Consider the following 449968-nt stretch of genomic DNA (forward strand, 5'->3'; position numbering starts at 1 on the left):
TGATGGACATGCTGCGCAACAACTACGCACCGATTACCGAGCTGCGCAGCGCCGTGCTCTGGACCAAGGCGCTGTCGACATTCACGCCCGACTACTCGGTCGAATACCTCGCGACCAACCCCTGGATTCACCAGCCCTTCGAAGGCTACGACTCGCTCGGGCCTGAAAAGCTGCTCGAGAAGTGGTCGGTCTGAACTGATAGCGGCCCCGGGGGCTGCAACTCATCAGTTCCCCAGGTTCCCCGGCATGTAGGCGCACGGCGCGTATGCGCCGCCACGGCTTGCAGTCCCCGCTGCAACGATGTAGAACGATAGCGTTAAAACTTGAAGTTCACAGGCAGTTTTGGAGCCGTCAGCGGCTCCAAAGGAGTCAGGCATGTTGGCAGCCGAATGCGCGTGGGCCATCTTGCGCGCCGAGCACGTTCGCACCCGGGAATTGCTGGATTGCCTCCGCGAGGCGATGAAGGCGGGGGGCGAGGCGAGCGTTCGGCAACGCGCAACGTCCGCCATCGAGATCATCGAGCGGCTTCGGGCCTTCGAAGAAAACACGCATCGCCCCAAAGGCGTTGTCATGCTGAACATACTTCGCGGCAGGTCGCGCGAAGCCGACGAGCTCCTTGAGCAGCTCGATGCCGAGAGCGAGTGCTGCAACGGCCTCATCTCGCAGGCGCGGCTGCTGCTCGAGCGCGCCCGGTCCGGCGACACCGATGCGGCCGGGCAGGCCGGCGCCCTGTTGCGGCAGCACCGGCAGTTCATGTCCACGCATCTGGACAAGGAAGACACGCTCCTGCATTCGCAAACCGCGCTGCTGCTCACGGCCGAAGAGTGGGCGACCGTGGTCTCGTCCATCTCGAAGGAAGTAGGCGCAGCGAGAAAGCGCGAGCATCGGCGCCCAACGGTGAACGGGTAAACCTCTCGGAAACCCAGTGCGACCGGTGCCTACGCTCCGCCGGAATCGAACATCGCGGTGTAGCGACGCTGCATCTCTTCAGGCGTCAGCTTCTCGATGCTGTGGCCCACGTTCCAGCGATGCCCGAACGGATCGCGGAACACGCCCGATCGCTCGCCATAGAACTGGTCCTGCGGCGCCATGTCGAGCGTGGCACCGGCCTCGACGGCCCGCGCCACCACGGCATCGGCATCGTCCACGTGCAGATGCAGCGTGACCGCGGTGCCGCCTAGCGTCCTGGCGCTGTGGATGTTGTATTCGGCGAACTCGTCTGAAAGCATCAGGATCGCACCGTTGTGGAAGTCGAGTTCCGCATGCCCGATGCGGCCGCTCGGTTCGGTCAGCCGGAAGATTTCCTTGACCTCGAAGACCTTGCAGTAGAAGTCGATGGCGGCGCCGGCGTTGTCGACGCAGAGATACGGAAAAAGCTCGTGGATGGCCATGGAAGCTGCCTTTCGGGTGAGGGAAAAACAGGCTGTTGCCCATCGGCGCATTGTGCGGCGAAACGCCGCGCTAGCATCGGGGCCATGAGCAAGCCCTCCACGACCCTGATTCACCATCCCTACAAGCCCCCGCCAACTTCGCCGCGCCGCAGCCGGGCATCTACAAGGCCTCGACCGTGTTCTTCGCCGACGTGGCCGCCATGCGCGCGCGTGACTGGAAGACCAAGGCCGGCTACACCTACGGCCTGCACGGCACGCCGACCACCTTCACGCTCGAGGAACGCCTGGCCACCCTCGAAGGCGGCACCGAATGCCTGCTGGTGCCGAGCGGGCTTGCCGCCATCTCGCTGGTTGCCTTCGCTTTCCTGAAGAGCGGCGACGAGGTGCTGATTCCCGACAACGCCTACGGCCCCAACAAGGCGCTGGCCACCGGCGAGCTGGCCAACTTCGGCATCACGCATCGCATGTACGACGCGATGAACCCGGCCGACCTGCAGGCCAAGCTCTCGGAGCGTACGCGGCTCGTCTGGGTCGAGGCGGCGGGTTCGGTGACGATGGAGTTTCCCGATCTGCCGGCGCTGGTGGACATCTGCCGCGCCCGCGGCGTGGTCACGGCGCTGGACAACACCTGGGGCGCGGGCCTGGCCTTCGCCCCCTTCGATTTCAACGGCAGCGGGCAGGGCGTGGACATCTCGGTGCATGCGCTCACCAAATACCCGAGCGGCGGCGGCGACGTACTGATGGGCAGCGTGACTACGCGCGACGAGCGGCTGCACCGTGCGCTCAAGCTCACCCACATGCGAATGGGCTTCGGCGTGGGCGTTGGCGACGTGGAGACGCTGTTGCGCTCGCTGCCCAGCATCGGGCTGCGCTATGCCGCCCATGACCGCACCGCGCGCGAACTGGCACGCTGGCTCAGCGGCCGCGAAGAGATCGCGCAGGTGCTCCACCCGGCGCTGGAGGAATCGCCGGGCCATGAAAACTGGCGCGCCCTCTGCGGCGAAACCGACCTGGCCGCGGGCCTGTTCTCGGTCGTGTTCGATGCGAGCTACAGCACCGAACAGGTCGACCGCTTCTGCGACAGCCTGAACCTGTTCCGTCTCGGCTACTCATGGGGCGGCCCGGTCAGCCTGGTGGTGCCCTACGACATCGGCCTGATGCGCGATGCCAACGTGGCGCCCTGGCCGCACAAGGGCACGCTCGTGCGCTTCTCGATCGGCCTGGAGGACGTGGAAGACCTGCGCGCCGACCTGCAGCAGGCGCTACTGCAGATGTAGGCCTTGCCCAGGCGCATGGCAAGAAAGAATCGCAAGAGCCAGTCCATTGCCGCGCCGGCCGCCCGCGGCATGGCGCCGGCACGCGCAGCGGATACCCATGTCGCCGTGCCGCGCGTGCTCGAGGTTCCCGCGCACGTGCTGGAAGCGCTCGCGCGTGATGGAGCGGTGGAGGGCGTGCCGGACCTCGTCGCCACGCGGCTCCTGCTGGGCGGGCTGGTGGCGCTTTTTGCGCTGATGGCGCTCTCCTTTGCCGCCGCGGTGGTGCTGCAGGACGACTGGTCGAACCTGCACGGCAACGAGGGGATCGTCGCGCTGGCCGTGCTCGCGCTTCTCGCCGGTCTGGGCGGCGGCCTCTGGTATCTGCTGCGGCAATTTGCGCATGTGGACCAGGGCTCGATCCGGATCGACGCCGACGGCATGCGCTGGGGCAATCCGGCGTCGCCGCAGGCGGTGGCCTGGCGCGAGGTCTGCCGCGTGCGCGCCGGCCTGCAGGATGTGAAAACCGAATTCACTTCGAGCGATGCGATCGTCAAGCGGCTGGTCTTCCAGCGGGCTGCGGGCGGTGGTGAAACCATGGATGTGAGGCTGCCCTTGGCGCTGACCATGGACGCTCCGCGCGTGCTGCGCTTTTGCAACCGCGCCGCACTGTTGCGTGCGCTGCTGCTGCGGCTTGCCACCCAGCCCCGGCCGCGACTGCGCTTTGCCGCAGAGGTGTTCATCGACGCCGGCGTCGATCCGCAAACCTGGGAGCCGATGCTGGCGCCAAGGCGCTGGATGTGGCTTTCGTCCCTTGCCGCGCTGCTGCCGGTACTGGCCGTGTTTCTGGTCTGGCCGCTGGGCGAACACGTCGGCTGGATGATTGCGGTCCTTGTCCTGGCAATGCTGGCCGGCGCCGGTGCCATGGGCTGGTTCATGGACCAGCGCTATCCAGGTTTGCAAGGTGTGTTCGAGTTCGAAACACCCGCCGGCCCCGCGCCTTGAGACTGCACCGTTATCGCTTACAGTAGGCTACGCACAGTCACCGTGACTGTCTCGCCTCAAGGAGAAGCAGTGGCAACACCAAATTACGGCTACGAAAAGCGCCAGAAGGAGCTGGCCAAGAAGAAGAAAAAGGAAGAGAAGCTCCGCGAGAAGGCCAATCGCAAGCTCTCTCCAAGCAGCGAAGGACTCGCCCCGGGCGACCCGGAAACCGACGTGGCCTCGCTCGAGCGCGACCCGCCGACGGTGCCCGAGCTGCCGACCAAGAACGGTTGATTCACCGATCGACGCTTTCGAAAAAAAGCCGCTGCAAGCCCTAAGGCCTGCAGCGGCTTTTTTGTTTGTGCCGGGCCTACTTGGCAGTGAGCAGCTTGCGCAGTTCCGGCCACACGTTCTCTAGCAACTGGGGCTGTGCCGCGGCCGTGGGGTGAATGCGGTCGGCCTGGAAGAGCGCCAGCGCATCGGGCGCATCGGCCACGCCCTTGAGAAGAAAGGGCACCAGTGCCGCCTTGGTGGCGCCGGCCACCTTGCCGAACACCGCTTCGAAGCGCCGCGTGTAGTCGCCGCCGTAGTTGGGCGGCACCTGGATGCCGACGATCAGCACCTTGGCTCCGGTCGCCTGCGCCGCCTTGGTGATCTGCAGCAGGTTTTCCTCGGTGTTCTGAAGCGGCAGGCCGCGCAGCGCGTCGTTGGCGCCAAGCTCCACCACCACGTGGCTGGGCTTGTGCTGCGCCAGCAGCGAGGCAAAGCGAGCGCGGCCGCCCGAGCTGGTGTCGCCGCTGATGCTGGCGTTGACCACCGTGGCCGGGATCTTTTGCTCGGCAAGCCGCTTCTCAAGCAGGGGCACCCAGCCTTCGCCGCGCTTCAGGCCGTATTCGGCGCTCAGCGAATCGCCGAGCACCAGAATCACCGGTTTGCGAGGTGCCGCAGCCTGTGCGGTCTGGGCCTGCGCCGTTGCCGATGCCCCTGCAATGCCGGATGCGGCGGCGGTCAAGATAAAGTCACGTCGATTCAAAACGAAAAGCCTTTCCATGTCCCAACTCCCGTCTGAAGCCATTGTCGCCGTCGAGCACGTGTTCAAGTCCGTTACAGACTCGACCGGTACGCTGGACATTCTGCAGGACATCGATTTCACCCTGGGCGCGCGGGAAACCGCCGCCATCGTGGGGGCTTCGGGCTCCGGCAAGAGTACCTTGCTGTCGATCATCGCGGGGCTGGACACGCCCACGCGCGGCACCGTCAAGCTCGCGGGCGACGACATCTTTGCCATCGACGAAGACGCGCGCGCCGCTCTCAGGGCCCAACGCGTGGGTTTCGTCTTTCAGAGCTTCCAGCTGCTCGGCAACCTGAGCGCACTCGAAAACGTGATGCTGCCGCTGGAGCTGGCCGGCCGCAAGGACGCGCGCAAGGCCGCCACGGAGATGCTCGGACGGGTCGGGCTCGGGCAGCGGCTCGGCCACTATCCCAAGGTGCTCTCGGGCGGCGAACAGCAGCGCGTGGCGCTGGCCAGGGCCTTTGTGGTCCAGCCGGCCCTGCTGCTGGCCGACGAGCCCACCGGCAGCCTCGACTTTGCGACGGGCGAGCAGGTGATGCGGCTGATGTTCGACCTGAACCGCGAACTCGGCACCACGCTCGTGCTCGTCACTCACGACCGCGGCATTGCGGCACAGTGCGAGCGCCGCATCACCATCGAAGCCGGGCGCATGGCGCTCAACGAGTCGAAGCCTGTGCTGGTGGCCTCGCTCGAGGCATGATCGTTCCGCAGTTCTGGGCCGAAGGCCGAATTCAGGAGCGGGTGGCGGGCAAGCAGATCACCGTGCGGCGCTACGGCTGGTCCGACGACAGCCCGATTGCCGCGCAGGCGCATGCCGACCAGCGCACGCAGGAAGCCTTCGAGCGCATCGCCCGTGGCGAGCAGCTCGACCGCCGCGAGCGCAAGCTGGCCTACAACGGCGCCCACGGCGTGCCCATCCGCGAGGAAATCGTCGAGCGGCAGGGCGACACCGTCATCACGCGCAACAGCTACGGCGCGCGCTGCCTCAACACGCCCGATGTGCTGTTCGTGGACATCGACTTCGACGAGCCGCTGCGAGGCAGCGTGTTCGGCTTTGCGCTGGCGCCTGCGCTGATTGCGGGCGTTGTCGGCGGATGGGCCGCCAAGACGTGGCTGGGCGGCCTGATTGCGGCCATCGTGGTCTTCATCGTTGCCTACCGCATCGGCCTGGCCAGGAAGCGCGGCGAGGCCAGCAGCAACCCCTCGCCCGAAAAGCGCGCGGCCGAGCGCATCGGGCGCTTCGTGCATCAAAACCCGGACTGGCACCTGCGCCTTTACCGCACCCCGGCCGGCTTTCGCGTGCTGGCGATGCACGACGTCTTCAGCCCGGCCGACCCGGCGGTGGCCGAGTGCTTTGAAGCGCTGGGCGTCGACAAAACCTATGCGCGCATGTGCCGCAACCAGAACTGCTTTCGCGCCCGGTTGAGCGCCAAGCCCTGGCGCATCGGCATCGGCGAACACATGCGGCCGCAGCCGGGTGTCTGGCCCGTGTCGCCCGAGAAGCTGCCGGTGCGCGACGCCTGGGTGGCGCGCTATGAAAAGGCCGCCGAAAGCCATGCCGCCTGCCAGTACCTGGAGAGCGCCGGCAACAGCGACCGGGTGCATCCGAACGCGCTGGCCGTGCAGGAACTGCACGACGAAAAGACCCGGGCGCACAGCGGATTGCCGATTGCCTGAAGAGCAGGTCGCGCCGCCCTCGATAATCGGGGGATGTCTTCCCCTAAAGTGATCTTCGGCTTCCATGCCGTGGGCGTGCGCATCAAGACCGCGCCGAAATCGGTGCTCGAAGTGATGTTCGACACCAGCCGGCGCGATGCGCGCATGAAACAGTTCATCGCGCGTGCGCAGGAAGCCGGCGTGAGGCTGGTCGAGGCGGATGGACTGCGCCTTGCCAAGCTCAGCGGCAGCCACGGCCACCAGGGCGTGGTGGCGCGGGTCGAACCCATTGCGCAGGTCCGCTCGCTCGACGAACTTCTCGAGGGCCTCGAAGAAGCCGGCACCGTGCCCCTTCTGCTCGTGCTCGACGGCGTGACCGATCCGCACAACCTGGGCGCCTGCCTGCGCGTGGCCGACGGCGCCGGGGCGCATGCGGTCATCGCCCCCAAGGACCATGCGGCCGGCATCAACGCCACCGTGGCCAAGGTGGCGAGCGGCGCCGCCGAAACCGTGCCGTACTTCATGGTCACCAACCTGGCGCGCACGCTGAACGAGCTCAAGGAACGCAACATCTGGTGCGTGGGTACCAGCGACGATGCGCCCGGCACCCTCTACCAGAGCGACTTCAAGCGGCCCCTGGCGCTGGTGCTCGGCGCCGAAGGCGAGGGCATGCGCCAGCTCACCCGCAAGACCTGCGACGAACTCGTGAGCATTCCGATGGCAGGAGCGGTCGAAAGCCTGAACGTCTCGGTGGCCAGCGGCGTGTGCCTCTACGAGGCGATGCGCCAGCGCGGCACCTGAGGCCGATTGCTCGGCTGGAGGTGATCCAACGAAACCTGTTCGGCCACCATCAGCGCAGCGGGACAGGCGTGCAACAAGGGGAGAAGAGGCGTCGCCGAAACGGGCGAAGGAATCGAGGCGGACATGGACGAGCTGACTTGCAGCGATACGCACCGCGATCTGCGGTGCGCTCGCGAACTCAGCTACGCCATCTGCGCGCGGCGTGAAGCCTGTGTCAAATGAGCGGCAGCCGAGCCAGCATCGAACTCAGGAAGGGTCTTTGCTGCGCGTGCGTCCCACCGCGCTGAAGATGCCGATGCCCAGGATGATCAGCGCGCCAATGCCGATGTAGAGCGTAGGCACGCCGGCGACCGAGGCGCCCCATGCGAGGCCACCCAGGAAAATCAGAAAACCGATCATGTAGAGCACAAAAGACATGCTTGTTTCCCCGAAACTGTGATGCCTTGCAGTATCTCGGCCGGTGCCGGGGCCGGCACAGGCCTTCGTCGCCAGTCGCTGTGGGAACTTGCCTACTACTTCTGGGCGGGCCGGCGCCGGCTTACGGGGGCGATGCAACCAGCAGGTAGCGGCAGCCAGTGCGGCCAAGCGCCTTGAAGACCAGGGGGCGGTCCACGCCAAAATCCAGGCAATCGCCCTCGGCCAGTTCGAAACGCTCGTCGCCATAGTCCACTCGCAGCGCGCCTTCGAGCATCCAGAGGCACTGGCGATACGGCTTGCCGCTCCATCGCGGATAGCCGACCTGCGCCGAGCGCGGCAGTTCGATCTCCACCATCTCCACGCCGCCGTTTGCACCGCGCTCGGCAATCTGGCGGCGCAAATAGCCGGCCTCGGGGTCGCGCCAGACCTCCTGCTGCCCCCGGGCGCGTAGCCGGCGCGGCGAGCCCTTGTCTTCGGTCAGCAGCTGCGCAAGCGGCACGCCCAGTCCCGCGGCAAGCCGGCCCAGCAACACGGCGGTCGGGCTACTTTCCGCACGCTCGACTTTCGAGATCATCGCCTTGCTGACGCCTGAAAGACGGGCCAGCCCCGCAAGGCTCAGCCCCTTGGCCTGGCGCAGCCCAAGAAGCCGGCCGGCGATGAGCGAGTCGATGTCGGCGGGTTCGTCGGGCGGAGAAGAATTGTTTCTCATATGAGACTATTATTCTCCTATATTAGACAAAACTACCCCCACACGTCGCCGCCAGTTCGAAAGGAACCCACATGCGCCTGATTACCTGCACCGAAGAAGCCCACGCGGGCGCGATCCTCGCCATCCTCAACGAAGCCATCGTCAATTCCACCGCGCTGTACGACTACAAGCCGCGCACGCCCGAGAGCATGGTGGCGTGGTTCGCCACCAAGCGTGCCAACGGTTTTCCGGTGATCGGCGTGGAAGACGAGAGCGGCAAGCTGCTGGGCTTTGCAAGCTACGGCGCGTTCAGGGCATTTCCGGCCTACAAGTACACGGTGGAGCACTCGGTGTATGTCGAGGCCGGGCACCGCGGCGTTGGGCTCGGCCGCACGCTCATGGAGGCGATCATTGCCGAGGCGGCGGCACGCGACGTGCATGTGATGGTCGGCGCCATCGATGCCGCAAACGCCGGCAGCATCGGCCTGCACGAACGGCTGGGCTTTGAACATGCCGGCACGGTTCGCCAGGCCGGGTTCAAGTTCGGCCGCTGGCTCGACGTGGCTTTTTATCAGCGGATTCTCTCGACGCCGCTGAATCCGGTCGACGGGTAGGCAGGCTCACCGGGGTCAGGCCGGGGTTTCTTCGCTCGCGCGGTCCAGCATCTGGATGGTGCCGGCGTCCAGCTTGAGCTGAGTGGCCACGACCAGTTCTTCCAGCTGGGCAATCGAAGTTGCGCTGGCAATGGGCGCCGTGACCGAAGGCCGTGCGATCTGCCAAGCGATGGCAACCTGCCCCGGCTTGGCGTTGTACTGCTGGGCCACCTTGTCCAGCGCCTCGAGAATGCGCAGCCCGCGCGGGTTCAGGTACTTCTTGGTGGTATTGGCACCGCGAGCGCTCTTCGAGGCGTCGGCCTCGGTACGGTACTTGCCGGTCAGAAAACCGGCCGCCAGCGCATAAAAGTTGATGACGCCCACTTCGCGCTTCACGCACAGCGGTTCCAGTTCGTCCTCGAACACGGCGCGGTCGTACAGGTTGTACAGCGGCTGCAGGCTTTCGTAGCGCGCAATGCCAAGCCGCTCGGATATGTCGAGCGCTTCGGCCAGCCGCGGCGCGCTGTAGTTCGAGGCACCGATGGCACGCACCTTGCCGGCCTTGATCAGCTCGTCGAAAGCGCCCAGTGAATCCTCCAGCGGCGTGGCGGTATCGTCGTCGTGCGCCTGGTACAGGTCGACGAAGTCCGTCTGCAGGCGCTTGAGCGAAGCCTCCACCGCTTCGCGGATGTACGCGGGCGACAGGCCCGACTTGCCTTCACCCATGGGCTTGCCGACCTTGGTGGCCAGCACCACGCGGTTGCGCTTGCCGCTCTGCTTGAGCCACTTGCCGATGATGGTTTCGGACTCACCGCCGGTATGGCCCGGCACCCAGCTCGAATAGACGTCGGCCGTGTCGATGAAGTTGAAGCCCGCATCCAGCCAGGCGTCCAGCAGGCGGAACGAGGTGGCTTCGTCCACCGTCCAGCCGAACACGTTGCCGCCGAAGGCGAGCGGTGAAACCAGGAGGCCCGAGCGGCCCAGCGAGCGAAGTTGCGACATGAATTTCTTCCCTAAAAAGAGCGAGGATCAGACAAAACCGATGGCGCCGAGCAGCGCGCCCGCGCCGAGCAGCCACAGCAAGTGAATGCGTGTGCGCCACACGACAAGGGTTGCCGCCGCGCTCAGCAGCCACAGATGCCATGCGGGCGCGTCACCTGAATGGTTGCCCGCCGCGAGCACCCAGCCGGTGGCAATCAACAGGCCCACCACCACCGGCGCCATGCCCTGCTTGAAGGCTCGCACGCCGCGCTTGTCGCGGTTGCGGTAGTCCCCAGCGGGTGGCAAGATAGGTGAGGGTGGTGCTCGGCAGCATGATGCCGACCATGGTGATCGAAAGCCCGAGAAAGCCGAGCAGCCAGGCGCTCGGCCCGGCGCCGATTCCGCCGCCGGCATTAAGGCCGACGTTCCAGCCCATGAGTGCGACGAAGAGCACGTTGGGCCCAGGCGCTGCCTGGGCTATGGCCACCGACGAGCTGAACTGCGCTTCAGTGAGCCAGCCGTGCTGCGCAACCAGGTAGCGGTGCATGTCGGGCACCGTGGTGATGGCGCCGCTGATCGACAGCAGCGACAGCAACAGGTATTGGCCGAAAAGCGCAAGCCAGTCGTGCCACTGCATCACGATCGCTATGGGGCTCATGTGGCCCCCACGCTCGGCACTGGCGTGTGCTCGCTGCCCCCGAGGGGGCGCTCGCACCTTGGGGTGGTCCGGCGGTGCTCATGGCGCAATCCTCCGCCAGGTCCACGCACAGGCCACGCCGCCCACCGCCAGCAGCACCCAGCCGAGCGGAATCTTCAGTACCGCGATGGCGCCGAACACCAGTGCCACGAACACCAGGCAGGCGGCAAAGCCCAGCGGGTGCTTGCGCAGCTGCGGAATCAGCTTGATGCCGGTGGCGGCAATCAGCCCGCCCGACACCGCGCCCATGCCGCGCAGTGCGCCCGCCACCTGCGGGTTGCCGGCGTAGTGCGCGTACAGCACGGCCAGCATCAGGATGACGACGAGCGGTATTGCGAGCATGCCGGCCACGGCGGCGATGGCGCCGCGCAGTCCGAAATACCGGTCGCCGATCATCAGCGCAAGGTTGACCACGTTGGGGCCCGGCATCACCTGGGCCACGGCCCAGTCTTCCAGAAACTGCTCGGGCGTGAGCCAGCGCTTTTTCTCGACCATTTCGCGCTGGACGATAGCCAGCACGCCGCCGAATCCCTGCAGCGCAAGCCAGGTGAATGAAACAAAAAGGTCGCGTGGCGACTTCGGTTGCGGAGGGTCGGATGGCGCCGCCGCGCCTGAGGGAGACGGATGCATGTGGAGCGATTATCGTAGTCCTACCTGCAACACGCCGGGCAGCGGGCTGACATGCCTTGTGTCATTCAAAGGGAGACTTCATGATCATGCAGATGCGAGCGCTTTTCGAACTGTGCAAAGAGGCCGTGGCCTCATGGTCGAACGACTATGCCCCGAGCATGGGGGCCGCGCTGGCCTACTACACGGTGTTTTCCATTGCGCCGCTGCTGCTGATCGTGATCGCCGTGGCGGGCCTGGTGTTCGGGCAGGAGGCCGCGCGAGGCGAAATCTTCCTGCAGCTTGCGGGCCTCATGGGCGAGCAGGGCGCGGCCGCGGTGCAGAGCATGCTGCAGGCGGTCAACAAGCCGGCCGAAGGCATCGTGGCCACGGTGGCCGGCATCGGCCTGCTGGTGATTGGCGCGACCACCGTCTTCGGCGAACTGCAGGACGCGCTCGACCGCATCTGGCGCGCACCGGCCCGCGCAAAGAACAAGGGGCTCTTCAACTTGCTGCGCGTGCGCCTGCTGTCGTTCAGCATGATCATGGGCATCGGCTTTCTGCTCATGGTGTCGCTGGTGGCGAGCGCGGCGCTGGCTGCGCTCAGCAAGTGGTGGTCGCCGGTGTTCGGCGCCTGGGCGACGCTGGCGCAAGCGGTGAATTTCGTCTTCAGCTTTGCGATGGTGACGGTGATCTTCGCGATGATCTACAAGATCATGCCGCGGGCCAAGGTGCAATGGCGCGACGTGTGGGTGGGCGCCGCGGTCACGGCGCTGCTCTTCACCGTGGGCAAACATCTCATCGGCCTGTACATCGGCAAGAGCAGCGTGGCCTCCGGCTATGGTGCCGCGGGCTCGCTGGTGGTGGTGCTGGTGTGGGTGTACTACTCGGCGCAGATTTTTCTTCTGGGCGCCGAGTTCACCTGGGTGTATGCCAAGACTTACGGCTCGCTCAAGAACGCCAGGGACAGCGCCAGCGCGAATCCTTCGCCCACCCGGTCGGAGCCGCTGCCCCAGCGCTAGCCGGCAAAGCCGCCTTCGTCCAGGAAACGCTGTTCCTCGGCGCTGCTGGTGCGCCCAAGCAGCTTGTTGCGGTGCGGAAAGCGGCCGAAACGCGCAATGATGTCGCGGTGCAATACCGCAAAGCGCTGCGTGTTGGCGTCGAGCGCCGCATTGAGCTCGACCGAACGCTCCTGGTCGGCCAGCGATTCGGAGTGCATGAAGGGCAGGTAGAAAAAGCGCCGCAGCGCTTCGTCCACCTTCAGGTCGAGGCCTGCCTCGATCGCCTTGCGGGCCACCGCCAGCGCCTTGGCGTCCGTAGCGAGCATGCGCGCGTTGCCGCGCCAGGTGTTGCGCGGGAACTGGTCCAGCAGCACCATCAGCGCAAGCGCGCCCTCGGCGTCGTTCACCCAGTGGTCGAGCTGGCCGAGAGCTGCGGCTTCGTGCGCAGCGAGAAAGCGACCGCTGAACTCGGCATCGAAGGCATCGTTCTTGGCAAACCATCGGTCGGGTCCGGCGCTGCGCCAGAAGTCGACCACCTCGTGGGCGGTGGGAAGGTTGGCAGGGTTCATCGCCGCATTCTCTTTCAGCCTGGGGCGCCGCGCCGCCGGCCCTGAAAGTCGCGGTGGTGGCCGACATCGGCTCGGGCCGGGGCTGCCTATGCTGAAGCGGTTTCATAACTCAGGAGATAAAGCTCATGAACCGATATGGCACTCTTTTGCGCGCAACCCTCATCGCCGGCGTAGCCAGCGTTGCGCTGGCCGGCTGCGGGATGATGTCGAAGTCGAACGTCGCGAGCTTCAGCGGCACCATGAACGCCGCCAGCGAAGTGCCGCCCAACATGACGCGCGGCAGCGGCCTGGCTGAAGCCTGGCTGAACAGGGACACCAATGTCCTGAAATACAAGATCACCTACAGCGGCCTCAGCGGCCCGGCCACCGCCGGCCACTTCCACGGACCCGCGGCAGCGGGTGCCAATGCAGGCGTGGTGCTGCCCTTTGCCAGGACGGAGAGCCCGATCGAAGGCCAGGCCACGCTCACGCCGGCACAGGCCGCCGACCTGCTCGCAGGCAAGTGGTACGCCAACATCCACACGGCGGCCAATCCGGCCGGTGAGATCCGGGGACAGATGCTGCCCAAGATGTAAGGAGGCCTGCGGTCAGCTTGCAGTCGCGGGGCTGGTGTCAAATGACACCATATGACGACGAAGAAGCCTCGCACGGCAAGCAAGAAGACCCTGAGCCCATTCGCAGCGCCCCGCGAAGACATGCGCTCCGCGCGCAAGGCGCTGGTGCTGCAGGGCGGAGGCGCCCTCGGCGCCTACCAGGCCGGCGTTTATGCCGCGCTCAGCGAGACCGACCTGCAGCCGCACTGGATTGCCGGCGTCTCGATCGGCGCCATCAACGCCGCGCTGATCGCGGGCAACGCGCCCGACAAGCGGGTCGACAGGCTGCGGGAGTTCTGGCACCTGGTGTCTTCCGGGCCGGCGCAGCGTCTGCCGGCATGGCTGGGCGACCGCGCTGCGCAGAACCAGTGGAGCGCCTCCATGGCGATGCTGGTCGGCATTCCGGGTTTCTTCGAGCCGCGCTATTCGCCCGCATTGTTGATGGGGCCGCGGCACCGCTCCTGAGCTACTACGACACCACGCCGCTCAAGCTCACGCTCGAGCGTCTGATCGATTTCGACCGCATCAATGCGTGCGAGGCGCGCTTCAGCGTGGGCGCGGTCGATGTGCGCACCGGCAACTCGGTGTACTTCGACAACACGCGCCAGCGCATCGGCCCGGAGCACATCATGGCCAGCGGCGCGCTGCCGCCGGGCTTTGCGCCGGTGACCATCGACGGCGACGACTACTGGGACGGCGGCATCGTCTCGAACACGCCGCTGCAATACGTGCTCGACATTCACCCGCGCTCCGAGCCGCTGGTGGTGCTGCAGGTCGACCTTTTCAATGCACGCGGCGAGATGCCGCGCACGCTGTCGGGCGTGCTGGAGCGGCAGAAGGACATCACCTATTCGAGCCGCACTCGCATGAACACCGATGCACTGGCCGCCAACCTCAACCTGCAGCAAGCCATTGCGGACCTGATCTCCAAGCTGCCCGCGAACCTGCGCAATGACCCCTCGGTGCTTGCGGTGCAGGCCGAGCTCACGCACCACCCCATCGACATCTTTCACCTGATCTACCGCGACAAGCCCTATGAGGCCGAATCGAAGGACTACGAGTTCTCGCGCGCCGCGGTCGAAGAGCATTGGGAAGCCGGCGCGCGCGACATGCGGCGGACGCTGGCGCACCCCGAAACGCTGCGCAGCGATGCCACGGTGAACGGCGTGACCACCTTCGACCTTGGCGAGCCCGGGGTGGGGCGCATCAAGCGGCCCGGGTTGTCGCGTTGACAAAAAATGCCGCGAGCCGCGTGCTCGCCTGAATCCTGCAGTTCCGTTTTCTTTCTTTTTCTTCTTTCAACCTCAAGGACGTTCACCATGCAACTCAAGGACAAGGTCGCCTACATCACCGGTTCGGCCAGCGGCATCGGCAAGGAGATTGCCGTTCTGTTTGCGCGCGAAGGAGCCAAGGTCGTCATTGCAGACCTCAACAAGCAAGCGGCCGAGGCTACGGCTGCCGAGCTCAAGGCCGCCGGCGCGCAGGCCATCGGTGTGGCGGTGGACGTGACGAGCGAAGAGCAGGTCAACGCTTCGGTCGAAGAAGCGGCCAAGGCCTTCGGCGGCATCGACATTCTCATCAGCAATGCCGGCGTGCAGATCGTGCACCCGGTCGATGAGTTCAGCTTTGCCGACTGGAAGAAGATGCTCGCCATTCACCTGGACGGCGCCTTCCTCACCACCAAGGCCTGCCTCAAGCACATGTACGCCCAGGGCCGCGGCGGCAGCGTGATCTACATGGGCTCGGTGCATTCGAAGGAAGCTTCGCTGCTGAAGGCACCGTACGTCACGGCCAAGCACGGCCTCATCGGCCTGGCCAAGACCGTTGCGAAGGAAGGTGCCAAGCACGGCGTGCGCGCCAACGTGATCTGCCCGGGTTTTGTGCGCACGGCGCTCGTTGAAAAGCAGATTCCGGAGCAGGCCAAGACGCTCGGCATCACCGAAGAGCAGGTCATCAAGAACGTGATGCTCAAGGAAACCGTCGACGGCGAGTTCACCACCACCGAAGACGTCGCCCGCGTGGCGCTGCTGTTCGCGGCCTTTCCGACCAATGCGCTGACCGGGCAGTCGCTGGTGGTGAGCCACGGCTGGTTCATGCAGTAACCAAATCACGCCGCCGGGTGCGGCACACGATGGTTCACCCTAATGTCTCCGGCGAGTGAACTGTGCGAAAAATCGCATGGCCATTCAAACGTCATACCAATGACCTTCGCCAGGAGACAACAACCATGCGTGTCAGTTCGTCCCGTGACAGTTCGTCCAATTTCTTTTCGCGCCGCTCCTTCGTTGCCCATGCCGCGGGCGTTGCGGCGGGGCTTGCCATGTTTGCAGCGGCGGCTCCCGCAGCCGCGCAGGCTTATCCGAGCCGCCCGGTTACGCTGATCGTTCCCTGGGGCGCCGGCGGCGGTACCGATGCCACGGCGCGCATCATTGCGAGCCTGCTCGAAAAAGAACTGGGCCAGCCTTTCACCGTGGTGAACCGCACCGGGGGCAACGGCGTGGTGGGCCATTCCGCCATTGCCGCCGCACCGCCCGATGGCTACACCATCGGCATGGCCTCCGTCGAGATCGGCATGATGCATTGGCAGGGGCTGACGCAACTGACCAGCACGTCGTACACCCCTATCGGCCTTGCCAACCTCGATCCGGCCGGCATCCAGGTTCGCGCCGATGCGCCCTACAAGACCGTGGCCGAATTGCTCGCAGCCATCAAGGCCAGCCCCGGCAAGCTGAAGGCATCGGGCACCGGGCAGGGCGGCATCTGGCACCTGGCCATTGCGGGCCTCTTGCGCGACCAGAAGATCGATCCCGCGGCCGTACCCTGGGTGCCGAGCAACGGCGCTGCGCCAGGGCTGCAGGACGTGGTGGCCGGCGGCGTCGACATCGCGCCGGTCTCGCTGCCCGAGGCGCGCTCGCTCATCGACGCCGGCAAGGTCAAGAGCCTTGCAATCATGAGCGACAAGCCTTCGGCGCTGTACCCGAATGTGCCCACGCTCAAGGCGTCCATCGGCAGCGACTGGTCGATGGCGGCCTGGCGCGGCATCGTCGCGCCCAAGGGCCTTCCGGCCGACGTGCGCGACAAGCTCGCGGGCGCGCTCAAGAAAGTGGTAGCGAGCAAGGAGTACACCGACTTCATGGCCTCGCGCGGCTTTGGCGTGATCTATGCGGGCCCCGACGACTTTGCCGCCTACATGGCCAAGTCCGACGCCGAACTCGGCGCAACCATGAAGGCCGTGGGTATCGTCAAGTGAGCGCCGCGCGGCGTGCATGCGCGCCCGGCAAGCGGGCAGCGCAATGAAGTTCAACGACGCGGTCTTCGGCTTGATTCTGCTGGTGCTCGGCGCGTTGGTGCTGGCCGTGGTGCGCAGCTATCCGGGCATACCGGGCCAGCAGGTCGGGCCGGCGCTTTTCCCTGGGCTGATTGCCATCGGCCTATGCGTCTGCGGCCTCATGCTGCTGGTCAAGGGCTGGCGCGAACGCCAGGCCGTGGCCTGGATGCGGCTCGGCGACTGGGCCGCTTCGCCGCGCCACGTGCTGTCGGCCGCGCTGGTCATCGGCTCGGTGCTGTTCTACATGTTCGCCTCGGAGCGGCTGGGCTTCCTGCTGACCGCCTCTGTCTCGCTGCTGGCACTGATGCTTGCCATGCGCGTGCCGGCGGGCCGCGCGGTGCTCATTGCGCTGGTTGCCTCGCTGCTCATCCATGCCGCCTTCTACAAGCTGTTGCGCGTTCCTCTTCCCTGGGGCGTGCTGACGCCCATTGCCTGGTAACCGGGGCCTCTACTCATGTCGGCAGCACTCTTGCAGGCTTTCTCGATGGTCTTCGAGCCGTACACCCTCCTCGTGATGGTGCTGGCCTCGCTCTATGGCCTGTTCGTTGGCGCGGTACCGGGGTTGTCGGCCACCATGGCGGTTGCGCTGCTGGTGCCGGTCACTTTTTTCATGCCGCCCGTTCCCGCCATCGCGGCCATGGTGACGGCCACCGCCATGGCCATCTTCTCGGGCGACATTCCCGGCTGCCTGCTGCGCATCCCGGGCACGCCCGCATCCGCCGCCTATACCGACGAAGCCTTCGCGATGACGCGCAAGGGCATGGCCGAAACCGCGCTGGGCGCGGGGCTGGTGTTCTCCGCCGTGGGTGGGCTCTTCGGCACCGTGGTGCTCATCGTGGCGGCGCCTGCGCTGGCCGACTTTGCGCTCAACTTCAGTTCGTTCGAGTACTTCTGGCTCGTGCTGCTGGGCCTGACCTGCGCGGTGTTCATCACTTCGGACCGGCCGCTCAAGGGCATGGTCACGCTGCTGCTCGGCCTGCTGGTGGCCTGCGTGGGGCTCGGCAACCCGGCGGGCTTTCCGCGCTTTACCTTCGGCAATGCCGAGATGACGGGCGGCATCGGCATGATCCCGATGATGATCGGCATGTTCGCCATCTCGGAGGTGATCCGCTTCGCGGTCGACACGCTGCCGCCCGGCGAGATCGTGGTCGAGAAAGTGGGCCGCGTGCTCTCGGGCCAATGGGCGCTGGCCAAGAAGTACCCCGTGCAGATATTGCGCGGAAGCGTACTGGGCACTGCGGTGGGCGCGCTGCCGGGCGCGGGCGCCGACATCGCGGCATGGATGTCGTACGCCATGAGCAAGAAATTTTCGAAGGAGCCCGAGAAGTTCGGCACGGGCCATGTCGAAGGTATTGTCGAATCGGGTTCGGCCAACAACAGCGCGCTGGCCGGCGCGTGGATTCCGGCGCTGGTGTTCGGCATTCCGGGCGACTCGATCACCGCCATCGTGATCGGCGTGCTCTACATGAAGAACCTCAACCCGGGCCCGACGCTCTTCACCACCAACCCGCAGAACATCTATGCGGTGTTCATGCTGTTCATCATTGCCAACATCATCATGATTCCGCTCGGCATCCTGTGCATCAAGGTGGCCAAGCGCATCTTGCGGGTGCCGCGCAACGTGCTGATGCCGCTGATCCTGCTGTTCTGCATCGTCGGCGCATTCGCCATCAACAACTCGCTGTTCGACGTGGGCGTGATGCTCGCGGCCGGCATCGTGGCCTACCTGCTCGAGGAGAACGGTTTTCCGATTGCGCCTGCCATCCTAGGTGTGGTGCTCGGCGGCATGCTCGAGGAGAACTTCATCACCTCGATGATCAAGTCCGGCGGCAACCTCGCGGGCTTCGTGTCGCGGCCCATCGCCGCTTCGCTGGCCGCGGTGGTGGTGCTGGTGTGGCTCGCGCCCTTGCTTCGACAGCTCTGGATCAGAAGCCGGCGAACGGCTTCGTCTACTGCAGCTTGAGGCGACCACGTCTCGCCGACCAGCTGCTGGCCGAAGCCTTCGTAGGGCTCGGACCTGTCGAGCTTGAAGCCGCGCTTGGCGTAGATGGCACGGGCGGCCTCCAGGCAGCTGTTGGTCCAAAGCACCATCTTCCGGTAGCCCTTGGCCTTCGCAAAGGCAATGCATTCGTCGGTAAGCCGGCCGCCAAGCCCCAGGCCGCGTGCAGACGGTGCGAGCAAAAGCAGCCTCAACTGGGCCGTGGTGGGCGATTTGCGGACCACGAAGATCGCGCCCACCCGCTCGCCGTCGAGCTCCGCAATCCAGCACTTCTCCCACGCCGGTTGAAACTTGCGGACGAACTGGGCCACGATTTCGGCCACCAGCGCCTCGAACTCGCTGTTCCAGCCGTACTCGCGCGCATACAGCTCGCCGTGCTGCTGCACCACCCAGCCCATGTCGCCGGGCAACGGGTCGCGCAGCACGACGGTGCGGGTGCGCGCCGCAGGGGCGGAGGCCGGATCGAGCAGGCGCTCGAGGCGCGCCATGGCATCGACCACCTGCTGGCGGTCGTGCGGCGGCAACGGGGAGAGCAGGGCGGCCGCCTCGTCGCGCGACTTTTGTTGCAGCGGCGCAAATGCGGCGTGGCCCGCTTCGGTAAGGCGCAGCACGCTCTGCCGCGCATCGCGGGCATGGGGCTTGCGCGTGAGCCAGCCCTCGGCCTCGAAGCGGCGCAGGATGCGGCTCATGTAGCCGGCATCGAGCCGCAAGTCGCGGCCGATCTCGCTGGCCACGGGCGTTTCCCGGTGGGCCAGCTCGTACAGCACGCGAACGTCGGTCAGCGACATTTCGCTGCCGAGATAGGGGTCGAGCACCCCGATCCGGCCCGTATAAAAGCGGTTGAATTGGCGGATCGCCTTGACGGCGGCGGTATCTGGAGCTGGCAAAACGTTCGACATAGTTGCTATTGTCATATTTATGATTGACTTTGGCAACTAATTAAAGGCCTTGCTGCGGTCGCGCCAACGAGGCCAAACGCGACAGGGGTGCTGGAAAACCCTAAAATCCTGGGTTGCCCACTGCTGCGCCGAGCCCGCCAAGCCGCGCTGCCATATCGCTGCCATATCCCCATTGATGAACGCCCCTGTCGACGTCTCCTTTTTTGCGCGTGCCGCCAAGCCGCTGACCAGCTACCGCAAGTACTGGGCGGCCCGTTTCGGCACGGCCAAGTTCTTGCCGACCACGCGCAAGGAAATGGACGCGCTCGGCTGGGACAGCTGCGACATCATCGTGGTCACGGGCGACGCCTACGTCGACCACCCGAGCTTCGGCATGGCCGTGATCGGCCGCATGCTCGAGGCGCAAGGCTTCCGCGTGGGCATCATCGCCCAGCCCGACTGGCAGAGCGCCGAGCCCTTCAAGGCGCTGGGCAAGCCGAACCTGTTCTTCGGCGTGACCGCCGGCAACATGGATTCGATGATCAACCGCTACACGGCGGACCGAAAGATCAGAAGCGACGACGCCTACACGCCCGGCGACGTCGGCGGCGCGCGGCCCGACCGCGCGGCCATCGTCTATTCGCAGCGCTGCAAAGAAGCCTGGAACGACGTGCCGATCATCCTCGGCGGCATCGAAGGCAGCCTGCGCCGCATCGCCCACTACGACTATTGGTCGGACAAGGTGCGCCGCTCCGTCGTTGTCGACTCCAAGTGCGACCTGCTGCTGTATGGCAACGCCGAGCGCGCCATCGTCGAGATCGCGCACCGCCTGGCCGCCAAGGAGCCGGTGCAGCAGATCACCGACGTGCGCGGCACCGCATTCGTGCGGCGCGACACGCCCGAAGAGTGGTTCGAGATCAACTCCACCAGCGTGGACGAACCCGGCCGCGTCGAGGCCCACGTCAACCCATACCTGATGGTGTCGGAGCAGGCCAAGGCCAACGGCGCGACCTGTGCGAAGGAAGATGAGGCCCAGGCCGTGGCACAGGCCGCCGAAGCCGGCGCGGCGGCGAACCCGGTTAATCCGGCGATCAAGCCGCTGACCTTCGTGCCGAACCCCGCGCTCGCGCAGCGCACCAGAATCAAGGTGCCTCCGCGCGACCGCAGCGTGATTCGCCTGCCTTCGTACGAGCAGGTGCGCGCCGATCCGGTGCTCTATGCCCACGCCAACCGCGTGCTGCATCTCGAGACCAACCCCGGCAACGCCCGCGCGCTGGTGCAGGCGCACGGCGAGGGCGCCACGGCGCGCGACGTGTGGATCAACCCGCCGCCCATTCCGCTCACCACGGCCGAGATGGACTACGTGTTCGACCTGCCGTACGCACGCAGTCCGCATCCGCGCTATGCCGACGAAAACGGCAGCCACGACGGCCCGACCAAGATCCCCGCGTGGGAAATGATCCGCTTCAGCGTGAACATCATGCGCGGCTGCTTTGGCGGCTGCACCTTCTGCTCCATTACCGAGCATGAGGGCCGCATCATCCAGAGCCGCTCGGAAGAATCGATCATCAAGGAGGTCGAGGCCATTCGCGACAGCGTGAGCGGCTTTACCGGCACCATCTCCGACCTGGGCGGCCCTACGGCCAACATGTACCGGCTCGGCTGCAAGAGCCCCGAGATCGAGGCCGCCTGCCGCAAGCCCAGCTGCGTGTACCCGGGCATCTGCCAGAACCTGGGCACCAACCACGACCCGCTCATCAAGATCTACCGCCGCGCGCGTGCGCTCAAGGGCATCAAGAAGATCCTGATCGGCTCGGGCCTGCGCTACGACCTGGCCGTGCAGTCGCCCGAGTACGTGAAGGAACTGGTGCAGCACCACGTCGGCGGCTATCTGAAGATCGCGCCAGAGCACACCGAGCAGGGCCCGCTCACCAAGATGATGAAGCCCGGCATCGGCAGCTACGACAAGTTCAAGCAGATGTTCGAGAAGTTCTCGGCCGAGGCGGGCAAGAAGCAGTACCTTATTCCGTACTTCATTGCCGCGCATCCGGGCACCAGCGACGAGGACATGATGAACCTCGCGATCTGGCTCAAGAAGAACGGTTTCCGCGCCGACCAGGTGCAAACGTTCTACCCGAGCCCGATGGCCACGGCCACGACGATGTACCACACCAACAAGAACCCGCTGCGCAAGATCACGCGCGACAGCGAGACGGTGGACATCGTGCGCGGCGACAAGCGCCGCCGCCTGCACAAGGCCTTTTTGCGCTACCACGACGCCAACAATTGGCCGCTGCTGCGCGAGGCGCTGAAGAGCATGGGCCGCGCCGACCTCATCGGCAACGGCAAGCACCACCTCATTCCAACGTGGCAGCCGCTTACCGACGGCGGCTACACGAGCGCGCGGCGCAAGAACTCGACCACTGCGCCAGTGGCGGCCAAGGCATCGGCACCGGTCAGGCTCGCGCCCGTGAAGCCCTCGAAGGGCCGCATGCTCACCCAGCACACCGGCCTGCCGCCGCGCGACAACGGTTCGGCACCACCGCGTAAGGCTGCGGCCGGCCCGGTGCGCGGCAGCATTCGCAAGCCACGCTGAGCCGAGCTCAGCCCCCGAGCAGTCCGGCCGGCACCAGCTTGCCGACCCAGGCGGCCACGGCAGCGATATTCAGCAGCACGGTGGCCCAGTAGCCCGCCATGAAGCTCGCCTTGCGCGACTTGTGGCGAAAGAGCCGCTGCGCGCACCATGCGCCCGGCCATCCTCCCGCCAACGACAGCAGATGCAGCGTGCTCTCCGCGGTGCGCCAACGTCCGGCTTGCGCAGCGCTCTTGTCGAAACCGTAGACCGCGAAGGTCAGAAGGCTGATCACTAGCAGCACGCCCAAGGCAAGCGGAGGCAGGCGTGCGGTCCATACGCCGTAGCCGAGCAGGGCCACATAACCCAGGAGCAGCAGGCTCATCGGCAGCATCGACGACGAGGAGGAGGGCGCAGCCCCGCTGCGTCGTCGCGAATCGGCTGCGGTGCGGCCTGCATTCGGCGATGCGGGAGCTTGGCGCTTCACGGTTTGCAGACTGAAAGAGAAGGATGCATGCCGGGATTCTCGCCGCCCGTTGTATCGTGTGGCCCCATGAGTACTTTGTTCTCTCCGCCGGTTTCATGGTTGCGAGCCCTGGCGGGGGCATTCTGTTCGCCACTTCAGTGCATGCGTTGGCGGCGCCTTCCGAATCTCCATCTGCATCGGCCAGCGCTTCGGCTGAAGCGCTGCGCGCTACGCACCAGCGCATGAAGGGCAAGCTCGAGCGCAGCGGCTTCGGAAGGCCCATTCAGCTCGATTCGCTGGAAACGCCGGGCGGGCTGCAGGGCGACATCTACGCGGTGGTGGACCACTCGCTGCCGGAGATCAGCGCTGCGCTCAAGGAGTCGTCCCACTGGTGCGAACTGCTCAAGCTGCATGTCAACAATCGCCGATGCCGCGCGGGCACCACGCCGCAGGGGCAGGACATGCTGACGCTGTTTGTCGTGCGGCGCTACGACAAGCCGGTCGATCAGGCGTTTCAGCTGCCCTTCATCTATCGCGTGGCCAACGCAACGCCGGAGTACCTGTCGGTCGAGATGAACGCCGCCAGCGGGCCGCTGGGCACGAGCAACTACCGCGTCACGCTCGAAGCGGTGGCGCTCGACGAGAAAAAGAGCTTCCTGCATTTTGGCTACAGCTACGACCACAACATGATGGTTCGCATGGCCACGCAGGCGTACCTGGCCACCTTCGGCCGCAACAAGGTGGGCTTTACCGTGGTGGGCAAGGAGGCCGATGGGCAGCCCGAGTACATCCGCGGCGCGCGCGGGCTGGTGGAGCGCAATGCGATGCGCTACTTTCTGACGCTCGACACGTACCTCTCTTCGGAAGCGGGCGCGCCGGCCGAGCGCCGCGAGCGCTCCTGGTTCGCTGCGGCCGAGCAGTATCCGCGGCAGCTGCACGAGATCGAACTCGAAACCTACCTTGCGATCAAGCGCGAGGACCGCGAACGCGACGGCACAAAGCGCTAAGAGGCACTGAAGGGGCGCTGGAAAAGCGAACCCGCCGCAACCTTTCGACTGCAATTTCACGGACTTGTCATCTGCCTCGGCGCTAATCGCCGGGGCCTGCGCCTTTGCGCGGGCGCTTCACAAGGACAAGCAATGCGGAAGACAAGAGGATCGAGGATGGGTTGGCTGGCGCTCGCAGGTGCCAGCGTGCTGTTGGGTGCCTGCGGCGGCAGCGGCGGCGGGGGAGCGGCGGATGGGCGTTTCCCCCGCGTCCGGCGGCGGGGGCGGCGGCGGTGGCGCCACGAATCCACCGGCCGCTCAGTCGAAGACCGGCACCTTCCTCGATTCGGCGGTCGAAGGCCTGGACTACGTTGCCGGCAGCGCCGCCAAGGCCGCCACCAATGCGGCGGGCGAATTCACCTGCAAGGACGGCGAGACCGTTGTCTTCAGCGTCGGTGCGCTCGCGCTCGGCAGTGCCGCCTGCGGCGACGCGATCACCCCGTTGACCCTGGCCGGTGGCACCGACGTAAAGGCCGATGCCGTCGTCAACCGCCTGCTCGCGCTGCAGAGCTTCGACGAGGATCGCGATCCTTCGAATGGCATTCGCCTGACTCCGGCGCTGAAGGCCGCGCTTATGGCCGGGTCCATCGATTTCAGCGCCGCGGCCGCAAGCTTCGACACCGCTCTCAACGCGGTGCTCGCGGGCCTGCCTGCTCCCTACAATGCCCGCATGGTCGATTCAAGCCGCCGCACGCTGGCGCGTGAGCACTTCGAAGACACGCTGGCTTCGCGCCTCGGCGCGCCGGTGACCGAAACCTCGACGCAAACCAACGTGCTCGGCACCATCGGCATCGACGTCACGCGCTACCAGCTGCAGGCCGATGCCAGCTTCAACGTGCCCTACGAGGGCGACAACGAGAAGACCAAGGCCGACTTTCCCGCGGGCTTCCTGCCGGCCTACGGGTCGGGCCTGGCGTTCAAGGGCAAGGCCGACGACGGCACGCTCGAGTTCTATGCCATTACCGACCGCGGCCCGAACGGCGACGGCCCGACCGCACCTGTGCCCAACGGCGGCGGCGCGACCAGCATCAGCAAGGTGTTTCCCGCGCCGTCGTTCGCGCCGAGCTTCGGCATCGTGCGCATCGGCAAGACGGGTGCGGTGCTCTCGTCGAGCCTGCCGCTCAAGCTCGATGCCGGCAAGAAGATCACCGGCCTGCCGCCGCAGTCGGGCGTGGGCTCGACGGGTGAAACGCCGCTGACCGACCGCTACGTGTTCGATGCCGCCAAGGCCAACTACGACGCCAACGGCCTCGACCCTGAGACGATGGTGCTCGACAAGGCGCGCAACGTGCTGTGGACCAGCGACGAGTACGGCCCGTTCATCGCACGCATCAACATCGCAACGGGCGTGATCGAGAAGAAATACGCCCCCGGCAACGGCGCCGCCGACCTGCCGCTGGTGCTCGCGCAGCGCCGCGCCAACCGCGGCATGGAAGGGCTGACGCTCGACGCGGCAGACGGCAAGCTGCACGGTTTCCTGCAGAGCCCGATCGATCCGAAGGACGGCGCGGGCAAGTCGATCCAGGCCACGCCGCCGGGCGGAAGCAAGACCGATGTGCGCCACATCGCGAAGTTCACGCGCTGGCTCGCATTCGATCCGGCCACCGAGACGTCGAAGCTCTACGCTTACCCGATCGACGGCAGCCAGTACGACAAGAACCGCACCGGCAACGCCAAGCTCGGCGACGTGGTGAGCCTGGGCAACGGCCGCTTCATCGTGATCGAGCAGGGTGCGCGCAAGAGCGACGGCAAGGTGTTCAACAAGCTCATGCTGGTCGAGCTGCCGGCCAATGCGACCGACATTGCGGGCTTCGACCACAACCTGGAAATCAGCAGCATCACGCAGGCGCCTTCGGGAGCCGCTGACTACTCTGCGGTGGTGACCATGCGCAAGACCGAGCTGCTCGACCTCAACGCGCTGGGCTGGCTGGCCGAAAAGGCCGAGGGCCTGACCGTGGTGGACGACCAGACCCTGGCATTGGTGAACGACAACGACTTCGGCCTGAGCACGATCCTGCTCGATGCCGACGGCAAGCCTGTTGCAGGCAGCGTCGAGGATTGCACGGTGGATGCCACCGGCGCGATCATTGCCAAGTGCCCGGCGGGCGTGACGGGCGCGCGCATTACGCGCGGCAGCGATCTGGAACGGCCGGTGCGCATCTGGCTCATCAAGCTCGATCGCAAGCTGAGCGAACTGCGCCTTTGATCAGTCGGCGAGCGTGAGCAGTGGCACGTCGCGCTCGCGCGCCATGGCTTCGAGCTGTGCGCGGGTGCGTGTGCCAATCCATGCGGCAATGCCCTCGTGCGTGGATGCGGCGAACATGTCGCGCGAAGCCACGCCGGCGGCTTCGCAGAGGCGCTCCGCAAAGTGCGGCTCCAGCGCGGCAACCGCCACGCGTCCGTCCGCGCAGGGATACACGCGGTAGCCCGCGTGCGCGCCGCCCACGGCGCCCTGGGGCCGGGTGAGGCCCCAGGTGCGCGGCAGCGCCAGCCAATCGGCCGATGCATTGAGTGCCACCTCGAGGTACACGCCGCTCGCCTTGGCCGCGGACCGGGCATGCAACGTGGCCTGCAGCACTGCTTCACTCGCGAGCAGGGCGCCGCCCATGTCGGCGTAGAGCGTGGGCGGCAGTTCAGTGCCGGTGACCAGGCCGCTTTCCGCAACGTAGGTGAGATCGTGGCCCGGCTCCTCGGCACGCTCGCCGGGGGCGCCGACGATGGCGACCTGGGACAGCGACGGATGGCGCGCCTGCAGCGATGCCCAGTCGAGCTTCAGCTTGACGAGCGCTGAAGGCCGGAAAGAGGTGAGCAGCACGTCCGTGCGCGAGAGTTCGGCGTGCAGCTGTTGCTGGCCGGCTTCGGTCTTCAGGTCGGCCGTGCGAACCTCGATGCCCTCGTGCAGCGCGGCGTACGCGGCCTTGTCGTAGAGCGCCATCGGGTCGCGGGCGGGCGGTTCGAACTTCAGGCAGGTGGCACCCATGCCGCGGCAGCGCAGCAGTGCCGCGGGGCCCGGCAGGTTGAGCGCAAGGCTCAGCACACGCACGCCGGCGAGCGATTGGAAAGACGAAGCAGCGGGGCTTTGCATGGTCATGTATCCGGTGATCAGGGCGAAGGACATTTTTACCCGCGCAGAGCCAGATTTCGCAAGCCATGGCATTTGCCGGCGGCGTAGCATGCGCCATGGCGGCGCCGCGCCTTGCCGCTCTGTTGCAACCACCAAGGAGATTCACCATGTTTGAAGCTTCCCTCATGAGCGGCCAGCGCATTCTCGTGACAGGTGGTGGCACCGGCCTCGGCCGTGCGATGGCCGAGCGCTTTCTGGGGCTGGGGGCCGACGTTGCAATCTGCGGCCGGCGCCACTCGGTCTGCGAAGAAACCGCTGCAGAGTGGCGCCAGCAGTTTCCCGGGCGCCGCATCGACACCTTCGGCGTGGACATCCGCATTGCGCAAAACGTGGACGAGATGGTCGAGAGCCTCTTCCAGAGCGGCGGCCTCACGGGGCTCGTCAACAACGCGGCGGGCAACTTCGTGGCCCCGACCGAAAGCCTCTCGCCACGCGCTTTCGACGCCATTGCCAACATCGTTTTTCACGGCAGCTTCTACGTCACGCAGGCCGTGGGCAAGCGCTGGGTGGCCGAAGCGAAGGCCGGCAAATGGAAGGAGGGCGACGCGCTGCGCAGCGTGATGAGCATCATCGTGACCTGGGTGGACAACGGCAGCCCCTACGTGGTGCCTTCGGCCATGAGCAAGGCCGGCATCGAAGTCATGACCAAGTCACTGGCGGTGGAGTGGGCGCGCCACGGCATTCGCCTGAACGCCGTGGGGCCGGGCGAAATTCCGACCGAGGGCATGAGCAAGCGCCTGAACCCCGGCGAGGAACCCGGCGCGCGCAGCAAGAAGACCAACCCGATGGCGCGCACCGGCCGCATGAGCGAACTGCAGAACCTGGCGGCCTTTCTCATGGCGCCGGGCCAGTGCGACTGGCTCACCGGCCAGAGCATCATGATGGACGGCGGCAACGCGCTGGCCACGGGCGGCAACTTCTACGAGCTGCGCCAATGGAGCGATGACGACTGGCAGGCCGCGCGCGAGCGCATCGAGGCGCAGAACCAGAAGGACAAGGCGCAGCGCTGACGGGCCCACCCTGCCGCCGGCAGCCGATCGCGCGGTATCGTTGCGCCATATCAACCAGGAATAAAAGCAGATGCAACTCATCGGCATGCTCGATTCGCCCTATGTCCGCCGCGTGGCTGTCTCGCTGCGGCTGCTCGGGCTTTCGTTCCAACACCGGTCGATTTCGGTCTTCAGCACCTTCGAGCAGTTTCGGGAGATCAATCCCGTGGTCAAGGCACCGACCTTGGTGTGCGACGACGGCACGCTGCTGATGGATTCCACGTTGATCATCGACTACGCCGAAACGCTCACCGGCCGCAGCCTCATGCCTTCCGGACTCGCGCAACGGCAGCATGCGCTGAAGGTGCTCGGCTTGCGCTGGCGGCGTGCGAGAAGTCGGTTCAGATCGTCTATGAGCGCAAGCTGCGCCCACCGGAAAAGCAGCACGCGCCATGGGTCGACAGGGTACGAGGCCAGCTTGGTGCGGCTTACGCAGGGCTCCAGGCCGAGCTGCGGAAGCTGCCTGCGCCCAGCGCCGAAGGCACCATCGGGCAGGCCGCGCTGACAAGCGCCGTGGCATGGAGCTTCACCCAGCTGGTGCTCCCGGACGTGATTGCGCCGGCCGATTACCCCTCGCTCGCAGCCTTTGCGGCCGATGTGGAAAAGCTGCCGGCGTTCGTGGCTCTTCCACAGGTCTGAATCAGTTCGCGAAGTCCGCCCCGCGCTCGGCCAGCAGGGCGCGCAGCAGCGAGCGATGGCAGCGCGACTCGTCTTCGCAATAGCAGCCCACCGAAAGCGCCGTGCTGTGCGAGAGCGCCGCCAGCAGGTCGAGGCTGCGGCTCGCGTCGGCCTCGGCCATCTCGGCCTTGTACTTGCGCATGAAGGCGTTCCATTGCGCGGGCGTTTCCGCCTCCTGGCCGAGCTTCATGGTCTCGGCCGAAGGTGCAAGGTTCGGGTACCACACGTCGTACCAATCTTGCGAGGCGAACTCGGTCTTGGGAACGCCGCGCGGCGGACGGCGCACGGTGCCGATGCGCAGGCCTTCGCCGTGGGCGCGCGGTGTGCCGAGGCGAACGATGCGAATGCTCATGCAGGGTCTCCTTCCTTTTTTTTGGACGGCTTCAGGTGCCGACGATACCGCCGTCGCACCGGCGAATGGCCAGCGTGGCCGAGCGTGGGCGTGCGCTGCCTGGCTCGGTGCCGTCGGGCCAGGCGCTGGTCGGCGTTCCGCTGCCGTCGTCGCGCGATTCGCCCGGGTGCTGGATGTTGACGAACAGCGTGCGCCGGTCGGGCGTTACCACGCAACCCGTCACCTCGCTGCCGTTCGGGGCGGTCAAGAAGCGCTTGATGTGGCCCGTCGCCGGATCGGCGCACAGCATCTGGTTGTTGCCGAGCGAGGCATAAGGCGGCTTGCCGATGAGCTGGCCGCTCATGTCGGTCTGGATCCAGAGCAGGCCGCCGCTGTCGAAGTGCAAGCCGTCGGGGCTGCCGAAGATGTCCGCCTGGCCGGAGGGATAGCGCGCGCCGCTCTCCGTTTGTGCCGGGTCGCCGGCGAGCGCGAAGTGGTCCCAGTCGAAGCTTTCGCTGCCCGCATCGCCGCCGTCCTCGCGCCACCGCAAGATGCCGCCGAAGAGGTTGCCGGCGCGCGGATTGGCTGCGTCCGGCGCGGGCTTGCCGGGCTCGCCGCGCTGGCTGTTGTTGGTGAGCGTGGCGTACACCTCGCCGGTTTGCGGGTGCACCGCAATCCATTCCGGGCGGTCCATGCGGGTGCCGCCCACCACGTCGCCTGCCAGCCGGGCGTGGATCAGCACCTCGGCCTGGTCGGCAAAGCCGCCCGCCGCATCGAGGCCGTTGCGCCCGTGGACGAGTTCGAGCCATCGGCCGCGGCCGTCGGCGTCGAACCGGGCGACGTAGAGCGTGCCTTCGTCGAGCAGACGGCTGTTGGCGGCACTGCCGCCGCTGGGCAAAACCTTTCCGTGGCTCACGAACTTGTAGATGTATTCGAACCTCGCATCGTCGCCCATGTAGACCACAAGGCGCCGGTCCTTGGCGAGTGTGCAGGTGGCGCTTTCCTGGCGCTTGCGGCCGAGCGCCGTGCGCTTGACGGGCTTGGCCGCGGGATCGAAGGGATCGATTTCGACCACCCAGCCGAAGCGGTGGGCCTCGTTCGGATGCCGGCTCATGTCGAAGCGTTCGTCGAAGCGCCAGTAGTCCACCCAGTGCGAGCCCGGCACCGTGCCGTAGCGGCGCTGCGCGGGTGTGAGGTCCTTGGCCGCTTCCTTGGGGCCGCCGAAGTAGCCATGAAAGTTTTCTTCGCAGGTCAGGTAGGTGCCCCATGGCGTCACACCCATCGCGCAGTTGGCGAAGGTGCCGAACACCTCGTCACCGGCGGGGTTGGCCTGTGTGCGCATCAGCGGCGTACCCGCTGCGGGGCCCGCAATGCGCATGGGCGTGTTGCCGTGCACGCGGCGGGCATAGGGCGACGGGCGCACCTGCCGCCAGCCATCGCGCGTGCGCCGGATTTCGATGACCGACACACCCATGGCATGCAGCGACTTGCGCACCTTCTCGGCGGTCCATTCCTTGATGCCGTCCGCGTGGAGCAATTGCTCGTCGGTGTATTCGTGGTTCATCACGAGCAGTGCACGGTCCGGCGCTGCAAGCGCAAAGAAGTGCATCCCGTCGTGGTGCATGCCCGCCTGCAGTGCCTGGTCGGCCGCGCTGTGGGAGCCATCGGGCGCAAAGGCCGGCATCGGCTGGCCCTTCACTCCGGTGGGCGTGCCCCACGGATAGAGCAGCTGCCATTCGTATTCCGGCGGCACCACGACCGCGTCGCGCAGCGAAGCGGGCACGGCGGTGAAGCCGAGCATGGCCGGCTCGTTGGGGCTGGGGATGCGTGGGCACCGCTTCGGTGGAGCAGCGCCACCACGGCGGCGGCGCCCGATTGCAGAAAGATCCGGCGATCCAGGGGCATGGGTCGAAGCAGGTGTTGGGGGCGACAGGCGCCATCATCGCCGAGCGCCCGCACCGGGCGATACTGGCGCGAAGAAAACCGAAGGAGACAAGACATGGCCGACCGAATCGAATGGACCCGCCACCCCGACGGCGTGGTGGAACTGCAGCTTGCGCGCACCGACAAGATGAACGCGCTCGACCCCGCGATGTTCGACGCGCTGATCGAGGCCGGCGAATCCTTGCGCCGTGATGCCGCGGTGCGCGCCGTGGTGATCTCGGGCCAGGGCAAGGCGTTTTGCGCCGGGCTCGACATGGCTTCGTTCGAGCGCATGGGGCAGGGCGCCGCGAGTGCCGTGCTGGGCGCCGCGGCCGGCGGCACCGACCTGGCCACCCGGACCCACGGCATTTCGAACGCGGCCCAATACGTGGCGATGGTCTGGCGCGAAGTGCCGGTGCCGGTCATCGCGGCCGTGCATGGCGTGGCTTTTGGCGGCGGCCTGCAGGTGGCACTGGGCGCCGACATCCGCATCGTGGCGCCGGATACCAAGCTTTCGGTGATGGAGATCAAGTGGGGCCTGGTGCCCGACATGGGCGGCATGGTGCTGATGCGTGAACTCGCCCGGAGCGACGTGGTGCGCGAGCTCACCTTCACCGGGCGCATCTTCTCGGGCGAGGAGGCGCTGCGGCTTGGCTTTGCCACCCGGCTGGCCGCCGAACCGTTGGCCGAAGCCCTTCAGATGGCGCGCGACATCGCGGGCAAGAGCCCCGACGCCATCCGGGCAGGCAAGCGCCTGCTCAACGCCGCGCTGTCTCAAAGCGCGGCCGATCTGCTGGTTGCCGAGTCGGTGGAGCAGCGCGCGCTGATCGGCAGCGCAAACCAGACCGAGGCGGTCAAAGCCAACATGGAGCGGCGGCCGCCCCGATTCAACGCAGCCGCCTGACTGCATCGCCGCGGCAGAAAACCCCTGTGTTTTTCGCCTTTGGCCGCTAAAAGCGGCCAATTTCGGTTGCGGCTGGGTCTTGACTGTAAGAATTAAGCGTTCTTCCCGAGGACTGGTCGCCGCGAGGACAAACATGACCTTTGTGTGACTAAGGTCACGTCTTGGTTGGGATTAAGGGTTCGGAAGGGTGGCTGATTCAGTCACATTCCTTAACAATTAATCCTTTTGACTGCGACGGCGATCCTGCATGTCGACCACGTTTTTCTGCAATCTCAGTGTGCCCATCCTGGTGGGCGAGGATCGCTACAAGTACATCCCTGTCGTCGGCGTCTTCCGAAGCATTCCGTTCGAGCAAATAGACGAGTGGGTAATGCACCCCGACGGCAAGCCCCGGAGCGACCGCGAGCTCGCGGCCGAAGTTCTTGTCGAGATCCGCGTACCGCCCGAAATGAGCGGAAGCGCTGCTGCGCGCGCGTTCGACGTTGCGGACATCCTGCAGCTGGACCGCGCGGCGGCGATCGTGGTGTCTACCTATCTGGCGGCGCTGCCGAGGGTTTGACCGCCCGCTCGGCGATGCTTCGCCATTGCCTCAGCCCGGAGCCGCAGCGCCAACCCTAGTGCCTGCCGCGCGCATCCACCGGCCAGATGGCCACCAGGGTGTCGCCATCGACCACGTGGTAGGCGTCGTGCAGGTTGACCGTCGGGTCGCAATGCGGGGTGACGAACTCGACACGCTCCCCCAACGCTGGCCGCGCCGCGGCGAACAGCAGTTTGCCGTGCTCGTCGCCAAAGAACGCGTAGCGGCTCGCCGGGTCGGCGCCGCGCGCCACCAGCGGCACGCCGGCGTCGGTGGCAAAGCACTTGGTGCCGCCATCGACCGTGACCCAATCCGCCGCATTGGCGCTCACCACCGCCGTCTGCACGAACAGGGACACCTCGAAAGGCGAGGGCTGCCCTGGGGCGCCAAGCACCTCGGTGTATTCCGCGTCCATGAAGACATAGGAGCCCGCCTGCAACTCGGTGAATGCGTCGCGCTGCGCGTCGAGGTCGTGCGTGCCCGTGCCGGCGCCCGTCACGATCTCGAAATGAATGCCCTCCTGCCTGGCCTGCGCGACGATCCTTGCAACGGTTTCTCGCAGGCCGGCAGCCGCGGCGCTGCGCTCTTCTCGGTCAACAATGTGCTGCAGGTTGCCGGCGTAGGCCTGCAAGCCGCGCAGCTTGAGGCGCGGCTCGTCCGCGATCCGGCGCGCCAGGTCGAGCACCTGCGCTTCGGTTGCGGCGCCGGTGCGGTTGTAGCCCGCGCCGTAGTCGACCAGCACCTCGAGCGGGTGCGGCAGCCCGAGCGTGGCGGCGGCAAGGTCCGCGGCATTGCGCGGGTCGTCCACCACCACCATCATTCCGCCGGGGCCCGCGAGCCTGGCAAGCTTGACCACCCGCGCAATCTTGCTCGGCGTCACGGCGGGCGAGGTGATCAGCACATCCGGAATGCCCGCCTTGACCATGACCTCCGCCTCGCCCAGCGTGACGCAACTCACGCCGATGGCGCCCGCGGCCACCTGGCGCCGCGCAATCTCCACCGACTTGTGCGTCTTCACGTGCGGGCGCAGGCCCACGCCGCGCGCCTTGGCAAAGGCGGCCATGCGCTCGATGTTGCGCATGAGAGCGCCCAGGTCGAGCAGGAGCGCGGGTGTATCGAGCGATTGCCGGCCGCCGGCCAGGCCGATCAGCGGCGTGTTGACTTGCGTATCAGGGAGCATGGGAAACCTTCGTATGCAGAGTTCAGGGTGCGCGCGCCAGGCACGAGGCAGGCGAAATGATCGCATCGAAAAGCCGCTTGCGGTACTGCGCGCAGCGGCTGAAAAAGAGTGTCGCTCAGTCGGCCCGTGACGGCGCCCGGTGCTCCGAGCGCCCCGGCCGCCCCGAGCGCCTGAGCGCCAGCCACCAGAGCAGCGCCGCATTGACGGCCCAGCCACCCGCGAGCAGGAGCAGCGCCGTCTGCGCAACGCCCGGTTCGAGATCGAGCGTCAGCAGGGCCAGCGACCATGGCAGCGCCCCCGCAATGGCCGCCAGCATGGCCAGTTCGTTTGCGGGAAAGGCGGCGGACGACACCACGCACACCACGCCCACCGTGGAGTAGGCGAGCGCGCCAATGCGCCACCAGGAGGGGAAGGGCGGCCGACGGTCTGTGGTGTCCATGTGGCAACGATTGCAGGCACCCGCAGTGTGCCGCGACAGCCGCCTGCGCGAAGCGATGTAAGTCTTCAGGCGATGCCTGCCGAGCCAGGGTCGCTTTTGTTCCCCAGGCGCGCGAAGGCGTCGGACAGGCAATCCACGAACACGCGTATGCGCGAAGAAAGCTGATGCCGTTGCGCGTACACGGCGTAGATGTCCGCGCCGGGCGTGCGGTACTGCGGCAGCACCTGCACGAGGCGGCCGCCCGCGAGATACCGCTCGATGTCCCATTCGGCCCGCATGACGATGCCATGGCCGTCCAGCGCCCAGCGCACCGCAATCTCCCCGTCGTTGGTGGTCAGCGCGCCGCGGACCTTGATGGTCTCGGTCTGTTCGCGGCGGCCTTTTCCGCTGGAAAGGCGCCACACCCCATAGGCGTCGTTGCCCTGGCGAATTCCGATGCAGTCATGGCGCGCCAGGTCGCTCGGAACCACCGGCATTCCGCGCTGGGCCAGGTACTTGGGCGAGGCGCACAGCAGCCGCCGGTTCGGCGCCAGGCGCTTGGCGATCACTCTCGCGTCCGGCGGCTCGCCGAAGCGCACGCAGACGTCGAAGGCATCATCCGTCAATGGCGGCGGGTCGGCGGACAGCTGCAATTGCACCTCCACGTCGGGACACAGCCGGCTGTAGCGCGAGATCACCGGTGCCACATGCATGCGGCCGAATCCCAGGGTCGCGTTCACCCGCAGCAGGCCCTTCGGCGACCCTCTGCCCTTGGCCAGGAGCTGGTCGAGGTCGTCGAGCTCGCCGAGGATGCGGCGCGCATGCTCCAGGAACACCTCGCCCTCGGGCGTCAGGCTCATGCGCCGCGTGGTGCGGTTCACGAGCGGCATGCGAAGCCGTTGCTCCATTTGCGAAAGCCGCTTGCTCACCGCCGGCGTGGACACCCCCAGGTTGCGCGCCGCGGCGCTCAAGCTGCCGCCGGTAGCAATCTGCACGAAAAAGCCCAATTCGGAGGGCTGGATGCCGTGGCTCATGGTCGATTGATTGTTGACTTGCGGTTAATGATGGATTCACTTTACCCGTGCGACGCCATCGGGTGCAAACCACAGAATCGGCCGAACCACTCAAAGGACGACGGCCCAGATGAAGACGTACAAGATTGCAACCATTCCCGGAGACGGCATCGGCAAGGAAGTGATTCCCGCAGGCCAGCAGGTGCTCCAGGCGCTGGCCTCGGCCGGCGGAAGCTTCAATTTCGAGTTCGAGAATTTCGGCTGGGGCGGCGACTACTACCGCGAGCACGGCGTGATGATGCCGAACGACGGGCTCGATGCGCTGCGCGGCAAGGACGCCATCTTGTTCGGCTCGGCGGGCGACCCGCACATTCCCGACCACATCACGCTTTGGGGCCTGCGCCTGAAGATCTGCCAGGGCTTCGACCAGTACGCCAACGTGCGCCCGACGCGCATCCTGCCCGGCATCGACGGCCCCCTGAAGCGCTGCGGGCCTGACGACCTAAACTGGGTGATCGTGCGCGAAAACTCCGAAGGCGAATACGCCGGCGTCGGTGGCCGCGTGCACCAGGGGCACCCCATCGAAGCCGCTACCGATGTCTCGATGATGACCCGCGCGGGCGTCGAACGCATCATGCGCTTCGCCTTCGGGCTGGCGCAGTCGCGGCCCCGCAAGCTCCTCACGGTCATCACCAAGAGCAACGCCCAGCGTCATGCCATGGTGATGTGGGACGAGATTGCGCTGCAGGTCTCCAGGGAGTTTCCGGACGTCGCCTGGGACAAGGAGCTGGTCGACGCATCGACCGCGCGAATGATCAACCGGCCGGCCTCGCTCGACACCATCGTTGCCACCAACCTGCATGCCGACATCCTCAGCGACCTGGCCGCCGCGCTCGCGGGCAGCCTGGGCATTGCGCCGACCGGCAACATCGACCCCGAGCGCCGCTACCCCTCGATGTTCGAGCCGATCCACGGCTCTGCCTTCGACATCATGGGCAAGGGCCTGGCCAATCCGGTCGGCACCTTCTGGTCGGTCGTGATGATGCTCGAGCACCTGGGCGAGGCCGAGGCCGCAAGGCGCGTCATGCAGGCGGTCGAAGCCGTGACGGCCGACTCGTCGCTTCATACCCGCGATCTGGGCGGCACCGCCACCACCGCGCAGGTCACGCAGGCCGTGTGCGCACGGCTCGCATAGAGACCGCCGCATTTCCGCCGCCAACCGCAAGAAGAACGGCGCACGCCGTCAGCCTGGAGACAAAGACATGAAGAAGCAACCATTCGCCATGGGGCGCCGCGCCGTCGCGGGAACTGTGCTGGCAGCCGTGGCACTCTCCGCCGCGCCCTGGGCCGCTGCGCAGGAGCCGTGGCCGGCCAAGCCGATCAGCCTGGTCGTGCCTTTTCCGTCCGGCGGCACCACCGACGTGCTGGCCCGCGCGCTCGCCGATGCGCTCTCCAAGAGCCTGGGGCAACCTGTGATCGTGGAAAGCAAGCCGGGCGCCGGTGCCACGCTAGGTGCAGACTACGTCGCCAAGGCCAGGCCCGACGGCTACACATTGCTGATGGGTGCGGTGCACCACACCATTGCCACCAGCGTGTACAAGAAGCTGCCCTACGACTTCCAGAAAGACCTGGCGCCCATCACCACGGTGGCGATGGTGCCCAATGTGCTGGTGGTCAATGCGTCGCTCACGACCGCAAAGTCGATGGCTGAGCTGGTTGCCGCCGGCAAGTCATCGTCCAAGGAACTGGCCTACGGCTCGAATGGCAACGGCACCGCGCAGCACCTCATCGGCACGCAGTTCCAGGCCAGCACCGGCGTCAAGCTGCTGCACGTGCCCTACAAGGGCAGCGGCCCGCTCACCACCGACCTGCTGGGCGGACAGGTGGACATGTCCTTCGACACCATCACGCCCGTGCTTCAGCACATCAAGGGCGGCAAGCTGCGCGCCCTGGCCGTGACCACCGCCAAGCGTTCCGCCGTGCTGCCCGATGTGCCGACGCTCGAAGAGGCGGGGCTGAAGGGCTTCGACATCGGCACTTGGTTCGGCGTGCTGGCACCAGTTGGAACGCCGAAGGACATCGTCGTGAAGCTGAATGCCGAGATGGTGAAGATCATCAAGTCGCCGGACTTCGCAGAAAGAATGCGTGCGATCGGCGCCGACCCGATAGGCGACAGCTCCGCCGACATGGCAGCGCGCATCCGCGACGAGACGGCGAAGTTCGCGAGGCTCGTGAAAGAAGGGAAGGTGGCGGTGGAGTAGGGCGAGGCGCTGCGCACCGGTCAAGGCGGCGCGCCCTCGACGATGTACACGCGCGACTTCGCCGACCTGGAGCGGATGGGACGGATCTCCCGATACTGCGGCGAGTCGTACCAGGCCTGTGCCCGCTCCAGGCTGGGAAAGGCGATCATGACGATGCGCTTCGCAGGCTCGCCTTCGAGCGCGCTCACCTTTCCGCCCCGCACGAAGTAGTAGCCGCCGAAGGGCCTGAAGGTTGCCTCCACTTGTGCGCTGTAGGGCTTGATGCCTTCGGGGTCGGTGAGTTCGAATTCGGAGACGTAGTACGCGGGTGCCTTGGCTGCCGGCGGCAGGCCGAGGAACACCGGCTCCGCTTCCAACAGCGTGCGCGAGGTGATCATCGACTTGGTGGCCTCCACATACTTCTTGAAATGCGGCGAGTCGATGTGCTGCCGGTAGGCCGCTTCATCGGCATAGATCTCGACAAAGCGCAGTTGTGCCGGCTGCTCTTTCAGCGCGAAGGAGTAGATGCCCAGCACGCCGGGTTCGACGCGGATCGATGTGTCGATTTCTTCCGACACCGCGTCCTTGTAGGCCTGGAGCTGGGCCGGATCGATCGTCAGCTCTGCAACCCGCACATGAGGAGGCCGGGAGGGCAAGCTCTTCTTGGCGCCCAGGCGCACGGGCACGGCTTCGTGCAGTTCGCGCCGCAGCATCATCGTGTCTGTCTGCGCCCGAAACTTCTGGAAGTGCGACGTCTGCACGTGGGCCTGGTAGGCCTGTGCGTCGACATACATCTCGAACACCCGCACCCGGCCCGGATTGCCTTTTTCAGCCACGGCATGGAAGGCGAGGACCCCCGGCTCCAGGCGCAAAGTGGCTTCGCCGTTTTCAAGGGCGGCCTTGCGAAACTCTTCGAGCCTGGCATTGTCGATGTCGAGTTCGGCAAATCGCACGAAGGGCGTGGGGCTGGGCGGTTGGGCGAGCGCAGGCCGGCACAGCGCCAGCGTCAGCAGCGATGTGCCGACAAGCGCCAGCTTCCAGAGGCGACGTGGCATGTGAATCGTGGAGAACAGCATGCTGCAATTCTTTGAGCAGACAGGACCACGGCCATAGACAAATCCGACCGAGTTCTTGCCTGATCCGACTGTTGCTGCAAGCAATGGGCAGCCACCATACAGTCACGCCCTACCATGGAGCTTTTCAGCCGCGGAGTGAAGAGGTGAAGCAGGAATTGCCCGGTGTATCGGCGGATACGTTCGAAGCCTTGCGCGCGGCGCTGGCTCAACGCATTGCGCGCTGGACAGACGGTGCCGAGCAATTCGACACGGCCATTCCCGGGCTTGCGTTCTACAGGCACGATGCGCCGACCCCGCCCATGAACTGCATGGTCGGGCCGAGCATTGCGCTGACGGTGCAGGGCGCCAAGCGCGCGCTGCTGGGAGGCCGGAGCTACAGCTATCACAGCGGCCGCCACCTCATTGCCGCGCTCAACCTGCCCGTGGTGCTGCAGGCTGTCGAGGCGCATCCCGATCGGCCATACCTGAGCCTGGTGCTGGAACTGGATGCACGCGGTATCGCGGAGTTGCTGCTCATGCAGGCCGAGCCGCCCGCGTTGCCCGGGCACTCGTCCACGGCCCCAGGCTTGGCACCGAGCCTCGTATTGGGCGATACGACCGAGGCGCTTCTCGAGCTCTTCCTGCGTTTGGTCAAGCTGCTGGACGAGCCGGCCGCGCTTGCGGTGATTGCGCCGCTGGTGCGAAAGGAAATTTTCTATCGCCTGCTCACGGGCGAGCAGGGCGCATGGTTGTGGCAGATGGCGTCCGCGGGCAGCCAGAACCAGCGCATCGCGCGCGCCATCGAATGGCTGAAGCTCAATTTCGCCCAACCGCTGCGTATCGAGGAGCTTGCCGCCCACGTGCAAATGAGCCCATCTCGGTTCCACCATCATTTCCGCGCCTTGACGGCCATGAGTCCGCTTCAGTTTCAGAAATGGCTGCGCCTCAACGAAGCACGCAGGCTGATGCTGGCGGATTGCATCGATGCCTCGAGTGCGGCGTTCCAGGTCGGGTATGAAAGCCCGTCGCAGTTCAGCCGTGAATACGGCCGCCTGTTCGGTGCCCCGCCGCGGCGGGACATCGAAGACCTGCGGCAGAAGGGCGGTGCCGGGGGCACGAAATGAAGCGTGACTCGATCAGTGACCTGCTGGCCTTCATGGCGGTGGCGCGCGAGCGCAGCTTCACGCGTGCGGCCTCCAAGCTTGGCGTGTCGCAATCTTCACTGAGCCACACCATCCGTGCGCTGGAAACCCGCCTTGGGGTGCGCCTGCTGACGCGCACGACGCGCAGCGTGGCGCCCACCGAGGCCGGCGAGCGGCTGCTGGAAACGGTGGCCCCACGGCTGCAGGAAATCGAAGCCGAAGTCGCCGCGGTCAGCGAGCTCGGCACCAAGATGGCCGGCAGCATCCGCATCACGGCCATCGACTACGTGGTGGACACGGTGCTGTGGCCCCGCCTGAGGCCGCTGGTTGCCGAATACCCTGATCTCAAGATCGAGATCAGCTCGGACTACCGCATGGTCGACATTGCGGCCGAGCGTTTCGACATCGGCGTGCGCTGGGGCGACCAGGTGGCCAAGGACATGATTGCGGTGCGCCTTGCGCCCGACCAGCAGATGGTGATCGCCGGCGCGCCGGGCTACCTGGCGGAACGCGGTGTGCCGGCCACACCGCAGGAATTGCTTGCGCACAACTGCATCGCGCTGCGCCTGGCGGGCGGCGGCCTGTATGCATGGGAGCTCAAGAGCGGCGACCGCGAGTTGCAGGCTCGCGTGGGTGGGCAGGCGACCTTCAACAGCGCCTACCAGATGCTGAACGCCGCGTTGAGCGGCTGCGGCCTGGCTTTCTTGCCGCAAGACCTGGCCTGGCCTCATCTGCAGGTGGGGCGCTTGCGGGCCGTGCTGGAGGACTGGTGCCCGGTATTCCCGGGCCTGCATGCCTATTACCCGAACCGGCGCCAGTCGACGCGTGCGTTGACGCTGGTGATCGACGCGCTGCGCTACCGCGGCTGAGGCCCATCGGGCAAACGCAGCGCGTCGATCACCATGGAAACCGCCTGCGTTTTCTGGCGGCGGCTGGGGTAGTACATGAAGAAGCCGGGCGAGGTTGGAAACCACTCCTCCATCACGCAGCGCAGGCGGCCGGCCTCCACGTGCGGCCGCGCCAGATACTCTGGCGTGAAAGCGAGTCCGCAGCCGTCCAGTGCCGCCTGCAGGATCTGGTAGCTGCCGTTGAAGGTGAGCTGCCCCTGCACCTGCACGCGTTCGGCCTGTCCGTTGCGTTCCAGCGGCCAGGCAAAGAGGCCGCCGCGCGTTGCCAGCCGCAGCGTGATGCAGTTGTGCGCAAGCAGGTCCTGCGGCGTTTGCGGCACCGGGTGGCGCTCGAAGTAGGACGGTGCACCGACGATCAGGCGCCGAAAGTCCGGCGTCATGCGCACCGACACCATGTCGCGTGCAATGGCTTCACCGGTGCGCACGCCGATGTCGTAGCGCTCCTCGACGATGTCGACCATGCGGTAGCTGGTGTCGATCTCGACCTTGATGTCCGGGTACTTGTGCAGCAGCGATGCGAGGCGCGGCCAGATGAACAGGTCCGCCACGGTGTCGATCGCAGTGATGCGCACCGTGCCGGCCGGCTTGTCGCGGAACTCGGCCAATGCCTCCAGCTCGGTTTCGATTGCATCGAACTGCGGCGCCACCGTCGCCATCAACCGCTCGCCCGCTTCGGTCGGCACCACGCTGCGGGTGGTGCGGGTCAGCAGGCGCACGCCCATGCGGCTTTCGAGTGCGCGCATCTTGTGGCTCAGTGACGATGGCGACATGGCGAGCGTGGCCGCCGCGCGCGTGAAGCTGCGCTCGCGCGCCACCGCGAGGAATGCGAGCAGGTCATTGAAGTCGTCGCGCGGCATGGCTGCCTCAAGCCGCCATCGACAGCTGCGGCAGTACGGCCGGGCCGCGTGGCCCGTGGAAGAGGGCGGTCGTCATGCCCTCGAGTCTAGGTCGCTTCGGGTAGGAAAACGGCTCGCGATTCATGCGCCCGGTCGATAAGTGCATGCGGACGAGGGCGGCTAGTCAGGGTGGGCGAGCCCGCCTACGCTTGGAGCCAGTGAAAGGTCTTCCGCATGAAAACATCCTTGTATTGCGCGCTCTGCGCCGTATCGCTTCAGGCCGGCGCCGCTGAAGCGCAGCCCGACGCCGCCCAGCAGGTCACGCGCGCGGGCAGCCAGACTTCGTCCGCGGGCCCGGCTGAATACTTCACCGGCCGCGTCCGGGTCGATCCCGTGTGGCTTGCCAATGCGCACATCAATGCCTCGGGCGGCGTGGTGACTTTCGAGCCGGGCGCGCGCTCGGCCTGGCATACCCATCCCGCTGGGCAGCGATTGCTGGTGATGTCGGGTGTGGGGCTGACCCAGGAGTGGGGCAAGCCCGTGCAGGAGATCCGCGCGGGCGACACGGTCTGGTGCCCGCCGGGCGTCAAGCACTGGCACGGCGCGGCGCCGGGCTCCGCGATGAGCCACCTGGCCGTGACCGGCACGGTGAACGGCAAGAACGTCGAATGGATGGAGAAAGTCAGCGAAGAGCAATATGGCGCGCGCTAGACATCGCACCGTCGCCGTGGCGGCCCTGGCCCTGGTTCTCGCGGCCCCGGCCATCCATGCATCCCAGAACCAGCAGGAGCCAGCCGGCATGACCAGCACCCCCAGTCCCAGGCCCTGTCGGCCACGCAGCAGGCCATCGTGCCGATCGCGGCCTTTGCCGCCGCGGGCGACATTGCCAGGCTGAACGCGGCCTTGAACCAGGGGCTGGATGCCGGCTTGACCGTGAGCGAAGCCAAGGAGGTGCTGGTGCAGCTCTACGCGTATGCCGGCTTCCCGCGCAGCCTGAATGCGCTGACGGAGCTGATGAAGGTCGTCGACGCGCGCAAGCAGCGCGGCGTGAAAGATGCCGAGGGCCGTGGGCCGAACCGCCCCATTCCGAAAGGCGACGCCTTGATGGCGGCGGGAACCGCCAATCAGACCAGGCTGTCGGGTGCGCCGGTCCAGGGGCCGTTGTTCGACTTTGCGCCGGTAGCCAACGAGTACCTGCGGTCCCATCTGTTCGGCGACATTTTCGAACGCGACAACCTCGACTGGCAAAGCCGCGAAGTGGCCACGGTCAGCATGCTGTCCGCGCTTGCGGGTGTCGAGTCGCAGCTGCAGTCGCACATCCGCATCAGCATGAACGTGGGCCTCTCGGCGCAGCAGCTGCGGCAACTGGGCAGCGTGCTGGCCGACCGCGTGGATGCCGACAGCGCCCGGCGCATGCGCGACGCGCTGGGGCGCCAACTGGCGAGCAAGCCGGCAGGTTGACAGAACCGCGGCCGGAGCCGGTCAGCCTTGCTCTTCGTCCTCCATGTCCTGCTCCAGCTTCTGCCGAATCGAGGCCATGACTCTCTGCATGGTCTTGATGTCGTTCACCGCAACCCCGTCCGAGAGGCTGTCGATCCACGGGGCTTGCAAGGTCATGGCGGCTGTGTAGACCTGCCGGCCCCTGTCGGTCAGCACCACGAGCTGCGCCCGCCGGTGGTGAGGGTTGGTTTCGAACGCGACGAGTTTTTCCTTCTCCAGGTCGTTGACGATCCGCTGCACGTTTTGCCGGTTGGCACCCAGCGTGCGGGCAAGCCACGCCACGGGCTGCGGGTGTTCGCCCTTGAAGATGGTGCCAAGAATCTGCCAGCGGGCGCTCGTCAGCCCGAGCGGCGCCACCAGCCGATCGCCTGCGGTCAGCAGGCGGCTGTTCAGCCTGAACAGTTCGAGCATCAAGCTGCTCATCGCTTCGCCGGCAGCAGTTCGCTTGGTCTTTGTCATTTGTCGCTATAAGGCTTTATTGACAATATGGTGTCATATTGGCATCATTTGATCGTACCAGACTGACCTCAGTCTCAAAGGCCCAGACGATGACATTGAGCAACAGCACCATCCTTGTGACCGGGGGCGCCAGCGGTATCGGATTTGCGCTCGCGCAGCAGCTTCTTCAGCGGGGAAACCGCGTCATCGTCTGTGGCCGCGGGGCCGAGTCGCTGGCGCGCGCGCAAGCGATCGAGCCGGCGCTTGTCACGCGAATCTGCGACGTGACCGACGCGGAAAGCCGAAGGGCGCTGATCGACTGGATTGCCGCCGAGCACCCGGACCTCAGCGTTGTCTTCAACAATGCCGGCGTTCAATATCGCCGCAGCTTTACCGGCGATCATGCGCTGGACGATCTGGAGCAAGAGGTTGCGGTCAACTTCACTGCACCGGTGCAACTTGTCGGCGAGATCCTGCCGCTGCTGCGCCGGCAGAAGCAGGCTGTGATCGTCAACGTCACGTCAGGTCTGGCCTTTGCACCGATGGCTGATGTGCCCGTGTACTGCGCTGCCAAGGCCGCGTTGCACTCATTCACTCTCACGCTCAGGCATCAACTCCGACACACCGCAATCAAGATGGTGGAAATGGTGCCCCCCATCGTCGACACCGGACTGGGCGGCAATACCCGAAGCGACGGCACGAAGAACGCCGGAATGATGAGCCCCGACGCCTTTGCAACCGAAGCGTTGGCACTCCTCGAAGAGGGGCACGACGAAGTGCTGGTCGGGCTTTCGGTGGGCACGCGCCAGCACGGCGAAAAACTCTTCCAGCGCATGAATGGCAATTGAGCCTGTCGAACCGCTTCCATATCGCATGCGATGAATCGCGTTCTCCTGGTCGAGGACCACGAGCGGCTGGCCCGGCTCACGTGCAGCGGGCTGGAAGCCGCCGGTATTGCGGCCGATGTTGTCCACCGCGGCGATGCTGCGTGGGCGGCCATCCAGGAGGTGCCGTACGGTGCGCTGGTGCTCGACCGGGGGCTGCCCGACGGAGACGGGCTCGCCTTGCTGCAGCGCCTGCGCGCGCGAGGGGTGGGCGTGCCGTGCCTTGTTTTGACGGCCCGCGATGCCTTGCACGACCGCGTGGAAGGGCTCGAGTCCGGGGCCGACGACTACCTTGCCAAGCCCTTTGCCATGGACGAAATGGTGGCGCGCGTGCGGGCGCTGCTGCGCCGCCCGGTGCAATGCCGGCCGCTCGAGCCCGCGCATGGCGACTTGCAGCTGAAACCGGCCGAGGGAAGCGTTTGCTGCGGTGAGGGGCGCGTGTCATTGGCACCGTCGGAAATGCAGATCCTGCTGTTGCTGGTGCAGGGAGGCGGCGACACGGTGCGCCGCGCTGCGCTCGAACTGGCTGCATGGGGATTGGGCGGCGCGGTGACGCCGAATGCACTTGACGTGGCCCTTCACCGGCTTCGCCGAAAGTTACTCGCCATTGGCTCGCGGCAGCGGGTTGTCAACGTAAGAGGCCTCGGCTATGCGCTTCGTCCAGTCGGCGTGGCTGAATAGCCTCAGCTTCAAGATACTGCTCGCATTCGTGGTCGGCGTGGTGCTGAGCATCGTGCTGATCGCCTCGATCCTCATCACGGTGTTGACAGTGCGCAGCGACCTCCTGTTCGTTGCCGACCTGGTGGGGCGCGCGGAAGAATTGGCGGGCGCGCTGCAGTTCGACAGCTCGGGAACACCCGTCGGGTTCGATGCGAAAGAAAGCAGTGCGGACTGGATGTACGACAGCCTGAGGCAAGAGGTGGCGTACCGCGTCCTGGACGCATCAGGCAATGCCGTGATGTCTTCGGTTGGGGGCGATGCATTCTGGGCAGGCGCTGCCCGGCAGGCCGGCCGTGGGTACTTCAAGTTCGAACACAACGGGGAGCCGATCCACGGTGCCGCCGTGCCTGTGGAGCACGCGGGCCAGAAGTGGCTCTTGCAGTTTGCTGCGAGTGCACGGCTCGCAGATCTCATGCACCGGCATTTCGCGCTGCCGTTCATGGTGGCGGGGATCGGCGTCTTCAGTCTGGTCCTGCTGGTGGTTTTTGGCGCATGCGCTTACCTGGCGCTGCGTTGCACGCTCAAGCCCCTGCGAAACGTGGCTGCTTCCGCTGCCGCCATTGCACCGAGGTCGATTCATGCCCGGCTCCAGGTGGCCGGAGTGCCGTCGGAGGTTGTGCCGCTGGTCGAAAGCTTCAATCGCGTGCTCGAACGGCTGGAGCACGGGTTTCGCATTCAGCAGGAGTTTCTTGCGACTGCGGCGCATGAGCTGAAGACGCCGCTCGCGTTGATTCGCGCGCAAATCGAACTGAGTGAAGCAGGCGCCGGCCGCGACTCACTGCTCATGGACGTCGAGCACATGGCGCGCCAGGTGCAGCAACTGCTTCATCTTGCCGAGGCCAGCGAGCTTCAGAACTACAGCTTCGCGCAAGTCGATGTGCGGGAGGTTGCAGGGCAGGGCGTTGCCTACCTGGAGCGCATGGCGCAGGCGGCAGGCGTGCATCTTTCAGCACATTTCAACAATCAGGACAGCCAGGCAGTTCACTGGACCGCCGACAGAGGGGCACTCTTCACGGTGCTGAAGAACCTCATGGAGAACGCCATCCAGCATGCACCGCGAGGCACCAAGGTGATGGTGGAGGTGGGCGCCGAGGCAGTGGCGGTTCGGGACTGGGGGCCGGGCGCAGATCCGGAACAGCTCTCGAAGATATTCACGCGCTTCTGGCGCGGGCCGCATCGCCGCGACCATGGCGCCGGCCTGGGCTTGGCCATATGCCAGGAGATCGCGCAGGCGCACGGATGGAAGCTCTCCGCTCAAAGGGCCGAACCGGGCATGAGATTTCTGCTGGCTCGTTCGGACGCGCAGGAGGAGATCGCGACGACCCAGGTGACAACGCAGGGCCGGTAAGTCGCCGGAAAGTCTTCCAGGCGGAGGATTCAGACATCCTGTTTGTCCTGGTGCGATGTCATGCTTCACTCTGTCGGTCCACGTCCCCTTCATCGCGCGCGCATTGCTGAGCGGTTCCGCGCCGACCGCACTGCAGGCGGATTGCTGCCGGACATGGCACCAAGCCAGCCCGCACGGCCAGCATCGGGCTCGGCGTCCAACGTGGCGCTCAGCGTGGTGGTGCCGGTTTTCAACGAAGAGGCGGTGCTCGTCGAGTTCCAGCGTCGCCTGAACGCCGTGCTGGCTGGCCTTGGCGTGAGATACGAAGTCGTCTATATCGACGACGGGAGTACCGACCAGACCGCTCATCTGCTGCAGCGCCTGCAGCGCAGCCATCCGGGAATCTCGTATGCGCGCCTGACCCGAAATTTTGGCAAGGAAGCAGCCATGAGCGCCGGGCTGCAACTTGCAAGCGGCGAGGCCGTGGTGGTCATCGATGCCGACTTGCAAGACCCTCCAGAGCTCATCCCCGCGATGCTTGCGGCATGGCGTGGCGGGGCCGACGTGGTGAACATGAGGCGGCGAGAGCGGCTCGGCGAGTCCTGGTGGAAGCGAACCACCGCCAGCGCGTTCTATCACTTCATCGAGCGAGTGAGCGACGTGCCGATCGCGCGGCACGTGGGTGACTTTCGCCTGTTCAGCCGCCGGGCAGTCGATGCACTGAACCAGCTGCCTGAGCGCGGGCGATTCATGAAGGGGCTGTTCGCCTGGATCGGCTATCCGCAGGCCACCATCGACTACGAGCGCGCTGCCCGCGCGGCCGGCGAGACCAAGTGGCCTTTTCTCAAGCTCGTCGGGTTGGCCTTCGACGGCATCACGGCGTTCTCGGCCGCTCCGCTGAAAGTGGCCACGCTGCTGGGAATGGCCAGCGCGGGCAGCGCCTTTGCCTATGCGATGTTCTTCTTTTTCAAGGCGCTGATTCTTGGCGATGCGGTGCAGGGCTTTCCGACGCTGATCGTGACGATGCTCTTTCTCGGCGGGCTGCAGCTGCTGTGCATGGGCATGCTCGGCGAATACGTGGCGCGCATCTTCACGGAGACAAAGGGCCGCCCGGTCTACCTGATCGACGTGTATGAACCGGCGACCGTGCCATCGAACGCAAGCGCGGGCCGCTGATGCCGCGCGTTCTTACCGATACCCGGCAGACGCTGGGCACTGCGACCACCTGCGTGCTGGTCTTTCTCATCGTGCTGCGCCTGGCTTCACTGGCGGGCTATCCACTGATGGACACCACCGAGGGGCGCTACGGCGAAATCGCGAGAAAGATGGCGGAGCGCGGCGACTGGATCACGCCGTGGTTCACCGATAGCGAGCCGTTCTGGGGCAAGCCGCCGCTGGCTTTCTGGCTGACCGCGGCAAGCATGCGGATCTTCGGAGTCAACGAATTCGCCGCTCGCCTGCCTCACTTCCTGATGGCTGCAGCGATCGTCGTGCTCACGTTCGACTGGGCGCGGCGGGCCGGCATGAGGCGGCCCGCCTACGTGCTGCCTGTGCTCGCGACCACCGTCCTTTTCTGGATGGTCTCCGGCGCCGTAACCACCGACATGGCGCTGTGCCTGGGCACGGCGTTGTCGATGCGCGGTTTCTGGCTGGCGCTGCAAGGGCCGGCCGAACATCGCCGGCGCGAGACATGGCTGTTCTTCGCCGGACTCTGGATCACGCTGCTGGCAAAGGGCCCGGTGGGATGCGTGCTGATCCTGCTGCCTGTCGGCGTGTGGTGCTTGTGGACGCGGCAGGCGCGCAGCGTGTGGCGGGCAATGCCGTGGCTGCGAAGTGGTGCGCTGCTCGTTGCCGTGGCTGCGCCCTGGTATGCATTTGCCGAGGCACGCACTCCTGGTTTCCTGGACTACTTCTTCATCGGAGAGCACTGGAACCGGTTCGTGGTCGCGGGCTGGCAGGGCGACCGCTACGGCTCGGCGCATGCGTTTCCGCGCGGCACCATCTGGCTCTTCCTGGCAGGAGCCATTTTTCCGTGGAGCATCGTGGTGCCGCTTGCGGCCTGGCGTGCGCGCCAGCGCAAGAGCACAAGTTTGCAGGTGGACGGTGCGAGCGATACGCAAGCGCAGCCATCGTTCATGCGCTACCTGCTGATCTGCGGTCTTGCTCCGTGCGTGGTCTTCACGGCGGCCGGCAACATTCTCTGGACCTATGTACTTCCAGGCCTGCCGCCGCTCGCGCTTGCGGCGGCGCTCTGGCTGGGCCACCGCGACGACGGCTTTGCGCGCCGGGCGCTGCTCGCCGGGACTCTTCTCGCAACGGCACTGTTCGTGGGAAGGCTGCTGGACCTTACCGCGGGCGGCCGGGCTGAAGCCAAATCGGCCGAGGCGGTGGTGCAGCTGTATCGTGCGCAGCTGCAGCCGGAGGCGCGGTTGGCATTTGTGCAGGAGCGCATGTTTTCTGCTGCGTTCTATTCGGCAGGGCAGGCGCTGCACATCGCCGACCCGCTGCGGCTCGCGCATGAACGGCCGCACGAGCCGCTGTTTGTCGCAATGCCGCGTGCTGCGCTGGCGCAGTTGCCCCAGGCCGTCTGGCCATACCTGCAAGTCGTAGGCGACGCCGGGAGCTACCGCCTTTTTCTGCGCAAGCCGTGCACCGAGCAGAGTGCTGCCATGGCGTCGCACGCCGGCGCCAATCAGGGGGCGGGGAGGGCGAATGGAAGAACTGAATCTTCTTCTGTTCCTGTGGATTGCTGCGGGACACGCACCCTGCGCCTGGCTGGTGTCCGCTGCGGGTGCCATCGCCGTTGGCGGGCCCTGGCTGTGCGCCGGCTTGCTGGGCTGGACGGCCTGGCTGCATCGCCGGGAGCGCGGCTACCTGCTGGCGGTGCTGGGCTGCGCGGCACTTGCTTCGATGCTGGCCCACGCCATTGCGGCAGAGCTGAACCTGCCGCGTCCATTCATGGTGGGCCTGAGCCCGGCGTACATCGAGCACGGCGCGCGCGGTTCGCTGCCGAGCGCGCACGCGACGGTCATGTTCACCGTTGCGCTGCTGTGCTTGCGCCGGCCTGCGTTGCGGCGCGCCGGTGCGGTGGTATTTGTGGCCGGCATACTCACCGGTTGGGCACGCATCCACGTCGGTGTTCATTTTCCCGCCGACATTCCGGCCGGGCTGCTGCTGGCCTTGGTGCTGGTGGCGGTCTTCGGCGGGCTGGAGCATGTGGGTCGGCGTGTGCGCGGTGTGCTGGAGCGCGGTTCGTCATCCGCGTGAAACCCCCTCGTGCGACAAGCAGGCAACAGGAGAGAACGCATGGCTGCAGCGAGCAAGCGACAAAAACCGCAGAAACAAGCCGCCCCTGCGCATCGAGCGGAGCGCGCCTATCAGCACGCGAAGGGCGACATGTCGAAGTCCGACAGCAAGAAGTTGGAGCGGCTGCTGCAGGAGTTGCGTCTGCGCCGCATTGCGGCCGAGCCCAAGTTTTCTGACGACGTCATCGTGTGGCCGTCGAAGAGCGCCGCGCCCGGTGGCACGGAGCTGGCGGCCCTTGGAGCCATCAACCTGGGCAATGCAGAAGAGGCGCTTGGGCAAGGAGTGCAAGGCCGCGGCGCGCCGCGGATGAATCTGGTCAAGCAACTGGACGGCGTGTCGGTGATGAAGGCCAATTCATCCGCGTTGCTGGCGATGCGCCGGAATACGCCGGGCCTGCGGATTGCGCCTGCTGCATGGGCCTATCTCCAATACATCCGCCCGCTGGGCGACGAGCTGGAAGCCTCCGCAATCCAGGTGACCGCGGGAGCCAAGGTCAAGAGGTTCGAGCTGCGCCTTGCCGATCCCAAGGGAAACGCCGTGGTGGGCGTTCGGGTCAAGGCGCTCGTCGATTGGGACGGCGCGCACGTGCCCGCGGTCACCGACGCGCAGGGAATCGCGAGCCTGGGAATTCCGGTGCTCTACCCTCGTGTCGAGTTGATTCTGGTCGAGCCGGAACACACGCACTGGTCGGTCTTCGTGAAGGGGTTCGACCGTGTTGCCGCACCGAAGCGCCTGGATGTCCAGACCACGCCGCTGGTGCCTGACGCTTACCAACTGCTCTCGAATTACGCGCCTTACGCCCCCAGGCGGGAGCGGGCGTCACCGTCGGCGTGATCGACAGCGGCGTCGGGCCGCACGCCGACATCGCCGTGGCGGGTGGCGGCTGCTTCGTTACCGGCGAAGACCCGGCGGATTTTCTCGACAACGGCATCGGACACGGCACGCACGTCGCGGGAATCATCGCGGGCAAGATGGCTGGGGGCAGCGGAATCTACGGCGTGGCGCCGGCTTGCCGCCTGCTCGCGTATCGCGTGTGTCCCAAGACCGGTGAACGCGGGCGTGCCAGATCCAGCGACATTGCCAGCGCGCTCGAACGTGCGATTGCCGACGGCTGCGACATCGTCAACATCAGCATGGGCAGTCTCGAGCCGATGCCGGAGATGCCCGACATTCTTGAAAAAGCGCGCAATGCCGGCATTGCCGTGTTCGCGGCCACCGGCAACGACGGTCAGTCGCTGCTGCGCTATCCCGCCCGGTACAGCCACACGCTGGCAGTCGGCGCGCTTGGCCGCGACGGAACATTTCCGGCGGACTGCCCGGAGAGCTTTCAGGAGAGCGAAATCCGCCGCAAGAAAGAGTTTGTTGCCGAGTTTTCGAACTACGGCCTTTCGACGGATTTCATCGGCCCCGGCGTTGCCGTTTTGTCGACGTTTCCGGGCGGGCGATACGCAATGATGTCCGGCACTTCGATGGCCACGCCGTTCACATCGGGCATGGCGGCCCGTCTGTTGTCAGGGAATCCGAACCTGCTTAACATGCCCAGAGGTCCTGAAAAGGCCGACGCCATCGTCAAGATGCTGTCGCAGGCAGCCCGAAAGGTGGGCTGGTCGGCCGAGTACGAAGGGTTTGGAGTTCTGAAGTGACAAGCGTGGTATTGACCTACACAGGCAGTCCCGACCAGAAGTTGTCGGCCGAGGCGCGGCTGCGGCGCTGCGTGCCGGGCGTCGTCTTGACGCCGAAGACTGGCACCCTGGTAGAGGCCCAGGTCGACGACACGCAACTCGCGGCGCTCGAGCAGAACCCCGAATGGGTGGTGACCCAATCGACGTTCGCGGAAATCCGCAAGCCTGTCTTCAATCTGAAAAACGCACGCGCCAAGCTCGGCAAATAGTCGCAAGGCGCCACGGCCGCTGTTGGCCGCTGGTTTTTGGAGAGGAAGTCCCATGTCCGATACAGACGTCCAGGTCGTGAGCAACTCCTGGGCCGGAATTCAGCGCGTTGCCGCAACGCCCAAGCCACCGGAATTCTTCAGGGGCCGGGAAGGCTACGCGCCGGACTTTTTCGGAGACGGCAACCGCGTGGAACTGCCTTCGATGAGCGACGCCATATCGATGGACGACATCGCCACGCTCGAAGACGGCTCCTTCGAGCTCAAGTACCAGCACTTCAGCACGGTGCAGTGCATTTCCCGCCGCGTGCCGCTCTATTCCGCCTGCAACGTCGATGGGTCGAAGTCCAAGAACGTTCCGCGCCACGACACCTGGAACTACGACGGCCGCATCAAGAAGGAATACCAGATGCTGCGGGAAGCCTATGGCCCCGAGCAGGACAAGAAGTTTTCCCGTGGCCACATGACGCGCCGGCAGGACCCGAACTGGGGCTCGCTGGCCACCGCGCAGCGCGCCAACATCGACACCTTCTTTGCAACCAATGCGTGCCCGCAGTGGCAACCTTTCAATGACGGACTGTGGGGCGACCTGGAGGACTACATCCTCGCCAACGCCAAGGGCGACGACAAGCGCATCAGCGTCTTCACGGGGCCCATTCTCCGGCCGGACGATGCCGAGAGATTCGGCATCCAGATCCCGCGCGACTTCTGGAAGGTCGTCGCATTCATCAGCGAGGCGACCGGTGAGCTGAGCGCCATTGCCTACCTGATGAGCCAGGGCATCTACCTCGATTCAGGGGTGGCGCGTGACCTGGAAGACTTCGGCACCTCGCAGCGCCCGCTGTCGTTCATCGAGGCCGAGACTGGCCTCAGGTTTGAAAGCCTCCAGGGACGCGATGTGCTCGACGGCGCGGACATCAGCTTCGTGCAGCCGATCCGCCGCTTCGCCGACACCCGGCTTCCGGGCTGATCTACGGGGTAGGGGAGGCTTGCTCCCCGGTGGTGGTGCCGATATGCCGAGCCTCGGACTCGATCACCAGGCGGTCGATGCGCTCGTCGGGCAGGTTGACCAGCAGTTCCACGTGTCTGCGAATCGCGTGCATCGTCTTCACGAAAGCCTCGGCGCCGCCGGCGTCGTCCGCTCGGGGGTCTGGATGCGACCAGTGCGCGGCGGCGGGTTGCCCGGGCCAGACCGGGCAGGTTTCGCCCGCGGCCTCGTCGCACAGCGTGACGACCAGGTCCATGTGCGGCGCCGAGGCCAGGCCGTACTCGTCCCAATTCTTGCTGCGCAACCCGTCGGTGGGCAGGCCGGCACCCTTCAGCGCTTCGATGGTGCGCGGATCGGGCTGGCCGTCTGGCGTGGGCTCGTGGCCGGCGGAATACGCGGCGAAGCGGCCCTTGCCGAGGTGGTTGAGCAGCGCCTCCGCAATCAGGCTGCGTGCCGCATTGCTGTTGCAGAGGAAGAGAACATGAACAGGGTGTGTGGAAGTGGTCATGGTGCGTCCAGGCGGCCGCGTACAGGCGGCCTTCAAGTGGTTGGCTGCGCCATTGATCCCGACATGGATGACGTGTGTATGACGAGTGGAAGACGCGACCGATGCTTGCTCGGGAGGGAGTTTCGTTCCGTTACTCACAAGGCGCGCAGACTTGCTGCCAAGTCATCCGCTTTTCATGCCGCGGAGCCATACTGCAGCGGATGCCTGTCGGCGCTGGTAGAGGTTGCCTTCGGCGCCCGCCACAGTGCGGGACCTCGAGCCGGCGGCATCCTCGGTTATTGCAGTCGCTTATGGAGGCGCCATGCCGACACTTCCCTATGCAATTCTCGAAGCCCCTTCCACGCTGGGCTTGGCGACGGACGGAGTGGAGCGCTTGCCCGAGCAGCTCCTGGGTCTCGGCCTTGCCGAGCGCATCCGTGCACGGCGCGCCGTGCAGTTGGCAGTGCCGCCGAAGGACCCTGTGCCCGACCCAGCGACCGGCGTCCTGAATGCCAGGGCCATTGCGGCGTGGTCACCCCGCCTTGCCGATGCGGTGGAAGCGGTGCTCGACGCGCGCGAATTCCCGGTCGTGCTGGGCGGCGATTGCACGATCATCCTGGGCTCGATGCTCGCGTTCCGGCGGCGCGGCCGCTACGGTTTGTTCTTCATCGACGGCAACGCCGATTTCTTTCAGCCCGAGGCGGAACCCAATGGCGAGGGCGCCTCGATGGACCTTGCCCTCGTCACCGGCCACGGCCCCTCGCTCCTGACCGGCATTGAAGGCTGCGCTCCCTGGTCCGCCCCGAAGACGCGGTCGCGTTCGCGTATCGCGATCACAAGGATCAGGAGGAGTACGGAAGCCAGCCGCTCCCCAAAGCGCTCATGGCGATCGACCTTCCCGCCGTGCGCGCGATGGGCATCGAGGCCGCGGCGCGCCAGGCGGTCGACCACCTGACACGCGAGGAGCTGGATGGCTTCTTCATCCACCTCGACGCCGATTGCCTCGACGACGCCATCATGCCGGCCGTCGATTTCCGCGTGCCGGGCGGGTTGTCGTGGGACGAACTGGGGACTGCGCTTCGCGTTGCCTTGGCAAGCGGCAAGGCGGTCGGCCTCGAGGTCACCATCTACAACCCTCGCCTTGATGAAGACGGCAGCGGCGGTCGCGGCCTGGCAGACGTACTGGCCGCGGCGCTTGGAACAGCGGCGTCCTGAATACAGCGGACAGAAGGCCGCACCAATGAGCTTCTCGAGGATGCGACAGGTCCATCGAACGAACCTTTGGCAAGATGCGCGCAGGGGCCGGCCGGCGAACTAGGGGCTGACCTGGCCAGCCATTGCCACTCTTCGTTCGAGGACGTCCAAAAGCTCCATCGGGTCGAAGGGCTTGATCAGGTGGGCGTCGAAACCTGCGGCGCGTGCCCGTGCCTTGTCGGACTCCTGGCCCCATCCAGTGGCAGCAAGCAGGAAGGCTTGCCGGCCCCACGGTGTAAGGCGCACCGCCTGGGCGACTTCATACCCGGTGAGCTTGGGCATGCCTATGTCAAGAATCAGCACCGAAGGGCGGACCGCCTCCGCAATGGCGAGGGCTTGCGCCCCGTCGGTGGCGACGTGCACCTGATGGCCTTCCATGCGCAGCAGTTCGGCCAGGAGCGTCACGGCACTGACGTTGTCATCGGCAATCACGATGCTTGCAGCGCGCCGCCCGCTGGTGGTGAGCACAGGAGGCGCGTTGTCCAACGCCGGTTTCAGCGGGATGCTGCCGATGGGAAGCCGCACGACGAAGCGGCTGCCTTTTCCCAGGCCCTCGCTCTCCGCCACGATGCTGCCTCCGTGTGCGGCGCAGATTGCACGCGACAGGGCGAGGCCGATGCCAAGGCCGCCCTCGGGCCGATGGAGCACGGCACCCTCCTGCGAGAACATCTCGAAGATGCGCTCGAGCGATTGCGGCGTCAGCCCCATCCCGTTGTCGCTGACCACGAACTCGCAGAACTCGCCGGCGCTCGACGCGCTCACCTGGATGCGCCCCCGCCCGGGTGTATTTGGCGGCATTCGTCAGAAGATTGGTGATGATCTGTGCGAGGCGCACCGGGTCGGCCTGGAGCGCGAGGTCGTCTTCGACCTGCAAGGTCACCGTGTGACTCCGTCTGCGCAGTTCGGGGCCTGTGTTTTGCAGCGCCAGATCGATCGCTGTACGCGCGTAGACAAGCTCCTTCTTGACTGTCATGCGGCCGGTCTTGATGCGGCTGGTGTCGAGCAGGTCGTCCAGCAGTCTCGATATCTGGACGACTTGCGTGCGGATCAGTTCGGCGGTGTTCTGCGTGGCAGGGTCAGGCGACTGCCTGAGCATCTGCGCGGCAAGGCCTATGGGCGCGAGCGGGTTGCGCAGCTCATGCGCGAGCACCGCAAGAAATTCGTCCTTTTTCTGATCGGCCTCCCGCAGATCCTGTTCCATCTGCTTTCTGGCCGTGGATTCCTGCACCACACCGAAGATGCCCGCGACAGCACCTGCATCATCGGTTTGCGGCGTTCCCCAGACCGCCAGCCACCGCGGCGGGCGGCTCCCGGCCAGGCGGTACTCCTCGCGATAGGTCATGCCGCTGCGCACGCTGGCCTGGACAGCGCCAAGCGTTCGTTCCCTGTCATCCTCATGAATGAGTTGCGCCAGTTCATGCCAGGTGATGGGGGCAACCGGAACACCGAAAAGTGCTGCCGCGCGCGGCGACAGCGAAACCACGTCCGTGGCCGCGCTCCAGCTCCAGTCGCCCATCTCCGCAGCGGCCAGCGCAATGTTCAAGCGCTCGTTGGTCAGCTGCATCGCATGGTGGGCGCGGGTGCGCTGCAGGCTCTCCCAGCATCGGCTGCAGACCAGCTGGACCAGTTCGATCTCTTGCTTGTTCCATCGTCTCGGCGTGCGCTGGTGCACGGCCATGGCCGCCACGAAGCGGCCGTCCTTGTGCAGTGGAACGCAGATCACGGCCTGGATCGCAGTGAGCCGATAGGCACTCAGATCCATGCCCGCCGCGCGGGGATCGGTGTCGATGTCGTGGACCACGTAGGGCAGGTTGGCGCGCATGAGCTGAAGGCAATCCAGCCCGAACTGGGAGAACGTGTAGCGGCCGACGATGGAATCGACACCCTGGCTGAAATCCCCGGTCAGCGTGAAGTGGTCCTCGTCGGCGTCGACTTCGGCGTACGCGCACCGGTTGACCCCCAAATGCGTTCCAAGCAAACGCGCGGTGATCTGCATGACTTCCGCGGGATCGCTCAGTGGCTGCGTTGTTCTGGCGAGGCTGTCCAGAAACGCGATCTGCGGTTCCAGGTCTGCGACGGAGTCCGCCGTCGCGTCTGATCGGGAAGGCGGGGCGGCTTCTGAACTCACGGCATTGTCTCTGGTGGAAGGAGGAATTCGATGGCGCCCCCTGATGGTCGACCAGCGAGTGGATCATCGTGGCTCTCTGGCCAGTGTCAGCCGAATTCGCTATTTACAAGACCTGCCAAGACCTCGACCGCCTTCCGTGACTCACGATTTCTGTATGGCCATGTGTCGGATGGCGATCCGGATACATGAGCGTCCAAATTCCCGGGTCCACGACACTTCGGAGATACAAGCCGTCGATTCAATCCACTCATCGCATAAGACCCGGGAGAGACCGGTTCAGTCGATGTACCGCTCTCTCTCCCAAGCTTCATGAAACTGTCCCTCTTTGCCGCCGCAGCGCTTGCCGCGCTCACCCTGACTTCCGTCCATGCAGGGGGCGAGACCGCGACGGACCTCGGGCGCCCCGCGCCGACCCTTCCGATCGCGTCGGAGTCGCTAGCAAAGCTGGTCGTGTACCCGCCGTTGCCCGAGGCACTGGCGCGGGGAGTCGTGATCATTCAGTACCGGACCGAGAACGTGCGCGTCATCCCGGTGTTCGGCGAGGGCGCACGCGGCGTGTCGCCGCGTGTCGGCCACCTTCATGTGACGGTCGATGACCGGCCGGGCACCTGGGCGCACACCAGTGCGGACCCGATCATCGTCGTCGGGCTCACACCCGGCGTGCACAAGATGCTGATCGAGGTCGCAGACCCGACGCACAAGATTCTGACCAGCGCGACCGTTTTGGTAACGGTTCCCGAACGGCCGGCTTCAGCAGCGCCCCAGGCCCACGCGCATTGAGGCTGTTGCCTCGGTTCCGAACAGCGCCCGCGAGTGCGGCCGAGCCGCTTTGGCTAAAGAGAGGAGGGAGATTGGCCTGCCCGGAGGGGATCGAACCCCCGACAACCTGCTTAGAAGGCAGGTGCTCTATCCAACTGAGCTACGGGCAGATTCCGGGCCGGACAGAAGCAAAAACGAAAGATACAGAAGAAACTTGGTCGGGGCGAAAGGATTCGAACCTTCGACCCTCTGGTCCCAAACCAGATGCGCTACCAGGCTGCGCTACACCCCGACAAGCCTTCCATTCTAGCTTGAATATCGGGGCTCTCAGCGCTTCTCGTACTGAGTCTTGCCGAAAAGAATCTCGCGTTCCTTGTCGCCGGTGATCGGCTGGCGCAAATCGGCCAGCACTTTCACGCCGCGCTGCACGGCGGGCCGTGCGGCAATCGCGTCGAACCAGGCCTTCAGGTGTGGGTAGTCGGTGAGGGTGATGCCCTGTTTGTCCCAGCTGCGCAGCCACGGGAAGATGGCGATGTCGGCAATCGAATAGGTCTTGCCGGCAATGAACTTGTTCTTCGACAGCTGCTTGTCGATCACGCCGTAGAGCCGCTTGGCTTCGTTGCTGTAGCGCTCGATGGCGTAGCTGATCTTTTCAGGCGCATACATGCGAAAGTGATGCGCCTGGCCGAGCATGGGCCCCACGCCGCCCATCTGGAACATGAGCCACTGCAGCACGTCGTAGCGTTCGCGGTCGGTCTTGGGCAGCAGCTTGCCGGTCTTGCCCGCCAGGTACACAAGGATGGCGCCCGATTCGAAAAGCGAGATCGGCTTGCCGTCCGGCCCGTCCGGGTCGGTAATGGCGGGAATCTTGTTGTTCGGGCTGATCTGCAGGAAGTCGGGCGCGAACTGGTCGCCTTTGCCGATGTTGATCGGGCGGGCGTTGTACGGCAGGCCGCACTCCTCCAGCATGATGTGAATCTTGTGGCCGTTGGGCGTGGGCCAGGAATAAACCTCGATGGGCGATGCGGGCATGTCTAGCGCTCCGATATGCGGGTTGTGATTTGCGGGTTGTGATTCGAGGCAGGCAGCATATACGCGGCCATTCAAATGCGTGCAGCGCCGGGAATTGCAGCGCGCCGCGCACCGCGTTGCGAAGCCGATCAGGCAACGGCCGAGTGGGACGACAGGTGCTGGTGAATCAATGCCACGACCGCGGCCCCTTCGCCGATGGCACCGCCCACGCGCTTGACCGAGCCCGAGCGCACGTCGCCCACAGCAAACACGCCTTGCACGCTGGATTCGAGCGCGGTGGAGGGCCGTGCCGGAAAGCCGCTGCTCGCCGCATCGCCTGTCAGCACAAAGCCGTGCTTGTCGACCGAAACCCCGCAGCCCTCGAGCCAGCTGGTTTCAGGCTCGGCGCCAACGAAGAGAAAGATGTTGCGGGCCGCGCAGTCGTGTTCTTCGCCGCTGGTTTGGCAGCGCCACCTGGCGCCGGTAAGGCCTTCGTCGGAGCCGCCGTTCAGCTTGACCAACTGCGTGTGCGGATGCAGTTCGATGTTGGGCGTGGCTTCGATGCGGTCGATGAGGTAGCGCGACATGCTGGCCGCCAGCGAAGGGCCGCGCACCAGCACATTGACCTTGGCTGCATGGCGCGACAAGAACACCGCCGCTTGTCCGGCCGAGTTGCCGCCGCCGACAAGCGCCACCTCTTGCTGCGAGCAGAGCTTTGCTTCGATGGCCGACGCCCAGTACCAGATGCCGCGGCCTTCGAACTCCGACAGCCGCGGCACATCGGGCCGCCGGTAGCGCGCGCCACTGGCAATGACCACGGTGCGCGCATTGATGGTGCGGCCGTCGGCCAGTGCAATGCGCAGGCTGCCCATCGGGTTGTTGCGGGTGCAGTCCAGCGAGGTGACCTTCACCGGAATGAGCATCTCGACGCCGAATTTCTGGGCTTGCACGAAAGCCCGGCCCGCGAGGGCTTGCCCCGAGATGCCGGTCGGAAAGCCAAGGTAGTTCTCGATGCGCGCGCTGGCGCCGGCCTGTCCGCCGAAGGCGCGGCAGTCGAGCACGATCACGTGCAGGCCTTCGGAGGCCGCGTACACCGCGGTTGCCAGGCCGGCGGGGCCGGCGCCGACCACGGCCACGTCGAACAGCTCATCGCGCTCGGCGGTGTCCACCATGCCAAGGCAACGCGCCAGTGCATCTTCGGCCGGGTTGACCAGGACCGAGCCGTCGGGGCATACGGCCAGCAGCTTGCAGGTGCCGTACTGTTCGAGCAGCGCCGCGGCGTCGGGATCTTCCGCCGCATCGACCAGGTGATAGGGGTGGCCGTTGCGGCGCAGAAAGTTTTCGAGCCGCGCCATGTCGGGCGACTTGGGCTTGCCGATGAGCACCGGCCCGCTCGCGCCCGATTCAATGAGCGCCACGCGCCGCAAGATCAGTGCGCGGGTGATGCGTTCGCCAAGATCCGCTTCGGCCACGAGCAACGCGCGCAATTGCGCAGGCGGCACCACCAGCGCTTCGACTTCTTCGTCTGCATGGCCGTCGACAAGGGCAGGGCGGCCGCTCAGCTGGCCCACCTCGGCGAGAAACTCGCCCGGCCCCTGGCGAACGATGGGCACTACATGCCCGAGGCCGTCACGCTGCGTGATGGCCACCACGCCCTTGAGCAGCACGAACATGCCCGGGCCTGTTTCTCCGGCGGTAAAGAGCCGTTCCCCGCGCGCGAATCGCTGCACCGTCCCGAACCGCGCAATGCGCGCGATCTCGGCATCGCTGAGAACGGGAAAGGTCTGGTGAAGGCGGTTGTCGAAATTGCTGCTTGCGTCTGTGGCCATTTAAAGAAACTCCAGTGTCGCGACCCACCGCATTAGACAGCCTTGCGGGCCGAATGGGGCAGCCCCGAAAAGGGCCCAAACAGGCTGTAACACCGTCATGCAAATGCCATGCCGCTGACATGCCGGTTTCACCGCGAGTGCAGAGACTCCATCGGCAGAAAGGGTTCCCAATGAAAGAACTGCCCAATCCGACGTTTCCGCTGTCGCAGATCGGACTGCGCGCCGCCTTGTGGCCCGTCCCTGCCGCTGCAAACGCCGCGCGCACGTCGGTGCCCGAGGCGCCCGCTGCGGTTCTGGTGCCACCGGTCGTCGATGCCAAGCAGGGCATCACGGTGAGCTGGGCACGCCACCTTGATGACGTGCGTGCCGCGCAGCGCTTGCGCTATGAAGTGTTCGTCGGCGAAATGGGCGCACGCGTGAGCACGCCGGTGGCGGGACACGACATCGACCTGTTCGACGACTTCTGCGAGCACCTGCTGGTGCGCGACGAGCTCACGCAGCAAGTGATTGGCACCTACCGCGTGCTCACGCCGGCCCAAGCCCGGCGTGTGGGCAGCACCTACAGCGACACCGAGTTCGACCTGACCCGGCTGCGCGACCTGCGCGAGCGCATGGTGGAGCTCGGCCGCAGCTGCGTGCATCCCGATCACCGCCAGGGCGGTGTCATTCTTGCGCTGTGGGGCGCGCTGGCGGGCTTCATGCATCGCAACAAGCTCGACACAATGATCGGCTGCGCGAGCATTCCCATGTCACACAACGGCGTGACCAACGGCGACGCGGCGGCCAGTATCTGGCGCCAGCTGTCGGCCAGCCACATGGCGCCGATTCAGTACCAGGTGCAGCCAAGGCTGCCGCTGCCGGTCGAACGCCTGGACAGCGCGCTCGACGTCGAGCCGCCGGCGCTCATCAAGGGTTACCTGCGCCTGGGCGCCAAGGTGCTGGGCGCTCCGGCGTGGGACCCGGATTTCAACACCGCGGACCTGCCGATGCTGATGCGCATCGACGACTTGCCGGCGCGCTACCGCAAGCACTTTCTGGGCGCATGAAACCAGCGGTCGCCCGGCCCGCTGCCCGGCCATCTGCTTCTTCGGCTGCTTCGGGAGAGCCGGGCACTGGCCAATCGACGTCACAGGAGCGTCACGGAAACGTCACAAACAAGGACGAAACTGTCATATTTCCGCCTACGTGTGCTCCCGTGCCCCTTGCCCCAGAATCAGTGCCCATGCAATCTGCTACCGCTGACCGGACACTTGAGGTCGCGGCATCGGCGCTCACGCTGCTCGACCGCGATCACAGCATCCTGTCATTCAACGAGCGTGTGCTCGATTGGGCCCACAGGCCCGAGGTGCCGCTCATCGAGCGCCTTCGCTACCTGTGCATCGTTTCATCCAACCTCGACGAATTCTTCGAGGTCCGCGCCGCACCGCACCTGATCGCCAGCAGCGCCAGCGACCAGAAGGGCACCTACACCACCGAGTCGTTCGAGCGCCTGGCCGAGGCTGCCCACACGCTGGTGGGCCGCCAATACGCGCTCTACAACGACGAGCTGATGCCCACGTTTGCCAAGCACGGCATCCACATCATTTCGCACGGTGAGCGCAATGCGGCGCAGCGCAAATGGGTCAGCGAATATTTCGAGCGCGAAGTGCGCCCGTTGCTGATTCCGGTGGGGCTCGATCCGGCACACCCGTTTCCGCAGGTGGCCAACAAGTCGCTCAACTTCATCGTGCGGCTTGGCGGCAAGGACGCATTCGGGCGCGAAAACCCGATCCAGATCGTCAAGGTGCCGCGCGTGCTGCCGCGCGTCATTCGCATGCCGGCCAAGGTGTCCGACGGCAAGACGCTGTTCGTGGCGCTTTCTAGCGTGGTGCGCGCACATTTGTCGAGCATGTTTCCGGGCCGCGAGGTGGGCGACTTCTCGCAGTTCCGTGTCACACGGCATTCCGATCTTGCGGTCGACGAGGAAGACGTCAAGAACCTGCGCACCGCGTTGCGCCAAGGGCTGCAGCACCGCCACTACGGCCAGGCCGTGCGGCTCGAGGTGTCGGCCAGTTGCGCCGAGTCGCTCGCGAGTTTTCTGCTGGCGCAGTTCAACCTGCCGCCGCAGGCGCTCTATCGTGTGCACGGCCCCGTGAACCTGGCGCGGCTCACGCAACTGATCGACCTGCTGGACGAGCCGCAGCTGCGCTTTCCGCCTTACTCGGCTTCGTACCCGGTCACGCTGTCTCCGGCGCAGTCGTTCTTCGAGCGGCTGCAGCGCGGCGATGTGCTGATCCATCAGCCCTTCGAAAGCTTCGACGGCGTGCTCGCCTTTTTGCGAGAGGCGGTGCAAGACCCGCAGGTGCTGGCCATCAAGCAGACCATCTACCGCACAGGTGCCGATTCGGAACTGATGGACCTGCTGCGCGAGGCCGTCCGCCGCGGCAAGGAAGTGACGGTGGTGGTGGAGCTCAAGGCGCGCTTCGACGAAGAGGCCAACATCAATTGGGCCGAAATGCTCGAGTCGATTGGCGCGCAGGTGGTGTACGGCGTGGTGGGCCTGAAGACGCACGCCAAGATGCTGTTGGTGACGCGCCGCGAGGGCAAGCAGATGCGCCGCTACGGCCATCTTTCCACGGGCAACTACAACCCGCGCACCGCCAAGCTCTACACCGACATCAGCCACCTGACGGCCGATCCGCTGCTGACGGCCGACATGGAAGCGGTGTTCGTCCATCTGGCAAGCCAGAGCCGCCTGCCCAAGCTCAACCGCATGTGGCTGGCCCCGTTCGACCTGCACAAGAACCTCATTGCGCAGATCGATGCCTTGAGCCTGGCAGCCGCAACCGGCGAGACCACGCGCATCGTCGCCAAGATGAACGCGCTGACCGACGACCAGCTGGTTGCCGCGCTCATGCGTGCGGGGCAGAAGGGCGTGAAGATCGACCTCATCGTGCGCGGCGCCTGCACCCTGCCGGCGCAGGTGCCTGGGTTGACCGACAACATCCGGGTGCGCTCGGTGATCGGTCGGTTCCTGGAGCACTCGCGCGTCTTCTATTTCCGCAGCGGCGAGGAAGAGTCGCTTTACCTCTCGAGCGCCGACTGGATGAACCGCAACATGATGCGGCGCGTGGAACTGGCCTGGCCGGTCACCGATCCGAGCCTTCGCCAGCGCCTGATCGACGAATGCCTGGTGGCCTACCTGCACGACGGCCGCGACGCATGGGATCTTGGCGGCGACGGGATCTACACGCGCGTCGACCACGACACCCATCGCGGCGAGGCGGGTGCTTCTCGCGCCGTCGAGGCGCACGGCGCGCAGACCGCGCTCATGAATCGATATGCATCGCGAGGGCATCACTCCGATGCATCCAGCAACTGACCATCGAAAGACGATGAGCATGGACTTGATCTTCTGGCGCCATGCCGAAGCCGAGGACTGGACCGAGGGCTGCGACGACCTGCAGCGCTCTCTTACCGCGCGCGGCGAGAAGCAGGCCAAGCGCATGGCAAGCTGGCTCGACCGGCAATTGCCCGACGGCACCCGCATCATCTGCAGCCCCGCGCGGCGCTGCGAGCAGACCGCGCTCGCGCTCGGCCGCAAATACAAGCTGCGCTCCGAACTCGCGCCCGACACCACGGCCGAGGCCATGCTGGGCGCGGCGGGCTGGCCCAACGGAAAGTCCGTGGTGCTGATGATCGGGCACCAGCCCTCGGTGGGGCAGGCGATCTCGCTTCTGCTGGGGCTCAAGCAGGACAGCTGCCCGGTGCGCAAGGGCGCGCTGTGGTGGATTCGAACGCGCGAGCGCGACGGCGACGTGCAGACCGTCGTGGTCACGGTTCAGTCGCCCGAGCTTCTCTGACAGTGACGAGGGCAGAAAATTTGCCCAAAACTGTAAACTAATTGGCCAAATTCGGGCCGCGCGGCAGCCATATGTAGGCACAATGGCTGCGCCAGATGCATTTAGTCACAAATTGCATCCATAACTTACAACCACAAGGCGATTGCGCAGCAAGTGCCTTGTGTGCCGCGGATTCCCGGGCGCCAGGTGGCGAGGGCTGTTGCAGCCGTCTTTCACCGCGGATGCCCTATGAAAGCGCTCGTTTCCCTGTTGGCTGCTGCAGCCCTCTTGGCCGGATGCGCCACGAGCACGCCCGAGCCTGCGCCGCAGGTTCGCCACGACGTCACCCGGTCGATCTCGAAGATCGAACTCGTCTACAACGAACAGGACCAGCTCACGGTCATGGACGGTGGCGGCTCCGCGATCATCGGATGGGCTGGGGTTTTCGGGCCGGTCGGAACGCTGGTGGCGCTTGGTGTCGAGGTCGGCACCCGGGTGACGAAGGCCAGTCGCATGGAGCGGCGCACCCTCGAGTTCACGGCCGCTGTAAAGAACAGCGGGGCGGCGTCGCTCAACCGGCAATTCGCCGAGCAGCTGGCGGCGCGGCTGCGTACCGGGGGCCGCGAAGTCAAGCTGACGCCCGCGCCACGCGTGCACGGCGAGCTCGCGCAGCTGCACGCAGCCGGCTTCCAGCCCACGCCCGGCTACAGCACGTTGGTGGTTCGGGTCACCACGATCTATTCGGCGCCCGACATGACGTCGAGCTTCAAGCCCTTCGTGGCGATCGAGCAGTCCCTCCAGAACGAGCAGCAGGCCGTTCTCTACCAGACGACCCACACTTCCGACATGGAGGAGCCGGCCTTCCTGGCCTACGACGGCCTGCTTCAGGAGAACGCCAAGGCCCAGGACGGCCTGCGGCAGGGGCTTTCCGAGATCCTCCACACCGCCTATGCCGGCATGTTCGGTGAAGACGAGTCGTCGCGCATGGCCAGCGCGGAAGCTACCCGCACCGCCGGACTCGAGGCAAAGTGAACGGGCTCAGGCGCCGTTGAGTTCCACGCGCCAGTTGCTGGTCTTCTGCCAGGCCAGCACTTCTTCGCGCAGCAGGTGCGCGGACTGGGGGTAGGCATCGGCCCAGTCGGGCGCGCAGACAATCGTGAAAGCCCTGGCGCCCAACGCCGCAAGATGCAGCGCCTGCGGATCGGGATCGCGGCGCGCGTGGCAGAGGATGACCGCCAGGCGCAGCGACAGCAGCTGCATCACGAAGGTCTCGTCGTCCAGCGCCGCCTCTAGCTTGCGCAGTTTTCCGCGCTGGCCCAGGACCAGTTGGCCGAGCGCGTGCAGTTCGTTCACGGCAAAGCCGGGCGCGTCGGTGTTGTCCAGGATGTAGGCGCCGTGCTTGTGATAGTCGCTGTGCGACACCAGCGTGCCAATTTCATGCAGCTGCGCCGCCCAGCCCAGTTTGCGCAGCGCCCGGCCGGCGCGGCTGGTGGAACTGCCGCCGCGTGCCGCCGGCGCCAGTTGCACGAACAGCGCGGCGGCCGTGTCGCCCACGCGCTTGGCCTGGGCGGCATCGACCGAGAAGCGGGTGGCCAGCCGCGCCACGGTGGCGGTGCGCAAATCGGCCACGCCTTCGTCTCGTTCCAGCAACTCGTAGAGCACGCCGTGGCGAAGCGCGCCCTGGGCCACTTTCATTTCTTCGATGCCGAGCAGGTCGAACACCGCCCGCAGCACGCTCACGCCGCCGCCGATGACGGGTTTGCGGTCTTCGCGCATGCCGTCGATGCGCAGCTTGTCGGCGCTGCCGGCCTTGAGCAGGCGGTCGACGAGCCAGTCGAGCCCGTCTCGGGTAATCAGCCCTGGCTCGCCGCCGGCCGCGGCCAGCACGTCGCCCACCGCGCCGATGGTGCCGGAGGCGCCGTAGGCCACGTCCCACTGGTCGCGGGTGTAGCTTGAAAGCGCATCGTCCAGCACGGCCTTGGCGGCCACCTCGGCGGCGCGGAATGCGGCGGGGGTGAAGAGGCCTTCCGCAAAGTGCTTCATCGACCAGGCGACGCTGCCAACGCGGTAAGACTCCATGAGCTCGGCCTCGAGCGCCTGGCCGATGATCATTTCGGTCGAGCGCCCGCCGATGTCCACCACCAGGCGGCGCTCCCGGTCGGAGGCATCGGTGTGCGGCAGCATGTGCGCCACGCCTTGGTAAATGAGGCGGGCTTCCTCGCGACCCGGAATCACGTCGATGCCGAACCCCAGGATGGTGCGTGCGCGCAAAAGAAATTCTTCGCGGTTGCGGGCTTCGCGCAGCGTTTGCGTGGCCACGGCCCGCACCTGCGAGCGCTTGAAGCCGGCCAGCCGCTCGCCAAACCGGGCGAGCGCGTCCCAGCCCCGCTGCATGGCCTCGGGCGTGAGGTTGCGGGCGCTGTCCAGGCCGTTGCCCTGGCGCACCGTCTCCTTGAGGTATTCGGTGCGGTGAATCTGACCGTGGTCGACCTGTCCGATTTCCAGCCTGAAGCTGTTCGAACCGAGATCGACCGCTGCGAGGCGGGTGCCGTTTTGCATTTTGTAGTGAAGAGGGCGGGGCTGTGATCGTAGCGCCATGGCTTGGCGCCGCCCCGGTCGCGTAGCGGCGAGGGTTGGAAGGCTAGAGACCGTGCATGACGGTTCCATGACAGCGTCACAAAAGCTCTCGCCGCAAAGATGGCTTTTCCCTCTATGGCAGGGTGTCACATTGATGTCACACAAGCTTTCTAGAGTCCGTCCCAAGCCCGAAAGGGACTACTTCTTACTTCTAAAGGAAGCCTCTATGAAAACGACTTTCAAGTTTGCAGCTGCCGGCCTCGTGGCCGCGGCCTTCGCCCATGTTCCCGCTTTCGCACAAGATGTGACCGGCGCCGGCGCCAGCTTCCCGGCACCGCTGTATGCCAAGTGGGCCTCCGATTTCAACAAGAGCACCGGCGTCAAGATCAACTACCAGTCGGTCGGCTCGGGTGCCGGCCTCAAGCAGATCGAAGCCAAGACGGTCGATTTCGGCGCTTCGGACGCGCCCCTGAAGGACGAAGAGCTCCAGGCCAAGGGCCTGATGCAGTTCCCCACCGTCATCGGCGGCGTGATTCCCGTGGTCAACATTCCCGGCATCAAGCCGGGCGAACTGAAGCTCAACGGCCAGGTGCTGGGCGACATCTACCTGGGCAAGATCACCAAGTGGAACGACCCAGCCATCAAGGCGCTGAACGGCTCGCTGGCCCTGCCGGACGCCGCCATTGCACCGGTTCGCCGCGCCGACGGCTCGGGCACCAGCTTCCTGTTCACCAACTACCTGAGCAAGGTCAACGCCGAGTGGAAGAGCAAGGTCGGCGAAGGCACGGCCGTGAACTGGCCCACCGGCGCGGGCGGCAAGGGCAATGAAGGCGTCGCCGCTTTCGTGAACCGCCTGCCCAACTCGATCGGGTATGTCGAATACGCCTACGTCAAGCAGAACAAGATGACGTACGCCCAGCTGCAGAACGCAGCCGGCAACTTCGTCTCGCCTGAAGACACGGCCTTCAAGGCCGCTGCCGCCGCGGCCGACTGGAACAAGAGCTTCTACCAGGTGCTGACCAACCAGGCCGACAAGGGCGCATGGCCGATCACCGGCGCGACCTTCATCCTGCTGCACAAGGCGCAGGACAAGCCCGCCAACGCCACCACCGTGCTCAAGTTCTTCGACTGGGCCTACAAGAACGGCGACAAGACCGCCGACGAGCTCGACTACGTGCCGATGCCCGATACGGTCAAGGCCACGATTGCCAAGGCATGGGGCGAGGTGAAGGACGCATCGGGCAAGCCGGTCGCGTTCAAGTAAGCAACCCACCCACCCAGCCCAGAACGGCGCATCCATGAGCAGCACACCGCTCCAGGATGCGCCGCATTCGTCTTTGCCGGAGCGACCCGTGTCATCCACTTTTCCTGCTTCCGCATCCGCGCTCGACCTCGCTGCCGAGCGCGGCCGCGCCACTGCTCCACCGCCCGCCAAGGCACCGCGCTCGGGCCCCATGGCCGACCGCCTGTTCGGCTGGGCCGCCAAGGGCGCCGCGTTGCTCACGCTCGCGATGCTGATCGGCATCCTGCTGTCGCTGATCGCCGGCGCATGGCCCGCCATTTCGAAATACGGCCTGGGCTTTCTCACCAGCAGCGTGTGGGACCCCGTGCAGAACGAATACGGCGGCCTAGTCATGATCTACGGCACGCTGGCCACCTCGATCATCGCGCTGGTGATTGCGGTGCCGGTGAGCTTCGGCATTGCGCTGTTTTTGACTGAGCTTTCGCCCAGCTGGCTCAAGCGCCCGCTGGGCACGGCCATCGAGCTGCTTGCCGCGGTGCCGTCCATCGTGTACGGCATGTGGGGCCTGCTCGTGTTCGGCCCGATTCTTTCCACCTGGGTGCAGCAGCCGCTGCAGAAGCTGCTTGCCGGCGTGCCGTACCTCGGCGCCCTGGTGTCCGGCCCGCCGGTGGGCATCGGCATTCTGTCGGCCGGCATCATCCTCGCGATCATGATCATTCCGTTCATTGCCTCGGTGATGCGCGACGTGTTCGAGGTGACGCCGCCGTTGCTCAAGGAGTCGGCCTACGGGCTCGGCTCCACGACCTGGGAAGTGGTCTCGAAGGTCGTGCTGCCCTACACCAAGGCCGGCGTCATCGGCGGCATCATGCTCGGCCTTGGCCGGGCGCTGGGTGAGACGATGGCGGTCACCTTCGTGATCGGCAACATGAACCAGCTCAATTCGCTGTCGGTGTTCGAGGCTGCCAACAGCATTACCTCGGCGCTTGCCAACGAGTTTGCCGAAGCCGGCGCCGGCCTTCACCAGGCCGCGCTGATGTACCTCGGCCTGGTGCTGTTCTTCATTACCTTCGTGGTGCTGACGCTCTCCAAGGTGCTGCTGGCCCAGATGAAGAAGAGCGAAGGGACCAAGTCATGAATACGAGCACTGCACAAAACCTGCTGAGCGCCAAGGCGCTTGCAGAAACCCGCCAGGCCAAGTTCGCCTCGCGCAAGCGGGTCAACCAGATCGCGCTCACGCTGTCGCTCGCCGCGATGATGTTCGGTGTGTTCTGGCTCATCTGGATTCTTTGGGAAACGCTGCGACTGGGCCTTGGCGGCCTGGCGCTTGCCACGTTCACCGAAATGACCCCGCCGCCGAACGAGGCGGGCGGCATCGCCAACGCGATCTTCGGCTCGTTCGTGATGGTGGCGCTGGCCACCTTCGTGGGCACGCCGATCGGCATCATGGCCGGCATCTACCTGGCCGAGTACAACCCCAAGGGCTGGCTCTCGTCGGTGACGCGCTTCGTCAACGACATCCTGCTGTCGGCCCCGTCGATCGTGATCGGCCTGTTCGTTTATGCCGTGGTGGTGGCGTACTTCAAGACCTTCTCGGGCCTTGCGGGTGCGCTTTCGCTGGCGCTGATCGTGATTCCGGTGGTCATTCGCACCACCGAGAACATGCTGCAGCTGGTGCCGCCGGGCCTGCGCGAAGCGGCCTATGCACTTGGCACGCCCAAGTGGAAGGTGATCTTGAGCATCACGCTGCGCGCCGCGCGTGCCGGTGTGGTCACGGGTGTGCTGCTGGCCGTGGCGCGCATTGCCGGCGAAACCGCGCCGCTGCTCTTCACCGCGCTGAACAACCAGTTCTGGACCGCCGACATCAGCCAGCCAATGGCCAGCCTGCCGGTGACGATCTTCAAGTTTGCGATGAGCCCGTACGAAAACTGGCAACAGCTGGCCTGGGCCGGCGTGTTCCTGATCACCGTGGCCGTGCTTGCCCTCAACATCCTGGCGCGCGTTCTTACGCGCAACAAACTCTGATTCAAGAAGAAGTAGCAACCATGCCAAACACTGTCGCACAACCGTCGCGCTCGAAGATCTCGGTCAAGGACCTGAACTTCTACTACGGCAAGTTCCACGCGCTCAAGGGCATCAACCTCGAGATTCCCGAGAACAAGGTTACGGCCTTCATCGGCCCGTCAGGCTGCGGCAAGTCGACCCTGCTGCGCACCTTCAACCGCATGTTCGAGCTCTACCCGGAGCAGCGCGCCGAAGGCACCATTGCGCTGGACGGCGAGAACCTGCTCACCTCCAAGCAGGACGTGGCCCTGATCCGAGCGAAGGTCGGCATGGTGTTCCAGAAGCCCACGCCGTTCCCGATGTCGATCTACGACAACATCGCCTTCGGCGTGAAGCTGTTCGAGAACCTGAGCGCCAGCGAAATGGACGACCGCGTCGAGTGGGCCCTGAAGAAGGCCGCCCTCTGGACCGAGGTGCGCGACAAGCTGCAGCAAAGCGGCTCGGGCCTTTCGGGCGGCCAGCAGCAGCGCCTGTGCATTGCACGCGGCATCGCCATCAAGCCCGAAGTGCTGCTGCTCGACGAGCCGTGCTCCGCACTCGACCCGATTTCGACCGCGAAGATCGAAGAGTTGATTGCCGAGCTGAAAAACGAGTACACCGTGGTCATCGTGACGCACAACATGCAGCAGGCCGCACGCTGTAGCGACTACACCGCGTACATGTACCTGGGCGACCTGATCGAGTTCGGCGCGACGGAACAGATGTTCTTCAAGCCGCAGCGCAAGGAGACCGAGGACTACATTACCGGCCGTTTCGGCTGATGCCAAGGAGGCACACATGACTGAAAAACATCTCTCCAGCCAGTTCGACAGCGAACTCAACGGCGTTTCGTCGCGCGTGATGGAACTCGGCGGCATGGTCGAGGCGCAGATCCACCAGGCGGTGTACGCGCTGCTGCAGTTCGACCCCGAAGCGGCCGACCGCGTGATGGAAACCGAGCACCGCGTGAACGCGATGGAGATCGAGATCGACCGCGAGCTGTCGTCGATCATCGCGCGGCGCCAGCCGACCGCGCGCGACCTGCGCCTTCTGATCGCCATTTCCAAGACCACGGCCAACCTCGAGCGCGTGGGCGACGAGGCCAACAAGATCGCACGCATGGTCAAGTCGATCATCGAGAGCGGTTCGGCCCGCGCGCTGCCTTCGAATGAACTGCGCATCGCCGCCGACCTGGCCTCGGGCCTGCTGCGCACCGCGCTGGACGCGTTCGCGCGCCTGGACACGGCCGCCGCGCTGTCGATCCTGAAGGACGACGACCTGATCGACAAGGAGTTCGACGGCTTCGTGCGCAAGCTGGTCACCTACATGATGGAAGACCCGCGCACCATCTCGGCCAGCCTCGACCTGTTGTTCCTGGCCAAGGCCATCGAACGCATCGGAGACCACGCCAAGAACATCGCCGAGTTCATCATCTACATCGTCAAGGGCGCCGATGTACGGCACACTTCGATGCAGGAAATCGAATCGGCGCTGCAGTAACAGAACGAGCGCCAGACTCCCCAGAAAGCATGAAGAAACCCCGAGTCCTGATCGTCGAAGACGAGTCGTCGATCGCCGAGCTGATCGCCGTCAACCTGCGCCACAACGGCTTCGAGCCGATCTGGTCGGAAGACGGTGCCGCAGCCCAGCGCGAGATCGACGCTTTCCTGCCGGACCTGATCCTGCTCGACTGGATGCTGCCGGGCCAAAGCGGCCTGCAGCTCGCCCGCCAGTGGCGCAAGGACGCACGCACCAAGGCCATCCCGATCCTGATGCTGACCGCGCGCGGCGACGAGCCCGACAAGGTGGCCGGCCTGGACGCGGGCGCCGACGACTACATCACCAAGCCGTTCTCCACCCAGGAAATGCTCGCGCGCATTCGCGCCGTGCTGCGCCGCCGCGCACCCGAGGTGGTGACCGAGCGCGTGGAGATCGGCGAGCTCGCGCTCGACACCGCCACGCACCGCGTCACCTGGCAAGGCAATGCGCTCAAGGTGGGGCCCACCGAGTTCAAGCTGCTGGCCTACCTGATGCAGCATGCCGAACGCGTGCACAGCCGTGCGCAGTTGCTCGACAAGGTCTGGGGCGACCATGTCTACATCGAGGAACGCACGGTTGACGTGCACGTCAAGCGCCTGCGCGAATCGCTGGGTGCCGCGGCACCCATGGTCGAAACCGTGCGCGGCGCCGGCTATCGCCTGACTGCCCAAGTCACGGTTTGAAGAGCGCGGTGTTCATCGGCCGCGGGCGCGGATAATCGCGCGCCATGCCTTTCCGTATTGCTACTTTTCTTATAGCGTCCATCGTCTTTGGCTTGGGCGCTGCAGGCATTTTCGGCTGGAAGTTCGGATGGCTGGGTGCCTGGCTGGGCGCGGTGCTCTGGCTCGCGCTGGACGCGTGGCGGGCCGAGCGCCTGCTGCGGGTGTTGCGCAATAACGCATCGGGGCTGCCCACGCGCGGAGCCGGCGTGTGGGGTGAACTCGCGGAGCGAATCCGCAAGCTGCTGCGCGAGCGCGAGCAGCAGACCCGGCAGGCCGAAGAGCGCCTTCAGGAGTTTCTGGCGGCCATCCAGGCGTCCCCCAACGGCGTGATCCTGCTCGATGAGCAGGGCCGTATCGAATGGTGCAACCAGACGGCGGCCGCCCAGTTCGGCATCAATGCCGAGCGCGATCTTTGCAGCACCTTGCAAACCTGGTGCGCGACCCGGCCTTCGTGGCCTACCTGGCCTCGTGGAACTACAGCCGCGATGTCGTCATCGATGCCTCCGGCCACGGCCAGGCGCAGCAGCGCAGCCATCCGGTGCGGCTTTCGGTGCAGGTGCATCCGTATGCCGGCAACCGGCGCATGCTGCTCACGCGCGACATTACCGCGGTAGAGCAGGCGGAAGCCATGCGGCGCGACTTCGTCGCGAATGTTTCGCATGAAATCCGCACGCCGCTCACGGTGCTGGCCGGCTTTGTCGAAACGCTGCAGAACCTTCCGCTCGATGCGGAGGAGCGCACGCGGTACCTGTCGCTGATGAGCCAGCAGTCGCACCGCATGGAAACGCTGGTGAACGACCTGCTGACGCTCTCGCGCCTCGAAGGAAGCGCGCCGCCTTCGGGCAACCAGTGGATCCGGATTCGCGCGCTGCTTGCGCAGTGCGAAGACGAAGGGCGCGGGTTGTCCGGCCGGCTGGTGCCGCAGGGGCATCGGCTTTCCTTCACGATCGACGCCGAGTCCGAAATTTCTGGTGCGCCGACAGAGCTGCAAAGCGCCATGTCGAACCTGCTGACCAACGCCATTCGCTACACGCCCGGCGGCGGCGAGGTGGCGGTGACCTGGCGGCGGTTGCCCGACGGGCGCGGTGAATACGCAGTGCGCGACACCGGCCCCGGCATTGCCGCCGAGCACATTCCCCGCCTGACGGAGCGCTTCTATCGCATCGACCGCAGCCGCTCGCGCGAGACTGGCGGCACCGGGCTGGGCCTCGCCATCGTCAAGCACATTGCGCAGCGGCACGGAGCTGAACTGCGCATCGAGAGCACGGTGGGCAAGGGCTCCCGCTTTGCGCTGGTTTTTCCGGCGAACAGGGTGCGGGAAGCGCGGCTGCTAGCGAAGTGAACGCCGCATCGTCCACCGCAGCAGGGCGCCGAACAGCACGGCAGTGACCGCGAGCGCGCCCGAGCCCATGAGCCAGAACGCCAGCGGCGACTGCATCGCGGGCCAGGGCCCCAGGCCGCGGTAGGCCAGCAGATAGCTGCCGCCAAGGCCCAGCCCCCACAGCAGCGTGCAATAGATGACGAGCGGCGCCAGCGTGACGCGGTAGCAGCGCAGCACGAACACGCACAGCGTCTGCAGCGCGTCGGCAAAGTGGTAGGCCGCCACCACCAGCAGCAACGCCGCGGCAATTGCCACCACGGCCGGGTTGTCCGAATACACGTGGGCCAGCTTGAAGCGCAGGGCCACCATGGCCCCCGCGAAGAACAGCGCGCAGAGGGCGGTGAGCTCAAACCCCATGCGGCAGGCGCGGCGCGCCTTGGCCGCATGGCCGGCACCGAGCCAGAAGCTCACGCGCGCGCTGGTGGCAATGGCCAATGAAAGAGGCACCATGTAGGCCACCGCCAGCACGTTGGAGGCAATCTGGTGTGCTGCTGCCGCGGCCGTGCCGAGCCGAGCGATGAACAGCGCCATCAAGGTGAACGAAGTCACCTCCACCAGCACCGCCAAACCCCCGGGAATGCCAAGGCTTGCAAACTGGCGGATCTGCCGCCAGTCGGGTGCCTCGATGCGTTCCCAGAGCCGGTAGTCCTTGTAGAACGAGCTGCTGCGCAGGAGCCATGCCGCACAGGCCAGCATCGCCCAGTTCACGCACAGCGTGGCCCAGGCGCAGCCCACCAGGCCCATGGCCGGCAGGCCCGCGCCGCCGAAGGTGAACCAGATCGACAGAGGAAGCTTCACGAACAGCGAGCCGAGCTGCAGCCAGGTGACGACCTGCGGCTTGCCGAGGCTCTGGTTCAGCGTGCTGAACAAGCGGAAGAGCAGGGCAGGCGGCAGCGCAAAGGCCAGCACTGCCAGGTACGCCTCCACGCCGGCACGCATGTCGGGAGGCACCTGGGTCCAGCGCAACACCGCGCCAGGGAAAAGCAGCACCACCATGCCGATCGCGATGGTGATGGCGCTCAGGTAAAGCGACTGCCGCACCGAGCGGCCGACTTCGCTCCTGCGGTCGGCGCCGTGCAGTTCGGCCCACACCGGCAGCAGCGCCTGCAGCACGCCCATCAGCGAGACGAACACGCTGATGAAGACGGCCGCGCCCACCGACAGCGCGGCGAGGGCGCTTTCGGCATAGCGCCCGGCCACGATGGTGTCGGTCACGCCGAATGCCATCACGGCCAGCTGGCCGACCAGCACCGTGCCGGCGTGCCGCGCGATCAGACCTCTTTCGCCGGTCACTTGCTACGGTGCGATCTTTTGATAGAGCAGCAGGTCGTCGGTCGCGCTGCTGGGCCGGCGCAGCGTGCCGCTGAAACGCCATTGCTCCAGGGGAATGATGGTGTGCAGCCGCTCGATGGTCTCGGGGCTGACCAGCAGCCACGGGCAATTGGTGCCAAGCAGCAGCGGCTGCAGGTTGAAGCGGCCATGGTGCTGCAGGGCCGCAATGTGCGCGCGGCTGAGCGCCAGTTCGGCAACGCAGCTCGGCTGTCCGACCCGTTCGGCGACCGCGCGCACTTGCGGAACGTAGCTGCGCGCGTAGTCGATGGAGGGCAACCAGAGCGTCATCAGCAGCATCCAGCACAGCGCGGTGCCGCCGGCAGGGAGCACCAGCGTTTTCCAGAGCGCGGCCTGGTGCCGCCCGGTGCGCCAGCGCACCACCCAGCACCAGGCGATGGTTGCGGCCAGCGCCAGGACAAACGGAACCATAGAGAACTCGGGCACGAAGCCTGGCACCAGGCGTGCCACGCTGGCGGCCGGCTTGGGCGGCACGCCGGTCTGCATGGCGATCCAGTAGACCCAGCCCAGCACGGCCAGGCCGCTGAAGAACAGCACGTTGAACCAGTCGATCAGCGCCGCCGCGCTGCGCCGGAAGGTCGGCAGCGCGAAGGCCGCCAGCGTGGCGAACGCGGGCAGCGCCAGCAGCAGCGACCGGTCGGAATAATCGGTGGTCCAGGTGGCGGCCAGCGGCACCAGCGCAAACCAGAAAGGCAGGGCCACGTGGCGCGCGGTGAGCTGCCGGCGCCAGCGCCAGAGCGTCCAGATGGCCAATGGCCACACCGGCCAGGTGAACCACACCAGCAGTTTGGCCTGGCTGCGCACGTCGCCCAGCACGGAGGTGCTGCTCGGGTGCCTGCCCGGCAGCTGGATTTTCCATTCGAGCAACCCGAGGCCCACGGCCAGCGCCGCGGCCACCAGAGCGACTGCGATCATCGTCGCGAGCGCCCCCGGGTGTAGATGGGCCCTTCGTCCGTCGTGGTGTCGGCCTTGCGGGCGGTGCGCCGCTCGTAGGCCATGAAAAGCGCACTACCGATCGCCAGTGCCAGCCCGACCGTGGGGCCGCCGCTCAGCGTCATTCCGACCGTGCCGACGATCAGCGCGATAACGGGGCCGACTCGGCGGTATGGCAGCGCGGCCACGCCGTAGAAGAGATGCGACGCGAAGTACAGCTGCGCCAGTGCCGGCGTGGTTTCGTGGCCGAGCTGGGCCAGGCCCAGGCAGGCGATCAGCGCCAGCAATCCGCCGTCGGCGATGGCGCGGGCGTAGTCGGTGGGGCGTGCCTCGCCGCCGAAGGCAAAGGCCACCGGCTGGGCCCGCGAGGTGCGGGCAAGGTAGTAAACCGCGTACCAGGTGGCGGTGAACGTGCCCCAGAGCATCAGCGCAAAGACGATGCGCACGGCCAGGTCGGGGTGCAGCCACGAGGGCGCGATCTTGATGGCCCAAGCGCCGATCCAGTACGGAATGAGCGCCGGCGTTTCAGGCCGCAGGCCCAGCAGCATGGGGTCGAACCAGCGTGCAATGCCTTCGGTGGTTCGCGCCAGCTCGGCCATGTAGCCGAACGACGTGATGTCTGCGCTCTTCCACGGGCCGCGTCCCACAAGGCCCGGCAGAAGGTAGGCGGCGCATAACAACAGCAACGCAATGCGCGGCAACCGGCGCACGGCGCTCTGGGCAACGATCGCAGGAGTGGGTTGATTCACAGGGGAAGATGAGCGAACGGCGGTTTTGGGAAAGAAAAAGGGCAGCGCGGTAAACCGGGCTGCCCTCAGTGCGAAAGCGCGTGCTTTACTTGGAAGCAGCGCCGGTCGTCTTGCCGAAGCGGTTGCGGAACTTCTCGACGCGACCGCCCATGTTGTCGACCGACTTTTGCGTGCCGGTGTAGAACGGGTGCGATTCGCTCGTGGTGTCGAGCTTGAACAGCGGCAGTTCGCGGCCGTCGTCGGTCTTGCCCATTTCCTTGGTGTTCGCGCACGAACGGGTCACGAACTTGAAGCCGTTCGACATGTCGACGAACAGAACTTCGCGATAATTCGGGTGAATGCCTTCTTTTGCCATGGTGTTTCCTTTGGGGTCGATGCGAGAGCCACAAGCGTGCCGGCAGAGGGCAAGCTGTTCCTTGGGGAAGCGCCGGGCAAAACGCCCAGCCGCACTTTTCGCGGAGCCGTCGATTATCGCATACTGGCCGTTTCGAGTGAAAGGCCTCCGTAGATGACCTCCAGAACCTTGCGTGCCGGCCTCGTCGGCTACGGCTTTGCCGGCCAGACCTTCCATGCGCCCGTGCTTTCGGCCGTTCCGGGGTTCGAACTGGCGGCCGTGGCCAGTTCGCAGCCGCAAAAAGTCAATGCCGACTGGCCGAATGCAGCCGTGGTGCCCGACGTGGCGGCGCTCGTGGCCCGGCCGGACATCGACCTGGTGGTGGTCGCCACCCCCAATGCGCTGCATTATCCGGTTGCCAAGGTGGCGCTGGAGGCCGGCAAGCACGTGGTGGTGGACAAGCCTTTCACCCTCGACGTGGCCGAGGCCCGGGATCTGGAAGCGTTGGCCCGGCGCAACAACCGGGTGCTGGCGGTTTACCAGAACCGGCGCTTCGACGCCGACTACCTCACGCTCAAGGACGTGCTGGCCAGCGGCGAGCTCGGCCGCCCGGTGTACCTGGAATCGCATTTCGACCGCTTTCGCCCCGAGGTGCGCGACCGCTGGCGCGAGCAGAAGGTGCCCGGTGCGGGCCTGTGGGTCGACCTGGGCGCGCACCTGGTCGACCAGGCTGTCCAGCTGTTCGGAAAGCCCGATTCACTGCAGCTCGACACCGCGGCGCTGCGCGACGGGGCGCAGGTCGAAGACTACTTTCATGCCGTGCTGCGCTACGAAAGCGGCCCGCATGCCCCGCTGCGCGTGGTGCTCCACGCCACGACGCTCGCGGCCCATGCGGCGCCGCGATACATCGTCCACGGCACCCGCGGCAGCTACATCAAGCACGGCGTCGATCCGCAGGAAGACGCGCTGCGCGCCGGGCAGCGGCCGCCCATGGCGGGGTGGGGCGCAGACCCGCAAGACGGCGAACTCGTGGTGCCCGGCAGCGATGGCGGGGAGCCGCAGCGCCGCGTTTGGCCCACGCGGGCCGGCAACTACGTCGACTACTACGCTGCGGTGCGCGATGCGATCCTTGGCAATGGCCCGAATCCGGTGCCTCCCGAGCAGGCCGTCGCGCTGATGGAACTGCTCGATATCGGCCAGCGGAGCGCGGCCGAGGGGCGGGCGATCCGTATCGTCGAACGCCCATGAAAAAAGCGCGTTGACCGGGAGGGTCAACGCGCTTTTGCGGTGAGCGTGGGAGCTCAGCCGCCGCGACGCATCATGTCGAAGAACTCGACATTCGTTTTCGTCGCCTTCATGTTCTTGAGCATCAGCTCCATCGACTCGATCTCGTCCATGTTGTACATGAGCTGGCGCAGGATGCGCGTCTTCTGCAGGATCTCGGGGGCGAGCAGCAGTTCTTCGCGGCGCGTGCCGCTGCGGTTGAGCTGGATCGACGGGAACACGCGCTTTTCGTACAGGCGGCGGTCCAGGTGGATTTCGGAGTTGCCGGTGCCCTTGAACTCTTCGAAGATCACTTCGTCCATGCGGCTGCCGGTATCGATCAGCGCGGTGCCGATGATGGTCAGCGAGCCGCCTTCTTCCACGTTGCGCGCCGCGCCCAGGAAGCGCTTGGGGCGCTGCAATGCGTTGGAGTCGACACCGCCGGTCAGCACCTTGCCCGACGAGGGCACGACGTTGTTGTAGGCGCGGGCAAGGCGGGTGATCGAGTCGAGCAGGATCACCACGTCCTTCTTGAGCTCGACCAGGCGCTTGGCGCGCTCGATCACCATTTCGGCCACGTGCACGTGGCGCGCTGCGGGCTCGTCGAAGGTCGAGGCAATGACCTCGCCCTTCACGGTGCGCTGCATTTCGGTCACTTCTTCAGGCCGCTCGTCCACCAGCAGCACCATCATGTGCACTTCGGGGTAGTTGGCGCTGATGGCGTGGGCGATGTGCTGCATCATCACCGTCTTGCCGCTCTTGGGCGGCGCCACCAGCAGGGCGCGCTGGCCTTTGCCGATGGGAGCGATGATGTCGATGATCCGGCCCGTGATGTTCTCGTCGCTCTTGATGCCGTCGCGCTCGAGCTTCATCTGCTCCTTGGGGAACAGCGGCGTCAGGTTCTCGAACATCACCTTGTGCTTGTTCTGCTCGGGCGGACCGTCGTTGACCTTGTCGAGCTTGGTCAGCGCGAAGTAGCGCTCGCCGTCCTTGGGCGTGCGCACTTCGCCTTCGATCATGTCGCCGGTGTGCAGGTTGAAGCGGCGCACCTGGCTCGGCGAGATGTAGATGTCGTCCGTGCTGGCGGTGAAGCTGGTGTCGGGGCTGCGCAGAAAACCGAAGCCGTCGGGCAGGATTTCGAGCACGCCGTCGGCGAAGACCTGCTCGCCGGCCTTGGCGCGCTTCTTGATGATCGCGAACATCAGCTCCTGCTTGCGCATGCGGCCGACGTTTTCGATCTCAAGCGCTTCAGCCTGCTTGAGGACTTCAGACACGTGGAGTGCCTTGAGTTCGTTTAAGTGCATGGAATGACCCCTCGCGGGGTAATCGATCGGAAAACGGGGGGAGGTTAAACGTGAAGCGAGAACTGCTTCACTAACCGGGGAACTCGAACCGGTTGCCTGGAAAGGGCCGGTGATCTGTGGGAGATTATGACAGGAAAAATCGTCCGGCCAACGCATTGCGCGCTGGCCGGTTGAAATGTCTCAGGCGAGCTGCTGGTCGATGAAGGCCGTGAGTTGCGCCTTGCTCATGGCGCCGACCTTGGTGGCGGCCAGCTGGCCGTCCTTGAACAGCATGAGCGTGGGGATGCCGCGGATGCCGAACTTGGCCGGGATGTCGCGGTTTTCGTCCACGTTGAGCTTGGCGATCTGCAGCTTGCCTTCGTAGGCGGTCGACACTTCATCCAGGATGGGTGCGATCATCTTGCAGGGGCCGCACCATTCGGCCCAGTAGTCGACCAGCACGGGCTGGCTGGACTTGAGCACGTCGGCTTCGAAGGAAGAATCGGAGATGTGTTTGATCAGGTCGCTGGCCATGTGATGTGTCCTTGTGCGCGGAGAGTTTCGGTGCAGCTAAAGTGCTGGTCATTGTGACAGAAACCAAGGGGTGGGGTGCCGTGCGGGAACGCTATGGCGCCGATAGCAAAAGCCCGTTGCGCGTCGCGCCCCCACGCCCTCCAACCCCTCGATAGAACATGAACGAAGGCCACCCCGTCCAGGCCCTGTGGTGCGACCCCGCCGACGGCGTGGTTGCCCGCATTGCCGCCGCTATTGCAAAGCGGCAGCTGCACGCGGCGCGCACCGTGGTGCTGGTGCCCTATGCGCAGCTCATGGGAGTTGCGCGCGGCATGTGGGGGCGCTGCGGCAGCGCGGGCTTCGTGCCGCGGTTCGAAACCACGCGCAACTGGGCGCGCAGCTCGGGCGGTTTTTTGCCCACGGGCTACGACATCGCGTTCGACATGGCGCGCGACCTGGTCACGGCCCAGGCGCTGCTGTCGCAGGCCGGCTTTGCCGCCGAACGCTTTGCGCTCGCGGGCCGGGTGGTCGAGCTGGCCTACCAGCTGGCTCCGCTGGCGGCCGCCGCGTTACCGCAAGAGCGCGGCGGCGAATGGGCGCAGAAGGCGGCCCACGTGGCCGAAGCGGGCAGCGAGTCGGAGTGGTTCCGCATCGAAAGCGCGCTGATCCGCGTTGCGGTGGCCTGGGCCGCCAACTCTGGCTATGCCACCGATGTGCTGCTGCGCGAGAGCGTGCGCACGCAGGTCGATGCGATCATCGTGCTCGAGGGCTTCCAGACCGATCCGCTCACGCAGACGCTGTGCAACCTGTGGGGCGATCGCGCGATTCATCTCTCGCTGGTGCCCACGGCGCCGCCCGCCGCGGCCGCCAGCGCGCACATTGCCGACGACCCGGAGGACGAGGCGGAACTGGCCGCCGCCTGCGTGTTGCGGCACCTGGCAGAGGGTCGCGCGCCGGTCGCGCTCATCACCACCGACCGCGCGCTCACGCGGCGCATCGGCGCGCAGCTCCAGGCGCACGGCATCACGGCGCACGACGAAACCGGCTGGAAGCTTTCCACCACGCGCGCCGCCGCCACCGTGATGAGCGCGCTGCGCGCCTGTGCGCACGACGCGGGCAGCGACCAGGTGCTCGAGTGGCTCAAGAGCAGCGTCGACGGCGATGCGCTCGCCGTGCAGGCGCTCGAGGCGCGGCTGCGGCGCGAGGGCGTGCGCGAGTGGGCTGCCTGGTGCGGGCAGGCCGCGCGCAGCGAAAAGCCGCAAGACATCGCATTGCTGCCCTTCACCGAAGCCGTCGAAGGCCGCCGCATGGCCATGGCCCGTTCCAGGCCGCTTGCACACTGGCTCCGGGCCCTGCGCGAGCTGCTCGAAGCCGGCGGGCAGTGGGAGCCGCTCGCCGCCGACATGGCCGGTGGCAAGGTGATCGGTGCCCTGTGGCTCGATGCCGGCGCGCACGGCGACGACGACGAATTTCCAGGCGGGCGCCACACGCTGGCCGAGTTCACCGCCTGGGCGCGCGACGTGCTCGAAGACGCCAGCTTCGTGCCGCCAGCCGGCGGCGACGTGCCTCAGGTGGTGGTGCTGCCGCTGCACCAGCTGCTGGGGCGCGCATTCGGCGCGGTGGTCATTCCAGGCTGCGACGACCGGCGCCTGCCTGCCTCGCCCGAGCCGCCCGGCAACTGGAGCGCTGTCCAGCGCGCCGAACTGGGCTTGCCCGCGCGCGAAACGCTCGAGGCCGCGCAGCGTTCGGCCTGGGCCGCGGCCTTGTGCAACCCTTGCTGCGAATTGCTGTGGCGCCAGTCCGATGCGAGCGGCGAGCCGGTGCGGCCGAGTCCGCTGGTGCAGGCGCTGCAGCTCGACCATGCGCTGCAAATGGCGCCGGATCCGCGCACGCCGCGCGAGGTTGCGGTGCAGCCGACCGCCTATCCGACACCTTCTGGAGCGCTGCTGCCGCTGCGGAACATTTCGACCAGCGTCTACGAAGACCTGCGCCGCTGCCCCTACCGCTTCTTCGCTTTGCGGCAGCTGGGCCTTCGCAGCGCCGACGAGCTCGACGCCGAGGTCGACAAGCGCGACTTCGGCAACTGGCTGCATGCCGTGCTGGGCCACTTTCATGAGGCGCTGAAGGAAACCCCCACCAATGCGATGGCGGAACGCGTGGCGTACATCACCGCCGCGGCCGAGCGCGCCACGCACGAGTTCGCTCTCTCCGATGCCGAGTTCCTGCCGTTCGCCGCGGCATGGCCGGCGGTGCGCGACGGCTACCTGCAGTGGCTCGCCGGGCATGAGGCAAGCGGTGCGGTGTTCGCCGAATCGGAACCGTGGATGGAGCAGCCGTTGAGCAACCTGCAACTGGTCGGCCGCTTGGACCGCATCGACCGCATGCCCGATGGGCAGGCCTTCGTGATCGACTACAAGACTGAATCGGCCGCGGTCACCAAGGAGCGCGTGAAGGATCCGACCGAGGACACGCAGCTGGCCTTCTATGCCGCGCTGGTGGCCGACGACACGCTGCGTGCCGCCTACGTGAATGTCGGCGAGAAGTCGTCCGGCACGCAAACCGTCGAGCAACCCGTGGTGGTGGAGGCGCGCGATGCGCTGGTCGCGGGCATCCTCGATGATTTCACGCGCATTGCCGAGGGTGCGGCGCTTCCGCCACTGGGGAGGGCGCCATCTGCGACTACTGCGCCGCACGGGGGCTTTGCAGAAAAGACTTCTGGGAGATCGAACAACCTCCGCCTTCGACTGAAGCTGCGGCTGGAGGCCCTGCCCAATGAACGGCGCCGCCTACGAACACAACGGCCGGCACGTCACGCGCGAGGCCTTCTACACCGTCGCCTGCGATCCGCGTCGCTCCGTTGCGGTCGAAGCCTGCGCCGGCGCAGGCAAGACCTGGATGCTGGTGTCCCGCATCTTGCGCGCGCTGCTCGAAGAGGGCGAATCCGCCTGCGAGCCGCACGAGATCCTGGCGATTACCTTCACCAAGAAGGCCGCTGGAGAAATGCGGGAACGGCTCGACCAATGGCTGGAGCAGTTCGCCGAGCGCAGCCCCGAAGAACTGGTGCACGAGCTCGTCATGCGCGGTGTCGATCCCGCGGCCGCACTTGCCGCCGTCCCGCGCCTGAAAGGCCTCTACAGGCGCTTGCTCGAAGGCGGCCGGCCGGTGCAGTTTCGTACCTTCCATGCCTGGTTTGCAGGGCTGTTGCGCAACGCGCCACTGGCGGTATTGCGTGAACTCGGCCTGCCTGCGAACTACGAACTGCTCGAAGACGATGCCGAGGCGCGCGCGCGCACCTGGCGGCCCTTCTTCGAGGCCGTGACGGCCGACAAGGAGGCGCTGGCCGACTACTACGCCGTCGTGGCCACCTACGGCCGCTCGCAGACCGCCAAGGCCCTGGGCGAAGCGCTCACGCGCCGCGTCGAGTTTGCGCTGTCCGACCCGGCGTCGGCGGTGCAGCACTTCAGCGCCATGCATCCTTCGCTCCGAGGCCTGGACGAGCCGACCGATGCCTTGAGTGGAGACCTTGTCAGGCGCCGCTGGCTCGATCGCGCCGCCGCGCTCGGCCGCGAGGCCAACAAGACGCCGCAGAAGGCCGCCGAGGCGATCATCGACGTGTTCGGCACCGGCGAGCCGCCGAGCGAATCGCGTGCCGCCGCCTTGGCGCACCTGCGCAAGAATTTCTTCGTCGCGACGGAAGACCGGCTCACCAAGAACCTGCAGAAATTCCCCGCCGCGCAAGAAGCCGAAGCCGAGCTCCAGACCCTGTGCATGGCGCAGGCCCAGCACGCGGCGTGGCTCTACCAGCAGCGCATGACGCGCCTCACGCGCATCCTCGTCTCCGCGTTTGCCGATGTGAAGCGCGCGCACGGCTGGGTCGACATGAACGACGTCGAGCAGGCCGCGCAACTGCTGCTGGGCCAGTCGGCGCTGTCGGGCTGGGTGCAAGAGCGGCTCGATGCCCGCATCGCCCATCTGTTGATCGACGAGTTCCAGGACACCAACCCGTTGCAGTGGCAGGCGCTCTACGGCTGGCTCAGTGCCTACACCGGCGCGGGCGGCAAGGCGCCGCGCGTCTTCATCGTGGGCGATCCGAAGCAGAGCATCTACCGCTTTCGCCGCGCCGAGCCGCAGGTGTTCATTGCCGCGAAGAAGTTCGTGCGCGAAGGCTTGGGCGGCGAACTGCTCAACTGCGATCACACCCACCGCAACGCGCGTGCGGTGGTCGGCCTTGTCAACCAGGCGATGCTCGCCGCGCAGGACGCGGGCGAGTTCGACGGCTACCGCGCGCACACCACCGAGCGCAACGACGAGGGCGAACTGCTCAAGCTCCCGCCTATCGACCGCGATGCGGTCAGCACGGCCGCAGCCGCACCTGCCGACGACGGCATGCTGCATTGGCGCGACAGCCTCGTGACGCCGCGCGTGCTGCCCGAAGAGCAATTGCTGCAAAAGGAATGCGAGCAGGCCGCACGCTGGGTGGCGCAGCGCATTGCCGACGGCACGCCGCCGCGGCAGATCATGGTGCTGGCGCGCCGCCGCAACCGTCTATCCGCCATGCAGGACGCGCTGCGTCAGCGGCACATTCCCGTGCAGCAGCCCGAAAAGAACGAGCTGCACGATGCGCCTGAAGTGCAGGACGTGGTCGCGCTGATTGATGCGCTGGTCTCGCCCGCGCACGACCTCTCCCTGGCACGTGCGCTCAAGTCACCGCTGTTCGGCATCGGCGACGACGCACTGGTGCAGTTGGCGCTGCGCCAGCGCGAGCACCCCTCTGTGAGCTGGTTCGCGCTGATCCAGAAGGGCGAAGGCTTGCCGCCGGAACTGGTCGAGGCGGGCGCCAAGCTCAAGCAATGGCGGCGCTGGCTTGCTGCGTTGCCACCGCACGATGCGCTCGATGCGATCTTTCACGACGGCGATGTGCTCGCCAGGTTCGGCGCCGCCATGCCTTCGGCCATGCGCCAGAGTGCCTTGGCCAATCTGCGGGGGCTGCTGGCGGCATCGCTGGAGATCGAAGGCGCGCGCTACGCCACGCCTTATGCGCTGGTGCGCGCATTGCGGGCCGGGGGCGTCAGGGCGCCGTCCGTCGCCGTGCCCGATGCGGTGCAACTGCTTACCGTGCACGGTGCCAAGGGCCTCGAGGCCGACACCGTGCTGATGCTCGACTGCGACGCGCCGCCGCCGCGCGCCCAGACCATGGGCGTGCTGGTCGAATGGAAGGGCAGCGACAGTGCGCCCACGCGTTTCGTGTTCCTGGCGAGCGAGAAAACACCGCCGGGCTGCGCCACCACGTTGCTCGAAGAAGAACAGCGCGCGCGCCACCGCGAAGAGCTCAATGGTCTTTACGTCGCAACCACCCGGGCGCGCGAGCGCCTTGTGCTGTCGTCGGTGCAGCCGGCCCGCGCCAACGAGGGCAGCTGGTGGTCGCGGCTCGAGTCGATGTGCGAACCGGCCGAAGCCGATGAGCCGCTGATCGTGTTGCCGGTGGCTTCCGGTGCGGGCAGCTTCCCGATGAAGCAGATGCCCACGCTCGCGCCGACCGTCAAGGAACCCGTGGTTATCAAGAAAGCCGCCGACGCCACGGTCGATGCGCGCGCTGCCGCGTTCGGCCAGGCGATGCACCGTCTGCTCGAATGGGCCGAGCCGGGCGAGCCGCTGCCGGCCGCGCATGTGCGCGCCGCGGCGCGCGAGTTCTTGCTCGACGCGCAGCAGGCACGCGGCGCCGCGGTGCTCGCCGAGCGCATTCGCGGCGGCGCCGGCGCATGGGCTTGGAATGAGCGCATGATCGACTGGCACGGCAATGAAGTCACCCTGGTGCACGAGGGCGAAACGCTGCGCATCGACCGGCTGGTGCGCGAGCGCGCCACCGGTGCCTGGTGGATCCTCGACTACAAATCTGCCGCCCGCCCTGAGCGCGACGCGGCACTCATCGCACAGATGCAGCGCTACCGCGCGGCTGTGCAACATGCCTATCCCGGTGCCACGGTGCGCGCCGCGTTCCTGACCGGGCAGGGCGAACTGGTAAATCTCGAATGACTCTTTCCCATACCGTCGCCGTCATCGGCGGCGGACCTGCCGGCCTCATGGCGGCCGAAGTCTTGAGCGCGTCCGGCGTGCAGGTGCACGTGTACGACGCCATGCCCTCGGTGGGCCGCAAGTTCCTGTTGGCCGGCCGTGGCGGGCTCAACCTTACGCACTCCGAGCCCTTCGACATCTTCATGAGCCGGTTTGGCGACCGGCGCGCGCAGCTCGAACCCATGCTCACCCAGTTCGGCCCGGAGCAGGTGCGCCAATGGGCAGCGGGCCTGGGCATCGAGACCTTCGTCGGCACCTCGGGCCGCGTCTTCCCGACCGACATGAAAGCCGCGCCGTTGCTGCGTGCATGGCTGCAGCGGCTGCGCGCAGCGGGCGTGCAGTTTCATATGCGCCATCGCTGGCTTGTGGGCGGAGATGAGCCGATCGCTGCGGCTTCGCTGCGGTTCGCCACCCCGGCAGGCGAGGCCGCCGTGAAGGCCGATGCGGTAGTGCTCGCGCTCGGTGGTGCCAGTTGGGCGCGGCTGGGCTCCGATGGCGCTTGGGCGCCGTGGCTCCAGGCACGCGGGGTCGACGTTGCGCCGCTGCTTCCCGCCAATTGCGGCTTCGATGGAGCAGGGTGGAGCGAACATTTCTCCAGCCGCTTCGCGGGCCAGCCCTTCAAGTCGGTCGCCATTTCGTTCACCGACAGCCACGGCCGCCGCTTTGCACGCAAGGGCGAGTTCGTTGCGACTGCAACCGGCATCGAGGGTAGCCTGATCTACGCAGCATCGGCATTGCTGCGTGACGAGATTACTGCGCACGGCAGCGCCACGCTGCTGCTCGATCTGCTGCCAGACCGCAGCGCCGAGCAAGTGCTGGCTGCCGTCACGCATCCGCGCGGCGCCCGTTCGCTCAGCAGCCATCTCAAGAGCCGGCTCGGCCTGGAAGGCATCAAGGCCGGTGTGCTGCACGAAGTGCTGAGCCGAGAGGCCATGCAAGACCCTGCGCAACTGGCAGCAACCATCAAGGCCGTACCGCTGCGGCTGGTTGCGGCACGCCCCATCGATGAAGCCATCAGCACCGCGGGTGGTGTTCGCTTCGATGCGCTGGACGAAGGGCTCATGGCGAGCGCATTGCCGGGCGTGTTCGTTGCGGGAGAAATGCTCGATTGGGAGGCGCCGACCGGCGGTTACCTGCTGACGGCCTCCATGGCCAGTGGTGCGGCCGCGGCCCGCGGAGCCATCAAGCAACTGGATCTTTAGTGGCATAGTTGAATACTTTTGTATTGTTTATTGCGCGCACAAGGAATAAGCTGCGGGCAGACAAAAACAAAAGGAGCAGCGATGACCAGCGTTCCATCGCCGCGCGCCGCGCGCGGGCTTGCTTATGCATCCCTGGTGTTCCTGGTTTGGTCCGGCGGTGACGCAGGAGGCGGCGCCCGCGCTCAGGGCGCAAATCCGACGCTGGCGGGCCCGTCCTCCGCATCGGCAAGCAGGCCGGCGCCATCAGACGGACAGCCGGCTTCCCTCACCAGTCCGTCCCCCGGCACCAAGTTCGCCAGCCGCAGCGCGACCTTCGTCTGGAACAACACGGGTGCCAACCAGTACGGCTTGACGATCCTGTCGGCCTCTTCGGCGACACCCGTGGTGGACACATCGACAAGTGCGACAACGCTGACGGTGACAAACCTTCCCATAGACGGCGCGCGGCTCGTGGTTCGGCTGCGCTCCCGATTCAAGGGGAAGTGGCTGCCGGCCAACGAGTACCTGTTCACGGCAGCCGGATACACCGCGGCGCAATCGACCGCCGCGGTGAAGCCCTGGTCCGATCCGATCACGCTGCCGCTCGTGCCCGCAGCGGCCGCCAACCTTCCCGACGGCAAGCTGCTTCTGTGGGCAGCCCGCTCGCCGACCAGCTTCAGCACGAGCAGCAACGAGGCGTACACCTACACCTCGGTGTTCGACCCCGCCACGCGAAGCGCCAGCCCGCTGGTGGTCACGGCCACCGGCCACCAGATGTTCTGCCCTGGCCTGAGCATGCTGGCCGATGGCAGCGTGCTGGTCAGCGGCGGCAGCGATGCGACGAAGACCTCGATCTACGACCCGGTGCTGGGCGGCTGGATGACGGGTGCGCAACTCGGCATTGCACGTGCCTACCAGTCGAGCACGACGATGTCCGACGGCTCCGTGTTCACAGTCGGCGGGTCGTGGAACGGTGGGCAGGGCGGCAAGTACGGCGAGGTGTGGTCGGCCGCCACCAAGACCTGGCGCACGCTGTCCGGCGTACCGGCCCACATGCCCGATGCGAGCAATGTCTCGAACCCGCCGCTGGCCGGACCGGACGCGGCCGGGGTCTACCGGGGCGACAACCACATGTGGCTGTTCGGCGCCGCCAACGGATGGGTATTCCACGCCGGGCCTGCTGCCGCAATGCACTGGATCGACACGCGCGGCAGCGGCGCCATCCTGCAGGCCGGGCTACGCAGCGACGACCCCTATGCCATGACTGCCAGCGCCGTGATGTACGACATCGGCAAGATCCTCAAGCTCGGTGGCGCGCCCAACCACGACAGCGGCAACGCCTTCAAGACCGCCTACATCATCGACATCAGCGCGGGCGCGCCGGCGGCGCCCACGGTGCGCAAGCTTTCGCCGATGGCCTATGGCCGAACCTTTGTCAACAGCGTGGTGCTGCCTAACGGCGAGGTGTTCGTGATAGGCGGACAGACGCAGCCCGTTCCGTTTTCCGACTCCTACAGTGTGCTGGCGGCCGAGCTGTGGAGCCCGGTGCTGGAGAGCTTCATCACGGTGCCGCCGATGCAGAAACCGCGCAACTATCACAGCGTGGCCCTGCTGCTGCCGGACGCACGCGTGCTGACAGGCGGCGGCGGGCTGTGCGACTGTGCGGGCGACCACCCGGACGCGGAGATCTACACGCCACCGTACCTGCTGGCGGCGGACGGTTCGCCGGCGTCCCGCCCGGCCATCACTGCCGCGCCGGCCAGCGCCACATGGGGGAGCCAGATCGCCGTGGCCACCGACCGCGCGGCGGCCCATTTTTCGCTGGTGCGCATGGCATCGGCCACTCACTCGGTCAACACCGATCAGCGCCGCATCCCGCTGTCATTCACGGGCACGGCAGGCAACTACCAGTTGGGCATTCCGACCGATCGCGGGACGGTGCTGCCGGGCAACTACATGCTGTTCGCACTCGACAGCAGCGGCGTGCCGAGCGTGGCGCGCACCATCAACATCCAGTAGCGGCCGGCGCGTGTCGCGAAGCCGGGGCTTTCGATGATGATGCTGGCGCTGGCGCTCGGAACCGCACTGGCCGTTGGCCCGTCGGAAAAGACTGAAGCCGCGGTGCCTTCGTCGGTGGCGCGTGGCGCGCGCCTGTTCGATGGCACCGAGCCACTCGCCGGCACGCTGTCCGGCCACAGCGTGCCGCTGCCGGGCGCAGCGACGCGCTGCATCCAGTGCCACGCGGGACCCGGCAAGTCCACTGCCGCTGTCTACGGTTTTGCGCCGCCGCTCGACCGGCGCCAATTGCGCGAAGTCCTCCCGCGCCGCGGCGGACCGCCCGTCGCGTACGAGCGCGCATCCTTCTGCCGCACGCTGCGCACCGGCATCGACCCAGCCCATGTCGCGCTGCCCCGAGCCATGCCGCGCTTCGATGCCGACGAAGGCCAGTGCGCGGCGTTGTGGGACTACCTGACGCAAGCCCTTGCTCAATGACTCAATGAACTCAATGAACCCAATGAACACGCGGAGCCCCTTCATACCCTCACGAGGTGCATCCCGCGGGCGCCGGCGCCTGCTTGCCGCCGGTGCACTGGCGTGGCTGGGTGTGCTTTCGGCCCGAGCAAACACCAGCATCGGCCCGGTGCTGCCGGCGGTGTCGGCTCCGGCCCTGCCGCTGCGGCGCCACGACGGCGCCACACCGATGCTCGCGGCGCAGTTGCGAGGCGCCCCAACCGCCGTTCAATTGATGTTTACCGGATGCAGCACGGTCTGCCCGATCCAGGGTGCCTTGTTCTCGACGCTGCAGGCGGCATTGCTGCCCGAGCGCTACACGGCGGTGCGCCTGCTGTCGCTGAGCATCGACCCGCTGTCCGACGACCCTGTTGCACTGAGCGCCTGGTTGCGACGCTTCGGCGCACGGCCAACGTGGAGCGCGGCGGCGCCAGCTCCCGAGGCACTTGAGTCGATGCTCTCGCTGTTCACGGGAGGCGCGGCAGCGGGCGACCGCCATACCGGCCAGGTTTTTCTGTTTGATCGTCACGCCCGGCTGGTCTGGCGAACCAGCGAGTTGCCGCCGGCCGAAGAGGTCATGGCCGGACTACGACAGATTGGTTAGTTGGATGCAGCGGCTGGGTCTCTGACGGTTTCGCGCGGCTGCGGCGGGGAACGCCTCAGGGCCGCGCTGCAGTCCGGGTGTCGGCAAAAACGCTGCGCCCCAGCCAGCGCCAGAGGTCGCGGGTATCGGATTCCGTGCCGATGACGCGCAGGCGCCGCTCGCGCAGCGCAGCCTCGGCGTCGAGGTCGCCGGTCCAGATCTCGGTCAGCGTCCGCACGGTCGATTCGACGATCAGCGTCGGTTCGTCGCCGGGGTTGTCGCGGCAGAGGTCGGCGCTGCCCTGATCGACGACCAGCCACCAGCGCCGCTCGCCCTCGGCTGCGTCGGTGAAGCGGAAGTGGATCACGATGCAGCGCGCGCGCGGGCACTCGTCGATCCGCACGAAGCGGCGGACGTCCCACATCAGGAAGCCGGCGTCCAGCTGGTCGCGCTTGAGCCGGCTGCCGATCCAGCGCGCGCCCCAATGGCCCAGCGCCATCACGATCGGGCGCAGTTCCTCGCCCGCTGCGGTCAGGTGATATTCGGCCGTGCTGCCGTCGCCCTGAACCCGCTTGATGACACCCACTTCCTCCAGCTTGCGCAGGCGCTGTGCCAACAGCGAGCCCGACATGCGCGGCACGCCGCGCCGGATGTCGTTGAAGCGCGTGCTCCCGCACAGCAGCTCGCGCACGACCAGGGGCGTCCAGCGCTCGCACAGCACCTCGGCGCCGCGCGCCACGGTGCAAAACTGGCCGTAGTCGATCATGGTGCCAATTTAGTCCTTGAGGCGAGCCGAGGCCAGTACAAATTCTGGACTGGCGAACCTCGGGCCGCACTGCCATTCTTGAGACTCCCTCACTCGATGGAGACTCATCATGACCACCGTCACAGCCCCGCCGGCATTCAACGCCGCCGCCTTCAAGACCACCACCCGGGCTCAATGGCAAGCTGCCGCCGAGGCCTGGCATCGCTGGGGACCGTTTCTTGGCCGCTGGCTGGGCGATGCAACGGAAACGATGTTCGACCTGGCCCGCATCGGGCCCGGCAGCCGGGTGCTCGACGTCGCGGCCGGTGCGGGCGAGCAGTCGATCGGTGCCGCGCGGCGCGCGGGCGCCAGCGGCCACGTGCTCGCTACCGACATCGCGCCGGCCTTGCTCGAGCGCGCGGCCGCGGATGCCAAGGCCGCGGGACTGTCGAACCTTGAGACCCTTGAACTCGACGGCGAGGCGCTCGACACGCTGCCCGCCGGCAGCTTCGACGCGGCAATCAGCCGCGTGGGCCTGATCTACTTCCCAGACCAACAGCGCGCGCTCGCCGGCATGCGGCGCGCCTTGCGTCCGGGCGGGTGGGTGTCGGCGGTCGTCTACTCGACCCCCGAGCGCAACGCCTTCTTCTCGATCCCCGTGAAGATCATCCGCGAACGCGCACGGCTTCCCGCGCCGCTGCCGGGGCAGCCCGGGCCTTTTTCGCTCGGTGCCGAGGGCGCTCTCGAGGCCGCGTTTGCCAAAGCCGGCTTGCGCGACATCGAGGTGCGCCGGGTGTCGTCGCCGGTGCGGCTGGCGAGCGCGGTCGAATGCGTGCGCTTCGAACGCGAGTCCTTCGGCGCGCTGCACCAGATGATGGTCGGGCTCGACGAAGCCGAGCGCGCGAGCACCTGGGATGCTATTGAAGAGGCGCTGCGCCAGTTCGAAGGCAGCGAAGGCTTCGTCGGGCCGTGCGAAATGCTGGTCGGCGCGGGAAGCACGTGAGGGTGGGAGTGGGGCTCAGAGCCCCTCTTTCGACGCGCAAGTTCTTGTCTTGAGAACTCGCGGTTTTTTGATGTTAGGTTGACGAGACCAATGCTTTCGCGTTGCGCCCCAGAGGGGAAGCCGTATTGTGCACCCTTCAGCGGAGCACACGAAGGGCACACGCGTTGCGGAGTCCAGAGGGATGGATAAGCCCCTGGAAATCCCAGAAAGCTATGGGCAAACAAGCGGTTGGACCGGGGCCGCGTCGCATGTGCGACCGGAGCCGGGAATGGGTACTGGCTCCGATACAAGCTACGGCATCCCAGCGCCTGCGGGACGGGCGTCGGTGAAGGACCCTCCCGTTTTTAACCCGTTTCTCCAGGAAACCTGGCACTACGTCAGCAGCGCTGAGCGCTCCGGATTGACGCGGGTTGAAGGGCGCCGACTATCGGACGGAAAAAGGCAGCGCTGACGCCCGTAGCAGACAGCAAGCGCGAGGAGCGATGTGTCCGTTGCGCAAACAATGGAGATGCAGACAAAGCTGTATCAGAATGCAGCACCTAAACTGGAGACACCGATGAGTGATGCGTCCGAACCCGTCAAGCCGATCAAAGACCCTCAGCCGTCGGTGGATCGAATCGATGATCTCGCGAATCGGATTCTTACGGGCGACATCTACCTTCCGAAGTTTCAACGCGAGTTCGTGTGGGAGAAGGCGCAAGTTCTGGAACTCCTCGACTCAGTCGCTCGGAACTATCCGATTGGCAGCGTGCTTCTATGGCAAAGCCGTCAGGAGCTCCGCAGCGAGAGCCGCATCGCAGACATGGAGATCGCTCAGCCTAAACCGGACTACCCAGTTAATTACCTGCTCGACGGGCAGCAACGCCTATCGTCTATTTGTGGCGCTCTCCACTGGAAAGGCACCGATCCAAAAAGCCCGTGGAATGTGGTCTACGACCTTCGCAAGAAGATCTTTATGCATTTAGAGACCACAGACTCCCCGCCGCTACACCAGATTCGACTGAACCGCTTACCTGATCCAGCAGCGTTCTTCCAACATGTGGCGCTTCTTGACGCCGAAGGCGACAAAGACCTCGCGCTCAACGCAAAAGAGCTCTTCAATAGATTCAAGGACTATAAGGTGGCCACCGTCACATTGGGCGATATGCCGCTCGGTGATGTGGCGCCGATCTTTGAGCGCATCAACAGCACAGGAACACGGTTGACTGTTGTAGACCTAATGAGGGCCGCGACTTGGAGTCCGGATTTTGATCTTGTCGACTCTATCGATGCGATCCGCCAATCCTTGGCCGCTAAGGGCTTCGACGGAATCGAGCGCAAGGCAATTTTGCGCAATGTGTCTGCGTCAGTTGGCGGAGCATTCACGGTGGAGAGCATTGACGACTTGCGAAAGCTGTCGTCAGATGCGCTGAAGGCTGGGGCTCAGGACACTGAACTTGGCTACAAGCGAGCGGTGGACTTCTTGTCGACTCATATCAAGGCACCTACCGATGCCATCGTGCCCTACACCAATCAAGTCGTGGTGTTGGCAGACGTTCTCCGTCGACTTCCAACTCCCTCGGCTGCACAGTGGCAAGCCATCGAGCGATGGTTTTGGAGGAGTTCTATCAGTGGCTACTTTAGCGGCTGGAACTCAGGAATGATGGGGAACGACCTCGCCGCAGTAAGCGACTTTGCGTCGGGCAAAGCCGCTGACTTGTTCGCGGAATTTGCACAACCTGACGCGAGCATATGGCGTTCCCGGGCCTTTCGAGGCAACAACGCTCATTCAAAGATACTGGCCCTTATTTTGGTGTACCAAGGCCCCAAAGACCTTGTTACCGGCGTTTCTGTTGACGTGGACAAGGCATTGGCATGGGAAAACAGCAAGGAGTTCCATCACTTCTTCCCCCAAGCGTTCCTCAAGAGCCAAGGCGTGAACCCGACAAAGATTTCTGCTTTAGCGAACATGGTCTATCTATCCTCGGCCAGCAACAAGAAAATCAGCGACCGCTCACCCGCCGAATACTTAGGAGAGCTTCTTGCAGCGGATGAAAAACGAACCAGGGAAGCTCTTGCGTCGAACCTCATCGACGATGCTGCGCTAGCAGCAGCGCTTAACAACGATTACGAGGGGTTCTTGACCGCCCGTTCCAACACGCTGAAGCAGCGAGCGGACGCGTTGGCCGTGTGGTGACGGAACGGCGGTAGCCGTTTCACGCAATATGGTGGTTATCTCAAAAAACAGTAGCTCAGAAGTGCCGCGCTATGTCGACGTGCATCTCGGCGCACTGTCAGTGAGGGTTGTGGCCCGCAACCGTTGCGGAGGTGCGATGATTCTCCGGTCCAAAAAAGAGGGCGCCTTCAATGAGCACACGTCTCCACTTTGATCCAACAAGGACCACTGCCATTGGCATGGCGCGATACGCGCACGAATTCCTTGAGGCAGCATTTGCGGTGGACACGCACATGGGCGCGAAACCGGGCTTCGAGATCATGGCGCCGGTGCCAGCGCTCTACCTCGTTGGGCACGGCTGCGAACTGACGCTTAAAGCGTTCCTCCTTCACAAAGGGGCGACACTGCAAGACATAAAAAAATTGGGACATGATCTCAGCGCCGCGCTGGCAGAAGCCCGAAGCGTGGACCTCGATGCTCTCGTAACCTTCCAGGACGGTGAGGATGGAGCATTTGAGCTCCTCAACGATCTCTATTCGACGAAACAGCTTGAGTACATCGTGACAGGTGCCAAGACTGTACCGATGTGGGGCCTTCTTGAGAGGGCAGCAGTCCGCATGTTCAACCCTGTTTCTGCTGAAGTGGGGTACAGAAAGCAGTTTGAGGGCTACAGCTTCTTGGAGTAGCAGTGAAGTCGATCGGCGTTCAAGCTGGCAGGGTTTCGGGGACGTCGTAAAGTCCCGGTCATCAGACCGTAGAGCCAACTCTTGGGTCAGTTCTGGCGCGATGACTGCAAGTGGTTCAGCTTTGAGCTTTCAACGCTTTGCGACGAATTCGGTCAGCCATTCGGCATGCTTCAAAGGTGCTTCGGCCACGGCTTTGCGATGGTCGCTTGTACCAAGTGCGAAGTTCACCGCATGAGCAAGGGTAGAGCCGCATTCCCCTTGAAAAATTCTCAGCGAAAGCAGCCGAAGCAGCGGCGGAGCTTTGACAGCGGCCCCTGCTCTAGCAGTGAGCCAAAAGGCCCTCACTCCGTCACAATATGCCAATGACAAAGAGGGGACAGAGGATGACTGACAACAAGGTGGCGGTGAGCATCGACATGATTGAAACTCGTGCGTACGAGCGCATTGCGGAATTGGAGAAAAACCTCGAACAAGCACAACTGAAAGTTGCGATGGTCGTGTCTCTGGTGGAGCAGATGACCGTCCAAGCAGAAGAGGTTGCGAATTCCCAACGCGCTGCCGCGTCTGGACTGACCGAGATTCAAGCGGCGGCTGCGCAATCGAAAAGCCTTGCTACCGAAGCGCTTGCCGCCAAAACTCAGATCGATGATCACCAGACCGTCGTTGCGCAGAAATCTGGGCATATTGAGTTGGCACAAGCGCATGCAGATAAGGTCCGTAGCAACCTTGATCGGCAGCTCACCGCGGCGATGCAGCAGGTGACGGAGGCCGAAGCGCTCAACACACGTACAGAGGCCGCTGCAGATTCTGCGGCCGAGCAATTGCTGGCGGTAAAAACCGCTAAAGCAACCGCTGAGAGTGAGCGCGATGAAGCAATGAACGCTTCAGCGGAGGCGCAAGAGGCAATGAATTCGATGCGCACGCTGGTCGTCAAGGCAGAGAGTGTCGAAAAGCGCGTTCTTGACTACGAGGCTCAGCTTGAGCGCTTCAGAGTTGAGACTGTTGAGCGCATCGCTACGATTGACGGATTGCTACCGGGCGCAACAAGTGCTGGACTGTCGAGCGCGTTCGATCTTCGTAGACAGGCATTTCTCAAGCCGGGCGAGAGGTGGCAATGGGTTTTTGTTGCCGCCATCACGTTTCTGGTGATCCTCGCATTGACTGGCCTGTGGAATGTTTATCGCTCGTCCGCTGCACTGTCTTACGACGAGCTGTTCCGCGTATGGCTTGCTCGTCTGCCGGTTGCAGGGGCTTTGATCTGGCTTGCACTTTATGCAAGCAGAGAATCTGCGTTGGCGAAGCGATTGGAGGAAGACTATGGCTACAAGTCAGCAATTGCCGCCTCGTTTCAAGGCTTCCATAAGCAGATGTCAGACATTGCTGAGCAAGCGGGTTCGAATACGCCGCTCGCCAAGCTGTGCATCGACACATTAACGACCATCGCGAGCCCGCCTGGCCGAATCTATGACAAGCACAACCTAACCGTGACCCCAAGCGCAGAGGCGACGGAGCTACTCAAATCGGTTCTAGACAGAGCCACTGGGACCCAAGACCAGAAAAAGTAGGAGGGAGCCTCAGGGGGAGTCTTGTGTTGCTGGTGGTTTCCGCGCCGCTTGGTGCTTGTGCGTGGCCGCTAGCAAGTCTCCGGTGCCCAAGGATTCATGGACCCTCGTGCGGCCACTGTAAGCGGCCCGGAGATCTAAATCACCCAAGTTGTTGATAACTAAGGCACTTTGAATTAGGTTGACGAGCCTTACCCCTGGCACTGACTACGCAGTTAGGGCTGCTTGGTTCCCCACCTGACCCGGTTGGCCACTTCACCATGCAGGGAGGCCCGTCAACTTCGATTGTAACCCGGTCGCCTGGCGGGGCTGGTTCCTCGGTGCCCCACGAAAAGACGGGTCTTTTTGATTACGGGATGGGACCGGAGGCGGGCTCCGCGCCTTTTAGAATGCCCGCAATGTCTTATCTCGTGCTCGCTCGCAAGTTCCGTCCGAAAACCTTCGGTGAGATGGTCGGTCAGGGGCACGTGGTTCAGGCGCTCGAGAACGCGTTGACCACGCAGCGCCTGCATCACGCCTACCTTTTTACCGGCACGCGGGGCGTGGGCAAGACCACGGTTTCGCGCATTCTGGCCAAGTCGCTCAACTGCCAGGGCCCGGACGGGCAGGGCGGCATCACGGCTACGCCTTGCGGGGTGTGCCAGGCCTGCAAGGACATCGATTCGGGCCGCTTCGTCGACTACACCGAGCTGGACGCGGCCTCGAACCGCGGCGTGGACGAGGTGCAGTCGCTGCTCGAACAGGCGGTCTACAAGCCGGTGCAGGGGCGCTTCAAGGTCTTCATGATCGACGAAGTGCACATGCTCACCAACACCGCGTTCAACGCGATGCTGAAGACGCTGGAGGAGCCGCCGGAATACCTCAAGTTCGTGCTGGCAACGACCGATCCGCAGAAAGTGCCGGTCACGGTGCTGTCGCGCTGCCTGCAGTTCAACCTGCGGCCGATGGCGCCCGAAACGGTGCTCGAACACCTGACCAGCGTGCTTCAGACCGAACAGGTGCCGGCCGAACCGCAGGCGCTGCGACTCCTGGCTCGCGCGGCGCGCGGCTCGATGCGCGACGCGCTGTCGCTCACCGACCAGGCGATTGCGTTCGGCAACGGCGAACTGCTCGAAACCGGCGTGCGCCAGATGCTCGGCAGCGTGGACCGCGGCCATGTCTTCAAGCTCATCGAAGCGCTGGCGCAGGGCGACGGCAAGACGGTGGTCGACACCTCCGAGGCGCTGCGCCGCGACGGCATGTCCGCCGCTTCCACGCTGGAAGAAATGACCGCCGTGCTGCAGGCCATGGCCGTGCTGCAGGCGGTGCCTTCGCGCGCGGAATCGGCCGATTCGGCCACCGACCCGGACGCGGCCGACACGGCGCGCCTCGCGGCGCTGATGCCCGCCGACGAAACGCAATTGCTCTACAGCCTGTGCCTGCATGGGCGCGGCGAACTGGGCCTGGCGCCCGACGAGTACGCGGCGCTCACGATGGTGTTGTTGCGGCTGCTGGCCTTCAAGCCTTCCGGCGCGACGACATCCTCAGTGGCTTCTTCGGCCGCCACGGAAAAAAAACTCTGAATGAAGCCCCGCGGGCGGTTTTGGCCCCCGCGGCCACATCGCCGGCTCGGGTTGCACCGGTTGCCGAAACGCCGGTTCCGGCCGCCGCACCGATGCCGCCGCAGGTCAACTCGGCGCCGGCGGGCCAGCGCCTTGCGGTAGTCAGTGAACCGGTGCGGCAGGGCGGGCCTCCGAGGCCTTCTACCTCGGCAGAGGCTCCAGCGGGCGATAGCCCCAGGGTGCTCGCGGTTCCAATTCGCGTGCAGCCGCCGCCGGGCCAGCGGGACGTGCCGCGCTTCGACGAGCAGCGCGCCCCCGCGCCGCCCATTCCGCCCAGCGAAGACGGCGATTTCTGGCACGCCACGGTCACGCAGATGATTGCGGCCGAGAGCATCAACGCGCTGGCGCGCGAGCTTGCACTGCAGTCGCAGCTGGTGGCGCGCGATGTCGACCAGTGGATACTGCGCGTGGAGCGGGAGCTGCTCAACCAGCCTTCCGCCCGCGAGAAGCTCACCGACGCCTTGGCCGCGCTGGGCCACGGCGTGAAGCTCGCCATTGAAATCGGCGGCGTGGTCGACAGCCCCGCACGGCGCAACAAGCAAGCCGCAGACGAACGCCAGCGCGTGGCCGAAGAGGCCATTCGCAGCGACCCCGAGGTGCAGATGCTGATGCGTGATTTCGATGCGAAGATCGTGCCTGGAACGCTCAAGCCGGCCTGACAGAACGCTACTGAAAACTCGTGCCGGCTCTTGCGGCATTCCGGTTCGACCGCCATCTCTTTTATCCTCCCCCATTACCAACCAATCAGGACCAACGATGTTCAACAAAGGACAACTGGCCGGCCTCATGAAGCAGGCGCAGGCAATGCAGGACAACCTCAAGAAGGCCCAGGAAGAGCTGGCCACCATCGAGGTCGAAGGCGAATCGGGCGCCGGGCTGGTTAAGGTCGTGATGACTTGCAAGCACGACGTCAAGCGCATCACCATCGACCCGAGCCTGCTGGCCGACGACAAGGACATGCTCGAAGACCTCGTGGCTGCCGCCTTCAACGCCGCGGTGCGCAAGGCCGAGGAAACCAGCGAGCAGAAGATGGGCAAGCTCACGGCTGGCATGCCGGGCCTGCCGCCCGGCATGAAGCTGCCGTTCTGAGCCGTTGATGGCGGACGCCAGTTCGCTCGACGCATTGGTCGATGCGTTGCGCCGCCTGCCCGGTGTCGGCGTGAAGTCGGCCTCGCGCATGGCTTTTCACTTGCTGCAGCACGACCGCGAGGGTGCGCAGCTGCTCGCGCGCGCCTTGCAGCAGGCGGCCGGCAACGTGCGGCATTGCGAGCGCTGCAACACCTTCACCGAGGCGCCGGTCTGCAACGTATGCCTGGACCCGCGCCGCGACGCGAGCAAGCTCTGCGTGGTCGAAACGCCCGCCGACCAGGCGGCGCTCGAGCGCACGGGTGCGTTCCGCGGCTACTACTTCGTGCTGATGGGCAAGCTCAGTCCGCTCGACGGCATCGGGCCCAAGGACATCGGCCTGCAGAAGCTTTTTGATCGCGCGCTCGACGGCACAGTCAGCGAGGTCATCCTTGCCACCAACTTCACGGCAGAAGGCGAAGCCACCGCGCACGTGATCGGCGAAGCGCTCAAGCAGCGTGGGCTCAACGTGACACGGCTTGCGCGCGGCGTGCCGGCGGGCAGCGAACTCGAATACGTCGACCTCGGCACCATCGCGCATGCGCTGGTAGACCGCAGGTAGGCACAGACAACCGACATGACTCTTTCACTGCTGACGATTGCCTACTGGTGCGTGTTCATTGCCTGCGGCCTGCCGTACCTGGCGGCCTGGATCGCCAAGGTCGGCAGCTTCGGGCCGCGCGACAACGTTCAGCCGCGCGATTGGGCCGCAAGGCAGAGCGGCTGGCGCGCTCGCGCCAACAGTGCGCAGGCCAACAGCTTCGAAGGACTGCCGTTCTTCATCGGCGCGGTGATCATTGCGCATCAGCTCGGCGCGGCGCAGGCAAGGCTCGACATGCTCGCGGCCGCGTATGTCGTCTTGCGCGTGATCTACATCGCGGTGTACATCAAGGGCATCGGCAGCGTGCGCAGCGCGGTGTGGGCACTCGGATTCCTGGTCAACATCGCGATTCTTTTCATCGCGCGATAGGCGCACCACGCCATCGCAAGAGGCCTCGTAGAGGTCTTCATGTTTACGTGAAAACCCGCACGGGATGACCCCGATGCAGGCAACGCGGGCGCACCCCTAAGCTCGATTCAGTTCACCAGAATCAAAGAGCCCGCAGGACCGCTCCATGCTCCATCGCAGAACCCTCATCACCGCCTCCGCAGTTGCTGCCGCAGCAGTTGCGCTGCCGCGGGTCTTTGCGCAAGCCAAGCTCGAGAAGACGAAGATTTCCATCGCAGTCGGCGGCAAGGCGGCCTTCTACTATCTGCCTCTCACCATCTCCGAGCAGCTCGGCTACTTCAAGGCCGAAGGCCTCGAGGTCGAGATTTCAGACTTTGCCGGCGGCGCACGCGCTCTGCAGGCCGTGGTGGGTGGTTCGGCCGACGTGTGCTCCGGCGCTTACGAACACACCATCAACCTGCAGGCCAAGAACCAGTTCTTCCAGGCCTTTGTGCTGCAGGGCCGCGCGCCGCAAATCGCGGTTGGGGTGTCGACCAAGAACATGGCGGGCTATGCCGGCATTGCCGACCTGAAGGGCAAGAAGATCGGCGTCTCCGCGCCGGGCTCGTCGACCAACATGGTGGCCAACCTCGTGCTCTCGCGCGGCGGCCTGAAGGCCAGCGACGTGAGCTACATCGGCGTGGGTGTCGCGGCCGGCGCACTCACGGCGCTGCGCTCGGGCCAGATCGACGCCATCAGCAACACCGACCCGGTGATGACCATGCTCGAGCAGAAGGGCGACGTGAAGATCATCAGCGACACGCGCACGCTCAAGGGCACGCAGCAGGTGTTCGGCGGGCCGATGCCCGCGGCCTGCCTTTACGCGCCGATGGACTTCATCCAGAAGAACCCCAACACCTGCCAGGCGCTGGCCAACGCCATCGTGCACGGCCTCAAGTGGCTGCAGACGGCGGGGCCAGGCGACATCATCAAGACGGTGCCCGAAACCTATCTGCTCGGCGACCGCGCGCTGTACCTTGCGTCTTTCGACAAGGTGCGCGAATCGATTGCCACCGATGGCCTCGTGCCGGCCGAGGGGCCGAAGACGGCGCTCACGGCCATTTCGAGCTTCGACGCGGCAGTGAAGGCCGACAAGATCGATCTTGCCAAGACCTACACCAACGATTTTGCCCGGCGCGCGAAGGACAGGTTCAAAGCCTGACCTCCGGACGTCCTCGCGACCCGGCTTCGGCCGGGTTTTTTCTTGCAGCCAGACATGTCCGACTACGCACTCGAACTTCTCTCCATCAGTTGCACCTTTCACTCGAAGGACGATCCGGGCCAGCGCTACACCGCGGTGGCAGACACCACGCTGCGCGTCAGGGCAGGGGAGTTCGTGTCGGTGGTGGGGCCGACGGGCTGCGGCAAGTCGACGTTGCTGAATGTGGGCGCGGGCCTGCTCGAGCCGTCGTCGGGCACGGTGAAGGTGTTTGGCCAGACGCTTGCCGGCGTGAACGCGCGGGCCGGCTACATGTTCCAGACCGAGGCGCTGATGCCGTGGCGCAGCGCCGTCGCCAACGTGATGGTGGGGCTGCAGTACCGGGGCGTTTCGGATGCCGATGCGCGCGAGCAGGCCGAGGCCTGGCTTTCGCGCGTGGGGCTTTCGGGTTTCGGCGACCGCTATCCGCACCAGCTGTCGGGCGGCATGCGCAAGCGCGTGGCATTGGCGCAAACGCTGGTGCTCGACCCCGACATCATCCTCATGGACGAGCCCTTCAGCGCGCTCGACATACAGACCCGGCAGCTGATGGAAAACGAAGTGCTTGAACTGTGGAGTGCCAAGAAAAAGGCGGTGCTCTTCATCACGCACGATCTCGACGAGGCCATTGCGATGAGCGACCGCGTGGTGGTGCTGTCGGCCGGCCCGGCCACGCACCCCATCGGCGAATTCGCCATCGACCTCGCCCGCCCGCGCGACGTCGCCGAGGTGCGCACGCAGCCGCGCTTTGTCGAACTGCACACGCAGATCTGGGAGGTGCTGCGCGACGAAGTTCTCAAGGGCTACGCGCAGCAACTGAGGAAGGCCGCATGATGCCGCGCCTGAACGAACGCAACGCGCGCTTCTGGCAACTGGTGCTGCTCGTGGTGTTGCTCGTGGCCTGGCACGTGGCCTCGCGCAACCAGCAGATCGCGTTCTTCCTGGGCGAGCCCATTCAGGTGGCCGGCCGCATCTGGAGCTGGTTTCTGCCGTTCGAAGTGCCGCCGAACCTGCTGTTCCCAGAGGGGCTGAAAGGCAATGCGGACATCTACCGCCACCTGGGCACCACGCTGCTCGAGACGGTGCTGGCCTTCGGCATCGGCACGGTGCTCGGCCTGGCGTGCGGACTCTGGCTGGCGCTGGCGCCCACGGCGAGCCTGATTCTCGATCCCTACATCAAGGCCGCCAATTCGATGCCGCGCGTGATCCTGGCGCCGATCTTCGCGCTGTGGTTCGGCCTGGGCATCTGGAGCAAGGTGGCGCTGGCCGTCACGCTGGTGTTCTTCATCGTGTTCTTCAACGTGTACCAGGGCGTGCGCGAGGTCAGCCCCGTGGTGCTGGCCAACGCGAAGATGCTGGGCGCGAATCAGCGGCAGCTGCTGCGCACCGTCTATCTGCCCAGCGCCACCAGCTGGGTGTTCTCGAGCCTGCACACCTCGGTGGGCCTGGCCTTCGTGGGCGCGGTGGTGGGCGAGTACCTGGGCTCGGCGCGCGGCGTGGGCTACCTGATACTGCAGGCCGAAGGCACCTTCGACGTCAACACCGTGTTTGCCGGCATTGTGGTGCTCACCGCTTTTGCGCTGCTGCTCGACGGGCTGGTGGGGCTCATCGAGAAGCGCCTGATGAAGTGGCAGCCGCGCAGCGGCGAGACTGAAAAGCTCTAGCCGGGTTCAGCGCTTCTTCTTTGCCGGCGTGCCGCCGCGCTTTTCGCGCACGACCTGCTGCTTGCCGCTCGACTTCGCCACGTTGCTGCCGCGCGCGGCAGTCGCCTTTACCGCGCTGCCGCCGCGCTTGGCGCTTGCGGTGGCGCGGCCGCGAGCCGGGCCTGCCCCAGATCCGACGCGAGCCGCGGGTGCGGCGCGAACCGGCAGGTACACGACCACGCTGTAGCCGCGCTTGAATGCGTGGTTGGGCTTGACGTCGTTCCACTCGGCCACGTTGGAGGGCGCGAGCTTGTAGCGGCGCGCAATGCTGGCCACGCTGTCGTTGCGCCCGGCCTTGATGGTGGTGCGGCGGTTGACAATTTCGGGCTGGAAGCTCAGGTGTCCGCTGTCTGCGACCACGGCCGTCACGTCTTCTTTCACGCGCGGCGCCGCGCGGCACGATGAGCGTGGAGCCCGCCTTGATGAGCATGCGCGGCGGAATGCTGTTGAGCGCGCGCAGATCGGCCTCGCTCATGCCCGAGCGCTGGGCGGCATCGGCCACCGTCATGGTGTTGGGAACCACCCATGCCGTCCAGCTGGCGTACTGGCCTTGCGAATAGGCGTCGAAATTGCGCTGGAACACGGCTGCGTTGTCCCAGGGCAGCAGGATCTGCTGCGTTCCGGCCGCAAGCAGCACCGGCTTGTGCGCGGCGGGGTTCAGTGCGCGAAAGTCTTCGAGCCGAACGTCGGCCAGCTTGGCCGCCAGCTCGACGTCGAGGTCGCGCGTGAGCGTCACGGTCTGGAAGTACGGGTGGTTGGCGATCAGCGGCAGCTCGGTGTTGAACGCCTGCGGGTTCGCAACGATGTTCTTCACGGCCTGCAGCTTGGGCACGTAGAGCCGCGTTTCGGCCGGCATGGAAAGATCGCTGTAGGTGGTGGGCAGGCCCAGGCGCTGGTTCTTGGCAATGGCGCGGCTCACGCTGCCTTCACCCCAGTTGTACGCGGCCAGCGCAAGCTGCCAGTCGCCGAACATGCGGTAGAGCTTTTGCAGGTAGTCCAGCGCGGCGCGAGTCGATGCCACCACGTCGCGGCGGTCGTCGCGGAAGATGTTCTGCTTCAGGTCGAAGTCGGTGCCGGTGGCCGGCATGAACTGCCACATGCCCGCGGCGCGTGCGCTGGAAATGGCCTGCGGGTTGAATGCGCTCTCGATGTAAGGCAGCAGCGCGAGTTCGGTGGGCATGTTGCGCCGCTCGAGTTCCTCGACGATGTGGAACATGTACTTGTTCGAGCGCTCGGTCATGCGCTGGATGTAGTCGGGCCGGCTGGCATACCACTGCTCGCGGTCGCGCACGAGGTCGCTCTCGAGGTTGGGCATCTTGAAGCCACGGCGGATGCGGTCCCACATGTCTGCGGGCGGTGCGAGCGTGACGACGCTTTGCGAATGCGCTTCGCTGCTGGTGATGGGAGTGAGAGGGCCGCCCGGGTAGACGGGCGCCGCGCTGCCGGCCACCTTGGAGGCGGTACCGCCGGCGGTGGCGGATGGGGCGGAAGTGCCGGACGAAGAGGGGGCCGTGGTGGTGCCCGCGCAGCCCGCGAGCAACAGTGAGCCTGCAAGGCAGGCAGCAGCGATAAATTTCATCGGAAGTCGTTTTTCCATTGGCGCAGTGCGGCAAATACATCGGCTTCGCCCGCATTCGCGGAAAGCTCGGCGTGCTCGCGCACCGCTCTAAGGACAGTGGCTTCGCGGCTGCGAAGAAAGGGGTTGATTCGGCGTTCGGTGGCCAATTGCGAAGGCAGCGTGGGCTGCCCCTGCGCGCGCAGGCTTTCGCAATGCGCGGTGTACTGAGTCAGATCGGCATTGCCGGGTTCCACCGCTTGGGCAAAACGCAGGTTAGCAAGTGTGTATTCGTGCGCACAACACACGCGGGAGTCGCCGGGCAGCGCTGCAAGCGCATCGAGCGAAGCCAGCATTTGCGCCGGCGTGCCTTCGAACAGGCGGCCGCAGCCGCCGGAGAACAGCGTGTCGCCGCAAAACAGCAGCGGCGCCTGGCCCTGGTGTGCGGGCAAGAAGTAGGCAATGTGGCCGGCCGTGTGGCCCGGCACGTCGATGACCTGGAAGCGCAGCCCGAGCACTTCGGCGCTGTCGCCATGCGAAAGCGGCGTGAAGGGTTCGGGGATGCGCTCGCGCGCGGGGCCGAAGACCGGCGCGCCGGTTGCCGCATGGAGCGCGGCCACGCCGCCCGTGTGATCGGGGTGGTGGTGCGTGACTAGAATCGCGGCGAGCTGCAGCTTGTCGCGCGTCAATGCGTTGAATACCGGTTGAGCGTCGCCCGGGTCCACCACGATCGCGTTGGAGCCGTCCTGCAGCATCCAGATGTAGTTGTCAGCGAAGGCGGGCAGCGGAACAAGGGTCATGAGCGGTCAAATTATAGGTTTGCAGGATTGGTTCGCGACCCCCCCCGGCCGCTACCTCCTGGCGTGGGAGCAGGCCCAGTTCGACGAAGCCGTGGCGGATGTCTTCGGCTATCACGCGCTGCAGCTGGGCGCAGCCGAGATCGAGGGGCTGCGCGCCAACCGCATGCCGCACCGCTGGCTCGCCTTGAGCGACCCCTTGCAGCAACCCGGCAGGGCCGCGCTGTTCACCGACTTTGCGGCGCTGCCGTTCGCGGCCAACAGCCTGGACCTGGTGGTGCTGCCGCACGCACTGGAGCTGAGCCCCGACCCCCACGCCACCTTGCGCGAAGTGGAGCGGGTGCTGGTGCCCGAAGGCCGCGTGGTGATCTGCGGGCTCAACCCGGCCAGCCTGTGGGGCATGCGGCAGCGCCGCGCGCACCTCTACCGCAAGCTCGGCTTCGGCGAACTCTTCTTGCCCGAGGGCGGCGAGTTCATCGGCTACTGGCGCATTCGCGACTGGCTGCGGCTCTTGAGCTTCGAGGTGGAGTCGGGGCGTTTTGGCGTTTACCGGCCCGCGGTGCGCAGCGAGGCATGGCTGGAGCGCTGCCGCTGGATGGACACAGCCGGCGAGCGCTGGTGGCCCATTTTTGGCGCCGTGTATTTCCTGGTGGCCGTCAAGCGCGTGCGCGGCATGCGACTGCTTGGGGCCGAATGGCGCCGCGCCGCCGCGCGCGCCACAGCGCCGGTGCCCCTGGCCGGCAAGGTGCACAAGGCCGACCACGCCGAATGATTGAATCAATGATCGATTGAAAGAAGAAGGAAAAGAAAGTTTTGAACGAAGTCGTGATCTACACCGATGGTGCGTGCAAGGGCAACCCCGGCCCCGGTGGCTGGGGCGCGTGGCTCAAGTCGGGCGCCACCGAAAAGGAATTGTTCGGCGGCGAACTGAACACCACCAACAACCGCATGGAACTCACGGCCGTGATCGAGGGCCTCGCCGCCCTCAAGCGGCCCTGCAAGGTCATTCTTTATCTCGACAGCCAATACGTGCGCATGGGCATCACCGAATGGATCCGCGGCTGGAAAGCCAAGGGCTGGCGCACCTCTACCAAGCAGCCGGTAAAGAACGTGGAGCTCTGGCAAAAGCTCGACAAGCTGGTGGCCGAAGGCGGCCACGTCATCGAATGGCGGTGGGTCAAGGGCCACTCGGGCGATCCGGGCAACGAGCGCGCCGACATGCTCGCCAACAAGGGCGTGGACAAGGCCCTCGGCCGGATCTAGGCCCCGGGGATTAGTCCTCGAGCATCATCACGTCGACTTCATCGCCCGCGGCCACGCTGCCCTGATCGTGGTGCAGCACCACGAGCCCGTTGGCCTCGACCATCGAACTCAGCACACCAGAACCCTGGTTGCCCGCAATGCGAACCTCGGGCAGCGCGCCGGCCACCGCCGTGACGAAGCCGCGCTGGTATTCGGTACGGCCCGGCTTCTTGCGGATGGCACCCACGCTTCGTGCACGCAGCAGCGGCCGCGGCGCGGCGGCAATGTCGTGGCAGCCCATCATGCGCAGCAGTGCAGGCCGCACGAACGCAAGAAAAGTGACCATCACGGCCACCGGATTGCCGGGCAGCCCGAACAGCACGGCTGCGCCCGGCTGCGATGAAGAGGTTTGGTTGCGCGGGATCAGCCCGACGGCCATCGGCCGACCAGGCCGCATGGCAACCCGCCAGAACGCCATGTCGCCAAGCTGCTGCATCACCGCGCGCGTGTGGTCGGCGGCACCGACGCTCACGCCACCGCTGGTGATGATGGCGTCCGCCTCGCTGGCGGCGCGCTGCAGCGTGGCGGCGAGCGTGGCGGGGTCGTCGCGCACCAGGCCCAGGTCGATGACTTCGCAACCCAGCCGCGTGAGCAGGCCGAACACCGTGTAGCGGTTGCTGTCGTACACGGCGCCTTCGCGCGGCGGTTCGCCAAGGCTCAGGATTTCGTCGCCGGTCGAAAAGTAGGCCACGCGCAGGCGCCGCAGCACGGAGACCGAAGGCAGGCCGAGGCTCGCAATCATGCCCAGGGCTGCGGGCGACAGGCGCTCGCCACGTTTCAGGGCCGGTTGGCCCTGCATGAGGTCTTCGCCCGCGAAGCGGCGGTTGTCGCCGCGGCGGAGCACCTTGGCCGGAAAGCTCACGCGGTCGCCGTCGACCTTGCAGAACTCCTGCGGAATCACGGTGTCGAGCCCTTCGGGCATGACCGCGCCGGTCATGATCCGGACCGCATCGCCCGCACCCAATGAGCCGCGCCACGCGGCGCCGGCCAGCGCGGTTCCCACCACGCGCAGCTCGATCGATGCGTCGATGGGCGCATCGTCGCGCAGGACGGCGCCATCGAAGGCAAAGCCGTCCATCGCGGAGTTGTCGTGAGGCGGCACGCTCACAGGCGAGATGATGTCTTCAGCCAGCACGCGGCCGAGCGCTTCGCGCACGCCGACTTCTTCGCGTTCGGAGACCACGGCTTGGGCGACCAGCTGGGCCAGGAAGGCCTGGACCCCGTCGACGCTCAGCGCCTGGGGGTCATAGCCCGCAAGGGCGGCGGCAATGTCGGCGATGCGGCTCATCGGCTTTCCAGGGCGTGCAGTTCGGCCAGCGTATTGGCGTTGAAGAAAGCATCGGGCGCATCGCCGGGCCGGTCGAAGGGCACGAGCACGGTGCGGTGCTGCGCGGTCCACGCGTCGATCTTGCGGCCGCCGGACTGGGTGAAGTTCACCAGGCTTTCGAGCAGCGCCGTGTGCAGCAGGCAGAACACCGGCTGCGGCCGCAGCACCGGCGCCGCGCCGGGTTCGGCGGCGGCTTCGGGGGCGCTGACCATGGCGATTTCCGCGTTGTCGGCAACCAGCGCCTCGGCCATTCGGCTTGCCAGGTCGAGCGGGAACAGCGGCGTGTCGCAAGGCACGGTCAACAGGTAAGGCGTTTCGCAACGCTCGAGGCCGGTCAGAAAGCCCGCGAGCGGACCCGCGTAGTCGGCCAGGCTATCGGGCCACACCGGCACGCCGAAGGATTCGTAGGCGGCCAGGTTTCGGTTGGCGTTGATCATGACCTCGCCGACCTGCATGCCCAGCCGCAGCACGGCGTGCATTGCGAGCGGCGAGCCGTTGAAGTTCTGCAAGCCCTTGTCGATGCCGCCCATGCGTGTGCCGCGTCCGCCGGCCAGCAGCAGGCCGGTGATCTCGCTGGGGGAAATGGGTTCTTGTGTCTCTGGGGTCATCCGCCGATGTAGCTCATTTCGACGCGTCGCGGCGCCTTGTCGTTGGTGTCGTGCTCGGCGCTTTCGGGGCCGCGAAGCGCGCGCAGTTCGGAATAGCGGTCGGCGCGGCCCTGCCAGATGTGGCCGATGGCGGAGGCGATCTCCTCGTCGGTGGCGGTGCCGCGCAGCAGCGGGCGCAAGTCGTGGCCCGCGCTGGCAAAAAGGCAGAGGTAGAGCTTGCCCTCGGTGGACAGGCGCGCGCGGCTGCAGTCGTGGCAGAAGGCCTGGGTCACGCTGCTGATCACGCCGACCTCGCCGCCGCCGTCGGCATAGGCCCAGCGCTGCGCGGTCTCTCCGGGCGCGCTGGCCTCGAGGGGCACCAGCGGAAACTCGGCGCCGATGCGCGCGATGACTTCCGCCGAAGGCAGCACCTCGTCCATGCGCCAGCCGTTGGTGGCGCCCACGTCCATGTATTCGATGAAGCGCAGCACGACCTTGCCGCCGTGGTTGTCGCGAAAGTAGCGCGCCATCGGCAGGATTTCCTGCTCGTTGGTGCCGCGCTTGACCACCATGTTGACCTTGATCGGGCCGAGCCCGGCGGCCAGCGCCGCCTCGATGCCGGCCAGCACATCGGCCACCGGAAAATCGACGTCGTTCATGTGGCGGAACACCGCGTCGTCGAGGCTGTCGAGGCTCACGGTCACGCGCTGGAGGCCGGCGGCGGCCAATGCTGCCGCCTTGCGCTGCAGTAGCGAGCCGTTGGTGGTGAGCGTGAGCGCCAGCGGCTCGCCGGCCGGTGTGCGAAGCTCGGAAAGCTGCTCGATCAGCCCCTCGATGTTCTTGCGCAGCAGCGGCTCGCCGCCGGTGAGGCGGATCTTGCGCACGCCGTGGGCTGCAAAAAGCCGCGCGAGCCGCGTCATTTCCTCGAAGCTCAGCAGCGCGCTGTGCGGCAGGTATTGGTAGTCCTTGTCGAACACGTCTTTCGGCATGCAGTAGCTGCAGCGGAAGTTGCAGCGGTCTGTCACGCTGATGCGCAGGTCGGTCAGCGGCCGGCCGAGGCGGTCGAGCAGGTGGCCTGTGGCGGGCACGGCAATCTCCGGCACCGAAACCGCCGGGCGTGCGCGGCCGATTTCGGAGAGCGGAATGACGGTGGTGCTTTTGCTGTTCATGGGGCAGCGGCCAATTTACTCCATCGGCGATGGGCCGAGCCGGAAAGGGCTACTCGGCAGGGCGCTAGACGCAGCGCGCGCCGTCCACTTCGATGCACACGCCGCTGATGAATGCGGCCTCGTCGCTCGCGAGGTACAGCGCAGCGTTGGCCACATCGAGCGCCGTCGAGAAGCGGCCGAGCGGAATGGTGGCGCGGAACTTGGCCTTGCGCTCTTCGGTGAGCGGACCGCCGGCGAATTCGGCGGCCAGGCCCGTGTCGGGGTTGAAGACCGGGTTGATGCAGTTCACGCGGATGTTGTCGGGGCCGAGCTCGGCGGCCAGCGACTTGCTCGTCGTGATGACGGCGCCCTTGGAGCCGTTGTACCAGGTGAGCCCCGGACGCGGACGCACGCCGGCCGTGGAGGCGATGTTGATGAACGAGCCGCCGCCGTTGGCGCGGAACGCCGGCACCGCGTGCACGGTGGCCAGATAGATGCTCTTCACGTTGACCGCGTAGCACTTGTCGAACTCGTCTTCGCCAACCTCGAGGGCAGGGCGGTTGCGGTGCGTCCAGCCGGCGTTGTTGACCATGGCGTCGAGCTTGCCGTGGCGCTCGACCGCGGCTTCGACCAGGGCCTTGACCTGTGCCGACTGCGTGACGTCCGCCGCAAAGAACGAGGCCCTGCCGCCTTCGCGCAGGATGGCTTCGACCACCTGCTGGCCGGCTGCCGGGTTGATGTCGTTCACGAGCACCTGGGCGCCCTCGGCCGCGAGCCGCTTGGCGATGCCTTCGCCGATGCCGCCGCCGGCACCGGTCACGATGATGGATTTGTCCTTGACGCGCACGCTGTGTCTCCTCGAAAAAAGTGCAGCGGGGCAGTGTATCGGGCCATGCTGCCAAGTGCTTGTGCATGGCGCCTTTTGCGCAGTGCGCCCAGCGCGTGCTGGACGCCGTTGTTGAGAATTACTATCATCCAAGTGCCTGAGTACGCAGCACTCGAATGGACGCAAAGGGCTCTTTCAACACAAGGAGCTTGCAATCGTGCTTTACATGCAGCGCACCGATCTCTCGGCACGCCAATGGATCGGTCTGGCAATCGTCTCTGCCGGCGCGCTTGCGCTGGCCTTCCGGTTCTGCGAATTCGTTCGCGCCGACCCGGTGGTCTGGAGCGCTCTACTGGGCGGTTCGGTAGCGGCGCTGGCCACTGCGCTGGGCACGCTGCCCGTGCTGTTCTCCCAGAAGCTTCCTGAGCGGCTGCAGGACACGCTGTTCGGTTTCGGCGCCGGTGTGATGCTGGCCGCCTGCGCCTTCTCCCTGATCATTCCCGGCCTGGAGGCGGCGCGAAAGGCGGAAATGTTCGGCGGCGGCAGCTGGGCCGCCGGCGGCGTGTTGGGCTCGGCCATCCTGCTCGGCGGCATCGCGCTGATGCTGCTGGACCGCGTGCTGCCGCACGAGCACTTCATCAAGGGCCTGGAGGGCCAGACCGCGCACAGGCTGCGGCGCACCTGGCTTTTCGTGTTTGCCATCGCACTGCACAACCTGCCGGAGGGTCTCGCGATCGGCGTCGGCTATGCGGCCGGCAACGGGTTGCGCGCCGACGCGCTGGCCACTGGCATCGCAATCCAGGACGTGCCCGAAGGCCTGGTGGTGGCCGTGGCGCTGCTGGCGGCGGGCTACAGGCGCGGGTTCGCCGTCTTCATCGGAATGGTTTCAGGCGTGGTCGAGCCCCTTGGTGCGGTGCTCGGTGCCGCCGTGGTCGGCCACTCCGTCTTGCTGCTGCCGTGGGGGCTGGGCTTCGCGGCCGGCGCCATGCTGTTCGTCATCAGCCACGAGATCATTCCGGAGTCGCACCGCAAGGGGCACGAAAGCTTTGCGACCAGCGGGCTGATGCTCGGCTTCGTGCTGATGATGCTGCTGGACACGGCGCTGGGGTAGACCTGCGCCACGACCCGGCCGGCCCGGCCTCTTAACCGTGCTTGATGGCGACGGTCTTGAGGGTGGTGAAGCCGTAGAGCGCCTCAAAGCCCTTTTCGCGTCCGTAGCCCGACGACTTGACTCCACCGAACGGCAGTTCCACACCGCCGCCCGCGCCGTAGTTGTTGATAAACACCTGGCCGCTGCGCACCCGCTTGGCCATGCGGAACTGGCGTGCGCCGTCTGCTGTCCAGATGCCGGCAACAAGGCCGAACTGCGTCGCGTTGGCCAGCGCCACCGCTTCGTCCTCATCGGCGAACTGCATTGCGGCAAGCACCGGGCCGAACACTTCTTCCTGTGCGAGGCGGTGGTTCACCGGCACGTCGCGCAGCAGGGTGGGGGCCTGGTAGAAGCCGGTTTCGGGCGCTTCGTCGACCACGACGCCGTGGGCCACCATTGGAATGCCGGCCACCTGGGCGTCGCTCAAAAAGTCCCACACACGTTGCTGCTGGGTCTGGCGGATCAGCGGGCCCACGTCGAGGTCCATGGCCGCGGGGCCGACGCGCAGGGCCTCGAAGGCATGGCCGAGGCGTTCGAGCAGCGGCTCGTAGATGCCGCGCTGGATCAGCACACGCGAGCCGGCCGAACAGGTCTGACCGGCGTTCTGCACGATGGCGTTGATGATCACCGGAATGGCCGCGTCGAGGTCGGCGTCGGCAAAGATGATCTGCGGGCTCTTGCCGCCGAGCTCGAGCGTGACCGGGCAATGCCGCTCGGCCGCCACCTGCTGGATGAGCGTGCCGATTTTTGGGCTGCCGGTAAAGCTGATGTGGTCGATGCCTTCATGCCGCGCGAGCGCGTCGCCCACCTCGTGGCCATAGCCCGTCACGATGTTGAGCGCACCGGCCGGAAAGCCGACTTCGGCCGCGAGCTGTGCCACGCGGATCAAGGAAAGGCAGGCGTCTTCGGCCGGCTTCACCACGCACACGTTGCCGGCCGCCAGGGCCCCGCCCACGCTGCGCCCGAAGATCTGCATCGGGTAGTTCCAGGGAATGATGTGGCCCGTGACGCCGTGCGGCTCGCGCCAGGTGAAAACGCTGTACCCGTCCTGGTAGGGAATCGTCTCGCCGTGCAGCTTGTCGCAGGCGCCGGCATAGAACTCGAAATAGCGCACCAGCGCCACCGCGTCGGCACGCGCCTGCTTCACGGGCTTGCCGCAGTCGCGCTGCTCGAGCAGGGCCAACTCGTCGACGTGCTCGGCAATCTTCTGCGAAAGCTTGTAGAGAAGGCGGCCGCGGTCGGCTGCGCTCACCTTGTGCCACACGCCCTCGAAGCAATCGCGTGCCGCGCGCACCGCGGAGTCGATATCGGCGGCGTTGCTGCGCTGGATTTCGTCGAAAGGCTGGCCGTCGGACGGGTCGAGCACCTGCAGGGTGCGGCCTGAGGAAGACGGGACGTCGGCGTTGGCGATGAAGTTGAGTTGCATGGAACGGGATTTTGCGCGAAGCCGGGCAAACCCGCCGGCGGCCCCGGGCTACCTTGGTGCGCCGGGGCGCGGCAGCGCCCGCACCGCATTGAGCATGCGCTCCACATGCTTGTCCGGGTTCAGGTTCTGGTAGTAGTAAGCCACCGTGCCGTTCGGCGCAATCACGTAGGACAGGCGGTTGGCAAAGTCTGGCCGCGTCTGCATCAGGGCGTCGAACCCGTTGATTACCGTTTTCGATTCGTCCGAGGCCACGGGAAAGCGGCTTTGGCACGACTTGACCGAGAACTTCGAGAGCGTGTCGATGTCGTCGGCCGAAACGCCGATGACAGTGGCGCCGAGCGCCGTGAACTGGTCGATGGCTTCGGCGAACGCATGGGCCTCGATCGAACAGTCGCTGGAGTCGGCCGCGGGAAAGAAGTACAACACCACCGGCCCTTTGGCCAAGGCTTCGGCCAGCGAGTAGCGGAAGGTTTTGCCGCCGAGTGCGGCGTTGGCGGTGAACTTGGGTACCGGGTCGCCGATGTCGAGGGCGGCGCTGGCGGGGAGCGCCATTGCGGCGGCGACCGACATCAGTGCGATGCGTGAGAGGATCGGTCTTGCCATGGTGTAACTCCGAACAGGTGTGAAGCGAATTCTAGGATGGGCGAGCAATTAAAGATGGCGCGAATGAAACCGGCAGGCGCCGGCCAGCGTATACCCGGCAGCAGTCAAGAAAAACCAAAGAAAACCAAAGAGAACACCGATCCACGATCATGAACGCCTGGTCTCGACTCCTTCGAATTTGCCTTGCGGGCGTGATGATCGCGTCGCTGGGTGCCTGCGGGTCGCTGCCGCCGGCGCGCGAGCGGGCGGCCGTAACTGCAGACGCGGCCGACCCCTCCACCACGCTCTCGAAGATCGTGGCGGCCTCGACGCCGCCCAGTGAGCATTCGGGCTTCCGGCTGATGCCGCTCGGTGTGTATTCGCTGGACGCGCGCATCCAGCTTGCGCAGCGTGCCCAGCGTTCGCTGGTGGTCCAGTATTACCAGCTCGAGAACGACGCCACCGGCCGGCTGCTGATGCGCTCGCTGCGCGAAGCGGCGGCGCGCGGGGTGAAGGTGCGCTTGCTGGTGGACGATCTCTACACGGCCAGGAGCCAGCAGCTGCTGCTTGCGCTTTCGCAGACGCCCAACGTGGACGTGCGGCTGTTCAACCCGTTCTGTTGCGGGCGCAACGGATTTCTGTCGCGCTTCGCGGCGTCGCCGCACGAGATCGGGCGGCTCAACCACCGCATGCACAACAAGCTCTTCATCGCCGACGGCGTCATGGCGGTGGTGGGCGGGCGCAACATTGCCGACGAGTATTTCGTGCTGAGCGAGGCGCAGAACTTCATCGACATGGACGCGCTGGTGGTGGGCAAGGTGCTGCCGCAGCTCGAATCGATCTTCGATGCCTACTGGAACAGCAAGCAGGTCTGGCCCGTGGCGGACATCGTGCGGGGCGAGGGCGGGCGCACGCCCACCACCGCGGACTTCGATGCGTGGATCGGCATGGCGGCGGCGCCGCCGAAGATCGTGCTGCCGCCCTCCGACATCCTGGGTTACGGGCCGATTGCCGAAGAGCTCGACGGCGGCCGCATGGGGCTTTTGTGGGGCGAGGCCCGAGCCATTGCCGACCCGCCCACCAAGCCGACCACCATGACGGCGGACGAAGCCATTGCCACCAGCGTGACGATGCAGGTCTGGGCACTGTTGATGGACGCCAAGATCCAGGTCGACCTGACCTCGCCGTACCTGGTGCCCGGCGAGCGCGGCATGGCGGCCTTCGAAGACCTGGCAAAGCGCAACGTCAAGCTCACGCTGCTCACCAATTCGCTGGCCGCCAACGACGAGCCGCTGGTGCACACCGGCTACGCGCGCTACCGCGAGCGGTTGCTCAAGGGCGGGGCCGACCTGTACGAACTGAGCCCGCAGCGCACCACCGCGGGAGAACGCTTCGGCGTGTTCGGCAAATCGCTCGGGCGGCTGCACTCCAAGACGGCGGCCATCGACAAGACGCGCATCTTCATCGGCTCGATGAACCTCGATCCGCGCTCGGCGAGCCAGAACACCGAGATGGGCCTGGTGGTCGACAGCCCCCAGTTGGCGCGCGAGATGCTGCGTGTCATCAACATCAGCAAGCTGCAGAACTCGTACCGCCTGCGCCTTGCCAAGGACACCGGCACGCTGCAGTGGCTCACGAGCGACGGGGAAAAGGAAGTCATCCTGACCTCGGAACCGGAGTCGACGTTCTTTCAACGGCTCCACAACCTGATCATTGCGCCTCTGGTTCCCGAAATGCTGCTGTAGCCTCGGGGGATGGCGCAAACCTTTACAAATTTGTCCGTCCTCCAGGTGATGTGCTGGGGGCTGGCGTTTTTCGGCTCGATCTACCTGGGGTTCGGCGCGCTCAATTGGCTGTTGACCCGTCGGGCGCTGCCGGCACTCGGAATCGGGCGGGTGCTCGATCCGCGCCCGCTGCAGCCGGGGCAACTGCGCCGCGAACTGACGCAGTCGGGCGTTTCGGTGCTGGTTTTCGGGCTGGGCATGGTGTTTCCGTGGGGCTTGCTTCAGCTGGGCTGGGCGCGGCTCGACGCGGACGCGGGCTGGCGGCAGATCGCGCTTGAAATCGTGGTGCTCGCGGTCTGGAACGACGTGCATTTCTGGTTCAACCATCGCGTGCTGCACATGCGGTGGCTGCGGCGCTTTCACGGGCCGCACCACCGCTCGGTCGTGACAACGCCGTGGGCCACGTACAGCTTTCACCCGATCGAGGCGGCGATGCTCGGCAACGTGATTTTGCTGCCGATGCTGCTGCACGACTTCAGCTTCTGGTCGCTTGCCTCGGTGCCGCTGTTCAGCCTGTTCTTCAACAGCGTCGGCCACTCGAACTACGACTTTTTTCCCGGGGTGTCTTACAGCCACTGGTTCGCCGCGAGCCGTCGGCACCATTTGCACCACGCCTGCCACGGCGGCAACTACGGGTTCCAGTTCACTTTCATGGACCGGTTGTTCGGCACGCGCATCGCCGCCGATGCGGCCGAGCCGCAGTTCCAGGCTTTTCAAGACAAGCAGCAACGCCAACAGCAGCATGGCACGCCGGCCTGACGCGCTGCGCCGGCCGGCACGCCTGCGCCATTGGCGCGACTGGCAGAGCCTTGCCTACCTGGTGGTGCTTCCGGCGCTGGTGGCATGGCAGTGGGTGCATGGCTTTGCCGTGCTGCTCTATGGATTGATGCTGTTTCTGACGTTGGGCGTGGGCGTGATCCACCACAACCACGTGCACTTGCGCATGTGGCGCGGGCGGCGCATGAACCGGCTCACCGACTTCTGGATCACGCTGCTGCAGGGGCACCCGACTTTCGTTTTCTGGCCCGCGCACGTGGCCAACCACCATCGCCACCGACATGGGCCGCAGGACGTGGCGCGCACCTACCGCTTCGGCGGCGATACCAACCACTTGCGCGGGTACTTGCTGCATCCGTTCCAGGCGGTGTGGGTGCTGGTGCCCGTGTTCCTGGGCTGGCTCGGGCGGCTTCGAAGGCACCAGCCGGGGCCTTGGCGTTATTGCATGGCGCAATACGCGCTTTGGCTCGGGAGCTGGAGCGCGCTGCTGCTGCTCGACTGGCGCAAGGCGCTGCTGTTCGTCATCGTGCCGCAACTGCACGGGCTGCATTGGCTGCTGGCCACCAACTATCTGCAGCACGCGCATGCGGACGGATGCAGGCCCACACCGAAGGCAGAGGCGAGTGCGGAGGCGCGGCGCGATACCGCGGGTACCCGCTTGAACTACGCACGCAATTTCGAAGGGCTGGTGAACCCGTTGCTGTTCAACATCGGCCTGCACACCGCACATCACGAGAACCCGCATGTCCATTGGTCCGAACTCACGCAATTGCACCGCACGCACTACCGCGCGCGGGTCGATCCCGCACTCAACGAGCAAGGACTGGTGCCCTACATGGTTCGCGTGTTCGTGCTGGGAGCGCTGTGGCCGCGCTTTCGCAGCCGCTCGCTGATGTCATCCGTGCCTTTGGTGCCGCCCGAGTCTTCAACCCACTGAACCATGCCTGTTCCATTTCAACGCGTCTACATCGAGAGCGCCGGCTACTACATGCCCGGCGAGCCCATTCCCAACGAGCGCATGGATGCCTACATCGCGCCGCTCAACCGCATGTCGGAGCGCATCAAGCGGCGCATCCTGGCCGAGAACGGCATTCTCACGCGGCACTACGCAATCGACGAGGAGGGCATGACGCGTCAAACCAATGCGCAACTGGCGGCGGGCGCGATCCGCGATTGCCTGCAGCGCGGCGGGGCCGAGCTGTCGCGCGTTTCGCTGCTGGCCAGCGGTTCGTCGGGCGGCGACACGCTCATGCCCGGCTTTGCCAACATGATTCAGGGCGAACTGGCGGCGGCGCCAATGGAGACCTTGTCGGTACACGGCATCTGCGCCGCGGGCGTGTCGGCCATCCAGTCGGCCGCGCAAGGCATCGAACTGGGCGCGCACCGCAGCGCGCTTGCGGTGGCAAGCGAAATGCCGTCGCGGCTTTTCAAGCGCTCGCGCTTCGCGGCGCGTGGCTACGAAACGGACTTCGATTCGCACTTCCTGCGGTGGATGCTTTCCGACGGTGCCGGCGCGTTGCTGCTCTCCGACGGCACGCCCGGGCTGGCCGGCAACCCGGGGCTGCGTTTGCGGCTGAAATGGGTGCACCAGCGCGCGTTCTCGGGCGACTACCCGGTGTGCATGCAGCTGGGCCTGACCGAAGACCGTACGCGCGGGCATCTGGACTACGGCTCCTGGGCGGAGGCGGAAGCGGCGGGTGCCTTGTCGCTGCGGCAGGACATTCGCCTGTTGCCGCACCTGTTCGACGTTGGCATTCACGAATACGCGACGCTGGTGCGCGATGGCTGGGTCGATCCGAAGCGGGTCGATCATTTCCTGTGCCACTACTCGTCGGAAAAATTCATTCCGGTGGTCGAAGACCTGATGACCAAGGCCGACCTTGCGATTCCCCGCGAGAAGTGGTGGAGCAACCTGGCCTGGCGCGGAAACACCGGCGCGGCGTCGATCCTGATCATGCTGTCGGAGTTCTTGCACACCAAGACGCTGAAGCCCGGTGAGCAGATCTTCTGCTACGTGCCGGAGTCGGGGCGCTTCATGGCTGCCTACATGCTGCTGGAGGCCGAGGCGGCGGATGCGCCGCTGCAGGCGGTGCCCAGCCCACGCGCGGCCGCCGAAGCTGCGCCCGCCGACGACGAGACGGCGATTGCGCCGCCGCACGATCCGGCCGCCGCGCCTGAAGGCTTGGCCGCGCTGCTGACCGAGCTGGCCGGCATCTGGCACGACTACCGCTCCAACGTCTGGCGCACGCCTTTGATCCGCCAGATTCGCGAGCGCCGCTTCGCGCTGCCCGATTACCTGAACTGGATGGAGCAGTGGGTTCCGCAGGTGCGCGAAGGCAGCCGCTGGATGCGCGAAGGCGCCGCTTCGCTGACGGGGCCCTACAAGACGCTTGCCGCGTTGATCGACGTGCACGCGGGCGAAGAGCAGGACGACTTCAACATTCTCTTCAGCGACTACCGGAAGGCCGGCGGCACCGTGGCCGAGATCGGCGAGTTGCGCCGCAACCCCGGTGGGGAGGCGCTCAACGCCTACCTGCACGGCCTGGCCGCCACGCGCGACCCCATCGGGCTGCTGGGCGCGATCTACATCATCGAAGGCACGGGCCAGCGCATCGTGCCGGCGCTGCTCCCGCTGATCAAGGCCGGCCTCAAGCTGCCGCCAGATGCGTTCCGCTTTCTCGAGTACCACGGCCACAACGACGAGAACCACCTGAACCGATGGCTTGCCGCGGTCGAGATGGTGATGGCCGTGGAAGCGGACAACGACGGCCAAGGCGGCAAAGGGCAGGGCCGCGCAGCCCGGCAGATCATCGACACGGCGCGCCACACGGCCGCGCTGTACTTGATGCAGTTTCAGCACATCACGGAGCGAATGTCACATGAGCCGAACGCCTGATTTTCTCGAGCAGGGCCACGACGAGCGCGACCCCAGCCCCTGGCTGGCCCTCTACCTCGACCAGAGCACGCCGCTGCCCGACGAGGTCAAGGCCGCGTGGCTCGCCGATTCGAGCTCGGGCTCGCGCCAGTATCTGCTGCCGTTCCTGCGGCCGGTGGCGCGGCTCACGATCATCCTGATCCAGGTGGTGAAGGTGTTCGTGCCGCGCAACTGGTCGCACTCGAAGATGCTGCACAACCTGCTGGCCTGGGGGCTGAAGCGCTTCGTGTCGCCGGAGGCGAACTGGCTGATCCTGCGGCACTTCCATCTGGGTTCGCAGGTGCTGAGCTTCATTGGCCGCAATTCCCCCGCGCCGGTGGGCACCTCGCCGCTGGAGCCTGCCGATATCGACGCACTCAGGGACGAGACATTCCTGAAGCACGATCTGAACCTGTTCAATTTCGTGATCCGCCTGAACCAAGCGCTGCGCGACAAGGGTATGGTTCTCGGCAAGGCGCCGAATGTCGACTTTTCGATGATCAAGGACCCTGGGTTGCGGCTTTCGGACATGCCGCAAGGCAAACTGAATTTTCTCGACCTGCAGAGTGCCATCGAGCTTTTTACGCCGCTGTATCAGTTGATGTTGACCGATAACGACTTTTGGCGCGCCGCCAACTCCCTGCAGCTGGACGAAACCATCGGCATCTACGCCGCGACGGTGCTGGGTGCTCCGGAGCACCTGATTCTGGTCAACAACAAGCACCCGCTGGTGCCGCTTTCCACCTTGCGGGCGGGACATCGGCTGGTCATCCATGGGCTTTCGACTGAAATGCTGCACAGCCTGCTGCGGCGCATGCAGGTCGCGCATAAGGCGCCGCCCGAGCCAACACCCGCACGGGAGGAGGCACTTGCATAAAGCGTATGCTGCCCCCAGATGGACTCCATGAACACGACCCAAAATCCGTCTCCCAAGACCGATCTGGCAGTGACCCACGTGCTGGCTCAACTGCTGGAACGGCTCGAGCACAGCACCGTTCCCGTCGGGGCGGAGCAGTACCGCTCGGTGGTCGAGCACCTCGTGCACGAATTCAGCGACGTTGAACCGGGCGCCGATCTGGGCCGCCTGCTCGACGCTTATCCCGCTGCCGCCGAGGTGTACGAAAATATCAACTATCAACACGCCGGCCTGTGCCGCTCGGCGCTGGACGCGGCACTTGCAGCCGAAGTCCGCGCCAGAGAAGTCATCGCACGGGCCATGCGTAATACCGAACCCAAAAAGGACAAAGCCGATGGCCAAAGCTGAGGTGAAGACTGCCGTCGTGGCCGATGGCTTGCGTTACAAATCAAAGGCACCAGGGTCGCCGTTCCGTGCGTCCGCGTCTTTCAGCGGGGCAACCATGTCCTGCTTCATGTGCGGCAAGCACCGCGTGCGGTCGCAATTGCGCACCCGCCAGGTGCTCGGCAAGTCGCAAACCGTTTGCGCGCCTTCGTGCAAGGCGCTGGACGAGTCGCTCGAATAATCTGGCGGCGCTCGGCTAGCAGGGCTGAGCGTCTTTTGGCGACATGCCCGAGCACCGCCGGTGCAGATTTCCTTCCCTATTTGCGGTATTGGATATACAGTTAGACACAATTGATGCAAGTAATTGCAGTCAATAAAAAGTTCTAATTTGTAGTCGACGGCAAATGATTTTGTATAGGCGCGCCCGGCGTCGGGCAATGTGCGGAAGGACCTGCAATGAATAAATCACGTCATGTCGTCATGCAGGTGGTCAGGCGCTCGTCCGGCAGCGCGACGCACCATGTCGAGTTCTTCATGGACAACATCTTTGCCGAACGCCTTCGGCAGTTGCGCTCGCTGGTGCCGCCGCTCGGCAGCCTCAACAAGCAGCGCGACCTGGTGATCGACAAGGTGCGGGTGCGGCTTCCCAATGCCATCTGGCGCACCGGCAGCCATGTCGACAGCGGCGTCGAGGGCTCCTGCATCGTGATTGCAGCCGAAGGATCGTTCAACTGCGGCGGCAAGGACCGCAACACCCGCGAGAAGCTGGTGACCTACAACTTCTCGATTGCGCGCCTGATCGAGTTGCACGCCGAACGCCCCGACAACGAAACCCTGTACATCCGCGACGGCACTTTTGCCAACGACGAGCCCGCCGAGTCGGCCGCGGGCCAGTGGGTTGCCTCATTGAATGAGCTGGAAGCCGTGATGCGTGTTCCCGATGCTCCCTCGGACTTCGACACCTTGCACGACTTGACGATGCGGCCCGAGCAGCGGCCGGCTGTCACCCCTCCCACGCACCGGGCCAGCTTCTACTGAAGAGCCGCGCCGGCCGCTTCGGGTGCCGCGCCCACGGCGGCGTATTGCGCGCGGTTGTTTTCGAGCCAGCGCGCCGAAAGGCTGCTGTCTTGCTGCGCCGGATGAAAGTCTTCGCGGAAGTAGCTGCGCCAGGCGCCCCAATTTCCTCGCAGCAAGCCGCCTCTGCTCAGCAGAATGCGCGCGGCGCTTTTCCAGGTCGCCCACTTCCACAGCTGCCCTTCATGGCGCAGGTTGTCGACCGTCTGGTGCAGCAGGTCGCCCAGGAACATCACGGTCACGCGGCGAAACCAGCGCGTGCGCCACGCGTCCGAACCCTGCGCGGCCTTGTAGATGTCGAAGGCGACGGACTTGTGCTCCAGCTCTTCGGCGCAATGCCAGAGCCACATCGTCCGCAGCCGAGGTTCGGCGCCGTCGAGCACTTCAGGGTGGGCCAGCAGCCATTCGGCAAACATGGCAGTGAAGTGCTCGGTCGCCGCGGTCACGGCCAGCGCGTGGCGAGGATCGGCGCCTTCCATCAGCTCCATTCGCTTGGCAGCACGGGCCGTCCAGCCGTCCTTCAGGCCCTGCGCTTCGAGGTGGCCGTTGAAGAGGGTGTGGATGCGACGGTGCGTGGCTTCCTGCCCGATGAAGCCGCGCACCTCGGCACGGTATTTTTCTTGCGCTTCCGCCGGCAGCGTGGCCACGGTGTCGCGCACGGCATCGATGAAGAACTGCTCGCCGAACGGAAAGCTCATCGACAAGGCGTTGAAGAAGGCGGTGGAGAATGCATCGCCCCCGCACCAGTTGCGGCCGAACGGCGTTTGCAGATCGATGAGAAGGCGGCGCACCACAAGCTCGGTCATGAAAGCAATCCTCTGGAGGGTGGGTTGGTACACGTCAGTACCGGTTGCCTGAATAGTGCGCACATCTGCTGGTACCGTCAAGTACCAGGGCGTAGGAAAATGTACCCTCATGAGCATCGCGATTGAAAAACCAGCCCTTGCCGGCCCTTCGGGAGAGCCGGTGCACGAGCATTACTCGCGCCTGCTGGAGGGCATGGCCCGCGCCGTGGCGGCCAAAGGCTACGCGGAGACAACCATTGCCGACATCGTGCGCGAAGCGGCGGTTTCGCGCCGAACCTTCTACGAGCACTTCGCGACCAAATCGGAGTGCCTGATTGCCCTGTACGAGGCTGCCAGCAAGCTGGCGCTGCGGGCGGTGAGCGAGGCCTTCGATCCGGCGCATCCGTGGCACGCGCAGGTGGAGCGGGCCATGACCGCCTACTTCGACTATCTTGCGCAGGACCCGGTGCTGCTGCGTACGCTGTTCATCGAGATACTCGGGCTCGGAATGCCAGGCTTGGCGGCGCGGCGCCGGGTGAACGATGAGATTGCCAGCTTCATCCAGCTGGCCATCAATGGCAGCGGCGGCAACGCGCAGGGCGGCCCCGCGGCACACCTCACCAGCGAAATGGCCATGACGGTGGTGGGCGGCATCAACGAGCTGGTGCTCCAGGCCATCGAGCAAAACCGGGCCGGCGATCTGAGCCAACTGGTTGCATCGGCCACGCGCCTGGTGCGCGCCGTGGCCGCCGAGAGCTCCAGGTAGCGGCCAGGCAGGGGCTAGGTAGCGGCAGATCGGCCGATCAAGCCGGCTTGGCCTGCGCCGGGTCGTAGAAGAATTCTTCCTCGGCAATGCGGTCGCCCTCCCAGCGCTGCCAGGCGAGCTCTTCCATGCGCATGGTCTTGCCGCCCTTGAAGCGGAAATCGAACACCCACCGGATCACCACGTGGTCGCCGTTCACGAGCACGGGGCGCACGCAGGTCGAAACGACGGATTCGGTTCGCTCCAGCATCGCCTGCTCGTGCGCAACCAGCGTGGCGCGGCCGCGCCGGGGCTCGGCCTGGTTCTCACGCATGGTCGCGTCTTCGGTGTAGTAGTTTTCGATGGCCTTGGCATGCGCGCCACTTTCGACGGCGGCGATAAAGGCTTCGAGTCTTTCCGCGGAAGGCATCAGGTCTTGACTTTCATTTCACTGCGCCCGAGGCAACCGCTGCTGGCGGCGTTGCGGGAGCAGCCGGGGCAACCGAGGCGGCGGGGACTGCAGGAGCAGCCGGCGCCATTATGGCCGCCGGCGCCTCGACCTTGTGCGGCACGGCCGCCGCCGCATCGCCGCCGTGGAACTTGACCACCAGCGGCACGATCAGCAGCGCCACGATGTTGATGATCTTGATCAGCGGGTTCACCGCCGGGCCCGCCGTGTCCTTGTAGGGGTCGCCCACGGTGTCGCCGGTGACGGCCGCCTTGTGCGCCTCGGAGCCCTTGCCGCCGTGATGGCCGTCTTCGATGTACTTCTTGGCGTTGTCCCAGGCGCCGCCGCCCGTGCACATCGAGATGGCCACGAACAGGCCTGTGACGATGGTGCCCATCAGCAGGCCGCCCAGCGCCTTCGGTCCGAGCAGCAGGCCGACCAGGATCGGCACCACCACCGGCAGCAGCGAGGGAATCATCATTTCCTTGATGGCCGCGCCGGTCAGCATACCCACGGCCTTGCCGTACTCGGGCTTGCCGGTGCCTTCCATGATGCCGGGGATTTCGCGGAACTGCCTGCGCACTTCTTCCACCACCGCGCCGGCAGCCCGGCCCACGGCTTCCATGGCCATGGCGCCGAACAGATAGGGAATCAGCCCGCCGATGAAGAGGCCGACGATCACCATCGGATCGCTCAGGTTGAAGCTGATGTTCAGCCCGAAGCTCTCCAGCTTGTGGGTGTAGTCCGCAAACAGCACCAGCGAGGCCAAGCCAGCCGAGCCGATGGCGTAGCCCTTGGTCACCGCCTTCGTGGTATTGCCGACCGCATCGAGCGGATCGGTCACGGCGCGCACGCTGTCGGGCAGTTCGCTCATCTCGGCAATGCCGCCGGCGTTGTCGGTGATGGGGCCGTAGGCGTCGAGCGCCACCACGATGCCCGCCATGCTCAGCATCGACGTGGCAGCCACGGCAATGCCGTAGAGCCCTGCGAGCGCGTACGAGGCCAGGATGGCAATGCAGACGAAGATCACCGGCCAGGCCGTGGAACGCATCGAGACGCCCAGGCCCGCGATGATGTTGGTGCCATGGCCCGTGGTGGAGGCCTGCGCGATGTGCCGCACCGGCTTGTACTGCGTGCCGGTGTAGTACTCGGTTACCCACACCAGCGCCGCGGTGAGCGCAAGGCCCACGAAGCAGGCGCCGAACAGCTTGAGCTGGCTGCCGCTCGGGGCGATGGCGTTGTCCGGAATGATCCAGCTCGTGACAAACCAGAACGCGATCAGCGACAGGATGCCCGCCACCGCCAGGCCCTTGTAGAGCGCAGGCATCACGTTGACCATGCCCGGCGAGGCCTTCACGAAGAAGCAGCCGACGATCGACGCGATGATCGACACGCCGCCCAGCGCGAGCGGGTACAGCACCGCGTTGACCGGTGCCGCCGCCACCATGAGCGCGCCCAGCACCATGGTGGCGATGAGCGTGACCGCGTAGGTCTCGAACAGGTCGGCCGCCATGCCGGCGCAGTCGCCGACGTTGTCGCCCACGTTGTCCGCAATCACGGCCGGATTGCGTGGGTCGTCTTCCGGAATGCCGGCTTCGACCTTGCCGACCAGGTCGGCACCCACGTCGGCGCCCTTGGTGAAGATGCCGCCGCCCAGCCGGGCGAAGATCGAGATCAGCGACGAGCCGAAGGCAAAGCCGATGAGCGGGTTGAGGATGGCCGAAAGGCTGCGGTCCGGCGTGAGATTGCCGTTGCCTGCCAGGAACCAGTAGAAGACCGAGACGCCCAGGAGGCCGAGACCGACCACCAGCATGCCGGTGATGGCGCCGCCGCGAAACGCGACGTCAAGCGCCGGGCCGATGCCTTGCGTGGCCGCCTGCGCGGTGCGCACATTGGCGCGCACCGACACATTCATGCCAATGAAGCCGCATGCGCCCGAAAGCACCGCGCCCACCACGAAGCCCACGGCCGTGGTCGCATCCAGGAAGATGCCGATGAGAATGGCCAGCACGACGCCGACCACCGCAATGGTGGTGTACTGCTTGGCGAGGTAGGCCGATGCGCCGGCCTGGATGGCGGCTGCGATTTCCTGCATCCGGGCGTTGCCCGGGTCCTTGGCGAGAATCCAACTTCGGGCCCAGAAACCGTATCCGACGGCCACGAGGCCGCAGACGATGGCGAGTATCAGGGGGGTGTTGCCGATCATGCTTTGCTTCTCCATTCGTTCGTTGTGACTTGTGGAGACGGACAGCATGGGTCCTGCGCGCAACGCGTACGGGACCCATGTTTTCCGTCGCGTTGCTTCCTCGAAGCTCACTGCACCGGAGTGCGGAGCCGATTGGCCAACGGGTGCAATTTACAGGCAAAAACAAGAACGTGTGCGACCGGCTCGTGACACGGAAAGTAAACTCCGGGTTTGTCCCCATCTCCTCTCATACTTTTCAACTACTCGAAAACGTCATGTCCTTCGACAAAGTCTCCCCCGGCAAGAATATTCCCGACGCCTTCAATGTGGTGATCGAAATCCCGATGAATGCCGACCCGATCAAGTACGAAGTCGACAAGGAATCGGGCGCGATCTTCGTCGATCGCTTCATGACGACCGCGATGTACTACCCGGCCAACTACGGCTACGTGCCCCAGACGCTGTCGGGCGACGGCGACCCGGTCGACGTGCTGGTGATTGCACCGTACCCGCTCTTGCCCGGCGTGGTGGTGCCGTGCCGTCCGCTCGGCATCCTGATGATGGAAGACGAAGCCGGCGTGGATGGCAAGGTGCTGGCGGTACCCACCGACAAGGTGCTGCCGATCTACAGCCACTGGAAGTCGGTCGACGACGTGAACCCGATGCGCCTGAAGGCCATCAGCCACTTCTTCGAGCACTACAAGGACCTGGAAGCCGGCAAGTGGGTCAAGGTGCTGGGCTGGGAAGGCATCGACGCTGCCAAGAAGGAAGTCGTCGACGGCATTGCTGCTTACAAGAAGTAAGCGGGGTAATTGGCCTGATCGGTCCTGCCGAAGAGCAGGGCGCCAGGCGGGCGGGGCCTCAGCCCTGCGCCGCGTCGCCGGCCAGACGCATCCATTCGCGATTGACGGAGCGTGCGTGCGAATTCCAGTGGCGCGCAGCCTGCTGGAGTTCGTTCCATTGGCGCTGCGCGGCAGCGGTATCGCCTTGCTCCGCCAGCCAGGCGATGTAGCGGGCACGGGCTTCGACCGTGTTGTACTGGCTCAGCGCCGATTCGAAGGCCTCGCGGGCCTCCGCATGGCGCCCGTCGGCAGCGAGCGCGCGGGCGGTGAGCACGGCGACTTCGTCTCTTCGGTAGTCGTCGCGTGAGGCGCGCAGAGCCTGGAGCGCTTGCAGCGCTTCGCGGCCCGAAGCCGCGCCGCCTGCGGCGAGCAGCGCGCTGGCCAGGCCAAATTGCAATTCAGGATCGGATGCGAGCGGACCTTTCAGGGCGTCGCGGTAGTGCCCGACCGCGTCGGCAGCCTGGCCCTTGTCGAGCGCGGCCTTGGCAAGGCGCAGCTTGTTCTGGGCGGTGGGGGCGAGGTCGTAGGCCTCGGTGGCTGCGCGATACTCGCGCTCGGGGTCGATAAAGCCGATGGCCGCGCTCGCCACCTTGCCCGCGGTGCGCTGCATGCGGGAGGCCGGCAGGTACTCGACCACAAAGTACACAACGCTGCCCAGCAAGGGAAAGCTGAACAGAATGATGAGCCAGTACATCTGCTTGCCGTGGCGCATGGCATGCACGGCGAAGAACAGCGCAATGAGGATGTGCAGCCCCAGTCCGACGAACGGCATCGGTTTCTTTCTGTTGTTGGATTGGGCGCGTTTATAGCAGCCCCGCATGGCGGCAGGCCGACCGCGCCGCCGCGTTTCAGCCGGCCTTGAACGGGCTGCGTTCGCCCAACTGGTCCATGTAGTTGCCGATGCCTTCGCCTTCACGCTCGAGAAAGCGCTCGACCGCATCGGCAAACGCAGGGTGTGCCAGCCAATGGGCGCTCGTCGTCTTGACCGGCATGAGCGCGCGCGCCATCTTGTGCTCGCCCTGTGCGCCGCCCTCGAATCGCCTCACGCCGTGCGCAATGCACCAGGCCAGCGGCTGGTAGTAGCAAGCTTCGAAGTGAAGACAATCGACGCGCTCCATGGCGCCCCAGTAGCGGCCATAGGCAACCAGCGCGCCGTCGTCACGCGTGGACAGCGCGATCAGGCTTGTGGCAATCGGTTTGCCGCCGCGTTCGGCGACGAACAGCAGCCAGGCTTCGGGCATCGTGTCGGCCATGCGCTGGAAGAAATCGCGCGAAAGATAGGGCGGATTGCCGTGCTCGCGATAGGTGCGCGCATAGCAGCGGTAGAAAAAATCCCAGTCCGATGCCGCAATACCGGGGCCGCGCGACCAGCGAAAGGTCACGCCTGCATCGGCCACCTTGCGGCGCTCCTGGTGGATCTTCTTGCGCTTGTCGTGCGAAAGGCTGGCAAGGAAGGATTCGAAGTCCGAGTAAGGCCCGGCGCCATCAGCCCCGGCCGGCGCCACATTCGTCCAGTGAAACTGCACCGTGTTGCGCAGCATCAGGCCCGCTTCGGTGCAGGCGGCAATGTCGGCGTCGGCGCCAAACAGCAAATGCAACGACGAAAGTTCTTGCGTCTTGCACCACGCCACCAATGCCTGCACCAGCAGCGTGCGGGTTTGCGCATCGCGGGCCAGCAGACGTGCGCCGGGCACCGGCGTGAACGGCACCGCCACCACCGCCTTGGGGTAGTAGGCAAGGCCGTGCTGCTCATAGGCGTTGGCCCACGCCCAGTCGAAGACGTATTCGCCATAGGAGTGCGTCTTGATGTAGACGGGGCAGGCCGCCTGCAAATCATCCTTGCACCAGAGCGTGACGAACTGCGGCGTCCATCCGCTTTCGGGCGAGGCGCTGCCGCTTTCGTGCAGCGCGGCAAGGTACTCGTAGCGCATGAAAGGCGACGGTTCCGCCTGGGCGTCGAGCAGCGCGTTCCATGCTTTCGGGTTCAGGTCCGACAGCGATGCCATCACCCGAATGACATAATCGTTCAAGCCTTTTTCTTCCTTCCGTATGACGCTCAAGCTCGCCATCGCGCAACTCAATTTTGTGGTGGGCGACCTCGCCGGCAATGCGAAAAAAATCGTCGATGCCGCGCATGAAGCCTACGCAAAGGGCGCGCGTCTTCTGCTCACGCCCGAACTCTCGATTGCCGGCTATGCGGCGGAGGATCTTTTCCTGCGTCCCGCGTTTACCGAAGCTTGCGATGATGCCGTGAAAGGCATTGCCGCCGCGCTGGCCGGTCTCAAAGACATGGTCGTGGTGGTGGGGCATCCGACAGGCGGGAGCCTTCGCAGCCGCTCGGTGGCGGTGCAGATGCGCTACAACGCCGCCAGCGTGATCAGGGAAGGGCGCATCCTCGAAACCTACGCCAAGCGCGAACTGCCCAACTACCAGGTGTTCGACGAACGCCGCTATTTCACGCCGGGGCAGGGCACTTGCGTGTTCGAGGCCGGAGGTGTTTCGGTGGGCCTGCTCATCTGCGAGGACGCCTGGTTCGACGAGCCAGCCGAGCTGGCCCGCGGGGCCGGCGCCGAAGTGCTGGCGGTCATCAACGCCTCGCCGTACCACGTCGGCAAGGAAGGCGAGCGCGTGGCGCGAATGGCCGACCGTGCCCGCGCCGTGGGCCTGCCGCTGGTCTACGCGCACCTGGTTGGCGGGCAGGATGAAGTGGTCTTCGACGGGGCATCCTTCGCCCTGCAGGCCGATGGTGCGCTGGCCGCGCAGGCCGAGAGCTTCAAGGAGCGCCTGGTTTTCATGCAGCTGGAGCGGCCCGCGCAAGGCGGCGACGGCCTTGGCTTCGTGGCCGAGCCTGAAACAATCGCGCCGCCGCGCGATGCCGAGGCCCAGCTGTGGGATGCACTGGTACTGGGCGTGCGGGACTACATCGGCAAGAACGGCTTTCCAGGAGCGATCCTGGGGCTCTCGGGCGGTATCGATTCGGCGTTGGTGCTTGCGATTGCGGTCGATGCGCTCGGCAAGGACAAGGTGCGCGCGGTCATGATGCCTTCGCCCTACACGGCAGACATCAGCTGGATCGATGCGCGCGAGATGGCCAAGCGTCTTGGCGTGCGCTATGACGAAATCTCGATCAAGCACACCTTCGAGTCGTTCAAGGGCGCGCTGGCCGAGGAGTTCAAGGGCCTGCCCGAAGACACGGCCGAAGAAAACATACAGGCACGCATCCGCGGCACGCTCCTGATGGCGCTGTCGAACAAGTTCGGCTCGATCGTTCTCACCACCGGCAACAAGAGCGAAATGGCCACGGGCTATTGCACCCTGTACGGCGACATGGCGGGCGGCTTCGCGGTCATCAAGGACCTGCTGAAGACCACGGTGTTTGCGCTGGCCCGCTGGCGCAATTCCCATGACCCGTACGGCACCGGCGCCTCGCCGATTCCCGAACGGATCATCACGCGGCCGCCCAGCGCCGAACTGCGGCCCGACCAGACCGACCAGGACAGCCTGCCGCCGTACGACATCCTCGATGGCATCCTGGCACGCTACATGCAGGACGACGAGGGCATCGACGAGATCATTGCAGCGGGCTACGAACGCGCGGTGGTCGAGCGGGTTGCGCGGCTCATCAAGATCAATGAATACAAACGGCGCCAGGCGCCAGTGGGCATCCGGGTCACCCATCGCAGCTTCGGCAAAGATTGGCGTTACCCTATCACCAGCAAATTCAACGAAACCGCCGGAGCGCAAAAACCATGAAGCAGATCACCGCCATCGTCAAACCCTTCAAGCTCGAGGACGTGCGCGAAGCGCTGGCCGAAGTGGGGGTTACCGGCCTCACGGTGACCGAAGTCAAGGGCTTCGGCCGCCAGAAGGGGCACACGGAGCTCTATCGTGGTGCGGAATACGTGGTCGACTTCCTGCCGAAGATGAAGGTCGAAGTGGTCGTCAACGAGGGCGACGTGGAACGCTGCATCGAGGCCATCGTCAACTCGGCCCGCACGGGCAAGATCGGCGACGGGAAGATTTTCGTCACGGAAGTCGAGCGCATCGTGCGCATCCGCACCGGCGAAGAGAACGAAAACGCCGTGTAAATAGGCTCGCCCCCAGTCTTCGCGCACTTCGTGTCGCTTCGCCAACCCCTACCGGGGGCAACACCAGCGGCCCGGCAAAGCCGGTTCCGCGGTGTTTCTGGAAAAAGGCAGGTGGCCTGACTGCGGCTACAGGTTTTCGGCCAGTTTGTCGTTGCGGGGATGGAGCGGCACTTCGGCGCGCAAGGCGCTGAGGAGCTCGGTGACGTCGGTGCCGGTGCGGATCAGCTCCATCTGCCATTCGCCCATGAAGCCTTCGCGCACGCTGTGCGCTAGAAAGCCCAGCAGACCGTCGTAGTAGCCGGCGGTATTCAAAATGCCGGTTGGCTTGTCGTGATAGCCGAGCTGGCGCCAGGTCCAGATCTCGAACAGTTCCTCGAAGGTGCCGATGCCGCCCGGAAGGGCGATGAAGGCGTCGGCGCGCTCGCCCATCATGGCCTTGCGCTCATGCATGGTGTCGACCACGTGGAGCTCGTCGCAAAGTGTGTTGGCCAGCTCCCGGTCGACCAGCGCCTTGGGAATGATGCCGACCACGCGGCCGCCGGCTTCGCGCGTGGCCTCGGCCACCGTGCCCATCAGCCCGGTGCGCCCGCCGCCGTAGACCAGCTGGCCGCCATGCTGGCCGATCCACTGGCCGACCGCTTCGGCGGCCTTGGAGAACTCGGCTCGCTCGCCGGGGCGGGAGCCGCAATACACACAGATCGAAAATTCAGGATTCATCCCGCCATCATGCCTTTTGCCGGGGGCGCTTTCATGACGCGAAGCGCTGCCACAACGCCGCCAGCCAGATGCCCCCGCACAGGGTGAGAGACAGCAGAACGGCAGCACTGCCCATGTCCTTGGCGCGCTTGGAAAGGTCGTGCCATTCGGGGCCGATGCGATCGATGGCGGCTTCGACTGCCGTGTTGAGCAGCTCGACGATCATCACCAGAATGGCGCTCCCGGCGAGCAGGGCCACTTCGACCCAGCTGCGGCCGAGCCAGAAGGCAGCCGGAATCATCACGATGGCCATGATGGCTTCCTGGCGGAAGGCCGGCTCGCTCCAGCCCGCGCGAAGGCCGTGCAGGGAAATCAGGGTGGCGTGCCATACGCGCTCGAAACCCTTGCGGGCCTTTTGCGGATTGACGGCGGGGTCGGGAAGCTTGGGCAGGGCACTCATCGGCGGCTCATCGGCTTGGAGGTTATGAGCCGCGTGCCGGCCCAGGCGTCATGCCAGAACTGGCGCTCGGGGTGGAAGCGGGCCAGCACGGCCCACACGGCAATCCAGCCGAACAGCAGGACCAGCGTCTCGACCACCGGAACGCCCAGCAGCGGGTGCAATGCCAGCGGCGGCAGCAGCCAAACCCAACTCAGCACGTAGCGCAAGAAGGCCCGCGGCTGGGTGACCGGGCGGCCTTGCTTGTCCACGATTCGAATGTTCCAGGTTTTCATGCCCAGTGTCTGGCCCTTGGACCAGAACCAGACGAAATAGACGCCGAACACCACGAAGAGATAAGCCAGGAGCAGCGGACGGCGCGTGTCGTCCATGGCGTTGCGCATCTGGCTGAGTGCGCTGAAGAGCCAGGCCGACATCATGGCCACGGCAAACAGCAGCATGCCTTCATAGAGCCAGCATGCCATTCGCCTCCACAGGCCTGGCACTATCGAAAGAGGAGCGCTGGTCGAAGAGTCTGCGGGGAGGAAGAGGAATTCGATTCCGAAACTTCAGGGGAAGGTGAAACCATCGAAATCTTGTTCAGGGGGGCGAGGGCTGCTCGGCTGGCCGTCCCGCGGCAGCGGAGGGCGCGGCGGAAGAGGGGGCCGGCACCTGCGCTTCGGCAGGAATGGGAGCAGACGGCGAACCGGAAGCAGAAGCAGAAGCAGAAGCAGAAGAGGGAACCACGGATACGACGCCCGGTACCCGCTCCGGCGGCGATGCCACCATGACGGCGGCGGGCGCGGTGGTCGGCGCTGCCGCTGCAGTCGCCGACGCGGGTGGCGCCAGCAAGATTCGCGGCGTGTGCTGTCCGGCGGGCGTTACTGCGGGAACCGCAACCAGCTTCTGGGCGGGAACGGGGCGCACCGGAACGGCGGCGCCGCGGGGCTTGACGGGCGCACGTTCGGCAAGCCGGCGCTTCTCTTCTTCGCTCAGCGCCTGGTACTGCTCCCATTTGGCCTTGCGCTCGTCGGCCGGCACGCTCTTGACCTCGGCAAAGTTGAGGCGCGCCTGGGCGCGCTGCTGATTGCTCAGGGCGGCCCATTCGATCATTCGGCTGTGCAGGGTTGTTCGGTCATCGGCCGACATGTTCGCGTAGTTGCGTGACAGTGCCAGCCATTTGCGCTTGTGCCCCGTGCTCAAGGTGTGCCAATGCGACGCGAGCGGCTGCAGCGCCTGCTGCTGCTCGGCAGTCAGTTCGCTCCAGTGCGGCTTGGTTGCCGATGCCACTTTCGAGGTGGACGGGTGGGAAGCCGACGACGACGTCGAAGCCTGCGCTGTGTCGGTGGCCGCCTTCAGCGATTCGGAGTGAGTTTGAGCGTTCGCGAGGTTCAGGCTGCTCACGCCGCCCAGACCGAAGACCGCCATGGCGAGCGCACCCGCCCAAATGACTGCGCCCGACGTTTGCGGGCGCATCAGGCGGGGCGTGGAAGCGCGGGAAACGGGAAGAGGTCGCATTCGTTCGTTCGGCAGGACTCAGTCGGAAGCGCCGTCCGACTTGAGAAACTGGGCGAACCCGGGGTCGGTGTAGGCGGCCGGGGGCAGGTCGTCCGTGAGCAGGGCGGAGTCGACGTCCGCCAGTTCGCTGGCGCGGTCTTCGTCCTGCATGACGCTGATGGTGATCAGCCCGGCCACGAGTGCGATCAACGGGATCACCGAGCCGATGCGCGTCCACCAGCCGCCGCCCATTGTGGCCACATTGCCGGACTGGATGACCGTGGACGCCGCACGCAACTGGGGCGCCTGCTTGCGCATTGCAACGGCTTGCGCCCGTGCCACGCGCAGCCGCTCGCCGATGTCGTGCGGCAGCTCCTGGCTGCCGGCCGACAGCCGCGCAGCCACGCGCTGGCCGAATTTATCTTCGGCGGCAAAAGAAGAGGTAGGAACCTTAGTGTTCATAGCGAAATTCCCTTGGCTTTGAGCGCCTTGCTCAAGGCGTGCACGGCCCGTGAACAATGGGTTTTGACGCTGCCTTCGGAGCAGCCCATTGCAGCGGCCGTCTCCGCCACATCCATTTCTTCCCAGTAACGCATCAGGAAAGCCTCTCGTTGACGACCTGGCAAAGCTGCGATCTGTTCTTCGATCTCGTGAAAGACCTGGGCGCGGCGGGTCGTGTCCTCGGCGCTCTCCGTTTCCCTAGAGTCGGTCGGAGAGACGAAGTTCTCCAGAAGATCGAAATCTCCGTCGTCGCCGGCCGCTTCGAAGTCGCCCAGGTTCGAGAACAGGGCGCGCCGGGTTTTCTGCCGGCGGAACCAGTCGAGCGTGCAGTTCGAAAGAATGCGCTGGAACAGCATCGGGAGCTCTTCCGGCGGCTTGTCTCCGTAGTGCTGCGCCAGCTTCATCATGCTGTCCTGCACGATGTCGAGAGCCGCTTCCTCGTCCCGCACGTGGTAGACCGAGCGCTTGAAAGCGCGCCGTTCGACGCTCTTCAGAAAGTCGGAAAGTTCTTGTTCAGTGGCCAAGCGAGAGGGGGCACCGTGGGGCGCCGCGTGGGAATGGGGTGTCTGGAAGCGCTTATGTTTTCCGCCGCGGATTATGCCTTCCTGCCTTTCGTCGCGGTTTTCGCGCGAAGGCCGGCGCATCGATGTCATAATCCGCGTTGCAAGTCAAAAGGCAAACGGGTCACGGTCCGGCGGAACATCAGTCCGCTCATGGCTTTGGCCTCAAGTCCTGGCGCGACCCCACAAGGGTTGGCAAGGGGCACCCAAGGTTTTTCGTTCCCGAAAAAACTACAAAGGTTGATCATGGAAATCTCGAAGGCGGAGATCATCTCCGCAGCAGCCGCGTCCTCTGGCGCCGGCAATCAAACGCAAGAGCTCATGGGCGCTGAAGTGCTGGTCAAGGCACTGCAGGCCGAAGGCGTCCAGTACATCTGGGGCTATCCGGGCGGCGCGGTTCTGTACATCTACGACGCGTTCTACAAGCAGGACACCATCCAGCACGTGCTGGTGCGCCACGAGCAGGCAGCCGTGCACGCGGCCGACGGCTATGCGCGCGCCACCGGCGAAGTCGGCGTGGCGCTGGTTACCTCCGGCCCCGGGCTGACCAATGCGGTCACCGGCATTGCCACCGCGTACATGGACTCCATTCCGATGGTGATCATCTCGGGCCAGGTACCCACCGCCGCCATCGGCCTCGATGCCTTTCAGGAGTGCGACACCGTCGGCATCACGCGCCCCATCGTGAAGCACAACTTCCTCGTCAAGGACCCGAAAGACCTGGCCCTGACGATGAAAAAGGCCTTCCACATCGCACGCAGCGGCCGTCCGGGCCCGGTGGTGGTGGACGTGCCCAAGGACGTCTCGTTCAAGAAGACCCCGTATTCAGGCTATCCCGACAAGGTCGAGATGCGCTCGTACAACCCGGTGCGCAAGGGCCACGGCGGCCAGATCCGCAAGGCGCTGAACCTGCTGCTGAACGCCAAGCGCCCCTACATCTACACGGGCGGCGGCGTGCTGCTGGGCAACGCCACCAACGAACTGCGCACGCTGGTCGACATGCTCGGCTATCCGGTCACCAACACGCTGATGGGCCTGGGCGCCTACCCGGCGAGCGACCGCAAGTTCCTCGGCATGCTGGGCATGCACGGCACCATCGAAGCCAACAACGCGATGCAGAACTGCGACGTGCTGCTGGCCGTGGGAGCGCGCTTCGACGACCGCGTGATCGGCAACCCGAAGCACTTTGCGATGAACGATCGCAAGATCATCCACGTCGACATCGACCCGTCGAGCATCTCCAAGCGCGTGAAGGTCGACATTCCGATCGTCGGCGACGTGAAGGACGTGCTCACCGAGCTGATCTCGATGATCCGCGAGAGCACCACCAAGCCAGACGCCGGCGCGCTGTCCGACTGGTGGAAGACCATCGAGGCCTGGCGCTCGCGCGACTGCCTCAAGTACGACCGCGACAACAAGGATGTCATCAAGCCGCAGTACGTGGTCGAAACCCTCTGGAACATGACCAAGGATGCCGACACGTACATCACGTCGGACGTCGGCCAGCACCAGATGTGGGCCGCGCAGTACTACCGCTTCGACGAGCCGCGCCGCTGGATCAATTCGGGCGGCCTGGGCACCATGGGCGTCGGTATTCCGTATGCCATGGGCATCAAGCTCGCCAAGCCCGACTCGGAAGTGTTCACCATTACTGGCGAAGGCTCGGTGCAGATGTGCATCCAGGAACTCTCCACCTGCCTGCAATACAACACGCCGATCAAGATCTGCTCGCTCAACAACCGCTACCTGGGCATGGTGCGCCAGTGGCAGGAGATCGAATACTCCGGCCGCTACAGCCACAGCTACATGGATGCGCTCCCCAACTTCGTGAAGCTTGCCGAGGCCTACGGCCACGTCGGCATGCTGATCGAGCGTCCACAAGACGTGGAGCCCGCGCTGCGTGAAGCGCGCAAGCTCAAGGACCGCACCGTGTTCATGGATTTCCGTACCGACCCCACCGAGAACGTGTTCCCGATGGTCAAGGCCGGCATGGGCATCACCGAAATGCTGTTGGGCTCCGAAGATCTCTGATCGACGGCGCATTCGCTCTTAACTTTACTGACGACGAATCTATTGCCCGCCAAGCCCGCGCATTACCGTGCACGGGGGAGGGCGGCGAAAAGAGGAGTCGCGCAAACATGAAACACATCATTGCAGTGCTGCTGGAAAACGAGCCCGGTGCTCTTTCCCGCGTGGTGGGCCTTTTCTCGGCCCGCGGCTACAACATCGAATCGCTGACCGTCGCACCCACCGAAGACGCGAGCCTTTCGCGGATGACCATCGTCACCGCCGGCTCCGACGACGTGATCGAGCAGATCACCAAGCACCTGAACCGCCTGATCGAAGTGGTCAAGGTCGTCGACCTGACCGAAGGCGCCTACACCGAGCGCGAACTCATGATGGTCAAGGTGCGCGCCGTCGGCAAGGAACGCGAAGAAATGATGCGCATGGCCGAGATCTTTCGCGGCCGCATCATCGACGTCACGGACAAGAGCTACACCATCGAACTCACCGGCGACCACGGCAAGAACGATGCTTTCTTGGAAGCAATCGACCGTAGCGCTATCCTCGAGACTGTCCGCACCGGTGCCAGCGGCATCGGGCGCGGCGAGCGCATCCTGCGCGTGTAGGGGGTGAAGATCCCCTCAGTTTCAATGTTCTAAACCAACACATGAGGAGAAGGTAATGCAAGATTTGCTGGGTTTCGAGAAGATGGTGACACCGATCATCATTCGGATTCTGTACTTCCTCGGGTTGCTGGGCGTGCTCGCCGCAACGGTCGTTTCGTTGTTCCAGGGGCGCTTCCTCGCTGCCATCGGCATCCTCGTTTTCGGCGCGATCATGGTTCGCGTCTACAGCGAACTGCTGATCCTGCTGTTCCGCATTCACGACAACCTCGTGTCCATCAACCATCAAATGAAGGACCGGAATCCCTCCGGCCAACTGTGAGTGAAAGCACCCCCGCCCTGGGGGTGCCAGAGATTAAATAGGAAAGACGCATCATGAAGGTTTACTACGACAAGGACGCCGACCTCAGCCTCATCAAGGGCAAGACGGTCGCAATCATCGGTTACGGGTCGCAAGGTCACGCGCACGCGCAAAACCTGAACGACAGCGGCGTCAAGGTCGTGGTCGGCCTGCGCAAGGGCGGCGCTTCGTGGGACAAGGTCGGCAAGGCCGGCCTGCAGGTCGCCGAAGTGGCCGACGCGGTGAAAGCCGCCGACGTCGTCATGATCCTGCTGCCCGACGAGCAGATTGCCAACGTCTACAAGAACGACGTGGCCCCGCACATCAAGGAAGGCGCTTCGCTCGTCTTCGCGCACGGCTTCAACGTGCACTACGGCTTCGTGCAGCCGCGCGCCGACCTCGACGTGTGGATGGTGGCTCCCAAGGCCCCCGGCCACACCGTTCGCAGCACCTACACGCAGGGCGGCGGCGTGCCCCACCTCGTGGCCGTGCACCAGGACAAGACCGGCAAGGCGCGTGACCTCGCGCTGAGCTACGCCACCGCCAACGGCGGCGGCAAGGCCGGCATCATCGAGACCAACTTCCGCGAAGAAACCGAAACCGACCTGTTCGGCGAGCAAGCGGTTCTGTGCGGTGGCACGGTCGAGCTGATCAAGGCCGGTTTCGAAACGCTGGTGGAAGCCGGTTACGCGCCCGAAATGGCGTACTTCGAATGCCTGCACGAGCTCAAGCTCATCGTCGACCTGATCTATGAAGGCGGCATCGCCAACATGAACTACTCGATCTCGAACAACGCCGAATACGGCGAGTACGTCACGGGCCCGCGCATCGTGACCGACGAGACGAAGAAGGTCATGAAGCAAGTGCTGCGCGACATCCAGACCGGCGAATACGCCAAGAGCTTCGTGCTCGAAGCCGCTGCCGGCCAGCCCGCGCTGATCAGCCGCCGTCGCCTGAACGCAGAGCACCAGATCGAAGTCGTCGGCGAGAAGCTGCGCGCGATGATGCCCTGGATCAAGAAGAACAAGCTGGTCGACCAGACCCGCAACTGATCCGCAAAATGAAGCGGGCGCTGCGGCGCCTGTTTCCCGAGGGCCACCCGCTGGGGTGGCCTTTTTCATGTGGGGCGCACCATGCCCCTGAACTACACTGCGAACCCATGCGATTCACAGATCAAGATGCTATCGAATGGGTAGCTGCTCACGCAGTGCCCATGAGGGACGGAGGCAAACTCAATGCATGACGACACGGTTCCCGACGAAGTGCCGCCGCGCAAGCGTCGCAAGGGCATCTACATCCTGCCGAACCTGTTCACGCTGGCCGCGTTGTTCGGCGGCTTCTATTCGGTCGTGATGGCAATGAACGGGCGCTTCGATCTTGCGGCGCTCGGCGTGTTCGCCGCCATGATTCTCGACAGCCTGGACGGCCGCGTGGCCCGCATGACCAACACGCAAAGCGCGTTCGGCGAGCAGATGGATTCGCTGTCCGACATGGTGTCTTTCGGTGCCGCGCCGGCGCTCATCGCGTACGAATGGTCGCTCAAGGGCCTGGGCCGCTGGGGCTGGATCGCGGCTTTTGTGTATTGCGCCTGCGCGGCGCTGCGGCTCGCGCGCTTCAACGTCAACACCGGCGTGGTCGACAAGCGCTGGTTCCAGGGGCTTCCGTCGCCGGCCGCGGCCGCGCTGGTGGCCGGATTCATCTGGCTCATGACCGAATGGGGCAAGCGGGGCGGGGAGGTGCTGTACCTCTCGTGGACGCAGATCACGTGGATCACCTTCGCGTTCACGCTCTACGCGGGTCTTTCGATGGTCACCAACGCGCCGTTCTACAGCTTCAAGGACGTGCAGATGAAAAAGAGCGTGCCGTTCGTGGTGATCGTGCTGATTGCCCTGGGCATCGCGGTCATCAACATCCACCCGCCAACGGTGCTGTTCGGATTGTTCGTGGCCTATGGCCTGAGCGGCTATGTGGTGTACGCCTGGCGCAAGGCCAAGGGGCAGCAGGCCAGCGTGATCAGCACCTCGACCGAAGAGCCGGACGAGCGGGGCTTGCATAACTGACCGCGGCTTGTGCTACATTCGCAATCCTCATGACCAAGATTTCGCTGCTGGCTCTACTAGCCCTCCCTCACGGGCGGAGACGGTAGCGCACGCGCAAATCCCTCACCACGGCCCGTTCGCACCAGCAACGGGCCGTTTGTTTTTGGGGTTGCTGGTTGAATTCCAACCATCCAGAGAAATCGACATGCTCAAGCAACCTCAAGCCAAATACCGCGCATTCGCCCCGATCGGCCTCAAGGACCGTACCTGGCCCGATGCCGTGCTGACCAAGGCGCCCATCTGGCTGTCGACGGACCTGCGCGATGGCAACCAGGCGTTGGTCGAGCCGATGGACATTGCGCGCAAGATGCGGATGTTCGAGACGCTCGTGGCCATTGGTTTCAAGGAAATCGAAGTCGGCTTCCCCTCCGCTTCGCAAGTCGAGTTCGACTTCGTGCGCAAGCTCATCGAGGAAGACCGCATTCCCGACGACGTGACGATCCAGGTGCTGACGCAGGCGCGCGACCACCTCATTGCGCGCACCTTCGAGTCGCTGCAAGGCGCGCCGCGTGCCATCGTTCACCTCTACAACGCGGTAGCCCCCGTGATGCGCCGCGTGGTGCTCGGCATGGACGAAGACCAGATCGTCGAGCTGGCCAGCAGCCACGCGCGCATGTTCAACGAATTCGCCGCGAAGCAGCCTGCGACGAAGTGGACCTTTCAGTATTCGCCCGAAATGTTCTCGGGCACCGATGTCGTGTTTTCCAAGCGCGTGGTCGATGCGGTCACCGAAGTCTGGGCGCCGACGCCCGAGCACAAGTGCATCGTCAACCTGCCCACCACGGTCGAGCATTCCACGCCGAACATCTTTGCCGACATGATCGAGTGGATGCACCGCAATCTTGCGAGGCGCGATTCCATCGTGCTGTGCGTGCACCCGCACAACGACCGCGGCACCGGCACCGCGGCCGGGGAGCTGGCGCTGATGGCCGGTGCCGAGCGCATCGAAGGCTGCCTCTTCGGCAACGGCGAGCGCACCGGCAACCTCGACCTCGTGAACGTTGCGCTCAACCTCTACACGCAAGGCGTTTCGCCGGAGCTCGACTTCTCCAACATCGACGAGATCCGCGCGACGGTGGAGCACTGCAACCAGATCCCGGTGCATCCGCGCCATCCGTATGTCGGCGACCTCGTGTACACCTCGTTCTCCGGCTCGCACCAGGATGCGATCAAGAAGGCCTTTGCAGCGCGCAAGGAGGGCGACATCTGGGACATGCCCTACCTGCCCATCGATCCGAAGGATGTGGGCCGCAGCTACGAGGCCGTGATTCGCGTCAACAGCCAGTCGGGCAAGGGCGGCATGGCCTACCTGCTCGAAAGCGAGTACGGCATCGAGATGCCGCGCCGCCTGCAGATGGAGTTCATGCAGACCGTGCAGCGCGTGATGGACGTGGCGGGTAAAGAACTCACCGCGGCCGACCTCTGGCAGCTGTTCGTTCGCGAATACGGCATCGAGGCCGCTCACTCGCTGCAGCACCGCGTGCTCGAGGAAGAAGGCGAGGGCGCCAATGCTTCGGTGGTGCTGCGCGGCAACCTGCCGTGGGACGGTGAAATCCGCGCCATCGAAGGCCGCGGCAACGGGCCGATCGACGCCTTCACACAAGCCCTCTGCAAGGCCACTGGCCACACCGTGCGCGTGATGGACTACCACCAGCATGCGATTGGCGCGGGTGCCGATGCCAGGTCGGTGGCGTACCTCGAACTGCGCGTGGATGAAGCCCAGACGCTGTTCGGCGTGGGCATCGATGCGGACGTGATCTCGGCTTCGCTCAAGGCCATTGTCTCGGGCGTGCAGCGCGCACGCACCCGGGGCGCGCACAGCGCACAATCGGTGGTTGAAGTCGCCTGAAGCTGTCCGCCGCCGTACGCGCAAGGTGCAAACGAACATAAGGAAACCCACGATGACCGACCAACTCATTATTTTCGACACCACCTTGCGCGACGGCGAGCAATCGCCCGGCGCCTCGATGACGCGCGACGAAAAGCTGCGCATTGCCAAGCAGCTCGAGCGGCTCAAGGTCGACGTCATCGAAGCCGGCTTTCCGGCCAGCTCGAACGGCGACTTCGAAGCGGTCAAGGCCATTGCCAACGCCATCAAGGATTCGACGATCTGCGGCCTCTCGCGCGCCAACGACCGCGACATTTCGCGGGCGGCCGAAGCGCTCAAGGGCGCGGCGCGCGGGCGCATCCACACCTTCATCGCGACGTCGCCCCTTCACATGGAAAAGAAGCTGCGCATGTCGCCGGACGAAGTGCATGAGCAAGCCAGGCTTGCGGTGCGCTTTGCGCGCAACCTCGTGGGAGACGTGGAGTTCAGCCCCGAAGACGGCTATCGCAGCGACCCGGACTTTCTCTGCCGCGTGCTCGAAACCGTGATCAACGAGGGCGCCACCACCATCAACGTGCCCGACACGGTGGGCTATGCCATTCCCGAGCTCTACGGCAACTTCATCAAGATGCTGCGCGAGCGCGTGCCCAACAGCGACAAGGCCGTCTGGTCGGTGCATTGCCATAACGACCTCGGCATGGCCGTGGCCAACTCGCTGGCAGGCGTGAAGATCGGCGGCGCACGCCAGGTCGAGTGCACCATCAACGGCCTGGGCGAGCGCGCGGGCAACTGCTCGCTCGAAGAAATCGTCATGGCCGTGAAGACCCGCAAGGACTACTTCGGGCTGGAGCTGAACGTCGACACCCGGCACATCGTGGCGGCGAGCCGCATGGTGAGCCAGACCACGGGCTTTGTGGTGCAACCCAACAAAGCCGTGGTGGGCGCCAATGCCTTTGCGCATGCCTCGGGCATTCACCAGGACGGCGTGCTCAAGGCGCGCGACACCTACGAGATCATGCGCGCCGAAGACGTGGGTTGGACGGCCAACAAAATCGTGCTGGGCAAGCTCAGCGGGCGCAACGCGTTCAAGCAGCGCCTGCAAGACCTGGGCGTGACGATGGGCAGCGAAGCCGACATCAATGCCGCCTTCCTGCGCTTCAAGGAACTGGCCGACCGCAAGTCGGAGATTTTTGACGAGGACATCCTCGCGCTCGTCAGCGCCGAGGAATTGGCGCACGTTGATGAACAGTTTGCTTTTGTGTCGCTTTCCCAGCACAGCGAAACCGGCGAACGCCCCCAGGCCAAGGTCGTCTTTACCGTTCAGGGCAAGGAAGTCACGGGCGAATCCGACGGCAATGGCCCGGTTGATGCTTCTCTGAAGGCTATCGAATCGCTTGTCAAGAGCGGCGCCGAGATGGTGCTTTACTCGGTTAATGCGATTAGTGGCTCGACAGAAAGCCAAGGAGAAGTTACAGTTCGGTTACAAAATGCAGGGCGGGTAGTGAATGGAGTAGGTGCGGACCCCGACATCGTGGTCGCATCGGCCAAGGCTTATTTGAGTGCTCTCAATAAGTTACAGAGCCAAGCTGAGAGAGTGGCGGCACAAGGTTAGTTTTACGAGTGATCCTTGGATTCGAGTGAAGAAAAGGACGCAAGTAACTGATATTGCGTGCCTTTTTTGATTTCGATACACTGCGGTTCTCATTTTGCCGCTGGAGATTTATTAATGCCCGAAACCCGCCCCCGCCGAGTTTCCAGCCAGCGGTTCTTGCCCGCAGTCAAATTCGTCGCCGTCGCGCTCTGCGCCACGGCGTTTTTGCTGTCCGGTGCACAGGCCGCCAAGAAGGAAAAAACAACTGTCGCCAAGACGTCCACGGCCAAGAAGGCCGCGGGACCCGTGCCAGTGGAAGTCAAGCGTTCGGCCAAGGCGCCGCGCGCTGCCGTTGTCGCCAAGCGCGGCGGCAAGGCCGATAGAAGCGAAAAAGTCGTTCGTGGCGGCCGCAACGTAGTGGCTTCCATTCGCCAAAAGAACGGCAAGACCGTGGTTGCCGTGCAACGCCGCTCGGTCGTTCGTGTCGAGACGCCGGCACGCCAGTCGTTCGGCCAACTGGCCGGCTTGCATGGCACCGAAGACGTGCTCGATCTGAAGTCGAGCGTTGCACTGGTGATCGACCAGGACACGCATGAAGTGCTGTTCAGCAAGAACGACCATGCGGTGCTCCCGATTGCATCGCTCACCAAGCTGATGACCGGCCTGCTGATCAGCGAGGCCCATCTTCCTACCGACGAGCTGATCACCATCACCCAGGACGACGTCGACACCGAAAAGGGCAGCCGTTCGCGCCTGACCGTGGGTACCACGCTGTCGCGCGGCGAGCTTCTGCACCTGGCCCTGATGTCGAGCGAAAACCGCGCTGCGCACGCGCTGGGCCGTACCTATCCGGGTGGCCTTGCAACCTTCGTGAGCATCATGAACGCCAAGGCAAAGATGCTCGGCATGAAGGACACGCGCTACGTGGAGCCCACCGGCCTGTCGAGCCGCAACCAGTCGAGTGCGCAAGACCTGGCGCTGCTCGTCAATGCCGCCTATTCCGACGCCACGGTGCGCTCGCTGTCGACTTCGCCTGAATACCAGGTCGAGGTGGGCAACCGCGTGCTGCAGTTCAACACCACCAACCGTCTCGTGAAGAGCCCGGACTGGGAAATTGGTGTGCAGAAAACCGGCTACATCTCCGAAGCCGGCCAGTGCCTCGTGATGCAGGCCAAGGTGGCCGGGCGCAAGCTCATCATGGTGTTCCTGGACTCGGCCGGCAAGTACAGCCGCATTGCCGATGCGGAGCGGGTTCGCCGCTGGGTCGAGGCAGCGCATGCGTCTACCGGCTCGCCGGCAGCCTCGCGCAGCAACGCGACCTACCAGGTCGCCGGCTGAACGACTCAGGCAGCGGCTGAAGAGCCGTTGCCGCTTGCGCCTGGGGCAGCAGCGGATGCCGAGGCCGCGTCCTTGTAGCCCAGCGCTCCTGAAATTTCATTGGCCGTGGCCTGCAGCTTGGGCAACCAGCCCTCGTCCAGCCGGTCAGCCGGCGCGGAAATAGACAGGCCCGCCACCAGCTTGCCCTGGTCGTCGTAAATGCCGGCGGCCATGCATCGCACCCCCAGCTCCAGTTCTTCGTTGTCGCGTGCAATGCCGTATTGACGGGCCTTCGACAGCTCGCGCTCCAGGGCGGGCAACTGGGTAATGCTGTTGCGCGTGTGGCCCGCCAGGCCGGTTCGCGTGGCATAGCTGCGCACCCGCTGCGGATCGTCCGCCGCCAGGAACAGCTTGCCGGTCGAGGTCAGGTGCAGGGCGGCCCGGCCGCCGATGGCACGCACCACCTGCATGCCCGAACGCTCGCTGTACGAGCGCTCGATATAGACGATTTCATCGCCTTGCCGCATGCTCAGGTTCACCGGTTGCTGGGTGAGCTTGTGCAGCTCGCGCATCGGCCCCAGGGCGGCGTCACGCACGTTGAGCCGGCCCTTGACCAGGTTGCCGAGCTCCAGCAGCCGCATGCCGAGCCTGTAGCTGCCGGCTTCGGGCCGATCGACGAAGCGGCCGACCGCCAGGTCGTTGAGGATTCGGTGGGTGGTGGAGGGGTGCAGCCCGGTCTTTTCGCTGATTTCCTTCAGCGAAATCGCCTCCTCGCGGGAGGCGAGCACGTCGATGAGCGCGAACATGCGCTCGATCACCTGGATGACTGGAACAGCAGGAACGTCGGATTGGTTTTTTCTCATGGCGCGATGCGGTGTGGACCGGGCGCCATTTTACCTTGTGAAATCGTTTGGCGCCTGCCAGTGTCCGTCGATCAGCAGTTCATGGGGGCTGAAGCGCGCCTTGTAGTTCATCTTGGCGCTGCCCTCGATCCAGTAGCCAAGGTAGACATGCGGCAGTCCGAGTTTCCGGGCCTGTTCGATCTGCCACAGCACGCTGTAGGTGCCGTAGCCCGCACTGTCGTCCGGCTCGTAGAAGGTATAGACGGCCGAAATGCCGTCGTTCAGCACGTCGAGTATCGACACCATCTTCAGCGCGCCAGCGCTGCCGTCGGGCAGCGTCTCGCGGAACTCCACCAACCGCGAATTGACCCGGCTCTGCAGCAGGAACTGCGTGTACTGGTCGATGCTGTCGTGGTCCATGCCGCCGCCGGCGTGGCGGCCATTCTGGTAGCGAAGATAGAGCTGGTAATGCTCGGGCACGAAGCACAGCTTGAGCACGCGGGCGTGCAGGTTCTTGTGCTGCTTCACGGCGCGGCGCTGGCTGCGGGTGGCGTGAAAGCTATTGACCAGCACCCGCAGCGGGATGCAAGCGCGGCACCCGTCGCAATAGGGCCTGTAGGTGAACATTCCGCTGCGCCGGAAGCCGCTGAGCACCAGGTCGGAGTAGGCGTCGTTGTGAATCAGGTGGCTGGGCGTGGCCACCTGCGACCGGGCCTGGCGGTCGGGCAAATAGCTGCAGGGGTAGGGCGCCGTCGCGTAGAACTGCAGCGTGTGAAGCGGAAGATCCTTGAGGTGCGTCACGTCGATTGAGAAGGTCGCGTGGAAAGGAGTTCTGTCCAGTATACGGGCTCGAAATGCCACTGTGGCCCCTCTTGCAGGCGGGCATTGGCCACATGCGCCACGAACCTGTCGCGGGACATTTCGCGCGCTCCCAGGCTCGCCAGGTGAGCGGTGTTCTGCTGGCAATCGATCATCTTCACCTGGAACCGGCGGCACAGGCACACCAGCGCCGCCAGCGCGATCTTCGAGGCGTCCGGTCGGCGGGTGAACATCGATTCGCCGAACACCGCACGCCCGAGCGCAACGCAGTAGAGCCCGCCCGCCAGCTCGCCGTCGATCCACGTTTCCACGCTGTGCGCGTGGCCGGCCCGGTGCAGCGCCAGGTAGGCCTTCACCATGTCCGGCACGATCCATGTGCCCGACTGCCCCACGCGCGGCGATTGCGAGCAGGCCCTGATGACCGCCGCGAAATCGCGGTCGATGCGCACTTCGCAGCCCGGCGCCTCTGCAAACCGCGCCAGGGTCTTGCGCAGCGACCGGTGGAGCTTGAAGTCGGCCACCTGCAGCACCATGCGCGGGTCCGGGCTCCACCAGAGAATCGGCTGGTCTTCGCTGAACCATGGAAATACGCAGCGGCCATAGGCCTGCGTCAGTGTGCCGACATCGAGCGCTCCGCCGGCCGCAAGCAGGCCGGGCACGGGGTCGGTTTCGCCCCATGCGGATGCGGGGTCGGGCAGTGCGTCGCCGGGTTCGAGCCAGGGCAGTTGTTGCATGCCGTAGGTATACACGGCTTCGTGGCGAGCTTCATCCGGATGGGTGAAAATGGCCACTCTTCAGCGGCTCGCAAACGATTGCGGCCTGCGAGACACAGGCTCCCGGTGCAACGGCGCACAGGAATATCACAACAGACCCATAGCGGACCGCCAGGCCGGCATTGCCTTGCGGAGGCCAGCCCAAGAGGACCACGTTGACCACTGACTCCAACCCCACGCGTTTCGGTAGCGGCCATGCGGTTCGCCGCCTCGAAGACGAGAGCCTGCTGGCCGGCGCAGGCCGCTACACCGACGACGTCACGCTGCCTGGACAGGCGCATCTCGTCTTTCTCCGCTCTCCCTATCCGCATGCGCGCATCGTGTCCATCGACACGGCCGCCGCCGCCGCCATGCCCGGGGTGCTGCGCGTGATCACGGGCGCCGAAATGGCTGAGGCGGGTGTGCAGCCCATGCCGGGCGCCGCCGGCTTCAAGCGCGCCGATGGCGGCGACTGCGCCAGCCCGCCGCGCCTTGCCATGGCACACGAGCGCGTGCGCTTCGTCGGCGAGGCGGTGGCGGCGGTGGTGGCCGAAACCGTGCAGCAGGCGCGCGATGCCGCCGAGGCGGTGATGGTCGACTACGACGAGCTCCCCATGGTGGTCGATCTTGCGAGCGCCACCGCCGACGGCGCGCCGCAGTTGTGCGCCGAAGCTACCGGCAACATTGCCGCCGAAATGAAGCACGGCAGCAGCGAAGCCGCGACAGCCGCCTTTGCCAAGGCCAGCCATGTGGTCGCGCTCGATGTGGTCAACCAGCGCGTGGTCGCGCTGACCATCGAGCCGCGCTCGGTGCTTGCGGCCTACGACGGCGAATCCGACCGCCTCACCATTCGCATGAGCACGCAAATGCCCTCGGGCGTGCGCGACTCCGTGTGCGCCGCCATCGGCCTCGCGAAGGAGAAGGTGCGCGTGGTGGTGGGCGACGTGGGTGGCGGCTTCGGCATGAAGACCGGCGCTTATCCCGAAGACATCGCAGTCGCGTTTGCCGCGCTGCAGGTCAAGCGCCCCTTGAAGTGGGTGGCCGAGCGCAGCGAAGAATTTCTTTCAAGCGCGCATGGCCGCGACATCGAGGCCCGGGCCGAACTCGCGCTAGATGCCGACGGAAAAATCCTCGCGCTGCGCATCAAGACGCTGGCCAACGTGGGCGCCTATGCCACCGGCACCGGTGTCGCCATCCAGCTGTTGATCGGCCCCTGGGTGCAAACCAGCGTCTACGACATCCAGACCATCGACTTTCACTTCAAGGCGGTGCTCACCAACACCGCGCCCACCGGCGCCTACCGCGGAGCGGGTCGCCCAGAGGCCATCTTCACGATCGAGCGCCTGATGGACGAGGCTTCGCGCCAGATCGGAATCGATCGCGTCGAGCTGCGCCGCCGCAACTTCATCCGCCCCGAGCAGATGCCCTACAAGAACCCGATGGCGCAGACCTACGACACCGGCAAGTTCGAGTCGGTGATGGACCAGGCGCTGGCGCTCGCCGACTGGCAAGGCTTCGAAACCCGCGCGGCCGAATCGGCGCGGCAGGGCAAGCACCGCGGGCTGGGCATTGCCACTTTTCTTGAATGGACCGGCGGCAACGTGTTCGAGGAGCGCGTCACGGTTTCGGTTCAGGCCGACGGCGTGATCGAGGTGTTCTCGGCCGTCAACGCCATGGGGCAGGGCATTGCCACGTCGCTCGCGCAGCTGGCGGTCGATGCCTTCGGCGTGCCGATCGAAAAGGTGCGCGTGGTGCTTGGCGACACCGATCGCGGCGACGGCTTCGGCAGTGCCGGCTCGCGTTCGCTGTTCACCGGCGGCTCGGCCGTTCGCATCGGTGCCGAGCGCACCATCGACAAGGCACGCGAGCTCGCGGCGCAGGAATTCGAAGCCTCCGTCGACGACATCATCTACAGCCGCGGCGTGTTCAACGTGGCCGGCACCGATCTCGAGCTCGACCTGTTCGCCCTGGCGGGCAAGCAGCCCGAGGGCGAAATTTTCTTCGACTCCACCAGCACCGTGGCCGGCCCGACCTGGCCCAACGGCTGCCACATCTGCGAGATCGAAATCGATCCGCCCACGGGCGAGATCAGCGTGGTGGCCTACAGCTCGGTTAACGACGTCGGCCGCGTGATCAACCCGATGATCGTGCGCGGCCAGCTCGAGGGCGGCGCGGTGCAGGGCATTGGCCAGGCGCTCTACGAGCAGGTGGTGTACGACCACGAAACAGGCCAGCCCGTCACTGGCAGCCTCATGGACTACGCCGCGCCGCGCGCCGACATCGTGCAGACCATGTTCCACATGGAAATGGACGAGTCGACGCCTTGCACCAACAACCCGCTGGGCGTGAAAGGCGTGGGCGAGCTGGGCACCATCGGCGCGACGCCGGCCATCGTCAACGCCGTGGCCGACGCCTTTGCGCGCAACGGTTTTGCCGCCAGCGCACCGCGCCTGCACATGCCGCTGAGCCCGGCGCGCGTGTGGCAGGCCATGCACACGGTGGATTGAAGAACCATGGCAACGATCTACAAGGAATTCATCGTCGAGGCCGACGCGGCGAAAGTATGGGATGCGCTGCGCGACTTCGGTGCCGTGCACACGCGCCTCGCGCCCGGCTTTCTGACGGACGCCAAGCTGGACGGGCAGGGCGCCCGCATCGTGAGCTTTGCCAACGGTATGGTGGCGCGCGAGCTGCTCGTGGGCATCGACGAGCCGAACCGCCGCCTGGCCTACACCATCACCGGCGGCAAGGCGAGCCATCACCATGCATCGGCGCAGGTGTTCGCGCATGGCGAAGGGCGCTCACGCTTCGTGTGGATCACCGACGTGCTGCCCGACGAATTTGCCGCCTACATCGCTCCGATGATGGACCAGGGCGGCGCTGCGATGAAGAAGACGCTCGAAAAGTAAACCCTGCTGCCGGCCTAGAAGTCTTCGAGCGGCAGGCCGACGTAGTTCTCGGCCAGCGCGGTGGAGGCGGCGTGCGAGTGCACCAGGTAGTCGAGCTCGGCTTCCTGGATCTTCTGGCCGAAGGCGCCGGTTTCCGGAAAACGGTGCATCAGCGAGGTGAACCACCACGAGAAGCGCTCCGCCTTCCACACGCGGCGCAGGCAAAGGTCCGAATAGCGGTCGAGCGCGGACGGCGTTTTCTCGCCATAGAAGATCTCGAGCGCACGCGAGAGATACCCCACGTCGGCCGTCGCAAGGTTGAGCCCTTTGGCGCCGGTGGGCGGCACGATGTGCGCGGCATCTCCGGCCAGGAACAGCGAGCCGAAGCGCATCGGCTCGGCCACGAAGCTGCGCAGCGGCGCAATGCTCTTCTCCAGCGAAGGCCCGGTCACCAGCCGCTCGCGCGCCTCGGGGTCGAGCCGTGCGCGCAGCTCGTTCCAGAAGGCCTCGTCGCTCCAGTTTTCAACGCGCTCTTCGGTCGGCACCTGCACGTAGTAGCGGCTGCGCGTGGCGCTGCGCATGCTGCACAAGGCAAAGCCGCGCTCGGTGTTGGCATAGATGAGTTCATGCGACACCGGCGGCACGTCGGCCAGCACGCCGAGCCAGCCGAAGGGGTAGATCTTCTCGTAGGTTTGGATCGCGTCCGCGGGCACACTGGCCCGGCTCACGCCGTGGTAGCCGTCGCAACCGGCGATGAAGTCGCACTCGATTTCGTGAGTTTGGCCGTCTTTCTCATAGCGCACGCGCGGGCGCTGCGAGTCGAAGTCATGAAGGCTCACGTTGGCCGCGCTGTAGACGGTGGTCAGGCCTTCGGCAGAGCGTGCCTCCATCAGGTCGCGCGTCACCTCCGTCTGGCCGTATACCGTCACCTGCTTTCCGCCCGTGAGGCCGTGCATGTCGATGCGGTGGCGCGCCCCTTGAACAGCAGCTCGATGCCTTCGTGCGGCAGCCCCTCGGCCTTGGCCCGCGCATCGACACCGGCGCGCGCCAGAAGGTCCATGGTGACTTGCTCGAGCACGCCCGCGCGGATGCGCCCCAGCACGTAGTCGCCGCTTTGGCGCTCGACGATGATGTTGTCGATGCCGGCCTTGAAAAGCAGCTGCCCGAGAAGCAGGCCGGCTGGGCCCGCGCCGATGATCGCGACCTGTGTGCGCATGTTGGTGTCTCCGATGGGGTTTTCCGGAGCGTAGGGCGTGCGCGGCATGCTGGCGCGGCGCTTGGCGAGGCTCTGTGCGATCATGCGAGCGGCTGCGCGATGATCGCGCAACACTTCTCACTTCGACCAGATGACCATCGCCAAAGCCGACTTCATCGAGGGCATTGCCAAGGGCATGGCCGTGCTCGAAAGCTTCGATACCGAGCGCCAGCGCCTCAACGCCACCCTGGCCGCAGAGCGCGCCGGCCTCACGCGGGCCGCCGCGCGCCGGCACCTGCTCACGCTGGCCCACCTGGGCTACCTGGAAACGGACGGCAGCTATTTCTGGATGGCGCCCAAGGTGCTGCGCTTTTCGGGCAGCTACCTTGCTTCGTCGCGCCTGCCGCGTGCGCTGCAGCCCACGCTCAACCGCCTTGCGGCACAAACCGGGGAATCGTTCTCGGCCGTGGTGCTCGACGGCGAGGAGGTGGTCATCATCGCGCGCAGCGGCAGCTACGGCACGCCAACCCGGGTGCTGGCGTACGGCTTGCACCTTGGCGCCCGCCTGCCGGCGCACGCCACCTCCACCGGGCGGGTGCTGCTTGCAGCCATGGCGCCCGCCCAGCTCACGCAGTGGCTCAAGGGTCGCCACCTCGCACGGCTCACGCCGCACACCACCACTCAGGCCCGCAGTCTGCGCCAGCTGATTTCGCGAACGCGCAAGAACGACTACTGCTTTGCCAGCGAAGAACATGAGTTGGGCGTGCAGGCGCTCGCGGTGCCGCTGCGCGACATGCAGGGCCACACCGTGGCAGCGCTCAATGTGGTGCTCTCCGGCACGCGCTACCAGGAAGAAACGCTCCAGCGCGAGATGCTCCCGTTGCTCTTCGAGGCCGCGCGCGAGGTCAGGTCGCTGCTGTAGCCTGAACTTTCCGCGCCGCCGCTGCCTCGAACCCCGAAACGGAACACAACAACCATGCGACTGCTGCTTCTGGAAGACGACGTGATGATCGGCGAAGCTGTGCTCGATCTGCTGCGCGCCGAGCAATACGCCGTGGACTGGGTGAAAGACGGCGAGGCGGCCGAGTCCGCATTGCGCACCCAGCAATACGACCTGGTGTTGCTCGACCTGGGCGTGCCCCGCCGCGACGGGCTCGAGGTGCTGCGCAGCCTGCGCGCCCGCAAGCAGCGCATGCCCGTGCTGATTGCCACCGCGCGCGACTCCGTGCAGCAACGCATCGAAGGGCTCGACGCGGGCGCCGACGACTACGTGCTCAAGCCCTACGACCTGGACGAACTGCTGGCACGCATCCGGGCACTGCTGCGCCGCGCAGCCGGGCGTGCCGAGCCGGTGTACGAGCACATGGGGGTGAGCATCAATCCCGCCACTCGCGAGGTCTCGGTGGCGGGCCAGCCGGTGATACTTTCGGCCCGTGAATGGGCGGTGCTCGAACCGCTGATCGCGCGGCCCGGCATGGTGCTGTCGCGCGCCCAGCTCGAAGAAAAGCTCTACAGCTGGAAGGATGAAATCAGCAGCAACGCCGTCGAGGTCTACGTGCACGGCCTGCGCAAAAAACTCGGCGCCGAGTTGATCCGCAACGTGCGCGGCGTGGGCTACATGGTGCCCAAGGCATGATCCGCGCGCTGACGGGGTCGCTGCGCGCGCGCCTGCTGTGGTTTCTGCTTGCGGCCATTGTGCTGGCCGCCGGGGCGCAGGCGGTGGTGGCCTACCGCACGGTGCTGAAGGAGGCCGACGACATCTTCGACTATCACATGCAGCAGATGGCGCTTTCGCTGCGCGCCGGCCTGCCGCCCAGCGCGGCGGTGGGCGGCATAGGCAGCGGCGAGCAGAACTTCGAGTTTGTGGTGCAGGTGTGGACGGCCGACGGCGTGCGCATTTTCGAATCGGCCGAGCAGGCTGCGCTGCCGCAACTGGCGGTGCTGGGCTTTGCCGACGTGCGTGCGCGCGGCACCACCTACCGCGTGTTCTCCATGCAGACCAGCGGGCTGGTCATCCAGGTGGCGCAAGACATGGCGGCGCGGCGCAACATGGCCGGCGCGCTGGCCCTGCGCACCATCGCGCCGGTGGCGCTCATGGCGCCGCTGCTCATGCTCATCGTGTGGTGGGTGGTGAGCCTTTCGCTTGCGCCCGTGGCACGCGTGCGCACACAGGTTGCATCGCGGCAGGCCGACGATCTTTCCGCCGTGAGCGAAGAGGGCCTGCCCGACGAGGTCCGCCCGCTGGTGCAGGAACTCAACCTGTTGTTCGACCGGGTGCGCCACGCCTTCGATGCGCAAAAGCACTTTGTGGCCGATGCCGCGCATGAGCTTCGTTCGCCGCTTGCCGCACTGAAGCTGCAGGTGCAGGGCCTGCAACGCGCGCCCGATGCCTCGGCGCGCGACGTGGCCGTGAGCCGCCTCGTGGCGGGCATCGACCGCGCCACGCGGCTGGTCGAGCAGATGCTCGCACTGGCGCGGCACGAGGCCAGCATGGCCGCGGGCGCAAAGCCCGAACCGGTCGACCTTGCCGAAACCGCGCGGCTGGCCATTTCGGACACGGTCGCGGCGGCGCAGTCACGGCGTATCGACATCGGCATCTCGCATGCGGACGACGCCGCCGTGGTGAACGGCCAGCCCGAAGCGCTCCGCATGCTGCTGCGCAACCTGGTCGACAACGCCGTGAAGTACACGCCCGAAGGCGGGCGCGTCGACGTGGGCATTGCGGCCCAAGGCGGCGGCGTGGAGCTCAGCGTGGACGACAGCGGACCCGGCCTGCCCGAGCAAGAGCGCGAACGGGTGCTCGACCGCTTCTACCGCTCGGGCGAGCCGCAGGCGCCGGGCAGCGGGCTCGGCCTGGCCATCGTCAAGTCGGTTGCCGACCTGCACGGCGCCACGGTGGCGCTCTCCACCTCTCCGGGCCTTGGCGGCTTGCGGGTGCTGGTGCGCTTTCCGGCCAAGACCTGAGTTCTTTTCAAGCTCGAGCCGCGGTTTAAGCCGCGCTTAAGCCAGTGCACCGACATTCCTTTCATCGTGTTTGCGTGCAGACGCATTGAAAGGAAAGCTAGAAATGAACACCCGCCTGACTTCTCCCCACGCCCTGGTTCTTGCCCTGGCGACCGCCGGGGTGATCGGTGCCGTCGGTGCCGGCGCCTACACCAGTGCCGTGAGCGCCCCGACCAACGCCACGCCCATTGCCGCAGCCCCCGCAATGGTCACGTTGCCCGACTTCTCCACCATCACCACGCGGGACGGCCCCGCGGTGGTCAACATCAGCGTGACCGGCTCCGTGAAGGAGCCGGACGCCGAAGCCGCGGCCGAAATGCAGGGCATCGACCCGGACGACCCGATGTTCCAGTTCTTCCGCCGCTTCCAGGGCCAGATGGGCCCGCGCGGCCAGCAGCGCGACGTGCCGGTGCGGTCGCAGGGCTCGGGCTTCATCGTGAGCCCCGACGGCCTCATCATGACCAACGCACACGTTGTGAAGGGCGCGAAGGAAGTCACCGTCAAGCTGACCGACCGCCGCGAATACCGCGCCAAGGTGCTCGGCGCCGACGCCAAGACCGACATCGCCGTGCTCAAGATCGACGCGAAGAACCTGCCCACGCTCGCCCTGGGCAACACCAAGGACCTGAAGGTCGGCGAATGGGTGCTGGCCATCGGCTCGCCCTTCGGCTTCGAGAGCACGGTCACCGCGGGCGTCGTAAGCGCCAAGGGCCGTTCGCTGCCCGACGACAGCTACGTGCCCTTCATCCAGACCGACGTGGCCGTGAACCCCGGCAACTCGGGCGGGCCGCTGCTCAACACGCGCGGCGAGGTGGTCGGCATCAACTCGCAGATCTACAGCCGCAGCGGCGGCTACCAGGGCGTGTCGTTCGCCATTCCCATCGACGTGGCCGTGCAGGTGAAGGACCAGATCGTTGCCACCGGCAAGGCCACGCATGCGCGGCTGGGCGTGGCGGTGCAGGAGGTGAACCAGGCCTTCGCCGATTCGTTCAAGCTCGACAAGCCCGAAGGCGCGCTGGTCTCCAACATCGAGAAGGGCGGCCCCGGCGACAAGGCCGGCCTGAAAGCGGGCGACGTGATCCGCAAGGTCGACGGCCAGCCCATCGTCTCGTCGGGCGACCTGCCCGCCGTCATCGGTCAGCAGACGCCGGGCAAGAAGGTCACGCTCGAAGTGTGGCGCCAGGGCGAGCGCCAGGAGCTTTCCGCCAGGCTCGGCGACGCGAGCGACAAACCCACGCAGGTCGCAAAGGCCGACAGCGCCGCGGGGCAGGGCAAGCTCGGCCTTGCGCTGCGGCCCCTGCAGCCGCAGGAAAAGCGCGAGGCCGCCATCGAGAACGGGCTGCTGGTCGAAGACGTTGCCGGTCCGTCGGCCATGGCCGGCGTGCAGGCGGGCGACGTGCTGCTGGCCATCAACGGCACGCCCGCCAAGAGCCTGGAGCAGGTGCGCGAAGTGGTGGCCAAGGCCGACAAGTCGGTCGCGCTTTTGATCCAGCGCGGCGAAGACAAGATCTTCGTGCCGGTTCGCATCGGCTGAGGTGCGCCGTCACGCTTTTGCGCACAACATGAGCTCATCCATCGGCGGCCTTTCGGCCCACATCCTGCCCACGTCGGCCACCATGATCGGCGTGTGCATGACGGTGATGTCGATCGGCCACCTGGGCCCCCGCGACGACCTGCGGCTGGTCATCGACCGCATGCTGGCCATCGACGCGCTGGTCTTCTTGGCCAGCGCGCTGCTGTCGTTCATCTCGATGCGGTCGCGCAAATCGGGGGCCCGCCTCGAAGCCTGGGGCGAGGTGGTATTCATTGCCGGGCTTGCGCTGCTGGCGCTGGGCGCCGTGACGCTGGCGTTTGCCTTGCGCTGACGCACAAGCCGCGAGCGCTGCTGGCGCCGCGCAGCGCGCGCGCTTCAGGACTCTTTGTTGCCCGCGTCTTTTTGGGGCACTTGCGCGTCGAGCTCGTCCTTGATGCCCTTGTCCCCGCGCATGGCCAGGTAGAGCACGGCCCCCACGCCGATCACCGCGACGGAGATCAGAGCGAAGAGACCTCCGCCAAAGGCCCACCACCAGAACAAACCGCTTGCAACAAGAAGCAGCGCAACCAAGAGTAAAGAATTCAAGTGCATGGACCAAGCCGATAGTACATTGGCGGTAATGTACGCGGCGTTACTGTTTAGCGGCTGACTCGCGCTCTGGGAAATACCCTCTTTTTGCGATATTTCGCGTGCGCGAAGGCTTTGGCCGGCTTCACGGATTGCGTGGCGGTGCGATGTCATAGGCCTCGCGCAAGTTTTCAAGCTGCTCCTGCGCCACCCGAAAGCACTCCTGAAGCTGCTCCGCCGTCGGCTCCGGATAGCCCGGCGGTGGCTGCAGCGCATTGCCAAGACGTTCCCACGCCGCCTCCCAGGCGAGCTTGGAGAGGGCGCGCGCATCCGAAGACCTCGACATCATCTTCCTCCGGTTTTTTTGATGGGATCAATGATGCGGGCGCGCTGTCAGGATTCAAGAGGGGTGGGGTAGCCCTCCAGGCTTCGGCAACGGCCTCGGGCAGCAGCTGAAAATCGACCTGGCCGACGGCCATGGCCGCGCGCTCGCGCTGCACGGCAAGATGCAGCAGCGCAAGCGTACAGATCACTGCCGCCATTGCGGCAATCACCCACCAAAGAGCCCTTGTCGCTTGCGAATCCGGGCCGTTTCTCTTGTCGCGATCTTCCATCTCAACCTCCTAATCGAGAACGGAAGATCGAGTTGTTTCAAAATCGCAGATGTCAGACAAAGCCGCGACTGTTTGTAACGCGGCTACCGCGCCAAGGGCTTGCCTCGCAGCGGGCCCGGCGTGGTCAGGCCGGGCCCGCAAGGTCGTTCAGCTTCCGCCAAAGACTTCGATCTCCACGCGGCGGTTTGGCGCCAGGCAGTCGATGAGCTCCGCGCGCCTGGTTTGCGCACATTGCACCTTCGGCTCGGATTCGCCCTTGCCTTGCACCTGCACGTTCTGCGCCGGCACGCCTGACTGCGCCAGGTAGTTGCGAACGGTGTTGGCACGCGCCAGTGAAAGGGCGTTGTTGTAGGTGCTGCTGCCCAAGCGGTCGGTATGGCCCGTCACCCTGACAGCATCCACCGACTTGATGCTGCTCTTGATCTCGCCGGCCAACGCGTCGAGCTTGCGCCGGCCCTCGGGGAGCAAGTCGGCCAGCGAGCTGCCGTCGAAGCGGAAGAGGCCGTCGGCGCCCAGCGTGACCCTGCGCGGCGCAGCCGGGGCCGCCCCAGCCGGCCGTTCGGCCACAGGCACCGCGCGCGCCCCCAGCACGTCGCCGCAACCAGCGGGCAGCCAGTGGAAAGTCTGCGCCTTGAAGTCCTTGTCAAAGATCACCTTGTATTGGCAGGTGGTCACGCCGCCGCCCGCCTTGCGGAAGTGAAAGATGTAGTCCCACTCGCGCGGGCTTGCCACGCCTTCGCGAAAGTGCGGACGGCCGAGCAGGTCGTACAGCTGGTCCTTGGTGACCCCCGGCGCCACCGCGCGCAGGTTGTCCAGGTTGGGGAACGTGCCTTCCTTCAGCCAGGCGTCGTTCTCCACGCTGGGGAAGACCACCTCGGTGGCCTTGCCGTCATCGGTGATGCCCTTGCTCACGTAGGAGCTGCAGCCCTGCAGAACCAGAATGGCGGCGGCTCCCAATGCGGCGGCCGGGAAGCGATGGAATTGCGTTTTTTTCATGATGATGTTGTTCCTTTTGTTTTGATGCCGCCGGCTTACCAATGGAAGCCCGCACCGGCCGCCACGCCGATCTTTCCGCGCGAGTTGGCCGAGCCGCTGAACTTGACGACCCAGCGGCCGTTGTCCGAAAGCTTCGACACGCCCAGGGCAAGGGCGGCCTGGCCGTCGAAGCCCGCGACGCCCGCGGACACCATGCTCTTGCCCGGGATGTAGGCCTGCGGCATGTTGGCCATTGCCATCGCACCAGCGGCACCGGCGCTCGCGTCCTTGGCAATGCTGCGGATCTCGCCGCCCAGCGAGTTGACGCGCGCATCGGTGTACGCGTTGGCTCCGGCGATGCCGGCATTCAGCTGGTTCACGTTGACCGCGTCGGTGCCGGCCACACCGGGCGCCACGTTGTGCACAGTCACCGGGCCCGTCGCGCCGCTGCCGCCCATGCTCACGCTGTTGTAGTTGATCGAGCCGTCCGGGTTGGTGTCGTACTTGACCGTCGACTGGTCGATCACCGCCACCACGCCTTGCACCCCGCGCAGCTGCGACACGTTCACCGCGTCGCTGTCGGCCGTGCCGGCCGCCACCCCGGTGATCTGCCGGAACTGCCCGTTGGCCGCATCACCCACCGACACCGCCGCCAGCGTGCTGGTGGTTGCGCCGATGGCGATGCGCTGCGCATCGGTGGCCGTGGGCGGCACGAAGCCCGCCACGCCCGCCGCGGTGGAAGCCACCGAGCCCGCGCCCAATGCCACGCCGCCCGCTTGCGTCACGCTGCTGCCCGCGCCCAGTGCCACGCCTTGAACCCCGGCGGCGGATGCATTGGTGCCCAATGCGATCGAGTCCGCCAGATGCGAAGTGGCACCCTGGCCAATGGCAATGCCGCCCGGCGCGCTTTGCTGCACGATGGCGCCGTTGCCGATGCCCACGCCGTTGTTGCCGTTGACCACCGTCTGCGGCCCGACCGCTACCGACTCGGCGCCAATAGCCAGCGAGTCCGCAGCTGTGGAGTTGGCGTGGAAATACAGCGTGGGCGTGACCGCGAACGACTGCAGTGCGCCAGAGAGCTGCCGCACCGTGACCGCGTCCTGCGCCTCGGTGCCGTCGGCCACGTTGGTGATCTGGCGGTACGTGGTCGCGCTGCCGACCGAGAGCGCGCCAAGCAGCGTGCGGTCGGTGGTGTTGTATTCGATCAGGCTGCTGCCGGCTGGAATGCTGCCGGTCGACGGCGCCACGAAGCGGTCGGAAACCGAGCCCGAGCCGAGTGCGACGCCGCCGTCGACCATGGCTGTCGCATCCTTGCCCGACGCGATGGCGTCGGCGCCGGTTGCGCCAAGGTTGTCCTCGTTACCGCCGCCGGTGGAGTTGACGCTGTAGTACCGGGTCTTGTTGGCCGTGACCGTGCTGCTCAGGTTCTCGATCGACTGGTTGGTGGCGAACAACTGTGAGCCGTTGATTGCGTCGGTCGAGGTGGCGGAAATGCTGCCGGCCGCCACATTGGTGACCGTACGCTCCGCACCCACAGCACCGACACTCACCGTGCTCGTCGGCGTGGTGCCGGCGAAGTTGTAGGTAACCCCGTCGATCACCGTGCTGGCCGTGCCGACTGCCGCGGTCGTCGTCGAGCCAGAGCCGAGCGCCACGTCGCCCGTATTGTTTGCCACCGCGTTCGGCCCGATGGCGACAGAGTTGGTCCCCAGGGCCTTCGAGTCGGGCAGGACGGAGTTCGCGTGGAAATATTTGATGCCCGCGCCGTTGTTGATGTCGCCGATCTGGCTGTTGATGTTGTTGATCGACGTTGTGTTCGCCGTCACCTGCTGGTTGGTGGCGAACAACTGCGAGCCGTTGATGGCATCGGTGGAGGAGCCCGAGATTCGGCCCGCTGCCACGTTGGTGATGGTGCGCTCGGCACCCACCGCGCCAACGCTCACGGTGCTCAGCGGCGTGGCTCCGGCAAAGTTGTAGGTCGTGCCGCCAATCACGGTGCTCGCGGTCTGGACTGTTGCGGTCGTCGTCGAGCCTGAGCCCAATGCCACGTCGCTGGCGTTGTTGGCTACCGCATTCGGGCCAATGGCAACGGAATTCACACCGACGGCCTGGGAGTCGGGGAGGGTGGAGTTGGCGTGGAAATACTTGATGCCTGCGCCGTTGTTGATGTCGCCGATCTGGTTGTTGAGGTTGGTGATCGAAGTCGTGTTCGCCGTGACCTGTTGGTTGGTGCCGAACAGTTGCGAGCCGTTGATGGCATCGGTCGAGGTGCCGGAGATCCTGCCGGCAGCCACATTGGTGATGGTGCGTTCCGTACCCAGCGCGCCAACGCTGACCGTGCTCAGGGGATTGGTACCGGCGAAGTTGTAGGTCGTGCCACCGACCACTGCACTGAGCGTGGGGACCGCCTTGCTCGTCGTGGAGCTCGAACCCAATGCCACGTCGCCAGCGTTGTTCGCTAGCGCCGTATCGCCGAATGCCACCGCGCCCGCGGCCAGTGCCTTGCTGGTGCTGCCGATCGCAACGCTGCCCTTGCCGACCACCGTGTTCTGGTAGCCGATGCCGACCGCGCCCTGCGCCGCCGTTCCGGCAGTGCCGACCGCTTGGCCGCCACCGCCCACCATGTTGGTGTTGCCCATTGCCACGGAACCGTTGCCGGTGGCCGTGTTGTCCAAACCGCTCGCGATTGCGCCATCGCCGGTGGCGGTGTTCGGGTCGCCGATTGCCACCGCGCCGTTGCCGCTGGCAACGTTGCCGGAACCGATGGACACCGCTTTGCCGCCGGTAGCTTTCGAACCGTTGCCGATCGCCACGGCGTCCGCCGAGTCCGCGATCGCGCCATTGCCCATCGCCACAGCGTTGTCGGCACTGGCGCTGGCCAGGGGACCCACGGCCAACGCGTTGACGGCTGTCGCCTTGCTTTGGAAGCCCATGGCGACGGCGCGAGACTGAGATGCCGTCACGTCCGTGCCGACCGCGACGGTACTTTCCGCAAGGGCACCGGTACCCGCCCCGGTGCGCGAGCCGAGATAGACCGAGTTGGTGTTGGAAGCAATCGACTGGAAGCCTATGGCAACGGCATTTTGGCCACCGGCTTGGGCGCTGGTACCTTGGGCGATGCCATCCAGTAGCGTCGCAGTTGCCCCGCTGCCAATGGCGAGATGCGCAGCGCGGCTGCGTTTGAAGCGGTGCCGATGGCAACGGCGCTGTTGTCCGTGGCTGTCGCACCGACGCCGAGCGCCGTCGAGTTGGTCCCGCTCGAGGTAGAGAGGGAACCGAGCGCAACTGATCCAGTCGCGCCTGTGGCAGCGGCCTGCATACCGAGAGCCACACTGTTTGGAGCCTGCGCCTCCGCCCCCGGCCTATTGCCAGAGCCGCCTGTTGCGTCGCAACTGCTTCAAAGCCGATCGCTGTAGCATAAAGACCAGAGGCTGTGGCCGTGTCGCCAAGTGCGATGGCTGAAGGAGCGTTCGCAACCGTTGCCGCCCAACCGATGGCGATGGCATTTTTCGACGCTGCATCAACAGCTTTGGAGTTATTAGTGCTGATTGCGATGCTGCCATCGGATGCTGCGGTGACCTGATTGCCGACCGCTGTGGAATTGACGCCTAAGGCGCGCGTTGCATAACCGAGCGCAGTGCTCTCCAGTCCACTGGCGATTGCCCCGACTCCGAGAGCAACGTTGCCCGAGTCGCTTGCAGCTGCGCTGGTGCCGACCGCCGTGGCATTCAGCCCTGTGGCTTGGCTGTTGTAGCCCAGCGCCACCGCGCCCGCGATTGTTGCTTGAGAGACCGCGCCAATGGCAACGGAATTGACACCCGTAGAAGCGACGTCGGTGCCGATGCCGATCGCGCCGACAGCCAGCGCGCCTGTACCGGCGGCGGTGCGGGCACCCAAATAAATGGAGTTGCCGCCAGTGGCATAGGCTCCGAAGCCGACGCCAATGGCATTCAGCGCCGTCGTGTGGGCCGTGTACCCCACGGCAAGTCCACCAAGGACGTCGGCGGCCGCGAGAGAGCCGAGCGCCGTCGCACCGACTCCAGCGGCGGTCGCTCCATAGCCCATGCAGGAGGCGGTGCCGCTGTAGTCGTTGTAAGGCGCGGGCAAGCAGGTGACAGACTGCGCCTGCGCCAACGAGGCCAACCCCAGTCCACTCATCGCCATGAGCATGGTCGTGATCCGCGCACGCAGGCGCCGCGGTGCCTGCGTGCCAGCTTCAGCGCTACCTGCCACGCAACTTCCGCTGCGCTTACCTCGAGCACTGGTGGTCTCCGGCGCCGCAACCCAGGCTCCCAAAGATTCGTTCCAAAGTGATCGATAAGTACTGTTCATATGCCCCATCCATGCGTATAAAAGTGTTAATGAACGGCCTTGGCTGTTCACATTTTGCAAAATTGTGAAATACCGTTTTGCAAACAAATCTTAAAAGAGGGTTGAGGCGTTGCAACTGTTAATGTCTCATTTTGGAGTCATATTGTTGAGTTGATAATGAACTCCAATCGCAAATAAATTGGCAATAGTAATATAAAGTTACTATAAGAATTAAGTTTATACATGACTAAATTTCGACTTGTAGAAGTTTGGTTGTCATCCAAAAGCCATCGTTTCCTAGGCGTCCGTCATGCGGGTAGATGAGAGATACCGAGCGGCTAATTGCCATTCATGAGCTTGTCTCCGAGGAAGCGAGACGCTGCCTGGCCCTCGAGGGGAGGGCAAGCATCGGCGGCAACCCGGGGCTGATAATTAAAATGAGATGGACGCATTGCAAATGCGTGATCGATACTGCTGCCCTGATCTTTGTTTGGGGTTTATTACTATAGCGAGCGGTATCTTTTAAAACATGCTACGGATGAGTTGCGTATGCACGTCGAAGACAAGCTTGCTCTTCGCATCGCTTCGAATTCGCATCGAGGTTGCGAACTTATGATTTCAAATGAATGTCGTCGGCTCAATAAGGCCATAAAGGATCGCAATTGGAATCGATCCGATGGGCCGCGCATATCCGGCCGGGTTGATAGCCGCGTGCAATGTCGGAGTGGCGCGGGCACCCGGCGATCGCTGGGTCGCGTCCAAGAAGCAGCTTCTTCGAATGAGTCAGAAACTGTACAAACATACAGTATGATTGCCGGGCTGGTCTCCGGCCCCCAAGTCGGCCATGTCCGACAGCCGGGCCGGCGCTCCAAACCTACTTTGCCGTTGCCCCGATCCTTGGTTCTTCCTCTCGGGGCCCTTGACGTGGCGACATCGTCAGGGCTTCCGCCCAGCCTTCGGGCTGGGCTTTTTTTGCCCGGGGACTTCCAGCGGGGTCGCGCCTTGGTCACGAGCGTTGCGCCGAACTCTTGTGCATTCGAATCGAAGGTTGGCAGCCTGCTCGCGCAGACAAACGGACTCCGCGATCAGCTGGTTTGCAACTGCGTTGAGCGCCGCAATCCTTAGCGCCAGATCCAAGCTGCTTTCAGTGCACATGCCTCTGATACGAGTCCGATGCGCTTTTGGATTGGGCTCGGGCGCTGGGCTGCCTTTTGCAGCTTGATGAAGAGGGCGCACGGCGAGTTGCTCGCGCAAGTGCCTGGCTGCCTACGGCCGGATCACGATCTGAGGCTGTATGACGACGGTGGGCGGCTCCACCGGCTGGGGCGCCGCATAGTAGGGGCCGTCATATTGCCGAGGGCGCGCGGCGCGCTCCTTGCACTTTCGCTCCTCTTTGTATTCGCCGCCTTTTTCCCACTTGCGCTCGACCTTGCAGCGGCCGTCCCAATACTCTTCCTTGTGTTCGCGCTTTCCGTGGCGGCCCTTGCCGTAGCCGTGGCCGCTTTCGTCCTTGTGCGGGTCTGCCAAGGCGGGAGCCACCAGGCCACCGGCCAGGAGGGTGGCAAGGGCCAAAGGGCGTAGCAGGTATTTCATGGCGGGCTCCAAAAATGTGAATTCTTCCCATCCTACCCGCTCCAGGACTGCCGTCCGACAGGCCGGGCAGGGCATCGCGATACCTTCGAGTTCTCTCTCAAGGAGCGATGCGGCAAGTGTCAGCGTCGAAGAAAAAAACGCATCCAACGAGGTTCAGCCATGCCGTTGTTCTACTTGCTAAGCCTGCAGACCGCCTTGCTGCCCAAGGTGGTGACGAGACCCGAAGATGTTCAGTACGTGAGCGTGTTGAAAGCAACCGGGCTTGTCGAAGCGGACATCGCGCCGGCGTCCGACGCGTGGGGCAAATACCACATTGCCCGGACAGCGACCGTGACGCGCATCACCGAAGACGGGCTCGCGGAAATCAACAAGATGCTGCATGAACCCCGTCGAATGGCGAGGACGCTGCAGATTGCCAGGAACAAGATGCGGCGTTCATCGTTGGCTTGAACGCACCGCCTAAAAGTAAATGCCCCGCTACCTTTAAAGTAGCGGGGCATTCAGAGGCCTTTACGGCTTTTTAGTGGCTCCTCGACCTGGGCTCGAACCAGGGACCTACGGATTAACAGTCCGGCGCTCTACCAACTGAGCTATCGAGGAACAAGCCTCAGATTATAGCGTGATTTTTTGGGCCTTTCGAACCCGCGAATACGTCGGCGATAAATTTTTGAAAATTTTTTGAGCGGCGCTCACAGCGACACGCTCAGGCCAAGTCGCAGCGTGCGCGGCGCTCCCGGAAACAGGTACACATGGCCGAACTGGTAGGGCGATTCTTTCCAGTAGCGGCGGTCGAAAAGGTTGTCGACGGCAAGGCTCCAGCTGGTCTGAACGCCGCGCAGTTTGGTGTCGTAGCGCAGTACCGCATCGACGCGGGTCCATGAGGGCAGGGTGATCGAACCATCGGGCAACACGTTGCGCCGGCCTTCATGCGAAAGCTGTCCCAGCAGCTCGAGGCCGGGCACCGATGCAACGCGGTACGCAGCCTGCGCGCGCAGCACCTGCTTGGGCACGTTGGTGGGCCACTGGCCGTTGACGGCGGGCTCTGCGGTGCTGTTGCGGCGCTTGGCATCCATGAGCGTGACGCTGCCGTCAAGGCGCCAGGGGCCCGTGTTCCATTGCGCGCCCGCTTCGAGCCCGCGGTGCACCGCGCTGCCGTCGTAGCGGCCATCGCACGGCGTGGTGCCAAGCCGGTTGCAGGCGTCGAGGTTCGTCATCGGGCGCTTGATGTCGAACCACGCAAGCTGCCAGTTGAAAACGTCACTGCCGCCCTTGAGGCCAACCTCCCACTGGCGGGAGGTGAGTGCGGGAAGCGCTTCGCCGGCGTTGGTGTACTGCGAGCTCTTGTTCGGCACCACCTGCGACTCCACGCCCTTGCCCCAGCTTGCGTATGCCAGCAGCCCGGGCTGGATGGCGTAGCTGGCGGCAACCCATGGCGTGGTGATGCCGTCCTTGTAGCCGGTGGGGCGCGAGCCGTCGGTGCGAATGCTGTCGCGGTCGAGCCGCGTGTGGCGCAACCCGACCCAGGTGGTGAAGCGGCTGTTCCAGCGAATGGCGTCCTGCACCGAAAGCTCGGTCGAGCGCTCGTCGCGGTTGGTGTTGGCGTCGGTCAGCGTCGGGTCCGCCGGCACGATGGCGGTGGCCCAGATGTTGCCGGTGCCGACGTAGTTGTAGGCCTGGTCCTGAAAGCGGTTGCGCACGCGGCTTGCGAGCAGGCCAAAGCCGAGCTCATGCCGCACGCCGCCGGTCATCACGTTGCCCTTGAGGTTCAGGCTGCCGGCGGTTTGCGTGCGCCGCTCGTTCTCGCTGCGAAAGTCGTAGAAGTCGAAGGTGCCGTCGGAGCAGTAGCGGTCGTAGTTGCCTTCGGCGCCGCAGCCGAAGGCGTAGGCCAGGCGGTCATCGGTCTTGAGCCGCTGCTGGCCGATTTGCGCACTCCAGCGCCAGTCGGCGTTGAGTGCCTGGCTGAAGCGCACGCTGCCGGTGAGCGCATTGAACTCCGAGGGCTGCGACCACGGCTGGTTGTTCAGGTTGATTTTCGGATCGACCGGCGCGGGCAGCGTGTTGCCCAGCAGGCTGAAGCCGTTCTGGCTGGGCTGCGTCTTGTGGCTGCGCTCGATCTCGAATTCGAGCACCGAGTCGCGCGTGATGCGCCAGTCGCCGGCCAGCGAAAACATGTTGCGGTTGCCGTCGAGGTTGTGCGTGAGCGGCTTCAGCTTTTCATTCACCACGTTGAGGCGGTAGCCGAACTCGCGGTTCGCACCGAAGCGCCCGCCAAGATCGAGCGCGCCCAGCACGCTGCCGCGGCTGGTGGTTTCGAGGCGCAGCGTGCGCAGGTCTTGTTCGGTCGGGCGCTTGACCACGTAGTTGACCAGCCCGCCCGGCGCACTGGTGCCGGCCTGGATGCCGCTGGTGCCGCGCAAGATTTCAACGCGCTCCTTGTTGTCGAGCGGAATCGATGTCTCGGCGCTGATCGGCAAGCCCTCGCGCCGGTAGTTGAAGCGGTTGTCCAGCACAAAGCCGCGCACGGACAGGTAGTCCCAGTAGCCGGCCGAGTTGTAGGCATCGGTCACCGACGAATCGAACTGCGTGAGGTCCGCCAGCCGGCGCGCGCCGCTCGCGCGGAGCTGCGTGCTGTCGATGACCGTGGCCGAGAGCGGCAGCTCGCGCACCGGCACGTCGCCGAAGCCGCTCACGTCGGCTTGCGGCGAGGCATTGCTTTCGTTGACCGTGATGGCGGGCAGCTCTGTTGGCTGCTGGGCCTGCGCGCTGCCGGCCGCCAGAAGGAAGGCGGCGGCCGTTGCGCGCGAAACCGGCGACAGCGGCCATGCGCGAAGAAGAGATTGCTTTTTGGTCATTGTTGTTCTGTTCATGCGGCGGCTGCGCTCATGGCAGCCATCCATTGCGCGGCCGTGGCCTCAGGGTTGTCTGCGGTGACAAGCGCGCGCACCACGGCGACGGAGCCGACACCGGTGGCCAGCACCTCAGGCAGGCGCACCGCATCGATGCCGCCGATGCCCACTTGCGGATAGCCGCGCAACAGGCGCGCATACGCTGCGAGCCGCGCCACGCCCTGTGGGGCCGTCGCCATTTTCTTGAGGGTGGTCGGGTACACCGCACCCATGGCGATGTAGCTCGGGCTCACCGCGTCGGCGCGCACCATCTCGGCGTAGCCGTGGGTGCTCACGCCAAGGCGCAAACCGGCATCGCGTATTTGCCGCACCTGCGCTGGTGAAAGCGCATCGAGGTCTTCCTGGCCAAGGTGCACGCCGTAGGCACCCGCTGCAATGGCCGTCTGCCAATGGTCGTTGATGAAAAGCAGCGCGCCGGTGCCGCGCACGGCGTCGACCGCAGCCTGCACTTCGCGTTCGATGGTTGCCGCATCGCCTGACTTGAAGCGCAGCTGCACGGTGGGCACGCCGGCGCGCGCCATGCGGCCGACCCATTGCGCATCAGGCAGCACGGCGTACAGGCCGAGCCGTGCGGGGCAGGGCGCAAAGGCATCGTCGCGCGCACTGGGCGGAAACGCGCGCATGCCGAAATCGGCCGGAGTCTCTGGCCATTGGCTTGCATCGAATGCGCCGGTGCGCACTGTCTGTGCCTGCCATGCGAGCGCGAGGCATTCGGCGTCGATCTCGATGAAGCCGAGCGCCGCGCAAGCCTGCTTGGCGCCGCGGTACACGGGGTCGTCCGACGAAAAGCTGCCGGCTGAAATGGCCGCGGCCGTGATGGCGCCAAAGCGCAAGCCATGCGCAGCGACGATGGCGTGGGCAACCGCCCGGTGGTCGTTCAATGCGGTCATGCTGTGTGATGCCAGAAGGGCGTGCCAAGCACCGGCGTGCTCGGCTGCGCGGAATCTTGCGCGGCCATGGCGCCAGAGCGGTAGGCGGCGCGGCCGGCATGCACCGCGTCTGCAAAGGCACCGGCCATCGACACGGGGTCTTGCGCCAGCGCAACCGCCGTGTTGAGCAGCACGCCGTCGTAGCCCCACTCCATCACCTGGCAGGCGTGCGAGGGCAGGCCCAGGCCCGCATCGACCAGCATCGGCACGCTGAGCCGTTCGCGCAGCAACTGCAGCGCGTAGGGGTTGACCGGTCCGCGGCCGGTGCCGATGGGTGCGGCCCACGGCATGACGGCCTGGCAGCCGACATCGACCAGCCGCTGGCATAGCACCAAGTCTTCGGTGCAGTAGGGCAGCACCTGGAAGCCGTCGCGAATCAGTTGCGATGCGGCATCGACGAGGTTCAGCGTGTCGGGCTGCAGCGTGTAGTCGTCGCCGATGAGCTCGAGCTTGATCCACGGTGTATCGAAAAGCTCGCGCGCCATCTGTGCGGTGGCAATCACTTCCTGCACGCTGTGGCAGCCGGCGGTGTTGGGCAATACGGGCACCGCGAGCCGGCGTAGCAGTTCCCAAAAACCATTGCCGCTGTCGCTGGCTCCGGGGCTCGCGGACTGGCGGCGCAGCGAAGCAGTCAACATCGCAGGCTTGGCGCGCTTCACCGCGGCTTCGAGCAGGTCCGGCGAGGGGTATCGCGCGGTGCCCAGCAGCAGGCGGCTGTGAAAGGTCTGGCCGTAGAGAACCAGCGGATCGTTGTCCGGAACGGAAGAGATGGAAGAGGTGGTCATGGTGATGTGTTGTCTCCTTCGCTATGTCGCTTGCTCAGCCGCCGGTCACCGGGCGGATCACTTCGATGCGGTCTTCGGGTTGCAGTGCGCGCGCCGCATAGGCCGAGCGCGGCACGAACTCGCGGTTCACGGCCACCGCGAAAGGCGGCACGGCATCCACCGCGGCCAGCGCGTCGACCAGCGTGGCGCGCTCGGGCAGCGCGAACGGTTTGTCGTTGATCAGGACGTTCATCGTCATGCTTCGGATGTCTCCAGGCCAAGGCTCTGCGCGAGTTCGGAGCGGCCGCGCATGAGCAATTCCATCGCGGCGTCGAGTACGGCGGGCGCGATCATGAAACCGTGCCGGTACAGGCCGTTGATCTGCAGCACGCGCGGTTGAGGTTGCCGGATTGCGGGCAGGTTGTCGGGCAGCGTGGGGCGGCACTGCGTTGCAATCTCCAGGATGCGTGCCTCGGCGAAACCGCTGTGCACCGCGTACGCCGCGCTCAGCAGCTCGAGCGTGGAGCGCACGCTCGCGGGCGACATGTCGTCCGATTCGATCTCGGTCGCACCGATCACGAACACGCTGCCGGGCTTGGGTGCGATGTAGAGCGGGTAGCGCGGATGCACCAGCCGCGTGGGGCGCTGCAATGCCACCTCGGGCGCATGCACGCGAATGACCTCGCCACGCACGCCGCGCAGTGCATTCCATTGAGGCTTGGCGCCGAGGCCACGGCAGTCGATCACCCAGTCGGGCTGGCCCGGCGCGCCCGGAGAAAAATCTTCCGGTGCGCGTGGCGACTGCCAATGCAGTTTCACGTCGGGGCTGGTTTGCAGCGTAGCGAGCAGTGCGGAAAGCAGCGCGCGGTTGTCGAGCTGGCCCTCGCCCGGAAGGAAGAGCCCTTGTGCGAAGCGCTGGCCCAGCGAAGGTTCCAGCGTGGCAATGCCGGAGCCGTCGAGCGCCTGCATCGCGGCGAGTTCGGGCACCTGGGCGCCGGTGCGGGCCAGCACGCGCGCGAGCCGCGTTGCCTCGGCAGCATCTTGCCGGTGCCACAACACCAGCGTGCCTTCGCGCTGGAAGAACACCGGCTGCGCCAGCGGCGCCAGCAGTTCGGGCCAGCGGCTCAACGCGTACTGGCCCATCCGCACGACAGACACCGGCGCCACGGCCGATTCGGCCAGCGGGGCGAGCATGGCGGCCGCGACGCGCGCGGCCGCGCCTTCCGCCTCGGGACGGCCTGCTTCGAACAGCTCGACCTTGCAACCCGCCCGCGCCAGCGTGACCGCGAGCAAGCGCCCCATCAGCCCCGCGCCGAGGATGGCGGCCGATTGAAACGGAAGGCTCATGGCTTTGCTCCTTCCCCCTTTGGGGAAGGTCGGGATGGGGGCGGTCAGAGCGCCCGATGCATACGCCGCTTGCCCCCACCCCAACCCTCCCCGGGAGGAGGGAGCAAGGCAAGGCGAGTCGCCGATAATTTTCAGCATGACCCAAGCTGCACACCCAAACGCGCCCCGAGCGCCCCAGCGCTACGTGCGCGTGCTCTCGATTGCCGGTTCCGACAGCGGCGGCGGTGCGGGCATCCAGGCCGACCTGAAGACCTTCGCGGCGCTCGGCTGCTACGGCATGACGGCCATCACCGCGCTCACCGCGCAGAACACGCTGGGCGTTTCGGGCATTCAGAGCGTGCCACCCGCATTTCTCAAGGCACAGATCCAGGCGGTGGTCGAAGACATCGGCGTCGATGCGGTCAAGCTCGGCATGCTGCATGCGCCCGAGGTGGTCGAGGTGGTGGCCTGGGCCATCGATCACTACCGGCTGCCCAACGTGGTGCTCGACCCGGTCATGGTCGCGACCAGCGGCGACCGCCTGATTGCCGCCGAGACCGTGCAGGTACTGGTGCGCGAGTTGTTTCCGCGCGCCGTGGTCGTCACGCCCAACCTCGACGAGGCCGCCTTGCTCATCGGCCATGCCATCGACGGCATCGATACGCTCGACCAGGCGGCCGAAGAACTGCTGGCGCTTGGCGCACAGGCCGTGCTGCTCAAGGGCGGCCACTTGCCTGGCGACGAAGTGGTCGACGTGCTGCTGGGGCGCGGCGGTATGCGCAAGCGCCTGGCCTCGGCCCGCATTGCGAGCCGCAACCTGCATGGCACCGGCTGCACGCTGTCGTCCGCCATTGCCGCGCACCTGGCGCTGGGCTTGGCGTTGCCCGAGGCCGTGGAGCGCGCGCGCGCCTACGTGCTCGGCGCCATGGCCGCCGGTGCGCGCGTGCGCATCGGCGAGGGACACGGTCCGCTCAACCACGGTTTTGCGCCAGTGCCGACGCACCGCCTGCCGTTGTTGTAGATGCCGGCTTGGGCCGGCTGAGCCACGCCAGCAGGAAGGTGGCCCCCAGCGTCGGAAGCGCGGCGCCGAACTGGGGCGCCCACTTGGCGGCAGCGTGATAGGCCGCGATGCCGGCAATCCAGATCAGCGCGGCGCCAAGGTCGACGCGGCGGTTATTGCCGACTGATGCAATGGCCCGGCCCGTGCCCAGTCGCCCCAGGATCACGCCGTAGAGCGGCACGAACACCGAGCTCAGCATCAGCAAAAATGGCTCGAGCGTGTGCATGGGCAGCACCAGCGCCAGCCCGGTGCACAGCGCCGCGATCAGCAGGCCCCAGCGGCGCACGCTCCAGCGCGGCAGCAGGCTGTGGGTGGACACCGCACCCGAGTACACGTCGCCGTACGCGTTGTCGAGCTCGTCAATGAGGATGAGGCCGAGCGCCACCAGGCCGCCTTGCGCTAGCAGCAGGGCGGTGACCAGCCCGGTGCCCGGCTCCGCCACGCTCACCACCATCACGCCGAGCGCGTAGCACCAGATGTTGGCCAGCGCGTAGCCGAGCCAGGTGCCGGTGAATGCGCTGCCGAGGCCACCCCGTCCGTTGGCATTGCGCTTGCCGTGCCGCGCATAGTCGGCCACCAGCGGCAGCCACGACACCGGCATCGCAATCACCAGGTCGAGCGCGCTGAACATGCCCATGCCGCCGGCGCCCGGCCGGGCCCAGAAGGCTTCAAGACCCTTTGCCTCCAGCCGCGTTGCGAACTGCCAGGTGAGCCATACCAGCGAAAGCACCACCAGCGGCAGGCCGAAGCGGCTCACGAAGCGACGCACCAGCTTGACCATGGAGCCTGCGAGCAGCGCAAGCAGCACAGCGCCCCAGAGCAGGGTGGTGAGCGCGCTGCCTAGCGGCCCGGTGAGTGTGAGCCCGAACGCCTGCTGGCCGATGGCCTGCGTGCCCTCGCGCATGATCACCAGCTCGAAGGTGGTCCAGCCGACCAGCTGCACGATGTTGAGCAGCACCGGCAGCCGCGCGAAGGCGCTGCCGTAGGTCGCGTGCATCAGCCCGGCGCTTGCCAGCCCGGTTTCGCAGCCCAGCCGCGCCGTCCAGGCCAACAAGCCCGCACCGAGCAGCGAGCCCAGCACGATGGCAATGGCCGCATCGCGCGTGCCCACCGCCGGCACCAGGTAGGCGCCGATCTGCATCACCAGCAGCCCCACGCCCAGGCTGAACCAGAGCGATGCGTGGTCGTGCCAGCCGAACACGCGCTGCGACGCCGGCAAGGGCGTCAGCGCCTCGTTGGCGGAAGAAAAACTATCGTCGTGTGCCATCCAGTTGCTCCAGTGCAAAAGGTTTGGCAGGTGGGCGAGGCTCCGGCGGCGGAGCCATCGCGCGAGACAACGCGACAGGCCGCCGGACCAGCTTCCCTGCGCGAGGATTACCTCGGGCCTCTTAAATGAATGAGAGGCGCAATCAGGTTCAAAGGGACTTTCTCAGCAGGGACGGCGAGCCGCCCTAGCACCCCTAGCGAACGAGTATTTTAGGCTCCCGGGCAGCGAATGGCTGAAAAATTGCGGCGTTCAGTTATAACGTCGACTTTCGTGGTGCCGTCCAGGCGAGGAGTTCTTGATGAGTTTGGATTTCCCTTTTGGTCGCACGGCAATCGTCCTCTGCGCCAGTTCGCTCTTCACGGTGACTTCCGCCGTTGCAGGTGAGGCCGTCGGCCGAGCGGCAAATGAAAGTCTCGCCGTCGAGAAATTGGCTGCTCGCACCGGACCGGAGAGCGTTGTCGTAGAGAGTGTGGGCGCCTATGGCGTCAATACGGAAAGCATCAGGCGCCATCTTGCCAACACATTGGCAGCCAACTCGGTGCTGACACCTCTACCGCGCTACAACGAGCGGTACAGCTTCGATGGGAAGCTTCGCACCTATGTCGTGCCGGTGCGCCCCGCCATCGACAACCCCGTCAACAGCTATTCACCCTACGACAGCAGTTCTTTCCGTCGAGATGCCGTGTCTGCGGATGCGTCCAATCTCGGCCTGCTTCAGGCGGTGTTCAAGCGCTTGGCTGCTGATTGAACTGGCTGGTCGGTTGGGTTTCTGGGCGATAGAGGGCCACTCGGCCCCGCCGCCTGCTTCAGCGGTTTTTAGCGGGAAGTGCCAGCCACGCCCAGCAGCTCATGCAGCCGCGTGCTGGTCGTCGTGTACTGCAGCGGAATCGCCTTGCCCGGAAACACCAGGGCGGCGGCACCCCAGGCGGCCAGCGTGGCCTCGTGGAAGCCGCAGACGATGAGCTTCTTCTTGCCCGGGTAGGTGTTGATGTCTCCCACCGCGAACACGCCGCGTTCGCGGGTTTCGTATTTTTCGGTGTCGACCGGCACCTGCTTGCGCTCGAGCTCCAGGCCCCAATCGGCAATGGGGCCGAGGCGGGGCGAAATGCCAAGGCAGGCGACCAGCGCGTCGAGCGGCAGGTCGACAGTCGTTGCGTCTGGGGTGGTGATCTGCAGTTGCTTGCCGTCGAAGGCGGTGGGCTGGCCCACCTTGAACGCCAGCTTGCCTTCGGCGACCAGCGCACGCATCGAAGCGACGAGGCCTTCGTCGGCCTGAAAGCCGTCGCGCCGGTGCACCAGCGTGACCTGTTTGGCGATGGCCGTGAGAGCGATGGCAGTTTGCAGCGCAATGTCGTCGCCGCCATTCACCACCACGGTCTGTCCCGCAAAGCGGTCCAGAGAGTCGGGGTGGTAGAAAAGCGCGCTGCCTTCGAATTGCGCAATGCCTTCGATGGCAATGCGCTTGGGCAGGAAGGCGCCGACGCCGGCCGCGATGAACACGGTCCTGGCCAGGAAAGCCTTGCCTGCCGAGGTCGTCAGCAGCAAGCGCTCATCGGCCTGGCGGGCGAGGGTGGCGACCTGCTCGCCGAAGTGGAACTGCGGCTTGAACGGCGCCACCTGCTGCAGCAGCGATTGCGCAAGATCGCGCCCGCTGGTGACCGGGGTGCCCGGAATGTCGTAGATCGGCTTGTCGCCGTAGAGCGCCAAGCACTGGCCGCCCGCGGCGGGCAGCGCATCGACGATGTGGCAGGAAATCTCGAGCAGGCCGAGCTGGAAGGCCTGGAACAGCCCGACCGGACCGGCGCCGATGATGAGCGCGTCGGTTTCGATGGGGGCTGCGCCTGCCGGGTTCAACGGACCAGTTCGCCGATCTTGTCGGTCTTGTCTTTCCACTCTTCGGCGTCGGGCAGTGCCGGCTTGCGCTTGGTGATGCTCTTCCAGCCGTCGGCCAGCGCGAGCTCGGCGTTGAGCTTGATGAAGGCAATCTGGTTGGCCGGGAGGTCTTCCTCGGCGTAGATCGCATTGACCGGGCATTCAGGAATGCAAACCGCGCAATCGATGCATTCGTCCGGGTCGATCACCAGCATGTTGGGACCTTCGCGGAAGCAATCCACGGGGCATACGTCCACGCAGTCGGTGTATTTGCAGCGGATGCAGGCTTCAGAGACGACGTGGGTCATTTGTCTTTTAGCGTCAGTGTGTAGGTCGGGAAAACCCGAGATTTTAGGCCTTTGCGGCGGCAGGCTGCACGAGCACGGCCGCAGCGGTCTTGTGGGTGGCCGTATCGACCAGCACCAGCGAGCCCAATGCCCGCGATTGGGTGAAGGGCAGAACGGCCAGCGGCTGCTGCAGCGCAAGCACCACGTCGCCGATGGAATTGGCCTCCAGCTGCGCCGTGGCTCGGATTCGAGCGTCGTGATGTTCACCCGGTCGACGATGCGCGCCACCTTGGCTTTTACCCAGCGATGGCCCTGCAGCGCCCAGTAGACGCGGCCCGCAACCAGCGGCTCGTCGTCGAGCCAGGCCACGGTGGCGGTGATTTCGCGCACCGGCTCGAAGGCCTCGGGCGCCAGCAGCCAGTCGCCGCGCGACACGTCCACTTCACGGTCGAGCACGATGCCGGCGCTGTGGCCCGCATGCACCGCTTTCGGCTGGCGCGTGTGGCTCAGCACCTGGGCGACGGTGGCGGTCTGGTTGCTCGGCAGCACGGTCACGCGCTGGCCGGGTTCCACATGGCCCGAGGCTACGCGGCCCCAGAACACGCGGCGGCCCTGCGAGGTGTCGGCCGAGGAAGAGAATTTTTCGACCCACTGCACCGGAAAGGCGAAGGGCACGGCCTCGTCCTGCACGGTCACCGGCAGTTCCTCGAGCAGTTCGAGCAGGCTCGGGCCTTCGTAGCCTACCCAGTTGGCATGGCGCGTGGCCACGTTCCAGCCCTTGAGGGCCGAGATCGGCACGATGGCGGCCACCTGCACGCCGGCCGCTTCGGCAAAGGCGTTCAGCGCGGTCGAAATGCGCTCGAAGGCCAGGGCGGCATCGTCGATGGCGTCGAGCTTGTTGACCGCGAACACGATCGACTGCACGCGCAGCAGATGGGTCAGCAGCGTGTGGCGGCGGGTTTGCGGCAGCAGCTCGCGCTTGACCACGGTGCCGTCTTCCACCTCGGCGGCCCAGGCCAGCTTGGTGGCGTCGACCAGCACCACGGCGGCGTCGGCGGCCGAAGCGGCGGTGACCATGTTGCGGGTGTACTGCTCGTGGCCCGGCGCGTCGCCGATGATGAACTTGCGCTTGGCGGTCGAGAAGTAGCGGTAGGCCACGTCGATGGTGATGCCCTGTTCGCGCTCGGCCGAGAGGCCATCGGTAAGCAGGGCCAGGTCGGTTTCGCCGCCGCGCTGCACGCCGGCCAGCTGGTCTTGCAGCACGGTCTTGCTGTCGACCAGCAGTCGGCCGATGAGCGTGCTCTTGCCGTCGTCCACCGAGCCGCAGGTGATGAAGCGCAGGGCGGTGCCGGTGTCGCCGTGGATTTCGGCGGTAGCGGGGTTTGCAGTGGTCGTTGCGCTCATCAGAAGTAACCGTCTTTCTTTCGTTTTTCCATCGAGGCTTCGGAGGTCATGTCGTCCATGCGCGTCGCGCCGCGCTCGCTGACTTCGACCGACAGCGTTTCGAGCACCACGTCGCCCGCATCGGCGGCGAGGCTCTCGACCGGGCAGGTGGTCGTGATGTCGCCCACGGTACGAAAGCGCACGTCGCGCACCTGCACCGTTTCGCCGTCGCGCGGCGGGGTGAGTTCGGTCACCGGCACCAGCAGGCCGCGGCGCTCGACCACTTCGCGCTTGTGCGTGTAGTAGATCGACGGCAGGCCGACGTGCTCGCGCTCGATGTATTGCCACACGTCGAGCTCGGTCCAGTTCGAAATGGGGAACACACGGAAGTGCTCGCCCGGGGCCAGTCGGGTGTTGAACAGCGTCCACAGTTCGGGGCGCTGGTCCTTGGGTTGCCATTGGCCGAATGAATCGCGATGCGAAAAGATGCGCTCCTTGGCGCGCGCCTTTTCCTCGTCGCGGCGGGCGCCGCCGATCAGCGCGTCGAAGCGGAATTCTTCAATGGCTTCGAGCAGCGTGACCGACTGGTGCGCGTTGCGCGACTCGCCCGGGTGGGCCAGGCGCACGGTGCCGCGCGCCATCGAGTCTTCGACGCTGCGCACGATGAGCTCGGCGCCCAGTTCTTGTGCGCGCTGGTCGCGATAGGCCGTGACTTCGGGGAAGTTGTGGCCCGTGTCGATCATCAGCAGCGGATAAGGAATGCGGCCGACGCCGAAGGCTTTTTCGGCGCACTTCAGCAGCACCAGCGAATCCTTGCCGCCCGAGAACAGCAGGGTGGGGCGCTCGAAGGCGGCCGCGACTTCACGCAGGATGAAGATGGTTTCTTCCTCGAGCGCATCGAGGTGCGTGTTGGACAGGTGCGCAGGGGAATGCATCGAGGGCTGCAAGAGTTCGGCTTCGGTACGGGCGTTCATCGGAGGGGGTCCTGGATGCGGAGATCGATCGTTCAGTGCGAAAGATGCAAGCCGCATTCGCGGTTGTCTTCGCCCTTGGTCGGGTCCACATAGTCGAAGTTGTTAGGCAGGCCGTTCGCTTCGCAGTATTCGTACAAATCCTTGGACGACCAGTGCAAGAGCGGCGCAACCTTGATCAGGCCGTCGGGGTTGACGCTGACCGGGTCCATCTGCGCGCGCACTGCCGTGTCGGTGGCGCGCAGCGCCGTAAACCACACCTTGGGCGCAGTTTCGCGCAGTGCACGGGCAAAGGGCTCCAGCTTCACTTCTTCGGTGAAGGCGGCGTGGCGCGGATCGTCGAGCGCCGGCGTCGGGCCTTCCACCGCTTCACGGTGCGCGCGCGAGCGGCGCGGCAGGTAGATATGCAAGTCCAGGCCCAGCTGCTTGGTCACTTCGTCGGCAAAGCGGTAGGTGGCCTCGGTGTTGTAGCCGTTGTCCATCCAGATCACCGGAACATCGCGCTTGGCGCGCGTGACCATGTGCAGGATCACGGCTTCGAACGGGCGAAAGTTGGTGGTGATGATCGCGGGTTGGCCGAGGCCGATTGCCCAGTCCACCAACCCCTCGGCGTTGCGGCCGAGTTCGGTGTTGATGCGTGCGAAGTCGATGTCCGTGGCAATGCTCATGTCGAAGGTTCCTGTGCCGGCTCAGTTGCTGGCCGCGAAGTGCGGCGCCGGCTGCACCGCGTCGCCCTGGTAGAAGGCGGCAAAGCGGTCGAACTGGCGCTGCGCGTCGGAGGCGTCCACGCCTTCCTTGAGCACGGCGCTCGAAAAACCGGTGCGTTCCATTTGCACCAGCTGGTCGATCAGCACGTCGCCCGTGGCGCGAATGTCGCCCTTGAAGCCCAGCCGCCGGCGCAGCAGAAAGGCCTGGCTGTAGGCGCGGCCGTCGGTGAATTTCGGAAAATTCAGGTCGATGCGCTCGATGTCTTCCAGGCACACCTCGATGGCGAGCGGGTCGGCATCGTTCGGCAGTTGCAGCACCTTCGGGTCGCCGTCGTCGATGTGTTCTTCGGCGGCCAGGATGTTCAGCTTGCGGTTCATGCTGCTTCCTCCACCTTGAAGCGCGCACTGTTGGCCGCGGCCTTGAACGGGTCATGGCCCACGCGGCGCAGCGTGTCGATGAAGGTCTCGCCATTTTCGCGGGTGTCGCGGTAGGTGGTGAGCACGGCCTCGATCACGCCCGGCACTTCGGCCGCCGAGAACGAGGGACCGACCACCTTGCCGGCCTGCGGGGTGCCGCTGAGCGCGGAACCGTCGGAGCCGCCCAGGGTGACCTGGTACCACTCCTTGCCGTCCTTGTCGACGCCCAGAATGCCGATGTGGCCGCTGTGGTGATGGCCGCACGAGTTGATGCAGCCGCTGATGTGCAGGTCGATCTCGCCCAGGTCGTCGAGCTCGTCCAGGTCTTGGTAGCGCTCGGTAATGGCTTCGGCGATGGGAATGGAGCGCGCATTGGCCAGCGCGCAGAAGTCGCCGCCGGGGCAGGCGATCATGTCGGTGAGCAGGTGCACGTTGGCGCTGGCAAAGCCGGCCGCGCGGGCGGCAAGCCACAGTGCGTGCAGGTCTTCGGCATGCACCCAGGGCAGCACGATGTTCTGGTCGTGCGTCACGCGGGCTTCGCCGGCCGAAAAGCGGTCGGCCAGCACGGCGAGCGTGTCGAGCTGGTCGGCCGATGCATCGCCGGGCGCCTGCTTCAGGCGCTTGAACGACAAGGTGACGGCGCGCAGCGCGGGGTTCTTGTGCGGGGCCACGTTGCGGGCCAGCCAGCGGGCGAACTGCACGTCGTCCGCGGCGTGGGCGCGCAGCTCGGCGTCGGTCTTCTCGGCGCTTTGCAGCACGCGGGTGGCCAGCGTCGGTGGCACGAAGGAGGCGGCCACGCGGTCGTACTCTTCCTGCGTGATGGTGTGCGGTGCGCCGTCGTGCTCGATGATCTGCTTGTACTCGGCTTCCACATCGTCGATATAGCGCTGGCCTTCGGCCTTCACCAAAATCTTGATGCGCGCCTTGTAGATGTTGTCGCGGCGGCCATAGCGGTTGTAGACACGAATCACCGCTTCGAGGTAATTCATGATCTGCTGCCAGGGCAGGAACTCGCGCAGCACGGTGCCGATGATGGGTGTGCGGCCCATGCCGCCGCCCACCTGCACGCGAAAGCCGATTTCTCCGGCCTCGTTCTTCACCACGTGCAGGCCCACGTCATGCCAGCCGGTGGCGGCGCGGTCTTCGGTGGCGCCCGTGATGGCAATCTTGAACTTGCGCGGCAGGAAGGCGAACTCCGGGTGCAGCGTGCTCCACTGCCGCATGATTTCCGCGAACGGACGCGGATCGGCAATTTCGTCGACCGCGATGCCGGCACGCTCGTCGCTGGTGATGTTGCGAATGCAATTGCCGCTGGTCTGAATGCCGTGCATGTCGACCGAGGCCAGCAGGTCCATCACGTCGGCGGACTTGGAAAGCGGAATCCAGTTGTACTGAACGTTCTGGCGCGTCGAGAAGTGGGCGTAGTGCGTGGGCAGCTTGTGGCTGCCGAGCAGGCCCTGCGTCTCGATGGCCTTCTTGTAGACCTCGGCTTCGGGCTCGTCGTATTCGCGGGCAATGCGGGCCAGCACGCGCAGTTGGCGGCTCGAGAGCTCGCCGTACGGCACGGCCACGCGCAGCATGGGCGCATAGCGTTGCACGTACCAGCCGTTTTGCAGCCGCAGCGGGCGGAACTCGTCTTCGGCGAGCTTGCCCTTTTGCCAGCGCTCGAGCTGGTCTCTGTATTGGGCTGCCCGTTGGTGGACGAACTGGCGATCGAAATCTGTGTATTGGTACATCGTGAGTCTTGAAGAAGTGCGGTGCCGCACGTCCAACGGGGCGCCCCAGCAAGAAGCCGAGATTCTGAAAGCACGCCTTATGGAAGCAAACTATTTTTTGGTTCGCGCCTTATGCGGATAAGCTTATTCTCCAATGCCCATGCGGGTTGCCGGGCGGTTGAATGCTTATTCTGGATAAGGGCGCGAGTGCTCCGCAGGCCTAGGATAAGGCCCATTGGCATTGCGCGTTTTGTCCACTCCCGTCTTGGGGAGAGTGCGGGTGCTGCTTCAGCGCAGCATGGCTGACATGGCCGAGCAGCAGTTCAGCATGCGAACCGCGGCTTCCACAGAGTCGGCGGTGAAACGCAAGCTCACACCATCGACGCGTTCGAACGACGGCCATTGGCAGAAAAGATCGGCCATGGCGGGTGACTGGGTGCGCAGAGTGACCACCTGCGGGCCCTTGAAGACCAAAGGGGCTGCGCTGGCCCTGGCCGCCAGGCCCTGCTTGACCCCTGAATGGATGGCCGCACGCGACTGTTCGGGCGAAAGCGAGACGCCGCTGCTGAACCCCGTGGCCCGCTTGGTCTGCACGAAGACCGCATGCGGGAAGACCGGCTGGTTCTCGGCGATGAACACATCGTCGCCGCTGGCCATGACCACCGGCACGCCGTATTCACCGGCCAGCGCGCCATAGAGCCCGGCCTCGCCCAGCTCCTGGTCGCCGAGCCAGATGCCCGCGAACGCAAAGCTGTTGATGGTGTGGGCGAGGATGCCGCGCCCCTGCGCTCGAGAGTGATAGCCCACCATGCAGACGGCTTGCACGCCTTCTTCTTCCACGCCCGCCACCATGCTCAAGTACCGCGGCTTGCCCTGGACCACGCGGGCGCGCGGGTCGAGTACGTCGGGCGGCATGTTGCGAAAGCCGCCGTGCGAATCGTTGACCAGCACCTCGGTGGCGCCGGCCTCGAAGGCGCCGGCAATGGCCGCATTGGCCTCTTGCGCCATCAGCAGGCGGGCACGCTCGAACTCCGGATTGCCGGGGCGCACCTGCTCCTGGTGGTAGACGCCGGCAACGCCTTCGATGTCGGTGGAGATCAGAACTTTCATGCGGAGCAAGGCCTGCGGATCAAGAGATGAAGGAAGAGGGCGGCAGCAGCTCCGAGAGCGCACGCCGGTGGTGGCCGTCGCGGCCGGTCACCGCCGTGGCACGCCACAGCGCGTGGACGATGGCTTGTTCGGTGCTGTCGGCCGCAGCCTGGAAGATATCGTCAAGCAGGCTGTCGTGCAGCATGGCGACGGCAGGCATCGGCCGTTCGGCCCGGTCGGGCACGGTGTAGGCGGTCGAGAAAGCCAGTGCGATGTCGCCGCTCCCGTGGCCGAAAACCGAGCCCGTGCGCGCCAGCCCGGCACCGGCGCGCAACGCCAGCCGGCGCAGCTGCCGTGCGTCCAGCGGGGCGTCGGTGGCAATGAGCATGATGATCGAGCCCTTTTCCGGCTCGGCCGCCGCGGTCGCCTGCGCGGCTGCTTCTTGCGAAGCCAGCTGCGCCGCGAGTTGCGCGCCCACCGCCCGGCCCGCCAGCACCAGTTGCGGCAGCCGGCCATAGTTGGCCAGCACCAGCGCGCCCACGGTGTGCACGCCGCCGTGGCGCGAAGGCACGCAGCGCGAAGCACTGCCGATGCCACCCTTGAACTGGAAGCTCGACATGCCGCGGCCCGCGCCCACCGAGCCCTGCTCGAAGTCGGCGCCCGCGCTTTCCAGTGCGTGCAGGTAGTCGGCCTCGGTCACGGCCAGCCGCTGGATGTCGTTGAGAAAACCGTCGTTGCACTCGAAGACGAGCGGATTGACCGTGGGCAGCGAGCGCCCCGACTCCGGATTGGCCGCCACGCAGTCGCGGATCTGCGCCGTCGCAACCGTGCCGACGGAGAAGGTGTTGGTAAGAGCGATCGGCGTTTCGAGCACGCCAAGCTCTTCGACCTGCACCAGCCCCACGCTCTTGCCAAAGCCGTTGAGCACCACGGCCGCGGCCGGCACCTTGTCGCGGAAAGCGTCACCGCCATGCGGGCGCACGACGGTCACGCCGGTCTGCACGCCGTTGTCGTCCAGCGTGCGATGCCCGACCGAAACGCCCTGCACGTCGGTGATGGCGTTGCGCGTGCCCGAGGGCAGGCTGCCGATGTGCGGAATCGATGGCATGCGAGGCCCCGGTTTACTGGCGGTCGATCTTGGGGTCGAGCGCGTCGCGCAGCGCATCGCCCAGCAGGTTGAAGGCCAGCACGGTAAAGAAGATGGCCAGGCTCGGGAACAGCGCCACGTGGGGCGAGGTCACCATGTCGGCGCGTGCTTCGCTGAGCATGGCGCCCCATTCGGGCGTGGGCGGTTGCGCGCCCATGCCCAGGAACGAGAGGCTGGCCGCCGTGATGATCGACGTGCCCACGCGCATCGAGAAATACACGACGATCGAGGAGATGGTGCCCGGCAGGATGTGCCGCACGATGATGGTCCAGTCCGATGCGCCGATGCTGCGCTCGGCCTCGATGTAGGTCTGCTGCTTGAGCACCAGCGTGTTGCCGCGCACCAAGCGCGCGAACGCCGGCACGCTGAACACCGACACCGCCACCACCACGTTGGTCATGCTGCTGCCCAGGATGGCGACCACGCCCAACGCCAGCAGAATGCCCGGAAAGGCAAACAGCACGTCGGAGATGCGCATCACGATGCGGTCCCACCAGCCTTCGTAGTAGCCCGCGAGCAGGCCGAAGGCCGTGCCGACGAAGCCGCCCACCAGCACCGAGAGAAAACCCGCCATCAGCGAAATGCGCGCACCCATCAGGATGCGGCTGAAGATGTCGCGGCCCAGCGGATCGACACCGAACCAGTGCGTGGCCGAGGGGCCCGTGTTCAGCATGTCGTAGTCGAAGAAGTTCTCCGCGTCGAAGGGCACGATCCACGGCGCGAACACCGCAACGAACACCAGCAGCAGCACGAACACCGCCGCCACGATGCCCACCGGCTGCTTCTTGAAGCGGCGCCAGCATTCGCCCCAGGGCGTGCGGACCTTGCCCGCGGTTTGAACCGCCACCACGGGCGGAGCGATGATTTCGGCAGACACGCCGGAAGCTTGCGTCATGTCGGCTGCCTCACTTGTAGCGGATGGTGGGGTTGATGTAGCCGTACAGCACATCGACCACCAGGTTGATCAGGATGAATTCGAGCGAGAACAGCAGCACCAGCGTCTGGATGACGGGGTAGTCGCGCATCTGCACCGCGTCGACCAGCAGGCGGCCGAGGCCGGGCCAGTTGAACACCGCCTCGACAAGAATCGAGCCGCCCAGCAGAAAACCGAACTGCAGGCCCATCATGGTCACCACCGGAATGAGCGCATTGCGCAGGCAGTGCTTGATGATGACCGTGCGCTCGCGCACGCCCTTGCCGCGCGCCGTGCGAACAAAGTCTTCCTGGATCACTTCGACGAAGGATGCGCGGGTGAAGCGCGCCATCACGGCGGCCACCGCTGCGCCCAGCGTGATCGAAGGCAGGATGTAGTGCTTCCAGCTGCTGGCCCCCACGGTGGGCAGCCAGCCGAGCTGAACCGAGAAGATCTGCATCAGCAGCATGCCCAATGCAAATGCGGGAAATGAAATGCCCGACACCGCCAGCGTCATGCCGAGCCGGTCGGGCCATTGGTTGCGGAACACCGCGGAAACAATGCCGATGCCCATGCCGAAAATCACCGCCCACACCATGCTGGTGATGGTGAGCATCACCGTCGGGAAAAAGCGCTCGCCGATCTCCGTCGCCACCGGCCGCCGCGTGCGGATCGAGGTGCCGAAGTCGCCCTGCAGCATGTGGGTGAAGAAGCTCACGAACTGCTGCGGCAGCGGCTTGTCCAGGCCCAGCTCCGCGCGCACCATGGCCACGGTCTGCTCGTCGGCTTCCTGGCCGGCGGCAAGGCGCGCCGGATCGCCCGGCAGCATGTGGACGAACAGGAACACCAGCACTGCCACGATGAGCAGCGTCGGGATCAGCCCCAACAGTCGTTTGAGAAAGTAATTCAGCATGGCATACAGACAATCAACCCTCGTCAAGGCCTCGGGGCCCATCGGGAGACACCGCGGAACCGGCTTTGCCGGGCCGCAGGTGTCGCCCCCTTGAGGGGGGCGGCTACACGAAGTGAGCCGCTTCGGGGGTGGGTCAATTAATCGAGATGGCGTCGATGTTGATGTTGCCGTCAGGCATCACGTACACACCCGACAGGCGCTTGGAGTGCGCCGACAGGTTCTGCTCGGTCACCAGCGGCACGCGCGGCAGGTCCTTGCGGATTTCTTCCTGCGCGGTCTTGTAGAGCGCGGCCTTTTCCTTGTCGTCCACGGTAATCAGCGCCTTGGCCAGTGCGTTGTCCACCACCTCGCTCTTGTAGAACGACATGTTGTTGAGCTTGGGCGCCCAGGCTTCAGAGGCGAACAGCGGGCGCAGGCCCCAGTCGGCTTCGCCGGTCGACGACGACCAGCCCGTGTAGTACATGCGCACCTTGGCCGTCTTGGCGTCGGGCCATGCATCGACCATTTCGGTGCGCTGGCCCACTTCGAGTGCCTGCACCTGCAGCTTGATGCCCACTTGCGCGAGCTGCTGCTGCACGAACTGGATCGTCTTCTGGCTGGTCGTGTTGTTGTAGGCGCTCCACAGCACCGACTCGAAGCCGTTCGGGTAGCCGGCTTCGGCCAGCAGTTCCTTGGCCTTCTTCACGTCGTAGGGAATGGGCGCCATCTTCTCGGCAAACTTCACGCCCTGCGGCAGCATGCCCTGCGCCGGGAAGGCATAGCCGCCGAACGCGACCTTGGCCAGGGCTTCCTTGTTGATGGCGTAGCCGATGGCTTCGCGCACCTTCGGGTTGTCGTACGGCTTCTGCAGCATGTTGAAAGCCAGGAAGCGCGTGATGATCGACGGAATGGCCACCACTTCGAGCTTGTCGCTCTTCTTCAGCAGCTCGGCTTGCTCGTAGGGAATCGGGAACGCGAAATCGGCTTCGCCGGTCTGCAGCATGGCTGCGCGCGTGTTGTTCTCGAGCACGGGCTTCCACTGCACCGTGTCGACCTTGGGGTAGCCCTTCTTCCAGTAGCCGTCGAACTTCTTGGCCTTGACCGCTTCGGTCTGCTTCCACTCGACGAATTCGAACGGGCCGGTGCCCACGGGGTGGAAGGCGATGTCCTTGTTGCCCCACTTCTTCAGCGCGGTGGGCGAAATCATTGCGGCCGAGGCGTGGGCCAGCGAGTTGATGAAGGGGCCGAAGGGCTCCTTCAGCGTGATGCGCACGGTGCTGGCATTCACCGCTTCGACCTTGCTCACGCGGTTGAACTGGTTGTAGCGCAGCAGCTTGTTGTCCTGGTTCAGCACGCGGTCGAGCGTGAACTTCACCGCCTCGGCGTTGAAGTCGGTGCCGTCGTGGAACTTGACGCCCTGGCGCAGCTTGATGGTGTAGACCAGGCCGTCCTTCGACACTTCGTAGCCTTCGGCCAGCACGTTCTGGACCTTCAGGTCCTTGTCGAACTGGAACAGGCCTTCATAGAAGGTCTTGGTCACGGCCGTGGTGATGGTCGTGTTGGTGTTGTACGGGTCGAGCGTTTCGGGCTGGTAGCCGATCGACAGCACCGCGTCTTTCGCGGCCATTGCCGTGCCGGTCATCGCCAGAGCGGCCAGGCCCAGCAGTGCCGATGCCCATCGCAGGGAGGAAGAAGATTGCTTCATGGAAAGAACTCCAGTCGGTTCGAGGAAAAAAGCAGGAGAGGGCCTGCGGGTTGAAAAAAATCTGCCTGTCGCTCAGAAGGCTCCGCCCACGGCGTGCCGTGCGACGAAGTGGCCGGGCGCCACCTGCACCAGCGGCGGCACGTCGGGCTCGTCGCCCACCGCGCGAATGGGGCTGGGAATTTCGCCTTCGAGCAGCGCGCGAGGCTTGTGGCGGCGCGACGGGTCGGCCACCGGCACCGCGGCCATCAGCTTGCGGGTGTAGGGGTGCTGGGGCGCCTCGAACACGGCGCGGCGCGGGCCAATCTCCACGATCTGCCCGAGGTACATCACGGCCACGCGGTGGCTGATGCGCTCGACCACGGCCATGTCGTGCGAGATGAAGAGAAATGCCACGCCCAGTTCACGCTGCAGGTCGAGCATGAGGTTGACGATCTGCGCCTGAATCGAAACGTCCAGCGCCGACACCGATTCGTCCGCCACCACCACTTTGGGGTTGAGCGCGAGTGCGCGTGCAATCGCAATGCGCTGGCGCTGACCGCCTGAAAACTCGTGCGGATAGCGCTGCGCCACTTCGGGCGGCAGGCCCACCTTCTGCAGCAGCCAGTCGACGCGTTGCTGCGCTTCGGCGCCCTTGGCAATGCCGTGGATCAGCAGCGGCTCCATGATCGAGAAGCCGACCGTCACGCGCGGATCGAGCGACGCGAACGGGTCTTGAAAGATGAACTGGATATTGCGGCGCAGCGCCTGCAGCTCGCGCGTCGGCAGTTCGCGGATGTTCTGGCCGCCGAACTCGATGGCGCCGCTCTGGCTTTCGACCAGGCGCAGCAGCGAACGGCCGGTGGTCGACTTGCCGCAGCCCGATTCGCCCACCAGCGCCAGCGTTTCGCCGGGGTACAGGTCGAAGCTGATTTTTTCAACGGCATGCACGCGGCGCTTCACGCGGCCGAAGAAACCGCTGCGCACGTCGAAGCGTGTTACCAGGTCGCGCACGCGCAGGATGGGGCCGGCTTCTTCGCGCACCGTGGTTTGCGGCGTGGTGTCGGTGATTGGCACGGTGTCGGGGCTGCCTTCGGTGCGCAGCAATTCGAACTTGGCGGGCAGGTCGGTGCCTTGCATGGCGCCGAGCTTGGGCACCGCCGACAGCAGCGCCTTGGTGTACGGGTGCTGGGGGGCGGTGAAGACCGTGTCGGAACTGCCGGCTTCCACTTTGTCGCCGCGGTACATCACCAGCACGCGGTCGGCAATTTCGGCCACCACGCCCATGTCGTGCGTGATGAAGAGCACGCCCATGCGCATCTCCTTCTGCAGCTCTCGAATGAGCTGGAGAATTTGCGCCTGAATCGTCACGTCGAGCGCCGTGGTGGGCTCGTCGGCAATCAGCAGCTGCGGTTTGCACGAAAGCGCCATTGCAATCATCACGCGCTGGCGCATGCCTCCCGAGAGCTGGTGCGGAAAGCGGTCGAGCACGTTGCGCGCTTCGGGTATGCGCACCAGCTCGAGCATGCGCAATGCTTCGGCGCACGCGGCCGCATTGTTCTTGCCCTGGTGGATGCGAATCGCCTCGGCAATCTGCTCGCCCGCGGTGAACACCGGGTTGAGAGACGTCATCGGCTCCTGGAAGATCATCGCGATGTCCGCGCCGCGGATGTTGCGCATTTCGGCGTCGCGCGCCTGTGCCAGGTCGAGCACCTCGCCGCTGCGGCGGCGAAACGCCATGCGCCCGCCGAGGATGCGGCCGCCGCCGTGCTCCACCAGCCGCATCAGCGCGAGCGAGGTGACCGATTTGCCGGAGCCCGATTCGCCCACCACCGCAAGCGTTTCGCCGTGGTCGACGTGGAAGGACAGCTTCTTGACGGCATCGACCGTGCGCTCCGAAGTCGAGAAGCGAACGGTGAGGTCGTCGACGGCGAGAACGCGGCCGTCTGGCAGGGCGAGGGCAGGGGAGGACATGGGATGCGAAGAAAAGAGAGTGCGTGCGCGTCAGGCGAAGATGGCCGTCACAGGGGCGTCGTCGCCGCGGGCATGACCGCGGTACATGCCTTCGCTGTTGAAGGCGAGGCTCAGGTTGCCGTGGCGGTCGATGGCGATCAGCCCGCCCGTGCCGCCGATGGCGGGCAGCGACTGGTGCACCACGGCACGGGTGGCGGCTTCGAGCGTGGCGCCGCCGTAGGCCATGCGCGCGCAAACGTCGTAGGCGGCCGAAACGCGGATGAACATTTCACCGCTGCCGGTGCAAGAGACGGCGGCGGTGCGGTCGTCCGCATAGGTGCCGGCGCCGATCAGCGGGGTGTCCCCGATGCGGCCGACGCGCTTGTTGGTCATGCCGCCGGTCGAGGTGGCCGCGGCCAGGTGGCCGTGCATGTCGAGCGCCACGGCGCCCACGGTGCCGAACTTCTTGTCTTCGTCCAGCGGCGGCGTCATGGCCGCGCCTTCGTGGTCGGTCACCACGCGGCCGGTGTCGCGCACGCGGTAGAGCTGCTGGCGGCGCGCTTCGGTCGAAAAGAAAAAGGGCTCGACCATTTCGAGTCCGTGCTCGCGCGCAAAGGCTTCGGCGCCCGCGCCGGCCAGCAGCACATGGGCGCCGTCTTCGAGCACGGCGCGCGCGGCGCGCACCGGGCGGCGAATGTGGCAGACCCCGGCAATCGCGCCGGCGGCCAGCGTTGCGCCGTCCATCACGGCGGCATCGAGTTCATGGGTTTCGTCGTGCGTGAAAACCGCTCCGTGGCCCGCGTTGAAGAGCGGGCACTCTTCGAGCAGTTCGACGGCGAGGCAGGTGGCGTCGAGCGCGGATGCGCCCTTGAGCAGCGCTGCCTGTGCGGCGCGCACGATGTTCTGCAGCGCGTCGTGGTAAGCCTGCGCCTGCGCCGCGCTGGTCGTGGCGGCGCTGATGGTTCCGGCCCCGCCGTGAATGGCGATGACCGGGGTGTTGCTGCTGTTCTTCATCAGGAGGATTTCTTCTTTTTCTTTCGGGTGCCGGCCGGGGCGGCACTGGCTGGTTGTGCGGCAAATTCCGCCCGCGCCAGGCCCTGTGCGCCATGCAGCCAGGGGCGCACCGCTTGCAGGATGCGGCTCGCGGACTGCACCGCGCGCGGCGCACGCAGCGCCACCGCGCTGGTCAGCGCCTCGATCAATGCGAGCACGCTGGTTTCGCAATTCGGCCGGTAGCTGGTTTCGGTCTGGCAATAGAGCGCCACGTCGGCCAGCGGCGCCAGCGGCGAGCTCGGCCTGTCGGTCAGCGCCAGCACGGCGCAGCCCTGGCCGCGCGCAATCTGCGCCAGCGCCACCGTGTCGGTGAGGTAGCGCGGAAAGGTGAGGCCGATGAACAGGTCCTGCGGCCCCGCATGCATGAGCGTGCGCGCCGCATGCGTCACGCCGCTCACGCTGGAGAGCATTCGAACGTCGTTGCAGCTGCCGTCCAGGCCGTGCTGCAGCAGCCCCGCCAGCCATGCGCTGGCACCAAAGCCGCCGATGTACACCGACCGCGCCTTCAGGATGCGCTGCACCGCCGCCTCGCATGCCGCGTAGTCCAGCGACTGGCGCGTGGCTTCGATGTTGCGGCGGCTCTCGTCCAGCGCGGTGGCAAACACCTCGGCGACCGTGGTCGGATGCTCGAGGTTGCCGCGCAGGCGCTCCACCGGCGCCACCAGCGATTCGAAGCCGCGCACGAGCTCGGCCCTGAAGGTGGCATAGCCGTCGAAATCCAGCGCCCGGGCAAAGCGGTTGGCCGTGGCAACCGACACGCCCACCACTGCCGCAAGCTCATCGATGGGCAGCGTGGCGACCTGCAGCGGGTGCTCCAGCACGTAGTCGGCCACCTGGCGATGCGACCGCGTCAGCCGCGGCAACGCCTGCGCAATGCGCTGGGCCACGGTGGTGCCGGTGGTGTCTACGTTGGTGCTCATTCGTGGGCCGTGCACTCCGGAGGGGAGTGTTTGATGAAAATCAGTTTACAAATATAAGACAAAAAAGAAAATTTTCTGTCATTTTTGATCGAATGAGCAAATTTCGGGCCCGCGAAGGGCCGATGCGAGAGGGGCGCGAAGATCGCCGGCCCGGGGCTAGGCGGCGCTTTTTTCCATGAACACGCTGAACGGGTCGTCCGGGTAGCTCCCGAACGGCCCTCGCTTCACGTAGCCCGCGCTGGCGTAGAAAGCCAGCGCTTCCGGCTGGCTGATGCCGGTCTCGAGCGCGAATCGCGTGCATCCCTTGCCGATTGCCTCGGCTTCGAGAAAGGTCAGCACTTTTGCGGCAATGCCTTGCCCGCGGTTTTCCGGCCGTACGAACATCCGCTTGAGCTCGCCGTATGCGGGCTCCAGCACCATGGCGCCGCAGCCCACGGCCGTTCCGCACTCGTCGCGCGCAACTGCAAACAGCACGTGCGCCGCCGACAGCGCGGCAATGTCGATGCCGTAGTGGCACTCGGGCGGATAGAGCGGCTTCTGGTAGGCGTCGAGCGCTTCGATGAGCTGGACGACATCGGGCTGGTCGGGGTGTTCGAGGGCAATGTTCATGCGAAGGATTCTCTGGATCCGGCGAATCTTATTGGACCCCGGCCGAGCGTCGGCCTCGCGCCGCCATTCGCCGGTGCTATCGCGGATGCGTGACAGGGGCGGCGCTGTCGACCGCAGGCCTGCCGTCGAGCGCCAAAGTGGCATTGAGCGCCGCAAGTGCATCGGACGTGAGCGAGCCGCTCGCCTGGCGCAGGCGCAGGTCGCCCAACAGCACGTTGTAGCGGGCCTGTGCCAGGTCGCGCTTGGTCTGGTAAAGCTGGCTCTGCGCATTGAGCACGTCGATGTTGATGCGCACGCCCACCCGGTAGCCCATGCGGTTGGCGTCCAGGGCCACCTGGCTCGATGCTTCGGCTGCCTCGAGCGCCTTCACCTGGCTGGCGCCGGACACCAGCCCAAGGTAGGCGGCACGGGTGGAAACAGAAACGCTGCGGCGCGCGTTCTCGAGCGAGGCGCGCGATTGGTCTTCGAGCGCCAGCGTCTCGCGCACCCGGTTCTCGGTTGCGAAGCCGGCGTATAGCGGCATGTTGAAGACCACGCCTATGCTGGCCCCGGCTACACGCACCTTGTCTGTCGAGGCGCTGGGTGAATTGCCTGGCGGGTTGGTGCTGACGTTGTAGCCCAGCTGGGCGTCGATCGTGGGCTTGTGCCCGGCCTCTGCCTTGCGGACTTCGAGCGTTGCAACCTCCACCGCAAGGGCCGCCTGAACGATGGCCGGATGCGCGGCCTCGGCCTGCGCAAGCCAGCTGCCCACGTCGCCCGGCGCCAGCCCGGGGAGCACCACCGGCGCGGCGAGTGGCACCGGCACGCTGCCGGCCTGCCCGACGAGCTGGTCGAGGATGAGCTTCTTGACCTGCAGGTCGTTCTCGGCCGCAATTTCCTGCGCAATGACGAGGTCGTAGCGGGCCTGGGCTTCGCGCGCGTCGGTGATGGTGGATGTGCCGACTTCGAAGTTGCGTTTGGCAAAGGCGAGCTGTTCGGCCACCGCAGCCTTTTGCGCCCGCACCAGCGCCAGCGTGTCGTGGCTGGCGAGCACATCGAAATAAGCCTGGCTCACGCGCACGATGAGGTCCTGCTCGGCCAGCGTCAGCTGTGTTCGTGCGATCTCTTCGTGCCGCTTGCCTTGCTCGTACGCGGCCCAGGCGGCGGGGCGATACAGAGGCTGGATCAGGTTGACGCCTATGTTCCGGGCGCTGACGCCGCGCGTGAACGCGGCGTTGCCGGCAGACACGTCCTGCTCGGTGAAGGAGGCCCCCGCCGTGAGGTTGATTACCGGCAGCACCCCAGCGCGCGCCTGTGCCGCCCTGGCCACGCTCGCGTCGTACTGTGCGCGCGCACCTTGGTAGACGGCGTCGTAGCTGCGCGCCGACTGGTACAGCTCCACCAAGCTTTGTGCCGATGCAGGCGCCGCGGCGGCCAGCAGCAGCATCAGCGCGAACGGCCTGCTTGCCGATGCAGCGCGGCGTGAGGTTTGCATTTTTTTCTCCTCCGGACATTGGTCTTCTTCGCACCGGCATCACTCGCCTGAAGCCGTGCCCGCATGCGCGGGAAGCTTCAGTACGCCAGTGGAAATTACTACCAATTGCTTAAGGAAATCTTAAGAGTCGGGGCAAAGACTCAACCGTGGCGGAAACAACGCTTTCAACCAATCCCACCACACAGAGGAGCCGCGCCATGTCAGTCACTGTCAATCAAGCAGACCTCGAGTTCATCCTTGCGCAGATCAAGATCTCGGAGGCGCATGCCGCAGGGCAGCCGTTGTTCGGGCCAGGAGGCCTGGTGCCCGCGTACAACGTCAGTTGGGGTTTGCGTACGGTCGATGGCACGTACAACAACCTGCTTCATGAAACGTGGGGGGCCGCGGACCAGCAGTTCCCGTCGCTGATGGACCCGGTCTACCGGCCCGCGGACGGCACGCTGTTCGATCCCGACGGGCCCGGCCCCGCGCCGGCAATGCCGACGTCGGCGACCTACGCCCCGAGCAACGATCCGAACTCGCTGGTCTTCGACTCGAGCCTGCGCACCATCTCCAACCTGCTGGTCGACCAAACGCTGGGCAACCCGGCCGCGATCCTGACGGCACTGGACCGTGCCGGCTCGGCGAATTCCATGGCCGACCTTGCGGCCGTCACTGTCATCTACGAAGCCTTCAAGCCCGCTTCCGATGCCGAGTACCAGGCGCGCGTCATTGCGCAGAACGCCCGGGCCGATGCGGAGGAACTCGGCGATGGCGACCCCAACACGCCCCCCACGCCGCAGGAGCAGGCAGCCCTCGATGCGGCGGCCGCCGCCGACGCGGACCATGCATTGACAGTTACCGCGCTGGAAGACGCCCGCGCGGTGCGCGACGCCGCCGTCGCGCCCTACGGCATCGTGATGGAAGGCGACAACGTCAGCCTGCCCAACATCTCGCCGGACGTCGGCCTCTCGGCCTCGTTCAATTCATGGTTCACGCTGTTCGGCCAGTTCTTCGACCACGGGCTCGACCTCGTCAACAAGGGCGGCAGCGGCACAGTCTTCATTCCCCTGCAGCCGGACGATCCGCTCTACGTAGAGGGCAGCAACACCAATTTCATGGTGCTGACGCGCGCCACCGTGTCCGCCGGGCAGGACGGCATCATGGGAACGGCCGACGACGTCGGGCCGGTGAACACCACCACATCCTTCGTCGACCAGAACCAGACCTACACCTCGCATTCATCGCACCAGGTTTTCCTGCGGCAGTACGAGTTGAACGACCAGGGCACGCCGGTCGCGACCGGCAAGCTCATCGAAGGCGCGAACGGCGGCATGGCGACATGGGGCGAAGTCAAGGCGCAAGCGCTGCTGCTCGGCATCCAGCTGACCGACTTCGACGTGGGCAGCGTACCGCTGCTCAGAACGGACCAGTACGGCAACTTCATTCCCGACCCGGTGACCGGGTTCGCGCAGGTCATCACCGGCATCGGTGTCGACGGCATTCCGAACACGGCCGACGACGTCGTGGTCTCCGGCACGCCGGGCAGTCCCGTCAATCCGACGACCGCGCTTGCACTTCGCACTGGCCATGCCTTCCTGGCCGACATCGCTCATGAAGCCGTTCCCATCGGCAAGATTGCCGACGGCGACATCACCATCGGCCTGGGCAATCCGGGCAATGGCGACGCCGAGTACGACAACGAACTGCTCGACGCCCATTTCATCGCCGGCGACGGCCGCGTGAACGAGAACATCGGCCTCACCGCCGTTCACCATGTGTTCCATGCCGAGCACAACCGCATGGTCGACCACAACAAGGAAGTCATCCTTTCCACCGCGGCGGGCGGGGACCTGGCTTTCCTCAATGAATGGCTGCTCGAAGACGTTGCGTCCTTGCCTGTGGACCTCAGCACGCTGGTGTGGGACGGCGAGCGCCTGTTCCAGTCCGCCAAGTTCACCACCGAGATGCAATACCAGCACCTGGTGTTCGAGGAGTTCGCGCGCAAGGTGCAGCCGCAGATCAACGCCTTCGTCGTTCCGGACGGCTTCGACGTGACCATCGATCCATCGATCGTCGCCGAGTTTGCGCATGTGGTGTACCGCTTCGGGCATTCGATGCTCACCGAGACCATCGACCGCTTCGACCCGAACTTCAACCCGAACGACATCGGCCTGATCGAGGGCTTCCTCAATCCGGTGGCGTTCGACTCCGGCCATACCATCACCGACGACATTGCCGCCGGCGCAATCATCCGCGGCATGACGCGGCAGGTAGGCAACGAGATCGACGAGTTCGTGACCAGCGCGTTGCGCAACAACCTGCTGGGCCTTCCGCTCGACCTTGCGACCATCAACCTGGCGCGCGGCCGCGACACGGGCGTGCCGTCGCTCAACGCCGCCCGGCGCGAGTTCTACAACGCAACCAACAACGCCGCCGAACTTCGCCCATACGACAGCTGGGTGGACTTTGCCGGCAACCTCAAGCACGAAGCGTCGATCATCAATTTCATTGCCGCCTACGGCACGCACCAGCTCATTACCGGGCAGACCACGATCGAGGGAAAGCGCGACGCGGCGCTGACGATCATCACCGGCGCTTCGGTCGGCGGACTGCTGGTACCTGAGGATTCGGTCGACTTCCTCAACGGAACGGGCGCCTGGACCAGCAACGCCAACGGAGTCACCATCACCGGCCTGGACAACGTCGACCTGTGGATCGGCGGCCTGGCAGAGAAGATTCTTCCGTTCGGCGGCATGCTCGGCTCGACCTTCAACTTCGTTTTCGAGAACCAGATGGAGAGCCTGCAGAACGGCGACCGCTTCTACTATCTGCAGCGGCTCGACGGCCTGCACCTGTTCGGCGAAATGGAGAACAACTCGTTCGCTGAAATGATCATGACCAACACGAACGCGACGCACCTGCCGTCGGACGTGTTCTCGACCCCGGGCCTGGCGCTCGAAGTGGACATCACAAGGCAGTTCAACGACCTGGACGGCGACGGCGACCTGGAGAGCACCGACCCGGTGGGCGGCGGCATCCTGACGCCGCTGGTGGTTCGCAACAACCCCGGCACAGTCGGGCCGGACACCAACTACCTCAGGTACACGGGCGACCAGCACGTGGTGCTCGGCGGCACCGAGGGCAACGACATCATCATTGCCAGCGAGGGCGACGACACCATCCACGGCGACGGCGGCAACGACAACCTCGAAGGGGGTGCCGGCAACGACATCATCAATGCCGGGGCGGGCGACGACATCGTCAGGGACCTGGGCGGCGACGACAACATCAAGGCCGGCGACGGCAACGACGTGGTCCATGGCGGCCCGGGCCTCGACCTGATCATGGGCGGAAAGGGGCAGGACTTCATCGTCCTGGGCACCGATGCGGGCTCGGAAGTCTTCGCGGGCGAAGGCAACGACTTCATCCTCGGCAGCAAGAACGCCGAGCGCATTCTGGGCAACGAGGGCGACGACTGGATCGAAACCGGCACCTTCGACGGTGCGCCCGGCGACAGCTTCGACGAGATCTTTGCGAAAGACGGCATCGTCGGCCACGACGTGTTCCTGGGCGACGGCGGCTTCGACGAGTTCATTGCCGAGGGCGGCGACGACATCATGGTGGGCAGCCCGGGCCGCGGCAAGCTGGCCGGCATGTCGGGCTGGGACTGGGTGACCTACAAGGACAACACAGCCTTCGTCGATGCCGACCTGACGCGCGGCATTGTGTTCGACGAGAACCCGACGCCGCCCCAGAACGGAACGCTGGATGCCTACGAATCGGTCGAAGGTCTTTCGGGCACGCGCTTCAACGACGTGCTTACCGGCGCCGACACCATTGCCGACGAGCGGCTTCCGTTCGCACAAGGCGGCACCGAGGGCTACACCGGCAGCAGGCTCGACGCGGCAGGCATTGCACGCATTGCGGGCCTGCAGGCGGTGCTGGGCGCCGGAGTCACCAGCTACATGGCGGGCGACATCATCCTTGGCGGGGACGGCAGCGACCTCATCATGGGCCGCGGCGGCGACGACATCATCGACGGCGACAAGTGGCTGGACGTGCAGATCGGCGTCTACGCCACCAACGACCCCAATCACACCGGCACCCCCATCGCGCTGCACAGTAGCATGAAGACGCTGGTCAACTCGATGTTCGCGGGCACCATCAACCCCGGCCAGTTGGCGATCGTCCGCTCGATCAAGTCGGACGCGGACGCGGTCGCCGACATCGACACGGTCGCCTACCTGGGGCCGCTGGCCAACTACGCCTTCGGTTCCACTGCCGACGGCAGGCTCACGGTCACCGACATCGGCATCGACCCGATTGAAGGCACCGACACGCTGAGCGGCATCGAACGCCTGCAGTTCACGGATTCCACCCTCACGATCGTCGCGGGTACCAACGGCGATGACGTGCTCAACGGCGGCGAAGGCAACGACCTGCTGCTGGGCTTTGGTGGCAACGACACGCTGAACGGCAACGGCGGCAACGACGTGTTGATCGGCGGCGCGGGCACCGACACGCTCAACGGCGGCGCGGGCAACGATCAGCTGAGCGGTGGCATCGGCAACGACGTGCTCAACGGCGGCCTGGGCGACGACACCTACACCTTCGGCCTTGCGGACGGCAGCGACACGATCAACGAAGGCGTCAGCGCGACGAGCGGCGGCACCGCCGATCGCATCGTCATCGTGCCGGGCGTGCTGGATCCTGTTGCCGGAACGGTCAACCCGATCACCGGGCTCAATGCCGCGGACAACAACACGGGCACCGCCACCGGTAGCCTGGTCCTCAACTTCAACGGCCAGACGGTCACCGTCGCCAACCATTTCACGGGCAACGTGGCCGGCACCGGCGTGGAGCGCATCAACTTCGGTGATGCCACCTTCGAGGGTTACCTGCTCGGCACAGAGGACTACCTGGTGAGCCGGCTCGATCCCACCGGCTTTGGGCGCACCATCAACCTGGCAGCCTCTATCGCCAATAACTTCGTCGCCGGCGAGAACGTTACCAATGACGTCATCATTGGCGGCAGCGGCAATGACCTGATCTTCGGCGGCACTGGCAGCAACAACTTGAGCGGCGGGATCGGCGACGACCTGCTGGTGGGTGGCTCGGGCGCTGGCGACAACGACGTGCTTGACGGCGGCCTCGATGCAGACACGATGGTCGGTCTGGGCGGCAACGACACGTACATCGTCGATGACCTGGCTGACGTGGTTGTCGAGGCGGCGGGTGCCGGCACGGACGAAGTCGAGACCGAGATGGCCGCGTATTCGCTGGAGCTCGTCGCCAACGTGGAGAACCTGACGTACACCGGCATCGACGCCGATCCGTTCGTCGGAACCGGCAATGCCCTGAACAACGTCATCAGCGGCGGCGACCTGGCCGATACGCTGAGCGGGCTCGGCGGCAACGACACGCTCAACGGCGGCTTGGGCATCGACACGCTCCTGGGCGGTGACGGCAACGACACACTGAACGGCGGGGATGACGACGACCTGCTGGCCGGCGGCATCGGCAACGACACGCTGAATGGCAACGACGGCAACGACACATTGGACGGCGGCGTTGGCAACGACGCGATGAACGGCGGCGCGGGCGACGACACCTTCCTGGTGGACAGTGCAACCGACACCGTCATAGAGGGCGGGGGCGGCGGCACCGATACCGTGCAGTCGACCGTCACCTACACCATCACCGATGCGGACGTGGAGAACCTCACCCTGCTTGGCACCGGCAACATCAACGGTACCGGCAACGGGTCGGCCAACGTGATCACCGGCAACGCCGGCAACAACGTGCTGACGGGCGGCGGCGGCAGCGATACCGCGAGCTATGCCACGGCGACCGCGGGCGTCACGGTGTCACTGGCCATTGCGGCGGCGCAAGCCACCGGCGGGGCGGGCAGCGACACGCTCTCGAGCATCGAGAACCTGGTGGGCAGCGCCTTCGCCGACTCGCTGACGGCGAGTGGAACCGCGGGGCTCGGCGTTGCCAACCTCCTGAGCGGCGGAGCGGGCAACGACACGCTGAGCGCCACGGTGGACAACGTGCGCGACACGCTCGACGGCGGGGCCAACACCGACACCGCCAACTACTCGGCGTACACCGCGGCACTCACGGTGAACCTGGGCGGCGCGGCGCCGATCGTCGTCGGGGGCTCCGGCAACAATGCGGCCAACTCCGACGTGCTGGTGTCTATCGAGAACTTCACCGGCGGCAGTGGCGCCGACATCATCTCCGGCAGCACGGCCGCGAATGTCCTGAACGGCGGCCTAGGAAACGACACCTTCACCTACGCGATCGGCGGCGGCGCCGACACCATTGACGGCGGCGGTGGCAACGACACGCTGAACATCACGGGCGTGGCGAACAACGATGTGCTGGATGTCGTCTACAACGGGGCCATCACCGGCTTCGAAGGCGCCACTGTCACCGGCGTCGAATCGATCAGCGCCAACCTCGGCGGCAACGCCGACACGCTGTCGTACGGCGCCTCCGCGACGCCCGTCACGGTCAACCTGGCGACAGGTGCGGCGTCGGGCTTCACGTCGATTGCCAGCATCCTGAACGTGACCGGCGGATCGGGCAGCGACAACCTGACGGGCAATGCCGGAGCCAACACGCTCAACGGCGGAGCGGGCAACGACACCATCAACGGCGGTGCCGGAGGCGACATCATCATCGGCGGGATTGGCGCCGACATCCTCAACTCGGGGGCGGCGAACGACAACGCGCAGGACATCTTCAGGTTCAGCGCGGCCGACGAGTTCGGCGACGTGGTCAGCAACTTCGACGCCAACGGACCGACCGCGGCAGGGGACGACCGCATCGAGTTCACCGGGGCGCTCAACACCGCATGGGACGACGGCAACAACAACGACGCTTTCCTGTTCGCTTCGGGCAACGGCTCCGGCGGCACGGTGAACGTCACGGTCGGGCAGGGCAACGCCGACATCGAAGCCTTGCTGCTGACAGGGGCCGGCGGTGAAGGCGTGACGACTACGAACCTGGGCAACGCGGCGGCGGTTTCGGCGGCATTCAATGCCGAGTTCTCCATTACCGCGGGCGCCGGCGAAGACGCGCTGCTGGTCATCAACGACACCAACGGCAACAGCTTCTCGCTGTGGCAATGGGTGCAGGCCGGCGGAGGGGAGACGTCGGCCGGGGAACTGACGCTGATCGGCACCTTCAGTGCCAATGCCGCGGTCGTGGCGGGCAACTTCGACTTCGTCTGAACGGCGTGGCAAGGCACGGAGCAGGGCGCGCAAGCGCCTTGCTCCGCATACTGGAGGAGACAAGAACATGAAGCCGATCTGGGCCGAGATGAAGCCACTGTTGTTCAACATGGCGCTCTTCTCGTTCGTCATCAATCTGTTGTACCTGGTGCCTGCGCTGTTCATGCTGCAGGTGTTCGACCGGGTGATTCCCACCAACAGCCGCGAGACGCTGTGGGTGTTGCTGGCCGGCGTAGGCGCTGCGCTGGCCATCCTGTTCGTGCTGGACTACGTGCGCCTGCGGCTGCAGCACCTGAGCGGCAACATCGTCGACGAGAGGCTCTCGCCGCCGGTGGTGCATGCGGTCGTCACCGCCACCGCCCGTTCGCCGCTGAATGCAAGGCCGGACGCGATGCGCGACATCGCGACGCTGCGGGGTCTGTTCTCGGCCAACGGATTGACGGCGCTCATGGATGCGCCGTGGATCGTGGTCTACGTGGCCGTCATCGCCTTCTTCCACCCGGCCCTGGGGCTGGGTGCCGCAGGCGCCGCCATCGTCATGATCGGCCTGGCCTGGCTCAACGACCGGATGAGCCGCAAGGCGTTGGACGCGGTGCAGAAGGAAACGCGCAGCGCGTCGCGCTACGTGGAAGGGTCGCTGCGTAACGCAGAGGTGCTGCAGGCCATGGGCATGACCGAGCGCCTGCTGGGCCGCTGGCGCAAGCAGCAGGACGAGGCGCTGGCGCTGCAGGGCGCTACCAGCCATTCGAGCGTGATGTTCAGCGCCGCGTCGAGGTTTCTGCGCCAGGGCGTGCAGGTCATGATGATGTCGATCGGCGCCTACCTGGTCCTCACGCAGTCGGCTTCGGCGGGCGTGATGATCGCCACCACTGTTTTGCTCGGCCGCGCCTTGCAGCCGGTGGAGCAGATCGTCGGCAGCTGGCGCGTGCTGAACGAAGCGCGTTCCGCCTATCGCCGCTTGCGCGACCTGTGCGGCCACTTCGACAAGGGCGAGCCGCAGATGTCGCTACCCCGGCCGGTGGGCGAGCTGCGTGCGGAAGGCGTCTCGCTGCGTCTGCCGGGCACTGAAAAGCTGGCGCTGACCGGCGTTTCCCTGAATCTCGCCGCGGGCGAGGCACTGGCCATCATCGGGGCGAGCGCAGCGGGAAAATCCACGCTGGCGCGCCTTCTCACCGGCATCTGGCAGCCGACCATCGGAACCGTCAGGCTGGACGGAGCCGATCTCTCGGCATGGCCGCGCAGCGAACTGGGCCCGTGGATCGGCTATGTGCCGCAGGACGTGGAACTGTTCGACGGAACGGTCGCCGACAACATCGGCCGGCTCTCAAAGTCCGACCCAAAGGCGGTGATCGCGGCCGCCAAGCGGGCCAACGCGCACGACATGATCCTGCAGCTGCCGAAAGGCTACGACACACCCGTCGGCGAGGCCGGGGCGCGCCTGTCGCCGGGGCAGCGCCAGCGCATTGCGCTTGCACGCGCGATGTATGGCGATGTGCGCCTGGTGGTGCTCGACGAACCGAATGCGAGCCTGGACGCGGAGGGCGAAATTGCGCTGGCGCACGCCCTCAGCAGCCTGCGCGCAGAGGGTGTGACCTCCATTGTGGTGACGCACCGCCCGTCGCTGGTCGCGCACGTGGACAAGATCCTCATCCTCGAGGCCGGGCAGGTGAAGCAGTTCGGGCCGGCTGGCGAGGTGATGAAGGCAATGCAGAAGCAATCGCAGGCCGCAGTCGCCGAACGCGAGCGCGAGCGCGAGCGTGAACGCGAACGCACGGCATAAGACCCGGAAAGGCAGGAACATATGACGCACGCACAAGCGCTCCCGCATGCCGGCAGGGCACCGAAGCGAAAGACCAGCGAACAGCAGATCAGGCGTCTCATGAACATGGGGCTGTGGACGGTGCTGGGCATCGTCATCCCCCTAGGGGCGTGGGTCGGGCTCGCGCCGCTGGCAATGGCGGTGGTGGCACCGGCGCACGTCAAGGTGGACTTGAACCGGCGGCCCGTCCAGCATCTGGAAGGCGGCATCGTGCGGCAGGTGCTCGTTCGCGACGGACAGGTGGTGAAGGAAGGCGAACCGCTGGTAGTCATCGGCGACGTGGGGGTGGACGCCGACCGCAACCGGCTCACCTATCGCCTTGCGGTAGAACGCACGGCCTTGGAGCGGCTGGATGCGGAGCAGCGCCGCGCCGACAAGCTGGTGTTTTCCGAGAGCCTGCAGGCGGAAGCCCGCAAGGACACGCGCCTGCAGGATGCGATGGCCAAGGAATCGGCACTGTTCCATGCGCGCCGGCATTCGCTGCAGAGCGAGCTGGCGCTGATGCGGCAATTGCGCCAGAGGGTGCAGCAGGAAATCGGGGCGCTGGAGGCGCAGGGCAGCAAGGCGCAGGAATCTCTGGCCCTGCAGCACCGCGACCTCGATGCCAATCGCGGCCTGGTGCAGGAGGGCTTCGTATCGTCGGCGCGCATTAACCAGATGGAAGCCTCGGTGGCCGACTACACCTCCAAGCTGGAGGAGCGCCGCTCCGAGCTCGCACGCGGCCATGGGCGGCTGATCGACGCCGACATCAAGAGCAATTCGATCGTCAACGAATACCTCCGCTCGGCGAGCGACCAGCTCAAGACGACGGTGGCGCGGGTGAGCGAGATCGAGCAGGAACTGCGCAAGTCCGACGATGCCACCACGCGGCAGGTGGTGCTGGCGCCGGCGGCCGGCGAGATCATCGATTTGAAGTTCACCTCGCCGGGTTCGGTCGTGCGGCCCGGTGAAACCATTGCCGAGATCGTGCCGAGCAACACGGCCCTGATGATCGAGGCGCAGATACGGCCCGAAGAAGTGAACAACGTCCTGATAGGGCAGCACGCACGCATCAAGTTCACCGCGTTCAAGTACCGCAATGCCACGATGGTTTCGGGCAAGGTCACCTATGTATCGGGCGACCGGTTTACCGACAAGTCCACGCAGATGCCGTACTACAGTGTTTCGATCCTGGCCGACGCGGAGTCGGTGAAGGCGGTGGGTGACCTGAAGATGCAGGCCGGCATGCCTGCCGAGGTCTATATCGACGGCGGGTTCCAGACCGCGCTTCAGTACCTTCTGGACCCCATCACGTCGACGTTGCGCAGGGCGGCGAGGCAGATGTGAACCACTTCGCTCCGGTCGGGCGCGGATGTTCCCGGGGCTGCCGTGGGAAAACGGACCGAGGCCCGCAGGCCGCCCAGCGGCGACTGGAGCAGGCGCACCGGTGCGTGATGCGCCTGCGCCACCGCGTGCACGATCGACAGGCCGAGGCCGACGCCATGCCCGTCGACGCGTCCGAGGCGATTGAAGCGCTGAAACGCCTCCGCGTGCCGGCTGGCGGGAATGCCGGGGCCCGAATCGTCGACGGTGAGTACAACTGCGTGGCGACCCCGCGCGCTGCCCACTTCGAGGCGCCCGCCGACGGGGGTGAAACGAATCGCGTTGACGATCAGGTTGCGCATCAGCAGATGCAGGCCGAGCTCTTCGGCCAGCAGCTCCCGCACCTCGAACCGCGTCTTCAGCGCAAGATCGCGCTGGGCCGCCGCCGGACCGAGGTCGGCCATCACGTCTCGGTAGACCTCTTCCAGGTTCACAAGGTTCACGGCATGCCCGCCGGTCGCCGCAAGGCTGTCGATTCGCGCGAGATCGAGCAGCTGATCGAGAAGGTAGCTGGCCTGGTCGATACCCGACATCAGATGCCGCAAGGAAGCCGACAACTCTTGCGGTGAATCCGCGAGCGTGGAGGCCAGCTGGGCTTGCGCGCGCAGGCCGGCGAGCGGGGTGCGCATCTCGTGCGCCGCAATCACGGTGAAGTCGCGCTCGACCGACAACGCCTTTCTGAACCGATCGAACAATGCGTTGATCGAATCGACCATGGGTCTGAGTTCGGTAGGCGGGTCCTCGGCATTCAGTTCCGCGAGGTCGAGCGCGTGGCGTTCCCGAAGCTGTGAGGCATAGCCCTCGACGGACCGAAGCGCACGGTGGAGGAACCACCAGGCACTCAAGAAGATCAGGATGAGCGGGATCGCGAGGTAGGAAAGAAAGTACCTGGTGGTGGTGCCGATCGCGCCCTTGCGGTAGCCCGCGCGCTCCGCGATCTGGACGATCATGCCGCCCTTCTTGGCTGCCTCCGAATAGGTCCGCACGCTCTCGCCATCCACCATTGCCTTGCCGAACCCGCGCTCTGCAAGCGGCCGCATCGGGACGCCCGAGGGGGCCTTGTGGCTCTGAAGAAGCAGCCGCCCGTTGGGCGACCATATCTGGTAGTGATAGTGCGTGCCGAGCGTGTCGCCGGTTTCGTGGACGCCGTCGTCGTGTCCCTCCGCGGAGATCTCGGCGATTTCGTGGTCCGCGAACGCCAGTGCGGTATGCGCCAGCGCAACAAGACGGGCATCCAGCACTTTCTGGTCGGAGAGGTGGTCGGCCCTGTACATGGCGGCAGCTGCGGCCAGCAGCGTGGCGCCGCATACGAAGAGCACAATTGCCGCCAGGCGGCGGCGCAGCGACCACGGGGCGCCCGACCGCTTATTCATTCCAGGTCTCTGGCCCGAGCTGGTAGCCGACGCCTCGCACCGTGAGAATGAGTTTGGGCGAGAACTTGCGCCGCAGGAAATGAACGTGGACCTCGACCGCATTGCTCTCGACCTCGACGTCGAAGGTGTAGAGCGCTTCTTCGAGCTGAGAGCGCGAAAGCACCTGGTTCTTGCGGCGCACCAGGATCTCCAGCAGCCAGAACTCCTTGTTGGTCAGCGGAACGACGTTGCCATGCAGCGTTGCCATGCGATGGGAGGGGTGCAGCTTCAGCGGGCCGTGCTCCGGCTCGGCAGCACTGGGCGTCTTTCCGTTCACCCGGCGCAGCACAGCCCTGACCCTGGAGGCAACTTCGTCCAGGTCCAGCGGCTTGATCATGTAGTCGTCGGCACCCATGTCGAGCAGGCGCACCCGTTCCCGAATGCCGCAACGCGCCGTGATCACGATCACCGAAATGGGAATGCCGCGCGTTCGGATGCTCTTGAGCAATATGTCTCCGGTGACGTCGGGCAAGCCGAGGTCAAGGAGCACACAGTCGTAGGTGCAGGACGCGAGCGACGAGAGAACGTCTTTTCCCAGGCGATTCCAGTCGACCGCGTAGCCCGTTCGAACCAGGCCTTTGTGAACCGCGCTTCCGAGCAGTTCGTTGTCTTCGACCAGGAGAAGGCGCATGCGGCACCGACGTGAATGAAACGCGGGTCAGCGCAAACGCCGCACGAACTCGGCGAGCGAGGTTCGCACCGGGGGCACCAGCGGGCTCCTCTTCGAAAGAGGGCTTTCGAAATCCATTCTTGTCTCCTCCGCCCATTGATCTTGCTCAATCGATGTTGGCTCTCGGGGTCGTCTGCTCACGCAGCGGCCGGCGGGGTCAGGTCCATCTTGCGCCATGAAAACGGAGGTATCAATGTATAGAGTGACGAGGCAAAGTGCAACGTTTTTCTTACCTCCTCACGTTTTCTTTTGATCTATTACTCAATCGGGTGAGAGCCCAAGCACCCAGTCCTTGAACTGTTCCAGCGCCCCCGAAGCGGGCGGGCCTTCCGGGTAGGCGAAGTAGTAGCCCTGGCTCACGTCCAGGTGCCGGTCGATCGGTACCACGAGTTCGCCGGTTCGCAATTCGCGCTCGATCAGAAGGCGCGGCGCCAGGCCCACGCCCATTCCGGCCGCCGCGGCGGCGGTCACCATGGTGAAGAGCTCGTAGCGCGGGCCGCGCGAGGCGTGCAGCGTGTAGTCCCAGCCCTGTTGCGCATACCAGTCGCGCCAGGCGTGCGCGCGCGTGCTCAGGTGCACATGGCGGCAACGCTCGAAGGCCGCTTCGTTCCACGGCCCGTTGGCATCGCGGAACGCCGGGCTGCAGACGGGAACCATCTCGCCTTCGGAAAAGATCAACCCGCCCTGCGTGCTCGGCCAGAACTGGTCGCCGAAATAGATGGCGGCGTCATAGGCGTTTTCCTGGAAAGAGAAGGGCTGCGTGCGCACCGAGAGATTGACCGTGATGTTCGGGTGCTGCCGGCTGAAATCGGGCAGCCGGGGAATCAGCCATTGGGTGGCAAAGGTGGGAACCACCGCCACTTCGAGCACAAAACCCATGTCGTGGCCGGCGCTGATCTCGAGCGTGTCGCGGCGGATCTGGTCCAGGTGGCGGCGGATGCGCGCGGCGTATTCACGGCCGGTGTCGGTGAGCGTGAGCCGCCGGCGCACGCGCGAAAACAGCGGCACGCCCAGCCGCTGCTCCAGCGTGGCCACCTGGCGCCCGACGGCGCTTTGCGTCAGCGCCAGTTCGGCCGCGGCGCGGGTAAAGCTCCCCAGGCGCGCCGAGGCCTCGAAGGCCTGCAGCGCGCCCAGGTTGGGAATGTCTTTTCTCATCGTTGCTATTCTGCGTGCGGGTCTCGCGGTTTTTCCCGGCGCTTGTAAGAATGGACCTGTGGGCGAGCAGCAAGAAAGGGATTTCATGCGTCGTGTGGTGATCATCGGCGGCGGGGCCATCGGCTCTGCGATTGCCTATTTTCTGAACCAGGACCCGTCGCAGGAGCCGTTCGACGTGACCGTGGTCGAGCGCGACTTCTCGTACACGCAGGCATCGTCGGCCTTGTCGGCGAGCTCGATCCGGCAGCAGTTCTCCACCGCCATCAACATCGAGATGTCGCTCTACGGCATCGAGTTTTTTCGCCGGCTTGGCGAAACCCTGCGCGTGGGCGACAACGTGCCCGACATCGGCCTGGTCGAGCCCGGGTACCTGTACCTGGCCCCACCGGAGGGCGTGGACGTGCTGCGCGAGAACCATGCAACGCAGAAGGCGCATCGGGTCGACGTGGTGCTGATGACGCCGGAACAGCTGAAGGCTCGCTTTCCGTGGATCTCGACCGAAGGCATCGCGCTGGCATCGCTGGGCCTTTCGGGTGAGGGCTGGTACGACGGCTACAGCCTGCTGCAGGCGTTCCGGAAGAAGGCCATTTCACAGGGCGCGCGCTATGTGCAGGCAAAGGCAACCGGGCTGCAGCGCAGCGGCCGCGCACTGACGGGCGTGGAGCTGGACATCGGCGATCCGCTCGAGGCCGACGTGGTGGTCAACGCGGCGGGCGCCTGGGCCGCCAAGGTGGCGGGCTGGGCCGGCATCGACTTGCCGGTGCGCGGGCGCCGGCGCATGGTGTTCAGCTTTTCGTGCCCCGACACCCTGCCGGGCTGCCCGCTGATCATCGACACCTCGGGCATCTGGCTGCGCCCCGAAGGCCGCTGTTTCATCTGCGGCTTTGCACCGCCGCAGGACCGGGACCGCGACGATGCGCCGCTCGAGGTCGACTACCGCGTGTTCGACGATTTCATCTGGCCGGCGCTGGCTGCGCGCGTGCCGGCGTTCGAGGCCATTCGCATGACAAGCGCGTGGGCCGGCTACTACGAGATGAACGTTTTCGACCACAACGCAATCCTCGGGCTGCATCCGGGCTGCGACAACCTCTACTTTGCCAATGGGTTCTCGGGGCATGGGCTGCAGCAATGCCCTGCGGCGGGGCGGGGCGTGGCGGAGCTCATCCGCTACGGCGAATACCGCAGCCTCGACCTGTCGCCGGTTTCGTTTACGCGCATTCTCGAAAACAGGCCGCTCGTCGAGAAGAACGTGATCTAGCCGGAGGCCGGGCAGAGGCGTACGATCATTCGCAAGCGAGGGCCACAGCATCATGACTGCACAGGCATTGATCGATACCGCACAGGCGCTGGTTGCCGGCGACAAGGGCTTGCTGGCCATGGACGAGAGCAACGCCACCTGCCACAAGCGCTTTGCGAAGCTGAACATTCCCCAGACCGAAGACGCGCGCCGCAGCTGGCGCGAGCTGATCGTGACCGCGCCCGGCCTTGGCGCAAGCATCAGCGGGGCGATTCTTTTCGACGAAACCATCCGGCAGCGCACGAGCGGGGGCGCGACCTTTGTCTCGGCACTCGAAGCGGCGGGCATCATTCCGGGCATCAAGGTCGACACGGGCGCGAAGCCTCTGGCGGGCCACCCCGGCGAGACGGTGACCGAGGGCCTCGACGGCCTTCGCGAGCGGCTCGCCGAGTACGCCGGCATGGGGGCACGCTTTGCCAAATGGCGCGGCGTCATCACCCCCGGTGCCGGCTTGCCCAGCCGTGCGTGCATCGAGGTCAATGCCCATGCGCTGGCCCGCTATGCGGCCCTGTGCCAGGAGGCCGGGCTGGTTCCCATCGTCGAACCCGAAGTGCTGATGGAGGGGGACCATTTCCTCGCACGCTGCGCGGAAATCACCGAAGAAACGCTGCATGCGGTCTTCGTTCAATTGCGTTTGCAGGGCGTGCTGCTGGAGGGCATGCTCTTGAAGCCCAACATGGTCTTGCCCGGCCAGGCCTGCCCGATCCAGGAGAGCGTGGACGAAGTGGCCGACGCCACGGTGACCTGCCTGCTGCGCACAGTGCCCGCTGCCGTGCCGGGCATCGCGTTCCTCTCGGGAGGGCAGTCGGCGCAACTTGCTTCGGCCCGGTTGAACGCCATGAACGCGCGGTTCGCATCGCGGCTGCCGTGGGCGCTTGCGTTCTCATACTCGCGCGCCGTTCAGCAGCCGGCGCTGGATGCATGGAAGGGTGAGCCCGCCAATGTCGCTGCGGCGCAGAAGGCGCTTGTGCACCGCGCCCGCTGCAACCAGGCCGCGCGCCGCGGCAACTACGACGCGCTGGCGGACGCACCCGGGCCCGGCTGAGTTCAGGCGCCCTTTGCCGGGTTCACCAGCACAGGGGTCGACCGGTAGCTTTCCGGGAACAGCTTCTTCAGGTTTTCGATCTTCGGCATGTCGTGGATCACGATATAGCCGTGCCGCGGGTGGCGCGTAAGAAAGTCCTGGTGGTAGGCCTCGGCCGCATAAAAAGGCTTCGACATTTCGATGGTGGTCGCCAGCGGCTTGCCGAAGGTCTTGGCCTGGTTCAACTGCACGATGTAGTCCCTTGCAACGCGGGCCTGCTCGATGTTCTCGGCGAACACGGTGGAGCGGTATTGAGGGCCAGTGTCGGGCCCTTGCCGGTTCAGCTCGGTCGGATCGTGCGCTACCGAGAAATAGATCTGCAGCAGCTTGCCGTAGCTGATCTGCTGCGGGTCGTACGTGATGCGCACCGATTCCGCGTGGCCGGTGTTGCCGGAACCCACGCGCTCATAGCGTGCCGTCTTCGATTCGCCGCCGGCATAGCCCGACACGGCGTTGTTCACGCCCTTGACGCGCTGGAATATGCCCTGCACGCCCCAGAAGCAGCCGCCGGCGAACACGGCGGTTTCGTATTTGGTGGTGGGCGAGGCCATGACGTCGACCTTGGGCGCCGGCACGCGCCGCGCCGGCTCGGCGGACGAAGACGCGACAGGCCAGGCCAGCGCCGCGGCTGTGAGCGCGGCTGCGGTGAATGCGAGGGTTCTCATGTGCTGTCCCGTGCGAGTGAGCCATCGATGCCAGGCCGATGGGAGCGACATTGCCGCCGAAAGTGGCGTGCGTCAATGCCGCGTACCCGTGCCTTATCGACGTTTATCGACCTGCCGGTTCAGGCGCTCGACCGGCGCCTGCACGCCGGCCAGAACCCTTTGCGCCTTTTTTTACGGCGGGCAGGGACGCGCCGCCGCCGCACCCGGCCGCGTCGCCTGGCTGGTGGGGCTTTCGTCCACGGTGCCGAGTGGGCGAGTGAAGGTACAGCCGTAGGTCGGGGCTGCCACCGTGGCAGCTGTGACCACGTCGTCGCCCGCGGGCTTCACGCCATCGCGCTCCCACTTGATCATGGCGTCGAAGGCTTCGACCTGCTCCGCGATCGTGAAGTCGCAATGGGAGATGCCGCGCACGGCGCGCTGCACCAGCCAGTCGCTGTTGCCCTTGGCCGCAACGCGCTGGTTGTAGATCTGCTGCATGCTGAAGGGCACGTACAGGTCGCCCAGCGTGTGCAGCGAAACCACCGGGATCTTGAATTCGCCGTTCGCCTTGGGAATCCAGCGCAGGCCGTCGGTGCGCAACCGGTTGGCGTCGGGTGCCGCGGTGAGCTTGAGCACCGATGCGTTCAGCGCGGTCGTTCCCGCCACGTCGCCGTCGATGGCGTAGGTGAAGCGGTTGGTGTCGAGCGTGCTCTTGTTCAGGATGCCGTTGACGGTGCCGTCGCTGCCGAACACGCCCCAGACCGCCGCGAACGAACCGCCCTGCGTGAACCCGAGATCGAACATCGGCCGCTCGCCGCCCGTGAGGTTCTTCACCACCGATCCGAACTTCAGGCCGGTGGCCGTGGGTGTGCCCGGAAAGGCCGTGTAGAGCGTGCCCGTGACCTGCGTCCTGATGTCCAGCCAGTTGACGGTCGGGTACTTGGGCAGACCTGCCAGTGCCTGCGCGGCAATCTGTGCGCCTGCAAAGTAGTCGAACAGCTCGGTGTCGCCCAGCACGCCGCACATCGGCACCGCGCCGGTGTACCTGACCTTGTGGTTGGCCGTGGCGAAAGCCTCGTCCTCGATGGCCGCCGCGGTGATGTGGCCGCCCATCGAATGGCCCGTGATGTAGATTTTTGAAGGCGCCGCAAGCTCTCGGCCGTTGGCCTTGGCAATGGCGTTGAACTGCAGGGCCAGCGCGTTGGTGTCTTCGACGCCGGCGCGCACGTCATAGAAATTCTTGCTGTAGCTCGACGCGGCCCAGGCGTAGCCGTTCTGGATGAGATAGCGGCGGATCGATGGGGCGTTCACCTTCAGCAGGTTGCTTTCACCCGCATAGCCGTGCGCATACATCACCAGCTTGCCGTTCCAGTTGGCAGGCACCTCGACTTGGTATTGCGCGGCGCCGAGCATGCCTGCCCAGCGGCTGGTGGTGGCGTTGTCGACCGTGTCGCTGGCGTCCGGTGCGAGCGCCGCGAAGGTGGTGGCTGAAGCATCTGCGGGCGCGAACGAGTTGCGGCTGTCTTGCAGGCGCGTCTCTTCGGGCGGCGGCGGGGGCGGTGGAGGAGGAGGGGGCGGCGCGGGAGCCGGAGCCGGCGGCAGCGGGGTGAACGCAAAGCCGCCCCCACCGCCACCACCGCCGCAGGATGCGACGGCAAGGCTGGCTGCAAGGGCAAGAAGTGTCAGGCGCGCGGAATGCATGGGATGTCTCTCTCCGTTCTTGTGGTGTTGGGAAGAAGAAGCCCGGCGCAGCGATGCATTGCCAGGCCGTAGAGGACGACCGTGCTATTTCGCTGGACCGGCGGCGCAGCGTAGGGGCGTTGCCGGGCGCATCGGCCCGGGCTTTCCCGTAGCTGCTATCTCGTACGCGACACCCGCGCCATGCCGGCGCGCGGAGGCCTCATTCCTTGCGGCGCGTGACCACCACCGTGGCCTCAAGACCGTCGTAGGCCTCGGCGTCGCCATACCAACTGCCCGAGATCGGCGCGGCCTGTGCCGGGTCTCGCGTGACGCCGACGCGGATCAACTGGCCGCTGCCCATGAGGTTGTTGGTCGGGTCGAATGCCAGCCAGCCGACGCCCGGCAGGTAGGCCTGCAGCCAGGCGTGCGTGGTGCCGGCGCCGGTCATCGATTCGCCGGGCGACTGGGCCGCGCGGTCGAGCGCGGCGTCGTAGATGTAGCCCGAGACAAAGCGGGTGGCAATGCCCAGGCGGCGCGTGGCTTCCATCATCAGCAGCGCGTAGTCGCGGCAACTGCCGCTGCCGAGCGCCAGCGTCTGCAGCGGGGTCTGCGTGCCTTCCTCGTCGCGCGCCTTGTATTCGAGGCTCTGGCCGATGTGCGCGTTCATGCGCGTGAGCACTTCGCGCGTGCTGTTGGGCTTGTCGGTGTGAAGGAACTGGTGGGCCCAGCGGATCAGCGTGCCGTTCGCATCGTCGTCATGGTGCGGGCGCAGGTAGTGCTCGAGGTCGAGGCGCTCCTGCACCGAATAGGCAAACGGTAGGAACTCGGCGGCCGGGTCGAGCGCGAGTTGGTCCTGCTGCGCCGGCACATGCTCGATGGTGAAGGAACACACGATGCGCAGCTCGGTGGCCTCGCCCATGGGCTGCACCAGCGCAACCGAGTTGGAGTGCGGGTCCTGGATGAGCCGAGTGAAAGATTGCGGGCTCACCTGCAGGTCGGTGGCCAGCACCCGCAGGTCGTGGCTGTCGCGGGGCCGGAACATGACGCGGTGCAGCCCGAAGGTCACCGGTTTCTTGTAGCGGTAGACGGTGGTGTGCGTGATGTCGTACTGAATGGCCATGCGGTGCATTCTCACGTGTTGGCGTGACCAGCGGGGGCTTTCCGTTGGCTGGCAGCGGCCCTGTGCCGCAGAATCGGCGCCCGCCCGGCCTTCAGCACCCGCATCCACGACACATGTACTCCGCCACCTTCATCTTTGCCAAGAAGCAGTTCGACGACGAATTCCATCGCCTCGACCAGACCATTGCGGCGGCAGCGAAGTCGCTGCCCGGCTACTTGGGCGAAGAAGCCTGGGAGAACGCGGGCAACGGGCTGGTGTCGAACGTCTACTACTGGGAGTCGCTCAAAGCGCTGCAGGCACTCATCCAGCACCCTGTGCACCAGCAAGCGAAGGCGGCGCAGGCGAACTGGCTCGATGGCTACAAGGTCGTTATTTCCGAGGTGGTGCGCGTCTACGGCGACAGCAAGATCGACCACATGCTGGCGCCGGCCGGCAACGTTGGCGCCTAGGGCGCGGTTCTTTCGGTGCCGAGGGCCTTCGCCAGGTTGGCGGGCAGCGGCAGCGGTTCGCCGTGCCACTGCGCGGCCAGCAGTTCGGCGCACAGTGCCGCAAAGCTGAGGCCGCGCGAACCCAGGGCGGTGCAGGCCCAGAGGCCGGCTTCGCCCAGCGGGCCGACCAGCGGGCGGCGGTCGCCCGAGGCGCAACGGATTCCAACCCAGGTCTTGGCCTCGCCATGCTCGAAAGCCGGTGCCAGCGCTGCCGCGGCGACGGGGTGCAGGCGTTCCAAGCGCTCCCGGTTTGCATCGGCATCGGCCGCCTGAGGGACCAGGTCGGTGCTGTCGCGGTCGAAGGTGGCGCCGGCGAGCCAGAGCAGGGCGCCTTCATCTTCGGGCACATGGGCAATCAGATGGCCGTCGCCGTTGAGCGGCGTGGCGGGTAGGGCGAGGTCGCCCGCCATGCGGCCCCACGCGACCTGACCGCGCACCGGCTGCAGCGGAAGCTCGGGCGCGAAGCGGCCCGATTCATAGCCCGCCGCAACGACCACGCGGTCGGCTTCAGCCAACAACCGGTCGGCGGCATCCCGGAGCTGCCAGCCGGCCGCGCTGCGTGACAGGCGTGCGACCGGCGCGTTGCCGCGAAACTCGATGCCCGGCTCGCGCAGCCAGCCTTCGATCAGCCTTGAAGGACGGACCCAGCCCGCCCGCGCATGCCAGAGCGCGGGTGCGTCGGCGGGCAAGCCGGCATTCGCCAGTTGCGCGGCGCTGGCGGGCCACGATTCGTTCGGGCCGCTCTCGCTCCACCCGTCGGGCACGCGCGTGTCGCCTTCGGGCCGCCGCTCCAGCACACCGGCGGCGCGCCAGTCGCGGCCTTCTTGCAGCAGGCGCTCCAACTCCAGCCAGGTGGCGCGGATGCCGGCACGCGTAAGCCGCGAGAGCAGGGCATCGTCAGGCGACACATGCGGCGCCAGCACGCCGACCGGCAGGCCAGAAGCACCGGCGGCGGGACGGTCGGCCGCATCGAGCACGGTGACTTGCCACCCGCGCCGCGCGAGGCTGGCGGCAACGGCCGCGCCGGCCAGCCCGGCACCGATGACAGCGCAGCGGCCGGGCGCCTCCACGTGCTCGGGCGCAGGACCGCGGCGGCGCACTGTCCAAGCTGGCGCGAACACGCCGGCGAGGCAGTCGCGCTTGGGCGGCAGGCCTGGCCGGGTTTCAAGCTGGAAACCGTTCTGCGAAAGCGCATCGCGCACGGCCCGGGCACAGGTCCAAGTGGCGAGGCCGGTGCCCTGGCGGGCAAAGCGCGACACCGCCTTGAGCGTGTCGGGCGACCACATGGCGGGGTTCTGCTCGGGGCTGAAGCCATCGAGAAAGATGCTGTCGGCCTCGAAACGCTGCGCACGCAGCATCGGCTGCACGTCGCCGATGCACAGCGTGAGCAGCACGCGGCCTTGGTCGAAGGCCAGCCGGTGAAAGCCCGGCAGCAGCCCGTGCCACTGCGCAGCCAGCTCCTCGGCCAGCGGCATCAGTTCGGGGTAAGCCCCGGCGGCGCGCAACAGGTCTTCAGGCCCGACCGGGTGCGCCTCGACCGAGACGAAGTGCAGCATGCGCGGCCGGTTCGCGTCCGCGCGCCACGCTTGCCAGGTTGTCAGGAAATTGAGGCCCAGCCCGAATCCGGTTTCGAGAATCAGCCATTTCGACCGTCCGGACCATGCCTCGGGCAGGCCGCAGCCGCCCAGAAACACATGGCGAGCCTGCGCCAGTGCCCCGGTTTCGGTGTGATAGTTGTCGCCGAAGCGCTCGCTGCGCGGCACGCCATCGGCACGCCAGGCGACGGGCTCGGCGGCCAAGGCGGGCTTAGTTCGACGGGGGAACGTAGCCCTGGGCGACGTCGGCGCCTTCGCCGAAGAAGTGCTTTTCCATCTGGCGGGCAAGGTATTGGCGGGCCCGCAGATCGGCCAGGTTCAGCCGGTTTTCATTGACCAGCATCGTCTGCTGCTTGAGCCAGGCGGCCCAAGCCTCCTTGCTGACGTTCTCCCACAGGCGCTTGCCCAGTTCCCCGGGATAGGGCGGGAAGTCGAGCCCTTCGGCCTCTTTGCCGAGCTTGATGCACTGAACCATGCGTGCCATTTTTGATTGCCTCTGGTGGGGAAAGCGGTTGCTTAGTTGATTTTGCTATTTAGAACTGAGAACTCGGTCGTTCCAGTTTCCATATGTCGTATTCAGAATACGTAGCTTCATTGATATGCCTTTTTGAGTAAGACACCATGAGCCTTCGCCGCGACTTTATCAAGCTTTCCCTGGGGGCCGGCGTGGCCGGTGCCATGGCCCTGACAGCATTGCCGTCGTTTGCACAGGGCGCGGGCCCGGTGACGCTGCTGAACGTGTCGTACGACCCGACGCGCGAGCTGTATGTCGACTACAACCGCGCCTTCGCCAAATACTGGAAGGCCAAGACCGGCCAGGACGTGACCATCAAGCAGTCGCACGGCGGCTCGGGCAAGCAGGCGCGCTCGATCATCGACGGCATCGACGCCGACGTGGCCACGCTGGCGCTGGGCGGCGACATCGACGCGCTGGTCACGCACGGCGGGGTCGTCAAGGAGGGCTGGCAGAAGCGCCTGCCGCAAAACTCGGCGCCGTACACCTCGACCATCGTGTTCCTGGTGAAAAAGGGCAACCCCAAGGGCCTGAAGGACTGGAGCGACCTGGTGAAGCCCGGCGTTCAGGTGATCACGCCCAACCCCAAGACCTCCGGCGGCGCCCGCTGGAATTACCTGGCCGCGTGGGAATTCGCCAAGCGCAAGTACGGCAGTGATGCCAAGGCCAAGGAATTCATCGGCAGCCTGTTCAAGAACGTGCCCGTGCTCGACACCGGCGCGCGCGGCTCGACCATCACCTTCGTGCAACGCGGCGTGGGCGACGTGCTGCTGGCCTGGGAGAACGAGGCCTTCCTGGCGCTGAAGGAATTCGGCACCGACAAGTTCGAGATCGTGGTTCCTTCGATTTCCATCCTGGCCGAGCCCACGGTGGCGGTGGTCGACAAGGTGGTCGACAAGAAGGGCACGCGCGCCGTGGCCGAGGAATACCTCAAGTACCTGTACTCCGATGAGGGCCAGGACATTGCGGGCCGCAACTTCTACCGCCCGACCTCGGAAAAGGCCAAGGCCAAGTACGACAAGCAGTTCCCCAAGCTCACGCTGGTTTCCATCGACGAAGCATTCGGCGGCTGGGCCAAGGCGGACAAGGCGCACTTTGCCGACGGCGGCTCGTTCGACCAGATCTACAAGTAAAACAGCAAAGAAAGCCTCTTGTGTCCGTTCTCCTGATTGCTGGCAGCCCTTCGGCACCGTCGCGTTCCACCGCCTTGCTCGAGGCGGTGGGCGAGCGGCTCGCCGGCCGCAATGCGCGCATCGAGCGGCTCGCAATCCGCGACCTGCCGGCAGAGGCGCTGCTGCTGGCCGACTGGGACCACCCGGCCATCGAGCGCGCCATTGCGCAGGTGGCGCAGGCGCGGGTGGTCGTGGTGGCCACGCCGGTCTACAAGGCGGCTTACAGCGGCGTGCTGAAGGTTTTTCTCGACCTGCTGGCGCAGAACGCGCTCAAGGGCAAGACGGTGCTGCCGCTGGCCACCGGCGGCAGCCCGCACCACATGCTCGCGCTCGACTACGCATTGCGGCCCGTGCTGCATGCGCTCTCGGCGCGGCACATTCTTCCGGGTGTCTACGCCACCGATTCGCAGATCACGCTGACACCCGAGAACGCCTACCAGGTGCATGCCGACCTGGCCGAGCGGCTTAACGAAGCCGTCGAACTATTGGCGACCGAAGGGCTGAAGCTGCCCGCCACGCACGGCTTCGAGCCGGTGCCGTTCTCACGCGTGCGATGTAGCGTCTGACGGGCTCCCCGTCTGACCGGCTTCCAGCCGGCCCCATCTCCGTTCCCTTTTTTTTCGCCCGCAAGCGGCGAGGGGACAGCTTTGCCCAAAGGAACCACACGTGAACCCTGTTGCCACCGAAGACTCCGCGCTCGACACGCCGCCTCGTTCCATCTGGCATGCGTTGCGAGACCTCGCCATCAGCACGATCGTGGTGACGGCCGTTGCGCTCATCGTCGGCTTCATCTCGGCCTGAGCCGGGTTTGCTCCTCCGCACACGAAAGAACAACCTCATGACTTCGATCTCCATTCCACGCCGCCGCCTGCTGCAGGGCGCCGCCGCCGCCATTGCGCTGCCTTCGTTCAGCGCGCTGGCGCAAGCACCTGCGCGCCAGCTTCGCATCGGCAAACAGAAGGGCCTGCTCAGCATCCTCAAGGGCCGCGGCACGCTCGAGAAGCGGCTCGCGCCGCTCGGCGTGTCGCTCAAGTGGACCGAGTTCACCGCCGGCCCGGTGCAACTCGAAGCGCTGAATGTCGGCTCCATCGATTTTGGCGACGTGGGCGAGGCGCCGCCCATCTTCGCGCAGGCCGCGGGCGCGCCGCTGGCTTATGTGGCCGCCACGCTGCAGCGCCCGCAGTCGGAAGCGGTGCTGGTTCCCAAGGGTTCCGCTATCAAGAACGTGGCCGACCTGAAGGGAAAGAAGATCGCGCTCAACAAGGGCTCGAATGTTCACTATTTCATCGTCAAGCTGGCCGAGAAGCATGGCCTGGCGTACGGCGACCTGAATCTTGTCTACCTGCCGCCGGCCGACGCGCGTGCCGCATTCGAGAAGGGCTCGGTCGACGCATGGGTGATCTGGGACCCGTTTCTTGCCGCCGCCGAAAAGTCGCTCGAGGCCCGCGTGCTGGCCGACGCGACCGGCGTGGTGGGCAACCGCTCGTACTACTTCTCGTCGCTCGACTATGCGGCGAAGAATGCCGACGTGCTGGCCGTCGTGACCGAGGAGATCGGCAAGATCGACGCCTGGGGCACCGCCAACAAGAGCGATCTTGCCGCCGAGCTGGCCACCCTCTGGGGCCTGCCGAAGCCGGTGGCCGACCTGACGGTGGCGCGCGCGGTCTACGGCACCGGCCCCATCACCAAGGCGATTCTTGCCGAGCAGCAAAAGATCGCCGACACCTTCTTCGACCTGAAGCTGATTCCGAAGCGGATCAACGTGCTCGAGGCCGCTCCGGCGGGAATTGCGTGACGCGCGAAACCTTGCGCACCCGCGCTAATTGCGTGCTCGCGACCACCAAGCGCGCGTGGGGCATTCCTGAGCCGAAGGCCAGCTGCGCCCGTTCCGCGTTGCCCCGCCTGCGCCTCACGCTGCCACACGTGCGCGGCTTTTTCTTTGCCATCTGACCCCCGGCCCAACCGACGGAAAGAAGACATGCAGATATTCTGGTTTTTACCCACGCACGGCGACAGCCGCTATCTCGGCACGACCGAAGGCGCGCGCCAGGTCGACCTGGCCTACCTGCAGCAGATTGCCGGCGCCGCCGACAACCTCGGCTATGAAGGCGTGCTGATTCCCACCGGTCGCTCGTGCGAAGACCCCTGGGTGATCGCATCGAGCCTGATCGGCGCGACGAAGAAGCTCAAGTTCCTGGTCGCGGTGCGGCCGGGCCTGCACCAGCCCAGCCTGGCCGCGCGCATGGCCGCGACCTTCGACCGGCTCTCGGGCGGCCGCTTGCTGGTGAACCTGGTCACCGGCGGCGACCAGGCCGAGCTCGAGGGCGACGGCGTCTACCTCGACCATGCGGCCCGCTACGAGCAGTCGGCCGAGTTCATTCGCATCTGGCGCGAGATTCTCGCGCGCAGCCACGACGGCAAGTCTTTCGATTACGAAGGGCAGCACCTGAGCGTGAAGGGCGCGAAGCTGCTGTTTCCGCCGGTGCAGAACCCGCATCCGCCGGTGTGGTTCGGCGGCTCGTCGGCTGCCGCGCACGAGCTTGCGGCCGAGCAGGTCGATGCCTATCTCACATGGGGCGAGCCGCCCGCCGAGGTGGGCAAGAAGATTGCCGACGTGCGCAACCGCGCCGCGCGCAAGGGCCGCAAGGTCGAGTTCGGCATTCGGCTGCACGTGATCGTGCGCGAGACCGAAGAGGCCGCCTGGAAAGCCGCCGACGAGCTGATCAGCCGTGTGGACGATGACACCGTGATCCGCGCCCAGGCCGCCTTTGCGCGCATGGATTCCGAGGGCCAGCGCCGCATGGCCGCGCTGCATGCGGGCGGGGCCAAGCGCTCGCGTGCCGACCTGGAAATTTCGCCCAACCTGTGGGCTGGCGTGGGCCTGGTGCGCGGTGGCGCGGGCACCGCGCTCGTGGGCGACCCCAAGACCGTGGCGGCGCGCATAGAGGAATACGCGGCGCTCGGCCTCGACAAATTCATTCTCTCGGGCTACCCGCATCTCGAAGAAGCCTACCGATTCGCAGAGCTGGTGTTTCCGCTGCTTTCGCGCAAGGCGCAAACGCGGCTCGCGGGCGGCTCGCTGAGCGGGCCCTTCGGCGAAGTCGTCGCCAATCTCGATGCGCCTTCGCGCCTCGCCTCCCAAAGCTAAGGACCGTCATGACCGAACAAGTGCAGGAACTGCCGGCGCTCGCGCCTTCGCGAGAGAGCACCCCGGAGCGCTGAAGGCCTTCGGCGCCAACGTGGCGGGCCGGCTGGTGCCGTGGCTCGTGCCGGTGGGGCTCATCGTCCTCTGGCAGATCGCTTCATCGCTGGGCTGGCTCTCCACCCGGGTGCTTCCGGCGCCGGTAGACGTAGTCAAGGCGGCCTGGAGCCTGGCGGTTTCGGGCGAGCTCTGGACGCACGTGAAGGTAAGCGCGGGGCGTGCGCTCGCGGGCCTTGCGATCGGCGGCGGAACCGGGCTGGTGCTGGGCCTCTTGACAGGCTCGGTGAAGTTCTTCGAGACGCTGCTCGACTCGACCATTCAGATGGTGCGCAACATTCCCGCGCTGGCGCTCATTCCGCTCGTGATCCTGTGGTTTGGCATCGACGAGTCGGCCAAGCTGTTTCTCATCTCGGTGTCGGTGTTCTTTCCGATCTACCTCAACACCTTTCACGGCATTCGCAACGTCGATCCGCAGCTGATCGAGATGGGCCGCACCTACGGCCTCTCTCGCTGGCAGCTGTACGGCGAGGTGATATTGCCGGGCGCGCTGTCGTCGATTCTGGTGGGCCTGCGCTTTTCGCTCGGGCTGATGTGGGTGATCCTCATCGTGGCCGAAACCATCTCGGCGCAGGCCGGCATCGGCTACCTCACCATGAATGCCCGCGAGTTCCTGCAGACCGACATCGTGCTGGTGGGCATCCTCTTGTATGCGCTGCTCGGCAAGCTGGCCGACCTGTTCGCGCGCGGGCTGGAGCAGTGGTGGCTGCGCTGGCACCCTGGCTACCAGAAGAAGCCGAAGTGAGGGCAGGGCGAATGACCAAACCATCCACGATCTCTCGCCGCACCGTCGTTGCGGGGCTGGCTGGCCTGGGCGCACTCGGCACCGGCGCAGTGCTGGCCCAGGGCACGGCCGCTCGGCCTGTGACGGTGCGGCTCGGCTACCAAAAGTCTTCAACGCTGATCGCGCTGCTCAAGGTGCAGGGCACGCTCGAAAAGCAGCTGGCTCCTCTCAACGCCACGCTGAGCTGGCATGAGTTCACCAGCGGCCTGCCGCTGCTCGAGGCGCTGAACCTCGACAACCTGGACATCAGCGCCGATGTGGCCGACACGGTGCCGGTGTTTGCGCAGGCCGCCGGTGCCGACCTGACCTTCGTTGCGCAAGAAGCGCCTTCGCCCGCGGCGCAGGCCATTCTGGTGCGCGAGGATTCACCGCTCAAATCGGTGGCCGACCTGAAGGGAAAGAAGATCGGCTTCGCCAAGGCGGCCGGCGCGCATTACCTGCTGATTGCGGCGCTGGAGAAGGCCGGTTTGTCCTTCAAGGACATCGATCCCGCCTACCTGACGCCGGCCGACGGCCGGGCCGCTTTCGAGCGCGGCGCCATCGACGCCTGGGTGGTGTGGGACCCGTTCCTTGCGGCGGCGCAGCGCCAGGCCAAGGTGCGCGTGCTGGCTGACGGCACGGGCATCGCTTCTTACCAGCGCTACTACCTTGCAAGCACCAAGTTCGCGAAGGTACGCCCTGATGTGCTGCGCGTGGTGTATGCCGAGCTCGAGAAAACCGGCAAGTGGGTCAAGCAGAACCCGAAGGAAGCGGCGGCCCTGCTGTCGCCCGTGTGGGGTCTGGACGCCGCGACGATCGAACAGGCCAACGCGCGCCGCAGCTATGCGGTGCGTCCGGTGCTGGCCGAGGCACTCACCGAACAGCAGCGCATAGCCGATGCCTTCTTCGCGGAAAAGCTGTTGCCAAGAAAGATCAACGCGCTCGACGTGGCGCTGTTCCAACCGAGCCTTAAATCATGAGCGCCGTTCTCAAAGACATCCAACCCACTGCTATCGCCGGCGGCGTGCGCCTCGAGGCGCGCGGGCTGCACAAGCGCTACGGCGAACGCGAGGTGCTGCGCAATACGCAGCTCACCATCGAGCCGGGGCAGTTCATCGCCATCGTGGGGCGCAGCGGCTGCGGCAAGAGCACGCTGCTGCGGCTCATTGCCGGGCTCGAGGAGGCTACGTCCGGCGGGCTCTATACGGACGGCAAGGCGATCGACGGCTTGCACGACGACACGCGGATCATGTTCCAGGAGGCGCGCCTCTTGCCCTGGCGCCGCGTGCTCGACAACGTGACGCTGGGCTTGCCCGGCGAGGCGAAGGCGCGCGGCAAGGATGTGCTCGCGCATGTGGGGCTGGCCGACCGCGAGAACGAATGGCCGGCGCGCCTCTCAGGCGGCCAGCGGCAGCGCGTGTCGCTGGCACGCGCGCTGGTGCACCACCCTCGGCTGCTGCTGCTCGACGAGCCGCTGGGCGCGCTCGACGCGCTCACGCGCATCGAGATGCACCGGCTCATCGAGAACCTGTGGCAGCGCCACCGCTTCACGGCGCTGCTGGTGACGCACGACGTGCAGGAGGCCGTGGCCCTTGCCGACCGCGTGATCCTGATCGAGGACGGCCGCATTGCGCTCGACGAGAACATTGCGCTCGCACGCCCGCGCTCGCAGGGCGACCCGGCCTTTGCCGCCATCGAGAAACGCATTCTCGACCGCGTGCTGCAGAAGGCCGGAGACACGGAGCCCGCGGAAACGGACGCCAGCTGGCTGCAGCCCTCGGCGCACACGCTGCGCTGGGCGATCTGAACCCGCTCATTCACACAAACAGAAAGGCAGCTGCATGTCGCAGAACTGGAAATTCGAAACCTTGTCGGTGCACGCAGGCTACTCGCCCGAGCCGACCACGCGCGCCGTGGCGCCGCCCATCTATCAAACGGTGGCCTATGCCTTCGACAGCGCGCAGCACGGCGCCGACCTGTTCGACCTGAAGGTGCCGGGCAACATCTACACCCGCATCAACAACCCGACGCAGGACGTGCTCGAACAGCGTGTGGCGGCGCTCGAAGGCGGCATTGCGGCGCTCGCGCTGGCCTCTGGCCAGGCGGCGGTGACCTATGCAATACAGACCATCGCGGAAGCCGGCGACAACATCGTCAGCAGCACCGCGCTGTATGGCGGCACCTACAACCTGTTTGCGCACACGCTGCCTCAGTTCGGCATTACCACGCGCTTTGCGGACCACCGCGACCCCAAGAGCTTCGAGAAGCTGTTCGACGAAAAGACCAAGGCCGTGTTTGTCGAGTCGCTCGGCAATCCGGCCGGCAACGTGACGGACATTGCGGCCATCGCAGACATTGCGCACCGCCACGGCGTGCCGCTGATCGTGGACAACACCGTGCCTTCGCCGTACCTGAGCCGGCCTATTGAACATGGCGCGGACATCGTGGTGCACTCGCTCACCAAGTACCTGGGCGGGCACGGCACCAGCATCGGCGGCGCCATTGTCGATTCGGGCAAGTTCCCATGGGCCGAGCACAAGGAGCGCTTCAGGCGCCTGAACGAGCCCGACGTGAGTTACCACGGCGTGGTCTACACCGAAGCGCTGGGCCCGGCCGCCTACATCGGCCGCGCACGCGTGGTGCCGCTTCGCAACACAGGAGCGGCCATTTCGCCGTTCAATGCCTTCCTGATCCTGCAGGGCATCGAGACGCTGGCGCTGCGCATGGACCGAATCAGCAGCAATGCGCTTGCGGTGGCGCAGCACCTCAAGACGCACAAGGCCGTCAACTGGGTCAACTACGCGGCGCTCGAAGACCACCCCGATCACGCACTGGCGAAGAAGTACTTCGGCGGCAAGTCGAGCGGCGTGCTCACGTTCGGCATTGGAAGCGGCCGCGAGGGTGGGGCGAAGTTTCTCGATGCGCTGAAGCTCTTCACGCGGCTCGTGAACATCGGCGACGTGCGTTCGCTGGCCACGCATCCGGCCTCGACCACGCACCGGCAGCTCTCGCCCGAAGAGTTGGCGCGGGCCGGCGTCACGGAAGACACGGTACGCCTTTCGGTCGGCATCGAGCACATCGACGACCTGCTGGCCGACCTCGACCAGGCGCTGGCCGCCGCGGCCGCCTGAGCGCGCGCTTCCATTCACCCACCCGAATCATCCGTTCAACCTGAAAGAGAAAGCAACACCATGTCCATTCAAGCCATCAACGTACGCAACCAGTTCAAGGGCAAGGTCCGCGAGATCATCCGCGGCGACGTCGTCTCCGAGGTCGACGTCGAAACTGCCTGGGGCATCGTCACCTCGGTCATCACCACCCGCTCGGTCGACGAGCTTCAGCTGAAGGTGGGCTCCGACGTGGTGGCGCTCGTGAAGTCCACGGAGGTTTCGATCGCAAAGCTCTGACGGACCCTCGGGCTTGCGACACCCGGCGCCGCTTTGGCGCCGGGCTTTTCTTGAGTTGCCGCGTCACCGGGTTTTCAGTTCTTGGCACAAGCGCCGGGGGCTTCTACAGTGTGGCTACACATGTCCCGGAGAAAGCAACATGGTCAATTTTGAAGTGAGCGACGTCGTTCGCGCACTGCACGACGCGCGCGACGAGTGGCGCGACTCGCAGCGCCGTTCGCGCGAGCCCGGTGCGCGCGAATTTCCGTCGCGCGAGGCGCTTGCGCAGATCGTGGAGTCGCTCAAGGGTGCGCTGTTTCCCATGCGGCTCGGGCCGCCGGAGCTGCGCCATGAGAGCGAGGACTTCTACGTTGGCCACACGCTGAACACCGCCTTGCACGCGCTGCTGGTGCAGGCGCGCCTGGAGTTGAACTTCAATGCCCGCCACGATCCGCGCCCCGCGAGCGAGATCGATCGGATTGCCACCGATGCCGTTCGCCAGTTTGCGAACGCGTTGCCGGGTTTGCGCCGCCTGCTCGACAGCGACGTGCTCGCGGCCTACCAGGGCGACCCTGCGGCGCGCAGCGTGGACGAAGTGCTGCTGTGCTACCCGGGCGTGCTGGCAATGATCCACCACCGGCTCGCGCACCGGCTGTACGAGCTCGACCTGCCGCTCCTGGCGCGCATCGTGGCCGAACTGGCACATGCGCAAACGGGCATCGACATTCACCCCGGCGCGCAGATCGACGCGGGCTTCTTCATGGACCACGGCACGGGCGTCGTGATCGGCGAAACGGCGGTCATCGGCAAGCGCGTGCGGCTTTACCAGGCCGTGACGCTGGGCGCCAAGCGATTTCCGACCGATGCCGAGGGCAACCTGCAGAAGGGCCTGCCGCGGCATCCGGTGGTGGAGGACGACGTGGTGATCTATGCCGGCGCCACCATCCTCGGGCGCGTGACGCTGGGGAAGGGCGCCGTCATCGGCGGCAACGTGTGGATCACCGACAACGTGCCCGCTGGTGCGAGCGTGACGCAGGCCAGCCTGCAGAACGCGCCGAAGACCGGCACGCCATAGGAATGCCGCGCGGATCCGGCCGCGGCCGGCCGCGCTATGCTTCGCGGTTGTCAACAATGGTGCTTGCCCCCGCATGTCCTCGCCCCAAGCTACTTCTTCCGCTTCTTCCATGCCGCGGACGGCCGACGAATCCTGCGATGTGCTCGTGATCGGCGGCGGACCCGCGGGTTCGACGATTTCGGCGCTGCTCGCGCAACAGGGCCGCAAGGTGGTGCTGCTCGAAAAGGCGCATCACCCGCGCTTTCACATCGGCGAATCGCTGCTGCCGGCCAACGTGGAGCTTTTCGAGAAGCTCGGCGTGCGCGACCAGGTCGAGAAGATCGGCATGCCCAAGTTCGGCATCGAGTTTGTCTCGCCGGACCATGAGCATCGCAGCTACGTGGACTTTGCCGAAGGCTGGGACAAGTCGCTCGACTCCGCCTGGCAGGTGCGCCGCTCGGAGCTCGACGAACTGCTGTTCCGCAATGCCGCCACGCGCGGCGCGCAGACGATCGAGGGCTGCAAGGTGCGCGACGTGGCGTTCGACGCCGACGGGGCCACGGTCCAGGCCGAGATGGACGATGGTGCCAAGCGCAGCTGGCGCGCGCGCTTTGTGGTCGATGCCACGGGCCGCGACACGCTGCTGGCCAATAAATTCCGCTGCAAGGAAAAGAACCCCGACCACAACAGCACCGCGCTGTTCGGCCACTTCACCAATGCCGAAAGGCTCGAGGGCAAGAAGGAAGGCAACATCAGCATCTGCTGGTTTCCGCACGGCTGGTTCTGGTTCATTCCGCTGGCCGATGGCACCACCAGCGTGGGCGCGGTTTGCTGGCCTTACTACCTGAAGACGCGCGACAAGCCGCTGAAGGACTTTTTCTACGACACCATCGCGCTGTGCCCGGTGCTGGTGGACCGGCTGAAGAACGCCACGCTCGTGGACGACGCGGTGCACGCCACGGGCAACTTCTCGTACTCGAGCACCCATGCCACCGGCGACCGCTACCTGATGCTGGGCGATGCCTTCACCTTCATCGACCCGATGTTCTCGTCCGGCGTGTACCTGGCCATGCACAGCGCATTCGATGGCGCCGAGCTGGTGGCTAAGGCCTTGGACAAACCGGCCGAGCTGGCGCCCGCGCGCAAGGATTTCGAGGCCATGATGCGCAAGGGGCCGCGCGAGTATTCGTGGTTCATCTACCGCGTGACCAATCCGACCATCCGCGACATGTTCATGCACCCGGGCAATCCGTTCCGCGTGAAGGAAGGGCTGATGTCGCTGCTGGCCGGCGACATCTACCGCGGCACGCCGATCTGGCGGGCGCTCGGCATGTTCAAGTTTCTCTACTACTTCATCTCTATCACCCACATGCGCCGCACGTGGGAGGGATGGAAGCGGCACCGGTTCAACATCCGCGACATGGGCGCGCTGAAGGGCGAGACGATTCTCAAATCGGAGTAGCGCGGGCCGCAGGGCTCGCAAAGGCAGAGGCCTGCGCCGCCCATGCCGTGCGCGATGCGCGCAGCGTTGCCACCGCATGCGCAACGCCCGTGGCGGGACTCGCGAGCACCTCGATGCCAAGGTCTGCGAGCTCATGCGCAACGGGCGCCATGGAGGCTTGCGCCAGAACCACGGCGTCGGCTGCGACAGCGGCAGTGCGAATGGCCTTGGCCAACGTCTCGATGTAGCGGGCGGTGTCGCCGGCCTCGAAGTACGGCCAGGCTTCTTCGACCCAGAGCACGCTCGGTTTGACACCGGCGCCGGCCTGCGCCGCAGTTGAAAGAATCAGCGCAGTGGTGGGCTCCAGGGTGCTTTCGAGCGCTGCGGCAATCAGCACGCGCGGACCGGCGCGCACCGCACGCTCGGCCATTGCGCGGTCGATGCGCTGGGCGGTGAAGGCGCCGCCCGTCGCGGTTTTTTCCGCAATGCCCCCGATGGTGGAGCAGGTGCATGCAACCACGGCGGCGCCGTCGGATGCAGCCTCGCGCATGGCGTCGTGCACGCGGGCGGCCAACTTCGGGTTGTCGATGCCGGAGGCGCGGGCTTCGTGCAGCAGTTCTTCCCTTACCAGGTGGCGCACTTCCAGCTCGGGCGCAATCTCGCGGGTGAGGCGCTCGAAGGTTGGCACATGAACCTGCGCGGTGTGGAGAAAAGCGATGGCGTCGGTCATCGGGAAACCCTCGTCAGGTGGCTTGTCGGGCGCGCTGCGCCTCATAGGCTTTCAGGTGAACGTAGGCGATGCGCAGCACCGAAGGCGTCGGCGAACGGCCTGCCGGTGCGCGGCCGAGCAGGTCTCCCACGATGTGGTCCGCCTCGACCGGTGCACTGCGCACGATGTCCTTGTACATCGACGCCGTCATCGGCGAGCCCGGCGCCGTCATGATGGCGCGACCGCGCTCGATGGCCGCCGGGCGCGGTGCGAAGCCGTTGTGCGAGGCAATGGCGCAGCATTCGTCGAACATCGCAAGTGCCACGTCCTGGCCGCCCGCGCTGGCGATGTCGCCGATGGAAGCTCGCATCAGGCTCGTGAGGCCGGCTGCCGAGGCGATGAAGACCCATTTCTCCCACATGTCCTGCGAGATGGTTTCGCTTGCGGAGGCATCGAACTTTGCGCCGGCGAACTGGGCTGCGATGGCGTCGACGCGGGCCGAACGGCCGCCCGCGCGCTCGCCGTAGCTCAGGCCGTGCATGTCGTTGAGATGCAGCACGCGGCCTTCGTCGTCCAGCGTGGCCGAGATCATGCAAAGGCCGCCCAGCACGCGCTCGTCGCCGAAGCGTGCGACCAGGCGCTCGATGTGGCTCATGCCGTTGAGCAGGGGAAGGATGACCGTGTCCGGCCCCACAGCCGGTGCGAACGACTCCATGGTCGAGTCGAGGTCGTAGGCCTTGCTGCCGACCACGATCACGTCGAATGGCGCCTTGATGTCTTCAGCCAGCACGTGGGGCGGCGAGGGCAATTGCAGGTTGCCGAACGGGCTCTGGACCACCAGGCCTGTCTTCTCGATTTGCGCCGCGCGCCGGGGGCGCAGCAGAAAGGTCACATCGCGTCCCGCCTCCAGCAAACGGCCGCCAAAATAACCGCCGAGTGCGCCGGCACCCACCATCAAGAATCTCATCGTGCATTGCTCCTGGGTCGAAAGGACCGGGACGATGATGCCTTCGATTCAAAGCGCCTGCTTGGGGCGCCGAAAAGGCGGGCGCAATGGAAGAGCTTTTCTGGAAAAGGTCTTGGGTGCTTCGCATAATGGTTTTCACCATTTGGATTCCCTTCACTCATCAAGGAGCTTCATTCATGAGCCAGACCCGAATTGCCGTGATCGTCGGCAGCCTTCGCAAGGATTCGTACAACCAAAAGTTGGCCCTTGCGCTGGCGCACCTTGCACCGTCGGACTTCACCTTCGAGCATCTGCGCATCGACGATCTGCCCCTGTACAACCAGGACGACGACGGCAACCCGGCGGCTTCGGTGAAGCGGCTGAAAACCGAGATTGCGGCAGCGCAAGGCTTGTTGTTCGTAACGCCCGAATACAACCGCTCGTTCCCCGGCGTACTGAAGAACGCGATCGACCATGCGTCGCGGCCGTATGGGCAGAGTGCCTGGGGCGGCAAGCCTGCCGCCGTGGTGGGCATCTCCGTGGGCGCGACCGGCACCGCGCTGGCGCAGCAGCATTTGCGCAATGTGCTGGCTTACCTCGACGTTCCGACGATGGGCTCGCCGGAGATATTCCTGCAGTTCAAGGACGGCCTGTTCGACGACAAGGGCCACATCGGCAACGAGGGAACGAAGAAGTTCCTGCAGGGGTGGATGGACAAGTACGTCGCCTGGATCAAGACCCACTCGGCCGTCTGATGCACCGATCAGTCATCGGGCACGCATGAAAAAAGCCGCTCCTGGGAGCGGCTTTTGTTTTTACGCGAGCGAGGCTCAGGCGGCTTGTGCCACGTCCTTCTGGTTCGCGGCTTCGGCCGTTGCCGTGAGGATGTCGGCGCGCGCAGAAGCCAGCGCGGCGGCCTTGGGTGCGTCACCCATGGCCAGGCCTTCGGCTCGCACGAAGCGCACGTCGGTGACGCCGAAGAAGCCGAAGATCGCCGTCAGGTAGCTCTCTTGATGCTCCAGTGCCCGGCCGCCTTCGGTGGTCGAGTAGACGCCGCCGCGGCTGGACGCCACGATCACGGTCTTGCCGCCGGCCAGGCCCACGGGGCCCTTGTCGGTGTACTTGAAGGTGCGGCCGATCTGGGCGAGGCGGTCGATCCAGGCCTTGAGCTGGGTCGGGATCGAGAAGTTGTAAAGCGGCGCGCCGACCACGATGACGTCGGAGGCGAGGAACTGGCTCACGAGCTTTTCGGAGAGCTCGTTCTCGCGCTGCTGGGCTTCGGTTGGCTGGGCCTGCACGCCCGTCTTGATGCCCAGCGCATCGGCGCTGAAATGCGACGGGGTGTTCACGGCGAGGTCGAGATATTCGACCGTGGTGTCCGGATGCGCGGCTTTCCACGCGGCCACGATCTCGGCCGTGAGGAGGCGGGAGGTCGAGTTGGTACTCAGGATGCTGGAATCGACGTGGAGCAGTTTCATGGTGAATCGCTTTCGTGTGATGGTCGACGCTCAAAAGTGGCCGACGATGTGAGAATTCTATTTTTGATGCGAGTCTTCGATAAGTAGGTGAAATTTGCCTACATCGTTCTATTTACAGGACAATCGAGCGCATGCAAGACCTGAACGACATGGTTTTTTTCGCTGAAGTGGCGGAGCGGGGCGGCTTTGCCGCGGCAAGCCGCGCGCTAGGCATTCCCAAGTCACGGCTGTCGCGCCGCGTGGCCGATCTCGAGGAGCGGCTGGGCGTGCAGCTCATGCAGCGCAGCACGCGGCGGCTTTCGCTCACGCCGGCGGGCGAGATCTACTTGAGGCATTCGGCGGCCATGCGCGACGCAGCGCAGGCGGCGGCCGAGGCCGTGGCGCAGGTGCAAACGGAGCCGAGCGGCACGGTGCGGCTGAGCTGCCCCATTTCCATTGCGCACAGCGGGCTGGGCCGGTTGCTGCCGCAGTTCATGGAGCGTTACCCCGGCGTGCGGATCGACCTGCGGGTGATGAACAGGCCGGTCGACCTGATCGAGGAGGGCATCGACATCGCCTTGCGCGTGCGGCCGGCCATCGAGGACAGCACCACCCTGGTGGCCAAGGTGCTGGGAACGAGCCGCGCGGTGCTGGTGATGAGGCCGGACTTGCTGAAGCGCCAGGGGCCGGTGAAAACGCCCGCCGACCTTGTCCGGCTCCAGACCGCGGCCATGTCGGCCAACGGCGAGGGGCGCAGCGAATGGCGGCTGGAAGGCCCGAATGGCGAGATCTACACGCACGTTCATACACCGCGCTATGTGGCGGACGACCTCGCGACGCTGCAACTGGCCGTGCTCGAGGGTGCGGGCGCAACCCTGCTGCCCGGCTACATGTGCCGTGACGACGTGGAAGCGGGCCGGCTGGCGAGAGTGCTGCCCGAGTGGGGGCCTCCGGCCGTCATTGCACACATGGTTTTTCCGGCGCGGCGGGCGCTGGTGCCGGCGGTGCGGCGGTTGATCGACTTCCTGGCCGAGCATCTGCACGGGAGCGAAACCGGCATGTACTAGCGTCCGCCAAATGACCGCGCCAGGCGGTCGTTATGCGAAAAACGCCATAACCAAACAAGTAGATATTCGTTTGGCATTGAAGCAGGCGTTCGCACAATCCCAGGTCCCATCCCATCCAAGGAGCGACCATGGCGACCCTGCGACTCGGCGACACAGCCCCCAATTTCACCCAGGACTCCAGCGAAGGCCCCCTCGACTTCTATCAGTGGGCCGGCGATTCGTGGGTCGTGTTCTTCTCGCACCCGGCCGATTTCACGCCCGTTTGCACCACCGAACTCGGCAAGACCGCGGCGCTGTCGGGCGAATTTGCCAAGCGCGGCGTCAAGCCGATCGCGCTGAGCGTCGACCCGGCCACCAAGCACAAGGAATGGATCGGCGACATCAACGAGACGCAGAACACCACGGTGAACTTCCCGATCGTGGCCGACCACGACCGCAAGGTGGCCGATCTGTACGACCTGATTCACCCGAACGCCTCGGCCACTGCCACGGTGCGCAGCGTGTTCATCATCGATCCGAAGAAGGTGATTCGCGCGACCATCACTTACCCGGCATCGACCGGCCGCAATTTCGACGAAATCTTGCGCGTGATCGACTCGCTGCAGCTCACCGACAGCCACAAGGTGGCGACGCCTGTGAACTGGAAGGACGGCGACGACGTGGTCATCATCCCGAGCATCCAGGACCCGGCTGAACTGGCAGAGCGCTTTCCCAAGGGCTTCAAGGCCGTGAAGCCTTACCTGCGCATCACGCCGCAGCCCAACAAGTAAGCGGGCAGGGCAGCGGCGCCATGCAGACTTCCGTGATCATCGTGCCCGGCTGGCGCGACTCCGGGCCCGGCCATTGGCAGAGCCTGTGGCAGGAGCGCATTCCGGGCGCGGCACGGGTGGTGCAGGACGACTGGGCTTCGCCCAAGCGCGAGGCCTGGGTGTCTACGCTGGCCAGGCTGGTGCTCGAAAGCCCCGGCCCGGTGGTGATTGCCGCTCACAGCCTGGGCTGCATTGCGACGGCGCACCTGCCGGCCGAAGCGGCCGCGCGGGTCCAGGGGGCGCTCCTGGTGGCGCCGGCAGACCCCGAGCGCCGGGCCGTGCTGTCGGACTTTGCGCCGGTGCCCTATGCGGCCCTGCCGTACCGCAGCATCGTGGTGGCAAGCAGCAACGACCCGTATTGCCCGATCCGCCTGGCCGGCGCATATTCCCGCGCCTGGGGCAGTGAGTTTGTCCGCATGCAGAATGCGGGACATATCAACATCGATTCGGGGCATGGAGACTGGCCGCTCGGCCTGGCCTTGCTCCAGTCGTTGACCGACGAGCCCGCCGTCTGGCCGGCGGGCCGTGAATTTTCAGAAACCTTGGCAACCACATGACTTCCAGACTCAAGACCTTCGCCGCCGTGCTCGCGTTGGCGTCCTCCGCATTCGCAGGCAGCAGCGCCTTTGCCCAGGGCACGACGCTGCTGAACGCCTCGTACGACGTGGCGCGCGAGTTCTACAAGGACTACAACGCGGCGTTCGTGGCCCACTACAAGAAGGCCACGGGCAAGGACGTGAAGATCGACCAGTCGCATGGCGGCTCCAGCGCGCAGGCGCGCGCTGTGGCCGACGGCCTCGATGCCGATGTGGTGACAATGAACACATCCACCGACATCGACTTTCTGGCCAATACCGGCGTGGTCGCGAAGGACTGGAACAAGCAGTTCCCCGAAAACGCATCGCCGACCACGTCGACCATGCTGTTCCTGGTGCGCAACGGCAACCCCAAGGGCATCAAGGACTGGGAAGACCTGGTCAAGCCGGGCGTGCAGGTGGTCATCGTCAACCCCAAGACCGGCGGCAACGGGCGCTATGCCTACCTTGCGGCCTGGGGCTACGTGAAGAAAAAGGGCGGCACCGACGCCCAGGCGGCCGAGTTCGTCGGCAAGCTGTTCAAGAACGTGCCGGTGCTGGCACGCGGCGGCCGCGACGCGACCACCGCCTTCCTGCAGCGCAACATCGGCGACGCGCTGATCACCTTTGAATCCGAAGTGGTGTCGATCGATCGCGAGTTCGGTACGGGCAAGGTCGATTCGGTCTACCCGTCGATCAGCATCGTGGCCGAGAACCCGGTGGCACTGGTCGAGCGCACGACCAAGAAAAAGAGCACCGGCGAACTCGCCAAGGCCTACCTCGATTGGCTCTATTCCGAAGAAGCGCAGGAAATTGCAGCCAAGCATGCGCTGCGCCCGCGTTCGCCGGCTGTGCTCAAGAAGCACGCCGCCACGTTCAAGCCGCTGCAGCTCTTCACCGTGCAGGAACTGTTCGGCAGCCTCGGCGATGCACAGAAGGTGCACTTCAACGACGGCGGCCAGTTCGACAAGCTCTACACGCCCGGCGCAAAGTAAATGAGCGGCGCTGTTTCTTCGGCGCTCCCGTCCGCGGGAGCGCCGCTTTCGCATGTGAACCGGGCAGGGGGCTCCAGGCGGGTGCTGCCGGGCTTTCACATCACGCTCGGCTTTTCGATCTTTTATCTCTGCCTGATTGTTCTGATCCCGCTGTCGGCGCTGGTCTTCAAGACCTTCACGCTGAGCTGGGAGCAGTTCTGGGTGGCCGTGACTGCGCCGCGCGTCATGGCGTCTTACCGGCTCACGTTCGGCGCATCGCTGCTTGCAGCCATGGTGAATGCGGTGTTCGGCTTGCTGGTGGCCTGGGTGCTGGTGCGCTACAAGTTTCCGGGCAAGCGCATCGTCGATGCGCTGGTCGACCTGCCGTTTGCCTTGCCTACGGCGGTGGCCGGCATCTCGCTCACGGCGCTGCTTGCGGGCAACGGATGGATCGGGCAATTGCTCGAGCCGCACGGCATCAAGCTGGCGTTCACGCCGGCGGGCATTGTCATTGCGCTGATCTTCATCGGGCTGCCATTTGTGGTGCGCACCGTGCAGCCGGTGCTCGAAGATGCCGAGAAAGAGCTTGAAGAAGCCGCTACGTCGCTCGGCGCGACGCGCCTGCAGACCTTCACCAAGGTGATCTTCCCGTCGATTGCGCCCGCATTGCTTACCGGCTTTGCGATGGCTTTTGCGCGTGCCATCGGCGAATACGGCTCGGTGATCTTCATCGCCGGCAACATGCCGATGATTTCGGAAATCACGCCGCTCATCATCATCGGCAAGCTGGAGCAATACGACTTTGCCGGCGCAACCGCGGTCGCGCTCGTGATGCTGGTGATTTCGTTCATCCTGCTGCTGGTCATCAACGGCCTGCAAGCCTGGCAGCGCCGCCGCGCAGGAGCTTGAGATGAGCGCCCCTTCCAAAATCATTCGCCGCGCGCAGGCCGGCACCACCGAGTCGCCCTGGGTGCGCTGGCTGCTGATCGGCCTTGCGCTCGCGTTCATGTTCCTGTTCCTGGTGCTGCCCCTGGCGGCCGTGGCGACCGAGGCCCTGCGCAAGGGCCTGGGCGCCTATGTCGAAGCGCTGAAGGAGCCCGACGCCTGGAGCGCGATTCGCCTCACGCTGATCACCGCCGCCATTTCGGTGCCGCTGAACCTGGTGTTCGGCGTTGCCGCGGCGTGGGCCATTGCCAAGTTCGAATTCCGCGGCAAGGCCTTTCTGACCACGCTGGTCGACCTGCCATTTGCGGTGTCACCAGTGGTGGCGGGCCTGATCTACGTGTTGGTGTTCGGCGCGCAGGGCTGGCTGGGCCCATGGCTCGCGGAGCACGACATCAAGATCATCTTCGCTGTGCCGGGCATCGTGCTTGCAACGGTGTTCGTGACCTTTCCGTTCATTGCGCGCGAGCTCGTGCCGCTGATGCAGGCACAGGGCACCGACGAAGAACAAGCCGCCATCGTGCTGGGTGCGACCGGCTGGCAGACCTTCTGGCGCGTGACCTTGCCCAACATCAAGTGGGGCCTGTTGTACGGCGTGATTCTTTGCAACGCGCGCGCCATGGGCGAGTTCGGCGCGGTGTCGGTGGTGTCCGGCCACATTCGCGGGCAGACCAACACCATGCCGCTGCATGTGGAAGTGCTCTACAACGAGTACCAGTCGGTGGCGGCGTTTGCCGTGGCCTCGCTGCTGGCCATCCTGGCGCTCGTCACGCTGGTGATCAAGTCGGTTATCGAGTGGCGCCACGAGCGTGAAATGAAAGCCATTGCCGAGCTGCCGCCGGAACGTCCGCCCGAGCCCACGGTGGCCTGAGAGAGAAAGAACAAGATCATGAGCATCGAAATCCGCAACATCAGCAAGCAGTTCGGCGACTTCCGCGCCCTGAACAACGTCAACCTCGACGTCGAATCGGGTGAACTCGTCGCACTGCTCGGCCCGTCGGGCTGCGGCAAGACCACGCTGCTGCGCATCATCGCGGGGCTGGAAACGGCCGACACCGGCAGCATTCTGTTTTCGGGCGAAGACACCACCGACGTGCATGTGCGCGAGCGGCAGGTGGGCTTCGTGTTTCAGCACTACGCGCTGTTCCGCCACATGACGGTGTTCGAGAACGTGGCCTTCGGACTGCGCGTGAAGCCGCGCAAGGAGCGCCCGAGCGACGCGCAGATCAAGCAGAAGGTGACCGACCTGCTCAAGCTGGTGCAGCTCGACTGGCTGGCCGACCGCTACCCCTCGCAACTCTCGGGCGGCCAGCGGCAGCGCATTGCATTGGCGCGTGCGTTGGCAGTGGAGCCCAAGGTGCTGCTGCTCGACGAACCCTTCGGCGCGCTCGATGCCAAGGTGCGCAAGGAGCTGCGCCGCTGGCTGCGCCGGCTGCATGATGAGCTGCACGTCACCTCGATCTTCGTCACGCACGACCAGGAAGAAGCGCTCGAAGTGGCTGACCGCGTGGTAGTCATCAACAAGGGCCGCATCGAGCAGGTCGGTTCGCCGCAAGAGGTGTGGGACCAGCCCGCAAGCCCCTTCGTCTACGGCTTTTTGGGCGACGTGAACCTGTTCCATGGCCGGGCCGACAACGGCGCGGTGCAGCTGGACGGCATGCGCCTCGACTCTCCGGAGCACAGCGGCGCGCGCGACGCCAAGGCCATGGCCTACGTGCGCCCGCATGACCTCACCGTGGAGCGCTACACCGCCGGCGCCACCGGCATCGTGGCCACCTTGTCGCGCGCCATCGTGGTCGGCCCGATCGCGCGGCTGGAACTTGAGCCCACAGAAACGAATCCAGATAATCCGGGCTCCGGAACCATCATCGAAGCGCAAATCCCTGCGCAACAGTTCCGTGAACTGGGCTTGAACGAGGGCGACACAGTGGTCGCCACGCCGCGCAAGGCCCGGGTGTTCGTAGAAGAAGATTGGGTTTCCCCTTGATCGATTGGTACTTCGGCGCGCCGCGCCGCGCGTATGGGCTGATCTGCCTGGCCTGCGTTCTCATGCTGGCCTTCGGGCTCTATCTGCAGCACGTGGTCGGGCTCGAGCCTTGTCCCATGTGCATCGTGCAGCGGTATGCCTTGGTGTTGGTGGCGCTCTTCACCGGGCTGGCCGCCGTGTTCCGCAGCCGCGGCCTTCAGGTGACGGGCGGGGTGCTGGCACTGGTGTCGGCCATCGGCGGCGCCTACACGGCCGCCGCGCAGAGCTGGCTGCAGTGGTATCCGCCCGAGGTCGTCTCGTGCGGACGCGACCTGTACGGAATGATCGAGACTTTCCCGCTCAAGCGGGCGCTGCCGATGATCTTCCGTGGCGGTGGCGACTGCTCGAAGATCGACTGGTCGCTGTTCGGCCTGACGCTGGCGAACTGGTCGTTCGTCGCCTTCTTCGTTCTTGCGGTTCTGCTGCTTGTGCTGATTTTCCGCAAGCGCCCCGTAGCGCGTTGAACCAGACGCTTAAAGCGGCAAGGTGTCGAAGGCCGCGTAGGCGGTGGCAAGCCACGACTTCACGCGTTGGCGCTCCAGCAAGCCGAGCGCGTGCGGCCCTTCGCGGTCATTCACCGCCTTCCAGAAGCTGGTGTTCTGCGCATCGATCTTGCGCATGCTGGCCTCGTGCAGGCGCGGCAGCGTGATGACGCGGGCGCCGTTCGCGGTGGCCTTGGAGAGCGACTGCGACGCGAGCAGCATGCCGAAGTCGCTGCCGCGGCCATAGTTCTGCACCACGATGTAGTTGGGCCGGTTGCCGAAGGTGTCGATCAGCGTGCCGAGCAGATCGGTGGAATCTTTGCCGTCGTCCAGCACATGCCAGAAGTTGACGGCCACGCCCAGTTCGACGAACACGTCGAACAAGTCGGATTCCTTGATCCAGCGCGACAGCGGCGCCAGCGTTTGGGCCGCGAGGTCGACGATGACGCTTTGCTGCGGATTGGTTTCGAAACCGTTCACCACGGTGTCGAGCCCCTCGAAGCTGTCGACCACGATGGGCGACGCAAAGCCTTCGTAGAAGCGGGTGAACGAGCTGTGCGAGCGGTCGGTGTCGAAGCCCGTGAACGGCCGGCTGTGGTCGATGAAGTACTGCGCCAGCACGCGCGCGGTAACCGACTTGCCGACACCGCCTTTTTCGCCGCCGATGAAATTGATGGAGCTCATGAGTTGCTGCTGCCTCGAATGGGTTGAGGAGTGAAGGGCGGAATCATTCTAGGGGCGCGTTTTCTTTTCCTTTTCTCATTTGCCGCGCTTCGCCATCCCTTGCAGCAAGGGATGTGCCTGCAAGCGCTGCTGCAGCCGCTTTTTCCACGGCGCAGGCAGCGTCGATGCGTCGATCATTGCGGGCCACTGGCTGCGCGCGAGCCGTGCGGTGTCTGCGATGACGCGTCGGACCATCGGCTCGTGCAGCCCGGTCGAGAAGCAGAAGGCGCGTATGTTGGCGGGCGTGAACAATGCCGTGCGTTTGGGTGCGGCACCTCCGCCCGCCGCTAGCAGAAGAGGCAAGGCATGGCCGTCGACGCCCTGGAGCGCGGCATATGCCACGATGTCGTAGGCCGGCGCCAGCCGTGGCGCGATGCCGTCGGGGTAGATCACGCCGAAATTCTTCAGGTGTGCATCGGGGTTGCCGAGCAGGTCGTTCACCGCCAAGCGCCGAACGAGTTCGAGCACGGCTTCTTCGCCCAGCGAAGGAAAGGCGCGCATGGCAAGCGCCATGTCGAGGTAGCTGGCGCTGTACTTGTGCATCGGGTCAACCGCAAGCACCTGCGCAAAGTCTTCGAAATGAATGCGGCGCGCGCCCTCGCGGTCGAAGCGGGTGACGGCAAGAAAATCAGGCTCGTCGGGCAGCGCATAACTGTGCTCGGCCGCAATGGCGGAGAGCGGTGCCAGTTCGGCATGGCAGACCTCGACGCCGGCCGCGCCAGCCATTTGGAGCGAAAGCATTTCGAGCTGCGGCATGTGCGGCCGGCCGGCCATGGGCAACTTGGCGATCACGCGTGTGCTGGCACCGGCACGCGTGCGGGCCACGTAGCGGCCGCCCTGGCGGCGCAGGCCGAGCTTGGGCTGCACACCCGACACCGAAATGCCTTGGGGCATGGGCAGTTCGACCACGGACATCTCGAGCGCGTCCTGGTCCTGGGTGATGAGCCGTTGCAGCGTGCCGCGGTCCACCGAAACCGGCCGGGCGCTCACCGCGCCGGGAAGGTCGCCGCCGCAAGCCGCGAGGAGCTCGAAATGGTCGTTCTCGCGGCAGCCACGCAACTGCGCGATATGGCTGCGCAGAACGCCCTCGGGCAAGAGGTTCTGAAAAAAGCGCGGAAGCTGACCACCCTGTGCGTTGAAGAGCGGGTTCTTCACGTCGCTCCACAGTGCCGCCTGGGTGGCCGGATCGCTTGCCACCATCGAAAGCGACAGCACTTCAGCCGGCGGAGCGGCCACCAGTTCGGGCTCTGCCACGAAGCGGCACAGGTCGGCGTATTGAAAGAGCTTGCCGAAGCGCCGCGAACCCAGCGAGATTTCGAGGATCTTGACGTTCATGGCGAACGGCGCCGCTTGTTGGCGTACGGCGGCGGGGAGGGCGCCTGCGCGATGGCGTGGCCCACGCGGGTGGCAACCGGGCGGTAGCCGTCATCGGGGGCCGTGCTCTCGCCGAAGCCCTTGGGTGCAAGCTGCAGTTCGAGGCCGATGGCGTCGACCAGCGCCAGCAGCGACGACAGCTGCGGATTGCCCTTGAGGCTCAGCGCGTTTCGAACCGAGCGCTCGGTCAGGCCGGAGCGTTCCGCGATTTCGGCGTTGGAGAGACCCGCGGCATCGCGGCGGGCGGTGAGAGCAGCAATGAGTTCTTGTTTGATCACGGAAACATATTACCGTAAACCGCTATTTGGGAAATACATTTCCCGGGTATGTCTATTGCCTTATCTGGGAATCAGGGTGAAGAAGGGCATGACGACACCCATGATCCAGTTCTGCCCGAAGTCGAGCGCGGCGCGGCGGTATTTTTCGTCGGCCTGCGCGGCCAGCAGGTCGAGCCGGGCCACCACCTTCGACAACTCCCGGTCTGCCACGAGGTTACGGCCGCGCTCGCTGATTTCGGTCGCCAGCAGCAAGGGCTGGCCGTCCGGTCCGGTCTTCGAGGAGATCAGCCACAGCGATATTTCGAAATTGCGCGCGGCCCGGTAGCTGTTCTCGGCATTGACGCCGTCCAGCATCGTCTGGTCCCACGTGTCGCCGTTGGCTTGCTTGAGCATCGAAGCCCAGCCGACGACCAATGCCGCAACCCGGTCGCCCTGGTAACCCTGTGGGCTGGTGTCGAAGGCCAGGCGGATCGCGTCGATGCCGGTGGCGCCGCGCAATTCGGGCAGGGCCGGGCCAGTCAACACCGCGTCCCAGGCGCGCTGGGAGGCCGCTTCGATGCTTGCCGCCGATTTGCGCCATTCGCGTGGGTTGCGCCGGTACAGCGTGGTTTGCACGCGCCGGATCGATTGCAGGTTGTCTCGCAAGGAAAGGTTGGCAATGCGGTTGGCGCTCGATTGCAACCATTCCTGGTTGGCATAGGGTTCGGCGCGTTCGGTGGAACGGGTGGCCGCGCAACCGCCAAGGCCCAGCAGTGCAGCTGCGCCAGCCAGCAGGTAGCCGCGGCGCGCGGTGAAGGGTGAAACCAGGGAATCGCTCATGCCCTGACGTTATCATCCACAGCTGGGGCGGCGGCCTGCTTCAAGCGGCGGGCCCGTGCAATTTTCCTTACAAATCAATACCTTGGCGCTATGCCAAGGCAGGCCGACAAGTCGTGCGTCTCAATTCCATCAAGCTTTCAGGCTTCAAGTCGTTCGCCGAACCGACCAACTTCCTGCTGCCAGGCCAACTGGTCGGCGTGGTCGGGCCGAACGGTTGCGGCAAGTCGAACATCATGGATGCGGTGCGCTGGGTGCTGGGCGAGTCGCGCGCGTCGGAGCTGCGCGGCGAGTCGATGCAGGACGTGATCTTCAACGGCACGACCACGCGCAAGCAGGCCAGCCGCTCGAGCGTGGAACTGGTGTTCGACAACGCCGACCATCGCGCCGGCGGCCAGTGGAACCAGTTCGGCGAAATTGCCGTGCGGCGCGTGCTCACGCGCGACGGCACCAGCAGCTACTACATCAACAACCAGCCGGTGCGCCGGCGCGACGTGCAGGACGTGTTCCTGGGCACGGGCCTCGGCCCGCGTGCCTACGCCATCATCGGACAGGGCACGATCAGCCGGATCATCGAGTCCAAGCCCGAAGAACTGCGCCTGTTCCTGGAAGAAGCGGCGGGTGTTTCCAAGTACAAGGAACGCCGGCGCGAAACCGAGAATCGCCTGGGCGACACGCGCGAGAACCTCACGCGGGTCGAAGACATTCTTCGCGAACTGAACGCAAACCTCGAAAAACTCGAGAAGCAGGCCGAGGTGGCCGCGCGCTACAACACGCTGCAGGGCGAAGCCACCAAGAAGCAGCACCAGCTGTGGTTCCTGAAGCGCAGCGAAAGCGACGCAGACCAGGCCAAGATCAAGGCCGACTCCGAAAAGGCAATCAACGACCTGGAGTCGCGCACGGCCGACCTGCGCCGCATCGAATCCGAACTCGAAACCGTGCGCCAAGCCCACTATGCGGCCGGAGACCAGGTAAACCAGGCCCAGGGCAAGCTCTACGAAGCCAGCGCCGAAGTCGGTCGCCTCGAAGGCGAGATCCGCTTCGTGGTCGAAGGCCGCCAGCGCGTGGAGCAGCGGCTGGTTCAATTGCGCGAGCAAATGGGCCAATGGGGCCGCCGCCGTGAAGAGGCCGAGGCCGAAATCGAAACCCTGGCCGGCCAGGGCGTCGATGCCGAAGAGCAAGCCGTCATGCTGGCCGCACAGCTCGAAGAGCACGACGCCCGTAGGCCCGAACTGGAAGAGGCCCAGCAACGCGCCCAGGACGAGGCCAATGCGCAGCGAGCCGCGGTCGTGCAGATTCAGCAGCAGATTCAGGTGCTGGCCGCCGACCAGCGCAACATCGAAGACCAGAGCCGGGTGCTCACCCAGCGCGGCGAACGCCTGCGCGCCGATCAGAACGCACTGGCCGCACCCGACGAAGCCCGCCTGCAGTCCATGCAGGAAGAGCACGCCGCGGCCCAAGAAGCCGCGAGCGAAGCCGACGCCCGCCTGCACGAGTTGCAGGAGTCGGTGCCGCAGCTCGACGACGACCGCAGGACGAAGCAGCAGGCCGTCAATAGCGAGAGCGCCCGGCACGCCGAGCTCTCGGCGCGGCTCGAAGCGCTGCGTGCCCTTCAGGAAAAGGTCAAGACCGACGGCAAGCTCGCGCCCTGGCTCGCCAAGCATGGCCTTGAAGGTATGCAAGGCCTGTGGAGCCGCATTCATATCGAGCAGGGTTGGGAAAACGCCCTTGAAGCGGCGCTGCGCGAGCGCCTGGGCGCGCTCGAAGTCAGCCGGCTCGACATGGTGCGCGCCTTCGGCAACGACGCGCCGCCCGCCAAGCTGGCGTTCTACAGCCCGCCTGATGCCGGCTTGCCGCAAGGCGCTGCCGCGCTACCGCGCCTGTCCAGCCTGCTGCGCCTGAATGATGCAGGTCTGCAAGCTTTGCTGACCGACTGGCTCCACGGCTGCTACACGGCGCAGAGTTTCGAAGAAGCCCTTGCGCAGCGCAGCACGCTGCAGCCCGGCGAAGTCATCTACGTGCAGAGCGGCCACGCTGTGTTCTCGCACAGCGTGAACTTCTACGCCCCCGATTCCGAGCAGGCCGGCCTGTTGGCGCGCCAGCAGGAAATGGAAAACCTCGAGCGCCAGCTGCGCGCCCAGACGCTCATCAGCGAAGAGGCGCGCACGGCCTTGGTCCGCGCCGAAGCCGCCTACGCCGATGCCGCGCAGCGCCTTGTCACGGCGCGCCGTGAAGCGGCCGAGACGCAATCGCGCGCACACGAACTGCAGGTCGAAACCCTGCGCATGACGCAGCTTGCCGAGCAGACGCGAGCGCGAAGCGAGCAACTCGCAGCCGACCTCGCCGAAGTCGATGCGCAGCTCGAGGAGCTGCAGGAAAAGCGCATGGCCGCCGAGGGCCGCTTCGAAGAGCTCGACATGCAGTTGGCCGATAGCCAGGAGCGCCATGCGCAGCTCGACGAGCGCGTGATCGAGGCTGGCCGTGCACTCGCCGCGAGCCGCGAGCAGCATCGCAGCCTGGAGCGCCAAGCGCAGGAAGCCACTTTCTCGCAGCGCACGCTCGAAGCCCGCCGCGGCGAACTGAGCCGGGCCATCGAAACCGCATCGCAGCAGGTGGTGGCCCTTACCGATGAAGACGAGCGCGCCAGGGCCGAGCTCGGTCGGCTGTCGGACGCTGCAGCCCAGGCCGGCCTGCAGGACGCACTGGCGCTCAAGCTCGAGCGCGAAGCCGCCTTGGGTGCCGCGCGCAGCCAGTATGACGACCTCACGCTGAAGCTGCGCGCCAGCGATGAACGCCGGCTCCAGCTCGAACGCGAACTGGATCCGCTGCGCCAGCGCATCACCGAATTCCAGCTCAAGGAACAGGCCGCACGCCTGGGTGTCGAGCAGTACCAGCAGTTGCTGGACGACGCCGGTGCCGATCTCGAAGCGGTCGCCCAGTCAATCGAAACCGACAAGGTGCGCCTCACGGGCCTGCAAAGCGAAATCGACCGCCTGAACCGCGAAGTGGTCGCATTGGGCGCGGTCAATCTGGCAGCGCTGGACGAACTTGCGATTGCCAGCGAGCGCAAGACCTTCCTCGATGCGCAGTCGGCCGACCTGAACGAAGCCATCGGCACCCTCGAAGACGCCATCCGCAAGATCGACGGCGAAACGCGCGAGCTTCTTGGCGGCACCTTCAAGATCGTCAACGAACACTTCAGCCGCATGTTCCCCGAGCTCTTCGGCGGCGGAAATGCCCGGCTGATGATGACGGGCGACGAAATCCTGGATTCGGGCGTGCAGGTGATGGCGCAGCCTCCCGGCAAGAAGAACCAGACCATCCACTTGCTCTCGGGCGGCGAAAAGGCGCTCACGGCCATTGCGCTGGTTTTTGCCATCTTCCAGCTCAATCCGGCACCTTTCTGTCTGCTCGACGAGGTGGACGCGCCGCTGGACGACGCGAACACCGAACGCTATGCCAAACTCGTGACCGCCATGAGCCGCGAAACCCAGTTCCTCTTCATCAGCCACAACAAGATCGCCATGGAAATGGCCGAGCAGCTGATCGGTGTCACCATGCAGGAACAGGGCGTGTCCCGCATCGTTGCGGTCGACATGGAATCGGCCGTCTCGATGGTCGAAGCTGCTTAAGCCGAGCAGCGCGCATGAGCAATCTCACTCTCGCCCTGGCCATCCTCGGCGGCCTCGTTCTCGCGGCTGTCGTGGCCTACAACACCGTCACTTCGCGCCGCAATGCGCCGCGGCAGCCCGACGCCGCCAGCGACGATTTTTCCGATGCCGACCGTTCGCCGGCGTCCGCGGCCGACGGCGTGGAGCCGATGCTGCACATTGACCCGCACCAGATGCCGCCGGGCCAGGAGCGGCACGAGCCCTTGTTCGACCCTGACCTGCCAGCGCCCGGCGCCAGCCCCTTGCCCACGGCCGAGCGTCGCGGCGGCCTCGATCCGCTCATCGACGTGATCGCACCGGTGTCGCTGGACGGCCTTGCGTCGGGCGACGCAGCCATTGCGGCCATGCCGCCCACCCGCCGCGCGGGCAGCAAGCCTGTTGCCATCGAAGGCCTGAACGAGCATACCGGCCAGTGGGAGCCGCCCGTGCCGGGCCAGCGCTACAGCGCGTTCCAGGTGGGCGTGCAGCTGGCCAACCGCACCGGCGCGCTCAACGAAATCGAGTATTCCGAATTCGTGGTGAAGGCGCAGGCCTTTGCGGATGCCGTCAACGGCGCGCTCGAATTTCCTGAAATGCTCGATGAAGTGGCGCGTGCGCGCGAGCTCGACCAGTTCGCCAGTGCTCACGATGCGCAGCTGGGCTTTGTGCTGCGCGCGCTGCACGCGGCATGGAGCCCCGGCTATGTGCAGCAGAACGCGGCGCGGCTGGGCTTTGTGGCGGGCATCATTCCCGGCCGCATGGTGCTGCCGACCAGCGAAGTCGGGCTGCCGCCGATCCTCGGGCTGTCGTTCGACACGCAGGCCGCCCTGGCCGACGATCCGGCGCAGTCGGCCATCCGCGAGCTCAGCCTGAGCCTGGACGTGCCGCAGGTCGACCGCGCCGAGCAGCCGTTCCGCCGCATGCGCGAGGCCGCCGCCACGCTGGCGCGCGAGATGGATGGCGTGGTGACCGACAGCGATGGGCAACTGCTGCGCGAGGAAACCATGGACGTGATCGGCGCTGACCTCGAGCAGCTCTACGACACGCTCGAGTCGCGCGATCTGGCCGCCGGTTCGCCTTTGGCGCGACGCCTCTTCAGCTGATCCGATTTCTTCGGGAGACACCCATGACAACGCGCGACGAAGCGGCACGCGAAGCCGCCGCACTGAGCGAACTGCTCCACAAGCACGCCCACCTTTATTACGTGCTCGATGCGCCCGAACTGCCCGACGCCGAGTACGACAAGCTGTTCCAGCGGCTGCAAGCCATCGAGGCCGAGTTTCCCGATCTCCGCACACCCGATTCGCCCACGCAGCGCGTCGGCGGTAAGGTGCTCGACGGCTTCGTGAAGGTGCGCCACAAGGTGCCGATGCTGTCGATTCGCACCGAGACCGACATCACGCCCGGCGGCGCCAGCGCTTTCGACGCCCGCGTGCGCAAGGAACTGGGCCTGCCTGAGGACGGGCCGCAGGTCGAGTACGTCTGCGAGCTCAAGTTCGACGGCCTGGCCATGAACCTGCGCTACGAGAACGGCGTGCTGGTGCAGGCCGCAACGCGCGGCGACGGCGAGGTCGGAGAAGAGGTTACGCAGAACATCCGCACGGTGCGCGATATTCCGCTGCGGCTGAACGGCAAGGCACCGCCCGTGGTCGAGGTGCGTGGCGAGGTCTACATGAAGCGCGCCGACTTCGACGCGCTCAATGAGCGCCAGCGAGAGAAGATTGCGGCCGGCCAGAAGAACGAGAAGGTGTTCGTCAATCCGCGCAACGCAGCAGCCGGCGCGGTGCGCCAACTCGACCCGGCCATTGCCGCGGCGCGCCCGCTGAGCTTTTTTGCCTATGGTCTCGGCGAGGTCACGCCGGCCAGCGAGGGCGGTCCGGATTTTCCGACCCAGTTCGACTGGCTGCAGCAGTTCGACGCATGGGGTTTTCCGGTGGCCAAGCAGACGGCGCGTGCGAGGGGGGCGATCGAGTTGATCGCGTTCCACGAGAACATCGGCCGTCAGCGCGATGCCTTGCCCTACGACATCGACGGCGTCGTCTACAAGGTCGACAGCCTGGAGCTGCAGCGGCAGCTCGGCTTCGTCTCGCGCGAGCCGCGCTGGGCCGTGGCGCACAAGTACCCTGCGCAGGAACAACTCACCGAGGTGCTCGGCATCGAAGTGCAGGTGGGCCGCACCGGCAAGCTCACGCCGGTGGCCAAGCTCGCACCCGTGTTTGTCGGCGGCGTGACCGTGACCAACGCCACGCTGCACAACGAGGACGAGGCGCGCCGCAAGGACGTGCGCGTGGGCGACCAGGTCATCGTGCGTCGCGCGGGCGACGTGATTCCCGAAGTGGTCGGCGTGGTGCCCGAGAGCCTGGCCAAGCCCGAGGGCGAGCGCGGCCCGTTGTTCACCATGCCGCGCCAGTGCCCGGTGTGCGGATCGGAAGCGCTGCGCGAAGAGGGCGAAGTCGACTACCGCTGCACAGGCGGCCTGTTCTGCGCCGCCCAGCGCAAGGAAGCCATCCTGCACTTTGCGGCGCGCCGCGCGGTCGATATCGACGGGCTCGGCGACAAGTTGGTCGAGCAACTGGTGGATGCCAACCTGATCCGCACCTTGCCCGACCTGTACAGGCTGGGCTTCACCACCTTGGCGGGCCTGGACCGCATGGCGGAGAAGTCGGCCAAGAACCTCGTCGACGCGCTGCAAGCGTCGAAGAAAACCACACTGCCGCGCTTTCTGTTCGGGCTGGGTATCCGGCATGTGGGTGAAAGCACCGCGAAGGACCTGGCCAAACATTTCGGCAAGCTCGACGCGATCATGGTTGCGACCGAAGAACAGTTGCTCGAGGTCAACGACGTCGGCCCGGTGGTGGCGCAAAGCCTGCGCACCTTCTTCGACCAGCCGCACAACCGCGAGGTGGTCGAGCAGTTGCGGGCCTGCGGTCTGACGTGGGAAGAGGGCGAACCTGCCGCCCGCGCGCCCAAGCCGCTGGCGGGGCTGACCTTCGTCATCACCGGCACCCTTCCTACGCTCAGCAGGGACGAAGCAAAGGACAAACTGGAATCAGCCGGTGCCAAGGTGGCCGGCTCCGTCAGCAAGAAGACCAACTACCTGGTTGCGGGCGAGGAGGCCGGCAGCAAGCTGGACAAGGCCCGCGAGCTTGGCGTGAGCGTGATCGACGAGGCGGGTATGCTGGAGATACTCGCCAACGGCGTGCCGGGTTGAGAGCTTGGAGGTTCGGCGTTCTTACGGGTGGTTACGTGACTTCACACCCGCGCAGTCAACAGGGACTACAAGCTGGCGTTGAAGACAAAAGGCTGACAAGGAGTCCCTTATGCAGAAAATTCGTGTTCTCGGTACCTGCGTCGCCATCGGCGGCATCGCGCTGCTCGGCGGCTGCGTTGCGGTGCCCGGCGATCCTTACTACAACGGGGGCTACTCGCAGCCGTATTACGACAGCCCGGTGGTCGTTCAGCCGGCGCCCGTCTACATTGAAGGCGGCGCCTACTACGAAGGCCGTCGTCCTTACTACGGTGGACGGCCCTATTACGGTGACCGGCCCTACTACGGGCGGCCAGGTTATCCGGCTGTGCGGCCGGGCTACCCGGTGGGACGTCCGGGCTGGGGCGGCGGCGGTGGACGGCCGCCCGGTGGTGGCGCGATCGTGCCGCCGACTGGCAATACAGGCGTTTCGCCATTGCCGCAGTACCGCTCGCCACCGCCGAACGCTCGTCAACGGTTGTACACGTCGCCCGACTCCAAGAATCAAACGCCTCCCTGATCGGAGCGTGGCGGGCCACTGAGCCTTGGCGCACGGCTGTCGCGATAATCCCGCCATGGCCATTCGCGAAATCCTGAAAATGGGCGATCCCCGGCTGCTGCGCGTTGCGCAGCCGGTCAGCGCTTTCGACACCGACGAACTGCACCTTCTGGTGCGCGACATGTTCGAGACGATGATTGCGGTCAACGGTGCCGGGCTGGCCGCACCGCAGATCGGCGTCGACCAGCAGCTGGTCATTTTCGGCACAGACGTCGTCAACCCACGCTACCCCGATGCACCGCCGGTGCCCCGCACCGTGCTGCTGAATCCCGTCATCACGCCGATTGGCAACGAGGAAGAAGAGGGCTGGGAAGGGTGTCTTTCGGTGCCGGGCCTTCGCGGCGTGGTGCCGCGCTTTTCGAGCATCCGCTATACCGGCTTCGATCCGTATGGCGATCCGATCGACCGGACCGTGAGCGGTTTTCATGCGCGCGTGGTGCAGCACGAGGTCGATCATCTGCTTGGCAAGCTCTACCCGATGCGGGTGCGCGACTTTTCGCGCTTCGGCTACACCGACGTGCTGTTTCCCGGGCTCGACGCCAACGACGACGACTGAGAAAAAGCGGCCGGTTCATCACCGGCCGCATGCGTTCAGTTGTACTTGCCGCCCAGGCCGAAGCGGCCACCGCCGAACAGCGCGACGGCAATTGCCGAGAACAGGAACATACCCTGCAGTTCCAGCGCCCAGCCGCCTTGCCCATTGAGCGCGCCCAGGTCCTTCTGGTGAACCAGCCAGATCGCCACCACCATGTTGATGGCAACGATCAGCGCTGCCGGGCGGGTGAACAGGCCCACGATCAGCAGCACGGGGGCGAGGATTTCACCCACGTAGACCAGGTATGCCATGGCCGCCGGCAGCCCGTGGGATGCCAGCATGCCGCCGATGCCGTCGACGCCCTTGCCGACCTTCGCAATGCCGTGCAGCAGGATAAGAATGCCGAGTGCAACGCGCAGAACGAGCTTGCCGGTGTCATCGGATTTGGTCATGAGCAGATTCCTGGTGAGAGTGATTGAAGGGCCATATGTTAGTGAATGTGCCACGGGCAGGAAAAGCCCGGAGCGGCTCACGATGCGGCATATGCATTCAACCGTCCATTCTTTGGCAGAGTAGCGGGCTGCCCCGTACACTGCCTTTTGCTTGTTTGTTGAGGAGAACACACCAATGAAGAGTCGATTCCGTCCCGCGCTGGCCGTTGCCGCATCCATCGTTGCTTTTGCGGCCGCCGCGCCGGCCTTCGCCGGTAAAACGCTCGATGCCGTCAAGCAGCGCGGCACCGTGAAATGCGGCGTGACGAACGGCGTGGCCGGCTTTTCCGCGCCGGATACGCAGGGCAACTGGTCGGGCCTGGACGTGGACACCTGCCGCGCCATTGCCGCAGCCGTGCTGGGAGACGCGAAGAAAGTCGACTTCGTGCCGCTCAATTCGCAGCAGCGCTTCTCGGCCCTGCAGGCCGGCGAAATCGACATTCTTGCGCGCAACACCACGTGGACGCTTACGCGCGATGCTTCGCTGGGCTTCAACTTCACCACCATCACCTATTACGACGGCCAGGGCTTCTTGGTGCCGAAGAAGCTCAAGGTGACCAGCGCCAAGCAGCTCAAGAACGCGACCATCTGCACGCAGTCGGGCACCACCAACGAGAAGAACGTGTCGGACTACTTCCGCGCCCAGAACATTCCGGTCAAGACGGTGGTGTTCGAGAGCTTCGAGGCTTCGTTCAAGGCTTTCTTCTCGGGCCGCTGCCAGGCTTTCACCACCGACGCCTCGGCGCTTGCGGGCCTGCGCAACAAGGAAGCGCCCAATCCCGACGACTACATCATCCTGCCCGAGCTCATTTCCAAGGAACCGCTCGCGCCGCTGGTGCGCCGCGGCGACGACGAATGGTTTGCCATTGCCAAGTGGGTGCCCAACGCGCTCATCGAGGCAGAGGAGTTCGGCGTCACGCAGGCCAATGCCGACGATCTCAAGGCCAACAGCAAGGATCCGGCGCAGCAGCGCCTCGTCGGCACCGGCGAAGACCTGGGCAAGCTGCTGGGCCTCGACAAGGACTGGTCGTTCCGCGCGATCAAGGCTGTGGGCAACTACGGTGAAATGTTCGAGCGCAACGTCGGACCGAAATCTGTGCTCAAGCTGCCGCGCGGATCGAACAACCTCTGGAACAAGGGCGGCCTGATCTACGCACCACCGGTTCGATGAGCCGGCAAGCCTCGCGCCGCGGCGCCTGGCTGGCCTGGATCGTCCAGGCGCTGCTGGTGCTGGCCGTGCTGGCCGGCGCCGTCTGGGTGATGAACCACGCGCTCGATGTGCTGCGCTCGCGCGGGGTGCGGTCGGGGTTCGACTTTCTCACCGAGCCGGCGGGCTTTTCCATCAGCGAAGGCTGGCTCGACTTCGATGCCAGCCAGCCGTTCTGGCGCGCCTTCCTTGCCGGGTTGATCAACACCGTGCGGGCGGCGGTGCCCGCGGCCGTCTTCGCGGTCGTGCTCGGCACCTTGATCGGCATCGGCCGGCTCGCGCCGCACGTGCTGTTGCGCGGCATTTGCACGGCGTATGTCGAAGTGCTGCGCAATGTGCCGCTGCTGGTGCAACTGCTGATGCTGGCCTTTGCCATGGCCAACCTGTTGCCCGACCCGACCGAGCCGGTGCGTTTGTTGCCGGGGGTGTGGCTCAGCAAGGGCGGTTTGAGCGTGCCCTGGCCTGTATCGGGCGAGGGCGGCTGGTGGCCGACGCACTTTGAATGGCCCGAGAAGGGCGACTTTGGCGTGAGCGGCGGTGCGGCGCTGAGCCCTGAGTACGTGACCATCGTCGCGGGCCTGTCGTTTTACTCGGCGGCTTTCGTGGCGGAAATCGTGCGTGCCGGCATTCTCTCGGTGTCGCAGGGGCAAGTGCTGGCCGGGCAGGCGCTCGGCCTTACGACGGTGCAGCAGCTGCGCATCGTGATCCTGCCGCAGGCGCTGCGCGTGATCGTGCCTTCGCTCACCAACCAGTTGCTCAGCCTCACCAAGAATTCGTCGCTCGCGGTCGCCGTGGGCTACCCCGAACTGGTGTCGGTAGCCAACACCACCATCGGCTCGAACGGGCGTGCTTTCGAGTGCATCGCGATCATCATGGCGGTGTACCTGCTGCTGTCGCTGCTGATCTCTTTCGGCATGAACCGCTACAACGCAAGGGTTGCGCTCAGGGGCTGGCAATGAGAAACGTCGCCCAAGGCCCCATTGCCTGGCGAAGCGAGCTCTGGGGTTCGCCGCTGCGCGCGTTGGCCACGGTGCTGCTGCTCGCGCTGCTTGCGTGGGGCGGCTTCCATGCCGTCGAATGGGGCGTGCTGAACGCGGTGTTCCGGCCCGACGCCGAAGCCTGCCGGGCGGTACAGCACGGCGCCTGCTGGGGTGTGGTGGCCGAGAAGTGGCGGCCGATGCTGTTCGGCCGCTTTCCCTATGAAAAGCAGTGGCGTCCTGCCATTGCCGTGGTCGTGTTGTCGGCCGTCACGGTGCTCAGCGCCTGGCCGCGCAGCTGGCGATGGTGGCTGGCGCCGCTCTGGATCGTGGCGCTGCTGCTCTTCGTGCTGCTGATGCGCGGTGGCGTGGCCGGCCTGGTCCATGTGCCGACCAGCCGCTGGGGCGGCTTGCCGCTCACGATCGGCCTTGCGGTGGTGGGCCTGGCGCTGGCCTTTCCGCTGGCACTGTTGCTTGCCCTGGGGCGACGCTCGGGCTGGCCCGTGGTTCGCACGCTGAGCGCGAGCTACATCGAGCTGGTGCGTGGCGTGCCGCTGATCTCGGTGCTGTTCATGGCCTCTTTCCTTCTGCCGCTGCTGTGGCCCGCCGGGTGGCAGCCCGATGTGCTGGTGCGCGTGCTGGCCGGCCTGACGCTTTTCGTCGCGGCCTATCTGGCCGAAATCATTCGCGGCGGCCTGCAGGCCGTGCCGCGCGGGCAGACCGAAGTCGCCATGGCGCTCGGCTTCGGGCGCTGGCCGGTGCAGCGCGACATTGTGCTGCCGCAAGCGCTGCGGCTCGTGGTGCCCGCACTGACCAACAGCGTGGTCGGCACGCTCAAAGACACGTCTCTGGTCACCGTGGTCGGCCTGTTCGAACTGACCGGCGCATTGGGCCTCGCCCTCGGCGGCGACCCGACCTGGCGGCCGTTCTACCTCGAGGGCTACCTCTTCATTGCGGCGGTGTACTGGGTGCTTTGCTTCGGCCTCTCGCGCTACAGCGTGTGGCTGGAGCGGCGGCTGGGAGAGGGCTCGCGCTGAAGCAGCCGTACCCGCCGGAACTCATCAGCCTGCTGAAAGCGCCTTGTCCACCAGCTGCTGCGCTTCCTCCAGGATGCGCCCAAGGTGCTCGGCACCGAGAAAGCTCTCGCCGTAGATCTTGTAGATGTTCTCGGTGCCCGACGGCCGCGCGGCGAACCAGCCGTTTTCCGTGACCACCTTCACGCCGCCGATGGCCGCACCATTGCCGGGCGCATGGCTCAACACGTTCTGGATCTTCTCGCCTGCGAGTTCCGTCGACAGCACCTGCTGCGGCGACAGGCTTGAGAGTTTCTTCTTCTGCTCGACGGTGGCAGCGGCATCCACGCGATTGGACACCGGCTTGCCGAGCGCCTTTGCCAGCTCGGCAAAGCGCTCGCCGGGGTCGCGGCCTGTGCGAGCGGCAATTTCCGCCGACAGCAGGGCGGGAGCGATTCCGTCCTTGTCGGTGGTCCACACCGACCCGTCGCGGCGCAGGAAGGTGGCGCCCGCGCTTTCTTCGCCGCCGAACCCCAGCGACGAATCCACCAGTCCGTCGACGAACCACTTGAAGCCCACCGGCACCTCGTACAGCTTGCGCCCCAGGTTCGCGGCCACGCGGTCGATCATCTGGCTGCTGACCACCGTCTTGCCGACGGCCGCATGTGCGGCCCATTGCGGGCGGTGCGTGAAGAGATAGTCGACCATCACGGCCAGGTAGTTGTTCGGCGGCAGCAGCCCTGCACTGCGCGTGACGACGCCGTGCCGGTCGTGGTCGGTATCGCACGCAAAGGCAATGCCGAAGCGGTCCTTGAGGCCGATGAGCTGGTGCATCGCATCGGGCGACGACGGGTCCATGCGAATGCGGCCGTCCCAGTCGAGCGACATGAAGCGGAAGGTCGGGTCGACCTCCTGGCTGAGCACGTTGAGCCGGTCGAGCTTGTAGCGCGCAGCAATCGCGGGCCAGTAGCGCACGCCAGCGCCGCCCAGCGGATCGACGCCCAGGTCGATCGGCACGCCGCGAATCGCGTCCATGTCGAGCACCTGTGCCAAGTCTTCCACATAGGTGTTCAGGTAGTCGTGACGGTGCGTGGTCGAGGCGCGCAGGGCCTGCGCGAGCGGAAGGCGCTTCACGCCCTGGAGGCCGGCTGCAAGATAGCCATTGGCCGCGGCCTCCACGGCCGAGGTGATGTCGGTGCCGGCCGGACCGCCGTTGGGCGGGTTGTACTTGAAGCCGCCGCTTTCGGGCGGGTTGTGCGAAGGCGTGATCACGATGCCGTCGGCCAGCCCGGTCGTGCGGCCGCGGTTGTAGACGAGGATGGCGTGCGAGACGGCGGGTGTCGGCGTGTATTCGTCGTCCTTCGACAGCATCAGCTCCACGCCGTTGGCGGCCAGCACTTCGACCGCGCTGTTGAAAGCGGGCGTGGAGAGCGCATGCGTGTCGATGCCCAAAAACAGCGGGCCGTCGATGCCATTCTGCTTGCGGTAATCGGCAATCGCCTGGCTGATGGCCAGCACATGCCACTCATTGAAAGCGTCGTCGAAGGAGGAGCCGCGGTGGCCCGATGTTCCAAAGGCCACGCGCTGTGCGGGCACCGAAGGATCCGGCCGGCCCGTGTAGTAGGCCGAGATGAGGCGCGGGACGTTGACGAGCAGGTCCAGCGGCGCGGGCTGGCCCGCAAGAGGGTTGGTCTTTTGGCTCATGTCGAGTGTTGCCGTTCGAGTTGAATCAAGTCGGCAACATCATGCCGCAGGATGCGCCTGCGAACGAAACAAGCGGAAAGCAAGCGCCTCAGGAGGCCAGCGCCTCCATCAGCTCCGTCTCGATGGCCAGTTGCGTCTTCTGTCCCTGCAGCTCGGGGCCGCTGATAAGGAACGTGTCTTCCACTCGTTCGCCAAGCGTTGTGACCTTGGCGAGCTGCAGGTTCAGGTGGTGTCGCGCGAGCACGCGCGCCACCGAATACAGCAGCCCCGCGCGGTCGCTGGCCGAGATGTTGAGCAGCCAGCGCTGCGCCTTGTCGTCGGGCAGCAGGCTGATGCGCGGCTTGATGGGAAAGCTGCGCACCCGGCGCGACACCCGGCCCACGCTGGGCGGGGGCAGGGGGCCGGCCTCTGTGAGCGTTTGAGCAAGGCCCAGTTCGACCATGCTGATGAGATCGCGGTAGTGGTCGGGCACGAAAGTAGTTACAACCTGGAAGGTGTCGAGGCCGTAGCCGTTGCTGGTGGTGTGTACTTTCGCGTCAAGAATGCTGAACGACGACTGGTCGAAATAGCCGCAGATGCGCGCGAAGAGATCGGGCTGGTCGGGCGTGTACACCACCACCTGCAGTCCTTCGCCGACGGGCGAAAGGCGCGCCCGCACGATGGGCGGTGCCTTGGGGTCCACCGGCACATTGGGCGGCGGCACAAAGCGCGAAAGCTGCTTGGCGTGCCAGGCGATCTCACTGGCCTCGTGGCGCATGAAGTAGCCGACGTCGAGCGTGTCCCACAGCGCCTTGTGTGCTTCGAAGCGCTGCGCATGCAGTGCAAGCTGCACCAGCGCCTCGCGCTTGCGTGATTCCACCTCGGCATCCGGGTCGGGCATGCGGCCACCGAGGGCGCGCAGGGTGTAGCGGTAAAGGTCTTCGAGCAGCTTGCCCTTCCAGGCATTCCACACGCGTGGCGATGTGCCGCGGATATCGGCAATGGTGAGCAGGTAGAGCGCCGTGAGATAGCGCTCGTTGCCCACGCGCTTGGCAAACGCGCCAATCACTTCCGGGTCGCTCAGGTCCTGCTTTTGCGCCACCTGGCTCATCACCAGGTGTTCGGCCACGAGGAATTCGATGAGCTTGGCGTCTTCGCGCGCAATGCCATGCTGCTTGCAGAAGCGTTGCACGTCGCGCGCGCCGAGCGTCGAGTGGTCGCCGCCGCGGCCCTTGGCAATGTCGTGGAACAGTGCGGCCACGTAAAGAATCCACGGCTTGTCCCAGCCGGCCGCAAGCTGCGAGCAGAACGGATATTCGTGCGCGTGCTCGGCAATGAAGAAGCGCCGCACGTTGCGCAGCACCATCAGGATGTGCTGGTCCACCGTGTACACGTGGAAAAGGTCGTGCTGCATCTGCCCCACGATGCTGCGGAACACCCGCAGGTACCGCCCCAGCACCGAGGTCTGGTTCATGAGCCTGAACGCATGCGTGATGCCGTACGGCTGCAGCAGGATGCGCATGAAGGTCTCGTGATTCGCCGGGTCGTTCCGGAACTTGCTGTCCATGACATGGCGCGCGTTGTAGAGCGCGCGCAGCGTGCGTGCCGACAGGCCCTTCACGCCGATGGTCTTCTGGTAGAGCAGGAAGGTTTCGAGAATGGCGCGCGGCTCGCGCTCGTAAAGGTCGTCGCTCGCAATTTCGATAAGGCCGGCGCGTTCGTAGAAGCGCTCGTTGATCGGCGTGTGCTGTTCGTCGCTGGGCTGCAGCCGCTCCGAAATGTTGAGCAGCAAGATCTGGTTGAGCTGCGTGACCGCCTTGGCCGCCCAGTAGTAGCGCCGCATCAGCGCTTCGCTCGACTTGCGCTGCGATTCGCTCTCGTAGCCGAAGCTCGCGGCCACGGCCGTCTGCAGGTCGAACACCAGCCGGTCTTCGCGTCGATTGGCAATCACGTGCAGCCGCGCGCGAATCAGCGAAAGCAACGCTTCGTTGCGCTTGATCTGCTGCGCCTCGAACGGCGTGGCCAGGCCGTTCTTTGCCAGGTCGTCCCAGCGGCTGCCGTAGCCGGCGGCCTTGGTCATCCAGAGAATGGTTTGCAGGTCGCGCAGGCCGCCCGGCGATTCCTTGCAGTTGGGTTCGAGCGCGTAAGGCGTGTTGTCGAACTTCTGGTGGCGGTGCCGCATTTCCTGCGACTTGGCGACGAAGAAGGCCTGCGGATCGATGGCGCGGGTAAAGCGGCGGCGAAAGGCGACAAAGAGCTTCTTGTTGCCCGCAATCAGCCGTGCCTCGAGCAGCGAGGTCTGCACGGTGACGTCTTTCTCGGCCTCGGCCAGGCACTCTTCGACCGTGCGCACGCTCGAGCCGATTTCAAGCCCCGCGTCCCAGCAATGCCCGATGAAGGCTTCGATGCGTGCCGGATCGATTTCGCTGGCGTGGCCCTCGGGCGGCAGCAGCAGGAGCACGTCGACGTCGGAATACGGAAACAGCTCGCCGCGGCCGAAGCCGCCCACGGCCGCCAGGGTGAGCGAATCGCCGAAATCGGCCTCCCGCCAAAGCGCGCACAAGGTCTGGTCGGCCAGCGCGGACAACTGCCGCAGCACCGTGTGCACGCTGCGCGTGGGCGCGCGTGCAAAACGCAAGGTTTCGAAGAGTGCGAGCTTCTTTGCGCGATAGGCTTCGCGCAGCGTTGCCACGTCGATCTTGGCTGGTTCGATCACGGCTTTGTCCGGGGCCGTGCGCCGCTCGCGCGGCTCACGTTTTCGTTGAGGTGACGAAGGAGGGCAGGGGCGGGCTGCCTTCGGACAGCGTGAGCACCTCGTAGCCCGTTTCGGTGACCAGCACCGTGTGTTCCCATTGCGCCGAGAGCGAATGGTCGCGCGTGACGATGGTCCAGCCGTCGTATTGGCCGCCCTTGAAGTCTTCCTTCACCTCGCGCTTGCCGGCATTGATCATCGGTTCGATGGTGAAGATCATGCCGGGCTTGAGTTCTTCGAGCGTGCCCGGGCGGCCGTAGTGCAGCACCTGCGGTTCTTCGTGGAAGCGCTGGCCCACACCGTGGCCGCAGAACTCGCGCACGACCGAAAAACCGTGGCCTTCGGCAAATTTCTGGATGGCGTAGCCGATGTCGCCCAGGTGGGCGCCCGGGCGCACTTGCAGAATGCCGTGCCACATGGCTTCGAAGGTGATGCTGCACAGCCGCTTGGCCGCAATGGAGGCGTCGCCGATGATGTACATGCGGCTGTTGTCGCCAAACCAGCCGTCCTTCACCACCGTGACGTCGACGTTCATGATGTCGCCCTTCTTCAAGGGCTTGTCATTCGGGATGCCGTGGCAAACCACGTGGTTGACCGAGGTGCAGAGAGACTTCGGAAAGGGCACGCTGCTGGCGCCCATGTAGCCCACCGTGGCCGAGGTGGTGCCCTGCTTGACCATGTATTCGGCGGCGAGCCGGTCGATTTCGTTCGTGGTGATGCCCGGCTTGATGAACGGCGTGAGGTAGTCCAGCACCTCGGAGGCCAGGCGGCAGGCGACGCGCATGGCTGCGATGCCCGCTGCGTCTTTGTAGGTAATGCTCATCCCGGAATTATCCCATTCAGCAAGCTAAAATTCCGGGTTAACGCGGATGACCCCAGTCAGCGGTCTTCCGCCTCGATTCTTTGATTCCCAACGCGGCCCCAAGGCCCCATCGACCGTGACGCAGCCCGCATCCCAAGCCCTTCCTGTCGTAACCATGTTCGAGGGCGGCAGCGCACTCAGCGATTTCCGCGCGCGGCAGCTGCTGCCCAAGCTGCAGGCCATCGAGCCGCGCATCGAGGGCATTTCGGCCCGCTTCGTGCACCTGGTGGTCACCGACGCCGCGCTGAGCGCTGCCGAGCATGAGCGCTTTGCCGCGCTGCTGACCTACGGTGAGCCCTTCGAGGCATCGGCCAAGGCAGCCACATCGATGGTCGTCACGCCGCGCCTTGGCACCGTGTCGCCTTGGGCTTCCAAAGCGACCGACATCGCCCACAACTGCGGCCTTGCGCTGCGCCGGGTCGAGCGCGTGACCCAGTACCACCTGAAGCTCAAGGCGCCGCTGATCGGCAAGGCGCCCGTGCTCGAGGGCGACACGCTCGCCGCCGTGGCAGGCCCGCTGCATGACCGCATGACCGAATCGGTGCTTGCCACCGTCGATCAGGCCGCGAGCCTCTTCAGCGAACTGCCGGCCCAGCCGATGGCGCTGGTCGACGTGCAGGGCGGCGGCCGTGCCGCGCTGGTGGCGGCCAACACGGGCTTCGGCCTGGCGCTGGCCGAGGACGAAATCGACTACCTGGTCGACGCCTTCACGCGCCTGGGCCGCAACCCGAGCGACGTCGAACTGATGATGTTCGCGCAGGCCAACAGCGAGCACTGCCGCCACAAGATCTTCAACGCCCAGTTCACCATCGACGGCAAGGCGCAGCCCCAAAGCCTGTTCTCGATGATTCGCCACACCGAGAAAGAGAACCCGCAGCACACGGTCATCGCCTATGCGGACAACGCCTCGGTCATGGAGGGCACGACCGTCGAGCGCTTCATCCCGGCTTCGGGTTCGCAGAGCTATCAAAAAGATAGCGCACTGAGCCATGTGCTGATGAAGGTCGAGACGCACAACCATCCGACCGCCATTTCGCCGTTCCCCGGCGCCTCCACCGGTGCCGGCGGCGAAATCCGCGACGAAGGTGCTACCGGCCGCGGCTCCAAGCCCAAGGCTGGCCTGACCGGCTTCACCGTGTCGAAGCTCTGGCCGGAAGAGGGCCACTACGGCAAGCCCGAGCACATCGCCAGCCCGCTGCAGATCATGACCGAAGGCCCGCTGGGCGGCGCCGCGTTCAACAACGAATTCGGCCGGCCCAACCTGCTGGGCTACTTCCGCGAATACGAGCAAACGGCGGCGAGCGACATCGACACGGTGCAGCGCGGCTATCACAAGCCCATCATGATCGCGGGCGGTCTGGGCAGCATCGATGCCACGCAGACCAAGAAGATCCAGTTTCCGGCCGGTTCGCTGCTCATTCAGCTCGGCGGCCCCGGCATGCGCATCGGCATGGGCGGCAGCGCCGCGAGCTCGATGGCCACGGGCGCCAATGCGGCCGAACTCGACTTCGACTCGGTGCAGCGCGGCAACCCCGAAATCGAGCGCCGTGCGCAAGAGGTCATCAACCATTGCTGGCAGCAGGGCGCGGCCAACCCGATCCTTGCGATCCATGACGTGGGCGCGGGCGGCCTGAGCAATGCCTTTCCTGAGCTGACCAACGATGCCGGCCGCGGCGCGCTTCGACCTGCGCGCCGTGCCGCTCGAAGAATCGGGCATGGCGCCCAAGGAAATCTGGTGCAACGAGAGCCAGGAGCGTTATGTGCTGGCCATCGCGCCGGAATCGCTCGAGCAGTTCAAGGCCTTCTGCGAGCGCGAGCGCTGCCCGTTCTCGGTGGTGGGCGTGGCGACCGAAGAGCGCCAGCTGCTGGTGGCCGACGAAGGCGCCGCGGTGCAGCCGGTCGACATGCCGATGGACGTGCTGCTCGGCAAGCCGCCCAAGATGCACCGCGACGTGAAGACCGTCGCGCGCAGCTTCAAGCCGCTCGACCTGACCGGCGTCGATCTGCAGAAGGCCGCCATCAACGTGCTCTCGCACCCGACCGTTGCCTCCAAGCGCTTCCTGATCACCATCGGCGACCGCACCGTGGGCGGCCTGAGCCACCGCGACCAGATGGTCGGCCCGTGGCAGGTGCCGGTGGCCGATTGCGCCGTGACGCTGGCGGATTACAAGGGCTTTGCAGGCGAAGCCATGAGCATGGGCGAGCGCACGCCGCTGGCCGCGCTCGACGCACCGGCCTCGGGCCGCATGGCCGTGGCCGAGGCCATTACCAACTTGCTGGCCGCGCCCATCGAACTCTCGCGCGTGAAGCTCTCGGCCAACTGGATGGCGGCCTGCGGCGAGCCAGGCGAAGACGCCGCGCTGTATGAAACCGTCAAGGCCGTGGGCCTGGAATTGTGCCCGGCGCTGGGCGTGTCGATTCCGGTCGGCAAGGATTCGCTCTCGATGCGCACGCAATGGAAAGACGAGGGCGAAGCCAAGAAGGTCACGTCGCCCGTCAGCCTGATCGTGACGGCGTTCGCAACGCTGGCCGACGTGCGCGGCACGCTCACGCCGCAGCTCGATGCGCAAGAGGCCGACACCACGCTCGTGCTCGTCGACCTGGGCCGTGGCAAGCACCGCATGGCCGGCAGCATCCTCGCGCAGACGCTCGGCCAGAGCGGCGACACAGTGCCCGACCTCGACGACCCGGCCCAACTCGTGGCGCTCGTCAATGCAGTGAACGCGCTGCGCGCCGACGGCAAGATCCTGGCCATGCACGACCGCAGCGACGGCGGCCTGTTCGCCACCGCCTGCGAAATGGCCTTTGCCGGCCATGTGGGCGTGGCGCTCAATGTCGACATGTTGGTGACTGAAGGCGACGGCATTTCCGACAGCCGCATGGAAACCGGCGACGCCAAGAACTGGGCGCAGCAGGTCAGTGCGCGCCGCGAAGAGCTCACGCTCAAGGCGCTGTTCAATGAAGAACTCGGCATGCTGCTGCAGGTACGCACGGCCGAGCGCAACGATGTGATGCAGGTGCTGCGCGCCCATGGCCTCAGCGCCCACAGCCACTTCGTCGGCAAGACCCGGCCCGCGAGCTCCACGATGGATGCCGGCAAGGGCGAGCTCGAAATCTGGCGCGATGCCAAGTCGGTGTTCAGCGCTACGCTGCACGACCTGCATCAGGTGTGGGATTCGGTCAGCTGGAAGATCGCCCGCGAGCGCGACAACCCCGCCTGCGCCGATGCTGAACATGCCGCAGCCGGCGATCCTTCAGACCCCGGCATGCACGTATTTCTCCCTCTCCCTCTGGGAGAGGGCAGGGGTGAGGGCAGCAGCATCAACGCCCCCGCCATCCTTCAGCACCGCCCCAAGGTCGCCATCCTGCGCGAGCAGGGCGTCAACTCGCACGTCGAAATGGCCTATGCCTTCACCGAAGCGGGTTTCGAGGCCTACGACGTCCACATGACCGACCTGCAGACGGGCAGGGCGGACCTCGCCAACTTCAAGGGCGTGGTCGCCTGCGGCGGCTTCAGCTATGGCGACACCCTGGGCGCCGGCATCGGCTGGGCCCGCAGCATCACCTTCAACCCGAAGCTCGCCGAACAGTTCAAGGCCTTTTTCGGCCGGCAAGACACCTTCGGCCTGGGCGTGTGCAACGGCTGCCAGATGTTTGCCGAACTCGCCGACATCATCCCGGGCGCCGAAGCCTGGCCGCGCTTCACCACCAACCAGAGCGAGCGTTTCGAAGCGCGCCTGTCGATGGTCGAAGTGCTCGAGTCCCCCAGCATCTTCTTCTCGGGCATGGCCGGCAGCCGCTTGCCGATTGCGGTGGCGCACGGCGAGGGCTATGCCAACTTCAAGCACCGCGGCGATGCGGCAAAGGCCATTGCGGCGATGCGTTTCGTGGACAACCACGGCAAGCCTACCGAGCAGTACCCGTTCAACCCGAACGGCAGCGCCGGTGGCCTGACGTCAGTGACCACGCCAGACGGCCGTTTCACCGCCGTGATGCCGCACCCGGAACGCGTGTTCCGCAACATCCAGATGAGCTGGACGCCGGGCGACCGGAGCGAGCTCAGCCCCTGGATGCAGATCTGGCGCAACGCGCGCAAGTGGGTGGGGTGATCGGTCGGCACGGCCGCAGTCAGGCCGTGCTGACGGCCTGAATCGAGTCAAAGAAATGCCCTCCAGACCTGGGTCTGGAGGGCATTTTTCATGGGGAATGGCGCCTGAAGCGCTGCCGGTCAGCGCTGGCTGTTCAGCATCGACGCCTTGAACGACAGCACATGCGTCCTTGCCGCTTCGGCCGCCGCTTCAGCATCGCGCCGCTGCAGCGCAGCGACGATGGTGCGGTGCTCTTCGATCACCTCCGCCAAGTGCCCCTCAGCAGCCAGTGAAATCGCCCAGAAGCGCTGCGAGCGCGCATGCAGCACGCTCAGGATGTCCTGCAGCATCGCGTTGCGCGCCGCCGCCGCAATTTTTTCGTGGAAGAGCCGGTCGAGGTTCATGACCGACATCGCATCGCGCCGCTGTGCTGCGGCCTCGAACTGCTCGGCGATGGCCTGCAGTTCGGCCAACTCGGCCTCCGTGATGGCCGCCGCGGCCAGGCGCATGCACAGCACCTCGTTCACCAGCCGGACCTCGATGAGTTCCAGCGCGTCGTTGATCGACAGCGGCGAGGCCATCGCGCCCTTGCGCGGAATGATGTGGACCAGGCCCTCGGCCGAAAGGCGGTGCAGCGCCTGGTTGACCGGCGTGCGGCCCACGCCCAGCCGCTCCATCACCTGGGCGGTGTTGAGGTACTCCCCCGGCTTGTAGGCGAGGGTCACCAAGGCTTCCTTCAAGCGCAGGTAGGCGGTCTCGTTCAGGGAGATGGCTGCTTCGGGCCGCCGGGCGGGGCTTTTGCGGGCGGGCGTGGCTGCTTTCATCGGCGCGCGGTGCTCATGGTTGGGGTTGCTGATGGTACCTGTGGCAAATCTCTTTGAAGTTTTTGTGAACTCACTGTAATATCGTTGTGAAATTTCACTAAAACTTCAACAAGGCACGCATGAAACTGTCTTTCGAACTTCCCGAAGGAAGCGCCCCGCAAACGCTCGACTTCGAAGCGCGGCACCTTGTCGTCGCCGGCTGGACCGGGCGCGACACCGCCGCCATCGAGCATCACATCGAGGAACTTGCGGAACTCGGCGTGCCGGCACCCAGCGCCGTGCCGCTGTTCTACCGGGTGGCCACCCAGCAGCTGAGCCAGGCCGACGCGGTGCAAGTGGTGGGAGCCGACACCTCGGGCGAGGTCGAGCCGCTGCTGTTCCTGCACCGGGGCGAGTTCTTCGTTTCCATCGGCTCGGACCACACCGACCGCGCGCTGGAAGCGCACAGTGTGGCGCTCTCCAAGCAGATCTGCGCCAAGCCGGTGGCTCGCAGTGCTTGGCGGCTGGCGGACGTGCAGGACCGCTGGGACACGCTGGTGCTGCGTTCGTGGATCGAGGAGGGCGGTGAATGGCGCCTGTACCAAGAAGGCACGCTGGCCGCGCTGCGCCCGCCAGCCGATCTGCTGGCGCGCTGCGCAGCGGCCGATGGCGAGCCGTCGGACGGTTTCGCAATGACCTGCGGCACCGTCGGTGCCATCGGCGGCATTCGACCGGCCGCGCGCTTTCGCATGGAGCTGGCCGACGAGCACACAGGCCGCCGCATTGCGCACGAGTACCGGGCGGTTTCGCTGCCGGTTGTCGCCTGACACGTAAAGGGGCCGCACATGCCTGCCGCGATCTCCCTCGAAGCTGCCCGCGCCGAACTGGCAGCCGGCCGCACCACCTCCGTCGAGCTGACTGCATCGGCGCTGCAACGCATCGCCGACCCTTTCGGCGAAGGCTCGCGCACCTTCACCCGTGTGCTCGCAGACCGCGCCGGGCACCTGGCGTGCGCCTCCGACAGCTTGCGCAAGGCCGGCGTCGTGCGCTCGCCGCTCGAAGGCCTGCCGGTGTCGGTCAAGGACTTGTTCGACGTGGCCGGCGAAACGACGACCGCCGGCTCCGTCGTGCTGCGCGATGCGCCTCCCGCCGCGCATGACGCCGAGGCCGTGCAGCGCCTGCTGTCGGCGGGTGCGGTGCTGGTCGGCAAGACCAACATGACGGAGTTCGCTTACTCCGGCCTCGGCCTCAATCCGCACTACGGAACGCCGGCCAATCCGTGGCAGCGCGGCGAACGGCGTATTCCCGGCGGTTCGTCTTCAGGCGCTGCCGTGGCTGTGGCCGACGGCATGTGCGTTGCGAGCGTCGGCAGCGACACCGGTGGCTCGGCACGCATTCCGGCGGCGCTGTGCGGCATTACCGGCTTCAAGCCGACGGCGCGACGCATGCCGGGCACCGGGCTCGTGCCGCTGTCGCACAGCCTCGACGCGGTGGGCGTGATGGCGCTCGACGTGGCCGGCTGCGCGGCAATGGATGCGGTGCTGTCCGGTGTGTCTGAGTTGCCCCGACCGCAGCGCCTGCGGCAAGCGCGCTTCGCGGTGCCGACCACCTTGGTGCAAGACGGCATGGACGCGCACGTTGCTGCAACGTTCCGGCGCGCGCTGCAATGCCTCTCGGCCGCCGGCGCACAGCTGGTCGAGCTGGCGGTGCCCGAGTTCGACGAACTCGCAGCCATCAACGCCGCGGGCGGTTTCAGCGCCGCCGAGTCATGGGCATGGCATGCCGAGCTGATCGAACGCAGCGGCAGCGCCTACGACCCGCGCGTGATCAGCCGCATCCTGCGCGGCAAGGACTTCACGGCGCGGACCTACCTCGCTCTGCAGGCGCAGCGGGCCGACTGGCAGCGCCGCGTAGCGGGGCGCCTGGGGGAATTCGAGGGCTGGCTCATGCCGACCGTGCCGCTGGTGGCGCCGCGCATCGAGGCCCTCGAAGCCGACGAGGCGCAGTACTTCGCCGCCAACGCAGCGATGCTGCGCAATCCCTCCATCGTCAACTTCATGGATGGCTGCGCCATCTCCTTGCCCTGCCATGCGGCGGGCGAAGCGCCCGTGGGCCTGAGCCTTGCAGGCTTGCCGATGCGCGATGCCGCATTGCTCGCCTGGGCCGCCGACATCGAACGCGCCCTGCGCGCCACCGCCGATTGACCCGTCTGCCAACCCTCAAGAAACCCCGGAGAACTCCATGAACAAGCGTTTTCGTTTCCCGTTCGGCTCATTCGTCTCGTTCGCGTGCCTTGCCGCCGGCTTGGCGGGCATCGTGCCTGCGGCCCATGCGCAGGACGCTTATCCGTCCAAGCCGATCCGCATGGTGGTGCCGTTCCCGCCGGGCGGCAGCATCGACATGACGGCGCGCCTGGTTGGCCAGAAGCTCTCGACGGCCCTGGGCCAGCCCGTGCTGGTGGACAACCGTCCCGGTGCCAGCGGCAACATCGGCATGGACTACGTCGCCAAGGCGCCCAAGGACGGCTACACCTTGTTGATGGTGCACACCGGCCTGGCTTCCAACGCGCACATGTTCGCCAAGCTGGCCTACGACCCGATCAAGGACCTGGCGCCCGTGATCCGCGTGGCCGACCAGCCCAACGTGCTCATCATGAATCCCAAGTGGTCGTTCAAGAATGTCAGCGAGCTGGTGGCCTACGCCAAGGCCAACCCCGGCAAGCTCAGCGTCGGCACCTCGGGCGTGGGCGGCCCGCAGGACGTGGCCGCGCGCCGCTTCATGCGCATGACCGGCACCGATCTGCTCAACGTCGCCTACAAGGGCGGGGCGCCCGCGCTGTCCGACCTGATCGGCGGCCAGATCGACCTGATGTTCGAAACCTCGCCCACCGCGGTGCCCTATGCCAAGAGCGGCAAGCTGAAGGCGCTGGCGGTCACGGGCGACAAGCGCGTTCCAACCTTGCCCGAGGTGCCGACGGTGGCCGAGTCCGGCGTGCCGGGCTACAGGTTCATGGGCTGGGTCGGCCTGGTGGCACCGGCCGGAACCCCGGCACCGATCATCGCCAAGCTAAACGAGCAAGTGCAGGCGCTGCTCAAGAATGCCGACACGCAGAAGCAGCTCGCCGATCTCAGCCTCGAAGTCATCGGTGGCTCAGCGCCAGACTTCACGGGCTTCGTGCGCAAGGAGTCGGACGACTACGCCCGGTTCGTGAAAGACTTCGACATCACGCCGCAATAAAAAAAGCCCCGCGACTGCGGGGCTTTTTTTCTGATGCGATGGCCGAAGGCTTACTCGATCTTGGCCTTCGCGCGCAGCTCTTCCTGGTACTTCTGCAGGCGTTGCTGCTGCAACTGCTGCGTGATCTGCGGCTGCACTTCTTCCATCTTCGGCAGTTGTGCCTGGCGGATGTCGTCCACGCGGATGATGTGATAGCCGAACTGCGTCTTGACGGGCGTGGCCGTGGTCTCGCCCTTCTTGAGCTTGATCATCGCTTCCGAGAATTCGGGCACGAAGCTGGACGGGTTGGCCCAGTCGAGGTCGCCGCCGTTGGCGCCCGAACCCGGGTCCTTGCTCTGCTTCTTGGCGATGTCTTCGAACTTGGCGCCCTTCTTCAGGTCGGCCATGATCTTCTTGGCCTGGTCTTCGGTCTCGACCAGGATGTGGCGGGCCTTGAATTCCTTGCCGCCATTAGCCGCCACGAACTTGTCGTACTCGGCCTTGACGTCGGCTTCCGACACGGCGTTGGTCTTGCGGTAGTTCTCGAACAGCGCACGGATCAGGATGGCCTGGCGGGCGAGCTCGAGCTGGTTCTTGTAGTCGTCGGTGGCGTCGAGACCCTGCTTTTGCGCTTCCTGCATGAACACTTCGCGCGCAACGACTTCCTCGCGCAGCTGGCCCTGCATTTCCGGCGTGACCGGCCGGCCGGCTGCCGCCAGTTGCTGCGCCAGCACGTCCATGCGCGCCTTGGGCACGGGCTTGCCGTTGACGATGGCTGCGTTCTGCGCCACTGCCGCCAGGGGAATCGCACCGAGCAGCGCTGCGGCCGCAACGGCCGTCAAGAGTTGTTTTTTCATGGAATGAATATCAGGCTGGATGGGAAATGCGCGTGTAGAAAAAAGCGCGTGGAAAAAGCGGGAAAGGCGAAAGAACGAAAAGGGAAATGAGGAGGGCGGAGCCGCCGCGGCGAAAGCCGCGTGGCACTTGATCGACCCGTTGGTCGACCGAACGACTCAGAGCACCTCGATGGCGATGGCGTGCAGACCCTGCGCGATAAAAACTTGGAGGGCATCATACACAAGGCGATGGCGCGCCACGCGGGGCTTCCCTTCGAACAGTGGGGAGGCAATGCGAACCCGGAAATGGGTGCCGTAGCCCTCGGCGTTGGCGCCCGCATGGCCGGCGTGGGCGCTGCTCTCGTCGATCACCTCCAGCACGGTGGGCTGCAGCTTCTGGCGCAGCACCGCCTCCAGCGCATTTGCCGTCGGCAGCGGGTAGGTAGCGGCGGTGCTCATGCCGTGGGCTCGTCGCTCTTGAGGTGCGGCGAGATGTACAGGCCCTGCGCCACCAGGAAGACGATGGGGAACACATAGCCCCAGAGCTTGAAGTTGACCCAGGCCTCGGTGGTGAAGTACGCCGCCACGTAGGCATTGATGAGTGCCATGAAAAGGCAGTAGCCGATCCACGCCACATTCAGGCGGCTCCAGATGCGGTCGGGCAACTGCAACTGCGAGCCCAGCAGCATTTTCAGGAAGTTCTTCTTCAGCGCCCAGAGCGCCACCGCCAGCGCCACGGCCATAGCGCCGTAGAGCACCGTGGGCTTCCACTTGATGAAGCGGTCGTCATGCAGCACCAGCGTGAGCGTGCCGAACAGCAGGATCAGCACCAGCGTGGCCTTCTGCATGGCCTGCAGCTTGCGCTCGGTGGCATAGATGATGCCCATCTGCACCACGGTGGCGCCCATGAGCACGGCGGTGGCGGTGTAGATGTCGCCCAGCTTGTAGGCGCCGAAGAACAGCAGGATCGGAAAGAAGTCGAGGAGCAGTTTCATGCGCTGGGCGGGAGCCTGTGGTGGTTTGGTTATTTCTTCTGGAAATCGAGCGAAGCCGAGTTCATGCAGTAGCGCAAGCCGGTCTCGGTCGGGCCATCGGGGAACACGTGGCCCAGGTGGGCGCCGCAGTTCGCGCAAACGTTTTCAGTGCGCACCATGCCGTGCGAACGGTCGACAATGTTCTTGATGGCGCCCGGCACGGCTTCTTCCGAGAAACTGGGCCAGCCGCAACCCGCGTCGAACTTGGTCGATGCCTCGAACAGCTTGGCGCCGCAGCAGATGCAGTGGTAGGTGCCGTCTTCCCAGTGCGCCTCGTACTTGCCGGTAAAGGGGCGCTCGGTGGCCGCGTGGCGCGTCACTTCGAAGGCCGCGGGCTCCGCGCCTTTTTCAGCGAGCAGTGCTTTCCATTCGGCATCGGTTTTCTGGATGGGTGCGGTCATGATGAGCAGCTGATTTCGATCGTGGAAGCCCAGTCGGGCGGGAAGCCGGCGTAAGCGTCGGCACCGGGATGTTCTTCAAATGGGGTTTCGAGCAGGTTCAGCAAGGTTGCCACACCCAGGAAGTCCTTCTGCGCAGCCGCTTCGATGGCTTGCTGGCCCAGGTGGTTCCGCAGCACGAATCTGGGGTTGGATTTGAGCATCAAATCGGCAGCTTCCGAGCGTTGGCCCGGCGCCGACGCCTTTGCATGCCGCTCCGAAAAAGATAGCAACCAGGCATCGAAACCGGCGCGGTCCAGGAAGAGGTCGCGGACGGGTTCGGCGTTGCCGTCCGCCATGTGCTGCGAAAGGCGGCGCCAGAAGATCGTGTAGTCGACCTTTTCGGCGGCCAGCAGCTTCAGCACACCCTCGATGAGCGCACGGTCGCCCTCGGCCGAATCGCCGAGCCCGAGCTTGGCGCGCATGCGGCCCTCGAATTCGCGCGGAAACACTGTCTTGTAGGACTCCAGCGCGGCCACGGCGACTTCCTGGTCGACGATCAATGGCAGCAGCGCCTGCGCCAGGCAGAACAGGTTCCAGTAGGCCACGTTGGGCTGCTGGTTGAAGGCGTAGCGCCCGCTGGTGTCGCTGTGGTTGCAGATGTGGCGCGGATCGAAGCCGTCCAGGAACTGGAACGGGCCATAGTCGATGGTGAGCCCCAAGATGCTCATGTTGTCGGTGTTCATCACGCCATGGCAAAAGCCGACGGCCTGCCACTGCGCCAGCAGCGCGGCGGTGCGCTCGCTCACGGCTTCCAGGAAAGCCGCGTAGGCGTTGCCGCCGAAGCGGTCGGTCGTGCGGCACGCCGGGTAGTAGCGGTCGATGACGTAATCGGCCAGCGCACGCAGTTCAGCATCGCGCTGGTTGGCCGCAAAGTGCTCGAAATGGCCAAAGCGGATGAAGCTGGGCGCCACGCGGGTCACGACGGCCGCGCTCTCGGGCTCTTCGCGGTACACGCGCGCGTCAGAACCGGTGACGCATAAGGCACGCGTCGTGGGAATGCCAAGGCCGTGCATTGCTTCGCTGCAAAGGAATTCGCGGATGCTGGAGCGCAGCACGGCGCGGCCATCGCCGCCGCGCGAGTAGGGCGTGCGGCCCGCGCCCTTGAGCTGCACCTCGAGGCCGCCCTCGGTTTCGCCGAGCATGATCGCGCGGCCATCGCCAAGCTGCCCGGCCCACACGCCGAACTGGTGGCCGCTGTACACGGTGGCGAAAGGCTGGGTGCCGGCGACGGGCAGGCTGCCGGTCAGGGCCGCCAGCGTGCTGTCCGATTGCCGCCAATCAGCCGGCAAACCCAGCAAGCCGGCCACCGCGTCGCTGTGGCCGACCCAGTAGGGATCGGGCAGCGGCGTCGGCCGCAGTTCGGTAAGAAAGGCGGGGCCCAGTGCCCGGAACCCAGGTTTCCAGCGCACCCCCAGGTCGGTGGCGGCCGTGTCTTCAGCAAGCAAGCTCATGCCCGGATTGTCCGGCAGAGCATGAGACCCCTTGCGGCGCGGGCCATCGGCAAACGCGAGATCCGCTCAAGCCTCCTCAGTGGGCAAGCGCCGGCGTGTCCCAGATGCGCGCCCGGTACTGGGCGGGCGGCAGCCTGAACCAGCGTTTGCACGCGCGAAAGAAGTTGCTGCTGTCCACAAAGCCGAGCATGTCGGCCACGTCGGTGAGGGTGTGGCGGTCTTCGGCCAGGTACTGCTGCGCCAGCTCGCGGCGGGTGCGGTCGAGCAGCGACTGGAACGACACCGACTCTTCCTGCAGCCGCCGCTGCAGCGTGCGCTCCGCCAGCCCAAGGCCCGCGGCCACGTCCTGCCGGCGTGGCTCGCCATGGGGCAGCCGGCGCGCGATTTCGGCGCACACCAGGGTGCTGGTGGTGGTCTGGCCCAGCAGGTTCAGCTGCTCGTCCAGCAGGTGCTCCTGCATCTCGCCCAGGGTGGGGTGGTAGGTGGGCAGCGGCATGGACAAGTCAGCCGTCGACAGCAGCAGGCGGTTGGCCGGCGCGTTGTAGCGAATCGGGCAGCCGAAGGCTTCGCGGTGCAGGCGGTCGTCGGCAGGCGGTGGGTAGACGAACTCGAGGGCCAACGGCTGCAGCTCGCGCCGGGTGAGCCACTGGCACTGCATGAAAACGGTGAGCAGTGCGTACTCGACGCGCTGGCGCGGAATCGGCAGGCTGCCGCCGGTGTGCTCCATCACCATCCAGGCGCCGCGCGCGTCGGGCTGCATCGAGAAGGCGGTTGCATCCGAAATCACGGCCATGTAGCGCGTGAGCCGGTTGAGCGCCTCGCTCAGATCGGCGCTGCACGACATGGCGTGTCCCACCGTGCCGAGCTTGCTGTGCGTCGCGGCAAGGTCGCGGTGCAGGCCCAGCGTGGGCTTGCCGGCACGCGCCACGGCCAACTGCCACAGCACGGAGACTTCGTCGACCGGGATGCGCGCGTTCTGCCGGTGCAGCGAATCGGGGTCGAAGCCGGCTTCGCGCAGCAGCGAGACCACGTCCAGGCCCTCGGCCGCAAACATCGAGAGCACGCCTTCGAGCCACGCGGCCGAACTGGTTCGAAGTTCCGGCTGCGCTGCGCAGCCCGGCCGGCGTTGCGGGCGGCGCTGGGCATGCGGCATGGAGGCTCCTGAAGTCATTGAATTGGCTCGCTTGCGATAGCGGGGAAAACGCAGCCGGTTCCTAGAATTTTCTGGCGGATCCAGCCCGGCGGAGTATGGCGGGCGGACACCGATGGAGTCATTCCGATTAACCCGGTGTGGAGACAAACAATGAACACGGCAGAGACAACGGAAGTCCGGGGCGCAAGGCTGCAGAACGCGGCAAGAACCGCGGCGCAAGCGGTAGCGGTCACAGCCTGCATCGCGCTTTCCGCTTGCGGCGGCGGATCCGGCGGCGGTTTCTCGTTCACCCCGACCGCTCCCGCGGCGCCGCCGCCTCCACCCGCCGATGGGCCGATGGTGCGCACGACCACCGCCGGCAAGATCGAGGGCGTGGACGACAGCGCCAAGACGGGCACCTGGTTCTGGAAGGGCGTTCCGTTCGCCCAGCCGCCGGTCGGCGCGCTGCGCTGGCGCGCGCCGGTCGAGCCTGAAGCCTGGAGCGGCATCCGGCAGGCCACGCAATTCGGCAGTTCGTGCCTGCAGATCGGCCGGCTCTTCAGCCCCGGCACCAACAACACCTTCGACGCGACCGTCGGCACCAACCTGGGCAAGCCGGTCGGCAGCGAAGACTGCCTGTTCGTCAACATCTGGCGCCCGGCCACCGAAGAGAAAAACCTGCCCGTGCTGCTGTTCGTGCACGGCGGCAGCAATATCTCGGGCTACACGGCCGATCCGCTGTACGACGGCGCGGCGCTGGCGAAGGCTGTCAACGCGGTGGTCATCACCACCAGCTACCGCCTGGGCATTCTCGGCTTCATCAACATGCCGCAATTGCGCCCGGGCGGCACGGCGGGCGACGATTCGGGCAACTTTGCGCTGCTGGACATCATGGCGGCGCTGCGCTTCATCCGGGGCAATGCCGCGAGCTTTGGCGGCGACGCGGCCAACGTCACGCTCTCGGGCGAGTCGGCCGGCGCCACCAACCTGCTGGCGGTCATGACCTCGCCCATGGCCAAGGGGCTGTTCCACAAGGCCTTCGAGATGAGCGGCGGCATTTCGCTTGCGAGCAACCTGCCTGCGCAGACGCTCCCGACGCTGGCGCCTGCGTCGGCCTCGCTCGCGCAGGGCCAGGCGATCCTGGAGAGACTGCTCGTTGCCGACGGCACCGTGGCTGATGCCGCCGCGGCCAAGACCTACATCGCCACCCGCACGCCGGCGCAAATTGCCGACTACATGAGGGCGCAGGAGGGCGGGGCACTGCTCACCAAGGTGGTTGCCGCCGGGCTGGGCTCGGTCGCCCCCATTCCGGACGGCACGGTGCTGCCGGTCGATCCGATCGGCGCCATTGCGGCCGACCAGTACAACAAGGTGCCCATGCTCGCGGGCAATACGCGCGACGAGGGCAAGCTCTTCGCCTCGCTGCTGGGCACCATCGGCTTTCCGAAGCCGGGCTGGATCGTGACCGATGCGCAGCGCTTCTCGATGATGTTCAGTTTCGACCCCGACGCGCCGTCCGCGCTCACCGTGGCCGACATCATCGATGCGTCCTACCTTCCGGTAGACACGCCGGGCACGGGCTACAACGCGGCCACCGACGTCATCACCCAAGGGCTTTTCGGCGCGAGCCGAGACAACCTGCTCAATACGATGAAGACGCGCCAGTCGAACATCTGGCACTACCGCCTTGACTGGGCGCAGGAGGCACCGCCGTGGAACGACGTGTACGGCGCGGCGCACGCATTCGACCTGCCATTCGTCTTCGGCAACTTCAGCGGCTCGCTGCTCAGCAACGTGATGGGCGGCAGGACCAACCAGCCCGGCCGGCTCGCGCTTTCCAGCGTCGTGATGGCGAGCGTGGGTGCCTTCCTACGCAAGGGCGATCCGAACACGCCCGAGCTCGGCGTCACCTGGGGGACATGGCCTTCGCAGCTGCTGCTCGACGCAACGCCCACGGCCGCCAGAATCACGCCGGTGAACGCACCTTGATGAGGCGCTTCGTTCCATTCAGCAGTGCGGGTTTGTGTCATTGTGGAAGCGGCCGAAGCTTGCGTGAATCTGTGCTTTGCAAGCTTTCATGAAGTCATTTCCTTTAGGAGTCCGTAGATGCTGGGTTTGATGCAAGACCAACCGCTTTTGATCTCGTCGCTGATCGAGTTCGTCGAGCGCCACAACGGCGATGGCGAGATCGTCTCGCGCCGGGTAGAGGGCGACATCCACCGCACGACGTGGGGCGGCATCGCATCGCGTGCGCGGCAGGTGGCCAACGCGCTGGACGGCGAGCAGCTGCTGTTCAGCGACCGCATCGCCACGCTGGCCTGGAACGGCTACCGCCACCTGGAGCTGTACTACGGGGTGAGCGGCAGCGGCCGCGTGCTGCACACCATCAACCCGCGCCTGCACCCCGACCAGATCGCATGGATCGCCAACCACGCCGAAGACCAGATCCTGTGCTTCGACCTGAGCTTTCTGCCGCTGGTGCAGGCTGTGCATGCCAAGTGCACCACCATCCGGAAATGGATTGCACTGTGTGATGCCGACAAGCTCCCCGCAGACAGCGGCATTCCCAACCTCGTGAGCTACGAAGGCTGGATGGGCGAGCAGCCCACCGCGTACGACTGGCCCACCTTCGACGAGAACTCGGCCTCGAGCATGTGCTACACGAGCGGCACCACGGGCAACCCCAAGGCCGCGCTCTACAGCCACCGTTCGACCATGCTGCACGCCTACGCCGCGGCGCTGCCCGACGTGATGCGCCTTTCGGCGCAAGACTCCGTGCTGCCGGTGGTGCCCATGTTCCACGTCAATGCGTGGGGCATTCCGTACTCGGCCGCGCTGGTGGGCTGCAAGGTGGTGTTCCCTGGCCCGGCGCTGGACGGCAAGTCGGTGTTCGAGTTGATCGAATCCGAAGGCGTGACCTTCGCGGCCGGCGTGCCTACCGTGTGGCAGATGATGCTGGGCCACATGCAGGCCAACAGCCTGAAGTTCAGCAAGCTCAACCGCACCGTCATCGGCGGCTCGGCCTGCCCGCCGGCCATGATCACGGCGTTCCAGGAGAAGTACAACGTCGAGGTGCTGCATGCCTGGGGCATGACCGAGATGAGCCCGCTCGGCACGCTGTGCACGCTCAAGAACAAGCACCTGTCGCTGCCGCCCGATGCACAGCTGCAAATCCGCATGAAGCAAGGCCGCGCCATCTTCGGCGTCGACATGAAGATCGTCGACGGCAATGGCAAGGAGCTGCCCTGGGACGGCAAGGCCTTCGGCGATCTGCTGGTCAAGGGGCCGTGGATCGTGAAGGAGTACTTCAAGGGCGAAGGCGGCGACCCGCTCGTTCGCGACGAGCAGGGCCGCGGCTGGTTCCCCACCGGCGACGTTGCCACCATCGACGCCGAGGGCTACCTGCAGATCACCGACCGCAGCAAGGACGTGATCAAGTCCGGCGGCGAATGGATCAGCTCCATCGAGATCGAGAACATCGCCGTTGCGCATCCGGCCGTGGCCATGGCGGCCTGCATCGGCGTGTATCACCCCAAGTGGGACGAGCGGCCGATCATCGCGGTGGTCAAGAAGCCCAACGCGGAGGTCGCGCGCGAAGAGCTGCTGAAGTTCTACGAAGGCAAGACTGCCAAGTGGCAGGTGCCGGACGACGTGGTGTTCGTCGACGCCATTCCGCTCGGTGCCACCGGAAAGATCCTCAAGACCCGTCTGCGGGAAATGCTGAAGGACTACAAGCTGCCGACCGCCTGACGCACCGCCCTGACCCACCGCACTGTCGCGCACGCGATAGCAAGGCCGCTTCGGCGGCCTTCCTTCCGGGCAATCCCTGTGCGGCGAAGAAAAGGGCGCTTGTACGCTGGCATCCCGCCTCATACCCGCCATTCATCCAGGAGACTCTTCATGCAATTTGCCATCAAGTCCGTAGCTGCTTGCGCCATGCTGGTGAGCGCCGCGGCCGCATTCGCCCAGAAGGGCGAGACGGTCAAGATCGCCTGGCTGGACCCGCTCTCGGGGCTGATGGCCGCGGTTGGCACCAACCAGCTCAAGACCACGCAGTTCCTGGCTGAAGAGTTCAACAAGAAGAATGCCTCGGGCGTGAAGTTCGAGATCATTGCCATCGACAACAAACTGAGCCCGCAGGAGACCACCGCCGCGTTGCGCTCCGCGCAGGACCAGGGCGCGCGCTACATCACCCAGGGCAACGGCTCAGGGCCGGCGCTGGCAATCATCGACGCCATCGAGAAGAACAACGCACGCAACCCGGGCAAGGAACTGCTCTACCTGAACTATGCGGCGGTCGACCCCGACCTCACCAACAGCAAGTGCAGCTACTGGCACTTTCGCCTGGACGCCGACACCTCCATGAAGATGGAGGCGCTGACCACCTGGATGAAGGACCAGACCGACATCAAGAAGGTCTACATCCTCGGCCAGAACTACGCGCACGGCGTGCAGGTGTCCAAGTTCGCCAAGGAGAACCTCAAGACCAAGCGCCCCGACATTCAGATCGTGGGCGACGACCTGCATCCGCTCGCGCAGGTGCGCGACTTCTCGCCGTACATCGCCAAGATCAAGGCCTCGGGCGCGGACACCGTCATTACCGGCAACTGGGGCTCCGACCTGTCGCTGCTCATCAAGGCGGCGAACGACTCCGGCCTGGACGTCAAGTTCCTCACCTACTACGCATTCGGCACCGGCACCCCGACGGCCATGGGCGCCACCTCGGCCGGCAAGATCTACACGGTGGCCTATGGCCACTACAACATGGGCGGCGAGATCCAGAAGCTGCTCGCCGGCTACAAGAAGAAGATGAACGACGACCTGACGCAATCGTCGATCTATCACACGTTCGCGCTGCTCGATGCCGCCTTCGTGCAGACCAAGTCGACCGATCCGGTCAAGGTGGCGGCCGCGCTCGAGGGCATGAAGATCAAGAGCTTCAACGGCGAGGTCGAGATGCGCAAGGCCGACCACCAGCTGCAGCAGGGCCTCTACATCTCGCGCTGGGAGAAAGCCAGCGCCAAGTTCCTTATGACGCCGAGAACACCGGCTACACCAATGTTCCCGTGAAGTACTACGAGTCGTATGTGGCCAGCACGCCGACGACCTGCCAGATGAAGCGCCCTTGAGCGTCTTTGTGAACGCATTTCCTACTCGTGGGTAGAAGACATCTACCCGTGGGTAGCAATTGGAGAAATGCGCTGTCGCCTGTGCGATAGAAACGGGCCTTTGCGGCCGCCCCCTCCGGGCATTCCCTGAGGGGAGGGTCAGTGAACGCTTGTACGCTCGTGCAAGGCTTTTTGATTCGGTTTGACCAGGAGATATAGATCGTGAAGTTCGCTCTGAAAATCGCTACCGCAGCCATCCTTGCCGCAAGCGCCACCGGCGCCCTGGCCCAGAAGGGTGAAACCGTCAAAATCGCGTGGCTCGACCCGCTCTCGGGCCTGATGGCCGCGGTCGGCACCAACCAGCTCAAGACCTTCCAGTTCCTCGCCGAAGAATTCAACAAGAAGAACGCGGCCGGCGTGAAGTTCGAGATCATCGGCATCGACAACAAGCTCAGCCCGCAAGAAACCACCGCCGCGCTGCGCTCCGCCATGGACCAGGGCGCGCGCTACGTGGTGCAGGGCAACGGCTCGGGCCCCGCGCTCGCCATCATCGACGCGCTCGAAAAGCACAACGCCCGCAACCCGGGCAAGGAAGTGCTGTACATCAACTACGCGGCCGTCGACCCTGACCTCACCAACAGCAAGTGCAGCTACTGGCACTTCCGCCTCGATGCCGACACCTCCATGAAGATGGAAGCGCTGACCACCTTCATGAAGGACCAGCCGGACATCAAGAAGGTCTACCTCATCAACCAGAACTACTCGCACGGCCAGCAGGTGTCCAAGTTCGCAAAGGACAACCTCAAGGCTAAGCGCCCCGACGTCGAAGTGGTCGGCGACGACCTGCACCCGCTGGCCCAGGTGCGCGACTTCTCGCCCTACATCGCCAAGATCAAGGCTTCGGGTGCCGACACCGTCATTACCGGCAACTGGGGCTCCGACCTGGCGCTGCTCATCAAGTCGGCCAATGACTCGGGCCTGAACGTCAAGTTCTACACCTACTACGCGGTGACCAACGGCACGCCAACCGCCATGGGCGCGGCCTCCGACGGCAAGGTCTACCAGGTGGGCTACAGCCACTACAACGCGCCGGGCCCGGTTCAGCCGCTCATGAACGAGTTCAAGAAGCGCTTCAACGACGACATGTACACCACCGACATCTACACGGTGTACGCCATGCTGAGCGAAGCCTTCGTGCGCACCAAGTCGACCGAGCCCGTCAAGGTGGCGGCCGCAATGGAAGGCATGAAGTTCAAGAGCTTCAACGGCGACGTCGAAATGCGCAAGGCAGACCACCAGCTGCAGCAGGGCCTGTGGATCACGCGCTGGCAGAAGGCCGACGCCAAGAACCCGTACAGCCCGGAAAACACTGGCTACACGCTGGCACCGGTGAAGTACTACGAGGCCTATGTCTCGAGCACGCCCACGTCGTGCCAGATGAAGCGGCCCGGCGGCGCCTCGTGACCGCTTCGGTCGCCTGACCGGTCGAGGCCCGACTTCAACACTCGGGCCTCTTTCTTTTTTCACGCATCCGAAAGACCGATGAACGTCGAATTCTTCGTCATCTCGCTGCTCAACGGCGTCAGCTACGGCCTGCTGTTGTTCATGCTGAGCTCTGGCCTTACGCTGATCTTCAGCATGATGGGCGTGCTCAATTTTGCGCACGCCAGCTTCTACATGCTTGGCGCCTACATCGCCTACACGCTGTCGGGCATCATCGGCTTCTGGCCGGCGCTGTTCATTGCGCCGCTGCTGGTGGGCCTTCTGGGCGCCGCATTCGAGCGCTACAGCCTGCGCCGGGTCCACAAGTTCGGCCACGTGCCCGAGCTTTTGGTGACCTTCGGCCTGTCTTACCTCATCCTCGAAGTGGTGCAGCTGGCCTGGGGCCGCTCGACCGTGCCCTACGGCCTGCCGCCGCAACTGCAGGGGCCGCTCTTTTCGCTGTACGGCACGCAATTTCCGAAGTCCCGCTCGTTCATCATGCTGGTGGCGGTGCTCATGCTCATCTCGGTGTGGCTGCTGCTCACGCGCACCCGCATCGGCCTTGTCATCCAGGCGGCGCTCAAGCACCCCGACATGGTCGAGGCGCTGGGCCACAACGTGCCGCGCGTGTTCATGCTGGTGTTCGGCGGCGGCGCCGCGCTCGCGGGCCTGGCGGGCGTGGTCGGCGGCAACACCTACGTGACCGAGCCTGCAATGGCGGCCTCGGTCGGCTCGATCATCTTCGTGGTGGTGGTGGTCGGCGGCATGGGGTCGCTGGCGGGGGCTTTCCTCGCGTCGCTCCTCATCGGCATCATCCAGACCTTTGCGGTGGCCATGGACCAGTCGCTGGCCACGGGCCTGCGCGCCATCGGCGTTGCCGTGACAGACCAGACCTTCGGCTACGAGCTGCTCAAGCTCACGATCTCGCAGGTTGCGCCGATCCTGCCGTACCTGTTCCTGGTGCTGATCCTCATCTTCAGGCCCAAGGGTCTTCTTGGAACCCGGGAGGACTGACGCCATGACCGCAGCAACCACATCCACCACCCAGAACGAGCAGGGCGTGCAGAACGAGCAGGACCACAGGGTACGCAAAAAATGCAGTACTACCGCTTCAAGCCCTGGAACATCGGCCGCTACCTGGTCTGGACGCTTTTTGCCATCGTGCTGATCGTCTCGCCGCTCCTGTTCAAGAGCAGCCTGGCACTCACGATGCTCTCGCAGATGGGCTACCTCATCATCATCTGCCTGAGCTACAACATCCTGCTGGGGCAGGGCGGCATGCTGAGCTTCGGCCACGCGGTCTATGTCGGCCTGGGCTCGTTCCTTGCCATCCACGCAATGAACATGGGTGCCAAGGGCGGCCTGCAGATTCCGCTGGTGCTCATCCCGCTGGTGGGCGGCCTGGCCGGCATGTTCTTCGCCGTGATCTTCGGCTTTGTGACCACCAAGAAGTCGGGCACCACCTTCGCGATGATCACCATGGGCATCGGCGAGCTCGTGGCCTCCATGGCGCTGATGTTCCCGAGCTTCTTCGGCGGCGAGGGCGGCATCACCACCGACCGCGTCTACGGCCCGACCTTCTTCGGCTTCAACTTCGGTCCGCAGATCCAGGTGTACTACCTGATCGCCGCGTACTGCTTCGTTTGCACAGGGCTGATGTATGCCTTTACCGGCACGCCGCTCGGCCGCATGCTGAACGCGGTGCGCGACAACCCGGAACGCGTGGAGTTCATCGGCTACAACACGCAGCGCGTGCGCTACTTCGCCTTCATCATCGCGGGCTTCTTCGCCGGCATCGGCGGAGGACTGGCTTCGATCAACTTCGAGATCGTGAACGCGGCCGACAGCCTCAACGCCATTCGCTCGGGCGGCTACCTGCTGTTCACCTTCCTCGGCGGCGCGGTGTTCTTCTTCGGGCCGATCATCGGTGCGGTGCTGCTGGTGTTCGCGTCGATCCTTTTGTCCGAACTGTCGAAGGCCTGGCAGCTGTACTTCGGCCTGGTGTTCGTGTTCATGGTCATGTTCGCGCCCGGCGGCATTGCAAGCCTGGTGATGATGAACCTGCGCGTTGCCAAGTTCGGCAAGTTCGACCGCTTCTGGCTGCTGTACCTCGCGCTCGCCGTGGCGCTGGTGCCTGTGGTCATCGGCGCGGCTGCGCTCATCGAAATGATCTATCACATCCAGCTGAACGCAGCGATGGGACCCACGCTCAACTTCTTCGGCGTGGCGCTCGACACCGCGGGCGTGGGCAGCTGGCTCGGCGCCCTGGCCATCCTGGCCGTCGGCCTGGGTGGGCTGGAGGTGGCGCGGCGCCGCTTTGTGCGCGTCTGGGGGCGTGCGCAGGAAGAAATCGAAGCAGAAATCAAGCGTCGGGAGGCGGCGTAATGAGCGCGCAACATGCACTGGAACTGAAGTCGCTACGCAAGAATTTCGGCAAGACCGAGATCATCCGCGGCGTCGACCTCGCGGTGAACGCCGGCGAGCGCGTGGCCATCATCGGCCCCAACGGAGCGGGCAAGTCGACGCTGTTCAACCTGATCAGCGGCCGCCTTGCGCCCACCAGCGGCGAGGTGCTGCTGAACGGCCAGCGCATCGATGGAAAGAAGCCTTACGAGATCAACCGGCGGGGCCTTTCGCGCAGCTTCCAGATCACCAACATCTTCCCGAAGCTGAGCGTGTTCGAGAACCTGCGCTGCGGCGTGCTGTGGAGCCTGGGCTACAAGTACACCTTTCTGCGCTTTCTCTCCAACCTGGACGATGCCAATGCGCGCACTGAAGAGCTCATCAAGCAGATCGGCCTGGAGCGCAAGCGCGACGTGCAGGCGGTGAACCTCACCTACGCCGAACAGCGCGCACTTGAAATCGGCGTGACCATTGCGGGCGGCGCCAACGTCATTCTGCTGGACGAGCCCACGGCGGGCATGAGCAAGACCGAGACCTCGCATTTCATCTCGCTCATCAAGCACGTCACCGTCGGCAAGACGCTGCTGACGGTCGAGCACGACATGGGCGTGGTCTTCGGCCTTGCCGACAAGATTGCGGTGGTGGTGTACGGCGAAGTCATCGCCTTCGACACGCCCGCTGCCGTTCGCGCCAATGCGCGCGTGCAAGAGGCTTACCTTGGCTCGGCCGTTGCCGATGCGCAAAGCCAGGGCCAGGGACACTGACACATGCTGAAGCTTCACGACATTCACGCCTACTACGGCAAGAGCCATGTGCTGCATGGCGTTTCCTTCGAGGTTGGCGCCGGCGAAATCGTCGCGCTGCTGGGGCGCAACGGCTCGGGCCGCTCGACCACCGCCAAGGCCATCATGGGCCTGGTGCATGCCGAAGGCACGCTGCGCTGGAAGGACCAGGACGTCCTTCGCAAGAAGGCCTACGAAATTGCCCACCTGGGTATTGGCTACGTGCCCGAGAACCGCGACATCTTTCCCAAGCTCACGGTGCACCAGAACCTGCTGCTCGGGCAAAAGGGTTCGGGCAAGGGCAGCCGCTGGTCCTTCGACGACATGTACAGCATGTTCCCCCGGCTGAAGGAACGCCAGCACACCGAGGCCGGCGTGCTTTCGGGCGGCGAGCAGCAGATGCTCACGCTGTGCCGCACGCTCATGGGCGACCCCGACCTCATCATCATCGACGAGCCGACCGAAGGCCTTGCGCCGAAGATCGTCGAGCTGGTGGGGCAGTACCTGAAGACGCTCAAGGACAAGGGCATTTCGGTGCTGCTGATCGAGCAGAAGCTCACCATTGCCATGCAGATCTCCGACCGTGCGCTGGTCATGGGCCACGGCAGCATCGTGTTCGACGGCACACCCGATAGCCTGCGCGCCGACGCCACCACTCGCAAAGAGTGGCTCGAGGTCTGAAGAAGCCCTCCGAGGATCCGGGCCGCGCCCCGGATCCTCTTGTCCCAACAGCGACTGCGTGCCATTGTTGAGCCACGCGAAACGCCTAGAATCCCTCGAAAAAGAACACTCGTGCTTTTTCTTCTTTTTCTTCACACACCAAGGAACGCAGCATGACGGCTGAATACAAAGTGCTCGGCGATGTCGCCGTGATCACACTGACCAACCCGCCGGTCAACGGTCTCGGTTTTTCGACCCGCATCGGCATCACCGATGGCCTGTCGAAAGCCAATGCCGACGACGCCGTCAAGGCCATCGTCATCACCGGCGCCGGCAAGGCGTTCTCGGGCGGCGCGGACATCAAGGAGTTCGGCACGCCCAAGGCGCTGCAAGAGCCCAACCTGCTGAGCGTGATCCTCTCGCTCGAGGCTTCGCCCAAGCCCATCGTCGCTGCCATTCATTCGGTGTGCATGGGCGGCGGCCTCGAGCTGGCGCTGGGCTGCCACTACCGCGTGGCGGCTCCCGGCACCAGCATTGCGCTGCCCGAAGTCAAGCTGGGCCTCATTCCGGGCGCTGGCGGCACGCAGCGCCTGCCGCGCGTGCTGGGTGTGGAAACCGCGCTCAACATGATCGTGAGCGGCGAGCCGGTCAAGAGCGAACTGCTCGCCAGCCTGCCGGGCCAGAAACTGTTCGACAAGCTCGCAGCTTCGCCCGAATCGGTGTTCGAAGAAGCCGTGGCCTTTGCCAAGAGCGTGGCCGGCAAGACCGGCGACGCATTGCCGCTGGTGCGCAACCTGCCGTGCAAGCATCCGCAAGGCGATGCGTACTTTCAGTTCGCCAAGAACATGGTCGGCGGCATGTCGAAGAACTACCCCGCGCCGCTGCAGTGCGTGGAGGCCGTGCAGGCCGCCACCAAGATGAAGTTCGACGCGGGCATGGCTGAAGAGCGCCGCATCTTCACGTCGCTGATGTTCACGCCCGAGTCGCTCGCGCTGCGCCACCTGTTCATGGCTGAGCGTGCAGCCTCCAAGATTCCCGACGTGGCCGACGACACGCCCAAGCGCGAAGTCAAATCGGTCGGCGTGATCGGCGCCGGCACCATGGGCGGCGGCATTTCGATGAACTTTTTGAACGCGGGCATCCCCGTCAAGATTCTCGAGATGAAGCAGGAAGCGCTCGACCGCGGCATTGCCACCATCAAGAAGAACTACGAATCGCAGATCAAGAAGGGCAAGCTCAAGCAGGACAAGTACGAGCAGCGCATGGCGCTCCTGAGCACCACGCTGAGCTACGACGACCTGAAGGACGCCGACCTGATCATCGAAGCCGTGTTCGAAGAACTCGGCGTGAAGGAGAAGGTGTTCAAGGAGCTCGACCGCGTCGCCAAGAAGGGCGCGATCCTGGCTTCGAACACCTCCACGCTCGACGTCGACAAGATCGCATCGTTCACCGAGCGTCCGCAGGAGGTGGTCGGCATGCACTTCTTCAGCCCCGCCAACGTGATGAAGCTGCTCGAAGTGGTGCGCGGCAAGCAAACGGGCAAGGATGTTCTGGCCACCGTCATGGACATCGGCAAGAAGATCAAGAAGACGGCGGTGGTCTCGGGCGTGTGCGACGGCTTCATCGGCAACCGCATGATCGAGCAGTACTCGCGCCAGGCGGGCTTTCTGCTCGACGAAGGCGCCACGCCGCAGCAGGTCGACAAGGCCATCGAGAAGTTCGGCTTTGCCATGGGCCCGTTCCGCATGGGCGACCTGGCCGGCAACGACATCGGCTGGGCAATTCGCAAGCGCCGCGCGGTGGAGCATCCGAACATGAAGTACAGCCGCACGGCAGACAAGCTGTGCGAACTGGGCCGCTTCGGCCAGAAGACCGGGGCAGGGTGGTACGACTACCAGGCCGGCAAGCGCGATGCGATTCCTTCGGACCTGGTCAACAAGATGATCGAAGACCACCGCAAGGAACTGGGCATCACGCCGCGCAAGATTTCGGATGAAGAAATCGTGCAGCGCCTGGTGTATGCGCTGGTCAATGAAGGCGCACACATCCTCGAGGACGGCATTGCCTCGAAGGCGGGCGACATCGACATGGTGTACCTCACCGGCTATGGCTTCCCGATCTGGCGCGGCGGCCCGATGCACTACGCGTCGCAGGTCGGCCTCTACAACGTGGCCGAAACCATGAAGCGCTTTGCCAAGAACCCGCGCGACGACGCCGAGTTCTGGCAGCCCGCGCCGCTGATCCAGAAGCTGGTGGCCGAAGGCAAGTCCTTCAGCTGATACGGGAAGCCTGGCCGCCCATGTTGAAACGCATCTTTGCCGGATTGCTGCTGGTGCTTGTGGTGCTGGTGGCAGCCGTGGCGGTCAAGACCTGGCGCACGCCTTCGCAGCAACTGGCGGTGGCGCCCGCTCCCAAGCTCGAGATGGACGTGCAGGCCGCCGCCAGGCGGCTGGCCGGCGCGATTCCGATCCGGACCATTTCCAGCCTTGACGATCCGGCCGCCAACCTGGCCGAGTTCGACAAGCTGCACGCCTACCTGGAGCAGCAGTTTCCCAAGGTCCACGCCACCCTGAAGAAGGAAGTGGTGGGCCAGAAGGCGCTGCTCTACACATGGGTCGGCACCGACGCGGCGGCCAAACCCATCGCGCTGATGGCGCACCAGGACATGGTGCCGATCGCACCGGGCACCGAGAAGGCATGGTCCGTGGACCCCTTCGCCGGCGAGATCAAGGACGGCTTCGTCTGGGGCCGTGGCACGCTCGACAACAAGAGCAACCTGTTCGCTCAGATGGAAGCCATCGAGCTGCTGATTGCTAGCGGCTTCAAGCCCAGGCAAACCGTCTACCTCGTGATGGGCGACGACGAAGAGGTGAGCGGCCTGCGCGGTGCGCGGCCGATTGCCGAACTGCTCAAGTCGCGCAATGTGCGCCTCGATTGGGTGCTCGACGAAGGCTTGCTCATCCTTGACGGCGTGCTGCCCGGCCTTTCGAAGCCGGCTGCGCTCATCGGCCTGGCCGAGAAGGGCTACGGCACCTTCTTTCTTTCGCTCGACACGGCCCCCGGCCATTCGTCGATGCCGCCGCAGCACAGCGCGATCGGCAGCATGAGCGCAGCGCTTGCCCGGCTGGAAGCCAACCCGATGCCCGGCGCGATCAAGGGCGTGGCGGCGCAGATGTTCGGCGCGCTCGCGCCCGAGATGGGCGGCGTCAACCGCGTGATGCTTTCCAACCTGTGGCTCACAGAGCCGCTGGTGCGCAGCCAGCTCCAGAAGAGCCCGAGCAGCAACGCGATGCTGCGCACGACCACGGCGCTCACCATCGTGCGCGCAGGCAACAAGGACAACGTGCTGCCCGGCCGGGCCGAGGCGGCGGTCAACTTCCGCATCCTGCCGGGCGACACGATCGACAGCGTGGAAGCGCACTTGCGCAAGGCGCTCGGCAACGACGAGATCAAGATCAAGCGCTATCCGGGCAACTCCGAGCCTTCGCCCGTGTCGCCGACCGACAGCACCGGCTACCGTGCCATCCAGCAGGCGGTGCGCCAGTCGTTCCCCGACGTGGTGGTGGCGCCCGGCCTCATGACGGCCGCCACCGATTCGCGCCACTTCAGCCTTGTGAGCGACGCCGTCTACCGCTTTTCGCCATTTCGCATGAAGAGCGAAGACCTCGGGCGCTTCCACGGCAACAACGAGCGCCTAGCCATCTCCAACTACGGCGAGATGATCGGCTTCTATCACCAGCTCCTGCGCAACACCAACGCTGCGCCGGCGCAATGACGACCACGACTTCTTTTCCCTTCCATCTTCAAAGGACCTCACCATGACCAGCGCCGTCATCGTTTCCACTGCCCGCACGCCGCTCGCCAAGAGCTGGAAGGGTGCCTTCAACATGACGCACGGCGCCACGCTCGGCGGCCATGCGGTGCAGCACGCCATCTCGCGCGCCGGTATCGAAGCCGCCGAAGTCGACGACGTGATCATGGGCTGCGCAACGCCCGAAGGCGCCACCGGCTCCAACATCGCACGCCAGATCGCGCTGCGCGCCGGCTGCCCCGTGACCACCTCGGGCATGACCATCAACCGCTTCTGCTCGTCGGGCCTGCAGACCATTGCCACCGCCGCCCAGCGCATCATTGCGGGCGAGGGCGACGTGTACGTGGCCGGCGGCGTCGAGAGCATCTCGTGCGTGCAGAACGAAGCCAACAAGCACATGCTGGCCGACCCCTGGCTGGTAAAGCACAAGCCCGAGATCTACTGGAACATGCTGCAGACTGCCGAGCAGGTTGCCAAGCGCTACAACATCGGCCGCGACGCCATGGACGAATACGGCGCGGCCAGCCAGCAGAAGGCCACCGCCGCGCTCGAAGCCGGTCGCTTCAAGGACGAGATCGCGCCCATCACCGTGCTGGCCGGCGTGGCCGATCCCGTGCTGGGCCTGCGCACCAAGGAAGTCACGGTCGAGAACGACGAAGGCATTCGCCCCGGCACCACCAAGGAAGGCATCAGCGGCATCCGCCCGGCACTGCCCGGTGGTCTCATCTCGGCCGGCAATGCCAGCCAGTTTTCCGACGGCGGCGGCGCCTGCGTGGTGGTCGACGAGAAGTACGCCCAGCAAAAGGGCCTGAAGCCGCTGGGCCGCTTCCTCGGCTTTGCTGTGGCCGGCTGCGAACCCGACGAAATGGGCATCGGCCCGGTTTTCGCGATTCCGAAGGTGCTCAAGCGCCTCGGCCTCACGGTCAACGACATCGACCTGTGGGAACTGAACGAAGCCTTTGCCGTGCAGGTGATCTACTGCCGCGACAAGCTCGGCATTCCGGGCGACCGCCTGAACGTGGACGGCGGCGCCATCGCCGTGGGCCACCCCTACGGCGTGAGCGGACAGCGCCTCACGGGCCACGCGCTCATCGAAGGCAAGCGCCGCGGCGCGAAGAAGGTGCTGGTGACCATGTGCATCGGCGGCGGCATGGGCGCCGCAGGCGTATTTGAAGTTCTCTGACTCTCCTCCGGCTGGCGGCGCGTAGCGCGTCGCCGCCTTCGCCAACCCCGTTCAGGGGCGACACCGGCGGCCCGGCTGAGCCGGTTCCGCGGTGTTCCTGGCACAGAACCCGCGCATCCATTCACACCGAGATCCGATCATGAGCCTGCGTCCCACCCTCGACTTCCTGCTCTACGACTGGCTCGACGCGGAAGCGCTGAGCCAGCGCGAGCGCTTTTCAGACCATTCGCGCGAAACCTTCGACGCGGTGCTCGACACCTGCGAACGCATCGCGCGCGAAAAGTACGCGCCGGCCAATCGCATCGTCGACACGCAGGAGCCGCACTTCGACGGCGAGAAGGTCGTCTTGCCGCAGGCCACGCACGATGCGCACAAGGCTTTTGTCGAATCCGGAATGATGAGCGCGGCGCAGGACTACGATATCGGCGGCATGCAGCTGCCCTACACGCTGCAGGCCGCGGCCAACAGTTTTTTCGCAATGGCATCGGTGAGCATCGGCTCCAACATGCTCACGAGCGGCAACGCCAACCTGCTGATGGTGCACGGCACCGAGATGCAGAAAGAGGTGTTCGCCAAGAACGAATTTTCGGGCCGCTGGGCGGGCACCATGTGCCTGTCGGAGCCGCAGGCCGGCTCGTCGCTGAGCGACGTGGCTACGCGCGCCGCGCCCGATGGTGACGACTATCAGAATGATCCGCTCGGGCCGCGCTACCGGCTCACGGGCAACAAGATGTGGATCTCGGCAGGCGACCACGAGCTGACCGAGAACATCGTGCATATCGTGCTTGCCAAGATTCCGGACGAGAACGGCAAGCTGGTGCCGGGCACGCGCGGCATCTCGCTGTTCATCGTGCCCAAGCGCATGGTGAACACAAAGGGCGAACTGACCGGCGAGCGCAACGACGTGGCGCTCGCAGGGCTCAACCACAAGCTCGGCTGGCGCGGCACCACCAACACGCTGCTGAATTTCGGGGAGGGCAAGTACCCGGTCGGCGGCAAGGCGGGCGCGGTGGGCTACCTCGTCGGCGAGCCGGGCAAGGGCCTGCACTGCATGTTCCACATGATGAACGAGGCGCGCATCGGGGTCGGCACGGCCGCCACCATGCTCGGCATGGCCGGCTACTACGCCTCGCTCGAATATGCGAAGACCCGGCCGCAGGGCCGGCTCGTGAAAAAAGCCGAACAGCCCGGCACCGCAGTCGCAAAAGATTCGGCCAGCCCGCAGGTGCGCATCATCGAGCACGCCGACGTGCGCCGCATGCTGCTCGCGCAGAAGGCGTATTGCGAAGGCGCCCTGGCGCTGGAGCTGTACTGCGCCCGTCTGGTCGACGAGCAGAAAACAGGCAACGCGCAGGCCGCGGACGACGCGCGCCTGTTGCTCGAGGTGCTCACGCCCATTGCCAAGAGCTGGCCCAGCGAATGGTGCCTCGAAGCCAACTCGCTGGCCATTCAGGTGCACGGCGGCTACGGATACACGCGCGACTTTCCGGTGGAGCAATACTGGCGCGACAACCGTCTGAACATGATCCACGAGGGCACGCACGGCATCCAGGCGGCCGACCTGCTGGGCCGCAAGGTGCTGACGGAAAAAGGCCGTGGCCTGCAGCTGCTGGCCGGCCGCATCACCGACACCATCGGCCGCGCGGCCGATGTGCCGGCGCTCGCGGCGCATGCCAAGACCCTGAAGGTGGCCTTGCAGCGCATCGGCAGCGCGACCGAGGCTGCCTGGTCCACCGGCGACCCGGCCGATGCGCTGGCCAATGCGGTGCCATACATGCAGGCGTTCGGCCACACCGTGCTGGCCTGGATCTGGCTGGACGTGGCTCGGCGGGCACTCGAGATCGACGCACAAAAGGCGAGGGCGGTAACAGCTGGCAAGATTGGAGCCACGGACTATTTCTTCCACTACGAGCTGCCGAAAATCGGCGCCTGGCTCAACGTGGTCGAAAGCCGGGATCCCACCTGTACAGCATTGCCAGAGGAAGCTTTTTGATAATGGCCAACGCCGCCCCAAACAACAACACCCCCAACCCCGCCAAGCCACCCAAGCCGCACGCGCGGCTGGAAAAGTGGATATGGATCCTGATCTACGGCGGCCTGTTTCTCGTGATCCTGGGCATTGCCACCGGCCGCACCGAGCCGGCACTCGGCTGGTCGATGGCCGTGCCCGGCGCGGTGGTCGCGCTTGTGGGCGTCGTGCTCATCTACGTGCGCTCGCGCCTGGGCGACAAGTAGCACGCATCTCTTCTGAACATCCTGAATATCGGAGACACCCAATGACCCCTCGCACCACCAAGCAGCTGTTCGACCTCACCGGCAAGACCGCCCTCATCACCGGCGGCTCGCGCGGCCTTGGCCTGCAGATGGCGCATGCGCTGGGCGAGGCGGGCGCGAGGATCATGCTCAGCTCCCGCAAGGCCGACGACCTGGAGCAGGCCGCGGCCGAGCTGCAATCCGCCGGCGTCGACGCGCGCTGGATCGCCGCCGACTGCTCGAAGGAAGAAGACACGCGCCGCCTGGCCGACGAAACGCTGCAGCGCATGGGCGCCATCGACATCCTCGTGAACAACGCGGGTGCCAGCTGGGGCGCCCCGGCCGAGAGCCACCCCGTCGAGGCGTGGGACAAGGTGATGAACCTCAACGTGCGCGGCTATTTCATCCTGTCGCAGCATGTCGCCAACGGCTACATGATTCCCAAGAAAACGGGCCGCATCATCAACATTGCGTCCATCGCAGGCCTGAACGGAAACCCGCCCGAGATGCAGACGCTGGCCTACAACACCTCGAAGACGGCGGTGATCGGCTTCACGCGCACGCTGGCCGCCGAATGGGGTAAGTACAACATCAACGTGAACGCGATCTGCCCCGGCTTCTTCATGACGAAGATGGCCGCCGGCCTGATCAAGTCGCTGGGCGAGGAAAAGATGGCCTCGCATGCGCCGCTTGGCCGGCTGGGCGACGAAGAAGACCTGAAGGGCCTGACGCTGCTGTACGCGAGCGATGCCGGCAAGCACATCACCGGGCAGTGGCTCGCGGTGGACGGCGGTGTGAGCGTGGTGCTGGGTGCGTAAGCTTGGTACGCAATGACTGAAGACTCCACCGACATCAACATCCGCTCGTACACGAGCCAGATTCCCTTCGCGCGCCACCTGGGCTTCGAGCTCACCAAGTTCGAAGGCGGCGAATCCGAGATCGTCTACACCGCCAAGCCCGAGCACCTGAACACCTTCGACGTGACCCATGGCGGCGCCTGCATGACGCTGCTCGACATCACCATGGCGGCCGCGGCGCGCAGCGTGGCACCCGAGACTGGCGTGGTCACCATCGAGATGAAGACCAGCTTCATGCAGCCTTCGGTCGGCCCCTTGCACGCGCGCGGCACGCTCATTCATCGCACCGCGACGCTGGCTTTTACCGAGGCCAAGATCTACGACGAGCAGGAGCGCGTGTGCGCCCATGCCACCGGCACCTTCAAGTACGTGAAGCGACGCCTGCCCACAGGGCCCGCCAGCGCGAACGCGATGCGGCCGCCTTCGACCGACTGACCGACCACCGAACGAATCTCCAGGAGCCCATACATGCCCACCAACAAGCAGATCCACCTCGACAACCGCCCCGATGGCGAAGCCGTTGCCAGCAACTTCAAGCTCGTGACCGCCGAAACGCCCGCGCTGGCCGAGAACCAGGTGCTGGTGCGCCACCACTACATGAGCCTGGACCCGTACATGCGCGGCCGCATGAACGACTCCAAGAGCTATGCGCAGCCGCAGCCGCTCGGCGAGGTGATGCAAGGCGGCACCGCCGGTGAAGTGGTGGAAAGCAAGCACCCCAAGTTTGCCGCCGGCGACAAGGTGGTGGGCTTCGGCGGCTGGCAGGAATACAGCGTGGTCGATGCATCGCAGCCCGGCGCGCTGAAGAAGGTCGACACCACGCACGTGCCGCTGTCGCATTACCTCGGCGCGGTCGGCATGCCGGGCGTCACGGCCTGGTATGGGCTGGTGAAAATCATTGCGCCCAAGGCCGGCGAGACGATGGTCGTTACCGCCGCCAGCGGCGCAGTCGGCAGCGCATTCGGCGCACTGGCCAAGGCGCGCGGCTGCCGGGTGGTCGGCATTGCGGGCGGCCCCGACAAGTGCAAGTACGTGACCGATGAGCTGGGCTTCGACGCCTGCATCGACTACCGCCAGCACCCCGATGTGAAGAGCATGAGCGCCGCGCTCAAGGAAGCCTGCCCGAACGGCATCGACGGCTACTTCGAGAACGTGGGCGGCTATATCTTCGACGCCGTGCTGCTGCGCGCGAATGCCTTCTCTCGCGTTGCGCTGTGCGGAATGATCGCGGGCTACGACGGCCAGCCGCTGCCGCTGGCCAACCCGGCGCTCATTCTCATCAACCGCATGAAGATCGAAGGCTTCATCGTGAGCGAGCACATGGAAGTGTGGCCCGAGGCGCTGACCGAGCTCGGCACGCTGGTGGCCACCGGCAAGCTCAAGCCACGCGAGTCGGTGGCGCAGGGCATCGAATCCGCCCCTGAGGCCTTCCTGGGTTTGCTCAAGGGCAAGAATTTCGGCAAGCAACTGGTCAAGTTGATCTAGGCTGCCGGGGGCCACGCCAGCGGACCGGCAAACCCGGTGCCGCGGTTTTTCTGGAACTGACTTCTCGGAGGTTCTGTATGAAGAATGCTGGAACGCACGAGGTGTTCAACCAGCCCGCGCCGCTGGTGGACTACAACCTCTTCGAAACCAACAGGCCCCTGCGCGATGCGTTGCAGTTCAACGTGCCTGCGCTCCAGCTGGCGCAGCTGCATGAACTGGGCGCCGCCGTCGGCTCGGCCGACATGCAGACGCATGCCCGTCTTGCCAACACCCATACGCCCGAGCTGCACACGCACGACCGCTTCGGCCGGCGCATCGACGAGGTGGAGTTTCACCCCAGCTACCACACGCTGATGAAGGCTGCCGTCGGCGCGGGCCTGCACGGCACGCCGTGGACCGGCACTTCCGCCTCGCCGCACGTGCAGCGGGCGGCGGGCTTCATGCTCTTCACCGAGCTGGAATCGTCGGTTCTTTGCCCCATTTCGATGACCTACGCCGCAACGCCCGCACTGCGCAGCAATGCGGCGGTGTATGCCGACTGGGGGCCCAAGCTCGGCAGCCTTTGGTACGACCCCGCGCTCAAGTCCTTCAAGGACAAGCCCGGCGTGACCATGGGCATGGGCATGACCGAAAAGCAGGGCGGCTCGGACGTGCGGGCCAACACCACAAGTGCCGCGCGCGAGGGCAGTGATGCCTGGGGCGAGCGCTATGCGATCACCGGCCACAAATGGTTTTTCTCGGCGCCGATGTGCGATGCCTTCCTGGTGCTGGCGCAGGCGCCTGCCGGGCTGAGCTGCTTCTTCTTGCCTCGCGTGTTGCCGGATGGATGGGGGATGGCGCCCGCAACGCCATCCACATTCAGCGCCTGAAGGACAAGCTCGGCAACAAGGCCAATGCGAGCTCGGAGGTCGAGTTTCATGGCGCCAGTGCGTGGCTGGTAGGCGAAGAAGGCCGCGGCATTCCGCAGATCCTCGAGATGGGCACGATGACGCGGCTCGACTGCGCACTGGGCACCAGCGGCCTCATGCGCCAGGCGCTGAGCCTGGCCATCAACCACACCGTGCAGCGCAACGCCTTCGGCAAGCCGCTTGTCGAGCAGCCGCTCATGAAGAACGTGCTGGCGGATCTGGCGCTCGAAAGCGAAGCCTCTACGGCGCTTGCCATCCGCCTTGCCCGCGCGTTCGACCGGCAGGACGACGAACACGAACGCCTGATGGCGCGGCTGCTCACACCGGTCGCCAAGTTCTGGATCTGCAAGCGCGGCAGCCACTTTGCGCAAGAGACCATGGAATGCCTGGGCGGCAACGGCTATGTGGAGGAGGGCGGCGAAGGCACCATGGCCCGCATCTACCGCGAGATGCCGCTCAACTCGATCTGGGAAGGCGCGGGCAACATCATGGCGCTCGACATGCTGCGCGGCCTGCGCAAGGGCGATGCGGTAGCGGCCCTCGCCCAAGAGCTGGCGCCCGCACGCGGCCAGCACGCCGCGCTCGACCGGCTGGCCGAAGCGCTGCCTGCACGCATCGAGGCGATGGCCTCCGAAACCGAGGCGCGCCGTCTGGCACAGGACGTGGCCCTGGCGGTGCAAGCTGCGTTGCTTGCGCAGACCGCGCCGCCCGCGGTTGTAGGCGCGTTTTGCGCATCGCGCCTGCGCGGCGATTGGGGCAACGCATTCGGCACGCTGGGCGCGGGCACCGATTTCGATTCGATCATCGAGCGCGCCAGCCCTCGTTGATCGCAGATCCCCGAACAATTCAAAGAAAGAACACAAGGACGCCGATGGCCGAACTCATCCTGCACCACTACAACACTTCGCCGTTTTCCGAGAAGGTGCGGCTCATCCTCGGCGCCAAGAAGCTGCCGTGGAAGTCCGTCCTCATTCCGGCCATCATGCCCAAGCCCGAGGTGGGAATACTCACCGGCGGTTATCGCAAGACGCCGTTCCTGCAGATCGGCGCCGACATCTACTGCGACAGCGCACTCATCGCCGATGTGCTGGAACATCTCCAGCCCGAGGCGACGCTCTACCCGGAGCCCGAAAAGGGCATGTCGCGCATCCTCTCGCAGTGGGCCGACACCACGCTGTTCTGGGCCGCAATGGCTTGGAACCTGCAGCCACGCGGCGTGGCCGAGGTGTTTGCCAAGGCGCCGCCCGAAGCCGCCAAGGCCTTCGGCGAAGACCGCGCGAAGATGAGCACGGGCAACATGACGCGGCTGCGCCCGGCCGACGCGACGAGTGCGTACAAGTCTTACCTGCGCCGCCTGTCCGACATGCTCGACGACAAGCCCTACCTGCTGGGCGAAGCGCCGTGCATTGCCGACTTTTCGGCGTACCACCCGCTCTGGTACACGCGCCGCATCGACTCGGTGCGGGGCATTCTCGACCTCACGCCCGCGGTGGTCGACTGGATGGACCGCATGGCCGCCATCGGACACGGCGTGCCCGAAAAATCGAACCCCGACGAAGCCATTGCCATTGCCAAGGCCGCAACGCCGCACACGCTGCTGACGGACAGCACCTTCCAGGACGACCACGGCATTCCGCTGGGAAGCGCAGTCACGGTCCGCGCCGAGAGCTTCGGCCTCGAGGAAACACCCGGCACGCTGGTGGCCGCCACGCGCACGCACTACACGCTGGAGCGCAGCCACGAGCGCGTAGGCACGGTGCACGTGCATTTCCCACGCATCGGCTACGTGCTGAAGCAAGCCGAAGCCTGAAAGCTTCTCGCGCGGGGCACCTTCGTGACTGCGCCGCGGCGCTTTTCGTATTTCAATTGCCGCACCAACGTCAGTCAGAGACAAAACTTTCAACGCAAGAAGGACAGCGGCAAATGATTCAGGACTTCAAGGGCAAGACGGCCGTACTCACCGGCGCGGGTTCGGGCTTCGGGCTGGAGTGCGCACGCATCGGGGCCGCGCGCGGCATGAACCTGGTGCTGGTCGACGTGCAACAAGATGCGCTCGACAAGGCCCAGGCCGAGATGGAAGCCGCCGGCGCGCAGGTGCTCGCCCGCAAGGTCGACGTGTCTGATGCTGCGCAGATGGAGGCGCTCGCCCTTGCGGTGAAAGAGCGCTTCGGTGCGCCGCACTTCGTGTTCAACAATGCCGGCGTGGGCGCGGGCGGCCTGGTGTGGGAAAACACCGTGGCCGACTGGGAATGGGTGCTGGGCGTCGACCTGTGGGGCGTGATTCACGGTGTGCGCCTGTTCACGCCGATGATGCTCGAAGCTGCCGCCAAGGACCCGGGCTACCGCGGCCACATCACCAATACGGCCAGCATGGCGGGGTTGCTCACGCCGCCCAACATGGGCATTTACAACGCCGCCAAGGCGGCTGTGGTGAGCCTGACCGAAACGCTTTACCAGGATCTGAACCTGGTGACCGACCAGATCGGCGCGAGCCTGCTTTGCCCATACTTCGTGCCCACCGGCATCACGAGCAGCGAGCGCAATCGGCCGAATGCGCCGAAGGAGACGGAGCTCACCAAGAGCCAGCTGATCGGCCAAGCCATGAGCAACAAGGCGGTGAGCAGCGGCAAGATCACGGCGGCCGAGGTGGCGGCGAAGGTGTTCGAGGCCATCAGCGACAACCAGTTCTACGTGTTCAGCCATCCGAAGGCGCTGGGCAATGTGCGCAGCCGCATGGAGAACATCGTCGCCGTCAAGAATCCGGCGGATCCGTTTCTCGAGCGGCCCGAGATCGGGCAGAAGCTGCGGGAGCAGTTGCGGGCGGCTTGATCGTTTGCGGCTACAACCGGGGCATGAATCCTTCGACTTCTCTCTCGATCCTTCAACTTCAGGACCTGGGCTTCGCATATCCGGACCAGCCCGCGCTGGCGTCCGGTTGGTCCGTGGCCATTGGGGAGGGCGTCACGCTGCTGTATGGCGACACCGGCACCGGAAAGTCCACCTTGCTCCGCGTGATGGCCGGCGCGCTGGCTGCGACCGGGCGGCTGACGGCAGTGGGCGCGCGGCTCGACCTCGCACCCGATGCCTATCGCCAGAACGTCTTCTTCTGCGACCCAACGACGGAAGCCTTCGACCAGGTCACGGCCCACGCATGCACGGCAACGCTCAGCGAAGGTGATGCGGGTTTCGATGAGGCTTCATGGCAAGCCCTCGTCGAAGGCTTCGCACTGACCCCGCATCTCGAGAAACCGATGTACATGCTCTCGACCGGCTCGAAGCGCAAGGTGTGGCTGGCGGCCGCACTGGCATCGGGACGTCCGCTGGTGCTGCTGGACGAGCCTACGGGTGCACTCGATGCCCGATCGATTCATCACCTGTGGAATGCGCTGGCCCGGCGCGCCGCGCAGCCCGGCCGAGCCGTGGTCGTTGCGAGCAGCGAGCGCGTCACCGCGGTGCCGCTTGCAGGTTGCATCGAGCTGCCGCTGCGCTGAAGCTTTCAGGCCGCCGGCGCTGAAGGAAGCTGCTTCTCCAGCAGCCGCAAGCCGAATGCCATGGCCAGGAAGATCACGGCAACCACCGCCGAGTTGAGCACCGCGCGCCCGAACCCCAGCGCACCGACATCCATGAACGGATACGGATACCAGCTGACGAACGCACCGCGCGCGAAGGTGTAGACGATCCATGCCAGCGGCAGCAGTACCGAAAGACCGATGGTGCCGCCGTCGATGCGCGGCCGCGGGCCGACGAGCAACCAGCCGAGCACCGCGACGACCGGTGTCACGGTGTGCAGCAGAAAGTTGGCCAGTTGCCCGGACGGCGTCAACTCGCGCAGCCCGGTGAGCACGGTGTGGAAGACGATGCCCGTCACGGCAATGCTCAAGACGGCGGTCAACCGCAGCGGACGGAACAGTCGGCCATCGTGCGCGGGACGAAAAGCGAGCAGGGCGCTCGTGCCGCCGATGAGGATGTTCGCGTCGATGGTGAAGTAGCTGAAGAGCCGCACAAAGCGCTCGAGATGCGTCGGAGCGGCTCCCGCGCCACCGGTGATTGCTGCGGCAAGTTCGAGGCCGATGCCCGCCAGCGCGGCGAGTGCGACAACGCCGTGAAGAAGGCGTGCCAGTGCGACGTTCATGTTCTTCAACTTGGGTGCCTTTCAGGTATGTGAGGCTGCATCAAGCAACTGCCGCGCGCTGCGACGCGATCCAGTCCCAGACGCCGCGAATCGCCGGTTCATTTTCGCGTCCCTGCGCCGTCGCGAGAAAGTAGCTTCCGGTGTCCAGCGCCGGCCCGAAGGGCTGCACCAACGCGCCGCTGCGCAACTCTTCGGCCGCGAGTGTGAGGCTGAGCAGCGCCACGCCATGGCCCGCGAGTGCGGCGAGGATGGCGTGGGTTTCGTCGGAGAACGAGAGGCCCGCGGCCTTCATTGATCGGCCACGGGGCGGTGCAATGCCGGCCTCGCGAAACCATCTGGGCCAGGTTGCGGGCGCTGCGGCGCCGGGCTGCCAATCGGCGTGAATCAGCTGGTGCTTCGGCAAATCGCTCGCGCGTTTCAGGCCGAGCATCGGGCTGCACAGCGGTGCGTATTGCTCGGCCATCAACTCGCTCACAGTGAGACCGGGCCAGTTGCCGCTGCCGGAGCGCACGGCAATTTCGGCATCGCCACGCGCCAGGTCGACGAGCGTATCGCTGGCGTGCAGCCGCAGCTCGATGCCAGGGCATGCCTTGCCAAAGCCGGCCATGCGCGGCAGCACCCAGCGGGCGGCGAAAGCGGTGTTGGTGGTGAGCGTGACGGCCTGCAGTGCGGCTGGCTGGCGCAGCCTTTCGACTCCGGCTTCAAGCGCGTCGAAGCCTGCGTGCAAGTCGTCGAAAAGCCGCTGGCCCGCGGGTGTCAAAGCCAGCTGCCGCGTGAGCCGGCGAAACAGCGGCCGGCCGAGCGTGTCTTCGAGCGCGCGCACCTGGTGGCTGATGGCCGATGGCGTCACGGAAAGTTCGTGCGCCGCGCGCTGAAAGCTCAAATGCGCGGCCGCCGCTTCGAATGCGCGCAGCGAGAGCAGGGGTGGCAAGCTGCGCGGCCGGCGAACAGGTGAGATTATTTCATTCATCGATGGAGAAATGATCGTTTGTAGGAGTCCGGCCTCGTCTCTAGATTAGAGGCCTGTGCAGTCATTTTGAACGCGCCGAACAGAACAGATCAACTCACTCATTGACGACCATGAATCTTCTCCATATCGACACCAGCGCCCGTCCCGGGCTTTCCGGTATCGACCCTCACGGCTCGCACACGCGCCGGCTCTCCGCGCGCTTTGTCGAGCGCTGGCGCCAGGCCCGCCCCGATGACCGCATCGATTACCTTGACGTGGGCCAGCATCCTCCGGCGCACGTCAATGGCCGCTGGATTCATGCGGCTTTCACTCCGCCCGCCGAGCGCGAGCCCTGGATGGCCGAGGCACTGGCCGAGAGCGACCGGCTCGTCGACCAGCTGGTTGCCGCCGACGTGATCGTGGTGGGCTTGCCGATGTACAACTTCAGCGTGCCCGCGCAGTTCAAGGCCTACATCGACAACATCGTGCGTGTGGGCCGCACCTTCGGTTTCGACCGTGCGCGCGGCGCCGTGCCGTACTGGCCGATGCTCGCGGATGCGGGCAAGCGCATGGTGCTGCTTGGTGCGCGCGGCGATCACGGCTATGGCCCGGGCGGACGCATCGCGCACCTGAACCATACCGAGAGCTCGGTGCGTTCCGTGTTCGGCTACATCGGCATTACCGATGTGTACGAGGCGGCGGTGGAGTCCGACGAATTCGGCGGCGAGGAGCTCGCGCAATCGCTTCGCAAGGCCGAGCAGGAAGTCGACCGCCTGGTGGACCAACTTGGCGGAGCTCTGGCGAACGAGCGCTCTGCCAACGCCGCGCTGGTCTAGGCGTTCATCTACCTCGGCCGGCTCATACCGCCACAGGGCTGCGCTCTGCAAACTGCCCGTTCCAGTACGGGTAGTAAGGGTAGGGCGGCGTCACGGCGCTGGCCGCATCGAGCCGCTTGATCTGCTCCGCGCTGAGCTGCCAGCCAAGTGCGCCGAGGTTCTGCTTGAACTGCTCTTCGTTGCGAGCACCGATCAGCACGCTCGAAACGGTGGGCCGCTGCAGCAGCCAGTTGAGCGCGATCTGCGGCACGGTCTTGCCGGTTTCCTCGGCCACTTGGTCCATGGCATCGACCACGCGGTACAGGCGCTCGTCATCCACGGGCGGTGCGAAGCCGGCGGTTTCGTGCAGGCGGCTGCCGGCGGGCAGCGGCTGGCCGCGGCGCACCTTGCCCGTGAGGCGGCCCCAACCCAACGGGCTCCAGACGATGGCACCCAGCCCTTGGTCCATGCCCAGCGGCATCAGCTCGAATTCGTAATCCCGGCCGATCAGCGAGTAATAGGTCTGGTTGGCCACGAAGCGCTGCAGCCCGAGCCGGTCGGAGGCCGAGAGCGATTTCATCAGCTGCCAGCCCGAGAAGTTCGATGCGCCGATGAGCCGCACCTTGCCCGCGCGCACCAGGTCGTCGAGCGTGTCGAGCACCATCTCGACCGGCGTCATCGCATCGAAAGCGTGCAGCTGCAGGATGTCGATGTAGTCGGTGTCCAGGCGCTTGAGCGCGGCCTCCGTTGCGGCGATCAGGTGGTGGCGCGAGGCGCCGACGTCGTTCGGCCCGTCGCCTACGCGCAGCGAGAGCTTGGTCGAGATGATGGCCTTGTCGCGCCGGCCCTTGAGCGCGGCACCGAGTATCGATTCGGACGCGCCGTTCGAATACACGTCGGCCGTGTCGAACAGCGTCACGCCCGCATCGAGCGCCAGGTCGACGATGCCGCGCGCGCCCTCGACGTCGGTGTTGCCCCAGGCACTGAAGAGTGGGCCTTGCCCGCCGAAAGTGCCGGCGCCGAAGCCGAGTGCGGGGACCTTGAAGCCGGAGCGGCCGAGAAAGCGTTGTTCCATGATGGTGTCCTTGTAGTTGTCGTTGAGTAGTGTTTTCAGGCCTGCGCCGAAGTGGCACAGTCGGCCGGAGCGTCGTTGTTGCTCTCGCGCCGGTCGAGCGAGCGGCTCCAGAGTGCAATCGCCAGGCCTACCAGCGTGAGCAGCGCAGCCACCCAACCAAGAGAGCGCAGGCCAGGGCCGTGGTCGATGACTGCGCCGCCAGCCCACGCGCCGAGCGCGTTGCCCAGGTTGAAGGCCGCGATGTTCAGACTCGACGCCAGGTTCTGCCCGGCGCCCGAAGCCTTCTCGAGCACGCGCAGCTGCATGGGCGCCACCGTCGCGAAAGAAGCGATGCCGAGCAGGCCGACGAACACCACGGCGGTGAACGGCGTGCCGATGGTGAATTGCATTGCGCCGAGCACGGCGGCCAGCGCCACCAGCGTGCCGATCACGGCGGGCATCGTTGCGCGGTCGGCCAGCTTGCCGCCCAGGATGTTGCCCACCGCAAGGCCGCCGCCGAACACCAGCAGGATTGGCGACACGGCCGATTCCGGCAGGCCGGTGACTTGCGTCAGCAAGGGCTGGATGTAGGTGAACACCACGAACACGCCCGCAAAGCCGAGCACCGTCATCGCCAGCCCCAGCAGCACTTGGGGCCTTGCGAGCACCGCAAGCTCGTCGCGCAGCGGCGCCGGCTTGGCCTCGCCCTTGACGCGGGGCACGAAGATCGCGAGCACCGCAAACGCCAGCACGCCGATCAGCGTCACGGCCCAGAAGGTGGCGCGCCATCCGTACTGCAGGCCAAGCCATGCACCCGCCGGCACGCCGAGCAGCGTGGCGGCCGTGAGGCCGGTGAACATGATGGCAATGGCCGAGGCGCGGCGCTCCGGCGCCACAAGGCCCGTGGCCACCACCGAGCCCACGCCGAAGAAGGTGCCATGCGCGAGCGAGGTGACGACGCGCGCGGCCATCAGCAGCTCGTAGTTGGGCGCGAGCGCGCAGGCCAGGTTGCCGAGCGTGAAGATCGCCATCAGCGCCAGCAGCACGGTCTTGCGCGGCAGCTTGCGGGTGGCAATGGTGAGCATGGGCGCGCCGACCGCAACGCCGAGCGCATAGCCCGAGATCAGCAAGCCGGCGGCGGTAATGGAGACATGAAGATCCGCCGAGACCTGCATGAGCAGGCCCATGATGACGAATTCGGTAGTGCCTATTCCGAAGGCACCGGCGGTAAGGGCGAGTAGAGCAATTGGCATGATGGCTCTACTGTGCGGGTTATCCCCATGGATGACTAGAATGCCGGCTGTACATAGACTTGTGAATTGAAGTCACAGCTGAAAACCGAGGAGCCGCCATGCCGCGTATCGATGTGAACCGCTCCGGTGAAATGGAGGCCTTCGTACAGGTGGTCGAATCCGGCGGCTTTTCCGCCGCGGCGCGCCTGCTCGACATGACACCTTCCGCGGTAAGCAAGCTCGTCGCGCGGCTCGAACTGCGGCTTGGCATTCAGCTGGTGCACCGCTCCACGCGCAAACTGCAGCTTACGCCCGAAGGCCTGCATTTCTACGAGCGCAGCACGCGCGTGCTGGCCGACATGGATGAGGCCGAGCGCTGCGCCGCCGCGGGCGCCGCGCCGCGCGGGCGGGTGAGCATCAACGCGAGCGTGTCTTTCGGGCACCACAAGCTGGTGCCGCTGGTGCCCAGGCTGCTCGAGCTGCATCCGCAAATCACGCTGGACATTGCACTGACCGACCGCATCGTCGACCTGATGGACGAGCGCGCGGACATCGCGATCCGCTGGGGGCAGTTGCCGCCCTCAGACCTGGTGGCGCGGCGCCTCGGCGAAACCAGCCAGGCCATCGTGGCCTCGCCCGACTATCTTGCAAAGTACGGCACACCGCACACGCCGCAGGAACTGGAAGCGCACAACAGGTTGGGCTGGAGCTACCGGCGCAATACGCCTGATTGGCCGTTGCGTGTCGATGGGCGAATGATCTCGCTGCCCGTGGCCGGGCCGGTGCGCGCGGGCGACGGCGAAACCTTGCGGCAGTTGGCGATTGCGGGCGCGGGCGTGGCGCGGCTGTCGCTGTATCACATCCAGCACGACATCGATGCGGGCCGGCTGGTGCCGCTGCTGCAGGAATTCAACCCCGCCGAGGTGGAGCCGATTCACGCGGTGTACATCGGCAAGGCCGGCACCTTGCCTGCACGGGTGCGCGCGGTGCTCGACTTTCTGGTGGCGTGCTCGGGCGTGGGGGAGGGCGCTACACGATCAAGCGAACCGAGCCGATGCCGGCAAATTCCGCCGTCACCTGATCGCCGCGGCTGCAGGGAAGCAGGCCCACCCACGAGCCGGTTGTCACGATGGTGCCGGCCGGCGCGGTATGGCCGTGTCGCGTGATGTGGCGCAGCCAGATGGGCAGCAGCCACGCCGGGTCGGCGAGCGGATGGGTGCCTTCGCGCACCACGGTTTCCGCATTGCCGACTTTTGTTTCGCAGTGCTGCGAAGCCCAATCGACGGCCGCATAAGGCTGCCATTCGCCGAGAACCAGCGCGCCATGCACTTGCGAATCCGAAAGGCGCAGCAACGGGGGCGTAGCGGCCAGGTCTTGCCAACGCGAATCGACGATTTCCACCGAGACCGCCATGGCATCGATCAGCGAAGCCGCGTCCTGGTGGTCGAGCTTCGCGGCCATGGCGGGTGTCACGTCCTGTCCGAGCCGCAGGGCGATCTCAGCTTCGATGCCGGGCGCGTGAAAAACCAAGTCGCTGAAGTCCGCCGGGCTCGTGCGCACGCCGTGTGGAGGCAGCGGCGCATGCGTGAGCGTCACGCTTCTGGAGGCGCCGCCGGATTTCCAATGGACCGGAACGGCACGGTCACCAAACCAGCCGAGCGCAGCCGCTACTGCGTCCTGGACTTCGTAGGCCTGAGTTGCGTCTTGCAGCGCGTCGGTCCAGGGGGCGGCATCGAGGGGGGCGTTGCTTCGGCGGGCTGCAACGAGCGCATCGGTCAGGGCTGTCATTTGTGAGGTCATCTTGTGATTTTGTCAGTTGCGTCCTGGGCGAGTGCAAAGGCCATCGGGTACTCCCCTCCGCGAATGTCCCCCGGCCTTCGGCCTCCTCCTTTATTTCGCTGCGCGGAGCACCGGATGCCCTGTGCACCGGAGCACGCTGCTGGTGCACCGCTGATCAACGACCAGCGCGTATGACGCACACGTCGATGGGGTGCCTTGCGCAGCGAAATAAAGGAGGAGGGGCGCAGCCCCGGGGACATTCGCGGAGAAAGGTACCCCGTCGGCGGGTGCGCCGCCCTGAATCCCCTGAACCCGTCAACAAGGCAGCAAGTCAAGTATCGACATGCACCTTGCCATCCTTCACCACCTTGGCCCACTTGGCGATCTCGGTCGCAATGAACTGCTTGAACTTGTCCTGTGAGCCGCCCCCGTCCTCCGCACCATAGGTGTCGAGCTTTTCCTGCACATCGGGCATCGCGAGCACCGTGTTGACGTCGCGGTTGACCTTGTCGGCGACCGACTGGGGCAGCTTGCCCGGGCCTGCCAGGCCGTACCAGGTGGTGGCCTCGAAACCGGCGAAGCCCTGCTCCTGCATGGTGGGAACGTTGGGGTGGCCCTTGGCTCGTTTGGCTCGGGTCTGCGCCACGGCCAAGACGCGGCCGCTTTTTACGTGCGGCGTGGCTGCGGTCATGGTTTCGAAGCTGTATTGAATCTGGCCGCCCATCAGGTCGGCCAGCAGCGGGCCGCTGCCTTTGTACGGCACGTGCAGCGCATCCACCTTGGCCTGCAGCTTGAACATTTCGAGTGCCAGGTGCTGTGCCGAACCGGCGCCCGCGGAGCCGAAGCTCACCGTGCCTGGAGAGCCCTTGCAAGCGGTCACGATGTCGTTCACCGTGAGTGCCTTCTGCGCCGGGCTCGCAATCAGCAGGTTGGGCGTGACACCCACGAGCACGATCGGCACGAAGTCGCGTTCCACGCTGTAGCGCAGCTTGGGCTGAAGGCTCGGCGCGAGCGCGTGGCTGTTGATGTGCGCCATGAGCAGCGTGCTGCCGTCGCTGGGCTGCTGCGACACGTATTCGGCCGCCAGCACGCCCGCCACGCCGCCCTTGTTCTCGACGATGACCTGCTGGTTCCACATGGTCGTGAGCTTTTGCGCCACCACGCGCGCAAGCGCATCGGTGCCCCCGCCCGGCGGAAACCCCACCACGATGCGCACCGGCCCGCTGGGCCACTCCTGCGCGAAGAGCCGGGGCACGCCCAGCGTGGCGGCCGCGGCACCCGCGGCTTGAATCAGCGAACGTCTCTGCATCATCTTTGTCTCCAGTGTGTGGTGGGTCCGATGCGTGCCTGACTGGATGTCGGGCAAGGGTGTCGGCCGCCGCGCCGTTCGAGCGACGCGTTGCGGCCAGGTGGGGAACAGGTCTGTGCGCTACGCGGCCTTCTGCAGTGCCGGGGACGCGGCGTGGCTTGCGAAATGGTCCATGGCCGCGTGCACGCCGCTGCCTGCCAGCTTGATGCCCGCGAGCTTCATGCCCATTTCGACGCCCGCCACCATGGCGACCAGCGTCAGGTCGTTGCTGTCGCCCAGGTGGCCCATGCGGAACATGCGGCCCTTGAGCTTGCCGAGGCCGGTGCCCAGCGAAAGATCGAAGCGCTGGTGAATCAGGCGGCGCAGCGCGTCGGCATCGACGCCCTCCGGGGTGATCACGCCGGTGAGCACGGGCGAATACACGGCCGGGTCGGCGCACTGGATCGGCAGGCCCCAGGCGTTGACGGCCGCGCGCACGCCGGCAGCCCAGCGCTGGTGGCGCGCGAACACGTTGTCCAGGCCTTCGCCGAGCAGCATGTCGAGCGATTCCGATAAACCGTAGAGCAGGTTGGTGTTGGGCGTGTAGGGCCAGTAGCCGTCCTTGTTCATCTCCACGATCTCGTCCCAGGCCCAGAACGCGCGCGGCAGCCTGGCGGTTTTCGAGGCTTCGAGCGCACGCGGCGAGAGCGCGTTGAAGCTGATGCCGGGCGGCAGCATCAAACCCTTTTGCGAGCCGCTGACGGTGACGTCCACGCCCCATTCGTCATGCCGGAAATCGGCGCTTGCGAGGCCGGAGATGCTGTCGACCATCAAGAGCGCGGGGTGGCCCGCCGCATCGATGGCCTTGCGCACCGAGGCAATGTCAGATGTGACGCCGGTGGAGGTTTCGTTGTGCACCACGCACACGGCCTTGATCTTCTTTTCGGTGTCCTTGCGAAGGCGCGCCTCGATGAGATCGGCCTGCACGCCGCGGCGCCAGCTGGGCGCGGCGGGCAGTTGCTCGTCCTTGCCCGTCCACGCGAGGAATTCGGTCGACAGGCCGAGCCGCGTGGCCATTTTTTGCCACAGCGATGCGAAGTGCCCGGTTTCGTACATCAGCACGTGGTCGCCCGGGCTCAGCGTGTTGGCCAGCGCGGCCTCCCATGCGCCCGTGCCGGAAGCAGGGTAGATGGCAACCGGATGCTTCGTCTTGAAGATCTGCTTGATGCCGCCGAGCACCTTGAGCCCCAGCGTGCCGAACTCGGGCCCGCGGTGGTCGATGGTCGGCAGGCTCATGGCCCGCAGGATGCGGTCGGGCACCGGGCTGGGGCCGGGAATCTGGAGGAAGTGGCGGCCGGTGGGATGGATGTCGAGTTGCAGCATGGACTGTCCTTTCGCCTTCAGTTTTGCATTCAAAATTGAATAAAGCATGCTGGTTTACCCTTAACAACACCGATTGCAGCTGTGGTTTTTTGCATTCAAAATGCATTCAAGGAAACAGACATGACTGCAGACATCATCGAAATCTCGCGCCTCGCGCTGCACGACCAAGTGGCTTCGCGCCTGCGCACGATGCTGGTCGAAGGGCACATCGCCCCGGGCGCAAAGCTCAACGAGCGCGAGCTGTGCCTGCAGCTGCGCGTGTCGCGCACGCCTTTGCGCGAGGCCATCAAGCTGCTCGCGGCCGAAGGGCTGGTCGACCTGCTGCCCAACCGCGGCGCCGTGGCGGTCAAGCTCACCGAGGCCGACGTGCTCAACACCTTCGAGGTGCTCGCCATGCTCGAAGGCATGTCGGGCGAGCTGGCGGCCAAGCGCATTACCGATGAAGAATTGGCCGAGGTGCGCGCGCTGCACTACGAAATGATGGCGTGCTTCGCTCGGCGCGATCTCTCGGGCTACTACCGCCTCAACGCGCGCATTCACACCGCCATCAACGAGGCCGCGGGAAACCCGGTGCTGGCCAGCACCTACCGTTCCATCAACGCCCGCGTGCAGTCGCTGCGCTTTCGCACAAACCAGAACGACGCGAAGTGGAAGCACGCCGTCGAAGAGCATGAGCAGATGGTCAACGCGCTAGCCACGCGCGACGCACCGGCAATGCGCAAGGTGATGGTCGCGCACCTCATGCGCAAGCGCGACACGGTGCTGGAGCTGATGCGCGCCGGCGAAATCTACCCCCAGACCCACAAAGCGAGCTGACCCCCCACACCATGCGCGTCGATCCCGCAAGCCACATCCAGCCCGCCGGAACCGTTCTTCCGCCCAATGAAACCTGCGATGCGCTCGCACGCCGGCTGCGCGCTGAAACGCAGGGCGAGGTGCTGTTCGACGACGGTTCGCGCGGCCGCTACGCCACCGATGCGTCGATCTACCAGATCATGCCCGTGGGCGCGTTCGTGCCGACCAACGACCAGGACATTGCAACGGCCATCGACATTGCGCGCGACCTGAAGGTGCCCGTGCTTGCGCGCGGCGGCGGCACCAGCCAGTGCGGCCAGACCACGGGCGCCGCGCTGGTGATCGACAACAGCAAGCATTTCCGCCGCGTGCTCGACGTGAATGTGGAAGAGGGCACCGCCACCGTCGAGCCCGGCCTGGTGCTCGACCACCTGAACGCGCAGCTCAAGCCGCACGGCCTCTGGTATCCGGTCGATGTGTCGACCAGCGCGCAGGCCACGCTCGGCGGCATGGCCGGCAACAACTCCTGCGGCTCGCGCTCCATTGCCTACGGCAACATGGTGCACAACGTGCTGGGCGCGAGCGCCTGGCTTTCGAGCGGCGAGCTGGTCGAGTTTGGCCCGCAGGCCACGCTGGGCCCGCGCGCGGCTGGCATTGCGCAGTTCGTGCACGGGCTGGCTGTCGAGCACCGCGAGCAGATCCACGCCAACTGGCCCAAGGTGCTGCGCCGCGTGGCCGGTTACAACCTCGACATCTTCGACAACCAGAACGAGCGGCCCTATACCGCCGACGGCAGCGTGAACCTTGCGCACCTGCTGATCGGCGCCGAAGGCACCCTGGCCTATACGAAGAGCCTGAAGCTCAAGCTTGCGCCGCTGCCGCGCGCCAAGGTGCTGGGCATCGTGAATTTTCCGACCTTCCATTCGGCCATGGATGCGGCGCAGCACATCGTGAAGCTCGGCCCCACGGCGGTGGAGCTGGTCGACCGCACGATGATCGAGCTGAGCCTTGCCAACCCGGCGTTCAAGCCCACGGTGGAAACGGCGCTGATCGGCAAGCCGGCGGCCATCTTGCTGGTGGAGTTTGCGGGTGCTGAAAAGGCCGGGCTGCTGCCGCGGCTCAAGCAACTGGCCGAGCTCATAGGCGACCTGGGGCTGCCCGGCAGCGTGGTCGAAATGCCCGACGACGCGCGCCAGAAAAACCTGTGGGAAGTGCGCAAGGCCGGCCTCAACATCATGATGAGCCTGAAGGGCGACGGCAAGCCGGTGAGCTTCATCGAAGACTGCGCCGTGCCGCTCGAGCACCTGGCCGAATACACCGATGCGCTGACCGAAGTGTTCGCCCGGTACGGCAGCCGCGGCACCTGGTATGCGCATGCCTCGGTCGGCACGCTGCACGTGCGGCCAATTCTGGACATGCGCGCAGACGGCGGCGCCAAGATGCGCGCCATTGCCGAAGACGCCGCCGCGCTGGTGCGCAAGTACAAGGGTGCCTTCAGCGGCGAGCATGGCGATGGCCTGTGCCGCGGCGAATGGATCGAATGGCAGTTCGGCCCCGCCATCAACGAGGCGTTTCGCGCCATCAAGCAAAAGCTCGATCCGGCCAATCTTTTCAACCCCGGCAAGATCATCGACACGCCGCGCATGGACGACGGCGCGCTGTTCCGCTTTGCACCGCCCACGGCGCCCAGGCCCTACAAGCGCATCGAGCTCAAGCCCGTGCTCGACTGGTCGGCCTGGAACGTCAACGCCGATCCGGTGACCGAGCAGACCACCGCGCCCGGTACCGGGGGTGACAGCACGGGCGGCCTGGCCAAGGCCGCGGAAATGTGCAACAACAACGGCCACTGCAGAAAGTTCGACGCCGGCACCATGTGCCCGAGCTACCGCGTGACGCGCGACGAGCAGCACCTGACGCGCGGGCGCGCCAACACGCTGCGGCTAGCCCTCTCGGGTCAGCTCGGCGCCGACGCCTTCACCAGCGAAGAGATGCACGAGACCATGGACCTGTGCGTCGGCTGCAAGGGCTGCAAGCGCGACTGCCCGACCGGCGTGGACATGGCGAAGATGAAGATCGAGTTTCTCGACCACTACAAGAAGCGCCACGGCCACACGCTGAAGGACAAGATCGTGGCGTACATGCCCGACTACGCGCACAAGGCCAGCCGCCTGCCGTGGCTCATGAACCTGCGCAACACCTTGCCCGGCGCAGCCTGGCTGGGCGAAAAGCTGCTCGGTTTTTCCGCGCGACGGTCACTGCCCGAATGGCGCACCGACACCTTCTGGCGCGCCAAGGCCGACCTGCACGGCATGTTTGCAAGCCGCGAAGCCGTGCTGTCGGTGCAGGCAAGCGGCGGCAAGGCCGCGATACTTTTCGTCGACACTTTCAACGGCACATTCGAAAGCGAAAACGCGCTGGCCGCGGCGCGTGTCCTCAAGGCTGCGGGCTACACGCTGCACACGGTGGAAAAAAGCGGCGGGCATCACTGCTGCGGCCGCACCTTCCTGGCCAGCGGCATGGTGGCTGAAGCCAAGCGCCGTGCCGAGGCACTGATCGACGCCCTCAAGCCGCTGGCCGAGGCGGGCATTCCCATCGTCGGGCTCGAGCCCTCATGCCTGCTTACGCTGCGCGACGAAACCCTGGTGATGGGCTTCGGCAAGAAGGCCGAAACAGTCGCCAAGCAGGCGCTGCTGTTCGAGGAGTTCATTGCGCGCGAAATGAAGGCCGGCCGCTTCGCGCTTGCGCTCACCCCCGCAACGGCGCCGATCCTGCTGCACGGCCATTGCCACCAGAAGGCGTTCGGCGCGGTCAGCCCGGTGCTGGAGGTGCTGCGGCTCATTCCCGGCGCCGAGCCCGAACTGATCGAAAGCTCATGCTGCGGCATGGCCGGCAGCTTTGGCTATGAGGCGCGCCATATCGAGGTGTCGATGCAGATGGCCGAGGCCAGCCTGCTGCCGGCGATCCGCGCGAAGCCGGGAGCCATTGTGGTGGCCGACGGCACCAGCTGCCGCCACCAGATCGGCGACGGCGCGCAGCGCGAAGCCGTGCACGTCGCCGTGCTGCTGGAGCGGCACCTGGCGCCGGCAGCCCTGGCCGATTGAACGGCTATCGCGGGTGGCACAAAATAGGGCGATGAACGATGAAGCAGCGACCACAGCAGCAGTTGCGGCAGAGCCCGGCTTCGCGCTGTTTGACACGGCCATAGGGACCTGCGCGCTGGCCTGGGGGCCGCGCGGGCTCATCGGCGTGCAACTGCCTGAAGAAAACGGAGAAGCTGCCACGCGGGCGCGCATGGGGCGCCGCTTTCCGGATCTGACCGAAGCCGTGCCGCCGGAGAGCGCGCAGAAGGCGGTCGCGGCCATCCAGGCCCTGCTGCAAGGTGCGCCCGACGACCTCGGCGACATCGAGCTCGACATGAGCCGTGTGTCGGAATTCCATCAGCGCATCTACGCCATTGCGCGCCGCATTCCGCCCGGCCAGACGCGCACCTACGGCGAAATCGCGGCCGAGCTGGGCGACAAGGGCCTTTCGCGCGCGGTAGGGCAGGCCATGGGCCACAACCCCTTCGCGCCGGTGGTGCCGTGCCATCGCGTGCTGGCCGCGGGCAACAAGCCCGGCGGCTTTTCGGCGGGCGGCGGCGCGCTGACGAAACTGCGCATGCTCGACATCGAGGGCGCGCGGCCGAACGGCATGGCGTCGTTGTTCTAGAAGCCCTGGCCGAACTCTTCTTCAGACACTTGCCGGCTGGCGCAGGCGCACTGCCAACTGGTAAACCGTGGCCGACAACAGGAGCGCCGCGGCGACCACCTCCGAGAGGATGGTGACGTTGGCCATGCGCGTATGCCACTCGAACGGTGCGAGCGCATAGTGGCCGAGGCCATCGAATCCGAGCACGGCGTATGCAGCAACCAGGACCAGACCCGTGGCGATCCACTTCTTGCCAATGAGCAAGAAGAAGCCGAGCACGCCCACCGATGTAATTGCCGCCCAGGCCGCGTAGATCCTTGCGCTGGTGAACGAGGCCGGCAGGTTCGGGTACTCGCAGATGAACTCCGCGTTGTGGGTGAAGTGCCCGAGGCTGGTCAGGAAGTACGCCACGGCCAGAACGACGAGCAGCGTGGGAAGCTTGCCGGATTTCATGCCGGTGCTTCCTCTTCGGCCCGAGCCGACGCCGCCTGCTCGGCCCGCATGATCTGGTGCCGCTGCCAGTAGCGGCCGACGGCGCCCTTGAAGTTGTCCTTCTGTTTGCCCAGGCCGCCCACCTTCACCTTGGTGGTGCGCGCACCCAGCATGCCCTTGTCGTGGTGGGTGACGATCAGCATGTCGGCGAAGGCGTTGTCCTGGAAGGTCAGGTCCTTGACCTCGTCCCATCCGATCGTCGAACCGCCGTCGACGCTCTGGTGCAACCCCTGGTAGCTCACCTGTACGCGCTCGTTGTTCTTCAACGCAAACTCGACCGGGGAAAGTGGCGCAGCACCACGGCGCGCTCTTCGTCCGTGGCGGGTTCGTATCGGTAGGCAAGGCTCAGTTCGTGGTTCTGCACGAAGCGCTGCTCATAGTCGCCCCACAGCCGCGCCTCGATGTCGCCGGCCGTCTCGATTTCGTCGGCCCAAGAGGCGCTCGGCGTGGTCGCGACGATAGCGCCATAGGCGCTCTCGGGCACGTGATGCCCGACGTTGCGCATGCGCTCCAGCAGCGGCGGGTGGCTGTCGTAAGGGTGCGGCACGTCGGCGGTCTTCATGGTTTCGATGAATGCCTCCGATCCGGCATAGGGCGGCAGGCCCGCGGCCACGAAGCCGGCAATGCCAAGCGCGCCGTCGTGCTGGCGGTTCTGTTCGAAGAGCTTTCGCTCCACGTCGTTGCGGTAGCTCGCATAGGCCGAAATCTTGATGAGCGACTGCAAGATGGCGTTGGGCGCCGTCAGACCGGCGGAAACCCGGTCGGCCTTGAATTCGCGTTCGCGGCTGTCGCGCGCCAGGGCGAACGAAAAGATCATGCGGTACAGGCGCAGCAAGAAGTGAGCAACGATGGTCAGGCCGCCGCCGCGCATTTCCCATGTGTACTGGTCGAACTGCTGCAGCTTGGGGCCGAGCGCGGCGCTGCTTCGGGTGTCGCCGCCGCCCAGGTGGGCCAGCTCGTGCGCGAGCACCGCATCGGCTTCGGTCTGGTCGAGCACGCGCAGCAGCGGAATGCTCACGAACAGCGTGCGGCCATTCAGCGTACGGCCGCGAACGTCGCAGGGCGCCTCGGTAACGAAAAAGTTGGTGTCGATGCCGGCCACGATGTGGTCTGGCGGCGCGGTCTTCACGCGGGTGGCCAGTTCGCGGATGCGGTTCCACAGGCGGGGCGCATCGGCTTCGGCGACCAGCTCGCCTTCGATCTCGCTGCCGAAGGGCAGCTTCTTGAACAGCGTGTAGATCGCATAGAACACGGCAATGGCCGCTGCAATGCCGGCGATGGCAATCAGCTTGACGTAATAGCGCTCCATGAAATACGCGGTGAGCCAGAACGACAGCCACACCAGCATCGCGCTCTGCAGCACGACCTCGACCGCGCTCGACACCGTCATGAGCCGCCAGCCCGCCACAAAGCTGGCATAGCGAAGGCCGCGGTTGGCAAAGGCGAGGGCGCCCAGCACCAAGGCGGCCGCCAGCAGCGCCGCGCCGAGCGCCAGCGTCCAGATGGCTGCACGGTCGGCCCAATGGAACTGCCATTGCATCGAATAAGGACTGCACACCTGGTCGTGAAAGTCCTTGTCTTCAGGCGCGGTGGCGCTGCACGCCTTGGACAGCGGGTGGCTGCGATAGAACTCGGTGGTGAGTGCCTTGTCCGCCGCGGAGAGGCGGGTGTCGGCCGCGATGCGTGATTCGATCGCCTGCAAGAACTCGGCGTCTTGCGAGCGCAGCGCGTATTCGGTGAAAACCAGTGTCGCCGCCGGAATGGCGAAGAGCGACACCAGGGTCAGCAAGAACACGCGAAAAAGGTCTTTATGGATCGTGCGCGCGACGGCCATGGCTAACTCCCTCCAGGAGACTGTTGTTGTGAATCGTTCTGAATATTCCGGGAAGCCGATAGCGTAGCCGCCGATTGCGTCATTGCGAATATCCAAGAGGGCGGCGGCGCGAACCACCTGAATACCAAGTTCGTACTCTTTCGCCAGAATTAGCAACGGCCGGGCGCCGACCCCACGCCTGCACCAACCGCCGCGCTTGGCGACAATCGGTTCGATGCGTTCTTCTCCCTTCTTCAAGATGGCCCTGTTGCTGGGCCTGCTCTCCGCCATCGGTCCTTTCGCCATCGACATGTACCTGCCGGCGCTGCCGGCCATCGGGCAGAGCCTGCGCGCCGACATTGGCGCGGTGCAGATGAGCCTCACGGCGTTCTTTCTTTCGCTGGGCGCGGGCCAACTGCTGTACGGGCCGATCTCGGACATGGTCGGGCGCAAGCCGCCGCTCTATGCCGGGCTGGTGCTGTTTGCGCTCGCGAGCATCGGCTGCGCACTGGCCACCGACATCCATACGCTGATCGTGCTGCGCTTCGTGCAAGGCCTGGGGGCGGCGGCCGGCATGGCGATTCCGCGCGCCGTGGTACGCGACCTGCACACCGGCACCGACGCGGCGCGGCTCATGTCGCTGCTGATGCTGGTGTTCAGCGTGTCGCCCATCCTCGCGCCGCTGGCGGGCAGCGCCGTGATTGCGCTCACGGGCTGGCGCGGCGTGTTCTGGGCGGTGACCATTGCCGCGGCGGCGGGCCTGGCGATGATGGTTACGCAGTTGCAGGAAACGCGGCCTCCGTCGCAGCGCGTGGAAAGCAGCCTCGGCAGCGCCTTGTCGGCCTACTGGCTGCTGCTGCGCGACTGGCACTACCTTGGGCTGGTGTTCATCGGCAGCTTTGCGATGGCGGGCTTTTTTACCTACCTGGCGAATTCGTCGTTCGTGATGATCGACCACTACGGCCTGTCGCCCGCAATGTACAGCGTGGCCTTCGGCGTGAACGCGGCGGCCTTCATCGGTGCCTCGCAGCTCACGGGTTCGCTCGGCGAGCGCTTCGGGCTGGTGGGCCTGGTCAAGTTCGGCGTGGTGGCCTCGTGCGCGGCCATGGTCGCCATGTTCACTTACTTCGCGACGGGCGGCGACAGCCTCTGGGTGCTGATCGTTCTCTACTTCATCGCCTCGGGCTTCATGGGCCTGGTGATCCCGACCACCGGCGTGCTGGCGCTGGAGATGCACGGCGCCATTGCCGGCACGGCTTCGGCGCTGCTCGGCACGCTGCAGATGCTGACCGGGGCGCTGGCCATGGCGGTAGTGGGCCTGTTTACCGACGGGCGTCCGCTGCCGATGGTGACCGGCATGGCCGGCGGCGCGCTGATTGCGTTGGTGCTGACCTGGCTCACGCTGGGGCGCGTGCCCTCGCAACCCACCCGCGGCGCACAAGGAGCGCAAGAGGCTTGAACACCACGCGTGCAGGCACCGAGGCCGCGGTGCCCAAGACCAGCCAGGCCACGCAGCAAGTCGACGGGCTCGAGCAACCCGCGCGCCGCCGCGCGATGCTGGTCATCATCCTCGGCATCATGGTGGCGGTGCTCGACGGCACCATCGTCAACCTTGCGCTGCCAGGCATCGCGCGCGAGCTCCAGGCCAGCCCCTCGCATGCGATATGGGTGGTCAACGCCTACCAGATCGCCACGCTGGTCATGCTCCTGCCGCTGGCGTCGCTGGGTGACCTGGTGGGCTACCGGCGCGTCTACCTGGTCGGCATGGCGGTGTTCACGGTGGCATCCATCGGTGCCACTTTCGCCAATTCGCTCGGTACCTTGATTGTCGCCCGCACCTTCCAGGGCCTGGGGGCGGCGGGCATCATGAGCGTGAATGCGGCGCTGGTGCGGCTGACCTTTCCTTCGGCGCTGCTGGGGCGGGGCATGGCCATCAACTCGATGGTGGTGGCCACGTCTTCGGTGGCGGGGCCTTCGGTGGCAGCGGCCATCCTGTCTGTGGCTTCGTGGCCATGGCTCTTTGCCATCAATGTGCCGCTCGGATTGCTCGTGTTCGCGCTGGGCATGAAGGCGCTGCCGTTCAACCGCGTGGCGCCGGCAGCGGGCCTGCGCTTCTCGCCCATCGACGTGGCGCTGAACGTGCTGATGTTCTCGCTGGTGTTCCTGGGCGTCGACCGCCTGGGGGTGCGAGAGGGCGGCGCGGCGGCCGGCGGTTCGCATGCCTCCGCCTGGCTCATCCTGCTGGCCGGCGTGGCGGTGGGCTTCTTCTACCTGCGGCGGCAGCGAACGCTGGCGGTGCCGCTTTTCCCCATCGACCTGCTGCGCATCCCGGTGTTCGCGCTGTCCATGGGCACCTCGGTGGCTGCTTTCTGCGCGCAGATGCTGGCCTATATTGCGCTGCCTTTCCTGCTGCTGGACGTGTACGGCCGCAGCCATATCGAAGCCGGGTTGCTCATTACCGCCTGGCCACTGGCCATCGTCGCCATGGCACCGCTGGCGGGCCGGTTGATCGGGCGCTACCCGGACGGGTTGCTCGGCGGCATCGGGCTGGGCCTGCTCGCCATCGGGCTGGCGTTGCTGGCCGCGCTGCCGGCCCACCCGGGCAATGCCGACATCGCCTGGCGCATGGCGCTGTGCGGCCTGGGGTTCGGCCTGTTCCAGTCGCCGAACAACCACACCATCGTGACCTCGCCGCCGGCGCACCGCAGCGGCGCGGCCAGCGGCATGCTGGGCACGGCGCGGCTCACGGGCCAGACGCTGGGGGCGGTGGTGCTGGCGGGCGTGTTCAGCGTATGGAGCCCGCACGGCGGCCACGGGCCGGTGGTGGCACTGGTGCTGGCGGCCTGTTGCGCCGGCGTTGCGGCAATTTTCAGCAGCCTGCGGCTCAAGACGACAGGGCACCATGGCTGAATAGGGTAGGGTACGGCCCCATGACGGAAGTACCTGAAACCGTGGTTTGCCCGGGCTGCGATGCGGTCTTCAGCCGCACGCCCCTGAAGCCGCGCGAGGTTTCGCGCTGCGCCCGCTGCGGCACCGAGCTTTATCGCCACGCCGGCGACCAGCAGCGCCGCATCCTGCCGCTGACGGTGGCGTCGCTCATCATGTTTGCCATTGCCAACCTGTTTCCGATTGTCGAGATCGAACTGCAGGGCCTGCGCAGCCAGACCACGCTGGCCGGCGCCGTGCTGGTGCTGAGCACCGAGGGCATGTCGCTGGTGGCGCTGCTGGTGCTGGCGACGACGCTGCTTTTTCCGCTGTTGCAGCTTTGCATACTGGCTTATTTGCTGGTCCCGCTGCAGCGCGAGCACCGGCCGGCCGGCTTTGCCGTTCTGGTGCGCGCCATGCAGATGCTGCGGCCCTGGGGCATGGTCGAGGTGTTTTTGCTGGGCGTGCTGGTGGCCATCGTCAAGCTGTCGAGCATGGCCACCGTGGTGGCCGGGCCGGCGCTCTGGGCCTTCATTGCGCTCACCGTCATGCTCACGGCGGTGCTTTCGTTCAATCCCAATGCCTTCTGGGAAATGACCTTTCGCCCGCCCGGCGAGCCGAAGGAGGGCGCGGCGTGATCGGCCCTTTTCTCCATGCGCATGACAACGGCGACGAAACCCCGGTGGCCACGGCCGCCTCGCTCGGCCTTGTGGCCTGCCCGCATTGCGATGCCGTCTGGCGCGACGCCGCCGAGGGGGAGCCCTGCGGCCGTTGCGGCACCCGCCTGTACACGCGCAAGCCCTACAGCCTGAGCCGCACCTGGGCCTTCCTGATTGCGGCCTGCATCATGTACATACCGGCCAACCTGCTGCCGGTGATGATCACGCGCACGCTGTTCGGCGCGCAGTACGACACCATCCTGAGCGGCGTGATCTATTTCTGGGTGTCGGGTGCCTACGGGCTCGCGGCGATCATCTTCATCGCAAGCTTTTTGGTGCCGCTTTTCAAGCTCACGGTATTGATCTTGCTCGCCTTGCTGGGGCAGCGCGCGAGCGATTGGCGCAGGCCCGAGCGGGCCAAGCTCTATCACATCGTCGAGATCATCGGCCGCTGGTCGATGCTCGACGTGTTCGTGGTGTCGCTGCTCACCGGGCTGGTGCAGATCCAGGGCTTTGCGGTCATCAATGCGGGCGTGGGCATTGCGGCCTTCGGCTCGGTGGTGGTGCTGACCATGCTCGCCTCGCTGAGCTTCGACCCCAGGCTCACATGGGACAGCAAAGAGCAACAGCAAGCCGAACGGCAGCGAAATGAACCGGCAAGTGACAACAGGGAAGAAAAGCCAGCATGAGTGAAGAAGACGTCAAACCGAACGACAACCAGGCCCCGCCGGGGTTGCCGCCGCCCCGCGTGGTGCGCCGGCGCCAGTGGCTGCCTTCGCTGATCTGGCTGATTCCCATCGTGGCCGCGCTGGTCGGCGTGATGCTGATCGCCAAGATACTGATGGAGCGCGGGCCCGAGATCGTGCTTACCTTCAACACCGCCGAAGGGCTGGAAGCGGGCAAGACCGCCGTCAAGTACAAGGACGTGCAGATCGGCACCGTGCAAAGCCTGCGGCTTGCGCGCGACCGCTCGCACGTGCGGGTGATCGTGCAGCTGAACAACGAGGCCAAGAGCTTCACCGCCGAAGACTCGCGCTTCTGGGTGGTGCGGCCGCGGCTCGACACCTCCGGCATTTCAGGCCTGAGCACCTTGCTCTCGGGCGCATACATCGGCGCCGATGCGGGCGTGTCGACCGAAACCGCGAGCGAGTTCAAGGGCCTCGAAGTGCCGCCCATCGTCACGCGCGATGCATCGGGCCAGCAGTTCTTGCTGCGCGCGACGGACATCGGTTCTCTCGACGTGGGCTCGCCGGTGTACTTCCGGCGCATCAAGGTGGGCCAGGTGGCCGCCTATGAACTCGATGGCGATGGCCGCGGCGTGACGCTGCGCATCTTCGTCAATGCGCCTTACGACAAGTTCGTAGGCGTGAACACGCGCTTCTGGCAGGCAAGCGGCATCGATGCGCAGCTGAGCGCGAGCGGCTTTACCCTGCGCACGCAGTCGCTCGCCACCATCTTGCTGGGCGGCATTGCCTTCAAGGCGCCGGACGACGCCATGGGCCCGCTGGCCAAGGAGAACACGGCCTTCACGCTCGCCGAAGACGAAACCACGGCCATGAAGGAGCCCGACGGTCCGCCGCAGACGCTGCTGATGTACTTCAACCAGTCGCTGCGCGGCCTCACGCCGGGCGCACCGGTCGACTTCCGCGGCGTGGTGATCGGCGAGGTCAAGTCCATTGGCGTGGAGTTCGATCGCGCCGAGCGGGAGTTCCGCATGCCGGTGCTGGTGCAGGTCTACCCGGACCGCCTGCGCCGCCGTGCCGGCGAAAGCGGCGTGGAATCGCGCGCCACGCAGCAGGAGCGCCTGCGCTTCCTGGCCGAAAAGGGCCTGCGTGCACAGCTGCGCAACGGCAATCTGCTGACAGGGCAGGTGTACGTGGCGCTCGACTTTTTCCCGAAGGCGCCGCCGGCAAAGATCGACGTGACGAAGAACCCGATCGAGCTGCCCACCATGGCCAACAGCCTCGACGAGATCCAGTCGCAGGTGCAGGAAATTGCGAGCAAGCTCAACAAGGTGCCGTACGAGCAGATTGCCGCCGACCTGCGCACCACGCTCACCACGCTGAACAAGACGCTCACCAGCACCGAGCAGGCCGTGACGCGCATCAACAACGATGTGACGCCAGAGCTTGCCGCCGCCATGAAGGACGTGCGCAAGACCGTCAACAACGCCGAGCGCACGCTGGCCGACGATTCGCCGCTGCAGCAGGACATGCGCCAGACGCTGCGCGAGCTGACCCGCGCCGCCGGTTCGGTGCGCGTGCTGACCGACTACCTCGAGCGGCACCCCGAGTCGCTGCTGCGCGGCAAACCGGACGACAAGAAATGAAGAAAAATTCGAAACCGCTCCTTCTTGGTGCCGCTGCGGCCGCGCTGATCGTCCTTGCGGGCTGCGCGAGCAAGCCCGACAACTACTACACGCTGGCCAGCACGGTGCCGGCGGCCGAGGCCGCGCCTTCGACCATCGGCACCGCCGCGCCGATCTATATCGAGTTGGCGCCGGTTGCGGTGCCTGAGCGGCTTGCAAGGCCGCAGATGGTGGTGGGGCGCTCCAACGGCAGCGTGCAGGTCGATGTGCTCGAGCAGCACCGCTGGGCCGCGTCGTTCGAAAGCGAACTGCAGGACGCGCTGGCCAGCGGCATCGCGGCCAGGCTTGGCGCACTCGACGTCACCAAAGGCGGCCGGCAAACATCGCAGCCGGTGTGGCGCATTGCGGTGCAGGTGCGCCAGTTCGACGCGGTCGATGGCGGCCGCGTGGATGCAGGCTTCAGCTGGACGCTGCGGCGCACCGACGAGACCCGCACCATGGTCTGCCAGCTGAACGTGGGCGAGGGCGTCGCAAGCGGCATCGACGCGGTGGCGCAGGGCGCGCAGCGCATCACGGCGGCAGCCGCGGCGGCCATTGCACGCAGCGTGAGCGCGGCGCGCGCGAACCCGGCAGCGACGGCCTGCCCGGCCTGACTACCTTAGCCAGGAGCGAACGCCATGGCACAGATCGGCAAGGCACCCTGCGACAACGCGCTGATCCTGCATGGCGCCAAGGCACAAGAGACCACCTGTCCCGATGCCTCCAAGCCCTGGGTGCTGGCCGCCGCGATCATCGGCTCCAGCATGGCCTTCATCGACGGCACGGTCGTCAACGTGGCGCTGCCGGCCATCCAGGCGGACCTGCGGGCGACCGCATTCCAGGCGCAGTGGGTGGTCGAGTCGTATGCCTTGCTGCTGGCCGCGCTGCTGCTGGTGGGCGGCGCGCTCGGCGACCATTTCGGGCGGCGCCGCATCTTCGCGGTCGGCGTCGGCATCTTCGCTGTGGCATCGGTGGCTTGCGGACTGGCGGCCAACGTGCAGCAGCTGATTGCCGCGCGCGCGGTGCAGGGCATTGGCGGGGCCTTGCTGGTGCCCGGCAGCCTGGCGCTCATCAGCGCTGCATTCCCTGAAAAAGAGCGCGGCAAGGCCATCGGCGTCTGGTCGGGCTTCAGCGGCATTACCGCGGCCGCGGGCCCGGTGCTCGGCGGCTTTCTGGTCGACCATTTCTCGTGGGCCTGGGCCTTCCTCATCAACGTGCCGATGGCGCTGTTGGTGCTGTGGATCGTGTGGCGGCATGTGCCTGAAAGCCGCGGTTCGTCGGCCAGCGGCGGGCTCGACTTTTTGGGTGCGCTGCTGGCAACCGCCGGGCTCGGCGGCATCGTCTACGCGTTCATCGAGGCCCCCACGCAGCACTGGAATTCGCCCGCCGTGGTGGCTGCCATGGCCATTGGCATCGCGGCCTGCGTGGGCTTCATTGCCGTGGAGCGCAAGGCGCAAACACCCATGCTGCCGCTGGCACTGCTGCGCATCGGCAACTTCAGCGGCGCCAACCTGCTGACCTTGCTGCTGTATGCCGCGCTGGGCGGCGGCCTGTATTTCTTTCCGCTCAACCTGATTCAGGTGCAGGGCTACTCGGCCACGGTGGCGGGCGCGGCGCTGCTGCCGTTCATCTTCATCATGTTCGCGCTTTCGGGCTGGGCAGGCCAACTGGTGGACCGCTTCGGCCCGCGGCTGCCGCTGGTCATCGGCCCCGCGATTGCCGCCGTCGGCTTTGCGTTGTTCGCCGTGCCCGGTGTCGGCGCGAGCTACTGGAGCGGGTTTCTTCCCGCCGTGGTGGTGCTGGGGTTCGGCATGACCGTGACCGTGGCACCGCTCACCACCACGGTGATGAACGCGGTCGGTCCCGAGCAAGCCGGCGTGGCTTCAGGCGTCAACAACGCCGTGTCGCGCGCGGCCGCGGTGCTGGCCATTGCGGTGTTCGGCCTGATCATGGCCTGGGCCTTCGACAGTGCGCTGGCCGAGAGCCTGCGCAGCATGGGGGCCTCGGCGGAGATGTCGGCATTTCTGGAAGGCGAGCGCGACAAGCTGGCCGGCGCCGCGCTGCCGCCGGGTGTCGATGCGGACACCGCCGCAGCCTTGAAGCGCGCCGTCGCCGAATCCTTCGTGGCCGGTTTTCGGTGGGTGATGCTGCTGAGCGCCGGGCTGGCGGTGCTCAGCGCCTTGAGCGCCTGGTTGATGATTGGCGGTGGGGCTGCGAAAGATCACGGCCGCGGCGGCTGAAAAAAGCCGCGCTGCGCCCGGCACTGTGATGACTATTGCCGGGGCATCAGTTCGTAGAAGTCGAACCCGTTGCTGCGCCCGCCAAGGCACACCGCCAGGGTGTCTTCGATCTTTCGCCATTGCGCCAGCCGGTTGCGCCACTTGCGCACGCTGTGGCCCTCGTCCGGAAAGCTCATGTACTCGACCGGCCGGCCGAGCTTCTGGAGCGTGGCCACCACATCGTCCGAATCCTGCCGCAGCACGCGCACGTCGTTGGCGCCGTGAATCACAAGCAGCGGCGCTGTGATGCGGTCGATCTGCGAGATGGGCGAGTACTGCAGCATGCGGGCGCGTTCCTCCGGCTTGTTCACGTCGCCGAAGAAGGCCGCAAAGTAGTGGCGGTTGCGCCAGAAGGGCGGCCAGTTCTCGATCACGCGGGGCCAGTTGGCAACGCCCACCAGGTCGACGCCGCAGCGGTAGTCGTGCGGCTTCTGGATCAGTTGGGTGAGTACCGAGAATCCGCCGAAGCTGCCGCCGAGCACGGCCATGCGCTTGGGGTCGGCCACGCCTTGGTCGATGGCCCATTGCACAGCCTCCGCAATGTCGCGCTGAAGCCGGCCGCTGGTTTCGCGCGCGCCCGCCATCATGAAGGCTCGCCCGTAGCCGCCGGAGCCGCGGTAGTTCACGTTGAGAACGGCGTAGCCCCGGTTCGCAAGCATCTGCGCGGGGGTAAAGCTCGCCGACTGCCATGAGTCGCGGACCCAGGGGCCGCCGTGAATGTTGACCACCAGTGGCGCGGGCCCCTTTACCCCGAGCGGCCGCACGAGATAGCCATGCACCACGAGACCATCCGACGCCTTGAAGGAGAAGGGCTCCATGGGCGAGAAGAGCTCGGCCGTCGGCTCGCGCGGCGGTGTGAGCCGTGTGAGCTGACCGCTCGCGCGGTCCAGCAGCAGTTCGACACTTTCGTTCTCGGTGGTCGAGCGCAGCACCATGCGGCGCACATCGTTGGCCATGCTCGCGGGCCGCGTGATGACGGGTTCGGCCTCCAGCCAGCCGCGCTCCCGGGCCGTCTTCACGGCGCCGGTCACTTCGCTGGCCAGTGCAGTGTCGAGGTAGGAGATGCGGGGGCGGCCGGGTTCGGAAACATAGGCCAGCGGCGCTCCCTGCTGCGGTGGGAACACGCCGTAATCGAGGTCGACTTCGGCATCGTCCGCGAGCAGCTTCTCCGTGCCGACGGCGAGATCGACTTCGACCAGCGCAAGCTTGTCGCGTCCCACATTCGTCAATGCCCAGAGCCGCCCCGCGCCGACATCGATGCGCTGCGGCCAGAAGGAGTCGAACGCCTTCACCGTTCTGAAGGCGCGCCAGTTGCCGTCGGGCTGGCGCAGTTCCAGAAGCCGGTCGGAGCCGTCCGCGCTTCCGAGCTGCCGCATGCGGCCCGCGAGTTCGCGCCGGGTGTCGATGAACCAGGCCAGCACGCGGCTGTCGGGCTCGCTGCGCGCAATTTCGCGCACGGTGCGCGTGCGGGCATCGCCTTCGAAAAGATCCATGCTGGAGCGGTCCCGCTGATTGTTCGCAAACAGGAAGGTGGCGCTGCCCGGCGCGCCCCATCCCAGCATGGCCGAGCGCACGCCCGGCCAGGGCGTGACGGCCCAGGGCTTGGCGCCCGGCGCCTCGGTGTCGAGCACGAAGATCTGCGTGTTCTCGTCGCCCGTGAAGTCCTTGAGGTAGGACAGGTGGCGGCTATCGGGCAGCCACATGTAGGTTGGCCCCGACACGAAGGGCCGCGCGAGGGTGCCGGTCGCAAAGGTGCGGGTGCTGGCGCTTTTGACCTCTGCTGCATCGGACGTCTTGCGCACGCCGAGTCCCACGTCGGTGCCCACCGCCTGCACCCATGCAAGCTGTTGACCATCGGGCGAAAGGATGTGGCCATTGACCGCATCGATGTTCGCCACGAAGCGCCGCATCGGCACGAGAGGCGGGAGCGTGTTGTCCTGCCGCGCCGACACCAGTGCAGGATGCGTGGGGCCGGTGGCGCAGCCGGCAAGCAGCGCCGCGGCGCCGCACATGGCCGCAAGAGCGGCGTACCAACTGCCCGGGGTCCTGATGTTTCTCATGCTTTTTAGTCCCTTGTGAATGTTCTGGCGTGCGGCTTTGTCCGCGGCTGGATTCTGCGGGCGGCAACCTTTGGCTTTGCCAAAGGTTCGGTCGCGCACAATGGCCGGGTGCATATCCTGCTGATTGAAGACGACCTCGACCTTGGCCGCGCCCTGCAGGCCGCGCTCAGGGTCGACGGCCTGAGCAGCGAATGGCGCCGGCGGGCGGCGGATGCGCCGCGCCAGCTGGAGGGGAGCACCTTCGACTGCGTGCTGCTCGACCTTTCGCTGCCTGACGGCAACGGCCTTGAGCTGCTCGCGCGCTGGCGGCGCGAGGGCAGCAGCCTACCGGTCATCGTGATCACCGCGCGTTCAGCTGTGGAAGATCGGCTGGCCGGGCTCGACGGAGGCGCTGACGACTTCGTGATCAAGCCCTTTGCCACAGCCGAACTGATCTCACGCATCCGCGCCGTGCTGCGCCGCTCGGCGCGGCAGGCCAGCGAGGTGTGGACCCTTGGCCCACTGGCCATCGAACCGCGCCGGCATCTGGCCTCTTTGAACGGCGAACCGCTGGATCTGTCGCCGCGCGAATTCCGGCTGCTGCTCGAACTGGCGCGCGAGCCAGGCGCAGTGATTGCCAAGGGCGTGCTCGCGCAAAAGCTGGAGCCTCTGGGCGAGCCAGTGGATTTCGCGGCCGTAGAGGTGCACGTGTCCAACCTGCGGCGCAAGATAGGGGCCGCTATGGTGCACACCGTTCGCGGCGTGGGCTACATGCTCGCATCATGAGCAAGCTCTGGCGCCCCTCGCTCGTGCAGCGTGTGTTTCTTGCGGTGCTGCTGGCCTTTGTCTTCGTGCTGCTGGTATTGCAGGCGTACATGTACATCAACTTCCGGCAGTCGCTGACCGTCGATCAGGCGTTGAGCAGGCTTGGCAGGTCGTTGACGCAAGCGATCTCGCAACTCGACGACGAAGCACGCGTGCGCGACGTGGTCGCCTCGGCCGAAACGATCTACAAGACGATGCGGATCAGCGGCAACCCGGCGGGGACGCTCCGGTTCCAGCTGTCGAACCGCGAGGGCAAGCTGATTCATTCGTCGCCGGAACTGCGCAGCGAGATCCTGGCCGGCCCGTTGCGAAAGGTGGCAACGCAGCATATCGATGGCGAGCCGTATTGGGTGTACCAGGACGAAACGCCGCGCTGGTCGCTGCGCATTGCAGAGCCCGAGCGCACGTTCGCCAAAGTGCTGCCCAACAACACGCGCAGCGTGCTGCCGTACCTGCTGCTCGCCTTTCCCGTCGTGCTGCTGCCGGTCTGGTTGGCGGTGAAGCATGGCTTGCGGCCGTTGCGGCGCCTGGCCGACGGAATCGGGCATCGGAAGGCATCCGACCTTTCGCCGCTCGGCCTCGCTCCGCCCTATGCGGAACTCAAGCCTCTGACATCCGCGCTCGAGCGCATGCTGCAGCAGCTGCGCGACAAGGTAGAGCGCGAGCGCGCGTTCGTGCACGACGCCGCGCACGAACTGCGAACACCGATGGCAGTCATTGCCGCGCAAGCGCACGCACTGGCGGGCGCAACCAGCAGCGAGAGCAGGGGCCGCGCGCAGGCCCATCTCGAGCAGGCGATCGCGCGGGCTTCGCATCTGACGCAGCAGCTACTCGATCTTGCGTTGCTGGACGATGCCCAGCCCGCGGTGCCGAAGCACATCGACGTTGCGCAGCTGTCGCGCGAGATCCTCGCGCAGGCAGCGCCGCGAGCGATGGCTCGGGGCATCGACCTGACATTCGATGCGCCGGACAGCCTGGACGCGACTATCGACGTGCCGGCGTTCCAGTCGATATTGGAGAACCTGCTCAACAACGCGATTCAGTATGTGCAAAACGGTGCACACGTGACCGTGACGCTGCGCGACGACGACGCAGCAGGCCTGGTGCTCACGGTAGCGGACGATGGCCCCGGTATTCCGATGGCAGAGCATCAACAGGTGTTCGAGCGCTTCTATCGCGGAGCGGGGCACGAAGCGAGCGGTTCCGGCCTGGGACTTGCCATCGTCAGGCAGGCTGTTGGCCGCATGGAGGGGAGGGTGGAGGTGACCGAAGGCCTTTTGAAAAAGGGCGTGGGCTTCCGCGTCGTGCTCCCGGCGGCCTCGGAGGGTTGACAAGCACCCCGCGCCAAATTGATACCGGACCTATAGGCTCACAATGCGAGCCAGATCCGGATGTTCCAGGACAAGGATGCGGCCAAGGCCGCCCGCGCAATGCGGGCGATGATGAGGATGATCAAGCTCGACCTCGCCGCCGCGCAGAAAGCCTTCGACGGCGAGTGAGCAAGAGCTGGCCCTACACCAGCCGCCGGATCGCCTTCTTGCGCCACACCAGCCGGTAGTAGGCCGTTTGCAGAAGCAGCATCGCCCCGAAAGTCACGGGGTAGGCATACCAGATGCCGTTGAGTCCGATGCGGTGGCTCATGAACCAGGCCACCGGCACCTCGATGCCGATCAGGCAGAGGATCGAGATGGCCGTGGGCACCAGCACCGAGCCGCTGGCGCGCATGATCCCCGAGATGGCTGCGGCCATGCCGAAGATCACCAGGCTCCACAGCATGATGTGCAGCAGCGTCTGCGCAATTTCGATCACCGGCGCGCTGGTGATGAAAAAGCCCATGAGGTGGCGTGAGAACAGGTAGCCCAGCAGCACCAGTCCGCCCGTGAGCGCCAGGTTCATCAGCAGCGCGGTCTTGGCGATGGCGCCGAGCCGGTCTGCGCGGCCTGCGCCGATGGCCTGGGCGCCGAGGATCGAGGCGGTGATGGCGATGGAGATGGCCGGAAACTGCACATACGCCACCACCTGGTTCACCGCGCCGTACGCCGCGGTAGCGCTGGAGCCGTAGCCGTTCACCAGCGAGAGCAGGGCAATTTCAGCCAGCGCCACCACGATCATCTGCACGCCCGTGGGCACGCCGACCTTGAGCACGGCCTTCAGCAGCTTGGGGTCGATGCGCAAATGGCGAATCAGCTCTGCATCGGGTGCCAGCGGACTGCCGCGGCTGCGCAGGCGCCACGCCATCCACAGCGTGGCGACCACGAAGGCGACCACCGTGGCCCAGGCGCCGCTAGCGACGCCGAGCTGCGGCAAGCCGCCCCAGCCGCGAATGAGCGCCGGCGTGACGATGAGACCGACAACCGTGGAAATGATCAGCGTGAGCAGCGGCGTGACCGTGTCGCCCACACCGCGCAGCATGGCGGTGGACAGCAGAAAGACGAACAGCCCCGGCATGGCGATCAGCATGATGCGGGCATAGCTGGTGGAGTCGGCCAGCACGTCGGGCGGCGTGCCGAGCAATGCCAGCAGCGGCGTGGTGAAGGCGCCGCCGAACACCGCCACGGCGAGTCCCAGCAGGATGCCGACCGCCAGCGTGGTGCCCGCCACGGCCTTGGCCTTGGCAACGTCGCGCGCGCCCCAGGCCTGACCGATGAGTACCGAGGCCCCGGCTCCCAGGCCGATGACGAACGCGATGAAGAAGAACATCACCGGAAAGAAGCTCGACACCGCCGCCAGAGCGCTGACGCCGATCATCTGGCCGATGTAGATGTTGTTGATGGTGCCGGACAGCGACTGCAGGATGTTGCTGAGCAGCATCGGCGCCAGGAAGAACAGGAAGGTCTTCCACAATGCGCGCGGTGCTCCGGCGGCGGCCACGGGCGTGCCGCGCAGGCCGGTCTTGTCTGCCGGGGCTTCGGTGGTGGCGGTTGGCGTGGTGCTCATGCGGCGCTCCATCCCGCAGCGGAAAGCTTCTGCAGGTGCGCCCTGATGTCTTCGGGCCACGGCGCGACAAGCTCGTCGAAGCGCTCGCGTTCACCTGCAAACAATGCGCGCGTCGCTTCCTCGAAGCCGGGCAGGTCGCCCGCAATGGCGGTCATGAAGCGATAGGTGGCTTCTCTTGCCGCACGCTCGGTGTCGCGGTCGGCGTGCACGCGACGTGCGTCGTCGACGAGGCGACGCAACGCGACCGAGGCGCCGCCCGGCTGGCGGCCGAGCCACTCCCAGTGGCGCGGCAGCAGGGTGACTTCACGTGCCACCACGCCCAGCTTGGGCCGCCCGACGGTGCGGGGCGCTTCGCCCGTGGCTTCGGGTTCGGCGGGTGCTTCTTCGCGCAGGTCGAGATCGAGCTGTGCACCGGTCGAATCGTCGAAAAGCAGTACCGAGGCGGCATCGGGAAGTTGGCGCAGTTGCGCGAGCACTTCGCTTCTGGTGCCGCTTGCAATGCGCCGGAAACCGGAAAAGGCGGTCATGGTGGTGCTGGCCAAGGCTGTTGGAGTTGTTGAGGCTGGCATGGAGGTGTTCATGGAATTTATTTTATCCGGGTAAAACCATCAAATGCAATATAACCCGGATAAAAATATCAAGGCGCTTCGCCGCGCACCCGGCGCCAGAAGCGATGTGCGCGCCAGTTGAAGGCGCGCACCACGCGCCAAGGGCGGCTCTCGCGGACGAGCGTCAGTACGTGGTCTTTCCACGCTTTCCAGCGCGGATACCAGCGGGCGAACAGCGGAATGCGCATGAGCGCCGCTTCGACCAACTGGAAGATGCGCGCCACGATGGCGGTGCCCACCAGCTTTGCGACGACCAGCAAGCTGACGGCGGTTGCCGAGTGGCCGTGGCCGAACAGGTAGAGCGCCAGCACCTTGACCGGCAACAGCAGCAGCACCGGCAGAAAGAAAGCCAGCAGCGCGCCCCATGGAGGCAGGTTGCGCAGCCAGTTTTCCGCGCGAGCCCAGAGCGGCAGGCGCGCCAGCCGGGCGGCCAAGGCGGCCAACGGCACCCAACCCCATTCCTCGAAAAGCAGCACCGGCACCAGCAGCACGGCCATCAGCGTGCGCAGGAGTTTTCGGGGTACGGAGGCGGGACGAGGGCCGGCCGGCGGGGGAGAGGACGGGGGAGGGATTTGCACTGCGGCGATTGTGCGGTCTGCCGCCGGTACCCCCCGAATGGCCGCCTTCCGCCCTATGGCAAACTCCAGCGCTTTATTCGCCAAGCACCGCCGGCCAAGCCGACCGTGCGTGACAGGGACGTCATTCAGACATGCAGAAAATCATTCGCCAGCTTGCCGCCGAGATCAAGGTAGGCGAGCACCAGGTGAAGGCGGCCATCGAACTGCTCGATGGCGGTGCCACGGTTCCGTTCATTGCCCGCTACCGCAAGGAGGTCACCGACGGCCTCGACGACATTCAGCTGCGCGAGCTCGAAGCGCGCCTGGCTTACCTGCGTGAGCTCGAAGACCGCCGCGCCGCAGTCATCAAGAGCATCGACGAGCAGGGCAAGCTCACCCCCGAATTGCGCGCCGCCATCGAATTTGCGCCGACCAAGCAGGAGCTCGAAGACCTGTACCTGCCGTTCAAGCAGAAGCGCCGCACCAAGGGCCAGATTGCGCGCGAATTCGGCATCGAGCCGCTGGCCGACAAGCTGCTGGCCGACCCGACGCTCGACCCCACGGTGGAGGCCAAGGCCTTCCTGCAGCCCGCCACGACGCTGGACGACGGCAAGCCGGGCCCCGATTTTTCGACTGTGCCGGCCGTGCTCGACGGCGTGCGCGACATTCTTTCGGAGCGCTGGGCCGAAGATGCGGCGCTGGTGCAGGGCCTGCGCGAATGGCTGTGGGCCGAGGGCCTGCTCAAGTCCACGCTGATGGCCGGCAAGGACGAGAACAACGCCGACGTCGCCAAGTTTCGCGATTACTTCGACTACGACGAGCCGATCGGCCGCGTGCCTTCGCACCGCGCGCTGGCCGTGTTTCGCGGCCGCGCGCTCGACATCCTCGACGCCAAGCTGGTACTGCCGGTAGAGCCCGAACCGGGCAAGCCCAGCATTGCCGAAGGCCGGATCGCGCTGCACCTGGGCTGGAGCCACGCAGGCCGCCCGGCCGACGACCTGATCCGCAAGTGCGTGGCCTGGACCTGGCGCGTGAAGCTCGCGCTTTCGACCGAACGCGACCTGTTCACCCGCCTGCGCGAAGACGCCGAAAAGGTCGCCATCAAGGTGTTTGCCGACAACCTGCGCGACCTGCTGCTGGCCGCTCCCGCCGGCCCGCGCGTGGTGATGGGCCTCGACCCGGGCATTCGCACCGGCGTTAAGGTGGCCGTGGTCGACGCGACCGGCAAGCTGGTTGAAACCGCGACCGTGTTTCCGCACGAACCGCGCAAGGACTGGGAAGGCTCGCTGCACACGCTCGGCAAGCTCTGCGCCAAGCACGGCGTGAACCTGATCGCCATTGGCAACGGCACCGCGAGCCGCGAGACGGACAAGCTGGCTGCCGACCTCATCAAGCTGCTCGCCAAGATGGCCGCACAAGCCGGCGCACCCGAAATGAAGGTCGACAAGGTGGTGGTGAGCGAGGCCGGCGCTTCGGTGTATTCGGCCAGCGAATTCGCCTCGCAGGAAATGCCCGACGTGGACGTGAGCCTGCGCGGCGCCGCCAGCATTGCGCGCCGCCTGCAAGACCCGCTGGCCGAACTCGTGAAGATCGACCCCAAGAGCATCGGCGTGGGCCAGTACCAGCACGACGTGAACCAGAGCGAACTGGCGCGCACGCTGCAGGCCGTGGTGGAAGACTGCGTGAACTCGGTGGGCGTGGACCTCAACACCGCGAGCGTGCCGCTGCTCAGCCGCGTTTCCGGCCTCTCGGCCAGCGTGGCCAAGGCGGTGGTGCGCTGGCGCGAATCGAATGGTGCGTTCTCCACGCGAAAGCAGCTGCTCGACGTGACCGGCTTCGGTCCCAAGGCGTTCGAGCAGAGCGCGGGCTTCCTGCGGATTCGCGACGGCGCCGACCCGCTGGACATTACCGGCGTGCACCCCGAGACCTACCCGGTGGTTGAACAGATCATCGTGAAGACCGGCAAGCCGATCGCCGAACTGATGGGCCGCGCCGAGATGCTCAAGACGCTCAAGCCCGAGCTGTTCACCAACGAGAAGTTCGGCGTCATCACGGTGAAGGACATCCTCGGCGAACTCGAAAAGCCGGGCCGCGACCCGCGCCCCGACTTCAAGGTGGCGCGCTTCAACGACGGCGTGGATGACATTGCCGACCTGAAGGAAGGCATGATCCTCGAAGGCACCGTGAGCAACGTGGCCCAGTTCGGCGCCTTCATCGACCTGGGCGTGCACCAGGACGGCCTGGTGCACGTGAGCCAACTGAGCCACAAGTTCGTGAACGATGCGCGCGAAGTGGTGAAGACCGGCGACATCGTCAAGGTCAAGGTGATGGAAGTGGACGTGGCGCGCAAGCGCATCGGCCTCTCGATGAAGCTCGACGCGGCCCCCGCCCGCCGCGACGGCCCGCGCGACAACCGCTTCGAAGGCGCGGGACGCGGCCAGCAACAGGGTTCGCGCCGCGACAGCACGCCGCAGCCCGCGGGCCAGATGGCCAGCGCGTTTGCCAAGCTGCAGGGGCTGCGCAAGTAAGCCGTGCCGCACGGTTCTTGCTGATGCCGCCGGCATGACGATGAAGGCACTGCGCATCTATGCCGGCCCCGCGGCCCGCAAGCACATCGAGGCGAACGGCCTGCGCCCGCAGGACGTGCGCACCATTCCCGGCGCCGCGGGCGGCCCCAAGGGGCTGATCCTCGGCCCGCTCGACCGCTTCATCTTCGGGCGCTGGCTTACGCAATCGAGCCAGCCGGTGCACCTGGTGGGCGCATCGATTGGGGCATGGCGGCTTTCGACGGCCTGCCTGTCCGATCCGCAGAAGGCCTTCGAACGCTTTGAGCACGACTACGTGCGCCAGCAGTTCGAAGTGCCGCCGGGACAGAAGCGCCTCCGCCCCGACCAGCTGAGCGCGCGCTTTGCCGAGAGCCTGCACGACTTCTACGGCGGGCGCATCGGCGAGGTGCTCAACCACTCGCGCTACAAGCTCCATGTGGTGACCTCTCGCGGCCGCCACATCCTCGGGCGCGAGGGCAGGGCGCGCACGCCTTTTGGCTACCTGGGCGCCTTTGCCACAAACAGCCTGCACCGCAAGAGCCTGGGCGCATGGCTGGAGCGCTGCGTGTTTTCCACGCCCGGCGCGGCCCTGCCTTTCGGCACCAACGACTTTCGAACGCGGCAGCACGCGCTCAGCGAAGAGAACTTCAACATGGTGCTGCAGGCATCGTGCTCGATTCCGTTCCTGCTTGCCGCGGTCCACGACATTCCGGGCGCGCCGCGCGGCGCTTATTGGGACGGCGGCATCACCGACTATCACCTGCACCTGGACTATCAGCCGGCCGACGAAGGCATCGTGCTGTACCCGCATTTCCAGCAGGCCGTGGTGCCGGGCTGGCTCGACAAGGGCCTGCGCTGGCGACACAAGTCCACCGGCTTCCTCGACCGCATGGTGGTGCTTGCGCCGGACGCCGACTGGGTGCGGTCGCTCCCCAACGGCAAGCTGCCCGACCGCAAGGATTTCATCCGTTTTGCGAACGACGCGCAGGCGCGTATCGGCGCCTGGAGCAGGGCCACGCGCGAGGCCCAGCGGCTGTCGGATGAGTTCGAGGCGTGGCTTTCAACCGGGCGCACGCAGGACCTGCTGCCGCTCTGAAAACGTATCGCCGGGGCAAACCCTGAGGCTGTGGGCGCGCAGCGCCTTCGAGAATGGGCCGTTCACTCTTTTCAGAGAAAGCCGCCCCTCATGCAGCAGGCCCCGATTTCACGCCGCCGATTCACCCTTGCCGCCGCAGCGGCCGCAACCATCCCGATGCCGACGCTGGCCCAAAGCGCCTGGCCCAACAAGCCGATCCGCATCATCGTGCCGTACACGCCGGGCGGGTTTACGGACCAGATGGCACGGCTGGTGCAGGTGGGCCTGCAGGCGCGGCTCGGCCAGCCGGTGCTCGTCGACAACAAGCCCGGTGCCAACAGCCTGATCGGCGTCGATGCCATTGCCAAGGCCGCGCCCGACGGCACCACCTTCGGCGTTGTCATTGCGGCCTATGCGGCCAACACCACGCTGTACCCCAAGCTGCCGTATGACCCGAAGAAGGACCTGAGCGGCGTTTCGTTGATGGGCGTGTCGCCGTTGCTGGCGGCGGTCAACGTCGATGCACCTTTCAAGACCGCGCGCGAACTCATCGACTACGCGCGTGCCAACCCGGGCAAGGTGAGCTTCGGTTCATCGGGCAACGGCTCGGCCGCGCACCTGACGACCGAGCTGTGGAAGTCGCTCACGCAGACCTACATGATCCACATCCCGTACCGCGGCGCGGTGCCGGCACTCACGGATTTGATGGGCGGCCAGATCCAGCTGTTCTTCGATGCGCCCACGGGCCTCATCAACCAGGCGAAGGCGGGCAAGGTGCGGCTCATCGGCGTGGCCGGAGACAAGCGCCTGGCCGCCGCTCCCGACGTGCCCACCTTCATCGAGCAGGGCTTTGCAGGCTTCACCGGCAGCACCTGGGCCGGCATGCTGGCGCCCGCGGGCACGCCGCGCGACATCATCAAGCGCATGTCGGAAGAGGTGGCGCGCGTGATCAAGAGCGACGAGACGCGCGCCAAGCTCGATGCCATGGGCACGATTCCGGCGGGCAGCACGCCCGAAGAATTCGACGCCTTCATCACGGCTGAAACCACCAAATGGGCGAAGGTGATCCGCACCGCCGGCGTGAAGGCGGAATAGCGGAACAGGTGAGCGAAGAAAGCCTCAGGCCGCCAGCACCAGCACCTTGAACTGGCTCGGCACGATCCGCATGCCCACGATGTTGCAGCGGTTCTGCACCGACAGGCTGGTCATGCGCGTGCAGGGCGTGCCCTTGAGCAGCACGGTGAACGCACCCGTGATGTGGCGCGAAGGCCCCATCACGGTCTGCGACACAACGCCCATCAGCACGCCCGCGTTGTCGCCGTTGGTGATGGGCGTGGTGGTGGCCAGGTTGTGGGCCGGCGTGCCGCCGTAGAGGATGTTCCAGGCATTGGGAATGGCCGTAGGCCCGAGCGCGAAGTTCGGGTAAGGGATGGGCAGCGCCGGCGGCGTCTTGCAGACATCTGGAAATGCGAGGTCCATTCCCATCATCTGTGCGTTGGCAAACATGCGTAAGGCTCCTTCAATCAACCCATGTGGATCTGCTCGGCATCGACCTTGACCAGCCCTTTGCTGGTCAGCAGCGTGTTCTTCGAATGCAGGCGCAAGGTCTGCTCTGCCTGAATGTCGATCTGGCCGGCACGCACCTGTTCCATCTCCTCGGTCAGGCGGAAGCTCGAGCGGGTGAGCAGGTTGAGGCGATCCAACACCACCTCGCAGGTGCGCCCGACGAAGCGCGACACCAGCACGCTGAAGCGGATGCGGGCGCCCTGGTAGTCCATCTCCCCGATCTCGCAATGGGCCCGCCGGGCCTGCGCGCGCCACTCGGGCGACTGCATGGCGATCGAGGTGTCCGACTCCAGCGCCATCGGGCCGGCGCTGCGCGCGCGAATGCCACCTGAGCGCGAGACCAGCGTCAGGTCGCCGTCGACGGCCAGCGTCGCCTGCCGCGGGTCGGCCTGGACGACCACCGCGATGACGAAGCTGTCGCCCTGGCGGGTCGAGGTGATCAGCACCGTATCGCCCGGCGCCGGCAGCAGCAGGCAGCTGGCGACGCGCCGGCAGCGCAGCGACCCCTGGCCGTCGTCGAGGTCGACCTCGAACCAGGCATCGCCATCGCTGGAGATCACCGTGGCGGTTCGCGTGCCGGAGTCCGCGCGGGCCGCATGCGAAGCGCGCTGCATCAGCGGATCCAGCACGCCTTGCGTTGCATGGCGTGCAGTGGCAATCGTGTCGCCGGCGGTGGTCCGGGTGGTGTTGCGGGTGGAGGTCATGGGCTTTCTTTCTTGGGGCGGCGGCCATGGATGTCGCGGTCCAGGCGAGATGGGCGCTCGGGTTGCTGCAGCGCCACCTTCTCGGCTTCGTACAGCGCAGGGTCCCGGTCCAGCGTACCCAGGCGGGTACTGAACCTGGCGCCGTCCAGGTCGGCGCGATGAAACACGGTGCGCAGGAAAGCGGCATCGCGGAAGTCGGCCTGCACCAGCGAGGCGTAGGAAAAATCGGCGTAGTCCAGGCGGCTGCCGGTGAATGCGGTCTGCCCGCAGTGCGCGCGATGGAACACGCCTTGCTCGAGCTGCGCCTGCGAGAAGTCTGCGCCGTCGAGATGGGCGTCGACCCAGATGCTCTGCTGGAAATGGCCGCGCCGCGCATCGACGCCGCGCAGGTCGGCCTCGGGAAACAGGCACTGCATGGCCTGCGCCCCTGCCAGCACCGCATTGCGCAGGTCGGCCCCCTTGAAGTTGCACTGCGTGAGGCGCGCATCGCGGAATTGGCACGCCGTCAGCACCGCATCGATGAACTGGCAGAGGTGGAACTGCTGCCCGGAGAAGTCCTGCTCCGAAAGATCCGCCTCGCTGAAAATCGCGTTCGTGAAGCTGGCTTCGGCGTAGCGCGTGCCCGCCAGCGCTGCGCGAAAGAAGATGGTTGACGAGAAGGCCACCGCATTGAAGGACGCGCCCGTCAAGTCGCACTCGGAGAACACGGCTTTGTCGAGGCTGGCACGGTCCAGGCAGGCGTTGCGCAGCTCGCTTTGATGGAAGTTCGCCTGGTCCATGAAGGCCTCTTCCAGCCGAATGCCCCACAGCTTGCAGCCGCTGAACACCGAATGCGGCATGGAGGCCGCATCCAGCACCGCATCCTGCAGGCTACACTCGTGGAAGGCGGCGCGCGTCAGCTCCGCCGCCGGCAACTGCGCCTGGTCGAAGCGGCATTTCTCGAAGAGGGATTCGCCCAGGCGCGCGGCATCGGCCTGAACGCCCCGGAAGCTGCAGCCGCTGAACACGCCGCCGCGCAGGTCGATGCCTCTCAGGTCCATGTTGCTGAAGTCCTTCTCGCGGACCGGCTCGCCATTGCGGACCTGGGCTGCCAGTGTCTCGGCGTTCACGCGCCGCTCGCCTCGGGGCGCCGGGGCAGTGTCTTCATCTGGTCGATGTGGGCACCCAGGGTAATCGTGCCTGGGGTGATGAGGATCTGGGAGACATCGGCACGGAACAGGTTGGCCTCGCCCAGGTCGGCATCGGCCAGGCAGGCCTTCTGAAGGTTGGCATTCATGAGATTGGCGAGCCGCAGGGAGGCACGCGTGAAATCGGCGCGGATGAAGAGGCTGTCGGGCGCCGCCGCCGCGCGCAGGTCCGCGCCCTTGAGCGACGCGGAAGAGAAATCGCAGGTATCGAGCGTAGCCCGCCTGAAGTTCGCGCCATCGAGAGGCAACTCGCGCAGGGTGCAATGCACCAGCGTCGCATCCTCGAAGTCGGCCTCGCGAAGATCCGTGGTGCCGACGAAGCTGGTGGTCTTGAGCAAGGCATGCCGAAACCGGATGCCCTTGTGCAGCGGCGTGTGGGCCCAGCTGCAGGCTTCGACGGTGGCGCCGGAAAAATCCACCGACTCGAATTCGGCCTGCACGAACAGCACCTTTTCCAGGCGTGCCTCGCCGAAGTCGCAGCGCGTCAGCCGGCAGTGTTCGGCCATGCTCATGTAGCGGAGGTCGGCGCGCCGAAGGCTGCAGTCCGCGAGTTCGATCCCCTGCAGCAACAGATGGCTCCACCTCGCTTCGTCGAGACAGCAGCCGTCGAGGCGCAGCTTTTCCATCTGCGTGCGCTCGAAGCGGGCCTGCGCGAAGTTTGTGTTTTCGCAGCGCGCGAGGCTGAGGTTTGCACGCTCCAGGTTGCAGCCCGTCAGCGAGGCCTGGCGCAGGTCGGCGCGCACCAGCACCGATTGGCTCAAGTCGGCGCCATCCAGGCGGGTGCCCTGGAGGAGGGCGCCTTCGAGCAAGGTCTGGTGCATGCGGGCGCCCCGCAGATCGAGGCCCGACAGGTCGCAGCCTGTCAGATCCATGGCGGACAGGTCGCGGTCCGCGGCCATGGCGGCGAGCACGCGTTCGCGGGCCTGCGCATTCTGTTCGGTAGCCATCGGATCGGCAGCGGCCTGGTGGTGGGCCGCCATGCGGTACAGCGTCAGCATGTCCTGCCGGCCCCGCTGCCCGAGGGCCTGCAGCTCGGCGTGCTCGGCGGCGCTCATGGCCGGGGTGCCCGTGGCCGCGGCGATGCCGGCCAGGCCCTCGACGATCGTCTCAGCCTCGAATTTCGGCGGGCCCTTGAGCTGCGCGTTCCGGCTTTCCTCGGTGATCCGGCTGCTGTCGAAGCCCGCCTTGCGCGATTCGGATGCGTTGTCCCGGGCCGCCTTCGCGACCTCTTGCCTGGCTTCCTCCAGCTTGCGTTCCTGTTCGCGCTGGTAGGCGCGTGTCTTGTCGATGAACTCGGGCAGTTCGGCCAGCGTGGGCATCTTGTCGAAAGGCTTCGGCAGGGGGCGTTCCCGGAAGTGGCGCGCCTTGTGGCCGGCCTCCAGTCCGCGCGCCGTCAGTTCGGCGCGCAGGCGCTCGCCCTTGTCCTTGATGTTCCTTGCCAGGATCGATTCGCGCGCGTCGATCTGGTCCAGCCAGGGGCCAATGGCCGAGGCCGGCAGCAGTTCCTCGTCGAGCAGCGCATGGATCGCGCCTTTCTCCAGGTTGCAGCGATTCTCGAAGACCTTCTCGTAGTGGGAGAGGGGGCGCGGCGGGCTGTCTGCCGCCTCCATCGCCGGCATGACATGCGTGATATCCGCGGCATCGTCCTCGGCGATGAGCGTCTCGCCGTGAAAGATCAGCATGACCTGCGCCATGTGCGGGAAGAACCAGGCGGTGGTCAGCCGCAGCTGCACCTCTTCCAGCGCAAGGGGCCGCGCAGACTTTCTCGCCACGAAGCCGCGTGCGCGCAGATCCGGAAGCCTTCCGCGCAGCACCGCATGCTCTGGGTGCATGTTCCAGATCTCGTAGGGCGCGGCTGCGGGAATGGACAGTTCGTCGTTCCAGCGCTGTTCCGGAGCCGCGGCGTTGAAGAACTGCCAGTCCATGTCGCGCGCAAAGCCGGGGTAAAGCGTCTCGCGCCACTGGTCGCCGTAGTCCGTTCCCAGCAGCTTCAGGCGCTCGGGCAGATCGACGTCCATCGCGCCCGGGCAGGCCGGGGCCGGCCTGCGGTCGGGGCGGTCCACGCCGTCGCCCGGGCGTTCGACGTTGGGAAGCCGCTGCACCAGCAGGCCATTGATCATCTCGGGTGCGTACCCGATTCCCGCGGGGTTGGCGGCAAAGCCGGGGCCACCGAACGCGTGCCGCCAGTCCAGGCGCATGGTGTCGAAAGACTGCGGCTCGGTGGCGCGGCCATCCAGCCAGTAGCGGTCGCCCGAAACGAGGAACTGGCGTCGCAAGGTGCCGACGCGCAGGTCGACCGCGCAGCGCGTCTTGTCCTGCTGGTGGCAGGTGTAGGCCTGGCCGCTCACCAGGAATTCGGGCCGCAGCTTGGGAATGCCGAGATCGATTGCGGACTGGTTTCCCAGTTCGGCAGAGACGGTTTTCCAGAGCTCCGTCTCCGGCAGCAGCACGCCTCCTTCGCCGAGGGTGTGCATGCCGATCACGGTGAGTGCGAGACGCTGGCTTTGCGCGCGCAGGAAGGGTCGCGTCAGGATGCTCAGGCGCAGGGGTTTGATGGTTTTCACGGCGGCATCAGCGCCTTGCGCCGCGGATCACCAGCGGGGTGTGCCTGCGGTCGATGGCCAGTCGCGAAGGGTCTTGCGGGTCCTGCAGTAGATGAATGTCGGGCCGGCCCGCGGAAAAATGGGCCAGCAGGTCCTCGTCGATGAGCGTGCGCAAGGTGGTCTGCTGCTGGATGCCGGCGGCATCGACGTAGGCAACGCCCAGCTGCACGGCCGTCATGCGCTGCCCGATGGGGCCGCGCCGGGAGTAGCCGCTGGGCGAGCGCACCAGGGAAACCGCGACGCCCTGCAGCGGACGCCCGCTGGTCTGCAACTGCTGCCACAGCCGGCCTTCCTCGGCATAGGCGCGATGGCTCATCAGCGCCACCGCGAGCACGATTGCGGCGAGCGCAATCACGCCCAGGCTGACGATGCCGAACACCCCCCACAGCACGATATCGAGCACGTTTTCCACGCTTCAGAGCAGGATCTTGAGCGCCTGGATGCCGGCGCGCAGGCCGCCCGTCTTGATCTCCGTGCCCACGAGCTGGATGAGCGCACCGGCATCCCCCAGCGACATTGCCTTGTTCTTCCACTCTGCGCCCACAGCCTCCAGCTTCACGCCGATGGCCTGCGCCTGCACGCCGATGGCCATCGAACGCACGGCCACCACGCCCAACGAAATACCCGACACGTCCATGTTCAGGCCGGTGCCGCCCAGGCGGAACCACCTCCAGTCGCTGCTCTTGGAGTAGTTGTTGGTGTAGGAGACGGAGTTGTTGGTGTAGTTGACCGTCAGGTTGTTGTAGGTGTTCGACGTCGTGTTGTAGACGCTGGTGTTGATGACGTGCTGCGTCGTGTTGTGGATGTGGTTCGTCGTGTTGAAGGTCACGTCCGGGGAGGTGTGCACCGTCGGACCGGTCACCGTGGTGTTCGAGGGGCCGTTGACCAGCACGGTGTTCGAGGTGTCGATGGTGTCGTTGCGTCCGCCGCTCACGAAGCGAATCTCCTTTCCATCGATGGTGCCGTGGAAGCCGCCGGTGATCGCAAGGTTGACGCCGCCGCTGATGGTGTCGTTCAGGCCACCGCTGAGCGTGCGCTTCTTGCCGCCCGAAATGGTCTGCGTGACGCCGCCGCTGACCGTTTCGCTGAAGCCGCCGGTCACGTCGCGCGTGTCGCCGCCGGTAATGGTTTCTTTCGCACCCGCGGTGATGTCGCGGGTTTCGCCGCTCTTGTAGGTGGCCGATTCATGGCCTTTGATGAGCGTGGTGCGCGTGCCGTCTGTGGTGTGCGTTTCATCGGCTTCCACCTCGACGTCGAGGTTGCGCTCGGCGTGCAGCAGGATCTGCTCGGCGCCGCTGCGGTCTTCGAAGCGGAGCATGTTGGCCTGGTTGGCCGCGCCGCCGGTGCTCGATCGCGTGAGGATGCCGCTGGCCGTGGCGTTTGCGGGCAACTCCCACGGCGGCATCTGGTCGTTGTTGTAGACGCGGCCGGTGATGATGGGGCGGTCGGGCTCGCCGCCGATGAAATCGACGATCACTTCCTGGCCGACGCGCGGCATGTGCATGGTGCCGTAGTTGGCGCCGGCCCAGTTGCTCGACACTCGCACCCAGCAGGAGCTGTTTTCATCCGACTGGCCGTAGCGGTCCCAGCGGAACTGCAGCTTCACGCGGCCGAAGCGGTCGGTCCAGATTTCCTCAGGGCCGACGACGGTGGCGGTCTGCGGGCCGTTGGTGCGCGGCTTGGGCGTCTTGCGCGCGGGCCGGTAGGGCACGTTCGAAGGCAGCACCGTGAAGTCGAACTGGCAGATCGATTCCGTGCCGGTGCCGGTGGAGTACTCGGGCTCCTGCAGGTCGTAGCGGGTTTCGGTGATCAGGTATTCGCGGTTGTCCGACTCGCGCGGGCAGTGCGTCATCTCGAACAGATAGCCGGGCGCCATGCCGACCACGTTGGTGTGGCCCGCGGCGAGCTCATGTGCGCACTGCAGCTCCTGCAGGCGAATCTTCGCGTAGGTGTCCCCTTGCTGGTGCTCGCTGTAGCCGCCCAGCCATTCATAGACTTCATAAGTCGAATGGTCGTGGCCCTTGGGATCTTGCCGCACGCTTTGCAGCGAGGCGCGCGACTTCTTGAAATCGAAATCGTCGAGCATCACGCGGCCCGAGGTGATCTGCTCGGACGCGCGCCACTGGTCGATGCAGGGCTCCATCGCATGAAGCACGCGGTCGCGCGGCCGGTACGGAATGGTGGCGTAGCCCGGGAGCTTGCGGTAGCCGCCGGTGTCGTCGGCCAGCACCAGCAGATGCGAGTTGTTGGCGTGCTCGAAATGGTAGGCGATGCCTTCGTGCTCCATGAGGCGGCTCACGAAAGCGAAATCGCTCTCCTGGTATTGCACGCAGTACTCCCAGGGACGGTAGCTGCCCGTCAGGCGCTTTTCGAACTCGAAGCCGTACTTTCCCAGCACTTCGTCGAGCACCTCGGGCACGCTCTTGTTCTGGAAAATGCGGCAATCGGTCGTGCGCGTGAGGTACCAGAGCCACGGTTGCACCAAGGCGCGGTACACATAGTGCCGGCCGGTTTCGTTGGCGCGGCCCACCAGCTCGAAGCGCACCACGGTACCGTTCAGGAAACGCGGCGCGCCGCCGTCGGTCACTTCGATGGTGAGAGAAGTACCAAGCAGTTTCTTCAGGTCGAGGTTGAAGCTCGGGCTGACCATGTCGACCTCGAACTCGAACAACTGCGACAGTGCTTCCCGCCCCCGCATGGCGCGGAACTTGAGCTGCTCGGCGCTGAGTACGGTGTGAACCTGGACGGTACGCGTCATTCGGAATTTCCCTCGCCCTTGGGGCTTGTTCGGATGCAAAGCCTTCGGTTGGCAGTCTAGAAATTCCTTATGTCATATACATGACGTGGCTGTTCGGGGGCTATTGTTTGGGGCTGCCGCTCGGGGCTCTTGTTCAGGGCGTGTGCAAAGGCCACCGGGTACTCCCCTCCGCGAATGTCCCCCGGCCTTCGGCCTCCTCCTTTATTTCGCTGCGCGGAGCACCCGATGCCCTGTGCACTGGGGCACGCTGCTGGTGCAACGCTGATCAACGACCAGCGCGTACTACGCACCCGCCGATGGGGAGCCTTGCGCAGCGAAATAAAGGAGGAGGGGCGCAGCCCCGGGGGACATTCGCGGAGAAAGGTACCCCGTCGGCGGGAGCGCCGCCCCGAACAGCAGCGTTCCTACAACCCAAAAGGCTCCTACATCGACGCTTCGAGCATCGCCCTGTAGTCGTCGCGCGTAGCCAGCCGCGGGTTGGTCTTGTGGCAATGGTCTGCCATGGCACCGTCGATGATCTTCTCGAACAACTCGGGCGTCACGCCTACTTCAGCCAGGCCCTTCGGCATGCCGAGACGCGCATTCATGTCACGGATGGCCTCGGCCAGATCGCCGGCCGAATCGAGGTGCATGGCCCGGGCCATGCGTTGCAGCCGCTGCTCTTTCTGCACAGACTCCGCACCCGCATTGAAGTGGATCACCGCAGGCAGGAAGAGGGCGTTGAGCGTGCCGTGGTGCAGGCGTGGATCGACGCCGCCCAGGCTGTGGCTCAGCGAATGCACGCAGCCCAGGCCCTTCTGGAAAGCCATGGCGCCCTGCATCGATGCACTCATCAGGTTAAGTCGCGCTTCGCGGTCGCTGCCGTCCTTGGTGGCGCGCTCGATATGCAGCCAGGCACGCTCCAGCCCGTCGAGACCGATGCCATCGGCCGGCGGATTGAAGGCCGCCGACATGAAGGTTTCCATGCAATGCGCAATGGCGTCCATGCCGGTGGCAGCCGTGAGCCGCGGCGGCAGGCCGAGCGTGAGCTCGGGGTCGCAAATGGCCGCCTTCGGCATGAGGAACCAGCTGTGAAAGCCCAGCTTGCGGTGGTCGTCCACGATAACGATGGCACCGCGTGCCACCTCACTGCCGGTGCCGCTGGTGGTGGGCACCGCAATGATCGGCACCACGCGCTCAGTGATCTTGGGTGAGCCGCCTTCGATGGTGGCGTAGGTCTTGAGCGGGCCTTCGTGCGTGGCCGCAATGGCGACGCCCTTGGCACAGTCGATGGCAGAGCCGCCGCCCACTGCAATGAGTCCGTCGCACCGTGCGCTGCGGTACAGCTCGACAGCCGCGCGAACGGCCGCCTCCGTCGGGTTGGAAGGCGTCTGGTCGAACACCGCCACCTCGAGGTCGGCGATGGCGTCGACCGCCTTCTGCAGCACGCCGGCGGCGCGCACGCCCGCATCGGTCACGATCAGCGGGCGGGTGATGCCTATGCGCGCGCATTCGCTGGACAGCAGCTTGATGGCGCCGAACTCGAACTGGATCTGGGTGAGGTATTGAATGAGGGCCATGGGCGTTGATGCTTGGGGCGGTACGATTGCCGACCATTCGAATCTAACAAGAGCAAACAGTCTTGCACATGAACAAAACCCTTGCCGCTGTCGCGTCGGGCACATTGCTGACGGCCAAGATGGCGAGCGTGGTCGAGCGCATGGCCCGTGCGGGCCATCCGAGCCTGGACCAGCTCACGCCCGAGGAGGCCAAGGCTTCCTACGAGAAGGGCGCCGGCGTGCTCGAGGTGCCCAAGCCCGACCTCGCGCGCATCGAAGACTTCAGCATTACAGCGCGTGACGGCTTCGAGATTCCGGCGCGGCTCTACGCGCCGTCGTCGGCCAAGCTGCCGGTGCTGGTGTACTTTCATGGCGGCGGCTTCACGGTCGGCAACATCCGCACGCACGACACGCTGTGCCGCGTGCTCAGCCTGAAGAGCGGTTGCGCCGTGGTATCGGTCGACTATCGCCTGGCACCCGCGCACAAGTTTCCCACTGCCTCCGACGATGCCTGGGACGCCTTCGCCTTTGTCGCGAACGGCGGCGCGCGCCTCGGCCTCGACACCGGCCGCCTTGCGGTGGGCGGCGACAGCGCCGGTGGCACGCTGGCCGCCGTGTGCGCCATTCTTGCGCGCGACGCGGGCCTGCCGCTCGCGCTGCAGATGCTGATCTATCCCGGCACCACCGGCCACCAGGACACCCCTTCGCACCAGCTGTACGCCAACGGGCCGCTGCTGACCAAGGCGCTGATCGACTATTTCTTCGGCCAGTACGTGCGCACGCCGGCCGACCGCGACGACTGGCGCTTTGCGCCGCTGCTGGCGGACGATGTGGAAGGCGTGGCGCCGGCCTGGATCGGGTTGGCCGAATGCGACCCGGTGGTGGACGAAGGCATTGCCTACGCCGACAAGCTGCGTGCCGCGGGCGTAGCGGTCGATCTTGAAATCTATCGCGGCGTGATCCACGAATTCCTGAAGATGGGCCGCGCGATTCCTGAAGCGCTGCGGGCGCAAAACGACGCGGCGCGCGCACTCAAAGAAGCACTGAACCCATGAGCCAAGAAACCATCCCCCAGAGAAAAGACTTCCGTTTCTTCCACCGCCTGCGCGTGCGCTGGGCCGAGGTCGACATGCAGAAGATCGTGTTCAACGCGCACTACCTGATGTATTTCGACACCGCCATTGCCGACTACTGGCGCGCGCTTGCACTGCCTTACGAAGAGGCCATGCATGCGCTGGGCGGCGACCTGTATGTGCGCAAGGCCACGATAGATTTTCAGGCCTCCGCCCGCATGGACGACGTGATCGACGTGGGCATGAAGTGCGCGCGCATCGGCAATTCGTCCATGGTCTTTCAAGGCGCGCTGTTTCGGCAGGACCAATACCTGGTGCGCTGCGAACTGGTCTATGTGTTTGCAGACCCGGCCACGCAGACCTCCAAGCCGGTGCCGCCTCTGTTGCGCGAAATTCTCACGGGCTTCGAAGCCGGCGAGCCGATGCGCACCGTGGAAACCGGCGACTGGAAAACCCTTGGCGAAGGGGCGAGCGCGCGGCGGCGCGCCGTCTTCATCGAGGAGCAGAACATTCCCAAGGAACTGGAGTGGGACGAGCACGATGCGGTGGTGCTGCATGCGGTGGCGCGCAACCGGCTCGGCCAGGTGATTGCCACCGGGCGGCTGCTCGATGCCGTCGACGGCACGGCGATGCTCGGCCGCATGGCCGTGCACCGCGCGCTGCGCAGCGGCGGACACGGCGCCGCGGTGATGCAGGCGCTCGAGGAGGCCGCCAGGGCACGCGGCGATCGCGAGATCGGCCTGCACGCCCAGCGCAGCGCGGAGCGCTTCTATGCACGGCTGGGCTACACCGTGCATGGCGAGCCCTTCGAGGAAGCCGGCATCCCGCACATCGAGATGCGGCGCGCACTGAATCAATAACGGGCCGGCGGGTCGGGCACATAGCCCATCTCCGAACCCGGAAAGGCGGACGGGCCTTCGGGACGCGGCCAGCGCGGCGGAGGCGGCACCGGAATGACGCCGGCCGCGATGAGGTTCTCGCGGCTGTCGTAGCGGATGCGAACCACCTCGTCGGGCGTGGACTGCGCGCGCTCGAAGGTGGTGTGGCCCACGTGCGATGTCTCTCGCCGGCCATGGCCGGTTCCCAGGCTCGGCGATGGCCGGGCGAGCCCGCCCTTGGCCGATGCAGTGGATTCGGCGCCCAGGGCGCTGTCGGCGGAGCGGGACTGCGCCGCAGGTGCGGCCGGGGCGGCCTCCGCAACGGCGGACGGCGCCTCGCTGCGGCGCTCCATCTCGCGGTTGCTGCCGTAGCCGTCTCGTTGCGGCAACACGATGGGCGGCGCGGGCGGTGCAAGCGGCGTAGGCACCCGCTCGCGGAACAGTGCGACGCCGATCACCCCCACATCGGCCGGCCGGCCGGTGCGGCTCGCGTACGAATTGCCGATCGACGTGAATTCGAAGGCCGCAATCTGCGAGTCGCTCTTGCGCCAGCCCGTGATGTCGCTGCGCTCGCCGCCTGAGAAAACGTAGCCGTTCTGCAGCACGCCCGCGGTTTCGCCGGTGACGATGTTCACGCCATCGACCGACATCACCGCCATGACACGCTCGCCCATCGCATTGCGCGCGCGAATTGCGTAGCGCGAGCCGGGCCGGCCAGCCATCCAGTATTCACCCCGGTAGCGGTAGATGGGCAGCTCGCGGCCCGTGGCGCGGTCGACCACGCTCACCTGCATGAGCGAGCCGAGGCGGTCGTACGTCAAAGGCGGCGAGGGCGGCCGTATCGGGCTTTCGGCGCAGGCCGAGAGGGCGGCCATTGCGAGGGCTGTCGAAAAGATGAGTCTGCGCTTCATGGTGGTCTTCCTTGCCGGGAGTGGATCGGTAGGGCTTCTACGGAGCAGCACTGAAGGCAGGGTTAAACGCGCGCGAAAAAATAGCGCTGCCTCTTTCGGGGCAGCGCCGGGCGTCCGTTTTCAGGGACGCTGGGGTTGGCGGCAAGCCTAGATGTCTTCGAGCAGCGGATACGGCAGCGGCTCGACCGTGAGCACCGGGCCGTCGGCGCCGCCCGCGCGCAGGCCGCCGGTTTCGAGCGCCGCGATCTGGATGGAGATCAGCGCGGCCCAACCGCCGCCCGGGGCCGGCGCAGCCTGCGCCACCGTGCCCACGGGTTGATCGGCGTCGCTGGCGGCAAACACTTCCTGGCCCGCGCTCACCGGCGCGTCGGCCTGCACAAGATAGGTGCGGCGCTTCAGCGTGCCGCGAAACTGGCTGCGCGCCACGATCTCCTGGCCCGGATAGCAGCCCTTCTTGAAATTGACGCCGCCGACCGATTCGTAGTTGATCATCTGCGGCACGAAGGCCTCGATCACCGGGGTGGTCACCGTCACGATGCCGCTGCGGACCTCGCTCCATTGCCAGAGCTCCGCGTCGAGCGACGGTCCAGCGGGGGCTGGGTTGCCTGCGGGGGCAATCCACAGTGCGCGCGGCACGCCGTCGGCCGGGTAGAGCGAAACGGAGCTGATGTCCGTGCCGATGGCGGTGCGCTGGCCGGGCAGGGCGGCGGCATCGAGCCCGTTGCCGGTCAACGCGGTACCGGCAAGGCCGTACAGCGCGAACTGGTCCGTGGCATCGGTGAGCTTGGCCTTGGCGCGCAGCACATACATCGACAGGCGCTTGAGCGTGGCGGCCAGAATGTCCTTGCTGCAGACCAGCAGCACCAGGTCGGGCTGCGGCCGAATGCCTATGAAGCTGGCAATCACGCGGCCCTTGGCGGTGCAAAGGGCGGCCAGGCGGGCCTCGGTGGCGCCGAGCAGCGAAAAATCCTGCGTGAGCTGGCCGTGCAAAAAGCTGGCGGCATCCGGTCCTTCGGCGCGAATCACGCCAAGGTGCGAGAGGGCGGTAACACCATTGAGAACGACAGTAGTCATCGCTGAATTATCATGGTCGAAGCCGTTCCGTCCGGTCCGCAGGGAAACTTGCCGTTGTTCCCGCAAGGCCACCGACTTTTCGCACCGGATCCCCGATTCGGTTTTCTTTTCTCCGCTATTCCATCGGACCCGTGCGCCGCTTCTTTCTTACGCTCTTTCTGCTTGCCGCCCTGGGTGCGCTCGGTCTCGGCGCCGCCGGTTTGTGGTGGGTGCACCAGCCGCTCAAGCTACCCGCACCCAGCCTCGACCTTTCCGTGGAGCCGGGCACCACGCCGCGCGGCGTTGCGCAGGCGGTGGCCGATGCCGGCGCCGACGTGCAGCCGCAACTGCTCTATCTGTGGTTCCGCGTTTCTGGCCAGGACCGCCAGATTCGCGCCGGCAGCTATGAGCTGGAGCGCGGCATCACGCCCAAGATGCTGCTCAACGTGCTGGTGCGCGGCGAAGAAGCCACGCGCAGCCTGGTGCTGGTCGAAGGCTGGAACTTCCGGCAGGTGCGCGCCGCCCTTGCCAAGGCCGAGCAGCTCAAGCCCGAAACCGTCGGGCTGCCCGACGACGCGCTGATGGCCAAGCTCGGCAGGCCCGGCGTGCACCCGGAGGGACGCTTTTTCCCCGACACGTACACCTATTCGAAGGGCTCGACCGACATTGCGCTGCTGCAGCGCGCCATGCGGGCCATGGACAAGAAGCTCGAAGCCGCCTGGGCGGCCAGGGCGGCCGATTTGCCGATCAAAACGGCCGATGAGGCGCTTATCCTGGCCAGCATTGTCGAAAAGGAGACAGGCAAAGCCAAGGATCGCTCCGAAATTGCCGCCGTCTTCGTCAATCGGCTGCGCACCGGCATGCCGCTGCAGACCGACCCGACCGTGATCTATGGCATGGGCACCACTTTCGACGGCAATCTGCGCAAGAAAGACCTGCAGGCCGATACGCCCTGGAACACCTACACCCGCGGCGGCCTGCCGCCCACGCCCATTGCCATGCCGGGCAAGGCGGCGCTGCTGGCGGCGGTGCAGCCGGCGCAAAGCAAGTCGCTGTACTTTGTTTCGCGCGGCGACGGCACCAGCCAGTTCAGCACCTCCCTCGACGAGCACAACCGCGCGGTCAACCGCTACCAGCGCGGGGGTGGCAGCAATGGCGAACCCAAACCGAAGGTCGCGCAATGAGTGAAGGCTTGTTTCTGACGCTCGAGGGCATCGACGGCGCGGGCAAGTCCAGCCATCTCGACGCGATGGAAGCGCTTTTCAAGACACAGGGCCGCACGGTGGTGCGCACGCGCGAGCCCGGCGGCACGCCGCTGGCCGAAACCTTGCGCGGGCTCATCCTCGAACAGCCGATGGACCCGCTGACCGAATCGCTACTGGTGTTCGCGGCGCGGCGGGATCACGTCGCGCAAGTCATAGAGCCAGCGCTGGCCCGTGGCGACGTGGTGCTGTGCGACCGCTTCACCGACGCCACTTTTGCGTACCAGGGCTCGGGCCGCGGCTTCGATGCGCAGGTGCTGTCGACGCTGGAGCAATGGGTGCAAGGGGGCAGGGGAGCGGCAGCGCTGCTGCAGCCTCACATCACGCTGTGGTTCGACCTGGCGCCCGAAATCGCCGCCCAGCGCTTGGCCGGAGCGCGCTTGCCCGACAAGTTCGAAGCCCAGCCGGTCGAGTTCTTCCGGCGTGTGGCGGCGGGCTATGCGGCCCGCGCGGCCGCCGATACGCAGCGCTTCGTTCGCATCGACGCCAGCCAGACACGCGACCAGGTCTGGCAGCAGGTCGAAGCGGCACTTGTCGCGCGCGGCGCGCTGGCACCCGCGACCGGAGTCGCTCGATGAGCACGCCACAGCTTTCGCCTTGGCTCCACCGACCGCTCGCAGAGCTGTTGCGCCAGCGCGGCCATGCCTGGCTGCTGCAGGGGCCGTCGGGCCTGGGCCAGTACGAGCTCGCGCTGGCGCTTGCCGCTGCCTGGCTTTGCGAACAGCCCAAGGTGGAGGAGGGCGGCACCGCCTGCGGCCAGTGCCCTAGCTGCCACGCCATCGAAGTTCGAACCCATGCCGACCTTTGCGTGCTGATGCCTGAAGTCGCCATGCAGGAACTCGGCTGGCCGCTCGACGAAAAAGCCCAGGCCGACATCGACGACAAGAAGCGCAAGCCCAGCCGCGAGATTCGCGTCGAAGCCATGCGCGACGCGGTCGGCTTTGCCCAGCGCACCAGCGCCCGCGGCCGCGGCAAGGTGGTGCTGGTGTACCCCGCCGAGCGCATGAACACCATCACCGCCAATGCGCTGCTCAAAACGCTCGAAGAGCCGGTCGGCGACGTTCGCTTTGTGCTGGCGAGCGAGGCCGCATGGCAGCTGCTGCCGACCATTCGCAGCCGCTGCCTCGGCTTTACGCTGCCATGGCCCGCAACGGCCGAGGCCGAAGCCTGGCTGGGCGCACACGACGTGCCCGCCGCCGATGCCACCGCCTTGCTGCGTGCGGCAGGCGGCCGGCCCAGCGATGCGCTGCGGCTCGCGCGCTCCGGCCAGTCGCCCAAGGCTTGGTCTCTGTTGCCAAAGGCAGTGTTGCGTGGAGACGTCGCCGCGCTGGCGGACCAGGCACCCTCTCAAGCCATCGGCGCACTGCAGAAGCTCTGCCATGACTTGATGGCCGTCGGCGGCGGTGCCGAACCGCGGTTCTTCGAGGCGGCAGACCTCCCGGCGGCAGTGCCTTCGCACCTGGCGCTGGCGCGTTGGTCCAAGTCGCTCGCCAACGCCGCAAGAACCGCCGAACACCCCTTCAATGCCGGGCTGATGCTGGAAGCGCTTGTGAGCGAGGCGCGAACCACCCTAAACTCTGTTCCTCGCCGACCATGAACCAACCCGCCGCCCCAGCCGCCGCCGCAACGCCTCAACGGCCGAGCGTGATCCAGCTCGCCATCAAGGAGAAGGGTGCGCTCTACGCCGCCTATATTCCGCTGTTTGCCGAAGGCGGCATCTTCATTCCGACTTCGCGGGAATACCGGCTGGGTGACGACGTCTATGTGCTGCTGACGCTGCCCGAAGACCCGCAGCGCTATCCCGTCGCCGGCAAGGTCGCATGGATCACGCCGCAGCGCGCCGCCGGCAACCGGGCGCCGGGCGTCGGCATCCGGTTCCCGTCCGACGAAAAGTCGCGCCAGCTCAAGGCGCGCATCGAGGCGGCGCTCGGTGGCTCGATGGCCTCCGACCGTCCCACCCAAACTATCTAGGCTCGAAGGCTAGGGCTCGCCCCCAGGCTGCGCGCACTTCGTGTCGCTCCGCCACCCCGCTACCGGGGGCGACACCAGAGGCCCGGCAAGGCCGGCTCCTCGGTGTCCCTGGCATCAGCCAGACAATCAGCGCCATGTTCACCGATTCCCACTGCCACCTCACATTCCCCGAGTTCGCGGACCAGATGCCGCAAATCCGCGCAGCCATGGCCGAAGCGCAGGTCGACCGGGCCCTGTGCATCTGCACCAAGCTCGAAGAGTTCGATGACGTTCAGGCCCTGGCGGCCCGCTACGACAACTTCTGGGCCAGCGTGGGCGTGCACCCCGACAACGAGGACATCGCCGAACCCACCGTCGATGACCTGATTCGCCGTGCGGCCTTGCCCAAGGTAGTAGCCATCGGCGAGACCGGCCTCGACTACTACCAGATGGAAGAGCGGAAGGGCGGCCGCAGCATTTCGGATATGGAATGGCAGCGCGACCGGTTCCGCGTGCACATTCGCGCCGCGCAGCAAACCCGCATGCCGCTGGTCATTCACACGCGCGAAGCCTCGGCCGACACGCTGGCCATCCTGAAGGAGGAGGGCGAAGACGGCTCCGGCAAGGCCGCGGGCGGCGTGTTCCATTGCTTTACCGAAACGGCGGAGGTCGCGCGCGCGGCGCTCGACCTCGGTTTCTACATTTCGTTTTCAGGCATCCTGACCTTCAAGAAGGCACAGGACCTGCGCGACGTGGCCGCCTTTGTGCCGCTGGACCGGATGCTGATCGAGACCGACAGCCCTTATCTGGCCCCGGTGCCGTACCGCGGCAAGACCAACAATCCGTCGTATGTGCCGTACGTCGCAAAGCAGATTGCCGAGCTGCGCAAGCTGCCCATCGAAGCAGTCGCAACGGCTACGAGCGACAACTTCGAAACGCTGTTCAAGGGAGTAAAAACAAAATGAGAAATTACATCAAGAAGTTCTTCTATCTGGCTGTCGCTACAGCAACTTTTACCGCACACGCCGGTTCGTTCGAAGATTTCTTCCGGGCCGTGCGCGGAGACAACGCCAGCGGCGTGCGAACCCTGCTGCAGCGCGGTTTCGACCCCAACACGCGCGACGAACACGGCCAGACCGGCCTGATCATCGCCCTGCGCGAACCGTCGCCCAAGGTCGCCCAGTTGCTGCTCGAGTCGCCGCAAACCGACGTCGACATTGCCAACGCCAAGGACGAAACCCCGCTGATGCTGGCCGCCATCAAGGGCCAGCAAGACATCGTCGCCCAGCTGCTCAAGCGCGACGCCGCCGTCAACAAGACCGGCTGGACACCGCTTCACTATGCCGCCAGCAGCGGCCAACTGAGCATCATGAAAGTGCTGCTCGACAACTACGCCTTCATCGATGCGCAGTCGCCCAACGGCACCACGCCGCTCATGATGGCCGCGATGTATGGATCTACCGAAGCCGTGAAGCTGCTGCTGGCCGAGGGCGCGGACACCACCATGAAGAACCAGCTCGGCATGACCGCGGTCGACTTCGCGACCAAGGCCAATCGGCCCGAAGCCGCGCAACTCATCACGGCTGCTGCCGGCGCAAAGCCGACCCCTCAAGCGATTCCCAAAGACGGTAAATGGTGAGCTCCGCGGCCTGATTGGCGGCGGCTTGCTCACCAGGCGCTGCGCCACTTTCCCTCGATACGAGGGCTGAATCCGACGCGCCGGCACAGGTCCGGCAAAACACCCAAAAGGGCGCCTGCGCAGTCATGCGAGACTCTGCGGAGAAGGAGAAGCAGAGATGAATACGTTTCTATTCATGGTCTTTTTGTTGGCCATCGGGTTCCTGGTGTTCGTGGCGCTCGCAAGAAAAAGGTCTGCGCAAAGCAGCAGCGGCTTTGTCGACAAGCCCAAGGCACGGCCGCCGCTTACTGCGCGCGAACAGGCCATGTACAACCGCCTCGTGCAAACGCTGCCGGACCTGGTGGTGCTGCCGCAGGTCAGCTTTGGCGCGCTGCTCACGGCCCGCACGCGCGCCGCACGAAGCTCGTTCAGCCGCAAGATCGCGGACTTTGTCGTGTGCGACCGTTCATTCAAGGTCGTGGCCGTGGTGGCGCTCGGCGACAAGAACAGCAAGGGCAAGTCGCAACGCGACCTGGACCGGGATGCGCTGCTGGTCGAGGCTGGCTACCGCGTGCTGCGATATCCGAGGGTGCCGGATGTGGGGCGCGTGGAGGCTGATTTCGATCCGACGATGGCTTCGGTGAATCCGATGGGGTCCTGAAGGGGTCGGGATTCAGGGCTTGGCTGCAGGGTCTGTCGACCTCCCCATAAATAACACAATGTGCATTATGTTAAATGACATGTGCTGAAGCTCGCGCCGATGGGCCGAGCTCGTCTATTTGCACAAATGTGTTCGCCGTTTTGGCACAAATGTGTTCGTGACTTCATCTGCGCTCGCCTTCTTTCTGCAGACATGGCTGTAAGTCCCTTAGAACACACGATTTGCAGGCTGCAGTGTCAACAAAAGCCGGCTGCCCCATTGAGCAGATTGCCAAACCCATTGATGAAGGTGCCCAAGAAACAAACGATGGGGCCATAGACGCCTACTGCGTTGCGTGAGATCGAGTTGTCGGCAACCCATTCCGGAACGGCCTCTCCTTTGAGGACGTAGTACTGAGGGTCGAACAGGCTGAGGTCAGAGTCGTGGGCGCCTATGTGCTGCCCGATCTCTTTGCCCGTCAGGCTCGGGCGTGCCAGTAGAAGAATGCCCCAGCAGATCACCAATGCGCCGAAGCGGCTCAGCCAATCGAAATTTCGCAGCAGAAGGCTGAGCACGAATCCGACGAACAGTGATGTGACAGTCAGGCAAAGTAGGAATGCATTCGAGGTGAGCAGTCGTTTCATCTTGACCCTTGTGAGTATTCGATCGGCTCGGATAGACATGCGATGACCCGAACGCCTCGCTGGGTCTGAACAGTCTTGTTGGGTCACTATAGCGCTGGCCGCCTGGCGCATTGCGCGAAGAAAGAAGGCTCAGGAGATCGGCCGCCTCAGGGCGCAGAGTGCCCCGCCGCAAGGGCCTGGGCGGCGGAAAGCCCGTATTGTGCTGGCTGGCTCTTTTCTCCCGACGCTTGTGCATGTGCTTGTGCTTCTAAGCGTTCTCTAGCAACAGTGCCGTGAGCTTCTCGGCCGTTCGATCTCCGATTCCACTGATGTCCGCAAGTTCGTTGCGGGCAGCCGCAGCACGCAATTCACCCAGCGTTGCCACGCCGCGCCTCTTCAGCGACTTGAATGCGCTGCCTAACCAAGGCTGCAGGTCCACGAGAAGCGTCCCAGCGTCCTTCGGAAATGGAATGTCATCGCGATCGATAAAGCCGATGCGCCAAAGCTCAGATGCCGTGTGGTTGTTTTGGAAGGTGCGGCCGGTTTCAGCGAGCCTCTTGTAGATCTCCTGCCGCTCAGAGCGCCCGAAGCGCATCGCCAGGTCTCTCGCTGGCGTCGCACGCAGTTCGCCAACTGTCTTGTAGCCGGCGCGGTGCGCTCGCCCCAGCGTGGGACCGCGCAATCCGAGCAGGGAGACCGGGGCGCGGTCGGGCAGACCTCGCAAGGTCGCGGCGAGGATTTCGCCTGGAAGCGCCCGGAGGGCACGACTTTCGTCTAACGCTCGCCCGCGTGGGTCGGGATTCGGCAAGAAGTCCAGTCCGATGGCCCGCAACAGTTCCCTCAAGCGGCCAACCGTCTTGACGCCCAAGCCTTCGCCTCGAAGAAGCTCGTTCTCGCTCGTTGCCGAAAGGTCTTCGAGGCAGAAGACGTTCTTCTGGTGCAGCACGAAGCGGACCCTCGGGCGCACGGGCAACTCGCTGATCGGCGTTTCCGGCCCGAGCGTCGCAGAAAGCGCGGAGAAAGGCTCGCGCGACCCAGTCGGCTTCCAGACGAACGTTTGGAACTCGAAAGCAGTATCCGCAGGGACCAATCCTTCGCGTAGTGCGGCCGCATGCTGCCGCTTGGCTTCGACAATTCCCCGGTGCAATGCTGCCACGCAGGCCGGTAAATCGCCTTCAGGCACATTGGCAAGTTCAGCGATCGAGCGGATGGTGTGTGTCTTTTTCATCGATCCGAGGTTTTCAGTGATTGGATCACTGGTTGAGGTCGACTGCCTCCTCCGTGGGTCTGTAGCCACGGGGGAAGCTTTAAAACACTCCCCTTTATCGAAGAGATTATCCCGAGTAACGCGCATTGAGGTACCAATCCTCGTGCAGCCAACTCTGCCAAAACGGAACACACGCCCTCTTCCTAAAAGCTATGCAACCGGATGTGAGTGCAATCACATTGGGACCAATCACATGATGTCGAAGCAGCGAATTTTGTGGCTCAATGATGTCGCGCTGCGGGGAGGTGCCCTCAGTCAACGAAAACTACAACGAGGAGACAGATACATGGCAGATTTTTTCGAGGTCGACTTTTTGGGAGTCGAAACGAAGTCCAGCGGTGACGCCATCGCTTTGCGCTATTCGATCGGCGGTGGGCCGCAGGCGATTCACGTCGTCGATGGCGGCTACATCGCGACTGGCGAGAAGATCGTCGAACACATCCGAAAGCACTATGGTTCGACAGTCATCGACAACGTCGTGTTGACTCACCCCGACCGAGATCATGCAAACGGCCTGCGCAAGGTTCTCGAGGACTGCACTGTTCGTAGGCTTTGGATGCATCGTCCGTGGAACTACGCCGAGCAACTCCTGCCCTCTTTCCCAACCTACTCCTCGGCAGACCGGTTGCGTTCGAAGCTTCGCTCGGTGTACGCGGCTCCTGTTGAGCTCGAGACGATCGCTTTGGAAAAGGGAATCCCGATCGCCGAACCGTTTCAAGGCCAGATGATTGGCCCATTTAACGTGATGGCACCGACCTTTGACCGCTGGCTCGAGTGCGTTGTCGATTCCAATAAGACACCCGAAACGGCGAACGAGTCCACGATGGACAGTGCTTTGGCAAACATGTGGAATGTCGTGAAGGCAGCGGCGGCGAAGCTTAAGGCTGCTGCATGGGGTGAAGAATACTTCCCTCCCGAGGGCACGAGCGCAGAGAACGAGATGAGCGTGGTGCAGTACGCGTTCCTGAACAACACGAAGGTGCTGCTCACCGGCGACACCGGCCGGGACGGTTTGCAAGAAGCCATCGACTATGCGCCTGCGGTCGGCCTGACGCTGCCGGGCATCACTCTCTTTCAAGTGCCACACCACGGAGGGCGACACAACGTTTCTACGGAAGTTCTCGACCAGTTGCACGGGCCACGACTCTCTGCGCTCCCAGAGGAAACCGCGTGGACTGCCATTTGCAGTTCCGCAAAGGAAGATGCAGACCACCCTCGGCTGTCCGTGAAGCGCGCAATGCTGCACCGCGGCGCTCATTTCGCGGCGACCGAGGGTCGCGACCTGTGCTTCGGGCGAGGAATTTCGCGCGAGGGCTGGTCGGCCGTTCCGCAGGAAACCTATCCGTACGAGCAGGAAGACTGATGGCCGAAGACAAAGGGAGCGGCAAATCCCTCAAACAAGCGAACTTTGTTTGGCTTTGCACCCTGGTCACGTTCGACGTTGTCGTGCTCGCCGTTGTCATCTTCCCTGACATCGTAAGGGACGCGACGGTAAGCAACATCGCGCTCGCGCGAAGCATCAGCAGCATCCTGCTGCCGGTTGTGCCGCTCTTGTTGACGAACACGATTTCTCAGCTCATGAAGGCGAGATTGGTGTACTGGAAATGGAGCGATCCCTTGCCAGGTTCAAGAGCATTCACCACGTTTGTCAAAAAGGACGAGCGCATAGACGAAGCCAAGCTGTTGAAAAATGTGGGTGCCTTCCCGGCCGACCCGAAAGAGCAAAACAGCAAATGGTATGGCCTCTACCTGAAGGTCAAGCACGAGGTTTCCGTCGTGGATTCACATAAGGCGTTTCTGCTGTATCGCGACATGGCCTCGCTCTCGTTGATCCTTTTGGTGCTCGCAGCGCCTGTGTTGTGGTACTTGGATTTCCCGCGCAACGATATCCAGAAGGTCTGCGGTGTATTTCTCCTTCAGTACCTGCTGACCATGATGTCTGCCCGCTTGGCAGGCCATCGGATGGTGTGCACGGTTCTCGCCGTCCATTCAACGCGCAAGATCGCCAACCCGAAGTAGCTCGGGCCGGTGCGGGGCTGCTCCCCCATGCGAACGTAACACTAGCGTGCGCCGCCTCGGGATTGATTTCGTGGATTTTGTGGAATAACGTACGGGCCGGGCCGGGCCGGGCCGGCCGACGCATCACATCACCAAGGAGATTCCTCTTCACCATCCAGAAACCGTTGCCACCACCGAATGGCTACAACAGCTGGCTCGACTATGCCGTCGAGTGCTTTGAAACCCGTGATGTCTGGCTGGAAAGCCACTTCAACGCCTGCTTCGACGAGAAGGCGGTCGAGCTTGATCGGGAAGACATCCGCGAGTCCGCCCGTCTGGAGTTGCGTGCCTTGCGAAAAGCTGCCACCCTCCCCCATTCATAAACATTTCCGAGCAACTCAGGCTGCTCAGGATCGCTGCTGCGAGCAGATCAATCCTCTCGTGCCGCGAACGCCGCATTCATCTGGAGAGCCCGCTTGACCTCATCGCCGTGCAGGTAGATTGAGGTGGTCGTGATCGAAGCGTGGCGCAAGTTGTCGCGCACGGTCGTGAGTTCTGCACCTCGCGCCAGCGCGTGTGTGGCATGGGTGTGGCGCATCCAGTGGGGACTGGCACGGCGCAGCTTTTCGGCGAGGGCTGGCCTTTCCGCCCCAATGACCTCGGCCACCTGCAGGAAAAAGCGCCGCATAATGCTCCACAGGCGCGTCGCGGTGATGCCATCGGCACTGTCCAGGTCCAGACTGCCGACGAGCGGCGTCTTCGGATTCCATCGCGCCGGCGTGATGGGTAGCTGTCGCTGCATCAAATAGCGATCCAGCGCAGCTCGGGCCAGTGGCGGCAGCGCAACCTTGCCCGGCTTGCTGCCTTTGCCCATCAGGCGTAGCCAGTGATCGCCGTGGACATTCGTGTCGATCTGGCCGAGCGTCGCGTTGACCAATTCGCCAATGCGCAAGCCGGTCGCATACGCGAAGTCCAGCACGAAGCGCAGCCTCTGTGCCGCCGCCGGTTTCCAGCCGTGCACCCATTCCAGACCCTCCGCCACGGCTTGGACGATCGACCATTCTCCTTCACTGAAGACCCGCGTCAGGGCCGAGGATTCTGTGGGCGATGCGGCCCGAACCCTGATTCCGGCAAAAGGATTGGCCAGGACATAGCGCTGCTGGATCAGCCAGCGAAACAATGCGCCGGCAACGGAAAGCGCATACGCGATCGAGCGCGCCGAGAGATCTCCCGCGAATGGCCGCCACTCGGGTGAGGAGCGCGCAGCTGCGGGGCCTACCCAGCGTCCTCGCGGCGAAGGGTGGCGCAAGAATGCGCGGTAAGCCACCGCGTCTTCCGTCGTGAGCGACGACAACGCCTTACGACGCTCCACAATCGCCCAGAGGATCAGCCGCTCGGCTTCCTTGCGGTACGCGCGCTGGGTGGCGGCCGACTCGTGCAACGACAACCAGGCCTGTACTGCTTCGTAGTCGTTGCTCGCGGCAAGAATGCAAGATGTGGGCGGTGCGCGGAAGGCGCCGCGCGAGCCGTCAACGTCACCCGGCACGCTCAGCCTCTCCAGGGGGACCACATCCTGCTGAAGTCTGACCGGCAGCAACGCGCGCGCTTGGGCTGTCAATGATGGGTGGGCGGCGAAGAATGCTTCGATTTGCCCTGCCCCGGTGGCGCCAAGCCGGGGAATGACGGACCACCAGCGGCGCCGGCGTGGGACCCGCACTGTCAGGTCAGCCAGCGTGCGCAGTCCGTAGTCGAATAACGGGCCAGCCAGTCGAGTCGGCAGCCAGCGTTCGATCGCATCCGTCACCAACGGCTGCGGGGCGGAGAGCCCACGCAGCTCTTCCATCGCCGCCAGCACCGCACGGGCGCGCTTGTGCCGCTCGACCGCGGGATGTTTGATCAACTGCCCCAGGTCGTCACGCCGGCAATGGCGCGCATGGGCCTCCAACTGCCGGCGGACGTCGGCCAGCACAGAACGGGAGGAACGCCCTCCTGCGCTTTCCTGCGGCAGATATTGCGCTACCGCGTCGGTCGCACTCATGCCCGCGTACCAGGCACGCAAGGCAGCCAATGCCGAAGCCGCGGGAAATCCCGGCAACCCCTGCTCCGTCCTTGATGCGCCAAGGCTACTTTTCATGGAGCGAGTTTAGCGTCTTGCAAGTGCTATTGCGATAAGAAGAGTTATCACGATAGCAGCCACCTGGTGCACTTCCAATCGCCGATCGATTGCAACCATTCGAATTTGGTTGTCGCAAGAATGAAGTTCCAGCACGAGCCCTCGCCCATTAGGACGCCTGCCAAGTGAAGGACAAATGAGGCGACTTGGCCCTTTTTTTCGGGGCAGATCAGGTTTAGGAGATCAGAAACTCGGAGTCGTCATTCAACATGGAGACCATGAAGCCCCAACAGACTGCGGCGACGACCTCCACGAGCCCGACGGGCTGCCAAGCAACACCGCGTCTGCCGCGCAGGTCTTGAAGGCCCAGTTCTCGCAATGCAAATGCATGCCCGCGCATCGCAGCCTCTTTCAAGACGTTGTACGAGCGATGCAGATCGACTGAAACACCTTTGCCATGGGCTAGCGAATAGCCGACGCGAAACATGGAAGGAAGATGTCGCCGCTCTGCGCCCATTGCATAAAAGCGGTACGCCCGTGCATGGTCACCAGCTCTCGTCAGCCAGCGACCAAAATAGAAGCAGCCCAGCGAATGCCCATGAGTGGCGGCCCGTTCGTAATAAACAGCGGCTTGGCTTTCGTCTTTCTGACAGCCGATGCCCTGACTCAGCGTCCAAGCAACAAATACCTGACTTTCAACGTGTCCATCATCTGCAAGTAGTCGATAGAGATCGAAGGCCAGATAAAGCAGCCCGTCGGTGTATGCCTTCTGGGCGGCAACCAATTTCTCGGCGCGGTCTGCTTGCATGCGTTCAAGGCTTTGGATAGATGCCGGGTGGCGGTGGCTTGACTTCGCCAAGCCGGATTATTCCAGGAGGATTTCTGATGGGTAGCGGAGATGCCGTGGGAGGCGCCACCGCATCATCGCCCAGCGCTCTCAACAATCCAACAGAGCGTGCAACCGCGTGCGACGTAGGCTCAGGGCTGCGCCGTCTTCGCCTCCGCGGCTTCGACAATGAGACGAGCCACGAGCTTCGGTCGAGAGGTCATAACTACGTGCGACGCGCCCTTGACCACGACTGTCTTCTTCGAGTGGGCACGCTCGGCCATGAATGCCAATGCGGCTGGCGGGATGTTCTTGTCACGGTCACCGTAGATGAACCAGGAAGGCACTGTCTTCCAGGCCGCGGCAGGGGCCGGCTCTCCGAGTGCCGCTTCGGTGATCGGGCGCTGCGAAACAGCCATCAAGCGCGCGACCGCAGGCGCTACGTCGGCAGCAAACTGCTTGCCGAACTTGTCCTGAACGATGTAGAGGTCCTTGGAGCCATCGGGCAGCATCACGGGCGGTGCCAACGCCGAGCCTAATGTGCTGCCGGGGAACCGACCCGACAGGTCAGCTGCCGACTCGCCGGCTTCGGGTGCAAACGCGGACACGAAGACGAGGGCCAGAACGTTGGGCCTTTTGGCCGCAGCTGCGGAGATCACCGAGCCACCATACGAATGACCGACCAGCACTACCGAGCCCTGCACGGCGGCGATGACCGCCTCCACGTGGTCGGCATCGGTCTTCACACCGCGAAGCGGATTGGCGGCCGCGATGACCGGATAGTTCCTGGCGCCGAGTTCACGCGCCACGTCGTTCCAGCTGGCCGATTCAGCGAACGCGCCGTGAACCAGCACGATGGTGGGCTTTGCGGCCGGCACATCTAATGCGGCAGCACTGGAGGCGGCCAGAAACTGCAGCGCCATGGCGCCAGCAGCAACAAATGCACGTACGAGACAAGAGAGCTTCTTCATTGCACTTCCTTATTCAGCGATCTCGAAGATCAGATCCAGTTCAACGGGGACACCCAGCGGCAGGCTTGCGACTCCAACGACCACCCGGGACGGGTTGCTCGCCTTGCCGAACACGTCTTGCAGTAGCACCGAGGCACCGTCGGCCACTTTCGGATGCTCGCGAACGTCCCCAGCGGTCGCGACGAACACGCCCAGCCGCACGACACGCGCGATGCGGTCGAGCGAACCCAGCTGCCTTCGCACGAGCGCAAGCGCATTGAGGGCGGCAACGCGTGCGCTCTCCCGCGCGGCGTCCGCGTCCAACTCCGCGCCCAGGCGCCCGACAAACTGGGGGGTATGGCCTCGCGTGGGCAGCATCCCCGTCAGGAAAAGCTGCGAACCTGACTGCACGCTCATCGCATAGATGCCGAGCGGTTCGGGCGGCTCCGGCAGGCTGATGCCGAGAACCTTCAGTCTTTGCTCGGCGCCCGTGTCAGGGCTTTGCACGCGCTCTTTCGACGTGGTGCTCATTGCGCGACTCCTGCTCAAGATTGAAAACAGGAGCCATCACACCAGAAGCAAGACAGCTGAGCCATTGAACCAAGGTATCGGCGATACCTTCGCATCGCAGAAGACCACCCGCTCAGCCAATAGGAACCGAGAACAGGAAAGTCGTGCCATGCGGATCGCCCGGTTCTGCCCACAGGCGTCCGTTATGCCGCTCGATGATCGAACGGCTCACCGAAAGGCCAATACCCATTCCCGCGCTCTTGGTCGAATAGAAAGCGTCGAATATCTTGTGCAGGCTCTGGCTGTCGAGGCCCACGCCAGCGTCTTTGACGCTCACGCGGACGCGATCACCCGGCTCCAGCGCAGTACTGATCGACAGATGCCGCGGGCGGTCGTGCACATCGGCCATCGCCTCCGAGGCGTTGCGAATCAAATTCAGGATGACCTGCTGAAGCTGAATGCGGGCCCCCGCGATGGCCGGCAAGTTCTCGTCAAGGTCGAGTTGAAGGACCACTTCGCTTCGCTCGAGGTCGCTCGACATCATTCCCACGACTTCGCGCGTTGCCTCGTTCAGATTCATCGGCTCCAGCGCCAGGTCGCCCTTGCTGAAAAGAGCACGCAATCGCGCGATCACATCCGCCGCCCGGTTGCCGTCGCGAATGGTGCGCTTGGCGGTCTCGCGCGCGCCGTCGATGTTGGGAGGGTCGGCGTCCAGCATCCGAAGGCCGGTGCCCGCGTTGGTGATGATGCCCGAGAGCGGCTGGTTGATCTCGTGCGCGATGGAGGCGGACAGCTGCGCAATGCTCGCGACCCGGTTCGCGTCCAGCAACTTGAGCTCCACGTCGTGGTACCGCCGCTCGCTGTCGAGCGCGGCCTGCTCGGCCTTCTTGCGGTCTGTCAGGTCAAGAACAAATGCAACGCCTTCCGCCGGCTTTCCGTCGAAGAGCGCAATACCGATCAGCACAGGAACGATGCTGCCGTCTTTGCGGACGTATTCACCCTCGAACGGCGGCACCACGCTGGTTGCCTGGAGCGTTCTCATGATCTGATCGTCGCCCTCGTCCCACCAGGTCGGCATCAGGTCCCTCCAGCGCATTTGCCCCGAACTCAGCTCGTCGTCGCTGTAGCCGACGATTTCTCCGAAGGCGCGGTTGCCGTCCAGAATCCGCCCGTCGAGGCTCCAGGTGAAGATGCCGATGATGTTTGAGTCGAACAGCCTGCGCACCCTCCCCTCACGCTCCTGAACGTCCCGGTACAGGCGTGCGTTCTCCAGTGAGATTGCGGCCTCCGAGGCAAGCAGCTCGAGCAGCGCCAGCCGGGCCGGCGCGAAGACGCCCGGGGTCAGGTTGTTCTCGACGTAGATCACGCCTACAAGCCGCATTTGCTTGAGCAACGGCAGGCAGAGCACCGAACGAGCGTGGTTCCGGCGAATGTAGTCGTCGTCCGAAAACGGCCCCTGCCCCGAGGCATCCTGCAAAAGAACGCCTTCCCTCGCGCGAAGAACAAAATGGAATACGGACGCCGGCAAGTGCTCGGCACCGATCTCCGCATGCTGAAGATCGACCGTGACGCCCTCGGCGTCGACCCTTGCTTCAGCCTCTATCCGGTAGCCATCGCCATGAGGGAGCATCAGCAGGCCGCTGCTGCGCCCGCGTGCTCCAGGGCCAGGCGCATAACGGTCGCTATCAGCTTCTCCAGGTCGATCTCCGCCGACACCGCACGCGAAACCTTGAGCACGGTAGCCAGGTCGAGATGATCGATCGACGTCTGCACCATTGCCGAAGGGGCGGCGCGGTCTTCATCCCGCAAATAAGGGTACCGCTCATCGAGCTGGCGGACTTTTCCGGTGGCGCCCCACTTCAGGTAGCCGTGCCGTGCGTCCCGCAGATAGGCCCGCGCGATCGTGTCGAAGCCGCGTGCCGCGTAGAAGCGCGCGGCCAGCTCCGCCGCGAGCGCCTGGTTATGAACAAAGCCGTTTTCGCGTGCCGAGTCGATTGCCGCTTCGTACAGACGCTCCGCGTCGAGCTCCCGGCCTTCGATGCGCGCGATCTCGGCCCCCAGAAGAGCGGCGCGGTTTTCGAAGTTCTCTGGGCAGTTCTTGGCCCATTCCAGGAGCTCTTTGTGGTGAGCGAGCAGCGCCTCCAGATGCTCCTGGTGTCGAGCCGCAGACCCGGCATCGCAGCAAGCCGCCCGGCTCAGCACGCCATAGAAGTGCGCCTCCGCGGTTCTGAAGAAAGATGGCGGTGTCCATAGCAGTTGCTGTGCGTTCGAAGATGCGGCAAGAGCCGCCGCATAGTCGCCAGCAAAAAAGCCCGCCTGCAGCTTGCGTATCCAGTACCAGCATGCGGCGAATACCAGGCGCGGATCGCTCGATATGCGACGCTCGAACTCGAGCTCATTGAAGTTCGCGTCGTCGAAGCAGCCGAAAGTGGGCGTTGAGCCGCGCAGCGTGCGAACAAGCGCAAGCTGCCCTGCGACAACGTCGCTTTCAAGGCCGAAACGGGCTTTCCGGGCAAACTCCATGGCTCGCTCCGCTTCGCATTGCACATCGAAGAGCGGATCGCCGGCCGCAAGCAGGTTGGCGACAAGGTGATGGCGAGAAAAGGCCGCGTAGGTGACGTCACCGGTGTTGTTTGCAACGTCCAACGCACGGCGCATCAGGTCGCGCGCCACGCGAAAATGCGTCCATGAAACGCTCGATACGGCGTAGCCCAGGTACGTTCGGGCCTGGAATCTTTTCAACCCGCGCCGTTCGACCAGGTCGTAGCCAAGCTGGGCAAACCGAACACCGGCCCCGTAGTCGCCGAAACGCGGACCGACAATCCTCCCGATATGCCCATAGGCTTGGCACGACGCATCGGTATTGCCGTGTTCAAGGCTCAGGTTGACGATTTTCCAGAGCAGCAGGGAGAACAGGTTCGCATCCGTGAACGATGCCGGCACCTGTGCCTTGGTCAGCACGTCCAGCGTTGCTACGGACCGTGGGTCGCTCATCAAGGGCAAGTCGATGAGCTGCTCGATCTCGCGATTGCCAATCAGCAACCACATCTTCTCGTATTCCCGGCGCACCACCTCTTCTGCCGGGTGCGCAGACCAATCGATGCCCAGGTGGCGCAAATAGGCAAGGCAAACCTCGACCGCGCGGTCGCTCCGATCGAGCGTGGTGTACAGGTCGATGCTCAGGCAAGCGACCGTCGCCCGATCGATGGAATTTGCGGCGCGTGAAGACAGCGTCATCAAGCGGGCCTCCGCCGCGGCCGTGTCGCCCGTCAGAAACTCGCACTCGGCTTGCGCAAGCGCAAGAGAGAAAGAAAGGTTGTGGCGCAGCTCCCGGCCGTCTTCTGGCAGCAGCGCGGCGCCCGCCTTGAAGTAGTCGAGCGCGGAGGCGTAGGCAACCGACGCCTTTGAACGATTTCCGGCGATGAAGTTGAGTTCGGCCAGTTGCTCCCGCTCTTCCGGCGCGGTGATCAGGTGCGCCCCGCGATTGAGCTGGCTGACGAGTTCGAAAGCCGCGTCCTTGTGCTGTTCGGCGGGTGTGTGCGCCAAAAGCCGGCGGCCAGTATCAAGGTGAAGCTGCGCGCGCGACTCCTCCGGAATCAGGGAATAGGCAGCCTCCTGCACCCGGTCGTGGGCAAATCGGTAGGCGCCTTCCGCGCGCTGGATGAGTTCTTGATGCAGGGCCTCCCAGAGCTGCGCCTCCACCTCCTCCATTGGCTTTCCGCAAACGATGCCGAGCGTGGCGGCATCTCCGCCGTGGCCGAGGCAGGCAAGCCGCTGCAGTGCCTGCCGGGTGGCTTCCGGAAGCCGGCCGAGCTTGCGCACCATCAGGTCCACGACGTTGTCGGCAAAGCCCTTGGCCAGCGTTCGTTCTTCGTCCCAGGCCCACTGTGCCGTCGCGTGATGGAACGCGAGCAGCCCTTCCTCTGCCAACGAGTTCAGGAACTGCACCGCAAACAGCGGGTTGCCCCCGGTCTTGCGCTGCACAAGGTCGGCGAGCGGCCGCACGTGATTCCGCGGCGCATGGAGTGCGTCCGCAACGAGCTGCAGCAGATCGTCTTCTGCCAATGGCGGCAAGGTCACGCTACGGACAACCGCGCCATCCTGCTGGAGCGCGGCGAGTCTTCCCGCAAGGGGATGCTGCGCGCCCACCTCTTCGCCCCGGTAAGCGCCTATCAACAGCAAATGGCGCACATCGCCCGCCGTCAGCAGGTCGACCAGGAGATCGAGGGTTGCCGCATCGAGCCATTGCAGGTCGTCGAGAAACAGCGCCAGCGGATGCTCCGGCCGGGCAAAAACGCCGATGAAGCGCCGCACGACAAGGTGGAAACGCCGCTGCGCATCCTGCGCCGGCAGCTCCATCACGGGCGGTTGCTCGCCAAGGATGAGCTTCAGTTCAGGCACCAGATCCAGCAGCAGCGCCGCGTTCGGGTTCAGCGCTTCGGACAACGCCTCGCGCCATCGGCCCAATTCGGTTTCCGTTTGGCCGAGAAGCGGCCGAACAAGGCTTTGAAACGCGAGCGAGAAGGTCCCATAGGGAATGTCGGCCTTGTACTGGTCGAACTTGCCGGATGCGAACAGCGCACGCGGCATCACCAGCACCTTGCGCAATTCATTCACCACGGACGACTTGCCTGCTCCGGGCTCGCCGGTCACCAACACCAGCGCCGGGACGCCGCTGGCGGCCACGTCGTCGAAAGAAGAAAGCAGGGCCTCGACCTCCCGGGCTCGTCCGTAGAGCTTCTCGGGAATGACCATCCGGTCGGGGTGATCTTGCTCTGCGATGGCAAACGCCTCGCACGAGCCGCCGGCCTGCCATTCAGCCAGGCATCTGCGCAGATCGTGCTCCGCACCGGCCGCGGTCTGGTAGCGCTCCTCCGGTGTCTTGGCCAGCAGCTTCATGATGATGGCCGAGACGGGCACCGGAATACCGCCGAACCGCTCCCGCGGCGCCGCCGGTCTGCGCGCGATATGGCAGTGGACCCACTCCATCGGGTCCGAAGCCTGGAACGGCAGCGAGCCCGTGGCCATCTGGTAGAGAACAATGCCAAGCGAATAAAGGTCGCTACGCGAGTCGATCGACCGGTTCATCCGGCCGGTCTGCTCCGGTGCCATGTAGGGCAGCGTGCCGGCAATGACCTCTGGAGGGTCCGGTGCCTGGCGCTCGCGCGGCAGCAGCGAGGCAATGCCGAATCCGGTCAGCCGAACTTCATCTTCAGGGGTGACCAGCACATTGGCCGGCTTGAGGTCTTTGTGCACAAGGCCGCGCTCGTGCATTTGCCTGACCGCCGCCAAGAGCGCAACACCAAGTCGCAGGAGCTGTCCGGTCTCCATGGGTAGCCCCATGAGCCGATCGAGCGGCCGACCGTCGTGGTACTCGAGCACGAGCATGGTCAGCTCGCGGTCTTGCACCAGCTCGAGCGGTTGCAAGGCCCACGCGCCGCCCAGAAACTCTCTCAGCGAAAACTCGTGGAGCAGGCGGCGAATGTTGCCCGGCGTCGTGCGGTCCGGATCGAGAAACACCACGATGCGCTCACGGTCGGCACCGTCCGGCCCTTTGCGCCGTATCTTGAAGAACCTGCGACCGCCCTCCTCCCACAGTTCCTCTGGGGGGCGAGCATCGTCGTCAGTATCGAACCAGTAAAGCCGGTGCATGCGCGGAAAGATGTTGGCCGGGCGCCTCGTCCGGTTCGCAACCTCGGCAGCGTCGTCTGGGGCGGGCCGAATTATTACCCGCGAACGACACCCGCAATCCGCACGATGTCACCGTTGCAGGATCCGGCTCTTGCCGCTGAAAATACTGCCCTTGCCTCCGATCGACGAAGACAACATGAAGCACAGCTTCTCCAGACGTGCCGTACTGGGCGGCGCCTTGGCAGCCCTCCTTGTTCAGCGAACCGCGGCAGCGGACCCGGCGCCCTCCATCCGACTGGTTGTGCCCTCTTCTGCTGGCGGCCCGCTGGACGCACTCAGCAGAGTCTTGGCGCAGTCGCTGGGCCGGCACCTGGAGGCGAACGTCGTCGTTGCCAATGTTCCCGGCGCCACCGGAAAGCTCGCCGCCGTGCAGGTGGCCAATGCACGGCCAGACGGCCGGACGCTGCTGCTCGGCACCAGCGCCACCCACGCCATTGCGGCCAGCCTGTTCCCGCAGCTGCCGTACCGGCCGGAGCAGGATTTCGCCGCCATCGGGCGCATCTGTACCACGCGATTCGTCCTCGTGGCGCACCCATCGTTCCAGGCCCGCTCGCTGGACGAACTGATCGACGCCGCACGCGCCGCGCCAACGCCGCTGGCCTATGGCTCGTGGGGCGTCGGCTCTGGCGGCCACCTGGCCGTCGAGGCCATCCGCATGCAGTTCGGCATCGACCTCAATCACGTGCCCTACCAAGGCACTGTATCGATGATGCAAGACCTGCTTGGCGGCCGAATCCCGCTCGCAATCAGCGACACGGCTGGCGCGATCGCCCGCGTGCGCGAAGGCAAGCTCGTGCCGTTGATCGTTACCGGCACCACGCGCCTGGCCCAACTGCCGCAGGTTTCCACGTTTGGCGAAGCCCAGGTGCCGTTCACCACCGAAAGCTGGTGCGGGCTCTTTGCACCCACCCGCACGCCGGTTGCAGAGCTGGCACGCCTGGAGGCGGCGCTGCAGGCGGCGTTGGAGGACCTGTCGGTGAAACAGACGCTGGGCACGCTCGTCTACGACCCTGGGCCCATGGATCGCCAGGCCTTTCGGAAGCTCTGGCAAGCGGACATAGCTGCGTGGCGCCGCGTGGTGGTTGCGACGGGCATCCGTCTTGATTGATCGCCGGATTTGCGTCGAGCGAATCAACCCGAAGCCGGTATGCAAATGGAGAAGGTCAGCCCTGATCCCGCATTCGCGCTCGCGCGCAGATTGCCGCCGTGCGCTTCGATGATCGATCGGCTGACAGAAAGCCCGACACCCATGCCGTCGGGCTTGGTCGTGTAGAAAACGTCGAACATTCGGTCGAGCGAGTCGGTGGGAGCGCCCACACCGTTGTCACTCACGGCAAGCACCACCTGCTTTTCTTCGCACGATGTCGCTATCGAGATCTGGCGCGCACGGCCAGCTATTGCGTGCAGTGCATCGCAGGCATTGAGCACAAGATTTAAGATTACCTGCTGCAACTGGACCCGATCGCCGACGACGACGGGCAAGTCGCCGGCCAGCTCGGTGTGCAGTACTACCCGCCTTTTTTGCAGCTCGCTCGACGTCAGTGACAGGACCTCCCTCGTGGCGTCGTTCAGGTCGACCGGGCCTTTCTGCATCGGCTTTCCGGCAAAGAGCGCTCGCAGGCGCTTGATGACTTCCGAAGCCCGGTTGGCGTCCCGGATCGTTCGCTGTACGGTTGCCTTGGCTCCTTCCAGATCCGGCGGGTCGGCCTCCAGCATTCGCAGGCAAGTGCCAGCGTTGGTAACAATGCCGGAGAGCGGCTGGTTGACCTCGTGGGCGATCGATGCGGTGAGCGCGCTGAGCGCAGCGGCGCGCGCCACATGCGCGAGCTCGCTGCGTGCGCGGTCGCGCGCCTCTTCGGCGGCCTTCCGCTCGGAGATGTCCTGGACGGTTCCCATGAAGATGGGCCGTCCGCCCACATGCTCGATGAGCCGGGCGACACCGCGCAGGTGCTTGAGGCCGCCTTGCTGCGTCAGGATCCGGAAGACGAAATCGGCACCGTGCCCTTCCATGCCGCGCTGGATTTCCGAATCGAACAGCGCAAGGTCGTCCGGGTGGATCTTCTCGCGGATGGTGCCCACATTCGGCCGCGTGGTGGGGTCGATCTCGAAGATCCGGTAGAACTCCGCCGACCAGCTGTGCTCGTCCTGCTGGATGTCTGACGTGAAACTGCCCGTGGCGCTGAGCCGCTGCCCTTCCGCCAGCTGCGCCATGGCTCTTTGCAGCTCGGACTCCCTGGCCTTGAGAGCGTCTTCGGCGGTCCGGCTGGCTGTGACGTCCTGGATGGAACCGGCAACGAACCGGTGCCCGGCCGCCGACTCGCTGAAATGCGAAACCGCATGCACATGCTTGGCGTTTCCCTTGGGCGTGACGATGCGAAAGACATGGTCGAAATCAGTTCCCTCGGCAACGGCGCGTCGAAAGCACGCGTCGAAGCCCGGCAGATCGTCGGTATGGATGAGCGCGCGGAAAGACTGGAATTTGACCTTCGAGCCGGGCTCGAACTCAAGGACTCGGTAGAGCTCGTCCGACCAGACGTGCTCGTCGGACTCGACATCGGTGGTGAAGCTCCCTGTGTGACTCAGCTGCTGGGCCTGCATGAGATGGCTGAGGGCATGGCGCAGCTCTGTTTGCTGCGCAAGCAGCGCACTGTCCAGCTGCGCACGCCTCAGGGCGACGCGCACGATAAGCGTGAAACGGTCGATGAATGCCAACTCGTCGCCTGTGGGGGCCGCGGCCGCGTGCCGGTGAAGAACAAGGACGCCCAGGACCTCGCCTGCATCCGACATTACCGGCACCGACCAGCACGAAGCAAATTCATGTGCGGCGAGCAAGCACGCCCACTCGGAGCCGCCCGACCGGGCTGCGTTCGGTAGGTTGGTCACGATCTCCGGCTTTCCAGTCTGCACCGCCATCGAGGCGGGGTCGCATTGAGGATCGACGGCCCTGCCGGTATAGAACGACCGCAAGGGTTCCGGCACCCCGAGCCCAGCGCACGCGCCGAAAGTTCCGGCACCGGGGTCCAATCGCAGGATTGCGCAGCAGCCTGGGACAAGCTCTTCCACCAAACGCGCCGCCGCCTCGAGGGTTTCCTGCACCGGAAAGCTCTGCGCCACCCGCTCCAGGATGGCCTTCTCGGCGGCCAGCATCGCTGTGGCATGCGCGCTGCTCATGCGCGCGGCGTCATGCACAGCTTCGCGCTTGCGCGGCGTGCCGCCCGACCACGTGGGGCGCTTGCGCCTGCCGGCTCTCGAACCCGCAGCACAGATCGGAGACCATGCCCACCAGTTCAGCGAGCGACCCGGCGCGCATCTTTCGCATCAGGCTGCCGCGGTGTGCCTTGACGGTGATCTCGGAGATCCCGAGATCGAAACCCACCTGTTTGTTCAGGCAGCCCGCCGTCACCAGCTGCAGCACCTCCCGTTCCCGGCGACTGAGTTCCTGAAAGCACTGGTTCAGGTCATGCAGGCGCACGGCTTCCTGCAATCCGGCCGCGCTGACTTCGATTGCCAGGCCCAGCGAGCGCAGCAACGTTTCTTCGCGAAGCGGCTTCACCAGGAAATCGAAGGCACCGGCCTTCATCGCCCGAACCGTCGTGCGAATGTCCGAACGGCCGGTCATGAAAACGACGGGCATTTCCTTGCGCTCGGCAATACGCTCCTGCAGGTCCAGCCCGCCCATGTCCGAAAGGTCTTGTTCGACCAGGAGGCAGCCCGCGGCGATCACCCGTGGCCGGGCGAGGAACTCTTCCGCATTGGCAGCCACAACGGGACGCCACCCCGCCATGGCCACCGTCTGCCCAAGGGCTGCCCGGAGTGACGGTTCGGGCTCGACGATGAACACCGTCGGCCGCTGCGAAGCTTCGAAGGCTGGGGGCGTTCTTGCCGAAAGATGGCACGGCCCGGCGGCGAAGGCGGTTTGCATGTGCGCTCCTTGCATGGAAATGTGCTGCACCACATCGTGTGCGCGCGGCCCCGCGTGCACCAGCCCCGATTGGCGGCCGATTCGGGCCCGATCAGTTGCCCGCAAGGCCCCCAAAAGAGGCTTTGCCACGGCCCCGGTTGGAGCGATCGATTCAGTTCCGGCGGATATGAATTCACCGCGCACCCTCAGGCGCCCCTCTCGTCCGGCGGACCGCTCGGAATCTCGAGCCGCGTCCACCCGAACAGCCGTGCGTCGAGCGACCACGCGCCCGGCCCGAGCAGCGCGAGCGCGATGCCCAGTACGCCCAGCAGCAGGTCCGCGCTGGGCAACGACGAAGGAACAGCCACGCAGTGCCACCCCGCCGCTACGGCGGCCAGGACGCCGGTCACGGGTGTCCAGAGGCCGATGAGCAGCAGCAGTGCCGTCACTGCGCACAGCAGGCTGAGCCCGATGGAAAGGCCGGGAACGCTGGCGACCGACGAAATGGCGATGCCCGCCGCGCGCAAGGCGAGGTATACAGCCGCGGCCAGCCGCAGCAACAGCAGGCCGGCGCCGGGGCTGCCGTCCGCAAAAGAGGAGAAGAGTCTTTGCACCCCCGATCAGAGCAAGCCTCGTCGAGAGGGGCCACCCTCGAATGGGCCGTTTGGATGCCTCTTTTGGGGATCGGAAATTCGGCCGTGCCGCCGCGTCTCAGGGCATGCCGATGATTCCGCGCCTGAATCCGATCATTGCGGCATGGGTGCGGTCCTTCGCGCCGAGCTTCGAGAGAATGCTGCGGACCTGCTTCTTCACCGTTTCTTCCGAAAGCGTGAGTTCGGCGGCAATTTCCTTGTTGGCGTTGCCAGCGGAAATGAGGCTCAAGACCCGAATCTCCGCGGGCGTGAGCGTATCGTCGGTCGCGTGCTCCGCCAGGTCGAACGACACCTCTGTAGAAACCGTCTTCCTGCCGGCGTGCACCGCACGTATGGCGTCCAGCAGCTCCTTGTGCAGGGCGTTCTTCAGCAGGTAGCCGCGCGCGCCCGCCTGTATGGCGCGCAACGCCTGTACGTCGCCGGCATACGTGGTCAGCACGATGATGCGTGCCTGCGGAAATTCACCCCGGATCGCGCCGATGGCGTCGAGCCCGCCCATCTCGGGCATTTGCAAGTCCATCAGCGTGATGTCCGGGCGGTGCTTGCGAAACTTCTCGATGGCATCGCGGCCATGGGTCGCCTCGGCAACCACCTCCATGTCGGCCTGGATGCTCACCAGGCCAGAGATTCCCTGGAGAACCACGGGGTGATCGTCCACGCAAAGGACGCGGATGCGCGCTGAATCGTTGCTCATGTGTCGATGGTGTGTGCGGGTGGATCGTTTGAAGTGCCCGTGCGGAGCGGATGCCGCGCTTCCGCGGCAGCAGCATAGGCCCGCGACGCCGGCACGCTCAACTCGACCGCCGTACCCGCACCCAGCCGGGTCCAGAAAGTAAGCTTGCCACCGATGAGCTTGGCGCGTTCGCGCATGCCGTGCAGGCCGAAGTGGCCTTCTCGTCCACGCCGTGCGACAGCCTGGTCCATACCCCGGCCATCGTCGCGCACGCGCACGCACAGCTCGCGTTCGTCGTAGCGGATTTCGACTTCGATTTGCGTCGGCTGCGCATGTCGGAAGGCATTGCGCAACGCTTCGCCCACGATGCGGAAGACGTCGTCGCGCACGACGGGATGCAGGCTTCTCGGCCGGCCCTGCACCTCGACGCCGATCCGAGCCGCAGGCGAAGCCGGATCGGCCGCAAGCACCTGCCCAAGGGAGCGAATGGCCTCGGCCAGGTCGCTGCCTTCGCTGGCGGCTGCGCGAAGCCCCTGAACCGCGTCGCGCCCTTCGGTGACAGCGTCCGCGGCCTGATCGATTCCTTCCGCCAGAATGCGGCGCCCGTCGCTGCTCGGCCAGAGCTGGTGCGCAGTCTGCAGTCGCAAAACAAGCCCCTGGAAGGTCTGCAGCAAGGTGTCGTGCAGTTCGCGCGCGATGCGCATCCGCTCGTCTACGCGGGCCTCCAGCGACACGCCGAAGCGGCGGGAGAGTTGCTTGATGCGCCAGCGGTAAGCGCCATACAGCAGCAAGGCGGCCGCGGCGATGCATGCGAGCCGGAAGGCAATCGTCTGCCACCAGGCGGGCTCGATGGTGAACTCTATCGTGTCGCCTTCGCGGTTCCAAACGCCGTTTGCATTCGCAGCCACTACGCGGAAGCGGTAGCTGCCAGGCGCCAGGTCCGTATAGAAGGCCTCGCGGCGTTGCCCTGCTTCTTCCCAATCCGCATCCCGGCCTTCGAGCTTGTACCGAAATTGCACCCGTTCAGGCGCCGTGTAGCTGAGGCCGGTGTATTCGATCCGCAGGTCGCGCTGGAGCGGCGGCAGCGATAGGCGTTGGGGGCGGCCGTATCTCTCGCCATCGCTGACGAGTTGCTCCACGTGCACAGGTGGCGGCACGCTGTTGATGGGCATGCGGGAGGGGTTGATCGATACGACTTCATCGCCCGTGACTGCCCAGATGTTGCCGTCCTGCGAGCGCGTCATCTTTGGGGAAATGACGTAGGACACGAACAGATTCCCAAGAGCGCTCGGAGTCGCAGCCGGGGGCACGCCATCCCAGTGATCCAGGAGCCGGACCTTCACTTTGGCCTCTCGCTTCTGGTCCTGCGCGGCCACCCAGGCGTCGATCTCCGGCCGATCGATCTGCACGATGCCGCAGTCAGTGGCGAGCCAGACGAAATGCGCGTCGAACAACGACCAGACCACACGTTGGCACGGTAGACCGCTGCGCGCGTCCAATCGCGAAATTCGACCCTGGCGGATGTGATTCAGGCCCAACGGCGTGGCGACCCAGAGCGTTCCATCGCGCTCAGCCCGAATTTGGCCGATGCGCCTGAATATGGGTGCCGAGGTCTCGTTGATGGCGTAACGGACTCGGGCTTGTCCATCCACGACATTCACGAGCGCGCCGGAAAACAGGCCAAGCCACAGGGAGCCGTCCGCCGCGCTGACGGCCATGGTGCCCACACGCCCCGCAATACCGAGTTGCTGCCATGGGGTCCGCTCGAGCCTGCCATCGTCTTGCAGACGCAGAAGGCCTTGCTCTCGATGCGCGAACCACAGGCCTCCTTTCGAATCTTCGACCATGGCGTCTACCGGGCCGGGCGGAACGCCCCGCGCCGGGACGTAGTTCCCGTTCTCGAAGCGACCGATGCCCGACAGGGAGGTCATCCACACTTTTCCGTGCCGATCTTCCAGCACTGTTCCCAATCCCGCCCGCCGGGCGCTCCAATTGCCATTGGCCCCTCGCTGGAAGACGCCGACGGTGGTGCCTGCCCACATGCTGCCGTCGCTCGCTGAAAGTATCGCGCGCGATCGACCTTCCAATCCGTTCGTGTTCGTCGAGTGGCTTGCTGCCGTGATGGGCCGGAACTGGTCCAGTCCGCGCGATGTCGAGACCCAGATAGTGCCTTCGCGGTCCTCGAACATGTCGAGGATGTGATTGCCCGACAGGCCATCTGCTGCCGTGTACCTGCTCAGCTGCCCATCATGCAGATGGAACAAGCCGGCATCGGACGCGCCCAGCCACAGGCCGCCATCGCGGTCCTGTAGGACTTTGACAAACGTGTGCTCCTTGTCCAGGGCAGGAAGGGCGAGCGGCTCGAACTTGCCTTCGCCCAGTCGGGCGACCTGGCCCTTGAGGCCGAAGACGAAGGCGCCATCCTGCATCCTGGCGACGGCGCGCAGAGCAGTCATGCGACCGGGAAGAGCGTATGAAACGGTGGGCTCTTCGCCCCATTTCCATACGTGTTCGACGCCGGTGATCCAAAGGGAGCCGGCTTGGTCCCGATGAAGCGCAACTACCTCCTTGCCAAAGCGACCATCCTCCCCGCGGCATTCACCGAGCTGCCCTCGTACGGTGCAGACAAGGCCATTGCCTTTGCTGGAGCCGCCAGCCCAGATCGCGCCGTCCCCGTCCTCGAAAATGGTGTTGATCGTCTTGCCGTCCAGCTTCGGGATCGCGCCCCAAACGCCGTTTTTGTACGACGTCAAACCGTTGGTTGTACCGATCCACAAGGTGCCGTCGCGCCCGCCGAGAAGCGCTTGGACCGTGTGCTCCGACAGTTGGGCATCCGGAGGCGGCATGGAGATGGAGCGAACGCCATCGAAGCGCAGCAAGTTGGTCGGCGTCGCCAGCCACATGTAGCCATCCGCTGTCTGTGCCATGGCAACAATTGTTCCGAGTCCAAGCCCGTCGACATTGCGCCACGCCCTGTGACCGTGCTGGGAAATATCAAGAGAAGGATCCAGCGCCCACGCAAGCTGGACGCCGACGAGGGCTGCGAACGCCGTGACAAAGGATGCGATGCGCGATGCGATCCCCGCTCGAGACACGAGAAATCTCCTCGGCCCAGCCGGGCTGAACCAATGCTTTACGGCCAATGAAAATCAGGAGGCGATAGTAATTCTTCCGTACGTATGTCGTCCATTGATACCTTGGTATTGGACGGGACGCAGCAGCGCCGTTCTCGCACTCGCACCGATGCCGGGCCGGGCCCAGCCAGTCCGGGTGCGACCAACCGGTCGGCTCAGGCCGGCCGGGTGAGCGGCCCGCCGAAAATGGCCGTCTGGTAGGTCGAAAGCAGCCCCGGCTCCTCGATGGAGCCGTGGTGATGCAGCTGCCGCCACTCCCCTTCGTGCCTGGTGAACCAGCGTGTGGTGCGAATGCGCAGTTCTATGGTTTTTCCGCCGGTTTCGCACACGCCCTTCTCCCGCCCCACGAACAGGTGCCAGTCGTTCCCGCCCTGGCTGGTGAAGTCGTGGAAAGCGACGCGCACGGTGGCCGGCCCGTTGAACAGCTTTTCATACCCTTGCGCGATGGAACTCCACCCCCTGCGGATGCCGCCGATGGGGTTGTCCATGCTCGGGCTGTCGCCGCTCGCCCAATTGCGTGCGAGCGCATCGAGGTCCTTGGCGTTGAACGCACGGTAGAACGAGATCAGCGCGTCGAGCGCGCCTTGGTCGTTGGCGAGGACTTCGCCTCCGGTGATTTCCTGCGGAACTGCTGGCATGTGGAATACCTCTCTGTCGAAGAGAAAAAATGAAAGACGGCTCAGGCTTTCGCCGAGGCGGGGCGAGCCGCGCCCGCCGCCACATCGATCGCCAGGGCGACCAGGATTGCGGCGGTGCCGATGGCAAACAGCAGCCCGTAGGCATGGCCGCTGAAGTCGAAGATGAACGACAGCGCATAGGCCGCAACGGCCTGGCACAGCGCAAAAGCCACCGTGGCCTTGCGCCAGGCGGTGCCCTGCTGCGCGGGGTGGTGCAGCAGGATCTCGTGCACCCGCCCCAGCACCAGCGGCACCGTTCCGGTAACGAAAGCGCCGACGATCACGCTCGATGCAGCCAGCCACGCCGGCCCGAGGCCAAGCGCGGGAATCACCACCCCGAAGGTCTCGATCACCAGCGCAATGCGCAGGGCCCGTGCAAAGCCCATGCGGTCCGCCAGCGCACCGACAAGAAGCGGGCCCACGGTTGCACCCACGCCGAACAGCACCCAGTACTGCCCGCCGACATCCAGGCCCCTGCCCTGTCCGCGGGCCACGTAGTCCACCAGAAAGATCATGTGCGGCACCCAGCCCGCGGCGTTCAGCGCGTACACCGCATACAGCGCGCGCAGCGGAGCCACGGGGGCTGCCTTGTGGCGCGCCACCGGCGCAGCCAAAGGCGGAGCCTCGCGCGGCCAGCCGTACCACGACACGGCTGCGAGCAGCAACGAGACGACGCCAAGTCCGATCCACACGTCCCGCAGCCCGCGCTGCAGCAGCAGCGGAACGAGCGTGCCAGAGGCCACGATGCCCACGCCAATGCCCATGAAGATGATGCCCCCGCAAGCCCTCGGCGCGAGCGCGATATGTGCGGCAGCACCGTGGGCGCGGCCAGCACCATCAGCGCGCCGCCCGCCAGCCCTGAAAGAAAGCGCCATGCGAAGAACCAGGCGAACGACAGCGGATACGCGCAGGCAAAGAAGGACACAGCCGCCAGCAGCATCATCGCGCGCAGCTTGGCTGCTGCCGGAGTGCCTGCCGCAACACGCTGCGCAAGCAATGCGCCGGCCAGGTAGCCCGCCAGATTGGCGGCGCCCAGGTACGCGGCCTTGGAGGGCTCGAACCAGTGGGCACCGATGATTGCCGGCAGCAGCGGCGTGTAGGCGAAGCGGGCCAGGCCAATGCCCACCAGGGTGGCGCAGAACCCCGCCGCGGTGGCCCACCACGCGTTCACTGCCGACGTGTGCGGCCGGGGTTCGGTATTTGCGACCTTGTTCATTCCGATGTCCGCGTGCGTTCAGCCGAACGAAAAGGAAAACGCTTCCGCACCGGGGTCGAGAAACTCGATCTCGAAGAGCCGGTCGGCAACCGGTCCGGCCTGGCGTATCAACTGGTACATGCGCTGGTAGTCGAGCATTCCGTAGCCCTGCTCGTCCACATCGACACCGTGCGACGCACCCGGCGGCTTGCCGTCGATGCGCACGCGAAAGCGCACGGGCGTGCCGCGAGCCGCTGGCCCCGGTCCCATGACCAGGTGCAGGTCGCGTGCCTGAAAGCGATAGACGACCCGCCCGTTCGCGGCTTGCGAGGTGGCGGATTCCGGCCCGATCGTCCAGTCGCCGGACAAGGCCCACTGATCGGACGCAAGCCTCGAAGGCGAGGCATAAAGCTGGCGCCTGTCCGGCACAACGCCACCGGGAGAAGCAAAGTACTGCGAGCGTGCGTAGCCGACATAGTTCTCCGGCGACTTGAGGTTCTTCCAGTCGGCGGCGGCCTCCGCGCCGCGGGCGTCGACTGCGACCAGATCGGTGCTTGCCGCAGGTGAGCCCGCTTCGGACAGCAGCTGCTGGATGATTCGCTCCGACCGGGCGTAGTCGCCTTCGCCGAACTGATGGGCCCTGATTTTTCCCTTGGCATCTATGAAATAGAGCGCCGGCCAGTACGCATTGCCGAATGCGCGCCAAATCCTGTGGTCGCTGTCGATCACCACCGGGTATCCGACGCCGATGTCCTTGACCGCCCGGCGAACGTTGCCCGCGTCTTTTTCGAAAGCGAACTCGGGCGAATGCACGCCGATGACCACCAGCCCCTGGCTTTTATATTTGTCGAACCAGGCCCTGACATAGGGATACTCGCGCCGCCAGTTGATGCACGAGTAAGTCCAGAAATCGATGAGCACCACCTTGCCGCGCAAGCTTTCCGCGGTCAGCGGCGGCGAGTTGAGCCATTGCTCGGCGCCGTCGAGCGAACGCAGGCCGCGCCCGGAAGATGGGTCCTGGTTAGAGGACGCCCAGGCCGATGCGATCGGCTGCGGCGCGACCCCGCCGCCGGCCACGGCAATCATCGACGCCAGCACCATGCCGCAAGCAAGCAGCTTCATGGAGAGATCTCCGTCGGTGGCCGTGCCGCTCAGCGCAACGGCCTGAACGCCGCGCGAATCTCTGCGCTGAAGAGTTCGGGCTGCTCCCAGGCAGCAAAGTGGCCGCCCTTGTCGACCTCGTTGAAATAGATCAGCTTGTGGTAGCTGCGCTCGACCCAGCTGCGCGGTGCGCGATAGATTTCACCCGGAAACACCGTGACCGCCGCGGGCAGCGAAATGCTCACCGCATTGAAGTTGTTGGCATTGTTTTCCCAGTAGAGCTGCGCCGCGGAAGTTGCCGTTTTCGTGACCCAATAAAGCGTGATGTCGTCGAGCATCTCGTCCTTGGTGAAGGCCTTGTCGGCATTGCCGCCGCTGTCGCTCCATTCGGTGAACTTGTCGTAGAAGAAGGCGGCCAGCCCTGCCGGGGAGTCCTCCAGGGCATAGCCCAGCGTCTGCGGGCGCGTCACCATCATGGCGGCGTAGCCGGCGCCCTTCTTGTACAGGTAGTCCATCGCTTCGAAGGCGGCCCTCTCCTTTTCTGAAAGGCCGGCGGGGGCAGGCTCTCCATTGTTCAGGGCCTTGGCCACATCGGGCGGTATGGTCGCGGGCATGTTGACGTGGATGCCCAGCAAACCCTCCGGCGCCTGGAGGGCCATCTTGTCGGCTACGACCGAACCCCAGTCGCCCCCTGCGACACATAGCGCTTGTAGCCCAGGCGCTTCATCAGCACGTCCCAGGCGCGCGCAATGCGCTCGGGGCCCCAGCCGGCGCGTTTCGGCTTGCCCGAAAAGCCGTAGCCGGGCATCGAAGGCAGCACCAGGTGAAAGGCGTCCTCGGCCTTGCCGCCATGCGCGGTGGGATCTGTGAGCGGGCCGATCACCTTCAGCATTTCCATCACGGAGCCGGGCCAGCCGTGGGTCATGATGAGCGGCATGGCATTGGGGTGCCGCGAGCGCACGTGCGCAAACTGGATGTCGAGCCCGTCGATTTCGGTCACGTACTGCGGCAGCGCATTGAGCCGCTTCTCGATTTTTCGCCAGTCGTATCGGGTGCCCCAGTAGTGCACGAGCGGCTTGATCTTTTCCAGCCGCACGCCCTGCGAGAGATCGTCGACCGTCTCGCGCTCTGGCCAGCGCGTGGCCAGCACACGGCGGCGAAGGTCGATCAGCACGGCTTCGGGCACGTGGATGCGAAATGGCCGGACCGAGGTGTCGCCCGTGGGCGCGCGTTGCGCCGGAAAAGCGCTCCCCGCCGGGCCTTGAAGATCGTCGCCGGCGGTCTTCTGCGCCAACGCGCGAGAAGAAGAGAGAGCGCCGAGGCCGGCGGCCCCTGCGGCTGCGGAAGCCGCAAAAAAACGGCGCCGGGTGGTGGGCGCGGTTGCTGAAGACATGGTCATCGTCCTTCCGGTGTGGGTGTTCGGTGAGGTGCGCGCGCAATGGCATGCGAGGCACGCCGTGATCAAAGCAGAACGCCTCGGGAACAGCCATTGCACAAAGGTGTCGGTGGCGCCGAACACCGCCTTCGATACCTTCGTTCAATCGACGACTTGCCTCTGGTCTGGTGTCATGGGCTCAGCAAATCCTTTTGTCCCCAACACGTGGAGTTCAAGATGAACAAGGTTCAGAGCCATGAGAAAACGGCAACTGATGCGAGCGGCGATGCGGTCGAGATGAAGCTCGAAGTCGTCGTGCTGCCGGTGGCCGATGTCGATCGCGCCAAGCGCTTCTATGCAAACCTGGGGTGGCGCCTCGACGCCGACTTTGCGAACGCCGACGACTTGCGGGTGGTACAGCTGACACCGCCGGGTTCGCCCTGCTCGGTCATCTTCGGAAAGAACGTGACCGCGGCGACACCGGGCTCGGTGCATGACCTGATGCTGGTGGTGAGCGACATCGAGGCCGCCCGCACGCATCTGATTGCAAGGGGCGTCGAAGTCAGCGCGGTGTTCCACGACGCGGGCGGTGTGTTTCACCACGCCGGAACGGCGGCCCGCGTGCCGGGCCCCGATCCGCAGCGGCGCTCCTATTGCTCGTGGGCATCGTTCTCCGATCCGGACGGCAATGGCTGGCTGCTGCAGGAAGTGACGACGCGGCTCCCCGGCCGCGTGTAGCGCGCATTGCACCAGCAGCGAGTAGCCGCCATGGACGTCGCAGCCCTGACCGCACTGCTCCGCGAAACGGAGCTTCACCACGGCGCCTACGAAGCAAGCGCGCCCAAGCACCACTGGTCGGACTGGTATGCCGCCTTCATCGCGGCCCGCTCGCGGGGCCAGACGGTCGAGGAGGCAAGGACCGCCGCCGCGCTTCACATGCAAGAGATTCTTCGCACCCGCTCCCTCCTGGAGAAACCATGAACACACCCACCCCGCAGATCAAGCTCACGCAGCACACACCGGCGTACTGGACCGCCACGTTCGACCATCCACCCATCAACGTGATCGGTCCGCCCACCATCGTCGAGCTCGACGCGCTGATATCGCGCCTCGAAACCGATGCCGAGGTTCGTGTCGTGGTGTTCGACAGTGCAAACCCGGAGTTCTTCCTGGCGCACTACGACATGTTCGTCGACAAGGCGACCACCATGGCCATGAAGCCGGGCCGCTCGGGCATGCACCCCTGGCTGGATGTGCTGACGCGCTTGAGCCGGGTGCCGGCCGCCACCATTGCCTGCATTCGCGGCCGTGCGCGGCGCGGGCAGCGAATTCGCGCTCACCTGCGACATGCGCTTTGCAAGCCGCGAAAAAGCGGTGCTGGGCCAGTTCGAGGTGGGCGTGGGCGCTGTTCCCGGCGGCGGCCCCATGGCGCGCCTGCCGCGGCTGATGGGCCGCGGCCGCGCACTCGAGGTGCTGCTCGGTGCGGACGACTTCAACGGCGAGCTGGCCGAGCGCTACGGCTATGTGAACCGGGCCTTGCCCGACAACGAGCTGCTGCCCTTCGTCGATGCATTCGCACGCCGGCTGGCGGGCTTCGACAAGCGCGCCATCGCCGAGACCAAGGCATTCGTCGACCAGGCCAGCCTGCCGCCCGACAGCGAGCTTCCGCCGGCCCTCATGGCCTTCTACGCATCGGTTGCCAGGCCCGAGACGCGGGCCAGGTCGGCGGCACTGGCCGCCAAGGGACTGCAAACGCTTTCCGACCTCGAGCTGCGCCTGGGCCACCACGTGGCCCAGTACGCCGCACCTTCGCAGGCCTGACCACGGCCGCAAACCCCACGGAGAAAACCAATGATCACACTCAACGTGAACGGAAAGAACCGCGCCCTCGATGTTCCCGCGGACATGCCCCTGCTGTGGACGCTGCGCGACGTGCTGGGCATGACCGGCACCAAGTTCGGCTGCGGCATGGGGCTTTGCGGCGCATGCACGATCCACATCGACGGGCAGCCGGCGCGCTCCTGCCTCACCCCGGCTTCGGCCGCGGTGGCAAAGAAGATCACCACCATCGAAGCGATCGGCGCCACGCCGGCAGGCAAGAAGATCCAGGCGGCCTGGCTTGCATCGGACGTGCCGCAATGCGGCTACTGCCAATCGGGCCAGATCATGTCGGCCTGCGCACTGCTCGCGGCCAACGCCAAGCCGAGCGACTCGGACATCGACGCGGCAATGTCCGGGAATATCTGCCGCTGCGGCACCTATCCCCGCATTCGCGCGGCTATCCACCAGGCCGCCGGTTCGGCCACGGAAGCCGCGAAATGAAAACCGAACCCATCGACACCTCCATGGTCGCGCCGGCCTCCCGCCGCGGCTTTCTCGCGGTGACAGCCTCCGGCGTTCTGGGAGCGACAGGCGGAGGGCTGCTGCTGGGCTTCGGCCTGCCCGCGCGCGCCGAAATACGCGACACCCTCACGACGCAATCGGCCTTTGCGCCCAATGCCTTTCTGCGCATCGACCGCGCCGGCAAGGTCACGTTCGTGATGCCCGTCATCGAGATGGGGCAAGGCACCTACACCTCCGTGCCGATGCTGATTGCCGAAGAGCTCGAGGTCGATGTCGATAAGGTCGCCATTGAGCATTCGCCGCCCGACGACAAGATCTACGTCAACCCTTTGATCGGCGTGCAGATGACGGGCGGCTCCACCGCCATTCGCGGCACCTACATTCCGCTGCGGCGTGCAGGCGCAACGGCGCGCGTGATGCTGGTTGCGGCAGCGGCCAAGCGCTGGAACGTCGAGCCCTTCACCTGCCATGCCGAAAACGGCCAGGTCGTGCACGGCGCCACCGGCCGCCGGCTGGGCTACGGCAGTCTGGTCGACGCCGCCGCGAAGCTGCCGGTGCCCGAGAAGGTCGCGCTCAAGGAGCCACGCGACTTCAAGCTGATAGGCACGCCGCATCGCCGGCTGGACACCTCGGGCAAGGTCGACGGTAGCGCAAAGTTCGGCATCGACAGCCGTCTGCCGGGCATGAAGTTCGCCGTTGTCGCCGCGTCGCCCACCTTCGGCGGAAAGCTGGTTTCGCTCGACGAGGCAAAGGCCAAGGCGATGCCGGGCGTGACCCAGGTGGTGCGGCTCGGCGATGCGGTTGCAGTCGTGGGCCGCCACACATGGGCAGCCAAGCAGGGGCTTGCGGCGGCCAATCCGCAGTGGGATGCGGGGCCTAACGCGCAGCTTTCCACCGCAGACATCGTGGCGCAGCTTGCCTCCGCATCGCAAAAACCCGGCGTGCCCGCCCGGCACGACGGCGATGCCGCCGCCGTCATGGCACGCGCCGCACGCAGGATGGATGCGGTGTACGAGCAGCCCTTTCTTGCACACGCGGCCATGGAACCGATGAACTGCACGGTGCACATCACGCGGGCCGGCTGCGACATCTGGGTCGGCACGCAGGTGCCGGGCCTCACGCAGGCTGCCGTCATGAAGGTGACGGGCCTGAAGCGGGAGCTGGTCCGCATTCACAACCACCTGCTGGGCGGCGGCTTCGGCCGGCGGCTCGAATTCGACGGCACCGTGCGCGCGGTGCAGATTGCGCAGCAAGTCGAAGGGCCCGTTCAGGTGCTGTGGACGCGCGAGGAAGACATTCAGCACGACATGTACCGCCCGTACTACTACGACCGCCTGAGCGCGGGCGTGGATGCGACCGGCAAGGCACTTGCCTGGACGCACCGCATCGCCGGCTCATCCATCGTGGCGCGCTACTCCCCGGCGTGGATCAAGAACGGCGTCGATCCGGATGCGGTCGATGGATCGGCGAACCAGCCCTACGGATTCAGCGACATCCATGTCGACTGGGTGGCACTGGAGCCGCCCGGTGTTCCGACCGCGTTCTGGCGCGGCGTGGGCGTGACGCGGGGAACCTTCGCGGTCGAGAGCTTCGTGGACGAGCTGGCGGCCAATGCAAAGCAGGACCCGCTCGCCTACCGCGTGGCCCTGCTCGACAAGAACCCACGTGCCAGGGCCGTTCTGCAGCTTGCCGCACAACAGGCCGGCTGGGGCAAGCCGCTGCCGGCGGGCCAGGCCCTCGGCATTGCGCTTTGCACGGGCTTCGGCAGCTACATCGCGCAGGTCGTGCAGGTGAGCACCGACAAGGACGGCACGGTGCAGCCGCTGCACGCATGGTGCGTGGTCGACTGCGGCGTCGTGGTCAACCCCGACACGGTGCGCGCACAGATGGAAAGCGGCATTGTGTTCGGCCTGTCGGCGGCGCTGTACGGCGAGATCACCATCAAGAACGGCCGCGTGGAACAGACCAACTTCGGCGACTACCGTGTGCTGCGCATCAACGAGATACCGCAGATCGACGTACACATCGTCAAGAGCCTCGAAGCGCCCGGCGGCATTGGCGAGCCCGGCACCTCGTGCGTGATGCCGGCACTGACCAACGCCATCTTCGCCGCCAGCGGCAAGCGCATCCGCAAGCTTCCGGTTGCAGAGCAGCTGCGCACGGCGTAGCAAGGTCGCGGCGCGCACGTCCCGCCGCGGCTCATTGATTACACCGGGTATCTGCTGTTGTTCTCGCCCCGGTTATTTAAACCTCCGGAAAGGCCGCATCTGCCAATCAGCAGCGGCTGCTGAAGCCCTTCTTCGAATCCGCTGCTTCCCATCGACTCTCTCTTCAAGGAAAACATCATGAGCATCGACTCCAAGGTTGTGGTGATCACAGGCGCATCGCAAGGCATCGGCGAAGCGCTGGTCAAGGCCTATCGCAAGGCGGGCTTTCGCGTTGTCGCCAACTCGCGTTCCATCGGCGCCAGCACCGATCCGGACATCCTGAACATTGCGGGCGACATCGCCGACCCCGCCACGGCCGACAAGATCGTCAGCGAGGGCCTGAAGCGCTTCGGCCGCATCGACACGCTGGTGAACAATGCCGGCATCTTCTCGGCCAAGCCCTTTACCGAGTTCACCCTGGCCGACTGGAGCAACAATCTATCGACCAACCTGAGCGGCTTCTTCCACGTGACCCAGCGCGCGGTCAAGCAGATGGAGTCACAGGGGTCGGGCCATATCGTCCAGATCACCACCAGCCTGGTGGACCAGCCCATCAACGGCGTGCCTTCGGTGCTCGCATCCATTACCAAGGGCGGGCTGAACGCCGCCACCAAGTCGCTTGCCATCGAGTACGCCGCGCGCGGCATTCGCGTCAACGCAGTGGCCCCGGGCATCGTCAAGACGCCCATGAACCCGCCGGAGATGCATGCCGCGCTGGACAAGCTGCACCCGGTCGGCCGCATGGGCGAGATCAGTGACGTCGTCGGCGCGGTGCTGTTCCTGGAAAACGCACCCTTCGTGACCGGCGAGATCCTGCATGTGGACGGCGGCCAGTCCGCCGGCCACTGGTAAACGCAGGCGCTACTTCGGCGATTGCCCGAGCTTGCCGGTGTACTCCGGCAGGCGTCTCTCGACGTCGGGGTTGGTCTGCAGGCCCAGCTCCATCAACTCCGACAGCCGCTTCTGCGCCGCGGGGCGCTTCACCGAACCCAGAAAGGCCTCCCACTCGGCGCCGATCTGGTCATTGGGGGTAGGCTGTTGAGGTTGACCAGGCCCTTGATGTCGGCAATCGTCTGCTTGTCGAAACCGGAGATGCGGCGCGCCATTGCATCGACGAAGGCGTCCAGCTCGGCGTCGGGCAGCGCACGGTTCACGTAGCCGTAGCGCTCTGCAAGCTCACCGCCAATGTCGCTGCCGGTCAACAGCACCTCCAGCGCGCGGCCGCGCCCCATCAGCCGTGGCAGGCGCGCCATGGGTCCGCCACCGGGAACAAAGCCGGCGCCAATCTCGAACTGCGACAGCATTGCCTTCTCTCGGCTGGCGAACCGCATGTCGCTGGCCAGGGCCAACTCGCTGCCGACACCGCTCGCGCGCCCGCGGATCAACGCAATGGAAACCACCGGCGCCTTGCTGATCCGCACCAGCATGTCCGGCAACTGCGGCAGGCCGGTCGGCCCCGGCGGCAAGCTGGTCGTGTCGGTGAGCGGCGGCACAAAGTCGTAGTGCGTCAGGAAGAAATTGGGCACGTCGCTGTCGAACACCACAACCTTCACCTGCGGGTCGGCCTCGATTGCGGTGACGGCCTTGTTCAGCTGAGGGGTCGTGTTCGGCCCGTAGATGTTGAACGGCGGGTTGTGAAAAGTCACTCGCCAGTATTCGGGTGTGACGCGGGTGATGCGGACCTGGTCGTTGGCATTGGTGGCCGAACGCGGCTTGGCGGCCTGCGAAGCCTTCGAGGTGCTCTGCGAATACGCAGGCGCCGTGAATGCAATGCCGGCGGCAATGAGCGCCGCGGCGAGTAGGTGCAACTTCATGGTGGTGAATCTCCAAGGCAATGGTGAGGATGTGCGGGGTGCACTTCGTGAGCCGAGCTGCCGTCTGGCCGGCGCATCGTTTCCCGACCAGAAAGAATAGGAAGTCCCCGGGCACTCGGCATCTCGCTGAATCCATACCGGCGCTCTTGGAGAAAGTCGTACGCGAACGTACGGCTTCAGCCGGAGCAAGCACCCCTTGCAAGAGCGCTTTCATTGCGGCATCAGACGGGGAATCTCATCGCTGTTCCGCCGATCGGCCGTGCGGTACCGCCGACACACTGTGCCGGTCGCCACAACACAGAGTCAGCCTATGACCATCACGAACAAACTAACCAATCCCCTGGCATGCATGCTGGACAACGCGTTCACCAAATTCGACGCGAACAAGGACGGCAAGCTCAACGCCGAGGAGTACCGGTCTTTCTACGAAATCCTCAAGCCCGGCATTGCGCTGGACGAGAACGACAAGCTGTCCATCAGCGAGCAGGAGTATCGAGGCCGCATGGACGGCAATTCAGACGGCGGCGTGAGCCGCACGGAGGTGCAAGGCACGGGCGTTCTGATGCCTGCTGAACTCACCGGCGAGTCGCTGGAGTCGATGCTCCAGTTTCTGCTTACCCAGACGAGCGCCAGCGCGCTGGCCGCTGCCAACATGCTGGCCAAGGATGAAGCTGAGGCCGAGCCCGAAGCTGCGGCGCAAGACAAGATACAGCCGGCGACCTGAAGCTTCCGGGCCGGGAGGCAACACCATCGTCCAATCGACAGGACCATGGCTGTGCGATGAGATGCGCGCTCACGCATCGCACCTCTGACCACAAGGAGCTTCCCATGTCCATTCCATTCAACCTGCCTCGCCGATCGTTCCTCGAAACCGCGGCCGTCGGTGTCGCAGTCTCCCCTTTCCTCACCGGCCTCCCTGCCATGGCGCAGTCTGCCGGTGCGCCTGCCCTCCCCGGGCCGCGAGCGCGCGGCGCACGTCGCCACAGAAGCGCCTCGAACCGCTCAGGCGCATCGACGCCGGCGTGCTGAGCGTGGCGTATTTCGAAGCAGGCCCCGCCAGCGGCGACCCCGTGATCCTGCTGCATGGCTGGCCCTACGACATTCACACCTACGTCGACGTGGCTCCGATGCTGGCCGCGAGCGGCTACCGTGTGATCGTTCCGTATCTTCGCGGCTATGGCGCGACCCGCTTCCTTTCGGCCGATGCGGTGCGCAACGGGCAGCAGGCGGCCATTGCCGTCGACATGATCGCGCTGATGGACGCGCTGAAGATCGAGCGGGCAACTGTGGCGGGGTGCGACTGGGGTGCGCGCACCGCCTGCATCATGGCCGCGCTGTGGCCGGCGCGCGTGAACGCGCTGGTGTCGGTCAGCGGCTACCTCATCGGCAGCCAGGAGGCCGGCAAGATGCCGCTGCCGCCGCAGGCCGAGCTGCAATGGTGGTACCAGTACTACTTCGCCACCGAACGCGGCCGCGCGGGTTACGACCAGAACCGGAACGAATTTGCCAAACTGATCTGGCAGCTTGCCTCGCCTAAGTGGGATTTCGACGCCGCCACTTTCGAGCGCAGCGCCCAGGCCTTCGACAACCCGGACCACGTGAGCATCGTGGTGCACAACTACCGCTGGCGGCTCGGGCTTGCGGAAGGTGAATCGAAGTATTCGGATCTGGAAGCACGCCTGGCAAAAGCCCCCGTCATCGGCGTGCCGACCATCACGCTCGAAGGCGACGCGAACGGCGCACCCCACCCCGAACCTGCCGCCTACGCAAAAAAATTCGCGGGTCCTTACGCGCATCGGCTTGTCAAAGGCGGCATCGGGCACAACTTGCCCCAGGAAGCGCCCGAGGCTTTTGGGGCTGCCGTGGTCGATGCGGTGCGCCTATGAGCTCGCCTGCAGACACCGCATCGCGGCAGGCACACGCCCCAGGCCCCGTGGGAACCAGGCGCATCGTTACCGGGCTTTCACCGACGGGAAGAGCCGTCGTCGTCTCGGATGGCTTCTCGCCATGGAGCGAAGAAGCGCTGCACGTACCGGGCTTGCGCACCGAGCTACTCTGGCAGACGGCGAATCCGCCATGTCTGCCACCGGCGGTTGACGGCGACCCGGTGAACGGCGCAACCACATTGCTGCCGAAGCCTGGCCGAACGAGCATCCAGGTTGTCACCTTTCCGCCCGATGCCTCGCTCGAGGCGGCGGGGGACGGAGGCCGAGCTCGGGTCCGATCTGGCGAAGGTATTTCCTGGGCTGGCCGAGCTCTTCGAGCGTGAGAACCCCGGCATGCACGTCACGGACACCGTCGACTATTGCGTGCTGCTCGAAGGGGAGCTTCTGATGGAACTCGACGACGGAGTGAGCACAGTGGTTCGCCAACACGACGTCGTGGTCCAGAACGGAACGCGGCATGGCTGGCGCAACCGCAGCAGCCAACCCGCAACCATGCTCTTCGTGATGTTCGGGGCGGCCCGCTAGCTGCTCGCGCAGCCGACAAGGCACAGGCACAACCCCGTCGGAGAACGCAGTGAATCCAAGCCACCAGCCCGGGCAAGACGCCTTCAGATCGGTGTTGCCGGAAGAAATCGATTGGAGGCCGTTTGCGGCGTTTCCGCCATCGGTCCGCCTCGCCGTCGTCGTTGGTGAGCCGGCCAGACCGGGTCCGTATCTCATCAGGGTAAAGGTACCCTCGGGCGTCAGGCTCATGCCGCACTCGCACCCTGAAGACAGGCTCTACACCGTCATCTCCGGTGTCTTCTACATCGGCCTCGGAGAACGCTTCGATGCCGAGAAGCTGATGGCCTATCCGCCCGGCGCCGTGGTCGTTCTGCCCGGCAACACACCGCACTTTCATTGGGCGAAGTCTGGGGAGTACGTCACCCAGGTCACTGCCATGGGCCCCTTGGGCCTGCTCTACCTGGATGCGCACGACGATCCGCGCGAAACCGGCACGTAGCCGGCTCGGTTCATGCCGGCAGCGGCGTGCCGGCCTGCTCCCGCACCACGTACTCGGCAAACCACGTCGGCCAATCTTCGTCTTGCGGGTTCAGCCGCTTGCCCGATTCGGCGTGCGCAGCCCGGGCGCGGCGCAACGCACCGGCGAGCTCGATCGACGAACTGAAGGTCGTGTCGCCCTCGTTGCCATGACCGGGCAGGCGCGTGGTGACCTCCTGCAGCAGCCACCCGTTGCCGTCCGGATCGGCGAAGGACGCAAACGAGCCGTAGGAGCGACGCTCCGGCGCCGGACCGTCGACACGCCCTTTCGTACCGGCATGGTGGAAGACGCCGCCCGCATCGTGGAACAACGCACTCACCACGGCGCCGCGCGCAAGCAGTTCGGCGCGCGCCGTCTCGATGTCCGATACGACCAGGTAGAGGCTCTGGGCCGCGCCCGGTTCGGCCGTCGTGATTCCCTGGCCGAAGATGATCGAGGCCGGCGACCCCGGCGGAGTGAACTGGATGACGCGGAAGTCTTCGCCCCGGACAAAGTCCATGTCGAGCTTCCATCCGAGACCTGCGTAGAAATTCTTCGCGCGATCGACGTCCGAAACCGGAAGCACGATGAACTCGAACTTCATGTCCACCGTACGCGCTTGCGGGTGGGGCTGCGATTGCGCGGCGACTGCTTCGCCGTGTGCCTGGGTATCGCTCATGTCGGGCTCCTGTGGGGTTGTGGAGAACGCATCAAACCAAGTGCATGAGGCGGCGTCGATTGCACATAGGTATCGCCGGGCACATCGGGCCGCCGCGTGCAGCGAGGTCGCCGACACCATCGTCCAATCGACCGGGTGTGCATGGTCTGGTGTGATGTCGATCCACGCACGCGGCCGGCGCTTTGCGCCAGATTTCCACTCACCGGAGAATTCGATGAACCACAGCCCAACTCGTCAATTGAACGTCCTGGTCAGGCACCCCGATCCCATCGTTCGCGCCGGCCTGATCGCGGCACTGCACCAGCATGCGGGCCCGGGCATTTCAGTGCACGACGTCGATGGCCAGTCGCCGATCGGGCCGCCGATCGACGTGGTGATTGCGGACTACGACAATGCCATTCATCTTGCCGACCCGGACTCGCGCAAGGCGGACCGCCGGCTTGCCGGCGCACGCATCCTGGCACTGACCGCCAATGACCGCGAGGGCGATATCCGGCGCGCCATTCAGGCGGGGGTGCACGGCTACCTGCTGCTCGGCGGCACGCTGGACGAACTGATCGAAGGCATCAGGAAAGTGGGCAGCGGCGCAAGGTGCCTGTGCCCGATCGTGGCCGAGCGCATTGCCGAGAGCCTGGCCGGCGAAACGCTTACGCTGCGCGAGAACGAGGTGCTGCGGCTGGTCGCGGCCGGCCAACCGAACAAGGCGATTGCCAGGCAGCTTGCCATCGAACTGGGAACAGTGAAGTCGCACGTGCGCGCAATCATGACCAAGCTCGGGGCGATTTCCCGCACGCAGGCGGCCAGCATTGCGGTGTCGCGCGGGCTGGTGGCAGAAGCCCGGCCGGTTCAGCCGGTCTTCATGCCGCAGCGGCTGCACGCCGCCCAGGCGAGCGCGCAGTTTGCCTGAGCGCCGCGCACCTTGCTGCGCCGGCTACGTTGCGCCGGCGCGCACCGGAAGCTTCCAGTCGGGTCTCACGAAGTGGCAGGTGTACCCATTGGGAATGCGCTCCAGGTAGTCCTGGTGCTCCGGCTCCGCTTCCCAGAAAGGCCCCGCCGCCGCAACCTCGGTAACCACCTTGCCGGGCCAGATGCCCGATGCATTCACATCGGCAATCGTGTCTTCGGCGATGCGCTTTTGCTCTTCGCTGGTGAAGAAAATGGCCGACCGGTAGCTGAGGCCCATGTCGTTGCCCTGGCGGTTGAGCGTGGTCGGGTCGTGAATCTGGAAGAAGAACTCGAGCAGCTTGCGATAGCTGATCTTCTCTGGATCGAAAACGATCTCGATGGCCTCCGCATGCGTGCCGTGGTTGCGGTAGGTGGCATTGGGAACGTCGCCGCCCGTGTAGCCCACGCGCGTTGAAACAACGCCTTCGTATCGGCGAATCAGGTCTTGCATGCCCCAGAAGCAGCCACCTGCGAGGATTGCGCGTTCGTTGTTCACTTGATGTCCTCCACCTGGTTCAGGTAGTCGCCATAGCCCTCTGCGGCCATGTCGTCGCGATGAATGAAGCGCAGCGATGCCGAGTTGATGCAATAGCGCAGCCCGCCGCGGTCCCTGGGGCCGTCCGGAAAAACATGGCCCAGGTGGCTGTCGCCGTGCGCCGAGCGAACCTCGATGCGCACCATTCCGTGCGTGGTGTCGCGCAGCTCGTTGATGTGCGCGGGCTCGATGGGCTTTGTGAAGCTGGGCCATCCGCAGCCGGAGTCGTACTTGTCGGACGATGCGAACAGGGGTTCGCCCGAAACGATGTCGACGTAGATTCCGGGCTCCTTGTTCTCCAGGTACTCGCCGGTTCCGGGTCGTTCGGTTGCACTTTGCTGCGTCACGCGGAATTGTTCCGGTGACAGCGCGGCGACGGCTTCAGGCGTCTTGCGGTAGTCGGGCATTCGGGTTCTCCAATGAAGGCCACCAAAGGTGGGCGGGAGTCAATGATCTTGGGATCTTCGCGCGAATGACAAGCCCTGCAAGCCCGTGTGTCCTTCGGCGGAGCCGGTCATGTGACTTCTTTGGGATTCGCGGCGCCGCTGCCAAAAATAGACTGGTCTTCGGTGCCCGCTCCCGGCGCCGCGCACAGCTTCATTCCCAAACTCATTGAGGTATATCGCATGAGCAAGATTCTGATGGTCCTTACTTCGCACAACACGCTCGGCAACACCGGCCGTCCGACCGGCTTCTGGCTCGAGGAATTCACTGCGCCCTACTACGTGTTTCTGGACGCGGGCGAGCAGATTACCGTGGCCTCGCCGAAAGGCGGGCAACCGCCCATCGATCCCAAGAGCGACGAACCCGGCAACCAAACCGACTCAATGACGCGCTTCAAGGGCGACAAGGCCGCGCAGGCCGTGCTGGCCAGCACTGTCAAGCTTTCGGACATGAAGGCGTCCGACTTCGACACCGTCTTCTACTCGGGCGGCCACGGCCCGATGTGGGACTTGGCCGAAGACCCGGTTTCGATTGCGCTGATCGAATCGTTCTACAACGCCGGCAAGCCGGTTGCCGCGGTGTGCCATGCGCCGGGCGTGCTGCGCCACGTGAAATACCAGGGCCAGCCGCTGGTCAAGGGCAAGCGGGTGACCGGCTTCACCAACACCGAGGAAGAGGAAGTGCAGCTGACCAAGGTGGTGCCGTTCCTCGTCGAGGACGAACTCAAGCGGCTCGGCGGCCGCTACGAGAAGCTGGGCAACTGGGCGCCCTTTGCCATTACCGATGGCCTGCTGGTCACCGGCCAGAACCCCGCTTCGTCGACCACTGCTGCGCAGGCGCTGCGCAAGCTGCTGGCGTAAGCCAAGGGCCGCCGGGCAATCTGGTTTTCCAGAGCACCGGCGGTTGCGCGTCTTTCTTCAATCCCGCCGGAGCTTTGCCGCCAGCTCCCCCAGGCTCTCGCCAAGCACGCGGTTGAAGGCCGGGAAAGGACGAATGACATCGGCGAGCACGTCCAGCGGAATGCCCTGCTTGATGGCCAGCACAAGCTCTCCCAGCCCTTCGCCGGCGCGCGGGCTGACCCATGTCGCGCCGATCAGCACTCCCCGCGCGCGATCGCCGACCAGCTTCAGCGCGCCCCCATGAAAGTCGTGGATGTAGCCTCGTGCGGTCTCGGCCGGGTCGGCCCGGGCCACGATCACGTCGATTCCCTGGGCACGCGCCGCGGCCTCTGAAAGCCCGACCGAAGCCACCTCCGGATCGGTGAAGGTCACGCGCGGAACGGCCGTGTGATCCGCCCGCGCATCGATGCCCCGCAGCCGGCGCGCCACGATCTGGCCGTGGTAGTAGGCCAGGTGGGTGAAGCCGCCCAGCCCCGTCACGTCGCCGGCGCCGTAGACGCCGGGCTGCGCCTCGAGCGTGGCCGGGTGCACCTTCAACCAGCCCCGCTGCGTTTGCGCGAGCCCTGCCCCGCGCCAGCCTGAGGTGTTGGGCCGGCGGCCCGCGGCCACCAGCAGCCGGTCGGCGCAGACCAGGGTTCCCGACTTCAGGTGCACGACCACGGCCGAGTCCGGCGGCGAAGGTTGCCCAGGCAACCCGTGCGCCCTGCGCTCGACGGCGACACAGGGGTCGCCGACCATCAGCCGGATGCCGTCCGCCTCCAGGTGCCGCCTGAGCGCCTGCCCGGCCTCCGGCTCTTCAGCGCCGAGAAACCGGGGGCCGCCTCGATCAGCGTCACGCTGCAGCCAAGCCGGGCATAGGCCTGCCCCAGCTCGATGCCAATGGGGCCCGCACCGAGCACGACCATCGAAGCCGGAAGGTCGGTAAGGATTGCCGCCTGCCTGCTGGTCCAATACTCGACCGTATCCAGCCCGGGAATGAGCGGCACCGCCGCGGTACTGCCATTGGCGATGACCACCGCGCGGCGCGCAACCAATTGCTCGTCTCCGATGCTCACGGTTCGCGGGTCCGCGAGGCGGCCCTCTCCGCGGATCAGCGTGGCGCCGGTGGCCTCGAGCGCGGCAGCGGGCCGGCTGTCGTCGAGGTTGCGCGCCATCCAGAGCACGCGATCGCGAATCTTGGGCACGTCCGTAAGCCAATCGACGCGGGACGCCGCAAGACGGCGCGCGCGGTCGGCCTCGCTCAAGGTTTCTCCCGAGCGCAGGAGCGTCTTGGAAGGCACGCATCCCCAGTAAGGGCACTCGCCGCCGACCAGCTCGCGCTCGACCACCGCGAGCGTCAGGCCGCTGCCTTGAAGGCCTGCGGCAATCGCCTCGCCGGCAACACCGCCACCGAGACACACAACGTCGAACTCCTGAGCCATTCTCGATACCTCCATCGGCCGCCCGCGGGCGGTGCCTGTGATTCCGCTCCGGCTCACAGTGAGCGGAGTGCGTTCGCGCACTGCGAAGCGTGTCGATGCCATGCGCCAGGCCATCACATCAGAAGGGCCGCATCGGGTCGATTGAACGATGGTGTCGCCCTGTCACACGCGCGGCGCCAATACCATCGTCTAATGGCGACGGACACCTCGCCGTGGTGTGATTCCCGCCCGCTGCGTTCACAAATCGCTGCGAACCGCCACGGGCTTGCCGGAAGTTGGAGAATCCCTCCCGGCTGCCCGCGCATGCGCGTGGAACACACGGGCGACGGAGGAAAGATGACATCCTTGAGTGTTTCGATGAATCAGAAGGCATTGCCAGTAGCGCCGAGGCCGGCACCCGTCGTCTTTGTCGTCGACGACGACATCTCGGTGCGCGAATCGCTCGAGGCATTGATCCGCTTCGCCGGATGGCAGACCATCACCTTCGAGAGCGCGCATCAGTTTCTCGCGCACCCGCGCGAGGCGGCTCCAAGTTGCCTGGTGCTGGACGTGAGCCTTCCGGACCTGAACGGCCTCGACCTGCAAAAGCGCATGGCCCTGGAGCATGCCCAACTGCCGATCATCTTCATTACCGGCTACGGCGACGTGCCGATGACCGTGCAAGCCATGAAGGCCGGTGCCGTGGAGTTCCTGACCAAGCCGTTGAGCGATGAAGCGCTGCTCGGCGCCATCCGGAGCGCGCTCGAACGCAGCGAAGCGGCGCTCGACCAGGAAGCCAAGCTGAGCGAGCTGCGCAGCCGGTACGTCTCGCTCAGCCGCCGCGAGATGGAGGTCATGACGCTGGTCGTGAGCGGCTTGCTCAACAAGCAGGTGGGCGACGAACTGGGCATCAGCGAGATCACGGTCAAGGCGCATCGGGGCAGTGTCATGCGCAAGATGGGAGCCGAATCGCTGCCGGACCTCGTGCACATGGCCGCCAGGCTCGGGGTTGCACCACCGCGCGATGGCAGCCCGTCGCGCCGCGGCCGGCATCGAACGGGCGTGCCGCTGGCTTGAAGCGGTGCTCCCTGCCCGCTAAAGCGCGGAGATGGCCGCAACAATCTGCTCGGTTGTCACGATGGCACTTGCGTAGTTGGGCATGTTGACCTCCAGCGCGGCGTGCATCTGCTCTTCCGTGTAGCTGGCGGTTGCGTCCCTCACAACCGTCACCTCGTAACCGATTTCTGCCGCATAGCGCACCGTGGCCTCCACGCAGGTGTGTGCAACCATGCCGACGACGATGAGCTGGTGAATGCCGTGCTTGTTCAGCTGCAGTTCCAGGTCGGTATTGGCAAAGCCGCTCGAGCACCAATGCTCCTGGGCGACGATCTCCCCTGGCAGCGGCGTGAATTCCTTGCGGATCTCGCCGCCCCAGGTTCCGAACTCGAAGCTTCTGCGCCGCCATGCCGCACGCTGGATGGGCGCGATGTATTTCCAGGTTTCGAAGTCGCCCGGCCGATACCGGTGGTGCATTGCATAGAAGACCTTGAGCCCAGACTTCCGTGCTGCTTCGAGCACCTGCAGCATATTGGGAATGCAACGGTTTGCCTCGGCAACGCCCTTCACGCGGTCCCATATCTTCCCGCCCTCGGAGATGAAGTCGTTGTACGGGTCGATCAGCAGAAGGCCGGTCAGCGCCTTGTCATAAGTAATGGTGTCCATGGTCTTGCGCGCTCGCTCAGGTGGCCATGCGGCTCAGGGCGTGGCGCTCGATGCTCTTGGCAAAGCAAGGCGTCTCCTGCCGGTTGTGGGCTTCCGAGATGGGCCGGCGGTTGGCTTGGAACACGTCGCGCGGAATGCCCTGCTGCGCAATCATCTCCAGCAGCTCGGGCGTGAACGAACTGTGGACCGTGTTCGTGAACTCGCAGCTGTGGGCGTCGATCTTCTTGACGCTCAGGTCCCAGATCACGCCGACCTTGGTCCGGCCCGTGGGCGAAAAGATGTCCGACTTGGACACGAGCCGCAGGTGGTCGGGCTTGCCGATCTCTTCGACGTAGTGCTGCACCATCACGCTGCCGCCCAGTATTTCGACGTTGATCGACATGCGGCGCCCGTCGGGCGTCGTGGTGGTGCCGCAGGCGTTGTGTGCCGGCGAGGCCTGCTGGTATTCGAACTCGGGCAGCGTGAAGCACCAGTCGGTGATATCCACCTTCTCGATCGGCGCATTGATGATGGCCGAGAAGCTCGACTTGACCAGGGTGTTGTCGTCCATGTAACTACTCCTTCAGGGTTGATTCGCCTCGCGGACAGTGCGAGGCGATTCATCGAAGCGTAGGCAGCCGCAGCGTGCGCGGCATCACGCTGCCGCCGTACCCGCGGCTCGGTCCGAAGACCGATGTCCGCCGCAAGTGCTCCGCCATCGGACCTATGCACCCATCGGGCGAAAGCAAGTTGGCGTGAAACCCGCGCTTGTCAAAACTTGGCTCTCGTCAAGGAGAACCAAGACATGGAACAAGCAACCGCCGCTTTGCCGGCCAGCCGCGATGCCTATGAAGAAATATTCGCGTTGGTCGACACCTACTTTCACAGCATCTACACGGGTGATGCCGCCGCACTTCGATCGACTTTCCACCTGGGCTGCCGGCTCTTCGCGAACGTTTCGACAACGCCGTACGAGAAGTCGGTCGACGAATACGTGGAGGGCGTCGCCAACCGCAAGTCGCCCCGTGAGCTGGGCGAGCCATTCCGGATGCAGGTGCTCGGGGCCGAGATGCTCGCGAGCATGGCATTGGTAAGAACGCACCAGCAGATGCTCGGCTTCAACTACTACGACTACCTGTCGCTCCTGCATCGCGACGGGCGCTGGCAGATCGTCAGCAAGACCTTCGTTCATCTCGAACCCTCGCGGCCTCCGGAGCCTTCGGGCCGTTGACCGCAACCACGCAACCCACCAAGGAACCCTCATGTCCAATCAAAGCATCGTCATCGTCTACTTCAGCGGCTTCGGCCATACGCAGCGGATTGCGGAAACCGTGGCTTCCGCCTCAGGCGCACAACTGCTGCGAGTCGACGAGGCCGGCAACCTCCCGACTGGCGGCTGGGAGCAGCTTGCCGCGGCCGACGCCATCGTCTTCGGCACGCCGACCTACATCGGCAGCGTGAGCTGGCAGTTCAAGAAGTTCATCGACGAGTCGTCGAAGGTCTGGGGCGCCATGGGCTGGAAGGACAAGCTCGCCGCCGCCTTCACCAACTCCGCTGGCATGAACGGAGACAAGGCTTCGACGCTGTACGCACTGTTCACCATGGCGCAGCAGCACGGCATGGTGTGGGTCGGCATGGGCATGCTGCCGAGCACCACCAAGGCCGCGAAGCGGGACGACATCAACTATGTCGCGTCCTTCATGGGCCTTGCGACCACCACGCCGTCGGATGCATCCGTTGACGAAATGGTGCCTGGCGACCTGGAAACCGCGCGCCGATTCGGCCAGCGCGTGGCCGCAACGCTGGCGCGGCTGCGTCCGGCGGCGAATGTCGACTGATGCGGCAGAACGAGCCAACCAGGAGCCCATCATGCGCGACTACGAAATACGTTCTTCGAGCAACCTTCCCTCTCCCTACACGATGCGGCTATCGCCTGCGCGAACCAGCGCGCCCGCGCTGCTGCATGGCGTCGAGGTCTTGCAGTACCGGCAAATGGAGCGCGCCTTTCATGCGAGCGGTGGCATCGTGAGTTCCGACGAGGTCGTCAGCCTGCTCCTGCAGCACACGGAACAACCGATCTCGCAACTGGCGCACTGGATCGTCGACCACGACGTGCTGAGCTTTCCATGGCAAGGGCATACGGTGCTGCCGCTGTTCCAGTTCGACCTGCGAACCATGAAGCTCCGCCCGCCGGTGAATGCCGTGGTTCACGAGCTGGTTCCCACGCTGAGCGACTGGGAGGCCTGCCTCTGGTTCGCCACGCCGAATGCGTGGCTCGCCGATGCCACGCCGTTGGACGTTGTGGCGCGCGATGCGCCTGCGGTGCTCGACGCTGCGCGGGGCGAGCGCTACCTGGTGCGCAGCTGACCTTGCGCATTCCTGCTGCCGGCGGACTCATACCAAGGTGTCTGCGACACCTTCGTCCAATAGGTCTCGCAGTGGTTTTCTGATTTCATGACCTCACGCGCCATACGGCGCGCACCCGAGTTCCCTCTTCGTTCATGCACGCATTTGCGTGCGTGGTCTTTTTGAACCCAAGGAGTTTGAAATGCGATTGATCCTTTCGACATTTGCCCTTGCCGCCGCGCAAGTCCTGGTTTCCACTGCCTACGCCCAGGCCTCTTCCGACAGCTCGGCCATCCGTGCCGAACGCAAGGCGGAAGGCGTGGACGCCTCGCATCACTTCATGCCCGGCGAAGGAGATCCGAAGCCCGATCCGCGGGCCAAGGTCACCAGGGCTGAGCGCGCCGCGGCTCGCCAGGCGCGCAAACCCGCTGGCGTGGAAGCCGCGCACACCTTCATGCCGGGCGAGGGAGACCCTCGGCCCGAGCCCAGCGCCAAGCTCTCGCGCGCCGAGCGGTCGGCCGGCCGCAAGGCAAGCCGTGCAGAGATTGCGCGCGAGAACAAGAGCGGCGAGCTCCCGTCGTTCAACGACAACTACGGCGGCAAGTAGGCTGCTGCTTCACCCTGCTGCCACGGCCTTCTTCAGGGCCTGCAGCAAGGCAGTGTCGTCGAACGGCTTGTCCAGGCATTCGACCGCACCTTCCTCGAGCAGGCCCTGCCGGAGCGCACCATTCCCGCGGGCGGTAATGAAGATGACCGGGATGTTGCATCCGCGCACTTTCAGTTCGCGGTAGAGCTCCACGCCGGACATGCCGGGCATGGTGATGTCCAGGATCAGGCAGCTCGTTCTGGCGATGGCATCCGACCCGAGGAACGCCTCTGCGGAGGTGAAAGCACGGGCGACAAAGCCGAAAGCTTCCAGGAGCGGCGGCAACGATTCGCGTACCGACTCGTCGTCGTCGACTACCGAGACCACCAGTTGAGCAGACATTTGGGCGTCCTCGCGGCTTCCATTGATTTTGCGCAGGTGGCGAATCATCCACGTGCGTTGTCTTGGAGCCAAAGACACGTACGCCGCTTCCTCCCTGCCCGTCGTCACCTACAGGATGCTCGGTTCACCGAACGCCGTAAACGATACTTTGGTGTCGGATCGGCCATCGCTGTCGGGCTCCGGCAACAGCCGCCGGCGAATGGCCAAGGAGGCACGCAACGGCGCGCGCTGTACGTCTAGCCGCGCAACGGCCGGAATCCGGCGCGCAGTTCCGCCGAGAAGGCCGCCGGCTGTTCCCACGCGGCGAAGTGGCCGCCCTTCTCCAGCCTGTTGTAGTGAATGAGCTTCGGATAGGCGCGTTGCGCCCAGCTGCGAGGGGCGGTGTAGATCTCGTCGGGAAATGCGCTCACCGCGGTAGGCAAGGCCACGCCTTTGGGCGCGAAGAAAGGGAGCTTGCTCTCCCAATACAGACGTGCCGAGGAAACGGCGGTGTTCGTCAGCCAGTAGAGAGTGACGTTGTCCAGGATGTCGTCCCGCGTAAGGCCTTCAGATTGGCCCGCAAAGACACGCGCGATGAGCGCGTAGCTGCGCGCATCGTGGTCCAGCATCCAGGCGGCAAGGCCAATCGGCGAATCCTCGATGCCGTAGAGCGTCTGGGGGCGACTCCCCATCTCCTGGGCATAGGCCAGGCCGTGCTTGTAGAAAGTGTCGAGCTGGTCGTATGCATACTTTTCGTCGGCGGAAAGGCCGGATGGCGGCGGGCCGCCGGCCGCGAGCGCCTTTGCAATGTCGTCGGGAATGGTTGCCGGCATGTTGGTGTGAATGCCAACGAGGCCTGCAGGCGCCAGCAAGGCCATCTGCTCCGTGACAGCGTTGCCCCAGTCGCCCCCTTGTGCCACATAGCGTGAATAGCCGAGGCGCTGCATGAGCACGATCCATGCGCGCGCAATTCGAACAGGGTCCCAGCCCGTCGTGGTCGGCTTTCCCGAGAATCCGTGTCCCGGCAACGAGGGAATCACCACGTCGAACGCGTCCGCCGCCGTTCCGCCATGCGCCGTCGGGTTGGTCAACGGGTCGATGATCTTCATCTGCTCGATGATCGAGCCGGGCCATCCGTGGGTGATGACTACGGGCAAGGCATTCTGGTGGGTCGAACGCACATGGATGAAATGGATGTCCACGCCGTCGATCTCGGTCATGAACTGGGGCCAGGCATTCAACCTGGATTCGCATTTGCGCCAGTCGTACTTCGTTTCCCAATAGCGCGCGAGTTCGCGCATCGTCGCAAGCTGAACACCCTGCGACGCGTCATTTACCGTTTCGCGCGATGGCCATTTCGTCGCCTTGATGCGCCTGCGCAAGTCTGTGAGGTCACCGCGCGGAAAGATCGCGCGGAATGGCCGGATTGCATCTTTGTGATGCGCCGGCCTCTTGCCGCCCGCCGGGCCGTGAGGATCTGAGCTCACGGTCTGGGCGCGTGCAGATGAGGCGAGCGCGAGGGGACCGGCTGAAAGCGTAACGGTCGAGCCGGCAACGAAGTCGCGCCGGGTGATGGATGCTGGTGATGTCATGGTGAATCCTTCTCTGAGAAAAGGAAATCACACCAGACATTGTTTTGCCGATCCATTGGACGAAGGTGTCGCAAATCTTTCACGGTATTCGAGGTTTGTTAAGTGCAGGTCTAAGGGAAGCGATGTGACCGAATAAGTTGAGGCAACAGCCTCAATGCGCGTGGGCCTGGGGCGCCGCGGCCGGCCGATCTGGAACGGTCACCGAAACGGTCTCGCTGGTCAGGATCTTGTGGGTCGGGTCAGCGACCTCGATCAGCATCTTGTGCACGCCGGGTGTAAGCCCGACGACGATGATCGGGTCCGCACTGGTGTGCGCCCAAGTGCCCGGCCGGTCGTCGACCGTCACGTGAAGGTGGCCGACGCGCGGCGACACGCTGCGCGCGCCCTCGCCGAAAACCGGGACGACGCGCACATTCTCGGTTCGGTACTGGATGATCACGACCCCCGCGCCAGTGCTTCGGACAACGGCGGATACACGACCAGCTTTCCTTGCGACTCCGACGCGATAGGAAGGATCGGCGTGGGGCGTCCGACGTCCGTCGCGGTCTCACCCCCGCATGGACGGAAGTCAGGGTGAGCGCGGCAAGCGCTGCGGCGACGACGAGGGGCAGTTTCATGAAGGTCTCCAACGAATTCGATGGGAATTTCTGTGGCGGCGAACGTGCAGCCTGGCGTCGGCGCATCAGTAGTTGGGTGCGCAGGCGGTCCAGGTCGCGTTCGCTCACCTGGCCGGTACAAAACCGGGCTTGCCCTTTTCAACGAAGTAGGTGGCGAGTTCGGACGCTTTGCCGTTGCCGACGTTCTTTGCCGAGTGAACCGCACCGTCCGGAATGAACAAGGCGTCGCCCTTCTTGAGGGTCACTGGAGACTTGCCGTCGATCTGGTATTCGATCGTGCCTTCGAGGACATAGGCGACTTCCACGCCCGGATGCGAGTGCCTGGGCGCCAGCACGCCCGGCGCGAAGTCGACGCGTGCCTGCACGACCTCGCGTCCTGCGATGCCCAGATCGTGCTGCAGGACGTCGGTGCGCCCCAGTCCGGAGGGCTGGGCATGCGCCAGCGGCCACATGCCGCCAAAAGTGGCGATCAGCAACGCTGCCGCCATGAGTCGAGTCGTTTTCATTGGATGCTCCGTCGTTCTTCAATATCTGGGAAAACGCACTTCATCAGATGCCGCTGCGCACCGTGATGCGAGCAAAGCCCGTGGCGGACCGGGACGGGACACTGGCGGAGGCGCCATCGCCATACAGATTGCCGGCGCGCGCGGTAGCGATGGCCTCGGCGCGAATCGGCGCGCGATTGGCCAGGCTTGCGGTTGCAACCGGCACCCCGGCCGAAGCGCCTTCGGCATATGGGTCGGCGTTGCGCGCCGCCTCCGCGGCCTGCACGCGCACGTCGGCGCGGCTCACCGTGGAACTGAACTGCAGCACGCCTTGATACTCCTCGGCACTGGCGCCTGAGGCGGCAAACGAGACGAGCGACGTGGCGGCGATGGCAGTCAGAAGCTTTCGGGTGTTCATTGTGGTTTCCTTCAACAACGGATCGAGCGGTACATCGACTGAACCGGTCTCACCCGGGTCTTATGCGATGAGTGGATTGGATCGGCCGCTTGTATCTCCGATGTGTCATGGGCCCGGCGTTTTGGACGCTCATGTATTCGGATCGACATCCGACACATTGGCATACAGAAATCGTGAGTTCGACTTGTCTAGCACTGCAGGCCAGCCACGCAAGACGGAGCGATCCGCCTGAGCGACGTCACCTACTGCATCGAGATCGTCATCGATGGCGTCGGCTGCGCTTATCGGAGCGCCGTAGATTGGCCGGAGCGGGCCACAGGTTCCAGTCGACGGACGATGAGTCGTGATCGTTCAACCGTTGCGTGTTCTGCCAGCCGATTGCAATGCGAGACAGGAGGGATGCGGTTTCGCGGTATTCGGCGAGGCCCGACAAGCGGAGCGATTTCGTGGGCAGGCGATATTCCGGCCGCAGTCCCATTCGCCGTTGATTCGGCGAACCCCAGCTGCGCATTGCAAGGGAAACGGGGGCAGCCCTTCTTGAAATCATCGGGTATGAAAGGTGACAGTGGTCGGCATCGAGGCGTTTCCCTGAGCGTCCTTCTTCTCCTCAGCCTCTACCAGCGCCGAACCACTGTCGAGAGGCAGTGTGCCCAGCTCACGTGAAGTCAGAGTGAACTCTGTGCAGGAGTTCTGTGAAACGATACTCCCCGTCTTGTTTCATGCAACCGATGCGCAATCCAGCCAGTTGGTTCTGTCAAGTCCACCATGAGGTGAGGCACCTCGCCTTGCTCTTCCGCTAGCTGACTTCGTCAGCACTAATGAAACGTGCGCCATGGCACATGGCCGACGAAAACGGCCTTCCAAGAACGGCCGGTTCCGGGCGCTGCTAACTTCGGCTTCCGGCCCAAAGCTCCGAGGCTGCGACCGGTTACAGTCGGCCAGAAGCGGACCTTCCAGTGAACCTCCTAATGACCGTTGAAAACACCTCGATTGTTGACGCCGTGGGCACCGACAAGGAGACCGGGGAATACCGGTCAGTCGCACCGGTCGCTGAAGCGCGTGCGCACTGACCTCTGTTCCGGCAACAATGCCAAGAGCAGTCGTTATCGACCGCCATCAAAAAAGTGGCGCGTCGAGCCATCTTTCCTCCCATGAACCGGAGCAAATTCACGTGACCACAATTGCCGAGAAGACAGGATTCGTCACCCTCATCAACGTCTTCACGGTCGAGCCTGCGAATCAATCGGAGCTCCTCACGCTACTAGCACGCGCCACGGACACGTCCGTCCGCAACGTGCCGGGCTTCGTCTCCGCAGCTCTTCATCGCAGTGTCGACGGTACAAAAGTCACGATGTACGCGCAGTGGGAAAGCGCCGAGCACTACCAAGCGATGCGCTCAAACCCGGTGGCGTCACCATTCCTTGACCAGGCACTCGCCATAGCGAAGTTCGACCCCGGTATGTACGAGGTGGTCAAGGTCTTCTCTGCTCCACCCCAAAGCTAGCGGGCGTTGATACCGCCGCGATACTGTGGAAAGTCGCTTATCAGCTGTGCAGGTTTTGGCTGCAGTCGGCCATGAGCGTTCCTTCGAATGTGAGAGCAGAATTCATTCACTGGCGGGGATGCTCCCGACCACAAACGCGCGCTCACCATACGATTCCTGCCGTGCGCTCGGCGAGTCTGCGCTGCGTCCGCTTGAGTCGATCTACGGAGCGAATCCGCCGAACCGCCAAAAAGCTCGCAATATCAAGTTCTCGACGAACCACCATTGCCCGATCAGAAGGCCAATAGTCACGCCCGCTACAGCACTCCATGTTCGGCCGGTCCTTTTAAGAACCATGACGGCAAAAAAGCAACTCAAGATTCCAAGTAGCGACAGGAAAAGATAGTACCTTTCCGCTGCCCAGAACGTCTTGTACGCCAAAAATGTCAGCAGCGAAGCGCAGACAAAGGGCCCCCACAGCCTGAGACTTTTCATTGCCTGAAGCTGCCTATTGCGGAGTCTCTATATGCACGACTGTCCGCTTCAGTACCGGGCCTTGGAGGCTGCGGCCAGTCCCTCGGGTTGTCCGGTAAGCGCTGTAGTTCATCCACCATTGTCCTGTCGCAGCCCGCTCGGCAGGCCCTGTTCGAACCACATGACACATAGCACATGTCGTGTCGTTGATAGCATGCGTCTCCGCTGTCCGTGGGTGGCGCGTTGCCAACAGGGTTGCCGCCGCATGAGTACTGCCCGCCGCTCCAACATTTTCCACCCCAGTTTCCATTGGAAGGCCCATTCAAAAGGCTTCTGCCGCCCGACATGTTCAGGTAGCTGGTGCTGTCCAGCCCAAGCGGATCGGCAAAGCTTAGCGGATTCGCATCCACATACCCAAACCGATTCCACCCGCCATCCAGTCCGATTGGGTCCGGCTGGCTGTACCGCCCCGTCTTCGCGTCATAGCTCCGGTAGTAGTTGTAGAACAAGCCACTCTCGTCATCCGCATACTGCCCCGGATACCGCAGCTTGAACTTGACCTCCGAGATGTTCGTGGTGCCCGGATTCGGCGTCGTTTCGAGGTTCGCGAACCTGTTCTTCGCGATCGTCGGCCTGTCCTCCCCGAACGCGCTGTAGCTCCACTGCCAGACCGCCTGGCCATCGGCATTGCTGAGCTTCCTCGGCGTATTCAGGTGATCGCTGTGCACCGCATAGGTGGCACCGTCGATCACCGCCGCAACCGGCACCGGCCCGTTCGCCGTCGGCAGATAGATGTACTGCGCCTGCCCGGCGCTGTTCGCGCCGCCGCTGCCCACTTCCGCGATCAGCGTGCCGTTCTCGTCGTAGACATAGGCATACCCCAAGTGCTCCGCCTCGACCGTGGCCGGGCTCCACAGCTTCGTGAAGAACGCCACCAGGCTGCTCCAGAAGCCGGGATCGTTCTCGTCCCCCTGGCTCGGCGGGTACAGCGGCTCGGTCTTGAACACCCGCTGGCCCAGCGCGTTGTGCGCGTAGCGCGTGGTCGGGCTCACGTCGGTGGCGCCGGTGGTGGCCGTGGCCAGGCGGCCTTCGGCGTCGTAGCCGTAACTCCTGAGGCCATCGCTCAAAAGATCGCCGTTGGCGTTGTAGCCATAGGCCACGCTGGTGCCGCTGCTGCCGTTGATCGTCTGGCTGAAGCCCGCCAGGCGGTTGGCACCGGGCAGCAAGGTGTAGCTGCGATTGGTGGTCTGTCCCGCCAGAAGGCGGGTACTGGCGGTGCGGTTGCCATTGGCGTCGTAGCCGAAGCTGGCACTGTCGGCCGTGGTCGCGAAACTGGTGATGCGGCCGGTGGCGCTGTAGCCGATGCTCCAGGTGATGTCGGCCGCGGCGATGGTGCTCTGGCTCGGATCGCTGTCGGCCGGGCCAAACAGGTTCTGCGTGAGGCTGCCGATGCGCCCTGCCCCATCGTAGGTGTAGCTGCTGAACTCGGTCTGGGTCAGCCGCGCGGCGCTGTCGTAGCTGCGGCTGGCGGCGAGCTTCGGTGTGGTGCTGGTGAAGGCCCAGTTCCAACCGGTGGGCTGGCCCAAGGCGTTCCAGGTGACGGCAGCCAGGAGCGGCGCGCCATTCCAGTCGAGTTGCACAAGGCGGCCGGTCGTGTCGTAGACATGGTTCAGCACGCCGGTCAACGGGTAGGTGATGCTCGCGAGCTGGCCGGTGGCGCTGTTGTAGCTGTAGGCGACCTGCTGCACGCTGGCGTTGGCCAAGGTCTGCTTCTTGAGCGTGACGCGGCCATGGATGTCGCGCGTGTACTCGGTGGTGCCGCTGCGATCGAGGATCTCCGACAGGTAGCCCTTGCTGTTGGCGCTCAGGTCGTAGCGCAGCGTGGTGGTCTTGCCATCGGCGAACACGAGGCCAGTGGGCCGACCCAGGGCGTCCCGGGTCACGGTGGTGGCTTGGCCCAGTGCATCCGTGATCTGGCTGGGCAGGCCGAGGCTGTCGTACTGCGTGCCGCGCGGGCCGATGTCGGCGCTGGACTCGGCCGTGGCGTTGCCCAGCGCGTCGCGGTTGTAGCTGGTGGCCACGGCGTTGAAGTCGCTGGCCTGGGTCACGGCATCCAGCGCGTTGTAGCCAAGGCTGGTGCTGGCGTTCGCCGCATCGGTGATGGTCTTGACCCGCCGCAGCGCATCCAGACCCCAGCTGGTGCTCTGGTTCAGTCCATTGGTCTGCGCGATGCGGTCGCCGTTGGCGTCGTAGCTGAAGCTCTCGGTCTGGCTGCCACCCTCGACCTGGGTCGCAACGCGGTTCAGCTTGTTGATCGTGCGCGCCGTCGTCCACGCGATCGAGCCCGCGCTGTTGAGGATCTGCTCTGTCAGCCGGTTGCCGGCCGGGTCCAGCGTGTAGGAGCCGCTCTCGCCGCGGTTGTTGCTCCAGCCCGTCAGGCGTTGCGCGGCGTCGTAGGTGTAGGTGGTGACCAGCCCAGTCGGCAGCGAGGTGGTCGCAATCGTGCCGGTGGTGTTGTAGGTGAAGGCCGTCGTCTGGCCAGGGCCGGTTCCCACCGTGCGCGAGAGCAGGCGATCGCGCGCATCCCAGGTGAACGTGGTGACCAGCCCGTTCGGGTCGGTCTGGCTCGTGAGGCGGTTGGCGGTGTCGTAGGTGTACGCGGTGACATGGCCCAGCGCATTGGTCGCGCTCTGCACATTGCCGCGGGTGTCGTACGCATAGGTGGTCACGGCGCCGTTCGGCTCGGTTTGCGTGTGAACCAGGCCTTCGGGGGTGTAGGTCCGCTGGCTCGTGCGCGCCGTGCCGGAGGTGCCACCGGTGTCGGCGACGGTCTCCGTGAGCAGCCGGCCGTTGGTGTCGTAGGTATAGGCCGTGTCCCGGCCTGCCTGGGCGACCAGCGTGGGCACGGGCAGCGTGGCGTCCCAGGTCGTGGCGATCGCTCTTTGCTCGGGCGTGCCGAGCGCTTCCGTGCGCGAGGCCTCCAGGCCTCGGGTGTTGTAGGTGAAGCTGGTGACGCTGCCGGTGGCGCTGGTCTGGCTGGCCAGCAGGCCTCGGGTGTCGTAGGTGAACGAGGAGTTGCTCGCTGGGCATCCCGGCGCCGGTTCGCCCTGGATCTGCGAGATGCGCTTGACGCCGTTGACGATGACGTAGTGGTAGGTCGTGGCCCGGCCCACAGGGTCAGTGACGGTGGTGGTGCCGTTGGCGTTGTAGGCGACCTGCGTGAGGCCGGCATTGCCGGCATGCGTGGTGCTCGTGGCGCGGCCCAGGGTGTCGTAGGTGTAGGTGGCGAAGCGCACGCCCAACTCGTCGGTCACGCCCGTGAGAAAGCGCGTGTGGGTCGGGTTCTCGTAGTGGTAGGTGCGGGTCGTCACGTCCGCGCCGGCGGTCTTGACGGCGGACACGAGCCGGTTGGCCGTGTCGTAGTTGTACGCGACGCTGAAGTTGGGCGTGGTCAGCGTGCGCGGCTGGAAATGGGCATCCTCGGTGTAGCTCAGGCTGTTGCCGAAGCCGTCCGCCACGGTCACGGCGCCATTGGTGCCATAGGTCAGGATGTGCTGCCAACCGTAGGGATGGGCCTGCTTGGTCAGGCGCCCCGCGGCATTGAACTCGTACTGGATGTTGTCCTGGTCGACATAGCGCCAGCCGGTGCCGACCTGCGAGAGCGTGCCGAGTTCGTCCGCATCGGGGGTGATGGTCGAGCCGCTGCGCGCAAAGGGCGACTCGCGGCCGTTGGCGTGCAGGAGCACGACTTCGGTTGCGCTGATCCGCAGCCGCGTGGCGTAGGTGTACCGCCAGTAGCCATCGGCGCTGTTGAAGATGCGGGCGAACCTGAGCGGGAAGTGCGCTGAGGCGCTGCGGAAGTCTTCCTCTTCCTGCACCTTGTTGCCCATCGCGAAGTTGATGGGGTTGCCGGTGCACGACTGCGGTCCGTTGCGTTCGGTGCCGTCGCCCTTGTTCTTGCGCGGCGCCAGATCGGTGGTGTCGTAGTACACCGTCATGTAGTCCGATGCACCGCACCCGCCGACGCTGCCGGACACCGCGAGGTAGTTGGGGCCCTCGCGCAGCGTTACCGGGACGCCGCGGCCTTCGAGGAACGAGACGACGGCTGTGAAGGAGCCCGAGTAGCTGAAGAACGGGGAACCATTGAGCGTCGCGGTCACGGTGCCGGCGTCGCCCGTGGTCGCGTCCCCTCCTCCCGTGCCGTACACCGTGATGTTGGGTGACGTGACCTTCGCGCCCTTGCTGGGCGAAGTGAAGCTCAGGGAGCAGCCGGCGTGAGCCCAGCCAGAGGCGCCCAGCAGCGCGACGGCCGTGGCGGTGGACAACGCCAACCGTTGGATTCGGGTACGCAGGCGGCTGCCGTGCACGGCATCCATGTCGTTACGCATACGGACTCCCTCGTTAATTCGTTTGAATTAATTGCATTGCCGAGAATGGCAATTGCTGGAAGCGAGCGTAACGACATGTCTTCACATGTAATTGAATGTCCCTTTGTGGACCCCTAGATTACTGAGCAAAAGAATTAATTCGCCGTGAATGTCATAGAACTTAGGTGGTCGATTGGAAAGAAATCGTTCCGGCTCGAAGCCTCGTGGGCGGACCGGAATGGCATGCGGGGGACGGCGAACGGTGCTTACTGCAGGTAGTGCGCCCCACACTGCCCGAATGCTAATAGTTGGTCGACGCTAGTACGTTCGCGACCTTGGCGAGCGCTCACGGTGAAGTGAACTCCGCAACAGTCAGGCGTCAGGTCCTTATCGCCGTGTTCAGCTGAATTGCGGATTCCTGCCAACGCAGGCCCCGTGCTGGGAGTGCAATGCCGTGCCAATCGCACCTGATTTCGAACTCCCATGGCGCCGGCACTTTGGGCGTGGCCTGCAGAGATGCCAGGGTGGGTAATAGACGGTTCGGACCGGAATGAACAGGGTGGGTGGGTAAAAGACGGCGTCCGTCGACCTGAAAAGACCCACGCGTTAACTCAGGAAGGGGTTAAGGGACTGAAAAGACGTCAATTCGGCCCTCCCCTGCCAGTCCAACCCGTCTATTACCCACCCTTGGCCGGCTCTCACGAGAAAAGGATGGTCAGATTCCGTCGAATACCCACCGCTGTCTTGAACGTGCCTGACTCGGTACCACCATTTCCGTCGATTACCCACCCAACAGCTGCTCCTAATCTTCCGGCATGGGCATGGCGATCCGCGGTTTCAACTGCACTAGAGATCTTCCGTCTGATCTGCGCAAGGCTGCTGCTGATCCGTCAGGACGGCCCTGCCCGGCGAGCTTCTTGTTTTCTCTCGCGGTCACCTGCGAGGTATAGACCGCACTGCGAATTGTCTGATAAAGATGTCGATGAATGCGGCGGTCATCGCCTCCCGCACCTGATCAAGCCCTTCGATCCGATGGAGCTTTTGGACGTTCTCGAACGACGAGCGGCGATCGCCGCGGCCGTCGCCCCTGACGTCTCACCACCATGCTGCAGCCGCCCCCGCGAGGACGTCAAGGAACGGTGTGACCTCGAGCTACATGGATGATTGACTTATGTGTTCCGTTGTCCAACACCCGTCCGCGTAGCAGATCTCAAGCCGTTCGACATTGAGGATCGGGTACTTGGCGTTGAACGGCCAGAAGTGGGCCATTCGCTGCCTAGAGCTCCATCCCGGGTGCAACAACGAAACGCGGACAGCCTGCATGAACTGACCGTGGCTGAAGGCATAGACAAGCGACTGCGGTGGGAGCTTCTGCAGCCACCCCAAGGTGGACTCGACGCGGCCAAGCAACGTGTCGAAACTTTCTGCGGTTGGACCGTCACGGTACGCCGGATCAGCCGTCTGCCAGTAAGCCTCGATGTGCGGTAGCCGCTCCGCGCGCGAGGTGCCGTTCCAGCGGCTCGGCTCCAGGTAAGTGAACTCCTCCATGGGAAGGATCTCGACAGGCACCTGCGGGAAGCGGTCGATGGTGGGCTGCGCCGTCAAGCGCGTGCGCAAGTACGGAGACAATGCGATCAACGTAGGAGTTTGCGCCCAAGCGGTGGCCATCCGTGCGGCCTGGTCATGGCCCGTCGGGGTCAATTCGAGTTTAGAAAGGTCGAAACTCGGCTGGCCGGCATTGCCGGTACTTTCGCCATGACGGATGAAGATCACTTGCATGCGCCATTGTCTCTTGGCATGGCGCTGCGCACGGCGCAGACCCCGTGCGCGCAGCGATCCGGTCAATTCAAAGACATGCGTCCGACGCATTCGCGCGCGAAGACGAACGGCAGTGTTCCAGTCCAAACTACACCCGAGTGATCGTGATGGATGCATACGCATGTAGTGGCGCACGGACTCAGGTCCCGAGGCCTGTGCCATCACAAGGGGGTGCATTCCCTTGTCCCGTGCCAAACGCTGGAGAGCCGCTCCGCGGGCGAACCGAAGTCAGCCCCTGAGCAAAAAGCGACCTGAAGCGCCAGATGATGCTTAGCGCGCAGCGGTGCCGATCTTGTTGCGCCCGTCAGGCATGCCGGTGGACTCGAGGGGTTCTGCCTCCAGTCTTTGGGCTTGCCTGAGCGCCAGCGTTCGGTTCGAAAATATCGACTGCAGCGTGGCCGGCTCGAACCGGGTTCGCGTCAGCCGGCTGACGAGTTCTGAATTCACTTCCACCCGGAAGTCGAAAAAGTACCCGAGCAGCACTTCGACGGGGATCGACGCCTCCCCTGCCTCACCCTTGCCGTCCAGAATCCTGTAGATCAGCGCGAGCGGTGCGGCGGCACTGATGGCCGCAACCGAGGGGGCGTCCGTGTCAACCGAATCGGCCAGCTCGAGATCCCGGGCGATCAGCCTGAGCCAGCGGTCCGGCAAGTTCGCGGGAAGTGCAGCCTCGGGCGGTTGGCTGAGGATTTCTTGCTCGAGAAGGCCAAGATCCGTCATCGGAAGCGGCGTATCGTTCATTCCTATGCCCCCAGGTCTATGCGGTGAACAGAGGCGGTCGCTTGGCCCGTTGAAAAATGATGGGCTTCCAAGCAGACTGACGGCATATATGCTGTGGTCAAAAAGATAGCATATTCGGCACCCTCACCGGGTGTCTTCGCTCCCCAAGAAAAAGCTTGCCCCGGCGCCGCGCTCAACCTCGTTCGAGCCGGCGGTGGCCACTGCTTTCGGGGACGTGATCCGGGCTGAGCGCCTCAGGCAGGGAATTGCGCAGGACCAGTTCGCCGTCCTGGCCAACGTCGATCGGTCCTATTACGGCAAGCTCGAGCGCGGCGAACGACAGCCTTCCCTCGGCTTGATCCTACGGGTCGCGAAAGGCTTCGGCGTGCCGGCCAGCGATCTTGTCTTGCGCGTGGAAAAGTCGATCACCCGGGAATAACCACGGCTGGCGTCTCGGTGGCGACCAAGCGGCACGTGCTCGCCGGTCATTCGGAATCTGCCCCCTGCAGCACCGCGCGCAGGAAGGCGAAATGACCGCGGTGCAGCGGTCTGGATTTCATTTCCTGAGGCTGCTCACCGGGCACCTCGCATTCCTGTCACCTCTTACCCCGCAAGGGACCGCCCTCTTCTTTCCACCGTGCCAGCGCCATGCGCAGACCATGGATCGCGCCGGCGGACGAGTTAGCAATGGCTGCCACGGGATGCGACAGGCTTTGCGCGGCGAACCGCTCACCGTCGGCGTGCGGCAACCGCGCAATCATGAAGAAGCAACGCGTCTCGCCGAGGAGATGCCGCTTCCGTGCATCGGCTGTCCCGGTGATATCGAGCCTTGGCCCGTCAGTCCAGGTTGTCGCTTCGTGGTCGTACCAGGCGCAATCCGGCGCGCACTGCGACGCGAGATGAGCGCGCCGCTCGCCGGCCTGTTCCTGCGCCCGCCGCACCCTCGCCGCCTTGTCTGTGCTTGCGCGCGCACTCCAGCAGGGCATCTGCGGAGCATCCATGCACAGCGCCAACTTTCCGGCGCGGTTGCTTGCGGCACTCCAGGCCGGGACCACACGTTCGCCGACCACGCCGTGCCCCCAGATCAGCCCGCCCTGCGCCACCGCCGCCGCTGCGGCTTTGCGCGCAGCAGCCCAGAGCATCAGCAAGCTGCCGGCAGTCGTCCATTGCAGAAGCCATCGCCGCCCGGTTCTCCCGAACACCAGATGCAACGGATGCGAGGACCTGTCGGGCGCAAAGCCAGCGAAAGGGTCTCCATTCCATGAAGGGGGCATCTCGTACGACCGGCGCCGGAACCAGTCGCGCAGGCCCACGCTCAAGACGCACGACTGCCACCACAGCAGCAAGCACCACGCATCTTGCGATGCCGGAACCGTCCGCAGATGACGAAGGATCCAGGCTTCGTCCGAGGACCGGGCGAATGCGTCGGCCCATCGCCGTGCCTGTCTGTGTAGCACACGCCGCAGCAGATAACGCTTGATCGCCTTGAAGATCGCACAGGCAGCTTCGAAATCCGGAGTTTCCGGAATGTCATGCCGCACGCGCACCGCTTCTCCGCCGAACCCATGCGACGAACACGCCCAACCTTCGCTGCAAAGCTCGGGAACACCCGCGCTGTTCCAGCGAGCTGGGGGGTGGGTACCGCAAGCACCTGGGCCCAATGCCGGGCGTGGGCCATGTAGCGCTCAATGCCAGGGTAGATCGACCAAGGCTCGCGCAGATCGAAACAAAACCGGCTGCCCGCACCCAGCAGCCAATCCGCGAGTTCCCCCAGCACGGCGTCGCGGGCCGGATTGGGCTTTGGCGCCCTTGCGGCCGCGGCTTCGAGGAACACGCGGCCGCATCGGCAGCAACCTGGCGACCGGAACGGACTGCCGAGCTTTCCGTGGGGAATGGTCAGCCCGCAGCGACACCGATATTCCAAGGGCAGGTTGTGCACGGGGCATTGCTGAAGGCCGCACAGCGAGAACAGTACGCTGTGGAACCCTTCGGCCAGGCACGCCGGACACCAGACCACGAACCGGCCGAACAGTGGCCAGAGGCTTTCCGGGTAGTGCCCCACCTGTGACCCCTGCAAGGATCCGGCATCTTCGCCGGTTACGCGGCAGAACCGCGACAGCCGCAGCGATCGCTCCGGGCGCACCGAACAGTCCAGGGACATCGCCATGCCGCTGGCATCGTTGCGAATGAAATCAGCCTCGAACGACTGTGGACTTGGCTGGTTCAGAACCATGAATCGTTGGATGACGATCCACGTCGAGGTGTACGGCGCGATGCTGCCGCGCGTCCAGGCCACGCGCCGAAACCGCCGGTCACGACTGAGCCGGCGTTCGCCGGCGACGGGGCCGAAGGCCCCCGTTGTTGCCATCGTGGTCATGGACTACGCAACCTTGCGGCGCCGGGGGAGCTCCGCCGAAATCAGGCGCATGTGATCGGTGAACGCGTTTTCCACGAACGCTTCCAGCCAGGCCTCCTCACCTGTCACGTCTTCCCAGTCTTCACCGTGAGCCAGGTTGAGCAGGATCATCTCCACCGACAGCGCCAGATGCTGCATGGGGAAGTTGGGTTCGCCGCCATAGTCCCGCGGCAGCAGCGCGTTCATCACGCGCCAGACGGTGGGGGCGCAGTGGGCCAGACGTTCGCCGCGCGCATACGCCTCGGGCGCGAAGTGCGCCAGATAGGACACCCCCGAGCGCTTGGGCCATTCGCTCGCGAAGTCGTAGCCCTCCAGAACGAACTTGATTTCCTCTTCGCAGGTCAGGCCCGAAAACGGCGCATGAGCAACCATGAACCGGGCGGCGACGTGCGCGTGATCGGAGTGGGACATCAGCTCGTAGTGGTAGCCCATCTGATGCGACGAGACCGTATACACGCTGAGACGATGTTGCTGATCATCCAGCAGGTTCTGCAGCCCGAGAATCCAGTTCCACTCCTCGAGCGTCATCGATTGCGCCTCATCGATCAGGAGCGCCACGAAATTGCTGCCGCAGGCCTTCGCGGTCGACATGAGGTGCTCCGCAAACATGGTATGGCGCTTCGCACAGGTATGCCGGTCGTTCGCGTACCGGTGGCCGGTCGCCACCAACAAGGCTTTCCAGAACTCGGTCGGGCTTTTCTGGATTCCCGGAACGCGGGACCACATGTGCAGGGGGATGGCTCTGCCGAATCGCTGCTGCAGAAGATCAAGCAGATGCCAGCGCATGCCCTTGCTTTTGCCGAAGCGGGACGGTCCGTAGATGCTGCCGCCCGTCTTTTTGCGGGCGATCCAGTCGCCCAGCGTGCGGGCCATGCCCTCGATCGGGGGTGTGGACGGCATACTGCTGCTGCAGGATCGGATGGTTGCTGTCGACATGCCGGGGCAACGGGCTGTCGAGGTGTTTGTCAAGCAGACCGGACATGGCGCGCCTACTTGCTTGCGGCCATGCGGTGCATGGGCAGGCTCTTTGGCGCGGGGGCCGGGTTGCAAGGGGGCGCTGGCGACGCCCTGCAGCTGGTGCAGGCGGTGGAACGCCCGGTCCCCCGTCGTTTGCTTCCGCGCGAGACTCGCGCTCTTCGTCCAAGCGGTCCCGGGCCAGTGCCGTGTGGATCAAAGGGTTGGCATCTTCACCGCGACGCGCCAGCGCGGTCTTGATCCGACGCATGGCCAGGTAGGCCGGATGAGGCGGCAACTTGCGCCCAGGTGCGGATTCTGCGAAGTTGATGAACGCCGAGATAGGATCCTCGCCGGCCGCGACGCGGAACCTGTGGTCGTGGATCAAAGCTTGCACGGCTTTGCGGATCGCGAGCGAATGCGGCAGGCCGTTCCAAGGTGCTGCCGCGCGCAGCAGACCCAGCGAATGCCCACTGGCCGTTGCTGCCTTGACAAACCGTGCGTCATCCTCCAGATGGTTCGTCACGGCGATCTTCGTGCCCACGAGGTCGTGGCGTCCGATCAGGATTTCGCCGCTATAGCTCGCGCCAAAAAAGTTGACGAAGGGCCGGCGCCCTTCGCGGTGGCCGCCTTTGACCACGCACAGCTTGGTCACGCTCAACAGGCCGCTCACCAGATGCGGGTCCGCGCGGCGGATCGGTGGTGCCTCGTCGCGGGTCGTCGCAAAATCCAGCGCCTGCAGCGGCGAGCGGTAACCCAGCCCGGCGTGCGCCGTCGCGTTGTAGTTCGCGATCAGCACATCCAGCAGGTCCTCCAGGTACTCGAGCTGGAACTCGCTGGCGATCGCGACCTGCGCAGGATCGCGTCCCTTCTTGTCGGACGGCTTGCTTCCGGTCGAATTCGTCATGCGATTGAGCGATCGCACACCCAAGGTACGGAAGAAGCTTTCGATGAAGGGCCTGTCATCCTTCAGCCGCCGTGATGCAAAGCCGCGCGAAGGATCCACCAGCGTCGAGCCCACGACATTGCGCAGCGCGTCCGTGACTGTTTTGCACGTCTCCGCCAGCGCCCCGTCCACGCTCATCTCGTCCCAGCAAAGGCCCATGTAGCGCTCGTCATGCCCCGAAGGCAGCGCTGCGTCGTCTGCATAGCGGACGTTGCCCATCGACAGTTCCCTGGATTCCCAGAAGGTCAAGGCGGACTTGATCGCGCGGAGCACGTCTTGTTTGTCGACTTCCGGGTTCATGCTCAGGTAGTAGCCGAGCACTGCGCGGCTGTAGATCTCGACGATGACGATCACCCAGAGGCGCCGAACGATCTTCGGGGTATGGCCGCCCAGCGGATGCGGAACCAGGATGCAGAAAATTCCATTCAGCTTGTGAGCGTCCATCTCGACGCGCTGATACGGCCGGAACTTCGGCCGATCCACGCCGTCGCCCGCCTTGAGTTTGTCGGCCAGGGATTTGCCGCCGATCAGGTGCGCGGCTTTCGCGGGATTAGCCCGCATCAACTGCTCCAGATACCGCGCCACCGCCGAGTAGCCCATGGACCGCGTCGAAAACGGCCACTCGTTGCGAACCTCATACCCGAGTTTGCGCAATTCAGCCAGAAACCATTGCCAGATTACGTTGAGGGGTTTGTTGATTTGCTTGAGCTTGCCGGGCGATGCGGGCTGAAAAATATATTTGCGGAACCGCCGCTCGAAATCCGGCTCGCGAAGCAACAAGGATTGCAGGCTTCCGGCGCAACCCCGGCCAAATGGGTCCGGCTGGACTTTCTTCTTGCGCACATAGGGTTCGATCCGGTAGTACCGGACCAACGCTCTCCAGCCGTAAATCCTCCCGTCCGAGTGGATTTTCATGCACCGACGAATCAGCCGTTCGATCCAACGAACGCCGACGCCGGACGCGGCCCTGATTGCTTCGTGGTCGGCCCCTTCGATATAGAGGCGAATGCCGTTTTTCCGGCTCAGGTAGGTATCGAGCTTTTTCTGACTGAGCCCGCTCACTTCCAGATCTGGCCAATGGGCGAGATTGAAGTCATGCTGGTCCGTGATCCCGACCAAGTGGCGTCCGGTATGAAATGGGACAGCCTCCGGCCCCCCCACTCCTGCGCCTGCAGGAACCAAACAGGCCTTCGCACTGAGCGGGGGCCGATGCAGCTCCGCGCCGGGAGGGGAATGACCCATGACGCCCGAGGCGTCGAACAGGGTTTGAACATTACTGAACTGATGCAGAGAGCTTGCAGGTGACATGGTGTGTGCCGGCCACTCAAGAATTGCAAAAACTCCGGAAAAGCATCTCCCCCGCCCTTGACGACACGCTTTTTGAGGCGTATTGTTCAAAGCAACACTTGTCGAAGTGGATTGCCAACCGGATGCTCCCGCGCTGCGCTAACAGCGCGGGGGTTTCTTTGCGATTTACATGATCGAGCCTGGACCGTTGTTGAAGATTCGGTCATTCAAGCTCAAAAACTCCCTCATTGCAACTGTCCGCGCGATTTGCGCGCGGACAACGCACGCGTGACAACCGGAGAGAATCCGGCGCACCCCTCAATTGAGTTGTCGAATAGGTTTAATTCGGAGTTGCCGTATAAATTGATATAGCGACTGTCAATTAGGTTTTGTCGAATGGCGACAAACCGCGTGAGCAAACGCTGTTTGAACAAGCAATTCGCTTGTTTGATCAGCGCATTCGGGAATGTTGGTCTGGCGAGGAAACAGCCCGCTTGCCGGGCTGTCGGCGGCTCACTGGCCGCCGGACTTCTCGCGCCGCCGCAGCGAGCTCTTGTCTTTTCAGCCAGCGAGCCTGCCACGCAGAGCGGCGCAGACTGAGATGGTCAGCGACGACTCACGACCAAACCGTAAATGACCAGGACCACGATCGCTCCGAGAACGGAGGCAATGAACCCAGCGCCTGCCCCTGCGGTGTACCACCCCATCGCTTGCCCGAGATATGTGGCAAGCAGAGAGCCGACGATGCCCAGCACGGCGGTCAGGATGAAACCCATGGCCTGCTTGCCTGGCAACAATGCACGAGCGACCAGTCCGGCGATGAAGCCAATGAGGATGGTCCAGATGATTCCCATGTGATTCCTGCTGAAAGACTAGTGAATGTGAGGCGGCTCAGGCGACGGCCATTTCGCCCATCAGTTCTTCCTTGCGCGCCGTGAGAAGGTCGCGCATGCCAACCAGGTCCAGCTTGCGTGCGGCGCGAGCCTTCACAAAGATCTCGTTGCGTTCTTCCTTGACATGGTGATCAATGTACTCGCCGAGGACCGTGACCTTGGCGTCGAACATGTCGTCCACTTCCGCCGCCGCCTGGATTTGTGCGATCAGGTCCTTCGCACCGGCGTGTTCCACCTCGGCCTCATCGAGCAGGTCCGTGTCCTTGATGGCTTCGCGCAGCGCCGGATAGAAGATCTCTTCTTCGATCTGCGCATGAATCGTCAACTCCATGCAGATCTCGTTGGCAAGGTCGCGTTTCTTCTGCGCGGCGCTCGCGGCGCGCGACTTGGTCAAGGCTTCATAGTCCTTGAACATGGCTTTGACCTTGCGGTGATCCGCGTCGAGAAGGGTGCATGCATCTGCGGGGGCACGGGTCGTGGGCATCTTGGCTCCTGTGTGTGTGAGGGCCCGACGTTGCCTTGCACTGGTTCGCGAGCACGTAGGACGCGGCCACTGCGCGCAGAGAGACTTCGCTGCCAGAGCCGGACCGCGCGGCCGTCTGTTCCTTGCAGCACCGCTCTTCGTTATCCTTCGGGTCAAAGAAGGAGCACCCATGGATGAATGGCTCGCGGGCAAGTTCGGCTACGACGGCACGGCGATGCGCGAGCGAGGGCGCGAGCTTTGGTGGCTCGGATGGACAGCCGCGATCTTCGGCGTGATCCCGCTGATCGTCATCTGGAGCATGGTCCGGCTGCCACGGGAATCGATGCTGGCGGGGCTGACGTCGTCGATTCCGGGCTGGGCGCCTGCGGCCGCCATGGCGCTCCTGTACGTGGGCCTGATGCTGGCATGGGCCGGCTGGTACATCCGCCGTATCGGCAAGCGCATCCGAAACGGGAACTAGCCGCGCCGGGGTCGCTACGAGCCGCCCCCGCCGAGCCGGCCGCCCAAGTCCCGGGCGAAGGCCACATACCAATCGATGCATCCAGGTTCGGCCAGCACATCGCGGTTGATGACTTTTTCCGGTGCGTGGCCGAGGAGGAGTTTCTTGACGGCCAGCTCCAGCTTCCTGCCGATGATGGTCTTGGGCACCCCGGGAACCTGGAGGATTTCGTTGGGCACATGGCGGGCGCTTAAGGCCGTGCGCAACGCACGCCGGATCCGTTCCTCCAGCTCCGCGTCTAACGCGGTACCCGGCCGCAGCTGGACGAACAGCGCCATGTACGACGGCCAGGATGCCGCCGTGTCCGTGGACGATCGCCTTGGGCAGGCGCGTCGTGTCCAAGGAGTAGAGGATCCAGAGCGGGTTGTCGGCCGGTAGCGGCGCCGGCTGCGCTTGCGATGATGTCGAGAGCGCCTCTTCCCAGAGCACCGTCGTGCGCGCCGCCACCTGCGCGGGCATGCGCGCTGCGAATCGAGATGCGGAATCCAGACGATGCCGCTCACCGTCGGCAGCGCGCCGAGGATATCGTCGAGCGGCGCCCGGCGGTCGTATGGCTTGCCGCCGAACCGGTAGCCGTCGACGGCCACCAGAACCTTGGGCTCGATCTGCCGGAATCGGTCCTGGACACTGGCGAGCCCCATCTCCGGGGAGCACAGCGACCAGACCGCGCCGACGGATGTCCGCACTTGCGGGTCCAAGCCAGCGGTCTGACGACGCACCCTAATGTTCATCACTCAAGCGTCGCGTCAATGTCGTGGCAAAAACCGCCGACGTTTCCGCGGCGCCCCTGTGAACTCTCGGACCAGTTTTGAATACACAATCCAGGCGCCACCAGAACGAGAGCAGAGGGACAGGCGTCCACGCTTCGCATCAGCGTGTCAGCAACGACTCCTCTTGCAAACACCCCGCCACCTGTTGGATTTTTGAAGATGAATGAACTCGACCATTCCGCCGTCTTGACGTACTTCGCGTACGGCTCAAATATGTCCACGCACCGTCTGCAAGGCCGGGTGCCATCCGCACGTGCAATGGGTATAGCCCGTCTGGCGGGGCATCAACTTCGCTGGCACAAGATCAGCAAGAAGGACGGTTCTGGAAAGTGCGACGTCATCGTCAGCGATGCTTTTGATGCGTCGGTGTACGGGGTGCTGTATGAAATCAAAGCCCTCGAAAAGTCCGCGCTTGATCGTTTCGAAGGCCTGGGTTTCGGTTATCAAGAGAAGAGTGTGGAGGTGGACCTCCAAGGAAAGATAGTCCAGGCTTTAACGTACTTCGCGACCAACACGGATGCTTCTCTGGTGCCGTGGACTTGGTACAGAGCGCACGTTGTCGCTGGCGCGAGAGAGCACGGGCTGCCCACCGCGTACATTGAAGCGCTTGAAGCCGTTGCCGCTGAAATCGATCCAGATCACGAACGCCATCATCAGGAAACCGCCATCCACGACCGACGTAGGTAGGTGTGCCCCGTACGGACGGTGAATTCTGCAAGTTGCATCTTGGAAAGAGGTCATGCCAAAAGTCCGTCACGTCGAAATCAGTACTTTTCGACTCTGCAGGGAATCGGCTCGCACATAAGAACGCGTAGAACTACCGATCTATGACGGCCAAGCCCTCGAGCAGCGAGAGTTTGGATGCTGCCCGAGCGTAAGGCGGCTCAGGCGCCTACCCCCGCGTCACGCCTCAACAGGATCATCTGCCAACAGCGCGCCCTCTACGTTGGCAGGAGCGTTCGCAAACAAAGATTTGAAATCGCCCTCATCCAAAATTGGAGCTGATCTCAGCTGGTCTTTGGCGGCATCAGCCGAAACATCCAATTCCGAAAATCGCCCGTCCAACTTGCGAAGATGTGCGTAGCAGCCGATATCTACAACAAAACCCTGAAAAGTTCCGGCTTGCGATTTATGGGTAAGAGCAGACGCAGTGCTATGAATGATTCTGTAGTCGAGAAGTCGATATATCAGGTGTCGAAAATTATCGTTCTGTTGAAGCGACTTTTCAGAGACTAGAAACGCGTTGGTTCCCTTCGATAGGCAAAACTCTCTAATGACGTAGATGCCACGCATCAAAACGTCCTGCTCCCCGCCTTCCGAGTCTTGTTTGAGCTCTTCAATTCGTTTTTCAAAATTTGATTTACTCATTAGCCGAACATCGTCCTTGCCGATTTTATCGTTTCCTTCGGATTGGGTAGTGCTGAGAACCTCTAAAAACAGCGATAAAGTATCTCGCGGTACTCCGCCGCCCGCCATTACAAGTCGATCAAACCCAGCGCCTTTAAACAAAGACCCAATATCACCGGCGGAAATTCCAACTGCTTTTCCGAATTCGTTCAGAATTTTTCTATTTTGCTCTCTGGTCTTAGGAAAATCGGCAAATGTATAGTCAATATTAATCGGTTGATAATCGTGACGCTCCTGAGCCCCAATTGGCTGATTGTCCAAATCCATATACAACGACGATGCATGACGCAGGGTCGCGATTTTAAAATACAGAGGTAGATCCTTGCAGAGGCGATGTATATAGTCGATCACGAATGGTTGGTCGGACTTTTTTAAATGATAGAGGTCGTCGATTTGCAAAAATACAGCTGTGACGGTCGACGAACGTTCAAACACTTCGCGCACTTGCTCTTTGAGACGCGGCAGCCAAACGTCGAGTTCCTTAAGCTTCTCGCTACGTAGTGAGAAACTTCGCTCGGTTTGCTGTGTTTGCTGAACCGAATTGCTCCCGCTCAAGTTGAACTGAGCAAAGTCGAGCTTGCCTCCTACCCCGGCCTCTACCTTGTCTGTAATTCCGGTTGTACTGGTGGCCTTCAGAGTTTCGTCTTGAACATCTGCCTTCGAGCGGAGCGAAGCGAGTTCAGCTCGAATATTTTGCACGACAAGTTTTGATGCCTTGCTTCTCCCGAACCATCCATGCAAATGTTTTTCCAGCTCACGAAAGAGAGCGTCCAATATTTCAATAAGAACATTGGGAAAGGAATGTCTTTTGAAATCCTCGCAGTTAAGGTACACCGAGCGTGTCTTGGTTTTTGCCAGTTGTGTTGTCGAATGATGAAGTAGCAAGGTTTTCCCACATCCTCGTCTCGCGAAGATTGTGTGATTTTGTTTGGAGCACACGTCGCCCACAACATTTGCCGAGTCCATATACGGCACAGGCTCGCTTGTATCTCGCTGAATTCGCAGGCCTTCAGTGATTTTTCGGCGTAGTTGATTTAGCTTCTTATCGGACAGTGCCATGAGCGCCTCTGATATGTTCACCAAGAGGCGGCGAACGGTAGGGAAAGACAGATCGTTACATGGCCGCGGTGCCCTGTCCACCTGTATGTCTCACCTTAGCGTAGGTACGTTCCCGACAGCAGCCCAGCTCTACACAGCGGACCCCGGACTGCACCAGGACCAACGCCCAACATTTCGGCGATCTGTGGCACTGTGTAGAAACCCGACCCACACGAATGCGGGACGAGCGGCGCTGGAACAACGGCTGCGCCGCTCCAAAGTGCCGAGCGCCGCGTACCGAGTCGCGACATTGGACAGTTGGGCCATGCGGCTAGGTCAACGCTTTCCTATGCGAAGCGGTCTGTCGAATACCGTTCTGCGCGTCGAAAGGGGCGGCGATGACTACCGAAAGATCCGGGAGGCCACGGTCGGTCTTCTGAACGCGAAACATCCGGACATAGCATTGCGTGCAACTTACTCCCGCGTGTTGGTCGACGAATATCAAGACTGCGACATGCTCCGGCACGCTCTCGTCGTTTCCCTTTCCAATGTGCTGCCGGTGACTGTGCTGGGAGATCCTCTCCAAGCCATCTTTGACTTCAACGGCCCCACCGTCCGTTGGAAGTCCGATGTTCAAACCGCGTTTCCGCCTCTTGGCCGGCTGTCGAGACCGTGGCGATGGGAGAACGCATCCGCTCCCGAACTTGGACAGTGGTTGCTCAAGGTCCGTCGTGACCTGTTGGATGAAGAACCAATTGATCTTGCCGCGGCACCATCAGAGGTCGTATGGATCGAGCTCTCGGGCAACGAGGACGAAAATCACAGGCAGCGAATGAAGGCGGCTCAGTCCAAGTCTCCTGTACACGGCGGATCGGTCGCGGTCATTCTTGACAGTTCCAACAAGAGGGCCAGCTCGATGCGGCAAGTAGAACGCCAGGCGCGCTGATGGTAGAGGCTCTGGACGTCAAGGATTTCATCACCTTCGCACGGAACTTCGATCCGACCCATTCGAAGGCGCTCGAGACCTTGGTCGAGTTTGCTTCAGAGATGATGACGGGCCTATCAGCGTCGCAGCTGCTTAAACGAGTGGCATCCCATCAAAGCAAGCTTTCGCGCACCCCGGCCAGCGCCCTTGAGCATTCGGCCCTAGCGTTTTCCAACCAGCGAGACTTCGGCGCTGCAGCGCGCATGTTGAACGATTTTCGGAACGCATCGGAAGTGAGAAAGTTCCGGCCCGAGGTTTTTAAGCTGTGCGTCAATGCCCTAGAAGCTGCTCATCGGGGTGGAACATTCTTGGAAGCGGCCATCAAGGCACGTGAGCGGAATCGGCACATGCCGAGATCCGTTCCCCGTCGTGCCATCGGAAGCACACTTCTCCTGAAGGGACTGGAGACCGATGTCGCGCTGCTTTTAGATCCACACAAGCTGAACCGCCGCCATCTCTACGTTGCCTTGACGCGCGGCAGTAGGAAGCTGGTGATCTGCTCCCCCACAGCGCTCTTGACACCCGCGCCTGAAACGCCAAAGAGATAACTTGCAAGGCGTTTTTCGCAACACCAGAAAAAGCACCTGTGAGCATGTGACGAGGAGCCGGGCAACGCCAAACCCATCGCGGAAACAGCGGCGCAATGCAGCAGATTCATACACATGCGGCAAGAACACCAGACCCGGCGAAATGAAGAGCCTGACAGCTGCGTAGATCTCGCGAACACAATTTACGAAGTGAGATTTCGCGAACACTTTTCTGCGAACTGGTAGGCCAAAAGCGTGTTCTTTAAAAACCGAATCAACCGTTATAAATCAACGACTTGCCAATGATCGCTAACGAACACATTTCTGCAAATAGACGGAGCTGTCTATTCGTCGTGCGACTTCAGGTCCCTCCTCACTCAAGGTAGCGGCCGCAGTCAGCCGGAGACCCATAGGTATGCAACCAGCCCACAACATGCCATTTACTTTCAAATGCGCCACGTGCAACGACATCCATGAGGGAATGCCGTCCTTTGGAGCTCGCGAGCCGCTCAGCTGTTTCACCGTGGAAAGGGTCGCGGAACTCTATTCCTCGATGATGCATGCGGACGAATAATGGCCCGGCATCGCCGCTCTCAGAATACGTGCTGGAACTTGCCTCGGCTCGGAGGTCGTGATGTCAGGCTTGGATCGCCCTACTCCATTTCGGCCTGAGTTGGCCGTAGCTTGGCTCGAAGCGGGCGTGCCATACGTCGAGGGGCGGCGGACCGCCACGCCCTCACCTTTCACTGCTTGACTGGAGAACGAGGCGCAAATGATCGAGCGTGTGCGGGTCACTTTCGAGTCGCGGGGCGTGGAATGCGCGGGATGCTTCTACTGGCCCGAGAAGCCGAGGGCGCCGTTGCCGTGCGTCGTTCTGTGCAACGGCTTTTCTGGGACCATGGACTGGATGCTGCCGCAATTTGCCGAAAGGTTTGCTTTAGCGGAAATCGCGGCTTTCACGTTCGACTATCGCCATTTTGGTGAAAGCCAGGGGCGCCCGCGGCAGCTCATCAGCGTCCGTCGGCAGCGGCAGGACATCATGGCCGCTCTTCGCTTTGTCCGCGCCCAGGCAAACATCGACACGGGGCGGATCGCGCTCTGGGGCACATCATTGGGCGGAGGTCACGTTATCGACATTGCCTCTCGCGATCCCGGGGTCGCCGCAGTCATCGCGCAGGTTCCCGGACTCGACTTCGTACGCAAGGAGGCGCGGGCAACGATCGCGATTCCGTCCTCGACAGTCGCGAGGCTGCTTGCCGCAGCCGCATGGGACGGGCTTCGGGGATTGCTCGGACTGTCTCCCTGCTATGTGAAGGTGTTCGGCCAACCTGGCGAGCTCGCGATATTCACCGAACCCGCGCTGCTGGAGAGATTTCATGCCCTGGTCCAAGGAAGCCCGACCTGGCGCAACGAATTCACGCCACGCTTCTATCTGGCGCCGCCCCGCTATCGCGACGGGACTGCCGAACGAATCAAGGCTCCCGTGCTCGTCGCCATCGCCGAAGAGGATGTCTATGCCAACCCCGCGTTCCAGGCTTGGGTCGGCGGGCGCGCGCCGAGCGGCGAAGTGAGGCGCTATCACGGCGGTCACTTCGATGTCTACCACGATCTTTTCGAAGAGGTGGTGCGTGATCAGATTGCATTTTTGGAGCGGTACGTCGCCGGGTAAGGCTCTTGGTTTCATTGGCTGTGTGACATTTGTGAACGTTCTTCACCATCGCGATGTACGCGGCACCGCACGGCAAGGCGTTGGTTGAGCGTCAGGGCTATTTCTCGCCCTCAGGAGTTGAAATGACTTTTTCCCGAGCCGCTCTCAAGTTGGGTGCCGCAAGTCTCGTTGCCGCCGCAGCCTTGTTCACCGCCGCATCGGCCAATGCGGGCACCAACTGGTCCATTGGGATCAACTTACCCGGCGTGGTCGTGAGCGAACCCGCACCGGTCTATTACGAGCCGGCGCCTGTCTACTCGAGGCCGGCCCCGACCTACTACCAGCCTGCGCAGCCGGTTTACTCCGTACCGGCACCTGTCTACTACGAACCTGGCTCTCGTTGGGAGGAGCGCCGCGCGCAACGCTGGGAAGAGCGCCGCGCGGAGCGCCGTGAGTGGCGTCGCCAGCAATGGGAACGCGAGCAGTACCGCCGCTACTACGAGGATCGCGATTGATGTTGGTGGTGCCGATCCGTGAAGGTCTTCCGAGAAGTCCTTCAGTGTGTCGATCCAGGCCAGCCCTGCTTGAGCTGCAGAAACTGCGTCAATGAAGAGCATTCGGGCATCTTCAGCGCCTCACCTTGGGGCTGGGACGTTCGAACCCCACATTCGCTCCCAGACCCACGCCAGTCCCAGCCGCACGTCTCCTCGCGACCCCTCGTTGCGCGGAACTACGGGACGCCACTCCCCGCCTTGCTCCTGTGCCACGACGAACGAGAAGCTGTAGTTCGGCTCCTGACCCATGCGCAAGTCCGTGACCCATGCCCGTCCGCCGCGTGCATGCACCTTGTAGAAGCCGTGCGAGAACGCCGCGAGCCGTTGTACAGGCGGCAGCGTGCTCACGGCCGCGGACACCGGCGGCGCGGCGAAACGCGCCCATTGGATCGGCCGGGAGCCGTCCAGTAGCGAGCGGAAGCCCTCGTCGTAGCTCCCGTCCGGTCGCATGGCCACGATGCGCCACAGCAATGTATTGAAGGGTGTTGGAGTGACCAGTATTGCGGCTGGCTGGGCCTCCCCGGCGAGCGACTCCTGCGCCATGGTGCGCACGTGCCATTGCGCAGCCGCACTCCACGCCAGGTAGGCAGTCGACAGCACAAGGCCCGCATGCACCGATGGCAGGCCCCGCCATTGGCGGCGCGTCACACCGAGGACTACGCCAGCCAGCAACGGTAGTGTGTAGAGCGGGTCAATGATGAAAATGCTGCCCACCCCGAAGGGGTAGTTGGTGAACGGCAGCAGCAACTGCGTGCCATAAACCGTCATCGCGTCCAGCAGCGGGTGCGTCACCAGGGCCAGCCACATCGCGAGCCACCAACGCCGGAATCCGGCTCGCTCGCCGTGCAGCAATGCGGGCAATCCGGCAAGCACGGGCGATGCGAGCGTCAGCCAGAACAGGGAATGCGACTCCGCACGGTGAAGCACCATGTTTCGCAAGGCGTCGCCTTGGTCGATCAACACATCCAGGTCGGGCAATGTGCCGGCCAACCCGCCCCAGAGAGCGGCCTTCCACGCGGCCGTGCGACGGCCCATGGTGGCCAGGCCGACCGATGCGCCCAAGACAATTTGAGAAACGGAGTCCACGGGCCAAGGCTAACCCAAGGTGGGTTGCGGCTGGACTTCAAATCGGCTCGGCGGATCATCATCAACACACACGTGCGCATCAAGGAAGCGGTGAGGTTCGGGGATCGCAGCTTGGGCCATGCACACGGGGATGATGCCCCCGACGCGAACTTTTGGAAGTGAGCCTCGCCTTTGATCAGGGTATCGACGACATCCAGCAGGAAGGTCGCGGCCAGCAGGCCGAAGAACCACGCACGGCGCGCGTAGAAATACTCTTCATAGCTTTCATAGTCTCGCAAGCTATCGGGGAACAACAACGCGCACAGAAGGAAGAGAACCACGGCGTAGCTGACGATGAAGGCATAGGTCCCGAATGTCCAACCTGTTGCTGCATTAGTCTCCTATCGGTTGGCCTCAACGAAGGGCCGGTTCCGGCCGAGCGCAAGCCTTGCTTTCATAGAGCGATTCTTTCCCAGCGCCTCTTGTACGCCCACTCGTAGTTTCCGAAAGCGTAGGAAAGAAATGCCTCAACCGCTTCGTCGGGTCCGACGATGTCGACGCAGCGGTAGTGCGCCGCGGTAGTCACCAATTGATGCTCCAGATGAAAGCCTTGTTCATCGGCGTAAACCTGCATGTAGGTGCCACCGCGCAGCTCCAAGACGGCGAACGGATCGGGTTTGCCAGGCAGTTCGGGGATGGCTCGGCGAATGTCGTCTTCATTGGCAGCACCAGCGAGTTCAAGGGCTGGGCATGAGAACGTCGCGCTCACATACTCAGCCCCTACGTCAAACAGGATGTACGAATCCGGCGCGGCCAGTTCGCTGCCAAGCAAAACGATCAGAAAGCAGTCGTCCGCAACCGCAGGTACATGAACAAGAACATGGCCATTCACCTTGCTGCGCCATGCGGTGACCGCGGCAGGGTCGATTTCGGCCCAGTCCCCTAGGCCCAGCGAACCCCAAACATCACGAGCCAGACCTAGCGCAGCGGCTTTCGCCCCATCCGAAATTTCAGCGCCCACCAGACCCCCGCTGACAAGGTCGAGATACTCTGCGATCTGCAGAAGCCGGGGTGATCGCTTTTTAGGCTTCTTAGAGAAGAACATCAGGTGAGATTCGACAGGAAAGAGCTTCCGTCCTTGAACTTGTTGCACAGCTATCCCGGAGCTGCTCTGACGGCATTGTGACGTTTTAGGTCCAGCCACCGGACAACGGCTCGATTTCCCCGGTGATGTCGCGCACCGTTCGAGTGAAGACCTTCAATGAGACGGACGCTCAAACTGAGCAAGATCTACGGCTCAACGGCTCGTCTTCACGATCAGCCTCACTGCGCTCCCCGCTCGCTCTAGGCAAGACGGATAAACCACGCTACTCGAAGTCGCCCGCTCCCAAAAGCATCGGGTTGGCGTCCGTGTACACGTCGCCGGCTGGCGCGAGCTCCAACACCTTGGCGTTGATCACCGCTCGATGGACCAGGTATGCATGAGCGAGATCCTTCTCGCCCGGTCCCGCTCCGAAGCAGGCTTCAAGCGTGGCGCGCGCAATGGCCACCGGTACCGATGTTTCGCCATCAATACGCTTGACCCGCACGAACAGCGTGGTGCCCCTGTCTTCCAGATTCACGAAGTCGCCGACGTCAACGCGCTCGTCCCTCTGTCCTGTCTGAGTTTCTACGCTCTTCGTCATTGGCATTCCTTTCTCGCACGCTGGTTGCTAGCAATGATCTCCGTGCGACCGTGTGCACGTGCCAGCCGGCGAGGCGTGCAAGCGCAGGACAAAGCCTCGGCGGCGGTGCCTATGACAGGCCCGTGGAGCCGGTTCGCGAGGAGCGGCGCGCGTCCCGCACGATCTGGCGGCTATGATCCGCCCGCCGCCGAAGAGCGGCCTGTCAGACCACGGAGCGAGGAGAAAAACCCATGATCGGTTTCGAGGCCCGCGTGCATCGTCGCGCTCTGGGAGTGTTCGCGCTGCTGGCGCTGGCTGGCCTGACAGCTTGCGTGGCGCCGCCGAGCTACAGGAATCGCCCCGTCGCAACGGGCGCACCGTCGACATTCGTGCTCGCGCATGCGGCGATCGTGGAGGAGCCGCGGCACGCCACCCGCCACCTCGACGAAGCGAAGACCATCGTCTACACGCAGACCCAGGGCGGCAGCCTGACGGCCGGCCTGGTGTTCGGTGCGCTGGGTGCGCTCGCCAACGTGGGCATGGTCGACAGCCAGACCGGCCTCGATGCGGCGCGCATGAAGGGCAAGCTCAGGCTCGAACCGCGGCAGTTGTTCCTCGATGCGGCGATCCGGCAGGGGCTTGAGCTCACCGACGCCAGCGGCACCGCCTCAACAGCTGCGACGGCCGCAACACCCTATCTATACCTCAGCAAATCGCCTGGTGGCAGGCTGCGGGCGGCTGCCGCAGTCCAGCTCGAACACGGCAGCGGGGCTGACCGGTGGTCGGGCCTGTACATGTACCAACTGCCCTCGGCGTACAGCCTCGACGACTTGGCCCGGCCCTCGGAGGACCTTCAGCGCAAGCTCGCTGCGGAGGCTGCGCAGGGCTTCGGCGAGCTTGCGGCCTTCATCGCCCGGGAGGAAGCCGGCACCAAGGATGCGCCTGCGAAGGCCCAACCCGAGCGGGAGTTCGTCTTCTCGACGGAGCTGCTGGCACCGGGCGGCGGGTATCCGATGCCTGCGCGCCTCATCGCAAGTTCGGAGGAGCTCGTGTGGTGCCGGACCTTCGAGGGCGTGTTTGCGCTGCGTCGCTCGAGCATGAAGATCCGGACCCGGGGTATCTGACTGGCGTTTCTTGCGCAGGGCCTTCGCTACCACTTCACCCGTACGCCGACCGATCCATTGACCGAGCTCTTCACCTTGGCACTTCCGCCCGAGGCCCAGAGCTTGCCCAACTCGCCGTAGAACGTGGTCGATGAGCCCAGCGCCAGTGTGAAGCCGCCTGCGAGTTCGGTGCTGGTGCCGCCGGTCGGTGCCGCGATATCGGTCCGGCTTGCACCATTGACGAAACGCGTAACATCCGCGCCGCTGGAAGCCTTGTAGACGTTGAACCGGCCGTAAGGCTGAAAGGTGCCGAGGCCGGTGCCGATCTCGCCCTTCACTCGCACGCCCGCTCGGGCCAGCCATCCGCTGTCGGCCTGCGGCTGCACCACCGCGCCGGTAATGGCCGCGTTGCTCAGATCCATGTGCTGATGAACGAGCTGCAGTTGCGGCTCGATGCGCCAGCCGCCGGCCCCCACCGGGAAGGACCGCCCCACCTCGACCGACCCCACCAGGCTGTTGCCTTTGCCGCCCACCCCGCCGCCCGGCAGCGGCTCGGCTGTGTAGCGGTGCCGGCCCGACTGCACCACCGCATCGGCGTAGAAGCCGCTCTCGCCTGTGTAGGTGCCATAGGCGCCCACGTACTGGCTGCGCAGGTCGTTGCGGCCCACTGCAAGGCCCGGTATGCCGCTCGCAAAGCCGTTCACGCGCGCGTCGCCGTCCAGCTGGCCGACGTAGATCCCGGCACGCCAGTGGCGCATCGAGAGCAGGTCCGTGCCGGCCTGAAAGCCTGTGAGGCGGCCCTTGCTGGTCGGCGACACCACCCCGCCCTGCCGGATGTCGAGGTCGGTGGAAAGCACGCGGGCCCAGGCACGGCGGCCAAGAGAATGGTCCGGTGTCGTCGCGTCGGCCTTCGCGCCTTCGTCGTCGCCCACACGCTTGCGCAGATCGCCGAGCATTGCAAGATTGCCCTGGCGCAGCTGGCCCGCCAGGGCGGCGTAGAGCGATGCCTCCGCGCGATAGGTGGTCACGGTCGCAGGCACGCCCGGCGCACCGGGCCCCGCGGGAGAAGCGATGCTCGAACGCAGAAACCAGTTTTCGCCGGCGCCGTTGGCATCGGCCGCATACAGGCGGTATTCATAGGCGCCCGCATCGACGTGGCCGCCGGCCAGCGAGAAGGCATCCTTGGTGGTCTGGGCCGTCGTGGTGGCGCCGTTGCGGGCGCTGATCACCTCGATGCCATTGCCGCTCGTGAGCGCGCCGAGCCCGCCCACACTGGCGATCTGCACCTGCGTACGGCCGCTGGCCGCGCCGCCGTCAAGCACCAGCCGGTCGGAGGGGCCATCTGCGCTCAGCGCGGTGCCAAGCCGCAGCACACCGTTGTGGCCAACGTAGCCGCCGGTGACCGTCAGCACGGCGCCGGGGGTTCCACCGGCCAGCGATACCGTGCCGTCGTTGGCGAGCGACGCGACGGCCTGGTCGAAGCCGGCGAGATCCAGCGTTGCCCCAGCCGCAACGCTGTGCCCCGACACCGCGCTCAGCGTGTTCGGTGCGCCTGCTCTCAATGTGCCCCGGGCCACCTGTGTCGCGCCCGTGTAGGTGTTGGCGCCGGACAGCGTGAGCGTGCCGGTGCCCTCCTTGGTGATGAAGCCGCCGCCCGTGATGGCACCCGCCAGGGTGCCGGAGAAAGCGCCGGTGTCGATGACCGGGTCGTTGTTGCCGGTCAGCAGGATGGGGTTGGCAATGGAGAGGCCGTCGGCCGCAAAGCCGAGCGTGGTGTCGTCGTCCATCGCGAGCACGCCGGTGCCCAGCGCCTGGTTGTGGCCGACGTTCAGGCGGCCCTGGTGCAGCGCCGTGCCGCCCGTGTAGGTGTTGGCGCCCGACAGGGTGAGAGTGCCGACGCCTCTTTTCACCAGCGAACCGCCAACGCCGGAGACCACGCCCGAGATCTCGGCGTCGGTGTCGAGTGTTCCGGTGGTCAGCGTTTTCGAACCCAGCAGCACTTGCCCCGGACCCGAGATGGCGCCGATGGACGTTCCGTTCGCCGTGAGCTGGCTCAGCCGAACGGCGCCACCGGCGTGGTTGACGATGGTGGCGTTCGGCGCCGTCACGCTGTCGGTGAAATCGATCATGCCGCCGGCCTGCGTGGCAAGCGTCACGCTCCCCATGTCGGCCGCGCCGCGAAAGAGCAGCGCCGCGCCACTTGCCACCGACACCGGCCCGCTGCCCAGCGCACCGGTCACGCTTGCGGAGAGCGTGCCGCCGTCGATTCGCGTGCCGCCGCTGTAGGTGTTGACCGCCGCAAGCTCGAGTTCGCCATCCCCGATCTTGCGCAGGCTGCCGGTGCCCGTCATGGTGCCGGCGTAGGTGCCCTTCCTGCCGGCCGCGCCCTGGTCGAAGGTGACCGTCGCGTCGTTGGCGATGTCGCCCTGGAGGCTGTCGGTCGTGCCCTGCAGCACGCCCGCCTTCACCACCGTGCCCCCGCTGTAGCTGTTGGCACCGGTGAGCACCAGCGTGCCAGTGCCCTGCTGCACCAGCGCGCCCTTGCCGTCGATCGCGCCCGCAAAGCTCACGACGTCGGAACGGTTGAACGCGAGCGTGCCCTCGTTGTGGACATTGCCCGTCAGCACGCCGTTTGCGGCGCCATCGCCGACCTGCAAGCGCGTGCCGCCCGCGAGGGAAATCGACGCGCCCTTGCCCGTCGCTTCGAGGGAGCCGGTGACCACCACGCCTTGCGCCACGTCGAGCGCAACGCTTCCGGCGGCGACATTGCCCGTGACCGCCAGGCCCTGCTGGTTGCGCAGGCTGAGCGCTCCGCCAACGCTGAAGTTGCCAACAGCGCCGATCAGGTTGGAACCGCTCAGCGTCGCGTCGCCGTCCACGCTGCCGGTCAGCGTGCCCGCCGTCACAACGCCCGCTCTCTGCAACACGCTGGCCTTGCTCGAGACGTTCAGGACATTCGCCGCGCTCACATCGGCCGCCAGGGAGATGCCGTCGCGCCCGGCCAGCGAAACGTTGCCGCCGCGAAGGCTGCTCGCAACATCGAGCGCTCCGCCGTTCGACGCGAGTGCAAGCCCGGCCGAACCTGTGTCGATGGCTGTTCCGGGAAGACTCAGCACGCCGCCGGCCACGAGGCTGACCGCCCCGTGCGTGCCATTGGCCAGTGTGGACACGGAGAGATCGCCGCTCGAGGCCACGGAGATGCTCGACCCGCGCAGCGACACGGCACCCCTGAAGTCGTTGTCCGCCCGGTCGAGTACGACATCGCCCGCCCCGGCGTCCACGGAAAAAGCGCCAAGTACGGAAAGCGCACCCGACTGCGCGACCTGGCCGCCGTTGCTGCGGGCATCGATGGACGATGCGGAACCCTGTCCGAGGTTGAGGTTTCCGTGGCTGGTGACGGTGAGGTCACCGGTGGCCAGCGTGCCCAGCGTGAGCGCGTTGCTGTCGTTGATTTGCGTGGTGCCGCCGCCCAGGCTCACGATGCCGCCGAAATCATTGGCCGCGTTGGTGAGCGTGATGGCGCTCGCACCCGCCTGCACAGCGAGCGACCCGCTGCCGGTGAAGATGCCGCTCATGGTCAGGTCACCCGCGCTGGCGATGCTCCCGGCGCCCTCGAGCGTCACGTCGCGCACGCTCGTGAAGGCGCCCGTGCTTTGGAGCATGCCGCCGCCACTCAGGCTCAGCGTGCCCGTCGCAATGCCCAGTGCGCCGTCGCCGGCCACGCGCAGAGTGCCGCCGCTGATTGCGGTGCCTCCCGCATAGGTGTTGACGCCCGTGAGTTCGAGCGTACCGCTGCCGGCCTGGCGCAGGCTGCCGCTGCCGCTGATGACTCCGCCGAAGCTCGATGCGTCGGAACGGTTGAACACCAGCGTGCCGTCGTTGACGACATTGCCCACGATGCTGCCGCTGGTGCCGCCCGCACCGATCTGCAGCGTCCCGGCGCTGATGGTCGTGCCGCCGGTGTAGGTGTTGTCGCCGGTCATCACGGTCGTCCCGCCGCCCGATTGCAGGACCCCGCCTTCGCCCGAGATGGCGAAGCCGGCCGAAAGCTGCTTGCCCGCGGCCGGCTGGAACTCGACGAGCCCGCTGCCGCGCACCGTGACGCCGCCGGCCACGCTGAGGCCGCCAGCGCTGAACGTCAGCGTGCCTGCCCCGCCCTGCCCGCCCGGCGCGGCGCCGGCAGAGCCGTTCCCGCCGGCACTGCCGCCCACGACAATGCTGCCCGCCACCAGGGTGCCGCCGTTCAGGTTCAGCCGGCCATCGCCGCCCGCGCCCCCGCTACCGCCCGCGGCATTGCCGCTGCCACCGCCTGCGCCGCCGCCCGATCCGCCCACCAGGACGGCACCGGTCACGGTGGTGGTCCCGGCTGCGATCGTGAGTTCACCCGCGCCGCCGCTGGTGCCGGCGCCGCCGGCGGCCGTGCCGCTCGCCCCGCCGCCGCCGCCACCTCCGCCGCCTATGCCGAGAGCACCGTTCACCGTGGCGTCGGCCGTGAAACTTGCACGGCTTACGCCGCCGTCCAGGGCGCCTGTGGCCACGCCAGTGGCTGCGCTCCCGCCGACCTTTGCGTCGAACGGACCTGTCGGGCCCTGCACACCATCGGCGCCCGCGCTGCCGCCGTTGTTTCCGGCGCCGCCCAGCCCGGCCGAGTCGGACCCGGCGTTGGCGCCGGCTCCGTCCGCGGCCGCGCCACCGGCCCCGCCGCTGTTGGAGCCGTACACAAAGCCCGCCGCACCGCCGCCGGCGCCGTACCCGCCCCCTCCGCCGCCAGCGCCGCCTCCTCCGCTGCCCCCGCCGCCGCCGCCGCCGATGCCCCCGCGCCTCCGCTGCCACCAATGCCGACAGCCGTCCCCGCCTCACCCGCGGTGCCGATCAACAGGTTTTGCGCCGTGGCAGGCGCCGCACCCAGCGCGGCGACCACGCTCATCACGGCGCTCCAGCGAAACCGTCGGCGTGCCGGGGCTGAAGCAGCGGCAAGGGGTTGGCCCGCCGCCGCGCTTCTCGCCTTGCCATGGATACGGGAAATTTCAGGCACGGCGACCCATGCCTGCAGCGCTTCATTCCAGCGGCTGAGAAAAGAACTGTTCATTGCGGCTATCACTAGTCAAAATCGCCGCGAAGGATACAAGAAGCAACACTTTCTGTTAATAGATACAGTTATTGTTGTTTGTAAAGAGCTGGAGCTCAGGCGGGCGCCAGTTCTCGCCGCCCCTCGTCCAACCTGAAGACACCCACCAACTGAGACAGGTTGCCCGCCTGGTCCTGCAGCGAGGCGGCTGCGGCCGCGGCTTCTTCCACAAGGGCGGCGTTCTGCTGGGTGACCTGGTCCATTTGTGTGATGGCCTGGTTGATCTGCTCGATGCCGGTCGTCTGCTCCTGGCTGGCGGCGGCGATCTCGCCCATGATGTCGGTCACCCGGCGCACGCTCGCGACGATTTCATCCATCGTCTGGCCCGCTTCAGCCACCTTCTGGCTGCCGGCCTCGACCTTGCCCACGGAGTCGTCGATCAAGCCCTTGACTTCCTTGGCCGCCGCGGCCGAGCGCTGCGCGAGGTTGCGCACCTCTGCCGCCACCACCGCGAAGCCCCTGCCCTGCTCGCCGGCGCGTGCCGCCTCCACTGCGGCGTTCAGCGCCAGGATGTTGGTCTGGAACGCGATGCCATCGATCACCGCGATGATGTCCACGATCTTGCGCGAGGATGAGTTGATCGATCCCATCGTGTCGACCACCTCGTTCACGACGCTGCCGCCGCGCACCGCCACTTCAGACGCCGAGGCCGCGAGCTGGTTGGCCTGACGCGCGTTGTCCGCGTTCTGCTTGACGGTAGAGGTCAACTCTTCCATGGAGGCGGCGGTTTGCTGGAGTGAACTTGCCTGCTGCTCGGTGCGCGACGACAAGTCCTGGTTGCCGGACGCGATCTGGCCCGACGCGGTGGCAATCGTGTCGGTGCCTTGGCGCACTTCGCCGACCACCTTCGAAAGGTTGTCGTTCATCGACTTGAGTGCCGCCAGCAACTGGCCGACCTCGTCGCGTGTGCTGGAGACGATCCGGGTCGTCAGGTCACCTGCCGCCACCCGTTCTGCCAGTCCGAGTGCATCGCGCATCGGGCGCACGATTCCCACGGTGAGCCGCCACGCGCACAACGCACCCGCCAGCAGCGCAACGGCGGACAGGCAGATCACGATCCAGCGGCTGCTGCGATGAATCTGCTGGATTTCGCGGGCTTTCGCGTCGATCTGCACGCGCTGGTTTTCTGCGATTTGCTGCACGGCCTTGCCATAGACCTGAAGCGCCGCCTGGTATTCCGTGTCGGCCAGCTTGCCGGCCGCTTCGCTGTCGCCGGCCGCCTTGAGCTTGTTGATCGTCGCCAGGTGGGCCAGCACCTTCTTGCGCGCCTCGACCACCTCGTCGAACGACTTCTTCTCTTCCGGCGTGACAAGCAGCTTGCCCATCTCCTCCTGGACCGGGTTGATCGACGCCACCCCCTCGGTCAGGTTCTTCTTGAAATAGGCTTCATTCGCGCTGTCGGTGGCCTTGGCCATGCCGAAGGAGTGAACGATGCTCGGGCCGAGCAGGTTGGCCCACCGGTTTGCAACGCGCTCCTTGACCAGCGCTTCGTCGACCATCACGCGGGCCGAATGAGCCACGGCATTCAGCCGGATCAGGGCGACGCCGGAAACCAGCATCATCAGCAACAAAATGGCGGCAAAGCCTCCGCTGAGGCGGACGCCGATTTTCATATCTCGCAAGTGCATGGAACTCTTTCTTTCGCAAATGAGGGGCTGTCCGGTCGGGAGCGGGACTCCGGGCGCTGGGGTCCCAGGGCCGGCCACATCTGGTTATCGGCAACTAAGCCGAAAGTTGAAGGCCCGCGGTGAGATGTAGGTCGAACGCTCGTTCAGTTCGCACCATTGGCTGACGCGCGCTACGGGCTACGATGGCAAGCCTGTGAGCATCCAGACAGGAGACATCGACATGGGTCAGCCCCGTGCAGTACAGCAGCCTGGCGATCTGCCGGATCCGTGGGTTCCGGTGGCCGCGATCCTCGATGCGGTCGGGCAAGCGGTCATCGTCAAGGACGAGGCCTCGCGGTTTGTGCATCTCAACCGGCGGGCCTGCGAGCTGCTCAACGTGTCGCTCGATCGCGCACGCGGAAAGACGGACCGGGATTTCCTTCCGCGCGTGGAGGCCGATCGAATCAGGGCGGTCGATCTCCAGATTCTCGCGAGCGGAGAAAGCCGCAGTTTCGAAGAAGAAATCACCACGGAGGACGGATCGACCAGAACCCTGGTCACGCTCAAGCAAGCGGTCGATCTGGCGGATTCCGGCGGCAAGCTGCTCGTGGTGGTTATCTCCGACGTGACCGAATTGCGCACCGCCGAGCGGGTGCTGCGGGCCAGCGAGGCGCACTACCGCTCGTTCGTCGAACTGCACCCGCAGATCACCTGGACCGCCGATGCGACCGGCGCAATCACCGAGGTTGGACCGGGCTGGCCGACTCTCACCGGCAATTCGATCGAGAAGACGCTGGGCTCGGGCTGGGAATGCGCCTTGCACGCCGACGATCTCGAACGCGTCAGAACGCAATGGATCGACTCGGTGGTCCGCGGCGTTCCCTTCGATGCCGAATACAGGGTGCTGAGCGCTGCAGACGGACGGTACCGATGGTTCAGGGCTCGGGCCGCCCCCGTCGCGACGAGAACCATGCCATCGTGCGCTGGTACGGGCTGCTCGAGGACGTTCATCAGCATCGAATCGCGATCGAAGCGCTGCGCGAGAGCGAGTCGCTGTTCCGTCTCATCGCCGACAGCGTGCCCGTGATGATGTGGCTCACGGATCAGAAGGGCGACGCGACCTACCACAGCCGGCTATGGCTCGAGGTAACGGGCCAGACCGAAACCGAGTCGCTGGGCTCGGGCTGGAGCCGCGCCATCCATCCCGAAGACCGCGCCTCGGTGCTGGAGCTGTTCAGGACGAAAACAGCGCAGAGGGTTCCGGTCCAGCTCGAGTACAGGCTGCGCCGGGCCGATGGCAGCTGGGCCTGGGTCATCGACACAGGCGCGCCCCGGCTCGCGCCTGACGGCGGACTCCTCGGCTATGCCGGCTCGATACTCGACGTCACCGAGCGACGCCTGGCGGAGTCCGCACTGCGCGAGAGCGAAGCCTCCATTCGGAGCATCTTCGACAGCAGCCCCGATTGCATCAGCATGCTCGACCTGTCGGGCAATACGCTGCTGATGAACAAGGCGGCGCGGCGGATGATCGGGCTCGACGTCTCGGAACTCGCAAACCGCGAGGTGCTCGAGACAGTCTTTCCCGAAGGGCGGCTTCGCAAACTCAGCGCCATGTTCGACGTGGTGCGCGCCGGCGGCACGTCCAGGCTGGAGGTGGACGCCATCGACGCACAGGGCGTGCACCGATGGCTCGACGTCATCGGTGCACCCGTGCTGGACGCATCGGGCGTGCCGATCCGGATGGTGAGCATCTGGCGCGACATCACCGAGGCCAAGGCGGCGCGCAACGATGCCGTGGTGGCGCAGCAGCAGGCCGAACGTGCGGCGACGCGGCTCTCTGCCGTTCTCGAAAACACGATGGACTGCGTGCTGGTTGTCGACGATGCATGGCGCATCACGTACATGAACGAGAACGCCCGCCGGTTCCTGCAGCTCGGCGAAGAGGCCATGAACACAAGGCTGTGGGACCTCTTCCCCGCCGAGGTGGAAAGCCTCTTCGGCGACTACTTTCGGCAGGCGACCGCGGGCAACAAGGCCGTGTCGTTCGAGGAATTCGTACCGGCGACGCAGGTGTGGCTCGAGGTCCATGCCTCGCCCACCGAGGAGGGCCTGTCGATCTTCTTCCGCGACACCACCGCACGCCGCAAGGCCGAGCAGGAGCGCGTCCAGGCCCAGAGCCAGGTCTCCCACATGGCCCGCCACGACGTTCTTACCGGCCTCCCCAACCGTTTGGCATTCCGCGAGACGCTGGAGCGGCACTTGAACGATGCGGCCGGCACCGGGACTTTGGTGGCCGTGCTGACACTGGACCTCGATGGTTTCAAGTCCGTGAACGATGCTTACGGCCATCCCGCGGGCGACGTCCTGTTGCAGAAGGTCGCGCAACGCCTGCGTCTCGGCCTCGCCGGTGATGAGCAGCACACGCTTGCGCGACTCGGCGCGGACGAGTTTGTGATCGGCTGCTTCGGGCTGCCGCATTCCGACGCGGCAATCGAGATCGCACGCCGCCTCATGGGCATCCTGCTCGGGCCCTTCGACCTGGAGGGAAACAAGGTGAGCATTGGGGCCAGCGTCGGCATCGCCGTGGCGCCCGAAGACGGCAGTACCGTCGACGAGATCAAGCGTGCCTCCGCCGTGGCACTCCACCGCGCGAAGGCCGCCGGCGGTAGAAGCCTCCAGAGGTACGCCAAGAGCATGGACGTCCACCTGCAGACGCGCCAGGCCTTGAAGCTCTCGATGCGCGAGGCGCTCGCCCACGGGGAGTTCGAGGTCCACTTCCAGGCGCTCGTGAGCCTTGTCTCCAACCGCTGCACCAGCTTCGAAGCGCTGGTGCGTTGGCGCCACCCGGACCGGGGAATGATCTCGCCGGCCGACTTCATTCCGATTGCGGAGGAGACTGGGCTGATCGTCGAACTTGGCGAATGGGTCCTTGGCGAGGCCTGCCGCGAGGCCGCCACCTGGCCCGATGGCATCGGTGTGGCGGTGAACCTCTCGCCGGTCCAGTTCGGCGCCGGCAACCTGATCGAGGTGATCAGGAACGCGCTCGATGCGTCGGCGCTCTCCCCTTCGCGCCTGCAGCTCGAGATCACCGAGTCGGTGCTGCTCGGCAGCGACGACCAGAACCTGCGCACCCTGCAGCAGATCCGGCAACTGGGCGTGAAGATCGCGATGGACGATTTCGGGACCGGGTACTCATCGCTGGGCTATCTGCGCAGCTTTCCCTTCGACAAGATCAAGGTGGACCGCAGCTTCATCGCCGACCTGCCCGACAGGAAGTCGCTCGCAATCATCCGGGCTGTGGCCGGCATCGGCACGAGCCTTGGCATCGCCACCACTGTGGAGGGTGTCGAAACCGAGGCGCAGCTGCAGACCATCCGGCAGGAAGGCTTCGACGAGGCGCAGGGGTATCTGTTCGCTCGGCCGGTTCCGGCCTCGCAGGTACACGGTGTCATTGCCTCGCGCAGGAATTGACTGAAGCACCACTTTCGCGAATCGGCCGTGCGGGCACAATTCTGCAAACCACCGAACATACTCGCCGCATGCCCATCGAGTTCTCACCCCAAGCCGTCGGCGCAGTCCTTGCAGCCACCATTGCTGGAGGCATGAGCTTTCTCGGGTCTGTGTTCAGCAAGGACCAGAAGACTTCGGAGTTCCGTCAGGCATGGATCGACGGGCTGCGCTCCGAGATCTCGCAGCTGATTGCGCACGCCAACGCGATCCGGGGTGCTGCGGCAGTCGGCTACCCGGCCCGGAGTGAGCTTTACGACGCGGCAAAGGATCACTTCGTGGGGATCACCGTCGCCAAGACCAGCATCCTCCTTCGGCTGAACCCGTCAGAAGAAAACAATGCGAAGTTGATCGGCCACGTCAATGCGCTCGAAAAGCTCATGGACATGAGTCCCATCGACCTTGCGGCCTGCCAGAAGGAAGAAGCGGCACTTGTCGCGACGGCCCAGGCTGTACTCAAGGGCGAATGGAGCCGCGTCAAGCGAGGCGAGCCGCTCTTCTTCATGACCAAGATCATCGGCCTGTTCGTGTTCCTGGGAGCTCCTCTCACGCTTGGCGCCCGCTATTTCGGGTGGTTCTGAGGGGTAAACCCAAACAACCCCTCACCCGACAACCGGAGCAGCCACGCGGTCCAGCGCTTCGATCGCATCGGCCGGCAATTCCAGCTTTCCGGCGGCCAGGTTTTCACGCAGGTGCCCAACTGACGAGGTGCCTGGAATCAGCAGGATGTTGGGCGAGCGCCGCAGGAGCCACGCCAGCGCCACCTGCATCGGCGTGGCGCCAAGTCGCTGTGCCACGTCCGAAAGCCCTGCAGACTGCAGCGGCGTAAAGCCGCCGAGCGGAAAAAACGGAACGTACGGAATGCCGTCGCGTGCCAGGTCGTCGATCAGCGCATCGTCGTTGCGATGCACGAGGTTGTACTGGTTCTGCACGCAGGCGACGCGGCAGATGCTGCGCCCCTCCGCGACCTGTGCCGGCGTCACGTTGCTCAGGCCGATGTGGCGCACAAGGCCTTGGCGCTGAAGCTCTGCCAATGCCGCGAGCGGCGCTTCGATCGAGCCTTCGGCCGGACCGTGCACGTCGAACATGATGCGCAGGTTCACCACGTCCAGCACGTCCAGCCCGAGATTGCGCAGGTTGTCGTGCACCGCCTGCGTCAGCTCCTCGGGCGAAAACGCGGGCAGCCAGGCGCCCGTGTCGGAGCGCCGCGCTCCAATCTTGGTGACGATGACGAGGTCCTTCGCATAGGGCGCGAGTGCCTCGCGGATGAGCTGGTTGGTGATGTGCGGGCCGTAGAAGTCGCTGGTGTCGATGTGATCGACGCCGCTAGTGACCGCGTTGCGCAGCACGGCCAGGGCCGCCTCGCGATCTTTCGGCGGGCCGAAGACGCCGGGGCCGGCGAGCTGCATGGCGCCGTAGCCGAGCCGGTGGACTGTGCGGTCGCCGAGGGTGTAGGTGCTGGGGGTCTGCATGCTGGACATGATGTTTTTTCCTGAGGTTGAAGAGGTAGATGGAGTCGTGAAGCCAGTCTAGGCAGCCCGTCTCTGTTTGATAAGTCGCCATAATCGGCACGGGCTGTGCAGGATTCAGAACAATGAAAGTCGATCTCGAGGATCTCAACGCCTTCGTGGCAGTGGCGGGCGCCAAGGGCTTTCGCGACGGCGCGCGCCTGAGCGGTGGCAGCGCATCGGCCTTGAGCGAGGCGGTGCGCCGGCTGGAAGCTCAACTCGGCGTGCGCCTGCTCCACCGCACAACCCGCAGCGTGCGGCCGACGGAGGCGGGAGAACGCCTGCTCGAGCGGCTGAGGCCCGCGCTCACCGAGGTGGAGGCGGCGCTCGACGTGGTGAACGGTTTTCGCGACCGGCCCGCGGGCACGCTCAAGCTGAACGTGCCGATCAGCGCCTCGCGGCTCGTGCTGCCATCGATCGTGCCGCGCTTCCTTGCCGCCTATCCGGACATCTCTCTCGAAGTGATTGCGGAAGACGGCTTCGTCGACGTGCTGGCCGCCGGTTGCGACGCCGGCATCCGCTATGACGAGCGGCTCGAGCAGGACATGGTCGCCGTGCCGATCGGCCCGCGCTTCCAGCGCTTTGCAGTGGCGGCAGCCCCCTCCTACCTCGACCGCCATGGCCGGCCGGAACATCCGCGCGACCTGCTGGGCCACAACTGCTTGCGCGGGCGTTTCGCCAGCGGGTCGACGCCGCCGTGGGAGTTCGAGCGCGACGGCGAAACCTTGCGCGTCGACGTGACCGGGCAGTTGACCGTGCGGATCGGCGCAGCGGCAGATCTCTCGGTCGATGCGGCGCTGGCCGGTGCCGGCGTGGTCTACCTGTTCGAAGACTGGCTGCGGCCGCACCTCGACAGCGGTGCGCTCGAGCCAGTGCTCGAGCCCTGGTGGCTGCGCTTCTCCGGCCCGTTCCTCTACTACCCAGGCCGCCGGTTGCTGCCGGCGCCGCTAAGGGCTTTGTGGACTTCATACAGCGCGCGCCGGGTCGCCGAGACTCCAATCAGACTTGAGTCACGCCGTCGATGGGACTCACGTCGCCTACGAACTGCAGCAGGTCGACCATCGTAAAAGTCCCGGGCGTGCGCGAAGGAAGGGTCGGCGTCCACGCAGGGCCCTTCTTCCAGAGATAGGACTCATGATCGCCGTGGACCAAACCGATGAAGACCTCCGCCACGATGCGCGCGCCCACAGGCCCCAATCGCTCGCCGCCCTCTCTGACCGACGCTTCCTTGAGGATGTAGTACCACAGGGGCGTCTGCTCATGCAGTCCCTGTGCCTTGGCCACGGCGCCGTCCGTGCCGGACGAGATCTCGGCGCTTGTCAGGGGATTGGTCACTTCCATCGCCCGTGCCACCGACTGGCCAGAGGGCAGCCCGAGCATCACGCCGCGCTTCAGGTTCAGGAACGGGAGGCTGGCACCGCCGGGCAAGGTGTGCAGCGCCTTCACGATGAAAGGATCGATGCTGCGCGCCTGATTGAGCGTGACCCCTGGCGGGTTGTTGCCGAAATCGTAGAAGCGCCGCCAGTCGATGATCCAGTTGCTCGCAAGCTTGCTTATCGGAGTTGGCGCGGTGAGCGGATCGGGCGCCAGGTCACCCACGATGCCCCCGGAAAGGCCGGAGAACGCGAACAGCAGTCCCAGCGAAGCGGGCGCGAGCCCGCCCGGAGTGAAGACCCTGTTGTGGCTGTAGACCTCCCGGACCATGCTGTGCCCGAGCCGGTAGGCCGCACCGGAGAACTCCACCGGCATGTAGGGCGTCTTCTTGAAGCGATAGAACTGGCGGCCCTCGTTGAGGATGCGAGCCACGATGCCATCCTCGGTGAGCCGTTCCACGAAGTCGTGCAGGACGAGCCATTGATAGTGCCAGGTCACCTCGCGCCGGGCCTCGAAGAAGAGCTCGGCGGGCGCAGGCGCCGTCGGCGAGGCCGCCAGCAGATCGACCACCTTGTTGTGGAACTTCATGAAAGCCAGGTGGGTCTGCGCGACCAACAGGTTCTCGTCGTTGCGATGGTCGCCGATCAGCGCTTGGCCCTCGGGGCTTCGCGGAAGGTCGTTGGGGAACACGCCGGGGATGTCGGCCGCGTTCTGTTGAAAGCCGAGTGTGGTCTTGCCGATCAGCAGCTTCGCGCTGGGTCCGTTGTTGGGGCCGCGGGCATAGAGGTGCGGACTGCCGTCCGGACCGCGCCCATAGATCGAGTCCAGGTCCAGCGCGGGCGTTCTGAAATTCTCCACCGCGGTCGGGTCTTCCAGCTTGTCGCCGATGGAGGTCAGGTCCAGCGTGATGTCGTGATCGACGAACTGGCCCAGGTAGGTGAACCCTGCCGGCACTCGCGGGTTGTTTCCGCCACCAGCCGGACCGGCATCGAGCATTGCATCGGCGAGGGCTCGCAACTTGTCGTCGGCAACCGAGAGTGGCGCGAGCCGGGGAACATCCTGCCGAACATGCCAGGATCGCCATGCCCTGCGAGCGCATCCAGAGTGGCTTTGGTGGGATGGCGGCCGGCACGGCCGTGCTTGGGATTGACACCGATTTCTTCGGACATGATGGCTTCCTTGCTCCAAGTTGAGCTTCGAGCAACATGATCGAAGCGGATTTGCATCCTACGGAGCACTCGAAAGATTCATATACGCTGCTCGCGGTAGACAGCTCGCCGTAGACAGCTTGCGCTAGACCGGTTGCGCTAGACCCGGATTGCTCGATCGGGGGCTATATGCCCCGCGGGCCGCGATGCACGCTCATCCTTCAGGCTTGCCGATAGATGCATAGCCGCCCAGGAACACCTGCAACGCGCGGCGTGTTGCCTCTCGCAGTTCGCGGCGGGTGAACGGCCCCTGAATACCAAGAAGGCTGGGCTTGACAGTTTCCGAGTCCAGCAGCGCCATCAGGTGGTTCGCGGCCGTGATGGGGTCGGCATTTCGCAGGCGGCCCTTGCGCATTTGCCGCTCGAGAAAACCCGCCAGCTCGGCAACGCCCTTCTTGGGGCCGCCTTCATAGAAAAGCCGCCCGATGTCGCTGCGGCCCGATTCGGCAATCACGGCCCGGTGCGCCTGGATGACTTCTTGCGAACACATCACGGCCAGGACCTTCTCGCCGAAACGCTGCAGCACGCGCTCCAGGTCTTCGTCGCCCTCCTCGGCCAGTGCCGTGAAGATCGGCTCGAAGTGAATCTTCGCCGAGGCGTGGATCACGGCAACGAACAGTTCCTCCTTCGACTTGAAGTACCCGTAGAGCGTTGCCCTCGAACCGCCCACGCGAGCGGCAATTTCCACCATCGAGGCCCCCTCGAACCCCAGTTCCCTGAAGACTTCCGATGCCACCTGGACGATGGCATCGCGCTTGGCTTCCGTCTTGACTCGCATCGCGTCTCTCTTTATTTCTATACACAGGTGATCATTATTGATTGACAAAGCTCTCGAAGTCAAAATACATTTCAGTACAGCACTGTCTATTTATGTTCGTTCAACCAACGGCCGGCCATAGCGCCCGGCCCTTCCCCAGGAGAATCGCGATGCGCCCCCTCTCACCTATGGCCTGACCTTTGCCGCGGCCATCGTGTCCACTTTCCTGCTGGTCGCTTGCGGCAAGCCGCCAGGCGGCCCGCCTCCGGCGCCGGGCACGCCCGAGGTCGGCATCGTCACGGTGCAGCCGCAGCGCGTGGCCATCACAACGGAGCTACCCGGGCGCACCGTGCCCTTTCTCATCGCCGACGTGCGCCCGCAGGTCGGCGGCATCGTGAAAGCCCGCAAGTTCCGCGAAGGAAGCGACGTGAAGGCCGGAGAGGCGCTCTACCAGATCGACCCCGCCACGTACAAGGCCACCTACGACAGCAACGTTGCCGCGCTCGCCAAGGCGCAGGCCAGCCTCGGCACCACGCGTCTCAAGGCCGAGCGCTACAAGGAACTGGTTGCCATCAAGGCGGTGAGCCAGCAGGACTACGACGACGCGGCTGCCTCGCTGCAGCAAGGCGAGGCCGACGTTGCCGCGGCCAAGGCCAATGTGGAAACGAGCCGCATCAACCTCGCCTATGCACGCATCGACGCACCGATCTCCGGCCGCATCGGCAAATCGAGCGTCACGCCCGGCGCGCTGGTCACGGCGAGCCAGTCGACCGCACTGGCCACCATCCAGCAGCTCGACCCGATCTACGTCGACCTCACGCAGCCCAGCGCCGCGGTGCTCCAGCTCAAGCAGGCAATGGCGCGCGGCGATCTGCAAAAGAGCGGCGCCAATGCCGCACGGGTGCGGCTGCTGCTCGAAGACGGCAGTGCGTATCCGATCGAAGGCAAGCTCGAGTTCTCGGATGTCACGGTGGACCAGAACACCGGCGCCATCACGCTGCGCGCGGTGTTTCCCAACCCCGCTGCCGACCTGCTGCCCGGCATGTATGTGCGCGCCGTACTGCAGGAAGGCGTGAAGGAGCAGGCGCTCATGGTGCCGCAGCAGGCGGTGTCGCGCGACAGCACCGGCAAGCCGACAGCCTATGTGGTGGACGCGCAGAACAAGCTGCAGCGGCGCATGCTCGAGACGGAACGGGCCGTTGGCGACCAGTGGCTGGTGAAGAGCGGCCTCGCGGCCGGCGACAAGCTGGTGGTGGACGGCCAGCAGCGCGCCGCGGCGGGCGTGGAAGTGAAAACGGTGCAATGGAGCCCCGGCTCCAGGAGCGGCACCGAAACGGCGAAGGCCACCCGGTCGGCATCCGCCGGCGCGGCGAACTGATCGAGAGAACGCCATGGCACGCTTCTTCATCGACCGCCCCATCTTCGCCTGGGTTCTCGCCATCATCGTGATGCTGGGCGGCGTCATGTCCATTGCCACGCTGCCGATTGCGCAGTACCCGAGCATTGCGCCGCCCGCCGTCGCAATCACCGCCAACTACCCCGGCGCTTCCGCCAAGACGCTGGAAGACACCGTCACCCAGATCATCGAACAGAAGATGAAGGGGCTGGACCGGCTGAGCTACATGGCCTCGACCAGCGAGTCGTCGGGCTCGGTCACCATCACGCTTACCTTCGAGAACGGCACCGATCCCGACACCGCGCAGGTGCAGGTGCAGAACAAGCTCTCGCTGGCCACGCCGCTGCTGCCGCAGGAGGTACAGCAGCAAGGCGTCACGGTCACTAAGTCGGCCACCAACTTCCTGAACGTGCTGGCCTTCACCTCGGAAGACGGCAGCATGAACGGCTCCGACCTGTCGGACTACGTGGCCGCCAACGTGCAGGACGCCATCAGCCGCGTCGAGGGCGTGGGCGACACCACCCTCTTCGGTTCGCAATACGCCATGCGCATCTGGCTCGACCCGAACAAGCTCGCCAACTTCAGTCTCACGCCGCTGGACGTGAAGACGGCGGTCCAGGCGCAGAACGCCCAGGTGTCGGCCGGCCAGCTCGGCGGCATGCCGGCGGCCGGCAGCCAGCAGCTCAACGCGACCATCACCTCGCAGACGCGCCTGAAGACCGCGCAGGAGTTCGAGGACATCCTCCTGCGCACGCAGACCAATGGCGCACAGGTGCGCTTGCGCGATGTGGCCCGCATCGAGCTGGGCAGCGAGTCGTACAACACGGTCGGCCGCTACAACGGCAAGCCGGCCGCGGGCTTGGCCATCAAGCTGGCGGCCGGCGCGAATGCGCTCGACACGGTCAAGGCGGTGGACGCCCGCGTGGCCGAACTCGAGAAGTTCTTTCCGCAGGGCATGAAGGTGCAAAAGCCCTACGACACCACGCCGTTCGTGCGCATTTCCATCGAAGAAGTGATCAAGACGCTGGTGGAAGCCATCGTGCTGGTGTTCCTGGTGATGTACCTCTTTCTCCAGAACTTCCGCGCCACGCTGATCCCGACCATCGCGGTGCCGGTGGTGCTGCTGGGCACCTTCGGCGTGCTGGCGGCCTTCGGCTTCACCATCAACACGCTCACCATGTTCGCGATGGTGCTTGCCATCGGCCTGCTGGTCGACGATGCCATCGTGGTGGTGGAAAACGTCGAGCGCGTGATGACGGAGGAAGGCCTTTCGCCGAAAGAGGCGACGCGAAAGTCGATGGGCCAGATCACCGGCGCGCTGGTCGGCGTGGCCCTGGTGCTGGCGGCGGTGTTCGTGCCGATGGCTTTCTTCGGCGGCTCCACGGGCGTGATCTACCGGCAGTTCTCCATCACCATCGTCTCGGCGATGACGCTGTCGGTGCTGGTGGCGCTGGTGCTCACGCCGGCCCTGTGCGCCACGCTGCTCAAGCCGGTGCCCAAGGGCCATGCCATGGCGAGCACCGGCTTCTTCGGCTGGTTCAACCGCAGCTTCGACCGCGGAAACGGCCGCTACCAGGGCATCGTGCGGCACATGATGGGCAAGGGCTGGCGCTATATGGTGCTGTACGCGGTCTTGCTGGCGGCGGTGGTTTTCGGCTTCATGAAACTGCCTGTGGGCTTTCTGCCGGACGAGGACCAGGGCACGATGTTCGGGCTGGTGCAGTTGCCGCCGGGCGCGACCAATGCGCGCACCGAAGAAGTCATCCGCCAGGTGGAGCAGCACTTCCTGGTCGACCAGAAGGATGCGGTCTCGGGCATCTTCACTGTGGCGGGCTTCAGCTTTGCAGGCAGCGGGCAGAACACCGGTTTCGCCTTCATCAAGCTCAAGCCCTGGGACGAGCGCAAGGGCGAAGCACTGAGCGTGACGGGCGTGGCGGCGAAGGCCGGCGCCTTCTTCAACACCATTCGCGATGCCAAGGTGTTTGCCTTTGCACCGCCGGCCGTGGCGGAGCTCGGCAACGCAACCGGCTTCGACCTGATGCTGCAGGACCGCGCCAACCTCGGGCATGAAGCCCTGATGCAGGCGCGCAACCAGCTGCTCGCCACGCTGGGCAACGACAAGCGCCTGGTGGCCGTGCGTCCCAACGGGATGGAGGACACGCCCGAATTCAGGCTCGAGATCGATCCGCACAAGGCGCAGGCCCAAGGGCTTTCGATGGCCGACATCAACGACACCTTCTCGGCCGCATGGGGCAGCAGCTACGTCAACGACTTCATCGACAAGGGCCGCGTGAAGAAGGTGATGCTGCAGGCCGACGCGCAGTACCGCATGCTGCCCGAGGACATCGACCGCTGGTACGTGCGCAACAGCGCCGGAACGATGGTGCCCTTCACCTCGTTCGCCAAGGCGGGCTGGAGCTCGGGCTCGCCGCGCCTGGAGCGCTACAACGGGGTTCCCTCCGTCGAGATCCTGGGCATGGCAATGCCGGGCAGTGCCTCCAGCGGCGAGGCGCTGGCCATCGTCGAAGAGGCGGTGGCCAAGCTGCCCGCGGGCATCGGCTACGAATGGACCGGCCTGTCGCGCCAGGAGAAGGCCTCGAGCGGCCAGACCGGCCTTTTGTACGCGCTGTCCATCCTGATCGTGTTCCTCTGCCTGGCGGCGCTCTACGAGAGCTGGGCGATTCCGTTCTCCGTGATCATGGTGGTGCCGCTCGGCGTGCTGGGCGCGCTGGTCGGCGCGATCCTGACCTGGAAGATGAACGACGTCTATTTCCAGGTGGGCCTGCTCACCACGATCGGCCTTGCATCGAAGAACGCCATCCTGATCGTCGAGTTTGCGAAGGACCTGCACGCACAGGGCAAAGGGCTGGTCGAGTCGGCACTGGAAGCAGCGCGGCTTCGCCTGCGCCCCATTCTCATGACCTCGCTGGCCTTCATCCTCGGCGTGCTGCCGCTGGTGCTGGGAAGCGGCGCCGGAGCCGGCGCGCAGCATGCGCTGGGCACCGCCGTGATCGGCGGCATGCTGTCCGGTACCGTCCTCGCGATTTTCTTCGTGCCTCTTTTCTTCGTGGTGGTGCGCAGCCTGTTCAAGGGCGGCGCCGCTCCGGCCGCCCTGCCCGTGCAACCGGCCGCGGCCGCATCCTGAAATGTCTGCAATGAAACTCCTTCGCTTCACCCCGCTCGCACTGGCCGCCCTGATGGCCGGCTGCAGCCTGATGCCCGCCTACCAGCAGCCCGCGGCGCCCGTGCCCGGCAAGTTCGCCGGCGATTCGAGCGGTAATCCGGCAACCACGCCCGTCGCAGACCTGGGCTGGCGAGATGTGTTCACCGACCGCTCGCTGCAGCGCGTGATAGAGATGAGCCTTGCCAACAACCGCGACCTGCGCGTGGCGGTGCTGAACATCGAGAAGGCCCGGGCCCAGTACCGGGTGCAGGACGCGGCGCTTTTTCCCACCGTCAACGCCAGCGCGGGCGGCAGCGGCAGCCGCACCCCGGCGGACCTGTCGTCCACCGGCGCGGCGCTCACGGCTCACCAATACAGCGCATCGCTCGGATTCAGCTCCTACGAGATCGACCTGTTCGGCCGCGTGCGAAGCCTGAGCGCGCAGGCGCTGCAGCAGTTTCTTTCCACGGCCGAGGCGAGGCGCAGCACGCAGATCACGCTCGTGGCCGAGGTGGCGACCAGCTATCTCACGCTGGCCGCCGACCAGGACCGGCTGAAGCTTGCGCACCACACGCTCCAGAGCCAGAGCGATTCGTACCGCCTCAACCAGCGCAGCTTCGAGCTGGGTGCGGCATCGGCGCTCACGCTGAGCCAGGCGCAGACCAGCGTCGACGCCGCGCGCGTGGACGTCGAGCGCTACACCGCACAGGTGGCGCAAGACCGCAATGCGCTGACGCTGCTCGTGGGCGCCGAGGTGCCGGAAGACCTGCTGCCGAAAGCCCTGCCCGACACGACGGAAGCAGCGGCGAGCCCGCTGGCCGCCATACCGCCCGGGCTGCCCTCGGAACTGCTGCAGCGCCGCCCCGACATCCTGCAGGCCGAACGCGACCTCAAGGCCGCCAATGCCTACATCGGCGCGGCGCGTGCGGCCTTCTATCCGCGCATCAGCCTCACCGCATCGGCCGGCACATCGAGCGGCGAGCTCTCCGGCCTATTCAAGGGCGGCTCGGGCAGCTGGAGCTTTGCGCCGCAGGTCACGCTGCCTATCTTCAACGGCGGAGCCAACCGCGCCAACCTCAAGATCGCCACGGTGAGCCGCGACATCTCGGTGGCACAGTACGAGAAGGCCATCCAGACGGCATTCCGCGAGGTTTCGGATGCCCTGGCGCAACGCGGCACACTCGGGCGCCAGCTCGACGCGCAAGAGTCGCTGGTGAATGCCACATCGGACAGCTACCGGCTCTCGCAGGCGCGCTTTCAGCGCGGCGTGGACAGCTACCTGAGCGTGCTCGATTCGCAGCGCTCGCTCTACACCGCCCAGCAGAACCTGATCGGTACTCGCCTGTCGCGCCTGACCAACCTCGTGACCTTCTACAAGACGCTGGGGGGCGGCTGGAGCGAGACCACGGACACTCCGGTGGCCGCCCAGCCTTCGGGCAAGACCTCGTGAGTGAAGGCGCTGCAATCAGCCGAGCGGCCTCACACCCGCTCGGCGATCACGTCAGCCAGAACACGCATCCCCTGATCGATCTCCTCGACCGACAGGCTGGCGTAACCCAGGATCAGTCCGGCCGGTCGCGGTTGCGCGCAGCGGCGGCCCCGCAAACAACGGCGACACCGCGTAGACCCCCACGCCCTTGGCGCGCACTGCCGCCACCAGTGGGGGCTCGTCCTGCGGCCGCAGGAACGGCAGCCAGAGCACCACATGCAACCCGGCCGCGGCGCCGATGACCGTGGCGCTGGAAGGCAGGTGGCGTGCCATGGCATCGAGCAGTGCCGCCCGGCGGCGCTCGTGCGCACGGCGCGTGCGCCGCACGTGGCGCTCGTAGGCACCGCTGTCGATCAGCGACGCCAGCACACGCTGCTCCAGCACGGGCGCGTGGCGGTCGGCCAGCCGCTTGGCCTGCCTGAACACCGGCACCAGTTCGGGCGGCAGCACCAGGTAGCCCAGCCGGAGCTGCGGCGACAGCGCCTTGGAGAAGGTGCCTATGTAGATCGCGTGGCCATCGGTGTCTATGGACTGCAGCGCGTCGATCGGACGCTGGCCGTAGCGAAACTCCCCGTCGTAGTCGTCCTCGATCACCCAGGCGCGGTGCGTTCGCGCCCAACGGAGCAGCTCCAGGCGCCGGCCGATGGGCAGCACGCCCCCAACGGAAACTGGTGCGAGGGCGTCACGTAGGCCAGGCGGGTGCGCTCGTCGTTCGGCAGCATGGCGGTGTTCAGGCCCTGGGCGTCCACCGGTATTGCCAAGGCCTCGGCGCCCGTGGCCTCGAAGCACCGGCGCGCCATCAGGTAGCCGGGCTCCTCGAACACGAAAGCGTCGCCGGCATTCAGCAGCAAGCGCGCACAAAGGTCGATGGCCTGCTGTGAGCCATGCACTACAAGAATCTGCTCTGCATCGCAGGCCAGGCCCCGCGCGCGCCGGAGGTAGCCCTGCAGCGAGCGTCTCAGCGATGCCTCGCCTTCGGGCGCAGCGTAGGAGAGCCTGCGTTGGTGGCGCAGCAGTTCGGCCTGGTAGGCACGCCGCCAGGCGAGCGCCGGAAAATCGCGCGTCGCCACCGCGCCATAGAGAAAATCGATGCGGCAAGGTTCTGCAGGCGCAAGCCCGGGCATGTCGGCTGCCGACACGCGACGGCCAAAGTCCGAAAGGGTCGGCGCACTCGTGCTTTGCCGTTTCGGCTGCGCGTCGGGCGATGCGGGCGCAGCCAGCGGACTTGCAACGCGGGCGACGCGACCGACAGACGTGGCAAGGAAGCCCTCGGCTGCGAGCTGCTCGTAGGCGGCGGTGACCGTGGTGCGCGACACCCCCAGGTCGGCCGCCAAGGCACGCGTGGACGGCACCTGTGCGCCGGCGGAGAGCGTGCCGTCGGCGATCTGCGAACGCAGGAGATCGTAGATGTGGCGGCCGGCTCTTCTTGCACGGGCACCTGGGCTTGGCGGCATATGAAACTGGTCCATGCAAAAGGAGCGGAACTGGACCTTCTCATTGTGCCGGTTTCACGCGACAGTTCTGCCTGCCCACACCACTTCCACCCTGCCCCGATGTACATCCCCCGCACTTTGCCGAATCAAGACCAGAGGAACTCCAGCGCATCATCCGCGAGCATCCGCTGGGCGCGTTGGTCACGCATGGGAGCACCGGCCTGGATGCCGATCACCTCCCCTTCGAGTTCGATCCCGAGGCCGGAACCTATGGCTTGCTGTCGGCGCATGTCGCTCGCGCCAACCCGCTGTGGCAGCGCTGCCCCACGGGAACTCCCGTGATGGTCGTCTTCGGCGGCGCCCAGGCCTACATCTCACCCAGCTGGTACCCGTCCAAGCACGAGGCGCACCGCCAGGTGCCGACCTGGAACTACGAAGTGGTGCACGCGCACGGCGTACTCACCGTGCATGACGACGAGCGCTTCGCGCGCCGCATCATCGCGCGCCTGACGCGGCGCCACGAGGCGGACGAACCCAGTCCCTGGAAGATGGGCGACTCCGCACCCGGATACATCGACAGCATGGTGCGCAGCATCGTGGGCATCGAGATTGCCATCACCTCGCTGGTGGGCAAGTCCAAGCTCAGCCAGAACAAGGAAGCGCGCGACCGGCTCGGCGCCGCAGACACGCTCGAGGCGCGCGGGCACGAGGAATTGGGGGCATTGATGCGAAGGGCTGGCGGAACCAACTGAGGAGGCCTGCCGATCAAGGCCCTGAGAAGGTGTGCGCAGAGAAAGCGCCTGCGCACATCGGTCCGTCGGCTTTCGCGATCAGGGCTTCACAGGCTTCACGGCACCGTCCCAGTGTTCGACGATCTTGCCGTTTTCAAGGCGGAACATGTCGAACCAGGTGGTCGTGTATTTGCGCGTTGCGTCCTGCGGCTCGGGGTACTCGCGCACGAAGCTCAGGATCACGAGGTCGCGCTCGGCGACGATCGAGACCAGCGGCGCCTTGATGCGGGCTTCTACCGGCAGAGGCGTCGGGGTCCGTCGCGAGACGAATCCCACCATGGCCGCACGGCCGGTGGGCACGTTGGGGTTGTGTTGGATGTAGGACTCGGCAACGTACTTGTCCGCCTGCGCCACCTGGCCCGCCTCGAAGACCTCGCGCCAGAAGTCATAGACCAGCCGCTTATTGGCCCGCAGCATCGGATCGGCGCTTGCGAGAAGCGCCTCCTGGTCGGCGGCCGGCTGAACCGGGACCTGTGCTGCCGCGGCGAGCGGCAAGATAGCGGCAAGCGCAAAGAGAAGACCTGCGAACAGAGGATTTTTCATGGTTCGAGACGGTTGTTGAGGGCGCTGGACTGCAGCCGTTATAGACGATCAGCACTGGCTTTGTGTTCAAAAACGCCAATGAAGAGATTCTGAAAACCTCTCGAAAGATCTCCGGGCACCGCGTAACTTGTACCGGCGGAGCAGCATCGCCGGTCACCAGCTGCCGATGTCAGATTCCGCTGAACCAGTTGTATCCCTGATCTTCCCAATAACCCCCGGATTCGTGTTGGTCACGAAGATCGCAGCGACGTGCTTCGCGCTCTTGAATCCGAGCTTGGTCGGAACACTCAGCCGCAGGGGAAAACCGTTGGCCGTCGGCAGCGCTTCGTCCCCGAAGTCAAGGGCAAGCAACGTTTGCGGGTGCAGCGCGCTGGCCATGTCGAGGCTCGAGTGATAGCGGTCGGTGCATTTGAAGCCGACGAAGCGCGCCGTCGTGTCCGCGCCGATGCGCTGCAGGAATGTCTTGAGCGGCACGCCGCCCCAGTCGCCGATGGCGCTCCAGCCCTCGATGCAAATATGGCGCGTGATCTGCCGCGCTTGCGGCAAGCTACGCAGGCGCTCTACGGTCCAAGCCGTCTTGTCAGTGACAAGTCCGGAGACTTCAAGCCGCCAGTTCGACAAGTCGACCTGGGGCGCATCGAACTCTGGGTAGAACGCGTTGAACGGGAACGGCATCGTGACCTGGTTGGGCGCATAGGTCGGCGCGAGGCGGCTGCCGCTGAAGAGTCGGGCCTGCACGCGGTCGTTCCAGCGGGACAGCGCCCACAGGGCCTTGTCGAGCTGGTCGTTGTCCTGCAGGTTGCAGCCGGACAGCATCGAGAGCGCGCCAATCGACAGCGACGAGCGCAAGAAAAGCCGCCGCTCGAGGTTCGCGATCTGCTTCTTGTGGTCAGAGAGTTTGATCATGGTGCGGTACTGTGAGAGGCCCGCGCACGTCCGATAACCATCGGCAGCAGCGTGCGCGGAACGAGAAGGACGAGCAGCAGATGGATCGCGATGAAGCCGACGATGCCAGCCATTGCCGCGAAATGCACCTTGCGCGCGAAATCAAAGCCACCAAAAAGGCCGGCCAGCCATGCCAGCTGAACAGGCTTCCAGATTGCCACCCCCGATGCGACGACGAGCACGCCAAGCAGCAGCACGATGACATAGGCGAAGCGCTGCACCGCGTTGTAGCGGCCGGCTTCGTGCGGGAGCCGTAACGCCAGCGCACGTCCTGTGTCGCGCAGCAACTCGCTGGCGCGAATCGGAAAAAACTCCCGACGAAAATGACCGCTGGCAACGCCGTAGAGCAAGTACAGCAGGCCGTTCGCGACGAGCAGCCACATGGCCGCAAGGTGCCACGCAATGGCGCCACCGAGCCAACCCCCAAGCGTCATCCAGGCCGGGAACTGGAAGGACAGGATCGGCGACGCGTTGTAGATCGTCCAACCACTCATCAGCATGCAGGTCATGGCGAACGCATTGACCCAATGGGCGGCGCGCACCGCCAGCGGATGAATCATCTTGCTCTTCATCGTCACATCGGCGGCGTCACGCCGTCCTTGCCCGCGGAGATGAAGCTTGCAGACAGGCTTGAATCAGCTTCCTTCTTCGCAAACAACACGACCTTGGTACCCACCGTGAGCAATGAGCGATCGCCAGGTTCGAGGTTGACGATCGGCACGTCGTCCGGCACGACGATCTTCTTCTCGCCGCCCTTGTACTTGAGAGTCAGGGTCCGGCCGTTGGCCGCGACGAGGTCCCCGACCGTGCCGTTGGTCATGGTGCTCTTGGGTGCTAGATCCCAGGCACGGTGACCATCACCGGTGCCCGCCATCGCGGGCGGGAACACATGCACTTCAAGCGCTTTCAAAGAACCGTCGGGCTGCGGAGTCGCCGCCGTTCCGATGTAGCTGCCGGGTTTGATGTCGGTCAACTTGGCGAGCGTGACCGCGCGAACCTGAGTGCTGCTGTTGATCTTGACCGTCAGGTCTTCGCCGCGGTTGGTACGGACTTTGATCGAATCGTCGCTGACGGCGGTGATCGCGCCGCGCACACCAACCGGGGGCGGGGTCTGCGCAAGCGCGGAGTAGCTGGCGCCAAGCAGGCCGGCCGTCATCAATGCCGGGAGGGCGAAGGTCCGAAAAAGTTTTCCGAGTCTGGTGTTCATGGATGGCCGTAGTAAGTGAAGACAAGCCACTCTAGGGATCGCCCGAGCTCAGGGGCATGGCATTTGGATGACAAAAAAGTCATGAATCGGCGCCGCGCTGCGAGAGAGAATGGTGGACACACTCCAATGAGCATCCTTGTCATCGAAGACGACCCGAAGACGGGCGACTACCTCAAAAAGGGCCTGAAGGAAAGCGGCTACGCCGTCGACCTTGCGCGCACCGGAACGGATGGGCTGCACATGGCGCTTGAACACGCCTATGACCTCGTCGTGCTTGACGTGATGCTGCCCGGCATCGACGGCTGGCAGATCATGCAGGCCTTGCGCGACAAGCGGGACCTGCCTGTGCTCTTTCTCACCGCGCGCGACCGCCTGGACGACCGCATTCGCGGCCTTGAACTCGGCGCCGACGACTATCTCGTCAAGCCCTTCTCGTTCACCGAACTGGTGCTGCGCATTCGCACGCTGCTGCGTCGGGGCATCGTGCGCGAAGCCGAGTTCTACGAGTTCGCCGACCTGAAGGTTGACGTCCTGCGCCGCAAGGTCACGCGCGAAGGCAAGGAGATCGCGCTGACGAACAAGGAGTTCCTTCTGCTGCAACTGCTGATCAAGCGGCGGAACGAGGCGCTCTCGCGCACGCTGATCGCGTCAGAAGTGTGGGACATGAACTTCGACAGCGACACCAATGTCGTGGACGTCGCAATCAAGCGCCTTCGCGCGAAGATCGATCAGCCGTTCGAGAAAAAGCTGATCCACACGGTGCGCAGCATCGGCTATTCGTTCGGCGACGCGCCATGAGGTGGCTGCCGCGATCGCTGGCGGTGCGAGCCACGTTGCTGCTTGCTCTGATCGCTTGCACGGTCACCGGCATGCTCGGCGCCTACTTTTTTTATTCCGCGAGGTCGGCGATCACCGAGCAACTGGACACGCGGCTGATCGGACGCGTCGAGCACTTCCGCCGCCTGGTAGGCAACGTGCAGACGATCTCCGACCTGCACGAGCGACCTTCTCTGTTCACGGCCATGCTCGGTGCCGAGAGCGATGTGCTGCTGCTGCGTCGCCCCGGCGAAGCGCCTTTCATCGACGTCAACCCCCGCCGTTTTCCCGTGCCCGGCTCGCTCGTCGCAGTCTCGGCCGACCGCGATCTGGCGATCGGGAACGTACTGAACATGCCGATGGCGGATGGCGTGCCGATGCATTGGGTTGCGGCGCTCGCGCGTTCAGGCCGCAATGGCGATATGGTGGAGGTGGTGGCCGGCCACCCACTGACCACCGAGGTGAAGATGATTCGCGCCAATCGAGATCGCGTAATCCTCAGCGCCATCATCGCGATGCTCGCTTCGACCATTCTTGCGTATCTGGTGCTGCGGCACGGCCTGAGGCCGCTGCGCCGGGTTGCCGGGAAGGCGGCGTTGATCAACCCGATCAATCTCGCCATACGCCTGCCAGAGCATGACGCGCCGCTCGAAGTGCAGCATATGGTGGTCGCGTTCAACGCCATGCTTGACCGCATTGCCATCGGCTATGAGCGTCTTTCACAATTCTCTGCCGATCTCGCGCACGAAATCCGCACTCCCGTCGGCGCGCTGATCGGACAGACGCAAGTCGCGCTGCAACGGGCTCGCAGCGCCGATGAGTACCAGCAGCTTCTTGAATCGAACCTCGAAGAGCTGAACCGGTTACGCCAGATTGCGGAGAACATCCTGTTCCTCGCGCAAGCCGACCATGCATCGCTGACGATCGAGCGAACTCCGATTGCGCTGCATGCCGAACTTGAGAAGATCGCCGAGTACTTCGAGGGCCCTGCCGATGAGAACGGGCTTCGCTTCGAAGTGCAAGCCAGCGGTATGGCCTTCGTCAATGCAGCGCTGTGCCGGCGCGCGATCAACAATCTCGTCGTGAATGCAGTGCGCCACGGCACACCGGGGACGATCGTGCGGCTGATCGGTGTGCAAGACGGCGGCACGGCGACGATAGCTGTCGAGAACGAAGGCGTGCCGGTCCCGCCCGAACAGCTCGGACGTCTGTTCGACCGCTTCTACCGAGGCGACGCAGCACGCAGGCACACCGAATCCAACGGCCTCGGGCTCGCGATCGTCAAGGCGATCATGGCATTGCACGGCGGCGAAGTGTCCGCCTCATGCCCTATGCCCGGCTTGATGCGGTTCGAGTTGCGCTTTCCCGCGATGACCGCGTGAGCGCCGCAGGTCCTCCCCTTGGGTCGACTCCGCCGGTGCCCAGTAACGGCTGACCATCACGCAGGCCAAGAAGGCCAGCGGAACAGTCACCAAGGCCGGCGGATCTATCGGGAACACAGGGCTTGCGTGCCCAAGCACCTTGACCCAGATCGCCGGGCCAAGCACGGTAAGCAGCAGCGAAGACAGCAGCCCCACGCTTCCCCCTACCACTGCGCCGGTGGCTGTCAGGCGATTCCAGTAGATCGCAAGAACCAGCACCGGAAATGTCGACGAGCAGGCGATCGAGAACGCCAGGCTGATCATGTAGGCGACGTTCTGCCCCTTGAACGCAATGCCGAGCGCAATCGCAAAGACACCGAGCGCAATCGTGGCCACACGAACGATCCGGATTTCATCCCGAGCATCGGCCGTCTTGTGCCGAAACAGTGCGCCATAGATGTCGTGGCTGATCGCCGAAGCGCCAGACAGTGTCAGGCCGGCAACAACCGCCAGGATGGTGGCAAATGCGACGGCGGAGACCAGCCCGAACATGATTTC

At 65.3% G+C, this 449968-nt stretch carries 389 protein-coding genes, 3 tRNA genes, 1 other RNA gene and 35 pseudogenes (2 of these 428 running past the window's edge); 230 read left to right on the plus strand and 198 right to left on the minus strand.

Annotated elements, in window-relative coordinates; genetic code table 11:
* On the plus strand, positions 1-194 hold the final stretch of the coding sequence (locus tag M0765_RS21735) for a phosphoribosyltransferase (protein ID WP_258505861.1). It extends 331 nt beyond the left edge of the window; 194 of the gene's 525 nt are visible here — the last part of the coding sequence; its start codon lies off the left edge, out of view; its stop codon occupies positions 192-194.
* A 211-nt stretch (positions 195-405) separates the two neighbouring features.
* Positions 406-909: a hemerythrin domain-containing protein gene (locus M0765_RS21740; RefSeq protein ID WP_258505863.1), complete on the plus strand. Its 504-nt coding sequence runs from the start codon at positions 406-408 to the stop codon at positions 907-909.
* Between the two features lie 29 nt (positions 910-938).
* On the opposite strand, the gene M0765_RS21745 is transcribed toward M0765_RS21740, so the two are convergent.
* Entirely contained in the window at positions 939-1391 is a 453-nt protein-coding gene (locus M0765_RS21745) for a VOC family protein (protein WP_258505864.1), read from the minus strand.
* Between the two features lie 84 nt (positions 1392-1475).
* On the opposite strand from M0765_RS21745, the pseudogene M0765_RS21750 reads away from it, so the two are divergent.
* The 3 genes and pseudogenes from M0765_RS21750 to M0765_RS21760 all read left to right on the plus strand — a co-directional run bounded on the left by M0765_RS21750 (position 1476) and on the right by M0765_RS21760 (position 3922).
* Positions 1476-2668, plus strand: a pseudogene (locus tag M0765_RS21750) (PLP-dependent transferase).
* Positions 2669-2683: 15 nt separating this feature from the next.
* Positions 2684-3649, plus strand: a complete 966-nt coding sequence (locus M0765_RS21755; RefSeq protein ID WP_258505865.1) for a hypothetical protein — start codon at positions 2684-2686, stop codon at positions 3647-3649.
* Between the two features lie 69 nt (positions 3650-3718).
* Positions 3719-3922 (plus strand): hypothetical protein, encoded by a 204-nt coding sequence (locus M0765_RS21760; protein ID WP_126747299.1) that lies wholly within the window; start codon positions 3719-3721, stop codon positions 3920-3922.
* Between the two features lie 76 nt (positions 3923-3998).
* Here the strand turns inward: M0765_RS21760 and M0765_RS21765 are convergent, their stop codons facing one another.
* Positions 3999-4679: an arylesterase gene (locus tag M0765_RS21765; protein ID WP_258505866.1), complete on the minus strand. Its 681-nt coding sequence runs from the start codon at positions 4677-4679 to the stop codon at positions 3999-4001.
* Here M0765_RS21765 and M0765_RS21770 point away from each other — a divergent pair.
* From M0765_RS21770 to rlmB, 3 genes are read left to right on the plus strand one after another with little or no spacing between them, the layout of a single operon-like run.
* On the plus strand, positions 4678-5400 hold the full coding sequence (locus M0765_RS21770; RefSeq protein WP_126747300.1) for an ABC transporter ATP-binding protein: 723 nt from the start codon (positions 4678-4680) through the stop codon (positions 5398-5400). The genes M0765_RS21765 and M0765_RS21770 overlap by 2 nt on opposite strands.
* Positions 5397-6377, plus strand: a complete 981-nt coding sequence (locus M0765_RS21775; RefSeq protein WP_258505867.1) for a hypothetical protein — start codon at positions 5397-5399, stop codon at positions 6375-6377. Before M0765_RS21770 ends, M0765_RS21775 begins: the two co-directional genes overlap by 4 nt.
* Positions 6378-6410: 33 nt before the next feature.
* Positions 6411-7157: a 23S rRNA (guanosine(2251)-2'-O)-methyltransferase RlmB gene (gene rlmB / locus M0765_RS21780; RefSeq protein WP_258505868.1), complete on the plus strand. Its 747-nt coding sequence runs from the start codon at positions 6411-6413 to the stop codon at positions 7155-7157.
* A 246-nt stretch (positions 7158-7403) separates the two neighbouring features.
* Here rlmB and M0765_RS21785 read toward each other — a convergent pair whose 3' ends face one another.
* Both M0765_RS21785 and M0765_RS21790 read right to left on the minus strand, forming a co-directional pair.
* A complete protein-coding gene (locus M0765_RS21785; protein WP_148110631.1) occupies positions 7404-7574 on the minus strand; it encodes a SoxR reducing system RseC family protein in 171 nt (56 codons plus the stop codon).
* A gap of 121 nt (positions 7575-7695) precedes the next feature.
* Positions 7696-8283 carry a helix-turn-helix domain-containing protein gene (locus M0765_RS21790; protein WP_258505869.1) on the minus strand — a complete coding sequence of 196 codons (588 nt, stop codon included), beginning with the start codon at positions 8281-8283 and terminating at the stop codon, positions 7696-7698.
* Between the two features lie 71 nt (positions 8284-8354).
* Here M0765_RS21790 and M0765_RS21795 point away from each other — a divergent pair, with 71 nt between their 5' ends.
* A complete protein-coding gene (locus M0765_RS21795; protein ID WP_258505870.1) occupies positions 8355-8876 on the plus strand; it encodes a GNAT family N-acetyltransferase in 522 nt (173 codons plus the stop codon).
* A 15-nt stretch (positions 8877-8891) separates the two neighbouring features.
* Here M0765_RS21795 and M0765_RS21800 read toward each other — a convergent pair whose 3' ends face one another.
* The 3 genes and pseudogenes from M0765_RS21800 to M0765_RS21810 all read right to left on the minus strand — a co-directional run bounded on the left by M0765_RS21800 (position 8892) and on the right by M0765_RS21810 (position 11163).
* The gene (locus M0765_RS21800) at positions 8892-9857 is read right to left on the minus strand and encodes an aldo/keto reductase (protein WP_258505871.1); all 966 of its coding nucleotides are present in this window, start codon (positions 9855-9857) and stop codon (positions 8892-8894) included.
* A gap of 27 nt (positions 9858-9884) precedes the next feature.
* Positions 9885-10494: pseudogene (locus M0765_RS21805) on the minus strand (chromate transporter).
* 78 nt (positions 10495-10572) lie between these two features.
* Positions 10573-11163: a chromate transporter gene (locus M0765_RS21810; RefSeq protein WP_258505872.1), complete on the minus strand. Its 591-nt coding sequence runs from the start codon at positions 11161-11163 to the stop codon at positions 10573-10575.
* An 80-nt stretch (positions 11164-11243) separates the two neighbouring features.
* On the opposite strand from M0765_RS21810, the gene M0765_RS21815 reads away from it, so the two are divergent.
* Positions 11244-12161 (plus strand): YihY/virulence factor BrkB family protein, encoded by a 918-nt coding sequence (locus M0765_RS21815; protein WP_258505873.1) that lies wholly within the window; start codon positions 11244-11246, stop codon positions 12159-12161.
* On the opposite strand, the gene M0765_RS21820 is transcribed toward M0765_RS21815, so the two are convergent.
* Entirely contained in the window at positions 12158-12709 is a 552-nt protein-coding gene (locus M0765_RS21820) for a DUF924 family protein (RefSeq protein WP_258505874.1), read from the minus strand. The genes M0765_RS21815 and M0765_RS21820 overlap by 4 nt on opposite strands.
* A 125-nt stretch (positions 12710-12834) precedes the next feature.
* Here M0765_RS21820 and M0765_RS21825 point away from each other — a divergent pair, with 125 nt between their 5' ends.
* From M0765_RS21825 to M0765_RS21850, 6 genes and pseudogenes are all read left to right on the plus strand, one after another.
* Positions 12835-13284, plus strand: coding sequence for a CHRD domain-containing protein (locus M0765_RS21825; RefSeq protein WP_258505875.1), 450 nt, complete (start codon positions 12835-12837; stop codon positions 13282-13284).
* A 51-nt stretch (positions 13285-13335) separates the two neighbouring features.
* Positions 13336-14534: pseudogene (locus M0765_RS21830) on the plus strand (patatin-like phospholipase family protein).
* 87 nt (positions 14535-14621) lie between these two features.
* A complete protein-coding gene (locus M0765_RS21835) occupies positions 14622-15404 on the plus strand; it encodes a 3-hydroxybutyrate dehydrogenase (RefSeq protein WP_258505876.1) in 783 nt (260 codons plus the stop codon).
* A 125-nt stretch (positions 15405-15529) separates the two neighbouring features.
* Complete coding sequence (locus M0765_RS21840) at positions 15530-16552, plus strand: tripartite tricarboxylate transporter substrate binding protein (RefSeq protein ID WP_258505877.1); 1023 nt, start codon at positions 15530-15532, stop codon at positions 16550-16552.
* Positions 16553-16595: 43 nt separating this feature from the next.
* Complete coding sequence (locus M0765_RS21845; RefSeq protein WP_258505879.1) at positions 16596-17069, plus strand: tripartite tricarboxylate transporter TctB family protein; 474 nt, start codon at positions 16596-16598, stop codon at positions 17067-17069.
* Positions 17070-17084: 15 nt separating this feature from the next.
* Positions 17085-18593, plus strand: coding sequence for a tripartite tricarboxylate transporter permease (locus M0765_RS21850; protein ID WP_258505880.1), 1509 nt, complete (start codon positions 17085-17087; stop codon positions 18591-18593).
* 5 nt (positions 18594-18598) lie between these two features.
* Here M0765_RS21850 and M0765_RS21855 read toward each other — a convergent pair.
* Positions 18599-19543, minus strand: a pseudogene (locus M0765_RS21855) (bifunctional helix-turn-helix transcriptional regulator/GNAT family N-acetyltransferase); the annotation flags it as partial.
* Positions 19544-19703: 160 nt separating this feature from the next.
* Here M0765_RS21855 and M0765_RS21860 point away from each other — a divergent pair.
* Positions 19704-22103 carry a YgiQ family radical SAM protein gene (locus tag M0765_RS21860; protein ID WP_258505882.1) on the plus strand — a complete coding sequence of 800 codons (2400 nt, stop codon included), beginning with the start codon at positions 19704-19706 and terminating at the stop codon, positions 22101-22103.
* Positions 22104-22110: 7 nt separating this feature from the next.
* Here the strand turns inward: M0765_RS21860 and M0765_RS21865 are convergent, their stop codons facing one another.
* Complete coding sequence (locus M0765_RS21865; RefSeq protein WP_258505883.1) at positions 22111-22464, minus strand: DUF1294 domain-containing protein; 354 nt, start codon at positions 22462-22464, stop codon at positions 22111-22113.
* 197 nt (positions 22465-22661) lie between these two features.
* Here M0765_RS21865 and M0765_RS21870 point away from each other — a divergent pair, with 197 nt between their 5' ends.
* Both M0765_RS21870 and M0765_RS21875 read left to right on the plus strand, forming a co-directional pair.
* A complete protein-coding gene (locus M0765_RS21870) occupies positions 22662-23552 on the plus strand; it encodes a hypothetical protein (RefSeq protein WP_258505884.1) in 891 nt (296 codons plus the stop codon).
* A 232-nt stretch (positions 23553-23784) separates the two neighbouring features.
* Entirely contained in the window at positions 23785-25797 is a 2013-nt protein-coding gene (locus tag M0765_RS21875; RefSeq protein WP_258505885.1) for an esterase-like activity of phytase family protein, read from the plus strand.
* On the opposite strand, the gene M0765_RS21880 is transcribed toward M0765_RS21875, so the two are convergent.
* A complete protein-coding gene (locus M0765_RS21880) occupies positions 25798-26676 on the minus strand; it encodes a CoA transferase (RefSeq protein WP_258505886.1) in 879 nt (292 codons plus the stop codon).
* Positions 26677-26822: 146 nt separating this feature from the next.
* Between M0765_RS21880 and M0765_RS21885 the strand changes: the two genes are divergently transcribed.
* Both M0765_RS21885 and M0765_RS21890 read left to right on the plus strand, forming a co-directional pair.
* Positions 26823-27725 (plus strand): SDR family oxidoreductase, encoded by a 903-nt coding sequence (locus tag M0765_RS21885; RefSeq protein WP_258505887.1) that lies wholly within the window; start codon positions 26823-26825, stop codon positions 27723-27725.
* 70 nt (positions 27726-27795) lie between these two features.
* A pseudogene (locus M0765_RS21890) lies at positions 27796-28403 on the plus strand (glutathione S-transferase).
* A 1-nt stretch (position 28404) separates the two neighbouring features.
* Here the strand turns inward: M0765_RS21890 and M0765_RS21895 are convergent.
* A complete protein-coding gene (locus M0765_RS21895; protein WP_258505889.1) occupies positions 28405-28794 on the minus strand; it encodes a DUF488 domain-containing protein in 390 nt (129 codons plus the stop codon).
* Positions 28795-28825: 31 nt separating this feature from the next.
* Positions 28826-30678: pseudogene (locus tag M0765_RS21900) on the minus strand (PhoX family protein).
* Positions 30679-30772: 94 nt separating this feature from the next.
* On the opposite strand from M0765_RS21900, the gene M0765_RS21905 reads away from it, so the two are divergent.
* Positions 30773-31600 (plus strand): crotonase/enoyl-CoA hydratase family protein, encoded by an 828-nt coding sequence (locus M0765_RS21905; protein WP_258505891.1) that lies wholly within the window; start codon positions 30773-30775, stop codon positions 31598-31600.
* Positions 31601-31847: 247 nt separating this feature from the next.
* Complete coding sequence (locus tag M0765_RS21910; RefSeq protein WP_126747326.1) at positions 31848-32159, plus strand: hypothetical protein; 312 nt, start codon at positions 31848-31850, stop codon at positions 32157-32159.
* 55 nt (positions 32160-32214) lie between these two features.
* On the opposite strand, the gene M0765_RS21915 is transcribed toward M0765_RS21910, so the two are convergent.
* The 3 genes from M0765_RS21915 to M0765_RS21925 form a co-directional block, all read right to left on the minus strand.
* Positions 32215-33357 (minus strand): DSD1 family PLP-dependent enzyme, encoded by a 1143-nt coding sequence (locus tag M0765_RS21915; RefSeq protein WP_258505892.1) that lies wholly within the window; start codon positions 33355-33357, stop codon positions 32215-32217.
* A gap of 115 nt (positions 33358-33472) precedes the next feature.
* Positions 33473-33796, minus strand: coding sequence for a hypothetical protein (locus tag M0765_RS21920; protein ID WP_258505893.1), 324 nt, complete (start codon positions 33794-33796; stop codon positions 33473-33475).
* Between the two features lie 65 nt (positions 33797-33861).
* On the minus strand, positions 33862-34809 hold the full coding sequence (locus M0765_RS21925; protein WP_258505894.1) for a LysR family transcriptional regulator: 948 nt from the start codon (positions 34807-34809) through the stop codon (positions 33862-33864).
* Between the two features lie 109 nt (positions 34810-34918).
* Here M0765_RS21925 and M0765_RS21930 point away from each other — a divergent pair, with 109 nt between their 5' ends.
* Together M0765_RS21930 and M0765_RS21935 are read left to right on the plus strand one after the other, a co-directional pair.
* Positions 34919-35983, plus strand: a complete 1065-nt coding sequence (locus M0765_RS21930; protein ID WP_258505895.1) for a tartrate dehydrogenase — start codon at positions 34919-34921, stop codon at positions 35981-35983.
* 67 nt (positions 35984-36050) lie between these two features.
* On the plus strand, positions 36051-37049 hold the full coding sequence (locus M0765_RS21935; protein WP_258505896.1) for a tripartite tricarboxylate transporter substrate binding protein: 999 nt from the start codon (positions 36051-36053) through the stop codon (positions 37047-37049).
* A 20-nt stretch (positions 37050-37069) separates the two neighbouring features.
* Here M0765_RS21935 and M0765_RS21940 read toward each other — a convergent pair whose 3' ends face one another.
* On the minus strand, positions 37070-38104 hold the full coding sequence (locus M0765_RS21940; protein ID WP_258505897.1) for an antibiotic biosynthesis monooxygenase: 1035 nt from the start codon (positions 38102-38104) through the stop codon (positions 37070-37072).
* Between the two features lie 143 nt (positions 38105-38247).
* On the opposite strand from M0765_RS21940, the gene M0765_RS21945 reads away from it, so the two are divergent.
* Together M0765_RS21945 and M0765_RS21950 are read left to right on the plus strand one after the other, a co-directional pair.
* Positions 38248-39207: an AraC family transcriptional regulator gene (locus M0765_RS21945; protein WP_258505898.1), complete on the plus strand. Its 960-nt coding sequence runs from the start codon at positions 38248-38250 to the stop codon at positions 39205-39207.
* The gene (locus M0765_RS21950; protein WP_258505900.1) at positions 39204-40094 is read left to right on the plus strand and encodes a LysR family transcriptional regulator; all 891 of its coding nucleotides are present in this window, start codon (positions 39204-39206) and stop codon (positions 40092-40094) included. The genes M0765_RS21945 and M0765_RS21950 overlap by 4 nt, the downstream gene beginning before the upstream one ends.
* On the opposite strand, the gene M0765_RS21955 is transcribed toward M0765_RS21950, so the two are convergent.
* Complete coding sequence (locus M0765_RS21955) at positions 40082-40990, minus strand: LysR family transcriptional regulator (protein WP_258505901.1); 909 nt, start codon at positions 40988-40990, stop codon at positions 40082-40084. The two genes, M0765_RS21950 and M0765_RS21955, sit on opposite strands and share 13 nt — an antisense overlap.
* 213 nt (positions 40991-41203) lie before the next feature.
* On the opposite strand from M0765_RS21955, the gene M0765_RS21960 reads away from it, so the two are divergent.
* Positions 41204-41680, plus strand: a complete 477-nt coding sequence (locus M0765_RS21960; protein ID WP_258505902.1) for a (R)-mandelonitrile lyase — start codon at positions 41204-41206, stop codon at positions 41678-41680.
* Positions 41681-41740: 60 nt separating this feature from the next.
* Complete coding sequence (locus M0765_RS21965) at positions 41741-42430, plus strand: carboxymuconolactone decarboxylase family protein (RefSeq protein WP_446751608.1); 690 nt, start codon at positions 41741-41743, stop codon at positions 42428-42430.
* Positions 42431-42451: 21 nt separating this feature from the next.
* Here the strand turns inward: M0765_RS21965 and M0765_RS21970 are convergent, their stop codons facing one another.
* Positions 42452-42892, minus strand: coding sequence for a MarR family winged helix-turn-helix transcriptional regulator (locus tag M0765_RS21970; RefSeq protein ID WP_258505904.1), 441 nt, complete (start codon positions 42890-42892; stop codon positions 42452-42454).
* Between the two features lie 125 nt (positions 42893-43017).
* Between M0765_RS21970 and M0765_RS21975 the strand changes: the two genes are divergently transcribed.
* The 10 genes and pseudogenes from M0765_RS21975 (at position 43018) to M0765_RS22015 (ending at position 52002) form a co-directional block, all read left to right on the plus strand.
* Entirely contained in the window at positions 43018-43755 is a 738-nt protein-coding gene (locus M0765_RS21975; RefSeq protein WP_258505905.1) for an SDR family oxidoreductase, read from the plus strand.
* Positions 43756-43785: 30 nt separating this feature from the next.
* The gene (locus M0765_RS21980) at positions 43786-44472 is read left to right on the plus strand and encodes a response regulator transcription factor (protein WP_258505906.1); all 687 of its coding nucleotides are present in this window, start codon (positions 43786-43788) and stop codon (positions 44470-44472) included.
* On the plus strand, positions 44441-45859 hold the full coding sequence (locus tag M0765_RS21985) for a sensor histidine kinase (RefSeq protein WP_258505907.1): 1419 nt from the start codon (positions 44441-44443) through the stop codon (positions 45857-45859). The genes M0765_RS21980 and M0765_RS21985 overlap by 32 nt, the downstream gene beginning before the upstream one ends.
* Positions 45860-46012: 153 nt before the next feature.
* On the plus strand, positions 46013-47014 hold the full coding sequence (locus M0765_RS21990; RefSeq protein WP_258505908.1) for a glycosyltransferase family 2 protein: 1002 nt from the start codon (positions 46013-46015) through the stop codon (positions 47012-47014).
* A gap of 107 nt (positions 47015-47121) precedes the next feature.
* A pseudogene (locus tag M0765_RS29530) lies at positions 47122-47739 on the plus strand (ArnT family glycosyltransferase); the annotation flags it as partial.
* A 1009-nt stretch (positions 47740-48748) separates the two neighbouring features.
* Positions 48749-49105, plus strand: coding sequence for a phosphatase PAP2 family protein (locus M0765_RS29535; protein ID WP_446751609.1), 357 nt, complete (start codon positions 48749-48751; stop codon positions 49103-49105).
* Between the two features lie 129 nt (positions 49106-49234).
* Entirely contained in the window at positions 49235-49978 is a 744-nt protein-coding gene (locus tag M0765_RS22000) for a hypothetical protein (protein WP_258505910.1), read from the plus strand.
* Complete coding sequence (locus M0765_RS22005; RefSeq protein WP_258505913.1) at positions 49975-50787, plus strand: S8 family serine peptidase; 813 nt, start codon at positions 49975-49977, stop codon at positions 50785-50787. The genes M0765_RS22000 and M0765_RS22005 overlap by 4 nt, the downstream gene beginning before the upstream one ends.
* 5 nt (positions 50788-50792) lie before the next feature.
* Positions 50793-51035 (plus strand): hypothetical protein, encoded by a 243-nt coding sequence (locus M0765_RS22010; RefSeq protein WP_148110632.1) that lies wholly within the window; start codon positions 50793-50795, stop codon positions 51033-51035.
* Positions 51036-51087: 52 nt separating this feature from the next.
* Complete coding sequence (locus M0765_RS22015; RefSeq protein WP_258505914.1) at positions 51088-52002, plus strand: DNA/RNA non-specific endonuclease; 915 nt, start codon at positions 51088-51090, stop codon at positions 52000-52002.
* A 1-nt stretch (position 52003) separates the two neighbouring features.
* On the opposite strand, the gene M0765_RS22020 is transcribed toward M0765_RS22015, so the two are convergent.
* Positions 52004-52528: an arsenate reductase ArsC gene (locus tag M0765_RS22020; protein WP_258505915.1), complete on the minus strand. Its 525-nt coding sequence runs from the start codon at positions 52526-52528 to the stop codon at positions 52004-52006.
* Positions 52529-52829: 301 nt separating this feature from the next.
* Between M0765_RS22020 and M0765_RS22025 the strand changes: the two are divergent.
* Together M0765_RS22025 and M0765_RS22030 are read left to right on the plus strand one after the other, a co-directional pair.
* Positions 52830-53189 (plus strand): annotated as a pseudogene (locus M0765_RS22025) (arginase family protein); the annotation flags it as partial.
* Positions 53190-53299: 110 nt separating this feature from the next.
* Positions 53300-53722 carry an arginase family protein gene (locus M0765_RS22030; protein WP_258508386.1) on the plus strand — a complete coding sequence of 141 codons (423 nt, stop codon included), beginning with the start codon at positions 53300-53302 and terminating at the stop codon, positions 53720-53722.
* A 99-nt stretch (positions 53723-53821) separates the two neighbouring features.
* Here M0765_RS22030 and M0765_RS22035 read toward each other — a convergent pair whose 3' ends face one another.
* The 3 genes and pseudogenes from M0765_RS22035 to M0765_RS22040 form a co-directional block, all read right to left on the minus strand.
* Positions 53822-54193, minus strand: a complete 372-nt coding sequence (locus tag M0765_RS22035; protein ID WP_258505916.1) for a response regulator — start codon at positions 54191-54193, stop codon at positions 53822-53824.
* Between the two features lie 138 nt (positions 54194-54331).
* Positions 54332-54559, minus strand: a pseudogene (locus tag M0765_RS29540) (sensor histidine kinase); the annotation flags it as partial.
* Positions 54560-54749: 190 nt separating this feature from the next.
* Positions 54750-55889, minus strand: a pseudogene (locus M0765_RS22040) (GAF domain-containing protein); the annotation flags it as partial.
* A gap of 309 nt (positions 55890-56198) precedes the next feature.
* Between M0765_RS22040 and M0765_RS22045 the strand changes: the two are divergent.
* The gene (locus tag M0765_RS22045; RefSeq protein ID WP_258505918.1) at positions 56199-56669 is read left to right on the plus strand and encodes a DUF6130 family protein; all 471 of its coding nucleotides are present in this window, start codon (positions 56199-56201) and stop codon (positions 56667-56669) included.
* Positions 56670-56741: 72 nt separating this feature from the next.
* On the opposite strand, the gene M0765_RS22050 is transcribed toward M0765_RS22045, so the two are convergent.
* The 4 genes from M0765_RS22050 to M0765_RS22065 all read right to left on the minus strand — a co-directional run bounded on the left by M0765_RS22050 (position 56742) and on the right by M0765_RS22065 (position 59488).
* Positions 56742-56818 (minus strand) — tRNA-Arg (locus tag M0765_RS22050).
* Between the two features lie 45 nt (positions 56819-56863).
* Positions 56864-56940, minus strand: a tRNA-Pro gene (locus tag M0765_RS22055).
* Between the two features lie 35 nt (positions 56941-56975).
* Entirely contained in the window at positions 56976-57680 is a 705-nt protein-coding gene (locus M0765_RS22060; RefSeq protein ID WP_258505919.1) for a glutathione binding-like protein, read from the minus strand.
* Positions 57681-57808: 128 nt separating this feature from the next.
* Positions 57809-59488 (minus strand): FAD-dependent oxidoreductase, encoded by a 1680-nt coding sequence (locus M0765_RS22065; protein ID WP_258505920.1) that lies wholly within the window; start codon positions 59486-59488, stop codon positions 57809-57811.
* Between the two features lie 170 nt (positions 59489-59658).
* Here M0765_RS22065 and M0765_RS22070 point away from each other — a divergent pair, with 170 nt between their 5' ends.
* The 4 genes from M0765_RS22070 to M0765_RS22085 all read left to right on the plus strand — a co-directional run bounded on the left by M0765_RS22070 (position 59659) and on the right by M0765_RS22085 (position 64341).
* Entirely contained in the window at positions 59659-60534 is an 876-nt protein-coding gene (locus tag M0765_RS22070; protein ID WP_258505921.1) for a GNAT family N-acetyltransferase, read from the plus strand.
* A 176-nt stretch (positions 60535-60710) separates the two neighbouring features.
* Positions 60711-62849 carry a polyphosphate kinase 1 gene (ppk1, locus tag M0765_RS22075; protein WP_258505922.1) on the plus strand — a complete coding sequence of 713 codons (2139 nt, stop codon included), beginning with the start codon at positions 60711-60713 and terminating at the stop codon, positions 62847-62849.
* A 19-nt stretch (positions 62850-62868) separates the two neighbouring features.
* Complete coding sequence (locus M0765_RS22080; RefSeq protein WP_185868070.1) at positions 62869-63330, plus strand: SixA phosphatase family protein; 462 nt, start codon at positions 62869-62871, stop codon at positions 63328-63330.
* 228 nt (positions 63331-63558) lie between these two features.
* Entirely contained in the window at positions 63559-64341 is a 783-nt protein-coding gene (locus M0765_RS22085; protein WP_258505924.1) for a hypothetical protein, read from the plus strand.
* Between the two features lie 6 nt (positions 64342-64347).
* Here the strand turns inward: M0765_RS22085 and M0765_RS22090 are convergent, their stop codons facing one another.
* The gene (locus M0765_RS22090) at positions 64348-65868 is read right to left on the minus strand and encodes a Ppx/GppA phosphatase family protein (RefSeq protein ID WP_258505925.1); all 1521 of its coding nucleotides are present in this window, start codon (positions 65866-65868) and stop codon (positions 64348-64350) included.
* Between the two features lie 244 nt (positions 65869-66112).
* Here M0765_RS22090 and pstS point away from each other — a divergent pair, with 244 nt between their 5' ends.
* From pstS to phoR, 7 genes and pseudogenes are all read left to right on the plus strand, one after another.
* Positions 66113-67150, plus strand: a complete 1038-nt coding sequence (gene pstS / locus M0765_RS22095; protein WP_258505926.1) for a phosphate ABC transporter substrate-binding protein PstS — start codon at positions 66113-66115, stop codon at positions 67148-67150.
* A 34-nt stretch (positions 67151-67184) separates the two neighbouring features.
* Entirely contained in the window at positions 67185-68264 is a 1080-nt protein-coding gene (gene pstC, locus M0765_RS22100) for a phosphate ABC transporter permease subunit PstC (RefSeq protein WP_126746521.1), read from the plus strand.
* Positions 68261-69151 (plus strand): phosphate ABC transporter permease PstA, encoded by an 891-nt coding sequence (gene pstA / locus M0765_RS22105; protein ID WP_126746520.1) that lies wholly within the window; start codon positions 68261-68263, stop codon positions 69149-69151. Before pstC ends, pstA begins: the two co-directional genes overlap by 4 nt.
* A 20-nt stretch (positions 69152-69171) precedes the next feature.
* Complete coding sequence (gene pstB, locus M0765_RS22110; protein WP_021007056.1) at positions 69172-69951, plus strand: phosphate ABC transporter ATP-binding protein PstB; 780 nt, start codon at positions 69172-69174, stop codon at positions 69949-69951.
* 16 nt (positions 69952-69967) lie between these two features.
* On the plus strand, positions 69968-70669 hold the full coding sequence (gene phoU / locus M0765_RS22115; RefSeq protein WP_126746519.1) for a phosphate signaling complex protein PhoU: 702 nt from the start codon (positions 69968-69970) through the stop codon (positions 70667-70669).
* Positions 70670-70698: 29 nt separating this feature from the next.
* A complete protein-coding gene (gene phoB / locus M0765_RS22120) occupies positions 70699-71391 on the plus strand; it encodes a phosphate regulon transcriptional regulator PhoB (RefSeq protein ID WP_126746518.1) in 693 nt (230 codons plus the stop codon).
* Positions 71392-71435: 44 nt separating this feature from the next.
* Positions 71436-72772, plus strand: a pseudogene (gene phoR / locus M0765_RS22125) (phosphate regulon sensor histidine kinase PhoR).
* Here phoR and M0765_RS22130 read toward each other — a convergent pair.
* The 3 genes and pseudogenes from M0765_RS22130 to M0765_RS22140 all read right to left on the minus strand — a co-directional run bounded on the left by M0765_RS22130 (position 72761) and on the right by M0765_RS22140 (position 76198).
* Positions 72761-74104 (minus strand): MATE family efflux transporter, encoded by a 1344-nt coding sequence (locus M0765_RS22130; RefSeq protein WP_258505927.1) that lies wholly within the window; start codon positions 74102-74104, stop codon positions 72761-72763. The pseudogene phoR and the gene M0765_RS22130 overlap by 12 nt on opposite strands.
* A gap of 3 nt (positions 74105-74107) precedes the next feature.
* Positions 74108-75843, minus strand: a pseudogene (locus tag M0765_RS22135) (hypothetical protein).
* Between the two features lie 85 nt (positions 75844-75928).
* A complete protein-coding gene (locus M0765_RS22140; RefSeq protein ID WP_019653042.1) occupies positions 75929-76198 on the minus strand; it encodes a type B 50S ribosomal protein L31 in 270 nt (89 codons plus the stop codon).
* Positions 76199-76351: 153 nt separating this feature from the next.
* Between M0765_RS22140 and M0765_RS22145 the strand changes: the two genes are divergently transcribed.
* Positions 76352-77425 (plus strand): oxidoreductase, encoded by a 1074-nt coding sequence (locus tag M0765_RS22145; protein ID WP_258505928.1) that lies wholly within the window; start codon positions 76352-76354, stop codon positions 77423-77425.
* Between the two features lie 53 nt (positions 77426-77478).
* Here the strand turns inward: M0765_RS22145 and rho are convergent, their stop codons facing one another.
* Complete coding sequence (gene rho / locus M0765_RS22150) at positions 77479-78744, minus strand: transcription termination factor Rho (RefSeq protein WP_012747432.1); 1266 nt, start codon at positions 78742-78744, stop codon at positions 77479-77481.
* A gap of 180 nt (positions 78745-78924) precedes the next feature.
* Positions 78925-79257, minus strand: coding sequence for a thioredoxin TrxA (gene trxA / locus M0765_RS22155; protein ID WP_012747433.1), 333 nt, complete (start codon positions 79255-79257; stop codon positions 78925-78927).
* 158 nt (positions 79258-79415) lie between these two features.
* Here trxA and M0765_RS22160 point away from each other — a divergent pair.
* The 6 genes and pseudogenes from M0765_RS22160 (at position 79416) to M0765_RS22185 (ending at position 89604) form a co-directional block, all read left to right on the plus strand.
* Positions 79416-82012: pseudogene (locus M0765_RS22160) on the plus strand (PD-(D/E)XK nuclease family protein).
* Positions 82009-85269, plus strand: a complete 3261-nt coding sequence (locus M0765_RS22165; protein WP_258505929.1) for a UvrD-helicase domain-containing protein — start codon at positions 82009-82011, stop codon at positions 85267-85269. Before M0765_RS22160 ends, M0765_RS22165 begins: the two are co-directional and overlap by 4 nt.
* A complete protein-coding gene (locus tag M0765_RS22170) occupies positions 85266-86510 on the plus strand; it encodes a TIGR03862 family flavoprotein (RefSeq protein ID WP_258505930.1) in 1245 nt (414 codons plus the stop codon). The genes M0765_RS22165 and M0765_RS22170 overlap by 4 nt, the downstream gene beginning before the upstream one ends.
* A gap of 81 nt (positions 86511-86591) precedes the next feature.
* A complete protein-coding gene (locus M0765_RS22175; protein WP_258505931.1) occupies positions 86592-88508 on the plus strand; it encodes a galactose oxidase-like domain-containing protein in 1917 nt (638 codons plus the stop codon).
* Positions 88509-88541: 33 nt separating this feature from the next.
* Positions 88542-88982 (plus strand): hypothetical protein, encoded by a 441-nt coding sequence (locus tag M0765_RS22180; RefSeq protein WP_258505933.1) that lies wholly within the window; start codon positions 88542-88544, stop codon positions 88980-88982.
* 13 nt (positions 88983-88995) lie between these two features.
* Complete coding sequence (locus M0765_RS22185) at positions 88996-89604, plus strand: SCO family protein (protein ID WP_258505935.1); 609 nt, start codon at positions 88996-88998, stop codon at positions 89602-89604.
* A 55-nt stretch (positions 89605-89659) separates the two neighbouring features.
* On the opposite strand, the gene M0765_RS22190 is transcribed toward M0765_RS22185, so the two are convergent.
* Positions 89660-90349 (minus strand): winged helix-turn-helix transcriptional regulator, encoded by a 690-nt coding sequence (locus M0765_RS22190; RefSeq protein WP_258505936.1) that lies wholly within the window; start codon positions 90347-90349, stop codon positions 89660-89662.
* Positions 90350-90458: 109 nt separating this feature from the next.
* On the opposite strand from M0765_RS22190, the gene M0765_RS22195 reads away from it, so the two are divergent.
* The 4 genes from M0765_RS22195 (at position 90459) to M0765_RS22210 (ending at position 95737) form a co-directional block, all read left to right on the plus strand.
* Positions 90459-91331 (plus strand): class I SAM-dependent methyltransferase, encoded by an 873-nt coding sequence (locus M0765_RS22195; protein ID WP_258505937.1) that lies wholly within the window; start codon positions 90459-90461, stop codon positions 91329-91331.
* A gap of 556 nt (positions 91332-91887) precedes the next feature.
* Positions 91888-93507: a DUF262 domain-containing protein gene (locus tag M0765_RS22200; RefSeq protein WP_258505938.1), complete on the plus strand. Its 1620-nt coding sequence runs from the start codon at positions 91888-91890 to the stop codon at positions 93505-93507.
* A 170-nt stretch (positions 93508-93677) separates the two neighbouring features.
* A complete protein-coding gene (locus M0765_RS22205; RefSeq protein ID WP_258505939.1) occupies positions 93678-94172 on the plus strand; it encodes a hypothetical protein in 495 nt (164 codons plus the stop codon).
* 383 nt (positions 94173-94555) lie between these two features.
* Positions 94556-95737: a hypothetical protein gene (locus M0765_RS22210; RefSeq protein WP_258505940.1), complete on the plus strand. Its 1182-nt coding sequence runs from the start codon at positions 94556-94558 to the stop codon at positions 95735-95737.
* Between the two features lie 177 nt (positions 95738-95914).
* Here the strand turns inward: M0765_RS22210 and ffs are convergent.
* Positions 95915-96011: signal recognition particle sRNA small type (ffs, locus tag M0765_RS22215), an RNA gene on the minus strand.
* A 121-nt stretch (positions 96012-96132) separates the two neighbouring features.
* On the opposite strand from ffs, the pseudogene dnaX reads away from it, so the two are divergent.
* The 7 genes and pseudogenes from dnaX (at position 96133) to M0765_RS22250 (ending at position 102310) form a co-directional block, all read left to right on the plus strand.
* Positions 96133-97994, plus strand: a pseudogene (gene dnaX / locus M0765_RS22220) (DNA polymerase III subunit gamma/tau).
* A gap of 97 nt (positions 97995-98091) precedes the next feature.
* Entirely contained in the window at positions 98092-98424 is a 333-nt protein-coding gene (locus M0765_RS22225) for a YbaB/EbfC family nucleoid-associated protein (RefSeq protein ID WP_012747441.1), read from the plus strand.
* Positions 98425-98431: 7 nt separating this feature from the next.
* Positions 98432-99022, plus strand: coding sequence for a recombination mediator RecR (gene recR, locus M0765_RS22230; RefSeq protein ID WP_126746508.1), 591 nt, complete (start codon positions 98432-98434; stop codon positions 99020-99022).
* Between the two features lie 15 nt (positions 99023-99037).
* Complete coding sequence (locus tag M0765_RS22235) at positions 99038-99430, plus strand: MAPEG family protein (RefSeq protein ID WP_258505942.1); 393 nt, start codon at positions 99038-99040, stop codon at positions 99428-99430.
* 145 nt (positions 99431-99575) lie between these two features.
* The gene (locus tag M0765_RS22240) at positions 99576-100610 is read left to right on the plus strand and encodes an ABC transporter substrate-binding protein (RefSeq protein ID WP_258505943.1); all 1035 of its coding nucleotides are present in this window, start codon (positions 99576-99578) and stop codon (positions 100608-100610) included.
* A 54-nt stretch (positions 100611-100664) separates the two neighbouring features.
* The gene (locus tag M0765_RS22245; protein WP_258505945.1) at positions 100665-101480 is read left to right on the plus strand and encodes an ABC transporter ATP-binding protein; all 816 of its coding nucleotides are present in this window, start codon (positions 100665-100667) and stop codon (positions 101478-101480) included.
* Positions 101477-102310, plus strand: coding sequence for an ABC transporter permease (locus M0765_RS22250; protein WP_126746504.1), 834 nt, complete (start codon positions 101477-101479; stop codon positions 102308-102310). Before M0765_RS22245 ends, M0765_RS22250 begins: the two co-directional genes overlap by 4 nt.
* A 6-nt stretch (positions 102311-102316) precedes the next feature.
* On the opposite strand, the pseudogene M0765_RS22255 reads toward M0765_RS22250, so the two are convergent.
* Both M0765_RS22255 and gloB read right to left on the minus strand, forming a co-directional pair.
* Positions 102317-103928, minus strand: a pseudogene (locus tag M0765_RS22255) (transglycosylase SLT domain-containing protein).
* A complete protein-coding gene (gene gloB / locus M0765_RS22260; protein WP_126746502.1) occupies positions 103925-104704 on the minus strand; it encodes a hydroxyacylglutathione hydrolase in 780 nt (259 codons plus the stop codon). Before gloB ends, M0765_RS22255 begins: the two are co-directional and overlap by 4 nt.
* On the opposite strand from gloB, the gene M0765_RS22265 reads away from it, so the two are divergent.
* Positions 104703-105473 (plus strand): class I SAM-dependent methyltransferase, encoded by a 771-nt coding sequence (locus tag M0765_RS22265; protein ID WP_258505947.1) that lies wholly within the window; start codon positions 104703-104705, stop codon positions 105471-105473. The two genes, gloB and M0765_RS22265, sit on opposite strands and share 2 nt — an antisense overlap.
* 41 nt (positions 105474-105514) lie before the next feature.
* Positions 105515-105964: a ribonuclease HI gene (rnhA, locus tag M0765_RS22270; protein ID WP_126746501.1), complete on the plus strand. Its 450-nt coding sequence runs from the start codon at positions 105515-105517 to the stop codon at positions 105962-105964.
* A gap of 10 nt (positions 105965-105974) precedes the next feature.
* On the opposite strand, the gene moeA is transcribed toward rnhA, so the two are convergent.
* The 4 genes from moeA to M0765_RS22290 form a co-directional block, all read right to left on the minus strand.
* A complete protein-coding gene (gene moeA / locus M0765_RS22275) occupies positions 105975-107291 on the minus strand; it encodes a molybdopterin molybdotransferase MoeA (protein WP_258505948.1) in 1317 nt (438 codons plus the stop codon).
* Entirely contained in the window at positions 107288-107938 is a 651-nt protein-coding gene (gene mobA / locus M0765_RS22280; protein WP_258505949.1) for a molybdenum cofactor guanylyltransferase MobA, read from the minus strand. Before mobA ends, moeA begins: the two co-directional genes overlap by 4 nt.
* The gene (gene moaA / locus M0765_RS22285; RefSeq protein WP_258505950.1) at positions 107935-109086 is read right to left on the minus strand and encodes a GTP 3',8-cyclase MoaA; all 1152 of its coding nucleotides are present in this window, start codon (positions 109084-109086) and stop codon (positions 107935-107937) included. The genes mobA and moaA overlap by 4 nt, the downstream gene beginning before the upstream one ends.
* Positions 109087-109150: 64 nt before the next feature.
* Complete coding sequence (locus tag M0765_RS22290) at positions 109151-109912, minus strand: SDR family oxidoreductase (RefSeq protein ID WP_258505951.1); 762 nt, start codon at positions 109910-109912, stop codon at positions 109151-109153.
* Between the two features lie 205 nt (positions 109913-110117).
* Between M0765_RS22290 and M0765_RS22295 the strand changes: the two genes are divergently transcribed.
* Positions 110118-111002 (plus strand): ZIP family metal transporter, encoded by an 885-nt coding sequence (locus tag M0765_RS22295; protein WP_258508389.1) that lies wholly within the window; start codon positions 110118-110120, stop codon positions 111000-111002.
* Between the two features lie 31 nt (positions 111003-111033).
* Here the strand turns inward: M0765_RS22295 and M0765_RS22300 are convergent, their stop codons facing one another.
* Positions 111034-112467 carry an aldehyde dehydrogenase family protein gene (locus M0765_RS22300; RefSeq protein ID WP_258505952.1) on the minus strand — a complete coding sequence of 478 codons (1434 nt, stop codon included), beginning with the start codon at positions 112465-112467 and terminating at the stop codon, positions 111034-111036.
* A gap of 48 nt (positions 112468-112515) precedes the next feature.
* Positions 112516-113070: a peroxiredoxin gene (locus M0765_RS22305; RefSeq protein WP_258505954.1), complete on the minus strand. Its 555-nt coding sequence runs from the start codon at positions 113068-113070 to the stop codon at positions 112516-112518.
* Positions 113071-113219: 149 nt separating this feature from the next.
* On the opposite strand from M0765_RS22305, the gene M0765_RS22310 reads away from it, so the two are divergent.
* The 8 genes from M0765_RS22310 (at position 113220) to M0765_RS22345 (ending at position 120802) form a co-directional block, all read left to right on the plus strand.
* Complete coding sequence (locus M0765_RS22310; RefSeq protein WP_258505956.1) at positions 113220-114794, plus strand: phospholipase D family protein; 1575 nt, start codon at positions 113220-113222, stop codon at positions 114792-114794.
* 9 nt (positions 114795-114803) lie between these two features.
* A complete protein-coding gene (locus M0765_RS22315; RefSeq protein ID WP_258505957.1) occupies positions 114804-115592 on the plus strand; it encodes a sterol desaturase family protein in 789 nt (262 codons plus the stop codon).
* Positions 115576-116547: a fatty acid desaturase family protein gene (locus M0765_RS22320; protein WP_258505959.1), complete on the plus strand. Its 972-nt coding sequence runs from the start codon at positions 115576-115578 to the stop codon at positions 116545-116547. Before M0765_RS22315 ends, M0765_RS22320 begins: the two co-directional genes overlap by 17 nt.
* A gap of 3 nt (positions 116548-116550) precedes the next feature.
* Positions 116551-118506, plus strand: a complete 1956-nt coding sequence (locus M0765_RS22325; RefSeq protein ID WP_258505961.1) for a 3-oxoacyl-[acyl-carrier-protein] synthase III C-terminal domain-containing protein — start codon at positions 116551-116553, stop codon at positions 118504-118506.
* Positions 118490-119401, plus strand: coding sequence for a DUF6999 family protein (locus tag M0765_RS22330; RefSeq protein WP_258505962.1), 912 nt, complete (start codon positions 118490-118492; stop codon positions 119399-119401). Before M0765_RS22325 ends, M0765_RS22330 begins: the two co-directional genes overlap by 17 nt.
* An 18-nt stretch (positions 119402-119419) precedes the next feature.
* On the plus strand, positions 119420-119788 hold the full coding sequence (locus M0765_RS22335; RefSeq protein ID WP_126746489.1) for a hypothetical protein: 369 nt from the start codon (positions 119420-119422) through the stop codon (positions 119786-119788).
* Positions 119775-120005 (plus strand): hypothetical protein, encoded by a 231-nt coding sequence (locus tag M0765_RS22340; RefSeq protein WP_012747462.1) that lies wholly within the window; start codon positions 119775-119777, stop codon positions 120003-120005. The genes M0765_RS22335 and M0765_RS22340 overlap by 14 nt, the downstream gene beginning before the upstream one ends.
* A gap of 215 nt (positions 120006-120220) precedes the next feature.
* Positions 120221-120802: a hypothetical protein gene (locus tag M0765_RS22345; RefSeq protein WP_258505963.1), complete on the plus strand. Its 582-nt coding sequence runs from the start codon at positions 120221-120223 to the stop codon at positions 120800-120802.
* On the opposite strand, the gene M0765_RS22350 is transcribed toward M0765_RS22345, so the two are convergent.
* Complete coding sequence (locus M0765_RS22350; protein WP_258505964.1) at positions 120796-121644, minus strand: metal-dependent hydrolase; 849 nt, start codon at positions 121642-121644, stop codon at positions 120796-120798. The two genes, M0765_RS22345 and M0765_RS22350, sit on opposite strands and share 7 nt — an antisense overlap.
* A 109-nt stretch (positions 121645-121753) precedes the next feature.
* On the opposite strand from M0765_RS22350, the gene M0765_RS22355 reads away from it, so the two are divergent.
* On the plus strand, positions 121754-122389 hold the full coding sequence (locus tag M0765_RS22355) for a TetR/AcrR family transcriptional regulator (RefSeq protein WP_258505966.1): 636 nt from the start codon (positions 121754-121756) through the stop codon (positions 122387-122389).
* Positions 122390-122426: 37 nt separating this feature from the next.
* Here the strand turns inward: M0765_RS22355 and M0765_RS22360 are convergent, their stop codons facing one another.
* Together M0765_RS22360 and M0765_RS22365 are read right to left on the minus strand one after the other, a co-directional pair.
* On the minus strand, positions 122427-122795 hold the full coding sequence (locus M0765_RS22360) for a nuclear transport factor 2 family protein (RefSeq protein WP_258505967.1): 369 nt from the start codon (positions 122793-122795) through the stop codon (positions 122427-122429).
* 13 nt (positions 122796-122808) lie between these two features.
* On the minus strand, positions 122809-125019 hold the full coding sequence (locus tag M0765_RS22365; protein WP_258505968.1) for a sodium-translocating pyrophosphatase: 2211 nt from the start codon (positions 125017-125019) through the stop codon (positions 122809-122811).
* Between the two features lie 254 nt (positions 125020-125273).
* On the opposite strand from M0765_RS22365, the gene ppa reads away from it, so the two are divergent.
* Complete coding sequence (gene ppa, locus M0765_RS22370; RefSeq protein WP_021007095.1) at positions 125274-125801, plus strand: inorganic diphosphatase; 528 nt, start codon at positions 125274-125276, stop codon at positions 125799-125801.
* Between the two features lie 58 nt (positions 125802-125859).
* On the opposite strand, the gene M0765_RS22375 is transcribed toward ppa, so the two are convergent.
* Positions 125860-126612, minus strand: coding sequence for a hypothetical protein (locus M0765_RS22375; protein WP_258505970.1), 753 nt, complete (start codon positions 126610-126612; stop codon positions 125860-125862).
* Positions 126613-126688: 76 nt separating this feature from the next.
* The gene (locus M0765_RS22380) at positions 126689-127870 is read right to left on the minus strand and encodes a GNAT family N-acetyltransferase (RefSeq protein ID WP_258505971.1); all 1182 of its coding nucleotides are present in this window, start codon (positions 127868-127870) and stop codon (positions 126689-126691) included.
* A gap of 19 nt (positions 127871-127889) precedes the next feature.
* On the opposite strand from M0765_RS22380, the gene M0765_RS22385 reads away from it, so the two are divergent.
* Both M0765_RS22385 and M0765_RS22390 read left to right on the plus strand, forming a co-directional pair.
* Positions 127890-129593 carry an NAD+ synthase gene (locus M0765_RS22385; protein WP_258505972.1) on the plus strand — a complete coding sequence of 568 codons (1704 nt, stop codon included), beginning with the start codon at positions 127890-127892 and terminating at the stop codon, positions 129591-129593.
* Positions 129590-129928 carry a P-II family nitrogen regulator gene (locus M0765_RS22390; RefSeq protein WP_126746480.1) on the plus strand — a complete coding sequence of 113 codons (339 nt, stop codon included), beginning with the start codon at positions 129590-129592 and terminating at the stop codon, positions 129926-129928. The genes M0765_RS22385 and M0765_RS22390 overlap by 4 nt, the downstream gene beginning before the upstream one ends.
* A gap of 126 nt (positions 129929-130054) precedes the next feature.
* Here the strand turns inward: M0765_RS22390 and M0765_RS22395 are convergent, their stop codons facing one another.
* The 6 genes from M0765_RS22395 to M0765_RS22420 form a co-directional block, all read right to left on the minus strand.
* Positions 130055-130645: an LOG family protein gene (locus M0765_RS22395; RefSeq protein ID WP_258505973.1), complete on the minus strand. Its 591-nt coding sequence runs from the start codon at positions 130643-130645 to the stop codon at positions 130055-130057.
* Positions 130646-130676: 31 nt separating this feature from the next.
* Complete coding sequence (locus tag M0765_RS22400) at positions 130677-131084, minus strand: diacylglycerol kinase (RefSeq protein ID WP_258505974.1); 408 nt, start codon at positions 131082-131084, stop codon at positions 130677-130679.
* Positions 131081-131545 (minus strand): RDD family protein, encoded by a 465-nt coding sequence (locus M0765_RS22405; RefSeq protein WP_242631094.1) that lies wholly within the window; start codon positions 131543-131545, stop codon positions 131081-131083. The genes M0765_RS22400 and M0765_RS22405 overlap by 4 nt, the downstream gene beginning before the upstream one ends.
* Positions 131546-131660: 115 nt before the next feature.
* Complete coding sequence (locus M0765_RS22410) at positions 131661-132536, minus strand: DUF3106 domain-containing protein (RefSeq protein ID WP_258505975.1); 876 nt, start codon at positions 132534-132536, stop codon at positions 131661-131663.
* Between the two features lie 60 nt (positions 132537-132596).
* On the minus strand, positions 132597-133019 hold the full coding sequence (locus tag M0765_RS22415) for a DUF3619 family protein (RefSeq protein WP_258505976.1): 423 nt from the start codon (positions 133017-133019) through the stop codon (positions 132597-132599).
* Positions 133016-133582, minus strand: coding sequence for an RNA polymerase sigma factor (locus M0765_RS22420; protein ID WP_093019119.1), 567 nt, complete (start codon positions 133580-133582; stop codon positions 133016-133018). Before M0765_RS22420 ends, M0765_RS22415 begins: the two co-directional genes overlap by 4 nt.
* A 282-nt stretch (positions 133583-133864) precedes the next feature.
* Here M0765_RS22420 and M0765_RS22425 point away from each other — a divergent pair, with 282 nt between their 5' ends.
* From M0765_RS22425 to M0765_RS22460, 8 genes are all read left to right on the plus strand, one after another.
* A complete protein-coding gene (locus tag M0765_RS22425) occupies positions 133865-135649 on the plus strand; it encodes an acetolactate synthase 3 catalytic subunit (protein ID WP_258505977.1) in 1785 nt (594 codons plus the stop codon).
* A gap of 107 nt (positions 135650-135756) precedes the next feature.
* Positions 135757-136248 carry an acetolactate synthase small subunit gene (gene ilvN, locus M0765_RS22430; RefSeq protein ID WP_012747479.1) on the plus strand — a complete coding sequence of 164 codons (492 nt, stop codon included), beginning with the start codon at positions 135757-135759 and terminating at the stop codon, positions 136246-136248.
* 55 nt (positions 136249-136303) lie between these two features.
* On the plus strand, positions 136304-136567 hold the full coding sequence (locus tag M0765_RS22435) for a DUF4282 domain-containing protein (RefSeq protein ID WP_157613688.1): 264 nt from the start codon (positions 136304-136306) through the stop codon (positions 136565-136567).
* A 53-nt stretch (positions 136568-136620) separates the two neighbouring features.
* Positions 136621-137637, plus strand: coding sequence for a ketol-acid reductoisomerase (gene ilvC, locus M0765_RS22440; protein ID WP_007834233.1), 1017 nt, complete (start codon positions 136621-136623; stop codon positions 137635-137637).
* A gap of 183 nt (positions 137638-137820) precedes the next feature.
* On the plus strand, positions 137821-138645 hold the full coding sequence (gene pssA, locus M0765_RS22445) for a CDP-diacylglycerol--serine O-phosphatidyltransferase (protein WP_055800083.1): 825 nt from the start codon (positions 137821-137823) through the stop codon (positions 138643-138645).
* Between the two features lie 184 nt (positions 138646-138829).
* Complete coding sequence (gene leuA, locus M0765_RS22450; RefSeq protein ID WP_258505979.1) at positions 138830-140533, plus strand: 2-isopropylmalate synthase; 1704 nt, start codon at positions 138830-138832, stop codon at positions 140531-140533.
* Between the two features lie 52 nt (positions 140534-140585).
* Positions 140586-142124, plus strand: coding sequence for a 2-isopropylmalate synthase (locus tag M0765_RS22455; protein WP_258505980.1), 1539 nt, complete (start codon positions 140586-140588; stop codon positions 142122-142124).
* 114 nt (positions 142125-142238) lie between these two features.
* Complete coding sequence (locus M0765_RS22460) at positions 142239-143441, plus strand: serine hydrolase (protein ID WP_258505982.1); 1203 nt, start codon at positions 142239-142241, stop codon at positions 143439-143441.
* A 5-nt stretch (positions 143442-143446) separates the two neighbouring features.
* Here M0765_RS22460 and M0765_RS22465 read toward each other — a convergent pair whose 3' ends face one another.
* The 3 genes from M0765_RS22465 to aat are packed head-to-tail and all read right to left on the minus strand — an operon-like array spanning position 143447 to position 145815.
* Complete coding sequence (locus tag M0765_RS22465) at positions 143447-144283, minus strand: IclR family transcriptional regulator (protein WP_258505983.1); 837 nt, start codon at positions 144281-144283, stop codon at positions 143447-143449.
* A gap of 30 nt (positions 144284-144313) precedes the next feature.
* Positions 144314-145063, minus strand: a complete 750-nt coding sequence (locus tag M0765_RS22470; protein WP_258505985.1) for an arginyltransferase — start codon at positions 145061-145063, stop codon at positions 144314-144316.
* Positions 145060-145815 (minus strand): leucyl/phenylalanyl-tRNA--protein transferase, encoded by a 756-nt coding sequence (gene aat, locus M0765_RS22475; RefSeq protein WP_258508391.1) that lies wholly within the window; start codon positions 145813-145815, stop codon positions 145060-145062. Before aat ends, M0765_RS22470 begins: the two co-directional genes overlap by 4 nt.
* 194 nt (positions 145816-146009) lie before the next feature.
* Between aat and M0765_RS22480 the strand changes: the two genes are divergently transcribed.
* On the plus strand, positions 146010-148340 hold the full coding sequence (locus tag M0765_RS22480) for a xanthine dehydrogenase family protein molybdopterin-binding subunit (RefSeq protein ID WP_258505986.1): 2331 nt from the start codon (positions 146010-146012) through the stop codon (positions 148338-148340).
* Positions 148341-148346: 6 nt separating this feature from the next.
* Positions 148347-148742: an SRPBCC family protein gene (locus M0765_RS22485; protein ID WP_258505987.1), complete on the plus strand. Its 396-nt coding sequence runs from the start codon at positions 148347-148349 to the stop codon at positions 148740-148742.
* A gap of 14 nt (positions 148743-148756) precedes the next feature.
* On the opposite strand, the pseudogene pobA reads toward M0765_RS22485, so the two are convergent.
* Positions 148757-149937, minus strand: a pseudogene (gene pobA / locus M0765_RS22490) (4-hydroxybenzoate 3-monooxygenase).
* Positions 149938-150067: 130 nt separating this feature from the next.
* On the opposite strand from pobA, the gene M0765_RS22495 reads away from it, so the two are divergent.
* The 5 genes from M0765_RS22495 to M0765_RS22515 all read left to right on the plus strand — a co-directional run bounded on the left by M0765_RS22495 (position 150068) and on the right by M0765_RS22515 (position 154784).
* Positions 150068-150838, plus strand: coding sequence for an IclR family transcriptional regulator domain-containing protein (locus M0765_RS22495; protein ID WP_126746464.1), 771 nt, complete (start codon positions 150068-150070; stop codon positions 150836-150838).
* Positions 150839-150892: 54 nt separating this feature from the next.
* A complete protein-coding gene (locus M0765_RS22500) occupies positions 150893-151552 on the plus strand; it encodes a response regulator (protein ID WP_126746463.1) in 660 nt (219 codons plus the stop codon).
* Positions 151549-152880 (plus strand): ATP-binding protein, encoded by a 1332-nt coding sequence (locus M0765_RS22505; protein ID WP_258505989.1) that lies wholly within the window; start codon positions 151549-151551, stop codon positions 152878-152880. The genes M0765_RS22500 and M0765_RS22505 overlap by 4 nt, the downstream gene beginning before the upstream one ends.
* A 103-nt stretch (positions 152881-152983) precedes the next feature.
* The gene (locus tag M0765_RS22510) at positions 152984-154453 is read left to right on the plus strand and encodes a DegQ family serine endoprotease (protein WP_258505990.1); all 1470 of its coding nucleotides are present in this window, start codon (positions 152984-152986) and stop codon (positions 154451-154453) included.
* A gap of 28 nt (positions 154454-154481) precedes the next feature.
* A complete protein-coding gene (locus M0765_RS22515) occupies positions 154482-154784 on the plus strand; it encodes a hypothetical protein (RefSeq protein WP_258505991.1) in 303 nt (100 codons plus the stop codon).
* A gap of 44 nt (positions 154785-154828) precedes the next feature.
* Here the strand turns inward: M0765_RS22515 and M0765_RS22520 are convergent, their stop codons facing one another.
* From M0765_RS22520 to M0765_RS22545, 9 genes and pseudogenes are all read right to left on the minus strand, one after another.
* Positions 154829-155023: a hypothetical protein gene (locus tag M0765_RS22520; RefSeq protein ID WP_258505992.1), complete on the minus strand. Its 195-nt coding sequence runs from the start codon at positions 155021-155023 to the stop codon at positions 154829-154831.
* A 188-nt stretch (positions 155024-155211) separates the two neighbouring features.
* A complete protein-coding gene (locus M0765_RS22525) occupies positions 155212-155634 on the minus strand; it encodes a hypothetical protein (RefSeq protein WP_258505993.1) in 423 nt (140 codons plus the stop codon).
* Positions 155635-155781: 147 nt separating this feature from the next.
* The gene (locus M0765_RS22530) at positions 155782-156630 is read right to left on the minus strand and encodes an OmpA family protein (protein ID WP_258505994.1); all 849 of its coding nucleotides are present in this window, start codon (positions 156628-156630) and stop codon (positions 155782-155784) included.
* Positions 156631-156665: 35 nt separating this feature from the next.
* Complete coding sequence (locus M0765_RS22535) at positions 156666-159542, minus strand: YadA-like family protein (protein WP_258505995.1); 2877 nt, start codon at positions 159540-159542, stop codon at positions 156666-156668.
* A 126-nt stretch (positions 159543-159668) separates the two neighbouring features.
* Positions 159669-159764 (minus strand): annotated as a pseudogene (locus M0765_RS29545) (hypothetical protein); the annotation flags it as partial.
* A 62-nt stretch (positions 159765-159826) separates the two neighbouring features.
* Positions 159827-159928, minus strand: a pseudogene (locus tag M0765_RS29550) (hypothetical protein); the annotation flags it as partial.
* A 71-nt stretch (positions 159929-159999) separates the two neighbouring features.
* Positions 160000-160110: pseudogene (locus M0765_RS29300) on the minus strand (hypothetical protein); the annotation flags it as partial.
* 114 nt (positions 160111-160224) lie between these two features.
* Positions 160225-160950 (minus strand): annotated as a pseudogene (locus M0765_RS29305) (ESPR-type extended signal peptide-containing protein); the annotation flags it as partial.
* A 1236-nt stretch (positions 160951-162186) separates the two neighbouring features.
* On the minus strand, positions 162187-162513 hold the full coding sequence (locus M0765_RS22545; protein WP_258505996.1) for a hypothetical protein: 327 nt from the start codon (positions 162511-162513) through the stop codon (positions 162187-162189).
* A gap of 159 nt (positions 162514-162672) precedes the next feature.
* On the opposite strand from M0765_RS22545, the gene M0765_RS22550 reads away from it, so the two are divergent.
* On the plus strand, positions 162673-162963 hold the full coding sequence (locus M0765_RS22550; RefSeq protein ID WP_258505997.1) for a hypothetical protein: 291 nt from the start codon (positions 162673-162675) through the stop codon (positions 162961-162963).
* Between the two features lie 74 nt (positions 162964-163037).
* On the opposite strand, the gene M0765_RS22555 is transcribed toward M0765_RS22550, so the two are convergent.
* The 6 genes from M0765_RS22555 to M0765_RS22580 all read right to left on the minus strand — a co-directional run bounded on the left by M0765_RS22555 (position 163038) and on the right by M0765_RS22580 (position 168459).
* Positions 163038-163113: transfer RNA gene (locus M0765_RS22555), tRNA-Asn, on the minus strand.
* A gap of 89 nt (positions 163114-163202) precedes the next feature.
* On the minus strand, positions 163203-165365 hold the full coding sequence (locus M0765_RS22560; protein WP_258505998.1) for a TonB-dependent siderophore receptor: 2163 nt from the start codon (positions 165363-165365) through the stop codon (positions 163203-163205).
* A gap of 11 nt (positions 165366-165376) precedes the next feature.
* Complete coding sequence (thiE, locus tag M0765_RS22565; RefSeq protein ID WP_258505999.1) at positions 165377-166309, minus strand: thiamine phosphate synthase; 933 nt, start codon at positions 166307-166309, stop codon at positions 165377-165379.
* The gene (locus M0765_RS22570) at positions 166306-167133 is read right to left on the minus strand and encodes a thiazole synthase (protein WP_258506000.1); all 828 of its coding nucleotides are present in this window, start codon (positions 167131-167133) and stop codon (positions 166306-166308) included. Before M0765_RS22570 ends, thiE begins: the two co-directional genes overlap by 4 nt.
* Before the next feature lie 34 nt (positions 167134-167167).
* Positions 167168-167371, minus strand: coding sequence for a sulfur carrier protein ThiS (gene thiS, locus M0765_RS22575; RefSeq protein ID WP_258506001.1), 204 nt, complete (start codon positions 167369-167371; stop codon positions 167168-167170).
* Entirely contained in the window at positions 167368-168459 is a 1092-nt protein-coding gene (locus tag M0765_RS22580; protein ID WP_258506002.1) for an FAD-dependent oxidoreductase, read from the minus strand. Before M0765_RS22580 ends, thiS begins: the two co-directional genes overlap by 4 nt.
* A 136-nt stretch (positions 168460-168595) precedes the next feature.
* Between M0765_RS22580 and thiD the strand changes: the two genes are divergently transcribed.
* Positions 168596-169459 carry a bifunctional hydroxymethylpyrimidine kinase/phosphomethylpyrimidine kinase gene (thiD, locus tag M0765_RS22585; protein WP_258506003.1) on the plus strand — a complete coding sequence of 288 codons (864 nt, stop codon included), beginning with the start codon at positions 168596-168598 and terminating at the stop codon, positions 169457-169459.
* Here thiD and M0765_RS22590 read toward each other — a convergent pair.
* Positions 169410-170765: a purine-cytosine permease family protein gene (locus tag M0765_RS22590; RefSeq protein WP_258506005.1), complete on the minus strand. Its 1356-nt coding sequence runs from the start codon at positions 170763-170765 to the stop codon at positions 169410-169412. The genes thiD and M0765_RS22590 overlap by 50 nt on opposite strands.
* Before the next feature lie 298 nt (positions 170766-171063).
* Here M0765_RS22590 and M0765_RS22595 point away from each other — a divergent pair, with 298 nt between their 5' ends.
* On the plus strand, positions 171064-171513 hold the full coding sequence (locus M0765_RS22595; RefSeq protein WP_258506006.1) for a hypothetical protein: 450 nt from the start codon (positions 171064-171066) through the stop codon (positions 171511-171513).
* A gap of 68 nt (positions 171514-171581) precedes the next feature.
* On the opposite strand, the gene M0765_RS22600 is transcribed toward M0765_RS22595, so the two are convergent.
* From M0765_RS22600 to M0765_RS22680, 17 genes and pseudogenes are all read right to left on the minus strand, one after another.
* Positions 171582-172619, minus strand: a complete 1038-nt coding sequence (locus tag M0765_RS22600; RefSeq protein WP_258506007.1) for an NAD(P)/FAD-dependent oxidoreductase — start codon at positions 172617-172619, stop codon at positions 171582-171584.
* Positions 172616-172945 (minus strand): ferredoxin FdxA, encoded by a 330-nt coding sequence (fdxA, locus tag M0765_RS22605; protein WP_055806301.1) that lies wholly within the window; start codon positions 172943-172945, stop codon positions 172616-172618. The genes M0765_RS22600 and fdxA overlap by 4 nt, the downstream gene beginning before the upstream one ends.
* Positions 172946-172988: 43 nt before the next feature.
* Positions 172989-174328 (minus strand): annotated as a pseudogene (locus M0765_RS22610) (sulfate adenylyltransferase subunit 1).
* A complete protein-coding gene (gene cysD / locus M0765_RS22615) occupies positions 174328-175281 on the minus strand; it encodes a sulfate adenylyltransferase subunit CysD (protein WP_258506008.1) in 954 nt (317 codons plus the stop codon). Before cysD ends, M0765_RS22610 begins: the two are co-directional and overlap by 1 nt.
* A gap of 32 nt (positions 175282-175313) precedes the next feature.
* Positions 175314-175946: a phosphoadenosine phosphosulfate reductase domain-containing protein gene (locus M0765_RS22620; protein ID WP_258506009.1), complete on the minus strand. Its 633-nt coding sequence runs from the start codon at positions 175944-175946 to the stop codon at positions 175314-175316.
* Between the two features lie 21 nt (positions 175947-175967).
* On the minus strand, positions 175968-176363 hold the full coding sequence (locus tag M0765_RS22625) for a DUF934 domain-containing protein (RefSeq protein ID WP_126746440.1): 396 nt from the start codon (positions 176361-176363) through the stop codon (positions 175968-175970).
* Positions 176360-178138: a nitrite/sulfite reductase gene (locus M0765_RS22630; RefSeq protein ID WP_258506010.1), complete on the minus strand. Its 1779-nt coding sequence runs from the start codon at positions 178136-178138 to the stop codon at positions 176360-176362. The genes M0765_RS22625 and M0765_RS22630 overlap by 4 nt, the downstream gene beginning before the upstream one ends.
* 267 nt (positions 178139-178405) lie before the next feature.
* On the minus strand, positions 178406-179227 hold the full coding sequence (locus M0765_RS22635; RefSeq protein ID WP_258506011.1) for a M55 family metallopeptidase: 822 nt from the start codon (positions 179225-179227) through the stop codon (positions 178406-178408).
* Between the two features lie 19 nt (positions 179228-179246).
* Positions 179247-180314 carry a DmpA family aminopeptidase gene (locus M0765_RS22640; protein WP_258506012.1) on the minus strand — a complete coding sequence of 356 codons (1068 nt, stop codon included), beginning with the start codon at positions 180312-180314 and terminating at the stop codon, positions 179247-179249.
* 13 nt (positions 180315-180327) lie between these two features.
* Positions 180328-181248 (minus strand): glutathione ABC transporter permease GsiD, encoded by a 921-nt coding sequence (gsiD, locus tag M0765_RS22645; protein ID WP_258506013.1) that lies wholly within the window; start codon positions 181246-181248, stop codon positions 180328-180330.
* Between the two features lie 10 nt (positions 181249-181258).
* Positions 181259-182179 carry a glutathione ABC transporter permease GsiC gene (gsiC, locus tag M0765_RS22650; RefSeq protein ID WP_258506014.1) on the minus strand — a complete coding sequence of 307 codons (921 nt, stop codon included), beginning with the start codon at positions 182177-182179 and terminating at the stop codon, positions 181259-181261.
* A gap of 133 nt (positions 182180-182312) precedes the next feature.
* On the minus strand, positions 182313-183863 hold the full coding sequence (gsiB, locus tag M0765_RS22655) for a glutathione ABC transporter substrate-binding protein GsiB (protein WP_258506015.1): 1551 nt from the start codon (positions 183861-183863) through the stop codon (positions 182313-182315).
* Between the two features lie 72 nt (positions 183864-183935).
* Positions 183936-185813, minus strand: coding sequence for a dipeptide ABC transporter ATP-binding protein (locus M0765_RS22660; protein ID WP_258506016.1), 1878 nt, complete (start codon positions 185811-185813; stop codon positions 183936-183938).
* A gap of 30 nt (positions 185814-185843) precedes the next feature.
* Positions 185844-186806: an isoaspartyl peptidase/L-asparaginase family protein gene (locus M0765_RS22665; protein ID WP_258506017.1), complete on the minus strand. Its 963-nt coding sequence runs from the start codon at positions 186804-186806 to the stop codon at positions 185844-185846.
* Positions 186806-187765, minus strand: coding sequence for a MurR/RpiR family transcriptional regulator (locus tag M0765_RS22670; RefSeq protein WP_258506018.1), 960 nt, complete (start codon positions 187763-187765; stop codon positions 186806-186808). Before M0765_RS22670 ends, M0765_RS22665 begins: the two co-directional genes overlap by 1 nt.
* A 156-nt stretch (positions 187766-187921) precedes the next feature.
* A complete protein-coding gene (locus tag M0765_RS22675; RefSeq protein WP_258506019.1) occupies positions 187922-188374 on the minus strand; it encodes a GNAT family N-acetyltransferase in 453 nt (150 codons plus the stop codon).
* Between the two features lie 76 nt (positions 188375-188450).
* Positions 188451-189848 (minus strand): TolC family outer membrane protein, encoded by a 1398-nt coding sequence (locus tag M0765_RS22680; RefSeq protein WP_446751567.1) that lies wholly within the window; start codon positions 189846-189848, stop codon positions 188451-188453.
* A gap of 197 nt (positions 189849-190045) precedes the next feature.
* Between M0765_RS22680 and M0765_RS22685 the strand changes: the two genes are divergently transcribed.
* The 3 genes from M0765_RS22685 (at position 190046) to M0765_RS22695 (ending at position 200216) form a co-directional block, all read left to right on the plus strand.
* Positions 190046-197071 (plus strand): peroxidase family protein, encoded by a 7026-nt coding sequence (locus M0765_RS22685; protein WP_258506020.1) that lies wholly within the window; start codon positions 190046-190048, stop codon positions 197069-197071.
* 67 nt (positions 197072-197138) lie between these two features.
* Positions 197139-198851 (plus strand): type I secretion system permease/ATPase, encoded by a 1713-nt coding sequence (locus M0765_RS22690; protein ID WP_258506021.1) that lies wholly within the window; start codon positions 197139-197141, stop codon positions 198849-198851.
* A 21-nt stretch (positions 198852-198872) separates the two neighbouring features.
* Positions 198873-200216: an HlyD family type I secretion periplasmic adaptor subunit gene (locus tag M0765_RS22695; RefSeq protein ID WP_258506022.1), complete on the plus strand. Its 1344-nt coding sequence runs from the start codon at positions 198873-198875 to the stop codon at positions 200214-200216.
* On the opposite strand, the gene M0765_RS22700 is transcribed toward M0765_RS22695, so the two are convergent.
* From M0765_RS22700 to M0765_RS22710, 3 genes are all read right to left on the minus strand, one after another.
* The gene (locus tag M0765_RS22700; RefSeq protein WP_258506023.1) at positions 200159-201625 is read right to left on the minus strand and encodes an ATP-binding protein; all 1467 of its coding nucleotides are present in this window, start codon (positions 201623-201625) and stop codon (positions 200159-200161) included. The two genes, M0765_RS22695 and M0765_RS22700, sit on opposite strands and share 58 nt — an antisense overlap.
* A complete protein-coding gene (locus tag M0765_RS22705; RefSeq protein WP_258506024.1) occupies positions 201618-202295 on the minus strand; it encodes a winged helix-turn-helix domain-containing protein in 678 nt (225 codons plus the stop codon). The genes M0765_RS22700 and M0765_RS22705 overlap by 8 nt, the downstream gene beginning before the upstream one ends.
* 300 nt (positions 202296-202595) lie before the next feature.
* Positions 202596-203489 (minus strand): LysR substrate-binding domain-containing protein, encoded by an 894-nt coding sequence (locus M0765_RS22710; RefSeq protein WP_258506025.1) that lies wholly within the window; start codon positions 203487-203489, stop codon positions 202596-202598.
* A gap of 85 nt (positions 203490-203574) precedes the next feature.
* Here M0765_RS22710 and M0765_RS22715 point away from each other — a divergent pair, with 85 nt between their 5' ends.
* Both M0765_RS22715 and M0765_RS22720 read left to right on the plus strand, forming a co-directional pair.
* A complete protein-coding gene (locus tag M0765_RS22715) occupies positions 203575-204747 on the plus strand; it encodes an NAD(P)/FAD-dependent oxidoreductase (protein WP_258506026.1) in 1173 nt (390 codons plus the stop codon).
* A gap of 52 nt (positions 204748-204799) precedes the next feature.
* The gene (locus tag M0765_RS22720; RefSeq protein ID WP_258506027.1) at positions 204800-205831 is read left to right on the plus strand and encodes a class I fructose-bisphosphate aldolase; all 1032 of its coding nucleotides are present in this window, start codon (positions 204800-204802) and stop codon (positions 205829-205831) included.
* 2 nt (positions 205832-205833) lie between these two features.
* Here M0765_RS22720 and msrA (M0765_RS22725) read toward each other — a convergent pair whose 3' ends face one another.
* From msrA (M0765_RS22725) to M0765_RS22735, 3 genes are all read right to left on the minus strand, one after another.
* Positions 205834-206535 (minus strand): peptide-methionine (S)-S-oxide reductase MsrA, encoded by a 702-nt coding sequence (msrA, locus tag M0765_RS22725; RefSeq protein ID WP_258506029.1) that lies wholly within the window; start codon positions 206533-206535, stop codon positions 205834-205836.
* A gap of 171 nt (positions 206536-206706) precedes the next feature.
* Complete coding sequence (locus M0765_RS22730) at positions 206707-208215, minus strand: alpha/beta hydrolase family protein (protein ID WP_258506030.1); 1509 nt, start codon at positions 208213-208215, stop codon at positions 206707-206709.
* Positions 208216-208414: 199 nt separating this feature from the next.
* Positions 208415-209314: a transglutaminase family protein gene (locus tag M0765_RS22735; protein WP_258506031.1), complete on the minus strand. Its 900-nt coding sequence runs from the start codon at positions 209312-209314 to the stop codon at positions 208415-208417.
* 113 nt (positions 209315-209427) lie between these two features.
* Here M0765_RS22735 and M0765_RS22740 point away from each other — a divergent pair, with 113 nt between their 5' ends.
* Positions 209428-209763, plus strand: a complete 336-nt coding sequence (locus tag M0765_RS22740) for an antibiotic biosynthesis monooxygenase family protein (protein WP_258506032.1) — start codon at positions 209428-209430, stop codon at positions 209761-209763.
* On the opposite strand, the gene mnmC is transcribed toward M0765_RS22740, so the two are convergent.
* Together mnmC and M0765_RS22750 are read right to left on the minus strand one after the other, a co-directional pair.
* Positions 209760-211601 carry an FAD-dependent 5-carboxymethylaminomethyl-2-thiouridine(34) oxidoreductase MnmC gene (gene mnmC / locus M0765_RS22745; protein ID WP_258506033.1) on the minus strand — a complete coding sequence of 614 codons (1842 nt, stop codon included), beginning with the start codon at positions 211599-211601 and terminating at the stop codon, positions 209760-209762. The genes M0765_RS22740 and mnmC overlap by 4 nt on opposite strands.
* Positions 211602-211608: 7 nt before the next feature.
* A complete protein-coding gene (locus tag M0765_RS22750) occupies positions 211609-211881 on the minus strand; it encodes an oxidative damage protection protein (RefSeq protein ID WP_012748083.1) in 273 nt (90 codons plus the stop codon).
* A 137-nt stretch (positions 211882-212018) separates the two neighbouring features.
* On the opposite strand from M0765_RS22750, the gene M0765_RS22755 reads away from it, so the two are divergent.
* The 13 genes from M0765_RS22755 to M0765_RS22815 all read left to right on the plus strand — a co-directional run bounded on the left by M0765_RS22755 (position 212019) and on the right by M0765_RS22815 (position 223007).
* Complete coding sequence (locus M0765_RS22755; protein WP_274708806.1) at positions 212019-213044, plus strand: sulfate ABC transporter substrate-binding protein; 1026 nt, start codon at positions 212019-212021, stop codon at positions 213042-213044.
* A gap of 20 nt (positions 213045-213064) precedes the next feature.
* Positions 213065-213649, plus strand: coding sequence for an NADPH-dependent FMN reductase (gene ssuE / locus M0765_RS22760; RefSeq protein ID WP_258506034.1), 585 nt, complete (start codon positions 213065-213067; stop codon positions 213647-213649).
* A gap of 100 nt (positions 213650-213749) precedes the next feature.
* Positions 213750-213884, plus strand: coding sequence for a hypothetical protein (locus M0765_RS22765; protein WP_258506035.1), 135 nt, complete (start codon positions 213750-213752; stop codon positions 213882-213884).
* Positions 213885-213921: 37 nt separating this feature from the next.
* Positions 213922-214878: a sulfonate ABC transporter substrate-binding protein gene (locus tag M0765_RS22770; RefSeq protein WP_258506036.1), complete on the plus strand. Its 957-nt coding sequence runs from the start codon at positions 213922-213924 to the stop codon at positions 214876-214878.
* The gene (locus M0765_RS22775; RefSeq protein WP_258506038.1) at positions 214875-215033 is read left to right on the plus strand and encodes a hypothetical protein; all 159 of its coding nucleotides are present in this window, start codon (positions 214875-214877) and stop codon (positions 215031-215033) included. Before M0765_RS22770 ends, M0765_RS22775 begins: the two co-directional genes overlap by 4 nt.
* A gap of 28 nt (positions 215034-215061) precedes the next feature.
* Positions 215062-216231: an FMNH2-dependent alkanesulfonate monooxygenase gene (gene ssuD / locus M0765_RS22780; protein WP_258506040.1), complete on the plus strand. Its 1170-nt coding sequence runs from the start codon at positions 215062-215064 to the stop codon at positions 216229-216231.
* Positions 216200-217087, plus strand: a complete 888-nt coding sequence (gene ssuC / locus M0765_RS22785; RefSeq protein WP_258506041.1) for an aliphatic sulfonate ABC transporter permease SsuC — start codon at positions 216200-216202, stop codon at positions 217085-217087. The genes ssuD and ssuC overlap by 32 nt, the downstream gene beginning before the upstream one ends.
* Before the next feature lie 11 nt (positions 217088-217098).
* On the plus strand, positions 217099-218085 hold the full coding sequence (locus M0765_RS22790) for an aliphatic sulfonate ABC transporter substrate-binding protein (protein WP_258506043.1): 987 nt from the start codon (positions 217099-217101) through the stop codon (positions 218083-218085).
* Entirely contained in the window at positions 218082-218912 is an 831-nt protein-coding gene (locus tag M0765_RS22795) for an ATP-binding cassette domain-containing protein (protein WP_258506044.1), read from the plus strand. The genes M0765_RS22790 and M0765_RS22795 overlap by 4 nt, the downstream gene beginning before the upstream one ends.
* Positions 218913-218946: 34 nt before the next feature.
* Positions 218947-220236 (plus strand): O-acetylhomoserine aminocarboxypropyltransferase/cysteine synthase family protein, encoded by a 1290-nt coding sequence (locus M0765_RS22800; protein ID WP_258506045.1) that lies wholly within the window; start codon positions 218947-218949, stop codon positions 220234-220236.
* A gap of 60 nt (positions 220237-220296) precedes the next feature.
* Entirely contained in the window at positions 220297-220512 is a 216-nt protein-coding gene (locus M0765_RS22805; RefSeq protein ID WP_007829250.1) for a TOBE domain-containing protein, read from the plus strand.
* A gap of 139 nt (positions 220513-220651) precedes the next feature.
* On the plus strand, positions 220652-221566 hold the full coding sequence (gene epsC, locus M0765_RS22810) for a serine O-acetyltransferase EpsC (RefSeq protein WP_258506046.1): 915 nt from the start codon (positions 220652-220654) through the stop codon (positions 221564-221566).
* A 73-nt stretch (positions 221567-221639) separates the two neighbouring features.
* Positions 221640-223007: an NAD(P)/FAD-dependent oxidoreductase gene (locus M0765_RS22815; protein ID WP_258506047.1), complete on the plus strand. Its 1368-nt coding sequence runs from the start codon at positions 221640-221642 to the stop codon at positions 223005-223007.
* Here the strand turns inward: M0765_RS22815 and M0765_RS22820 are convergent.
* Complete coding sequence (locus M0765_RS22820; protein WP_258506048.1) at positions 222994-223716, minus strand: Asp/Glu/hydantoin racemase; 723 nt, start codon at positions 223714-223716, stop codon at positions 222994-222996. The two genes, M0765_RS22815 and M0765_RS22820, sit on opposite strands and share 14 nt — an antisense overlap.
* Positions 223717-223729: 13 nt before the next feature.
* Entirely contained in the window at positions 223730-224662 is a 933-nt protein-coding gene (gene panE / locus M0765_RS22825; protein WP_258506049.1) for a 2-dehydropantoate 2-reductase, read from the minus strand.
* Positions 224663-224838: 176 nt separating this feature from the next.
* Between panE and M0765_RS22830 the strand changes: the two genes are divergently transcribed.
* Positions 224839-225396, plus strand: a complete 558-nt coding sequence (locus M0765_RS22830) for an NADPH-dependent FMN reductase (protein ID WP_258506050.1) — start codon at positions 224839-224841, stop codon at positions 225394-225396.
* A 75-nt stretch (positions 225397-225471) separates the two neighbouring features.
* Here the strand turns inward: M0765_RS22830 and M0765_RS22835 are convergent, their stop codons facing one another.
* Positions 225472-226119 carry an FMN-dependent NADH-azoreductase gene (locus M0765_RS22835; protein ID WP_258506052.1) on the minus strand — a complete coding sequence of 216 codons (648 nt, stop codon included), beginning with the start codon at positions 226117-226119 and terminating at the stop codon, positions 225472-225474.
* A 131-nt stretch (positions 226120-226250) separates the two neighbouring features.
* On the opposite strand from M0765_RS22835, the gene M0765_RS22840 reads away from it, so the two are divergent.
* The 8 genes from M0765_RS22840 to M0765_RS22875 all read left to right on the plus strand — a co-directional run bounded on the left by M0765_RS22840 (position 226251) and on the right by M0765_RS22875 (position 232955).
* Positions 226251-227165, plus strand: coding sequence for a LysR family transcriptional regulator (locus tag M0765_RS22840; protein ID WP_258506054.1), 915 nt, complete (start codon positions 226251-226253; stop codon positions 227163-227165).
* Positions 227166-227293: 128 nt separating this feature from the next.
* Positions 227294-227935, plus strand: coding sequence for a peroxiredoxin (locus tag M0765_RS22845; protein ID WP_258506056.1), 642 nt, complete (start codon positions 227294-227296; stop codon positions 227933-227935).
* Between the two features lie 20 nt (positions 227936-227955).
* Positions 227956-228531, plus strand: a complete 576-nt coding sequence (locus tag M0765_RS22850) for an RBBP9/YdeN family alpha/beta hydrolase (RefSeq protein WP_258506057.1) — start codon at positions 227956-227958, stop codon at positions 228529-228531.
* Positions 228528-229544, plus strand: a complete 1017-nt coding sequence (locus M0765_RS22855) for a sulfate ABC transporter substrate-binding protein (protein ID WP_258506058.1) — start codon at positions 228528-228530, stop codon at positions 229542-229544. The genes M0765_RS22850 and M0765_RS22855 overlap by 4 nt, the downstream gene beginning before the upstream one ends.
* Entirely contained in the window at positions 229545-230432 is an 888-nt protein-coding gene (gene cysT / locus M0765_RS22860; protein WP_258506059.1) for a sulfate ABC transporter permease subunit CysT, read from the plus strand.
* A 1-nt stretch (position 230433) separates the two neighbouring features.
* The gene (gene cysW, locus M0765_RS22865) at positions 230434-231336 is read left to right on the plus strand and encodes a sulfate ABC transporter permease subunit CysW (RefSeq protein WP_258506061.1); all 903 of its coding nucleotides are present in this window, start codon (positions 230434-230436) and stop codon (positions 231334-231336) included.
* A gap of 18 nt (positions 231337-231354) precedes the next feature.
* A complete protein-coding gene (locus M0765_RS22870; RefSeq protein WP_126746404.1) occupies positions 231355-232452 on the plus strand; it encodes a sulfate/molybdate ABC transporter ATP-binding protein in 1098 nt (365 codons plus the stop codon).
* Complete coding sequence (locus M0765_RS22875) at positions 232449-232955, plus strand: disulfide bond formation protein B (protein WP_258506062.1); 507 nt, start codon at positions 232449-232451, stop codon at positions 232953-232955. Before M0765_RS22870 ends, M0765_RS22875 begins: the two co-directional genes overlap by 4 nt.
* A gap of 9 nt (positions 232956-232964) precedes the next feature.
* Here M0765_RS22875 and M0765_RS22880 read toward each other — a convergent pair whose 3' ends face one another.
* From M0765_RS22880 to M0765_RS22895, 4 genes are all read right to left on the minus strand, one after another.
* Positions 232965-233657, minus strand: coding sequence for a mobilization protein (locus M0765_RS22880; protein ID WP_126746403.1), 693 nt, complete (start codon positions 233655-233657; stop codon positions 232965-232967).
* A gap of 75 nt (positions 233658-233732) precedes the next feature.
* Positions 233733-235031, minus strand: coding sequence for a type II toxin-antitoxin system HipA family toxin (locus M0765_RS22885; RefSeq protein ID WP_258506063.1), 1299 nt, complete (start codon positions 235029-235031; stop codon positions 233733-233735).
* A complete protein-coding gene (locus M0765_RS22890; RefSeq protein ID WP_258506064.1) occupies positions 235028-235348 on the minus strand; it encodes a helix-turn-helix domain-containing protein in 321 nt (106 codons plus the stop codon). Before M0765_RS22890 ends, M0765_RS22885 begins: the two co-directional genes overlap by 4 nt.
* Positions 235349-235408: 60 nt before the next feature.
* Positions 235409-236167 carry a hypothetical protein gene (locus M0765_RS22895; RefSeq protein WP_258506065.1) on the minus strand — a complete coding sequence of 253 codons (759 nt, stop codon included), beginning with the start codon at positions 236165-236167 and terminating at the stop codon, positions 235409-235411.
* Between the two features lie 113 nt (positions 236168-236280).
* Here M0765_RS22895 and smc point away from each other — a divergent pair, with 113 nt between their 5' ends.
* From smc to def, 5 genes are all read left to right on the plus strand, one after another.
* Positions 236281-239796 carry a chromosome segregation protein SMC gene (gene smc, locus M0765_RS22900; protein ID WP_258506066.1) on the plus strand — a complete coding sequence of 1172 codons (3516 nt, stop codon included), beginning with the start codon at positions 236281-236283 and terminating at the stop codon, positions 239794-239796.
* A gap of 14 nt (positions 239797-239810) precedes the next feature.
* Positions 239811-240917: a cell division protein ZipA C-terminal FtsZ-binding domain-containing protein gene (locus M0765_RS22905; protein ID WP_258506067.1), complete on the plus strand. Its 1107-nt coding sequence runs from the start codon at positions 239811-239813 to the stop codon at positions 240915-240917.
* A gap of 23 nt (positions 240918-240940) precedes the next feature.
* A complete protein-coding gene (ligA, locus tag M0765_RS22910) occupies positions 240941-243025 on the plus strand; it encodes an NAD-dependent DNA ligase LigA (protein WP_258506069.1) in 2085 nt (694 codons plus the stop codon).
* Between the two features lie 109 nt (positions 243026-243134).
* Positions 243135-243581: a hypothetical protein gene (locus tag M0765_RS22915; RefSeq protein WP_258506070.1), complete on the plus strand. Its 447-nt coding sequence runs from the start codon at positions 243135-243137 to the stop codon at positions 243579-243581.
* A gap of 55 nt (positions 243582-243636) precedes the next feature.
* The gene (def, locus tag M0765_RS22920; protein WP_258506071.1) at positions 243637-244176 is read left to right on the plus strand and encodes a peptide deformylase; all 540 of its coding nucleotides are present in this window, start codon (positions 243637-243639) and stop codon (positions 244174-244176) included.
* A gap of 35 nt (positions 244177-244211) precedes the next feature.
* Here the strand turns inward: def and M0765_RS22925 are convergent, their stop codons facing one another.
* The gene (locus M0765_RS22925) at positions 244212-244607 is read right to left on the minus strand and encodes a DoxX family protein (RefSeq protein WP_258506072.1); all 396 of its coding nucleotides are present in this window, start codon (positions 244605-244607) and stop codon (positions 244212-244214) included.
* Between the two features lie 175 nt (positions 244608-244782).
* Between M0765_RS22925 and M0765_RS22930 the strand changes: the two genes are divergently transcribed.
* Genes M0765_RS22930 through M0765_RS22940 form a run of 3 tightly spaced genes read left to right on the plus strand, consistent with a single transcriptional unit; the run spans position 244783 to position 247867 of the window.
* Positions 244783-245817 (plus strand): amino acid ABC transporter substrate-binding protein, encoded by a 1035-nt coding sequence (locus M0765_RS22930; RefSeq protein WP_258506073.1) that lies wholly within the window; start codon positions 244783-244785, stop codon positions 245815-245817.
* Positions 245814-246812, plus strand: coding sequence for an amino acid ABC transporter permease (locus M0765_RS22935; protein WP_258506074.1), 999 nt, complete (start codon positions 245814-245816; stop codon positions 246810-246812). Before M0765_RS22930 ends, M0765_RS22935 begins: the two co-directional genes overlap by 4 nt.
* A complete protein-coding gene (locus M0765_RS22940; RefSeq protein ID WP_258506075.1) occupies positions 246809-247867 on the plus strand; it encodes an amino acid ABC transporter permease in 1059 nt (352 codons plus the stop codon). Before M0765_RS22935 ends, M0765_RS22940 begins: the two co-directional genes overlap by 4 nt.
* Before the next feature lie 24 nt (positions 247868-247891).
* Here the strand turns inward: M0765_RS22940 and pgm are convergent, their stop codons facing one another.
* The 3 genes from pgm to map all read right to left on the minus strand — a co-directional run bounded on the left by pgm (position 247892) and on the right by map (position 253101).
* Positions 247892-249547: a phosphoglucomutase (alpha-D-glucose-1,6-bisphosphate-dependent) gene (gene pgm / locus M0765_RS22945; RefSeq protein ID WP_258506076.1), complete on the minus strand. Its 1656-nt coding sequence runs from the start codon at positions 249545-249547 to the stop codon at positions 247892-247894.
* Between the two features lie 88 nt (positions 249548-249635).
* Positions 249636-252242, minus strand: coding sequence for a [protein-PII] uridylyltransferase (locus tag M0765_RS22950; RefSeq protein WP_258506077.1), 2607 nt, complete (start codon positions 252240-252242; stop codon positions 249636-249638).
* A gap of 34 nt (positions 252243-252276) precedes the next feature.
* A complete protein-coding gene (map, locus tag M0765_RS22955; protein WP_258506078.1) occupies positions 252277-253101 on the minus strand; it encodes a type I methionyl aminopeptidase in 825 nt (274 codons plus the stop codon).
* A gap of 154 nt (positions 253102-253255) precedes the next feature.
* Between map and purL the strand changes: the two are divergent.
* A pseudogene (gene purL / locus M0765_RS22960) lies at positions 253256-257249 on the plus strand (phosphoribosylformylglycinamidine synthase).
* Between the two features lie 119 nt (positions 257250-257368).
* On the opposite strand, the gene M0765_RS22965 reads toward purL, so the two are convergent.
* Entirely contained in the window at positions 257369-258052 is a 684-nt protein-coding gene (locus tag M0765_RS22965; RefSeq protein WP_258506080.1) for a GntR family transcriptional regulator, read from the minus strand.
* 119 nt (positions 258053-258171) lie between these two features.
* On the opposite strand from M0765_RS22965, the gene M0765_RS22970 reads away from it, so the two are divergent.
* Genes M0765_RS22970 through M0765_RS22980 form a run of 3 tightly spaced genes read left to right on the plus strand, consistent with a single transcriptional unit; the run spans position 258172 to position 261268 of the window.
* On the plus strand, positions 258172-258858 hold the full coding sequence (locus tag M0765_RS22970) for a DUF2848 domain-containing protein (RefSeq protein ID WP_258506082.1): 687 nt from the start codon (positions 258172-258174) through the stop codon (positions 258856-258858).
* 18 nt (positions 258859-258876) lie between these two features.
* Positions 258877-260235, plus strand: coding sequence for an amidase (locus M0765_RS22975; RefSeq protein WP_258506085.1), 1359 nt, complete (start codon positions 258877-258879; stop codon positions 260233-260235).
* Between the two features lie 37 nt (positions 260236-260272).
* On the plus strand, positions 260273-261268 hold the full coding sequence (locus M0765_RS22980) for a Bug family tripartite tricarboxylate transporter substrate binding protein (RefSeq protein ID WP_258506087.1): 996 nt from the start codon (positions 260273-260275) through the stop codon (positions 261266-261268).
* Positions 261269-261318: 50 nt separating this feature from the next.
* Here M0765_RS22980 and M0765_RS22985 read toward each other — a convergent pair whose 3' ends face one another.
* From M0765_RS22985 to M0765_RS23010, 6 genes are all read right to left on the minus strand, one after another.
* Complete coding sequence (locus M0765_RS22985) at positions 261319-262104, minus strand: peptidylprolyl isomerase (protein WP_258506089.1); 786 nt, start codon at positions 262102-262104, stop codon at positions 261319-261321.
* Between the two features lie 156 nt (positions 262105-262260).
* On the minus strand, positions 262261-262542 hold the full coding sequence (locus M0765_RS22990) for a BolA family protein (protein ID WP_258506091.1): 282 nt from the start codon (positions 262540-262542) through the stop codon (positions 262261-262263).
* Positions 262539-263078 (minus strand): septation protein A, encoded by a 540-nt coding sequence (locus tag M0765_RS22995; RefSeq protein WP_126746384.1) that lies wholly within the window; start codon positions 263076-263078, stop codon positions 262539-262541. Before M0765_RS22995 ends, M0765_RS22990 begins: the two co-directional genes overlap by 4 nt.
* A gap of 29 nt (positions 263079-263107) precedes the next feature.
* A complete protein-coding gene (msrB, locus tag M0765_RS23000; RefSeq protein WP_126746383.1) occupies positions 263108-263518 on the minus strand; it encodes a peptide-methionine (R)-S-oxide reductase MsrB in 411 nt (136 codons plus the stop codon).
* A complete protein-coding gene (locus M0765_RS23005; RefSeq protein ID WP_258506092.1) occupies positions 263515-265008 on the minus strand; it encodes a protein adenylyltransferase SelO in 1494 nt (497 codons plus the stop codon). Before M0765_RS23005 ends, msrB (M0765_RS23000) begins: the two co-directional genes overlap by 4 nt.
* A gap of 76 nt (positions 265009-265084) precedes the next feature.
* The gene (locus M0765_RS23010) at positions 265085-266161 is read right to left on the minus strand and encodes an AraC family transcriptional regulator (protein ID WP_258508396.1); all 1077 of its coding nucleotides are present in this window, start codon (positions 266159-266161) and stop codon (positions 265085-265087) included.
* A gap of 150 nt (positions 266162-266311) precedes the next feature.
* Between M0765_RS23010 and M0765_RS23015 the strand changes: the two genes are divergently transcribed.
* The 20 genes and pseudogenes from M0765_RS23015 to M0765_RS23110 all read left to right on the plus strand — a co-directional run bounded on the left by M0765_RS23015 (position 266312) and on the right by M0765_RS23110 (position 290563).
* Positions 266312-268129, plus strand: a complete 1818-nt coding sequence (locus tag M0765_RS23015; protein ID WP_258506094.1) for a carboxylesterase/lipase family protein — start codon at positions 266312-266314, stop codon at positions 268127-268129.
* A 117-nt stretch (positions 268130-268246) separates the two neighbouring features.
* On the plus strand, positions 268247-269890 hold the full coding sequence (locus M0765_RS23020; RefSeq protein ID WP_258506095.1) for a 3-(methylthio)propionyl-CoA ligase: 1644 nt from the start codon (positions 268247-268249) through the stop codon (positions 269888-269890).
* Between the two features lie 150 nt (positions 269891-270040).
* Positions 270041-271269, plus strand: a pseudogene (locus M0765_RS23025) (branched-chain amino acid ABC transporter substrate-binding protein).
* Between the two features lie 201 nt (positions 271270-271470).
* Positions 271471-272712: a branched-chain amino acid ABC transporter substrate-binding protein gene (locus M0765_RS23030; protein ID WP_126746377.1), complete on the plus strand. Its 1242-nt coding sequence runs from the start codon at positions 271471-271473 to the stop codon at positions 272710-272712.
* A 78-nt stretch (positions 272713-272790) separates the two neighbouring features.
* Positions 272791-273744 carry a branched-chain amino acid ABC transporter permease gene (locus M0765_RS23035; protein ID WP_258506096.1) on the plus strand — a complete coding sequence of 318 codons (954 nt, stop codon included), beginning with the start codon at positions 272791-272793 and terminating at the stop codon, positions 273742-273744.
* An 81-nt stretch (positions 273745-273825) separates the two neighbouring features.
* On the plus strand, positions 273826-275115 hold the full coding sequence (locus M0765_RS23040; RefSeq protein ID WP_258506097.1) for a branched-chain amino acid ABC transporter permease: 1290 nt from the start codon (positions 273826-273828) through the stop codon (positions 275113-275115).
* Positions 275115-275897 (plus strand): ABC transporter ATP-binding protein, encoded by a 783-nt coding sequence (locus M0765_RS23045; RefSeq protein ID WP_258506098.1) that lies wholly within the window; start codon positions 275115-275117, stop codon positions 275895-275897. Before M0765_RS23040 ends, M0765_RS23045 begins: the two co-directional genes overlap by 1 nt.
* 3 nt (positions 275898-275900) lie before the next feature.
* Positions 275901-276596: an ABC transporter ATP-binding protein gene (locus tag M0765_RS23050; RefSeq protein ID WP_258506099.1), complete on the plus strand. Its 696-nt coding sequence runs from the start codon at positions 275901-275903 to the stop codon at positions 276594-276596.
* A gap of 152 nt (positions 276597-276748) precedes the next feature.
* Complete coding sequence (locus M0765_RS23055; protein WP_258506101.1) at positions 276749-278854, plus strand: 3-hydroxyacyl-CoA dehydrogenase NAD-binding domain-containing protein; 2106 nt, start codon at positions 276749-276751, stop codon at positions 278852-278854.
* Between the two features lie 20 nt (positions 278855-278874).
* Positions 278875-280350: a M20 family peptidase gene (locus M0765_RS23060; protein WP_258506103.1), complete on the plus strand. Its 1476-nt coding sequence runs from the start codon at positions 278875-278877 to the stop codon at positions 280348-280350.
* A 43-nt stretch (positions 280351-280393) separates the two neighbouring features.
* On the plus strand, positions 280394-281569 hold the full coding sequence (locus M0765_RS23065) for an acetyl-CoA C-acyltransferase (RefSeq protein WP_258506104.1): 1176 nt from the start codon (positions 280394-280396) through the stop codon (positions 281567-281569).
* A gap of 139 nt (positions 281570-281708) precedes the next feature.
* Positions 281709-283562, plus strand: a complete 1854-nt coding sequence (locus tag M0765_RS23070; protein ID WP_258506105.1) for an acyl-CoA dehydrogenase — start codon at positions 281709-281711, stop codon at positions 283560-283562.
* 2 nt (positions 283563-283564) lie between these two features.
* Positions 283565-283804 (plus strand): hypothetical protein, encoded by a 240-nt coding sequence (locus tag M0765_RS23075; protein WP_258506106.1) that lies wholly within the window; start codon positions 283565-283567, stop codon positions 283802-283804.
* Positions 283805-283845: 41 nt separating this feature from the next.
* Positions 283846-284640, plus strand: coding sequence for an SDR family oxidoreductase (locus tag M0765_RS23080; RefSeq protein ID WP_258506107.1), 795 nt, complete (start codon positions 283846-283848; stop codon positions 284638-284640).
* A gap of 12 nt (positions 284641-284652) precedes the next feature.
* Positions 284653-285114, plus strand: a complete 462-nt coding sequence (locus tag M0765_RS23085) for a PaaI family thioesterase (RefSeq protein WP_258506108.1) — start codon at positions 284653-284655, stop codon at positions 285112-285114.
* A gap of 33 nt (positions 285115-285147) precedes the next feature.
* Positions 285148-286164: an NADP-dependent oxidoreductase gene (locus tag M0765_RS23090; RefSeq protein ID WP_258506109.1), complete on the plus strand. Its 1017-nt coding sequence runs from the start codon at positions 285148-285150 to the stop codon at positions 286162-286164.
* A gap of 77 nt (positions 286165-286241) precedes the next feature.
* Positions 286242-287899 (plus strand): annotated as a pseudogene (locus tag M0765_RS23095) (isovaleryl-CoA dehydrogenase).
* Positions 287900-287943: 44 nt separating this feature from the next.
* A complete protein-coding gene (locus M0765_RS23100) occupies positions 287944-288882 on the plus strand; it encodes a glutathione S-transferase family protein (RefSeq protein ID WP_258506110.1) in 939 nt (312 codons plus the stop codon).
* Between the two features lie 113 nt (positions 288883-288995).
* On the plus strand, positions 288996-289901 hold the full coding sequence (locus M0765_RS23105; RefSeq protein WP_258506111.1) for an SDR family oxidoreductase: 906 nt from the start codon (positions 288996-288998) through the stop codon (positions 289899-289901).
* A gap of 23 nt (positions 289902-289924) precedes the next feature.
* Positions 289925-290563, plus strand: a complete 639-nt coding sequence (locus M0765_RS23110) for an ABC transporter ATP-binding protein (RefSeq protein WP_258506112.1) — start codon at positions 289925-289927, stop codon at positions 290561-290563.
* 5 nt (positions 290564-290568) lie between these two features.
* On the opposite strand, the gene M0765_RS23115 is transcribed toward M0765_RS23110, so the two are convergent.
* Together M0765_RS23115 and M0765_RS23120 are read right to left on the minus strand one after the other, a co-directional pair.
* Positions 290569-291204 (minus strand): Pr6Pr family membrane protein, encoded by a 636-nt coding sequence (locus M0765_RS23115; RefSeq protein ID WP_258506113.1) that lies wholly within the window; start codon positions 291202-291204, stop codon positions 290569-290571.
* Between the two features lie 40 nt (positions 291205-291244).
* Entirely contained in the window at positions 291245-292174 is a 930-nt protein-coding gene (locus M0765_RS23120) for a LysR substrate-binding domain-containing protein (RefSeq protein ID WP_258506115.1), read from the minus strand.
* A gap of 110 nt (positions 292175-292284) precedes the next feature.
* Between M0765_RS23120 and M0765_RS23125 the strand changes: the two genes are divergently transcribed.
* On the plus strand, positions 292285-292989 hold the full coding sequence (locus tag M0765_RS23125; RefSeq protein ID WP_446751568.1) for an FMN-dependent NADH-azoreductase: 705 nt from the start codon (positions 292285-292287) through the stop codon (positions 292987-292989).
* 22 nt (positions 292990-293011) lie between these two features.
* Here the strand turns inward: M0765_RS23125 and M0765_RS23130 are convergent, their stop codons facing one another.
* Both M0765_RS23130 and M0765_RS23135 read right to left on the minus strand, forming a co-directional pair.
* On the minus strand, positions 293012-294043 hold the full coding sequence (locus M0765_RS23130) for an aldo/keto reductase (protein ID WP_258506118.1): 1032 nt from the start codon (positions 294041-294043) through the stop codon (positions 293012-293014).
* Positions 294044-294078: 35 nt separating this feature from the next.
* On the minus strand, positions 294079-295275 hold the full coding sequence (locus M0765_RS23135) for an MFS transporter (protein ID WP_258506121.1): 1197 nt from the start codon (positions 295273-295275) through the stop codon (positions 294079-294081).
* A 98-nt stretch (positions 295276-295373) separates the two neighbouring features.
* Between M0765_RS23135 and M0765_RS23140 the strand changes: the two are divergent.
* Positions 295374-296335, plus strand: a pseudogene (locus M0765_RS23140) (LysR substrate-binding domain-containing protein).
* Here M0765_RS23140 and M0765_RS23145 read toward each other — a convergent pair.
* The 3 genes from M0765_RS23145 to M0765_RS23155 form a co-directional block, all read right to left on the minus strand.
* Positions 296284-297042 carry a 2-keto-4-pentenoate hydratase gene (locus M0765_RS23145; RefSeq protein WP_258506122.1) on the minus strand — a complete coding sequence of 253 codons (759 nt, stop codon included), beginning with the start codon at positions 297040-297042 and terminating at the stop codon, positions 296284-296286. The pseudogene M0765_RS23140 and the gene M0765_RS23145 sit on opposite strands and share 52 nt — an antisense overlap.
* A 322-nt stretch (positions 297043-297364) precedes the next feature.
* Positions 297365-298342 (minus strand): Bug family tripartite tricarboxylate transporter substrate binding protein, encoded by a 978-nt coding sequence (locus tag M0765_RS23150; protein WP_258508397.1) that lies wholly within the window; start codon positions 298340-298342, stop codon positions 297365-297367.
* A 120-nt stretch (positions 298343-298462) separates the two neighbouring features.
* Positions 298463-299704, minus strand: coding sequence for a pyridoxal-phosphate-dependent aminotransferase family protein (locus M0765_RS23155; RefSeq protein ID WP_258506123.1), 1242 nt, complete (start codon positions 299702-299704; stop codon positions 298463-298465).
* A gap of 120 nt (positions 299705-299824) precedes the next feature.
* On the opposite strand from M0765_RS23155, the gene M0765_RS23160 reads away from it, so the two are divergent.
* From M0765_RS23160 to M0765_RS23170, 3 genes are read left to right on the plus strand one after another with little or no spacing between them, the layout of a single operon-like run.
* Positions 299825-300520, plus strand: a complete 696-nt coding sequence (locus M0765_RS23160; RefSeq protein WP_157613807.1) for a GntR family transcriptional regulator — start codon at positions 299825-299827, stop codon at positions 300518-300520.
* Positions 300521-300531: 11 nt separating this feature from the next.
* The gene (locus M0765_RS23165) at positions 300532-303600 is read left to right on the plus strand and encodes an FAD-binding and (Fe-S)-binding domain-containing protein (protein WP_258506124.1); all 3069 of its coding nucleotides are present in this window, start codon (positions 300532-300534) and stop codon (positions 303598-303600) included.
* A gap of 31 nt (positions 303601-303631) precedes the next feature.
* Complete coding sequence (locus M0765_RS23170; RefSeq protein WP_258506125.1) at positions 303632-304207, plus strand: methylated-DNA--[protein]-cysteine S-methyltransferase; 576 nt, start codon at positions 303632-303634, stop codon at positions 304205-304207.
* 21 nt (positions 304208-304228) lie between these two features.
* On the opposite strand, the gene M0765_RS23175 is transcribed toward M0765_RS23170, so the two are convergent.
* Together M0765_RS23175 and M0765_RS23180 are read right to left on the minus strand one after the other, a co-directional pair.
* A complete protein-coding gene (locus tag M0765_RS23175; RefSeq protein WP_258506126.1) occupies positions 304229-304639 on the minus strand; it encodes a hypothetical protein in 411 nt (136 codons plus the stop codon).
* Positions 304636-306512 (minus strand): annotated as a pseudogene (locus tag M0765_RS23180) (M48 family metallopeptidase). Before M0765_RS23180 ends, M0765_RS23175 begins: the two are co-directional and overlap by 4 nt.
* 214 nt (positions 306513-306726) lie before the next feature.
* On the opposite strand from M0765_RS23180, the gene M0765_RS23185 reads away from it, so the two are divergent.
* The 7 genes from M0765_RS23185 to M0765_RS23215 all read left to right on the plus strand — a co-directional run bounded on the left by M0765_RS23185 (position 306727) and on the right by M0765_RS23215 (position 314662).
* The gene (locus tag M0765_RS23185) at positions 306727-307950 is read left to right on the plus strand and encodes a multidrug effflux MFS transporter (RefSeq protein ID WP_258506127.1); all 1224 of its coding nucleotides are present in this window, start codon (positions 306727-306729) and stop codon (positions 307948-307950) included.
* A gap of 95 nt (positions 307951-308045) precedes the next feature.
* Entirely contained in the window at positions 308046-309401 is a 1356-nt protein-coding gene (locus M0765_RS23190; protein ID WP_258508398.1) for an MFS transporter, read from the plus strand.
* 20 nt (positions 309402-309421) lie between these two features.
* A complete protein-coding gene (locus tag M0765_RS23195; protein WP_258506128.1) occupies positions 309422-310054 on the plus strand; it encodes a paraquat-inducible protein A in 633 nt (210 codons plus the stop codon).
* Positions 310054-310764: a paraquat-inducible protein A gene (locus M0765_RS23200; RefSeq protein ID WP_258508400.1), complete on the plus strand. Its 711-nt coding sequence runs from the start codon at positions 310054-310056 to the stop codon at positions 310762-310764. Before M0765_RS23195 ends, M0765_RS23200 begins: the two co-directional genes overlap by 1 nt.
* A complete protein-coding gene (locus M0765_RS23205) occupies positions 310761-312404 on the plus strand; it encodes a PqiB family protein (RefSeq protein WP_258506131.1) in 1644 nt (547 codons plus the stop codon). The genes M0765_RS23200 and M0765_RS23205 overlap by 4 nt, the downstream gene beginning before the upstream one ends.
* A complete protein-coding gene (locus M0765_RS23210; RefSeq protein WP_258506132.1) occupies positions 312401-313036 on the plus strand; it encodes a PqiC family protein in 636 nt (211 codons plus the stop codon). The genes M0765_RS23205 and M0765_RS23210 overlap by 4 nt, the downstream gene beginning before the upstream one ends.
* Positions 313037-313060: 24 nt before the next feature.
* On the plus strand, positions 313061-314662 hold the full coding sequence (locus tag M0765_RS23215) for an MFS transporter (protein WP_258506133.1): 1602 nt from the start codon (positions 313061-313063) through the stop codon (positions 314660-314662).
* A 32-nt stretch (positions 314663-314694) separates the two neighbouring features.
* Here M0765_RS23215 and M0765_RS23220 read toward each other — a convergent pair whose 3' ends face one another.
* Positions 314695-316761 (minus strand): S9 family peptidase, encoded by a 2067-nt coding sequence (locus M0765_RS23220; RefSeq protein WP_258506134.1) that lies wholly within the window; start codon positions 316759-316761, stop codon positions 314695-314697.
* A 108-nt stretch (positions 316762-316869) separates the two neighbouring features.
* On the opposite strand from M0765_RS23220, the gene M0765_RS23225 reads away from it, so the two are divergent.
* Together M0765_RS23225 and M0765_RS23230 are read left to right on the plus strand one after the other, a co-directional pair.
* Positions 316870-317526: a response regulator gene (locus M0765_RS23225; protein WP_258508402.1), complete on the plus strand. Its 657-nt coding sequence runs from the start codon at positions 316870-316872 to the stop codon at positions 317524-317526.
* Entirely contained in the window at positions 317523-318896 is a 1374-nt protein-coding gene (locus tag M0765_RS23230; protein WP_258506135.1) for a sensor histidine kinase, read from the plus strand. Before M0765_RS23225 ends, M0765_RS23230 begins: the two co-directional genes overlap by 4 nt.
* Before the next feature lie 181 nt (positions 318897-319077).
* On the opposite strand, the gene M0765_RS23235 is transcribed toward M0765_RS23230, so the two are convergent.
* The 3 genes from M0765_RS23235 to M0765_RS23245 all read right to left on the minus strand — a co-directional run bounded on the left by M0765_RS23235 (position 319078) and on the right by M0765_RS23245 (position 321688).
* A complete protein-coding gene (locus M0765_RS23235; RefSeq protein ID WP_337295788.1) occupies positions 319078-320502 on the minus strand; it encodes an MATE family efflux transporter in 1425 nt (474 codons plus the stop codon).
* Positions 320499-321071, minus strand: a complete 573-nt coding sequence (locus M0765_RS23240; RefSeq protein ID WP_446751569.1) for a DUF2239 family protein — start codon at positions 321069-321071, stop codon at positions 320499-320501. The genes M0765_RS23235 and M0765_RS23240 overlap by 4 nt, the downstream gene beginning before the upstream one ends.
* A gap of 68 nt (positions 321072-321139) precedes the next feature.
* Positions 321140-321688: a hypothetical protein gene (locus M0765_RS23245; RefSeq protein ID WP_342456039.1), complete on the minus strand. Its 549-nt coding sequence runs from the start codon at positions 321686-321688 to the stop codon at positions 321140-321142.
* Between the two features lie 131 nt (positions 321689-321819).
* On the opposite strand from M0765_RS23245, the gene M0765_RS23250 reads away from it, so the two are divergent.
* From M0765_RS23250 to M0765_RS23260, 3 genes are all read left to right on the plus strand, one after another.
* Positions 321820-324195, plus strand: a complete 2376-nt coding sequence (locus tag M0765_RS23250) for a Tex family protein (protein WP_258506137.1) — start codon at positions 321820-321822, stop codon at positions 324193-324195.
* Positions 324196-324235: 40 nt separating this feature from the next.
* Entirely contained in the window at positions 324236-325309 is a 1074-nt protein-coding gene (locus tag M0765_RS23255; RefSeq protein ID WP_258508407.1) for a patatin-like phospholipase family protein, read from the plus strand.
* 90 nt (positions 325310-325399) lie between these two features.
* Complete coding sequence (locus M0765_RS23260) at positions 325400-326383, plus strand: tripartite tricarboxylate transporter substrate binding protein (protein ID WP_258506138.1); 984 nt, start codon at positions 325400-325402, stop codon at positions 326381-326383.
* A 24-nt stretch (positions 326384-326407) separates the two neighbouring features.
* Here the strand turns inward: M0765_RS23260 and M0765_RS23265 are convergent, their stop codons facing one another.
* The 7 genes from M0765_RS23265 to M0765_RS23295 form a co-directional block, all read right to left on the minus strand.
* A complete protein-coding gene (locus M0765_RS23265; protein ID WP_018904446.1) occupies positions 326408-326794 on the minus strand; it encodes a DUF4150 domain-containing protein in 387 nt (128 codons plus the stop codon).
* Positions 326795-326811: 17 nt separating this feature from the next.
* On the minus strand, positions 326812-327558 hold the full coding sequence (locus M0765_RS23270) for a DUF3540 domain-containing protein (RefSeq protein WP_258506139.1): 747 nt from the start codon (positions 327556-327558) through the stop codon (positions 326812-326814).
* Positions 327555-328667, minus strand: a complete 1113-nt coding sequence (locus M0765_RS23275) for a pentapeptide repeat-containing protein (RefSeq protein ID WP_258506141.1) — start codon at positions 328665-328667, stop codon at positions 327555-327557. Before M0765_RS23275 ends, M0765_RS23270 begins: the two co-directional genes overlap by 4 nt.
* Positions 328664-331309 (minus strand): DUF2169 family type VI secretion system accessory protein, encoded by a 2646-nt coding sequence (locus tag M0765_RS23280; RefSeq protein ID WP_258506143.1) that lies wholly within the window; start codon positions 331307-331309, stop codon positions 328664-328666. The genes M0765_RS23275 and M0765_RS23280 overlap by 4 nt, the downstream gene beginning before the upstream one ends.
* A 7-nt stretch (positions 331310-331316) precedes the next feature.
* Entirely contained in the window at positions 331317-331760 is a 444-nt protein-coding gene (locus M0765_RS23285) for a hypothetical protein (protein ID WP_258506145.1), read from the minus strand.
* A 3-nt stretch (positions 331761-331763) separates the two neighbouring features.
* Positions 331764-334106: a type VI secretion system Vgr family protein gene (locus M0765_RS23290; protein ID WP_258506147.1), complete on the minus strand. Its 2343-nt coding sequence runs from the start codon at positions 334104-334106 to the stop codon at positions 331764-331766.
* A 422-nt stretch (positions 334107-334528) separates the two neighbouring features.
* Positions 334529-335665 carry an iron-containing alcohol dehydrogenase gene (locus M0765_RS23295; protein ID WP_258506148.1) on the minus strand — a complete coding sequence of 379 codons (1137 nt, stop codon included), beginning with the start codon at positions 335663-335665 and terminating at the stop codon, positions 334529-334531.
* Positions 335666-335733: 68 nt separating this feature from the next.
* On the opposite strand from M0765_RS23295, the gene M0765_RS23300 reads away from it, so the two are divergent.
* Both M0765_RS23300 and M0765_RS23305 read left to right on the plus strand, forming a co-directional pair.
* On the plus strand, positions 335734-336699 hold the full coding sequence (locus tag M0765_RS23300) for an alpha/beta hydrolase (RefSeq protein ID WP_258506149.1): 966 nt from the start codon (positions 335734-335736) through the stop codon (positions 336697-336699).
* The gene (locus M0765_RS23305; RefSeq protein WP_258506150.1) at positions 336696-337577 is read left to right on the plus strand and encodes a YbgC/FadM family acyl-CoA thioesterase; all 882 of its coding nucleotides are present in this window, start codon (positions 336696-336698) and stop codon (positions 337575-337577) included. The genes M0765_RS23300 and M0765_RS23305 overlap by 4 nt, the downstream gene beginning before the upstream one ends.
* On the opposite strand, the gene M0765_RS23310 is transcribed toward M0765_RS23305, so the two are convergent.
* Positions 337571-338506 carry a hypothetical protein gene (locus M0765_RS23310; RefSeq protein WP_258506151.1) on the minus strand — a complete coding sequence of 312 codons (936 nt, stop codon included), beginning with the start codon at positions 338504-338506 and terminating at the stop codon, positions 337571-337573. The two genes, M0765_RS23305 and M0765_RS23310, sit on opposite strands and share 7 nt — an antisense overlap.
* 147 nt (positions 338507-338653) lie before the next feature.
* Positions 338654-339580 carry a CAF17-like 4Fe-4S cluster assembly/insertion protein YgfZ gene (ygfZ, locus tag M0765_RS23315; protein ID WP_258506152.1) on the minus strand — a complete coding sequence of 309 codons (927 nt, stop codon included), beginning with the start codon at positions 339578-339580 and terminating at the stop codon, positions 338654-338656.
* A 131-nt stretch (positions 339581-339711) separates the two neighbouring features.
* On the opposite strand from ygfZ, the gene mltG reads away from it, so the two are divergent.
* The 7 genes from mltG to M0765_RS23350 all read left to right on the plus strand — a co-directional run bounded on the left by mltG (position 339712) and on the right by M0765_RS23350 (position 345050).
* Positions 339712-340743 (plus strand): endolytic transglycosylase MltG, encoded by a 1032-nt coding sequence (gene mltG, locus M0765_RS23320; protein WP_258506154.1) that lies wholly within the window; start codon positions 339712-339714, stop codon positions 340741-340743.
* Positions 340740-341399 (plus strand): dTMP kinase, encoded by a 660-nt coding sequence (gene tmk / locus M0765_RS23325; RefSeq protein WP_258506156.1) that lies wholly within the window; start codon positions 340740-340742, stop codon positions 341397-341399. Before mltG ends, tmk begins: the two co-directional genes overlap by 4 nt.
* On the plus strand, positions 341396-342418 hold the full coding sequence (locus tag M0765_RS23330) for a DNA polymerase III subunit delta' (RefSeq protein WP_258506157.1): 1023 nt from the start codon (positions 341396-341398) through the stop codon (positions 342416-342418). Before tmk ends, M0765_RS23330 begins: the two co-directional genes overlap by 4 nt.
* A complete protein-coding gene (locus tag M0765_RS23335) occupies positions 342415-342792 on the plus strand; it encodes a PilZ domain-containing protein (protein WP_055806688.1) in 378 nt (125 codons plus the stop codon). The genes M0765_RS23330 and M0765_RS23335 overlap by 4 nt, the downstream gene beginning before the upstream one ends.
* Positions 342793-342926: 134 nt before the next feature.
* Complete coding sequence (locus M0765_RS23340; RefSeq protein WP_258506158.1) at positions 342927-343736, plus strand: TatD family hydrolase; 810 nt, start codon at positions 342927-342929, stop codon at positions 343734-343736.
* The gene (locus tag M0765_RS23345; RefSeq protein WP_258506159.1) at positions 343733-344410 is read left to right on the plus strand and encodes an ankyrin repeat domain-containing protein; all 678 of its coding nucleotides are present in this window, start codon (positions 343733-343735) and stop codon (positions 344408-344410) included. Before M0765_RS23340 ends, M0765_RS23345 begins: the two co-directional genes overlap by 4 nt.
* A gap of 157 nt (positions 344411-344567) precedes the next feature.
* Positions 344568-345050: a DUF2726 domain-containing protein gene (locus tag M0765_RS23350; RefSeq protein WP_258506160.1), complete on the plus strand. Its 483-nt coding sequence runs from the start codon at positions 344568-344570 to the stop codon at positions 345048-345050.
* A gap of 236 nt (positions 345051-345286) precedes the next feature.
* Here M0765_RS23350 and M0765_RS23355 read toward each other — a convergent pair whose 3' ends face one another.
* Both M0765_RS23355 and M0765_RS23360 read right to left on the minus strand, forming a co-directional pair.
* Positions 345287-345673, minus strand: coding sequence for a hypothetical protein (locus M0765_RS23355; RefSeq protein WP_258506161.1), 387 nt, complete (start codon positions 345671-345673; stop codon positions 345287-345289).
* 247 nt (positions 345674-345920) lie between these two features.
* Complete coding sequence (locus tag M0765_RS23360; RefSeq protein ID WP_258506162.1) at positions 345921-346880, minus strand: helix-hairpin-helix domain-containing protein; 960 nt, start codon at positions 346878-346880, stop codon at positions 345921-345923.
* A 325-nt stretch (positions 346881-347205) separates the two neighbouring features.
* On the opposite strand from M0765_RS23360, the gene M0765_RS23365 reads away from it, so the two are divergent.
* The 3 genes from M0765_RS23365 (at position 347206) to M0765_RS23375 (ending at position 349300) form a co-directional block, all read left to right on the plus strand.
* Positions 347206-348282, plus strand: coding sequence for a competence protein ComEC (locus M0765_RS23365; RefSeq protein WP_258506164.1), 1077 nt, complete (start codon positions 347206-347208; stop codon positions 348280-348282).
* Positions 348282-348938 (plus strand): hypothetical protein, encoded by a 657-nt coding sequence (locus M0765_RS23370; RefSeq protein WP_258506165.1) that lies wholly within the window; start codon positions 348282-348284, stop codon positions 348936-348938. The genes M0765_RS23365 and M0765_RS23370 overlap by 1 nt, the downstream gene beginning before the upstream one ends.
* Positions 348939-349102: 164 nt before the next feature.
* Complete coding sequence (locus M0765_RS23375) at positions 349103-349300, plus strand: hypothetical protein (RefSeq protein ID WP_258506166.1); 198 nt, start codon at positions 349103-349105, stop codon at positions 349298-349300.
* Between the two features lie 47 nt (positions 349301-349347).
* Here M0765_RS23375 and M0765_RS23380 read toward each other — a convergent pair whose 3' ends face one another.
* The 6 genes from M0765_RS23380 to M0765_RS23405 form a co-directional block, all read right to left on the minus strand.
* Complete coding sequence (locus M0765_RS23380; protein WP_258506167.1) at positions 349348-351051, minus strand: site-specific integrase; 1704 nt, start codon at positions 351049-351051, stop codon at positions 349348-349350.
* Positions 351052-351265: 214 nt separating this feature from the next.
* Positions 351266-351838 (minus strand): tetratricopeptide repeat protein, encoded by a 573-nt coding sequence (locus tag M0765_RS23385; protein ID WP_258506168.1) that lies wholly within the window; start codon positions 351836-351838, stop codon positions 351266-351268.
* A gap of 170 nt (positions 351839-352008) precedes the next feature.
* Positions 352009-352827: an alpha/beta fold hydrolase gene (locus tag M0765_RS23390; RefSeq protein WP_258506169.1), complete on the minus strand. Its 819-nt coding sequence runs from the start codon at positions 352825-352827 to the stop codon at positions 352009-352011.
* A gap of 9 nt (positions 352828-352836) precedes the next feature.
* The gene (locus M0765_RS23395) at positions 352837-353337 is read right to left on the minus strand and encodes a RidA family protein (protein WP_258506170.1); all 501 of its coding nucleotides are present in this window, start codon (positions 353335-353337) and stop codon (positions 352837-352839) included.
* A 112-nt stretch (positions 353338-353449) separates the two neighbouring features.
* Positions 353450-354946: a sensor histidine kinase gene (locus tag M0765_RS23400; protein ID WP_258506171.1), complete on the minus strand. Its 1497-nt coding sequence runs from the start codon at positions 354944-354946 to the stop codon at positions 353450-353452.
* Positions 354946-358968: an ATP-binding protein gene (locus M0765_RS23405; protein WP_258506172.1), complete on the minus strand. Its 4023-nt coding sequence runs from the start codon at positions 358966-358968 to the stop codon at positions 354946-354948. Before M0765_RS23405 ends, M0765_RS23400 begins: the two co-directional genes overlap by 1 nt.
* Before the next feature lie 130 nt (positions 358969-359098).
* On the opposite strand from M0765_RS23405, the gene M0765_RS23410 reads away from it, so the two are divergent.
* Positions 359099-360115, plus strand: coding sequence for a Bug family tripartite tricarboxylate transporter substrate binding protein (locus M0765_RS23410; protein ID WP_258506175.1), 1017 nt, complete (start codon positions 359099-359101; stop codon positions 360113-360115).
* A 23-nt stretch (positions 360116-360138) separates the two neighbouring features.
* On the opposite strand, the gene M0765_RS23415 is transcribed toward M0765_RS23410, so the two are convergent.
* From M0765_RS23415 to M0765_RS23455, 9 genes and pseudogenes are all read right to left on the minus strand, one after another.
* Positions 360139-362178: an ATP-binding protein gene (locus M0765_RS23415; RefSeq protein WP_258506176.1), complete on the minus strand. Its 2040-nt coding sequence runs from the start codon at positions 362176-362178 to the stop codon at positions 360139-360141.
* A 10-nt stretch (positions 362179-362188) separates the two neighbouring features.
* The gene (locus M0765_RS23420) at positions 362189-362929 is read right to left on the minus strand and encodes a response regulator transcription factor (protein ID WP_258506178.1); all 741 of its coding nucleotides are present in this window, start codon (positions 362927-362929) and stop codon (positions 362189-362191) included.
* Between the two features lie 185 nt (positions 362930-363114).
* Complete coding sequence (locus M0765_RS23425; protein ID WP_258506179.1) at positions 363115-363522, minus strand: hypothetical protein; 408 nt, start codon at positions 363520-363522, stop codon at positions 363115-363117.
* A gap of 97 nt (positions 363523-363619) precedes the next feature.
* Positions 363620-364255 carry a response regulator gene (locus M0765_RS23430; RefSeq protein WP_258506180.1) on the minus strand — a complete coding sequence of 212 codons (636 nt, stop codon included), beginning with the start codon at positions 364253-364255 and terminating at the stop codon, positions 363620-363622.
* The gene (locus tag M0765_RS23435; RefSeq protein WP_258506181.1) at positions 364252-367161 is read right to left on the minus strand and encodes a sensor histidine kinase; all 2910 of its coding nucleotides are present in this window, start codon (positions 367159-367161) and stop codon (positions 364252-364254) included. The genes M0765_RS23430 and M0765_RS23435 overlap by 4 nt, the downstream gene beginning before the upstream one ends.
* A gap of 362 nt (positions 367162-367523) precedes the next feature.
* Complete coding sequence (locus M0765_RS23440; RefSeq protein ID WP_258506182.1) at positions 367524-368006, minus strand: YybH family protein; 483 nt, start codon at positions 368004-368006, stop codon at positions 367524-367526.
* A gap of 41 nt (positions 368007-368047) precedes the next feature.
* Positions 368048-369261, minus strand: a pseudogene (locus M0765_RS23445) (YbfB/YjiJ family MFS transporter).
* Between the two features lie 18 nt (positions 369262-369279).
* A complete protein-coding gene (locus M0765_RS23450; RefSeq protein WP_446751570.1) occupies positions 369280-370362 on the minus strand; it encodes a thioredoxin family protein in 1083 nt (360 codons plus the stop codon).
* A 29-nt stretch (positions 370363-370391) separates the two neighbouring features.
* Positions 370392-371734 (minus strand): annotated as a pseudogene (locus tag M0765_RS23455) (epoxide hydrolase family protein).
* A gap of 219 nt (positions 371735-371953) precedes the next feature.
* On the opposite strand from M0765_RS23455, the gene M0765_RS23460 reads away from it, so the two are divergent.
* Positions 371954-372454: a VOC family protein gene (locus M0765_RS23460; RefSeq protein WP_258506183.1), complete on the plus strand. Its 501-nt coding sequence runs from the start codon at positions 371954-371956 to the stop codon at positions 372452-372454.
* Between the two features lie 30 nt (positions 372455-372484).
* Positions 372485-372697, plus strand: coding sequence for a hypothetical protein (locus M0765_RS23465; RefSeq protein WP_258506184.1), 213 nt, complete (start codon positions 372485-372487; stop codon positions 372695-372697).
* A 196-nt stretch (positions 372698-372893) separates the two neighbouring features.
* On the opposite strand, the gene M0765_RS23470 is transcribed toward M0765_RS23465, so the two are convergent.
* A complete protein-coding gene (locus tag M0765_RS23470; RefSeq protein WP_258506185.1) occupies positions 372894-373016 on the minus strand; it encodes a hypothetical protein in 123 nt (40 codons plus the stop codon).
* On the opposite strand from M0765_RS23470, the gene M0765_RS23475 reads away from it, so the two are divergent.
* The 4 genes from M0765_RS23475 (at position 373007) to M0765_RS23490 (ending at position 377118) form a co-directional block, all read left to right on the plus strand.
* Positions 373007-373537 (plus strand): enoyl-CoA hydratase/isomerase family protein, encoded by a 531-nt coding sequence (locus M0765_RS23475; protein WP_258506186.1) that lies wholly within the window; start codon positions 373007-373009, stop codon positions 373535-373537. The two genes, M0765_RS23470 and M0765_RS23475, sit on opposite strands and share 10 nt — an antisense overlap.
* 30 nt (positions 373538-373567) lie before the next feature.
* Positions 373568-374038: a (2Fe-2S)-binding protein gene (locus M0765_RS23480; protein WP_258506187.1), complete on the plus strand. Its 471-nt coding sequence runs from the start codon at positions 373568-373570 to the stop codon at positions 374036-374038.
* Positions 374035-376227, plus strand: coding sequence for a molybdopterin cofactor-binding domain-containing protein (locus tag M0765_RS23485; RefSeq protein WP_446751571.1), 2193 nt, complete (start codon positions 374035-374037; stop codon positions 376225-376227). The genes M0765_RS23480 and M0765_RS23485 overlap by 4 nt, the downstream gene beginning before the upstream one ends.
* Positions 376228-376404: 177 nt before the next feature.
* Complete coding sequence (locus M0765_RS23490; RefSeq protein ID WP_258506188.1) at positions 376405-377118, plus strand: SDR family NAD(P)-dependent oxidoreductase; 714 nt, start codon at positions 376405-376407, stop codon at positions 377116-377118.
* Between the two features lie 9 nt (positions 377119-377127).
* On the opposite strand, the gene M0765_RS29310 is transcribed toward M0765_RS23490, so the two are convergent.
* The gene (locus tag M0765_RS29310; RefSeq protein WP_342456040.1) at positions 377128-377250 is read right to left on the minus strand and encodes a hypothetical protein; all 123 of its coding nucleotides are present in this window, start codon (positions 377248-377250) and stop codon (positions 377128-377130) included.
* Positions 377247-378080, minus strand: a complete 834-nt coding sequence (locus M0765_RS23495; RefSeq protein ID WP_342456041.1) for an enoyl-CoA hydratase/isomerase family protein — start codon at positions 378078-378080, stop codon at positions 377247-377249. Before M0765_RS23495 ends, M0765_RS29310 begins: the two co-directional genes overlap by 4 nt.
* 310 nt (positions 378081-378390) lie before the next feature.
* On the opposite strand from M0765_RS23495, the gene M0765_RS23500 reads away from it, so the two are divergent.
* From M0765_RS23500 to M0765_RS23515, 4 genes and pseudogenes are all read left to right on the plus strand, one after another.
* A complete protein-coding gene (locus M0765_RS23500; RefSeq protein WP_258506189.1) occupies positions 378391-378804 on the plus strand; it encodes an EF-hand domain-containing protein in 414 nt (137 codons plus the stop codon).
* Positions 378805-378908: 104 nt separating this feature from the next.
* Positions 378909-379966: pseudogene (locus tag M0765_RS23505) on the plus strand (alpha/beta fold hydrolase).
* Positions 379967-380359: 393 nt separating this feature from the next.
* Positions 380360-380551, plus strand: a complete 192-nt coding sequence (locus M0765_RS23510) for a cupin domain-containing protein (RefSeq protein ID WP_258506190.1) — start codon at positions 380360-380362, stop codon at positions 380549-380551.
* A 226-nt stretch (positions 380552-380777) separates the two neighbouring features.
* Entirely contained in the window at positions 380778-381029 is a 252-nt protein-coding gene (locus tag M0765_RS23515; protein ID WP_258506191.1) for a cupin domain-containing protein, read from the plus strand.
* A 10-nt stretch (positions 381030-381039) separates the two neighbouring features.
* Here the strand turns inward: M0765_RS23515 and M0765_RS23520 are convergent, their stop codons facing one another.
* Positions 381040-381726: a VOC family protein gene (locus M0765_RS23520; protein WP_258506193.1), complete on the minus strand. Its 687-nt coding sequence runs from the start codon at positions 381724-381726 to the stop codon at positions 381040-381042.
* A 214-nt stretch (positions 381727-381940) separates the two neighbouring features.
* Here M0765_RS23520 and M0765_RS23525 point away from each other — a divergent pair, with 214 nt between their 5' ends.
* The gene (locus M0765_RS23525) at positions 381941-382633 is read left to right on the plus strand and encodes a response regulator transcription factor (RefSeq protein ID WP_258506194.1); all 693 of its coding nucleotides are present in this window, start codon (positions 381941-381943) and stop codon (positions 382631-382633) included.
* A 24-nt stretch (positions 382634-382657) separates the two neighbouring features.
* Here M0765_RS23525 and msrA (M0765_RS23530) read toward each other — a convergent pair whose 3' ends face one another.
* Both msrA (M0765_RS23530) and msrB (M0765_RS23535) read right to left on the minus strand, forming a co-directional pair.
* Positions 382658-383167 carry a peptide-methionine (S)-S-oxide reductase MsrA gene (msrA, locus tag M0765_RS23530; protein WP_258506195.1) on the minus strand — a complete coding sequence of 170 codons (510 nt, stop codon included), beginning with the start codon at positions 383165-383167 and terminating at the stop codon, positions 382658-382660.
* Positions 383164-383613: a peptide-methionine (R)-S-oxide reductase MsrB gene (gene msrB / locus M0765_RS23535; RefSeq protein WP_258506196.1), complete on the minus strand. Its 450-nt coding sequence runs from the start codon at positions 383611-383613 to the stop codon at positions 383164-383166. The genes msrA (M0765_RS23530) and msrB (M0765_RS23535) overlap by 4 nt, the downstream gene beginning before the upstream one ends.
* 219 nt (positions 383614-383832) lie before the next feature.
* On the opposite strand from msrB (M0765_RS23535), the gene M0765_RS23540 reads away from it, so the two are divergent.
* Entirely contained in the window at positions 383833-384510 is a 678-nt protein-coding gene (locus M0765_RS23540; RefSeq protein WP_258506197.1) for a type 1 glutamine amidotransferase domain-containing protein, read from the plus strand.
* A gap of 57 nt (positions 384511-384567) precedes the next feature.
* Here M0765_RS23540 and M0765_RS29555 read toward each other — a convergent pair whose 3' ends face one another.
* The gene (locus M0765_RS29555) at positions 384568-385029 is read right to left on the minus strand and encodes a hypothetical protein (RefSeq protein ID WP_446751610.1); all 462 of its coding nucleotides are present in this window, start codon (positions 385027-385029) and stop codon (positions 384568-384570) included.
* 15 nt (positions 385030-385044) lie between these two features.
* A pseudogene (locus tag M0765_RS23550) lies at positions 385045-386084 on the minus strand (FAD-dependent oxidoreductase); the annotation flags it as partial.
* A 243-nt stretch (positions 386085-386327) separates the two neighbouring features.
* Between M0765_RS23550 and M0765_RS23555 the strand changes: the two are divergent.
* The gene (locus tag M0765_RS23555) at positions 386328-387026 is read left to right on the plus strand and encodes a response regulator transcription factor (protein ID WP_258506199.1); all 699 of its coding nucleotides are present in this window, start codon (positions 386328-386330) and stop codon (positions 387024-387026) included.
* Between the two features lie 18 nt (positions 387027-387044).
* Here the strand turns inward: M0765_RS23555 and M0765_RS23560 are convergent, their stop codons facing one another.
* A complete protein-coding gene (locus M0765_RS23560) occupies positions 387045-387671 on the minus strand; it encodes an isochorismatase family cysteine hydrolase (RefSeq protein ID WP_258506200.1) in 627 nt (208 codons plus the stop codon).
* Between the two features lie 16 nt (positions 387672-387687).
* The gene (locus M0765_RS23565) at positions 387688-388221 is read right to left on the minus strand and encodes a hypothetical protein (protein ID WP_258506201.1); all 534 of its coding nucleotides are present in this window, start codon (positions 388219-388221) and stop codon (positions 387688-387690) included.
* Positions 388222-388455: 234 nt separating this feature from the next.
* On the opposite strand from M0765_RS23565, the gene M0765_RS23570 reads away from it, so the two are divergent.
* From M0765_RS23570 to M0765_RS23585, 4 genes are all read left to right on the plus strand, one after another.
* Positions 388456-388881 carry a nuclear transport factor 2 family protein gene (locus tag M0765_RS23570; RefSeq protein ID WP_258506203.1) on the plus strand — a complete coding sequence of 142 codons (426 nt, stop codon included), beginning with the start codon at positions 388456-388458 and terminating at the stop codon, positions 388879-388881.
* 31 nt (positions 388882-388912) lie between these two features.
* Positions 388913-389488, plus strand: a complete 576-nt coding sequence (locus M0765_RS23575) for a flavodoxin family protein (RefSeq protein WP_258506204.1) — start codon at positions 388913-388915, stop codon at positions 389486-389488.
* Between the two features lie 31 nt (positions 389489-389519).
* Positions 389520-390017, plus strand: a complete 498-nt coding sequence (locus tag M0765_RS23580; RefSeq protein ID WP_258506205.1) for a hypothetical protein — start codon at positions 389520-389522, stop codon at positions 390015-390017.
* A 181-nt stretch (positions 390018-390198) separates the two neighbouring features.
* On the plus strand, positions 390199-390603 hold the full coding sequence (locus tag M0765_RS23585) for a hypothetical protein (protein ID WP_258506206.1): 405 nt from the start codon (positions 390199-390201) through the stop codon (positions 390601-390603).
* A 9-nt stretch (positions 390604-390612) separates the two neighbouring features.
* Here the strand turns inward: M0765_RS23585 and M0765_RS23590 are convergent, their stop codons facing one another.
* The 5 genes and pseudogenes from M0765_RS23590 to M0765_RS23615 form a co-directional block, all read right to left on the minus strand.
* Positions 390613-391032: a response regulator gene (locus M0765_RS23590; protein WP_258506207.1), complete on the minus strand. Its 420-nt coding sequence runs from the start codon at positions 391030-391032 to the stop codon at positions 390613-390615.
* Between the two features lie 188 nt (positions 391033-391220).
* A complete protein-coding gene (locus M0765_RS23595) occupies positions 391221-392555 on the minus strand; it encodes an epoxide hydrolase family protein (protein ID WP_258506208.1) in 1335 nt (444 codons plus the stop codon).
* 151 nt (positions 392556-392706) lie between these two features.
* Positions 392707-393377 (minus strand): annotated as a pseudogene (locus M0765_RS29560) (DUF6130 family protein).
* Positions 393277-393678, minus strand: coding sequence for a cupin domain-containing protein (locus tag M0765_RS23610; protein WP_258506211.1), 402 nt, complete (start codon positions 393676-393678; stop codon positions 393277-393279). The pseudogene M0765_RS29560 and the gene M0765_RS23610 overlap by 101 nt, the downstream one beginning before the upstream one ends.
* 43 nt (positions 393679-393721) lie before the next feature.
* On the minus strand, positions 393722-394075 hold the full coding sequence (locus tag M0765_RS23615; RefSeq protein WP_258506212.1) for a helicase SNF2: 354 nt from the start codon (positions 394073-394075) through the stop codon (positions 393722-393724).
* Positions 394076-395246: 1171 nt separating this feature from the next.
* Between M0765_RS23615 and M0765_RS23620 the strand changes: the two genes are divergently transcribed.
* Positions 395247-395579, plus strand: coding sequence for an antibiotic biosynthesis monooxygenase family protein (locus M0765_RS23620; protein ID WP_187111594.1), 333 nt, complete (start codon positions 395247-395249; stop codon positions 395577-395579).
* A 470-nt stretch (positions 395580-396049) separates the two neighbouring features.
* Here M0765_RS23620 and M0765_RS23625 read toward each other — a convergent pair whose 3' ends face one another.
* The 3 genes from M0765_RS23625 to M0765_RS23635 all read right to left on the minus strand — a co-directional run bounded on the left by M0765_RS23625 (position 396050) and on the right by M0765_RS23635 (position 402958).
* Positions 396050-400420, minus strand: coding sequence for an RHS repeat-associated core domain-containing protein (locus M0765_RS23625; RefSeq protein ID WP_258506215.1), 4371 nt, complete (start codon positions 400418-400420; stop codon positions 396050-396052).
* 1131 nt (positions 400421-401551) lie between these two features.
* Positions 401552-402178 (minus strand): histidine phosphatase family protein, encoded by a 627-nt coding sequence (locus M0765_RS23630; RefSeq protein WP_258506217.1) that lies wholly within the window; start codon positions 402176-402178, stop codon positions 401552-401554.
* Positions 402179-402487: 309 nt separating this feature from the next.
* Positions 402488-402958, minus strand: coding sequence for a hypothetical protein (locus M0765_RS23635; protein WP_258506219.1), 471 nt, complete (start codon positions 402956-402958; stop codon positions 402488-402490).
* A 130-nt stretch (positions 402959-403088) separates the two neighbouring features.
* Here M0765_RS23635 and M0765_RS23640 point away from each other — a divergent pair, with 130 nt between their 5' ends.
* The gene (locus M0765_RS23640; protein WP_258506221.1) at positions 403089-403376 is read left to right on the plus strand and encodes a helix-turn-helix domain-containing protein; all 288 of its coding nucleotides are present in this window, start codon (positions 403089-403091) and stop codon (positions 403374-403376) included.
* A 157-nt stretch (positions 403377-403533) separates the two neighbouring features.
* On the opposite strand, the gene M0765_RS23645 is transcribed toward M0765_RS23640, so the two are convergent.
* From M0765_RS23645 to M0765_RS23675, 7 genes are all read right to left on the minus strand, one after another.
* Positions 403534-404148 (minus strand): hypothetical protein, encoded by a 615-nt coding sequence (locus M0765_RS23645; protein WP_258506223.1) that lies wholly within the window; start codon positions 404146-404148, stop codon positions 403534-403536.
* A gap of 104 nt (positions 404149-404252) precedes the next feature.
* Positions 404253-405314, minus strand: a complete 1062-nt coding sequence (locus tag M0765_RS23650; RefSeq protein WP_258506226.1) for a hypothetical protein — start codon at positions 405312-405314, stop codon at positions 404253-404255.
* A 3-nt stretch (positions 405315-405317) separates the two neighbouring features.
* Positions 405318-406226, minus strand: a complete 909-nt coding sequence (locus tag M0765_RS23655; RefSeq protein WP_258506227.1) for an ATP-binding protein — start codon at positions 406224-406226, stop codon at positions 405318-405320.
* A complete protein-coding gene (locus M0765_RS23660; RefSeq protein ID WP_258506229.1) occupies positions 406120-408372 on the minus strand; it encodes a hypothetical protein in 2253 nt (750 codons plus the stop codon). The genes M0765_RS23655 and M0765_RS23660 overlap by 107 nt, the downstream gene beginning before the upstream one ends.
* A 413-nt stretch (positions 408373-408785) precedes the next feature.
* On the minus strand, positions 408786-409121 hold the full coding sequence (locus M0765_RS23665; RefSeq protein ID WP_258506231.1) for a hypothetical protein: 336 nt from the start codon (positions 409119-409121) through the stop codon (positions 408786-408788).
* Between the two features lie 24 nt (positions 409122-409145).
* Positions 409146-409394: a GlsB/YeaQ/YmgE family stress response membrane protein gene (locus M0765_RS23670; protein WP_258506232.1), complete on the minus strand. Its 249-nt coding sequence runs from the start codon at positions 409392-409394 to the stop codon at positions 409146-409148.
* Positions 409395-409431: 37 nt separating this feature from the next.
* Complete coding sequence (locus M0765_RS23675; protein ID WP_258506233.1) at positions 409432-409917, minus strand: hemerythrin domain-containing protein; 486 nt, start codon at positions 409915-409917, stop codon at positions 409432-409434.
* Positions 409918-410086: 169 nt separating this feature from the next.
* Between M0765_RS23675 and M0765_RS23680 the strand changes: the two genes are divergently transcribed.
* Complete coding sequence (locus tag M0765_RS23680; RefSeq protein ID WP_258506234.1) at positions 410087-410377, plus strand: hypothetical protein; 291 nt, start codon at positions 410087-410089, stop codon at positions 410375-410377.
* Between the two features lie 327 nt (positions 410378-410704).
* Here the strand turns inward: M0765_RS23680 and M0765_RS29565 are convergent.
* Positions 410705-411093 (minus strand): annotated as a pseudogene (locus M0765_RS29565) (acetoacetate--CoA ligase); the annotation flags it as partial.
* Positions 411094-411345: 252 nt separating this feature from the next.
* On the opposite strand from M0765_RS29565, the gene M0765_RS23690 reads away from it, so the two are divergent.
* Positions 411346-411873 (plus strand): gamma-glutamylcyclotransferase family protein, encoded by a 528-nt coding sequence (locus M0765_RS23690; protein WP_258506237.1) that lies wholly within the window; start codon positions 411346-411348, stop codon positions 411871-411873.
* Positions 411874-412089: 216 nt separating this feature from the next.
* Here the strand turns inward: M0765_RS23690 and M0765_RS23695 are convergent, their stop codons facing one another.
* Entirely contained in the window at positions 412090-413652 is a 1563-nt protein-coding gene (locus M0765_RS23695; RefSeq protein WP_258506239.1) for a hypothetical protein, read from the minus strand.
* Positions 413653-413980: 328 nt separating this feature from the next.
* On the opposite strand from M0765_RS23695, the gene M0765_RS23700 reads away from it, so the two are divergent.
* The 4 genes from M0765_RS23700 (at position 413981) to M0765_RS23715 (ending at position 417306) form a co-directional block, all read left to right on the plus strand.
* The gene (locus tag M0765_RS23700) at positions 413981-414577 is read left to right on the plus strand and encodes a UvrD-helicase domain-containing protein (protein ID WP_342456042.1); all 597 of its coding nucleotides are present in this window, start codon (positions 413981-413983) and stop codon (positions 414575-414577) included.
* Entirely contained in the window at positions 414577-415164 is a 588-nt protein-coding gene (locus tag M0765_RS23705; RefSeq protein ID WP_258506241.1) for an ATP-binding domain-containing protein, read from the plus strand. Before M0765_RS23700 ends, M0765_RS23705 begins: the two co-directional genes overlap by 1 nt.
* Positions 415165-415915: 751 nt before the next feature.
* Entirely contained in the window at positions 415916-416812 is an 897-nt protein-coding gene (locus M0765_RS23710) for an alpha/beta hydrolase (protein ID WP_258506243.1), read from the plus strand.
* Between the two features lie 122 nt (positions 416813-416934).
* Positions 416935-417306, plus strand: coding sequence for a hypothetical protein (locus M0765_RS23715; RefSeq protein WP_258506245.1), 372 nt, complete (start codon positions 416935-416937; stop codon positions 417304-417306).
* Positions 417307-417426: 120 nt separating this feature from the next.
* Here M0765_RS23715 and M0765_RS23720 read toward each other — a convergent pair whose 3' ends face one another.
* From M0765_RS23720 to M0765_RS23730, 3 genes are all read right to left on the minus strand, one after another.
* Positions 417427-418431, minus strand: coding sequence for a metal-dependent hydrolase (locus M0765_RS23720; RefSeq protein WP_258506247.1), 1005 nt, complete (start codon positions 418429-418431; stop codon positions 417427-417429).
* A gap of 433 nt (positions 418432-418864) precedes the next feature.
* Complete coding sequence (locus M0765_RS23725; RefSeq protein WP_258506250.1) at positions 418865-419563, minus strand: hypothetical protein; 699 nt, start codon at positions 419561-419563, stop codon at positions 418865-418867.
* Positions 419564-419777: 214 nt separating this feature from the next.
* Positions 419778-420095 (minus strand): hypothetical protein, encoded by a 318-nt coding sequence (locus M0765_RS23730; RefSeq protein WP_258506251.1) that lies wholly within the window; start codon positions 420093-420095, stop codon positions 419778-419780.
* Between the two features lie 230 nt (positions 420096-420325).
* Here M0765_RS23730 and M0765_RS23735 point away from each other — a divergent pair, with 230 nt between their 5' ends.
* Positions 420326-421198, plus strand: coding sequence for a hypothetical protein (locus M0765_RS23735; RefSeq protein ID WP_258506252.1), 873 nt, complete (start codon positions 420326-420328; stop codon positions 421196-421198).
* Between the two features lie 26 nt (positions 421199-421224).
* On the opposite strand, the gene M0765_RS23740 is transcribed toward M0765_RS23735, so the two are convergent.
* From M0765_RS23740 to M0765_RS29065, 3 genes and pseudogenes are all read right to left on the minus strand, one after another.
* Positions 421225-425898 carry an autotransporter outer membrane beta-barrel domain-containing protein gene (locus tag M0765_RS23740; RefSeq protein ID WP_258506253.1) on the minus strand — a complete coding sequence of 1558 codons (4674 nt, stop codon included), beginning with the start codon at positions 425896-425898 and terminating at the stop codon, positions 421225-421227.
* 251 nt (positions 425899-426149) lie between these two features.
* Positions 426150-426266: pseudogene (locus M0765_RS29570) on the minus strand (ESPR-type extended signal peptide-containing protein); the annotation flags it as partial.
* 95 nt (positions 426267-426361) lie between these two features.
* Positions 426362-427918 carry a methyl-accepting chemotaxis protein gene (locus M0765_RS29065; protein ID WP_274708808.1) on the minus strand — a complete coding sequence of 519 codons (1557 nt, stop codon included), beginning with the start codon at positions 427916-427918 and terminating at the stop codon, positions 426362-426364.
* A 235-nt stretch (positions 427919-428153) separates the two neighbouring features.
* Between M0765_RS29065 and M0765_RS23755 the strand changes: the two genes are divergently transcribed.
* The 3 genes from M0765_RS23755 to M0765_RS23765 all read left to right on the plus strand — a co-directional run bounded on the left by M0765_RS23755 (position 428154) and on the right by M0765_RS23765 (position 432000).
* Complete coding sequence (locus tag M0765_RS23755) at positions 428154-428999, plus strand: PAS domain-containing protein (RefSeq protein ID WP_258506255.1); 846 nt, start codon at positions 428154-428156, stop codon at positions 428997-428999.
* A gap of 2 nt (positions 429000-429001) precedes the next feature.
* Complete coding sequence (locus tag M0765_RS23760; protein ID WP_258508414.1) at positions 429002-431383, plus strand: sensor domain-containing protein; 2382 nt, start codon at positions 429002-429004, stop codon at positions 431381-431383.
* A 68-nt stretch (positions 431384-431451) separates the two neighbouring features.
* A complete protein-coding gene (locus M0765_RS23765) occupies positions 431452-432000 on the plus strand; it encodes a hypothetical protein (RefSeq protein ID WP_258506256.1) in 549 nt (182 codons plus the stop codon).
* A 21-nt stretch (positions 432001-432021) separates the two neighbouring features.
* On the opposite strand, the gene M0765_RS23770 is transcribed toward M0765_RS23765, so the two are convergent.
* On the minus strand, positions 432022-432900 hold the full coding sequence (locus M0765_RS23770) for an aldo/keto reductase family oxidoreductase (RefSeq protein WP_258506257.1): 879 nt from the start codon (positions 432898-432900) through the stop codon (positions 432022-432024).
* 113 nt (positions 432901-433013) lie between these two features.
* Here M0765_RS23770 and M0765_RS23775 point away from each other — a divergent pair, with 113 nt between their 5' ends.
* Positions 433014-433994, plus strand: coding sequence for a LysR family transcriptional regulator (locus M0765_RS23775; RefSeq protein WP_258506258.1), 981 nt, complete (start codon positions 433014-433016; stop codon positions 433992-433994).
* Here M0765_RS23775 and M0765_RS23780 read toward each other — a convergent pair.
* Together M0765_RS23780 and M0765_RS23785 are read right to left on the minus strand one after the other, a co-directional pair.
* The gene (locus tag M0765_RS23780; RefSeq protein ID WP_258506259.1) at positions 433927-435297 is read right to left on the minus strand and encodes a peroxidase family protein; all 1371 of its coding nucleotides are present in this window, start codon (positions 435295-435297) and stop codon (positions 433927-433929) included. The genes M0765_RS23775 and M0765_RS23780 overlap by 68 nt on opposite strands.
* Before the next feature lie 366 nt (positions 435298-435663).
* Complete coding sequence (locus M0765_RS23785; RefSeq protein WP_258506260.1) at positions 435664-436287, minus strand: TetR/AcrR family transcriptional regulator; 624 nt, start codon at positions 436285-436287, stop codon at positions 435664-435666.
* A 193-nt stretch (positions 436288-436480) separates the two neighbouring features.
* On the opposite strand from M0765_RS23785, the gene M0765_RS23790 reads away from it, so the two are divergent.
* The 3 genes from M0765_RS23790 to adeC are packed head-to-tail and all read left to right on the plus strand — an operon-like array spanning position 436481 to position 442275.
* Complete coding sequence (locus tag M0765_RS23790; protein ID WP_258506262.1) at positions 436481-437644, plus strand: efflux RND transporter periplasmic adaptor subunit; 1164 nt, start codon at positions 436481-436483, stop codon at positions 437642-437644.
* A 13-nt stretch (positions 437645-437657) separates the two neighbouring features.
* Entirely contained in the window at positions 437658-440807 is a 3150-nt protein-coding gene (locus M0765_RS23795; protein ID WP_258506264.1) for an efflux RND transporter permease subunit, read from the plus strand.
* A 10-nt stretch (positions 440808-440817) separates the two neighbouring features.
* Positions 440818-442275, plus strand: a complete 1458-nt coding sequence (adeC, locus tag M0765_RS23800) for an AdeC/AdeK/OprM family multidrug efflux complex outer membrane factor (RefSeq protein ID WP_258506265.1) — start codon at positions 440818-440820, stop codon at positions 442273-442275.
* A gap of 29 nt (positions 442276-442304) precedes the next feature.
* Here the strand turns inward: adeC and pdxR are convergent.
* Positions 442305-443783 (minus strand): annotated as a pseudogene (gene pdxR, locus M0765_RS23805) (MocR-like pyridoxine biosynthesis transcription factor PdxR).
* A gap of 56 nt (positions 443784-443839) precedes the next feature.
* Between pdxR and M0765_RS23810 the strand changes: the two are divergent.
* The gene (locus M0765_RS23810) at positions 443840-444499 is read left to right on the plus strand and encodes an FMN-binding negative transcriptional regulator (RefSeq protein WP_258508423.1); all 660 of its coding nucleotides are present in this window, start codon (positions 443840-443842) and stop codon (positions 444497-444499) included.
* Positions 444500-444577: 78 nt separating this feature from the next.
* Here the strand turns inward: M0765_RS23810 and M0765_RS23815 are convergent, their stop codons facing one another.
* The 4 genes and pseudogenes from M0765_RS23815 to M0765_RS23830 form a co-directional block, all read right to left on the minus strand.
* The gene (locus tag M0765_RS23815) at positions 444578-445081 is read right to left on the minus strand and encodes a nuclear transport factor 2 family protein (protein WP_258506266.1); all 504 of its coding nucleotides are present in this window, start codon (positions 445079-445081) and stop codon (positions 444578-444580) included.
* A gap of 169 nt (positions 445082-445250) precedes the next feature.
* Positions 445251-445987, minus strand: a pseudogene (locus M0765_RS23820) (molybdopterin-dependent oxidoreductase).
* Positions 445984-446598: a cytochrome b/b6 domain-containing protein gene (locus M0765_RS23825; protein ID WP_258506269.1), complete on the minus strand. Its 615-nt coding sequence runs from the start codon at positions 446596-446598 to the stop codon at positions 445984-445986. The pseudogene M0765_RS23820 and the gene M0765_RS23825 overlap by 4 nt, the downstream one beginning before the upstream one ends.
* Positions 446599-446600: 2 nt before the next feature.
* The gene (locus M0765_RS23830) at positions 446601-447233 is read right to left on the minus strand and encodes a DUF5666 domain-containing protein (protein WP_258506270.1); all 633 of its coding nucleotides are present in this window, start codon (positions 447231-447233) and stop codon (positions 446601-446603) included.
* 126 nt (positions 447234-447359) lie between these two features.
* On the opposite strand from M0765_RS23830, the gene M0765_RS23835 reads away from it, so the two are divergent.
* Together M0765_RS23835 and M0765_RS23840 are read left to right on the plus strand one after the other, a co-directional pair.
* On the plus strand, positions 447360-448031 hold the full coding sequence (locus M0765_RS23835; protein WP_258506271.1) for a heavy metal response regulator transcription factor: 672 nt from the start codon (positions 447360-447362) through the stop codon (positions 448029-448031).
* Positions 448028-449431, plus strand: a complete 1404-nt coding sequence (locus M0765_RS23840; protein ID WP_258506272.1) for a heavy metal sensor histidine kinase — start codon at positions 448028-448030, stop codon at positions 449429-449431. Before M0765_RS23835 ends, M0765_RS23840 begins: the two co-directional genes overlap by 4 nt.
* Here M0765_RS23840 and M0765_RS23845 read toward each other — a convergent pair.
* A protein-coding gene (locus M0765_RS23845; protein ID WP_258506273.1) for a sodium:solute symporter family transporter crosses the window boundary here: on the minus strand, positions 449372-449968 show its end. 1047 nt of this gene lie beyond the right edge of the window; only the last 597 of its 1644 coding nucleotides appear in the window; the start codon falls outside the window, past its right edge; the stop codon is at positions 449372-449374. The two genes, M0765_RS23840 and M0765_RS23845, sit on opposite strands and share 60 nt — an antisense overlap.

The sequence above is a fragment of the Variovorax sp. S12S4 genome (genome assembly GCF_023195515.1).
In the GTDB taxonomy this organism is placed as follows: domain Bacteria; phylum Pseudomonadota; class Gammaproteobacteria; order Burkholderiales; family Burkholderiaceae_C; genus Variovorax.

What these genes read in the sequence shown, in the direction of transcription:
- M0765_RS21770 (WP_126747300.1), top strand. Translation starts at nt 4,678, where the DNA reads ATGTCCCAACTCCCGTCTGAAGCCATTGTCGCCGTCGAGCACGTGTTC.
- M0765_RS23110 (WP_258506112.1), top strand. Translation starts at nt 289,925, where the DNA reads ATGAATCCTTCGACTTCTCTCTCGATCCTTCAACTTCAGGACCTGGGC.
- M0765_RS22385 (WP_258505972.1), top strand. Translation starts at nt 127,890, where the DNA reads ATGACGCTCAAGCTCGCCATCGCGCAACTCAATTTTGTGGTGGGCGAC.
- M0765_RS23730 (WP_258506251.1), bottom strand. Translation starts at nt 420,095, where the DNA reads ATGACGAAGAGCGTAGAAACTCAGACAGGACAGAGGGACGAGCGCGTT.
- M0765_RS22770 (WP_258506036.1), top strand. Translation starts at nt 213,922, where the DNA reads ATGACTTCGATCTCCATTCCACGCCGCCGCCTGCTGCAGGGCGCCGCC.
- pstS (WP_258505926.1), top strand. Translation starts at nt 66,113, where the DNA reads ATGAAAACGACTTTCAAGTTTGCAGCTGCCGGCCTCGTGGCCGCGGCC.
- fdxA (WP_055806301.1), bottom strand. Translation starts at nt 172,945, where the DNA reads ATGACCCACGTCGTCTCTGAAGCCTGCATCCGCTGCAAATACACCGAC.
- pssA (WP_055800083.1), top strand. Translation starts at nt 137,821, where the DNA reads ATGCATGACGACACGGTTCCCGACGAAGTGCCGCCGCGCAAGCGTCGC.
- M0765_RS22310 (WP_258505956.1), top strand. Translation starts at nt 113,220, where the DNA reads ATGAACGCCTGGTCTCGACTCCTTCGAATTTGCCTTGCGGGCGTGATG.
- M0765_RS21885 (WP_258505887.1), top strand. Translation starts at nt 26,823, where the DNA reads ATGTTTGAAGCTTCCCTCATGAGCGGCCAGCGCATTCTCGTGACAGGT.
- M0765_RS23700 (WP_342456042.1), top strand. Translation starts at nt 413,981, where the DNA reads ATGCGAAGCGGTCTGTCGAATACCGTTCTGCGCGTCGAAAGGGGCGGC.
- M0765_RS29065 (WP_274708808.1), bottom strand. Translation starts at nt 427,918, where the DNA reads ATGAAAATCGGCGTCCGCCTCAGCGGAGGCTTTGCCGCCATTTTGTTG.
- M0765_RS22675 (WP_258506019.1), bottom strand. Translation starts at nt 188,374, where the DNA reads ATGAACATTGCCCTCGAACACCCCGACCAGCCCGATGTCGTCCAGCTC.
- M0765_RS22630 (WP_258506010.1), bottom strand. Translation starts at nt 178,138, where the DNA reads ATGTACCAATACACAGATTTCGATCGCCAGTTCGTCCACCAACGGGCA.
- M0765_RS23795 (WP_258506264.1), top strand. Translation starts at nt 437,658, where the DNA reads ATGGCACGCTTCTTCATCGACCGCCCCATCTTCGCCTGGGTTCTCGCC.
- M0765_RS22695 (WP_258506022.1), top strand. Translation starts at nt 198,873, where the DNA reads ATGACGCACGCACAAGCGCTCCCGCATGCCGGCAGGGCACCGAAGCGA.
- M0765_RS21790 (WP_258505869.1), bottom strand. Translation starts at nt 8,283, where the DNA reads ATGAGAAACAATTCTTCTCCGCCCGACGAACCCGCCGACATCGACTCG.
- M0765_RS22885 (WP_258506063.1), bottom strand. Translation starts at nt 235,031, where the DNA reads ATGAACGTCAAGATCCTCGAAATCTCGCTGGGTTCGCGGCGCTTCGGC.
- M0765_RS22720 (WP_258506027.1), top strand. Translation starts at nt 204,800, where the DNA reads ATGACTGCACAGGCATTGATCGATACCGCACAGGCGCTGGTTGCCGGC.
- M0765_RS23290 (WP_258506147.1), bottom strand. Translation starts at nt 334,106, where the DNA reads ATGACGCGTACCGTCCAGGTTCACACCGTACTCAGCGCCGAGCAGCTC.
- M0765_RS23780 (WP_258506259.1), bottom strand. Translation starts at nt 435,297, where the DNA reads ATGCTCGATGCCGGTCCGGCTGGTGGCGGAAACAACCCGCGAGTGCCG.
- ilvN (WP_012747479.1), top strand. Translation starts at nt 135,757, where the DNA reads ATGAAACACATCATTGCAGTGCTGCTGGAAAACGAGCCCGGTGCTCTT.
- M0765_RS23390 (WP_258506169.1), bottom strand. Translation starts at nt 352,827, where the DNA reads ATGAAGAAGCTCTCTTGTCTCGTACGTGCATTTGTTGCTGCTGGCGCC.
- M0765_RS22755 (WP_274708806.1), top strand. Translation starts at nt 212,019, where the DNA reads ATGAGCCTTCGCCGCGACTTTATCAAGCTTTCCCTGGGGGCCGGCGTG.
- M0765_RS23755 (WP_258506255.1), top strand. Translation starts at nt 428,154, where the DNA reads ATGGGTCAGCCCCGTGCAGTACAGCAGCCTGGCGATCTGCCGGATCCG.
- M0765_RS23350 (WP_258506160.1), top strand. Translation starts at nt 344,568, where the DNA reads ATGAATACGTTTCTATTCATGGTCTTTTTGTTGGCCATCGGGTTCCTG.
- M0765_RS23005 (WP_258506092.1), bottom strand. Translation starts at nt 265,008, where the DNA reads ATGAGCTTGCTTGCTGAAGACACGGCCGCCACCGACCTGGGGGTGCGC.
- M0765_RS23210 (WP_258506132.1), top strand. Translation starts at nt 312,401, where the DNA reads ATGAAGAAAAATTCGAAACCGCTCCTTCTTGGTGCCGCTGCGGCCGCG.
- M0765_RS23760 (WP_258508414.1), top strand. Translation starts at nt 429,002, where the DNA reads ATGTGGCTCACGGATCAGAAGGGCGACGCGACCTACCACAGCCGGCTA.
- ygfZ (WP_258506152.1), bottom strand. Translation starts at nt 339,580, where the DNA reads ATGACTACTGTCGTTCTCAATGGTGTTACCGCCCTCTCGCACCTTGGC.
- M0765_RS23145 (WP_258506122.1), bottom strand. Translation starts at nt 297,042, where the DNA reads ATGACAGCCCTGACCGATGCGCTCGTTGCAGCCCGCCGAAGCAACGCC.
- M0765_RS22180 (WP_258505933.1), top strand. Translation starts at nt 88,542, where the DNA reads ATGATGATGCTGGCGCTGGCGCTCGGAACCGCACTGGCCGTTGGCCCG.
- M0765_RS22730 (WP_258506030.1), bottom strand. Translation starts at nt 208,215, where the DNA reads ATGCATTCCGCGCGCCTGACACTTCTTGCCCTTGCAGCCAGCCTTGCC.
- M0765_RS22790 (WP_258506043.1), top strand. Translation starts at nt 217,099, where the DNA reads ATGACCAAACCATCCACGATCTCTCGCCGCACCGTCGTTGCGGGGCTG.
- phoU (WP_126746519.1), top strand. Translation starts at nt 69,968, where the DNA reads ATGACTGAAAAACATCTCTCCAGCCAGTTCGACAGCGAACTCAACGGC.
- phoB (WP_126746518.1), top strand. Translation starts at nt 70,699, where the DNA reads ATGAAGAAACCCCGAGTCCTGATCGTCGAAGACGAGTCGTCGATCGCC.
- M0765_RS22705 (WP_258506024.1), bottom strand. Translation starts at nt 202,295, where the DNA reads ATGCGCCTTCTCCTGGTCGAAGACAACGAACTGCTCGGAAGCGCGGTT.
- M0765_RS22365 (WP_258505968.1), bottom strand. Translation starts at nt 125,019, where the DNA reads ATGATCGGCAACACCCCCCTGATACTCGCCATCGTCTGCGGCCTCGTG.
- M0765_RS22085 (WP_258505924.1), top strand. Translation starts at nt 63,559, where the DNA reads ATGAAAGCGCTCGTTTCCCTGTTGGCTGCTGCAGCCCTCTTGGCCGGA.
- M0765_RS22375 (WP_258505970.1), bottom strand. Translation starts at nt 126,612, where the DNA reads ATGCCGTTCGTCGGACTGGGGCTGCACATCCTCATTGCGCTGTTCTTC.
- M0765_RS22170 (WP_258505930.1), top strand. Translation starts at nt 85,266, where the DNA reads ATGACTCTTTCCCATACCGTCGCCGTCATCGGCGGCGGACCTGCCGGC.
- M0765_RS23190 (WP_258508398.1), top strand. Translation starts at nt 308,046, where the DNA reads ATGCTGGTCATCATCCTCGGCATCATGGTGGCGGTGCTCGACGGCACC.
- M0765_RS21755 (WP_258505865.1), top strand. Translation starts at nt 2,684, where the DNA reads ATGGCAAGAAAGAATCGCAAGAGCCAGTCCATTGCCGCGCCGGCCGCC.
- M0765_RS22300 (WP_258505952.1), bottom strand. Translation starts at nt 112,467, where the DNA reads ATGCAACTCAACTTCATCGCCAACGCCGACGTCCCGTCTTCCTCAGGC.
- M0765_RS23815 (WP_258506266.1), bottom strand. Translation starts at nt 445,081, where the DNA reads ATGAAAAATCCTCTGTTCGCAGGTCTTCTCTTTGCGCTTGCCGCTATC.
- M0765_RS22360 (WP_258505967.1), bottom strand. Translation starts at nt 122,795, where the DNA reads ATGCCTTCCGCGGAAAGACTCGAAGCCTTTATCGCCGCCGTCGAAAGT.
- M0765_RS22245 (WP_258505945.1), top strand. Translation starts at nt 100,665, where the DNA reads ATGTCCGACTACGCACTCGAACTTCTCTCCATCAGTTGCACCTTTCAC.
- M0765_RS23120 (WP_258506115.1), bottom strand. Translation starts at nt 292,174, where the DNA reads ATGAATGAAATAATCTCACCTGTTCGCCGGCCGCGCAGCTTGCCACCC.
- thiS (WP_258506001.1), bottom strand. Translation starts at nt 167,371, where the DNA reads ATGACGATGAACGTCCTGATCAACGACAAACCGTTCGCGCTGCCCGAG.
- msrB (WP_258506196.1), bottom strand. Translation starts at nt 383,613, where the DNA reads ATGCCCGACTACCGCAAGACGCCTGAAGCCGTCGCCGCGCTGTCACCG.
- M0765_RS23155 (WP_258506123.1), bottom strand. Translation starts at nt 299,704, where the DNA reads ATGCTGCAACTCGACATCCATCCCACCGGCCGCCACTTCCTCCAGATT.
- M0765_RS23565 (WP_258506201.1), bottom strand. Translation starts at nt 388,221, where the DNA reads ATGGACGACAACACCCTGGTCAAGTCGAGCTTCTCGGCCATCATCAAT.
- M0765_RS22495 (WP_126746464.1), top strand. Translation starts at nt 150,068, where the DNA reads ATGACCATCGCCAAAGCCGACTTCATCGAGGGCATTGCCAAGGGCATG.
- M0765_RS23050 (WP_258506099.1), top strand. Translation starts at nt 275,901, where the DNA reads ATGCTGAAGCTTCACGACATTCACGCCTACTACGGCAAGAGCCATGTG.
- M0765_RS22580 (WP_258506002.1), bottom strand. Translation starts at nt 168,459, where the DNA reads ATGAGCCTTCCGTTTCAATCGGCCGCCATCCTCGGCGCGGGGCTGATG.
- M0765_RS22080 (WP_185868070.1), top strand. Translation starts at nt 62,869, where the DNA reads ATGGACTTGATCTTCTGGCGCCATGCCGAAGCCGAGGACTGGACCGAG.
- M0765_RS21880 (WP_258505886.1), bottom strand. Translation starts at nt 26,676, where the DNA reads ATGCAAAGCCCCGCTGCTTCGTCTTTCCAATCGCTCGCCGGCGTGCGT.
- M0765_RS21765 (WP_258505866.1), bottom strand. Translation starts at nt 4,679, where the DNA reads ATGGAAAGGCTTTTCGTTTTGAATCGACGTGACTTTATCTTGACCGCC.
- M0765_RS23435 (WP_258506181.1), bottom strand. Translation starts at nt 367,161, where the DNA reads ATGGCACAGACAGCGGATGGCTACATGTGGCTGGCGACGCCGACCAAC.
- M0765_RS22435 (WP_157613688.1), top strand. Translation starts at nt 136,304, where the DNA reads ATGCAAGATTTGCTGGGTTTCGAGAAGATGGTGACACCGATCATCATT.
- ilvC (WP_007834233.1), top strand. Translation starts at nt 136,621, where the DNA reads ATGAAGGTTTACTACGACAAGGACGCCGACCTCAGCCTCATCAAGGGC.
- M0765_RS22840 (WP_258506054.1), top strand. Translation starts at nt 226,251, where the DNA reads ATGCAAGACCTGAACGACATGGTTTTTTTCGCTGAAGTGGCGGAGCGG.
- M0765_RS23510 (WP_258506190.1), top strand. Translation starts at nt 380,360, where the DNA reads ATGCACGTCACGGACACCGTCGACTATTGCGTGCTGCTCGAAGGGGAG.
- M0765_RS23675 (WP_258506233.1), bottom strand. Translation starts at nt 409,917, where the DNA reads ATGCCCACGACCCGTGCCCCCGCAGATGCATGCACCCTTCTCGACGCG.
- M0765_RS23340 (WP_258506158.1), top strand. Translation starts at nt 342,927, where the DNA reads ATGTTCACCGATTCCCACTGCCACCTCACATTCCCCGAGTTCGCGGAC.
- M0765_RS23065 (WP_258506104.1), top strand. Translation starts at nt 280,394, where the DNA reads ATGACCAGCGCCGTCATCGTTTCCACTGCCCGCACGCCGCTCGCCAAG.
- M0765_RS23080 (WP_258506107.1), top strand. Translation starts at nt 283,846, where the DNA reads ATGACCCCTCGCACCACCAAGCAGCTGTTCGACCTCACCGGCAAGACC.
- M0765_RS23480 (WP_258506187.1), top strand. Translation starts at nt 373,568, where the DNA reads ATGATCACACTCAACGTGAACGGAAAGAACCGCGCCCTCGATGTTCCC.
- leuA (WP_258505979.1), top strand. Translation starts at nt 138,830, where the DNA reads ATGCTCAAGCAACCTCAAGCCAAATACCGCGCATTCGCCCCGATCGGC.
- M0765_RS22965 (WP_258506080.1), bottom strand. Translation starts at nt 258,052, where the DNA reads ATGAAAGCAGCCACGCCCGCCCGCAAAAGCCCCGCCCGGCGGCCCGAA.
- M0765_RS23255 (WP_258508407.1), top strand. Translation starts at nt 324,236, where the DNA reads ATGAAGGCACTGCGCATCTATGCCGGCCCCGCGGCCCGCAAGCACATC.
- M0765_RS22625 (WP_126746440.1), bottom strand. Translation starts at nt 176,363, where the DNA reads ATGAACCGCAAGCTGAACATCCTGGCCGCCGAAGAACACATCGACGAC.
- M0765_RS23690 (WP_258506237.1), top strand. Translation starts at nt 411,346, where the DNA reads ATGAATGAACTCGACCATTCCGCCGTCTTGACGTACTTCGCGTACGGC.
- M0765_RS23090 (WP_258506109.1), top strand. Translation starts at nt 285,148, where the DNA reads ATGCCCACCAACAAGCAGATCCACCTCGACAACCGCCCCGATGGCGAA.
- M0765_RS23330 (WP_258506157.1), top strand. Translation starts at nt 341,396, where the DNA reads ATGAGCACGCCACAGCTTTCGCCTTGGCTCCACCGACCGCTCGCAGAG.
- M0765_RS22905 (WP_258506067.1), top strand. Translation starts at nt 239,811, where the DNA reads ATGAGCAATCTCACTCTCGCCCTGGCCATCCTCGGCGGCCTCGTTCTC.
- M0765_RS23590 (WP_258506207.1), bottom strand. Translation starts at nt 391,032, where the DNA reads ATGATTCGCCACCTGCGCAAAATCAATGGAAGCCGCGAGGACGCCCAA.
- M0765_RS23770 (WP_258506257.1), bottom strand. Translation starts at nt 432,900, where the DNA reads ATGTCCAGCATGCAGACCCCCAGCACCTACACCCTCGGCGACCGCACA.
- M0765_RS22455 (WP_258505980.1), top strand. Translation starts at nt 140,586, where the DNA reads ATGACCGACCAACTCATTATTTTCGACACCACCTTGCGCGACGGCGAG.
- M0765_RS23035 (WP_258506096.1), top strand. Translation starts at nt 272,791, where the DNA reads ATGAACGTCGAATTCTTCGTCATCTCGCTGCTCAACGGCGTCAGCTAC.
- M0765_RS21955 (WP_258505901.1), bottom strand. Translation starts at nt 40,990, where the DNA reads ATGCCGCGCGACGACTTCAATGACCTGCTCGCATTCCTCGCGGTGGCG.
- rlmB (WP_258505868.1), top strand. Translation starts at nt 6,411, where the DNA reads ATGTCTTCCCCTAAAGTGATCTTCGGCTTCCATGCCGTGGGCGTGCGC.
- M0765_RS23070 (WP_258506105.1), top strand. Translation starts at nt 281,709, where the DNA reads ATGAGCCTGCGTCCCACCCTCGACTTCCTGCTCTACGACTGGCTCGAC.
- M0765_RS22250 (WP_126746504.1), top strand. Translation starts at nt 101,477, where the DNA reads ATGATGCCGCGCCTGAACGAACGCAACGCGCGCTTCTGGCAACTGGTG.
- cysW (WP_258506061.1), top strand. Translation starts at nt 230,434, where the DNA reads ATGAGCGCCCCTTCCAAAATCATTCGCCGCGCGCAGGCCGGCACCACC.
- M0765_RS23490 (WP_258506188.1), top strand. Translation starts at nt 376,405, where the DNA reads ATGAGCATCGACTCCAAGGTTGTGGTGATCACAGGCGCATCGCAAGGC.
- M0765_RS23060 (WP_258506103.1), top strand. Translation starts at nt 278,875, where the DNA reads ATGTTGAAACGCATCTTTGCCGGATTGCTGCTGGTGCTTGTGGTGCTG.
- M0765_RS22845 (WP_258506056.1), top strand. Translation starts at nt 227,294, where the DNA reads ATGGCGACCCTGCGACTCGGCGACACAGCCCCCAATTTCACCCAGGAC.
- M0765_RS22595 (WP_258506006.1), top strand. Translation starts at nt 171,064, where the DNA reads ATGAGTTTGGATTTCCCTTTTGGTCGCACGGCAATCGTCCTCTGCGCC.
- M0765_RS23555 (WP_258506199.1), top strand. Translation starts at nt 386,328, where the DNA reads ATGAATCAGAAGGCATTGCCAGTAGCGCCGAGGCCGGCACCCGTCGTC.
- M0765_RS23365 (WP_258506164.1), top strand. Translation starts at nt 347,206, where the DNA reads ATGGCAGATTTTTTCGAGGTCGACTTTTTGGGAGTCGAAACGAAGTCC.
- M0765_RS21745 (WP_258505864.1), bottom strand. Translation starts at nt 1,391, where the DNA reads ATGGCCATCCACGAGCTTTTTCCGTATCTCTGCGTCGACAACGCCGGC.
- M0765_RS23405 (WP_258506172.1), bottom strand. Translation starts at nt 358,968, where the DNA reads ATGCACCGGCTTTACTGGTTCGATACTGACGACGATGCTCGCCCCCCA.
- M0765_RS21940 (WP_258505897.1), bottom strand. Translation starts at nt 38,104, where the DNA reads ATGCTGTTCTCCACGATTCACATGCCACGTCGCCTCTGGAAGCTGGCG.
- M0765_RS22815 (WP_258506047.1), top strand. Translation starts at nt 221,640, where the DNA reads ATGTCCTCGCCCCAAGCTACTTCTTCCGCTTCTTCCATGCCGCGGACG.
- M0765_RS23115 (WP_258506113.1), bottom strand. Translation starts at nt 291,204, where the DNA reads ATGAACGTCGCACTGGCACGCCTTCTTCACGGCGTTGTCGCACTCGCC.
- M0765_RS21950 (WP_258505900.1), top strand. Translation starts at nt 39,204, where the DNA reads ATGAAGCGTGACTCGATCAGTGACCTGCTGGCCTTCATGGCGGTGGCG.
- M0765_RS23195 (WP_258506128.1), top strand. Translation starts at nt 309,422, where the DNA reads ATGACGGAAGTACCTGAAACCGTGGTTTGCCCGGGCTGCGATGCGGTC.
- M0765_RS22265 (WP_258505947.1), top strand. Translation starts at nt 104,703, where the DNA reads ATGAGCGGTCAAATTATAGGTTTGCAGGATTGGTTCGCGACCCCCCCC.
- M0765_RS23585 (WP_258506206.1), top strand. Translation starts at nt 390,199, where the DNA reads ATGCGATTGATCCTTTCGACATTTGCCCTTGCCGCCGCGCAAGTCCTG.
- M0765_RS22465 (WP_258505983.1), bottom strand. Translation starts at nt 144,283, where the DNA reads ATGAGAAAAAACCAATCCGACGTTCCTGCTGTTCCAGTCATCCAGGTG.
- M0765_RS22835 (WP_258506052.1), bottom strand. Translation starts at nt 226,119, where the DNA reads ATGAAACTGCTCCACGTCGATTCCAGCATCCTGAGTACCAACTCGACC.
- M0765_RS23420 (WP_258506178.1), bottom strand. Translation starts at nt 362,929, where the DNA reads ATGCAAACCGCCTTCGCCGCCGGGCCGTGCCATCTTTCGGCAAGAACG.
- M0765_RS22715 (WP_258506026.1), top strand. Translation starts at nt 203,575, where the DNA reads ATGCGTCGTGTGGTGATCATCGGCGGCGGGGCCATCGGCTCTGCGATT.
- M0765_RS22045 (WP_258505918.1), top strand. Translation starts at nt 56,199, where the DNA reads ATGAAACTGTCCCTCTTTGCCGCCGCAGCGCTTGCCGCGCTCACCCTG.
- M0765_RS22320 (WP_258505959.1), top strand. Translation starts at nt 115,576, where the DNA reads ATGGCACGCCGGCCTGACGCGCTGCGCCGGCCGGCACGCCTGCGCCAT.
- ligA (WP_258506069.1), top strand. Translation starts at nt 240,941, where the DNA reads ATGACAACGCGCGACGAAGCGGCACGCGAAGCCGCCGCACTGAGCGAA.
- M0765_RS23170 (WP_258506125.1), top strand. Translation starts at nt 303,632, where the DNA reads ATGAACGATGAAGCAGCGACCACAGCAGCAGTTGCGGCAGAGCCCGGC.
- M0765_RS23345 (WP_258506159.1), top strand. Translation starts at nt 343,733, where the DNA reads ATGAGAAATTACATCAAGAAGTTCTTCTATCTGGCTGTCGCTACAGCA.
- M0765_RS23735 (WP_258506252.1), top strand. Translation starts at nt 420,326, where the DNA reads ATGATCGGTTTCGAGGCCCGCGTGCATCGTCGCGCTCTGGGAGTGTTC.
- M0765_RS23785 (WP_258506260.1), bottom strand. Translation starts at nt 436,287, where the DNA reads ATGCGAGTCAAGACGGAAGCCAAGCGCGATGCCATCGTCCAGGTGGCA.
- M0765_RS22065 (WP_258505920.1), bottom strand. Translation starts at nt 59,488, where the DNA reads ATGGCCACAGACGCAAGCAGCAATTTCGACAACCGCCTTCACCAGACC.
- M0765_RS23310 (WP_258506151.1), bottom strand. Translation starts at nt 338,506, where the DNA reads ATGAAGCGCAGACTCATCTTTTCGACAGCCCTCGCAATGGCCGCCCTC.
- M0765_RS23295 (WP_258506148.1), bottom strand. Translation starts at nt 335,665, where the DNA reads ATGGCCCTCATTCAATACCTCACCCAGATCCAGTTCGAGTTCGGCGCC.
- M0765_RS22880 (WP_126746403.1), bottom strand. Translation starts at nt 233,657, where the DNA reads ATGAGCTCCATCAATTTCATCGGCGGCGAAAAAGGCGGTGTCGGCAAG.
- mobA (WP_258505949.1), bottom strand. Translation starts at nt 107,938, where the DNA reads ATGACCCCAGAGACACAAGAACCCATTTCCCCCAGCGAGATCACCGGC.
- M0765_RS22390 (WP_126746480.1), top strand. Translation starts at nt 129,590, where the DNA reads ATGAAGCAGATCACCGCCATCGTCAAACCCTTCAAGCTCGAGGACGTG.
- M0765_RS22535 (WP_258505995.1), bottom strand. Translation starts at nt 159,542, where the DNA reads ATGGGCTTCCAAAGCAAGGCGACAGCCGTCAACGCGTTGGCCGTGGGT.
- M0765_RS23615 (WP_258506212.1), bottom strand. Translation starts at nt 394,075, where the DNA reads ATGAACACCCGAAAGCTTCTGACTGCCATCGCCGCCACGTCGCTCGTC.
- M0765_RS22710 (WP_258506025.1), bottom strand. Translation starts at nt 203,489, where the DNA reads ATGAGAAAAGACATTCCCAACCTGGGCGCGCTGCAGGCCTTCGAGGCC.
- M0765_RS23015 (WP_258506094.1), top strand. Translation starts at nt 266,312, where the DNA reads ATGAACACGGCAGAGACAACGGAAGTCCGGGGCGCAAGGCTGCAGAAC.
- M0765_RS23570 (WP_258506203.1), top strand. Translation starts at nt 388,456, where the DNA reads ATGGAACAAGCAACCGCCGCTTTGCCGGCCAGCCGCGATGCCTATGAA.
- M0765_RS23840 (WP_258506272.1), top strand. Translation starts at nt 448,028, where the DNA reads ATGAGGTGGCTGCCGCGATCGCTGGCGGTGCGAGCCACGTTGCTGCTT.
- M0765_RS22405 (WP_242631094.1), bottom strand. Translation starts at nt 131,545, where the DNA reads ATGGCATGCTGGCTCTATGAAGGCATGCTGCTGTTTGCCGTGGCCATG.
- M0765_RS22195 (WP_258505937.1), top strand. Translation starts at nt 90,459, where the DNA reads ATGACCACCGTCACAGCCCCGCCGGCATTCAACGCCGCCGCCTTCAAG.
- M0765_RS22805 (WP_007829250.1), top strand. Translation starts at nt 220,297, where the DNA reads ATGTCCATTCAAGCCATCAACGTACGCAACCAGTTCAAGGGCAAGGTC.
- M0765_RS21975 (WP_258505905.1), top strand. Translation starts at nt 43,018, where the DNA reads ATGACATTGAGCAACAGCACCATCCTTGTGACCGGGGGCGCCAGCGGT.
- M0765_RS23540 (WP_258506197.1), top strand. Translation starts at nt 383,833, where the DNA reads ATGAGCAAGATTCTGATGGTCCTTACTTCGCACAACACGCTCGGCAAC.
- M0765_RS22930 (WP_258506073.1), top strand. Translation starts at nt 244,783, where the DNA reads ATGAAGAGTCGATTCCGTCCCGCGCTGGCCGTTGCCGCATCCATCGTT.
- M0765_RS21775 (WP_258505867.1), top strand. Translation starts at nt 5,397, where the DNA reads ATGATCGTTCCGCAGTTCTGGGCCGAAGGCCGAATTCAGGAGCGGGTG.
- M0765_RS23520 (WP_258506193.1), bottom strand. Translation starts at nt 381,726, where the DNA reads ATGAGCGATACCCAGGCACACGGCGAAGCAGTCGCCGCGCAATCGCAG.
- M0765_RS21905 (WP_258505891.1), top strand. Translation starts at nt 30,773, where the DNA reads ATGGCCGACCGAATCGAATGGACCCGCCACCCCGACGGCGTGGTGGAA.
- M0765_RS23450 (WP_446751570.1), bottom strand. Translation starts at nt 370,362, where the DNA reads ATGAAGCTGCTTGCTTGCGGCATGGTGCTGGCGTCGATGATTGCCGTG.
- M0765_RS21925 (WP_258505894.1), bottom strand. Translation starts at nt 34,809, where the DNA reads ATGAGCCACGGCATCCAGCCCTCCGAATTGGGCTTTTTCGTGCAGATT.
- M0765_RS21865 (WP_258505883.1), bottom strand. Translation starts at nt 22,464, where the DNA reads ATGAGCCTGCTGCTCCTGGGTTATGTGGCCCTGCTCGGCTACGGCGTA.
- M0765_RS22070 (WP_258505921.1), top strand. Translation starts at nt 59,659, where the DNA reads ATGAAAGAACTGCCCAATCCGACGTTTCCGCTGTCGCAGATCGGACTG.
- M0765_RS22140 (WP_019653042.1), bottom strand. Translation starts at nt 76,198, where the DNA reads ATGGCAAAAGAAGGCATTCACCCGAATTATCGCGAAGTTCTGTTCGTC.
- M0765_RS22680 (WP_446751567.1), bottom strand. Translation starts at nt 189,848, where the DNA reads ATGCAAACCTCACGCCGCGCTGCATCGGCAAGCAGGCCGTTCGCGCTG.
- M0765_RS23215 (WP_258506133.1), top strand. Translation starts at nt 313,061, where the DNA reads ATGGCACAGATCGGCAAGGCACCCTGCGACAACGCGCTGATCCTGCAT.
- M0765_RS21960 (WP_258505902.1), top strand. Translation starts at nt 41,204, where the DNA reads ATGAAAACATCCTTGTATTGCGCGCTCTGCGCCGTATCGCTTCAGGCC.
- gloB (WP_126746502.1), bottom strand. Translation starts at nt 104,704, where the DNA reads ATGACCCTTGTTCCGCTGCCCGCCTTCGCTGACAACTACATCTGGATG.
- M0765_RS23305 (WP_258506150.1), top strand. Translation starts at nt 336,696, where the DNA reads ATGAGCCAAGAAACCATCCCCCAGAGAAAAGACTTCCGTTTCTTCCAC.
- M0765_RS21895 (WP_258505889.1), bottom strand. Translation starts at nt 28,794, where the DNA reads ATGAGCATTCGCATCGTTCGCCTCGGCACACCGCGCGCCCACGGCGAA.
- M0765_RS22325 (WP_258505961.1), top strand. Translation starts at nt 116,551, where the DNA reads ATGCCTGTTCCATTTCAACGCGTCTACATCGAGAGCGCCGGCTACTAC.
- M0765_RS23500 (WP_258506189.1), top strand. Translation starts at nt 378,391, where the DNA reads ATGACCATCACGAACAAACTAACCAATCCCCTGGCATGCATGCTGGAC.
- M0765_RS23250 (WP_258506137.1), top strand. Translation starts at nt 321,820, where the DNA reads ATGCAGAAAATCATTCGCCAGCTTGCCGCCGAGATCAAGGTAGGCGAG.
- M0765_RS22590 (WP_258506005.1), bottom strand. Translation starts at nt 170,765, where the DNA reads ATGGCACACGACGATAGTTTTTCTTCCGCCAACGAGGCGCTGACGCCC.
- M0765_RS22505 (WP_258505989.1), top strand. Translation starts at nt 151,549, where the DNA reads ATGATCCGCGCGCTGACGGGGTCGCTGCGCGCGCGCCTGCTGTGGTTT.
- epsC (WP_258506046.1), top strand. Translation starts at nt 220,652, where the DNA reads ATGGTCAATTTTGAAGTGAGCGACGTCGTTCGCGCACTGCACGACGCG.
- M0765_RS23635 (WP_258506219.1), bottom strand. Translation starts at nt 402,958, where the DNA reads ATGAACGATACGCCGCTTCCGATGACGGATCTTGGCCTTCTCGAGCAA.
- aat (WP_258508391.1), bottom strand. Translation starts at nt 145,815, where the DNA reads ATGCAACAACTGCCCTGGCTCGAACCCGGCGACGCACTGCCCGACCCC.
- M0765_RS22415 (WP_258505976.1), bottom strand. Translation starts at nt 133,019, where the DNA reads ATGAACACTAAGGTTCCTACCTCTTCTTTTGCCGCCGAAGATAAATTC.
- M0765_RS22855 (WP_258506058.1), top strand. Translation starts at nt 228,528, where the DNA reads ATGACTTCCAGACTCAAGACCTTCGCCGCCGTGCTCGCGTTGGCGTCC.
- M0765_RS22305 (WP_258505954.1), bottom strand. Translation starts at nt 113,070, where the DNA reads ATGGCAAGACCGATCCTCTCACGCATCGCACTGATGTCGGTCGCCGCC.
- M0765_RS21935 (WP_258505896.1), top strand. Translation starts at nt 36,051, where the DNA reads ATGAAGAAGCAACCATTCGCCATGGGGCGCCGCGCCGTCGCGGGAACT.
- M0765_RS21920 (WP_258505893.1), bottom strand. Translation starts at nt 33,796, where the DNA reads ATGGACACCACAGACCGTCGGCCGCCCTTCCCCTCCTGGTGGCGCATT.
- M0765_RS22200 (WP_258505938.1), top strand. Translation starts at nt 91,888, where the DNA reads ATGAGTGATGCGTCCGAACCCGTCAAGCCGATCAAAGACCCTCAGCCG.
- M0765_RS23300 (WP_258506149.1), top strand. Translation starts at nt 335,734, where the DNA reads ATGAACAAAACCCTTGCCGCTGTCGCGTCGGGCACATTGCTGACGGCC.
- M0765_RS22425 (WP_258505977.1), top strand. Translation starts at nt 133,865, where the DNA reads ATGGAAATCTCGAAGGCGGAGATCATCTCCGCAGCAGCCGCGTCCTCT.
- M0765_RS22995 (WP_126746384.1), bottom strand. Translation starts at nt 263,078, where the DNA reads ATGAAACTGCTCCTCGACTTCTTTCCGATCCTGCTGTTCTTCGGCGCC.
- M0765_RS22000 (WP_258505910.1), top strand. Translation starts at nt 49,235, where the DNA reads ATGTCGAAGTCCGACAGCAAGAAGTTGGAGCGGCTGCTGCAGGAGTTG.
- M0765_RS22210 (WP_258505940.1), top strand. Translation starts at nt 94,556, where the DNA reads ATGACTGACAACAAGGTGGCGGTGAGCATCGACATGATTGAAACTCGT.
- M0765_RS22345 (WP_258505963.1), top strand. Translation starts at nt 120,221, where the DNA reads ATGAATAAATCACGTCATGTCGTCATGCAGGTGGTCAGGCGCTCGTCC.
- M0765_RS23235 (WP_337295788.1), bottom strand. Translation starts at nt 320,502, where the DNA reads ATGAGCACCACGCCAACCGCCACCACCGAAGCCCCGGCAGACAAGACC.
- M0765_RS23525 (WP_258506194.1), top strand. Translation starts at nt 381,941, where the DNA reads ATGAACCACAGCCCAACTCGTCAATTGAACGTCCTGGTCAGGCACCCC.
- def (WP_258506071.1), top strand. Translation starts at nt 243,637, where the DNA reads ATGGCCATTCGCGAAATCCTGAAAATGGGCGATCCCCGGCTGCTGCGC.
- M0765_RS23575 (WP_258506204.1), top strand. Translation starts at nt 388,913, where the DNA reads ATGTCCAATCAAAGCATCGTCATCGTCTACTTCAGCGGCTTCGGCCAT.
- M0765_RS21930 (WP_258505895.1), top strand. Translation starts at nt 34,919, where the DNA reads ATGAAGACGTACAAGATTGCAACCATTCCCGGAGACGGCATCGGCAAG.
- M0765_RS23415 (WP_258506176.1), bottom strand. Translation starts at nt 362,178, where the DNA reads ATGAGCAGCGCGCATGCCACAGCGATGCTGGCCGCCGAGAAGGCCATC.
- M0765_RS23580 (WP_258506205.1), top strand. Translation starts at nt 389,520, where the DNA reads ATGCGCGACTACGAAATACGTTCTTCGAGCAACCTTCCCTCTCCCTAC.
- M0765_RS23075 (WP_258506106.1), top strand. Translation starts at nt 283,565, where the DNA reads ATGGCCAACGCCGCCCCAAACAACAACACCCCCAACCCCGCCAAGCCA.
- M0765_RS22925 (WP_258506072.1), bottom strand. Translation starts at nt 244,607, where the DNA reads ATGACCAAATCCGATGACACCGGCAAGCTCGTTCTGCGCGTTGCACTC.
- M0765_RS22205 (WP_258505939.1), top strand. Translation starts at nt 93,678, where the DNA reads ATGAGCACACGTCTCCACTTTGATCCAACAAGGACCACTGCCATTGGC.
- M0765_RS23460 (WP_258506183.1), top strand. Translation starts at nt 371,954, where the DNA reads ATGAACAAGGTTCAGAGCCATGAGAAAACGGCAACTGATGCGAGCGGC.
- M0765_RS22970 (WP_258506082.1), top strand. Translation starts at nt 258,172, where the DNA reads ATGAAACTGTCTTTCGAACTTCCCGAAGGAAGCGCCCCGCAAACGCTC.
- thiE (WP_258505999.1), bottom strand. Translation starts at nt 166,309, where the DNA reads ATGACCGCATTGAACGACCACCGGGCGGTTGCCCACGCCATCGTCGCT.
- M0765_RS22235 (WP_258505942.1), top strand. Translation starts at nt 99,038, where the DNA reads ATGACTCTTTCACTGCTGACGATTGCCTACTGGTGCGTGTTCATTGCC.
- M0765_RS22690 (WP_258506021.1), top strand. Translation starts at nt 197,139, where the DNA reads ATGAAGCCGATCTGGGCCGAGATGAAGCCACTGTTGTTCAACATGGCG.
- M0765_RS21815 (WP_258505873.1), top strand. Translation starts at nt 11,244, where the DNA reads ATGATCATGCAGATGCGAGCGCTTTTCGAACTGTGCAAAGAGGCCGTG.
- M0765_RS22795 (WP_258506044.1), top strand. Translation starts at nt 218,082, where the DNA reads ATGAGCGCCGTTCTCAAAGACATCCAACCCACTGCTATCGCCGGCGGC.
- M0765_RS22820 (WP_258506048.1), bottom strand. Translation starts at nt 223,716, where the DNA reads ATGACCGACGCCATCGCTTTTCTCCACACCGCGCAGGTTCATGTGCCA.
- M0765_RS22190 (WP_258505936.1), bottom strand. Translation starts at nt 90,349, where the DNA reads ATGATCGACTACGGCCAGTTTTGCACCGTGGCGCGCGGCGCCGAGGTG.
- M0765_RS23830 (WP_258506270.1), bottom strand. Translation starts at nt 447,233, where the DNA reads ATGAACACCAGACTCGGAAAACTTTTTCGGACCTTCGCCCTCCCGGCA.
- M0765_RS23595 (WP_258506208.1), bottom strand. Translation starts at nt 392,555, where the DNA reads ATGACATCACCAGCATCCATCACCCGGCGCGACTTCGTTGCCGGCTCG.
- gsiD (WP_258506013.1), bottom strand. Translation starts at nt 181,248, where the DNA reads ATGACGCAAGCTTCCGGCGTGTCTGCCGAAATCATCGCTCCGCCCGTG.
- M0765_RS23470 (WP_258506185.1), bottom strand. Translation starts at nt 373,016, where the DNA reads ATGCAGGCAATGGTGGCGGCCGGCACCCGGCTCAAGCGCGTCAGCACA.
- cysD (WP_258506008.1), bottom strand. Translation starts at nt 175,281, where the DNA reads ATGAACGCCCGTACCGAAGCCGAACTCTTGCAGCCCTCGATGCATTCC.
- M0765_RS22090 (WP_258505925.1), bottom strand. Translation starts at nt 65,868, where the DNA reads ATGCAAAACGGCACCCGCCTCGCAGCGGTCGATCTCGGTTCGAACAGC.
- pstB (WP_021007056.1), top strand. Translation starts at nt 69,172, where the DNA reads ATGCCAAACACTGTCGCACAACCGTCGCGCTCGAAGATCTCGGTCAAG.
- M0765_RS23130 (WP_258506118.1), bottom strand. Translation starts at nt 294,043, where the DNA reads ATGGAACAACGCTTTCTCGGCCGCTCCGGCTTCAAGGTCCCCGCACTC.
- M0765_RS23360 (WP_258506162.1), bottom strand. Translation starts at nt 346,880, where the DNA reads ATGAAAAAGACACACACCATCCGCTCGATCGCTGAACTTGCCAATGTG.
- M0765_RS22395 (WP_258505973.1), bottom strand. Translation starts at nt 130,645, where the DNA reads ATGAATCCTGAATTTTCGATCTGTGTGTATTGCGGCTCCCGCCCCGGC.
- M0765_RS23040 (WP_258506097.1), top strand. Translation starts at nt 273,826, where the DNA reads ATGCAGTACTACCGCTTCAAGCCCTGGAACATCGGCCGCTACCTGGTC.
- M0765_RS22665 (WP_258506017.1), bottom strand. Translation starts at nt 186,806, where the DNA reads ATGAAGAACAGCAGCAACACCCCGGTCATCGCCATTCACGGCGGGGCC.
- M0765_RS22740 (WP_258506032.1), top strand. Translation starts at nt 209,428, where the DNA reads ATGTACTCCGCCACCTTCATCTTTGCCAAGAAGCAGTTCGACGACGAA.
- M0765_RS22975 (WP_258506085.1), top strand. Translation starts at nt 258,877, where the DNA reads ATGCCTGCCGCGATCTCCCTCGAAGCTGCCCGCGCCGAACTGGCAGCC.
- M0765_RS23100 (WP_258506110.1), top strand. Translation starts at nt 287,944, where the DNA reads ATGGCCGAACTCATCCTGCACCACTACAACACTTCGCCGTTTTCCGAG.
- M0765_RS23560 (WP_258506200.1), bottom strand. Translation starts at nt 387,671, where the DNA reads ATGGACACCATTACTTATGACAAGGCGCTGACCGGCCTTCTGCTGATC.
- M0765_RS23655 (WP_258506227.1), bottom strand. Translation starts at nt 406,226, where the DNA reads ATGGCCCGCACGCTGGGCGACTGGATCGCCCGCAAAAAGACGGGCGGC.
- M0765_RS22330 (WP_258505962.1), top strand. Translation starts at nt 118,490, where the DNA reads ATGAGCCGAACGCCTGATTTTCTCGAGCAGGGCCACGACGAGCGCGAC.
- M0765_RS23135 (WP_258506121.1), bottom strand. Translation starts at nt 295,275, where the DNA reads ATGCCAATTGCTCTACTCGCCCTTACCGCCGGTGCCTTCGGAATAGGC.
- M0765_RS21990 (WP_258505908.1), top strand. Translation starts at nt 46,013, where the DNA reads ATGGCACCAAGCCAGCCCGCACGGCCAGCATCGGGCTCGGCGTCCAAC.
- recR (WP_126746508.1), top strand. Translation starts at nt 98,432, where the DNA reads ATGGCGGACGCCAGTTCGCTCGACGCATTGGTCGATGCGTTGCGCCGC.
- M0765_RS22830 (WP_258506050.1), top strand. Translation starts at nt 224,839, where the DNA reads ATGAGCCAGACCCGAATTGCCGTGATCGTCGGCAGCCTTCGCAAGGAT.
- M0765_RS23495 (WP_342456041.1), bottom strand. Translation starts at nt 378,080, where the DNA reads ATGAAGTTGCACCTACTCGCCGCGGCGCTCATTGCCGCCGGCATTGCA.
- M0765_RS21985 (WP_258505907.1), top strand. Translation starts at nt 44,441, where the DNA reads ATGCGCTTCGTCCAGTCGGCGTGGCTGAATAGCCTCAGCTTCAAGATA.
- M0765_RS23010 (WP_258508396.1), bottom strand. Translation starts at nt 266,161, where the DNA reads ATGCCGCATGCCCAGCGCCGCCCGCAACGCCGGCCGGGCTGCGCAGCG.
- M0765_RS22735 (WP_258506031.1), bottom strand. Translation starts at nt 209,314, where the DNA reads ATGGCCATTCAGTACGACATCACGCACACCACCGTCTACCGCTACAAG.
- trxA (WP_012747433.1), bottom strand. Translation starts at nt 79,257, where the DNA reads ATGGCCAGCGACCTGATCAAACACATCTCCGATTCTTCCTTCGAAGCC.
- M0765_RS22550 (WP_258505997.1), top strand. Translation starts at nt 162,673, where the DNA reads ATGCCGTTGTTCTACTTGCTAAGCCTGCAGACCGCCTTGCTGCCCAAG.
- M0765_RS23630 (WP_258506217.1), bottom strand. Translation starts at nt 402,178, where the DNA reads ATGCAAGTGATCTTCATCCGTCATGGCGAAAGTACCGGCAATGCCGGC.
- M0765_RS23220 (WP_258506134.1), bottom strand. Translation starts at nt 316,761, where the DNA reads ATGAGAAACATCAGGACCCCGGGCAGTTGGTACGCCGCTCTTGCGGCC.
- M0765_RS22750 (WP_012748083.1), bottom strand. Translation starts at nt 211,881, where the DNA reads ATGGCACGCATGGTTCAGTGCATCAAGCTCGGCAAAGAGGCCGAAGGG.
- M0765_RS21825 (WP_258505875.1), top strand. Translation starts at nt 12,835, where the DNA reads ATGAACCGATATGGCACTCTTTTGCGCGCAACCCTCATCGCCGGCGTA.
- pgm (WP_258506076.1), bottom strand. Translation starts at nt 249,547, where the DNA reads ATGAGCCAAAAGACCAACCCTCTTGCGGGCCAGCCCGCGCCGCTGGAC.
- M0765_RS22185 (WP_258505935.1), top strand. Translation starts at nt 88,996, where the DNA reads ATGAACCCAATGAACACGCGGAGCCCCTTCATACCCTCACGAGGTGCA.
- M0765_RS23680 (WP_258506234.1), top strand. Translation starts at nt 410,087, where the DNA reads ATGGATGAATGGCTCGCGGGCAAGTTCGGCTACGACGGCACGGCGATG.
- rho (WP_012747432.1), bottom strand. Translation starts at nt 78,744, where the DNA reads ATGCACTTAAACGAACTCAAGGCACTCCACGTGTCTGAAGTCCTCAAG.
- gsiB (WP_258506015.1), bottom strand. Translation starts at nt 183,863, where the DNA reads ATGAAGCAATCTTCTTCCTCCCTGCGATGGGCATCGGCACTGCTGGGC.
- M0765_RS23485 (WP_446751571.1), top strand. Translation starts at nt 374,035, where the DNA reads ATGAAAACCGAACCCATCGACACCTCCATGGTCGCGCCGGCCTCCCGC.
- M0765_RS23160 (WP_157613807.1), top strand. Translation starts at nt 299,825, where the DNA reads ATGACTGCAGACATCATCGAAATCTCGCGCCTCGCGCTGCACGACCAA.
- M0765_RS21970 (WP_258505904.1), bottom strand. Translation starts at nt 42,892, where the DNA reads ATGAGCAGCTTGATGCTCGAACTGTTCAGGCTGAACAGCCGCCTGCTG.
- adeC (WP_258506265.1), top strand. Translation starts at nt 440,818, where the DNA reads ATGAAACTCCTTCGCTTCACCCCGCTCGCACTGGCCGCCCTGATGGCC.
- M0765_RS22225 (WP_012747441.1), top strand. Translation starts at nt 98,092, where the DNA reads ATGTTCAACAAAGGACAACTGGCCGGCCTCATGAAGCAGGCGCAGGCA.
- M0765_RS23355 (WP_258506161.1), bottom strand. Translation starts at nt 345,673, where the DNA reads ATGAAACGACTGCTCACCTCGAATGCATTCCTACTTTGCCTGACTGTC.
- M0765_RS23125 (WP_446751568.1), top strand. Translation starts at nt 292,285, where the DNA reads ATGAATCTTCTCCATATCGACACCAGCGCCCGTCCCGGGCTTTCCGGT.
- M0765_RS23165 (WP_258506124.1), top strand. Translation starts at nt 300,532, where the DNA reads ATGCGCGTCGATCCCGCAAGCCACATCCAGCCCGCCGGAACCGTTCTT.
- M0765_RS23625 (WP_258506215.1), bottom strand. Translation starts at nt 400,420, where the DNA reads ATGCGTAACGACATGGATGCCGTGCACGGCAGCCGCCTGCGTACCCGA.
- M0765_RS22620 (WP_258506009.1), bottom strand. Translation starts at nt 175,946, where the DNA reads ATGAGCATTGCCACGGACATCGACTTCGCACGCATCAACACCGAACTC.
- M0765_RS22640 (WP_258506012.1), bottom strand. Translation starts at nt 180,314, where the DNA reads ATGCCATCGATTCCGCACATCGGCAGCCTGCCCTCGGGCACGCGCAAC.
- ssuD (WP_258506040.1), top strand. Translation starts at nt 215,062, where the DNA reads ATGCAGATATTCTGGTTTTTACCCACGCACGGCGACAGCCGCTATCTC.
- M0765_RS22515 (WP_258505991.1), top strand. Translation starts at nt 154,482, where the DNA reads ATGAGCTCATCCATCGGCGGCCTTTCGGCCCACATCCTGCCCACGTCG.
- M0765_RS21820 (WP_258505874.1), bottom strand. Translation starts at nt 12,709, where the DNA reads ATGAACCCTGCCAACCTTCCCACCGCCCACGAGGTGGTCGACTTCTGG.
- M0765_RS21845 (WP_258505879.1), top strand. Translation starts at nt 16,596, where the DNA reads ATGAAGTTCAACGACGCGGTCTTCGGCTTGATTCTGCTGGTGCTCGGC.
- M0765_RS21860 (WP_258505882.1), top strand. Translation starts at nt 19,704, where the DNA reads ATGAACGCCCCTGTCGACGTCTCCTTTTTTGCGCGTGCCGCCAAGCCG.
- M0765_RS21840 (WP_258505877.1), top strand. Translation starts at nt 15,530, where the DNA reads ATGCGTGTCAGTTCGTCCCGTGACAGTTCGTCCAATTTCTTTTCGCGC.
- M0765_RS23465 (WP_258506184.1), top strand. Translation starts at nt 372,485, where the DNA reads ATGGACGTCGCAGCCCTGACCGCACTGCTCCGCGAAACGGAGCTTCAC.
- M0765_RS22165 (WP_258505929.1), top strand. Translation starts at nt 82,009, where the DNA reads ATGAACGGCGCCGCCTACGAACACAACGGCCGGCACGTCACGCGCGAG.
- M0765_RS22990 (WP_258506091.1), bottom strand. Translation starts at nt 262,542, where the DNA reads ATGAGCACCGCCGCTACCTACCCGCTGCCGACGGCAAATGCGCTGGAG.
- tmk (WP_258506156.1), top strand. Translation starts at nt 340,740, where the DNA reads ATGAGTGAAGGCTTGTTTCTGACGCTCGAGGGCATCGACGGCGCGGGC.
- moeA (WP_258505948.1), bottom strand. Translation starts at nt 107,291, where the DNA reads ATGAGCCGCATCGCCGACATTGCCGCCGCCCTTGCGGGCTATGACCCC.
- M0765_RS23265 (WP_018904446.1), bottom strand. Translation starts at nt 326,794, where the DNA reads ATGTTTGCCAACGCACAGATGATGGGAATGGACCTCGCATTTCCAGAT.
- M0765_RS22525 (WP_258505993.1), bottom strand. Translation starts at nt 155,634, where the DNA reads ATGGAAGATCGCGACAAGAGAAACGGCCCGGATTCGCAAGCGACAAGG.
- ppk1 (WP_258505922.1), top strand. Translation starts at nt 60,711, where the DNA reads ATGCAATCTGCTACCGCTGACCGGACACTTGAGGTCGCGGCATCGGCG.
- M0765_RS23775 (WP_258506258.1), top strand. Translation starts at nt 433,014, where the DNA reads ATGAAAGTCGATCTCGAGGATCTCAACGCCTTCGTGGCAGTGGCGGGC.
- M0765_RS21850 (WP_258505880.1), top strand. Translation starts at nt 17,085, where the DNA reads ATGTCGGCAGCACTCTTGCAGGCTTTCTCGATGGTCTTCGAGCCGTAC.
- M0765_RS22485 (WP_258505987.1), top strand. Translation starts at nt 148,347, where the DNA reads ATGGCAACGATCTACAAGGAATTCATCGTCGAGGCCGACGCGGCGAAA.
- M0765_RS23705 (WP_258506241.1), top strand. Translation starts at nt 414,577, where the DNA reads ATGGTAGAGGCTCTGGACGTCAAGGATTTCATCACCTTCGCACGGAAC.
- M0765_RS23670 (WP_258506232.1), bottom strand. Translation starts at nt 409,394, where the DNA reads ATGGGAATCATCTGGACCATCCTCATTGGCTTCATCGCCGGACTGGTC.
- M0765_RS23085 (WP_258506108.1), top strand. Translation starts at nt 284,653, where the DNA reads ATGACTGAAGACTCCACCGACATCAACATCCGCTCGTACACGAGCCAG.
- M0765_RS23695 (WP_258506239.1), bottom strand. Translation starts at nt 413,652, where the DNA reads ATGGCACTGTCCGATAAGAAGCTAAATCAACTACGCCGAAAAATCACT.
- M0765_RS21800 (WP_258505871.1), bottom strand. Translation starts at nt 9,857, where the DNA reads ATGTCGCAACTTCGCTCGCTGGGCCGCTCGGGCCTCCTGGTTTCACCG.
- M0765_RS23020 (WP_258506095.1), top strand. Translation starts at nt 268,247, where the DNA reads ATGCTGGGTTTGATGCAAGACCAACCGCTTTTGATCTCGTCGCTGATC.
- pstA (WP_126746520.1), top strand. Translation starts at nt 68,261, where the DNA reads ATGAATACGAGCACTGCACAAAACCTGCTGAGCGCCAAGGCGCTTGCA.
- M0765_RS22685 (WP_258506020.1), top strand. Translation starts at nt 190,046, where the DNA reads ATGTCAGTCACTGTCAATCAAGCAGACCTCGAGTTCATCCTTGCGCAG.
- M0765_RS22175 (WP_258505931.1), top strand. Translation starts at nt 86,592, where the DNA reads ATGACCAGCGTTCCATCGCCGCGCGCCGCGCGCGGGCTTGCTTATGCA.
- M0765_RS22355 (WP_258505966.1), top strand. Translation starts at nt 121,754, where the DNA reads ATGAGCATCGCGATTGAAAAACCAGCCCTTGCCGGCCCTTCGGGAGAG.
- M0765_RS23765 (WP_258506256.1), top strand. Translation starts at nt 431,452, where the DNA reads ATGCCCATCGAGTTCTCACCCCAAGCCGTCGGCGCAGTCCTTGCAGCC.
- M0765_RS22940 (WP_258506075.1), top strand. Translation starts at nt 246,809, where the DNA reads ATGAGAAACGTCGCCCAAGGCCCCATTGCCTGGCGAAGCGAGCTCTGG.
- M0765_RS22895 (WP_258506065.1), bottom strand. Translation starts at nt 236,167, where the DNA reads ATGAGCGATTCCCTGGTTTCACCCTTCACCGCGCGCCGCGGCTACCTG.
- M0765_RS23400 (WP_258506171.1), bottom strand. Translation starts at nt 354,946, where the DNA reads ATGCTCCCTCATGGCGATGGCTACCGGATAGAGGCTGAAGCAAGGGTC.
- panE (WP_258506049.1), bottom strand. Translation starts at nt 224,662, where the DNA reads ATGAGATTCTTGATGGTGGGTGCCGGCGCACTCGGCGGTTATTTTGGC.
- M0765_RS23055 (WP_258506101.1), top strand. Translation starts at nt 276,749, where the DNA reads ATGACGGCTGAATACAAAGTGCTCGGCGATGTCGCCGTGATCACACTG.
- msrA (WP_258506029.1), bottom strand. Translation starts at nt 206,535, where the DNA reads ATGAGAACCCTCGCATTCACCGCAGCCGCGCTCACAGCCGCGGCGCTG.
- M0765_RS22530 (WP_258505994.1), bottom strand. Translation starts at nt 156,630, where the DNA reads ATGAAAAAAACGCAATTCCATCGCTTCCCGGCCGCCGCATTGGGAGCC.
- M0765_RS21785 (WP_148110631.1), bottom strand. Translation starts at nt 7,574, where the DNA reads ATGTCTTTTGTGCTCTACATGATCGGTTTTCTGATTTTCCTGGGTGGC.
- M0765_RS22700 (WP_258506023.1), bottom strand. Translation starts at nt 201,625, where the DNA reads ATGAATAAGCGGTCGGGCGCCCCGTGGTCGCTGCGCCGCCGCCTGGCG.
- moaA (WP_258505950.1), bottom strand. Translation starts at nt 109,086, where the DNA reads ATGAACAGCAAAAGCACCACCGTCATTCCGCTCTCCGAAATCGGCCGC.
- M0765_RS23370 (WP_258506165.1), top strand. Translation starts at nt 348,282, where the DNA reads ATGGCCGAAGACAAAGGGAGCGGCAAATCCCTCAAACAAGCGAACTTT.
- M0765_RS23185 (WP_258506127.1), top strand. Translation starts at nt 306,727, where the DNA reads ATGCGTTCTTCTCCCTTCTTCAAGATGGCCCTGTTGCTGGGCCTGCTC.
- M0765_RS23385 (WP_258506168.1), bottom strand. Translation starts at nt 351,838, where the DNA reads ATGCAAGCAGACCGCGCCGAGAAATTGGTTGCCGCCCAGAAGGCATAC.
- M0765_RS22560 (WP_258505998.1), bottom strand. Translation starts at nt 165,365, where the DNA reads ATGACCAAAAAGCAATCTCTTCTTCGCGCATGGCCGCTGTCGCCGGTT.
- M0765_RS23150 (WP_258508397.1), bottom strand. Translation starts at nt 298,342, where the DNA reads ATGCAGAGACGTTCGCTGATTCAAGCCGCGGGTGCCGCGGCCGCCACG.
- M0765_RS29535 (WP_446751609.1), top strand. Translation starts at nt 48,749, where the DNA reads ATGCTGGCCCACGCCATTGCGGCAGAGCTGAACCTGCCGCGTCCATTC.
- M0765_RS22570 (WP_258506000.1), bottom strand. Translation starts at nt 167,133, where the DNA reads ATGACCACCTCTTCCATCTCTTCCGTTCCGGACAACGATCCGCTGGTT.
- M0765_RS22935 (WP_258506074.1), top strand. Translation starts at nt 245,814, where the DNA reads ATGAGCCGGCAAGCCTCGCGCCGCGGCGCCTGGCTGGCCTGGATCGTC.
- M0765_RS22545 (WP_258505996.1), bottom strand. Translation starts at nt 162,513, where the DNA reads ATGAAATACCTGCTACGCCCTTTGGCCCTTGCCACCCTCCTGGCCGGT.
- M0765_RS22500 (WP_126746463.1), top strand. Translation starts at nt 150,893, where the DNA reads ATGCGACTGCTGCTTCTGGAAGACGACGTGATGATCGGCGAAGCTGTG.
- M0765_RS23260 (WP_258506138.1), top strand. Translation starts at nt 325,400, where the DNA reads ATGCAGCAGGCCCCGATTTCACGCCGCCGATTCACCCTTGCCGCCGCA.
- M0765_RS22335 (WP_126746489.1), top strand. Translation starts at nt 119,420, where the DNA reads ATGGACTCCATGAACACGACCCAAAATCCGTCTCCCAAGACCGATCTG.
- M0765_RS22295 (WP_258508389.1), top strand. Translation starts at nt 110,118, where the DNA reads ATGCAGCGCACCGATCTCTCGGCACGCCAATGGATCGGTCTGGCAATC.
- cysT (WP_258506059.1), top strand. Translation starts at nt 229,545, where the DNA reads ATGAGCGGCGCTGTTTCTTCGGCGCTCCCGTCCGCGGGAGCGCCGCTT.
- M0765_RS21875 (WP_258505885.1), top strand. Translation starts at nt 23,785, where the DNA reads ATGGGCGTTTCCCCCGCGTCCGGCGGCGGGGGCGGCGGCGGTGGCGCC.
- M0765_RS22915 (WP_258506070.1), top strand. Translation starts at nt 243,135, where the DNA reads ATGCAGAAAATTCGTGTTCTCGGTACCTGCGTCGCCATCGGCGGCATC.
- M0765_RS22850 (WP_258506057.1), top strand. Translation starts at nt 227,956, where the DNA reads ATGCAGACTTCCGTGATCATCGTGCCCGGCTGGCGCGACTCCGGGCCC.
- M0765_RS22060 (WP_258505919.1), bottom strand. Translation starts at nt 57,680, where the DNA reads ATGCCCGCATCGCCCATCGAGGTTTATTCCTGGCCCACGCCCAACGGC.
- M0765_RS23710 (WP_258506243.1), top strand. Translation starts at nt 415,916, where the DNA reads ATGATCGAGCGTGTGCGGGTCACTTTCGAGTCGCGGGGCGTGGAATGC.
- M0765_RS21870 (WP_258505884.1), top strand. Translation starts at nt 22,662, where the DNA reads ATGGTTGCGAGCCCTGGCGGGGGCATTCTGTTCGCCACTTCAGTGCAT.
- M0765_RS23380 (WP_258506167.1), bottom strand. Translation starts at nt 351,051, where the DNA reads ATGAAAAGTAGCCTTGGCGCATCAAGGACGGAGCAGGGGTTGCCGGGA.
- M0765_RS23205 (WP_258506131.1), top strand. Translation starts at nt 310,761, where the DNA reads ATGAGTGAAGAAGACGTCAAACCGAACGACAACCAGGCCCCGCCGGGG.
- M0765_RS22670 (WP_258506018.1), bottom strand. Translation starts at nt 187,765, where the DNA reads ATGAGCACCAACGTAGACACCACCGGCACCACCGTGGCCCAGCGCATT.
- M0765_RS23395 (WP_258506170.1), bottom strand. Translation starts at nt 353,337, where the DNA reads ATGAGCACCACGTCGAAAGAGCGCGTGCAAAGCCCTGACACGGGCGCC.
- M0765_RS22240 (WP_258505943.1), top strand. Translation starts at nt 99,576, where the DNA reads ATGCTCCATCGCAGAACCCTCATCACCGCCTCCGCAGTTGCTGCCGCA.
- M0765_RS23430 (WP_258506180.1), bottom strand. Translation starts at nt 364,255, where the DNA reads ATGAGCAACGATTCAGCGCGCATCCGCGTCCTTTGCGTGGACGATCAC.
- M0765_RS22315 (WP_258505957.1), top strand. Translation starts at nt 114,804, where the DNA reads ATGGCGCAAACCTTTACAAATTTGTCCGTCCTCCAGGTGATGTGCTGG.
- M0765_RS23335 (WP_055806688.1), top strand. Translation starts at nt 342,415, where the DNA reads ATGAACCAACCCGCCGCCCCAGCCGCCGCCGCAACGCCTCAACGGCCG.
- M0765_RS23045 (WP_258506098.1), top strand. Translation starts at nt 275,115, where the DNA reads ATGAGCGCGCAACATGCACTGGAACTGAAGTCGCTACGCAAGAATTTC.
- M0765_RS22635 (WP_258506011.1), bottom strand. Translation starts at nt 179,227, where the DNA reads ATGAAAGTTCTGATCTCCACCGACATCGAAGGCGTTGCCGGCGTCTAC.
- M0765_RS22870 (WP_126746404.1), top strand. Translation starts at nt 231,355, where the DNA reads ATGAGCATCGAAATCCGCAACATCAGCAAGCAGTTCGGCGACTTCCGC.
- M0765_RS23270 (WP_258506139.1), bottom strand. Translation starts at nt 327,558, where the DNA reads ATGACCTCCACCCGCAACACCACCCGGACCACCGCCGGCGACACGATT.
- M0765_RS21795 (WP_258505870.1), top strand. Translation starts at nt 8,355, where the DNA reads ATGCGCCTGATTACCTGCACCGAAGAAGCCCACGCGGGCGCGATCCTC.
- M0765_RS23650 (WP_258506226.1), bottom strand. Translation starts at nt 405,314, where the DNA reads ATGACCACGATGGCAACAACGGGGGCCTTCGGCCCCGTCGCCGGCGAA.
- M0765_RS22985 (WP_258506089.1), bottom strand. Translation starts at nt 262,104, where the DNA reads ATGAAAAAACAACTCTTGACGGCCGTTGCGGCCGCAGCGCTGCTCGGT.
- M0765_RS21835 (WP_258505876.1), top strand. Translation starts at nt 14,622, where the DNA reads ATGCAACTCAAGGACAAGGTCGCCTACATCACCGGTTCGGCCAGCGGC.
- ssuC (WP_258506041.1), top strand. Translation starts at nt 216,200, where the DNA reads ATGCGCCTTCGCGCCTCGCCTCCCAAAGCTAAGGACCGTCATGACCGA.
- M0765_RS23440 (WP_258506182.1), bottom strand. Translation starts at nt 368,006, where the DNA reads ATGCCAGCAGTTCCGCAGGAAATCACCGGAGGCGAAGTCCTCGCCAAC.
- gsiC (WP_258506014.1), bottom strand. Translation starts at nt 182,179, where the DNA reads ATGCTGAATTACTTTCTCAAACGACTGTTGGGGCTGATCCCGACGCTG.
- M0765_RS22410 (WP_258505975.1), bottom strand. Translation starts at nt 132,536, where the DNA reads ATGCGCCCGCAAACGTCGGGCGCAGTCATTTGGGCGGGTGCGCTCGCC.
- M0765_RS23515 (WP_258506191.1), top strand. Translation starts at nt 380,778, where the DNA reads ATGCCGCACTCGCACCCTGAAGACAGGCTCTACACCGTCATCTCCGGT.
- M0765_RS22800 (WP_258506045.1), top strand. Translation starts at nt 218,947, where the DNA reads ATGTCGCAGAACTGGAAATTCGAAACCTTGTCGGTGCACGCAGGCTAC.
- msrB (WP_126746383.1), bottom strand. Translation starts at nt 263,518, where the DNA reads ATGACCGCACCCATCCAGAAAACCGATGCCGAATGGAAAGCACTGCTC.
- M0765_RS22510 (WP_258505990.1), top strand. Translation starts at nt 152,984, where the DNA reads ATGAACACCCGCCTGACTTCTCCCCACGCCCTGGTTCTTGCCCTGGCG.
- thiD (WP_258506003.1), top strand. Translation starts at nt 168,596, where the DNA reads ATGACCCAAGCTGCACACCCAAACGCGCCCCGAGCGCCCCAGCGCTAC.
- M0765_RS22980 (WP_258506087.1), top strand. Translation starts at nt 260,273, where the DNA reads ATGAACAAGCGTTTTCGTTTCCCGTTCGGCTCATTCGTCTCGTTCGCG.
- M0765_RS22460 (WP_258505982.1), top strand. Translation starts at nt 142,239, where the DNA reads ATGCCCGAAACCCGCCCCCGCCGAGTTTCCAGCCAGCGGTTCTTGCCC.
- M0765_RS23715 (WP_258506245.1), top strand. Translation starts at nt 416,935, where the DNA reads ATGACTTTTTCCCGAGCCGCTCTCAAGTTGGGTGCCGCAAGTCTCGTT.
- M0765_RS21980 (WP_258505906.1), top strand. Translation starts at nt 43,786, where the DNA reads ATGAATCGCGTTCTCCTGGTCGAGGACCACGAGCGGCTGGCCCGGCTC.
- M0765_RS22350 (WP_258505964.1), bottom strand. Translation starts at nt 121,644, where the DNA reads ATGACCGAGCTTGTGGTGCGCCGCCTTCTCATCGATCTGCAAACGCCG.
- M0765_RS22660 (WP_258506016.1), bottom strand. Translation starts at nt 185,813, where the DNA reads ATGTCCTCCCCTGCCCTCGCCCTGCCAGACGGCCGCGTTCTCGCCGTC.
- M0765_RS23105 (WP_258506111.1), top strand. Translation starts at nt 288,996, where the DNA reads ATGATTCAGGACTTCAAGGGCAAGACGGCCGTACTCACCGGCGCGGGT.
- M0765_RS23175 (WP_258506126.1), bottom strand. Translation starts at nt 304,639, where the DNA reads ATGAAATCCGGCAAGCTTCCCACGCTGCTCGTCGTTCTGGCCGTGGCG.
- M0765_RS23610 (WP_258506211.1), bottom strand. Translation starts at nt 393,678, where the DNA reads ATGAAAACGACTCGACTCATGGCGGCAGCGTTGCTGATCGCCACTTTT.
- M0765_RS22400 (WP_258505974.1), bottom strand. Translation starts at nt 131,084, where the DNA reads ATGAGTGCCCTGCCCAAGCTTCCCGACCCCGCCGTCAATCCGCAAAAG.
- M0765_RS23240 (WP_446751569.1), bottom strand. Translation starts at nt 321,071, where the DNA reads ATGCCAGCCTCAACAACTCCAACAGCCTTGGCCAGCACCACCATGACC.
- M0765_RS22340 (WP_012747462.1), top strand. Translation starts at nt 119,775, where the DNA reads ATGGCCAAAGCTGAGGTGAAGACTGCCGTCGTGGCCGATGGCTTGCGT.
- M0765_RS23835 (WP_258506271.1), top strand. Translation starts at nt 447,360, where the DNA reads ATGAGCATCCTTGTCATCGAAGACGACCCGAAGACGGGCGACTACCTC.
- ppa (WP_021007095.1), top strand. Translation starts at nt 125,274, where the DNA reads ATGTCCTTCGACAAAGTCTCCCCCGGCAAGAATATTCCCGACGCCTTC.
- pstC (WP_126746521.1), top strand. Translation starts at nt 67,185, where the DNA reads ATGAGCAGCACACCGCTCCAGGATGCGCCGCATTCGTCTTTGCCGGAG.
- M0765_RS23825 (WP_258506269.1), bottom strand. Translation starts at nt 446,598, where the DNA reads ATGAAGAGCAAGATGATTCATCCGCTGGCGGTGCGCGCCGCCCATTGG.
- M0765_RS22015 (WP_258505914.1), top strand. Translation starts at nt 51,088, where the DNA reads ATGTCCGATACAGACGTCCAGGTCGTGAGCAACTCCTGGGCCGGAATT.
- M0765_RS22020 (WP_258505915.1), bottom strand. Translation starts at nt 52,528, where the DNA reads ATGACCACTTCCACACACCCTGTTCATGTTCTCTTCCTCTGCAACAGC.
- M0765_RS22145 (WP_258505928.1), top strand. Translation starts at nt 76,352, where the DNA reads ATGACCTCCAGAACCTTGCGTGCCGGCCTCGTCGGCTACGGCTTTGCC.
- M0765_RS21910 (WP_126747326.1), top strand. Translation starts at nt 31,848, where the DNA reads ATGTCGACCACGTTTTTCTGCAATCTCAGTGTGCCCATCCTGGTGGGC.
- M0765_RS21915 (WP_258505892.1), bottom strand. Translation starts at nt 33,357, where the DNA reads ATGCTCCCTGATACGCAAGTCAACACGCCGCTGATCGGCCTGGCCGGC.
- M0765_RS21810 (WP_258505872.1), bottom strand. Translation starts at nt 11,163, where the DNA reads ATGCATCCGTCTCCCTCAGGCGCGGCGGCGCCATCCGACCCTCCGCAA.
- map (WP_258506078.1), bottom strand. Translation starts at nt 253,101, where the DNA reads ATGAGCATTACCTACAAAGACGCAGCGGGCATCGCAGCCATGCGCGTC.
- M0765_RS23230 (WP_258506135.1), top strand. Translation starts at nt 317,523, where the DNA reads ATGAGCAAGCTCTGGCGCCCCTCGCTCGTGCAGCGTGTGTTTCTTGCG.